At 46.1% G+C, this 461,373-nt stretch carries 390 protein-coding genes, 6 tRNA genes, 1 other RNA gene, 2 pseudogenes and 1 riboswitch (2 of these 400 cut by a window edge); of the genes and pseudogenes, 170 read left to right on the top strand and 229 right to left on the bottom strand.

Annotated features, from left to right (window positions below; translation table 11 throughout):
- The 3 genes from LY387_RS09765 to LY387_RS09775 form a co-directional block, all read right to left on the bottom strand.
- Positions 1-249 carry the 5' portion of a hypothetical protein gene (locus tag LY387_RS09765; RefSeq protein ID WP_234493940.1) on the bottom strand. 234 nt of this gene lie to the left of the window's left edge, so only the first 249 of its 483 coding nucleotides appear in the window; the start codon lies at positions 247-249; its stop codon lies beyond the left edge, outside the window.
- Positions 250-251: 2 nt separating this feature from the next.
- Entirely contained in the window at positions 252-2,330 is a 2,079-nt protein-coding gene (tssI, locus tag LY387_RS09770) for a type VI secretion system tip protein VgrG (protein ID WP_234493941.1), read from the bottom strand.
- A gap of 72 nt (positions 2,331-2,402) precedes the next feature.
- On the bottom strand, positions 2,403-2,921 hold the full coding sequence (locus LY387_RS09775; RefSeq protein ID WP_042475319.1) for an Hcp family type VI secretion system effector: 519 nt from the start codon (positions 2,919-2,921) through the stop codon (positions 2,403-2,405).
- Positions 2,922-3,379: 458 nt separating this feature from the next.
- Between LY387_RS09775 and tssH the strand changes: the two genes are divergently transcribed.
- On the top strand, positions 3,380-6,064 hold the full coding sequence (gene tssH / locus LY387_RS09780; RefSeq protein WP_234493942.1) for a type VI secretion system ATPase TssH: 2,685 nt from the start codon (positions 3,380-3,382) through the stop codon (positions 6,062-6,064).
- A complete protein-coding gene (locus tag LY387_RS09785; protein WP_234493943.1) occupies positions 6,051-7,676 on the top strand; it encodes a sigma-54-dependent Fis family transcriptional regulator in 1,626 nt (541 codons plus the stop codon). The genes tssH and LY387_RS09785 overlap by 14 nt, the downstream gene beginning before the upstream one ends.
- 73 nt (positions 7,677-7,749) lie before the next feature.
- On the opposite strand, the gene LY387_RS09790 is transcribed toward LY387_RS09785, so the two are convergent.
- The 4 genes from LY387_RS09790 to LY387_RS09805 all read right to left on the bottom strand — a co-directional run bounded on the left by LY387_RS09790 (position 7,750) and on the right by LY387_RS09805 (position 29,080).
- Positions 7,750-12,426: an OmpA family protein gene (locus LY387_RS09790; protein WP_234493944.1), complete on the bottom strand. Its 4,677-nt coding sequence runs from the start codon at positions 12,424-12,426 to the stop codon at positions 7,750-7,752.
- Positions 12,416-13,489 carry a hypothetical protein gene (locus LY387_RS09795; protein WP_234493945.1) on the bottom strand — a complete coding sequence of 358 codons (1,074 nt, stop codon included), beginning with the start codon at positions 13,487-13,489 and terminating at the stop codon, positions 12,416-12,418. The genes LY387_RS09790 and LY387_RS09795 overlap by 11 nt, the downstream gene beginning before the upstream one ends.
- 3 nt (positions 13,490-13,492) lie before the next feature.
- Positions 13,493-15,205: a hypothetical protein gene (locus tag LY387_RS09800; RefSeq protein ID WP_234493946.1), complete on the bottom strand. Its 1,713-nt coding sequence runs from the start codon at positions 15,203-15,205 to the stop codon at positions 13,493-13,495.
- Positions 15,206-16,129: 924 nt separating this feature from the next.
- Positions 16,130-29,080 (bottom strand): tandem large repeat, encoded by a 12,951-nt coding sequence (locus LY387_RS09805; protein ID WP_234493947.1) that lies wholly within the window; start codon positions 29,078-29,080, stop codon positions 16,130-16,132.
- Between the two features lie 289 nt (positions 29,081-29,369).
- Between LY387_RS09805 and LY387_RS09810 the strand changes: the two genes are divergently transcribed.
- Positions 29,370-30,371 carry a peptidoglycan DD-metalloendopeptidase family protein gene (locus tag LY387_RS09810; protein ID WP_234493948.1) on the top strand — a complete coding sequence of 334 codons (1,002 nt, stop codon included), beginning with the start codon at positions 29,370-29,372 and terminating at the stop codon, positions 30,369-30,371.
- A gap of 138 nt (positions 30,372-30,509) precedes the next feature.
- Here LY387_RS09810 and LY387_RS09815 read toward each other — a convergent pair whose 3' ends face one another.
- From LY387_RS09815 to LY387_RS09850, 8 genes are all read right to left on the bottom strand, one after another.
- A complete protein-coding gene (locus tag LY387_RS09815; RefSeq protein ID WP_234493949.1) occupies positions 30,510-31,772 on the bottom strand; it encodes a quaternary amine ABC transporter ATP-binding protein in 1,263 nt (420 codons plus the stop codon).
- Positions 31,772-32,665: an ABC transporter permease gene (locus LY387_RS09820; RefSeq protein WP_234493950.1), complete on the bottom strand. Its 894-nt coding sequence runs from the start codon at positions 32,663-32,665 to the stop codon at positions 31,772-31,774. The genes LY387_RS09815 and LY387_RS09820 overlap by 1 nt, the downstream gene beginning before the upstream one ends.
- A gap of 129 nt (positions 32,666-32,794) precedes the next feature.
- Positions 32,795-33,805, bottom strand: coding sequence for an ABC transporter substrate-binding protein (locus tag LY387_RS09825; RefSeq protein WP_234493951.1), 1,011 nt, complete (start codon positions 33,803-33,805; stop codon positions 32,795-32,797).
- Positions 33,789-34,175, bottom strand: a complete 387-nt coding sequence (locus tag LY387_RS09830; RefSeq protein WP_234493952.1) for a hypothetical protein — start codon at positions 34,173-34,175, stop codon at positions 33,789-33,791. The genes LY387_RS09825 and LY387_RS09830 overlap by 17 nt, the downstream gene beginning before the upstream one ends.
- Before the next feature lie 542 nt (positions 34,176-34,717).
- Positions 34,718-35,977 carry an anaerobic glycerol-3-phosphate dehydrogenase subunit GlpC gene (gene glpC / locus LY387_RS09835; protein WP_234493953.1) on the bottom strand — a complete coding sequence of 420 codons (1,260 nt, stop codon included), beginning with the start codon at positions 35,975-35,977 and terminating at the stop codon, positions 34,718-34,720.
- Positions 35,974-37,335 carry a glycerol-3-phosphate dehydrogenase subunit GlpB gene (gene glpB / locus LY387_RS09840; protein WP_234493954.1) on the bottom strand — a complete coding sequence of 454 codons (1,362 nt, stop codon included), beginning with the start codon at positions 37,333-37,335 and terminating at the stop codon, positions 35,974-35,976. Before glpB ends, glpC begins: the two co-directional genes overlap by 4 nt.
- Positions 37,332-38,987 (bottom strand): anaerobic glycerol-3-phosphate dehydrogenase subunit A, encoded by a 1,656-nt coding sequence (gene glpA, locus LY387_RS09845; protein ID WP_234493955.1) that lies wholly within the window; start codon positions 38,985-38,987, stop codon positions 37,332-37,334. The genes glpB and glpA overlap by 4 nt, the downstream gene beginning before the upstream one ends.
- Positions 38,988-39,171: 184 nt before the next feature.
- The gene (locus tag LY387_RS09850; protein WP_128650176.1) at positions 39,172-39,933 is read right to left on the bottom strand and encodes a DeoR/GlpR family transcriptional regulator; all 762 of its coding nucleotides are present in this window, start codon (positions 39,931-39,933) and stop codon (positions 39,172-39,174) included.
- A gap of 314 nt (positions 39,934-40,247) precedes the next feature.
- Between LY387_RS09850 and LY387_RS09855 the strand changes: the two genes are divergently transcribed.
- Positions 40,248-41,108 (top strand): MIP/aquaporin family protein, encoded by an 861-nt coding sequence (locus LY387_RS09855; protein ID WP_234493956.1) that lies wholly within the window; start codon positions 40,248-40,250, stop codon positions 41,106-41,108.
- Positions 41,109-41,165: 57 nt separating this feature from the next.
- Complete coding sequence (glpK, locus tag LY387_RS09860; protein WP_234496095.1) at positions 41,166-42,689, top strand: glycerol kinase GlpK; 1,524 nt, start codon at positions 41,166-41,168, stop codon at positions 42,687-42,689.
- A gap of 92 nt (positions 42,690-42,781) precedes the next feature.
- Here glpK and LY387_RS09865 read toward each other — a convergent pair whose 3' ends face one another.
- The 5 genes from LY387_RS09865 to LY387_RS09885 form a co-directional block, all read right to left on the bottom strand.
- Entirely contained in the window at positions 42,782-43,210 is a 429-nt protein-coding gene (locus LY387_RS09865) for a DUF3995 domain-containing protein (protein ID WP_234493957.1), read from the bottom strand.
- A gap of 168 nt (positions 43,211-43,378) precedes the next feature.
- Positions 43,379-44,452, bottom strand: a complete 1,074-nt coding sequence (locus LY387_RS09870) for a lipocalin-like domain-containing protein (RefSeq protein WP_234493958.1) — start codon at positions 44,450-44,452, stop codon at positions 43,379-43,381.
- Positions 44,452-46,965 (bottom strand): ABC transporter permease, encoded by a 2,514-nt coding sequence (locus LY387_RS09875; protein ID WP_234493959.1) that lies wholly within the window; start codon positions 46,963-46,965, stop codon positions 44,452-44,454. The genes LY387_RS09870 and LY387_RS09875 overlap by 1 nt, the downstream gene beginning before the upstream one ends.
- Complete coding sequence (locus LY387_RS09880; protein WP_234493960.1) at positions 46,952-47,629, bottom strand: ABC transporter ATP-binding protein; 678 nt, start codon at positions 47,627-47,629, stop codon at positions 46,952-46,954. The genes LY387_RS09875 and LY387_RS09880 overlap by 14 nt, the downstream gene beginning before the upstream one ends.
- A gap of 257 nt (positions 47,630-47,886) precedes the next feature.
- A complete protein-coding gene (locus tag LY387_RS09885; protein WP_234493961.1) occupies positions 47,887-50,322 on the bottom strand; it encodes a PAS domain-containing hybrid sensor histidine kinase/response regulator in 2,436 nt (811 codons plus the stop codon).
- A gap of 277 nt (positions 50,323-50,599) precedes the next feature.
- Between LY387_RS09885 and LY387_RS09890 the strand changes: the two genes are divergently transcribed.
- From LY387_RS09890 to LY387_RS09915, 6 genes are read left to right on the top strand one after another with little or no spacing between them, the layout of a single operon-like run.
- Positions 50,600-52,792 (top strand): FUSC family protein, encoded by a 2,193-nt coding sequence (locus LY387_RS09890; protein WP_234493962.1) that lies wholly within the window; start codon positions 50,600-50,602, stop codon positions 52,790-52,792.
- Between the two features lie 10 nt (positions 52,793-52,802).
- The gene (locus LY387_RS09895) at positions 52,803-54,443 is read left to right on the top strand and encodes a TolC family protein (protein ID WP_234493963.1); all 1,641 of its coding nucleotides are present in this window, start codon (positions 52,803-52,805) and stop codon (positions 54,441-54,443) included.
- Positions 54,444-54,647: a DUF1656 domain-containing protein gene (locus LY387_RS09900; RefSeq protein ID WP_128650040.1), complete on the top strand. Its 204-nt coding sequence runs from the start codon at positions 54,444-54,446 to the stop codon at positions 54,645-54,647. It abuts the gene before it with no gap.
- Positions 54,648-54,658: 11 nt separating this feature from the next.
- Positions 54,659-55,537, top strand: coding sequence for an HlyD family secretion protein (locus LY387_RS09905; RefSeq protein WP_234493964.1), 879 nt, complete (start codon positions 54,659-54,661; stop codon positions 55,535-55,537).
- Between the two features lie 24 nt (positions 55,538-55,561).
- A complete protein-coding gene (locus LY387_RS09910; RefSeq protein ID WP_042477341.1) occupies positions 55,562-56,248 on the top strand; it encodes a potassium channel family protein in 687 nt (228 codons plus the stop codon).
- The gene (locus tag LY387_RS09915) at positions 56,241-57,368 is read left to right on the top strand and encodes an AI-2E family transporter (protein WP_234493965.1); all 1,128 of its coding nucleotides are present in this window, start codon (positions 56,241-56,243) and stop codon (positions 57,366-57,368) included. The genes LY387_RS09910 and LY387_RS09915 overlap by 8 nt, the downstream gene beginning before the upstream one ends.
- Before the next feature lie 44 nt (positions 57,369-57,412).
- Here LY387_RS09915 and LY387_RS09920 read toward each other — a convergent pair whose 3' ends face one another.
- Positions 57,413-58,492: a phosphotransferase gene (locus tag LY387_RS09920; RefSeq protein ID WP_234493966.1), complete on the bottom strand. Its 1,080-nt coding sequence runs from the start codon at positions 58,490-58,492 to the stop codon at positions 57,413-57,415.
- Positions 58,493-58,696: 204 nt separating this feature from the next.
- On the opposite strand from LY387_RS09920, the gene LY387_RS09925 reads away from it, so the two are divergent.
- Entirely contained in the window at positions 58,697-59,488 is a 792-nt protein-coding gene (locus tag LY387_RS09925) for a CLCA_X family protein (RefSeq protein WP_234493967.1), read from the top strand.
- Positions 59,489-59,503: 15 nt separating this feature from the next.
- Here LY387_RS09925 and LY387_RS09930 read toward each other — a convergent pair whose 3' ends face one another.
- Both LY387_RS09930 and LY387_RS09935 read right to left on the bottom strand, forming a co-directional pair.
- Positions 59,504-60,181, bottom strand: a complete 678-nt coding sequence (locus LY387_RS09930) for a glutathione S-transferase (protein ID WP_234493968.1) — start codon at positions 60,179-60,181, stop codon at positions 59,504-59,506.
- A gap of 404 nt (positions 60,182-60,585) precedes the next feature.
- Positions 60,586-61,461 (bottom strand): LysR family transcriptional regulator, encoded by an 876-nt coding sequence (locus LY387_RS09935; protein ID WP_234493969.1) that lies wholly within the window; start codon positions 61,459-61,461, stop codon positions 60,586-60,588.
- 110 nt (positions 61,462-61,571) lie between these two features.
- On the opposite strand from LY387_RS09935, the gene LY387_RS09940 reads away from it, so the two are divergent.
- Together LY387_RS09940 and LY387_RS09945 are read left to right on the top strand one after the other, a co-directional pair.
- On the top strand, positions 61,572-62,897 hold the full coding sequence (locus tag LY387_RS09940) for a serine hydrolase domain-containing protein (RefSeq protein ID WP_234493970.1): 1,326 nt from the start codon (positions 61,572-61,574) through the stop codon (positions 62,895-62,897).
- Positions 62,898-62,977: 80 nt separating this feature from the next.
- Positions 62,978-63,592: a hypothetical protein gene (locus tag LY387_RS09945; RefSeq protein WP_234493971.1), complete on the top strand. Its 615-nt coding sequence runs from the start codon at positions 62,978-62,980 to the stop codon at positions 63,590-63,592.
- A 70-nt stretch (positions 63,593-63,662) separates the two neighbouring features.
- Here the strand turns inward: LY387_RS09945 and LY387_RS09950 are convergent, their stop codons facing one another.
- The 3 genes from LY387_RS09950 to LY387_RS09960 all read right to left on the bottom strand — a co-directional run bounded on the left by LY387_RS09950 (position 63,663) and on the right by LY387_RS09960 (position 65,521).
- Positions 63,663-64,088, bottom strand: coding sequence for a phosphate-starvation-inducible protein PsiE (locus LY387_RS09950; RefSeq protein ID WP_234493972.1), 426 nt, complete (start codon positions 64,086-64,088; stop codon positions 63,663-63,665).
- Between the two features lie 80 nt (positions 64,089-64,168).
- On the bottom strand, positions 64,169-65,098 hold the full coding sequence (locus LY387_RS09955) for an MBL fold metallo-hydrolase (protein ID WP_234493973.1): 930 nt from the start codon (positions 65,096-65,098) through the stop codon (positions 64,169-64,171).
- 60 nt (positions 65,099-65,158) lie between these two features.
- A complete protein-coding gene (locus LY387_RS09960; protein ID WP_234493974.1) occupies positions 65,159-65,521 on the bottom strand; it encodes a MerR family transcriptional regulator in 363 nt (120 codons plus the stop codon).
- A gap of 179 nt (positions 65,522-65,700) precedes the next feature.
- Here LY387_RS09960 and LY387_RS09965 point away from each other — a divergent pair, with 179 nt between their 5' ends.
- Positions 65,701-66,030, top strand: coding sequence for a hypothetical protein (locus LY387_RS09965; protein ID WP_234493975.1), 330 nt, complete (start codon positions 65,701-65,703; stop codon positions 66,028-66,030).
- Between the two features lie 264 nt (positions 66,031-66,294).
- Here the strand turns inward: LY387_RS09965 and mnhG are convergent, their stop codons facing one another.
- The 14 genes from mnhG to LY387_RS10035 form a co-directional block, all read right to left on the bottom strand.
- On the bottom strand, positions 66,295-66,591 hold the full coding sequence (gene mnhG, locus LY387_RS09970) for a monovalent cation/H(+) antiporter subunit G (protein WP_128650048.1): 297 nt from the start codon (positions 66,589-66,591) through the stop codon (positions 66,295-66,297).
- Complete coding sequence (locus LY387_RS09975; protein WP_419153446.1) at positions 66,588-66,866, bottom strand: cation:proton antiporter; 279 nt, start codon at positions 66,864-66,866, stop codon at positions 66,588-66,590. The genes mnhG and LY387_RS09975 overlap by 4 nt, the downstream gene beginning before the upstream one ends.
- 37 nt (positions 66,867-66,903) lie before the next feature.
- Complete coding sequence (locus tag LY387_RS09980; RefSeq protein WP_234493977.1) at positions 66,904-67,380, bottom strand: Na+/H+ antiporter subunit E; 477 nt, start codon at positions 67,378-67,380, stop codon at positions 66,904-66,906.
- Positions 67,377-68,882: a proton-conducting transporter membrane subunit gene (locus LY387_RS09985; protein WP_234493978.1), complete on the bottom strand. Its 1,506-nt coding sequence runs from the start codon at positions 68,880-68,882 to the stop codon at positions 67,377-67,379. The genes LY387_RS09980 and LY387_RS09985 overlap by 4 nt, the downstream gene beginning before the upstream one ends.
- The gene (locus LY387_RS09990; RefSeq protein WP_042477366.1) at positions 68,882-69,235 is read right to left on the bottom strand and encodes a Na+/H+ antiporter subunit C; all 354 of its coding nucleotides are present in this window, start codon (positions 69,233-69,235) and stop codon (positions 68,882-68,884) included. Before LY387_RS09990 ends, LY387_RS09985 begins: the two co-directional genes overlap by 1 nt.
- Positions 69,235-71,877, bottom strand: coding sequence for a hydrogen gas-evolving membrane-bound hydrogenase subunit E (gene mbhE, locus LY387_RS09995; protein ID WP_234496096.1), 2,643 nt, complete (start codon positions 71,875-71,877; stop codon positions 69,235-69,237). The genes LY387_RS09990 and mbhE overlap by 1 nt, the downstream gene beginning before the upstream one ends.
- 443 nt (positions 71,878-72,320) lie before the next feature.
- Positions 72,321-72,671 carry a rhodanese-like domain-containing protein gene (locus tag LY387_RS10000; protein WP_234493979.1) on the bottom strand — a complete coding sequence of 117 codons (351 nt, stop codon included), beginning with the start codon at positions 72,669-72,671 and terminating at the stop codon, positions 72,321-72,323.
- A 46-nt stretch (positions 72,672-72,717) separates the two neighbouring features.
- Entirely contained in the window at positions 72,718-73,191 is a 474-nt protein-coding gene (locus LY387_RS10005; RefSeq protein WP_128650052.1) for a response regulator, read from the bottom strand.
- Complete coding sequence (locus LY387_RS10010; protein WP_419153408.1) at positions 73,178-74,503, bottom strand: ATP-binding protein; 1,326 nt, start codon at positions 74,501-74,503, stop codon at positions 73,178-73,180. The genes LY387_RS10005 and LY387_RS10010 overlap by 14 nt, the downstream gene beginning before the upstream one ends.
- A gap of 6 nt (positions 74,504-74,509) precedes the next feature.
- Entirely contained in the window at positions 74,510-75,928 is a 1,419-nt protein-coding gene (locus LY387_RS10015) for an SLC13 family permease (RefSeq protein ID WP_234493981.1), read from the bottom strand.
- 317 nt (positions 75,929-76,245) lie between these two features.
- On the bottom strand, positions 76,246-77,265 hold the full coding sequence (locus LY387_RS10020) for a YcjF family protein (RefSeq protein ID WP_234493982.1): 1,020 nt from the start codon (positions 77,263-77,265) through the stop codon (positions 76,246-76,248).
- On the bottom strand, positions 77,262-78,635 hold the full coding sequence (locus LY387_RS10025; protein WP_234493983.1) for a YcjX family protein: 1,374 nt from the start codon (positions 78,633-78,635) through the stop codon (positions 77,262-77,264). The genes LY387_RS10020 and LY387_RS10025 overlap by 4 nt, the downstream gene beginning before the upstream one ends.
- 118 nt (positions 78,636-78,753) lie before the next feature.
- Positions 78,754-78,939: a hypothetical protein gene (locus LY387_RS10030; RefSeq protein ID WP_042477374.1), complete on the bottom strand. Its 186-nt coding sequence runs from the start codon at positions 78,937-78,939 to the stop codon at positions 78,754-78,756.
- 98 nt (positions 78,940-79,037) lie between these two features.
- The gene (locus LY387_RS10035) at positions 79,038-80,558 is read right to left on the bottom strand and encodes a fumarate hydratase (protein WP_234493984.1); all 1,521 of its coding nucleotides are present in this window, start codon (positions 80,556-80,558) and stop codon (positions 79,038-79,040) included.
- Between the two features lie 205 nt (positions 80,559-80,763).
- Between LY387_RS10035 and pabB the strand changes: the two genes are divergently transcribed.
- Positions 80,764-82,170 carry an aminodeoxychorismate synthase component 1 gene (gene pabB / locus LY387_RS10040; protein ID WP_234493985.1) on the top strand — a complete coding sequence of 469 codons (1,407 nt, stop codon included), beginning with the start codon at positions 80,764-80,766 and terminating at the stop codon, positions 82,168-82,170.
- On the opposite strand, the gene LY387_RS10045 is transcribed toward pabB, so the two are convergent.
- The 4 genes from LY387_RS10045 to LY387_RS10060 form a co-directional block, all read right to left on the bottom strand.
- Complete coding sequence (locus LY387_RS10045) at positions 82,156-83,862, bottom strand: ATP-binding protein (protein WP_234493986.1); 1,707 nt, start codon at positions 83,860-83,862, stop codon at positions 82,156-82,158. The two genes, pabB and LY387_RS10045, sit on opposite strands and share 15 nt — an antisense overlap.
- 7 nt (positions 83,863-83,869) lie before the next feature.
- On the bottom strand, positions 83,870-84,409 hold the full coding sequence (locus tag LY387_RS10050; protein WP_234493987.1) for a heme NO-binding domain-containing protein: 540 nt from the start codon (positions 84,407-84,409) through the stop codon (positions 83,870-83,872).
- A 170-nt stretch (positions 84,410-84,579) separates the two neighbouring features.
- Positions 84,580-85,521, bottom strand: a complete 942-nt coding sequence (locus tag LY387_RS10055) for a hypothetical protein (protein WP_234493988.1) — start codon at positions 85,519-85,521, stop codon at positions 84,580-84,582.
- Positions 85,522-85,548: 27 nt separating this feature from the next.
- Positions 85,549-87,552, bottom strand: a complete 2,004-nt coding sequence (locus LY387_RS10060; protein WP_234493989.1) for an EAL domain-containing protein — start codon at positions 87,550-87,552, stop codon at positions 85,549-85,551.
- Between the two features lie 133 nt (positions 87,553-87,685).
- On the opposite strand from LY387_RS10060, the gene LY387_RS10065 reads away from it, so the two are divergent.
- Positions 87,686-88,030 carry a hypothetical protein gene (locus tag LY387_RS10065; protein ID WP_234493990.1) on the top strand — a complete coding sequence of 115 codons (345 nt, stop codon included), beginning with the start codon at positions 87,686-87,688 and terminating at the stop codon, positions 88,028-88,030.
- Positions 88,031-88,101: 71 nt separating this feature from the next.
- Entirely contained in the window at positions 88,102-88,545 is a 444-nt protein-coding gene (locus LY387_RS10070; protein WP_234493991.1) for a hypothetical protein, read from the top strand.
- Positions 88,546-88,557: 12 nt separating this feature from the next.
- Here the strand turns inward: LY387_RS10070 and LY387_RS10075 are convergent, their stop codons facing one another.
- Entirely contained in the window at positions 88,558-89,430 is an 873-nt protein-coding gene (locus tag LY387_RS10075) for a sigma-70 family RNA polymerase sigma factor (protein WP_234493992.1), read from the bottom strand.
- A 314-nt stretch (positions 89,431-89,744) separates the two neighbouring features.
- On the opposite strand from LY387_RS10075, the gene LY387_RS10080 reads away from it, so the two are divergent.
- The 4 genes from LY387_RS10080 (at position 89,745) to LY387_RS10095 (ending at position 93,710) form a co-directional block, all read left to right on the top strand.
- Positions 89,745-90,080, top strand: a complete 336-nt coding sequence (locus LY387_RS10080; protein WP_234493993.1) for an Hpt domain-containing protein — start codon at positions 89,745-89,747, stop codon at positions 90,078-90,080.
- 90 nt (positions 90,081-90,170) lie between these two features.
- The gene (locus tag LY387_RS10085) at positions 90,171-90,764 is read left to right on the top strand and encodes a CoA pyrophosphatase (RefSeq protein WP_234493994.1); all 594 of its coding nucleotides are present in this window, start codon (positions 90,171-90,173) and stop codon (positions 90,762-90,764) included.
- Positions 90,765-90,993: 229 nt separating this feature from the next.
- On the top strand, positions 90,994-92,244 hold the full coding sequence (locus tag LY387_RS10090; protein ID WP_234493995.1) for an aromatic amino acid transport family protein: 1,251 nt from the start codon (positions 90,994-90,996) through the stop codon (positions 92,242-92,244).
- A 104-nt stretch (positions 92,245-92,348) separates the two neighbouring features.
- Positions 92,349-93,710: an L-serine ammonia-lyase gene (locus tag LY387_RS10095; RefSeq protein ID WP_234493996.1), complete on the top strand. Its 1,362-nt coding sequence runs from the start codon at positions 92,349-92,351 to the stop codon at positions 93,708-93,710.
- Positions 93,711-93,780: 70 nt separating this feature from the next.
- Here the strand turns inward: LY387_RS10095 and LY387_RS10100 are convergent, their stop codons facing one another.
- From LY387_RS10100 to LY387_RS10110, 3 genes are read right to left on the bottom strand one after another with little or no spacing between them, the layout of a single operon-like run.
- Complete coding sequence (locus tag LY387_RS10100; RefSeq protein WP_042477395.1) at positions 93,781-94,914, bottom strand: membrane protein; 1,134 nt, start codon at positions 94,912-94,914, stop codon at positions 93,781-93,783.
- Positions 94,915-94,918: 4 nt separating this feature from the next.
- The gene (locus LY387_RS10105) at positions 94,919-95,911 is read right to left on the bottom strand and encodes a glycosyltransferase family 2 protein (RefSeq protein ID WP_234493997.1); all 993 of its coding nucleotides are present in this window, start codon (positions 95,909-95,911) and stop codon (positions 94,919-94,921) included.
- Positions 95,908-96,495, bottom strand: coding sequence for a hypothetical protein (locus LY387_RS10110; protein ID WP_234493998.1), 588 nt, complete (start codon positions 96,493-96,495; stop codon positions 95,908-95,910). Before LY387_RS10110 ends, LY387_RS10105 begins: the two co-directional genes overlap by 4 nt.
- A gap of 302 nt (positions 96,496-96,797) precedes the next feature.
- On the opposite strand from LY387_RS10110, the gene LY387_RS10115 reads away from it, so the two are divergent.
- The 3 genes from LY387_RS10115 to LY387_RS10125 all read left to right on the top strand — a co-directional run bounded on the left by LY387_RS10115 (position 96,798) and on the right by LY387_RS10125 (position 100,440).
- Positions 96,798-98,417, top strand: a complete 1,620-nt coding sequence (locus LY387_RS10115; RefSeq protein ID WP_234493999.1) for a methyl-accepting chemotaxis protein — start codon at positions 96,798-96,800, stop codon at positions 98,415-98,417.
- Between the two features lie 125 nt (positions 98,418-98,542).
- Positions 98,543-99,943, top strand: coding sequence for an asparagine--tRNA ligase (asnS, locus tag LY387_RS10120; protein WP_234494000.1), 1,401 nt, complete (start codon positions 98,543-98,545; stop codon positions 99,941-99,943).
- 188 nt (positions 99,944-100,131) lie between these two features.
- Positions 100,132-100,440: a hypothetical protein gene (locus LY387_RS10125; RefSeq protein WP_234494001.1), complete on the top strand. Its 309-nt coding sequence runs from the start codon at positions 100,132-100,134 to the stop codon at positions 100,438-100,440.
- 46 nt (positions 100,441-100,486) lie between these two features.
- On the opposite strand, the gene LY387_RS10130 is transcribed toward LY387_RS10125, so the two are convergent.
- A complete protein-coding gene (locus LY387_RS10130) occupies positions 100,487-102,172 on the bottom strand; it encodes a polysaccharide lyase family 7 protein (RefSeq protein ID WP_326491993.1) in 1,686 nt (561 codons plus the stop codon).
- A 544-nt stretch (positions 102,173-102,716) separates the two neighbouring features.
- Here LY387_RS10130 and LY387_RS10140 point away from each other — a divergent pair.
- From LY387_RS10140 to LY387_RS10150, 3 genes are all read left to right on the top strand, one after another.
- Complete coding sequence (locus LY387_RS10140; protein WP_234494002.1) at positions 102,717-103,907, top strand: amino acid aminotransferase; 1,191 nt, start codon at positions 102,717-102,719, stop codon at positions 103,905-103,907.
- A gap of 99 nt (positions 103,908-104,006) precedes the next feature.
- Complete coding sequence (locus LY387_RS10145) at positions 104,007-105,896, top strand: putative nucleotidyltransferase substrate binding domain-containing protein (protein ID WP_234494003.1); 1,890 nt, start codon at positions 104,007-104,009, stop codon at positions 105,894-105,896.
- A gap of 8 nt (positions 105,897-105,904) precedes the next feature.
- On the top strand, positions 105,905-106,621 hold the full coding sequence (locus tag LY387_RS10150; RefSeq protein WP_234496097.1) for a 3'-5' exonuclease: 717 nt from the start codon (positions 105,905-105,907) through the stop codon (positions 106,619-106,621).
- Between the two features lie 122 nt (positions 106,622-106,743).
- On the opposite strand, the pseudogene LY387_RS27260 reads toward LY387_RS10150, so the two are convergent.
- Positions 106,744-107,913: pseudogene (locus LY387_RS27260) on the bottom strand (methyl-accepting chemotaxis protein); the annotation flags it as partial.
- Positions 107,914-108,627 (bottom strand): annotated as a pseudogene (locus LY387_RS27265) (cache domain-containing protein); the annotation flags it as partial.
- A gap of 374 nt (positions 108,628-109,001) precedes the next feature.
- Here LY387_RS27265 and LY387_RS10160 point away from each other — a divergent pair.
- Positions 109,002-109,631 carry a CatB-related O-acetyltransferase gene (locus tag LY387_RS10160; protein ID WP_234494005.1) on the top strand — a complete coding sequence of 210 codons (630 nt, stop codon included), beginning with the start codon at positions 109,002-109,004 and terminating at the stop codon, positions 109,629-109,631.
- A 41-nt stretch (positions 109,632-109,672) separates the two neighbouring features.
- On the opposite strand, the gene LY387_RS10165 is transcribed toward LY387_RS10160, so the two are convergent.
- The 8 genes from LY387_RS10165 to LY387_RS10200 all read right to left on the bottom strand — a co-directional run bounded on the left by LY387_RS10165 (position 109,673) and on the right by LY387_RS10200 (position 118,187).
- Positions 109,673-111,244: a BCCT family transporter gene (locus tag LY387_RS10165; protein ID WP_234494006.1), complete on the bottom strand. Its 1,572-nt coding sequence runs from the start codon at positions 111,242-111,244 to the stop codon at positions 109,673-109,675.
- Between the two features lie 329 nt (positions 111,245-111,573).
- Positions 111,574-112,050 carry a MarR family winged helix-turn-helix transcriptional regulator gene (locus LY387_RS10170; RefSeq protein WP_042477435.1) on the bottom strand — a complete coding sequence of 159 codons (477 nt, stop codon included), beginning with the start codon at positions 112,048-112,050 and terminating at the stop codon, positions 111,574-111,576.
- Positions 112,051-112,239: 189 nt separating this feature from the next.
- Positions 112,240-112,875: a response regulator transcription factor gene (locus tag LY387_RS10175; protein WP_128650185.1), complete on the bottom strand. Its 636-nt coding sequence runs from the start codon at positions 112,873-112,875 to the stop codon at positions 112,240-112,242.
- Positions 112,875-114,224 (bottom strand): cache domain-containing protein, encoded by a 1,350-nt coding sequence (locus LY387_RS10180; protein ID WP_234494007.1) that lies wholly within the window; start codon positions 114,222-114,224, stop codon positions 112,875-112,877. The genes LY387_RS10175 and LY387_RS10180 overlap by 1 nt, the downstream gene beginning before the upstream one ends.
- Positions 114,225-114,372: 148 nt before the next feature.
- Positions 114,373-115,656 carry a TRAP transporter large permease gene (locus tag LY387_RS10185; protein ID WP_234494008.1) on the bottom strand — a complete coding sequence of 428 codons (1,284 nt, stop codon included), beginning with the start codon at positions 115,654-115,656 and terminating at the stop codon, positions 114,373-114,375.
- 10 nt (positions 115,657-115,666) lie between these two features.
- Complete coding sequence (locus LY387_RS10190) at positions 115,667-116,209, bottom strand: TRAP transporter small permease subunit (protein ID WP_234494009.1); 543 nt, start codon at positions 116,207-116,209, stop codon at positions 115,667-115,669.
- A 105-nt stretch (positions 116,210-116,314) separates the two neighbouring features.
- A complete protein-coding gene (locus LY387_RS10195; protein ID WP_234494010.1) occupies positions 116,315-117,409 on the bottom strand; it encodes a TRAP transporter substrate-binding protein in 1,095 nt (364 codons plus the stop codon).
- Between the two features lie 415 nt (positions 117,410-117,824).
- Positions 117,825-118,187, bottom strand: a complete 363-nt coding sequence (locus tag LY387_RS10200; protein WP_128650186.1) for a MarR family transcriptional regulator — start codon at positions 118,185-118,187, stop codon at positions 117,825-117,827.
- Positions 118,188-118,397: 210 nt separating this feature from the next.
- Here LY387_RS10200 and LY387_RS10205 point away from each other — a divergent pair, with 210 nt between their 5' ends.
- The gene (locus tag LY387_RS10205) at positions 118,398-119,099 is read left to right on the top strand and encodes a DUF2982 domain-containing protein (RefSeq protein WP_234494011.1); all 702 of its coding nucleotides are present in this window, start codon (positions 118,398-118,400) and stop codon (positions 119,097-119,099) included.
- On the opposite strand, the gene LY387_RS10210 is transcribed toward LY387_RS10205, so the two are convergent.
- The 8 genes from LY387_RS10210 to LY387_RS10245 all read right to left on the bottom strand — a co-directional run bounded on the left by LY387_RS10210 (position 119,091) and on the right by LY387_RS10245 (position 127,667).
- On the bottom strand, positions 119,091-119,744 hold the full coding sequence (locus tag LY387_RS10210) for an MBL fold metallo-hydrolase (protein WP_234494012.1): 654 nt from the start codon (positions 119,742-119,744) through the stop codon (positions 119,091-119,093). The genes LY387_RS10205 and LY387_RS10210 overlap by 9 nt on opposite strands.
- Before the next feature lie 166 nt (positions 119,745-119,910).
- Entirely contained in the window at positions 119,911-121,566 is a 1,656-nt protein-coding gene (locus tag LY387_RS10215) for a L,D-transpeptidase family protein (protein ID WP_234494013.1), read from the bottom strand.
- Between the two features lie 89 nt (positions 121,567-121,655).
- The gene (locus LY387_RS10220) at positions 121,656-122,777 is read right to left on the bottom strand and encodes a DUF1513 domain-containing protein (RefSeq protein WP_234494014.1); all 1,122 of its coding nucleotides are present in this window, start codon (positions 122,775-122,777) and stop codon (positions 121,656-121,658) included.
- The gene (locus tag LY387_RS10225; RefSeq protein WP_234496098.1) at positions 122,758-123,786 is read right to left on the bottom strand and encodes an imelysin family protein; all 1,029 of its coding nucleotides are present in this window, start codon (positions 123,784-123,786) and stop codon (positions 122,758-122,760) included. The genes LY387_RS10220 and LY387_RS10225 overlap by 20 nt, the downstream gene beginning before the upstream one ends.
- Positions 123,787-123,799: 13 nt before the next feature.
- Entirely contained in the window at positions 123,800-125,197 is a 1,398-nt protein-coding gene (locus tag LY387_RS10230; protein ID WP_234494015.1) for a di-heme oxidoredictase family protein, read from the bottom strand.
- Positions 125,198-125,262: 65 nt separating this feature from the next.
- Positions 125,263-126,522 (bottom strand): imelysin family protein, encoded by a 1,260-nt coding sequence (locus LY387_RS10235; protein WP_234494016.1) that lies wholly within the window; start codon positions 126,520-126,522, stop codon positions 125,263-125,265.
- A 160-nt stretch (positions 126,523-126,682) separates the two neighbouring features.
- A complete protein-coding gene (locus tag LY387_RS10240) occupies positions 126,683-127,279 on the bottom strand; it encodes a GTP cyclohydrolase II (protein ID WP_234494017.1) in 597 nt (198 codons plus the stop codon).
- Positions 127,280-127,493: 214 nt separating this feature from the next.
- The gene (locus LY387_RS10245) at positions 127,494-127,667 is read right to left on the bottom strand and encodes a hypothetical protein (protein ID WP_234494018.1); all 174 of its coding nucleotides are present in this window, start codon (positions 127,665-127,667) and stop codon (positions 127,494-127,496) included.
- 227 nt (positions 127,668-127,894) lie between these two features.
- On the opposite strand from LY387_RS10245, the gene LY387_RS10250 reads away from it, so the two are divergent.
- Positions 127,895-128,365 carry a WbuC family cupin fold metalloprotein gene (locus tag LY387_RS10250; protein ID WP_234494019.1) on the top strand — a complete coding sequence of 157 codons (471 nt, stop codon included), beginning with the start codon at positions 127,895-127,897 and terminating at the stop codon, positions 128,363-128,365.
- A gap of 119 nt (positions 128,366-128,484) precedes the next feature.
- The gene (dbpA, locus tag LY387_RS10255) at positions 128,485-129,867 is read left to right on the top strand and encodes an ATP-dependent RNA helicase DbpA (protein ID WP_234494020.1); all 1,383 of its coding nucleotides are present in this window, start codon (positions 128,485-128,487) and stop codon (positions 129,865-129,867) included.
- A 16-nt stretch (positions 129,868-129,883) separates the two neighbouring features.
- Here dbpA and LY387_RS10260 read toward each other — a convergent pair whose 3' ends face one another.
- The 6 genes from LY387_RS10260 to LY387_RS10285 all read right to left on the bottom strand — a co-directional run bounded on the left by LY387_RS10260 (position 129,884) and on the right by LY387_RS10285 (position 136,205).
- Positions 129,884-130,450: a ferredoxin-type protein NapF gene (locus LY387_RS10260; protein WP_042477454.1), complete on the bottom strand. Its 567-nt coding sequence runs from the start codon at positions 130,448-130,450 to the stop codon at positions 129,884-129,886.
- A gap of 18 nt (positions 130,451-130,468) precedes the next feature.
- Positions 130,469-131,077 carry a TorD/DmsD family molecular chaperone gene (locus LY387_RS10265; RefSeq protein ID WP_234494021.1) on the bottom strand — a complete coding sequence of 203 codons (609 nt, stop codon included), beginning with the start codon at positions 131,075-131,077 and terminating at the stop codon, positions 130,469-130,471.
- An 81-nt stretch (positions 131,078-131,158) separates the two neighbouring features.
- Entirely contained in the window at positions 131,159-132,001 is an 843-nt protein-coding gene (locus tag LY387_RS10270) for a DmsC/YnfH family molybdoenzyme membrane anchor subunit (protein WP_234494022.1), read from the bottom strand.
- A gap of 1 nt (position 132,002) precedes the next feature.
- A complete protein-coding gene (locus LY387_RS10275; RefSeq protein WP_042477459.1) occupies positions 132,003-132,617 on the bottom strand; it encodes a DMSO/selenate family reductase complex B subunit in 615 nt (204 codons plus the stop codon).
- Between the two features lie 10 nt (positions 132,618-132,627).
- Entirely contained in the window at positions 132,628-135,075 is a 2,448-nt protein-coding gene (locus LY387_RS10280; protein ID WP_234494023.1) for a DmsA/YnfE/YnfF family dimethyl sulfoxide reductase, read from the bottom strand.
- 299 nt (positions 135,076-135,374) lie between these two features.
- Positions 135,375-136,205, bottom strand: a complete 831-nt coding sequence (locus tag LY387_RS10285; protein ID WP_234494024.1) for a LysR family transcriptional regulator — start codon at positions 136,203-136,205, stop codon at positions 135,375-135,377.
- A gap of 106 nt (positions 136,206-136,311) precedes the next feature.
- On the opposite strand from LY387_RS10285, the gene LY387_RS10290 reads away from it, so the two are divergent.
- On the top strand, positions 136,312-136,962 hold the full coding sequence (locus LY387_RS10290; RefSeq protein ID WP_234494025.1) for a glutathione S-transferase family protein: 651 nt from the start codon (positions 136,312-136,314) through the stop codon (positions 136,960-136,962).
- A 72-nt stretch (positions 136,963-137,034) separates the two neighbouring features.
- On the opposite strand, the gene LY387_RS10295 is transcribed toward LY387_RS10290, so the two are convergent.
- Positions 137,035-137,250, bottom strand: a complete 216-nt coding sequence (locus tag LY387_RS10295; protein WP_234496099.1) for a TIGR02450 family Trp-rich protein — start codon at positions 137,248-137,250, stop codon at positions 137,035-137,037.
- 197 nt (positions 137,251-137,447) lie between these two features.
- Here LY387_RS10295 and LY387_RS10300 point away from each other — a divergent pair, with 197 nt between their 5' ends.
- Genes LY387_RS10300 through LY387_RS10325 form a run of 6 tightly spaced genes read left to right on the top strand, consistent with a single transcriptional unit; the run spans position 137,448 to position 143,320 of the window.
- Complete coding sequence (locus LY387_RS10300; protein WP_234494026.1) at positions 137,448-138,122, top strand: ABC transporter ATP-binding protein; 675 nt, start codon at positions 137,448-137,450, stop codon at positions 138,120-138,122.
- A 31-nt stretch (positions 138,123-138,153) separates the two neighbouring features.
- Positions 138,154-139,392 carry an ABC transporter permease gene (locus tag LY387_RS10305; protein ID WP_234494027.1) on the top strand — a complete coding sequence of 413 codons (1,239 nt, stop codon included), beginning with the start codon at positions 138,154-138,156 and terminating at the stop codon, positions 139,390-139,392.
- Positions 139,385-140,176: an outer membrane lipoprotein-sorting protein gene (locus tag LY387_RS10310; RefSeq protein ID WP_234494028.1), complete on the top strand. Its 792-nt coding sequence runs from the start codon at positions 139,385-139,387 to the stop codon at positions 140,174-140,176. The genes LY387_RS10305 and LY387_RS10310 overlap by 8 nt, the downstream gene beginning before the upstream one ends.
- A complete protein-coding gene (locus LY387_RS10315) occupies positions 140,173-141,498 on the top strand; it encodes a hypothetical protein (protein ID WP_234494029.1) in 1,326 nt (441 codons plus the stop codon). The genes LY387_RS10310 and LY387_RS10315 overlap by 4 nt, the downstream gene beginning before the upstream one ends.
- Complete coding sequence (locus tag LY387_RS10320; protein ID WP_234494030.1) at positions 141,499-142,542, top strand: sensor histidine kinase; 1,044 nt, start codon at positions 141,499-141,501, stop codon at positions 142,540-142,542.
- A gap of 10 nt (positions 142,543-142,552) precedes the next feature.
- The gene (locus LY387_RS10325) at positions 142,553-143,320 is read left to right on the top strand and encodes a LytR/AlgR family response regulator transcription factor (RefSeq protein ID WP_234494031.1); all 768 of its coding nucleotides are present in this window, start codon (positions 142,553-142,555) and stop codon (positions 143,318-143,320) included.
- A 7-nt stretch (positions 143,321-143,327) separates the two neighbouring features.
- On the opposite strand, the gene LY387_RS10330 is transcribed toward LY387_RS10325, so the two are convergent.
- Entirely contained in the window at positions 143,328-144,212 is an 885-nt protein-coding gene (locus LY387_RS10330; RefSeq protein WP_234494032.1) for a LysR family transcriptional regulator, read from the bottom strand.
- 132 nt (positions 144,213-144,344) lie between these two features.
- Here LY387_RS10330 and LY387_RS10335 point away from each other — a divergent pair, with 132 nt between their 5' ends.
- On the top strand, positions 144,345-145,016 hold the full coding sequence (locus LY387_RS10335) for a type 1 glutamine amidotransferase domain-containing protein (protein ID WP_234494033.1): 672 nt from the start codon (positions 144,345-144,347) through the stop codon (positions 145,014-145,016).
- 79 nt (positions 145,017-145,095) lie between these two features.
- On the opposite strand, the gene LY387_RS10340 is transcribed toward LY387_RS10335, so the two are convergent.
- From LY387_RS10340 to uvrY, 14 genes are all read right to left on the bottom strand, one after another.
- The gene (locus LY387_RS10340; protein WP_234494034.1) at positions 145,096-146,040 is read right to left on the bottom strand and encodes a DUF3179 domain-containing protein; all 945 of its coding nucleotides are present in this window, start codon (positions 146,038-146,040) and stop codon (positions 145,096-145,098) included.
- 64 nt (positions 146,041-146,104) lie between these two features.
- The gene (locus LY387_RS10345; protein WP_234494035.1) at positions 146,105-146,554 is read right to left on the bottom strand and encodes a DUF1499 domain-containing protein; all 450 of its coding nucleotides are present in this window, start codon (positions 146,552-146,554) and stop codon (positions 146,105-146,107) included.
- 134 nt (positions 146,555-146,688) lie between these two features.
- Positions 146,689-147,249, bottom strand: a complete 561-nt coding sequence (locus tag LY387_RS10350) for a DUF1439 domain-containing protein (protein WP_234494036.1) — start codon at positions 147,247-147,249, stop codon at positions 146,689-146,691.
- A 126-nt stretch (positions 147,250-147,375) separates the two neighbouring features.
- Positions 147,376-148,509 carry a carboxynorspermidine decarboxylase gene (nspC, locus tag LY387_RS10355; RefSeq protein ID WP_234494037.1) on the bottom strand — a complete coding sequence of 378 codons (1,134 nt, stop codon included), beginning with the start codon at positions 148,507-148,509 and terminating at the stop codon, positions 147,376-147,378.
- Between the two features lie 207 nt (positions 148,510-148,716).
- Positions 148,717-149,961, bottom strand: coding sequence for a carboxynorspermidine synthase (locus LY387_RS10360; RefSeq protein WP_234494038.1), 1,245 nt, complete (start codon positions 149,959-149,961; stop codon positions 148,717-148,719).
- 19 nt (positions 149,962-149,980) lie between these two features.
- A complete protein-coding gene (locus tag LY387_RS10365) occupies positions 149,981-152,878 on the bottom strand; it encodes a pyridoxal phosphate-dependent class III aminotransferase (RefSeq protein ID WP_234494039.1) in 2,898 nt (965 codons plus the stop codon).
- A 504-nt stretch (positions 152,879-153,382) separates the two neighbouring features.
- Positions 153,383-154,102 (bottom strand): riboflavin synthase subunit alpha, encoded by a 720-nt coding sequence (locus tag LY387_RS10370; RefSeq protein WP_234494040.1) that lies wholly within the window; start codon positions 154,100-154,102, stop codon positions 153,383-153,385.
- A 255-nt stretch (positions 154,103-154,357) separates the two neighbouring features.
- Positions 154,358-154,433 (bottom strand) — tRNA-Gly (locus LY387_RS10375).
- A 27-nt stretch (positions 154,434-154,460) separates the two neighbouring features.
- Positions 154,461-154,547, bottom strand: a tRNA-Leu gene (locus LY387_RS10380).
- 65 nt (positions 154,548-154,612) lie between these two features.
- A tRNA-Gly gene (locus tag LY387_RS10385) sits at positions 154,613-154,688 on the bottom strand.
- An 18-nt stretch (positions 154,689-154,706) separates the two neighbouring features.
- A tRNA-Cys gene (locus LY387_RS10390) sits at positions 154,707-154,780 on the bottom strand.
- Positions 154,781-155,136: 356 nt separating this feature from the next.
- Positions 155,137-155,691, bottom strand: coding sequence for a CDP-diacylglycerol--glycerol-3-phosphate 3-phosphatidyltransferase (gene pgsA, locus LY387_RS10395; RefSeq protein ID WP_042499384.1), 555 nt, complete (start codon positions 155,689-155,691; stop codon positions 155,137-155,139).
- A 48-nt stretch (positions 155,692-155,739) separates the two neighbouring features.
- A complete protein-coding gene (uvrC, locus tag LY387_RS10400) occupies positions 155,740-157,575 on the bottom strand; it encodes an excinuclease ABC subunit UvrC (protein ID WP_234494041.1) in 1,836 nt (611 codons plus the stop codon).
- A gap of 13 nt (positions 157,576-157,588) precedes the next feature.
- Positions 157,589-158,233 (bottom strand): UvrY/SirA/GacA family response regulator transcription factor, encoded by a 645-nt coding sequence (gene uvrY / locus LY387_RS10405; RefSeq protein ID WP_006075673.1) that lies wholly within the window; start codon positions 158,231-158,233, stop codon positions 157,589-157,591.
- 485 nt (positions 158,234-158,718) lie between these two features.
- Here uvrY and LY387_RS10410 point away from each other — a divergent pair, with 485 nt between their 5' ends.
- Positions 158,719-161,097, top strand: coding sequence for a DNA polymerase II (locus LY387_RS10410; RefSeq protein WP_234494042.1), 2,379 nt, complete (start codon positions 158,719-158,721; stop codon positions 161,095-161,097).
- Positions 161,098-161,158: 61 nt separating this feature from the next.
- Here the strand turns inward: LY387_RS10410 and LY387_RS10415 are convergent, their stop codons facing one another.
- A complete protein-coding gene (locus LY387_RS10415) occupies positions 161,159-161,926 on the bottom strand; it encodes a nucleotidyltransferase domain-containing protein (RefSeq protein ID WP_234494043.1) in 768 nt (255 codons plus the stop codon).
- A gap of 159 nt (positions 161,927-162,085) precedes the next feature.
- Between LY387_RS10415 and yeiP the strand changes: the two genes are divergently transcribed.
- Both yeiP and LY387_RS10425 read left to right on the top strand, forming a co-directional pair.
- On the top strand, positions 162,086-162,652 hold the full coding sequence (yeiP, locus tag LY387_RS10420; RefSeq protein WP_128648540.1) for an elongation factor P-like protein YeiP: 567 nt from the start codon (positions 162,086-162,088) through the stop codon (positions 162,650-162,652).
- Between the two features lie 3 nt (positions 162,653-162,655).
- Positions 162,656-162,973, top strand: a complete 318-nt coding sequence (locus LY387_RS10425) for an HI1450 family dsDNA-mimic protein (protein ID WP_234494044.1) — start codon at positions 162,656-162,658, stop codon at positions 162,971-162,973.
- Between the two features lie 50 nt (positions 162,974-163,023).
- Here the strand turns inward: LY387_RS10425 and LY387_RS10430 are convergent, their stop codons facing one another.
- The 3 genes from LY387_RS10430 to LY387_RS10440 form a co-directional block, all read right to left on the bottom strand.
- Positions 163,024-163,557 (bottom strand): phosphatase PAP2 family protein, encoded by a 534-nt coding sequence (locus LY387_RS10430; protein WP_234496100.1) that lies wholly within the window; start codon positions 163,555-163,557, stop codon positions 163,024-163,026.
- A gap of 101 nt (positions 163,558-163,658) precedes the next feature.
- Complete coding sequence (locus LY387_RS10435) at positions 163,659-164,045, bottom strand: DUF2750 domain-containing protein (RefSeq protein ID WP_042477479.1); 387 nt, start codon at positions 164,043-164,045, stop codon at positions 163,659-163,661.
- A 131-nt stretch (positions 164,046-164,176) separates the two neighbouring features.
- Positions 164,177-165,082, bottom strand: a complete 906-nt coding sequence (locus tag LY387_RS10440; RefSeq protein WP_042477482.1) for a manganese-dependent inorganic pyrophosphatase — start codon at positions 165,080-165,082, stop codon at positions 164,177-164,179.
- A gap of 207 nt (positions 165,083-165,289) precedes the next feature.
- Here LY387_RS10440 and LY387_RS10445 point away from each other — a divergent pair, with 207 nt between their 5' ends.
- Entirely contained in the window at positions 165,290-166,528 is a 1,239-nt protein-coding gene (locus LY387_RS10445) for a putative manganese transporter (RefSeq protein ID WP_234494045.1), read from the top strand.
- A gap of 8 nt (positions 166,529-166,536) precedes the next feature.
- Here the strand turns inward: LY387_RS10445 and LY387_RS10450 are convergent, their stop codons facing one another.
- The 4 genes from LY387_RS10450 to torE form a co-directional block, all read right to left on the bottom strand.
- Positions 166,537-168,291, bottom strand: a complete 1,755-nt coding sequence (locus tag LY387_RS10450) for a glycoside hydrolase family 36 protein (protein ID WP_234494046.1) — start codon at positions 168,289-168,291, stop codon at positions 166,537-166,539.
- 103 nt (positions 168,292-168,394) lie between these two features.
- Complete coding sequence (gene torA, locus LY387_RS10455; RefSeq protein ID WP_234494047.1) at positions 168,395-170,857, bottom strand: trimethylamine-N-oxide reductase TorA; 2,463 nt, start codon at positions 170,855-170,857, stop codon at positions 168,395-168,397.
- A gap of 24 nt (positions 170,858-170,881) precedes the next feature.
- Positions 170,882-172,063 carry a pentaheme c-type cytochrome TorC gene (gene torC / locus LY387_RS10460; protein ID WP_234494048.1) on the bottom strand — a complete coding sequence of 394 codons (1,182 nt, stop codon included), beginning with the start codon at positions 172,061-172,063 and terminating at the stop codon, positions 170,882-170,884.
- A gap of 44 nt (positions 172,064-172,107) precedes the next feature.
- The gene (torE, locus tag LY387_RS10465; RefSeq protein WP_042499363.1) at positions 172,108-172,284 is read right to left on the bottom strand and encodes a trimethylamine N-oxide reductase system protein TorE; all 177 of its coding nucleotides are present in this window, start codon (positions 172,282-172,284) and stop codon (positions 172,108-172,110) included.
- Positions 172,285-172,712: 428 nt separating this feature from the next.
- Here torE and LY387_RS10470 point away from each other — a divergent pair, with 428 nt between their 5' ends.
- Both LY387_RS10470 and LY387_RS10475 read left to right on the top strand, forming a co-directional pair.
- A complete protein-coding gene (locus tag LY387_RS10470; RefSeq protein ID WP_234494049.1) occupies positions 172,713-173,507 on the top strand; it encodes an ABC transporter permease in 795 nt (264 codons plus the stop codon).
- Between the two features lie 185 nt (positions 173,508-173,692).
- Complete coding sequence (locus tag LY387_RS10475) at positions 173,693-173,914, top strand: hypothetical protein (RefSeq protein ID WP_234494050.1); 222 nt, start codon at positions 173,693-173,695, stop codon at positions 173,912-173,914.
- Between the two features lie 43 nt (positions 173,915-173,957).
- On the opposite strand, the gene focA is transcribed toward LY387_RS10475, so the two are convergent.
- Positions 173,958-174,800, bottom strand: a complete 843-nt coding sequence (gene focA / locus LY387_RS10480; protein ID WP_234494051.1) for a formate transporter FocA — start codon at positions 174,798-174,800, stop codon at positions 173,958-173,960.
- A gap of 232 nt (positions 174,801-175,032) precedes the next feature.
- A complete protein-coding gene (locus LY387_RS10485; RefSeq protein WP_234494052.1) occupies positions 175,033-176,217 on the bottom strand; it encodes a hypothetical protein in 1,185 nt (394 codons plus the stop codon).
- Positions 176,218-176,476: 259 nt separating this feature from the next.
- Here LY387_RS10485 and LY387_RS10490 point away from each other — a divergent pair, with 259 nt between their 5' ends.
- Positions 176,477-176,710 carry a TIGR02647 family protein gene (locus LY387_RS10490; RefSeq protein ID WP_042474566.1) on the top strand — a complete coding sequence of 78 codons (234 nt, stop codon included), beginning with the start codon at positions 176,477-176,479 and terminating at the stop codon, positions 176,708-176,710.
- 263 nt (positions 176,711-176,973) lie between these two features.
- Positions 176,974-177,399, top strand: a complete 426-nt coding sequence (locus LY387_RS10495) for a hypothetical protein (RefSeq protein WP_234494053.1) — start codon at positions 176,974-176,976, stop codon at positions 177,397-177,399.
- A gap of 19 nt (positions 177,400-177,418) precedes the next feature.
- On the opposite strand, the gene LY387_RS10500 is transcribed toward LY387_RS10495, so the two are convergent.
- Positions 177,419-177,865 carry a PACE efflux transporter gene (locus LY387_RS10500; RefSeq protein WP_234494054.1) on the bottom strand — a complete coding sequence of 149 codons (447 nt, stop codon included), beginning with the start codon at positions 177,863-177,865 and terminating at the stop codon, positions 177,419-177,421.
- A 97-nt stretch (positions 177,866-177,962) separates the two neighbouring features.
- Here LY387_RS10500 and LY387_RS10505 point away from each other — a divergent pair, with 97 nt between their 5' ends.
- Positions 177,963-178,847: a LysR family transcriptional regulator gene (locus LY387_RS10505; RefSeq protein ID WP_042474468.1), complete on the top strand. Its 885-nt coding sequence runs from the start codon at positions 177,963-177,965 to the stop codon at positions 178,845-178,847.
- Position 178,848: 1 nt separating this feature from the next.
- On the top strand, positions 178,849-179,691 hold the full coding sequence (locus LY387_RS10510) for an NAD-dependent epimerase/dehydratase family protein (RefSeq protein WP_234494055.1): 843 nt from the start codon (positions 178,849-178,851) through the stop codon (positions 179,689-179,691).
- 77 nt (positions 179,692-179,768) lie between these two features.
- Here LY387_RS10510 and LY387_RS10515 read toward each other — a convergent pair whose 3' ends face one another.
- Both LY387_RS10515 and cysS read right to left on the bottom strand, forming a co-directional pair.
- Complete coding sequence (locus LY387_RS10515) at positions 179,769-180,347, bottom strand: thymidine kinase (protein WP_042474462.1); 579 nt, start codon at positions 180,345-180,347, stop codon at positions 179,769-179,771.
- A 59-nt stretch (positions 180,348-180,406) separates the two neighbouring features.
- Positions 180,407-181,789 (bottom strand): cysteine--tRNA ligase, encoded by a 1,383-nt coding sequence (gene cysS / locus LY387_RS10520; RefSeq protein ID WP_234494056.1) that lies wholly within the window; start codon positions 181,787-181,789, stop codon positions 180,407-180,409.
- Between the two features lie 239 nt (positions 181,790-182,028).
- On the opposite strand from cysS, the gene LY387_RS10525 reads away from it, so the two are divergent.
- The 4 genes from LY387_RS10525 to LY387_RS10540 all read left to right on the top strand — a co-directional run bounded on the left by LY387_RS10525 (position 182,029) and on the right by LY387_RS10540 (position 185,129).
- Positions 182,029-182,523, top strand: coding sequence for a peptidylprolyl isomerase (locus LY387_RS10525; RefSeq protein ID WP_042474457.1), 495 nt, complete (start codon positions 182,029-182,031; stop codon positions 182,521-182,523).
- 39 nt (positions 182,524-182,562) lie between these two features.
- Positions 182,563-183,294: a UDP-2,3-diacylglucosamine diphosphatase gene (gene lpxH, locus LY387_RS10530; RefSeq protein ID WP_234494057.1), complete on the top strand. Its 732-nt coding sequence runs from the start codon at positions 182,563-182,565 to the stop codon at positions 183,292-183,294.
- Positions 183,295-183,384: 90 nt separating this feature from the next.
- Complete coding sequence (locus tag LY387_RS10535) at positions 183,385-184,617, top strand: EAL and HDOD domain-containing protein (RefSeq protein ID WP_234496101.1); 1,233 nt, start codon at positions 183,385-183,387, stop codon at positions 184,615-184,617.
- Between the two features lie 23 nt (positions 184,618-184,640).
- Positions 184,641-185,129: a YchJ family metal-binding protein gene (locus LY387_RS10540; protein WP_234494058.1), complete on the top strand. Its 489-nt coding sequence runs from the start codon at positions 184,641-184,643 to the stop codon at positions 185,127-185,129.
- 57 nt (positions 185,130-185,186) lie between these two features.
- Here LY387_RS10540 and LY387_RS10545 read toward each other — a convergent pair whose 3' ends face one another.
- Together LY387_RS10545 and LY387_RS10550 are read right to left on the bottom strand one after the other, a co-directional pair.
- Entirely contained in the window at positions 185,187-185,387 is a 201-nt protein-coding gene (locus tag LY387_RS10545) for a DUF4250 domain-containing protein (protein WP_042474451.1), read from the bottom strand.
- Between the two features lie 77 nt (positions 185,388-185,464).
- Entirely contained in the window at positions 185,465-186,148 is a 684-nt protein-coding gene (locus LY387_RS10550) for a hypothetical protein (RefSeq protein ID WP_234494059.1), read from the bottom strand.
- 152 nt (positions 186,149-186,300) lie between these two features.
- Between LY387_RS10550 and LY387_RS10555 the strand changes: the two genes are divergently transcribed.
- The 18 genes from LY387_RS10555 (at position 186,301) to LY387_RS10640 (ending at position 208,591) form a co-directional block, all read left to right on the top strand.
- Positions 186,301-188,649 carry a YgiQ family radical SAM protein gene (locus LY387_RS10555; protein WP_234494060.1) on the top strand — a complete coding sequence of 783 codons (2,349 nt, stop codon included), beginning with the start codon at positions 186,301-186,303 and terminating at the stop codon, positions 188,647-188,649.
- Between the two features lie 224 nt (positions 188,650-188,873).
- Entirely contained in the window at positions 188,874-190,043 is a 1,170-nt protein-coding gene (locus LY387_RS10560) for a glycosyltransferase (protein WP_234494061.1), read from the top strand.
- The gene (locus tag LY387_RS10565) at positions 190,040-191,443 is read left to right on the top strand and encodes a lipopolysaccharide biosynthesis protein (protein WP_234494062.1); all 1,404 of its coding nucleotides are present in this window, start codon (positions 190,040-190,042) and stop codon (positions 191,441-191,443) included. The genes LY387_RS10560 and LY387_RS10565 overlap by 4 nt, the downstream gene beginning before the upstream one ends.
- Positions 191,440-192,375 carry a glycosyltransferase family 2 protein gene (locus tag LY387_RS10570; protein WP_234494063.1) on the top strand — a complete coding sequence of 312 codons (936 nt, stop codon included), beginning with the start codon at positions 191,440-191,442 and terminating at the stop codon, positions 192,373-192,375. Before LY387_RS10565 ends, LY387_RS10570 begins: the two co-directional genes overlap by 4 nt.
- 250 nt (positions 192,376-192,625) lie before the next feature.
- A complete protein-coding gene (locus tag LY387_RS10575) occupies positions 192,626-192,958 on the top strand; it encodes an STAS domain-containing protein (RefSeq protein WP_128648531.1) in 333 nt (110 codons plus the stop codon).
- Between the two features lie 58 nt (positions 192,959-193,016).
- Entirely contained in the window at positions 193,017-193,847 is an 831-nt protein-coding gene (locus LY387_RS10580; protein WP_234494064.1) for an OmpA family protein, read from the top strand.
- On the top strand, positions 193,844-195,946 hold the full coding sequence (locus LY387_RS10585) for an SLBB domain-containing protein (protein WP_234494065.1): 2,103 nt from the start codon (positions 193,844-193,846) through the stop codon (positions 195,944-195,946). The genes LY387_RS10580 and LY387_RS10585 overlap by 4 nt, the downstream gene beginning before the upstream one ends.
- A complete protein-coding gene (locus LY387_RS10590) occupies positions 195,943-196,662 on the top strand; it encodes a chromosome partitioning protein ParA (protein ID WP_234494066.1) in 720 nt (239 codons plus the stop codon). Before LY387_RS10585 ends, LY387_RS10590 begins: the two co-directional genes overlap by 4 nt.
- A gap of 115 nt (positions 196,663-196,777) precedes the next feature.
- The gene (locus LY387_RS10595; protein WP_234494067.1) at positions 196,778-198,286 is read left to right on the top strand and encodes a sigma-54-dependent transcriptional regulator; all 1,509 of its coding nucleotides are present in this window, start codon (positions 196,778-196,780) and stop codon (positions 198,284-198,286) included.
- The gene (locus LY387_RS10600; RefSeq protein WP_234494068.1) at positions 198,276-199,325 is read left to right on the top strand and encodes a glycosyltransferase family 4 protein; all 1,050 of its coding nucleotides are present in this window, start codon (positions 198,276-198,278) and stop codon (positions 199,323-199,325) included. The genes LY387_RS10595 and LY387_RS10600 overlap by 11 nt, the downstream gene beginning before the upstream one ends.
- A gap of 159 nt (positions 199,326-199,484) precedes the next feature.
- Positions 199,485-200,873, top strand: a complete 1,389-nt coding sequence (locus tag LY387_RS10605; protein WP_234494069.1) for an O-antigen ligase family protein — start codon at positions 199,485-199,487, stop codon at positions 200,871-200,873.
- 143 nt (positions 200,874-201,016) lie between these two features.
- The gene (locus LY387_RS10610) at positions 201,017-201,745 is read left to right on the top strand and encodes an acyltransferase (RefSeq protein ID WP_234494070.1); all 729 of its coding nucleotides are present in this window, start codon (positions 201,017-201,019) and stop codon (positions 201,743-201,745) included.
- A 10-nt stretch (positions 201,746-201,755) separates the two neighbouring features.
- Positions 201,756-202,877 carry a glycosyltransferase family 1 protein gene (locus LY387_RS10615; RefSeq protein WP_234494071.1) on the top strand — a complete coding sequence of 374 codons (1,122 nt, stop codon included), beginning with the start codon at positions 201,756-201,758 and terminating at the stop codon, positions 202,875-202,877.
- A complete protein-coding gene (locus LY387_RS10620) occupies positions 202,874-204,307 on the top strand; it encodes a GumC family protein (RefSeq protein ID WP_234494072.1) in 1,434 nt (477 codons plus the stop codon). The genes LY387_RS10615 and LY387_RS10620 overlap by 4 nt, the downstream gene beginning before the upstream one ends.
- Before the next feature lie 126 nt (positions 204,308-204,433).
- Entirely contained in the window at positions 204,434-205,558 is a 1,125-nt protein-coding gene (locus LY387_RS10625) for a glycosyltransferase (protein ID WP_234494073.1), read from the top strand.
- 31 nt (positions 205,559-205,589) lie between these two features.
- Entirely contained in the window at positions 205,590-206,801 is a 1,212-nt protein-coding gene (locus LY387_RS10630) for a glycosyltransferase family 2 protein (RefSeq protein ID WP_234494074.1), read from the top strand.
- Positions 206,788-207,429: a sugar transferase gene (locus tag LY387_RS10635; RefSeq protein WP_234494075.1), complete on the top strand. Its 642-nt coding sequence runs from the start codon at positions 206,788-206,790 to the stop codon at positions 207,427-207,429. The genes LY387_RS10630 and LY387_RS10635 overlap by 14 nt, the downstream gene beginning before the upstream one ends.
- Positions 207,430-207,472: 43 nt before the next feature.
- On the top strand, positions 207,473-208,591 hold the full coding sequence (locus LY387_RS10640; RefSeq protein WP_234494076.1) for a glycosyltransferase: 1,119 nt from the start codon (positions 207,473-207,475) through the stop codon (positions 208,589-208,591).
- 36 nt (positions 208,592-208,627) lie between these two features.
- Here LY387_RS10640 and arnF read toward each other — a convergent pair whose 3' ends face one another.
- The 7 genes from arnF to LY387_RS10675 form a co-directional block, all read right to left on the bottom strand.
- Positions 208,628-209,053: a 4-amino-4-deoxy-L-arabinose-phosphoundecaprenol flippase subunit ArnF gene (arnF, locus tag LY387_RS10645; RefSeq protein WP_234494077.1), complete on the bottom strand. Its 426-nt coding sequence runs from the start codon at positions 209,051-209,053 to the stop codon at positions 208,628-208,630.
- A complete protein-coding gene (locus LY387_RS10650) occupies positions 209,053-209,400 on the bottom strand; it encodes a 4-amino-4-deoxy-L-arabinose-phospho-UDP flippase (RefSeq protein ID WP_042474416.1) in 348 nt (115 codons plus the stop codon). Before LY387_RS10650 ends, arnF begins: the two co-directional genes overlap by 1 nt.
- The gene (gene arnT, locus LY387_RS10655; protein WP_234494078.1) at positions 209,400-211,052 is read right to left on the bottom strand and encodes a lipid IV(A) 4-amino-4-deoxy-L-arabinosyltransferase; all 1,653 of its coding nucleotides are present in this window, start codon (positions 211,050-211,052) and stop codon (positions 209,400-209,402) included. Before arnT ends, LY387_RS10650 begins: the two co-directional genes overlap by 1 nt.
- A 229-nt stretch (positions 211,053-211,281) precedes the next feature.
- Complete coding sequence (arnD, locus tag LY387_RS10660) at positions 211,282-212,196, bottom strand: 4-deoxy-4-formamido-L-arabinose-phosphoundecaprenol deformylase (RefSeq protein ID WP_234494079.1); 915 nt, start codon at positions 212,194-212,196, stop codon at positions 211,282-211,284.
- Positions 212,196-214,178, bottom strand: a complete 1,983-nt coding sequence (gene arnA / locus LY387_RS10665) for a bifunctional UDP-4-amino-4-deoxy-L-arabinose formyltransferase/UDP-glucuronic acid oxidase ArnA (RefSeq protein ID WP_234494080.1) — start codon at positions 214,176-214,178, stop codon at positions 212,196-212,198. Before arnA ends, arnD begins: the two co-directional genes overlap by 1 nt.
- Before the next feature lie 24 nt (positions 214,179-214,202).
- Complete coding sequence (gene arnC / locus LY387_RS10670) at positions 214,203-215,201, bottom strand: undecaprenyl-phosphate 4-deoxy-4-formamido-L-arabinose transferase (protein WP_234494081.1); 999 nt, start codon at positions 215,199-215,201, stop codon at positions 214,203-214,205.
- A gap of 3 nt (positions 215,202-215,204) precedes the next feature.
- The gene (locus LY387_RS10675) at positions 215,205-216,365 is read right to left on the bottom strand and encodes an aminotransferase class I/II-fold pyridoxal phosphate-dependent enzyme (RefSeq protein ID WP_234494082.1); all 1,161 of its coding nucleotides are present in this window, start codon (positions 216,363-216,365) and stop codon (positions 215,205-215,207) included.
- A 446-nt stretch (positions 216,366-216,811) separates the two neighbouring features.
- Between LY387_RS10675 and LY387_RS10680 the strand changes: the two genes are divergently transcribed.
- Positions 216,812-217,735 (top strand): pyridoxal-phosphate dependent enzyme, encoded by a 924-nt coding sequence (locus LY387_RS10680; RefSeq protein WP_234494083.1) that lies wholly within the window; start codon positions 216,812-216,814, stop codon positions 217,733-217,735.
- 54 nt (positions 217,736-217,789) lie between these two features.
- Here LY387_RS10680 and LY387_RS10685 read toward each other — a convergent pair whose 3' ends face one another.
- Complete coding sequence (locus LY387_RS10685) at positions 217,790-218,572, bottom strand: tetratricopeptide repeat protein (protein WP_234494084.1); 783 nt, start codon at positions 218,570-218,572, stop codon at positions 217,790-217,792.
- Positions 218,573-218,868: 296 nt separating this feature from the next.
- Between LY387_RS10685 and LY387_RS10690 the strand changes: the two genes are divergently transcribed.
- The 3 genes from LY387_RS10690 to LY387_RS10700 all read left to right on the top strand — a co-directional run bounded on the left by LY387_RS10690 (position 218,869) and on the right by LY387_RS10700 (position 221,793).
- Positions 218,869-219,306 carry a dCMP deaminase family protein gene (locus LY387_RS10690; protein WP_234494085.1) on the top strand — a complete coding sequence of 146 codons (438 nt, stop codon included), beginning with the start codon at positions 218,869-218,871 and terminating at the stop codon, positions 219,304-219,306.
- 120 nt (positions 219,307-219,426) lie between these two features.
- Entirely contained in the window at positions 219,427-220,773 is a 1,347-nt protein-coding gene (locus LY387_RS10695; RefSeq protein WP_234494086.1) for a DUF4397 domain-containing protein, read from the top strand.
- A gap of 144 nt (positions 220,774-220,917) precedes the next feature.
- Positions 220,918-221,793, top strand: coding sequence for a TonB-dependent receptor (locus LY387_RS10700; protein WP_234494087.1), 876 nt, complete (start codon positions 220,918-220,920; stop codon positions 221,791-221,793).
- 24 nt (positions 221,794-221,817) lie between these two features.
- Here LY387_RS10700 and LY387_RS10705 read toward each other — a convergent pair whose 3' ends face one another.
- The 3 genes from LY387_RS10705 to LY387_RS10715 form a co-directional block, all read right to left on the bottom strand.
- Positions 221,818-224,229, bottom strand: coding sequence for an efflux RND transporter permease subunit (locus LY387_RS10705; protein ID WP_234494088.1), 2,412 nt, complete (start codon positions 224,227-224,229; stop codon positions 221,818-221,820).
- A gap of 135 nt (positions 224,230-224,364) precedes the next feature.
- Positions 224,365-225,066: a DUF2057 family protein gene (locus tag LY387_RS10710; RefSeq protein ID WP_234494089.1), complete on the bottom strand. Its 702-nt coding sequence runs from the start codon at positions 225,064-225,066 to the stop codon at positions 224,365-224,367.
- Positions 225,067-225,264: 198 nt separating this feature from the next.
- On the bottom strand, positions 225,265-226,212 hold the full coding sequence (locus LY387_RS10715; protein WP_234494090.1) for a porin: 948 nt from the start codon (positions 226,210-226,212) through the stop codon (positions 225,265-225,267).
- A gap of 534 nt (positions 226,213-226,746) precedes the next feature.
- Between LY387_RS10715 and dinG the strand changes: the two genes are divergently transcribed.
- Genes dinG through rsmS form a run of 4 tightly spaced genes read left to right on the top strand, consistent with a single transcriptional unit; the run spans position 226,747 to position 230,332 of the window.
- Positions 226,747-228,822: an ATP-dependent DNA helicase DinG gene (gene dinG / locus LY387_RS10720; protein WP_234494091.1), complete on the top strand. Its 2,076-nt coding sequence runs from the start codon at positions 226,747-226,749 to the stop codon at positions 228,820-228,822.
- Positions 228,823-228,837: 15 nt separating this feature from the next.
- Positions 228,838-229,608 carry a TSUP family transporter gene (locus LY387_RS10725; RefSeq protein ID WP_042474398.1) on the top strand — a complete coding sequence of 257 codons (771 nt, stop codon included), beginning with the start codon at positions 228,838-228,840 and terminating at the stop codon, positions 229,606-229,608.
- Between the two features lie 47 nt (positions 229,609-229,655).
- On the top strand, positions 229,656-230,177 hold the full coding sequence (priC, locus tag LY387_RS10730) for a primosomal replication protein PriC (RefSeq protein ID WP_234494092.1): 522 nt from the start codon (positions 229,656-229,658) through the stop codon (positions 230,175-230,177).
- Entirely contained in the window at positions 230,177-230,332 is a 156-nt protein-coding gene (rsmS, locus tag LY387_RS10735) for a pleiotropic regulatory protein RsmS (RefSeq protein ID WP_128648515.1), read from the top strand. Before priC ends, rsmS begins: the two co-directional genes overlap by 1 nt.
- A gap of 263 nt (positions 230,333-230,595) precedes the next feature.
- On the opposite strand, the gene pdxY is transcribed toward rsmS, so the two are convergent.
- From pdxY to cmoM, 5 genes are all read right to left on the bottom strand, one after another.
- A complete protein-coding gene (gene pdxY, locus LY387_RS10740; protein WP_234494093.1) occupies positions 230,596-231,450 on the bottom strand; it encodes a pyridoxal kinase PdxY in 855 nt (284 codons plus the stop codon).
- Between the two features lie 167 nt (positions 231,451-231,617).
- Entirely contained in the window at positions 231,618-236,066 is a 4,449-nt protein-coding gene (gene mukB, locus LY387_RS10745) for a chromosome partition protein MukB (RefSeq protein ID WP_234494094.1), read from the bottom strand.
- Complete coding sequence (mukE, locus tag LY387_RS10750; RefSeq protein WP_234494095.1) at positions 236,063-236,806, bottom strand: chromosome partition protein MukE; 744 nt, start codon at positions 236,804-236,806, stop codon at positions 236,063-236,065. Before mukE ends, mukB begins: the two co-directional genes overlap by 4 nt.
- Entirely contained in the window at positions 236,787-238,124 is a 1,338-nt protein-coding gene (mukF, locus tag LY387_RS10755) for a chromosome partition protein MukF (protein WP_234494096.1), read from the bottom strand. The genes mukE and mukF overlap by 20 nt, the downstream gene beginning before the upstream one ends.
- 11 nt (positions 238,125-238,135) lie before the next feature.
- Positions 238,136-238,918 (bottom strand): tRNA uridine 5-oxyacetic acid(34) methyltransferase CmoM, encoded by a 783-nt coding sequence (gene cmoM, locus LY387_RS10760; protein WP_234494097.1) that lies wholly within the window; start codon positions 238,916-238,918, stop codon positions 238,136-238,138.
- A 114-nt stretch (positions 238,919-239,032) separates the two neighbouring features.
- On the opposite strand from cmoM, the gene elyC reads away from it, so the two are divergent.
- Positions 239,033-239,962, top strand: coding sequence for an envelope biogenesis factor ElyC (elyC, locus tag LY387_RS10765; RefSeq protein WP_234494098.1), 930 nt, complete (start codon positions 239,033-239,035; stop codon positions 239,960-239,962).
- A 71-nt stretch (positions 239,963-240,033) separates the two neighbouring features.
- Here elyC and LY387_RS10770 read toward each other — a convergent pair whose 3' ends face one another.
- Positions 240,034-242,604 (bottom strand): Ig-like domain-containing protein, encoded by a 2,571-nt coding sequence (locus LY387_RS10770; RefSeq protein WP_234494099.1) that lies wholly within the window; start codon positions 242,602-242,604, stop codon positions 240,034-240,036.
- 274 nt (positions 242,605-242,878) lie between these two features.
- Complete coding sequence (gene torR, locus LY387_RS10775; protein ID WP_042474375.1) at positions 242,879-243,589, bottom strand: two-component system response regulator TorR; 711 nt, start codon at positions 243,587-243,589, stop codon at positions 242,879-242,881.
- A gap of 281 nt (positions 243,590-243,870) precedes the next feature.
- Between torR and torD the strand changes: the two genes are divergently transcribed.
- The 5 genes from torD to LY387_RS10800 all read left to right on the top strand — a co-directional run bounded on the left by torD (position 243,871) and on the right by LY387_RS10800 (position 247,977).
- Complete coding sequence (gene torD, locus LY387_RS10780; RefSeq protein WP_234494100.1) at positions 243,871-244,524, top strand: molecular chaperone TorD; 654 nt, start codon at positions 243,871-243,873, stop codon at positions 244,522-244,524.
- Positions 244,525-244,861: 337 nt separating this feature from the next.
- Positions 244,862-245,866: an HTH-type transcriptional repressor PurR gene (purR, locus tag LY387_RS10785; RefSeq protein WP_234494101.1), complete on the top strand. Its 1,005-nt coding sequence runs from the start codon at positions 244,862-244,864 to the stop codon at positions 245,864-245,866.
- A gap of 179 nt (positions 245,867-246,045) precedes the next feature.
- Positions 246,046-246,134, top strand: a riboswitch (cyclic di-GMP riboswitch).
- Between the two features lie 117 nt (positions 246,135-246,251).
- Positions 246,252-246,842 (top strand): TfoX/Sxy family DNA transformation protein, encoded by a 591-nt coding sequence (locus tag LY387_RS10790; protein ID WP_128649870.1) that lies wholly within the window; start codon positions 246,252-246,254, stop codon positions 246,840-246,842.
- Between the two features lie 118 nt (positions 246,843-246,960).
- Positions 246,961-247,644: a TVP38/TMEM64 family protein gene (locus tag LY387_RS10795; RefSeq protein ID WP_234494102.1), complete on the top strand. Its 684-nt coding sequence runs from the start codon at positions 246,961-246,963 to the stop codon at positions 247,642-247,644.
- Positions 247,645-247,977 (top strand): DUF2007 domain-containing protein, encoded by a 333-nt coding sequence (locus LY387_RS10800; RefSeq protein ID WP_234494103.1) that lies wholly within the window; start codon positions 247,645-247,647, stop codon positions 247,975-247,977. It abuts the gene before it with no gap.
- On the opposite strand, the gene LY387_RS10805 is transcribed toward LY387_RS10800, so the two are convergent.
- The 7 genes from LY387_RS10805 to bioB form a co-directional block, all read right to left on the bottom strand.
- Positions 247,958-248,755, bottom strand: coding sequence for an alpha/beta fold hydrolase (locus LY387_RS10805; protein WP_234494104.1), 798 nt, complete (start codon positions 248,753-248,755; stop codon positions 247,958-247,960). The two genes, LY387_RS10800 and LY387_RS10805, sit on opposite strands and share 20 nt — an antisense overlap.
- Positions 248,756-248,905: 150 nt before the next feature.
- Positions 248,906-250,363, bottom strand: a complete 1,458-nt coding sequence (gene glgA / locus LY387_RS10810; protein WP_234494105.1) for a glycogen synthase GlgA — start codon at positions 250,361-250,363, stop codon at positions 248,906-248,908.
- 1 nt (position 250,364) lies between these two features.
- Complete coding sequence (glgC, locus tag LY387_RS10815) at positions 250,365-251,582, bottom strand: glucose-1-phosphate adenylyltransferase (RefSeq protein WP_128649868.1); 1,218 nt, start codon at positions 251,580-251,582, stop codon at positions 250,365-250,367.
- Positions 251,583-252,141: 559 nt separating this feature from the next.
- Complete coding sequence (gene bioD, locus LY387_RS10820) at positions 252,142-252,819, bottom strand: dethiobiotin synthase (protein WP_042474361.1); 678 nt, start codon at positions 252,817-252,819, stop codon at positions 252,142-252,144.
- A complete protein-coding gene (bioC, locus tag LY387_RS10825) occupies positions 252,816-253,619 on the bottom strand; it encodes a malonyl-ACP O-methyltransferase BioC (protein WP_234494106.1) in 804 nt (267 codons plus the stop codon). The genes bioD and bioC overlap by 4 nt, the downstream gene beginning before the upstream one ends.
- Entirely contained in the window at positions 253,620-254,774 is a 1,155-nt protein-coding gene (locus tag LY387_RS10830) for an 8-amino-7-oxononanoate synthase (RefSeq protein WP_234494107.1), read from the bottom strand.
- The gene (gene bioB / locus LY387_RS10835; protein WP_042474355.1) at positions 254,758-255,810 is read right to left on the bottom strand and encodes a biotin synthase BioB; all 1,053 of its coding nucleotides are present in this window, start codon (positions 255,808-255,810) and stop codon (positions 254,758-254,760) included. Before bioB ends, LY387_RS10830 begins: the two co-directional genes overlap by 17 nt.
- Before the next feature lie 120 nt (positions 255,811-255,930).
- Here bioB and bioA point away from each other — a divergent pair, with 120 nt between their 5' ends.
- On the top strand, positions 255,931-257,208 hold the full coding sequence (bioA, locus tag LY387_RS10840) for an adenosylmethionine--8-amino-7-oxononanoate transaminase (RefSeq protein WP_234494108.1): 1,278 nt from the start codon (positions 255,931-255,933) through the stop codon (positions 257,206-257,208).
- Between the two features lie 57 nt (positions 257,209-257,265).
- Here the strand turns inward: bioA and LY387_RS10845 are convergent, their stop codons facing one another.
- From LY387_RS10845 to lrp, 6 genes are all read right to left on the bottom strand, one after another.
- The gene (locus LY387_RS10845; RefSeq protein WP_234494109.1) at positions 257,266-257,532 is read right to left on the bottom strand and encodes a DksA/TraR family C4-type zinc finger protein; all 267 of its coding nucleotides are present in this window, start codon (positions 257,530-257,532) and stop codon (positions 257,266-257,268) included.
- Between the two features lie 195 nt (positions 257,533-257,727).
- The gene (serS, locus tag LY387_RS10850) at positions 257,728-259,035 is read right to left on the bottom strand and encodes a serine--tRNA ligase (RefSeq protein ID WP_234494110.1); all 1,308 of its coding nucleotides are present in this window, start codon (positions 259,033-259,035) and stop codon (positions 257,728-257,730) included.
- A 103-nt stretch (positions 259,036-259,138) separates the two neighbouring features.
- Positions 259,139-260,488: a replication-associated recombination protein A gene (locus tag LY387_RS10855; RefSeq protein ID WP_234494111.1), complete on the bottom strand. Its 1,350-nt coding sequence runs from the start codon at positions 260,486-260,488 to the stop codon at positions 259,139-259,141.
- A gap of 30 nt (positions 260,489-260,518) precedes the next feature.
- A complete protein-coding gene (lolA, locus tag LY387_RS10860; RefSeq protein ID WP_234494112.1) occupies positions 260,519-261,130 on the bottom strand; it encodes an outer membrane lipoprotein chaperone LolA in 612 nt (203 codons plus the stop codon).
- A 34-nt stretch (positions 261,131-261,164) separates the two neighbouring features.
- Complete coding sequence (locus tag LY387_RS10865; RefSeq protein ID WP_234494113.1) at positions 261,165-264,194, bottom strand: DNA translocase FtsK; 3,030 nt, start codon at positions 264,192-264,194, stop codon at positions 261,165-261,167.
- A gap of 160 nt (positions 264,195-264,354) precedes the next feature.
- The gene (lrp, locus tag LY387_RS10870; RefSeq protein ID WP_042474348.1) at positions 264,355-264,849 is read right to left on the bottom strand and encodes a leucine-responsive transcriptional regulator Lrp; all 495 of its coding nucleotides are present in this window, start codon (positions 264,847-264,849) and stop codon (positions 264,355-264,357) included.
- A 156-nt stretch (positions 264,850-265,005) separates the two neighbouring features.
- Between lrp and ald the strand changes: the two genes are divergently transcribed.
- The gene (gene ald / locus LY387_RS10875; protein ID WP_042474344.1) at positions 265,006-266,130 is read left to right on the top strand and encodes an alanine dehydrogenase; all 1,125 of its coding nucleotides are present in this window, start codon (positions 265,006-265,008) and stop codon (positions 266,128-266,130) included.
- Between the two features lie 68 nt (positions 266,131-266,198).
- Here the strand turns inward: ald and LY387_RS10880 are convergent, their stop codons facing one another.
- Positions 266,199-267,407: a methyltransferase gene (locus tag LY387_RS10880; protein ID WP_234494114.1), complete on the bottom strand. Its 1,209-nt coding sequence runs from the start codon at positions 267,405-267,407 to the stop codon at positions 266,199-266,201.
- A gap of 80 nt (positions 267,408-267,487) precedes the next feature.
- Complete coding sequence (gene cysB / locus LY387_RS10885) at positions 267,488-268,462, bottom strand: HTH-type transcriptional regulator CysB (RefSeq protein ID WP_042474341.1); 975 nt, start codon at positions 268,460-268,462, stop codon at positions 267,488-267,490.
- A gap of 284 nt (positions 268,463-268,746) precedes the next feature.
- On the opposite strand from cysB, the gene LY387_RS10890 reads away from it, so the two are divergent.
- Complete coding sequence (locus tag LY387_RS10890) at positions 268,747-269,508, top strand: DNA repair protein (RefSeq protein WP_128649862.1); 762 nt, start codon at positions 268,747-268,749, stop codon at positions 269,506-269,508.
- A 57-nt stretch (positions 269,509-269,565) separates the two neighbouring features.
- Positions 269,566-270,336: a tRNA isopentenyl-2-thiomethyl-A-37 hydroxylase MiaE gene (gene miaE / locus LY387_RS10895; RefSeq protein WP_234496102.1), complete on the top strand. Its 771-nt coding sequence runs from the start codon at positions 269,566-269,568 to the stop codon at positions 270,334-270,336.
- A 49-nt stretch (positions 270,337-270,385) separates the two neighbouring features.
- Here miaE and pyrF read toward each other — a convergent pair whose 3' ends face one another.
- The 6 genes from pyrF to cmk all read right to left on the bottom strand — a co-directional run bounded on the left by pyrF (position 270,386) and on the right by cmk (position 275,808).
- Positions 270,386-271,081, bottom strand: a complete 696-nt coding sequence (gene pyrF / locus LY387_RS10900) for an orotidine-5'-phosphate decarboxylase (protein WP_128649861.1) — start codon at positions 271,079-271,081, stop codon at positions 270,386-270,388.
- A gap of 73 nt (positions 271,082-271,154) precedes the next feature.
- Positions 271,155-272,324 (bottom strand): lipopolysaccharide assembly protein LapB, encoded by a 1,170-nt coding sequence (gene lapB / locus LY387_RS10905; protein WP_234494115.1) that lies wholly within the window; start codon positions 272,322-272,324, stop codon positions 271,155-271,157.
- Positions 272,325-272,355: 31 nt separating this feature from the next.
- Positions 272,356-272,637 carry a LapA family protein gene (locus tag LY387_RS10910; RefSeq protein WP_042474333.1) on the bottom strand — a complete coding sequence of 94 codons (282 nt, stop codon included), beginning with the start codon at positions 272,635-272,637 and terminating at the stop codon, positions 272,356-272,358.
- Between the two features lie 219 nt (positions 272,638-272,856).
- A complete protein-coding gene (ihfB, locus tag LY387_RS10915; RefSeq protein ID WP_042474330.1) occupies positions 272,857-273,141 on the bottom strand; it encodes an integration host factor subunit beta in 285 nt (94 codons plus the stop codon).
- A gap of 196 nt (positions 273,142-273,337) precedes the next feature.
- Entirely contained in the window at positions 273,338-275,008 is a 1,671-nt protein-coding gene (rpsA, locus tag LY387_RS10920) for a 30S ribosomal protein S1 (protein ID WP_234494116.1), read from the bottom strand.
- A 119-nt stretch (positions 275,009-275,127) separates the two neighbouring features.
- Complete coding sequence (gene cmk, locus LY387_RS10925; RefSeq protein WP_042474328.1) at positions 275,128-275,808, bottom strand: (d)CMP kinase; 681 nt, start codon at positions 275,806-275,808, stop codon at positions 275,128-275,130.
- Positions 275,809-276,109: 301 nt separating this feature from the next.
- Between cmk and LY387_RS10930 the strand changes: the two genes are divergently transcribed.
- Positions 276,110-277,150: a polysaccharide lyase family 7 protein gene (locus LY387_RS10930; protein WP_234494117.1), complete on the top strand. Its 1,041-nt coding sequence runs from the start codon at positions 276,110-276,112 to the stop codon at positions 277,148-277,150.
- Between the two features lie 88 nt (positions 277,151-277,238).
- On the opposite strand, the gene LY387_RS10935 is transcribed toward LY387_RS10930, so the two are convergent.
- Entirely contained in the window at positions 277,239-277,808 is a 570-nt protein-coding gene (locus LY387_RS10935) for a hypothetical protein (RefSeq protein ID WP_234494118.1), read from the bottom strand.
- Between the two features lie 204 nt (positions 277,809-278,012).
- The gene (msrB, locus tag LY387_RS10940) at positions 278,013-278,435 is read right to left on the bottom strand and encodes a peptide-methionine (R)-S-oxide reductase MsrB (RefSeq protein ID WP_042474324.1); all 423 of its coding nucleotides are present in this window, start codon (positions 278,433-278,435) and stop codon (positions 278,013-278,015) included.
- 338 nt (positions 278,436-278,773) lie between these two features.
- Here msrB and gap point away from each other — a divergent pair, with 338 nt between their 5' ends.
- The 6 genes from gap to LY387_RS10970 all read left to right on the top strand — a co-directional run bounded on the left by gap (position 278,774) and on the right by LY387_RS10970 (position 285,275).
- Positions 278,774-279,769, top strand: coding sequence for a type I glyceraldehyde-3-phosphate dehydrogenase (gene gap, locus LY387_RS10945; RefSeq protein WP_008080593.1), 996 nt, complete (start codon positions 278,774-278,776; stop codon positions 279,767-279,769).
- A gap of 138 nt (positions 279,770-279,907) precedes the next feature.
- Complete coding sequence (locus LY387_RS10950) at positions 279,908-280,792, top strand: D-hexose-6-phosphate mutarotase (RefSeq protein WP_234494119.1); 885 nt, start codon at positions 279,908-279,910, stop codon at positions 280,790-280,792.
- A gap of 88 nt (positions 280,793-280,880) precedes the next feature.
- Positions 280,881-281,690, top strand: a complete 810-nt coding sequence (rlmA, locus tag LY387_RS10955; protein ID WP_234494120.1) for a 23S rRNA (guanine(745)-N(1))-methyltransferase — start codon at positions 280,881-280,883, stop codon at positions 281,688-281,690.
- Positions 281,691-281,795: 105 nt separating this feature from the next.
- On the top strand, positions 281,796-282,776 hold the full coding sequence (locus tag LY387_RS10960) for a ChaN family lipoprotein (RefSeq protein ID WP_234494121.1): 981 nt from the start codon (positions 281,796-281,798) through the stop codon (positions 282,774-282,776).
- Positions 282,777-282,935: 159 nt separating this feature from the next.
- Positions 282,936-283,310, top strand: a complete 375-nt coding sequence (locus LY387_RS10965) for a hypothetical protein (protein WP_234494122.1) — start codon at positions 282,936-282,938, stop codon at positions 283,308-283,310.
- A 90-nt stretch (positions 283,311-283,400) separates the two neighbouring features.
- A complete protein-coding gene (locus tag LY387_RS10970) occupies positions 283,401-285,275 on the top strand; it encodes a BCCT family transporter (RefSeq protein WP_234494123.1) in 1,875 nt (624 codons plus the stop codon).
- A gap of 64 nt (positions 285,276-285,339) precedes the next feature.
- On the opposite strand, the gene LY387_RS10975 is transcribed toward LY387_RS10970, so the two are convergent.
- Positions 285,340-285,777 (bottom strand): YcgN family cysteine cluster protein, encoded by a 438-nt coding sequence (locus tag LY387_RS10975; RefSeq protein ID WP_042474321.1) that lies wholly within the window; start codon positions 285,775-285,777, stop codon positions 285,340-285,342.
- A 137-nt stretch (positions 285,778-285,914) separates the two neighbouring features.
- Between LY387_RS10975 and LY387_RS10980 the strand changes: the two genes are divergently transcribed.
- Positions 285,915-286,163: a YkgJ family cysteine cluster protein gene (locus LY387_RS10980; RefSeq protein ID WP_234496103.1), complete on the top strand. Its 249-nt coding sequence runs from the start codon at positions 285,915-285,917 to the stop codon at positions 286,161-286,163.
- Between the two features lie 125 nt (positions 286,164-286,288).
- The gene (gene aqpZ, locus LY387_RS10985) at positions 286,289-286,984 is read left to right on the top strand and encodes an aquaporin Z (protein WP_234494124.1); all 696 of its coding nucleotides are present in this window, start codon (positions 286,289-286,291) and stop codon (positions 286,982-286,984) included.
- Between the two features lie 98 nt (positions 286,985-287,082).
- On the opposite strand, the gene recR is transcribed toward aqpZ, so the two are convergent.
- The 6 genes from recR to LY387_RS11015 all read right to left on the bottom strand — a co-directional run bounded on the left by recR (position 287,083) and on the right by LY387_RS11015 (position 292,790).
- Positions 287,083-287,682: a recombination mediator RecR gene (recR, locus tag LY387_RS10990; RefSeq protein WP_234494125.1), complete on the bottom strand. Its 600-nt coding sequence runs from the start codon at positions 287,680-287,682 to the stop codon at positions 287,083-287,085.
- A gap of 23 nt (positions 287,683-287,705) precedes the next feature.
- Positions 287,706-288,035 (bottom strand): YbaB/EbfC family nucleoid-associated protein, encoded by a 330-nt coding sequence (locus LY387_RS10995; protein WP_042474318.1) that lies wholly within the window; start codon positions 288,033-288,035, stop codon positions 287,706-287,708.
- Positions 288,036-288,144: 109 nt separating this feature from the next.
- Positions 288,145-290,301: a DNA polymerase III subunit gamma/tau gene (gene dnaX, locus LY387_RS11000; protein ID WP_234494126.1), complete on the bottom strand. Its 2,157-nt coding sequence runs from the start codon at positions 290,299-290,301 to the stop codon at positions 288,145-288,147.
- 12 nt (positions 290,302-290,313) lie between these two features.
- Positions 290,314-290,859, bottom strand: coding sequence for an adenine phosphoribosyltransferase (gene apt / locus LY387_RS11005; protein WP_234494127.1), 546 nt, complete (start codon positions 290,857-290,859; stop codon positions 290,314-290,316).
- A 157-nt stretch (positions 290,860-291,016) separates the two neighbouring features.
- The gene (locus LY387_RS11010) at positions 291,017-291,352 is read right to left on the bottom strand and encodes a YbaN family protein (RefSeq protein WP_234496104.1); all 336 of its coding nucleotides are present in this window, start codon (positions 291,350-291,352) and stop codon (positions 291,017-291,019) included.
- A 346-nt stretch (positions 291,353-291,698) separates the two neighbouring features.
- The gene (locus tag LY387_RS11015; RefSeq protein WP_234494128.1) at positions 291,699-292,790 is read right to left on the bottom strand and encodes a response regulator; all 1,092 of its coding nucleotides are present in this window, start codon (positions 292,788-292,790) and stop codon (positions 291,699-291,701) included.
- A gap of 357 nt (positions 292,791-293,147) precedes the next feature.
- Here LY387_RS11015 and LY387_RS11020 point away from each other — a divergent pair, with 357 nt between their 5' ends.
- Positions 293,148-294,023, top strand: coding sequence for a LysR family transcriptional regulator (locus LY387_RS11020; RefSeq protein WP_234494129.1), 876 nt, complete (start codon positions 293,148-293,150; stop codon positions 294,021-294,023).
- A gap of 89 nt (positions 294,024-294,112) precedes the next feature.
- Here the strand turns inward: LY387_RS11020 and purF are convergent, their stop codons facing one another.
- From purF to fabB, 10 genes are all read right to left on the bottom strand, one after another.
- A complete protein-coding gene (gene purF / locus LY387_RS11025) occupies positions 294,113-295,627 on the bottom strand; it encodes an amidophosphoribosyltransferase (RefSeq protein ID WP_234494130.1) in 1,515 nt (504 codons plus the stop codon).
- A 36-nt stretch (positions 295,628-295,663) separates the two neighbouring features.
- Positions 295,664-296,152, bottom strand: coding sequence for a CvpA family protein (locus LY387_RS11030; RefSeq protein ID WP_128648195.1), 489 nt, complete (start codon positions 296,150-296,152; stop codon positions 295,664-295,666).
- A gap of 61 nt (positions 296,153-296,213) precedes the next feature.
- Positions 296,214-296,762 carry an SPOR domain-containing protein gene (locus LY387_RS11035; RefSeq protein WP_234494131.1) on the bottom strand — a complete coding sequence of 183 codons (549 nt, stop codon included), beginning with the start codon at positions 296,760-296,762 and terminating at the stop codon, positions 296,214-296,216.
- A gap of 25 nt (positions 296,763-296,787) precedes the next feature.
- Positions 296,788-298,059, bottom strand: coding sequence for a bifunctional tetrahydrofolate synthase/dihydrofolate synthase (gene folC, locus LY387_RS11040; RefSeq protein ID WP_234494132.1), 1,272 nt, complete (start codon positions 298,057-298,059; stop codon positions 296,788-296,790).
- A 42-nt stretch (positions 298,060-298,101) separates the two neighbouring features.
- Positions 298,102-299,031: an acetyl-CoA carboxylase, carboxyltransferase subunit beta gene (accD, locus tag LY387_RS11045; protein ID WP_042474304.1), complete on the bottom strand. Its 930-nt coding sequence runs from the start codon at positions 299,029-299,031 to the stop codon at positions 298,102-298,104.
- A 179-nt stretch (positions 299,032-299,210) separates the two neighbouring features.
- Entirely contained in the window at positions 299,211-300,014 is an 804-nt protein-coding gene (truA, locus tag LY387_RS11050; RefSeq protein ID WP_234494133.1) for a tRNA pseudouridine(38-40) synthase TruA, read from the bottom strand.
- Between the two features lie 197 nt (positions 300,015-300,211).
- Positions 300,212-304,447, bottom strand: coding sequence for a FimV/HubP family polar landmark protein (locus LY387_RS11055; protein ID WP_234494134.1), 4,236 nt, complete (start codon positions 304,445-304,447; stop codon positions 300,212-300,214).
- Positions 304,448-304,736: 289 nt separating this feature from the next.
- Positions 304,737-305,750: an aspartate-semialdehyde dehydrogenase gene (locus LY387_RS11060; protein ID WP_234494135.1), complete on the bottom strand. Its 1,014-nt coding sequence runs from the start codon at positions 305,748-305,750 to the stop codon at positions 304,737-304,739.
- Complete coding sequence (locus LY387_RS11065; protein ID WP_234494136.1) at positions 305,747-306,880, bottom strand: 4-phosphoerythronate dehydrogenase; 1,134 nt, start codon at positions 306,878-306,880, stop codon at positions 305,747-305,749. The genes LY387_RS11060 and LY387_RS11065 overlap by 4 nt, the downstream gene beginning before the upstream one ends.
- A 243-nt stretch (positions 306,881-307,123) precedes the next feature.
- Positions 307,124-308,335 (bottom strand): beta-ketoacyl-ACP synthase I, encoded by a 1,212-nt coding sequence (fabB, locus tag LY387_RS11070; RefSeq protein WP_042474295.1) that lies wholly within the window; start codon positions 308,333-308,335, stop codon positions 307,124-307,126.
- Positions 308,336-308,510: 175 nt separating this feature from the next.
- Between fabB and mnmC the strand changes: the two genes are divergently transcribed.
- From mnmC to dgcA, 8 genes are all read left to right on the top strand, one after another.
- Positions 308,511-310,526 carry a bifunctional tRNA (5-methylaminomethyl-2-thiouridine)(34)-methyltransferase MnmD/FAD-dependent 5-carboxymethylaminomethyl-2-thiouridine(34) oxidoreductase MnmC gene (gene mnmC, locus LY387_RS11075; protein ID WP_234494137.1) on the top strand — a complete coding sequence of 672 codons (2,016 nt, stop codon included), beginning with the start codon at positions 308,511-308,513 and terminating at the stop codon, positions 310,524-310,526.
- A 213-nt stretch (positions 310,527-310,739) separates the two neighbouring features.
- Positions 310,740-311,816, top strand: a complete 1,077-nt coding sequence (locus LY387_RS11080; protein ID WP_234494138.1) for an ABC transporter substrate-binding protein — start codon at positions 310,740-310,742, stop codon at positions 311,814-311,816.
- On the top strand, positions 311,813-313,639 hold the full coding sequence (locus LY387_RS11085; RefSeq protein ID WP_234494139.1) for a diguanylate cyclase domain-containing protein: 1,827 nt from the start codon (positions 311,813-311,815) through the stop codon (positions 313,637-313,639). The genes LY387_RS11080 and LY387_RS11085 overlap by 4 nt, the downstream gene beginning before the upstream one ends.
- 172 nt (positions 313,640-313,811) lie before the next feature.
- The gene (locus LY387_RS11090; RefSeq protein ID WP_234494140.1) at positions 313,812-314,885 is read left to right on the top strand and encodes a DUF4056 domain-containing protein; all 1,074 of its coding nucleotides are present in this window, start codon (positions 313,812-313,814) and stop codon (positions 314,883-314,885) included.
- A gap of 3 nt (positions 314,886-314,888) precedes the next feature.
- On the top strand, positions 314,889-315,263 hold the full coding sequence (locus tag LY387_RS11095; protein ID WP_234494141.1) for a diacylglycerol kinase: 375 nt from the start codon (positions 314,889-314,891) through the stop codon (positions 315,261-315,263).
- A 207-nt stretch (positions 315,264-315,470) separates the two neighbouring features.
- Positions 315,471-316,367 carry a LysR family transcriptional regulator gene (locus LY387_RS11100; protein WP_234494142.1) on the top strand — a complete coding sequence of 299 codons (897 nt, stop codon included), beginning with the start codon at positions 315,471-315,473 and terminating at the stop codon, positions 316,365-316,367.
- 113 nt (positions 316,368-316,480) lie between these two features.
- Complete coding sequence (gene dgcN / locus LY387_RS11105; RefSeq protein WP_234494143.1) at positions 316,481-317,485, top strand: N-acetyltransferase DgcN; 1,005 nt, start codon at positions 316,481-316,483, stop codon at positions 317,483-317,485.
- A gap of 98 nt (positions 317,486-317,583) precedes the next feature.
- Positions 317,584-318,549 carry an N-acetyl-D-Glu racemase DgcA gene (gene dgcA / locus LY387_RS11110; RefSeq protein ID WP_234494144.1) on the top strand — a complete coding sequence of 322 codons (966 nt, stop codon included), beginning with the start codon at positions 317,584-317,586 and terminating at the stop codon, positions 318,547-318,549.
- 80 nt (positions 318,550-318,629) lie between these two features.
- Here dgcA and LY387_RS11115 read toward each other — a convergent pair whose 3' ends face one another.
- The gene (locus LY387_RS11115; protein ID WP_234494145.1) at positions 318,630-320,012 is read right to left on the bottom strand and encodes an MATE family efflux transporter; all 1,383 of its coding nucleotides are present in this window, start codon (positions 320,010-320,012) and stop codon (positions 318,630-318,632) included.
- A gap of 268 nt (positions 320,013-320,280) precedes the next feature.
- Here LY387_RS11115 and LY387_RS11120 point away from each other — a divergent pair, with 268 nt between their 5' ends.
- Positions 320,281-321,672, top strand: coding sequence for a DEAD/DEAH box helicase (locus tag LY387_RS11120; RefSeq protein ID WP_234494146.1), 1,392 nt, complete (start codon positions 320,281-320,283; stop codon positions 321,670-321,672).
- 85 nt (positions 321,673-321,757) lie between these two features.
- Here the strand turns inward: LY387_RS11120 and LY387_RS11125 are convergent, their stop codons facing one another.
- Entirely contained in the window at positions 321,758-322,393 is a 636-nt protein-coding gene (locus LY387_RS11125) for a murein L,D-transpeptidase catalytic domain family protein (RefSeq protein WP_234494147.1), read from the bottom strand.
- Between the two features lie 547 nt (positions 322,394-322,940).
- On the opposite strand from LY387_RS11125, the gene LY387_RS11130 reads away from it, so the two are divergent.
- Together LY387_RS11130 and LY387_RS11135 are read left to right on the top strand one after the other, a co-directional pair.
- On the top strand, positions 322,941-324,224 hold the full coding sequence (locus LY387_RS11130; protein ID WP_234494148.1) for a DEAD/DEAH box helicase: 1,284 nt from the start codon (positions 322,941-322,943) through the stop codon (positions 324,222-324,224).
- A gap of 136 nt (positions 324,225-324,360) precedes the next feature.
- The gene (locus tag LY387_RS11135; protein ID WP_234494149.1) at positions 324,361-325,233 is read left to right on the top strand and encodes an aspartoacylase; all 873 of its coding nucleotides are present in this window, start codon (positions 324,361-324,363) and stop codon (positions 325,231-325,233) included.
- A 56-nt stretch (positions 325,234-325,289) separates the two neighbouring features.
- On the opposite strand, the gene LY387_RS11140 is transcribed toward LY387_RS11135, so the two are convergent.
- The 5 genes from LY387_RS11140 to LY387_RS11160 all read right to left on the bottom strand — a co-directional run bounded on the left by LY387_RS11140 (position 325,290) and on the right by LY387_RS11160 (position 330,994).
- Complete coding sequence (locus tag LY387_RS11140) at positions 325,290-326,297, bottom strand: CobW family GTP-binding protein (RefSeq protein ID WP_234494150.1); 1,008 nt, start codon at positions 326,295-326,297, stop codon at positions 325,290-325,292.
- The gene (locus tag LY387_RS11145) at positions 326,287-326,847 is read right to left on the bottom strand and encodes a carbonate dehydratase (protein ID WP_234494151.1); all 561 of its coding nucleotides are present in this window, start codon (positions 326,845-326,847) and stop codon (positions 326,287-326,289) included. The genes LY387_RS11140 and LY387_RS11145 overlap by 11 nt, the downstream gene beginning before the upstream one ends.
- A 24-nt stretch (positions 326,848-326,871) precedes the next feature.
- The gene (locus tag LY387_RS11150; RefSeq protein WP_234494152.1) at positions 326,872-328,206 is read right to left on the bottom strand and encodes a dihydroorotase; all 1,335 of its coding nucleotides are present in this window, start codon (positions 328,204-328,206) and stop codon (positions 326,872-326,874) included.
- Between the two features lie 26 nt (positions 328,207-328,232).
- On the bottom strand, positions 328,233-328,697 hold the full coding sequence (locus tag LY387_RS11155) for a Fur family transcriptional regulator (RefSeq protein ID WP_234494153.1): 465 nt from the start codon (positions 328,695-328,697) through the stop codon (positions 328,233-328,235).
- Between the two features lie 152 nt (positions 328,698-328,849).
- Complete coding sequence (locus tag LY387_RS11160) at positions 328,850-330,994, bottom strand: TonB-dependent receptor (RefSeq protein WP_234494154.1); 2,145 nt, start codon at positions 330,992-330,994, stop codon at positions 328,850-328,852.
- Between the two features lie 156 nt (positions 330,995-331,150).
- Between LY387_RS11160 and LY387_RS11165 the strand changes: the two genes are divergently transcribed.
- From LY387_RS11165 to LY387_RS11235, 15 genes are all read left to right on the top strand, one after another.
- Positions 331,151-332,122 (top strand): ABC transporter substrate-binding protein, encoded by a 972-nt coding sequence (locus tag LY387_RS11165; RefSeq protein WP_234494155.1) that lies wholly within the window; start codon positions 331,151-331,153, stop codon positions 332,120-332,122.
- A complete protein-coding gene (locus LY387_RS11170; protein WP_234494156.1) occupies positions 332,107-333,108 on the top strand; it encodes a FecCD family ABC transporter permease in 1,002 nt (333 codons plus the stop codon). The genes LY387_RS11165 and LY387_RS11170 overlap by 16 nt, the downstream gene beginning before the upstream one ends.
- 2 nt (positions 333,109-333,110) lie before the next feature.
- Positions 333,111-334,085 carry a FecCD family ABC transporter permease gene (locus LY387_RS11175; protein ID WP_234494157.1) on the top strand — a complete coding sequence of 325 codons (975 nt, stop codon included), beginning with the start codon at positions 333,111-333,113 and terminating at the stop codon, positions 334,083-334,085.
- Complete coding sequence (locus LY387_RS11180) at positions 334,085-334,912, top strand: ABC transporter ATP-binding protein (protein WP_234494158.1); 828 nt, start codon at positions 334,085-334,087, stop codon at positions 334,910-334,912. The genes LY387_RS11175 and LY387_RS11180 overlap by 1 nt, the downstream gene beginning before the upstream one ends.
- Positions 334,912-335,826 (top strand): (2Fe-2S)-binding protein, encoded by a 915-nt coding sequence (locus LY387_RS11185; protein ID WP_234494159.1) that lies wholly within the window; start codon positions 334,912-334,914, stop codon positions 335,824-335,826. Before LY387_RS11180 ends, LY387_RS11185 begins: the two co-directional genes overlap by 1 nt.
- Positions 335,827-335,906: 80 nt before the next feature.
- The gene (locus LY387_RS11190) at positions 335,907-336,755 is read left to right on the top strand and encodes a phosphate/phosphite/phosphonate ABC transporter substrate-binding protein (protein ID WP_234494160.1); all 849 of its coding nucleotides are present in this window, start codon (positions 335,907-335,909) and stop codon (positions 336,753-336,755) included.
- A gap of 19 nt (positions 336,756-336,774) precedes the next feature.
- Positions 336,775-337,800, top strand: coding sequence for a hypothetical protein (locus tag LY387_RS11195; RefSeq protein ID WP_234494161.1), 1,026 nt, complete (start codon positions 336,775-336,777; stop codon positions 337,798-337,800).
- A gap of 104 nt (positions 337,801-337,904) precedes the next feature.
- Entirely contained in the window at positions 337,905-338,906 is a 1,002-nt protein-coding gene (locus tag LY387_RS11200; protein ID WP_234494162.1) for a 5'/3'-nucleotidase SurE, read from the top strand.
- A gap of 9 nt (positions 338,907-338,915) precedes the next feature.
- Positions 338,916-339,551 (top strand): membrane lipoprotein lipid attachment site-containing protein, encoded by a 636-nt coding sequence (locus LY387_RS11205; RefSeq protein ID WP_234494163.1) that lies wholly within the window; start codon positions 338,916-338,918, stop codon positions 339,549-339,551.
- 212 nt (positions 339,552-339,763) lie between these two features.
- Entirely contained in the window at positions 339,764-341,071 is a 1,308-nt protein-coding gene (locus LY387_RS11210) for an MATE family efflux transporter (RefSeq protein ID WP_234494164.1), read from the top strand.
- A 200-nt stretch (positions 341,072-341,271) separates the two neighbouring features.
- A complete protein-coding gene (locus LY387_RS11215; protein WP_234494165.1) occupies positions 341,272-342,027 on the top strand; it encodes an ATP-binding cassette domain-containing protein in 756 nt (251 codons plus the stop codon).
- Complete coding sequence (locus LY387_RS11220) at positions 342,024-342,899, top strand: ABC transporter ATP-binding protein (protein WP_419153447.1); 876 nt, start codon at positions 342,024-342,026, stop codon at positions 342,897-342,899. The genes LY387_RS11215 and LY387_RS11220 overlap by 4 nt, the downstream gene beginning before the upstream one ends.
- A gap of 12 nt (positions 342,900-342,911) precedes the next feature.
- Positions 342,912-344,417, top strand: coding sequence for an ABC transporter substrate-binding protein (locus tag LY387_RS11225; RefSeq protein ID WP_234494166.1), 1,506 nt, complete (start codon positions 342,912-342,914; stop codon positions 344,415-344,417).
- Positions 344,418-344,422: 5 nt separating this feature from the next.
- The gene (locus LY387_RS11230) at positions 344,423-346,159 is read left to right on the top strand and encodes an ABC transporter permease subunit (protein ID WP_234494167.1); all 1,737 of its coding nucleotides are present in this window, start codon (positions 344,423-344,425) and stop codon (positions 346,157-346,159) included.
- Between the two features lie 80 nt (positions 346,160-346,239).
- Entirely contained in the window at positions 346,240-346,494 is a 255-nt protein-coding gene (locus tag LY387_RS11235) for a hypothetical protein (protein ID WP_234494168.1), read from the top strand.
- A gap of 107 nt (positions 346,495-346,601) precedes the next feature.
- On the opposite strand, the gene LY387_RS11240 is transcribed toward LY387_RS11235, so the two are convergent.
- Positions 346,602-347,315 carry a hypothetical protein gene (locus LY387_RS11240; protein ID WP_234494169.1) on the bottom strand — a complete coding sequence of 238 codons (714 nt, stop codon included), beginning with the start codon at positions 347,313-347,315 and terminating at the stop codon, positions 346,602-346,604.
- A gap of 15 nt (positions 347,316-347,330) precedes the next feature.
- On the opposite strand from LY387_RS11240, the gene LY387_RS27185 reads away from it, so the two are divergent.
- Positions 347,331-347,456, top strand: coding sequence for a hypothetical protein (locus tag LY387_RS27185; RefSeq protein ID WP_267967677.1), 126 nt, complete (start codon positions 347,331-347,333; stop codon positions 347,454-347,456).
- Here the strand turns inward: LY387_RS27185 and LY387_RS11245 are convergent.
- The 4 genes from LY387_RS11245 to LY387_RS11260 form a co-directional block, all read right to left on the bottom strand.
- A complete protein-coding gene (locus tag LY387_RS11245; RefSeq protein WP_234494170.1) occupies positions 347,453-350,584 on the bottom strand; it encodes an efflux RND transporter permease subunit in 3,132 nt (1,043 codons plus the stop codon). The genes LY387_RS27185 and LY387_RS11245 overlap by 4 nt on opposite strands.
- A 12-nt stretch (positions 350,585-350,596) precedes the next feature.
- Entirely contained in the window at positions 350,597-351,640 is a 1,044-nt protein-coding gene (locus LY387_RS11250) for an efflux RND transporter periplasmic adaptor subunit (RefSeq protein ID WP_234494171.1), read from the bottom strand.
- 131 nt (positions 351,641-351,771) lie between these two features.
- Complete coding sequence (locus LY387_RS11255; RefSeq protein WP_234494172.1) at positions 351,772-352,938, bottom strand: OmpP1/FadL family transporter; 1,167 nt, start codon at positions 352,936-352,938, stop codon at positions 351,772-351,774.
- A gap of 191 nt (positions 352,939-353,129) precedes the next feature.
- The gene (locus tag LY387_RS11260; RefSeq protein ID WP_234494173.1) at positions 353,130-353,897 is read right to left on the bottom strand and encodes a hypothetical protein; all 768 of its coding nucleotides are present in this window, start codon (positions 353,895-353,897) and stop codon (positions 353,130-353,132) included.
- A gap of 220 nt (positions 353,898-354,117) precedes the next feature.
- Between LY387_RS11260 and LY387_RS11265 the strand changes: the two genes are divergently transcribed.
- The 3 genes from LY387_RS11265 to LY387_RS11275 all read left to right on the top strand — a co-directional run bounded on the left by LY387_RS11265 (position 354,118) and on the right by LY387_RS11275 (position 357,255).
- Entirely contained in the window at positions 354,118-354,759 is a 642-nt protein-coding gene (locus LY387_RS11265; RefSeq protein WP_234494174.1) for a Crp/Fnr family transcriptional regulator, read from the top strand.
- A 35-nt stretch (positions 354,760-354,794) separates the two neighbouring features.
- Entirely contained in the window at positions 354,795-355,634 is an 840-nt protein-coding gene (locus LY387_RS11270) for a LysR family transcriptional regulator (RefSeq protein WP_234494175.1), read from the top strand.
- Between the two features lie 193 nt (positions 355,635-355,827).
- The gene (locus LY387_RS11275) at positions 355,828-357,255 is read left to right on the top strand and encodes a DUF1254 domain-containing protein (RefSeq protein ID WP_234494176.1); all 1,428 of its coding nucleotides are present in this window, start codon (positions 355,828-355,830) and stop codon (positions 357,253-357,255) included.
- Between the two features lie 503 nt (positions 357,256-357,758).
- Here the strand turns inward: LY387_RS11275 and LY387_RS11280 are convergent.
- From LY387_RS11280 to LY387_RS11290, 3 genes are all read right to left on the bottom strand, one after another.
- On the bottom strand, positions 357,759-357,902 hold the full coding sequence (locus LY387_RS11280; protein WP_234494177.1) for a hypothetical protein: 144 nt from the start codon (positions 357,900-357,902) through the stop codon (positions 357,759-357,761).
- Positions 357,903-357,984: 82 nt separating this feature from the next.
- Positions 357,985-358,830, bottom strand: coding sequence for a DUF3626 domain-containing protein (locus LY387_RS11285; RefSeq protein ID WP_234494178.1), 846 nt, complete (start codon positions 358,828-358,830; stop codon positions 357,985-357,987).
- Positions 358,831-358,925: 95 nt separating this feature from the next.
- Positions 358,926-360,320: an NAD(P)/FAD-dependent oxidoreductase gene (locus LY387_RS11290; RefSeq protein WP_234494179.1), complete on the bottom strand. Its 1,395-nt coding sequence runs from the start codon at positions 360,318-360,320 to the stop codon at positions 358,926-358,928.
- 429 nt (positions 360,321-360,749) lie between these two features.
- On the opposite strand from LY387_RS11290, the gene LY387_RS11295 reads away from it, so the two are divergent.
- Positions 360,750-361,685: a bile acid:sodium symporter family protein gene (locus LY387_RS11295; RefSeq protein ID WP_234494180.1), complete on the top strand. Its 936-nt coding sequence runs from the start codon at positions 360,750-360,752 to the stop codon at positions 361,683-361,685.
- Positions 361,686-361,710: 25 nt separating this feature from the next.
- Here LY387_RS11295 and LY387_RS11300 read toward each other — a convergent pair whose 3' ends face one another.
- The 10 genes from LY387_RS11300 to LY387_RS11345 form a co-directional block, all read right to left on the bottom strand.
- The gene (locus LY387_RS11300) at positions 361,711-362,889 is read right to left on the bottom strand and encodes a mechanosensitive ion channel family protein (protein WP_234494181.1); all 1,179 of its coding nucleotides are present in this window, start codon (positions 362,887-362,889) and stop codon (positions 361,711-361,713) included.
- Positions 362,890-362,938: 49 nt separating this feature from the next.
- On the bottom strand, positions 362,939-363,493 hold the full coding sequence (locus LY387_RS11305) for a hypothetical protein (protein WP_234494182.1): 555 nt from the start codon (positions 363,491-363,493) through the stop codon (positions 362,939-362,941).
- A gap of 1 nt (position 363,494) precedes the next feature.
- Positions 363,495-364,781, bottom strand: coding sequence for a hypothetical protein (locus LY387_RS11310; RefSeq protein ID WP_234494183.1), 1,287 nt, complete (start codon positions 364,779-364,781; stop codon positions 363,495-363,497).
- The gene (locus LY387_RS11315; RefSeq protein WP_234494184.1) at positions 364,781-365,932 is read right to left on the bottom strand and encodes a hypothetical protein; all 1,152 of its coding nucleotides are present in this window, start codon (positions 365,930-365,932) and stop codon (positions 364,781-364,783) included. The genes LY387_RS11310 and LY387_RS11315 overlap by 1 nt, the downstream gene beginning before the upstream one ends.
- Positions 365,919-366,584, bottom strand: coding sequence for a hypothetical protein (locus LY387_RS11320; RefSeq protein WP_234494185.1), 666 nt, complete (start codon positions 366,582-366,584; stop codon positions 365,919-365,921). Before LY387_RS11320 ends, LY387_RS11315 begins: the two co-directional genes overlap by 14 nt.
- Positions 366,585-366,586: 2 nt before the next feature.
- Entirely contained in the window at positions 366,587-367,489 is a 903-nt protein-coding gene (locus LY387_RS11325) for a hypothetical protein (RefSeq protein ID WP_234494186.1), read from the bottom strand.
- Between the two features lie 11 nt (positions 367,490-367,500).
- Entirely contained in the window at positions 367,501-368,790 is a 1,290-nt protein-coding gene (locus tag LY387_RS11330) for a transglycosylase SLT domain-containing protein (RefSeq protein ID WP_234494187.1), read from the bottom strand.
- A 9-nt stretch (positions 368,791-368,799) separates the two neighbouring features.
- Positions 368,800-369,528, bottom strand: a complete 729-nt coding sequence (locus LY387_RS11335; protein ID WP_234494188.1) for an ETEC_3214 domain-containing protein — start codon at positions 369,526-369,528, stop codon at positions 368,800-368,802.
- 651 nt (positions 369,529-370,179) lie between these two features.
- Entirely contained in the window at positions 370,180-371,403 is a 1,224-nt protein-coding gene (locus LY387_RS11340; RefSeq protein WP_234494189.1) for an HlyD family secretion protein, read from the bottom strand.
- The gene (locus LY387_RS11345; RefSeq protein ID WP_234494190.1) at positions 371,397-371,711 is read right to left on the bottom strand and encodes an MFS transporter; all 315 of its coding nucleotides are present in this window, start codon (positions 371,709-371,711) and stop codon (positions 371,397-371,399) included. The genes LY387_RS11340 and LY387_RS11345 overlap by 7 nt, the downstream gene beginning before the upstream one ends.
- A 122-nt stretch (positions 371,712-371,833) precedes the next feature.
- Here LY387_RS11345 and LY387_RS11350 point away from each other — a divergent pair, with 122 nt between their 5' ends.
- The 3 genes from LY387_RS11350 (at position 371,834) to LY387_RS11360 (ending at position 376,478) form a co-directional block, all read left to right on the top strand.
- On the top strand, positions 371,834-372,844 hold the full coding sequence (locus LY387_RS11350) for an AraC family transcriptional regulator ligand-binding domain-containing protein (protein ID WP_234494191.1): 1,011 nt from the start codon (positions 371,834-371,836) through the stop codon (positions 372,842-372,844).
- A gap of 206 nt (positions 372,845-373,050) precedes the next feature.
- Positions 373,051-375,270, top strand: a complete 2,220-nt coding sequence (gene katG, locus LY387_RS11355) for a catalase/peroxidase HPI (RefSeq protein ID WP_234494192.1) — start codon at positions 373,051-373,053, stop codon at positions 375,268-375,270.
- Positions 375,271-375,482: 212 nt separating this feature from the next.
- Complete coding sequence (locus tag LY387_RS11360) at positions 375,483-376,478, top strand: ABC transporter substrate-binding protein (RefSeq protein WP_234494193.1); 996 nt, start codon at positions 375,483-375,485, stop codon at positions 376,476-376,478.
- A gap of 61 nt (positions 376,479-376,539) precedes the next feature.
- On the opposite strand, the gene LY387_RS11365 is transcribed toward LY387_RS11360, so the two are convergent.
- Complete coding sequence (locus LY387_RS11365) at positions 376,540-377,382, bottom strand: SDR family oxidoreductase (protein WP_234494194.1); 843 nt, start codon at positions 377,380-377,382, stop codon at positions 376,540-376,542.
- A gap of 173 nt (positions 377,383-377,555) precedes the next feature.
- Between LY387_RS11365 and LY387_RS11370 the strand changes: the two genes are divergently transcribed.
- Entirely contained in the window at positions 377,556-378,302 is a 747-nt protein-coding gene (locus LY387_RS11370) for a nuclear transport factor 2 family protein (RefSeq protein ID WP_234494195.1), read from the top strand.
- Between the two features lie 180 nt (positions 378,303-378,482).
- Positions 378,483-378,821: a cytosolic protein gene (locus LY387_RS11375; protein WP_234494196.1), complete on the top strand. Its 339-nt coding sequence runs from the start codon at positions 378,483-378,485 to the stop codon at positions 378,819-378,821.
- Between the two features lie 138 nt (positions 378,822-378,959).
- Here the strand turns inward: LY387_RS11375 and LY387_RS11380 are convergent, their stop codons facing one another.
- The 3 genes from LY387_RS11380 to LY387_RS11390 form a co-directional block, all read right to left on the bottom strand.
- Positions 378,960-380,063, bottom strand: a complete 1,104-nt coding sequence (locus LY387_RS11380; protein WP_234494197.1) for an aminotransferase class I/II-fold pyridoxal phosphate-dependent enzyme — start codon at positions 380,061-380,063, stop codon at positions 378,960-378,962.
- Positions 380,064-380,367: 304 nt separating this feature from the next.
- Positions 380,368-380,464: signal recognition particle sRNA small type (ffs, locus tag LY387_RS11385), an RNA gene on the bottom strand.
- A 218-nt stretch (positions 380,465-380,682) separates the two neighbouring features.
- Positions 380,683-381,423 carry a hypothetical protein gene (locus LY387_RS11390; protein WP_042474204.1) on the bottom strand — a complete coding sequence of 247 codons (741 nt, stop codon included), beginning with the start codon at positions 381,421-381,423 and terminating at the stop codon, positions 380,683-380,685.
- Between the two features lie 51 nt (positions 381,424-381,474).
- Between LY387_RS11390 and LY387_RS11395 the strand changes: the two genes are divergently transcribed.
- Positions 381,475-381,777 carry an MGMT family protein gene (locus LY387_RS11395; protein WP_234494198.1) on the top strand — a complete coding sequence of 101 codons (303 nt, stop codon included), beginning with the start codon at positions 381,475-381,477 and terminating at the stop codon, positions 381,775-381,777.
- Positions 381,778-381,795: 18 nt separating this feature from the next.
- Here LY387_RS11395 and LY387_RS11400 read toward each other — a convergent pair whose 3' ends face one another.
- A complete protein-coding gene (locus LY387_RS11400; protein ID WP_234494199.1) occupies positions 381,796-382,248 on the bottom strand; it encodes a YbaY family lipoprotein in 453 nt (150 codons plus the stop codon).
- Positions 382,249-382,473: 225 nt separating this feature from the next.
- Here LY387_RS11400 and tesB point away from each other — a divergent pair, with 225 nt between their 5' ends.
- Complete coding sequence (gene tesB, locus LY387_RS11405) at positions 382,474-383,334, top strand: acyl-CoA thioesterase II (protein ID WP_234494200.1); 861 nt, start codon at positions 382,474-382,476, stop codon at positions 383,332-383,334.
- A 56-nt stretch (positions 383,335-383,390) separates the two neighbouring features.
- On the opposite strand, the gene LY387_RS11410 is transcribed toward tesB, so the two are convergent.
- The 4 genes from LY387_RS11410 to LY387_RS11425 all read right to left on the bottom strand — a co-directional run bounded on the left by LY387_RS11410 (position 383,391) and on the right by LY387_RS11425 (position 387,786).
- A complete protein-coding gene (locus tag LY387_RS11410; protein WP_234494201.1) occupies positions 383,391-384,455 on the bottom strand; it encodes a YHYH protein in 1,065 nt (354 codons plus the stop codon).
- Positions 384,456-384,563: 108 nt separating this feature from the next.
- The gene (locus LY387_RS11415; protein WP_234494202.1) at positions 384,564-386,027 is read right to left on the bottom strand and encodes a coniferyl aldehyde dehydrogenase; all 1,464 of its coding nucleotides are present in this window, start codon (positions 386,025-386,027) and stop codon (positions 384,564-384,566) included.
- On the bottom strand, positions 386,028-387,203 hold the full coding sequence (locus tag LY387_RS11420) for an iron-containing alcohol dehydrogenase (protein WP_234494203.1): 1,176 nt from the start codon (positions 387,201-387,203) through the stop codon (positions 386,028-386,030).
- 121 nt (positions 387,204-387,324) lie between these two features.
- Positions 387,325-387,786: an Lrp/AsnC family transcriptional regulator gene (locus LY387_RS11425; RefSeq protein WP_234494204.1), complete on the bottom strand. Its 462-nt coding sequence runs from the start codon at positions 387,784-387,786 to the stop codon at positions 387,325-387,327.
- 123 nt (positions 387,787-387,909) lie between these two features.
- Between LY387_RS11425 and LY387_RS11430 the strand changes: the two genes are divergently transcribed.
- Entirely contained in the window at positions 387,910-388,980 is a 1,071-nt protein-coding gene (locus LY387_RS11430) for a PLP-dependent cysteine synthase family protein (protein ID WP_234494205.1), read from the top strand.
- A gap of 49 nt (positions 388,981-389,029) precedes the next feature.
- Here LY387_RS11430 and LY387_RS11435 read toward each other — a convergent pair whose 3' ends face one another.
- Together LY387_RS11435 and LY387_RS11440 are read right to left on the bottom strand one after the other, a co-directional pair.
- Complete coding sequence (locus tag LY387_RS11435; protein WP_326491994.1) at positions 389,030-390,124, bottom strand: methyl-accepting chemotaxis protein; 1,095 nt, start codon at positions 390,122-390,124, stop codon at positions 389,030-389,032.
- Positions 390,125-390,509: 385 nt separating this feature from the next.
- Complete coding sequence (locus LY387_RS11440; protein WP_042474195.1) at positions 390,510-390,848, bottom strand: Grx4 family monothiol glutaredoxin; 339 nt, start codon at positions 390,846-390,848, stop codon at positions 390,510-390,512.
- 298 nt (positions 390,849-391,146) lie between these two features.
- Here LY387_RS11440 and sodB point away from each other — a divergent pair, with 298 nt between their 5' ends.
- The 3 genes from sodB to LY387_RS11455 all read left to right on the top strand — a co-directional run bounded on the left by sodB (position 391,147) and on the right by LY387_RS11455 (position 393,231).
- A complete protein-coding gene (gene sodB / locus LY387_RS11445; RefSeq protein WP_042499104.1) occupies positions 391,147-391,731 on the top strand; it encodes a superoxide dismutase [Fe] in 585 nt (194 codons plus the stop codon).
- A gap of 112 nt (positions 391,732-391,843) precedes the next feature.
- On the top strand, positions 391,844-392,347 hold the full coding sequence (locus tag LY387_RS11450) for a VC2046/SO_2500 family protein (protein ID WP_234494206.1): 504 nt from the start codon (positions 391,844-391,846) through the stop codon (positions 392,345-392,347).
- Positions 392,348-392,556: 209 nt separating this feature from the next.
- Positions 392,557-393,231, top strand: coding sequence for an SDR family oxidoreductase (locus tag LY387_RS11455; RefSeq protein ID WP_234494207.1), 675 nt, complete (start codon positions 392,557-392,559; stop codon positions 393,229-393,231).
- A gap of 128 nt (positions 393,232-393,359) precedes the next feature.
- Here LY387_RS11455 and adhE read toward each other — a convergent pair whose 3' ends face one another.
- Positions 393,360-396,059, bottom strand: coding sequence for a bifunctional acetaldehyde-CoA/alcohol dehydrogenase (gene adhE / locus LY387_RS11460; RefSeq protein WP_234494208.1), 2,700 nt, complete (start codon positions 396,057-396,059; stop codon positions 393,360-393,362).
- Between the two features lie 656 nt (positions 396,060-396,715).
- Between adhE and LY387_RS11465 the strand changes: the two genes are divergently transcribed.
- A complete protein-coding gene (locus LY387_RS11465) occupies positions 396,716-397,354 on the top strand; it encodes a YchE family NAAT transporter (RefSeq protein ID WP_042474190.1) in 639 nt (212 codons plus the stop codon).
- 186 nt (positions 397,355-397,540) lie between these two features.
- Positions 397,541-398,395 (top strand): ion transporter, encoded by an 855-nt coding sequence (locus tag LY387_RS11470; protein WP_234494209.1) that lies wholly within the window; start codon positions 397,541-397,543, stop codon positions 398,393-398,395.
- 57 nt (positions 398,396-398,452) lie between these two features.
- Here the strand turns inward: LY387_RS11470 and asd are convergent, their stop codons facing one another.
- The 4 genes from asd to yejK form a co-directional block, all read right to left on the bottom strand.
- A complete protein-coding gene (gene asd / locus LY387_RS11475; RefSeq protein ID WP_234494210.1) occupies positions 398,453-399,571 on the bottom strand; it encodes an aspartate-semialdehyde dehydrogenase in 1,119 nt (372 codons plus the stop codon).
- A 175-nt stretch (positions 399,572-399,746) separates the two neighbouring features.
- The gene (locus tag LY387_RS11480) at positions 399,747-400,949 is read right to left on the bottom strand and encodes a chemotaxis protein (protein WP_234494211.1); all 1,203 of its coding nucleotides are present in this window, start codon (positions 400,947-400,949) and stop codon (positions 399,747-399,749) included.
- Positions 400,950-401,065: 116 nt separating this feature from the next.
- The gene (locus LY387_RS11485; protein ID WP_234494212.1) at positions 401,066-402,433 is read right to left on the bottom strand and encodes an Hpt domain-containing protein; all 1,368 of its coding nucleotides are present in this window, start codon (positions 402,431-402,433) and stop codon (positions 401,066-401,068) included.
- Positions 402,434-402,541: 108 nt separating this feature from the next.
- On the bottom strand, positions 402,542-403,540 hold the full coding sequence (yejK, locus tag LY387_RS11490; protein WP_042474175.1) for a nucleoid-associated protein YejK: 999 nt from the start codon (positions 403,538-403,540) through the stop codon (positions 402,542-402,544).
- Between the two features lie 84 nt (positions 403,541-403,624).
- On the opposite strand from yejK, the gene LY387_RS11495 reads away from it, so the two are divergent.
- The 5 genes from LY387_RS11495 to LY387_RS11515 all read left to right on the top strand — a co-directional run bounded on the left by LY387_RS11495 (position 403,625) and on the right by LY387_RS11515 (position 406,701).
- Complete coding sequence (locus LY387_RS11495) at positions 403,625-403,852, top strand: YejL family protein (RefSeq protein ID WP_042474173.1); 228 nt, start codon at positions 403,625-403,627, stop codon at positions 403,850-403,852.
- 29 nt (positions 403,853-403,881) lie between these two features.
- Positions 403,882-405,702 (top strand): DUF3413 domain-containing protein, encoded by a 1,821-nt coding sequence (locus LY387_RS11500; protein WP_234494213.1) that lies wholly within the window; start codon positions 403,882-403,884, stop codon positions 405,700-405,702.
- Between the two features lie 65 nt (positions 405,703-405,767).
- Positions 405,768-405,844: transfer RNA gene (locus tag LY387_RS11505), tRNA-Pro, on the top strand.
- A gap of 160 nt (positions 405,845-406,004) precedes the next feature.
- Positions 406,005-406,095 (top strand) — tRNA-Ser (locus LY387_RS11510).
- Positions 406,096-406,206: 111 nt separating this feature from the next.
- Positions 406,207-406,701, top strand: coding sequence for a peptidylprolyl isomerase (locus LY387_RS11515; RefSeq protein ID WP_234494214.1), 495 nt, complete (start codon positions 406,207-406,209; stop codon positions 406,699-406,701).
- 47 nt (positions 406,702-406,748) lie between these two features.
- Here the strand turns inward: LY387_RS11515 and LY387_RS11520 are convergent, their stop codons facing one another.
- The 3 genes from LY387_RS11520 to LY387_RS11530 all read right to left on the bottom strand — a co-directional run bounded on the left by LY387_RS11520 (position 406,749) and on the right by LY387_RS11530 (position 408,466).
- Positions 406,749-406,952: a DUF2986 domain-containing protein gene (locus LY387_RS11520; RefSeq protein WP_234494215.1), complete on the bottom strand. Its 204-nt coding sequence runs from the start codon at positions 406,950-406,952 to the stop codon at positions 406,749-406,751.
- A gap of 102 nt (positions 406,953-407,054) precedes the next feature.
- Positions 407,055-407,552 carry an NUDIX domain-containing protein gene (locus LY387_RS11525; RefSeq protein WP_234494216.1) on the bottom strand — a complete coding sequence of 166 codons (498 nt, stop codon included), beginning with the start codon at positions 407,550-407,552 and terminating at the stop codon, positions 407,055-407,057.
- Positions 407,549-408,466: a histone deacetylase gene (locus LY387_RS11530; RefSeq protein ID WP_234494217.1), complete on the bottom strand. Its 918-nt coding sequence runs from the start codon at positions 408,464-408,466 to the stop codon at positions 407,549-407,551. Before LY387_RS11530 ends, LY387_RS11525 begins: the two co-directional genes overlap by 4 nt.
- A gap of 69 nt (positions 408,467-408,535) precedes the next feature.
- On the opposite strand from LY387_RS11530, the gene LY387_RS11535 reads away from it, so the two are divergent.
- On the top strand, positions 408,536-409,222 hold the full coding sequence (locus LY387_RS11535; RefSeq protein WP_234494218.1) for an SDR family oxidoreductase: 687 nt from the start codon (positions 408,536-408,538) through the stop codon (positions 409,220-409,222).
- Positions 409,223-409,241: 19 nt separating this feature from the next.
- On the opposite strand, the gene LY387_RS11540 is transcribed toward LY387_RS11535, so the two are convergent.
- The 3 genes from LY387_RS11540 to LY387_RS11550 form a co-directional block, all read right to left on the bottom strand.
- Positions 409,242-411,191 carry a DNA topoisomerase III gene (locus LY387_RS11540; protein WP_234494219.1) on the bottom strand — a complete coding sequence of 650 codons (1,950 nt, stop codon included), beginning with the start codon at positions 411,189-411,191 and terminating at the stop codon, positions 409,242-409,244.
- A 119-nt stretch (positions 411,192-411,310) separates the two neighbouring features.
- Positions 411,311-411,859, bottom strand: a complete 549-nt coding sequence (locus tag LY387_RS11545) for an NAD(P)H nitroreductase (RefSeq protein WP_234494220.1) — start codon at positions 411,857-411,859, stop codon at positions 411,311-411,313.
- Between the two features lie 127 nt (positions 411,860-411,986).
- On the bottom strand, positions 411,987-413,999 hold the full coding sequence (locus LY387_RS11550) for an NADPH-dependent 2,4-dienoyl-CoA reductase (RefSeq protein WP_234496107.1): 2,013 nt from the start codon (positions 413,997-413,999) through the stop codon (positions 411,987-411,989).
- Between the two features lie 288 nt (positions 414,000-414,287).
- Between LY387_RS11550 and sppA the strand changes: the two genes are divergently transcribed.
- The 3 genes from sppA (at position 414,288) to LY387_RS11565 (ending at position 418,879) form a co-directional block, all read left to right on the top strand.
- On the top strand, positions 414,288-416,141 hold the full coding sequence (gene sppA / locus LY387_RS11555; RefSeq protein ID WP_234494221.1) for a signal peptide peptidase SppA: 1,854 nt from the start codon (positions 414,288-414,290) through the stop codon (positions 416,139-416,141).
- 111 nt (positions 416,142-416,252) lie between these two features.
- Entirely contained in the window at positions 416,253-417,266 is a 1,014-nt protein-coding gene (gene ansA, locus LY387_RS11560; protein WP_234494222.1) for an asparaginase, read from the top strand.
- 404 nt (positions 417,267-417,670) lie between these two features.
- Positions 417,671-418,879 (top strand): NupC/NupG family nucleoside CNT transporter, encoded by a 1,209-nt coding sequence (locus tag LY387_RS11565; RefSeq protein WP_234496108.1) that lies wholly within the window; start codon positions 417,671-417,673, stop codon positions 418,877-418,879.
- A 90-nt stretch (positions 418,880-418,969) separates the two neighbouring features.
- Here LY387_RS11565 and LY387_RS11570 read toward each other — a convergent pair whose 3' ends face one another.
- Positions 418,970-419,437: a low molecular weight protein-tyrosine-phosphatase gene (locus tag LY387_RS11570; RefSeq protein ID WP_234494223.1), complete on the bottom strand. Its 468-nt coding sequence runs from the start codon at positions 419,435-419,437 to the stop codon at positions 418,970-418,972.
- 356 nt (positions 419,438-419,793) lie between these two features.
- On the opposite strand from LY387_RS11570, the gene LY387_RS11575 reads away from it, so the two are divergent.
- Positions 419,794-420,321: a hypothetical protein gene (locus LY387_RS11575; protein WP_234494224.1), complete on the top strand. Its 528-nt coding sequence runs from the start codon at positions 419,794-419,796 to the stop codon at positions 420,319-420,321.
- 302 nt (positions 420,322-420,623) lie between these two features.
- Here LY387_RS11575 and LY387_RS11580 read toward each other — a convergent pair whose 3' ends face one another.
- The 4 genes from LY387_RS11580 to LY387_RS11595 all read right to left on the bottom strand — a co-directional run bounded on the left by LY387_RS11580 (position 420,624) and on the right by LY387_RS11595 (position 423,951).
- Entirely contained in the window at positions 420,624-421,742 is a 1,119-nt protein-coding gene (locus LY387_RS11580; protein WP_234494225.1) for a hypothetical protein, read from the bottom strand.
- Positions 421,742-422,107 carry a hypothetical protein gene (locus LY387_RS11585; protein WP_234494226.1) on the bottom strand — a complete coding sequence of 122 codons (366 nt, stop codon included), beginning with the start codon at positions 422,105-422,107 and terminating at the stop codon, positions 421,742-421,744. Before LY387_RS11585 ends, LY387_RS11580 begins: the two co-directional genes overlap by 1 nt.
- 290 nt (positions 422,108-422,397) lie before the next feature.
- Positions 422,398-423,198 (bottom strand): abortive infection family protein, encoded by an 801-nt coding sequence (locus tag LY387_RS11590; protein ID WP_234494227.1) that lies wholly within the window; start codon positions 423,196-423,198, stop codon positions 422,398-422,400.
- A gap of 204 nt (positions 423,199-423,402) precedes the next feature.
- Positions 423,403-423,951, bottom strand: coding sequence for a recombinase family protein (locus LY387_RS11595; RefSeq protein ID WP_234494228.1), 549 nt, complete (start codon positions 423,949-423,951; stop codon positions 423,403-423,405).
- A gap of 1,547 nt (positions 423,952-425,498) precedes the next feature.
- On the opposite strand from LY387_RS11595, the gene LY387_RS11600 reads away from it, so the two are divergent.
- Positions 425,499-425,723 carry an excisionase gene (locus tag LY387_RS11600; RefSeq protein ID WP_112478899.1) on the top strand — a complete coding sequence of 75 codons (225 nt, stop codon included), beginning with the start codon at positions 425,499-425,501 and terminating at the stop codon, positions 425,721-425,723.
- Positions 425,713-426,867, top strand: coding sequence for a phage integrase Arm DNA-binding domain-containing protein (locus LY387_RS11605; RefSeq protein ID WP_234494229.1), 1,155 nt, complete (start codon positions 425,713-425,715; stop codon positions 426,865-426,867). The genes LY387_RS11600 and LY387_RS11605 overlap by 11 nt, the downstream gene beginning before the upstream one ends.
- 609 nt (positions 426,868-427,476) lie before the next feature.
- On the opposite strand, the gene LY387_RS11610 is transcribed toward LY387_RS11605, so the two are convergent.
- The 12 genes from LY387_RS11610 to LY387_RS11665 all read right to left on the bottom strand — a co-directional run bounded on the left by LY387_RS11610 (position 427,477) and on the right by LY387_RS11665 (position 442,333).
- On the bottom strand, positions 427,477-428,103 hold the full coding sequence (locus tag LY387_RS11610; protein ID WP_234494230.1) for a hypothetical protein: 627 nt from the start codon (positions 428,101-428,103) through the stop codon (positions 427,477-427,479).
- Between the two features lies 1 nt (position 428,104).
- Positions 428,105-428,578, bottom strand: coding sequence for an SLATT domain-containing protein (locus LY387_RS11615; protein WP_234494231.1), 474 nt, complete (start codon positions 428,576-428,578; stop codon positions 428,105-428,107).
- 280 nt (positions 428,579-428,858) lie between these two features.
- Complete coding sequence (locus LY387_RS11620; RefSeq protein WP_234494232.1) at positions 428,859-429,716, bottom strand: hypothetical protein; 858 nt, start codon at positions 429,714-429,716, stop codon at positions 428,859-428,861.
- Positions 429,717-430,386: 670 nt separating this feature from the next.
- On the bottom strand, positions 430,387-431,193 hold the full coding sequence (locus tag LY387_RS11625; RefSeq protein ID WP_234494233.1) for an endonuclease/exonuclease/phosphatase family protein: 807 nt from the start codon (positions 431,191-431,193) through the stop codon (positions 430,387-430,389).
- 86 nt (positions 431,194-431,279) lie between these two features.
- Positions 431,280-432,908, bottom strand: coding sequence for a PTS transporter subunit IIBC (locus LY387_RS11630; RefSeq protein WP_234494234.1), 1,629 nt, complete (start codon positions 432,906-432,908; stop codon positions 431,280-431,282).
- A gap of 59 nt (positions 432,909-432,967) precedes the next feature.
- The gene (locus LY387_RS11635; RefSeq protein WP_234494235.1) at positions 432,968-434,701 is read right to left on the bottom strand and encodes a glycoside hydrolase family 13 protein; all 1,734 of its coding nucleotides are present in this window, start codon (positions 434,699-434,701) and stop codon (positions 432,968-432,970) included.
- 99 nt (positions 434,702-434,800) lie between these two features.
- Positions 434,801-435,766: a LacI family DNA-binding transcriptional regulator gene (locus tag LY387_RS11640; protein ID WP_234494236.1), complete on the bottom strand. Its 966-nt coding sequence runs from the start codon at positions 435,764-435,766 to the stop codon at positions 434,801-434,803.
- A 214-nt stretch (positions 435,767-435,980) separates the two neighbouring features.
- Positions 435,981-437,294, bottom strand: coding sequence for a DUF1501 domain-containing protein (locus LY387_RS11645; protein WP_234494237.1), 1,314 nt, complete (start codon positions 437,292-437,294; stop codon positions 435,981-435,983).
- Positions 437,291-438,949 carry a DUF1800 domain-containing protein gene (locus LY387_RS11650; RefSeq protein ID WP_234494238.1) on the bottom strand — a complete coding sequence of 553 codons (1,659 nt, stop codon included), beginning with the start codon at positions 438,947-438,949 and terminating at the stop codon, positions 437,291-437,293. Before LY387_RS11650 ends, LY387_RS11645 begins: the two co-directional genes overlap by 4 nt.
- A gap of 184 nt (positions 438,950-439,133) precedes the next feature.
- Positions 439,134-440,321, bottom strand: coding sequence for a mannonate dehydratase (gene uxuA, locus LY387_RS11655; RefSeq protein ID WP_042474101.1), 1,188 nt, complete (start codon positions 440,319-440,321; stop codon positions 439,134-439,136).
- A gap of 134 nt (positions 440,322-440,455) precedes the next feature.
- Positions 440,456-441,241: an FCD domain-containing protein gene (locus LY387_RS11660; RefSeq protein WP_042474098.1), complete on the bottom strand. Its 786-nt coding sequence runs from the start codon at positions 441,239-441,241 to the stop codon at positions 440,456-440,458.
- A gap of 108 nt (positions 441,242-441,349) precedes the next feature.
- The gene (locus LY387_RS11665) at positions 441,350-442,333 is read right to left on the bottom strand and encodes a TRAP transporter substrate-binding protein (RefSeq protein WP_234494239.1); all 984 of its coding nucleotides are present in this window, start codon (positions 442,331-442,333) and stop codon (positions 441,350-441,352) included.
- A gap of 300 nt (positions 442,334-442,633) precedes the next feature.
- Here LY387_RS11665 and LY387_RS11670 point away from each other — a divergent pair, with 300 nt between their 5' ends.
- From LY387_RS11670 to LY387_RS11695, 6 genes are all read left to right on the top strand, one after another.
- Positions 442,634-443,146 carry a TRAP transporter small permease gene (locus LY387_RS11670; RefSeq protein ID WP_234494240.1) on the top strand — a complete coding sequence of 171 codons (513 nt, stop codon included), beginning with the start codon at positions 442,634-442,636 and terminating at the stop codon, positions 443,144-443,146.
- Positions 443,147-443,162: 16 nt separating this feature from the next.
- The gene (locus tag LY387_RS11675) at positions 443,163-444,464 is read left to right on the top strand and encodes a TRAP transporter large permease (protein WP_234494241.1); all 1,302 of its coding nucleotides are present in this window, start codon (positions 443,163-443,165) and stop codon (positions 444,462-444,464) included.
- Positions 444,465-444,519: 55 nt separating this feature from the next.
- Entirely contained in the window at positions 444,520-445,983 is a 1,464-nt protein-coding gene (locus LY387_RS11680; RefSeq protein ID WP_234494242.1) for a mannitol dehydrogenase family protein, read from the top strand.
- 12 nt (positions 445,984-445,995) lie between these two features.
- The gene (gene uxaC, locus LY387_RS11685; protein WP_234494243.1) at positions 445,996-447,408 is read left to right on the top strand and encodes a glucuronate isomerase; all 1,413 of its coding nucleotides are present in this window, start codon (positions 445,996-445,998) and stop codon (positions 447,406-447,408) included.
- Positions 447,409-447,497: 89 nt separating this feature from the next.
- Positions 447,498-448,013 (top strand): YgjV family protein, encoded by a 516-nt coding sequence (locus tag LY387_RS11690; RefSeq protein WP_234494244.1) that lies wholly within the window; start codon positions 447,498-447,500, stop codon positions 448,011-448,013.
- A gap of 216 nt (positions 448,014-448,229) precedes the next feature.
- Positions 448,230-449,255, top strand: a complete 1,026-nt coding sequence (locus tag LY387_RS11695; RefSeq protein WP_234494245.1) for a DUF1989 domain-containing protein — start codon at positions 448,230-448,232, stop codon at positions 449,253-449,255.
- Between the two features lie 313 nt (positions 449,256-449,568).
- On the opposite strand, the gene LY387_RS11700 is transcribed toward LY387_RS11695, so the two are convergent.
- Positions 449,569-450,060, bottom strand: a complete 492-nt coding sequence (locus tag LY387_RS11700; RefSeq protein ID WP_234494246.1) for a hypothetical protein — start codon at positions 450,058-450,060, stop codon at positions 449,569-449,571.
- A 278-nt stretch (positions 450,061-450,338) separates the two neighbouring features.
- On the opposite strand from LY387_RS11700, the gene LY387_RS11705 reads away from it, so the two are divergent.
- From LY387_RS11705 to LY387_RS11740, 8 genes are all read left to right on the top strand, one after another.
- Positions 450,339-450,968 (top strand): glutathione S-transferase family protein, encoded by a 630-nt coding sequence (locus tag LY387_RS11705; RefSeq protein WP_234494247.1) that lies wholly within the window; start codon positions 450,339-450,341, stop codon positions 450,966-450,968.
- A gap of 376 nt (positions 450,969-451,344) precedes the next feature.
- Positions 451,345-452,796, top strand: coding sequence for a YfcC family protein (locus tag LY387_RS11710; RefSeq protein ID WP_234494248.1), 1,452 nt, complete (start codon positions 451,345-451,347; stop codon positions 452,794-452,796).
- 629 nt (positions 452,797-453,425) lie between these two features.
- On the top strand, positions 453,426-454,646 hold the full coding sequence (gene arcA / locus LY387_RS11715) for an arginine deiminase (RefSeq protein WP_042474078.1): 1,221 nt from the start codon (positions 453,426-453,428) through the stop codon (positions 454,644-454,646).
- Between the two features lie 32 nt (positions 454,647-454,678).
- Complete coding sequence (gene arcC, locus LY387_RS11720) at positions 454,679-455,590, top strand: carbamate kinase (RefSeq protein ID WP_234494249.1); 912 nt, start codon at positions 454,679-454,681, stop codon at positions 455,588-455,590.
- 82 nt (positions 455,591-455,672) lie between these two features.
- Positions 455,673-456,683 carry an ornithine carbamoyltransferase gene (locus LY387_RS11725; protein WP_128649062.1) on the top strand — a complete coding sequence of 337 codons (1,011 nt, stop codon included), beginning with the start codon at positions 455,673-455,675 and terminating at the stop codon, positions 456,681-456,683.
- Between the two features lie 202 nt (positions 456,684-456,885).
- Entirely contained in the window at positions 456,886-457,368 is a 483-nt protein-coding gene (locus LY387_RS11730; RefSeq protein ID WP_234494250.1) for an arginine repressor, read from the top strand.
- A gap of 117 nt (positions 457,369-457,485) precedes the next feature.
- Complete coding sequence (cobO, locus tag LY387_RS11735; protein WP_042474070.1) at positions 457,486-458,094, top strand: cob(I)yrinic acid a,c-diamide adenosyltransferase; 609 nt, start codon at positions 457,486-457,488, stop codon at positions 458,092-458,094.
- A 156-nt stretch (positions 458,095-458,250) separates the two neighbouring features.
- Positions 458,251-458,517, top strand: a complete 267-nt coding sequence (locus tag LY387_RS11740; protein WP_234494251.1) for a hypothetical protein — start codon at positions 458,251-458,253, stop codon at positions 458,515-458,517.
- 106 nt (positions 458,518-458,623) lie between these two features.
- Here the strand turns inward: LY387_RS11740 and LY387_RS11745 are convergent, their stop codons facing one another.
- Both LY387_RS11745 and udk read right to left on the bottom strand, forming a co-directional pair.
- Entirely contained in the window at positions 458,624-460,717 is a 2,094-nt protein-coding gene (locus tag LY387_RS11745) for an AsmA family protein (RefSeq protein ID WP_234494252.1), read from the bottom strand.
- Between the two features lie 148 nt (positions 460,718-460,865).
- On the bottom strand, positions 460,866-461,373 hold the 3' portion of the coding sequence (gene udk, locus LY387_RS11750; protein ID WP_042474065.1) for a uridine kinase. It continues 134 nt past the right edge of the window; only the last 508 of its 642 coding nucleotides appear in the window; its start codon lies beyond the right edge, outside the window; its stop codon occupies positions 460,866-460,868.

Genomic DNA, 461,373 nt, shown 5'->3' on the forward strand with positions numbered 1-461,373 from the left:
GACATCACCGTTTATAAAATCAATTCGACACGACAACTTATTGTCAATGGCCAGTTCGATTTCTGAACGGCGAAAACTTCGACCAAGTCGAGCAGAAATCGGCGACTTAAAGGGATTACCATCAAAGTTGACTCTCACCGTGACATTAGACTCCCCAATAGCCACTATGGTCCCAAAACGCGAAAAGCAAGCCGATGTTTCGGCTTGCATTTCCATGACTAATCGATCGTTTAATTCAGACTTGTTCATTGTTAATTTATCGCCACATTACCGCCCTTCACGACGACTTTATCGCTACCCTCGATGGTAATAGAAGAGCCAGAAAGCTTGATAGAACCATCACTCGTCATCACTAACGAAGAACCGCCAGTTTTAAGTACGATCTTGTCGCCACTAACTATCTGCGTCGCTCCATCCGCTTTGTATGAAGTATTCCCATTCACCGATACCGTTAGATTACCGCCGACTGTTTGATTATCATCCGCCCCAATATCTGAGCTTTTCGACGCCCCTACAGTCAGGTTGCTGTTTTCACCGACATCAAGGTCATCATTTTTGCCAATCTTAGTCGTTCTGTTATCACCAATCTCCAGCTCAACATTATTCTTAACAAACTGAGTTTCGTTGGCGTTGTAGGTAACCGTGACATCTTGCTCCACCGTTTCTGTAAAGGTGCTGTTGACCTGTGTTGTCTTGTGCCCGTCAATTGTCTCTTTGTGATCGCCATGAATTTCATTGGTTTGATGGCGAGCAACCTTGAGAAACTCATCTTGCCCAATGTCTCGGAAACGATTGTTAAGAACCTTCGTCGACATGTCCTTTTGAGCGTGAATATAAACCTCTTCCTGATCCGCTTCGTCTTCAAAGCTCAACTCGTTATAGCCGGTTCCCTTGTGCGTTTGCGTACGAAACGTGGTGCGCGTTTTGTTCTCTGGCAATGAGTACGGAGGGAAATGAAGTCCGTTATATACCGCGCCTGTAACCAACGGTCGGTCTGGGTCGCCTTCTAAAAAAGTGACGACGACTTCATGGCCTATTCTTGGCAAATAAACCGCGCCCCACGTTGGCGCTGCCATTGATTGACTTACCCTGATCCAACAGCTCGAATGTTCGTCATTACCACCATATCGATCCCAGTGAAATTGCACCTTAATGCGACCTAATTTATCCGTATAGATCTCTTCGCCAGCCGGCCCGACAACGACGGCTGTTTGGGGGCCATCAACAACAGGGGCCGCGAGTTTAGGGGCTCGATACTCTACTTCTCTGGAGATACATATGAATTGGTTATGATAGGTCGTCGCTTGCCCACCAGCTTCGTCCTCATGAACTTGAGGATTGCTGCCGCAGTGCATAACGGACAACATGATGTATTCGCGATTTATTTCAGATCTTGGGTGCTCTCCAATATTGAAGCTGTACCCCGCAGCAAGGCGCATTACATCACTTGATGCTTCCACATACTGGTTATCGACAATATGCTCTGACATCCATTCTTTTGTTCGTACCTGCCCCATAGCAGGGTCGACATAGCGTCCAGGATAATCAAACAGCTTCAAGTCATTATCCAGATCACCAGTACTGGTCATCTCTTGTGGAATCTTGGGCTGCTCGTAGTTGTAGTCTGTGTAGGTGACTTGTCCTGTGCGCACACGGTCTACCAACTCTAAATCACTGATATGCTCCCTATCTGGTACCCCACCGCCATCAGCATGATAGACAATAGGACCAATATAAGAGGCGTTTAGAGGCGTACTAATAAGTGAAGCAATCGCATCGTTACTATCAACGATGACCATGGTGTGATTTGTTTCGGTATGTTCGAAGTAATACCACATTCCATGCTCAGCAAGCATTCGCTGGACAAAATGTAAGTCCGTTTCTCGGTATTGAAGTACGTAATCTTTAGCAGGATAGTTGCCGGATAGCTCGAAACGATAATCTGTCACTGCAGCATCATCGAGCACTTCAGTGACGATGTCTTGTGCAGATTTTTGCTGAAAAATGCGGCAGTCCTGACGCTGCGATAAAAACCAACATTGAGGAACCAATACGAGCTGATAGCGTGAAAAACGACGCCCGGTTCCCAAATAGCGAACTTCGTTAACAACACCGCTAAAATGCCGTGCTGTCGCCACACCTTGACCATAAAGGGAAAGATGCCCTGCCTTACGAATGAGCGATTCTGTTGTTACATTAGGTTCAAGTGAAAGCAATGATAATGTGATTTGAAACGGCTTTGAAAGTTCTTCTGTGACTTGGAAACTTTCCACCCTAAACTCGTGACCGCATCCTGGCACTTCAAACTTAAATTCTACGTCATTCACCATATCTCTCACCTGATACTAATAATAGAGTAAGGGCCAACAGAGGTTGGCCCTAGATTGTTTCGCGTTAAGCCATTAAGCTTCGCGAGGCGTACGCCAGTCATCGTTACCCGCAGTACCACAGTTTTCGTGGGTCACTTCAATTGCACGGTAAGTGAACTTAAGAACTTCTTCTGTCACGCGATCAGACGTTGCTGCATCTTGGCAGTGACTCATGCGAGTTTGCATATCTACCAATAGTGCGTCGATAAGCTTGATTGAGTAGTAGTGCTCTTGTTTACCTTGAACCGAAGTGCGGTAAAAACGAATCACACACTCTGGAAGTTTCTCACCCGATACAAGCGCGTTGAATAAAAGTGGAGAACAACGGTCTTGAACCTTAGTAACAACTACTGGCTTGTGTACACGTTGGCCTGTTGGTTGACCACTTTGTGGATCACGAGGAATAGTTAGTACGTGATCAAGTTCTTGAACTAGAAACTCATCTACGTGAGCTTCTTGCCATGTGTTACCTACTGAGTCCGCAGAGTAAGTGTCTTTAGTAATTTGACCCTGAGTTTCGCCTTCAATTGACATATATGCTGGAGTTGGCATTGTTATTTCCTTTTCTCTTAAATCTAATCGTATTAATTAACCAAATCGCTTATCACCGCGACTGATTACATATATACAATCATCATGCCAACATTTATTGCCTATATTTATCAGGTAGTTACATAATGCAGGCGTCAATCTACACTATTATCAACTACAAGTTATTGTTAGATAATCCAAGTTATTGCCAAAGCATATTAATAAATTGTTCACTCTTGATAAAGTTAAAATCACCAATAAAAACCGCTCAAATTAATGCGATATGAATACACAAAAAGCCACAATAACTATTACTTAGTTCATAAGCACTGATTTTAGCAAGCTTCGATTATTCATATTCAAAAAACACCAATAAAAAACGACCAAATTCTGCCAGTCAAAATATCGCCATTCAGAAAGGAAACAATCAATTTTAGTATAATAGCCACTAACTTTCTCAATAACTAAAAAGCAGATAGATGATAAATATAAACCTTTCTTCATTAATACAGCGTCTTCACCCTCTAGCAAAAACGGCTTTAGAAGATGCAGCTGCACTTGCAGTGACAGAAAAAGCAACAGAAGTCCAAATTGAGCATTATTTGTTAAGTTTATTGGAACGACCAAATAGTGATTTTGACGTGTTATTAAGTCACTTTGATTGTTCGGAGAATCTATTAAGACAGTCCGTTCGTTCTTGCCTTGATAGTGACGCAAGAGGTAACGGAAGCAAACCTGTGTTTTCTGCTTTATTGATTGAGTGGTTGCAAGAAAGCTGGCTGGTATCATCACTTGATCTTTCAGAAACGCAAATTCGTTCTGGTGCCCTACTACTCACCTTAGTTAGCAACCCGCTGCGCTATGGTCAACATGGCTATGCCGAGCTACTTAGTAGCGTCAGTCCAGACAGTCTAAAACGTAACTTCACTGACCTTACTAGCCACTCAATCGAAGCACAGGTTGCATCCTCTGAAAAAACAGAAGCTCGCGAAGCAGGTTCAGCGCTCAGTCAGTTTACAACTGATTTCACTGGTAAAGCCCGAAATGGCGAGATTGATCCTGTGTTCTGCCGTGACCATGAGATACGCCAAATCGTCGATATTCTCGCGCGCCGTCGCAAAAACAACCCGATTGCAGTCGGCGAGCCGGGTGTCGGCAAGACTGCTGTTGTCGAAGGTTTAGCACTTAAAATTGTTCAAGGTGAGGTCCCGGATAATCTAAAAGGCGTTGAGCTTTACGGATTAGATATGGGTTTGTTGCAGGCCGGAGCAAGTGTAAAAGGTGAATTCGAGAAACGTCTCAATGCAGTTTTAGAGGAGGTGAAGAGCTCTCCTACTCCGATCATTCTATTCATTGACGAAGCCCACACTCTCGTTGGAGGTGGCAATCAGGCAGGTGGTAGCGATGCAGCAAACCTACTCAAACCAGCACTCGCACGTGGAGAAGTGAAAACAATCGCCGCTACAACTTGGAGCGAATACAAGAAGTACTTCGAGAAAGATCCAGCGCTCGCTCGACGCTTCCAACTGGTGAAGCTCGACGAACCGTCACCAGAACAGGCTGCGCTCATTATTCGTGGCTTGCGTCCAGCTTATGAAAAGTCTCATAACGTTTATGTGAGAGACGATGCTATCACTGCAGCCGCTGCACTCTCAGCACGCTATATCTCTGGTCGTCAACTTCCCGATAAAGCGATAGACGTGCTCGATACCGCTTGTGCTCGAGTCAATATCAGTCTCAACGCCGTGCCAGCACCTATTGAAACACTGCGCCAAACACTCGCAGCCCAGCAAAGAGAACTGGATGCATTAGAGCGTGACGCGTTGCAGCAAACTGGTGACAAGCACAGCTTAGCGACAATTCCGGATTTGAAACAATCTATGGAAGTCACTAAAGAAGATCTTAAGGTCCTCGATACGCAGTGGCAAAAAGAGTGCAATCACATTGAAGAAATGATTGCCCTTCGTACGCGTCTACACGAGTTGACCGAGGGTACGGATGGAAGCCAAGAAAAAGCTCAAGCAACACCTGAAAACGAGAATACCGATGAGGTCATCAATCCTTACCAAGAAATGGACGAGGAGCAAGTTCGTATAGCGATCGCTGCCTGCCAAGAGCTTCTAGACGCTGTAAGAGATGGCAACCCACTTGTCCATTACGAAGTCGGCCCAGACGAGGTAAGCCACGTGATCTCTGATTGGACAGGTATTCCGATGGGCAAGATGCTGCAAGATGAGGCAGAAACTACATTGTCGCTAAAACAAAGCCTCAATGACAACATTAAAGGTCAAGAGTTTGCCATTTCGGCGCTTTCTGAGGGTATTCAAACTGCCAAAGCTGGTCTAGGAAACCCAGAAGCACCTACTGGTGTGTTCCTTTTAGTAGGTCCAAGTGGGGTTGGTAAAACCGAAACCGCACGTGCTATCGCCGATCAAATGTTTGGTGGCGAGCGCTTTATGACCACAATTAACATGTCAGAGTTTCAAGAAAAGCACACTGTGTCACGTCTAATTGGCTCGCCTCCAGGCTATGTAGGTTACGGTGAAGGTGGAATGTTAACCGAAGCAGTGCGTCAAAGACCTTACTCGGTCGTCCTACTTGATGAAGTTGAAAAAGCCGACCCAGAAGTGCTGAATCTGTTTTATCAAGTGTTCGATAAAGGCACGCTTAACGACGGTGAAGGTCGTACAATTGATTTCAAAAACACGCTGGTCATCATGACCAGCAACCTTGCTACGCATGAAATCGAATCTCTAGCTCAACAATCAAAGGACATCGATGCGAACATCGTTGCGGAAGCCATAAGACCAACGCTAAATCAGCATTTCAAGCCTGCTCTGCTCGCTCGCATGTCGGTACTACCATTTATGCCCCTCTCGGATGACGCTATGACCGATATTATTCACCATAAACTCGCCGGGGTCTCAGAGCGCCTCCAGAGCCATCATAAATTGTCGCTGTCATATCAAGAGAACTTGGTTGAGTTTGTTTTAGGAAACTGCCGTCTCGCCGAAACTGGCGCACGTAACATTGATGCAGTTATTAATCGCCAATTGCTTCCTCAGCTTTCCACTCAGCTATTGGTTCATGACAAAGACGATGCTCATACCACTATCGCTGTTGACGTCGATGAACAAGGTAAACTGTCCTATGAGTTCAGCTAACCATAGCGAGCTGGGCAATGCGTTACTCGCGATCAGTCAGTCATTGGCTGATCGTAATCAGTTGACTCAGACATTGGAAGCCGTGCTTACTGCGGCAAAACAAATGACGATGGCTCGCCATGGCATCATTTATGTTCTTGATCAGACCGGAGAGACCTTGCTACCCACTTGCGCCTACCATAATGACAAGATCGCAAAGGAGCATCCGTGGACGCCTATCGAGATCGATTCCGCGAGCGAGTCCGATCCTTTCAACTTCGCTGTTCACAATGGTGAAGTGGTATTGATTAACGAGCTCTACAAGTACAACGGTTACGACTGCGAAAACATCTATCAAGCAGAACAAACCCTGGGTCTCACCAGTCAAAACCTTTTGGCGTGGCCGTTGGTTGATGAGTCAGGCAATACGATTGGACTCTTAGTTCTGCTCGATCTCAGTGTGATCGATAATGAAGCGGCTTTGACGGAGTTTTGTCGAATGGCCGCAAGCCATATACGACAAGCAATCTGGTTAGAGCAATATGGTCAAGTGATCGAGAACCTAAGTGGCGGTAATCAGCTGAAAAAGCCTTCAGAGAAACTATCAACAAAGTCTAAACGCAAGTCATCTTCAGAGCCTGTCGCAATCAGCAGTGAGATGTTGAGCGTTTTTGAACGCTTAGATAGAGTGCTGTCCCTCCCTGTCGACGTGTTACTGAGGGGAGAAACTGGCACGGGTAAAGAGGTCATGGCTAAGTATATCCATGAAAACTCTAACCGCTCTAAGGCTCCACTCGTCGTGCAAAACTGCGCCGCCATACCGGAGCAACTATTAGAATCAGAGTTATTCGGCCATAAAAAAGGCTCGTTTACTGGTGCAGATAAAGACAAAGTTGGACTCTTTGAAGCTGCCAATGGTGGCACTTTGTTTCTAGACGAAATTGGTGATATGCCAATGTTATTGCAGGCAAAGTTACTGCGTGTACTGCAAGAGCGTAAAGTTCGCCCGGTAGGCGCGAGTAAAGAGATAGAAGTAGATGTACGCGTCATTGCCGCTACACACTGTAATCTGATGGGGCAAATTCAAGAAGGACGATTCCGAGCGGATTTGTTCTATCGACTCAATGTGTTCCCAATTACGCTTCCTCCATTACGCACAAGGCGAGATGATATACTCCCTCTGGCAGAGCATTTCGTTAAACTAGCCTCAAAAAAGCTTGGGCTTCCCCAGTCTCTATCCATAAGCGCCCATGTTCGAAAACAGTTACTCGACTACCCTTATCCAGGAAACGTTCGAGAACTGAAAAACATCATCGAACGCTCGGTGTTACTCTCTGACTTTGAAACCTTATCAACGATTGAATTTGGTGAGCAGGCTCCTGAGCAAGTAGTTCAGCAGCCTACTCAGATTACTGAGTCATCTGTGAGCGTAGCTACGCCTTCGAGTGAACCATCTATGGAAGAGGTCTCTAAGGGGCTTAAAGAAGCCGTGGGTGAATATGAACGCACGGTGATCATTGATTGCCTTCGTGAGTGCAATTGGCATACCAAACGAGCAGCTGAGCAGCTGTCACTACCGTTAAGTACTCTGAATCATAAGATGAAGAAGTATGATATTTCTGCAGCAGGTTAGCATTGGAGTTAGGCTTTTAAGACGCTTGTCGACACATTAAAAAAGCGCTCTCATGATGAGAGCGCTTTTGTTTTTAGATTTGCTTGAGTGTTAGGCTAGGTGCACCTGTAGAATGAGAATTGTCTTCCATCCATGCTTTTAGCCACTCTTTCCTACCCTCGCCATCTAACGACTTCCAGTAAGAATAAGCGCTTCTGTTCTCAATTTCGCTCTCGGTAGGCTCCTTGACCCAAGGATTACCAGTGTTCATGTCTTTGACTTTGTAAACCATCAGGCTCCCTTCAGGAGTTGGATACGTTCCATCGACCCTAGTTTGTGAAACTGACTCGATTCCAATTCTGATACTACTTTCATGAGCCTTACCATAAGGGCGCAGCCCTTTGACTCTTTTCCCAGTAGGCGAAGTATAATTGAGCTCAAATTTCATCAGATAGATGTACTTCTTGTCTTGATTCTTTAGCTTTGACTCATAAAGCGCATTATTATCGTTGATGTGCTGTATCACTCTAGTTCCGAAGTCTTGTAGATGTCCTTCTTTTAGATCATCAACACAAAGATCGAAGGTATGTCTCTGTTCAATACCGTAGTCCCCTTGTTCGAGATGGATTTGCTCTCCGGTTCGAATGGTACCGTAGTTCTCCATAGTAGTATGGACCACTGGGCCTGACTCAGAGATTTGCATTGTCATTTGGCATTCATGATGAGCGAGCCCCATTGTTTCATAGGCATCTATCGCAGCATTATCGGATAGAAGTGCTACGTAAATAGCGGCATCTTGTTCCGTTGACCAATCGTAGTCGCCTACCAAACGAACTTGCTTGTTATCATCAAGTAGATACTTTTCACCACCCAACTCTATTTGCGCTACTGAAATAATGTGTCCGTCAAGCAGGTTCGGTGTGCTCTCTTTCGATTCCGCTGAAGTACTGGTTACAAACTCCTCAATCATAAAGTCTTCAGCGGATAACTTAGCTTTATCGCTATGTCGACCATCGAATACAAACTGGCTGTATTCCATATCATCAACACCAAAATAAAGCAGTTTTTGCTTGAGCTTAATGGGTTGTTTGTGGGGGAGCTTAAACTCCATCAAAGCCAATGTAAGGTCAACGCCACCTAAGTTCATCATATATCGCATGTCTCGGTGATGTTGTTGTTCAACCCAAAGCTCGAAGCTCGACTTTCCGCTCCAAATAGAGTCCCAACCTAAGCCAGCTTTGTCCCAAACTGAAGCAGCATAGAGAGGCTTCAAACCTCGAATCTCATAGTTTCCGAACCAATAGGTCGGGTCAAACTCAATTGCTAGCAACTCCAAATCGTTAACCGTAGAAATGCCCATAGCTTCGCGCTTTGAAGCTCCCATCTCATTGAACGCTTGCTCGTAGTACTCTCTAATTTTGTTGTCAGGATCAGTAAAATCATCAACCGACTTTTTCAAGAACAAAACATCGAATTCCGGACCATGAGCATCAAACAAACCCACTTCAGCGCGATACTTAAGCGTTTGAATAAAGGCAGATTTGTGAGTTGAAAAGTTAGGGTCAACAATTACCTGAACACGCACAGGCGTGATCGGAGAAACGCGAACCAAAGAGTTGTCTTTATTCTCTACTAACCAATCATGGTAGCTCTGCCAACTTCCCTTTTCAGCGTTAAACAACACAACACGGCTGAACCCAATATCCTCTTCGTCAAGGTCGACTTTGTTGAGATCAAAATTACTGGCAAATCGAACTAGTTGATCGGTTGTCTCATCATTGAGGTAAAGCTTCGTTTGCACCGGGAATCCGCTGTTGAAAGCGACATTAACTCGCTGAAGATTGAACGAATCTAAACTTCCAATCCCCCAATAACTGATATGTCGATTTTGCTCAATTCGATTGATCCATGACTGAGCCAGCGTATTTGCCGAGTATGACGGCACTTCCCAATCATCTGACATGACGTAATTTGCTATGAAATCATCGACCTTGTATTTCTGCACCATTCCATGATCTATGGTTCCTTTGGCAGACAGGATCGCAAGCAATTCAGTAAGGGAGTTAATCGCATAAGCTCGTAAGATAAATCTTTTTAAAAGCTCTTCTTGCGTTACTTTGGATTCGAGATGCGCTCTAACTTCATCTGCCCGCAAGAACTGCCTTTCAATCTTGTGCTCCTCGCGGTTGTAGGCATTCGCCAACGATTTGTTTAGTCGGCTGAGAACACTAAGGTCATGTTTGTTTTTTAATCGGCTTGCAAATTCATCAAACACTTGTTGCCCGTGTAGGTCATCGACAAATTCCGCTCCGTTGGTAAGCAGCGATCCTGCTTCCTTCCCAATAAAATACATCGCAGCGTAAGGCGCAGCTGGAGTCAACAATGCTAAGCCGCACATTACATCAATGCTGGACATGATCAGTTCATCACGTTGGTCTTTCTCAGCCACAGCTAGCGCTTGCCACAACTGGTGAAGACTCTCCATCTTCATTAGACCTGAGCGACTGATCGGAAGAGTGATCTGGTAGTCGGGAATAATCAAACGAATATCGACGCGGCGATCTATTGCTAGCTCTGAACTGTCTGTTTTATCGCTGGTATCGCGATAGTTCTCTTCGCTTCCGCGTCGCAGTTTCGTTTTGCCATAAGCGTGCTCTATAACGCGCGACTGAAGTTCTGAATCGCCTTTAGTGATCGCGTCACTCACTTTACTCGCACGATTTCTCGATACAGTCATATTCTGAGCAGCAGTACCTATAACGCCAGCAAAACCCTCTACGATAAGCTGGTAGTCCGGGTTTTCTTTTAGAAGGCAGTTCAACTTATCGCAAATGTTTGAGAAGTCCGCGCAAAGAACTCGCATTTGATTACTCTCGGTCGCGGAGTTGAACTGAAAATAAAGGCTCACAGCAACACCACGTTCGTCTACTACAACATTTGCGTCATCGCCCAATATCTCTTGTACATTTTCTGCTTTCTGTTTCCATAGATCTTCAGAATCTTGTTGCTGAACTAAACTCACTTGCTCGAGGTAGGAGGCTGCCATGTTCTTGAGCTCTGTGATTGCGCCTTCCGTGCTATCCATCGCCTCTCTGTAGCCTTTGTAGGCTTTATAACCTTCATAAGCATCTGTCGCGGTACCAATAATGCCTAGTCTTTTCTCAAGCGAGCCTCTAAACCATGAACTAGAGAGTCGCCCCACTCCCCGAACGACTTTCTTGTTCGAAGCGACTTCGTCACCAAAGTGATAGATACGTTTAAAGTACTTAGTATCCATCACTTTATCGGTAAAGATGAGTCGCGCAGAGTCTTTAAGAGTAATGCCCTTCTGCACCAAAGCAGTCGCATCCCGATACTGTTTGAGCGCTTCTTTAGAGGCTGACAGCGCTGCTGCCATGGCGGTGCCTGTCATAACAAAATCAGGCAGTTGTTGCTTATCTGCACTTTCCCAAAGGGCTAAACTTATGGTCTTCGCAACTTCACTGGCCGAGTCGGGTACATGTGGTCCATTCAGTGAAACAAAGTCTCCCATGATTGACTCTGCTGTTTTCATTAGCGTTCCAGATAGCGAGATCGCCCCCATTCCGGGTTTGGTTCCATTCTGCTCCACTAAACCTTTGGTAGCGTATTCAGCATAACTTGGAAGCTGTGTGGGGAACTGTTGGATTATGGTCTCTTCTAGCGAGACCATATCGCCGCATACACAAGCGATTTTCCCAAGACCGGGAGAGGGTTTAAAAACTAATTTTTCGCGGAGTTCGTATTGGTAGAGATTTTGGGGAATAGTATCTCCCTCTCTAACCGCCTTAATTACCTTAACATTGGCATGCTTAATACTCTTTGGAAGCTCAACTTCCGACTTTTGATGATATTTTAAGTACTCATCCTCCCAAAATTCTACACGAATAAGATAAAAACCATCATTGCAGGTCAATGGATCTAGAGAAAACAATGCACATGGAAGTGTGTCATTTTCGCCGTTTTGAGTTTGGTTTGAAGTTGGCTGGGAAACAATAGCTTTACCAATTAAACTAGCATTGCTTTGTCGTCCTGACTTGGCTTTAAAACTCAAACCATCTCTAATCAATGAAACTTCTGCTCCAAAGTATAAAGGATCACTGAAGACCACAGCGCAGGCTTGCGTATATGGCAATAGAAAACCCTTTATAGGGACATCCGGATACTTTAGCTTTTCTGCTCTCCAACTATTGTAAGCTATCTCGTCTTCAGTTAACTCTTTCCCTTCAATATTTTCATATTCTGGTGCCAATTGAAAAGGCAGGATTTTCGTAACAGTGAAGCTTGTCCCGACAAAGCGCTCATCAACATGTTTGGTAAAGCTCATCAGTTTATTCGCTAGAGTTTGATCGCCTTCGACTTGTTCGTATTGAAGGTCTCCATAGAATTGACTCAGTACATTTAGAGGAGGGAAACTAAGTTGGTATCTTTCTCCATGGTGCAGCTTTTCAAGTCGAGAACCAATGTTCAACAGACAACAATCTCCATCATTGCTTTCTGTTACCGAACTTTTTCCTCCAATCTGCTTTAACAAGCCATGATTATCAGACCCCCAAAGTTTTGCCTCACCATCTGCATACACGTTGCAGAACACTGGGGTATATGGGATAGGAATTATACTTTCCGTTAAACGCTGCTCTAATGTTAGATCTGCCCTTTCATGCCAGTTATCATACCTGGTACCTGTGGCGGTTCTATGACCCTTGAAGTAAGTTCCGAGCAAATAATATTCATTGTCAACATTATAAGTCATTTTCAGACTCCTCAAACCACCTACCATTGTTGGCATACACATTGTAAAGAGTGGCTGGTGTTATCGTCCGGTTTCCTGCAAGCGGCCTCCATTGCCAAACTGTTTTTTTATCGTGATTTCTAACTTTCATTACGTTCACATGCTGCAAACCTAGACCATAGACTGCGTCTAAACCCACAAGATATGGCATAGGATAAGGGCTATTCTCTATACGATTTTCAGCGATATCTACAAAAAACAGATTTCCATAAATATTATTTCCCCAAGCGAATTTGCCTTCTGGACTTAATGATAGTTTTTCGCCACGGGCTCTATCTATTGGTAACCCATCCCCCCAAAGTACCGACTGAATTTCAACACCTGTACTCTCGTCATATACTGAAGATGCAAACTCGGACACCACGTACCGCTTTCCATTTCTAATGACTCCAGTATCTGAAATGTAGACATCTACTTTTTCGGACTTATTTGTCTTAACATTCCACTTGTAAGTGACCAATCCTTCTCTATCTCTAGTTTTGTAATACAGGTAACTGCTATCCTCTCCCCACAAGAAACCGTATCCACCAGTCGATTCGAGGTCATAAGTCTTGCCTGTTTTTAGGTCATAAACTGCTTTACCAGTTCCACTATAGCCATAGGCAAGGTAGCGCATGTTAGGAGAGCGAACCATTTTTCCAGTGCCAGTCGCGAACTTAATTGGAAACTCATCTGTTACCAACCTTAAGTCTGTGCCATCGGTCTTCATACTCCATATCTTGTCGCTACCCTCGTAGTCGTTATACATAGGATCGTTTTCATCTCCCATGTTAGCCCAGTAAAACTGGATGCGGGGTAAGTCATATGAACTAGCATCGCTTAAATCTTCACGAGGCCATTCTTTAGCTCTCGAAATGAAGTACTTTGGAAACATCTTATTCTGATATTCAAACGTACCGGTATTTTCCCCCACTTCGCTTGGTGCCATAACGTAATAGTTATTTTCCCCTATATAAGTACGTCCATCATCACTACAAGCGGAGATGAAGAGGCATGTCATTAATATAATAAGAATGTGTTTCATGATTTAACCTAGCAATTCTGACAAAGCAATAGTGTTATCTATAGTAATTGTGTGTTGTAGACCTTTCCCTGGATCGGCATGCGCTCCGCGGACTAAGTCAACATGCTCCACTTCAGGAGGTGGAAGATCAAAACAAAGAGTGCGGTAACCCTCTTCGTCTAAAGGAAATGAACGAAAATACGCCCGGCTTGACCAGTCGTGTTCTTCATTTCGGATTTCGAAATAATCATCGCTGTGATCAACACTGGGCTCGTGCAGATATCTAACTTTTGGTACTGCAAAAGCCGAAAGCGCAACAGCGGCGATATTACTGTCTTGCTGATTGAGTATGACTGAGGACTTGCGATCCATAACGACGCTCTTCGGAACTGATCGAATGGGTGATACAGCCTGTTCAAAGCTCTGAGCTTGGCTGTAGCTAGAGAGTTCTGATAGAGATATTGAGCCGTTTTTATGGCTTGTTTCTAGCTGCTCGATCTGAGTTAGTGTGAGTTGTTCCGGGCTATAGTGTAGATAGAGTTCCGACTGCACATCTGATTTGATCTTATATGGAACCCAGATATGCGGCATTGGCTTACCTTCCGCATGCCGAACCTCACTATCAAAAGCGGTTTTCGGACTTAGCTGAGTCGTCAATGTCAAAGGATCATGTGTGATGTCGGGAAACTCGATATCGACTTCTTCTGCCGTCAACCCGAATACACGTGCGGTTTCGTCCAAAGCCAGCTTACCCGTAAAGACGGTTTTTCCTTCTTGTACAACATGAAAAGTCTCACCGCCAATGTAACAGCGCGTAATGAGTGTTGAGCCATCGATGTTCACGTGCCTTGTAACGAGTGACGCTTTTTCATCTCGCCTGCGGTAGTAGCTTAAGTCGATATCAGCGAAATAACCATTCGGTTGGATCTCGACCTCTCGCCAAACTTTGTTATCCCAAATAACATAAAGATACCCAAACTCCTTCAAGGTGAATTCCTCGCCGCTTCTGACAACGGGAAGTATCGGGATGAGTACATTATCCCACTCTTCTTTAGATAGTGATTTTTCAACCGACAAGACATCGTCTGCTAATTTGAGTTTTATTGGGTTTGGTTGACTATGACATGGGATACAAATGTGCAAACTTCTGCCTTCAGACGAAAGAGCATCAAAAGTGGCTAAGCTTCGATGCACGTTTTCGTGATCCGCTTTGACCGAGGCCATCTTGCTAGTCTGACTATCACTCTCATCTAACATTAAGAACGCGGCATTTCGCGACCACTGCCCTGCAAACTCCACCACTATCTTGTTCTCAGGGTTAGGCTCGGTTGGTTGAAAGTGAAATTGTTTAGCTAAGGCCACGTCATCAGTTACTGCCTTATAGCCGGCTTGACGCACAGAGCCACTCTGGCCATCTGAGAGCGTAGCGATTTTTGCTTGCAACTTAGGGAACGTCGCCAACTGCGCATCAGTTAATGGCGTTTTACGAGTAAGTAGCGAAACGCCTACCCAATTTACACTGAGTAATTCTTTTCGAATTGCACTAATTAATGCTGTTGATGACTTCTTTGCCGCTAGGGATATTTGACTAGCGAATTCTTTCGGTAATCGGTTAAGAATTTCATCTTTATTTCGGATACGTGAAAGCCTCCCTACACACTCTTCCGGTGTAAGGACAAAATCAAGATCACTCGATTTTAATTTTGTGCCGACAACAAATTTGCAATCTGAATGCATTGGTATTCTCCACAACCAACAACTGAACATGGATTGCGGTGATGTTTAAGCTGATAAGGCTTAGTATTACGATTTGGTCACACAATAGTACTAAGTTTATAGATGATATTCAATGAGTTATCTTTAACGCTCAATAAGCGTTAATACCCACCATTTTAGTGATTATATCTATGATATATGAGTAAAATGGTGATTATTCACGAATAAACTCTGTTATTTACCCTGATTCAAACATCACAGATGTGATCTTACTTCCAATTGAGGGCTTTCATTCTTAACGTTAATTATTTCATTTTTTAACTGCCCGAGTTTAGATTTTTCATAACTCCCCCATTAATAGGCTCCCAAATTCTCCTACATGCTATTTTTCAAACTCAAAAAAGATAGGTTTTATTGATAATTATGAAGTTAATAAAAAAACTATACTGGGTGTCTAGATATGCTTGGTCCAGGCAAAAAAAAGCGCAACCTGAGGGGCTGCGCAAAAAAGGTAGTAACGGGTTACAGAACGCGAGTACGATATACTCTTATTTGTCACTACCTACCACTTGATAAAAAATGAATAGAATGCAACGGTCCGACCGACTGTTGACCGAGACGTAGCTTACAGATCACCCCACCCCATTGCAACATGTTGAAAATTATCTAATTTTTGTCATTTAACTCATTATTTTCCTATTTACTCTGTTGATTCGACGATTAGATAAACAAAAGCGAAGAAATCCCCTTTCAAAAGCTCTGTTTAGACCCATCAAGTACATGAAAAATAATTAAAATATTTACCTATTAATATACGAAAGCTAATGACTCGACGTGAACGACGTATCTCTGACTCACTTCTAAACAAAAACGCCTCTATTTACTATTGCAAATAGAGGCGCTGTATCGTTTTGTGTCATTGGCTCAGAGAGCGAAAACCTATAGCTATAGGTCTAACCCGCTGTACACCACATCCACGGCTGCAATATTTTGGTTATTGGTACCCGATACAACTACGGTGTACGTACCAGATGGCAAGGTGGATAGATCGACACCAGACGTTTGCCACGCCCCATTTTCACCTACTGTTGCAGGTATATCAGTCATGACATCATCCGTACCATTGTTCAACCGTATGGACAGCCAAGCGCTCTGCTCAAAACCGAGTGCTGTTCCAGTCAAAATGGTGGCGCTTAAGGTTTCGGGAGAAATCGTTATTGTATCGATCGTAAGCTCGGGTTGAACATTGTAGACGTAGCCAGTGCTATCGATGAGTTGATTGCCAAACTCATCTGTCGTCGTTCCCAGTATTAGTAGCACTTGTGAATCATAGATATCAGCTAGTGAAACTGTCCCTGTCCACTGCTTGGCAGGCCCTGTGGTTTCCCAAGTGACTGCTAAGCCATTTACCGTGGTAGATTCGATGCTTGTAACATTGGTGGTGAATCCAACCGACACCGTAGACTCACCGTTAGATACAACTGGGCTTGGCGTCAGTTCAGGCCCAGTGTCAAGCGCAGGCTGCTCAGTATTAAACAAGATTTGTGACTGCTCTGCTTTGACGGTGCCATCTGAGCGAGTAAGAATGACGTTCAAGCTGTGTTCTCCAGAGAGACCGGACAAGTCCCAATCGCCGGTCGTCCACTGTCCATCACTGTCGACGGTTGCCGTCGTATCCGCAGCGACTGTGCTATCGCCACTCAGGATCTGGACTGTGACTGACGCTCCCTCTTGTACACCTTTAGCACTGCCAGTCACTTGAGCAGTTTGGGCTTGTTCTTTGTTATAGCTAGTCTGACTCATTGCAGCGTCAACAAACAAATAGGTGCTAACAGAGTCTGTAAGCTCTGCCATTGCATTCCCTGAACTCACGCTGGTAAAGCCAGAGATAACTACCTCAACCGTTTCCATAAGTTGAACTGTTTTCGGCAATGCACTCACTGTTTCGAGGGTCCAATTTTTGTTGTTTCCGGTCGGCGTTGCTGCAATACCATTAATTGTTGCCGTGCCAGCAGTTACTTTTTCACTAAATACTAGGTTGACGACACCTTTCTTATTGAACTCAATATCGCTGCTCGTCATGCTATTTACAGTCGGTTTAGATTGGTCGAGGGTGAACGATTCTGAGTCGGGTATAAAACCTTTCGATGCTGAAACGTCAGTGCTCAGGCCTACGCTGCCCTCGAACACTAGATTCACGTCGCCACCTGGGAATGTAGAGATATCGAAGCCGCTTACCGACCACGTATTGTTGCCGCTATCCAATACGACTGATTTCGCTTGAGTCTCGTCACTGCCAGCCGCTGATACCAATTTCAGTTTAAGTCCGCTAGCCTCAGAAATACGTTCATACGACCCTGAAATCGTCATCGACTTGGCTTGCTCTGCATTCACAGTCGCTGGCAAGTTAGTCACTAGTAACGTAGGTGTAAACGCCAGCGCATAACTGCTGTTACTCGCCCCTTGGTTACCATGCTCATCGGTAAACGAACTTACAGTCAGAGTTGCTTCAGACGCACCTACAGATGCTGGCATAGACACGGTCCCACTCCAAATAGAACCATCGTCAGCATCCTTAGTTAGACTTACGACCTCGCCACCTAAAGTAGCATTCACGCTGTTGATAATGGTGTTGAAGGTCAATTTCACAGATACGGTTTCGCCGCTCTTAGCATGTTGTTCTTGAGTTGGCGTGATGAACTCAGCGTTCTCTAACGTAGGTACGCCCGTGTTAAAAGTGACCGCTTGTTGAACATCTGTAGACTCTGCGCCACGATCCAAGGTCGCCTTCATGGTGTAATCGCCAGAGAGTGACGACAAATCCCAATCGCCAGTCGTCCACTGACCATCGCTGCCTACGGTAGCCGTTGTCTTATCGACTTCGGTACTATCACCATTGAGGATCTGTACTGTGACCGATGCTCCCTCTAACACGCCATGGACACTACCCGTCACTTGAGCTGTTTTGGCTTGATCTTTATTGTATGTGCTTCGACTCATTACAGCGCTGACAATCAAGTCGGTATTTACTGACTCTGTATGCTCCGCCATCACATTACCCGAGCTCACACTCGTAAAGTCAGAGATAACCACCTCAACTGTTTCCATTAGCTGCACAGATTTAGGTAGAGCACTGTCTGTGGTTAGCGCCCAGTTCGTGCCACTGCCTGATGGCGTTGCTGTCATGCCATTAATTGTTGCAGTACCTGCCGTAACTTCTTCACTAAATACAAGGTTAACGACACCCGCTTTATCAATCTCGATTATGCCTTTAGTGACGCTGTTTATCGTCGGTTTGGATTGGTCAAGCTTGAATGATTCAGCTGTAGGTATGAAGCCTTTAGAGGCAGTTACCCCATTGCTAAGTCCCACACTGCCCTCGAACACTAGATTAACGTCGCCGCCTGGGAACGTGGAAATATCGAATCCACTCACTGACCAAGTTTTGTTGCCACTATCCAATACGACTGATTTCGCCTGAGTCTCGTCACTGCCTGCGGCTGACGCCAGTTTCAGTTTAAGTCCGCTAGCATCAGAAATACGTTCGTACGACCCTGAAATCGTCATCGACTTGGCTTGTTCAGCATTCACAGTCGCTGGCAAGTTAGTCACTAGCAATGTAGGTGTGAATACCAATGCGTAGCTGCTATCACTAGCACCTTGGTTACCATGCTCATCGGTAAACGAACTTACCGTCAGAGTTGCTTCAGAGGCACCGGCAGATGCTGGCATAGACACGGTCCCACTCCAAATAGAACCATCGTCAGCATCCTTACTTAGACTTACCACCTCACCACCTAGAGTAGCATTCACGCTGTTGATAATGGTGTTGAAGGTCAATTTCACCGATACGTTTTCGCCGCTCTTAGCGTGTTGTTCTTGAGTTGGCGTGATGAATTCAGCGTTCTCTAACGTAGGTACTCCAGTGTTAAAAGTGACCGCTTGTTGCACATCTGTAGACTCTGCGCCACGATCCAAGGTCGCCTTCATGGTGTAATCTCCAGAGAGTGACGACAAATCCCAGTCGCCAGTCGTCCACTGACCATCGTTGCCTACGGTCGCCGTTATCTTATCGACTTCGACACTATCACCATTGAGGATCTGTACTGTGACCGATGCTCCTTGTAACACGCCATGGACACTACCCGTCACTTCAGCTGTTTTGGCTTGATCTTTATTGTATGTGCTTCGATTCATTACAGCGCTGACGAGCAAGTCGGTATTCACTGACTCTGTATGCTCTGTCATCACATTACCCGAACTCACACTCGTAAAGTCAGAGATAACCACCTCAACTGTTTCCATAAGCTGCACAGATTTAGGTAGAGCGCTGTCTGTGGTTAGCGCCCAGCTCGTGCCACTGCCGGATGGCGTTGCTGTCATGCCATTAATTGTTGCTGTACCTACTGTAACTTCTTCACTAAATACAAGGTTAACGACACCCGCTTTATCAATCTCAATGATGCCTTTAGTGACGCTGTTTATCGTCGGTTTGGATTGGTCAAGCTTGAATGATTCAGCTGTAGGTATGAAGCCTTTAGAGGCAGTTACCCCATTGCTAAGTCCCACACTGCCCTCGAACACTAGATTAACGTCGCCGCCTGGGAACGTGGAAATATCGAATCCACTCACCGACCAAGTTTTGTTGCCACTATCCAATACAGCGGACTTTGCCTGAGTCTCATCACTGCCTGCCGCTGACGCCAGTTTTAGTTTAAGTCCGCTAGCATCAAAAATACGTTCATACGACCCTGAAATCGTCATCGACTTGGCTTGCTCTGCATTCACAGTCGCTGGCAAGTTAGTCACTAGTAACGTAGGTGTAAACGCAAGCGCATAACTACTGTTGCTTGCCCCTTGGTTACCATGCTCATCGGTAAACGAACTTACAGTCAGAGTTACTTCAGACGCACTGGTAGATGCTGGCATAGACACGGTTCCACTCCAAATAGAACCATCGTCAGCATCCTTAGTGAGACTTACCACCTCGCCACCTAAAGTAGCATTCACGCTGTTAAGAATGGTGTTGAAGGTCAATTTCACAGATACGGTTTCGCCGCTCTTAGCATGTTGCTCTTGAGTGGGCGTGATGAATTCAGCGTTCTCTAACGTCGGTACGCCCGTGTTAAAAGTCACCGCTTGTTGCACGTCTGTAGACTCTGCGCCACGATCTAAGGTCGCCTTCATGGTGTAATCGCCAGAGAGTGACGACAAATCCCAATCGCCTGTCGTCCACTGACCATCGCTGCCCACAGTAGCCGTTGTCTTATCGACTTCGATACTGTCACCATTGAGGATCTGTACAGCGACCGATGCTCCTTGTAACACACCGTGAGCATTACCTGTCGCCCCTGCAGTCGTTGCTTCAACCTTGTTGTACGTAGCTTTGCTCATCGAACCGCTAACTACTAATGCCGTATCTACCGCGTCGGTTTTCACCTCCATAACGTTGCCAGTGTCTGTGCTGCTAAACCCTGAAACAACGATATCAACGCTTTCTTGAAGCTCAATGCCAGTTAGCGGACCCGTCGTTGTTGCGGTCCAAACATTGTTTGAGTTCTGTAAACTCGTTGGCTGTCCTGAAATAGTCACTTTGCCTTGTGCGACCTGTTCGCTGAACTCCAGCCGAGCAATACCATTTTTGCCAGCCTCAATTGTTACTGGTGTGGCACTAGTGACTGTCGGCTTGAGCATCGTGAGCAGGAATGATTCATTATCCGGTGCATACCCACCAGTAACCTCGACTCCATTGCCAACGGTCACGGTACCCGAAAACGAGATATTGACTCGCCCTTCAGGGAAGTCAGATACATCTAAATCCGTAACACTCCATGTCCCATCATTATTGAAGGTAATAGCTTTCGTTAACTGACTCGCTGGGTTAGAGGCGGAGGTCACGGTAATGTTGCTATTGCTAGTATCTTTGTCGATGTATTTATAAGTGCCCGATATCGTCAGATTGTCAGCGCGATCTTCATAAACGTTTCCGACTGTATTTAGAGCCATCTCTGGCGAGTACGGAATACTATGAAGATTGTTCGCGACGCCAACATTGTTGTAGACATCTTTGTAATCCGTAACCGTCAATGTCACTACGTCTGCGTTCTCAAGCTCCGGCATAGTTACAGAACCGCTCCAAGTTTTGTCATCAGAATCTGGGACAGCAGACACTAAGAACTCACTAGAACCAAGCTTCGCCTTTACCCCACTCACTGGTTTGTCGAACACCATCTCTATATTGACAAACTGATTCTTAACTTGGTGTGTTGGATTGAACGTCACGGCTTCTAGCACAGGCGGTTTTTGGCTTGCCACCGATGCACTGTCATGGATTTCATTGTCTGCAGTAACACCTTCTGAATTGCTTCCGCTAACAGTGACAAAAATGCCCCCCTCTTGCCAACCTGTCATATCGATGACCTCAGACACCCACTTACCATCGATTTTAATCGTGGCTTGTCGTGTCTCGTCATCTGCTACATTGACCAAAGACTTAACTCTCACTGACAGTGTGTCACCCACCGCAAACCCACGTGCAGAACCTCGGATAACAACCTGGTCGGCTTCATTCGGCGTAATTTCATCATCACCCATCACTGGATCAACCGTTTCAATAAGCGGTTTGACCTTAAAAGCCTTAGACTGCTCAGCACCTTCATTTCCTGACGGAGTCACATAGCCCGCCAACACTGTAAGCTGCTGCTCTACTTCACCAATATTCAGTGTTGGCGTGACAACCCCAGACCAAACTTCAGCTTCTTCTGTGGCGGCGAAGTTCACTGTTTGATTGCCCAACCGTGCACTCACCTGCTTCACTTTTTCTGAGAAGTTCAATACGACGGTCGTTTCATTATTGTGCTCAACCAACTGACCATCTGTAGTGATTTCAATGCGATCGATGGTCGGTATTGAAGTACTTAACGCAAACTTGTCTTCACCTGTAGAGGCAGCATCGACACGAGAGCTGTTTGTTCCTCGGACGGTGATCGTAATATCTCCATCCTGAAGACCTTTATCAGATAAGTTAATCGTACTGTTCCATTTTCCTTCAGATCTGACTGATACCTCAGTCTGAGTGTAAGTTTTACCGGTTTCGTCTTTAAACTCGATGTCTAGCTTATCTTCCAATGGCGTAAATCGGGTAGACGTACCAGAAATGGTGAAGCTATTGATATTGCTGTTGTTTACGGCACTATCAAAAGATTCAATGGTAATCGTTGGCTGAATCGGCAAACTGTATGTGCTGTTGGTATCGCCAACATTGCCGGCTTTGTCTGCAAACCCACTGACGGTCAAAGCGACTGTAGTATCGGAGTCTGCGACATCTGCAAGAACAACTTCACCAGTCCATGTCGATTTATATTCTCCCTCTGCCCCTAACCATGAAACGTTTTGACGATTTAGTGTGCCTATCGGTATCGAAACTTCCTCGTTGAAATCAACATAAATGGTGACCTTTTTGCCTGGCGTAGCGAAGGTTGGATCGAACCTTACAGCACCTTGCTTAGAGTCGATAACCGGCTTGGTATTATCCGTATTGACTGCAAACTTCTTGGTCGCTGTTTTGCCCCAACTATCGATAATACTCACACCAACATTCAGCCCTTGAGAATTTTTCTCCGACTCCTGAAGATCGTACTCAAAGTAAGTACATTGCCACGTTTCATCGTCACTGCATTGACTCGGTGCAGGGATTCTGAATCCACCACCTGGCGAATTTGAGCTATAAACGCTCCCACCGACGAGACCTTGCATCTCAACAACATCAGAGTATTGATAAACTTGATATCTAAACTCTATCGTCAGCTTATCCCCATTTAGGTCAGCGTTAACCGCTGGACTCGTTACCTCTAGATTTAACTCACCCTGAGGGATGACAAGTGTGATTAGTTTCTGTTCTGCAGGAGCATTCCCTACCTTATCCGCTAAGTTACCAAGATAGACTGTCTGCTCTTTTTTCACTGAACCGAAAATATCGAGAAGGTTAGCACTATAGGTACAGGTTACCTTACTGCCATCGTTACTCGGGTCGACACAATCTACTGGAGCGCTCGCAAAACTAAAGTCATCTTGAACCCTCAGTAGTGGCTTGCCATCAACATCACCTGTGGTGTATTCCACACCTGACAGATCGTCAGATATAAACAACGGTATATTCAGTCTAAGTGACGTATCGTCCTCGTTACGCCTTACGTTGGTTTGCGTAAGTTGGAACGTCGCACTGTCGTTGTCTTGGGCAATTTGAACCAGTGGGCCATTCACGTCAATTGAGTTAAATGAGTGTTTCTGGACTTCGGTTGCACCATTCTCTGCTGTGGTACGAGTAATGAGCGTCGCGCCACTTTCGATGGTTTCTGTACCATGAAGAATACAGGAAGGGCCGCTTGACGGTGGTGACTCCACGATTGCATAAGGCTGTTCGGTGTCTTGAGGAACATCTTCTTCAATACGGGGACGAATCCAGCATTCTAACTGCGTGATTTTGACTTCGGTTCCAGGATCCGCGAAGGTCACTTGTAGCGTTTTAGCAGAATTGTAGGTATCGAAGGACTCTGGCGTTGCCACAGTCAACTTCACACCTTGACGCAGTACCTTTAACGTCTTGCTGATCTTTGTTGTATTTGGGTTCTGCGCAAATCGTGCAGTTGGATAAACGACATTATCTTCTACGGTGAAGTTTACGTCATAGCTTCCATCAAGCTTTGTCATGTCTTTCGATAGAATGGTAGACCACGTGTCATTACCCTCTTCGATAACCGTTAATGGTGTTTCTGTTTGATTGTCGTTATAGGAATATTTTGCTACGACAGACTTAATGCCACTAGCATCAGTCGCGACCACGCTAAATTTAATATCCTTATTCTCAGTGACATTCCCTTCAATCGGGGTGTCATCCGAATAGACTTCCGTTACCTCTACCTTAGGGGCTTCATTATCGACTTTAACTCTAAACTTCTCACTCCCCGAGTTACCGCGAATATCAACAGCTTCAACATCTAGAGTTGCTTCTTCTGTGGCTTTAAACGGAATATCACGCAGGGCATCTCCAGTGGGAACCGCTCCATCACCTATCGGTCTCGATGATCCGGTATAGATCCAGTAACGAATTGAGTTCTTATCAACCCCATCGTCAGTGACCGCATCTATGCTACTGTCATCGTAGTCTCGAGCGTTCAATACCATCGGATAACCCTCTCCGGCAGCATAGTAGAACGACTCTTGATTAAATAGGTTTAAGGTCAAGGATGGGCCTTGGTCATCATAGCGAACTTGTGTAAGTTCGGTTTCTGAAGAGAATCCTTTTTTGTCGGTGGCTTTCAGCACCATGCTGACACGACCATTCGCATTAGGGTCTGTCTTAATCTGGGCTGATTCAGAAGCACTAACCGACATAAAGTGATCATCTTGAGGTTGGCTATTCGGGAACGTCTGTTTTTTAATTGCAGTAAGATCTCCAGCTTCTGATTTTTGGAAAAGCTCCAAAGATTCGACTTCCGAAACATCTTTGACCGATTGCAGATTTACCCTAAAGCCAGGACCAATGACATTACCATTTCCGTTGCCTGAAAAGTCGCTAGCCCATGGGCTTTTTACTTTGATCTCAGGACCAACAATATCGACAGAGAATTGATACCAGCCCTCATTACTCGTGTTTACTGGGATAGCTGTATCAATAGCCGTGACGTAGAAAAAATGTTTCACTGAACCATTTTTAATATTGTCGGCAACAAGCTGGACCTGAATTTCCGGCTGGGTTCCTAGCAAACACGCCGCATCGGTATTGTCTTCACCACATGCCTTGAGTTCTACTTTTGGTAGACCGTCCTGCTGATACACCACTTTAACTTCACCTAGCGGACTGCCATTGTCTTGGCTAAATAGAGTGGTTGGCTCCCATATGTCATTACCGCCCAACACCGCACTTGAAACCACTTCTTCGACGACAAATGCTGTAGAGTCGATATTGACGGTAAATGCAGGGGCTCCCTCAATGGTTTGATCTACGCGGTTACCCAAAATATCTTCTGCCACCACATACGCCGTCCACTGACCATCATCGAGCTTGTTAGCTCCCTCTCCACACGTTAGACATAGCTGTAAAACCAGTTGTCCATCAGAGAACTCTGAGCTCGGTGTGTTGACTGCAAACACACTGTCACCCTCAAACAAGACAGGGGTAGCACCTTGAACTTTTGGCTCGAAGTATATTTGACGTTTGCTTGTGTCATCTCCCACAACATCTTTTACAACAAAGTTAAGGCTTTTTTGCCTAGTGATATTGATATAGGCGTCCTCAGCTTGCCCGTCTGGTAACTTGTAAAGAACATTAGGAAACTCATTATCAACCTTAAATGACGAGATAAACGGGTCATCTGATGGATAGGCATTTTGCTTAGTATCAGAAGCAGATATCTTGAGAGCAAGCTCAGCGATGTTTTCATACATCAGAGAGTTAAAGTTGAAGGCATAAGATTTGTTGTAGCTGTCGCCACTCGGCACAAACGACAAGATCATGTCATTCTCAACTGGGCTATCTGCAACAAACCAAACAGGGGTAAATACAGGCGGTGGGTTATTGCTCACGCCAGATGGGTCAGATATTTGCGCGGTAAAATCAATTTGACCCGCCACAAAGATCTGCTGAGTGACTGGGTGTTGATAAAACACGCCGTATTGCTGTTCGGAGTTCGGTAGTACACGAATGTCCGGTGGCGTGGTATCTATACTGCCACCAGCATTTTCAAATACACTAACCGTTGATCCATTGACATCAATCGAAGGATTAGCCGTCGCGATTATATCTGCAAAGCTAAGCGCCAGCTGAGGGCTCAAACCATACTGCTCTACCAAACGTTCATAGTAGGCGCTGGCGAGTTCTTTGCGATACGTGTCATTCGTGATCCTGTTTGAACCAATGTAAATATCCCCCGAACGACCCACGCCATTAGCTTTACCATCATGAACTAAATCTTGATAAAACGCAGAAGCATAGCTCGCTGACGTATAACCAACATTGTTTGACGCCATATCAACCAGAGACTCAACAAGGAAGCGATGTTGATATTCATCCCCAGGGAATGTAGGAATGGATACTAAATCTTCATTGGTCGCATAGCGGGTCGTAATCGGATCAAATTTGAAAAACGAGTTGGTAACGCCACTACCAATAGCATTGTTCACCTGCTCTAGGTAGCTCAACGCTGCGCTATTAGTATGGTCAGCAGTGCTGTTCCATATGTAATCAAATAATCCAGTATGGTATGCCGATAACTCGCTAATATAGAGGTCGCTGGCATTGGTATAATCAAAATAAGCGCCAAAATTTGACTGGCTCAGATCGACTTCACGATACTGATTACTGTCATTGCTCCACTGGTAGTAATAAGCCTTACCTGAAGAAGGGTTAGCTAGCTGAACTTGAAGAAATCTATAGCTTCCTAAGTCGGCACGTAGTTGACAAGTAGCGACATCTAATGTCCCTTCAACAAGCTTGGTAGTACATGTTGAAACTGGGTTACTGTCAAACTTGCCACTGGCATTGAGCCCTTTCAGTTCCACGTTTGCATTCGCAAATGGTGTCACTACATTGAATGTTGGCAAGTCAAAAGTGGTCCGGAAATATATCGTTTTTGGCGTACTGACGTTTTCAGATCGGTCCTTCGTCGTAAGGACGATTTTTTGTTGGCTTCGCTCTGCAACTGATGCGTACTCTGTGCCAAGTAGCTCTTTGACAAATGGTATGTAGTAAGTGACCTTGGAAACTCGACCTTCGCCGTTGTACTCAATTTTTTCGTGTGGAATAGCGTGAGTCGCGACATTGCTTCCGGTGTGACTTTTCTTTTCATCAACGTATTGGAAATCATTATCTGTCGGAGATTTCACGTAATACTTAACCGTGAGTTCCAGGTCTTCTGCCGATGACCCGATTATGCCGTTGTCTGGATCATACTCATCTTGAACCACCACTTTAATGTAAGGGATATAGTTTGCGTGCAGAACCGCTAAAGCGGACTGATTGAAGTCCTCAAAATCAATACCGTCATGGACTTCCAACAAACCAGATCGTGCGTAGTTAAAATCGACCTTCAGATGATTGCTAGTGGTGCCAATATTACTCTCGTTAAATGTGTTTAGTGAATAGTCAAAATACTCAACCTCACCTCTGTTATCGTTCGTATCGATTTTGATGAAAGCCATCTGGGCACCACTGGCATTCGGATAACTTAATGTCTGTGTAGGTAGATTGTTGTCTTTACGAACTTCGAAGTTTTCGCCACTTTTGTTGTCGTGAGAGTCCGTGACTTCAATTAGAAATCGAGTCGAACTACCGAACTGCGTTGCATCGTATGCCTCATTGAAACTACAGACCTCACCTATCGCGACATAACACTGGATCGAGCGGACATCATCTCCTTGAGTAATGACAACGCTTTTGATGTCACTCTCACTATCTACGATAGTACCCGTCAAAATATAGGTAGTCTCAGAGCTATTGATTGTAGGTGACGAGGTCATGGTGATAACGGGTGCTACGTTATCCCAAGTAAAAGGGATTCTTGCAGACTGCTCATCTGTATGAATATTGCCTAAAACATCATCAGCAGATGCGACAAGCTGAGCCGATTGAATGTATGGCAAGCCATCCGTATCGGCATAACCAAGCCTATCTAGCTCCGTAGTGTCGACGTGCACAATAACTTTAGTGTCACGAGTACCTCGCTTAAACTCGCTTTTATCAAGGGAGCAGTATGGCTCACCACCACTCTCCAAACAGCTCTTGATAATAGTGCCATCCAGCGTTTCGAGTTCTAAACTCACTGTCACATCATTCACACCAACATCGTCGGATATCGCCAATGTTATTTGGTCTGCGCCAGCGAGCACATTTCCACCTTCCCTTGAGATTTCTGGTGGCGTCTCATCAATGGGTTTCATGTCACGAGGGGCGACGACACCCGAAGTATCTGAACTCGTGCCGAGGATATTTAGCTGGGTAGCAAATTCTTGATAATCTTCCGCAGACGTTCCTGAGAGGTTGAGGTCTGGGTTATTAACCACAATCAAGGTGTGCTGTGACAAATCATTTGTGTATATGTCCGCCGTAATATCTACCTGACCAAAGTTCATTTTTTTCGCGACACCATTACCATCCACTTCTTGACCATCGAGTACACCATCCGCTCGAATATCGCGATACTGAATGTCAGAGAGATGCATCGATGTGTACAAGGTGCGACTTTCGTCAGATGGGTACTTGTTGATTAGGTCGCCTGAAAACGAAGAATAAGCCGTAAGTAAGGCACCGTATTTATGTCCTGATTGTGCATAGCTACTTTGCCCACCTTGGGTGATGTCGATTGGCTTAATTTCATTGACGTCAAAGCCATACATACTTTCAAAGCGTTCTAAAGCGTCATTAATAGCAGATGATGCGGAAACTCCCGCTTGTACATTGAACTCGGTTAAACCCGACACCATATGTGTCAGCGGCGTCACCATAATAGGTTGCGTTACCCCCTCTTGATAGTTGGCAACACTACTCATTGTAAGACTCTTACCATTGCTGACGGTAATAACTTCAGACGTGATTGGATCTCGATAAGCACCACCAAGTGCCTCAACATAGATAGGCATACTTGCTGACGTCACTTCAACCTCATAGTTACCCAACTGATCGGTGACCGCGGAGCCAAGATTTCGCCCAACCGTACCATCTTTAAATTCCCACACAGTCACCTTTGAACCAGAAACAGGCGCATCAAAAACGACACCATAAACTGTGCCTTTTTTTCGAGAGTTTGGTGAAGCGTCGCTACTATCCCCTCCACCACCGCAAGAAGAAATAAATAGAACGAGCAATAAAGATAATAATCGAGAGAAGTAGTGCTTATTCATACAAATCACATTGAATTAAATTTCACGCGATTATATTATTTTTATCAACTTTCTCAATCTGACAAAATGACAGGTAATTAATGCATAAAAACTATATATTTAATGACATTAACCTTGAATATTAACCGTAAGATTAAAATATGCACCACCCTCGTAAAAATATAACTATTTCAAGAAGAAAAAACGGCAAAAATAATTGTAAGTATATTTGATACGCTCACAGCTGCTGTGCATAATACCCTTCAATCATAAGTCAATATCATAATAATTCCAGTAACCTACGTTAGTTATGCTTCAAAATCAGTTACAAACTCTGGCAAAGAGCCTAAGATTCGAGCCTTATGAGAAATGGAATAGCACCAATTCCTTTTTACTCGTTTGTGCATTTTTTGCTATCGCAGTCCCGTTGACAGTGATTAGCACACTAAACCGTAATAATTCATCGAGCACTCCACTCAAAGAGGTTATAAGCTATAGTACATCATATGAGATTCAATCATTTGAAATGCCACCTTCTCCTATCGACAATCATTATACTGGTGAAGTTAAAGGCTCTTTTTTTATATCTGCATTAGAAGCTGGTTTAAGTAGTCAGCAAGTCAATAAGCTTTTCAACAAACTGACTGGTCATTTTGACTTTTTCTCGTCTGTTGAAGAGGGCGGCAGGTTTGTCGTTAGTACCGAGTTGGGTAATAAAAGCTCGTTCACCGGCTTTTTGTATCAGAACCACAAGGGGGACTTTATCGCCATACTGCACAAAAATGGAAGGCTATATAATGCCAAAGCAGAGCCCCTAAACCCTTTATTCTTAACTAACCCAACTTTTTCCAAATACCCAATAAGCTCACACTTTGATCCCTATCGAGTCCATCCAGTAACAAGGCGCACTGTGCCTCATAATGGTACTGATTATATGCTGCCTGTTGGGAGTAGTGTTGTCAGTGTCGGTTCAGGCACAATCGTTGCCGCTCGTTATGACAAATACGCGGGTAACTACATCACGATTCGGCATACCGACAATTACCTATCTAGATACTTACATCTGTCTAAGATTCTGGTTTTGGTTGGCGATGAAGTACATGCCGGGCAAAAAATAGCTCAAAGTGGTAATACAGGCAGAACGACAGGCGCACACTTACACTTTGAGCTACTCAAAAATGGGAGACCTATCGACTTTGTGGAATGGAGTGATAAGAATCGCGGAAGTGCATTTGAAGCTGGACTATCACCAAGCGAAAGGCAAGATGTAGTCCATACTGCTAAGGGCTTACTCAACAAGATAAGAAACTAATTTGATCACTCTGCGGTTTACGCTGCATTCATTCCAAGAGGACGAAAAAAAGCGCAAACCATAGGTTTGCGCTTTTCAGTTTACATTCAGTTCACCGGACTACAGCCTAGACGCTTCGGTCACTATGACCATCTTGGCTTAAGCAGCCCCTTTATCCGACAAGCGCTCCTCGATCGTTGCATCATCGCTCTCAGGAGACTCACTCGTAGTACTGTCACTCAGTACCTCTGCAAGCGTCGACTTCGATAAATGGCCTTGTAGGTCACCATTATCATCAACAACAGGAAGTGGATGGTCACTGTCTAGCGTTTCAGGAATGACTTCTTCAAGCAGAGCATCACTTTGAACGGCTGGTACGTCATCTAACAAGTCTTCCGGTATCTCTTTGTGATAATCGTTTTTGTTCACTTGCTCTAATGTTTCTTGAGTAATGACACCTTGGTATCCATCATCGTTGACAACATATCCGTAATCTTCTGAAGATTTACGCATCTGACTGATGGCCTCGCCTAATGTCTCCGCGGTGATACGCAAAACAGGAGGTTGCATGACAGTTTCAACGGTCAGTGCTCGAGCTCGATTCACATCTTTAACAAACGCTTCTACATAATCGTCTGCTGGGTTAAGCAGGATATCGACAGGCTTGTCTTGCTGCACAACGACACCGTCGCGCAAGATGGCGATACGGTCACCGATACGAAGTGCTTCATCTAAATCATGGGTAATGAAAATGATGGTTTTGTGGAGCTTTTCCTGAAGTTCGATTAGCTGATCTTGCATTTCACTGCGAATAAGCGGATCGAGTGCGGAGAAGGCTTCGTCCATCAACAGGATCTCAGCATCAGTACACAGTGCTCGCGCAAGTCCAACCCGCTGTTGTTGTCCGCCAGACAACTGGCTAGGATACTGAGCTTCATAGCCTTCTAGACCAACGGTTTTTATCCAACACTTTGCAGTGTCTAACCGTTTTGCCTTTTCCATCCCTTGGATTTGTAAACCATAGGCGACGTTATCAATCACGGTTTTGTGCGGAAGTAAGCCAAAGCGCTGGAATACCATTGACATCTTGTGGCGTCGAAACTCACGCAGTTCTTTGTCAGAGAGCTTCATGACATCGGAACCATCAACAATGATCTCTCCTTCACTTGGGTCAATAAGACGATTGAAGTGTCGAATGAGTGTCGATTTTCCCGAGCCAGATAGCCCCATAATCACGAAGATTTCTCCCGGATAGACATCTAGGTTGATGTCTTTAAGACCGAGTGTGTGACCCGTGCGTGCTAGGAGGTCATCTTTTGATTCGCCATCCTTCACGGCTTGAAGGAAGGACTTATCTTTAGGACCAAATATCTTATACAGATTCTTAATTTGAATCATTGGTTGAGGTTGAGTAGTGCTCATTATTCTCTACCTCCTAAGTGAGCTTGGGTACGTTTTGCATAGCTTTGTGAAACACGGTCAAAAATGATGGCAAGCGCCACAATAGCAAGACCATTAAGTAAACCAAGCGTGAAATATTGGTTGGTAATGGATTTTAGAACTGGCTGCCCTAACCCCTTCACACCGATCATCGATGCAATCACGACCATCGCAAGTGCCATCATGATAGTTTGGTTGATACCCGCCATGATGTTAGGCATTGCCAACGGCACCTGCACACCAAAAAGGCGCTGGGCTGGGCTGGCGCCGTATGCGGTGGCGGCTTCTAGTACTTCTTTATCTACGAGTCGAATCCCTAAATCAGTCAAACGTATGACTGGTGGAATCGCGTAGATCACAACAGCAATGACGCCAGGGATTTTACCTATACCAAGCAGCATGACGACAGGAATCAAATACACAAACGCTGGCATGGTCTGCATTATGTCAAGTATAGGGGTAATGATGGCTCTGGCTTTTTTGGACTGAGCCATGAGAATCCCTGTGGGTATCCCGAGGGCTATTGCGAGCATGGTTGAGACTAATATGATGCTCATGGTTCGCATCGTATTGTCCCACATGCCGAAGAAGCCGATAACAAAGAAGGCGATACCTACAGAAGCGCTGAGTTTCCAAGATCGACTCGCGACATAAGCGAGACCAACCAAAATACCAATGATTAGCCACCATGGGCTAGAAAGCAGTAGCTTCTCGAACCAAATCAAAAAGCTTAATAATGGGTCAAATAGAGATTCGATGGTGTCGCCATACTCTCGAGAGAAGTCTCGATAGGCACCATCTAGCGTTTTTCGTATTTCTAGTAGTTGTTTGCGGTCTAACTGAGGTATTTCACTCAACCACGTGGCATTAGACATCTGTTACTCCTTGATTACTTCTGCCATAAGCAGCGAACAGCGCTGCTTTGTGTTCGCATTCAAAAATGGCGAACTTGTATCAATTAATTAAGGGGCTATCCCTCTAGCCCCTTTTACTACCGACTCGGTTTATAGTTCATCTACTGCTTTTTGTACTTTTGCAGCGACATCAGGTGTTAACCATGTAGACCACGTTGACTTGTACTCTTTCATAAAGTGCTCAACAGCGTATTCGCCATCGGCTTGCTCGTCTTCCATCCAAGCCAAAAGACCATTCATTTGTGCGTTGGTAAACTCACGCTTAGCAAAGTACTCCATTGCCTCTGGAGAGCGCTTAGCGAAGTCCGTGGTAACAACCGTTTCCACGATTGATGGTGGATACATAGTTGCTTTAGGCTCTAGACAAGTTTCTTGAGTGATACACTCTTTAAACATCGTCTCATCAACACCACTACCGAAGTCGACTTTAACCATTTTGTACTTACCTAGAACGGCTGTCGGTGCCCAGTAGTAACCAAACCACGCTTCTTCGCGCTCATAAGCTTTAGCAATTGAGCCTGAAAGACCCGCACCTGACCCTGGATCGATAACTTCAAATCCTTTTTCTTCCATACCTAGTGCAGTGAATAGATTGCCAGCAGAGATTTGGCAGTTCCAACCAGCAGGACAAGAATAAAATGCTGATTTGCTTGGATCTTCTGGGTGCTTAAACATTTTAGCGTTGGCTAACACTCCCTCAATCGTTGCCATTGACGGGTCTTTGGCAACCATATACTCAGGAACCCAAAACCCCTCTTCGCCACCATCGGTTAGAGTGGTACCTGCGTATTGAATTTGACCTTCTTTCACGCCCATATCCAGTGCTTCACGCATAGAGTTACTCCAAAACTCTGGCGCAATATCTGGCTGGCCTTTAGAGATCATAGAAGCACCCGTTGGTTGGGTATCACCAGGTACAAGCTCAGCGTCGCAATCGAATCCGTGTTGAAGTATGAATTTGTCGACATTCGCGATGAGGGTTGCAGAGTTCCAGTTCATATCCGCAATGGTGACTGCACCACACTCGTCAGCTGAGGCAGTTTGAAGAGAACTTGCAGCGAGAAGAGACGAAAACAATAACGTCCTAGTTAAGTTTTTCATAGTAATTTCCATATTGGTTTTTCAATAAGTGTATGAACAGTGGGTTATTATTACAAATTTCATTTACATTCTGTTTACAACCAAAAGTCTTCGCCTTAACGGCGATGCTTGCGTTGCGCATGATAACTCTGGATGTCAGCACGCCTTTAGCGCTCATGCCTCTATGACAGGTTTCTCCATGGTCGTAGTTAAGGTTGTTAAGAATGTTATCTGGAAGAGTGATCTGCACTACATTGTCATTTTGAAGACCAATCAGTGCTTGTTGCATTGCGCGTGGGATAAACGGACTCGAAGCCGAAAAAGCCTCATCCGTCGATAGCATATTTGGTTCAGAATCGAGAGCACGAGTTAGACTTACACAACTAGTCATATCGTCCTACTGTTCATCAGAGATTGTTTAAGCGTAAGCACTCCGGTCCGCGTACTCAAATGCAGAAAACGGCGCTCGATTACGTGTGCAACGCTCGTTCTATCAACATCGAGTGCGAGCATCCTTCCTGTGTTATCCCCAAACAATGTGTGTCGTCCCTTAACTTCCAGAATGGGATCCATGTTGAGCTGTCCTTAAAAGCACTTTGTAATGTAACGTTTAGCACTCTAAGTAAACCAGAGCACAAATTCAAGGTATGACATTCTGTTAACAATAAAAAAGCACCCATAAACAGGTGCTTTTGATTGACCATTAAACGTCACCAACACAAGGTAAGGCATTGTTAATAATAGAAATTATTAGGCATGTTATTCCCAAACCTTGATGGACTGCAAATTATTTTAAGTTTTTGATATCAAACGCAACAATTAGCAACCACTTGACAAATGAGAGGCAATGCAAATTACAGCGAAATATTTATTTAGTACTCTAACTTTTTATGTTCAAATCAACATTAAACAAAGCATTAAAACCAACTAACACTAATCGAAATCTAGCGCCTCCACTAGAACCGAAAGAGGATGAACGCAGGACAAACGCGTGTTCTCTTCTATCTGCCAGCGGCAAGTTTCACAATCAGAAATCGCATAGTCGGCATCCGACTGATTAATTTGTTCGAACAAGCCTTTACCTATTTCCATAGAAACATCGTAGTTCTCTCGCTTATAACCATACGTACCCGCTAGCCCACAACATTCGCTATCCAACACTTTAACCGTCAGCCCTGGGATCATTTTCAGTAGCTCAATTGTGAATATATGATCGCCACTGCGCTCTAGGTGACATGGAGTGTGATACACAATGGTTTTGTTGACGGGTTTCATCGCTGGAATGTTGCCTTCTCTACATTCACTCAGCATAAAGCGGCTAAATAGATGTATCCGATCCGCGACTTTTTGATTGTCTACATCTAAAACGTGAGGATACTCCTCTTGTAAGGTGAAAGCGCAGGTTGAAGAGGTGGATATGACCGCTTCAGAGCGACCTGTTAGAGCTTTCTCGAGATGCTCCACATTGAGTTTGGCATTCTTCTGCGCCTTACTATGAAATCCATTGGCAATCAAAGGCACACCGCAACACTTCTCACGTTCGAGTAACTGTACGCCAATGTTCATGGCATTCATGACACGGATAAAGTTCTGCCCAACACTGTGGTCATTGTAATTAACATAACAACCGTGAAAGTAGTTCACTTGGCGTCGATATTTGCTCTGGTCTGGCACATGCTTCTTGTACCAAGATCGAAACGTTCCGTGGGAGTATTTGGGTAGCGACTTATGATCATGCACTTGAATCGTATGATGCATGACTTTCTTAACGACCGATTGCTCAGTTAGTTTGTTTATCACCGGCGCAAAAGGTGTCGCCAAAGAACCAAACAAATCAGTGTGGCTTAACACGTAGTCGCGTGCGGTAGTCAGGCTAAGCGGCTTACGCCCATGCTCTCTTCGAGCGACAGCGATAATGTCACCAATCCTAACCCCGGACGGACATGCTGTTTCGCAGCGTTTGCAGTTAGTGCAGAGCTTTAGCACATCGTCAAAAAACTCAGGGCTTTTTAATCTTAGTCTTTCACCATCTGGGCCGCACTGTTTAGGTCCTGGGTACTCAGGATTGGCTTTTGCGACAGGGCAATACACGGTACAGACAGTGCATTTAATGCATTTTTCAAATGATGGCGATTGGTGCTCATCACCAATATTAGTTACAGCAATGAGTTCAGCTGGACGTACTGCGGTCATGCCATCTCTCCTTTTCTCTGCTCACTTATCGCTTCGGGAATGGTGTTTACGGATGATTTTGCAATGACATGTTCAGCGACTTTATATCCAGTGCTGATTGCAACGCCCCCCCCACAGCCATGTACAATCGGATCATAGTGGGGCAAAATAGAGCCAGCACAATAAAGGTTTTCCAGCGTTCTACCTGCTTTGGTAGGCTGAAAATGTTGGTTTGTCTCAACGCCAAAGCTTAAGAATGGGTGTGATGATTGTGAGAAAAACTGCTCTGAATACCACTGGTCTCGCGACCCTTGGGTAGCAATATCGAGGTCAAAAATAGGCTCAGTAACCTTGTTGAGGCCTGCAACCAAACCTTTACTGAAGAAACTGCCGGTTGCTAAAACAAAGTACTCGGCATTGATAGGCACTGTCTTTAGTTTTTTGGTATAGATACATGCCAAAGACAGCTGTTCACCAGATGGTCTAAACACACCGCTTGTCACCTCATCACCGACATGTAACGTCCCCCCAGCTTCGATCAACGCGCGTCTTAACGTATCTTCTACACGAATTCCCAAGAGTGATGGAGGCATGGTTGGCACTTCGTGAAAACGCAGGTGCGTTTCTTGTGCCAACTTATCCATCAAGGTGAGACCATCTCCATTTCCCAATAGAGAAGGCAAGATGACAAGATCGTTGGGAGTAGCAACGTTTCTTAACTGCGAACAAAATTGAAAGAAATGTTGAGGTTGGCGCAGCAGTCTCGATACGTCTATTGAACGAAACTCATGGCAGTTTCGAGTTTCTAAACCCGCCGCATCAAGGCCGACTTTGACCACCCTCACCTCGATTCCTTCGAGCTCTGGCATAGAAGCGAGCTTGGCCCTGGCAATCTCAGGTTGAAAGTCACGAAACCCCTCTACAGAGACAAGCACGATGCGCTTGATACTAGAGAGTGCAGCATAATCAAAGTCTAAAGGAAACACATAAGGTTGTGACAGCCAAGTCGCTTTGAGTGAACCTAAACTCGCGATTCGATAATGGTTTTCTAGCGACTGATTATGATTCAGTGGTAAACCATGATTGCCTACAAACTGCTTGAACCATTGCAACGATTCAAGAACGCTTGCTCGACCTATTTTGGAATAAGGATGTTCAGGCATCTGTTGAGTCAAACGATCGATCTCATCGAACGGGGCTCTTACCGCTTTGCCATCGACTGGGGAATGACTGAGCACATCAATTGAACCTGAGGAAAAGTGCATAGCACTTTGTCCATGGCTTACCACGGCGGTCTTCAACCCTTGTTCAAGGAACCGCAATGCGCTGGTGTAACCAGCAACTCCACCGCCGATAACGACAACGTCATAGTTAATCATTGCAATTCCTCCCCAACTGGGCTGCGAGTCGACTCAGTATTAGTGAGCTCATCAGCACCAAATAACCCTTGATAAATCCAATAGCTAAACTCGGCTTCTCGTAGCGCATCCCCCCACAGAACGGGCTTGGTGCCTTTCCAGCGCTCTTCTAAAAAGTCGGTAAGAATCTCCCCTACCTCGATTCCAGAAAAATTGCCGTACTCTGCCATTAAGCTCGCCGCTCGATAGCTACAAAGCTCTCCTTGGCAAGGCCCCATACCTAGCCGAGTTCTCCGTCTAAGGTCGACAAGGTTATGTACATCAAGCGCTTTAATCGCATACTCGATCTCGCCGGCAGTCACCATTTCACATTCGCAAATGACAGATTGGCTTGCTTTGTCGTCAGATAAAAAGCCAAGTGCTCGCTCACCATGGCGATCAATCGCAGACTGATAGACAGGTTTTGCAATGCTTGCTATGTTTTTCGTCTGTTTAGGAGAGTTTGCCGAGCCTGGCAAGGGAATCGTGTGAGTCGTACAAGGGGTAGTGTTGCCTAGCTTTTGTGCTACGGAATCAGTCGCCATCTCAGCCATTAAGCGGTAAGTCATGAGTTTGCCGCCGGTAATTGTCGTGAAGCCATGCAAGCCATCATGCTGCGCATGATCGACAAGCACGATACCTCGGCTTATGTTGCGACCACTGCTATCTTCACTTAAAGAAACAAGCGGTCTCACTCCCGCATAAGCTCTGAGTACTCGGCTATGACTCATAATCGGCGCAAGCTTGGCACCTTCTTCTAACAAGGTATCGACTTCTTCAGCGGTAACGTGGAGATTATCGATCTGGTCGTAGTCAATATGTTCCGATGTGGTGCCAATAAGCGAAATGGTATCCCCTGGTACCAGAATGTCAGCGTCAGATGGTTTACGGCAGCGGTTGATTACTCGATTGTTAATACGATAATCGAGTATCAATAGTGACCCTTTTGCTGGAAACATCTTCACACTAAGGTCTGCATACTCGCAGATCGTTTGCCCCCAAATACCCGCTGCGTTAATGACCTCTTGCGCGAAAACCTCAAAGGGTAAATTTGTGCGAGTATTGAGTGCATTGACGCCTATTACGCGATCACCCTCTCGAATCAAAGAAGTCACAATACAGTGACTAAACAAGCGCGCACCGTGCTCTTTAGCATCAAGCACATTGGAAGCACAGAGGCGAAAAGGGTCGATCGTACCGTCGGGCACTTGGATAGCACCTAGCATCTTTGGATTCGCATTTGGCTCAAACGCAAGCGCTTCTTTGGTTGTTAGGCGCTTAGTCTCGATTCCGGCAATATCGCACGCTGCAATAAACTCATCCTGAAAGCTCAGTTCATCTTCTGGCAGAGTGATAAAAAGACCGCCCGTATCTTCAACACAATGAGCGGCTATGGACTTGAGTATGCGATTTTCTGCAATACATTCGGAGGCAGATTCAGGATCAGTGACAGCATATCTAGCGCCTGAGTGCAGTAGTCCATGATTTCTCCCTGTTGTACCCGACGCGAGATCATCACGCTCAATTAAAATGCAGTCGATGCCTCGAAGTGCGCAATCACGCATGATGCCTGACCCTGTGGCACCGCCCCCTATGATGATGACGTCTGTTTGATAACGAGCTGTTGCTTTCATTGCATTTTACCCACTGAATATACGCACAATTATTGTGGCATTAAAATGCAACCAGTTTCGCGATTTCGCTCACAAATGCTCGTTCGAGCATTTATTTTTGCTCATTTGCTTTCGATTTGAGGTGTGGGTACAAAAAAACCAGCCATATGTCTGGTCCTATTGACTAAAAACAAGTTATGAAAAACTAGGCAACTTCGATATTTATATCGTTTTCTTTCAGAACATTGCATATTTCTTGGGGCGGTTTCATATCGGTAATGACCAAATCGACTTCTTCAATACCACCAAGTTTCACCATTGCATTTCGACCAAACTTACTATGATCAACGCCCAATAACACGCTTCGGCTGTTTTCGATAATTGCTCGTTTTACACGTACCTCATGGTAATCGAAATCTAACAGCGAACCATCATAGTCGATGCCGCTTATGCCAAGAATACCAAAGTCCAACCTGAACTGAGCGACGAAGTCGATGGTTGATTCTCCTGTCACGCCACCGTCTTTTCCACGCACTTCTCCCCCTGCGAGTATGACTCGAAAGCTTTCTTTGTGCATGAGCATTGAGGCAACGTTTATATTGTTAGTTACAATACGTAAGTCGTTGTGTTCGTTCAATAAAGCTTTTGCAATCGCTTCAGGCGTCGTGCCAATGTCGATGAACAGTGTCGCGCCATTCGGTATGTGTTTGACTAGCTGAGCGGCGATCCTTTCTTTCTCAGCCTGACTCGATACCTTCCTGCTCTGATAGGATGAGTTTTCAGAGCTCGTCACTATGGTCGCACCACCGTGGTTACGCTTAATTTTGTTCGCATCCGCTAATTCGTTCAGATCTCTACGAATGGTTTGCGGGCTCACATGAAACTTATCGACCAAATCTTCAGTACTGACGTACCCGTGTGTCGTCACCAATTCGATGATTTCCTGATGTCGCTTTATCGCTTTCAACCACACTCCCTCGCGTTCAAACTATGTTATTACCTGAGTTTACTGTGTCTTGCACATGTTTTAAATAGCGCCAAACCGAAATGTACTCCCTGTTCACTAAACGCTCAATCCCTGAGCAAAAATACACATTCAGCTGCATAAAAAACCCTTTAAACGAACATTAAATGTGCTTCAGTTAACATTTATGAACATAATTCGAACATTTTTAACTTTCGTACGCACATTTGAGATCTGACCGAGATTTCCATCTTTTTATTTTGGCTACAATCCTCACCGCATTTGATGGCATATGAATCAAGACCAAGGAAAGAACTATGAGTATAAAAAAAGATCCTGCGTTACTCGGTCAGTGTATCGCGGAGTTTATTGGAACTGGCTTGTTGATATTTTGGGGAGTCGGATGTGTGGCGGCTTTGGTATTGACCGGCGCTGAGTTCGGTCAATGGGAAGTCAGTATCGTCTGGGGTTTAGCAGTAGCGCTAGCTGTTTACTGTACGGCGGGTGTGTCTGGTGCCCACATTAACCCTGCGGTGACAATTGCGCTCGCAGCGTTTCATGGCTTTGAGAAGCACAAGGTACTGCCTTACATTTTTTCTCAAGTTGCCGGAGCGTTCTGTGCGGCTGCTTTAGTCTACGGCTTGTATAGCAACTTATTTGTCGACTGGGAAGTCGCTAACGGCGTTGCCCGTGATACGCCAGAGGCGCTAGCTACCGCGGGCATCTTTTCCACTTACCCTAATCCGTCACTCTCATTTTTCGGTGCCGCTGCGGTCGAGTTTACGATTACTGCAGTACTGATGTTTGGGATCCTAGCCTTTGGTGACAGCAACAATGGCGGTGAGTCACGAGGTGCAATGGTGCCACTTCTCATTGGCTTATTGGTTGCAACTATAGGTGGCTCGCTCGGTCCACTAACAGGATTTGCTATGAACCCTGCTCGTGATTTTGGGCCAAAACTGTTCGCTTATTTTGCTGGTTGGGATTACGCGTTAAGTGGCGCTAGAGACATCCCTTACTTTATCGTTCCAATCTTTGCCACCATTGCTGGCGGTCTATTTGGCGGGTGGCTGTACCCGAAAGTGATTGGCGCTTACCTTCCTGCTGCAGGTGGCTGCACTAGCCCAGCTCAATGCGATGACGAAGTGGAGGTGAATGACACCGAAGCTCACGTGTAAACACAACAACTCTATCCCCTACAAATAATGAATAAAAAATGAAAACAGAAGGACACTATTATGACTAAGAAATACATCGTCGCTCTCGATCAAGGGACCACCAGCTCTCGTACCGTTGTTCTCGATCATGATGCAAATATTGTCAGTGTCGCGCAGCGAGAATTTACTCAAATCTATCCAGAAGCAGGCTGGGTTGAACATGATCCATTAGAAATTTACGCGACGCAGAGCTCTACATTAATCGAAGCTCTGGGTCAAAAAGGCATTACCTCCGACGAAGTCGCTGCTATCGGTATCACTAATCAGCGTGAAACGACCATCGTTTGGAACAAAGAGACGGGCGCTCCCGTCTACAACGCTATTGTTTGGCAGTGTCGCCGTACCGCAGAAATCTGTGAAGAACTAAAAGCACGCGAAGGTCTTGAAGCTTATATTCGAGAAAACACGGGTCTTGTTCTCGACCCTTACTTCTCAGGCACCAAGGTTAAATGGATTTTAGATAACGTAGAAGGCGCTCGCCAGCAAGCCGAGGAAGGCAAGCTGATGTTTGGTACCGTGGACACTTGGCTAGTTTGGAAGATGACCCAAGGTCGCGTTCATGTCACTGACTACACCAACGCATCAAGAACCATGCTATTTAATATCAATACTTTAGAATGGGACGAACGCATTCTTAAAGAGTTTGATATCCCACTTTCCATGATGCCTAAGGTCAAACCTTCGTCAGAGGTTTACGGTCAAACTAACATTGGTGGTAAAGGTGGCACGCGTATACCTATTGCTGGTATCGCTGGAGATCAACAAGCTGCACTATTTGGTCAAATGTGTGTCGAACCAGGTCAGGCGAAGAACACCTATGGCACGGGCTGTTTCATGCTAATGAATACGGGTAAGGAGAAAATTACCTCTAAGAACTCTTTGTTGACGACCATCGCTTGCGGACCAAAAGGCGAACTTGCTTACGCGTTGGAGGGCTCGGTATTTATGGGCGGCGCTTCTATTCAATGGCTACGCGATGAAATGAAGCTGTTGAATGACGCCAAAGACTCTGAATACTTTGCAAACAAGGTCGAATCCAGCAATGGTGTCTATGTGGTTCCAGCCTTTACTGGTCTTGGTGCACCCTACTGGGATGCTTATGCTCGTGGCACCATCATTGGTATGACTCGAGGCACAGGTGCAAACCACATCATTCGCGCAACGCTTGAGAGTATCGCTTATCAAAGCCGCGATGTGATTGATGCGATGCAAGCCGACTCTGGAATCAAGCTCGCTTCTCTGCGCGTTGATGGTGGCGCAGTCGCGAATAACTTCCTGATGCAGTTCCAAGCGGATCTATTGAACACAGAAGTACAGCGACCTCAAGTTGTTGAGGTTACCGCTCTTGGTGCTGCATATCTTGCAGGCATCGCTGTGGGCTTCTGGAGTGGGTTGGAAGAGGTGTCTGATAAAGCCGAAATCGATAGAACCTTCATTCCATCTGACGATGAAGAAAAACGCGAAGCGCGTTACAGCGGTTGGAAACGTGCAGTGCAAGGCGTATTGAGCTGGTCTGAGATCGCGCATGCAGACAAGCGCTAAGCAAAGTTAACGCGTTGATCTAATTAGTTAGCTCTCTTTATCTCAAGGTAGAGAGAGCTAATATCACCACTTGCCAAATTGCACTCTATTCATCATTTCATTCCCCATGCAAGATAAAGGTAACCTGCTCCCATACAAAGACACAGCGGTGAATAGAGCCATGTATCCATTCGAGCGAACTGGCCTTGTTGGTTTTTCTTGCTAAAGCCAACTAGGTTGAAGTCTCCTACTGCTCTGAGAATAAAAATCACACCTACGACTAACGCAATCCATTCAATATAATTTTCGAGTGTCTGAGGTGTTGCTATTGCGTCAGTCAAGCTGAGAGACAATAACGCGAAAACAGCAAGAGCGGCTGCAACAAGCAAAGTGAACAACGTACCCGGAGTGAATGCCTTGCTACTTTCAACGACCGGAATCGCTAGATGGACGCCTTTCTTGCCGCCAAAAGCCCAATAAACATGTATCAGTGAGATTGCGAATAGAATGCCAGAAATAGTGAAAGCAATGAGTAAAGGCATTGAGTTTCCTCTAGAAAGTGAATGTGGGATTGACTTTCGTTTTACTCTTCCACTATGCACTTTCCAATATCAGCAATAGTTTTACGCTCCTTTACACCCATGTTTGTGTCATGGGCTGCATTCACATAAATATCACTTGAAACTTGCTTGTAGCACTTTAAGCGATGCTTAGTAGCCAGTCAGCTCCATGTATCCGCTACCTTGGTGAGTCCCTTCTATGGTAACGGGTCCTTCCCAATAAGGGACGGTCAAAGGCATTTTCGCCAAAGGATTGAGCGCCTCTATCGTTAAAGCAATCTCAAGACTGGGTATCTCAAGTTGCCATACTGTAGGATAGTTAGAGCCTTGAATAGAAACGGTCTCTAGTGCTTTGAGCATAAGCTCTTGCCGTGATATTGAAATTCCCGAGCGGTCACGCCGCATCAGTTGACCATAGGCATAACTCGCATCGCCAGTCTCACTGTCTCTCAACTGAAATACCACCAAGCTCGTATCATTGTCGAGTCTAAGCGCAAACCAATCCCACCCTTGCTGTGAACCAAGCAGAAACTGCGAGCTCCATTCTCTATCAATCCAACCCTGCCCTGTCACCTCATGTTGTTCACCTTTGAAGGTAATCGTGCCTTCGACATCAATAAAAGGCTGGCTATAGTAATGTGAAGCCACTGAACCATCCGCACTTTTGACACTGTAACCCTGCTCACCCTGAAGTTGAAACGGCGATTCACTTGCAAGATTGAGCGAGTAACTGAACTCGTCTGTTGCCACATTCAGTGATGCCGGGAACATCTCCTCAGAGTTGGAACGCCACTGCCAATCGTCAAGAAAAACGCGAAATGGCGACTCAGTCACCCCAGCGATCTCAGGATGGGCACGAGACCATTTTTCAGCAGCTAAATGATGAGTAGGATTGGTGATCGCGCTGTGCGCCATGTATAGCTGACTGGTTTCCCAGCCTTGATTAGCAGATCCATTTGGCGCCAACGCAATGCGAAACTGAGTCCACTGAACGCCAAATGTTTCACCTTCAGACGTGACTAAGTTTGCGGTGAGGTACCACCATTCATGTCGGTAATCTTCATGCGCTTGGTGGTCTTCTGGGAAACGAAGTTGCGTTTCGGGAGAAACCTCACTAAATGCCCCACTGTCTTCTCCCAACCAGGAGCCAAAACCTTGTGGTTGACTCTCCTCACAACCGACTAAGGTCAGCGCTAACAAAGCTATGCTTAATAGTCTCAGCATTACAACACCTCGCTTTGTAGGCTCGACATAGCGGGTTTAGACACTAAGCGCCACAGGGGTAACGCCGTGGCTGCTGATGCGGTAATAATACTCACGAAGCAGAGCATCGCTATATCACTCCAACTCCACACAAATTGCAGACTCCAGCCAAAAGCACGGAGGGTAATGACGTCGGTTAAGACGTAGCCAACTAGAGCGCCAAGCGGTAACGCTAAACAGAGTGTAAAACAGACTAACAGCACCATTTGCATCACGACCATCATCAAAAGCTGGGCGCTTCTAACACCTAACGCATAAAGTCTTGCAATGGCAGCTTTGCGAGCTTCAATCAACATATAACAGGCACTGAACAGCCCAATAACCGCCACCAGTAAAGTCACGCCATTCAACGCTTTAGTTACCGCGAAAGTTTGAGAGAAGATTTGCAATGCGATCGTTTTGATTTCTTGCTGATCATAGAGCTGATTGTCACTCAAGCCAAAGCGCTCGATAAGCTGCTGGCGCATGACATCATTGTCTAGCTCCGTTTGGATCCCTAGACTGGTTGGCACTGATGAAAAACCAGCGTCTCGCCAGAGCGATGGTGAAATCAAAAGCTCTCCTGTCGGGGAGCCATAGTCGTGGAAAATAGCGCCGATTTGAAGTGGGGTATCCACCACTGATGATAGCTCGGGAACCAGGACTTCATCGCCAAGCGATAAACCAAGCTTCACCGCCATCGGCTCACTAATCGCAACCATCTGGTTTTGGTAAAAGTTCGACCAAAATCCATCAACCATAGACTTCGCGACCATGGTTTGTTCAAGAGTATTGGTGTCTTTTGTACCGAGTTTAGTGGGCAGGCCTTCGATATTAGTATCAGTGTAGCTCTGAGTATAAATAGCAGAGACACCTGGCATTTCACTAAGCGCACCTTGAATCGCTTCCATTTCACTTTGCGCAGGGCTTATATAGATGTCAGCATGAAGTCTCTGCTCAAGCCACTGTTTCAGGGTGTGCTCAAAGCTCACGACTAAGGTATTCATTGCAAGGTTCGCCGTCATCGCAAGCAGCAAAGCCATCATCGCAAGCGACAGTGGAGCAATAAGCTCCTTGAGCTCTGCAACCAGATAGTGTTTCAGGCCCACCGAAAACACCTTTCCCGCCCAATGACTGAGTACCAATAAGCCTTTGGGAAGATACAAAGGCGTCGCGATAATAAGCAAACCAAGCCATAACATAGTGACTCGAAAATGGTCACTTAACCATAAGCCAATGACAGCAAGAAAAGTCAGTATCAGAGCTGCAATAAATAAACGAGTCGTATTTTGTGGCGCGGGTAATGCGTAAAATCCACTGTGGATAGAAAGAGGTTGCTGAACACTTCCCTTGAAGTGATGCCAACACGCACCGAGCGCAGCGACTAACGTGATTAGCAGTGCTTGGAGTAACCAACTCAAGTGCCATGTACCGGGTAGCAGCGTTGCCCCATAGAGCTGCTCTAAGGTCAGTGCGACGGTTGGATGAAGCCAATGACTGAGCTGCATTCCCAATACAAACCCAAGCAGTGAACCCAGAGACACCATGACCGCGAGCTCTACCAGCAGAGCAGAAAACACAGTGTTCGAGGTCACGCCCCCTTGCTGTAACTGTACCAAGAGTCTGCGTCTTTTGAGTAAGCTGTATTTGACGCCATTGTAGGCAATAAATAGCCCTACAAGAAAAGCAAGCATGCTCATAGCGGTTAGATTTAAATGAAAACTATCAGTGAGCGAAGCGAGATCTGAGCTTTGCGTATTCTCTATCCATTGAGCTTGGCTTCCTATTAGCGCTAACCAACTATCAAAGTGTTCACGAGAGGCATCAAATACTGCGATGTAGCTCAGTTTCCCCTGTTTTTGTAGCAATCGCTCGGCAAAGCTGATATCCACCAGCATCCTATTGCCCAGTTGCCACTCATCGGGAACCGCTAAAAGACGTGTCTCAACATTATCGAGTTGCAAAACACTCGGTTTGCCCAGTTGCTCAAAGTGGGCAGAGCTTACTAAAGCGATGGGCTCCCCCATCAGCATGTTCGCTAAGGGTAGATTTCCATCAAACAGAAAGACATCTTGCCTCTGCTCCCGCTCTAAGTCGTTACTACTCGCTCTCCGGCTCATTGTTGCTGTTACTGCCGCAATAATATCACTGCCCTGCACTGAAAATCGGCGTCCCGTCTCGTCGCGCACTCGACCTTCTAACACCGCTAGAGACTCGCTCATTCCAGCAATGCGCAACGAGAAGTAAAGCTGGCTGTCGATATGCTTTTGACCACTGGGTGGCACTATAAAATGCTGCGCCGGTAGACTGAGCTGCTCTGCTGCATCGGAGTAACTGCGTTTAGCATTGAGATTTATCGCTTGTACTGCGACAAACAACATCACGGCCAACACTATCCCAATGAGAATAGATGCTGCCTGTAATGGCGCTTGAAAGTAGTGCTTGCTGTATACACGCAGCACAACAAGTAGGTGGTGAACACTAGCTCGCTTCATACAACTGCCCGTTAATAAGCTGCAAACGAGACTGCATAAAGCTTGCGCATTCAGCGCTGTGCGTCACCAAAACAACCGCCGTGTTGCCTTGATTTGTGATAGTGGAAAGTAGCTCCATGACCTCTAAGCCAGATTGCTCGTCAAGGTTTCCTGTCGGCTCATCCGCGAGCAGCAGTTTTGGCTGGCTCGCAAGTGCTCTCGCGATGGCCACTCTTTGTTGCTGCCCTCCAGACAACGCGGCAACATGTCTGTCAAGCAAGCTCGCCAGCCCTAAAGTCTCAACAAGGTAATCACACCAATCATGCCAGCCTCTGCCCTCTAATGAGAGTGGAAAGGCGATGTTTTGTCTTACATTGAGTGGAGTCAGTAAGTTGAACTGCTGAAACACCACTCCAAGCTTATGTATCCGAAAATGGCTCCACTGTTTGTCATGCCAGTTTGTGGTGTCTTGTCCTTCGAGATAAAGCTGACCAGCATTTAACGGCTCAAAGCCAGCAATAATGTTCATCAAGGTACTTTTACCGCTGCCACTCGCGCCCATCAACGCAGTACTCGATCCTGCCTCAATCTTTAAATGACAATCATTAAGCACCGAGTGCTCTTCCACACCATCGGTGAACTGCTTAACTGCGTTGTTGAGTGAAACCAGCGAGTCATTCGCCATACCTTCCCCTTTGATCAAGACGGTCGCTACCTGATACGTAGAAGTTTAGTCGTAAGACCACGTAACTCTATGGTTTTATTTCACTAATTCGATAGGAAGTGTGACATGAAAGACAAATGCTTATCCCTAGTTATTCAGAGAGGCGCTAGGCGAAACCCTAGCCCTCAAAGCGTCAAGTTTATTGCACTCGTGTAAGCTTGAGCACTGCTTTCAAGCAGCGGTAGTTCATCAAGATGTGAAGGTACTGATTAACGAAATCACGAGATTTTCTTTATCTCTAGTTTATCTAAATAACTCAGCAATGCTTCTTCAAAGTCCTTTTTGACCAAAGGCTTGGCTATGACGGTGTTCACGCCACTATCTAGAAACTCTTGTTTATTCTCGCTGATTACGTCTGCAGTCCAACCAAAAATGAGAATACTGTCACCGTACTTTCTACGGAGTTCTGCGGCGGTGGTTGGTCCATTCATAACAGGCATATGATTGTCCAGTATCACTAGGTTGAACTTCGACGGGTCGAACATCTCTAAACATTCTGCACCGTTAGAACAGCTTTCTACGTCAATCGACAAAGACTGACAAAACTTACCAGCAACGATACGATTTATCGCATTATCATCAACCAAAAGTACTTTATAGACAGAAAAATCGGCGTTGATCGGATCAAAGTGAGATAACTGTTCGCTCTGTTCTACGATGGATGAAAGAGGTAGCTTAACGGTGAACGTTGAACCCATGCCAAGTTGACTGGATACGCTTATCTCTCCACCCATTAACAACGTAAGGCTTTTCACGATAGAAAGCCCTAACCCAGTGCCGCCAAACTGACGCGTCGTCGACGTCTCTGCTTGCTCGAACTTTTCAAAGACACTATCAATTCGATCGGGTGCGATGCCAATACCGGTATCTTGAACCGTGAGTTCACACTCTCCTTGAAGCGGTGTTGATACCGTTACGGTTATTCTCCCTTTTTGGGTGAACTTTAGCGCGTTTCCCACTAAGTTGAGCAATATCTGCCTTAGTCTGACCTGATCGCCAATAAACTGTTTATTTGGATCTGTGTTGTCGACTATCTCGAACAGGAGCCCTTTTTCTGAGCACAAGCTTTGATAGGTATTATTTACTGGAGACAGTATCTCCTGCATCTTAAAATGCGAGTGTTCCAAAACCAACGCTTGATTCTCGATTTTTGAGATATCTAGAATATCATTCAAGATAGATATCAAATGATTTCCCGAGCTAAGAATTAGCTGAAGCGCTTCCCTATGCTTAGGGTCAGTGATCTCTTTTTCGAGTATTTGTGTTAGACCAAGCACACCATTCATAGGTGTGCGTATTTCATGACTCATCGTGGCAAGAAAGGCTGACTTGGCTTCGTTAGCGGCGTTCGCCTCTTTCGCAGTAGCCATGAGTTTGCTTTCCAGTTTTTTGTATTCAGTCACGTCTCTTTCGATGGCAATGAACCGGTCAATTGCGCCATCTTGATCCGTTATCGGGGTAATGTCTATATCAACCCAGTATTCATTTCCTTTGGAATCATAGTTCAGGATCTCCGCCTTGATTGGTAGGCCTTGCGACAAAGACTTTGCTATCCGAATCACGGTATTGGCATCCGTTTTATCACCTTGTAGAAACTGACCTGGTTTCTTACCTTGAACACTTTCTAAAGCGTACCCCGTCATCTCTTCAAAGGCTCTATTTACCCATTCAATAGCACCATGCCTATCTGTGATCACCACAGCATCTCGCGCTGCTTTTACCACGGTCGCGAGAATCTTACTTTCTCTCTCTCGTTCAATCAGTTCACTGTTTTTAGTCGCGAGTTCTTTTTGAGATATTTCGAGCTCTCGATGCGGGTTCACAAGAACCTTGTTTCCGGCAAACAGAACAAATAAGAAACTGATACCCATGACCACGGCGATGGCGTCATAGATGTAACTCATAAAGCTATCAGATTGCAGCTTAAGGAAATCGGGATTTATCCCCTGCATCAGCGTCAACCCCGCCGTTGCAATCTGCGTGTTGTTGACCAGCCAGGAATTAAGGTTATTTTGATTAATATAATCCGATACGCTGCCCTGTGTAAGCGCATACCACCGCTCTTTTGGATCAATCAGATCACCAAACAGTTCATCATAATCAACGGGTGTTTCACCAAAAACCATCCCTATAAAGCGACCTTCACTCATTACTGGCATGAAGATCTTAATGCATATATGGTCAGTGTCATTATGAAGCAGGTAGATGGGAGGTGGCGTAATCAAGTCAGAAGCCTGCTGCTTCATGGAATCAAAAATGCGGATCTCATTGGCACGTGATGGGTGACGAAACTTATCTTCAAAAAGAACCGTTCTCTCTTTGTTAAAAACGGCAAACAGAACAGAGCGACTGTCTCCTTCATATCGATGAAGCGTAGCATCGATATTTACCTCACTTTCACCCTCCAATAGAGCGATGATGTCATTATTACTGGAAGCAAGTTTTACACGCGCTTTTGCATTATCCAAATACTCTTCTACGAACAGCTTGGCTGCTTGTAATTCTAACTTTGTGCCTGAGTTTTGAAGATAATCTATGGCATGTTTAGACTCTCGCCCCAGAATAACGATGGATGCGACAGTAAATACACATATCACGAAAACGGTGTAGATGAATACCAGTGTTCTTCCACTTAGCCCCTTGAGTGTTGGCACTTTCAATCCCTTTTTTAAGTCCGCTACTATCAATCTAGGAGGTTTTACGTGGAAATAAAGAACCACAGTCCTAAAAGCCCTCGAATAGTTAACGACTTAGGGCAAATACCGCTTGCCCGGCACGTCAAGTTCTACTGCGTCACTCATCGATGCCAAACAGGCAACTAATCACATCCTAAGACCTAAGGAATTTTTCTTAATTTTCTTTACCTTACCCTCCTAAGTCACCATTTAGCGTCTATATTTCTCTAAGGGAATATCTCTAAAATCAAGGACGATGAATAGCAAAGCGCGATTTGCCACCAAAGTGGCGCTAAGTCTTACTCTCGCCTATCTCATACCTTTTGCTATGGGATGGCCACAAGCTTCTACTGCGGCAACAACCGTGATGCTTATTGCATCGACGGGGAGTCAGCGTGAGTCATTCGAAAAAGGAACGCTAAGGGTGCTTGGAACTATAGTAGGCGCTGTGGTGGGTCTCATCTTAGTTGGCGCTTTTGCACAAGACCGCTTTCTGTATATGTTTAGCGTGTCTATTGTGGTCTCGTTTATTTTCTATTTCCGAAACGCTTATCAAAGTGACCCTACTCTACTCATGCTCACCGCAGTGATGACCTTGATGATGTCCAACGGCGGCGATGCCGAAGGTGCCTTTCTGTACGGTGTTGATAGAGCGTATATGACGGTATTTGGGGTGGTAACTTATACCTTGGTGGGTGTCTATCTTTTCCCAAGCAAAGCCGAGCAGAACCTATCGGCATTACTACAAGAGACGCTGTCAATTCAGCAGCAAACCTTTACCAAAATCTCGGAATCACTCCCGGGGATGATCAAGCCTGAGACTTCCGCTGCGACAGATGCCTCTTCCAGTGACGATAAAACTGAACATGAGCCTACCGAAGAAGCGAACTCCTCGCTTGATGAGCTTATTGAAAAGCTATTTACTGCTCAAAACACGCTTGAGCAGCGTTTCGGTGTGGTCAAAAAAGAAAGCAGTGAGATCGCGGCTTATCTTCAAGAATGGAGATTGGTGATTCACCATAGTCAGAAGATAACGCAACTACTCGCCACTGCCTCGAATGCGCGTTTTAACCACAATGACACGGAAGATTACCTCTCTGACTTTCCCGTTTTCATTGAACAAATCGATCACCTTTTGCAGCAAAGCCAGCAGTTTTTGGCGTCGCCGGAAACTGGAGAGACCTTCCGATTCAACGAGAATAAGTTAAAGGCGAATGAAGAAAAACTATCTGGCAGCGACCACCTGACGCGAGCCTCTGTCTTAACGTTAGGCTACCTGCTAAATCGACTTTACGATAACGCCAGCAAACTTGCTGAAACGATAAGCTGTATTGACTCCATCACCAAGACAGTCTCTTTCAAAGAGCAACTCGCACCCTCTCAAAGTGCTTTTTTATGGTGGGATGCCGAGAACTTTAAAACAGCCATTAAGGTGTTTGTCACTTATTGGGTCGCAGGTGGGCTTTGGATTTCGTTCAACCCTCCTGGTGGTTATAGCTTTGTTATCTTCTCTACGATTTTTATGGCGGTGCTCTCTTTTATGCCGCTGCACCCCAAGGCACTTGGATTTCTGTTTACTTTTGGTTTTCTGTTTGCCATTCCAGCCTATGTGTTTATCTTGCCGCAGTTAGAGCTCGGGGTTGAGTTAGCGCTGTTCTTATTTATCTACACCTTTGTTGGCTTTTATCTATTCAAAGGACCTATCACCATCTTCTTTATGCTAGGGATGTTTGTGCTAGGCATAGACAACACCATGACCTATCACTTTGGCATCATTCTAACCGTCATGACGCTGTTCTACCTTGTGGTGCTGATGATTGTGTTTTCTCACTACTTCCCGTTTTCCAGCAAGGCAGAACATCTTTTCTTGGCCGTCCGACAGAGACTATTCTTCCACCTACATCGCTTGCTAGTGACAATGCAGAACCTTAAGCCTACTTGGTTGACGCGCATAACGCTCGCACTGCATCTGAAAACGGCCAATGTGGCGTCCAAAAAGCTTTTGCTGTGGGCAAGTAAGGTCGATGTCAGTTATTTCAACAACAACACTCAAGAGCAACTAGTTCTCTATGCCAAACGCTGTGGGGTGCTAATGGGACACGCCAACAATCTGGTCGCGGCACAAACTATTCTGAAAAATAACTCATTGATTACTAAGCTTAGAGAGACGCATATCGACACCGTTCTGCCGAGCTTGGTAGAAGTTCATGGCAAGGCGAAACCAGATAGTGGTGACCATTTTGAGAACGCTGAGCAAGAGTACACAAAAGCCGAACAAGCACTGGAAGCTTTCTTTGAGTCGCTCGATTTGGACCAGGTAAACAAAAATGACATCGCAGGTTTTTACCTCTTTCTTCACCTAAAAAGAAACCTGTATGAGTCACTTAAAAATGTTGAGGAAGCCAGTCAAGGTATCGATCTGGACAATCTCAAGATGCATCGATTTTAGGGATAAAATAATGATGACTCATCGGCTAATAATAGCCTCTTTCACAACACTGATAATGACTGCCTGCACGACGCTGGGTCCAGAGTTTGAGCCAGATAATAACGTCGCGCTACCTCAGTCATGGAGTGACAGTGAAACGGCATCAAGCACGGCATCGACGGCAAACTGGTGGCAGCAGTTTAATGATCCGACACTTGATCAACTTGTCGAACGCGCGGCTAAACAAAATCTCGATGTTGAAGCTGCCGGACTGAGAATTTTACAAGCGAGAGCTGTTCTTGGGATTGCTGATGGCTTGCGCTATCCACAGGTACAGACTGTTTCGGGTAATCTAGCAAGAGCTTATGTGAGTGAAAGTTCCTTTAATAATGCGGCACTGACTTTTGATGCAGGTTGGGAAATGGATGTCTGGGGTAAATACGCGCGCGGAATCGAAGCCGCCCAAGCCACTTATTACGCATCTATCGCATCCTACAACGACATACTCGTGACCATCACTTCCGAGGTTGCTCGAAACTACATTAACTATCGCTCGTTCCAAGAGCGCATGTTGCTCTCTGAGAGAAATATTGAGATTCAGGAGCGAGTGGTCAATATCACTCGCGTCCAATTCGAGTCAGGTAACGTCACCGAACTCGATGTCCAACAAGCGCGAAACCAGCTATTTACCACCAAAGCCGCCCTGCCCGCTCTTGAAATAGCCATGCTACAAGCTAGAAACGCACTTGCCGTATTACTTGGCATACTTCCAGAGCAAGTGGACCCTTTGTTAGAAGATGGCATGACGCAAAGGCTTGCGGAGTATGAGCAACGTTTTCGTTCATCGGGGTCAAAGTCGCTGATCGCCGAGGATGAAGATGGCTCAATCGTACCTGAGGCGCCTGCCCTCAACTCAACGATTGATGCCAGTTTGGTCATGAGGCGTCCTGATCTCCAAGTTGCGCAATTGCAGGCCCACGCTCAGAGTGCCCAGATTGGTGTCGCTGAAACAGCCCTTTATCCAAGCTTCTCTCTATTTGGCTCTATTGGTATCGATAGTTCGGTACCATCAGGTTCCAGCTTTAGCTTCAATGACTCGTTGACGCTCGTCGCTGGCCCTGCGTTTAGTTGGAACATCTTTCAATATGGTCGGGTTAAGAACAACATTCGCCTTGAAGATGCACGCTTCCAAGAAACAATGACCAACTACAACAAGAAAGTGCTTCAGGCAGTGCAAGAAGTCACTAATGCGATAGAAGCGTATGAACTCTATGTAGAGCAAAAAGCGCTGCGGCTACAATCGGTTAACGCCTCTGTTCGAGCATTCAATATCTCCTTAACGCAATATGAGAACGGTCAAATCTCCTTCGAGCGTCTGCTGAACTCTGTCGAAAAAATGACGCGCAGTGAAGATAGCTACGCCCAAATAAAAGGCAATGTCGCCAATCAGGTCGTCGCACTATACAAATCACTGGGGGGCGGCTGGCAAATTCAATCAGGTCAAGCATTTGTCTCGCCCGATAATATCCAAAAGATGCAAGAACGCACCGACTGGGGTACTCAATTAGACGAAGAAAATACGGTACTCCCGCCTTTGACCATCAGGACAGGAGCACCCGTCGCGACAGACACCAATGAGTCAGCCTCCGCCACCACTGAGGAGGGCCAATAGATGCCACATGAACTCGCTTGGGGCGACGTTTATTTCTCTCCCCTGTTACTCGTCGTGTGTATGGCAATTATTGCCACTTGGATTACCGTCATCATCATGAACAAAACCAAGCTGGCGCGGTTTGTTGCGTTTCCATCACTCACTTTCCTCGCCATCGTCGTGATGTACGTAGTGGCAATCGATCATTTTATTCTCAGGTTTTAGGAGCCGCTTAAATGAAGAAGACGATTATCATCATCCTAAACCTCATTCTCCTTGGTGGAGCCGCTTGGTTTGGATACCAAAAGTATCAAGACTACTTCAACAACCCATGGACTCGCGATGGCCAAGTTCGAGCCAACATTATTAAAGTGGCACCTCGTGTATCGGGACCGATAGTCAATGTCGCCATAGTCGATAACCAAAGGGTGAACAAAGGTGACTTACTGTTTGAAATCGACCCAGAAACCTATCAAGTGGCATTGGCCCAAGCAGAGGTCGCTCTTCAGCAGTCGATTATTAGCTCTAAAGGAAAGAAGATTGAGTATGACCGATTGCTGGATATTCGTAAAAAAGACAAAGGCGCAGTCTCACATAAAGACCTAATTAGACGAGAGATCTCCTATCAAGAATCGCTTCTAAAAATCAAAGCGTCTGAAGAGAAACTTAAATCGGCTAAGCTCAATCTCAGCTACACCAAAGTTGTCGCCTCTGTAGATGGTTTTGTTTCAAACCTCGACATACGAACCGGTACTCAAGCCGTGGCCAACCAACCCTTAGTCGCGCTCATTGATGAAAACAGCTTCTGGGTCTTCGGCTTCTTTAGAGAGAACCAGCTCCCTCAGATTCAACCAGGAAGCGAGGCTCGAGTCACTTTAATGTCTCACCCTGACACGCCCATTGACGCGACGGTTGACTCAATTGGTTGGGGCATCGCACCTAAAGATGGCACGGTTGGGTACAACTTGCTGCCAAACGTTAATCCAGTATTCCAGTGGATCCGACTGGCTCAGCGTATTCCAGTTCGAATCTCTCTAAATGAACTTCCAGAAGGCGTGCACCTACGATTTGGGCTATCAGCTTCTATCATGGTAATAGAGGAACAGAACGAATAATGTCATTGAGCAAGGACAGATAAAATGAAAGTAGGAAAACGGCTTGAAAACATCAATGAAGGAAACAACTTCTTCTATTTAACCGTTGCACTCGTCGCTCTACTCATCAGCTCAGGTCTTGCAGAAGTAGTGGGTAGCGGATGGATAGATCGAGTGCTGCAGATATTTATTATCGTGGTCTTTATCGTCTGTTTTGCCAGCCTGCGCTTTGATAAGAACTGGTCACGACTTTTGAAAACTCTCGCAACATGCTGGGTTATCGCCACCTTAGTAAAACTGATCTTCGATATTCGTGAGATGGATGTCCTTATGCTCGCGCTCACCTTCAGCTTTTTCTTTGGCACCTTTAAGTCGACAGCAAAACAAGTGCTGTTCCATGGTGAAGTGAATACCAATAAAGTGGTGGGCTCAGTCGCATTATTTCTGCTGCTCGGTCTAATGTGGGCTATCGTTTATTTAATAATCATTGAATATTCACCCAATGCATTTACTGGACTAGAAGCCATCTCATGGGGAGAAAACTTCTCAAACGCAGCCTATTTCAGTTTCGTAACGTTAACAACCTTGGGCTATGGTGATATCAGCCCAATCAGTCCACTGGCACAAGTAGTGGTGTATTTAGAAGCGATCGTCGGCGTATTTTATATGGCCATCGTCGTGTCGAGTTTAGTCAGTGCAAATTTGGAACACAGGGAAAAAAACAATGGATAGACAAACCGAACAACGTCAAAGCAAGCTCTTTGTCAATAATATGGTGGAGTCGGCCATTCGAATCGGCTTACTCGTTCTTTTACTCAGTTTTACCTACGACATTATTAAGCCGTTTATTATCCCAGTGCTTTGGGGGGCCATTATTGCCGTTGCATTGTTACCTTTAACGAAAAAGCTTGAACGTTCGTTAGGAGGTAAACGCGGTCTAGCCTCAACGCTTGTTGCATTGATTGGTATTTCAGTGTTAGTTATTCCGTTTGTATTGGTTTCCGGATCAATCTATGACGGTGTCGCACATACAACAGAAGTTCTTCAGGGTGGTGAAATAAAGATCCCAGGTCCCACTGCGAAAGTTGCCGAGATACCAATTATTGGCGACAAGCTATATAGCATTTGGAACTTGTTCGCGACCAACCTCGAAAAAGGCATTCAGCAATTCTTACCTGAAATAAAAGGCTTCCTTGGTACCATCGCCTCAATTCTTGGCGGCGCACTAACAAGTTTGATCATGTTCATTATTTCACTCGCGATCGCTGGCGGCTTTATGGCGCACGCAGAGAAAATATCGGGGGCACTAGAAACTGTTGCAGTTCGAGCGGTGGGCAAAAAAGCCGAACAGTGGGCGAACCTGATGGCAGCGACGATTCGTAGTGTGTTACTTGGTGTGGTAGGTGTTGCCTTTATCCAATCTGCAATCATCGGCGCGGCAATGTTTGTGTTCCAAGTGCCAGCCGCAGGTTTGCTGACACTAGCGACACTCATTCTATGTATCGCGCAACTTCCAGCCCTACTAATTGTTGCCCCAGTCATTTTCTATGTGTACTCCACAGGCGACGGCACCAGTACAACTATCTTCACGATTTGGGCATTAGCAGGTGGCCTGTCGGATAACTTCCTCAAACCGATGTTAATGGGACGAGGTGTCGATGTTCCAATGCCAATCATCCTAATTGGCGCGATTGGTGGTATGTTGTTCGCTGGGATCATCGGCTTGTTCTTAGGTGCCATTGTTCTGGCAATTTGGTACGAATTGTTCTTATTCTGGATAAACTACGAATCGCAAAGTGAGCTTTCAGAACAGCCAGAGCAAGCTGAGAGCGCTGAGGACTACAGGATATAATCTTACGGTTTAGCGGAGTCGTTCTCCGCTAAACCTCTCTTCCGCTACAACTGATATTTTTCAGCCAAAATGCGCTTGTGTTGATAGATGTCGATGAGCTCTTTTTGCGTCTTCCCTTCGTTATCGAAAAACAGCGCTCCTTGATCTGCCAATAACGTGAAGTGCTGAGCGATCATCTCAAGAACTGCCTCTGCACGCTTTATTGTCATTGGAGTACAACTCTTACCATGAAGGTCATCTTCTATATCTAAAACATGGGATCGAAACATCTCAACGAGGTAAAGCTGTTCCAACAAAGCTCGGTCGTCCAGTGCTTGTTGATATCTATTTCTCAATGATTCCGTTAGCGCTATGACCTCATCGCTCCCGTTCTCTTTCTTCAGCCAAGCTAGTTTTGCTTCAAGGGCAATGTAGGCAGCTTGCTTAACCGTTCGAAAGACACTTATCCGGTCTTGAACATTCCCACTGTATTCCAGTGCCCAACCAGAAAAAAACCGTGTCTCAAAGCGCTCACAAAACTGAAATAGAGGCGCATTAATACCATCGCTATTAAACTCATGACGCGGCTCAAATGGGTACATGTAACCAAAATCAAAAAGCTTGAGCTGGTTGTTATCGTCTAGCAGCAAGTTACCCGAACACAAATCCCATTCGAAGAGCCCTGCTTGCTCACACGAGGCTAATGTAGAGAATAAGTCGCTAAGGAGCTTTGGCGTAGGTTCAAAAGGAGTGCCTTCAATCCACTCTGACAAAATAACTCCGAGCCGATAATCAGCATAGACGGTCTCAACGATACAGCGAAAATCATTCGCCCGAGTAGGATCGTTTTTAAGTTTGTGAAAGTCGGCACGGCGCTGGACTTCATTTAGGAAAGAGTATTCACCATCAAGGTTCTGCACTCTGGCCGTGGGGCGTTTTTTCTTGAGCGTATAATCTTTACCGTCAATACGTATGTGAAATACTTCAGCGGTGAGCCCACCATCAAACGATTCTACGACATAATATGAATCTGAAGTCGTTTGTGCCAACTCGCTCGGAGAGATAGGGCAATGACGTTTGTCACCGACAATGAATGGCTTTCCACTTTTTTCGAATAGTTGCTGTGCTCTCTGACGCTGATTCATTCCCTTGCCTCCGTTCACCTATGAGTGTCTTACCATACACGTACCTTGAACAGTTCATATCATCCTCAGGTGACCCAATGGGGGCTTAGTAAAAGGTAGTGCAACAGTACGCCTTCACCAACGTACGAATCATGTATACTTGGTTGCTCCATTAGCTCACCTAGTGCCTAAAGCAACAGCTCAACAACAAAGCCGAGGCCCGAATTGCAACTGACAAACTTCAAGTACCGTACTCGAAAAGGTCCCGACTATCGTCACGGAGATCAGGTCTCTTTTTTAGATATCAAAGAGACATTTGGTATCGGCAGTATTCGTGTCGGTAAGTGGGTAAACAATGAAGAGAAAGATCTTGCCGCCAACCTTATCTTCGATTCATTGGCGGACCTTGCATTCTTTTTAGCTCTACCTTCAAAGGCGATCGGTTTACGTGGCAACTTGAACCTTGCATTTGGAACTGGGGGGAGAAAGGGTGTTCAAGCGCACTATGCGCCAAATCAAAGAGAGCTTGCCTTAGCAAAGAACGCGGGAGCGGGAGCACTGGCCCACGAATTTTGGCACGCCTATGACCATTACATTGCCGAGAAAGCCTTTGATATTGGCGATCGTTTCGGTCCACAGAAACGCATTCTATTCGCGAGCGATTGCTGGCTTGCAAATGCGACGCCTTTCCCTCATGTCTTGAATGATAGATTGATTAAAGTATTTGATTCGGTACTTCTTAGTAGTGATGGGCAGGACAGGCATGAATACGTGTCACGAAGTGTGAAAGCAGACAAAGCAGTTGGAACGCATTACTTTTCACAGCCGACCGAAATGATGGCACGTGCGTTTGAGGCGGTGGTCGAGTCTTGCTCTGGTATCGAAAACGCGTATCTAGTCTCTGGTACCACGCATTCCGACAATATTCATATTTACCCTGATGTCGCCCATAGACATGCAATCAGTGAGGCACTAAAAGCCTACTTTCACCCACTTGGAGAAGCGCTGAGCCGTTAAATACGGCAACGCGGGCTATTTTTTATAACTGTAACGACCAAAAATAACGTCCTCACGATGGTCAAGCCATAACTCCTGCTTTTCCATTACCTTTGAAAACATCGGGCTCTGTAGATAATTATTAAGCCATGTACGCAGCTTCGGATAAGGCGCATCCCTAAACCATTGCTTATCAATGCGGGCAAATTTGCGCAAAAACGGCACCAACGCAATATCAACAAGACTCTCTTTCTCTCCGAACAGAAAAGAGTGCTGAGACAATCGCGATTCAAGCAAAGCAAGTTGCACTTCACAGTCTTTCCTTAGTGATAACATGTTGGCTTCATGGTAACGCTTCGCACATCCAAATGCGTTTAGTGCAGGGTCGAAATCATGCTCAAAGCTTTCGATTGTTGAGAGCATGTGCTGTAGAGCATGACTGTCTTCTGAATACAATAAATTTTCGAAATCGCTCTGTCTCAGCGCCCAAACCATAATGTCTAAACTCTGTTCCAATACTTGCTTGCTATCAGAAAGAATTAAGACTGGCACCGTACCTTTCGGTGAGGCATTGAGCATCTCTTGGGGCTTGTTGTTCAGTTTAATAGAGCGCAGTCGAACCGCCTGCCGTGCTTTGACAAGGGCAATACGAGCACGAATAGCAAAAGGACAGTTAGGAAGAGAATACAACACTGGCAAATTTTGGTTACTCATTCTCGCTCCTTAGCACATCCGGAATAAAGTCGACTAACCATAAAGCTAAACTTTAAGGACCTTCGACTCAAGTATTTTGAAGCAAACCTAGAATCCTAGTGAATCGACGAGAGGGGTCACTACTATGTCTAGCGCTTCAACTAAAAATCAACTGTGTAACCTAGCCAACGCTCTAAAACGATCTCAGCATCTTTTTAATACCCGCTCACTTAGGTATGCGCTCAAAGGCGAAATGAAACCAGTAAAGATCATCAAAGCGGATGCAGAAACAGTAAAAGGACGGACCAGCCATATACTTAACACCACCAATGAATGCTTCAAACGATACAATGGCACAGAAAATAGGTTGATTAACGCGGCCTGCATTTCCACGATTGCCCAATTGGCGCAGCTAGAAACCATGGTTAGTCATTTATCTTCATTAGCTGCTCAACCAGCCACTGACCTGCAATACCCACATTGTCACTCCAAACCAGATCAATAGGCCAAGAGTTACCCTCTGAGCCAAACTCAAAGTCAAGCACCACCAGCGCATCTTTCTCGGTATTAGTGTCTAATAGTTGCGCTGGATAAGGAGCAAAACCCACCCCTTGAAGTAAACACTGCCGATACTGATAGAAGCTTGTAACATTGATGACAGATGACGAATAGCGGAGCGCCTCTCGATATTCTGGCTTAGTGATAAAACCCTCTCCCATAAGTACCTGAGTGTGATTTTGTAGATCTGCCACCTCCACATTACCCTTCAACTTGGCTAGAGGATGATTGTGTGCACATACTAGTTTCCACTCCAATCGGTCGATAGCAGCAACGTTCATCGCTCTTAGAATCTCTATACTGGACGGCGCGATCATTAAATCAAAGCCTTCATCAAAGCTGGTTAGTGCTTCACTGTCGATAATATTGAGCTCTACCTGCGGATACTTAGTGGTGAATGTCTTAAACAGGTCGACATAGCTTGGGTAAAAGCTGTATGGGTGCACGGCCACTGTTATCGCGCTTTCCACACCTAATTTAAGCGTTTCGGCGTAGTGTTCTATCCCAAGAATGCGCGGTAAAACATCCAAACTCTTAAAGTACAAGGCTCGCCCCTGAACTGTGAGTGTTGGCTTCTTGCCACTATGCCTCTCGAACAAGGTAACTTCTAAGTCTTCCTCAAGATTAATAATTGTTTGATTAACCGCACTAATACTCACTCCAAGCTCTCGAGCAGCAGCAGAAAAGCTACCTTTATCTGCAACACTGACAAAGTAGCGCAAACGTTCGGTGGTAATAATCATAAACCTTAAACCCTGCCTTTAACCTTCTTTCAACCATGATTCTAGTACCCAGATTAAAATCACTTCAACTTCTTTAGAAGATAAATAGTCAACAATTTGAGGTCACTACTATGAAACGTTCAATCATTGCACTTGCGCTTGTTGGGTTATTCTCTGCCTCCTCCTACGCAGAGTCACACGATATCACTCAGGTACTAAAAGAAACGCCTTATGCAACGGCTGCTGAGCTAGGGATTATGGAAGGTTTAGTTGTACCCAAATCAAAGCAGGTCACGAAAGAGAATGCGCTACAGACTCCTCCATACAATCGATGGTCTTATCAACACATGCGTATGTTCTACCCAAGTGCCGATATTCAACCATCTCAATCACCGATTGATCTAGAAAAGGACCTTCAAGATCTATCCCATATCAAAGTCAAAAACAGCGATGGTGTGATGAGATCATTTGCAGACTTTCTTACTGAAACGTGGACTGACAGTCTAATCGTCATAAAAGGAGATAAAATCGTCTCTGAGCATTACCTAAACGACATGACACCAGATACCCCTCACCAAATGATGTCGGTAACTAAGTCCTTCGGTGGATTGCTGGCATTAATGGCAATTGACGAAGGTAAGTTCAATGAGCACGACCCCGTCACCTTACATGTACCGGAGTTAAAACAAGCATCCGGCTTTGACGGTGCAACTGTAGGCCAAGTATTGAACATGACGAACTCAATGGACTTTACTGAACACTACGCAGACCCGACATCGGGCATCAGAACCTATGGTGCTGTTTTAGGTTGGACGGCAAAAGTAGAGGGAGTCGAGTACCCCGATAATCTCTACAGCTATCTACAAACACTACAGATAGATCAAGCACACAAGCATGGCGATATCTTTCACTATCAAACGCCTAAAACTGATGTTGTCAATTGGATTACCAACCGCGCTAATGAGCAGACATTTCAACAAGCGATGGAGCGACAACTGTGGTCAAAGCTCGGAACATCTGGCGAAACCTATGTTCTTCTCGATGACAATGCCAACCTGGTTGCCGGTGGTGGTTTGAATGCAACGCCGATGAACCTAGCAAAATTTGCAACCATGATGCTCAATGATGGTGAATTCAACGGTGAACAGGTAGTGAGTAAAGGTGTTATTGACCAAATAGCAGCGGGTGGCAACAAAGAAGCCTTCGCCAATGGCCCTGATGCAAGCGAAAACATGCCGGGCGGGGAATGGAGTTACCGTGCTCAGTGGTGGGTCAAACACACACCAGGCGCTGAAGCATTCATGGCTATCGGTATTCATGGTCAATGGATATACATCGACCGAGAACATGACATCGCCATCATCAAGCAATCTTCCGCGCCAGATTCTGTAACGCCTGAACAAGAGGCGTATGACCTAAATGGTCTCTATGCAATCGTCGCAGCGCTATCTAAATAACGCTTTCTGTAATTACCCTTCTCTACCAAGCATTAGAGTGCATTACTGCACTCTAATGCCTACTTTAAGTTGATAGACCTATGATTACGACTAACAAACGACTGCTACTGCTGTTGCTTCTGGTTCCATGCATTTCCACCGCCGCATCCTTTGGTGGTGCATTCAGTGAGACAGCATCACAGATCAATCTCAGCAATAAAATGGGCGACCACGTGTTCGTTGGGGGCGTTAATTTCTATGAGAGTGGCAAAAAGCGAGCTCGAACACGTTACTTCAATATGCAAGACGGACTGAGCTACACGGGAGATATCATTTTTGACGCCAATTTCACTGTCGCAACAGCGGGCGTAATGTACAACATTTCATTCGACAGTGGCTGGATCGTCTCTCCAATGTTAACCGCAGGCTATAACCCCTACAGAGATCCTTCTGCCGTGCAGAGTGAAAACGGCACTGCTATCGCTCAACCAGGCTTATTTCTTCAATGGAACCATCAAAAAGGAAGGTTCTATATGAACCCCAAATCCACCTACTTTAATAAAGACAAAGCTTGGGTTTCTCAGCTTGAGTTAGGTGCGGACATGAATATTGGGAAACGGTTTAGCGCAGGGCTTAAGTGGGATTGGACTGATAAATCAATTCTGACACCAAGTGGAAGCTCTACCTTGTGGCTCAGAACTAATTACACCTTCTAATAACGCGTAACGTTTAAGGGCTGCACTCTTTAAGGTAACAAAGCACCAAGGTCGGCAGCCCCATACAGCCTTACTCATCCGGCTCTTTAGTATTTCTATCGACGTAAGGCCAATAATGATGCCCCGCGCGAATAATCAAAGTTGCTGCGGCCAAAATGAATGCCGCAACAGATAACCATACGACGAGCGTAGCATCCATCTCTTTCATTCCTAGCGTGATGTATCGAGCAATTGCCATCATAGCAATGTAGATCGGGTAGCGTACGGGTATCTTACCGTTGACCACAAACTGCTGAACCATGGCGAGTACTTCTAGGTAGATAAACATGAGAAGAATGTCGGTCAGTAGCACTCTTCGCTCGGTGAAGACGTGCATAAACTCTTCGATCATGGCGTAGATGGTCGCCAATGTAATGGCGACAAGCAGCACAGCCTCCAATACATGGAATATTTTTAGAAATGGCTTACTAAACGATTTTGGTAAATGAGAAGGCATAACACTTTAATAAGTTATTGTTAGTTATGTTGTTACTCTAGCACATTTTTATTTCGCCAATGAACCGCTAACGCAACGCATTAGGGAAGCTGATGACCAAATATCAGCTTGATATCAGGATGCTGTGATGCGAACGTTTTAATAGAAGCAAGAGTTTCTGCGGCTTGCTGACGTAATTCGCCACTTAGCGCAGCAGGTGCATAGTTATTGTCATAGGCATAGCCGAAATGGCTGGCGTCACCGACAACAAACTTAATGCCTTGTGTTGTATTGAGTAAATATGAAGTATGCCCCTTGGTATGCCCTGGCGTCGATACCGCCCAGACGGCTCCATCTCCAAACACATCAACCACACTCGTAAATGGCGCTATCTTTGAGCCTTTCGTGAAGTCTATGCCGTGCCAATCATAATCCTCAGTAAAGAGCGCAGTATTTGAGAGCCTAGCAATGAAGTCATACTCTTTTTCATCGGCAATGACGGAAGTGCCCGTCGGCAGGTCGCTTATTCCAGAGGAGTGATCCGAGTGAAAGTGAGTGACCATTACACCGTTTATTCGACCAACTTTGTGGTTTAGTTGAAGCTCTAGGGACTTCTCCAAGCTGTTTTCAATACCTGAAAGCGAGGTAATGGTCCGCATCAGCCAGTTATAGTTGCCCCCACTATTATTTTTGAACGACTTGGAAAACCCCGCATCGACGAGATACTCGCCATAGACAGGGTGGCGAATCCAGTGGCTCAGTACCGGTAGTGCGGCGTTGCGTTGCGGATAAGAATCAGGAGCGCCCTGCATTAACAGATTACGGTCCATGACAATTCTACCCACTTGAAGTAGTTTATAGTCGACCATTGCCGCGCCTGATAGGGCAGCTTTCCAATCGGTGAACTGAGCTGGCTTGTTTTGCTCTATGGGTTTGATCTCTGCGGGGTATCCTGTAAGCCTGTATACATAGCTTGTCAATGTAACAAGTACAATGGCCAAAAGAGCAAATAGTCCTTTTAAAATCTTCATAATCCCTCTTAACTTGATGATGTTTTTTCGGGAGTATAAAGTTTGACGTATACGTCAGAGTCAACAGCTATTATCAATTCTCTGTTGAACATCCAACTCTAGCTTATTCAGTCTCTCCAATAATCTTTGTTTCTGAACAATCTCTTGTGACAAGGTCACTTTCTTCTCTGCAATCACCTTTAAGCTCGCTTTGCAGCGCTCGCCTTTTGGTGCATCGAAAAACTGAATGAGCTCACCGATTTCGGCTAAGGTCAGACCGATCTGCTTACAACGACCTATAAAGAGCATACGCGAATGAGCGTCCTCATTAAAAATGCGATAGCGCCCTTCTCTCTCTTGCGTCGGGAGTAATCCAATTGACTCATAGTGACGAAGTGTTCGCTCGCTCACCTCATGTTGTTTTGCAAAAGCGCCTATACGCATAAATCTTTTCTCGGTTGGTTTCATTGCGGATCACTATATTTCTGCTCTGCACCCCTGCTCTATTTGCGCGGTAAAACTGCGATCAAGTTACCATTTATAATGAAAACGTCAGAGAAACCTCGAATAGCAGCAAATATTTCCTAGATTGTTTGCACGTGGCATCTAGCGGGACTTTAAACATGAGTGAAAATCAAAGACAACACTATCGCCTAAATTATCCTACGCCTGAGCGGCCAACACTAAATCTGTCCCAACAGAGCTTTGAGGTGTTACAAATCGCAGAAAGTAGCATAGTCATTTCGATTGCTGAAAATGGGCTCAACAGTGAGTATATATTTCAGGGTGAAATCTCATTTAATGACGGGACCAGTGACACGATCGCTGGCACGATATTAAAAGATAGCGATGAACAGGCGGTGATTAGCCTGACCGAAACCTTGTCGTTTAAAAGGCTTATGTCTGAACAGCGGAGAATAAAGGTCAAGTATCCCGCCTTCGACTTTAGCTAAGTTCAATGAACCGCTAGTGATACCACGAATAAAAAAAGCAGTATCGAGAAACCTGAAAAGGAGCCTCAGATACTGCTTAAATGACCTCTTAATAGAGGCTTACCGAGTGTTCATTTCCCAACAACTAAAGTGATGAGAAAACAGACACAGGCAACGACTAATAGTGTTAGTTCTTTTCTACGCATAGGCTCTCCTTGGTTAGACAATAATAAAACTGCTAAGTCTCACAGTGAGGTAGAGAGCGCCCCCCTTATTGCGAGACGATTACTTCTTTTTTCGCCACATTTTGTAGCCATTCCAATACATACTTTTGCTCAGCAAATGAGCGGCAACTGGCGCGGTTAGCAAGATAAACAGCATGGTGCCAAGTACACGGGAAACCACGGTAATATCTGGCATCCCAAACGCCACTGCCGCAAGCAGTGCTGTCAGACCCATAGTGTTAGCCTTAGTCGATGCGTGCATTCGGGTGTAGAGATCGGGCATACGCAATACCCCAATGCTCGCCACCAACACAAAAAACGTACCGATACAGAGTAAGAGCCCAGTGATAAACGTCATGACTTATCTCCTTGCTCAAGGCTTTCGTGATTTTCTGAATCGCTCTGTTGCTGATTACGCTTGGCAATAAAGCCTGCAAAAGCGATGGTTCCCAAGAAAGCGACTAAGCCAAGGGTGATCGCCACATCAAGTAGCGATTTTTGACCACTCGCCAAGGTGTGTACCGCGATAAACCCAACCGTAATAAAAGCAATAAGATCGAGCGCGACCACGCGGTCCGCAAGCGTGGGACCTTTAATCAAGCGAATAAAGACCAGTACAAGGCTCAGCAGCATTCCGACGTAAGCAAAGTTGATACTAAATGACAACCAACTATCCACGTGTCACCTCCAAAATTCGTTTTTCCATACCGTTCTTGATTGAGCGAATCACTTCATCGTGATCGGGTGCGAACATGGCGTGCACCACGAGGTGTTTCTTGTCTTCAGTCACATCCAGACTTAAGCTGCCCGGTGTCAGTGACACCATGTTAGCAAGCAAGGTGATCTCAAGATCTGAGGTCACATCAAGCGGGACATAGATAATGTCTGGATCGCTAAGATGTGTCGGCGTGACAACATCCCAGACCACATGAGCCGCAGATACCAGCATCTCGTAGCAGAAGTACAGGAACAGCTTTATAGAAGCACTGAAGCGCTTGAAATAGCTCGACTTAAGTCCAAATGGCTGACTCAACCTAAGAGCGAAGTAACCCACCACGAATCCGGTAACAAAACTCAAGCCTGTGTATTCACCATTGAGTAGCATCCATGCGCCACCCAAAAACACATTCAAAAAGAAATAGTTCATGCACCACCTCCTAGAACAGCATGGACATAAGCACTAGGGTCAAGAAGCTGTTCCGCCGCCGTAAAGGCAAACTGGAAGAAAGGCTCCGCCGCAAAACCAATCACTAACGTCATAGAGGTCAACACGACAATGGGTGCGTAATACAAGGCTCTGGTTTTTTTGCAAAGCTTTTCACCTGAAGTCTCCGCGTTTTGCTTTGACGGTTTGGCCTTCCAGAACACTTCGCTCCAGATCTTGGTCATGGAGAAGATAGTTAATAGACCGACGAATAACGCGACAGCTGCAAGCATGTAGTACTCGTTTTGCAGGCTATCTTTGATAACCAAAAACTTACCCCAGAATCCTGATAACGGCGGGAAGCCTGCCAAGGAAAATGCTGGTACTAAGAACAAGAACGCCAGTAATGGTGTCGCTTTGTACATGCCACCTAATTCACTCAGCTCACTGGTTTGGTGCTTACGTTCAACAAGACCACCAATGAGGAAAAGATTCGCTTTGACGATAATGTGGTGAACGATATAGAAAATCGCACCTGCGAGGGCAAGCGGGGTATACAAGGCAAGCCCCATAACCATGTAGCCTATTTGACTGATGATGTGGAAAGAAAGGATCTTCTTCACATTGTATTGGCTTGCCGCACCCAATACGCCCGTTAGCATGGTAAGTGCTGCCACCCAAATCATGAGCGGTTGCCAGCCACTGTCTGCCAATGGGAATACGAGGGTAAAAACTCTCATTAATGCATAGATACCAACCTTAGTGAGCAGCGCAGCGAAGAGCGCAACCACACCGCTTGGAAGCGTGTGGTAAGAGGCAGGAAGCCAGGCAAACAAAGGAAATAGCGCCGACTTAACCGCAAAGCCAAATAGGAACAACGCCGCTAGCAGAACCTTGGTCTGAGGAGCGATGTCAGCCGCTTTGCTGTGTAAATCTGCCAAACTAAGTGTGCCAGTTGCACCATAAAGTAAGCCGATAGCAAGCAAGAACATGAGTGTCGAGATGAAGTTAAGCATCACATACTTAACCGCACCGTCCACTTGTTGACGATTTGCGTCGAGCACCATCAAACCAAATGATGCAATCAGCATGACTTCGAACCAGACATAAAGGTTGAAGATATCTCCGGTCAGGAAGGCACCATATACACCAGCAAGGAGCACATGAATCAACGAGTGGAACACGCCATATGACGGTTTCTGTTTCAGATCCGCCATCGCATAGAACACACTCACCACACCAATGATGGCCGTGATAACCACCATTGCCGCGGAAAGAAAATCGGCAACGAATACAATACCAAATGGCGCAGCCCATTGACCAAACGCCACAGCCTGAGGACCGTTATCCAGAATACCGTTGATTAAGAACACGCTGCCGAGCAAGGTAAACAGCGCACTCGTGCCGCTTATCGCCTCAGCAAGCTTATGATTGTGTCTCGTAAAGAACACCAAAACGGCGGTCAAAACAGACATGATCACAGGCAAGGTTAACCATATTGACATTACGCCTGCTCCTCAGAATATTTCATTTCATCGATATCCGCTGATTGCGTCTCTTGGTAAGCGCGGTAGAACAGCACCAAAGTAAAGACTAAGAGTCCGAAGCCAATAACGATTGCCGTCAGAATTAACGCCTGTGGCAACGGGTTAGCCGCGTCGACATGCGGTAAAACGGCATCGCCATCAATGAGCGGTGGGTTACCGACCGTTAATCGACCCGCGTTAAAAATAGCTAGGTTGACGGCACTACTCAGTTGGATCAGGCCGAATAAGACTCTAAGCAGATGTCTCTCTAGCATCAGATAGATGCCAGATGCGACAAACACACCAACGACAACACTCCATAACATTTCCATCAGTCCATCTCCTCCGTTACATGGAGGATCATTCCCATCACCCCACCAATGACACCTAGGTAAATACCAATATCGAAAATAAGTGGCGTTCCTAGCGGTAACACGTCTTTCCACCACAGACCTGTCAGGAATGGCAGGTTGAACACTAGACTCACCGCACCGGCAGCAAAACTAATGAAGACCCCCAGCATAGCGATACTAAACGGCGCGTAATGCAGCCTTTCTCGAACATATTGAGGGGACTCAGCGAACATAAGAAGCGATAAGCCTATTACCGCGATAAGTGCGCCAATAAAGCCACCACCCGGTGAGTTATGGCCACGCATCAACAGATACAATGAGAACACCAACATTAGAGCCGCAACAATATGAGACGCCGTGCCCAAGATCAGTGACTTCACTTTTGTGGATGGCACGCTTCCTGGCTTAAGCAAGCTCACGGCACATAGACCTGCCAGCGCGACGACTAACACTTCACCGAAGGTATCGAACGCTCGGAAGTCAACCAGAATCACGTTTACAATATTGCGACCATGACCACCTGGCACACTCTGTTCGTTGAAGAACTGAGATACCGACATGTCCATCGGCTCAGCCGTGATCGAAAGCAGCACCATAGTGACTGCGATACCAATACTGCCTGCTACCAAAGCGTGGATAGTGCGGCGTCCTTTTGAGTGTTGTTTAACCGTCGAGAGCTTAGGCACGTGGCGCATCAACAGAACTAGGAAGACTACCATTAAGGTTTCTACTAGAAGCTGAGTCTTCGCGACATCTGGCGCGCTGTAGATCATGAATACCAAAGTGGTCATGAATCCAATCATGCCAAGTGCGGCCACCGCTAAGAACTTGGTTCTTGAGATAATCACTACAAACGATGAGACAATCAGCAGTGCCGCGACAACGATTTCATACAGCTTGATGCCATCTAAACGACCCGCGAACTGACTGAGCGACATTGGGGTTTGGCTGATAAGCAGTACCGCCAGCGCACCGAACGATAACAGCCCATAGACGCTCATGCGCTTGGTCTGAAGCAGGTTTGTTTGCCACTTAGCAAAGCTCACCATAGCTTCAAGCAAGTGATCAAACACTCGGTTGGCACATGGCAATTTTGGTAGCGTACGTTCTAGCAAGGCGGTAAACGTTGGGTAGACTTTGTACATCAACACACCAAGCAGTAAGGTAATGCCACTGAGAATGAGAGGTGTATTAATGCCATGCCACACTTTCACTGGATCCGGATCAGACACAGGTGCAATGGTCGTTACCCCAGGGATAATCACTTGCTCATTTAACCAACCCAATCCAGCAACAGTTGCAATCACACTGACAATTGCGAGCATAAACGGTGGGATCCACAGACCTTTGTTGATCTCCACAGGCTTAACCTTGGTTGGCTCGCCTTGATGACGTGTCGTAAATGGCTTAATGAGTAGCGCCATGACCAAAGTCACGGTCAACGCGTTCACCAGCACCATCAAAAACACAGCCCAGTTGCTCACTTCTAGCCCCGCTTTATACATGTACTCCTTGCTGAGGAATCCAGGTAGTGGAGGAACGCCTGACGTCGATAGAACCGCAATCACCGCGGCAACAAAGCTTATCTTTAATACTGAGCGTAAACCGCGTAGCTGACTGATCTCACGTGTACCTGCCGCTTTATCGACATTACCTACCACCATGAAAAGGCCCGCTTTATAGAGCGCATGAGCGACGATAAGCATTAAAGCTGACTTAAGCGCTAAGTCACTACCAATACCCAACAAGAAGGTCAGTTTTCCAAGCACGACTGTGGTGCTGTATGCCAACATCAGCTTAAGGTCGGTCTGCTTGAGTGCCATCAATGCGCACCACAAGGCCGTAAACCCACCCATGATCGTCAAGGTGTAGAACCAGAGTTCAGTATGTGCATATATCGGAGATACGACGGCCAATAAGTAGATACCCGCTTTTACCATAGTGGCAGAGTGCAGATAGGCACTGACTGGAGTTGGCGCCGCCATGGCATTGGGTAGCCAGAAGTGGAATGGGAATTGAGCTGATTTTGTCAGCGCACCCAGCAGAATAAGAACCAGAGAAGGCAAAAACAGTGAATGACTAGAAAGCTCACCGGCCTGCGACAAAATGCCAGTTAGCTCGTAACTGCCCGCCATAGAACCAAGCAGAATAAGTCCAGCAAGCAGTGCCAGACCACCCGCACCGGTAATTAACAATGACTGCAGTGCATTCTTTCTAGACTTGAGCGCCTCATGGTTAAACCCGATTAAGAGATAAGAGGTTACGGTCGTCAGTTCCCAAAAGACAAACAGCAACAACACGTTGTCACTAAGAACAACACCTAGCATCGCCACCATAAACGCCGTTAAGTAGCAATGAAAGGCAAATCTTTGTTTATGTTCTCTCAGGTACGCTAGCGCATAAATCTGCACCATAGTCCCTATCCCGCTAATCAAGCAGGCAAACAAAAACGACAGCCCATCGAGTCGAAAACTCAATGCTAGCCCCAAACTTGGGACCCAAGGAAGGCTCCAACGAACGCCTTCAGGGCTGTATAGCGACAACACTGCCGCTAAGATCAGTAACGGAAACAACGCAAAAAGACCGAACCATAGAGATGAGTTTGGCTGCTCCGCTCTAATTGTTTGGTCTTGTGCCCCGCTATTAATGACGGCTCTCTCGATACTCAAGGTAACACTCACTTCTCTCTAACTATTGTGCAACGTATGCGGGTTTATTTTTCGTCCAGATTAGGCTCCCTGATATAAACATCGGAAAATCCGAACCAAAAACCACATATGCACTATAAAAATCGAAGCCAATTCTATCCTTGAGCCGTTCTAAGGTTCTAGGTAGGAACTGTAAAATTCGATGCAAGAGTTAAATAAAGCGTTTCTTTAGATGAGAAAGTTCGACTGTTTGCGCCCAAATATTGCTAATTAGGCAGATTAAATGTCTATTTGTAACGAACTGTCACGAGCAGGCTAGTCATATTACATGACTGAGGTAGGAAGGTTACTAACGAGCGTTAAAAAGCCCGAATTTAAGACTGCTATTCGGGCTTGAAGTTCATTGTTTTACAAAATTATTGAGGGGCTTCAATCTTCATCTCATTCAAACCACCAGCGTTATGAAGCGCTGTAAAGCCTTTGGAAGATAGATATTGCAAGGCTTGACCAGAACGATTGCCGCTGCGGCAATAAAGCACTATCGGTTGCGACTTGTCGAGATTTCCGATGTATTTATCCAATTCCGAAAGTGGATAGTTTACAGCTTGATCAAGATGGTCCTCATTAAACTCTGCTGGTGTGCGGACATCGATAACCATCGCTCCCTCCTCTATCCACTGCCAACCTTGCTGCGCCCTTTCACTTGCTTGAACAGAGCTAAATGCAAACAAAAGGCTAAGCAGAAAACAGTTAACAAATATCTTCATATTCTCTCCTTGGTAATCACGCGAGAAGTCGTCGCAAACTTTGAGTTTAGCGCAGCCTTTCCAGTACGATATTTTGATCTAACTCTTCATGATACGGCTGATAGTCGAAGCCACGATCAAAAATATACGCTGTGACCAAGGAGCGCACACAACTGACCAGCTCTTCTGCCTTCCAAGGTTTCTCGAAATAGTGACTCACGCCAGCAGTGTTAATTGCGGTGATGGTGTCTGAGTGTGTCGCTTGTCCAGTAAGCAACACCTTCTTAGTCTCTTTAAAACGACTGTCGCGCGATAGCTCGGTCAAAAGCTCTACGCCTGTCATACCTGGCATCACATGATCAGACACAATCACAGCAATGCTTTCACCATCTGCATCAAGGTCTTCGATGAGATCCAGCACTTCTTCACCAGACTCACAGTCTTCAATGTTTAGCCAGCTTGATAAGGGTTCAAGATCTTGAATGACGGCACTGAGTACCTCTCTTTGGTCATCAACACAGATGACGTTAAGCTTCTCCATATGCTTCTCCTACTGGTAACTTGACGCGAAAGATGGTGCGAGTCTCATCGCTTTTAACCGCAATGGTCCCCCCTATCTCGCTGACGATTCGTTTTACAATTGATAGTCCTAACCCCAAACCGAATGAGAGACCACCTTTCTTAGTGGTGAAGTTAGGCTGAAAGATTTTTCTGCGTGTTGGCTCATCGATTTCAGGGCCGTTGTTGGCAATCGTGACCAAAATACGCTGATTAACGAACTTAGTTTGAATATTGATATTGGGTGCATCGGTTTGCTGAAGTGCATCACATGCATTCTTTAGGATGTTGCTCCAGATCTGAACATACTCCGTCGACGCACCTTTGATAAGTGGTAGCACAGCGGGCTGCATCCGTACCGAGACTCTTCTTAAATCACTTTGCAGCAGCGCAAGCGCTTTGTTAATTGTATCGTTGATATCTAGAAGCTCATCCGGTTCGCCATCAGTCCGACCCAGCTGTTTTACTGATTTCACGATACCTACAGTGTGCCTAGCGGCAATTTTGAGATCGTGAAGATCTCTACCCATGCCCCAGTACTTTAGGGCTTTAGAAGGATCAGAAAGCCAAGATTCTGGCACCGTGTTATCACCCAAAGCTCTGGCGAGCTGCTTAGCAATATCTCTATCTAAGCGATAGTCTCGTTGAAAGCGCTTCGCAATTCGGCGAACTTCACTCGATGAGACAGCTTGTCCCTGCATAAGTCCTACATCAAAGTAGCCACTTACTTCAGGGTGAAGCTCTTCAAGCAGCTGAAGCAAGTCTTGCTGCATTCGCTCTGTTTTGCTGTTGACCACACCGATGGCGTTATTGAGCTCATGAGCGATGCCTGCAGCAAGCTGACCAAGCGTTGTCATTTGCTCAGCAGTATGAAGACGCTGCAGTGCTTTTTCTTTTGCTAACGCTTCTTGCTTGGCTCTTCTTTGACGCCGTGAGAGCTCATTCACCATCACCGGCATAAACTGCGCACTCAACGGACCGTATTGCTCAGGCTCGACCGGCTCGGTGTGTTTATCAATCCAAGCAAGCGTTACGTCGGTTTTTGCAATAACGGTTGATGACGCCACCCACGTACCCGAGAAAAAGCTGTGTACACCAATGAATGCCCCTTGCGAGGCATTAAACAGTTTGGTGAGCTTGCCATCTTGGTCGCTCTCGAAATATCCCTCAAGTTCCCCTTCTAACACATAATAGAGTCGGTCATTGTGCGCCTCTTGACGAAGCACAACTTGCTCGGCATCGAAAGAGACCTGACGACTTGGCTCTGAAAAATAGTGGCGAACCAATAGATCCATTGGCATTTATCCTATATGTCCTACCGCATGGAGTAGCCATACCAAGACAAAACTTAGCATCACACCAACCACACCTAAAATCACACCCACACGCGCCATTTGACTACTTTGTACATGCCCCGTTGCGTGTGCAAGTGCGTTTGGCGGCGTACTGATTGGCAAAGACATACCAAGTGACGCTGCAAAGGTTACCACCAAAATCAATGTCAGTTCACCACCGAGTGGTGTCAGTGATGTCATTGATGTGCCTAGTGCGGCCATAATCGGCATTAACAAGTTTGCCGTCGCTGTATGCGACATAAAGTTAGCCATTAACAGACAAAGGAAAGCAGCACCAAATAGCACCACATAAGGTGAGAATTCATCAAACGGAATACTATGAACGACTAAGCGAGCCAAACCAGTTTTATCCAGCGCTAGACCCAGCGCGATACCACCTGATACCAACCACAGTACATCCCAGGAGATCTTCTTAAGGTCTTCTTTATTAATGATGCCAGTTAACGAGAAGATAGCGACAGGAATCAAGGCAACCGTGTAAGAGTTCATGCCATGACTCGACCCCATTAGCCACAAGATAATGGTCAGCGCAAAGGTGATGTAAACCATGATGGCTTTTGGCGTTTTGAGGAACTTACCTTTAATCGACAACTCAATTTTCTTTTGGTCAGCCGAGTAAAGAAAGTTAATCAACATCCACGCTAGCGCCATCATCACAACGACAAACGGTACGCCGAATGCCATCCACTCACCGAAGCTAATGTAGTTATCACCGACCAAGTATTTTAGTGCTATCGCATTAGGCGGCGTGCCAATGGGCGTGCCAATACCGCCAATGTTTGCTGCGACTGGGATACACAAAGCAAAGGCGATGCGTCCTGGATCTTTAGGCCCAAACACCGCAATCACAGGCGTCAAAATCGATAGCATCATCGCTGTGGTTGCCGTGTTCGACATAAACATCGAGAAAATACCGGTAATCAGCATCAGGCCAAGCATCACAAACCTAGGATCACTGCCAAATGGTTTAAGCAGTACGCGCGCTAAGTTAACGTCTAGGCGATACTTAGTCGCGGCCATCGCAAGAAAGAAGCCACCCAAAAACAGCATGATAATCGGACTGGCAAAGGTTGCCATGATTTCATTGTAATTAAGAAGCTCACCGAAATGCGCTTGCCCTTCTCCTGACCGAAATAGGTATACCCCCTTGTTTGAGACCAACAAGAGTTCGAGAACGATAATGACAACAGACGTGGCGTAAATTGGAATTGGCTCGAATACCCAGCAGAGTGCCGCCAATAGGAAGATGGCAATGACGCGTTGCTGAACTATGGTCAATCCTTCGAAAGGGAATGCGGATAATGGTAGAAGTAGTACGATCAAGGGGATCGATATCGGAATGATATACTTCAGATATTTTTGCATGATACTGCTCGTCCTGAGAATAGATTACTGTGAGCAGTATCACGCCACTATGCAGCCAACGACTTAGCGTAGGATCAAAGTTTCCTCATAAATATCATCAAGTTTCTTGGAATGTGATTTGAGTATCAATTTAGCTCTGGTTGTATTAACCATTCGCCGATTTTGAAAAAACAACGTCATCCCCTTGAAAAAGGGGATCTCATACAACGCGTGAAAAGCCTGATTGGTGTGACTCCGTCACTGGCTGACAATTAGCCATGCGCTTTAGGAGATCCTCGATTTCTCGAGGATGACGTACTTAGTGGGGATATTGGCAGTTAATTCAGTTTATTTTTGAGGCTTTCAATCACGGACTTTCTGATTGAGCCAAGTCGCGGTGTTTGTTCCTGTGTAAAAGGTATAGGACGCATTAAGCTAACGGTCTTCAACCCTAGACGAGCCGTCACTAAACCCACACCCAAACCTTGTCCAGCACGAGCCGATAGTTTTTCAGCCAAGTTCATCGACAGTATGTCAGCGCTCGACTCAATAGCTAACTCACTCGCGCCAGCAATGGCAATGTTCACCAACACCAATTTAAACAGCTTCAACCTTGACCAATAACCTAACTCTACACCGTAGATCTCAGAAATATGGTCGATCATACGAAAGTTTCGCCACGCGATAAGCAGCATGTCGGCAATCGCTAACGGGCTCAGAGCGACAAGTATGGCAGCCTCTCCAGAGAGCTTAGATACCGATGCCATCGCTTTCTTGTCTTGCTCGGTAAGCACCATAGACTGATACATATCCAGCACTTCAGCATCACTATGGGCGCTATGCACACTGTTTTGCCAGCGATCAAACGATGGGTTTTCTGCAGGTATCTGCGCTTCTTGCGCCAGTTTTTGGCAGAATTTTTCGCCTTTACCGACTGCGTCATTATCCAATAATGCCTGCGCTTCTTCTTGTACCGAAAAATGGTTCTTAAGCTTGCGCAGCTTGAAGAGCTCTTTACCAAACGCGCCGATACCCATAACGGCAACACCGGTGACCAAGGCTGACCAGCCCAAAGATAGGTAGTCACCCGTAGTCGCAGCGGTAATGACGTTATCGATCGCCTGCCAGCCGACAAGACCTGCAAATGCAGTTAGGAAGGTGGTCGCAATCCAGCCTTTCTTACTGCTACCACGAATGGTCTTTTCCAGCTGTTTTTCATCTTCTTGTTCTACCGAGCCTGGCTCAACAGGAACGAAGGTTTGCTCAGGTTCAAACAGTTTTTGGCTGTTCATGTCCAAAGTTTGTTCAACGTTGGACAAATCTTCGTTAAAGACTTTTCTGTTTTTCACATCACTCATCGAAGTTTGTCTCCAATCAAATACTGCATCGCTTTATCAAGACGAATATGACCACAAGGAGCATCTTGTGCACTTTCAAGAGGTCTAAATGAGGTAAACTCAAAGCCGTTTTGTTGCCAAAATTCCGGTTTTGGCAACCTTGCTGGCACATCACCCGGATACAAGGTTAGCGTTTGGTTTTCGAGCGTGGTGCCTCGTAGCGCTGGCGAGCTATCACCACCATTACCAACAAACCCGGCCTCAGTTGCTTGTATTGAAGCAACGCTCATACAACTCATTTCAATATTTTCAAATGCCGTCTCTTGCCACGCAGGGTGAACCATTTGCTGCAACAAACTCACTAAGTTGCCATGCTGGTTCGGTGTCACGTGGTCAGCTTTGGTCGCCGCAAACAGTATTTTGTCGATCCTCGAGGCAAATAAGCGTCTAAGTAGGTTCGACTGACCGTAGCGAAAGCTCTTCATAATCTGTTGAAGCGCTTGCTTCATATCATTGAATGCTTCGTCTCCAGCCATCAAAGGCTGTAGACAATCCACCAGCACGATTTGACGATCAAAGGTTGCAAAATGCTCTTTATAGAACTGTTTAACCACCTTGGTTTGATACTCTTCATAGCGACGTTTTAGCATCGCGTAGCCGCTGCCTTTTTCAGGCTTATCTGTCGACGGCTTGCACGGAAAGAACTGCAGAACAGGTGCGCCTGCGAGTTCGCCGGGTAATACGAATCGACCCGGCTGCACCCAATGTAATCCTCGGTCTTTACATGCAAACAGGTACTCAGTGAATGTTTGAGAAATCTCCGCGATAACTTTTTCATTGGCTTCCGCCGCACCATCAAAACTATCTAGTGCTTCCAGCCATGGTTGTGCACACTCACTTCGAATGCCGGAGAGATTAGCAAACTGAAGTTCACTCCACTCTTCGAAAGTAAGATCGAGCAACGGCAAATCCAGCAGCCACTCCCCTGGGTAATCAATAACATCGATGAAGAGGGTCGACGTCTTACTCAATAAGCGCTTGGCACCTTTGGCTGGCTTGTATTTCACCGCTAGTCGGATTTCGCTGACATCTCGAGTTGGCTGAGGCCATTCAGGTGGCGTCGAGTGCAGTTGCGCCATCGCATCATCATAGGCAAAGCGTGGAACCATTAAATTCGACTGTGGTACTCGCTTCGCGCCGATAAGACGACCGTCCCTCGCACACTCGAGCAGAGGCAAATTATCGTGTGTCGAGGTATGAAGTAGCTGGTTCACCAATGAGGTGATAAATGCTGTTTTGCCCGCCCTAGAAAGACCAGTCACAGCAATTCGAACGTGAGAATCTAGGCTTCGATGCAACAAATCTGAGACTTCTTGACCAATGCGGTTCATTCAACTTACTCCAATACAAATAACGAGGAACAGTGTGCACTATACGAGATTAACCAAATATGAACAAAAAACCCCTGATATTATTCAGGGGCTTAGAGTATTCGGACGTTAGAAAATATTAATCGTCTTCGATGAGTTTGTAGATAACAAACAGAGCAATTTCCAGCAATACGGTCAGCACACACGCCATGGTGACGTATTTTTCGTTGAAGATACTGATCCCGTGTAAAATCAGGTCATAGCCAACAAAGAAACCCACTACTAGTAGTACTGCGATTTGTAATATTTGTATAAATCGAGGCATGTTTGCACTCTCCTTGGTTCTTTTTCTTCAGTATACGCCTGAATTATAGATAAAAAAAAGTGAGTATGTTTTCACACACTCACTTTTTTGAACTCAAACTAGGATGCGCTTTCCGCTTCCGCGATTTTCACTTTCCACGTATCCGGACCGATTTGGTGAGCATTCGCACCACTCGAATCCACCGCGACAGTCACTGGCATGTCTTCGACTTCAAACTCGTAAATCGCTTCCATACCCAAATCTTCAAACGCAACAACTTTCGCCTTCTTGATCGCTTTCGCTACCAAGTATGCAGCACCGCCTACCGCCATTAGATAAACAGCTTTGTGCTCTTTGATTGACTCAATCGCCGCAGGGCCTCGCTCCGCTTTACCAATCATGCCTGTTAGGCCAGTTTCAGACAGCATCATGTCGGTAAACTTATCCATACGAGTCGAGGTTGTTGGACCTGCTGGACCTACTGCTTCATCGCCTACCGCATCTACTGGGCCAACGTAATAGATAAATTTACCTTTAAAGTCGACACCTTCAGGTAGACCTTCACCACTTTCTAACATGCCTTGAATACGCTTATGGGCGGCATCACGACCTGTCAGAATTTTACCCGTAAGCAGCAGCGTCTCGCCTGTTTTCCACTCTTGAACGTCTTCTTTGGTGATCTCATCAAGGTTAACACGTCGCGTGTTCTCACCCGCTTCCCAAGTAATCTCTGGCCACTCTTCCAGTTTTGGTGGCGTGAGTTCAGCAGGACCCGTGCCATCTAGCGTAAAGTGCACATGACGCGTCGCCGCGCAATTAGGAATCATACAAACAGGCTTTGATGCTGCGTGCGTTGGTGCTGTTTTGATTTTAACATCAACAACCGTTGTTAGGCCGCCAAGGCCTTGCGCACCGATACCTAGCTTATTCACTCGATTAAAGATGTCTAGACGCAGCTCTTCTTCCGCATTTTGAGGACCACGGTCGATAAGCTCTTGAATGTCGATGTGTTCCATCAGCGATTCTTTTGCCAGTACCGCTGCTTTTTCTGCTGTACCGCCAATGCCGATACCCAGCATACCCGGTGGACACCAACCCGCCCCCATAGTAGGGAGTGTTTTCTCTACCCACTCGGCGATATCGTCAGATGGGTTTAGCATTACCATCTTAGTTTTGTTTTCTGAACCGCCACCTTTCGCTGCGATTTGAATCTCAACCTTGTCACCCGGCACCATGTTGATATGTACGACAGCTGGTGTGTTGTCTTTGGTGTTGATGCGTTTGCCAGCCGGATCTTTCAGTACCGATGCGCGAAGTGGGTTATCTGGGTTGGTGTAACCTTGACGAACGCCCTCATCAATCATCTCTTGCACGGTAAGATCGCTGTCCCACTGAACATTCATACCAATGTTCACGAAACACGTCACGATACCCGTGTCTTGGCAGATAGGTCGGTGACCCTCTGCTGACATACGTGAGTTGATTAAGATCTGCGCGATAGCGTCTTTCGCCGCTTGGCTTTCTTCCTTTTGATAAGCTTTGTCTAGGGCTTGAACAAAATCGAGAGGATGGTAATACGAGATGTATTGCAATGCATCAGCAACGGAGCTGATCACATCTTCTTTACGAATAACCGCCATTGAATACCTCTTATAATTTTAGCTTCCAGGGTGCCGCACTGTTTGGCCTGTCAAACCCTATCCGTTTCTCTCGAAACAACGAAGAAGTGAGTAAGTACTGCGATTACAGCGCTTAGCATCACTCACTTTAACCATAGTTTTATCAGGGCTAAATGTCCGACTTTTTGTTGTGAAAATATGATACTCTTGCTTTCCACTATGCGCCATGAGTGCGACAACGTTTCTGTCACAGTTTAAGCAAATGAACAAAAAAGAAAGCCAATCTATTCAATTCGTTGACCTGCCTTACCAACCAGATTTAGCCAAACGATACTTCGCGTCCATCGAGCACCTCCCATGGGCGATGCTCTTGAAGTCTTCGACGCTCGAGCACGAGAACAATCGATTCGATATTTTGGTGGCGAAACCAGTGGCGACCGTGCAAACCTTTGGCGCGCAATCTCAAGTTACAGAAGGCGACCTCGTACGCTCTAATGACGAAGACCCGTTCACTATTATCGATCAACTGGTGAAAGCGAAAATTGGCACGCAAGAGCTCACGACTGACTGGCCTTTTATTGGTGGTGCAGTTGGTTACTTTGCGTATGACCTAGGACGACGCGTTGAGCGCATCCCGACGATTTCCGAGCACGATATCAGTGCTCCCGATATGGCTATAGGCATTTATGATTGGGCGCTGCTCGTCGATCATCAAGAACAAAAGGCAGTCGTGGCTGGCGTTAATGTCGCAGCTCAACTGGCATGGCTAAAGAGTCAAAAGCCCAGCGAACGTACGCCGTTTAAACTGAGTAGCGAATGGCAATCAAACATGACGCAAGATGATTACCAGCAGCGCTTCAACTCAGTTAAAGAATACTTAGCGGCCGGCGATAGCTACCAGATTAACCTCGCGCAGCGACACTGCGCTGAGTATCAAGGAAGTGAATGGCATGCCTTTGATGTTCTAGATGAGCACAACCAAGCCCCTTTTAGTGCTTTTATCCGAACAGAAGATACCGCGATTCTCAGTATTTCTCCGGAGCGCTTTTTACAGCTTCATCATCGCGATATCGAAACCAAACCTATCAAAGGGACAAGGCCACGATTTAGTAATGCAGACAAAGATCGTCTCAGTGCAGATGAGTTAGCGAACGCGCCCAAAGATCAGGCGGAAAACTTAATGATCGTCGATCTTCTGAGAAACGACATTGGTCGAGTGGCAAAGCCAGGCTCAGTAAAGGTTCCTAAACTGTTCGAGATTGAAAGCTTTCCTGCAGTACATCATTTAGTGAGTACGGTCGTCGGTGAGCTTGATAATCAATACAGTGCCACAGATTTACTCCGTGCCTGCTTTCCTGGAGGGTCAATAACTGGTGCACCTAAAGTTCGCGCGATGGAAATCATTGAAGAGCTCGAGCCTCACAGACGAAGCGTCTACTGTGGCAGTATTGGATACATCAGCGCACATGGTGTGATGGATACCAGTATCACCATTCGAACGCTGATTGCTACAAAAGGAAAAGTATACGCGTGGGCGGGCGGAGGCATTGTTGCCGACAGTGTTTGTGACGATGAATACCAAGAGACCTATCACAAACTTGGCAAAATTCTGCCTATCTTAGATAGCCTCTAATCCCCAAGAAGGTCCCCACTTCGCCAAAGTCTGAGTAAGGTCTTTGGCGGTATATGGCTTAGAAAGAATATCGTCCATACCTACGTCGTAACAGTTCTGTCGCTCTTCCGACGTAGTCCCTGCGGTTAGCGCTACTATGGGTTTTACATAGCTCGCATCTCGCAAGCGTTTAGTGGCTTCAAAGCCATCCATAACCGGCATTCTACAGTCCATAAAGATAATATCGTATTCCTGATTAGTCGCATGTTCGACCGCCTCAAGACCATTGACGGCTAAATCGGGAGAGATACCCAATTTGCTGAGCATCTTGGTGATAATAACTTGATTCATCTTTATGTCGTCTACGACCAGGACTTTGAGAGATGACAAATCTGGCTCTGCGGCATTGTCCGTCTGCACTTGCTCATTGGCCGCTTGTTGAACCGTCGTCTTGAGCGGTAAAAGAACGTGAAATATCGTACCTTTGCCGAGCTCACTTTCAAGTGAGATGGTTCCCCCCATTAGCTCGACCAATCGACGGCAGATGGCAAGACCAAGGCCTGTACCTTCATAGTTTCGCGAACTCGACCTGTCGGCTTGGGTAAACGGCTGAAATAGTTTTTTCTGCGCGGCCGCGCTAATCCCAATGCCCGTATCGGAAACAGAGATATTTAGCCCGTTGTCGCCATTGCTGACTACAACATCTACTCTGCCCTTGTCGGTGAACTTAATCGCATTACCAATGAGGTTGACAAAGATTTGTGTTACACGCTCGAGATCGCCTTTTATCAGCCTTTGCTCAAAGCCATTAGACTTAATAACAAACCCTATCTGCTTTTCCTGAGCCTTGTGCTCAAAAATGCTTCGCAGCGTGGATTCTAGACTTTTCCAAGTGAAATCTGACTCAATTAGCTCCAGCATTCCTGCATCAATTTTGCTGAAGTCTAATAGGTCGTTAATGATCGATCGTAACAGCTGCCCCGACTGACTCAGGTTGTGATGCAAATCTTTCTGACTATCACTCAACCCAGTATCAGCAAGGAGTTCAACACTTCCTAGCAAGCCGTTCAGAGGTGTCCGCAACTCGTGATTGATCATCGCTAGAAACTCACGAGTAGAACGCTCAGATGCCTCGGCTCGCTCCTTGGATTCGACCAAACGAATGTTGATAATTTGACGCGTTATCGAGCTAGAGAGCAACTCACAAACTAAAGACATCTGGCTACTGACAAAATCCATATCAAAGGTAGATTCATCTACGGCCAACTCAAGTTTTCCGATGACATCTTGCTCGAGTTCAATCGGTATGCAGGACCTGGCTATGTCGTCTTGTTCTCCCAAGGTTAGATAAGACTTAGTTTGATATTGAGATTTTTTGAGTGTGGGTATCGGCTTGCCTGGTAACTCAATAGAACATGCGACATCATCACTGATTTCAGAGAGTTGATTAACTAACTCTATAACCAGAACATCATCAAGATTTGTGCGCAGGAAGGTACGCCCAAAATGGATTAGGATACGTTCTATTTTTTGCTGAAAATCTAAGCGCAAGAAACTTGCTTCAGAGCGAGCTTCCGTCTGCTTTAATGCAACCTCTAACTGCTGATTGGCATTAAAAAGCTCTAAACTCTTCTGTTCTAGAAGAGCCTCTGCCGCTTTTCTAGCTGCAATCTCGCGCTTCAGCTTTCGTTCTATGGCAGAACTACTAGGCATGTCACCCTCAGGCTAGAGTCAAATTAAAACGGACGACGCTACTATCTTCTGTTTGTGGAGTCATTTCTACTTTGACTGACTCACCAAAATGTTCAGCACAACCTTCAATCAAGCCCAGACAAACATGTGACATGCAACGAGCGCTCTGATAGTCCATTACCATGTCTGTTTCAGTCTCGCTAATAAAGTGAAACTTTGGCGGTTCAGCATCAGAATAGAGTTTCTTCACTTCAACATGAATATAATCCTCTACATGTCGAATAAACTGAAACGTAGACACGCTACTGCCAATGCTCGCATTCTCAGGAATCGAGTTAAGTAGTGTTTTAAATACCGTTTGCCCAAAAACTTGCTGCAGTGTAGCGGGGTCAATATTGGTCTTTTTACTCAAGTTAACAATGAGTTTGACGAGATCTTTGTGGTCGTAACTGCCTACAGCCGTATAGACCCCCTCATCCCCTGACATCTCCAGAACTTCGTCCAAGACATCCAAACCAAACTTCTCCTCAACCAATTCCATGAACTCGGTAAAGATAATTCCTTTCATTCACTTTCTCCGTGCCAGCTACGTATTCTAAATTGAGGTTACCCTTTAACTTAAAGTTTTAGGACAGTTCTCGACTGATTTCAAATATTGTTAGTTTTCAAACAATAAGTTAAGGCTTAATCGAATTGTAGAGCCCATAGAAAAGATTAAAACTCGCATTATCGTTGAACTTAGTGAATTGAGTCTTTATAGGCGACCCCGCGACTAGACATAGCAGCCTCAGGATTGGCTCGAGCGTTAATGGCAACGCAAAGGGCGACATGTTCAACCCCATCGCTAACCAAGTAGACATAGGCATCGAGTTCACGGGAGCATTGACTGTTTAGGTCGACAAACGATCCATCTCCTCTGGGCTCCAAGAATTGCTCATCCTTAAGCGAGTAGACGCGATCAACAAAGGCTATTGGACTCGCTACATCTGGAATCATCGCTTTGAGTTCACTCTGATGAAAGCAGGCAACTTTGTTGTTTAAACTCGATCTATCGGTAAAAATGCTATCAAAAATACCAGGCACAACACACATGCTGGAGTGATGCTCCGACTCCTGTCCTACTTTGCTATATTTGAGTATTAAATGGCATACGGTATTATTTTTTCGATGTTCATGTGAAGTTCGTGGATACACGATAAGATAACGACTAGTGCGCTCGCACACATATCCGTTTTCTAACACTGTCGCTGACACAAGTTCCGACAGCCCTAGATTTGCATAAGTATCAGAGGCATGTTTCTTTGCTATCGTTACCGGAATCATTACCGTTCCATCGCTCAGTATGCTGTAGCCCAAAACCTCTGGGGGTCTTACCCCGATAGCTAGCTCTTTCGGAAGCTCTAAAGCTTTCGTCACATCTAAATTACAGCAAGTTGTGAAAGAAACATCTCCCAAAATACAGGTCAAAACGAGTTTGTAGCTGGGAGCCGGGGTCGAGATGAAAGCGTAAAACCCATTGCCAAAGTCTTTAAAAATGCCCTCCGGGTTTTCGCATAGAACTTGCTCGGGAGATAAAGCGTTCGGCTCTGAAAGTTGGCTCTTTAAAAACTCGCGGTTAAATAGCAGCGCACCATTGGATAGGCGTATCAATAGAGCACCATTTTGTCCTTCGCTATCCATGTGAGCTCCAATTAATACGACGAAAAGTTAATGTGTTCGACCCGAAGCGATAAGCTCTTGTTTCAATTGCTTTGAGCTCATCGGACGATAAAAGTAATAGCCTTGAATGTAATCAACATCGATCAGTTTAAGCGTCTCAAGTTCTCTAGCATGCTCTACCCCTTCAGCCACTACCTTAATGTTGAGATCATGCGACAGTTGTCTCAACATGTTAACCGCAAAGAATTTTTGCTTTATTTGGTCGATATCGGTGATGAACTTACGATCTATCTTCAACTCATCAAAATGGAAGTCACTAAAATAGGAAAATGACGAGTTACCGGTACCAAAGTCATCTACGGCTATTTTCACACCCGATGAACGAATCTTCTCTAAGAGATTAGAGTTATTGATGTTTTTTTCGAAGTAGGACGTTTCAGTAATCTCAATTGTCACATCTTTGTTTGAAACCGGTGAAGCGTTGATAAACTCATAGAGCTCATCGAGATGCGGTGAATCCGTATCGGCAATTGAACAGTTTAAAGAAAGCGTTAGTTTCTGCGGGACACTCGCATCCAAAGCGAGAAACTCCTCAATCGCGCGTTCAGCCACCAACATATCAATGGTGTTGATCATCTTTAGCTCTTCCGCCAGATGAATCATTTCTTGAACACAATAATCCAATTCTGAGAATTGGAATCGGCACAGCGCTTCTAACTTCACCACTTCGCCTGACTTGGTATCCACTATCGGTTGAAAATGAACATCGATTTGTTTGTTTTGAATCGCTTCTAAGAGCAAACTCTCTAGCTTTCTTCGACGAATGCTCGCTTGGACTAGCACTTCATCATAGAAGTTGACGCTACTCGACTTTGAATCATGAACAAACATTGCTTGTACAGATTGGGAGATCACCTCATCCATGCCGCACTTGTTAAAGCCATGAAGCGCAACACCTATCTGTCCATCAGATATGTCGTTAACTAAGTGGTCTTCTAAATATTTACTAAGTCCAGAGAAAAACTGCTTGATACATAGATTAATGGTAGCGACATCTTCAACATCATTTTCTCGTATTTTCAATAACACAACAAAAGTGTTTCTACCAAGGTAACCAAAGCTATCTGCATCATGGAAAGCTTTTAATGCAATGAATACTTTTTGACGAGATTCCGCCTCTAGTTCACAGTAGAATCGAGGACGCAAACTTACGACTATATACTTTCCTCCTTTTGAAGAAAGTCTCCTGGCGTTCTTTCGAAATGCAACTTCATCCATTTCATTTAAATTAGGCGCACTTGTCGAGTTTTGGACTTTAGGGTGTGCAGGCTTTTGGTGTTCACCTAAAAATGTATAGATGAAGAAGCACTGGTCTTTAGCTATTTCCACTTTCTTGATATAAACCATTTCAAGCGTAGAACGAGCATCTTTTGCTTTCGTTATTAGCGCACCACGCCATTTCGCTTCACGCTCAATACGCTTCTGAAAAGCCTCAATATGTCGTTTATCACTATGAAAAAGGTCAGCATCACTGATATCCCTTCCTAATAGCGAAATCGAAGATACGCCATGGTCTCGGCACAGTTTCTCGTTGGCAAATAAAACTCGATGCTTTTGATTGGTGACTAGAATCCCTCGAGTTGGATCATCCAACACGTGTTCCAAAAGTTCGGTGCTGGCTAGGCGTGCTTCCGTATGTGAAAGCACCTCGATACACCCTTTTACGTTATTGTCTAATATCAAATAGATTTCAAACTTAACGATGATTAGCTCACCTAGTGTTGTTTCTAAAGCAATAGGGACAGCAGAAGGCGAACCAGTAAACTGAACATCTCTTATTAGGGTTAAGATATGGTTCACACTGTCGATAGAGGGTGGATTAATATTAGACTGATTGGCATCGTAACCCAGCACATGTTGCCAAAATGCGCCCTTCGACACTTCGGTAGTGATGTCGTGTAAATGTTCCGACCAGAACAATTTTTCTGCTTCAGCCTGCTTAGATAGCATCTTGCTCTCTCTATTTTTATAAGCCAACAACGTGTTGCTCAAAGTCTCTCTTTTGGGACTTTGTTGCACAGAAGCAAACTAGGAGAATCAAAGCTAAATTCAAGCCGATCTTTCCTTGAATCTTATTTTTTAGTTTCTAGTTTACTGTCATGTGGCTCACCTATGGAGGATTCAAATGGATTACGTCTACGTTGAAAACATCTATGACGATGAATATCGAATTGCACCTCCAATGCACACGCGGTTAATCGAAGGGGATATCCCAGAAGAAGAGTTCGAAATTAGAGAGGTATTAGAATGTTGGTACGAGGCTGGCTTTGTCCCTTTTATCGACGCCCAAGACACAAAAGTGAACTTCTGGGAGCAAGTAAGCAACTTCAAAAGACTGACTCAAACTCTAGCGGTGTTGATCCGATGTCGAGCATATCAAAGTGCTCTGAGAAGAATTACCTCACAGTGGCGCAAGGATTCACTCGAGTGTCAGTACCTTCATTACTTGTTAGAAAAGCAAGCTGCATAGCTAAACGGAAAAATAACGAGCGAAGACTCTAATTTCATATTTATCAATAGAGAAGCGCTTTGGCTTATGATATGTTAACTGAGTCATCACTACCCATTTACATCATGTACAAATACGTAAAAAACAAACTCGATTACTCTTATTGTGAAACTCTACCTAAAGGCGTCGAACTGAGTGAGCAAGAAATACCACTTGAAGAGATAGAGATTAGGGAGATGATTGAGGCATGGTACCAAAGCGGTTACTCACCACTATTCGGTGAGGACCAAACATTTTGGGATAGCTTGTCACTTGATTCCAAAAGCACGATTAAAGGAAACTGGCTGTCCTCTTCAGAGAAAGAAAAACGCAGCCGATTAGAACGCCTTGAATCGACAATCCTAACCGTGCTGCGTAGTCACGTGTATTTCGCGGCTTTTAGACGTGTCTTAACGACTTTACCGCAATCCCCAACGCAATATCGGCTTAACAATCTGCTGTTAAAGGCCTCAAACGAAGCTCCATTGCAACACTGATTAAAACCGTCGCTAATTACTAACCCAGCCATCAAAGCGAAGTCTGTTCTGAAGTTTCGCGACCCCTTCTTGCTGTAACTGTCTGACACGCTCTTTAGAAAGCCCATACATCTCACCTAGACAATCTAAAGTGAGCACTTCTTTTCCAAAAAGTCCAAATCGATGTATCACGATATCTCTATATTTCTCTGGCAGAGATAGCACCACTCTCTCAAGGCTTTTCAATAACATTTCATCATGACAAGTATCGTAAGGCTCAGGTATTGCTTCTGATCGACATGTATCTAAGCTAGTGTACTCTTTGTCTACAATATCAACCGATGAACTCGATTCGATGAAACCACTCATGTGAATAAGCTCACTGACGTGTTTTTGCGAGTTTGAAGTCTGCTCGGCGATTTCTTTGACTGAAGGGGCTCTTTTCAGATCAGACACCATGTCATTGGTTTGTCTGGACAAGCGGTTGATCTCTTTGATCACATGAACGGGTAGACGAACAGTGCGTCCGGTATTCATTAACGAAGATTCAATACTCTCACGAATCCACCACACCGCATAAGTACTAAAACGGAAACCTTTTTCAGGTTCAAACTTATCTATCGCTTTGATCAATCCAAGGTTTCCCTCTTCTATGAGATCAAGAATAGTGTGGTTGTTTAAGCCGCGTTTTGTATAGCCTCTTGCAATCTTAACGACAAGACGCAAGTTTGACTCAATAAGTACGTCTCTCGCCGCTTTATCACCGCGACGTGCAAGCGTCGCATAGTGATACTCTTGCTCGGGGGTCAGTAGGTCGATCCCAACAACGTCTTGGATGTACTTTGAGTAAAAGTCGGCCGTGCCGCCGGCAAACTCAGTTTTAGTGTTTTCGATCCTTGCGCTCATGTTCATCTCCATTTTTTTAAGCGCGACCCTAGCCAACTTATTCATTCTATTGTTTCGAGGTGAGTCGCATAGTCAAGAATAGTCACGTTTATGCTATGCATCAAAATTTACTTCATACGCATTACTCAAAAAATGAGCAAATTAGTAGGAAAGTCTTAGATCTCTGGCAAGGTCGAAGATAAAGTTTAGATCTACTGGATCACTGACTTCTCTTTTTTATAATCTATACTAAGGTTGTTAAGTATCTGAGTTTGGTAACGAAATAGGGCAATCTCTTAACCAAGTATCGGCAAACATAATAAAAGGACAGTAGGATGATAGATTTCGACGTACTTCGTAGCTACATGGATAATGACGAGGACATCATCGCAGCCGTATTTATGGCGTTTATGGAAGAACATGAGAATGGCGCGGAAAAAATTCAGTCACTCTACAACGAGCAAAACTGGAGTGAGCTATTCATCACTGCACATTCGCTCAAAGGCATTCTTGCTAGCTTTGGTGAAGGGAAAGCGGTAGAGAAACTAGAAGCGATTGAAGGAACGACTCGTAATGGTGAGGCACCTCAAGCCGACGATATTCAATTTGTTATTCAGGAACTCGGCGTGATTAAAGGTCAGATTAACGAATACCTTGCCTCTATGGTTTGATTCCTGTTTAGCTCTTCAACCATCAATAAACGCGATAAAGGCTGGAGCTTCGAGATTTTTGTGTCCAAGGTCTAGTAGTAGTGAGTTTTTATGACCAAAACCGATTTTTTAGCACGCTTTCAGCTTCTTCAGACTAAGGATTATCACAAGGATACAAAACAAAGAACTGCAAGCGTCGATAGACGCTCACTTCGAGAGGCTAGTGTACTGATCGGCTTAGTTGAACGTGAGAGTAGACTTCACGTCATACTGACGAAACGAGCTAGCCACTTGAAGCACCATCCCGGTCAAATAAGCTTCCCTGGGGGAAAAGTCGAACCAACGGACGACAGCCCGGTCTTTACTGCTATTCGTGAAACTGAAGAAGAGATCGGTGTATCTCACGAACACCTTTCGATCATTGGTAACCTTCCGAAACTGGTGACCGTTACTGCTTTTCACGTCACACCCGTGCTAGCTTTTGTCGATGCAAATTACCGTCCTAAAATCGATACCAATGAAGTCGACTATCTTTTTGAGGTCCCTCTTGAGTTTTTAGCTTCTCCTGAAAATCTGTCTTCTGTTGCTTTTCATATTCAAGGTAAGCGCCATCGTGTTTTGTCTATACCTTATAAAGAACATTTTATTTGGGGTGTCACCGCTCAAATCATCGAAAACTTACAAACTCAATTATTGTTAAACTAATTACTCTAATTTCAGCCAAACGTTTGCCCTTCTTTCGCATTATTTTTTCTAATCCCTAAACACAACTCAACTTATCAGTAGCACACAAAAAACGTGACTAAAATAACGAAAACATTCGTGCTACTTATATCCCCATCAAAATCATGACCTAGATCTAGTTTTTACCTGCAATTTACGTGCAATATTGCCGCCGACTTATTTCCTGTTCCCAAAAAATGAGTATTAACCTATGACTACCACAACTACTGCGGCAGCGAGCCGCTCTTCGTCTAAGTGGACCTACAAAGATTTCACTTGGGCCCTTTCTCTCTTCGGTACGGCTGTTGGTGCTGGCGTACTTTTCCTTCCAATCAAAGCAGGTGCTGGCGGTTTCTGGCCATTAGTTATCCTAGCCCTAATTGCAGCACCAATGACATGGTTTGCGCACAAGAGCTTAGCGCGTTTTGTTCTTTCTGCTAAAAACCCAAATGCGGATATCACGGACACTGTTGAAGAACATTTTGGTAAAGCGGGTGCAAACCTTATTACCTTCGCTTACTTTTTCGCTATTTATCCGATTGTTCTTATCTACGGTGTAGGTATCACAAACACAGTGGACTCATTCCTAGTCAACCAAATGGGCATGGAATCTATTCCTCGTTGGCTTCTATCTGGTTGTCTGATTGGTGCAATGACATGTGGCGTTGTGTTCGGTAAAGAGCTCATGCTAAAAGCGACGTCAGCGATGGTTTACCCATTGGTGTTCATCCTATTAGCACTGTCTGTATACCTGATTCCAGACTGGAACACCTCAATGATGAGTGTAAGCCCAGACTGGGGTTCAATGCCTGCTATTATCTGGCTTGCTATCCCTATCATCGTGTTCTCATTTAACCACAGCCCAATCATTTCTCAGTTCTCTAAAGAGCAACGTCGTGTTTACGGTGAGGAAGCAGTTAAGAAGACGGATATGATTACCGGCGGCGCGGCAATGATGCTGATGGGCTTTGTTATGTTCTTCGTATTCTCGGTAGTACTTTCTCTGTCTCCAGAGCAGCTTTCTATCGCTCAAGAACAAAACATCTCTGTACTGTCTTACCTTGCAAACGTTCACGAGTCTCCTCTTATCTCGATCCTAGGTCCTGTTGTTGCATTCGCTGCAATTACTTCAAGCTACTTCGGTCACTTCCTTGGTGCTCACGAAGGTCTAGTTGGTCTTGGTAAATCACGCTCTAAAGCACCTATCGGTAAGATTGAGAAAGCGTCTCTAGTGTTCATCGTAGTGACGACTTGGATCGTTGCGATCATCAACCCAAGCATCCTAGGTATGATTGAAACCATGGGCGCACCAATGATTGCTGCAATCCTATTCTTGATGCCTGTTTACGCAATGAAGAAAGTACCAGCAATGGCGAAGTACAAAACTTCTGCACCTGTACAAATCTTTACAGCAATCTGTGGTGTTGCAGCGATTACTTCGGTAATCTACGGCGCTTTTTAATTGACGCTGTCAATTGAACATCTCGATTAAACCGTATCTCGATACACAATAACGATAATTTAAGCCCCTATCACGTTTAGGGGCTTTTCTAGAGGCAAATCAGTATGATCAGTGTTTTTGATATCTACAAAATTGGTGTTGGTCCTTCAAGCTCACACACCGTTGGTCCGATGAAAGCTGGTAAAGAGTTCATCGACGACCTACGTACTATGGGTAAGCTAAGAGACATCACCAAGATCACTGTAGATGTTTATGGATCACTATCGCTGACAGGGAAAGGTCACCACACAGATATTGCTATCATCATGGGCTTGGCAGGTAACTCGCCAGAGAAAGTCGACATCGACTCAATCCCAGGATTCATAGCTCGCGTTGAAGAAACTGAACGTCTACCCGTTGGCATGCATTGCCATACGGTTTCATTCCCGCGCGAAGGCGGAATGAACTTCCATACTACCAACTTGGAGCTGCACGAAAACGGCATGCAGATCCACGCTTGGATCGACGAAGAGTTGGCTTACTCAAAAACTTACTACTCTATCGGTGGTGGTTTTATCGTTGACGAAGAGAACTTTGGAAAAGAAGAAATCTCTGCACTCAAAGCGCCTTATGAGTTTAATTCAGCTGAAGAGCTCGTTAATCTATGTAAGGACAATGGCCTATCGATTAGTACACTTGTGATGGCAAATGAACACGCGATCCACTCAGATGAAGAGACGCGCACTTACTTTGCTAACATTTGGCGTACCATGCGTGAGTGTATGGAACGTGGTATGAACACTGAAGGTATTCTGCCAGGTCCACTGCGCGTACCGCGTCGTGCCGCAGCGCTTCGCCAGCAACTTATCACATCAGAGAAAACGACGACTGACCCAATGTCGGTTGTTGACTGGGTTAACATGTTTGCTTTCGCAGTAAACGAAGAAAATGCTGCAGGCGGTCGTGTTGTAACAGCACCAACTAATGGTGCGTGCGGAATTATCCCAGCAGTTCTTGCTTACTACGACAAGTTCATCCAAACCGTGACTGAGAAGGACTACATCCGCTTCTTCGCAGCGTCTGGTGCGATTGGTGGACTGTACAAGCAAAATGCGTCTATCTCTGGCGCTGAAGTCGGCTGCCAAGGTGAAGTTGGTGTTGCATGTTCTATGGCTGCTGCTGGTCTTGCTGAGCTTATGGGCGGTAGCCCAGAGCAGGTGTGTATGGCGGCTGAAATCGCAATGGAACATAACCTAGGCTTGACGTGTGACCCAGTTGCTGGTCAGGTACAGGTACCATGCATCGAACGTAACGGCATTGCTGCAGTAAAAGCGATCAATTCAACTCGCATGGCACTACGCCGAGCTTCGGCTCCTCGCGTATCTCTCGACAAAGTCATCGAAACGATGCTTGAAACAGGCAAAGACATGAACGCTAAATACCGCGAAACTTCTCAAGGTGGTTTGGCAATTAAGGTCGTGTGCTAATCCTCGTTAGCATGCCTATTAAAAACCGAAGCCAAGGCTTCGGTTTTTTGTTTTCTACACTTTTTGTTCTTTAAACAGTGAAAAATACGTTTGAATAGAACCCTATCGCAAAAAACGTTGAGAGCACCGCTCCTGCCAGCAAGGTGGGCATTCGAGCTCTAGGGTATTTGTCCAACAGCAGAATTATTGCAAGATAGGTAGGATACAAGCCAAAGATGTATCTAGGCATAGCGTTAACCCCTGATGAAAGAGGAATTAACAGATTGATAAGCATGAACACCGCTTCCGCGTATCGCTTTTTGGCAAATAGATATCCGTTAAGAGCAAACCCCATCAGCGATACGATGACGAGATAAAGTTTCGCACCACCTGTTTCCACGCCATAAACTAACCACTCAATAGGGTTGCTCACCACCCTACCCCATGCAATCTGTATATGGCCAAATGCAAGGGCATCTCCCATATGGAAATGCAAGTACATCATATAGGTAAAGAAGCCTAGTGGAATGAGCCAGATAGCTCCAATGACCGACAGAGCGTTATCTTTTAGTCGATAAAAGCTACTTGCTCCGTACGCTTGTACACCGAATATCAGCACTGAAAACACTAACATCACACCTAAATTACGAGTGATTGCGGCAACAAGACCTAACAGTCCTACTAACCACCAGTTTTGACGATAACACGCGATAAACACCCCGCTTATTAGAGCAATATAGAGTGGCTCTGAATATCCAGACAGAGCGTATACTCCGTATGGCGAGAAGCACATAAGCCAGACAGCGACTTCTTGCATCTCTTCACGAATAGAAAGCTGTTTAAGCGCCTTTAGAAAGACGACAATGCTAAATACAAACGTTAGATTTGAAACTAAGATCAATGCTAAGTTGGTATCTCCCACCAGCCAAGACATCCATTTTCCTAAATAGGGAGAGACAGGCATAAATGCCCAGTTGGCGGCATTGCCTCCTTTCATGTAAGTTGGCACTAACGCGTAGCCATCGTCTGCGATACGCTGAAACCACATACAATCAAAACGACAGATTTGCTTCCATAGATCAAGATTAGCGACCGTCTCTGGATTATATGCGTGGGTACCAATTAACCCCGTTCCATATAACACGGCTCGGCTGACTAATACCGCTACAATAATCAGCATCCACTGCTGCTTGCTGATCGCAAGGCTAGGTTTATTGTTTTCCATCTTATTAGCCTGCCTTAGAGATTGTGTGCTGTGGTTGGGAAACTGATTGGTATCTTCCATATACACCCTCTACGAGATAGATGGGGCGCTGTTTAATTTCTCTATATATTCTGCTGACATACCCGCCGATTACACCAAGCGAAATAAGCTGTATTCCCCCCAAAAACAACACCACGCTGATCGTCGATGCGTAGCCGGGTGTCTTAATACCAAAGAACGTCGCCCCGATGATGATCTTCAACATGAAAAGAAACGCTAGACCCGATATACCGCAGCCAACAAAACCCCAAATGCGTAAAGGCCACGCGGTAAAACTAAAAATACCGTCTACGGCAAAATTCCATAGCTTCCAGTAATTGAACTTAGTTTCACCCGCTGCACGCTCCGGCCGCTCAAATTCAACCCCTGTCGAACGAAATGCCGTCCATGCTAATAGGCCTTTCATGAAACGATTACGCTCAGGAAGCTGACGAATAGCATCAATGACCGTTCTATCGATAAGACGAAAATCCCCTGCATTTTCTGGGATCTTAGTTTCAGCGGCGATCCAGTTAAAAAAGCGATAAAAGCCACCAGCAGTGATGCGCTTTACCCAAGTATCTTTGGAGCGATCCACTCTTACGCCATACACGGTATCCCAGTCACCTGTCTGCCAAAGATTTAGAAACTTGAGAATAAGTTCAGGTGGGTCTTGCAGGTCCACATCCATGATCACACACGCATCACCTTGAACATGATCCAGCCCTGCTGTCATTGCAGACTCTTTACCAAAGTTTCTGGCCAAATTGACTAGGCTCACTCGAGAATCAACCTCGATAACAGATTCGATAATTCGTTTCGTATCATCACTACTGCCATCATTAACAAAGACAATATCTAACTTATCTTTGATTGAATGAAGGCTCGTTTCTAACGCATCCATAAAGGGCAATATCGACTCTTGCTCGTTATAAACGGGAACCAAAATCGACAACGTATAGTTATTTATATTTTTCATTGAGCCACCTCGGTTATCGAAATTTGATTGACGTTAAGGCTTGCGGGAGTCTCAAACTGTATTTGGTGTAGTGAGGCCTCTATAGAATATTGCGATGCAGGAAGCGTTGCCTCCAACGCATTGAGGTCATGCGGTAGCAACTTCACTTGCTTGTGACCATCGAGGGAGATATACACGGGCTCGGTTATAGAGTGCGTCAACGCTAACTTCACGCGAATGGAATGAGTTGGAGCAGCCCCTAAATTAAAAAATACACTTCCTTTGTGTACTAACTCTCTGCCATGCTGGTCAGGTTTCACAGCCCATCCCTGTCGGCTTAGATAAGGTTGGTTTTCTGAGGTGTCGATGACACCAGAATCTGGCCAAAAGACGTGCGCATTGTCCTTCGCCCAATAGAGTGTTTGTTTATCTATATAATAGGTTCGATAGGCAGTATTGACTTGCGGGTGCGCGGCTAAATATAGAACCCACAAATAGTACATCGATAATAGCGCAAGCAAGACGAATATCGCTAAACGATAGACGCCTTTACTCGACACCTTTAGGTTGGTGTCTTCTTTAAGATCAAAACGTTGTGCAGACATGCTCAATAACATTTGGTTACATATGTTATTGGTTTTACTCTTTGCCCACTATCGCTCTGTCAATAGAGAGTCAGAAACTGATTAAGTTTCGGTGACCTTCTTATAATCCACTCGCTACGATTCACGCTTGTTATAACTTGGTAATAAAAGCCTGTACTGCAGTTTGGATGATTTCTCATAATTGGTTCAGTTTGCACAAAAAACCATGAGCTTTGCGAGGTTTTGCCACAAAATCACTTCCCCGACACCCATTCATTAACTTAATATTCACCCTGTCAGCCCATACAATTAACAATATAATTATGCGACTTACAATAACAAATAAACTCCTACTCGCACTTATTCTGGTTTTTGGCACTGTGGTTATCATTTCCACAACCTATCAATACAACCAACAACGTGATCTTATTTACTCCGTCCTTAGTGAACAATTACATGATAAAGCGAGCAATTATTTTGATAGCTTAAACATGATGATGATCACCGGCACCATGGCCCAAAAAGAGACGCTACGAAATAAAGCACTCGCCCAAGAGAATATTGAGAACGTTCGCGTCCTTCGCGGTGATGCGGTCAGTAAACTCTATGGTACAGGACTCGATAACCAAATAGCCGTCGATGATATCGACCGCCGCGCCCTAAACGGTGAAACCGTATTAGAACCGTTCAAAGCAGATTGGGGAAATGGTCTTGTTGTTGCACTCCCAATGAAAGCAAGCGCCGACTACCGTGGAACCAACTGTATCGCCTGCCATATGACAGAAGAGGGCGAGGTGCTTGGCGCAATTCGAATTGAATACAATCTTAGCCATGTGAATGGGATGGTGAATAAGCGCACGGCGATTGCCGTCGCTATCATGGCGGCGATCGCGTTCCTTGGTTACCTGTCGACCATTTTTATCGCACGTCGATTTATTGTTGGACCGGTTCAAACAACATCAAAATTTATGACACGTGTGAGCGGCAGTAAAGACCTCTCTATCCGTTTATCACAAAAGCAAAATGACGAAGTGGGTGACTTAACCAACGATATTAACGCTTTCTTGGATACGGTTTCAGAAAGCCTAATAAAGGTTCAAACCACTGCGCAGACGGTAAGCAGCAATGCCGACAAGTTGACGGACATCGCCGAGAACAACGAGTCCACCGCTAAGCGCCAGCTCGATGAAACCGCAGCCGTTGAGAGCAATATGCAAATGCTTAAGGAGCAGCAAGCCACGGTCAGTGATGCCACGGAGAGAGCCTCTTTGTTGATGCAAGAAACCTGTGAGCTCACACGAGCCAGCAGTATTGAAGCAAAAGGCGCTAGCGACGATATTGAGCTACTAGTTCAAGACATCACGGAGGTATCCACCCATATCTCCGAGTTGAATGCCCAAACAGAGCAAGTATCTGCCATTCTCTCGACCATCAAAGGCATTGCCGATCAGACCAACCTACTCGCTCTCAATGCCGCCATTGAAGCAGCACGAGCAGGCGAACAGGGTCGTGGATTTGCTGTCGTTGCGGACGAAGTTCGATCACTGGCAAGTCGAACGACCGATGCCACTAATGACATAGAAGAGATCATTGCCAAGTTCCAACAAGGCAGCAGCTTCTCCGTTGAGGCGGTCAACAAAGTGTCAGATACTGCCCACCAACGCGCCGACGAAGTTCAAGCACTGGCGAGCAAAATGCAGACCGTCGTTTCACAAATAGAATCGACCACAGACCTTGCCAGCCAAGTTCAAGAACAGATCCAGGCAAATCGACAGACCAGCGAAAGCGTCGGTGAAAAAACCGCCATCATCACTCAGCATGCGAATGAAACCTCAAGCAGCGCAACGCAGACACATCAAATCAGCATGGACTTACAACAGCTTTCTCATCAGTTGGAGACATTACTTAATCAATTTATGCTTAATAACCACAATAAAGGTTGAACCATGAAAATTGACAGGTAATATGTGCCTTTGAAAAGAAATTTAGTAGCAACCCAATGAGTTGACTAATTATTGGCCAATAATCATTGGGTTGTATTGTTACCTCCATGGAGAAGATTAATAACATGACTTACGCGCCTGTAACTGACGTACTAAGCGGTAAGCTAGCTGTTGACAGTGAAGTAACTGTTCGCGGCTGGATCCGTTCGCGTCGTGATTCCAAAGCTGGAATCTCTTTCCTTGCCATCTACGACGGCTCTTGTTTCGACCCGATTCAGGCCGTGGTCCCAAATAATCTAAATAATTACGAAGAAGAAGTTCTAAAACTGACTACTGGTTGTTCAGTAGAAGTAACGGGCAAAATCGTAGAATCTCCAGCAAAAGGTCAAGACTTTGAGCTAGCAGCGACTGACGTTAAGGTTGTTGGTTGGGTTGAAGATGCCGAGACTTACCCAATGGCTAAGACTCGTCACTCAATCGAATACCTACGTGAAGTAGCGCACCTTCGTCCACGTACTAACGTGATTGGTGCAGTTGCACGTGTTCGTAACTGTCTATCTCAAGCGATTCACCGCTTCTACCACGAGCAAGGTTTCTTCTGGACTTCTGCACCACTTATCACAGCGTCTGACGCTGAAGGTGCAGGCGAAATGTTCCGCGTGTCTACTCTAGACCTAGAAAACCTACCTCGCACTGAAAAAGGCGACGTAGACTTTAACGAAGACTTCTTCGGTAAAGAGACGTTCCTAACCGTATCTGGTCAGCTAAACGCAGAAGCTTACGCTTGTGCACTAAGCAAGGTTTACACCTTTGGTCCAACGTTCCGTGCAGAAAACTCAAACACCAGTCGCCACCTAGCGGAATTCTGGATGGTTGAGCCTGAAGTCGCATTCGCAGATCTAGAAGACGTGGCTAAGCTTGCTGAAGACATGCTTAAGTATGTATTTAAGGCAGTACTAGCAGAGCGTCGCGATGACCTTGAGTTCTTTGCTCAACGCATCGACAAGCAAGCGATCGCTCGTCTAGAGCAGTTCGTTGATGCTGACTTCGCACAAGTTGACTACACTGACGCAATCCAAATCCTTCTAGATTCTGGTCGTGAGTTCGAATTCCCAGTTGAATGGGGTATCGACATGTCTTCTGAGCACGAGCGTTACCTAGCTGAAGAACACTTCAAAGCGCCGGTAATCGTTAAGAACTACCCGAAAGACATCAAGGCATTCTACATGCGCTTGAACGACGACGGTAAAACCGTTGCTGCAATGGACGTACTAGCACCTGGCATTGGTGAAATCATCGGTGGTGCACAGCGTGAAGAGCGTCTAGACATTCTAGATGACCGCATGCGCGCTATGAACATCGATCCAGAGCACATGAACTGGTACCGCGACCTACGTCGTTACGGCACAGTGCCTCACGCTGGCTTCGGTCTTGGTTTTGAGCGTCTAGTGTCTTACGTGACTGGCATGGGCAACGTTCGTGACGTTATCCCATTCCCACGTACTCCACGTAGTGCGAACTTCTAAGCAAAATTGCTGGAATATCATTTCAAAAGGTCACCTATTTAGGTGGCCTTTTTTGTTGGCGCTTCTCCTAGTGTTAGGCCTTCAATACTGAGCGCTTAGTTTTCGTTTTCGAAGCATTTTTTGCATTGGTAAACCAGCAAATCCACACTACATTTAGAGGGTGCATGACCACATATTGAGGTGTCTAAATGGGTAAGTTTACAAAAAACGATATCGAATATTTCGGTGAAAGTAATGGCGTTCATAAGTGGGAGTCTCCCACTGGCCAACCATACTATTGGCACCCAGACTGGTTACATGTAGCTGAAGACGAAACTGGCTTACATTCAAAGCAGACTCTGGATATCAGTAACAGCGAAGAGGCAACAAAAGAACACGCCGCAAGCGCGATTCTCAAACACATAAATGATTGGGCAAAGAACAAATTCGATAACAACCCTGATATAGAAACTCAGGCTATCGAATCTGAACACGACTTAAAAGGCTTCGATGACTAAAAAAGCAAAGGCCTGTTTGAGGCCTTTGCTTTTATCGAGTGCTTGATTATTGATGCGAGACCCAAAAGTCATACACAACGACTTCACCATAGTTGTCAGGGTCATCGGTATACGACCCTTCTTTCTCAGGATTACTTTGGGTGTAGTTGCCAATCTTAAAGTAAGCTTCGCCGTAGTCGAGATCCATCAACACAGTAGTACTGCCATCTTTCACCAAGTACTGACTTGCGTTGCCCGACGCATAAGCGCTTCCAAGGTTGCCATCTTCACTGTAATAAACGTAGTGCTTACCATCGATAACCTCGAACATTACTTCATGAATCGTTCCTAACGAGTAGTTCGTTTTAATGGTCAAGTCATCACGTAACACGCCGCCATTGAACGATAAGAATAGATGAGAGCCCTCTAGACGAAGTACCAAAGAATCATCAATACCAGCTTCTTTGTTTCCGTGGATCTGAGTCGCAACTAGATGATCTTTGACTATCGGAAGATGAGTAATGGCTTGCTTAGCGTAAACCACATGCTTACCAGTCGTTGTCCAATAGATATCCGAACTACCATCAGCCTCTCGCTCTCGAAGCTCTGATCGGATATAGCTTGAGTTAGGCGTCGTACCATTGTTCGAGCGAACCGGTGCTCTAAACACTATGCCGTTACGATCATCATTGACGTAGAAATACTCATTACTCTCTTGATACAACGTCTTGTCTTCTGTGCCATCCGGATAGGTAATCTTCCATTGATTGTAGTTACTCATCAAATCAGATGGATACTCAGCATTGCCGACTGGCTCGCCACCACCAGATCCACTACCTCCATAGATCTCAACTTCGTTGATATTGGTCCATTCAGTACCGGCCGTATTACTAAATGTTTTGATACGTATCTGCTGTGCTGAGATATCAGTGATATCAAAGACTTCGAATCCATCTACATTGCCGCTACTGACATCATCAAATACCTTGGTCCACGCACCACTTGTACCTGGACGTGCATAGATTTCAAACGTATACGCCCTAGAGTCTCCTTGCCCCCAAGCGATACCTACTTCCGATACATCACTGGTTTCTTGAAGTTGGATAGTCAGGTTCACAGGTGAACCTGACGCAGCCCAACGACTGCTCCACGCTGTGCTACCATCAATTGCGTTGGTTGCTGGATAGCTACCATGACCTGTGCCGTCATCAAAAGCGGTATCAATTGAGAGCTTATCGCCTGACCTGCTATCGATGTTATTCAACACCCACTGTTGATTAACGTTGCTATCACTGGAATCCCAGAGATAAAGAAGTTGCCCTTCTGCAGCACCGCCATTTCCATCAATGGAATAGCCCGTTGCATTCCGCTTTTGAAATCGATATATCTCTGTACCGCTGACAACTTTGATCTTTTGCCAGTGTTGGTTGTAATCGCTCGCATTACAGGTTTGCAAAGTCACTGCTTGTCGCTGCGCACCACCGTCCCCGCCATCCCAACATAAGTTAGTATCTTTCTTTTTGTATGAATAATAACCGTCACCATGATTAATTTGAACCCACTGCTGATTCGCATTAGTCGTGTTAGTTCCCCATAAGTAGAGTTGCTGCCCCTCCTGGGCACCACCGTTACCGTCTATTGAAAAGTCAGTACCATTTTTCTCCATTACGAAAGTAGCAGCGCTGGCAGAAACACTTAAAAATCCAGTAATTACTGTTGCTAACGTCAAAAAACGGAAAGTCTTCGGTCTCATGTCATCTCCTGAATAATGTTCCATTATGTAACAAGTTGAGTGACCCATCTTCCATCCTGTACAGCACTAACCACTAAATAGTCCAAGGATCTAGCTGAGTTATTTTTGTATTACAATATCAACATTAGCAGGTATATTTATATGCCACTTCAGCATATGGAGTAAGATGTGATCTAACACATCAAACTAGAGCTTTAATTGTCTAAAGACGTGACAGTACGAATAGATTCATGACGATTAGGTTTCGCTTTGCAACATAAAGTGTGGCAGCGCTCATATGAAATAGCAGTAATATTAGTTTCCATTTCGCTATCCATACACTTTTTCACTTTACCCACTACGAAAGCTCATAAACATGTGCCCTTTCCATACATAAATACTGAATTACTGCCCTTTTCTGTTTCAAATCAAGATAATTTTTAGTTTTCTTCTTTAATCTGGTTGTCACTGATAGCCTCGAGAGGTATAAATAGGCTGTTGTCACCTAGTAACTAATTCGTTACGAATGGTTTTTCGCCCCCTTCAATTAACATGGATGAAGAATATGTTTGAAAAAGTTGTTGCAGCACCCGCTGACCCTATCCTCGGTCTTACAGAAGAGTTTAAAAAAGACGCTCGCGCTGAGAAGATCAACCTAGGTGTAGGTATCTATAAAAATGAACAAGGTGAGACTCCTGTTCTGGCTACCGTAAAAAAAGCAGAAGCGGCACTTCTAGAAACGGAAAAAACCAAGTCTTATCTAACGATTGAAGGGACAGCTGAGTATGGTCTAGCTGTTCAAAAACTACTATTTGGTGCAGATGCTGAAATCGTAGCTGAAAAGCGCGCAAAAACAGCTCAAGCTCCAGGTGGTACTGGCGCGCTTCGCGTAGCGGGTGAATTTATCAAACGCCAACTAGGTGAAGTAAAAATCTGGATCAGCAACCCAACATGGGCAAACCACAACGGCGTATTTAGCGCTGCTGGCATCGAAACGGCACAATACCGTTACTACGATGCACAAACTAAAGACAAAGACTTTGCTGGCATGGTTGCGGACCTTGAGCAAGCGTCTGCTGGTGATATCGTATTGCTTCACGGCTGCTGTCATAACCCAACAGGTATCGACCCAACTGCAGACGAGTGGGAGCAACTTGCTAAGCTTGTAGCTGACAAAGGCCTAGTTCCACTATTCGACTTCGCTTACCAAGGTTTTGCAAAGGGTGTTGAAGAAGACGCTCAAGGTCTGCGTACTTTCGCTAAGTACAACAAAGAGATCCTTGTAGCGAGTTCATTCTCTAAAAACTTTGGTTTGTACAATGAGCGTGTGGGTGCGTTTACACTCGTTGCTGAGACAGAAGAGATCGCTACGACTGCCTTCTCTCAAGTGAAGAGCATCATCCGCTCTATCTACTCGAACCCGCCAGCGCACGGCTCTGCGGTTGTTACCTACATTCTAAACGATGCAGCACTGCGCGCAGAATGGGAACAAGAAGTCGCTGAAATGCGCGATCGTATTCAAGAAATGCGTGAGCTATTCGTGGCAACACTGAAAGCAGAAGGCGTAGATGCAGACTTTAGCTTCATCGAACGCCAAAACGGCATGTTCTCTTTCTCTGGCTTGAGTAAAGAGCAAGTAAACCGCCTGAAAGAAGAGTTTGGTATTTACATCGTCGGTTCAGGTCGTATCAGCGTTGCAGGTATGACTAAATCAAACATGGGACCACTATGTAAAGGTATCGCTGCGGTACTTTAATCTCCAAATATCAAAATATTAACTCAAAGGTCAGCGCAAGCTGACCTTTTTGGTTTCAGCGTGTAGTATTAACAGATACTCCATTTGATAAGGCTCGTCATGGACGCTGAACTGATTGAAATCCAGAACTTTCTGGCCTCTCATCCCCCTTTCGATGAACTCCCTGAAGAAACGCTGATACACGTCTCACAACAAATTGAGATTGGTTACTATCGCGAAGACACCCCCATCATTCATTTTGGCGATGACATTCAAGACCTGTACATGGTTCGCAGTGGTGTTGTCGAGATTTATCGACGCAAAGGCGAGCTTTATAACCGAATTGATGAAGGCGATTTATTCGGTCAAATGGGTCTTCTGACCAATAACAAGGTACGCTTCCCTGCCAAAGCGGTTGAAGATACTTTAGTGTACTGCATCCCTGCGGAAGTGTTTCAGGAACTTTATGATGGCTTCGATTCATTCGCAGACTTTGTTGAAGTCGAAGATACCGTTCGATTGAGACAAACCGTATCGAACAATGAAAATACCAACGACCTGACCACCTCCAAAGTCCGAACGCTACTAACTCGCGATGCACCAACCATTGAACGCAGCAGTACTATTCAAAGCGCCGCTCGCCTCATGGCAGATGAGCAGGTGTCGTCGCTGCTTATTATCGATCCCGAAATCGTAGAGAACGACGAAGAAGATACCTCACCAGTTGTCGGTATTATTACTGACCGTGACCTATGTACGCGCGTGCTAGCAGAAAGCTTGGACCCGCAAGATGAAGTCTCTACGGTTATGTCCACGGACGTCATCTCTCTTGACCACAATGCGTATGTGTACGAAGCGATGCTCACCATGCTCCGTTACAATGTGCATCATCTTCCGGTACTTAAGAACAAGAAACCTCTTGGGATTATTGAGACGACCGATATCGTTCGCTATGAGTCTCAAAACTCTCTCTTACTCGTAAGTAGTATCTTCCAGCAGCAATCTGTTGAAGAACTGAAAGCGTTGTCTGACCAAATTCGAGATAGCTTTGTTCGTTTGGTCAATGAAGACGCTAATGCCCATATGGTGGGCACAGCCATGTCGGTGATTGGTAGAAGTTTCAAACAACGTATCATTGAGTTAGCAGAAGAAGAGTTAGGGCAGGCACCTATCCCTTATTGTTTCTTAGCGCTAGGTTCGATGGGACGAGACGAGCAACTCTTGGTTACCGACCAAGACAACGCCATTATCCTTGATGACAGTTTTAACAAAGAGAAGCACGGCAAATACTTCGAGGCTTTCTCTAAGTTCATTTGCGATGGTCTCGCCGATTGCGGATATACCTACTGTACTGGTGACATCATGGCAACGAACCCTGAATGGCGAATGACCCGTAAAGAGTGGGAAGCGTGCTTTGCCGACTGGATCGACGATCCAAACCCTAAAGCGCTGCTCAATGCCTCGATATTTTTCGACCTCGATGGAGTATACGGAAAACTAAAGTGGGCAGAGCAGCTCAATAGCTTTATCGTCAGACGAGCTAGACGCAATAACCGCTTCTTGGCCTGTTTAGCTCGCAATGCGCTTAATCGCAAACCACCTCTCGGGTTCTTTAAAGACTTCGTAATGGAGAAAGATGGCCGACACAATAACTCCATCAACCTAAAACGACGCGGTACTGCCCCTCTCGTTGACCTTATTCGTGTGCATGCCCTTGCGGTTGGCTCTCGCTCAACCAACTCGTTTGAACGTCTCGACGACATCCACGAAGCGGGGATCCTGCCAAAGGGACGCGCACGAGATCTAAAAGATGCACTCGAGTTCATTTCCATGGTGCGCATTGCTCACCAAGCTCAAGATGTCGAGCAAGGCATCGAGCCAGACAACAATGTCGAGCCAGAAAATCTATCAGACTTTGAAAGACGAAATCTGAAAGACGCTTTCCAAATTCTGAGTAACGGTCAGAACTTCCTAAAGTTCCGATATCAAGCAAGCAACAACTTTAAGTAGGTCCTATGATAAAAAAACTACTCAAAGTACCGGCGGTGCAATGGAACAATAAGTTTGACGTTCTGAGTGAACGCTCAAAAGACTCGAGGCTCCAAGCTTTCTATTCGGCAGGATTACCACATGCAGATACACCGCTGCGTGAGGTGCCTTTCGTGGCGCTCGATTTTGAAACAACCGGATTGAATCCAGAGAAGGATGGCATTTTGTCGATTGGCTTAGTGCCTTTTACTCTCTCTCGAATCAAACTTAATCAAGCTGCCCATTGGACTGTTAGACCAAAAGCCAAGCTGGAAGAAGAGTCCGTTGTCATACACGGGATTACGCACAACGATCTTATTGATGCCCCTACTCTTAACGAGATCCTTGAAGATGTGCTCAACGCACTCGCAGGCAAAGTGATTGTTGTCCACTACCGTCCTATTGAGCGCGGATTTTTGAACTGTGCTCTGAAGAAGATGCTTGGTGAAGGCATTGAGTTTCCCGTCGTGGATACCATGCAAATTGAGTCAGACTATCAAGATAAGCTGACGGCAGGCCTGCTAAACAAGCTTAAAGGAAAGCGCGCGGACTCTGTTCGCTTGGGTCAAACACGTCGACGCTACGGACTACCTGATTATCCGCCGCATCATGCACTGATGGATGCCGTGGCAACCGCTGAACTGCTACAAGCGCAAATGGCTTATCACGGGAGTGAAGGAGCTGTATTGGGAGAATATTGGTTGTAAGGGTACTTCCAAGCGATGTGACGATAGGAAAATTCGCTTCTGGTTCTCCCCCTAAATTAGGGGGAGTTAGAGGGGGTATTATGCGACGAAGGTACCGCGATTAGGTAGTCAAATTATGCGCCCTAGATCTTAAAGCGACCAATCTCACTTTCAAGCTTCTGAGACAAATCAGACAGCTCTACCGCTTGCTGAGCTGCTTCTTGCGCTTCTTCTGCTAATTCGTCCGATACATCACGAATGCCTTGCGTATTGCGAGTGATCTCTGAGGTCACAGACGCTTGCTCTTCAGCCGCTGTTGCGATTTGTGCGGCCATGTCACTGATCTGCTCTACGGCTGCATGGATTTGTGTCAGGCTTGCCGCTGCACTGTTCGCATCATCCACACTGGTTTCCGCCAGACCACGACTATCACCCATGATACCCACTGCTTTCGCTGTCGTCGCCTGCAGGGTCTCAATCGTGCTCTGGATCTCTTGTGTCGACGCATGTGTACGCTGACTCAATACGCGAACTTCATCAGCAACGACCGCAAAACCTCGCCCTTGTTCACCCGCGCGAGCTGCTTCAATAGCTGCATTAAGTGCTAGCAAGTTTGTCTGCTCGGCAATGTCTTGGATGGTTGACAGGATAGTGTTGATGCTATTGCCATGAATCTCAAGCTCTTGAATGACAGACGTTGCCACGTCTACTTCCGCTGCTAGATTCTGAATTGAGCTTTGAGTTTGAGATACTTGACCCGCACCATGCGTACTTGCACCAACCGCTTCTGAGGAATTTGAAGCCGTCATATCAGCATTATTTGCGATCTCTTGAGTCGCAGCAGCCATCTCGTTGATCGCTGTCGCGACCATGTTGATCTCATCTTGCTGGGTCTGAATTCGCTGGCTTCTCACGCGAGCATGGGTTGCGGTGTCTTTGGCTTGGTCCGAAAGTGCAACAGATACGTCTTTCAAATGCATGACAGTTTCATGCATGTAGCTCACGAAGGTGTTAAAGTTACGAGCCAACTGCCCTACTTCATCTTTACTGCGCGGCTCTAGGCGCTGTGTTAAGTCACCTTCACCTGAAGCAATTTCTTTCAATGCTTTCGACACACGGGCAAGTTCGTTAACAAGGAAGCTCATTAGCCACGATGCGATAATTGCGACAAACACCAAGACAATCACAGAGGTAATAATAAGCTGTGTCAGTGCGGTTTTATGACCCGCTAGCTCGGTTTCTTTGTCCAACTCAATCGCAAATACCCAGTTAGTGCCCGGAACCTGAGAAAAGAACATCAGCTTTTCTGAGCCACTGAGTGTAACGTCAAGAATGGAGCGATCAGCCACTTTCTGTTGAATGGTTTGGGTATTAAAGTTTTGCCCCAATGCCGTCACAGGCTTAAGAAGCAATGACTTGTTCGGGTGTGCTAAGAATGTGCCATTGGTCAAGTCAATGAGCATTGCACTCGCATTCTTACCAACGTTAAGACTAATAACATCATCAACCAACTGGTCAATGAGTACATCGGCACCAACGATACCAGCCAGACGACCATTCGTTCTTACTGGTTCAGCAATGGTCACCAACAACGCGTTGGTTATTGCGTCTTGATACGCTTCGGTGATGATTTGCTTGTTCGCTGCTTTTGCATCTTGGTACCAAGGGCGGGTTCTTGGGTCATAATCCGCACGATTGCGCTCAGGGTGTGAGCGATGCATTTCACCACTTGGTGTGCCAAAGAAGATATCATCAAAACCACCAGCAATTCGGGCTTGTTGAAGGTAAGGTACTTTATCTTGCTCACCGGCAAAACCATTGAAGGCACTGGCGATCTTAGTTCGAATATCTACCCAGTTTTTAATGCCTTCCACTGCAGCATAAGAAACATTGTGGGCACGTGCATTAATCGCAGCATTGGTTTGAGAGGATAATTGATTGGCAGCGAGTATGGTTAAAGCGACTGCCATAAGAACAACTGCGCTTAAGGTCGCAGCAATTAGCTTTTGTCGTAATGATAAGTTCATAAATTATTATTCTGTTATTTATAGGATTGGAACGCCATTCAGTGTAATTATGAATATTTGAAAGGCGGCTGAATAATATACATATTCGACCGCAAAATCGAGAGCCAATATATTGACTTAGTTGAATAAAACCGCGTCACAATATTGACCATTTCAAAGACTAAATCAATGGTTGCAAATATGATTGGTTGATTATTAAGCCGACACAATTATACTCGGCGAAATTACTACTTTCTTGAGACGCCGATATGCAAGTCTGCTGTATTCAACTCGCTCTACCGGTCGTCGTCATCGCATATCTTAAACGACCTTTTATTCACTAGCTGTTCAGTTTGCCTAAACATTCAAATTAAACGCAAATTGGAGACATTAATGTGAATAACAAACATTGGACTCGTTTTGAACTGCTGCATCAAACCGTCAAAAACAAGAATATCCACATCAAAGGTACGCACAGTTACTACAGCGATGCCTATGATGATGGCTTTGAAAGCTCTGTCGTGCGTTATTTGCACGGCGACGAGGTAACAAAAGACCGTCAACCGCGCTGGGCAGTTGATCAGCTCTACATTGGAGACTATGTCTGTATTGGTGCCGAAGCCGTTATCCTAATGGGGGGCAATCATACGCACCGCGCAGACTGGTTCTCTCTCTATCCCTTTATGGACGTGATCGATGAAGCATATCAATCTAAAGGTGATACGCACATTCAAGATGGCGCCTGGATAGGTATGAGAGCGATGATTATGCCAGGGATAACTTTGGGCGAAGGCGCGGTTGTCGCCGCAAACAGTGTGGTGACGAAAGATGTGCCCGCATACGGGGTTGTTGGTGGTAATCCAGCGAAGCTTATCAAGCATCGTTTCGACGATCAAACCATTAAGCGTCTTTTAAAGCTTAATATCTACTCTTGGAGCCCAGATAAGTTTGAAGCGCTAAAGCCACTGATATGCGCTTCTGACATCGATGCGCTAGAGCAAGCAAGCCGCACCTTCAAAGGATAAAAAAAGAGCGGTCAATGACCGCTCTTTTTCAAACTGCGCTTTTAGTACTTTTCAGTCTTCATACCCATCAATAGGCTGACACACATCATAAGTAGGATTACCGTGAACGGAAGCGCTGATGAAATCGCGCCCGCTTGCAGTGCTGCTATCGCTTCATTACCACCAATCCAGAGCAAGGCAACGGCAATCGCACCTTCCATAAATGCCCAGAAGACGCGTTGAATAACAGGCGCATCCACTTTGCCACCGGCAGTGATACTGTCGATAACCAGTGAACCTGAGTCTGAAGAGGTAATAAAGAACACCAATACCAAGATTACCGCAATGATAGATAGCATCGTGCCCATAGGCAGTGCATCAAACATTTCAAACATCGCTAACGGAACATCTCGCAGTCCATTCGCACCCAAGGTACCAACTTGGTTGATAACTTGGTCGATAGCCAAACCACCAAATACAGACATCCAGATGATTGTCACGGTAGTAGGCACAATCAGAACCGCAGTAATAAACTCACGTACCGTACGACCTTTCGACACACGCGCGATGAACATACCTACGAATGGTGACCAAGAAATCCACCACGCCCAATAGAATACCGTCCAACCGTGCATCCACGCTTCGTCTTCACGACCATGCGGGTTACTCAATGGGATAATGTTCTTGAGGTAAGCGAATAGCGTGTCTGGAATAGCGGCAAATGTCACTGCATAACCGATGATCGCAACGAGGATGAGCAGTAGAAACGCCACGATCATATTAATGTTACTGATGACTTTCACACCACCATCAATACCACGCAGAACTGAAACAACAGCAAGAAGCGTAACAACCGCGATAACAATCACTTGCATCGTCATGCTGGCCTCAATGCCAAACACGTGCTGGATACCACTCGCTGCTTGCTGAGCCCCGAGGCCCAAAGAAGTAGCAAGGCCAAATAAGGTCGCCAGAACCGCTAGAATATCAACAACGTGACCAGCCCACCCCCACGCTCTATCACCTAAAATTGGATAGAAAATCGAGCGCATTGATAGCGGCAGTCCTTTGTTATAGGCGAAGAATGCGAGAGACAGCGCTACAACACCATAGATAGCCCACGGGTGCAGACCCCAGTGGAACATCACAGCACCCATCGCGAGCTCTTTTGCCTGCTCTGTGTTGGCTTCTACGCCGAGCGGTGTCTCATACCAACCGGTAAAGTAAGCGACTGGCTCAGCCACACTCCAGAACATCAAGCCGATGCCCATACCGGCAGCGAATAGCATGGCAAGCCATGACATAAACGAGTAGTCAGCCACTGCATCGGTACCACCGAGTCGGATTTTACCAAACGGTGTCACGATCAAAGCTAAGCAGAACACAACAAAAATGTTGCCTGACCACATAAACAACCAGTCGAATTTATTGATGATACTCCACTTGATGCCATCGAGTGCAGACTTCGCTGTATCCGCATCAACGATCACGGTCATTACTAGGAGCAGCGCGATAAAACCTGCGCTAATTCCGAATACAGGGTTATGTACATCAAACCCCCACTTCTGGACATTATCCTGTCCTATGGTGTAGTCAGTACTATCAATACTGTACTTATCAATACCCTTTGTCATTAATCCTCTCTATGACTAAATTGCTTCTAACTCAAAGCATTTAATGTTCTATTTACGACGATATTGGCGTACAACAATCGCTGAGAACATGCATTAATCTACTTTTCGGCGCGTACTTTACCAAATTATAAGTGTAATTTCACGGCATGTAAGTTTTATGGCGATTTTTCACACAATCCTAGCCACCTAAAAAATCATTAGTGTTCGAATGAGTATGCTTTATAAATGCAAATTTGAAGAAATAAAAAAGCGCATACGAACTCGTATGCGCCAAAAATAAGTAGCGTTAGTTTGATACGTTCAAACAGTAATTTTTGAGCCAACTACGCCTAGTTTTTCGATATATTGCTGTCTAGCTGCAGTACAGGTGCAGCGTCGATATCATCGGCATTCATCATTAGAGAGATGCGCTGAATAGACGAGAGCAGTAGCGTTTGCTCCCAACTTTCTAGTGCTTGAAACTTCTGTACAAAGTTATCCTGTAGTGGCGGCGGTGAGCTCTTTAGCACCTCTTCACCTTTTGCTGTCAGCACCGCATGAACTTTTCTTTTATCTTGCTGGCTTCTTACTCGCTGCACATACTCTTGCGCTTCTAATCTATCTATGATGGTCGTTGCGGTGGCTTGACTGATGTTTGTCGAGTTAGAGAGTTCACGAATTGTCACATCACCCATGTCTCGGATGGTGTTCATAAGGATTAACTGTGGTCCCGTTAGGCCACACTCTTTCTTTAGTTTCTTAGAATGTAGGTCGATAGCTCGAATGATTTGACGTAACGCTACTAAGACTTCTTCGTGTTTTTCCAAAACTTGTTCCAAACGTTCACTGATATTGGGCGCACTTTATAACAGAAGTTTGCTATTGATGCGTAGGTTATTTGATAAAAATGCGATGGGAGTACGTTGCGGGCGCGCTGTAGTTGGTTACGTAGTTGCTGTAACTGCATCGCACTGTACCCCCTCTAGCTCCCCCTAAATTAGGGGGAGAACCTAAGGCTACGACAAACCATTCTCTAACGCGTATTTCGCGAGCTCTGCGGTAGAGTGAAGATCCAACTTGTGTTTGATGTTCTGACGGTGCGTTTCTACTGTTCGATAAGAGATGTTCAGTAGCTGCGCTATCTTTTTACTGCTGCAACCTTGAGCTACGAGCTTAAGCACACTCTCTTCCCTTCTGCTTAGTGGATTGGACTTCGCCGCGGTTGGTGTGATCTCTTGCGAGAACAGGGTCTGTGTTACAGACTCGCAGAAGTAGGTTGAACCTTGGTGGACTGTTTTTATTGCCTGCACCATCTTCTCAGCGGAGATCTCTTTTAGCATATAGCCTACCGCTCCAGCCTGCATGACTTTCATAATGTACTCGCGATTATCGTGCATGGTAAGCATAAGTACGCGCACAAAAGGCAGTTCTGTTTTTAGCAACTCGGTGGCTTCGATGCCGTTCATGATCGGCATGCTCACGTCCATCAACACTACGTCTGGCACCGTTTGCTTTACGACTTCTACCGCTTCTAAGCCATTACTTGCTGTCGCTACGACATGAATGTCGGGCTCTCGCTCTAGTCGAGCCATGAACCCCTCGAGCACAACTTGATGATCATCGACAATAACAACTCTGATTTGGTCGCTCATCACACCGCTCCTTCCAAGTTCAATAACACCGTTATCTCTGTTCCTTTTCCGTATTCGCTAATCAGTTCAAACTCACCGCCGATAAACTCTACCCGCTCTCGCATGTTTCTGAGCCCTATTCCACGGCTATTCATAGCATTGCCAACATCGAACCCTATTCCGTCATCGGTAACAATGAGCTGCAAGACATCCCCAAAGTGTTTGAGGAAAACCGTCACATTGGTGGCATTCGCATGTTTCTCAATATTATTCAGAGATTCCTGAACCACACGGTAAAGTGTAGTCGCCACTTCGGATTTAAGCTTTGGCGTCTTCGCATCCAGCACCAACTCAGTGTTCGCCATAGAGTAAGTTCTAAAGTCTTGAAGCAAGGTAGTAATCGCCGCTTCAAGACCAATATCATCAAGTGCACTGGGTCTTAAATGATGGGAAATACGACGCACTTCCATGATAGCTTCCGACAGCGATGATTGAGACTGCTTAAGGTGCCCCATCGAACGCTCATCGACATCTCGAGTATCGAGCAACTCCAGATGACACTTACTCGATACCAGTAACTGGTTCACACCATCGTGGAGTTCTCTCGCTAGGTGTTTACGCTCATCCTCCTGAAACATTACCGTTTTATGAGCGAGCTCTTTCAAATTCTTATCGGCAAGTTTATGTTCATGCCAGTTGATGGCGAGCGTCAAAACAATAATGACAGCAACAGTCACAGCAAAAATAGTGACGATGGAAAACATGGTGGTTTCGATGTTCTTGTCTATTGCTGCACGCAGCACCGCCACTTCTTGTGCCACGTCCTCAATATAAAGCCCAGTTCCTATCATCCACTCCCATTTATCCAGCCATGCAGCATAACTAAGCTTTGTCACCGTCTCGCCAGTAGACGGTTTTTGCCACAAGTATTGGTGAAAGCCTCCCCCCGCTTGAGCTTGGAATAACAAGGCTTCAATCAGATAGTCACCATCTTGGTCTTGGAGTTTGAGTAAGTTGCGCCCAACCAGCTCAGGAAGAATCGGATGTACTAGATTGGTGCCGTGCTTGTCGTAGGCAAAAAAGTAACCATCAGAGCCATATCGAAGACGGTTAAGCGTCTCTCTGACTTCGTTCTTTGCTTCTTCTTCGGACAAAGTAGGGTCATGATAGGCATGGTCAATCGCATCGAAAGCAAGCTCAACGCTGTCCTTGAGCGCCGACTCTTTGGTACGAATCAAGCTCTCACGAAAGATGCTGATCTCATTCTCACCCAATGCTTTTGCCTGATGAAGGGTTATCCAACTCACACTCGCGGTCACGATTATCAGTGGGATCAAGGTTAGCAGGATGAGCTTGGCTTTTAACGGCATAGAAGTCCTTTACTACGGTCGTCCTGACAAATCTGGTAAGCGCTCACTCAACAGACAAAGCTGCACTAAGTGCAGCTTTTCTTTTTCATTAACATTACCAATCAGTTGCAATGAAATGAATCTCTAGACTGAGCTAACGCAGACCTGATCACATTCCATAGAATTCTGGGAACATGAGGATCGAGGCGAGCACCACTATCTGAATCGCAATGAAAGGCATAACGCCGCGATAGATGTCTCTCGTTGTAACCCCATTTGGTGCGACCCCTTTTAGATAGAATAGACTAAAGCCAAATGGCGGCGTCAAGAAGGAGGTCTGCAGGTTCATCGCAATCAAAATCGCAAACCAGGTCATATTGATGCCAAGCAACTCGGCAACGGGTGCAATCATCGGCACGATAATGAAACAGATTTCTACGAAGTCGATAAAGAAGCCAAGGATTAAGATAACTACCATGGTAATGATCAAGAAGCCCCACTTCTCACCCGGCAACTCTAGCATCCACTCTTCCACCAGCATATCACCGCCAGTATAGGTAAATGCCATTGAGAACGCTGTCGCACCCAGAAGGATAGCAAAGACCATTGCGGTTACTTTTACTGTTTCCTTCGATGCATCGTAAAGCATGCTCCAACTAAACTGTCGATAGACAAGTGACAGTACAATCGCACCAGCGCCACCAAGAGCTGCCGATTCTGTCGGTGTGGCAATGCCAGCGAAAATTGAGCCAAGTACGACAACAATCAGCGCAAGCGGAGGAATAATCGCCTTAAGCGCGGTCTTTACCTCTTCTGAGCGAGAAATCGACTCATCACGAGGAATTGGCTGAGCGCTTTCTGGGTTTAACTTAGCAAAAATCAAAATGTAGAGAACGTAAGCACCAACAAGCACAAAGCCGGGCCACAAGGCAGCTTGGAACAGGTCACCAACAGGTACACCCAATACATCACCCAGTAGGATCAAGACAATCGAAGGTGGAATAATCTGACCTAGGGTACCCGATGCGCAAATCGTGCCGCACGCGAGACCTTTGTCGTAGTTATACTTAAGCATAACTGGCAGTGAGATAAGCCCCATTGCTACAACGGATGCACCCACAACACCCGTCGAGGCAGCCAGCAGTGCGCCTACCAAAACGGTAGAGATTGCGATACCACCACGCACACCACCAAACAGACGCCCCATAGACTCAAGTAGCTGCTCTGCCAAACGGGTTTTCTGAAGAACGAGCCCCATAAACACGAACAGTGGGACGGCCATCAATACCGTATTCTCCATAATGGATTGAATGCGATAAGGCATAAAGGCGAACATGTCCATGCCTTCCGCCCACACACCGAAGATGAGTGCTATACCACCGAAGGTGAACGCAACGGGAAAACCGAGAAGTAGCGCGAATAAGGCTACAAAAAACATCACAATACCGATCATGAAAATGTCCTTATTCTTTTGAGTCGGAAGATTTAGCGTACATGAGGTGCGGGTTAAACAGTTTGTTCAACGAGTGAAGAACCAAACCACAGCCAGCAATCGCCATGAAGAAGAATGAAAGTGGAATCATCGCTTTGATTACCCAGCGATAGGGTAGACCGCCTGGGTCGCCTGACATCTCACCAAGTTCAAAACTCTCTTTCGCGAAATCGATACCGAACCAAGCCACCAGTAGGCAAAATGGGAACAGAAATATAAAGGTGCCTAGAAGGTCAATAATGGCTTGAGCTTTCATCGATAAGCGTTCGTAGAACACGTCCACTCGTACATGCCCACCCGCTTTTATCGCGTAAGGTACACCAAGCAAGAACACTGCCGAGAACAAATGCCACTCCATTTCTTGGAAGGCAATGGATACGTCGTTAAACACGTAGCGCATTACTACGTCATAAACCACGTTCACCAATAAAAGTAAGAAAAGAATACTGGATAACCAACCGAGAACATCGGCTACCTTGTTAAACAGTCTTTCAATGTAAATTAAACTACGCATACAACTTTCCGCCTATCCGCCAAGTTTCGTTAATAGTTATGATTTGGGGCGTATGACTAAGGGTTTGAAAAAAGTGGCGCAGGAGGTGCGCCACTTGAAGTGAGACTAGTTGTCGAACTTGTTTAGGTAAGCTTTCGACGCAATGTCTGTCCAAGAACGAACTTGCTCTAGGTAAGCCGCTTGAGAAGCTTGGATTTCTTTTGCCATCTCGTCTTTCTCAGCATGCTCTTTTAGCAGTTTGTCGTTCGCATCACGCAGGGCATCGATAACCTCTTTCGGGAAGTCTTTGACTTTCACATCTGGGTAATCAGTCTGGATCGTTGCCCAGTTTTTGCCACTCTCGTGCGTTGATTGGATGTACATGTCATAAGCCGCTGTCTTCATAGCAATTTGAAGAATCGCTTTCAGATCGTCAGGCAGCTTGTTCCAAGTACGCTTGTTCACTAAGAACTGAAGCTCTGTCGCTGGCTCATGCCAACCTGTGTAGTAGTAAGGTGCGATTTTGTGGAAGCCCATACGAAGGTCAAGAGAAGGACCTACCCACTCTAGAGCATCAATCGTACGACGCTCTAGTGACGTGTAGAGCTCACCAGAGGCAATATTTGTCGGCTTAGCGCCTACTTCAGCTAGGATTTCACCTGCGAAACCAGGGATACGCATTTTCAGACCTTGTAGGTCTTCAACACTGTTGATTTCTTTCTGGAACCAGCCGCCCATCTGAACGTCAGTGTTACCACCAGGGAAAGACATTAGATTGTGTGGTGAGTACACTTTTTCCATTAGCTCCATACCACCGCCGTGATAGAACCAAGCGTACTGTTCAGGTGCCGTCATACCAAAAGGCATAGTCGTAAAGTAGAGGGTATTTGGCACTTTACCTTTCCAATAGTAAGACGCAGAGTGACCCATGTCGTACTGACCAGATTTCACCATATCAAACACACCAAATGGCGCTTTGTGTTTGTTTGATGAGTCGATGCGGATTTGAAGACGACCGTTGGACATCTCTTCGGCCATTTTAGCCATATTCTTTGTGGCATCACCGAAGATAGGGAAGTTTGGCCCCCATGTTTCAGCAAGTTTTAGGCGATAGACTTTGTCATCAGCGTTTGCTGACCCTGCTACAAAAGCTAGGCAAGTCGCTGCTACAATGGCCGTGCTCTTCATGACACGTGATACTGATTTCTTGATTAGACTCATTATTCAGTTCCTTGAGTAGGTTCCTTGTTGAAGCCGCGTATGCGACTCCAAGTTTCACATTCGAGGTAACTATGGATGGAATTCTGAATAACGGGTATTCGTGCGAGCACGCAGTGATAATTAAGTAAATTAGGATGGTTAGACGTTGGTATTACGTAGAACTACGTAGTCTTTTGGACACTAAATCTATTTTTTGGTTATTATTCAATCTATTATTTTTCTAAAGCCCAATCTAAAAATGGGTAAATACGTACGCATTTATTATCAGGCAGATATTACAGTATGGCTACTTTTGTGATATCAGTCGCTAACATTTATCGATAAGCGTATCGCTAACATTTATCGATAAGCGTATCGCTAAGATCAAAAAAACCCCTACACGAGGGGTCTTTTTGAAATTGGGCAAAGTGAACGCTTATAGCGCTTTATAGATCACTTTGTTACCCGCAAGCTGTTCTTTCGCTACTAAGCCTTCTTCAAGAAGTTTCTTTAGAGCGCCAGTTGCCCAAGATGCCGCTTTCGCGTCTTCTTGACCAGCTTCAAGGCCGATGCCTTTCGGGTTGATGCCTTCAGCGTTCTTAACAACGATGTCTAGTACTTGTTGCTGTTTAGGAGTTAGGGCTACATCAACTTTTTTTGTCGCAGTTGCGGTTTCAACTACAGGTGCTTTTGCTACAACAGGCTTTGCTGTTTTTGTTGCAGCGGCTGTGTTCGCAACTACCGCTTTAATACGCTTTTGCAATTTTGATTGCACTTTGCGCTTATGAGCAAGTCTCATCGAGTTTTCTCTCCAATTCACTGCATCGAGGCAGTGGTCAAAATTTGAAGCGCGTTTTATACCAAAATTTTGAATGCTTTTGTAGGGGCTTGACACAAAGTCGAGACAAAAATGCCGTCTTTGGCCATTAATGACTATTATTTAAACAATAAACTTTGTGGTTGTTTTACCAGTATAAAGCCATGTCAGCACTCACTTATGGCAAGCATTATGGATACATTACATCTCAGCAATCATCATTACACATGGGAATCTCCAACAGTTAAGCTGTTCGTCGGAGTGGGCGCGTTAGTCTGCTTTTGCTTCTTATTACTTTCCCCCTCATGGGAACACGCATGGCTTTTTATTGCCATTTTCGTCAGTGTGATGGGGTTTGCTTATCTTATGCTTCAAAAAAGCCGCGTTACCTTTACGCTGACCAATACCCACCTACAGCAGCACTTGTTTAAAGGCGGCTGGGTAGTTCAATGGGCGAATGTAGAGCGCATTGGGATCTGTACTCAACATCAAGAAGGCTGGCATAAGCCGCTACCATGGATTGGGATCAGAGTGAAACAGTACGGTCCGTATCTAAACGCCATTTGTCCACGCATCGCTACCGATATCCTACTTAGCCAGCGAGCCCTGCTCTACATCGGGAATCAACAAACCAACCCGGCACAGGCATTCGAAGACATTGTTTTGGATTCTGAGCCCTTCATTGATGAAGATGGTGTGGAATATAAGGGGCTACTTGCCATGCTCGCAAACAGAATGAAGCATCAACGTGAGTTCTATGGATACGATGTGTTTATTGCAGAAGCGGACTTAGACAGAGCTGGGGAGGACTTTGTGGGACTGGCTCGACGCTATCAAGCAGCGGCGAGCCGTCACGACTTCGCTGAGTCTAAAGACTGCAGGAAGTTAGTATAGTGGCATTTCGTCGGCGACAAACGGGTTTGAAACGCGCTCGCGTCCAAACGTAGACTCTGGACCGTGACCCGGTACAAACTTAACATCATTACCTAATGGCCACAGTTTTGTTTTGATCGAATTGATCAACGTCGCGTGGTCACCTTGCGGGAAGTCAGTACGGCCGATACTACCGTTAAACAGCACATCACCCACAAAAGCGAGTTGTGCTTCCTCGTTGAACAAGCACACGTGACCTGGAGTATGACCTGGAGTATGAACTACATTCAGTGATTGATTACCAAATGTCACAACGTCCCCTTCGTCCAACCATTGAGTCGGTTCAAACGCTTCTGTCAGCGGCCAGCCGAACATTTGACTTTGACCTTCTAGGCCTTGTAGCCAGAAGTTATCTGCTTTATGTGGACCGACAATATCGACTTTCAATGACTCCGCCATCTCTACCGTGCCACCAACATGGTCCAAGTGGCCATGCGTCAATACCAGCTTCTCTACAGATACACCGAGTTGCTCTACCAACATCAGCAGTTGCTTCACATCACCACCTGGGTCAATCACAATACCTTTCATGGTTTCATCGCACCAAACAATTGAACAGTTTTGGGCGAAAGTAGTGACGGGAACAGTTTGATATTTGAGACTCATGATAAACCCTATATTTCTTTGACTAGCGCGACTATGACATTCTCGTCTGCGAATAACAAGTCCCTACTTATTAAGGTGGTTAAAAACAAAAACCATCACCCTACCTAAGGTAAGACAATGGCTTTATAGATTCAGCTCTAAAGGTGTCTGGCTATCAGACTAGGAACTATCTGTTGTTTGAAAGCGCGGCGTCTTCCACATTGTTACGTTTAGCATCGTAGTCATAGACATCACCACGAAAGTGCGCTTTTCCATCAGACAACCATGCGGTTTGATAGATGATATGCACTGGAATGCGTTCTTTGAAGGCGACCGCTTTGTTGGGTCTTGTCGACGCCACCTCTTCTAAGCTTTTACCTTGTACCTCAAGCAATACCTGCGCAAACTGATCGGCATGTTCTACCCGTACGCACCCTGAGCTGAAAGCTCTTAAGCTCTCGTTGAAAAGGTGTTTGCTCGGCGTATCGTGCAAGAAAATCGCCTGTGCGTTAGGAGTATTAAATTTATACTGGCCTAAGGCATTCAACTCCCCGGCTTGTTGACGCATTCGGTATGGGAAGCGCTTAGCATTCACTTCTTGCCAATCAATCATCGTTGGGTCGATACGATTCTGATTGGTCCACCCTTCAATAATCTCAAAGCGTTGTGAAAATAGGTAGGTCGGATCCCTTTTCACCTTGGGAATAATGTCTTTAACCATGATTTTCCATGGCACGTTCCAGGTAGGGTTGAGTATCAACGAGTCCATTTTGGTCTCAAAGATAGGGGTTTGCCTGCTGGTTTTGCCAACAATCACTCTCGATTCAAAACGCGTTTCTCCTTCATCCCAATACTTAAGTTGGAAACTAGGAACGTTGACTAAGATAATATTCTCACGCTGCTGAGGCCACAAACGAGAGCGCTCAGAATTCAACGCCAGGATTCTTAGTTTGTCATTAGCAGACTTGTTGAGCCATTCGATCGTGTTAGGGCCAATAATGCCGTCATCATTAAGTCCATAGAGCTGCTGAAATTCTCTAACAGCTAAATCCAAGGTATCGTCAAAAAGGTTATCTTCCCTTATATCGACATAGATCTCTGACGCCTGCAATCTCTCAACCAGATGCAAATACTGCTCGGGGGCTAGTACATCACCTCGTCGCAATAGACCCGCTTGTTCATAAGCAGGGAATTCCACCTGTGACTTGGCTAAAAGGTCAATATAGACATTTTCAAAACCGGGCTGCTGAATCATCGGAGAAGCGAGGCTACGAACATAATCCGTCTCTCGCCCAGATTCAAATGCCGTTACCATTATGTCTACCTCTGTAGCGGATGGTCTTGGCAAAGAATCTTGCAGACTGGTTGTAAAGTACCACTCTTTTCCGCTGTCTGCTGCTGAAGCAACATAGCTCATATAGAGAAGGAAAGTATCTGTGGTCAGTCTGTCGTACCGAGATTTGTCTTGTTGTTGGAACGCATCATGTAGCATCTCAACACGCTCTTGGAATATTGGGCTAAACCCCGCTAAACGAACAACGTCTAGTTGAAGATTTACCTGTGCATTGAGCTCTTGATCGCTCCAAAGTTGAATCCGCTGCAGACGAGAATAAAGATACTCCACAAGCTCAGGGTAAAGCAGCTCTTCCTGTGGCAGAGTCTCTACGTTACTCGTCGAATGAGTTTCCTGCTGATTTGACTTGAGAATGGGCTCAATGTGCTTCACCGAATATGACGTCAGTTCACTTGAATCCGAGACGAGTTGGTCTGGAGCAGCCGTGACGGCCACCGAATTTGAGAGTGCCGAGATCAGAATGCTCGGCATGATTAACCAGTTTCGCATCTACCCACCTCCTAAGACAGAGTCTTTAAGTATGGCAGAAATCACACTTCTAAAAGTGTTAATTTAGTTTAAACCAGTTAGCGTCTCATTTATGTGATTGCGCTCCAATGGTTATCCCATTGAATCCCCGAGACAAAGGTTTGTTTGGCGAGATCTGCATTTATTTTTACGACCCTGCCTATCCCAGAGCTCACATGAAACTCACCATTTGTTACTACGACTCCAGACGCATCAGGTAACGCATTGATCTCCAGAAGTTCACGCGTTGCTTTATCCCAAATACCATAACAGTTACCTCTTGGAGAGGTCGCTAAAATATGGGATTCAGTTGCAGCGATACTCGCGACATAATGATCAAACCGAGCCCAATCTTCTGGATCTCCACCCAACTCAACAAGCGCCTCCCCTTTACGATGCATCGCGACTAGCGGTACATAATCATCGGGTTCGCCTCGATATTGTTGACCACAAAGGACGGTATGCTCTCCATCATGGGCTAGGTGGCGGATGCTTTTATGTTTATCTTGCAACGATACTTGCTCTAGCAACTCACCCGATTCTGAGAGATAGCTAAGACTTGGGTTCATCGTATCTAGATTAAGTGGCGAGCGACCTTGGGTATGAACACCACCGACACCAACCACTAACCTTCCATCAGACATGGTGATGATTTCGTGGGGTCCAATTCCAAATCCAGAGAACTCTTCAACCTTACGATAGCCATTTTCAACGTCATACACGCCCACGATTCCATGACTTGTCGAACGCTCCCCTTCTGTGGCGTAAAGCCAACGACCGTCGTTCGAGTACACACCATGCCCATAGAAATGGCGATCGCTCTGGGCTGGTATTAGGGTATGAATATTCCCTGAAACATAGCTAAAGACCATGGCGTAGCTGCCAGGACGACGAGCGAACATAACCGCATGCTCTTGGTTTGGCGCAATAGCCACACCATGTCCTCTGCCAGGAAGAGGGATCTGATGCCGCACTTGTCCAGTTTCTGAATACACCACGACTTCGAACTGTCCTTGCCGACGTATTGCACCGCCAATTAAGGCCTCAGACTTGTTCAACGCACCATGGACTTCGCTTACCTTTGAACCGTTATTGTTAGCTGCGCAAGCAGCAAGCAAGGAAGGCGCACAGGTCCCTATCGTTAACGCCTTCGTAAAGTTGCGCTTTGAAATATCAATCGCCATCGGTCGCATTAAACCCTATTACCACACCTAGTTTAATTGATGCTTCTTCGTTAATGAGATACTTAAGCTGCTCCAACTTGTTGAACTGAGCCAGCGCGGTTCTATAGCCCTCTTTAGTCTGTAGCATCTCAAACAGGCTCGATTCTTCTGGCCAGGCTTCAAGGGTATCTTCGAACTGATGTAGGATGTTGTCGGCAAGCGCGACCTCACCTTCCGCTCTCAAAATGTCATCTAAGCCCTCGCCTTGCGCGAGATACAAAGACTGCATCGCAATAATGTTCTCTTTTAAGTTCGAGAGAGAACTGTTTGAACGCCATGACTCAGAAAAGTAAGGGCGTGGCGAGCCTATCTTCGCAAGTGGCCTGGATAGCTTCTTCATGCTGTAGTCGAGCTGATTAGAGAGCATTGCCAAATATTCAGCATGCCAAGCCTTAGTATCCAGTTCAGACCAAGGGTTAATCCTCCAAGCCTCTACAATTGTGTTTGAGCGATCAACCAAAGACTTAGTCACTGCTGCGAGTAGAGAGCATTCTTTATTCCCACCTACACTGATTGTTGATGCAGTGTCATACAATAACCACTCCACTGAGCCTAACCCCTGAACCGTCACACTTTGAGACTGAACAGACGCCATGTCCCAAGAGTCGACCTTAGTTGCTGCCGCCATCTTTCTACCAGTGGTATTTTTCTTATCAGGCCAAAATTGGATGTTCCAGTTTTGCTCCAGTGCGGTGGCAGGGCCTCGTTCTTGTCCCTGAAGGTGCATCCAACTTTCCATCCCCTGTCGCCAAGCTGCTTTCACCTGTTCTAAACTACGATTGGCGCGGCAATATTGAACGCTGTCATCGTGTAGCTGTCGCATCGCATCATTAAAGCGTTTAGCAGAAGCAAATTGGATCTCATAAACGCTTTGACTCTCGTGACTTGTTGACTGTGGGCGATTTTTCTCGATGCCTGCTGATGACTGGCAGCCTGCGAGTAAAATCGCTGCAGCGATGGTGAGTGTTTTATGATTAATCACAGCCATCTCCTTAAAGCGAGTTCAAGAACGCAAGCAGTGCTTCACGCTCTTTCTTGCTCATCGCCAAAACCTGATTTCTAGCGGCTTCTGCTTCACCGCCATGCCACAAAATTGCTTCCGTAAGGTTGCGAGCACGCCCATCATGTAAGAAATAAGTGTGACCATTTACCTCCTGGGTATAGCCAATACCCCAAAGAGGTGGCGTGCGCCAATGTGAACCAGATGCTGCGTACTCTGGACGTCCATCAGACAGCCCTTCTCCCATATCGTGTAGCAATAAGTCTGTGTACGGGTGAATAGTTTGATTCGACAAAGCCGGCAACTCTGCTCTTTGTGCTGTTTGTATGTTCGTTCTATGGCAGTTCTCACAGCCTACTTTTTTAAACAGAACCTCACCTTGCAAAACCTCTGGATTATCGATGCCACGACGCTGTGGCACCGCAAGATGTTGCGTATAGAACTCAACAAAGTTCAAGATTTTGTCACTCACCTCAGGGTCACCACCACTCAGGCTATCAGTGCACAAATCTTGCTTATCCGTGCAGTTCTCCTCGGTGAACAGGGAACTTGTTAAACCGACATCACCATTGAATGCCGCGGCATTTTGCTGCATAAGGTTGGGCTGCCCTGCCTTCCAACCAAAGCGACCTAGTGCCATCTCTTTACTGCGCACATCTAAAACATAGTTAGGGATACCTGCTACCGCTGTGTCGTCTTTTGCCTGCTGCTCAGCAAAACCGAGAATAGTCGCTTCAGGCACCGATTCTAGTAACCCAAGACCAATCATAGGTGGCGCAACTCGTGCAGACATCATCACGTCTGGGTGCATATCGCCGTATGCCAGTTCGACAATGTCTAGGTTTGGCTTACGAAGCATCACACTCGTACCATCTTCAAAACTTACGGCAAGTTCATCGTAAGTAATATGTATTTGACCTTCTGGGTCCATATCAGGAAGCGCAAAATCTTGTAATTGCCCACCATAAGTTGGTTCTGGGATAACACCCGACACTTTCACCGCTTGCTTTTGCTCTTCAGTCGTCGCAGGAATACTCAAACGAACAAGCATAGACACAGCATGCTGGTCATTTTCTTCAGGTGGGTGTCCTCGTCCATCCTTGATATGACAGTTTTGACATCCGTTGGTATTAAACAGTGGACCTAATCCATCTCTAGCATCGGTTGACGCTGGCGCTTGAACCCAAGGGTTTCTGAAAAAGCTGTTTCCGACACTAAAATCTAAGCGCTTACTCATTGGTAAGTTGGCCGCAGGCATCGAATACGCATTGGGTCCGTCTTTCTTAACGGTTGTTTTACCACCAGAGAAGCGGGTTGGTGTTGATTCAGCAGAAACTGAAGTGGCAATTAGGGCTAAAAGCGTAACCCAGATAGTGTTTGATCTAGACATACAGCACTCACAAGTAGAACAACAAAGGGGGCAAGCGCCCCCATTTCAGTGATTAATTATTATGATTAAAACTCGTGGTCAGCAGTGTCTGGGCTTAGGCTGTCAATGCCTACAATACCTGCTGCACGCTCGATTGACCCCGTTTGCGCGACTAGCGCAACGATAGTTTCATTAACGAGTTTGTTGCCTTGTGGGTTATTTGATGCAATCAGCTGATCAAAGTATTGATTATCTTGCTCTGCAGAAGTGACAAGTTTACGAACTTGGGTACGCGCTATGTCGAACTGCTTTTGGATCTCTTTTGCCGCCGTCTTGTCTTTTTGCTCAACAAGATTGGCGATGCTTGGACCATCTACCAGTGTGCCATCTGCACGAACGTAGGTACCTGTGTATACGTTATAAATACCTTGCTCATTGTAATAGTGAGAATTGTGAGTGTTGTCAGAGAAACAATCGTGCTCATCCTCTGTAGAGTTCGCTTCAAGCGCGACTTTCATGCGCTCACCTGCCAGTTCGCCCAGCGATAGCGACCCCATACCAAAGAGCATCTTGCGTAAGCCGTTATCTGCGTTATCAGCAAGAAGCTCCGCACGATAGTTACCTTTCTCTGACGCAGACCACTGCTTTTCCATCCATTCCAGATCTTGAATTAACAGAGCTGAAGCCGCCTTTAGGTATTCTGCGCGACGCTCACAGTTGCCGTTAGTACAGCCTTCGCCAACGACGTAATCTGTATATGGACGTTCGCCTGCCCCTGCGTTAGTACCGTTAAGGTCTTGACCCCAAAGTAGGAATTCAATGGCATGATAGCCTGAAGCAACGTTGGCTTCTGAGCCACCAACTTCATTGAGATCGGCAATGGCTTGAGGTGTGATAGTAGACACGTCTAACGTCGTTGCGCCAATTTTTAAGGTTTCGTTCGCGACAATATTTGCCTGAGCACCTTCGTTACCCAGTTCGTACTGATAATCAGCACTAACGTAATCGATCAAACCCTCATCAAGTGGCCAAGCGTTAAGTTGCCCCTCCCAATCGTCAACGATGGCGTTACCGAATCGAAACACTTCTGTTTGCTGATAAGGAACACGCGACGCGAGCCAAGCTTGTTTCACATCCGCAAGCCCTTTCTCCGAAGGATTCGCTAAAAATGTGTTAATAGATGTGTCTAACTCTTGCGCCGTAATACGAGCGTCAGCAAATACTGCATGCGCAAGATCGGCGTAATGTTCAACAACTTGGTCTTTAGTGACTGCAGAAAAAGCAGACGTAGATGTGATGAGAAATGAGGCGGCAATTGCACCCTTCACTGCGGTTGTTACATTCATGAAAGCATCCTTGTTGAGCTTAATTCTTATTATTTAGTGCGAATTGTTATCATTAACACTATCAACCGCGATAATACCTAGTTACAATTTATTTTCAAGGACGAATACAAAAAAACCTCACAAATGTGAGGTTTTCGTTTCAAAGAATTAACAGCCGGTACTAGAGCTCTAAATGATGCTTTCCGTGAGAGACCTTTGCCTTCAGATAATTCTCATTGCCGTCTTTGATATGGGCACTGGTATTAACGACATCTTCGATATTGATGCCGTGTTCGCGCAGTTCGCGGATCTTTTTCGGATTATTAGTCACTAATCGAATGGAATAAACGTCCAACGCCTGAAGCATCTGCGCCGCTTCTGTGAAGTCTCGCAGGTCATCGCCAAAACCGAGATGGTTGTTCGCTTCGTAGGTATTCATGCCTTCAGACTGAAGCTTGTAGGCATCAAGTTTGTTGTATAAACCAATACCACGACCTTCTTGGCGCAAGTAAAGAATGATTCCACCTTCGCGGCCCATTTTCTGAATGGTTTCCTCTAGCTGTTCCCCACAGTCACAACGCGACGAATGGAAAACATCCCCAGTTAGACATTCAGAATGCATTCTCACTAATGGTAGTGCTTGGTTCTTATCTGCTGCCTTAAAGATGATAGCAACATGTTCTTTGTCGGTGTTCAAACCGCGAAAAGAGAGCATTTCCGCGTCGATATCACTTTTAGCACCGACTTTTAATTGTATTCTGGCACGTACTTCCGCCATCGTATTTCCTAATAGATTATCTGAGGCTATTAGTGAGCTTATCTCAGCCATAGTCTGTTTCTCCAATATGGGAACTATGGGGGCTATTACTTAACTTTTCAACAATAAGATCACTGTGACAAATGTTATATTATAACATTTTGAATTGAAGTAAAACGAAAAAAGCCCCGAGCATGACACTCAGGGCTTTGAAATTCTTATCTTTTCTAAACTGTTATGCTTGCTTTTGTTTCCAAACCGCAAGTTGTACCCAAACGTTTTCAAGCTCAGCCAACTCTTCCTCAGTCAACAGAGACATGGTTTTTGATGTGCTCGAAGCACTCGCACCATTAGACGAACGCAGGTGTGCGTAAAAGTCTTTCTTTAACTGGCTGATCACTGCTTCCACTGCTGTTCCACCTTACGTTTGAGTCGCTCCTTTAACTAGGCATCATACCATCCTGATCAGATCGTACAGCTTTTCTCCCCAGCTATGGAACTGCCATCACAGTTTGGAGTGGTTTTTCTGCCAATTTTCTAAATTTTAACGCTCCTCGGACGATAGCGAACTTTTTGTACTGAACTTTTTTTGGTCCTCTGTACAATATCAGCAAACTTACCAACGAAGTAAAAGCAATGTTGAAAATCATAAGTAACCAAGACTTCGACACGTTTTCTCAAAACGCAAAAGAAGCACCTCGTAAGCGCAGTCATCATAACTTACACGAGCAGTTAGATGCTGGTGTACAACGCTTATTCATCTCAACGGAACCTGATACCTACATGCGCCCTCACCGCCACAGTGAAGAGCACAAATGGGAGTTGTTTTTGGTACTAAAAGGTCAGCTTGACCTATTAATTTTCGATGATGAGGGCAACGTTACTCAACGCCACAGCCTATCACCAGATACGAACCGAGCGATTGAGATCCCACCGGGTACATGGCATGGCTATGCATGCATGGAATCAGGTACGGTCGGTCTAGAAATTAAAGAAGGGGCCTATATTCCAACGCCTCAAGAAGACTTTGCACCTTGGTCGCCAGCAGAAGGTGAAGACGGTGCCAATGAGTACCGAGATTGGATGCGCACGGCTCTTCCTGCATAATCTACTCGTCTTATAAAGCCACTTTGCTGGCTAATGTCCTCAGTCAGTTATGTTTTTGCTGGTAACATCGACCATAATGTTGATAATACTCGCTCCCTAACGCTGACTGAGGATACCTCGTGACCACTCCGGCTTTTTCCACACTAAATCTACCGACTGAATTATTGAGCACATTGGATAGCCTTGGCTATACCAATATGACGCCGATCCAAGCGGACTCTCTACCAAAAATCCTTGATGGTAAAGACATCATCGGTCAAGGCAAAACCGGTTCAGGTAAAACAGCGGCATTCTCACTCGGCTTACTCGCTAACCTCAACGTTAAGCGCTTTCGCGTTCAATCCTTGGTGCTCTGCCCAACTCGTGAACTTGCTGACCAAGTGGCCAAAGAGATCCGTACGCTAGCTCGTGGGATCCACAATATCAAGGTATTGACGCTTTGCGGTGGTATGCCAATGGGTCCTCAAATCGGTTCACTTGAGCACGGCGCACACATCCTCGTCGGTACTCCTGGTCGTATCTTGGACCATCTGGAGAAAGGTCGTATCAATCTTGAAGAACTGAACACCTTGGTGTTAGATGAAGCGGATCGCATGTTGGAAATGGGCTTTAAAGACGCGCTAGACGCTATCATTGGTGAAGCACCACGCGATCGCCAAACACTGCTATTCAGTGCAACCTTCCCCGAGCAAATTCAAGCGATCGCATCAAGCGTGATGAAACAGCCAGAAGTGGTGAAAGTTGAGAGCAAGCACGATCACTCCAGTATCAAGCAGTTCTTCTATCAAACGGAAACGGTCGAAGAGCGCGATAACGCGTTAGAAAACCTTCTGCTGACACATCAACCTGAATCAGCGGTTGTATTCTGTAACACCAAAAAAGAAGTACAAAACGTTGCCGATGAGTTACACCATCGCGGCTTTAGCGTCATTGATATCCACGGTGACCTTGAGCAACGTGACCGTGACCAAGCTTTAGTGCAGTTTGCTAATAAGAGCGTGTCTATCTTAGTTGCAACCGATGTTGCAGCGCGCGGTCTAGACGTCGATAACCTAGACGCGGTCTTCAACTACGAGCTATCTCGCGACCCAGAAGTTCATGTACACCGCATCGGGCGTACAGGTCGTGCTGGTAACAAGGGGCTGGCGTTTAGCTTCTATAGCGAGAAAGAGTTCTATCGCGTGGCACGCATTGACGAATATTTGGATATGCCTATCGAGCCAAGCATCTTACCACCAGCATCATCAAATCGTCCTTACCAAGCTAAGATGACAACAATTCAGATCCAAGGTGGTAAGAAACAGAAGCTTCGCCCTGGCGATATCCTAGGCGCGTTAACAGGTGATAAAACGCTATCGGGCAGTCAAATTGGCAAGATCAATATGTTCCCAATGAACGCTTATGTGGCGGTAGAGTCATCGATTGCCAAGAAAGCACTCGGCAAGATCACCAACGGTAAGATGAAGGGGCGTAACTTCCGCGCTCGTATTATTAAGGCCTAGCCTAAACGGTATGACCTTATAGAGACAGTGTGATGGATGAAAAGGGGCAACCTTGTTTGCAACGTCCGCATCCATCGCACTGCTGCTCATTGACGACAGGCAAGCTGTCGTCCTCAAGTTGAATGGCATTTTGTGGACATGCTTCCTGGCATAGGTAGCAATCGCCAAACAGTGCATTCTGACAGCTTGGCAAGAAGCTTGGCCGCAATCCATTATCAATGGTGCTGCCATGTAGAGCGCCTGTCGGGCAGCTTTTACTGCACTCTCCGCACTGGCTGCAATACCCGTAATCCAGCGTTAGCTGCGCTAACTCACCTTCGATGGCAATAACTTGCTCAGGGCATGCCTTTTGACATTCCCCACAACCATCACAGATTTGTTGAAACAGCACCTCTTCTATGGCTTTCGGAGGCCTTGGTACCAGTCGGACAATCTGCTCAGCACTTAACGTCGCGGTAAGCGAATCGCCAGACTCAGTGGGAGTACGAGTCGCGCCATTTGTCAGAGCACGAAACAAACCACGACGGCTGATCGTCTTGTGTTCCATATAGGCTTTTACGTATTGCTCATCACGACTCATCATCTTTCCTGTCATCTAGCGTTAGCGGTATAACTTCACAGCTTTCGGTGTTAGCTCTAATAGCTCTTGCACTGCCTCACACCATTGAGAAACCAACGACGCAAGCTGTTGATAGCTTTTAGTCCTGGCATGTTCTTGTACCAACTCGAAGTAGCGATAGCACCAAGTGAGTAAGTGTTCGGCAAATAAGGCCTTCACGGTATCAATATCTTGTTGCTGCTCAATCAATTGACTCACCGCAAACAGCATCAAACCAATCTGGTCCTCAGGTTCTCGCATGCCTGTATCGAGCTCGATGTCGTGCTGGCGCAGGAACTGACGGTAAGCAACGGTGCTATCACCGAAGATCACCTCTTCCTTGTCGGTATACACGGAGCCCCAAGGCGGCGCTAACATGACTTCTCCACCCTCGAACAGCAGAAAAAAGTCTTGATTGAGCGAGTCAGGGAGTTCGGACTGAACGGTATTGCACCAAGCCTGAATATCACTGTCGGCCAGCGCTACATCTTGCGACAACGCTTGGATCAAGGTTTGGTTGTTACTATCAGTCAGTGGAAAGTACAAAAGTGAGCCGAACACTTTTGCCATGGTTTGCAGGCTTTGAAGATCAATAACGTCTGATTGTGACATGAACTAAGATTACCAAGTTATTCTAAACAATAAAGTTGAGTGTAATAGAGGGCAGGCACAAACGCCTACCCTCCTCACTCATTACATGCCAGCGGTCATGTGAAGACCGAAGAACACGCTGCGACCAATTAGCTCTGCAACCATAACCATCGCAAAACCGATCACCGCGATTGGCATTGAGCGTGATTCAGAGCGCATTGCCCAAACCCATGCAGCAATACCAGCAAACACCAGTACAAAGCGTAGGTTCTGAATTTCTGCCATGTTTGGCACAAGCTCAGCGGCTGATACGATTGCTGAATGAATGCTTGGTAGCGAACCCACCATGGAGATCGTCGTCATCACCAGCGCTAGGCCTGCAACAGATGCAACAATCGCCGTAATCTTACCAAGCCTAGGACACTCAAGTTTCGCACTACGCATCAAAATAAGTGACAGCATCACGCCACACACCACTGCCGTTAGTGCAAAAGATTGACCGGTAAACGGCGTATCCCAAGTTGGAACCGTGTCAATGATATACACATTGGTCATCGCGTACATAAACACTACGCCAATTACCATTGCCGCCACTAGCAAGCCTTTGCGAATCGCTTCGCTGCCTTTGTCGATAACCGACAGCAACCAGTAGATACCACCCAAGCCAAAGAACATTGAGCCAAAGAGGATCTCGCGTGATAACCACGAGGTACCCACTTGATTCAAAGCGTTAATAGCGCGCGTCGGGCTACCTAGGTGCATGGTTGAAGCCATAAAGCCAAGTCCCATAAACACCCAGATAAAGAACATATTACGAGTGATGCCCGTTTTCACGTGCGCATCTGCTTTGCCAAACAGTGTGATTAGACCCATCACGATAAACGCACCGACCGCAGTTTGTGCAAATACAGTGAAGAAAATCAAAGGCCATTCATGCCATCCCATCTTAGACCTCCTTAGGGTTTGCTAGGTGACCAGTCGTGTCATTAGTTGGACGCGCATGACGGTTTGGCTTGATCACAATATTAGGTTTCGTCAATGACGATGACGGAAGCGGTGCCACATCGGCGTTGGTACCGTACTTCGCGCGAAGCTCAGCAATTGGACCGAACTCCAGTGCACGCAATGGGCAAGAGCCAACACAGATAGGTTCAAACCCTTCTGCTACGCGCTCAAAGCAGCCGTCACATTTCGTCATATGGCCCTTTTCTTTGCTGTACTGCGGTGCGCCGTATGGGCACGCGTTAGCACAGTGTTTACAGCCGATACACACCTTTTCATCGACGATAACGAAGCCGTCTTCGCGCTTATGCATTGCACCTGACGGACATACTTTCGCACACGCAGGCTCATCGCAGTGGTTACAGGCAATAGAGGTGTAGTAAGCGAATACGTCCTGACGATAGGTACCATTCTCCTCTACCCAGTTGCCGCCAGCGTACTCGTACACGCGGCGAAAGCTGCGGTCGACACCCAAATCTTTAAAGTCTTTGCAAGACAACTGGCAGGTTTTACAGCCAGTGCACTTACTCGAGTCGATATAAAAACCGTATTGTTTCATGAGTTAGTCCTTACGCCTTCTTAACCAGTTGAACTTCGACAAGGTTGGTGTGTTGTGGGTTACCCTTCGCCAATGGACTTGGCTTTTGGGAGGTTAACACGTTGATTGAACCGTTATGGTCCACCTTATTGCCATCTGGTGCGTACCAAGCGCCCTCACCCAGAGCCACAACACCTGGCATCATTCGTGGGGTGACTTTGGCGTTGATTCGAACTTCACCACGGTCGTTATAAATCTTGATGCGATCGCCATTTTTGATTCCGCGACGCTCAGCGTCCATTGGGTTGATCCACATCTCTTGTTGAGCTGCTTGCTTAAGAACATCAACGTTACCGTAGGTTGAGTGGCAGCGAGCTTTAAAGTGGAAGCCGGTGAGTTGCAACGGGTACTTGTCGCGCATTGGCGAGTCCCAGCCTTCAGACGTGCTGACATAAATTGGAAGCGGGTGAATCACATCGCCCTCAGGTAGCTCCCATTCCGCTGCCAGTCTCGCTAGCTCTTCAGAATAGATTTCAACCTTGCCAGACGGTGTCGTCAGAGGGTTATTCTCAGGATCTTCACGGAATGCTTGGTAAGCAACGTAATGACCATTCGGGTCGCTACGCTTAACGATGCCCTGCTTGCGAACCGTTTCAAAATCCGGCAGAGAAGCATCTAGCTTCAAGGTTTCAGCGTAAAGATGACGCAGCCAACCTTCCTGATCGCGGCCTTCAGTGAACTCACGACCCACGCCCATGCGTTCCGCTAGATCAGAACAGATCTGGTAGATGCTGCGCGCCTCAAATTGAGGTTCAATCGCTTTATCTGCAAAGATGAAGTAAGGCATGTTCGCCGCTTTACCATCCATACAGAAGTCCGCCTGCTCTGACGTAGTGAGGTCAGGAAGAATAATGTCCGCATATTTAGCAGAAGACGTCATGTGGTTATCAATCACCACAATCATCTCACACGCCTTGTCATCTTGAAGGATGTCATGAGTACGGTTGATGTCTGAGTGCTGGTTGATAATACAGTTACCTGCGTAGTTCCAGATGAACTTGATTGGCACATCTAGCTTATCTTTACCACGTACACCATCTCGAGTTGCCGTCATTTCTGGACCACGAACAATCGCATCAGTCCAAAGGAACATAGAGATAGAGGTCTTGATTGGGTTTTCAAGTGTAGGGAAACGGACAAATGGAATGTTGTAGTCCGACTCACGTGCACCAGAACCACCACCATGGATGCCTAGGTTACCAGTCAGCAATGCCAGCATAGCGATAGCGCGAGAGGCAATCTCACCATTTTGAGTACGTTGCAAGCCCCAGCCTTGGTAGATCGCACATGGCTTAGTTGAGCCAATTTCACGTGCTGTCCTAATGATGATATCGACCGGAATACCCGTGATAGGCGCTGCCCATTCCGGCGTTTTCTCAATGCCATCTTCACCTAGACCAAGGATGTATGACTTATAGTCGCTATTCGCTGGTGCTGATGCTGGCAAGGTCTTCTCGTCGTAGCCGACACAGTATTTGTCTAGGAATTCTTGGTCTACCAAGTCTTCTTTGATCATGACATGAGCCATTGCCGCGATAAAGGCAGCATCTGTACCAGGCTTGATTGGGATCCACTGATCCTCATGACCTGCTGCAGTATCGTTATAACGCGGATCGATCATAATCATGCGCGCATTGGATTTGGCTTTGCTTTCAATCAAGTGGTGAATCAAACCGCCGCCCGACATGCGAGTTTCTGCAGGGTTGTTACCGAACTGAACGATAAGCTTGCTATTCTCCGTATCCGAGAACGAGTTACCGTTTGCCCAGCCGCCGTAGGTGTAACTAAGACCTTTAGCAATCTGTGCAGTTGAGTAGTCACCATAGTGATTCAGGTAACCACCTGTTAGGTTCATTAGACGGGCAATCAACGACTTACCCGGAGGCCAAGACTTAGTTACCGTACCGCCAAGCGTGCCCGTACCGTAATTCAGGTAGATCGCTTCGTTGCCGTATTCTTTCTTGATGTGGTCAAGGCTGTTAACGATCTCAGTGTAAGCCTCATCCCAAGAGATGCGCTTGAATTTACCTTCACCACGCTTGCCGATGCGCTTCATCGGATACTTCAGGCGGTCAGGATTGTATACACGGCGTCGCATTGAACGACCACGCAAACAAGCACGCACTTGCACATCTTTATTGGCGTAATCATCGTTACCTGTGTTGTCGGCATCGACCCACTTAATCTCGCCGTCCACTACGTGCATACGCAGAGGGCATCGGCTACCACAGTTAACGGTACATGCGCTCCAAACGACCTTTTCATCGCCTGGTGCTGATTTGGTTTCTGCGTGTGCAGATTTGAAGGGGAGAGAGATGGCACTTGTTGCCGCTGCGAGACCACCAATGGCCGACGAGGATTTGATAAATCCTCGACGCGTCAACGACGGCGTCAATAATTGCTTCAGTTTATTAGTCATATGGACATGCTCGATTATAGTTATGCATCATCACGTCCATGTTACAAACGAAAAGCCGTGCCACAGTTGACTGAAATCAACTCTACTACTTAATAGGTAATTTCTTACAATTTCTTGTCATTTAGTGGAATATTTTTAGAACACTTATTTATAAAAATTAATAATTTATCACCACCTCGAAAGGCAGGTGTTTATATTGATAATTATTCACTGTTAGGAATGCGAATTACTACCAAATTGACGCCTAATTTGTGTGCAAAATTCCCGACCAACTTTCAGTACTTCTCCATTTAATTTGTCTAGACTGAGACACTATTCTGGATGCGCTCGATGAGAGAAGTAGTAATCATTGGGTGAGCTTTTCCTCCCGTAAGTAGTGCAATATCAACATTTGGAAGCGGCGGCATATCTGCCAGTTCAACTACACCCGACCCCATCGAAACTCTGCCCATTACACCAATACCTAACCCGCTCTTTACCATTCCTCTCTGCGCAGATGCAGTATTGCAACACGCGAGCAGTTGATGGGCTTGCCCCTGCTTAGTCAGGGAGTCAATCGCGGCCGCATGATATTTACAATCTGCTTGAAACAAAACCAACGGAAGTACATCGACAGAGAGGTCAAAGTTCTCTGCAACAATCCATACACCTTGGTCGGAATAAAGCCAGTACCCCTCTTCACTATTCGGGGAGCGAGTAACGATGGCTGCGTCTAATTTTCCCTCATCGAGCCATTCTCTCAACACAACGCTTGGTTGGCTGAAGACTTGGATGGAACACAAAGGTTCATACTCACGGATCGCACCGATGATCTTCGGTAGCAATGATTCATTGTAATCTTCAGGGCATCCGAGCCTCAGTGAACGCTTATTTTGATAGCGTTTGATTTTATTTAGGCTACTATCGTGAAGCTCTAGGATCTGCTTGGCATCTGCTCTTAAAGTAATACCCGCTTCGGTAAGCACCACATTGCGACCTTCTTTCTCAAATAATGGTGCCCCTACTTCAGACTCTAGCTTCTTCATTTGCGCACTGAAGGCAGATTGGGTTCGGTTAATTTGTTTGGCGGCTCTTGTGAAACTTCCGGTTTCAGAGAAGGCAAGAAAGCTTCGCAGTGACTCTATATCCATACTGTCGCTACCTATCGATCCTTTGAATGATACCCATCAAAACTTTGCGTTAGTCCTCCATCAAACCATTGATTATGATAAAAATCAAACAAGCATAGGAGGCAAAATGAAACTGTATATTGGAAATCAAAACTACTCGAGCTGGTCACTCAGAGCATGGCTTATTTTTGCCCAAAATAACCTCGACGTTGAAGTAGAGAAACTCACGCTCTTTACACCGGAGTTTTATCAAACGCTCTCAGAAATCACGCCAACAGCGAAGGTACCCACGCTCGTAGACTCAAACGTCACTACGTGGGATTCTCTGGCTATTCTGGAATATGTCAATGAGCAATATCTCGATGGCCGCTGCTGGCCAGAGTCACCTTCAGAGAGAGCGAAGGCGCGTGCGTTAGCGAGTGAGATGCATTCTGGATTTATGGCGCTTCGTAACGAACTTCCAATGAACTGCCGTGCACGCCGTCACGTTGAGCTCAGCGAATCAGCGCTTGCGGATATCCAAAGAATCGATGCGATGTGGTCAGAGCAAATGAGTCTTTTCCCCGAACAATGGTTATTTGGAGAATGGTCCATCGCAGACGCCATGTATGCACCCGTGGCACTTAGATTCAGAACCTACGGAGTTAAGCTCAGTGAGCCTGCTCAACGCTATCAAGAGAAGGTGCTATCGAGTGCGGCGATCTTGAGGTGGCTTGCAGAAGCCAGTTCGGAAAGCGATATCGTTGCTGAAGATGAAGCTGGTGTGGAAGTCGAGTAGCTAGCGGAGTGGTTGGTCTTCGCTAACCACTCTAATCCATCACCAACTGATCGGTACATAAAATGTAACAGCTCACTTCCAACCTTGTAGCCACATTTCTTTATCTTTGAGCTCTCGCCAATCCATATCTAAAGCTCGCTTTGACATAATCGCCTCTAGCTGACAACCGATGACCAAGCCCTCCTCATCACGATCCACATCCACCACAATGAAGTGCTTTTCTTTCTGTTTTGGGCTCACTGCGGTCCATTTGCTGTTCAGTAACTTATTGGGATTAAACTTGTTTATCTCTGAGTTCATAAGATTCGATACCAGTTGTTTGTCTCTTCCTATTCCACGCAACTGCCAGGGATTCGATCAGTGACTGAAACCCATTTATCACAGCGACTGACCATTTATCTCCGTTAATCACCGTTTATCGCATTTCGTCACACGGCTTATAAACAACACGTAAATTGAAGGCAAACCTATCGCAAGGAGTCGACATGATTACGTTTAACCATCTCAGTAAAAGTTACCCATTAGGACAGTCTTCAGTACAAGCACTCAAAGCGCTTTCTGGTGACATTCAAACGGGTGAGATTGTTGCACTTTGTGGACCTTCAGGCTCCGGGAAGAGCACCCTACTTAACATCCTTGGATTACTAGATACACATTACGACGGCGATATTCACTTTGCTGGAAACATCATTAGTAAATGTCCAAAGGCGCTGACACGATTTCGCCGAGAGAACATTGGCTTTGTGTTTCAACGATTCAACCTGATCCCCGTTATGTCAGCATTAGAGAACGTTGCTTATCCGCTAATGCTCAACAAAGTGCCTTATTCAAAACGTATGGAGCAAGCTGAATATTGGCTTGAGCGTGTTGAGCTTAGTCATGTTAAACATCATCGTCCCGACCACCTTTCTGGCGGTCAACAACAACGAGTCGCTATTGCACGAGCCCTGATCCACAACCCACAACTCGTCATCGCCGATGAACCGACAGCAAGCTTAGACAGTGAGTCAGCAGCACAAATCGTCGAGTTGATGAAGCAACTAAGCCACGAGCAAGGCACCACTTTTGTCGTAGCCACCCACGATGTTCGAATGTCGAGTCGCTGTGACAGAACGATCCACCTTGTCGATGGGACTTTGTCTTCCCATGCCATCAACTAAAACCAACATCACTCGTCAGTAAGGAAGCACCATGATTCAGTCTCAACTACAAGGTTTCAAAGCCGCCAGTTTGTATCTGGTCAGAAACAAACGCAGGACCCTACTTTCACTCATTATTGTGGCGATTGCTATTTTTGCGATTACGGCTGCTGCGGGATTTGGGCTATTTACCTATCAAGCGCTAGAACGTTCAACCGCCAATGACGTCGGACATATCACTATCAGCCAACCGGGTTACTTTGAGAAAGAAGAAGATATGCCACTGCAAAACGGCATCGATGATTACTTGAAGCTCAAACGCTTGCTAGAAGGCTCTATCGATAGCAAGGGTATACAGCCAAGAGTCTATTTCTCTGGCTTGATCTCAAACGGTCGCAAGTCTTCAATCTTCGTTGGCAATGGCGTCGAACCGAGCGAATTTGCTCTGCGAAAGAATTTCATTGGCTTGCAGTCTGGCAGTACCTTATCAGCAGAAAGCCAAAACGGCATCATGCTGGCAAATGAACTGGCTAATAACCTGTCAGTGGGCATTGGGGATTGGGTAACGCTACTTGCGACCACGAGCGACGGCGTACTGAATGCCATGGACTTCGAAGTCGTAGGACTATACTCCACCGGCGTTCCAGAACTCGACAAACGACAGATTCATATTCAACTATCGAGCGCTCAATCGTTACTGGCATCAACGAAGGTAAGCGCCGTTTCCATTTATCTAGACAACACCCGTTTAACCGCACCAGCAATGCAAGTGGTATCAAATACGCTGCACAACAATGCTGAATTTTCAGGATTGCAACTTACACCATGGTATGAACGCGCGTTCTTCTATCACAAGGTTCGCGGCTTATATAACAGCATCTTCGGCGTGCTCGGCATAGTACTTAGTCTCGTGGTCTTTGTAGCCCTGTTCAACACCATGTCAATGACAGTATCAGAGCGAACTCGCGAAATCGGTGCCTTGTCTGCTATGGGCAGTTATCCACGTGAAATCATCGCCATGTTCGTTCGAGAGTCTATCGTCATTGGCTTGGTAGGCAGCGTTTTGGGCGCCCTACTCGCCTGGGTAACCACGCAAGTGTTAAAGGTTGCCGCTATTCAAATGCCACCACCACCAGGACGCAGCGAAGGCTACCCATTAGAACTGGTCTTTTCTCAGGATGTCGCGGTCAGCGCGGGTGTCGTCGTCATCATTATTTGTGTATTCGCTGCCTTTATCTCAGCCAGAAAAGGCACCAAACGTCCTATTACGGAGGCACTGGCTTATGTTTAATTGGATTAAAAAACAACGCATTGTAGCCGCTTCGCTCTTACTGTTTTCATTCAGCGGCAATGCCGCTACCGATCAGAAAGCGCTTATTGACGCATCAACTTCTGCAGCCGAGATTCTGGTAATGGCAGATAAGTACCGACTTGAAGACGAAGCCGCAAAAGTCGTGACGGAGGTCTCTCTCTTTCAGGACGGACAACTCGATAAAACACGCCAATATGAAGTTTATTTACGCCCTAACCGCGAATCACTGGTGTTATTTAAATCTCAGGTCGAGCAAGGTCAAAAGATGCTTATGTTAGGCGACAACTACTGGCTTGTGATGCCTAAAAGCCGACGTCCAATTCGCATCACCCCCATGCAGAAACTGCTTGGTGATGCCTCGGTAGGCGACGTATCTACCCTGACTTGGAGTCAGGATTACACTGGGACCATTGTCTCAGATAGCAAGGCTGGCAACATCTCAGACGTGCCAACACTGCATCTATCACTCACCGCAAAAACGGCGGGCGCAAGTTACCAGTCGATAGACCTATGGGTCGAGAAAGAGAGCGGATTTCCAGTTCGTGCGGACCTTTACCTTACCTCTGGCAAGCTTGCCAAAAAAGCCGTATTCGAATCTGGTGAACGACAAGGTAGCCGACGAGTCGTCACCATGACGCTTCTCGATCAAATCCAAGAGAACAAAAAAACCGTCATCAACTATCAGGATGTCGCGCCTTATGAATTAGCGGATAAATACTACAACCCAGCTTATCTATCAAAGAATAAGCGAGTGGAACTATGAGAACTTCCAGCGTTCCACTTTTCACAATCAAACCGTCATTTTTTTGTTGTGGCTGGTTAAAGACGACACTTGTAAGTGGCGCGCTGGTGTTATCTTTGCAATGCCAAGCAAGCTCACACTCGAAATGGGGTGATGTAGCTGTAGAGACCGACTATCAAGTTAATCTGCAATCCATAGGTTCAGGTGACAGCGTGTTTGTCCCTAATAATGGTGACTCAAGTCGTGAGCAAATCAACGCGCTACTTGATATCAGTGCACACTATAAGTCCATCAGCGGCAATGTCGCACTGCTTGGCACTTCGCTCTACGACAATGGAAAAGCCCCCCAACGTCAGGTTGAAGCTGTCATCACGTCCCTTACTTACGAAACCAGTCTGATACTAGGAGACACCGATTGGGATCTCTTGCTCGGCAAAGCAAGACTTGATTGGGGAGTCGGCTATGGCTACCGCGTATGGGACATTTTCACCCCGTATCGACGAAACCCCGTTGGTATTCAAGTGGAGGAAGGAGCTGGCACCGTTGCGCTTTCACACTATGGCGTGGAATCGGAGTGGACCTTGATTGCCACTGACTCTAGTTGGACGCAACTCGACACCACAGAGTATGGCAAAGCCAACCAGCAGCAAGGGTTTGGCGGTAAGTACTACCGTTTGATGGGTGACCTAGAGGCACAAGTTATCGCTTACTATGACAATGTTCGGGAAGGGCTTGTAGGTGGCAGCCTAGTTAATGTGTTCAACAATGCTTGGTCAGGTCACAGTTCTCTATCCTATTCGCGCTCCTATCAGGGCTACGATTTTGAACCTGGACGCCCTGCGCAGCTTCGTAAACAAAGTCATGCGACGCAAGTTTTGGTGGGAGGCACTTGGTCTCACGCTTCGGGTATCAGCGTTATTGGGGAATACTGGTATGACTCACGCGCATGGCATAAGGACCAATGGCAGCAGGCGCATGACTACGCGAAACAGAATCCAAGTCCAATTTCTGCGTCTTATGCTCTTGGCTACACTCAGCAAAATATGGTCCAACACAACATCATGCTGCATAGCCGCTTGGATCCTCTTTTTTGGACTCAGTGGGATTGGAGTAAAGACAGTCGCATATTACAAAACATGAAACCCCGTCTCGACCTTCTCATTGCGCCAGAGGATGGCGGTGTTATTGCCACACAATGGATCGATTTCGAGCTGATCGATACTGGTGACAGTAACCTCAATCTAGAGTTTGCAGCGCGATTCGTGACTGGTGAGTCAAACTCGGTGTATGCAAACCTACCTGATACCTATAACATATTGATTAATCTAAAAGGACGCTTCTAAATGATGATTCCAATATCAGAGAACAGCTGGGCTCGCTCACTATTCATTACGACTCTGTTTTGTGCAGGTATCGCTGTTATCACCGCATCGATTTGGGTAGCCCCCTACTTCGAGAACTTAATGATCAGCCTTGGCTATGGCTACAGTGCAGTGCTCATGTTTTGGCTTATCGAGCGTTTCGTTCCGCAACTAAAAGATAAGCGCACCCTCTCTCTGGCAATCTCGCTCCTTTTAGCGGTCACGCTCGGCACCGCTCATGCCTACCTGTGGGTAAGCAAATACCCCGGATTCGATGTTTGGCAGGGCATTAAACCCATCTTACTGCTTGGCGTCATTTTTACGGCTGTCTGTTTCTACTTCTTCTACATGCAAGAGCAAAAAAATAAGCTTCAACAAGCTCTCGAGCACTCAAAACGAGAAAAAGTCGAACAGGAAAAAACGCTGATTGAGTCTGAACTGAAGCAGCTACAAAGTCAGATAGAGCCACATTTTTTGTTCAATACACTCGCCAATGTCAGTGCCTTGGTGGATCAGGATCCAGCACAGGCGAAGCATATGCTGGATAAACTAACTCAGCTACTTCGAGCATCGATGGCCCGCCATCGAGTCAATCAAGTTTCAGTAAAATCTGAAGTCGACTTAATTGACGCCTATTTATCGATACAGAAAGTCCGTTTGGGTCCTCGACTGAATTTTGAGTTCATTATCGCGGATGCGGTGAAGCAACAACTTATCCCGCCCTACCTATTGCAACCATTAGTCGAAAACGCCATTAAACATGGTATTGAGCCCAGCATTGACGGTGGTACAGTGACGATACGAGCACGCTCTGATGCGCAGCAATGTATCCTAGAGGTGATTGATAACGGATTAGGTCTCTCGTTGGACAACACCGCCAGCACAGGTCATGGGATTGGGATTCAGAACGCCAAATCGCGTCTCAGTGCTTTATATCAAGACAGAGCAAAACTGATTATCAGTGAAAACCAAACCGGCGGCGTTACTGCAACGATCAAATTACCATTAGAGCACCCAACACCATAGCGGAGGCGACATGAAAGCACTTATCGCAGATGATGAACCCCTATTGCGATTTCACCTAGACAAGATGTTGGCAGAGGTGTGGCCAGAACTTGAGGTAGTGGCTCGATGTGAAAATGGCGAACAAGCCCTTGCCGAGCTTGAGAACGCGTCGATAGATATCGCATTTCTTGATATTCAAATGCCAGGGAAGTCAGGGATAGAGGTAGCGCAGATAATCGCTAAGTCTCATCAAGATTCTTCGACGCCAGCGCCTTTGGTCATTTTCATTACCGCATTTGATCACTATGCAGTGAGTGCGTTCGAAGCCAACGCTATCGACTACCTGTTAAAGCCTCTGCAAGAAGATCGCCTCATCGATGCGTGCAACAAAGCTAAATCACGCCTCAAAGCGAGTGGCGGAAGTCCTGATTTAAACGCGATTGTCGCCAATCTAGAAAAGCTTTCGATCAACACAACCCCGCAGTTTGCGAAATGGCTAAAGGGCAGCAAGCAAGACGAGATCCACCTTATCTCTGTTGATGATATTGCCTTCCTCAGGGCAGAAGACAAATACGTTACTCTTGTCACTGCCGACAATCGAGAATACGTGCTACGAAGTACCATCAAAGAACTGGCTACGCAGCTCGACCCAGATAGTTTCTGGCAGATCCATCGCTCAACCATGATTAATCTACACAAGCTCGAAAAAGTGAAAAAAGACCTCACGGGCAAAATGAATGCCTATATTGCCGGGCACAAACTTCCTGTCAGCCGCGCGTTGCAGCACTTGTTTAAATAGTGGTGACCTACTCCTGCCAATCCGAGAAGTGTTTAACTAAATAGTCTATCGCCATTCGCGCCCTTACCGGCAAGAAGCGGCGATTTTGATACACAATCCAACTACTCGATCCTTTACCCCAAAATGGTTCGAGAACTGGCTTTAATGTTCCCGACGCGAGTTTGTTTCCAAAGCTACTACGAGGCAGGTAAGCGATCCCTAAGCCTTCTTCACATGCCTGAAGAATGGCGTTGGAGTTATTGCTTCTCCACCGACCGCTGACCCGAATAGCACTCATCGGCTTGCCCTCTTTTTCGAACTGCCAGTGGTCATTGTTGGCGATGATACAACTGTGCTGCGCAAGATGATTCGGGTGAGTCGGTTCTCCAAATTGATCTAAATACCTTTGACTTGCAGCGGCCGCCATCGGTCTATCCACCAGCTTTCTGGCGACTAAGCCTGAATCACTCAGGCGACCATAGCGAATAGCAAAGTCGACCCCATCTTCAATGAAATTGACCATCCGAGTATTAAAATCCATCTCAACAGAAAGATCAGGATATTGCTTAGCAAATGTCATCAAAGCGGGAGCAACATAGTTCTCTGCAAATGCGCCTGCCGCACTTACACGCAAGGTACCGCTCAACTCAATCTGCTGAGATGAGAGTCGCTCATTCGCTTGCTGCAAACCAATGACCAGTTCTTTACACTGCTGGTAATAGACCTGCCCAGCGTCAGTCAAACTGACCATTCGTGTCGAGCGAGCAAGCAGTGCTACCCCTACTCGTTCCTCTAGCCGTGAAACTTGGCGGCTCACATGGCTGGTGCTGCAACCAAGCAACTTGGCCGCAGCGGAAAAACCATGACTCTCTGCCACAGCAACAAACTCGTTAATCCCTTCAAAACTCTCCATTACCACTCCAACCGCCATTATCTTTGCTAAATAGCAATAATGTTTTTCTATTCTAGATGATTATCACTCATTTGATTTGCAATTAATATCAATACGTACAAACAAGAACCCGTCAGCTCAAAGGAACGAATTATGAAAAAAGTACTCATCCCAGTGACCAACCACGCCACTCTCGGTGACACTGACCAAGCGAACGGCACCTATGCCCCTGAGCTTACTCACGCTCTAAGTGAAATTCTCAAGGCAGGTTTCGAGTACGATATTGCTTCTATTCAAGGTGGTAAAGCGCCGCTTTACGGCACAGATATTGAGGGTGATACCGTCAATGCCGATCTTCTGGCGAATGATGACTTTCAAAACCGCATCAACAACACCATCCCTGTGTCTCAGGTAAACGGCGAAGAGTACGATGCCATCTTCTACCCTGGTGGCTTTGGCTTGCTGTCAGATCTAGCGACCGATGAGTCGTTCGCAAACATTGCTGCAAAGCACTATGAAAATGGCGGCATCATCGCGGCAGTCTGTCACGGACCTGGGGCACTACTGCCAATTACACTAAGCTCAGGGGAAAAGCTTCTCGCTTCAAAATCCGTCACAGGGTTCACGCGAGAGGAAGAAATCGACTTTGGCACTATCGACGCGATTCCTTTTTTACTAGAAGAGTCATTGGCTCGCACAGCCAGTCGTTATAACAAGGTGCAGCCATGGCAAGAGTTGGTCATCGTAGATGAGCGCGTGATTACAGGTCAAAACCCAACTAGCGCACACGGTGTTGGTAAAGCACTGGTTGAAAGCCTTAGCTAATCTAAAAAGCTAATCCTAGAAGTTAAGCTCGTAATTATGTCTCAAAGCCCTAAATAGTCTAACTTAGGGCTTGTTTCTATCAACCGCTAAACACTTGGGTGTCTGGATAAAACGCATACCAAGCAAACCAAAACAGTAAGGTAGACGCCATTGCCTGACCGTCTTCATCGGTGACCCATGCCGATTGATTTTCACTATCCCAGTGAATCTTGTATGAGGCGTTATCAAATGAATAATCAAACTGCGCCTTACCTTGCTTCTCGAGCTCACTAAATGGAAAGGCAATAGCACTGCCATCGACCAACAGCCCTAATACCATCTCTTTTTGGTGGTACGCACTTGGCGCTTGATTTGCCACAGGAAAATAGACATTGGGGTGTTCTCCATAGCCAGCATAAGGATCGCGATTATAGTCTCGTCGATACCCAGTGTCTGTCGAGAGCACTTGGGTATCTGGGTACCTTTGAAGCCAGTTAGACCAACGTGATAATATCATTGGGACCTGCTTTAGCTTACTGCCAACCTGCGGCCCCGCCACGGCTTCGCCATGAATTTGCGACCACAGCGATTCCGTCTGTCTGTCGTACATCAACACATCTGAGCTATACAGAAGGCCAGAAACACCAAAGTCCAGCTCTCGTTGACCATCACCCTCTGGTTGGCTTTCAAACGCCATGCCGCTGCCGCAAAGTGGACAATAACTCACGACGACGCGCTCACCTCCAACGGTATCATTAACGATTTCGTGCCAATTCAAAATGCTCAATGGATAAGCTTTCGCTTCACCGTTGATCACCAAACCAAGTATGATATCTCTTGGTTTCATACTCTGAGCTTTACGCCCTGATTCAAATTTTGGGTCGGTAAGTGCTGGGATACCGTCTCTAGGCGGACCGCCACTTTGGACCAAGTTCAACGGCACGGTTGCATTTTCTAGGCTAAATCCATTAAGTGTTTTGGCAACGACTAACGAAGGAGTAAATAGAATTAAGGAAAGGGAAAATAGGGTAAGAATAGAACGCATATTGCTCTCCTCATAGCAGCCACTTATCAGACAGACCGCTAATGAGGAGAATCGCTTTCAGAGATTAGCCATTTGTTTGTTGAAACGCTTGAACAAACTCGTCATAACGTGCGCGGTTAACGCCTGCATCACTGTATCCGGTGCGAGATTGAGAACGATAATGCATCACACCATTGTCGGCATCGAAATAAAGCTCTACGTCGTCATGAAAACGCATCAGGGGTGTTGTAAAAACCGCATGAACGTAATCGCCGCTATCCGTTACCACCTCGTTGCGTCCCAACGTTTCTAGCGCTGCCAATGCGCGCGCTTTTGCCGTCGCGAGATCATCAAAGGCAATCGGTTGAACCTGTTTTTCTGGGATTTTAGTCTGCGATGAGACGGCATTAGGTGTGGAAGGCATGCGCGCCAACTGTCCACCATCCACGCCCAAATACGACGGCATACTATTGTTTTTGTAAAACATGTAACCGATGAGAACCAGGGCTAATGTAGTGATAATTTTGCTAATCATGAACCGTCCTTTTACTGTTGGCTGCGAGAGTTGTCTCTCTATTTTTCCAATTGAATGAATAGATTACACACTATAGTCGATTCTGGTCAAACCAGATCACTTCGTCCTACAAAATCGCTGCCTGAGTCAAAATCCTAGTCAAAGAAATCAATAACCAGCTTGTTGTTCTCAACCGTCACTTTAGGATTCGACGATTTAAGCAGCGACTGCTTAACTGTGCTCTCATCAAGTTGGTACACCGGATAACTCGATACTGCATTACCAATCAAAGATACTGCAGGCTTAATCAGCTGCCTTATTTCTGGCGTCAGTATCGAACCATCCTCATCGAGCCGCTCTAGACGGAGTGACTTTAGAAACACTTCGCCCGTCTCTTTTTTATACTCTGGGATGGCGCTAAACTCGATGTCCAAATCCAAACTCATATCTGGTTGGCTCATCATTTGGAGCTCCGCAGTGGTGTTGGCGTACACCGCGACTCTGTCTTTGTCAGCGCGGCCAATATTCACTTTTAAGTCGTCGACAGAAATTTTGGCGTAAAGAACATCTTCAATACCGACTGCCCGATCAAGCTTTAGGTTTTGATTTAGATAATCCGTCATCTCTTGCTCAGTAACGCTGTAACTCACACACCCAGACAGACTAAGCAAGAGAACAAACAGCCCGAAAAACTTGGCAGAGAACAATGTATTCATCAGAAAAGGCTCCTAGAAAAGAGTGAAGCGCATACCGCATATCTTGTTAAAAGATAGGGGCTTATAAAAAAACAGGCAAGCACTAAGTGCCTGCCTGTTTTTTCAATATTCATGTTCTACAACGAGCTAACTGACTGACCACTGAGACAGTGAGCGCTTAAAGTCCTCATAACCAAACTCGTTGAGTTTCTCGATGTTGCCCGATGAACGTTCGCAATAGATTGATGGCATTTTCAATCCATTAAACCAGTTCAACTTCACCATGGTATAGCCTGCGCTATCCATAATATGTAGCTGCTGACCTACTTTTAGCGGCTCGTCGAAGTTAGCCACACAGAACTGGTCGCCAGCGAGGCAAGAGCAAGATCCAATCACGTATTCATGCTCACCTTCTGAGTTAGCTTCCAGAATGGATGCTGGCTCATCGTAGATCAGCGTATCCAAGCGGTGGGCTTCAGTCGCTGAGTTAACAATCGCCGTCTTCTTCTCATTCTCGACAATATCTACCACGGTCACCACAAGATCGGTGGTTTTCGTGATGATGGCTTCACCCGGCTCCAGATACATCTGGACACCGTGTTTTTCAGAGAAGGCTTTTAGAGCAGCACCAAGCTTATCAATATCGTAGCCTGGCCAAGTGAAGAATACGCCGCCACCCATGCTCACCCAATCAAGCTTGTCGAGGTGATCGCCAAACTGCTCAGAGATCGCATCAAGCAAACCAATAAATGCATCCACATCTTTGTTCTCACAGTTCATGTGGAACATGACGCCATCGATACTATCAAATACCGAAGAGTCGATATGGTCAGCTTGCACACCAAGACGAGAGTACTTACGCGCTGGGTTCGCTAGATCTTGCCCTGCGTAGCTCACGCCTGGGTTAAGTCTAAGTCCCAAAGATGCCTTGCCCTCAACAATATGGCGGTAAGCCGCTAACTGAGACTGAGAGTTAAAAATCATCTTGTCACAGATATCCGCCACTTCGCGTACATCGTCTTCAGTGTAACCCACACTGTAAGCGTGCGTCTCTCCACCAAAGGTTTCATGACCAAGCTTTACCTCAAATGGACCACTACTGGTTGAGCCATCTAGATACGGTTTAATGATGTCGAAAACACCCCAAGTTGAGAAACACTTTAATGCGAGAACCAGCTTAACACCTGAGATCTCTTTGAGGTGTTTGGCCTTTTCTAGGTTTTCGATCAGCTTAGATTCGTTGATCATGAAGTATGGGGTTTTGAGTTGAGATTTGTTCATGGTTTGCGTTCCGGGTGATGATTGGGGATTTTAGCAGGTTTTGGGGATTGGTGGTTTACCCCTCCTAGCCTCCCCTTACTAAGGGGAGGAACAGATGGCTCGCTTACGCGTCGCCTGATCCAAAGCTAGGCGATGCGACGATAGGAGCTAGCCTGTAGTTCTCCCCCTTGCTAAGGGGGAGTTAGAGGGGGTAAAGCTCTTAAACCCCTACTTCAAAACCTGAATATCCGGCCCACCCACTTCCAGCTCTTGAACATGCCAATCCAAACCAATCTCTGGCATTGTCTCCAAGAACGGATCTGGGTCAAGCTGCTCCATGTTGAACACACCAGCCTCTGCCCACTTACCGCGGAAGTACTGAAGTGCCGCAGTAATAGCCGGAACACCTGTAGTGTAAGAGATCGCTTGGTGCTCAACATCTTCGTAAGCGACTTCGTGGTCAGCGTTGTTGTAGATGAAGACTGAACGCTCTTTACCGTCTTTCTTACCTTGAACCCAAGTACCGATACACGTTTTACCTGTGTAGCCCGGAGCTAGAGAGGTTGGATCTGGTAGCAGTGCTTTAAGCACGTGTAGTGGTTGTACAACCGTTCCGTCGTGCAGAGTTAGCGGGTCTGGGCTCAGTAGACCAATATCGCGCATGCAGTTGAAGTAGTTCAGGTAAGTGTCACCGAAGCCCATCCAGAATTCGATACGTTTTGCAGGAATGAATTCTTGCATTGAACGAACTTCATCGTGCGCCATAGAGTAAACCTTGTGCTTGCCTACTAGCGGGAAGTTGAACTCAAGCATACGTGAATGACATTCCACTTGCTTCCACTCGCCATTTTCCCAGTAGAAAGAATCGCCTTGGATTTCAAGCATGTTGGTCTCTGGGTCGAAGTTCGTCGCGAACTTCTTACCGTGGTCACCTGCATTTACGTCCATAACATCGATGGTATCGATCTCATCGAACAAATGCTTTACTGCGTACGCGGCAAACACACTTACTACACCTGGATCAAAACCAGCACCTAAGATGCCAGTGATACCCGCTTCTTTAAACTTGTCGCGGAAGCCCCATTGCCAGTCGTATGCTTGCGGTACTTGCTGACCTTCAGAACATAGGTCAACAGCAACCGATGTATCTAGGTAAGACACCTTCGCTTGTAGGCACGCTTCCATGATAGTGATGTTCACCCACGGAGGACCCGCGTTGATCACAAGATCAGGTTTTACTTCGTTGATCAAAGCTACTAGCGCTTCAACATCGTCCGCATTAACCGCACGAGCTTCTAGTTTTTTACTTGGATCTTTAAGGTTGTTTTTGCCCTTGATTGACTCAATGATTTTTTCGCATTTTGCTACTGTGCGCGAAGCGATTGTGATATCACCAAGTACATCGTTGTTTTGAGCCGCTTTGTGTGCGACTACCCAACCAACACCACCAGCACCAATCTGTAGAATTGCCATTTGTTTGTTCCTTTTTCTCTTAGTGAGAGTTAGTTAGCTCAAGGGCTAATTGATGAATATTGTTTAGAAGCGTGTCGAAATCCGATAGCTTCAAGCAAGGGTTCAAGATAGTAAATTTCAGTGCCGAGTGGCCGTTTACTACCGTCTCCCCAAGTACCGCAACGCCGCGAGTCAGCGCTTCGATGCGAATCGTTTTGTTAAGCTGCTCTAGGTCATCAGCATCATTGTTTACCGCTCTGAATAGAACCGTTGATAGCGACGGCTCTGCCAATAGCTCAAACTGTGGATGCGCTTTAACAAGCTTAGCCACTTGCTGAGTTTGATCCATTAGATGATCGTACATGTCACCTAGTGCGTCTGGACCAACGTTTTGCATGGTCATGAAGACCTTCAACGCATCAAAACGCTTAGTCGTCGCGATGGATTTATCGACCAAGTTTGGCAGCTCGTCATGTTCACGATTCAAGTAATCAGCATGGTGAAGCAGATACTTGAAGTTAGCTCGATCTTTAAGAAGCAGTGAGCCGCAGCTGATGGTTTGGTAGAACAGCTTGTGGAAATCGACACTCACTGAATCGGCTTTTTCGATCCCTTGGAGCTTGTCTCTATGACTACTTAGGATCAGCGCGCCACCGTAAGCACTGTCGACGTGGAACCAAAGACCGAACTGGGAAGAGATATCCGCAAGTGTTGCTAAGTCATCGATCGCGCCGTGATCAGTGGTACCCGCGGTGCCAACTAGTGCAAATGGAATTAACCCTTGTTCTTTGAGTGCTGTGATGTCAGCAAGCAAAGCATCTGTTTTTATCGTGCCATTCTCATGAGTCGCCACGCAGTGCACGGCTTTTTCACCAAGACCAAGAAGTGACGCTGACTTCTGAACGGTAAAGTGAGACTTGTCTGAGCAAACGATACGCAGTTTATCGGCGTAGCTTGGCAGACCTAGTTTTTGGATTGAATGACCGTCAGTGACATCAGCAATGCGATCGCGAGCCAGTAGCAAGCCCATTAAGTTACTTTGTGTACCGCCACTGGTGAAAATGCCGTCCGCATCTTCACCAAGCTCGTAGCGCTCACATAGCCAATCTAGAACCTTCTGCTCTACATAGGTCGCTGCTGATGCTTGATCCCAAGAGTCCATCGACTGGTTTAGCGCTGCAATCATCGCCTCTGCTGCCACCGCTGGCATCAAAGGAGGCGTATGCAGATGCGCAATACAATCAGGGTGCTGAGTGAAGATAGAGTGTTCCGCAACCAGCCCAGCCGTTTCATCAACGACGCTTTGCAGGTTGCTGTTTTGACTATCAAGATTTACGTCATTGATAAGTGTTTCGAGCGTTTTCGGATCCAAACCAGAATAGGGTTTGCTCACTTTTTCAAACACTTCTTTCATAGCTTGAGTCGTGTGATTCATCACCTGAGCAAACTCAGTCGCACCTTGCTCACCAGTGTGGATGAAGTGCTTACGCCAGCTAGATTCCTTCGCTTGCTGCTCAGTTTTCTCACCGCCGCCTGCAACAATGATCGCCTCTTCGATAGTGCGTAGGGCAAAGTCAATCTGCTCAAAGCTGATGATAAGAGGTGGCAAGAAGCGAATAACAGAGCCGTCACGACCGCCCTTTTCAACCATCAAACCGCGCTCCAGCGCTGCTCGTTGAATTGCGAGCGTTAGTTCACCATCAGCGACAGGCTCACCAAACTTGTTGTGCTCACCGGTTGGTTTTACGATCTCAACGCCAAGCATCAGACCTTTACCACGAACTTCGGCAATGCAATTCACGCGATCTTTGATTTTGTTTAGACCCAATCGCAGATACTCGCCGGCAATGCTAGCGTGCTCAACGAGGTTATCTCGCTCGATGATCTCAAGTGCTTTTGCACCCGATACCATGGCTAATTGGTTACCGCGGAATGTACCCGTATGTTCGCCAGCATTCCATGTATCGACCTTTTTGTTGAATACCAAGATCGACATTGGCAAACCACCACCAATCGCTTTAGAAAGGCAAAGAATATCTGGGCTGATACCGGCCTCTTCGAAGGCAAATCGGTAACCCGTTTTTCCCACACCGCACTGAATCTCATCAAGAATCAGTAGAATCTCATGCTCATCACAAATCCTACGCAGCTCTTTGAGCCAAAACGCTGGAGCCGGAATCACACCGCCCTCGCCTTGTACTGGCTCAACGATGATCGCCGCTGGTTTCATGATGCCAGCTTCGTCGTCATTGAGGAGTCGCTCAATGTAACGAATACTCTGCTTGGCACCTGCATCACCACCCAATCCAAATGGACAGCGCAAGCTATACGGGAACGGCATAAAGTGCACGTCTGACATGAGACCGGTACGACGCGCTTTAGTGCCGAGGTTACCCATCATGCCCATAGTGCCATTCGTCATGCCGTGATACGCACCGCGAAATGCAAACATGGTGTTGCGGCCCGTGGTTTGCTTCGCCAGCTTGATCGCAGCTTCGACCGCATCGGCACCGGAAGGACCACAGAACTGAATCACAGATTCAGTCGCGAACTGCTCAGGCAAAAAGGCTTTAACGCGTTTGATAAAGCGATCTTTCGCTTCTGTCGTGATATCTAGCGTTTGATACGGTAGACCGGAGTCTAGCTGCTCTTTGAGGGCTTGGTTAATCTCTGGATGGTTGTAACCCATCGCCAGGGTACCTGCACCAGCAAGGCAGTCTAAGAAAATTTGACCGCGAGTATCTTCCACTAACGCTCCATAGGCTCGTTTGATGGCAATCGGAAGACGACGCGGGTACGAACGTACTTCTGACTCATGCTCGGCTTGGTCTAGTAATACTTGATCTGGGGTCAGATCGTAAGTGCCTTCGACGTGTGGAACTTGAACCGAAATCGAAGACGCGAATTCTTTTGAATCAAATTCGAATGCTGTACTCATTTATTTGTAACCTGATTTTACGCGCACAGTACTCACTGTTACGCGAACAACAAAACGAGTCCCATCTGAACAACAGATGTGACGAAGCCCAACGCACTTGCGCTAGGAAAAGAGATCGATTCTGTAAATCAAGGCTCTGTGATACTACGGTTTACGCGCAATACACAGTTTGGAAGTACAAAGCTGATTTTTGAGTGAGAGTTAATGTGTTTCAATGTTGGGTTTCCCATTAATATGCCCTTCTAGGCATCAGTATCCCGTCTACTGATTATTGGCATAACCAGTACCTACCCTACGTCGTATCACAATCAGCTTGAATGGTTACGACGCGTATCCCCCAGATTCATTCCGAGATTGCGCGGGAAAGTAACATAGAACTCATTATCATCGCAACCGTTTTTATCACGTAAAACACGGGTCACTAGTTACGTATTATTGAGCAATATTAAACTACTGACATAAAAAAACCGCCTCTGCAGAGGCGGTCCATTCCAAAACTAACTATTAGTCTTTTTTGTCGCTCAGACTCTTGGTGGTTGCATGACCAATTGCGTCTACGTCTACACCATTTTGCTCAAGGAATTTTTCGAACATCGGCAGCAGTGGGCCAAGGGTTTCAGCTATGGTATCCCTCACTGTGTCAACGACGACCTGAGTGCCTCGCTCGATCTCAATATTGACGTCGTCACCAACACCTTTGCCTTCAAACGTCGTCATACGACGAGTTTCTGGAATAAGCCAGACATCAAACCAGCCTTCTTGCTTATCCACCTCAGAAACCGTCAGACTAGCGCCATTGATCGCAATATAGCCTTTAGGGAACACATAAGGCTTCCACTCTTTTGGCAACTGAAATTTGATTCGGTAGTTATCTTCTTGCTGCTCTACCGATACCAACGGTGTTTTGAAATCAACATGACCAGATAATGGGTGACCGCCAATCTCAGCACCATCTTTAGCTGCACGTTCTACGTTGATCATCTGGCCTTGCTCAAAAGAGCTTAGCGTTGTGATATTGAGGCTCTGCAACATAACATCAAACGACAAACGCGTGTCCGTTTGTATCTCAGTTACCGTCAAACAAACGCCATCTACAGCGATACTCGCGCCAATTTCAACATCGGCACAAAACCCTTGCTCGAAGTCGATTTCAAAGGTGCGAATGCCGTTTAGGTCTGTAATTTTATCAATAGTGGCGACAGATTGAATAATACCGGTAAACATAGATGCCTCGATTTATCATTAGAGTGCTTATAGTACGGACATCATTGCAAAAAGAATCAGCAAGATAAAGGCTAAAGATGGAAAAGTATTAGAACGAAAGAGCCCTAGCATTTCTGCTGGGGCTTTAGTGTTTGGAGCGACTCGACCGGATTCGGGCACGAGGTTCACCTCATTCCCAAACGATGACCTCGAGCGACGCTGTTGCCCATTACCAAAACAAGAAAACCCCAGCATTTCTGCTGGGGTTTTAATGTTTGGAGCGACACACGAGGTTCGAACTCGTGACCTCAACCTTGGCAAGGTTGCGCTCTACCAACTGAGCTAGTGTCGCATTTGTCTTTTCAGACTAAATTTGAGATGGTGCCCCGGGCCGGACTTGAACCGGCACAACGCGAACGTCGAGGGATTTTAAATCCCTTGTGTCTACCAATTCCACCACCAGGGCACGCAAAATCCTTTGCGATGGAGACACCATCTTGATACCGCCTTCAAGGCCATATCACTATAATTTGGAGCGACACACGAGGTTCGAACTCGTGACCTCAACCTTGGCAAGGTTGCGCTCTACCAACTGAGCTAGTGTCGCATATTCTCTAAGAGAGAATGGAGGCGCCTCCCGGAGTCGAACCGAGGTCCACGGATTTGCAATCCGCTGCATAGCCACTCTGCCAAGGCGCCTTCTTGTTGCTCATGAAGCTCTGCTTTTCACTTTCGTTTTGAGCAGTTCCTCTTGAGTACGGGAGGCATTTTACGCAATCAGGAAAATGAGTCAACACGTTTTTTGATATTTTGAATCGTTTGACCAAGAAATACCCAAAAAGCGCCAATTTGCTCAATTTTCTAGCAAAAACATGCACATTTAAGACTAGAAAACTTGTCAACTTACCAAAATATGCCTAACCAACAAGCCTAATTGAGCTTACCTATCATCGCATTCGCAAGAGCCATATCAAAAATTACGCTGCGCTAAAATGCAAAAAGGCGAGCTTACTGCTCGCCTTAATATTCAATACTATTATTCGTTGCCGCGCTAACTACTTATCAGCGTTAAGCAAATCGTCTTTTGCCGCTGCCAGATATTGCATCATTGACCAATAGGTCAAAACCGTCGCGACATACAGTGCCACATAGCCAACCCAAATCATCCAATCGTCATAACGCCAAATCAGCACCCAGAGCGCGAACATTTGAGAGACAGTTTTGACTTTACCAACCCAAGATACGGCCACGCTCGCGCGTTTGCCAATCTCAGCCATCCACTCACGCAGTGCAGAAATAATAATTTCTCGAGCAATCATGGTTACTGCAGGGATGGTGACCCAAATAGAGTGGTAATGTTCGGTGATAAGAATAAGTGCAGTTGCCACGAGGACCTTATCGGCAACAGGATCGATGAAAGCCCCAAAACGGGACGTTTGACCAAGCTTTCTCGCTAACATCCCATCGAGCCAGTCAGTGAAGCCTGCCACCCAGAATATCATAGCGGCTGCAAACGGCGCCCAGCTATACGGAAGATAGAAAGCAACGACGAACACGGGGATGAGAAATAATCTCAACAAAGACAGAATGTTAGGGATGTTTAAACGCATATTATTATCGGCTCTATTTTACTGCCTGTTTATGTTGCGGGATTTTCTCTACTGTTTCAATGCTTGATAGATGTTTTCTGCCAAAGAAATGCTAATTCCTGGGACTTTGGCGATTTCTTCTACACTTGCACGTTTGAGTTCTTGCAAACCACCCATGTATTTTAACAAGGCTTGTCTGCGTTTCGGACCGATGCCCTCAATACCTTCTAAAGGACTGGTTCGACGCGCTTTGGCCCGTTTCGCTCTATGCCCAGCAATCGCATGATTATGACTTTCATCACGAATGTGTTGAATTAAGTGCAATGCCGGCGCATCGCTTGGTAAGTTAAACTCTCTACCTTCTGGAGTGATAAGGGTTTCGAGACCGGGTTTACGGGTTACACCCTTAGCGATACCAATCATTAGTGGGCGTTTTGGCCAATCGTCCCAATACTCAGAAACTATGTCCACCGCACGGTTTAGCTGACCTTTACCACCATCAATAAAGATAATATCCGGAATTTTATCTACATCGATCTGTTTGGAGTAACGGCGTTCAAGCACTTGTCCCATGGCTGCATAATCATCGCCACCGGTAATACCGGTAATGTTGTATCGACGATACTCCTGCTTCACAGGCCCTTCTTGGTTAAACACTACACATGACGCAATGGTGTTCTCACCCATAGTATGACTGATATCGAAACATTCCATACGGGCGATGTTTTCGATGTTCAACGCATCTTGAAGCGCTTTGAAGCGTTGGTTGATGGTCATCTTGTGGTTGATCTTTGTCGTGATCGCCGTCAACGCATTAGTGTTCGACAGTTTCAGGTAGCGTCCCCTCGCCCCTGTCGGATTGATGTGGAACACGACTTTACGACCCGCAATTTCTGTCAAGGCCTTGGACATGTCATTGACGTCTTCCACCAAGCCATCATTAAGAATGATACGAGTCGGAATCGTGCGTGACTCAGAGTGGTTGAGGTAGTACTGACTCAAGAAGCTATAAAACACCTCTGACTGCTCAGTATTGTTCGGTATCTTAGGAAAATGACTGCGACTGCCTAAAATCTTGCCCTGTCGAATCATCAAGATATGAACACACGCCACACCGTTTTCCTGAGCAAAACCCAATACGTCCATATCGTCATCACTGTCTTCAGAAACAAACTGCTGTTCTTGAACACGCCTTATCGCCTGGATCTGATCGCGATACTTAGCCGCTTGCTCAAAGGCAAGGTTACGGCTAGCGTCGTCCATTTTCTCCACCAGCATTTGCACGACATTCTTGTCTTTACCTTGTAAGAACAAACGCAGTAAGCCAACCAGTTCCGTGTACTCGTCGTCGGAAATAATAGAACTCACACAAGGACCCGCGCAGCGACCAATCTGATACATCAGGCATGGGCGACTTCGGTTAGCATAGACAGAGTCCTCGCACTGTCTCACCGGGAAGATGCGTTGTAACAGGTGAAGTGTTTGTCTTACGGCACCAGAATCTGGATAGGGTCCGAAATACTCCCCTTTTTTGCGCCTTGCTCCGCCATGCATGGATAACCGTGGATGCTTATGACCAGACAAAAAGATGTACGGATAGGATTTATCGTCTCTCAACAGTACGTTGTATTTAGGCAGGTACTGCTTGATATAGTTGTGCTCAAGAATTAACGCTTCCGTTTCGGTATGCGTTACTGTCACGTCTATTTTATTGATGTTACTGACCAACGCGCGCGTTTTTTCACTATCGACACGTTTTCGAAAGTAACTAGAGAGGCGTTTTTTAAGGTCTTTGGCTTTGCCGACGTAGATAACGACCGACTCGGCGTCGTACATACGGTAGACGCCGGGTTGGTTTGTTACGGTTTTGAGGAAGGATGTTGAGTCAAAAATGGGTTCCGACACGCTATGTTCTCAACTACAACGTCTCAGTATCTAGCATTCCATGTCGAATCGCTAAGTGAGTCAGTTCAACATCACCGTTGATATCCAGTTTGCTAAACAAACGGTATCGATAGCTGTTCACGGTTTTCGGGCTCAGGCTCAATTGCTCTGAGATATCCGTTACCTTTTGCCCTTTAGTAATCATCATCATGATTTGAAGTTCACGTTCAGAAAGGTCTTTGAACGGGTTCTCTGATGCTGATGAAAACTGGCTTAGCGCCATCTGCTGAGCAATCTCAGGAGAGATGTAACGCTGACCGCTGTTGACGAGACGAATGGCATTCACCATTTCATCAGGCGCAGCGCCTTTGGTCAGGTAGCCCGCGGCACCTGCCTGCATAACTTTTGTCGGAAATGGATTTTCCGTATGCACAGTTAACACGATGATCTTAATGTCTGGATTATGGCGAAGGATTTTTTTCGTCGCTTCTAGTCCACCAATGCCAGGCATATTCATGTCCATTAAAATGACGTCAACATGGTTGCTACGACACCATTTTACGGCTTCTTCACCACTGTCAGCTTCCCCTGCTACATTCATTCCACGGACGTCTTCGATAATACGTCGTATCCCTGTGCGAACCAGTTCGTGATCATCTACAAGGAAAACATTAATCAAACTTGTATCTCCACACTTATCTATTGGCTCTGCGACCACTTGAGGTTAGTGGATAGCAGCATGGCTGACTATCATACCTCATGTTACGTTTAAATGCTCCCATACAAATCGTGCACGGGCGCAAAGTTTGCGAAACACATTACGACGAAGATTCAACGTCGTCAATCAGAAAAACTTTAAAATCATTAGGTTACAAATCATACAACCATTAGCTATCTCTAACCTAACCCCCCGATTTATGGGCATAAATCCACTTTACACCCCTATGAAACATCTAGCACACTATACTCTAGATATTTGCAAAATCTCGATATAAATCACTATTCTAGAAACATGGTGTTACCACTAAAGTTTAGCTCATATTGAGGTACTTTGGCTCTGGATAGACCTTTGTTACACTTGTTCATCAGTCAGAGCTATTATTGAGTAAATATTTTGCACAAAATTTACTCAGCCACAGCAAACCATGTAGGAATTCGCTTCATTTGGACATTCATCAAGGCTTCTTGTTAACCCGCCAAGCGAGAGACTCTCGTTCAGGTCCACAGATAGAGCTGTGGCTCTCTACCCCACAAGGTCCTGCACAAGTACTCATAGAGGGGCAAAAACCCGTATTTTTCGTACCTACCGCGACTATAGAGTTAGTGCATAGCGCGGCTAAAGAAGCAGGTCTCGCGATCACGGTCAACGACGTTGAAATGACAAGCTTCGATGGTCAAACCCTTGCTGCGGTATATAGCAACTCGATAGCGGCCGCGCGTCAGCTCAACGACAAGCTTAATTCTCTTGATGTCTTAGTATTAGAGGCAGACATAAAACTCGCTGATCGCTTTCTTATGGAGCGTTTTATTCAGGGAAGCTTAGCCGTTGCTGGCAAGAGCGAAGTGGTCAACTCGGGGCTCCCTAATCAGTTTTTGAGGATCACCGATGCCAAGTGTAAGGCACATGACTATCAGCCTGATCTCAACGTAGTTTCTCTCGATATCGAGTGCTCAGAAAAAGGCGTACTTTATTCAATCGGTCTCGACAGCCCAAAAGACAGCAGAGTGATCATGATCGGCGAGCCGCAAGCTTGCGACACCCCCACACAATGGGTCAGTGATGAAAAATCCCTACTGCTGGCCCTCAATGACTGGTTTCAAGCTTTCGACCCGGATGTTGTCGTTGGTTGGAGCGTAATAGACTTCGATTTTAAGCTGTTAAACAAACGTGCCGAGTTCAACAACGTGGTGCTGTCACTTGGCAGGAATAGCCAGAAAATCTATTTTCGCACCTTACCGTCGAGTCAACAGAGTTTTATCACCATACCCGGTAGAGTGGTGTTGGATGGGATTGATACGCTCAAAACAGCGACCTATAACTTTCGTTCTTGGTCACTCGAATCTGTATCACGTGAGTTATTAGGCGAAGGCAAAGCAATACATAACGTGCACGACCGTATGGATGAAATCAATTCGATGTTCCGTCGTGATAAACCGTCTCTTGCTAAGTACAACTTGCAAGACTGTGTGCTCGTAAACCGGATCTTTGACCATACTCATTTACTTCAATTTGCTATCGAGCGCACCAAGCTGACTGGTGTGGAGCTGGACCGCGTTGGAGGCTCAGTCGCGGCGTTCACCAATCTTTATTTGCCAAGGTTACACCGAGCTCATTATGCCGCCCCCAACCTTCACCCAGAAAACTGGGTTGCCAGCCCTGGCGGTTATGTCATGGATTCCATTCCCGGCTTGTATGATTCGGTGCTGGTTTTAGATTTCAAAAGCCTTTATCCATCGATTATTCGCTCTTTTCTCATTGACCCTATGGGACTGATTGAGGGGCTAAAGCAAGAAATAGGCAAAAATAAAGACCAAGCCGTCGCAGGATTTCGAGGTGGTCAATTCCACCGTACGCAGCATTTTCTTCCGAATTTGATCCAAGATTTATGGAAAGCGCGCGACGTTGCAAAAATCAACAATGAAAAGGCATTCTCGCAAGCCATTAAGATCATAATGAACTCGTTTTACGGCGTTCTGGGTTCCTCAGGCTGCCGCTTTTTTGATACTCGACTCGCCTCCTCTATCACCATGCGTGGTCACGAGATCATGAAAACCACAAAGAAGCTGATTGAAGCCCAAGGCTACCAAGTGATTTATGGCGATACCGATTCGACGTTTGTCTCTCTAAATGGAGCGTTCACACCTGAAGAAGCCGATAAGGTAGGTAACGACTTGGTCACGTCTATCAATCAATGGTGGACCGAGCATCTAGAGCAGGAATACCAGCTAACCTCAATTCTTGAGCTCGAATACGAAACCCATTATCAGCGCTTTTTAATGCCAACAATACGTGGCTCAGAGACTGGCTCGAAGAAGCGATATGCCGGCCTTATCGGACAAGGTAGCAACGAAAGGCTTATTTTCAAAGGGCTTGAAAGTGCCAGAACCGACTGGACAGCCTTATCGCAAGAGTTCCAGCAGACACTCTACATGATGGTGTTTAAGCATCAAGATCCGACGGATTACGTTCGTGAGTTTGTCGAATCAACACTAAGAGGCGAGCACGATGAGCAGTTGATTTATCAAAAACGGCTTCGTAGAAAGTTGCATGAATATCAAAAGAACGTTCCGCCTCAGGTTAGAGCAGCAAGAATGGCGGATGAGATTAATCAGCAGTTAGGGCGTCCTTTACAGTACCAGAACCGAGGTCGTATTGAATATGTGATTACGGTTAATGGACCTGAACCAAAAGAGTATCAGCGCTCCCCTATCGACTATCAACACTATATTGATAAGCAGCTACGACCTGTGGCAGAAGCCATCCTGCCATTTATCGGAATGAACTTCGATGATTTAAGTGCGCCTCAAATGGGGTTGTTCTAGCGAAAGACCATGGAGCCGAAGAATAACGAAAGCGACTAATAGCTGGAAGCCTAGGCCTTGCTTAACCTATCTTAAACTCCGTTTTTTGATATTCCTTCACAAGCCATGGTGCAAAGTCATCAAGCAGACCAACAACAGAGCGTTTCGGGATCACTCGCTGCCCTAACAATATTCCAAGACGCTCTATCGTCTGTTGTCGCTCAGGATAATAATCGAGAAACGCTCGGCCACTTTCTAGAGGATCGTCCAGCCAACGTTTGGTTTTATGCAATACCAGACCATATGCAGCGCGAAGTAATTTTTTTGCTAACTGTCGCTGCGCGCTCAATTGTGATTGGGCGTCTTCCGCTAGAGCGACTTCTCTTCTCAGAATGGCAGCGCTCTGTTCAATATCCATATTCCACTGCTTGGCAATTTCCCAACTAGGTACATAGTGACCAAAGCACTCGGATAAGTCCTCACCATAAACGTTGGTGCAACATTGCTTGAGCAAGAAGCCCCAGGTGAACAACGCCGACAACGACGCCACCTCGCTGACCAGCGCAGTGCGTACAGCTAGCCCTTTCACAAACGGAAAATCTTTCTGAAATCGCCAATTGATGGAGTTAAATAATGACTTTTGACCCGCTGCTAACGGTCTTTGCGTGACCAGCACCACATCAAGGTTCGAGACATTGGGGATGGCATTACCATTTGCCACCGACCCGTAGATATAGACACTGTGCAGATTGTCTTTCAAGCCTGATTTTAGGCAAGCGATAAGATCTTCAACAACAGGAACATAAGTGGGCTGAGGGATAAGCTGATTGATTGGCGACTGGATTGGCACGTGGTTACTTTGCAGCGTTGAACATGTCCCTATTCTACGATTGGCTAATTTGGGATTCAACGTTGATTTGTGGCAGGTGAGACACAATTCCCTTCTTGAGCAAACCTAGATTTCGAACGTATAATTGACTGTCTATACAAAAAACGAAGGAAATATTCCATGCCTAAGGCAAGTGAGCTTAAAAAAGGTTTTGCGATTGAGTCAAATGGCAAAACGTTGCTAATCAAAGATATCGAAGTCACCACTCCGGGTGGCCGTGGCGGCGCTAAGATCTACAAGCTACGTTGTACTGATTTGGCAACAGGCTCTAGAGTTGATGAGCGTTTCAAATCAGATGACACTCTTGAAACGGTAGAAATGAACAAGCGAAACGTAACTTTCTCTTACGTTGACGGCGATGAGTACATCTTCATGGATAACGAAGACTACAGCCAGTTCACATTCAAGCACGATGAAATCGAAGATGATCTACTGTTCATCAACGAAGACACGCAAGGTGTTCAAGTTATCCTAGTGAACGGCAGCGCGGTTGGCCTTGAGCTACCATCGTCTGTTGAGCTAGTGATCGAAGAGACAGACCCTTCAATCAAAGGGGCTTCAGCGTCTGCGCGTACTAAGCCAGCTCGTCTATCAACAGGCCTGACTGTTCAAGTACCTGAGTACATTGCACAGGGTGACCGCGTAGTGATCAACACTGCAGAACGCAAATACATGAACCGAGCGTAAGTTATGTCAGAACTCATTTCATACGATGACGTGATCGAAGCGGCGTACGATATCTTCCTAGAAATGGCGCCTGATAACCTTGAGGCTGCTGACGTAATCTTATTCACCGCACAGTTCGATGATCGCGGCGCTGCTGAGATTGTCGAGACGGGCGCTGATTGGGTGGAGCATGTTGGCTTTGAGGTTGATGAAAGCTATGCGGAAGTTCGCATTGGCCTAGTAAACGAAGAAGACGATGTGATGGATGATGTGTTCGCGCGCTTACTTGTGAGCCGTGATCCTGACAATAAGTTCTGCCACATTCTTTGGAAGCGCGATTAGCGTCAAACCAAATCGAACAAAGCCCAGCATCGCTGGGCTTTTTGTTGTCATCACCAAACGTACGTTACAGACATGCCTGCTCCGCGTGAACCCGCATACGGAGTTAAATGAACGTTTTCATCAAGCTTATCGGTAAACAGCCAACCGGTGAACACACCAATTGCGGCGCCTGCTGCTACATCACGCCAATAGTGCTTATCCGCTTGAACGCGCCCGACGCCGACAAGTGCTGCTACCCCGTATGCGGGAAGGCCTACTTGCCAACCTTGACGAATATGAAGCGTCGTCGCTGCAGCAAAAGCATTGGCGGTATGATTGGAGGGAAAGCTATTGTTGTCGCTACCATCTGGTCGCGGCGCGTCAATCGTGTATTTGCCAACAAGCCCAATGGCAGAAGCTGAGCCGATACTCAAGCCCGCTTGCCAAACCCCGTCCCAATCGTCTTGATAAGCGGGCAATCCAGCAGCGAGACCCACCAAGCCGTATGCACCTATGTCGCTGAAGGTATCCCAAGCATCTTTATTGGTTGCGTGGCTGAGCGGAATGTAGGTGATAAGAGTGAGAAGCAGAAAAAGACGTGCCATAACAAACGGTAAGCAGGGAATGATGAGCAGAGAGTCTACATCATCTTTGTTTTTCTGCATACCGTATGAAATGTCTTATTACGGTTTGAAGCGTGTTTTTGTTAGCGAGCTTTCGCAGACTGTTTCTTTAGTTCAAAATCGAACTCTTCTGGAAACAGCACCACACCCTCTTCATTTTGGTTAGGGAATACCACAACAGCAAGCTCGTCGTCTTCAAGACCGTAAGTCCAACGGCTGTGCCATTTATTGAGTGAAATCGCTTCAGCTTTACAATTATCCCACTCGCCCGTCGCCCACTGCTCAGCCAGCTCTTGATGTGGCCATACTGGGACGCAATCTTCGTCTTCCGTATTGAGCATGACACAACCGTGCTCGTCCGTCAGAATCCAGATTTGACGTTCTTGTACCATGGTTTTCACACTGTACTTCAGTCTTTTCTCTTCATCGTAACGAGAGATTTCATCAATTTGATGTTGTTCTAATGCCATTGCAGCGCGCCTTTTAGTTTATTTGTCACTCTAGAAACTAGGGTTAAGTCTAGAATATCGGAATTAAAAAAACCCCAGCACCAATGACCTTTTGTCATGGTAACTAGGGCTTTGTAAGACTTAGTGAAAAGTTACACTAGCTCGTTTTGTAGCCAAGGCCAGCCTTGCTTCTTACGGCTCAGTGTATTTTCCATCATTAGCATGCCGTCTTTTTCATGCTTAACAAGCTTCTCAGCCCACTCACCTTTGTAGATTAGACGAGTTTGAGCTGTTGTGATGTCTGTTAGCATCACAGCTGCGAAAGCAAGACCTTCTTCTTCGCAGCGGCGAGTTAGGTCAGCTTCAAGTGCTTCGATCATACCGTCAACCTGCTCAAGTGTTGCCAGTTCAACCTGACCAACAACCACATCACGGCCGTTGAATGGGTATGCTTTCAGATCTTTCTCTACAAGCTCAGCTGCAGACAGACCTTCGATGTTTGTTTTAGCGATCAATAGATCTTTAATGAACGCGTCTAGGTCTTCAACACCCGCAATTTGTGCAAGTTCAAGAACAGCATCTTTATCTTTTTGAGTACATGTTGGAGATGCGAAACCTACTGTGTCAGACAGGATTGCAGACATCATTAGCACTGCTAGTGGGCGAGTGATTTCTGCTTGCTCCATCTTGAACAGGTTAAATAGGATTGTACAAGTACAACCTACAGGCCAAATCCAAGCTTCAAGAGGGTTAACTGTCATCACATCGCCAAGACGGTGATGGTCAACAATACCTAGGATTTCTGCTTCGTTGATATCGTCCGGCGCTTGCGCTAGATCGGTGTAGTCTACTAGCCACACTTTTTCACCAGCAACGCTTGTGCGTAGTTCTGGTTGGTCAACGCCTGCTGTTGCAAGAATGTGTTGCGTCTCACGGTTAATCTCGCCTTGACGAACTGGCTTCGCTTCAAGACCACGAGCCTTTAGAAGTTCTGCAGCAACAAGTGCACCACAAATGCTATCACTATCTGGGTTTTTATGACCGACAACTAAAATCATTTTGCTTCCTAACTAATTCTGATCATTCAGGCGAGATCGCCTGTATTACTCTCACAGGGGCGATACTTTACCTGATTTTCGCGATTTGTCATCGGTTGATGTGAGATTGAGCCGATTCTTTCATCACCCAGATCTGCAAATGTTATTGAGAATTATTTTCATAAAGATATAATTGATAACTGATCTCATTTACACCTGGTGTCACTTATGTATCTGGCAAAAACACTTGGCTTTAAAGATGGTTTGTCCATCGACCAATTTGCACCTAAGTACAAACGGCTATTATTGCCGATAGCACTCACAGTGCTGTTGCTCAATAGTGCGACTCGTGACGTCACTATGAATGCCTTAGCGGATGCATTCTGGGCCGTATCCTGTTACGTTGCCTTCACCCTTGCTGTCTACCATCAAGTCGCACGGATGATCTCGAGCAAAAATCGAGTTGTCGAGTTGTATCATCAGTCTCCCACCTACCAGGTTTTGTTTTCATCAGCATTAGGGGCTTTGCCTGGTTGTGGTGGTGCCATCATTGTCACTACCCAATTTGTGGCAGGGCGTGTTGGGTTTGGCTCCGTCGTCGCCGTATTAACGGCAACGATGGGTGATGCAGCATTCTTGTTACTCGCCAGTCAACCTAGTATTGGGTTTGGAATGATGGCATTAGGTGTTGTTGTCGGTTCTGTAACAGGGCTGATAATCAATCGTCTTCATTCTGAAGACTTCTTGCGTCCGAGCTCTGAAGGTAAAATCAGTTCAATGTTAAGCTCTGTCACCTCTTCTACAGACTGCGGATGTGACGCTTCTGATAGTGGTAGTAATCCTTTACAGAGGAAGGTCATTAACCTCCAAGGGCTATTCTGGTCATGGTTAATCGTGCCAGCCATGTTCATCGCCTTTGCCATGTCTTTTCAAATCGATATCAATGCGGCAATTGGAGCCCCAGAAGGCGCCATTGAGTGGACAGGCGCGATACTAGCTGTAGTGATGATATTTCTTTGGGCGTTTACTAAAGAGATTAAGGATTACCAAAGTACGGTCGCAGAAGATAATAAAGCCTCAACATCGCACCCAATGCAAAAAGCCGCACAAGACACCCACTTTGTGAGTGCATGGGTTATTGTCGCTTTTCTAACGTTTGAATTGTCGGTTCATTTTGCCCACATAGACTTGGGCAATGCTTTATCTGGATATGGCGTTTATATGCCATTTGTTGGGATGCTAGTTGGTCTGCTACCAGGTTGTGGACCTCAGATTTTGGTGACCAGCCTTTACCTGACTGGAGCAATGCCCTTATCTGCACAAATCTCCAATGCCCTTTCTAACGATGGCGATGCCCTATTCCCAGCGATTGCTTTGGCGCCGAAGGCAGCGCTGGTCGCGACGTTCTATTCTGCTTTACCAGCACTGATTGCGGGCTACGGATACTATTGGCTGTTCGAAATCTAACCCAGTTCCTAGTTGTCAGAAAGATGAACAATCGACACAACAGCTCGACTGCTCAGTCCCCGGTTCACGGGGACTATTTGTATCTGCATCGGCTCATCATTGAGCTTTTCTCCTGTCCAGAAATCGTACCAATCACTTGGAAACTCTGTCGTTAGCGTGTACTCATTGACATCATCATCGTAGTGGAACAAGCAATGCAGTCTTCTCTCTTCTGACAACTTGAGTGTTGAATGATTAAGTGATAATGAGGTAAATACAGAGGCGTTATTGGTCTGCTTTTGCCTTGCGACTAAGCGCATTAACGTCTCTTGTGCAAAAGGTGTCAGCTCTGGCAACGGATCGCCCGATAGCAACAGTCCACCTGAGGCCAGCAGCACATCACGGTGGAACTCATACGCTTGGCGGTCGGTACCTTGGTTTGGTAAAGACGTAAAGGTGGCACAGTCAGGGTCAATCAACCAAAGACGCTGATGCTGCCAGCTGCGATAAAACGTTTCTTTCGCTATCTGCTCGAAACGATGAATATTGCGCTCTACATCATCGGAGACGCGCATGGCATCGACAAGCCCCAAGGATGGCCACATAGGCGCGTTACAGCCAAGCACTAAGGCATCGCCTGCACCTTCGTTGATCGCAGCCATACCCAAGCGATACGCTTCGACTCCTGTCGCACCGTGTTGATATCGAGTCCCCTTTAGCGTCCCCCAATAGTTGGCATCGAGTTTAAATAACTCTACCCCCCACTCTTCGCGCATTGTTTTTACTACCTTGGTGAGATGCGCCTGAACCTCTGGATGCGTCGCATCCAAAATATACCAAGGGGTACAGCGCCAGCCTCCGTAGGTAACATCCTCAGCTTTAAGTAACTCACCAGATGGATGTCTTAAAAACCAATCGGGATGATCTCTAAAGATGTCCGACTCCGCCTGAGCAATAAAGGGAGCCATCCAAATCGCAGGCTTTTTACCTTGTTCTCTAATGCTAGCTATTACTGATTGAACGCCACCCTCAAATTTGTCTGAAGGCGATAGCCAGTCACCCATAAAGGCTTGGTAGCCATCATCAAGCAGCACCCACTCAAGATCAGTCATCTGTTCACTCATAACAAGGGTGTTGTCGATGACGTTTTGCTTGGTCACTTCGGCATAATAGGCATACCAAGAGCACCAGCCAATTGGACTGTTCTGGCTCACCCCTTGCTTAGCCGGATGGTGATTCGCTATACAATCCGCATATTGTGCATAGATGCTTTCTAAGCTGTTACCATGAATCACAACTAGAGACTCTAGCGCATTACTCTCCCAGTGTTGTGGATCACTGTCCTCACCATCGAGGCAGGCAACGACATCTAGGCTGTGACCATTTTGCTCAACCTCAAAAAAACCTGCAAAGCGATGACATGAGGTAAAGCCATAAAGCTGAAAGCCCGTCGACTGCTCTATCACTAGGTAGTTGTAAAATCGTTGCGGTGCATCCGCCGGATAAATTCTATAGCTTTCATTATTATCTGGGCAGCGTCCAACATCGACTAGTGCGCCGACTTTACCCGTGGTTTGACACAGCATTTGAAAACCATCCCCCAACAGCTGTGCGCTGGCCTCAATCTGATTTTCAAATCGCACGAGAGGCGTTCGAGTAGGTAAAGATTGGATAAGAACGCTTTGATAATGGAACGTCAGTTCCTTGCCATCAAGGCGCACCTCAATGTGTGGATTTATTGCTAGAGCATCAAGCTCTGAAGAGACAGGAATATACTCGGTCATTATTACTCAATCTTTTTGTCCTATACATATTGAGTATATTGTTAGGTAAAAAAAAACCCATCGTTACCGATGGGTTTTGTGTTCTAGTTGGCACTTCGAGACGTTATACGACCTCGATTGGACCACCAAACGCAGTAACTGGCGGAACCTTGCCAGTGAACTTCTCGAAGTCCACCAAGCAGGTGTTCGCAGATGTTGCCTGTGCTAGCTCAGAAGATGGGATATCTTGCGTAAGCGTGTTTGGATCGCCGTAAGTATCCAGCGCGCCAATCTTCTCGTTTAGCGGGCCATACCAAGCACCTTCCTCGATACGAACCACACCCGCAGCATAGCTATCGGTCACAACCGCACCAGCTAGTAGCTGACCACGATCGTTGAACACGCGAACTAGATCGCCATCTTTAATGCCCTTAGATTTCGCATCTTCAGGGTTAATGTAGATAGGCTCACGACCTTGAACCGCGTATGTTGCACGGAATTCTTCCGACTCACACATCTGTGAGTGTAGGCGCTTGTCCGGGTGGCAAGATTGTAGCCAGTATGGGTGTTTGTCAGAGCCTGGACCACCGTGTGAACGCTCAGACTTTTCAAACCACATTGGGTGCTCTTGGCAATGCTCGTAGTTCATGTTACCGATAGTACGGCTAGTGATCTCAATAAAGCCAGAAGGTGTACCTAGTGCGTTGATCTCTGGGTCTTCACGGAAGTCAGCATGACGTACCCAAGGTTTACCTGTACCAAAGTCTAGGAAGCCTTTTTCCCAGAACTCTTCAAATTCCGGAAGATCGAACTTACCTTTGTTCGCTTCTTTACAGTTGTTGTAAAGCGTTTTCACCCACTCCATCTCGTTCATGCCACGAGTGTAGTCGTCAGAACGGCCCCAGCGAGCGGTTAGCTCTGTCATGATGTCGAAGTCTGTCTTCGACTGGAACAATGGGTCAACTAGCTTGTGCATCGCAATCAGACCGCGGCCTGAGTATGCGCCATAGCCATCAATATCGTTGCGCTCAAACTGAGTACATGCTGGCAGCACGATATCCGCAAAGCGACAGGTTGCCGTCCAAGCGAAGTCGATAGACACAACCGTGTGAAGGTTACGGAACGCTTTCTTCATACGGTTACGGTCTTGGTGGTGATGCCAAGGGTTGTTACCACTGAACACCATCATCTTCACGTCAGGAAGCGTTACCACAGAACCGTTTGAATTGATCTTCTTACCCGGCTCAAGCAGCGCATCCACCCAACGAGCTACTGGGATTACACGGCTGTAACCGTTGAAATCTTGGTTCGTGTGCTTAGGCGTCTGACCTTGATCGATGTTCAACGGGAATGAGCCAGGAGCCGCGAATCCAGTTGACGGTACACCGATACCTGAGTAGTGGTGACCATATGACACGCCGCCACCAGGTAGACCAATCTGACCGATCATTGCAGCAAGTACCGCACCCATCCAATATGGCTGTTCGCCATGCTCTTGGCGTTGGATACACCAGCCAAACAAGATCTGTGTACGACCTTTAACCAGCATGCGAGCGAACTCGCGGATCTTGTCAGCAGACACACCACAAATTTCAGCTGCCCATTCTGGCGTTTTCTCAACTTTGTCTTTAGTTTCGCCTTGAACGTACTTGATGAAATCATCGAAACCTAGGCAATAAGTATCGATGAATTCTTTGTCGTGAAGATCTTCGTTATACAGTACGTGTGCCATACCTAGCATGAATGCTACGTCTGACTGTGGGTTCACATAAAGATGTTCGTTGCCTAGGTAGCGCTGTGTTTTGTTTTTCACAGGGTCTACAGAGATAACGTTGATTTCTTTTTTAGCGACCTTCTCTTTCAGCTGCTCTAGATACGCGAATGACTCGTGCGTTTCACATGTCCAGCCAACCTGAAGGTTCTTCACAGGGTCGTTTGCCCAGAGAATGATGTTGTCACTGTTCTCTAGGATAAGTTCCCAAGACGTACCTTGTGCATATACTTCGGTTGAACCCAAAACATATGGAAGGATTGTTTGACCAGCACCTGTTGAGTAGTCACCCACTTTCTTCACAGAGTAGCCGTGTAAGCCCATAGCGCGTTGCATATGGTTGTTACAGCTATGCATCTGACCGGTTTGGCGCCAACCTGTTTGACCCGTGTGAAGTGCCCATGGACCGTAGTCTTTCTGAACACGCTCTAGCTCACGGTAGAACAAGTCTAATGCTTCGTCCCAAGTGACACGCACGAAACGGTTGTTACCACGAGTCTCAGCCGCGTACTTGTGCTTTTTCAGCCAGTCTAGGCGAACCATTGGATAACGAACGCGTGAAGGGCTGTAGATAATACCTTTAATGCCATCCAGCATATCTGTTGGGTATTTATCGACTTCTAGCGGCTTAATCTCTTGAACCTTACCACCCCAAACTCGGGCGCGGAACGCGCCCCAGTGTGAGCCAGATACTTTCCACGTGCCGTCTGTCTCAGCGGCGCTTGCAGATGCTGACGCCAACAGGCTAGGACCGATTAGTGTTGCTGCACTCGACCCTGCAACGCCTTTAAGGAAGCTTCTTCTTGTAATTGCCATTTTATAACTCCAATTGACGTCTTATTAGTGGTGACCTTCAGCGTAATCTGAAGAGTGCTTCTGTAGATACTTAAGAACTAGGGCTTCTGTATCTGTATCGAAGTTAACGAATGCGATCATACCGTCTAGCATGCCTACCCAGCCGTTTGCACTAAAGTGCGCCACATCAGGCTGTGTGTGACAAGTAGAACAGTTCGTTACATACGCTTCACCAGCTGCGCTCCAAATTGGAGTGAAGTCAGTAACCATAGATTCTTGTTTCATCCATAGGTCAACCGCCACTTCTTCCCAAGGCAAACCTGTTAGCTCATCTTCTTTCTTCTCACCAACGGTTACGTCAGCGCTTTGAGAAACTTCACGAGTAAGGATTGCAGTCGAAATGTTTTGACCAAACTCTTCTTGGATAACACGACCAAAGCCTTTCGCTTTGCGCCAACCGTCAATCTCAACTTTGATCATGTCGCCTTTCACATCCAAGATTTCTACTTTACTCGCAGGGCTCAATAGACCTGCTTCCGTAGTGCCTGTTTCATCTGTGTATAGAGGCAAGTGACGGATAGAAACAACCGAGTTACCTTTTGAGTAAGAAGTGCTGTTTGCTACTTGCTCTAGGTCACCAACGATACCACTCGCTGCAGCCATGTCTTTTGGCAGGTTGTGTGCGATACCTTTATGGCAGTCAACACAGCTTTGGTCACGCTCTGCCGCTGATTTCATTTGAATACGTGCGGTTGGTGACATTAACTCAAAGTCCATCGAGTCATAGTTATGACAGTTTTTACACTCTAGAGATTGGTTCGCAGAGAAACGATCCCATTCGTGACGCGCTAGCTCTAGGCGACGCGCTTCAAATTTCTCAGGTGTATCTAGATCGCCGAAAACTTGCGCGAACACTTCTTTCGAAGCTTGCATTTTACGGGCAATTTTATCGGTCCAGTTGTGGGGTACGTGACAGTCTGGGCACGTTGCACGCACGCCAGAGTGGTTTTTCCAGTGAACCGTCTCTTGCAGTTCTACGTATACGTTGTCACGCATCGTGTGACAGCTAATACAAAACTCTTCGGTGTTGGTGGCTTCTAACGCAGTGTTAAAACCACCCCAGAACACGATACCCGCAATGAAGCCACCAGCGGTCAACACACCTAGGCTGATATGAACAGCCGGGCGAGTGATAGTGCGCCAAAGTTTAATAAAAAAGGATTTCATGACTAACTCTCTTGAAACTTGCTGATTGAATGTCGATTACGGGATTAGCCGTGTACACCAGGAGGACCAAACACGAACATTTGGAGCATCCAAACAATAAATCCGTAGCCACCCACGATAGCCACACTCAACAGAGGGAAGAATACGGCACAGATGAAGAAAAACGATTTCCACTCCATCCCGTGCTTTTCCGCACTTTCTACTTTGTTAACATCACTCATACATTTGCCTATTTTGTATGTTGTCCAGTACGCGAACATTCCGCTAGGAACGCTCAATTATTTAAAACATCTATGGGAAAATGCTAAACCATACCAATAGTAAGGTTCAATCAATTCCGCTCGCCCACCCCTTGTTATTCAACAGTTTTTTGAGTTCATCCAGACTTGTATTCAATTAAAAATCGATGTGTAAATTTATGAACAGATATGAAAAATTAATACTGTTGCCAATGTGTAACTATAGTCACTTTATCGCAACATTACTTGCTTGTAGCACATGAAATTCACATGCAATTGCAAACGGTAGACTTAAGATTGAAACCAGAAATGTTATATATTTGTTGCATTTAGCATCTATGAATTGCGTGATTGAAAGAGAAAATTTAAGTACACTTTCTCTACCCATTTAGTAGAGGTCAGGGCTTTTCATGCAAGACGTCGTCGACATCACTTGGTGGCAAATATTGCTGTTTGCCACAACGTTAGTTATCCCATTTTCCATTAATCACTACTACAAACTGGGGATTGGCAAAGACGCGAGTGTGGGCTTGATTAGAATGACCGTACAACTGGCTTTAGTCGGGCTCTATCTAGAATACCTTTTCTATTTGAATAGCTTAGTCGTAAACCTGCTCTGGCTCGCGGTCATGATATTAGTCGGAGCCAATGCTATCGCCACGAAGTCGAAGCTACCGAGAAAACCTATTGTTGGCTTTGTTGTCATCGGATTAGTAATCGGGTTACTCCCTGTTCTAGCACTGCTATGTTTGGTTACAGTGCAACCAGACCCATTTTACAGTGCACAATATGCGATTCCGCTTTCTGGCATGTTATTGGGCAATAGCTTGGGTGGTAATATCGTCGCCTTGCAAAACTTCTACAGCACGCTTGAAAGTCGCTGGAACGAGTATCAGGCCGCCATCTCGCTAGGTGCTCCCATACCTATGGCAACCTTACCTTTCATTCGTTTGTCGCTTCAAAAGTCTCTAGCACCTATTCTGGCTACCATGGCAACAACTGGGTTAGTTTCACTCCCAGGAATGATGACTGGTCAAATATTAGGCGGAGCAAGTCCCGTTGTTGCGATCAAATATCAGCTCGTGATCATGATGGCTATCTGGGTAATGATGAGCATCTCAATTACAGTGTGCCTAAACCTCGTCGTACACCGTGGCTTTGAAGCGAGCGGAAAGCCCAAAATTCGCCCGCTTGATCAGTCATAACAGGGGCTTGATCATGGTTACACACTAACTTTAAACCAGGTTATCCACAGGATATGTGGATAACCAAGTAGTTGAGTTTAGTATTATTTGTCTGTGTTTCGGGAATTTGATCCTCAAGATCAAGGTTATCTGAGTGCATCGTCATAAGATTGTCACGCTAAGCGGTTAAATTACCAGCAACTGAGATGCGCAGTAACGGTATGTTCACCGATACTCGCAAACGACTATCACGTCACATCAAGGAAGCAGGTATGTTAGAAATGACGCAAGAGCAGGAAGATGTTGGTCGTAATTGGCTAATCAGTACCCCCGACGCACTGACAGAATCTGGTGAGCGAGTTGGCGATATTATCCCGACCGAGATTTGGTGCGAAGGGTCAACACCACTGGCAACGGATTGGCGATAGTAAAAAAGGGCGACAACGCCCTTTTTTGCATGGTTTCCAAAGGTTAATCGCGCAAGTAGATAAGCCAGTAAAGCATTCCGACAAATATACCGCCACCAATGATGTTTCCTAGTGTCACAGGGATCAGGTTATTCACCACGAATCCTATCAAGTTGAGGTCGGTAAACTCTGCTGGCGTCGAGCCGATAGACTGCCAAAACTCTGGCGAAGCAAGATTCTTAATGCCAATGGCCATTGGTACTTGGAACATGTTCGCAATACAGTGCTCAAAGCCAGCAGAAACGAACATGGCAACGGGCAAAACCATAACAATAATCTTATCCGTCAGCGTGCGACCACTGAACGTCATCCACACCGCCACACAAACCAATACGTTACACATGATGCCTAACGCAACTGCCTGCCAGAAATCATGGTGCAGTTTATGTTGTGCGATATGCATGGTATTTAGACCCACTTGCCCACCATCAAACATATACTGCTTTGCAGTAAGCATGATACCTACCAAGAACAGCGCACCAAGCATATTGCCCAGATAAACCACCAGCCAGTTTTTAAACAGCGAACCCCAAGTAATTTTGCCGCTAGCTCGCGCAACTAGAGTAAGGACCGAACTGGTGAAAAGCTCGCCACCTGTGATTATAACGAGTACCAGACCTAAGCTAAAAGCAAGTCCACCCAGGAACCGAGTAATGCCCCAAGGTAAATCGCCTGCGCCTGTGGTAATTGTGGTATAGAAAATAAACGCGATACCAATGTGCAAACCGGCGGTGATAGCCAGTAAAAAAGACTTCATTGGATCTTTTGTCGCTTTGCCTACGCCCGCTTCTGCCGCGCGCTCCGCCATTTGAGGTGGCAACAACGCGTCAAATTGATTGATTTCCATCTTGCTCTTACATATCTGGTTACAATTAGAATTGGGCGCGGATAATCACTCCGATCAATCAATAAATCAAGCGTTATTTTCAGGCTAAATGTTATTTCCCATAATTGAACCGTTTCACTCACCGAGGGGCGAGTGAAATGCGCTTCACATCCTCGTTCTTCACTTGCATAAAGCAAAAAAAAGCGCCGCTATCGCGACGCTTTCTAGAAGGCTATTTATGCGAGGTGCCCGCCTATTCAGCTTTTTCTTGCAAAGCTGAAACGAGCTTCTTCAGCGCTTCAATTTCAGCTCGGTTCTCAGCCGCCGTATTTTGAGCAGCTTTAGCTTTCTCAGAAGGCACTGAGCCATCTGATTGCTGTTGCTGCAACAAGGCAATTTGCTGCTTCAACAAGGCATTTTCTTTCTTTAGTGCCTCGGTGTTATCGGCTGCCCTCAATCGCTCAACGTCGTGCGCGATTCGATTTGATTGTGCAGAGAGAGACTGATCGCGATAGTCATTGCCTTTTGCAGCAGACGATATCAGATACATTCGAGATTCGGCTTCCAGTACAAATGGCTCGTATTGAGACTTCTCAACATTAATCAACTTGGTCACCTCTTGCACCACAGACTCTAGGCGACGGAATTGAAACTGGATACGGTCCACTTGCTCATCGATTTCAGTAAATGCTCGTGGAGACTGAGTAACAAACTCGGCGAGCTCATTAATGCCCTGCTCAACGTACCCATAACTGACAGGCGCGAGAATGTTGTACCTAGCACTCGCTAACGTTGCGAGTTGTTCTTGCAACGGTTTCACGTATTTCGCATCAATAACTCGAATCTCGAGCGCTTTTGCGTTCACTAAAAACCGGTCTTGAGCACTCGAGGCATGTTCGACCTCTGATACGACCAAATGCTCAAACAGGCGCTGATAATCACGATTCATAGTATTCATCGCATGTTTGAAATAGCGGCTTGCCTCAATACTGTTCAAGTAAGCCATTTCTGTCATCGCAGGCGCCAACAACTCGTCTGCTTGCTTCTTCAAGCCTTGGATCGCTTTGTAGTTGTATTCGACTGAATTGATACGATCACGGAATCCTACCGCATAGGTCTCGCTCGAAAATACTGAATGCTTTGCGTCGATCTGATTGGGATCTTTTCTTATTTCAACGAAAAGGGCATGTGCGCTTTTCCACGACGACATCATCTCGCGATAGTTTTCCGGTGCGTACACTCTAAGCGACTCGGCACCTTCAAGTGCTTTCGACCAATAATCAAACGTCGCAGATAATTGTTCATATTCCTTACCGCGAGTCTGTTGTAATTCCTCTGGGCTCAGATTTGCCCTAGCGTCGTTTACACTAGGAGTACTTGCACACGAGGCAACACCCAGTGCACACAGCAATACAACCATTGATTTGCGTGTAGACATCTACTCTCCTAAACAGGGACGACTATCCCTTACACTTGCTCGTCAACCAACGACCAGCAAAACATATCACTATATTCAAATTGCGTCGTAAAGAACATGTCAACAAGGTCTAACTGGTTATAATTCATTCACTTAGTAGTAAAATATTACGATTCATTACCAGAAGGCGGCGCAAGCTAACACTTTATTCAATCTGCGATTGTCATTAGTGCAAAACAGCACTATGTTGATTGAAGAATCTCAACTAAGAGGCAAATCTATGAAATTCACGCCAGACCATCTCGCCGAGATGAACCTATTACTGCAATTCGATATCAGCAGTGCGGCAACGGGAATTAAAGTTCACCATGACGCGAGTGAAGACATGCAAAAAGCAGTCCAAAGACTCTATGACAAAGGACTATGCACATTGCCTGATGGTGGATACTTGACGGATGAAGGGATTGAAGTAGCAGAGTGCGCGGACAAAATTTTACGAGTGCTAAGCTCATAGATAGTTAACCATAGATATAGAAGAGTGGTAGCGGCGACCCGTTGCCACTTTTCATCGGATTCAACGTACCTTGCCTCCTTCCCGACTCGTTGCGCCAACCGCTGACATACCCCGTCTTAGACACTGCCAATTACTAATTACAGAATTGCGCAGTAAGTAACCTGTAACACCCTGTTTTAAAATAGTATCTTCTAGTTTGTTACTTATGTCTCTACTATAGAAAAAGTAACATAGGTGTCAGTAAAACGTTCGAGGAAGATAAGATGGACAACAATCAATATAATCGTGAAACACTGACTGCTGGTTACTGGGTCTTACATAACTTTCACTACGGACATGTCGCAGAGGCGCGATGTAACCTTGACCTTGTCAAGAGTATTTCAATCCACAAAGCGCCGAGTGCCGATCTTATTAACGTCTCACTCGACTTTGTCGCAGAACTTGTCAAAGACGCGAACTGCATAGAGATGACCTTTGCTGATGGCAAGCAAATCAATCTATCTGATTATATCGATTATCAATGTAATCGTGGGCTGACCCAACTGGTGCGCTGTCTAATCCCCGTTGAGTATGCATCATCTTTGTTGAATGAAACTGGATTTACCATTCGCGTTGAAGGCAATGAAAGCCACATCGATAACAACAATGCGACGAACATCATCGACAACGCCATTCGTTACGCGCATTAATGATCGCATTGCCCGCCAACTAGTTTGTCGGGCATTTCTTATCTCTTTGCCACCATGACACGCAGCGTCTGTAAGGGGTCCATTTATCGTATGCCCAGTTGAAGGCAGCCGTAAAAAAGAAGAAAAACACCAAAAAGCCCGCTTCGATAATCAGTGCAGTCAACAAAGAAACCTGTAACAACCAAGCTATTGCTGGGATTGTAAAAATGATCAATCCCCCCTCAAAACCGAGTGCATGACCGACTCTTGTCATCATGCTGCGTTCACTGCGCTCTCCGGGTACCAACCGATCAAACAGTACGTTATACACGTAGTTCCAGACAACGGTAAAAACACTCATCCCAACACCAATGATCATCATTTGTAGGGATTTTGTCCCTGTCGCAATGGAGGCAACAGGAATAATGATAGAAAGTGCAGTTAATTCAAACAGTACTGCATGGAAAAGCCTTTCTTTTACACTCATATACTTAACACCTAACTCAGTATTTAGGACTAGCAATTAGTGCATTATCAATTAAGCTTAAGTTCATAGAAAGTTAGGTCACATCAGGATAACTGATATGTTAAGTGTTGAACAAATCGAAGCCTTTATCACCACCGTAGAGGCAGGCTCATTTTCCGGTGCTGCTCGTAAACTTGGCAAAGTACAATCCGCCGTTAGCCAAAATATTATGAATCTTGAGATCGATTGTGGGGTAGAGTTATTCGATCGTCGAGGTCGATATCCTGTGTTAACGGAAGAAGGAGAAAAACTGTTGCCTTATGCCAAGGCTGCCATGGTGCAACATAATCGGCTAACCGAACGCGTCGACAGCCTCACTCTAAAAGACATACAACCTATAGTACTCACTATTGATGAAGGTATTCCTTTTGACCGCGTCACACCCATCATCCGTACTTTATCTGAGGAGTTCCCTAGGCTTGAGCTAGAGGTTCTCTTTGCCTCAAGTAACGACGCAATAGAGATGGTACAAACTGGGAGGGCGACATCGGCACTGGTCCACGAAGACTTATCGATACCCTTCTCGCTCGACTTTGAGAGCATCGGCTCTATGCAATTTGATATCTATGTTGCGACCGACCACCCTCTCGCTAAGACGGTAGCTCCTCATCTGGAGATACTCAGCCTCCACCGGCAGCTTTGTATTAGCTCTAGAAACTCAAAATCAAGTAATGTACAGCAAGCGTTGAGCCCAGATATTTGGTACTCAGACAGCTATCAAATGCTCCTAGAGTGGTGTATAGCTGGGTTTGGTTGGACTTATATACCGAGTTACCTGGCAAAAAGTGCCATTGAGCAAGGAAAAATTATCCCAGTCCCTGTAGAGTTTGAGAAGGTATCGGCAATCATTAACGTCAGCATTATTCAACACTCAAGTAAGAGTAAGGATCTTGGTCATCGTAGATTAAGAGAACTACTCAAGCAAAATTTCCAGGAGGGCTAGCATGAATCAGAATAAAGTACTTATTGTTGGCGCAGGCTGGTTAGGACTTCCACTCGCCAAATCACTCATCAATAAAGGCTATGACGTTACCGCTACACGCACGACAGCTGAAGGCGTCAATGAACTCGAACAAGCTGATTTAAACGCAATTGCGCTAAACCTCTCAGAGCTCACCAGCGAAGACAAACAGCTTGCGGTCACCAATCAACTTATCAACCTGGATGTCGAAACCATCATCGGTTGTTTCCCGCCCGGATTTCGCACAGGTGGCGGAGCCTTGTACGCTTCTCAATGGGAAACACTCTGCAACATGGCGAAGAGTGCTGGCGTCAAAAAGCTAGTCATGGTCAGTTCGACCTCTGTGTACCCAGATCGCGCTGAGATAATGACCGAGGATATGGCTCGTCTTCCGACTGCGAAAGGCAGAGATGACTTTAGCGCTAAGGCTATTATCATGCTGACCGCAGAAGAATATGTTCGCAACTCGACACTCGATTATGCGATTGTTCGTTGCAGTGGCTTGTTTGGTCCTAACAGACACCCTTCAAGATTTGCATCCAAGCTCAAGAGCGTGAGCGACCAAGCAACAGCAAACATGCTGCATCTAGACGATGCCATTGGATCAGTGGTGTTTGCGCTAGAACATATCGACGCAAGCGTCGTCAATGCCACAACTCCACGCTCATGTGACAAAGTCACTTTCTATCGAGCGGCGTTGAGAGCGGCAGGACTCGACACGTCTCTCAACTTGGTCAACTCGGTACCTGATAAAACGATTTCCAGCGACAAACTACAAAGTCTTGGCTACCACTTTAAGTACCAAAGTACCTTAGACGCCCTTTGATTGCAGTGTCCTAATACGTTTTTGCAGATAAGAAAAGGGAGCCTATCACCGGCTCCCTCTTCAATTACTGTGGAAAGTTACTTACCAAGCGCTTCTTTATAGTGCTGACGGCAAACAGAGACATATTTATCGTTGCCACCAATCGCAACCTGATCACCCTCGGCTATGGCTTTTCCATGCTCATCAGTTCGAATCACCATGTTGGCCTTACGACCGCAGTGACAAATGGTTTTAAGCTCAATTAACTTATCCGCCCATGCTAAAAGGTGTTTACTACCTTCAAATAACTCGCCCAAAAAGTCTGTTCTCAAGCCGTAGCAAAGCACTGGGATGTTGAGTTTATCGACCACTTCGGTAAGCTGATACACCTGTTCTTTACTTAGGAACTGGCATTCGTCAACCAAGATACAATGTCGTGGGGTCTCTGCATTAATAGCGGCGATCTCATCAAACAGGTTTGAATCCGATTTAAACAGTTGCGCTTCGGATTGCAAACCAATACGAGAGCTCACTTTACCGACGCCGTAGCGATCATCTAGTGCTGCTGTATAAATAAGTGGCGTCATGCCACGCTCTTGATAGTTAAACGAAGATTGAAGAAGTGTTGTCGATTTACCCGCATTCATTGCCGAGTAATAGAAGTACATCTGAGCCAAAGTGTTACACCAAATCTGAAACTAAAAAGAAGCCCTTGCAAGCAAGGGCTAGATAACAATTATTTACGACGCCAAGTCGTGCCTTCTGGGCCATCTTCAAGGATGATACCCAACTCGTTCAGTTTGTCGCGAGCCAGATCGGCATTCGCCCAATCTTTAGAAGCACGAGAGTCATTACGTAGTTTGATCAACGCTTCGATCTCAGCCACTTCATCGTCATTACCCGCATCGCCTTTCAGGAAAGACTCAGGGTCTTGGTGAAGGATACCGATCACATCAGCCAACTCACGCATTAGCGCACCAAGTTGACTTGCTTCTGCCAGATCAACCGTCTTCAAGCGGTTAATTTCACGAGCCATATCGAACAGCACTGAGTAAGCTTCTGGGGTATTGAAGTCATCGTTCATCGCGGTCGTAAAGCGAGTCACATATTCTTCACCGCCTGTAGGCTCAGCCTTTGTATCAAGGCCGCGTAGCGATGTGTACAGACGCTCTAGTGCTGAGCGCGCTTGGTTTAGGTTGTCTTCACTGTAGTTAAGCTGGCTGCGGTAATGGCCAGACATTAGGAAATAACGAACCGTCTCTGCATCGTAGTGACCTAGCACGTCGCGAATTGTGAAGAAGTTGCCCAGCGACTTTGACATTTTTTCTTTGTCGACCATCACCATGCCACTGTGCATCCAAGTGTTCACGTACTGAGTATCGTGTGCACAGCATGACTGAGCAATTTCGTTTTCGTGGTGCGGGAACTGAAGATCCGAACCGCCGCCATGAATATCGAAGTGGTCACCAAGAATAGAAGAGTTCATCGCTGAACACTCGATATGCCAACCTGGACGACCAGCGCCCCATGGTGATTCCCAAGTAGGTTCACCTGGCTTAGACATTTTCCAAAGCACGAAGTCTAGCGGGCTGCGTTTCGCGCTTTCAACATCTACGCGAGCACCAGCTTGCAGTTGGTCAAGATCCTGCTTAGATAGCTTGCCATACTCGTCAAACTTACCCACTTCAAACATGACATCGCCATTGCTCGCCACGTAAGCAAAACCACGCTCGATCAACTTTTCAACCAATGCGATGATCTCTGCGATAAATTCCGTTGCACGAGGTTCAACGTCTGGACGCTTCATGTTCAGTGCATCGAAATCAGCGTGCATTTCACCGATAAGGCGCTCAGTTAGTGAATCACATGACTCACCGTTTTCGTTTGCACGTTTGATAATTTTATCATCGATATCAGTAATGTTGCGCACGAACGTGAGATCATAACCTACGTAGCGAAGGTAACGAGATACCACGTCGAAAGAAACAAATGTACGACCATGACCGATGTGACAGAGATCGTAAATAGTGACCCCACAGACATACATGCCGACTTTACCAGCATGAATAGGTTTGAATTCCTCTTTTTGTCGCGTCAGTGTGTTGTATATTTTTAACATGATCTCTATCTGAACTATTACGTTTAAAATGTATCGGCGATTATAACCATAAAGCTTCACAGAATGGAGCGATTAAGCGAAGAAATCTTAGGTTTTCGAGGGAGTTTTTTGCCAACTTAGACCAGACTGAACAAAAAGCATTCCTTTTATTCGCGATATACGTGTTTCAACTATTGCTTGTACAGTGAGTTAGGCTAGAATCATGGCTTCAAACATAAAAACACGAATAGGTATTCATCATGATCACCCTTCACACTAATTTCGGCGACATCAAGATTCAATTGAACGAAGAGAAAGCACCTGAAACAAGTGCAAACTTCCTACAATACTGCCGCGATGGTTTCTACGACAACACGCTATTCCACCGTGTTATCGACGGTTTCATGATCCAAGGTGGTGGCATGACGTCTGGTCTTAAAGAGAAGGCAACTCGTGCTCCAATCAAAAACGAAGCGAACAACGGTCTTAGCAACAAAGTAGGTACTTTGGCTATGGCGCGTACTATGGAACCGCACTCAGCGAGCTCTCAGTTCTTCATCAACGTAAACGACAACACTTTCCTAGACTTCCGCTCAGAGAGCCTGGACGGTTGGGGTTACTGTGTATTTGCTGAAGTTGTTGAAGGCATGGACATCGTTAACAAGATCAAAGGTGTGAGCACTGGCTCAATGGGCATGCACCAAGATGTTCCTCTTGAGGAAGTGATCATCACTGGCTCTACGATTCACGAGTAATCGTTATAAGGGAGGGCTCGCCCTCCCTTTTAGTAAATTATGACAACACTATTCATTTCTGACTTACACCTCTCGCCTCAGTTACCTCAAACGACGGAATGCTTTGTCAACTTCATGCGCAATGAAGCGGTACATGCTGACGCCTTGTATGTGCTTGGTGACTTATTTGAATTCTGGATTGGCGATGATGATCCCTCCGATTTCGCAGCGACAATCAAACAAGAATTTCGCCAACTAACCGACAAAGGTGTTCCCACTTACTTCATTCAAGGTAACCGAGACTTTCTCCTAAGCCATCGCTTCTGCAAAGAGACAGGAATGACGCTGCTCGATGAGCATACAGTGATTGACTTGTACGGTAGAAAAGCCGTGATCTTGCATGGTGATACCCTGTGCACTGACGATATCAAGTACCAGAAATTTAGAGCTAAGGTACATATGCCTTGGTTGCAATGGATATTTAATCGCCTCCCATTCTTTACAAGACGGCGTATTGTTAATAAAATCCAGGGCGATATTCGTGAGGTCAAAACCACTAAATCACTTGATATTATGGATGTAAACCAAGATGAAGTGGTTGCGTTGATGCACACCAGCGAGACAGACTTGATGATTCATGGACACACCCATAGACCAGGCACACACCATTTTGATGCTAACGGTCAGGCAATGACACGAATAGTTTTGGGGGATTGGTATGAGCAAGGCTCTGTCTTAGTCTGCGACCCCCAATCACAACGCTTAGAGACACGTTTTTTCAACAAACCATGAACCAACGCTCGAAAATTCGATAGTTTCATAGTCAAACAAAGCAATTAAACGTTACTATGTGAGAACGTTTTTGAGATACCGATGCAGAATTTGAAATACTCATACATCGCTAGACAGCCTATTCTGGATAGCGACCAAAAAACTGTTGGCTATGAGCTGCTATTTAGGGATGGGCCCAATAACACCTTCCCAGATATCGACCCAGAACTCGCGACAAATCGACTCCTGTCTGAACACTTCCTTGCTACACATTACAGTACGATAGGCGATAAATTAGGCTTTGTTAACTTCCCTTATCAAAGCTTGGTTAACATGGTCCCGACGCTGTTTCCCAAGGATAATCTTGTCATCGAAATTCTCGAAAGCTGTGAGCCTACCGCTGAGTTACTTTCTGCTATCAAAAAAATGTCTCAAGCAGGGTATACCATCGCACTCGACGATTTTGTGCCAAAGAAAGAGTGGCTACCATTCTTGCCGTACACATCGATCATAAAGATCGACATCCAACAGTATTCGCTGAAGAAGGCACAAACGCTGATTGAAAGGCTCAAGCCACACGACATCATTTTCTTAGCAGAAAAAGTAGAGACGTACGAAGAGTTCGAGCTTGCAAAAGAAGTCGGGTTTAATCAGTTCCAGGGCTACTTTTTCAGTCGACCGCAATTAATCCGCCGCAAACAGATCAAACCTTCTTTCTTGACTGTGGTTCAACTGTGTAAGGAAATTGCTAACTCAGATATCAATTATGATGAGCTTGAGCGTTTGATTTCATTAGACGTAACCTTGTCATATAAACTGCTGACGTTTGTGAATGCATCGTACCTCATCCGCTCTGAGATCAAATCTTTCAAGCAAGCACTCGTATACTTAGGTGAAGAGCGCTTACGAAAGTTTATTTCACTGGTTGCGATTACTTCTACGCAAGATGATAAGCCTGACAGCTTATATAGTTTGTCGATTCAACGTGCGCGTTTCTGCGAACTACTACTAAAAGACATCAATAGCAATATTGATGAGGGGTTAGGCTTTCTAACCGGCATGTTCTCGCTGCTCGACTCGTTATTTGATCAGCCGCTAGAAGAGTTAGTTGAAAAGATGCCTATCGACAACCTGGTGAAAGCAGCGCTCGTTACTAAGCAAGGCACTCTAGGTAATATCCTATCGCTAGTAAAAGCGTATGAGAGCGCAGACTGGACGACGGTTATCGCACTGAGAGATAAGCTCGAGATCAGTGACGATAAGCTTGCTCGATACTACGATGACGCCATTAAGTGGACCGAAGACCTACTCGCTATCGAGTCAGAATACAATACGCACCTATAAACTCATTTGATTTTAGACCTACCATGAAGCCATGTTACTGTGGCAGTAACTTGAATTATCAAGAATGCTGCCAACCTATACACAACGATGTCACTCTAGCTAAAAAGCCAGAGCAACTTATGCGTGCTCGCTATAGCGCTCACCTTACCAAGAATGTTGATTTTGTCGTCGCTACCTATCACCCAAGCTGTAACGCCGAGCAAGACCGACAGGCCATTGCGGATTCCGTCAACAGTGACTGGGCAAGACTCGAAGTCATTAACAGCGAAGATGGACTTCACGAGAACGAAGGCTATGTGAGCTTCCGCGCCTTCCTGCGTGAAAACGGCATGGAGTACTGTCTTGCAGAGCGTTCTCGTTTCCTGTTTGAAAACGGACAGTGGTTTTATGTCGATGGGGAGATCGACGACACCATACCTCCGAAGCAGCTGACCGCTGAATCCAGCAAGGTGGGTAGAAATGACCCTTGCCCTTGTGGAAGCGGCAAGAAGCACAAAAAGTGCTGCGGTTGAGTACAGTCGTTGATTGAAAAAGGTCGCTCAATGCGACCTTTTTAATGGTATCTGGTTCTAGCGCTCGTAAGCTTTAAATTGATTGGTGAGAGGATCATATTGGTAGCCCAACATATCGAGTTTACCGACCACGCCTTCTACATCCATTTCATACATGCTCACCAACTCTTCAAACGAGTCACATTCTAAACGCAACTTTTCGTTGACGATACCAAGCAAAATAATACTGTCAAAACGGCTCGCATTACTTAGATCCATAATCGTACTCCATAAAAAAAGCTAGCCTTTAAAGACTAGCTGTTAATTACGGAATAGAAAGTGATTTGGTTTGCAAATTAGGCAAGCCAATATAGCTGTAGCAAACCTACATTAGTGACCATTAAGCTTAAGAAGGCCACCACTAGCTGACCTTTCGCCGGTGTACTGTGTTTAATGATATGCCAACTCCAAATCACCACACCTAGCATTAACATCACTAATGAACTGATCACAGCAGGCGTGTACTCAGCAACAATGTTCGGCTCCCATTGATAGGCATTAAATACAAAGCTCAGAGCGAGCAGCATGGCAAAAACCACGCCCGCAACTGGCAGAATTCGGTGAAACGCCTGAAGACGAGTTTTAGCGATGGTCAACAATAGGTGTGAAAATGCTGTGCCTAATAGTAGCCCCGCGCAAGCCAGCGATAATGACTGCGCTAAATTAGGCTGCTGGACCACGATAATGGCGGCAAACGAGCCCGCCAAACCATTGGCTAAATGTAAGACCCAAAACGGCCCCTGCTGACGCGTCTTGCCAGTCTGAACCTTGGAGTAAAAATAAAAAATAGCAAACACCACCAAAAACGCTTCGACTTTAAGTGACGCAATCGCCAGCCAAAGTATGCCAATGGCAGGAAGAAGCTTGTGGATACGTCCTCTTTGACCCGGACAAATATCGCCCTTTGCTAAAATAAGGGTAAGGACAAGCATCGCAACCGCTAAGGCAGGAGCGAGAAGAGTCAAAACTGCTGTAATCATGGATGTGGTGTCATTGCAAAAAACATTGGCGCTGATGATATATCAGCTCAAGAAGGAATGCTATCCAGTCGTAATACCCACAATTTGTTTGGGCTTTGAAGTCACTGGAATTGAAGTATATAATGCCCGCCTCCAAAACCAGAGGTCAAAATATGTACAACGACGTTAACCCAATCCATGAGCACAAAAAATACTGGGCTGAATGCTTCGGTACCGCTCCTTTTTTGCCAACCAGCAGAAAAGAGATGGACGCCCTTGGATGGGATAGCTGTGACATCATCATCGTTACAGGTGATGCTTATGTTGACCACCCGAGTTTTGGTATGGCTATCATTGGTCGACTGCTTGAAGCGCAAGGCTTTCGTGTTGGTATTATTGCCCAGCCAGATTGGAGCAATAAAAACGACTTCATGACGCTAGGGAAACCAAATTTGTTCTTCGGGATCACCGCGGGCAACATGGACTCAATGATCAACCGTTACACCGCTGATCGCAAATTGCGTCACGACGATGCTTACACCCCTAACAATGAAGGTGGTAAACGTCCCGACCGCGCGACTCTCGTCTATTCTCAGCGTTGCCGCGAAGCCTACAAAGGCACACCTATTGTTCTGGGTGGTATTGAGGCGAGCCTTCGCCGCATCGCCCACTATGACTACTGGTCAGATAAAGTTCGTCGTTCTGTACTCTTTGATGCCAAAGCAGACATTCTGCTATTTGGTAATGCAGAGCGTGCACTGGTCGAAGTCGCACACCGCCTCGCAGACGGTGAAGATATCAGCACTATGACAGATATTCGCGGTACTGCCGTCAATCTGCCAGCGGCACCTGAACACTACCGCGTCATCGACTCATCTCGCATCGAGAAGCCGGGTAAAGCGTTTGTTCCGCAAAACCCTTATGAGGTCGAGTCGAACTGCGACACCAACAAAACCGAGTCTGCACCAGAAGCGAAGCCAATCACCATTCGTCCTTCACGACACGATGCTGCGACTACCGCTGTGCGCTTACCGCCGTTCGAGAAGCTGAACAACGACAGAATTCTTTATGCTCACGCAAGCCGTGTGATGCACCTTGAGACTAACCCTTATTCTGGGCGAGCGCTGATCCAGCGTCATGGTGACCGTGAGCTTTGGGTAAACCAAGCGCCGATTCCTCTTAGCACTGAGGAGATGGACTATGTGTTTGGTCTGCCATATGCGCGTGTACCACACCCTATGTACGGTAAGGCAAAAATTCCAGCTTACGACATGATCAAGACCTCGGTGAACATTATGCGAGGTTGTTTTGGTGGCTGCTCGTTCTGTTCTATTACTGAGCACGAAGGTCGTATTATTCAAAACCGTTCGCAAGAGTCGATCATTGGCGAGCTAGAAGAGATCCGCGACAAAGTACCTGGCTTTACAGGTACAATTTCCGACTTGGGCGGACCAACGGCAAACATGTATCGTCTCGGTTGTTCAGATCCAAAAGCAGAAGCCAATTGCCGCCGACCTTCTTGTGTGTTCCCAGGTATCTGTAACAAGCTCAATACCGACCACAAACATACCATCGACCTTTACCGCGCTGCGCGTAAAGTAAAAGGCGTGAAGAAGGTCATGATCGCCTCTGGCGTTCGCTACGATCTTGCGATCGAGTCACCAGAGTATGTTCGCGAGTTGGTCACTCACCATGTCGGTGGCTATTTGAAGATTGCTCCTGAGCACACAGAGAAAGGTCCACTCGATTTGATGATGAAGCCAGGTATGGGTACCTACGATCGCTTCAAAGAGATGTTCGAGAAATACAGTGCCGAAGCTGGCAAGAAACAGTACTTGATCCCCTACTTCATATCCGCTCACCCGGGTACAGAAGATGAGGACATGCTCAATCTTGCGTTGTGGTTAAAGAAGAATAACTTTGAGTGCGACCAGGTTCAGAACTTCTATCCATCACCAATGTGTAATGCGACCTCGATGTATTACTCTGAGACCAACCCGCTCAAGCGCGTAAAATATAAAAAACGCGAAGACTTACCGGTTGCTAAAGGTGATCGTCAACGTAGGCTACACAAAGCGCTACTGCGCTATCATGATCCGGACAACTGGCCACTTATCCGCGAAGCTCTCGTTAACATGGGCAAGCAATACCTTATCGGTGACAAGCCGGGCTGCCTCGTCCCTGCAGAAGATCTTGATGCACGCACGCCTGCGCAAAGACGCAAATCTGGTCGTCATGGCGCAAATCGTTTTGCGACTAAGCACACTAAAGGGCAACCAGACATTCGTACCGATGGTCAGCGTCGTGGTAAACAAGGTCAGCGCTCAGGTAAACCTGGACATAACAGTGGAAAACCTGGAGCAGGAAAGTCATCTCCGGGTCAACAAGGCGCTGGACAGCAAGGAAACAATTCGGGCAAGCCATCTAACCATCGCCCTAGTAATGGCAAGCCTGCTGGGCAACGTCCTGGTAATAAATCTGGCTCAAAAGGCGCTCCGAAGCGACGCTCTCGTCAATCGTAAGCTAGCTTCATAGCGTCATTTCTATAGCGCACTCGGTTAACCAACCTAGTGCGCTTTTTTTGCTTCTTAATTCTCTCCTTAATGCCCTTCCAAATTGATTGTCAAAATGAAAAAGACGCGACATCACCTACCCATGAAAAGTTAACTTGTTGTATTTATTGACTTTATTTTTAGGCATGACGGTTGCAATAACTCTAGCATCTTAGTTTTACTGGAGCGCCACCATGTCTCAAATTGGCTACGTACTTAGTGACTTCCCCGTTCTATCGGAAACCTTTGTCGGAACGGAGATTCGGGCAATGAAAGCGCTTGGGCATTCGATCCAACCAATGGCGTTTAGACTAAACCCCAATGGTGGGCAGCCCATCGACGATGAACTCGCGCGCAGTGCCACTGAGTTGAGCGCTGTTTCCACGAAACATGCCATGGTCGAGTGGCTTAAAAACCCAGTAAGAAGCATCAAGGCGCTCTCCTTCATAATGCGCCAAAGAAACCTACCTAAAAAGTCACTTATTCGCAGCACGGGACAGTTAGCCGCTTCAGCACGCACTACGAAATGTCATCATCTACATGCTCATTTCGCTTTGCACACGGCGGCAACGGCTATCGCTGCCGCTAAACTCACGGGGTGCAACGTCTCTTTCGTTGGGCACGGCTATGATGTCTATTCGCATCCTGCCGATTTAGCGCTAAAACTCTCCAATGTTTCTTTCTCGGTTGCGGTTTGCAAGGAGATGCAATCCAAGTTTCAAACACTGAACCAAAGTAAGAAAGTGCATCTCGTCGAGTGTGGTATCGACCTAGCGCGCTACCCTTTCAAACCCACTTTAAGTCACAACGGTAAGCTGCTATTTATTGGCCGTCTGACTGAAAAGAAAGGGCTCACTGACCTACTCTACGCTTTGAGTTTAATACCAGAAGAATCAAGGCCAAGTTTAGACCTGGTTGGCGATGGTGAGCAAAAGCATGAGTTACTCACGCTCACCAAACAACTCAACCTTAACGATTACGTGAGTTTTCTTGGTAGCCAACCTTCTGAGTGGATCATTGATCACGCTAACCAATATCTGGCGCTCTGCACGCCGTTCTGCGAAGCAAAAAATGGCGATAGAGATACAGGGCCAGTGGTGGTCAAAGAAGCAATGGCGCTGGGACTTCCCGTAGTCAGCAGCGATTTTATGGGCTGTAAAGAGATGATATCACCTGATACTGGCCTCCTTTTTTCTCCCCACGATATACAGGCGCTAAGCGACGCTATTTCCCAAATTAACCAGCAACCTTCGCAGCAGAGACTCGCTCAACTTAAGCGAGCAAGAGAACGTGTAGAAACCTATTTCAGTGCCCACTCTAGCGCCCAAAAACTCTCTTCTGCTATTCGAGGAGCTGCGCAATGAACATTGCATTCAAACAATCCGTTTATTACGCCGCTGGACTGGTTTTAATGAAAGGCGTGTCATTTGTCATGCTTCCTTTTATCACCAGCTCGCTTTCGACCGCTGAGTATGGACGCTTAGATCTATGGGTATCGCTGCTTAATATAGGTAGCATCCTATTGGGCTTCGGCCTAATAGAAGCACTTTACAAGCAAGCTGGTGAGGCGAAGGGCGATGCCTTCAATACCCTCAATTCAACAGCTACAATGCAGCAACTTATCATTGCCGCCTTTGCCTTGCTCGCCTCGCTGCCGGTTGGCGTTGCGGTATACGTATTCTGGCCGGAGATAAGCATACTTGATCTCGGCTTGGTCATATGTACTCTCATTGTCAGTGCAGCCTTCAACATCCCACTGACATGGCTTCGTCTGATTGATGACGCCCGCTCATTCTTCTTGATGACCAGCAGTAAAGCCATACTGCAAGCTGCTCTCACTTATTGGTTTCTACAGCAAGGACTAGGGGTGACTGGCATATTGCTGTCGGGGTTACTCTCTGCGTTGTATTTATCGTGCAGCCTACTCTACCGCCAATGGCGCCAGCTACCGTTTCAATGGGACGCGGCAGTTGCCAAAGATATGCGCCGTTACGGGGTACCGATCGTCGCATCGGGTATCTTACTTTTCATCGCTGCTGGCGCTGAGCGCTGGATACTGGCTGCGACTATCGGCTTGGAGTCACTCGCGATTTATGCGCTCGCAATGCAATTTGCACTCATCATTGTGTTTGTGTGTGAACCTCTCGCACTCTGGTGGTATCCAAAGCGATTTCAGATACTCAACCAACCGAACGGAAAACAAACGACTGCACGTATTGCAGAGACTTTAAGCCATGCGACCCTTTTTTGTGCCGTTAGTCTTTCGGTCGTCGCTCCGTTGATCATTGAGTGGTGGTTTCCAACTCGCTATTCCGAGGCTGCAACCTGGATACCTTGGCTTGCATTAGGCATCGCGTTCAAGCAACTTTCTCACATCTTAACTACAGGCTGCTATGTCGAGAAACAGCCTAGAGTCGTGTTGAACATTAACATCATCATCGCCATCACTGCGCTTGCTCTCTTTTTAGTGGCCAGCTTGACCTATGGGTTAGCAGGTGTTGTTGGCGCGTTTATCACTGTCTACGCATTACGCGCTGTGCTTTTTGACCGTGCAAGCCAAAAACGCATTGCACTACCACACCATTACTTGCCCTTAATCGCTCACATCTGTTGGGCGGTTGGGTGCATCGTCGCAAGTACCTTCACATACACTGCCCTGCTGGTCGGCTGGGCAACTCAATCCCTCTTCATCGCAGGCTGGATGGGCCACTACTGGTTACACAACAGCAAAGCTAATGAATCGATTCTAGGAGCGAAACAATGAACAGCCAACATCTACCGTTAGTCAGTATTGTGATTCCAAACTTCAACTGCTTGGATTATTTGCCCCAATGCTTGCAAAGCATCGAACAACAAACCTTTGTCGACTACGAGATAATCTTTGTCGACGATGGTTCAACCGATGGCTCTCGGGAATATCTGGCTGAGCTTGCAGCATTAAGACCTTACGTCTCTGTCTGGCATAGCGACCGAATTGGTCCTGGTGCAGCAAGAAATCTAGCCGTACGTCAGGCAAAAGGAGATTACATCGCCTTTCTCGATGCTGACGATACCTGGACTCATAGTAAACTTGCTGAGCAAGTAGCATTTATGCGCGCCAACAAAAACTGCGTGATGAGCTTTACCAACTACCAACACATCGATGAGCAAGATAGAGAAATCATTCCATGTTTCGATTACTGGCCCGATTTTAAACGTTATCTCGATAACCAAGCGCCAACTAAAGGCTACCAAGTCGTTAGCCATGCAAGCGCTGCACTGTTCAAAGAAAACATTGTCGGAACGTCATCCGTTATGTGCCGCCGCGATGTCTATCTTGACGTTGAAGGATTCGATACCGAGCTACCTAGCGCTAGTGACTGGGACTTGTGGCTCAAGTTGAGTACAGCAGGTGACGTCGCCTTTACTACAGACATTAGAATGTACTATTTAATGCGAGCAGGAAGCGTTTCTTCAAATGTCGAAAAACGCATAGCGGCCATGAAGACCATTGCGGCTCGATACGAACATCACGCGCAGCAGCAGTGCGCGAACTCTAAGCGTTTTGTCGATGCAAGACTGATGGACGCATTGTGCGAACACGCCAGCGCAAATCTCGGCTACCTAAAAAGAAACATCATCCATGTCCAGACCTTTGCTGCGTTTCCAAATGCCCGACGCTTTAAGGCGATGATGAAGACTGCCCTATGTGTCTAGCTATCCTCAGCGTTGCGGCACCACGATCATTTTGAATCCACTTTCATTTTGAGAATGGTGCCGTGCTTTCGAGTATTAGCCTCGTTGATTCTCAATATGAGAAACCTCTCTTCATTTTGAAAAAACCTCCTCAGACCAAATATAAACTATTGTTATTAAGAGAGATTATTTTTGGCACGCTATCTGCAATCTATTCTGTGACACCTAAATTGAGACATTAATTGTCTTGAAACACAAAGAGGACACGGTCATGGAACTACTAAGAGCAGAAATGAGCAACCACACCCTTCAAGTAAAAGTTTATGGTGATTTCGACGCGCGAGGCAGTCGCAATGCTCAACCAGAAATAGATGACATCATTCACAATGATCAGCATTCAGAGATCGAAATCGACCTAGAGCAAGTGCGCTTTATGGATTCTTCAGGCATCGGTGCTATTGTTTATTTGTATAAGCGACTGGTTGAACGCGAGCGCAAGATGCGTCTAGAGAATGTCACTGGACAGCCCCTACAAATCATAAAGTTACTACGAATTGGACAGGCTATCCCAGTGAACACACATGCCAGTAACGAGTATTTATAATCGCAACAAAAGAACGCTTACAAACACAAAATGATGTTGGCAAATAGGTGGTAACTGCATGGATGTAAACTTGGGTGTAAAAAGCATTATAACTTGTCTTTCAGCGAGCCTTCTTTTGGCTTGTACCAGCTACCCTGAAAACGGGTCAGGAGGCATCGCTGAGCAGTATACTGGTTCTGATTTTTCCCCTGTCATGCCAGACGAACCACTTGGACCTGAACACGGTTTACGATTCGATTGGAAGCTGACCAAGCTTCATTTGGATGCGCTTATCCAAGAGGGCGCACCATGGTGTTTCCCTGCTGCGGTACTACAAGCCCAGCAACGTCAAGATCGAATCGCACGAGAACTTGAAGGCGGACTCTGGATTGACGCAGCGAACGACATCGTCATTCAGAGAAAAAAACTTAACGATCTCGAACTCAGATTAGACTACGTGTTAACTCAGGCAACCTGTGCTCCACCAACAAATCGAACTGAGTTTGAAAACCAAATGTCGATTGTAGAGAAAGTCTACAACCTACTTAATGTCGATAATCAGTTCGCGTTCGACTCTATTGAAGTAAACCCTAAATACATGGGACATCTCGCTGAAGCGGCTAACCTGTTGAAACCTTACCCGGAGATTCGTCTCTCGGTCACAGGACATGCTGATGCCAGTGGGGGCAAAGAATACAATGAGCGAATTGCCAAAGGGCGAGCTCAACAAGTCAAACGCTATCTAACCATATTTGGCTTAGCGCCAAACAGAATTGATACCTACTCGCTTGGGGAAGAACTGCCTCTTTACGAGGGTAATACGCCTGGCGTAATGCTCACTAACCGTCGAGTCAGCATTGATGTTATCGCAGATGGACACAGCACAGCAAACCAAGGAGTGGAGCAATGAAATGGATATCTCTTATCTTCACCCTAACACTGACACTTCTTTCATTGTCAATGTCGCCTCATGGCATTGCTCAGGACAAGAACGTACAAGTCGGTGACCTTATCCAGGTCGATTTGCCGGGAGAATCGAGCCTTAACCGTGGCTTTCAAGTCGACAAAAGAGGACGAATCAATTTGCCTGAGGTGGGACAGGTATTCGTTGCTGGCTATGATGAAGAACAATTGAAGACAACAGTTACTCAAGCGCTTAGCCAAGTGTTCCGAGACACCAGTAACATAAAAGTGTTCATCGCTGAGAGGCAGATCCTCATCTCAGTTCAAGGTTACGTAAAAGCCCCAGGCGAGTATACGATTCCTTACAATGCGAATGTCCAAATGGCACTTCAAGCGGCCGGAGGATTGCGCGCGGGTGCTCAGCTCAACAAGATGCTCCACCGTCGCGGCGCTGACCGTACCGAATTTGATTACAAGCGCTTCCTTGATTCAGGGGATGACGATGGGCTACCTACCCTACAATCTCTCGACATTCTGTTTGTTCCTGCCTCTCCCCTAGTCGGGAACATAGAACAGGAGTTTGATGCAGCGAAGCTTGCCGACTCTGGTGACAGCGCTGATGCAAGACAAGCGATCAAGGTATTTGGTGAGGTTAATGCACCCGGCTCGTTCTCATACAAAGAAAATACTGACCTCGTTGATGTGGTCATGCGAGCGGGTGGTGTAACTCGCTATGCAGCCGTGGAACAGATCCGCGTTATCAGCAACAACACACCAATCTTGTTCAACCTCAAACGCTATTTAGACAGCGGGGATGCATCACTGCTACCTCCTCTTCAGCCTGGAGCGACTATCTTTGTCCCAAAACAAGAAGAAGAGATCAAATCTGGATCAAACACCGTTTATGTCATGGGTGAAGTAGCAGCGCCGGGCGCTTTTGAAGGAAAACCGGGTGCGACTTTTATGGATATTCTCGCCAATGCAGGCGGTCCTACTCGCTTTGCCGAATCGAGACAAATAAGAGTGATCAAATCAGATGGCACTGTTATTCCTTTCGATATGACAGCGTATACAGAGGGACTTAGTCGCTCTTCTGCACCTGCTATTGAAGCTGGAGACGCCATTTTTGTTCCTGAAAAGACGGACATTAATGAAAAATCGTGGCTGAAGATCTCCCCTGACCGAGCCGTTAATGTGATCGGCGAAGTAGAACGTCCAGGCCGCATAGAGTGGTCAGACGAAATGGACTTTATGGATCTGCTAGCGCACGTTGGCGGGCCAAAAGGTCGAGCAGACACCTCTAAGATTGAGGTAGCGAACGGCCAAAATACCGTCGTGTTCAACCTTGATGAGTTCATCAAAAACGGGGCGCCCCAATCAGAACTGCCACTCGTGCAAGCCGGCACCGTTATTCGAGTACATGATCTACCTCAAGACCCAAGTGATAACAAATCGCAGTGGGTGAGACAGAGCTCGGATGCGTCGATCTATGTCTTTGGACAAGTCAAAGCGCCAGGTCGCTATCGATTTACCGACGAAATGCACTTCCTTGATATTTTGTCTGCCGCGGATGGCCCAACTAAGGATGCAGACATCCACAACATCCGAGTGACGCATCGTGACAAGCCTTATGCCAAAGTGAGTAAACTCAACCTATCGATGTATTTCGAAACCGGTGATGAGAGTATCCTTCCCTTGGTCAAGCCTGGTGACACCATCTACATTCCTGAAAAAAATAAAAACTGGTTAGACAGCCCTAAAGAGAAAACGGTTCGTGTTCTTGGCGCCGTCAAAAATCCGGGTCGCTATGTATTTAATGACACCATGACCATTTTGGATATCTTGGCGGTAGCGGGTGGTCCTGATGACCGCGCTTACGTTAAGAAGATAAGCGTCGTTAATATGTCTTGCTGCCAAGGGCAGGCACGTACCTTCGACTTGGTTGAATTTAGTAAAACCGCGGATATAAGAATGCTGCCTGTGCTTCGAGCGGGCGATACGATTTATGTACCAGATCGTCGTAATAGTTTTGCTGAGCAAGCGCGGCTGGGACTCACCGATGTGTTCCGTATTGTATCGACGATTGCCATTATAGGAGCCTTATGATGACGATTCCTGCAACCCATGCTGAAATTGAAGAGCTCTACTTAAAGGCAGAGTTACAGCAGTGCCGTACGGTCTGTATGACGGCCTGTAATAGTGATGAAGGCACCACAGCCCTTGCTAAAGCCTTGACTGAGCGTTATCTACTCGCTGGCTATAAGACCTTGTTAGTCGACCTTAATTTATACCGACCAGGTTTAGCGCCTCTCAGCTTTTCTGACGCTGAGGAAGGGAATGGTTTAGAAACACAATTGTTGTGTGAGCAAAATAGTGCCGACATCTCGCCAAAGGTATTTCTGGGTATTAGTGTTCCCAACGATCCTAAGACTCGTCTTCAATTTAAGGACCCGCGTCAACTCAGTGAGATTATCAATCACTGGTTAGAGGACTATGACCGTATCGTATTCGATACCTCACCTCTTTTGAACGTAAACCATAACAACATTCCAGCTCCTGTCGTCGCAAACGCCTGTGATGGCACATTTCTGGTGGTGTTAAGTGGTATCACGATGACCAATCAGGTAGAAGAAGCAACCCAACAGCTCAATGAGGGAACATCCACTAACCTTCTTGGCTCAGTCTTAAACTGTCGAGACCAACCTTCACTGGCAAACGAAATTTGCCGCGAAATAGACAGACTGTCATGGATGCCCGATCGCATCACTGGTTGGATGAAGAGCAAAATACGCAACAACTCGTTCTTATCCCAATCGATCTAAGAACCGTGAGCCAAGTTGTTATTATTCAGTGTGTTATCGCGATTGTTTTTAACTCGTAGCCCATTCTGTACTATCCTTTAGTTTATAGTGAGAAAACTAACAAAGGATTGTAAGTATGACACCCAAAGTACTCTTGGTGGAGGACTCCTCTTCACTCGCCGTCCTCTACAAGCAATACTTAAAGAACGAGCCTTTTGACTTGCTTCATGCCGCCACTGGTGCAGAGGCGAAGCGCATACTTGAACGTACTATCCCATCGTTGATTATTCTTGATCTCCAACTGCCAGACATGCAGGGAGACGAGATCTTAGAATGGCTAGAACTCAAAAATATTAGTATTCCTGTCGTCGTGGTTACCGCCCATGGCAGCGTAGATATTGCTGTCACCCTGATTCAAAAAGGGGCGAAAGACTTCCTAGAGAAACCAATCCGCGCGGATAGACTCAAAACCTCAATTCGAATTCATCTAAAGCAAGCTGAGCTAGAAACCATGCTCGATGATATTCAGCAAAAGATGGATCGCGAACGCTTTCACGACTTTATTGGTGCTAGCATTCCTATGCAGGGGGTCTACAAGATCATCGATGCCGTTTCCAATACCAATGCCAGTGTATTCATTATTGGTGAAAGCGGTACGGGTAAAGAAGTTTGTGCCAATGCGATTCACAACGAGAGTAATCGCAAGGACAAGGCGTTTGTTGCCATTAACTGTGGCGCCATTCCAAAAGACCTCATGGAAAGTGAAGTTTTCGGACATGTTAAAGGCGCCTTCACCGGCGCTGCGACCGACCGCAAAGGCGCAGCATCTCTAGCCGATGGGGGAACCTTATTTCTCGATGAGCTTTGCGAAATGGACCTAGAAATGCAGAAAAAGTTACTGCGCTTCTTACAGACAGGTACTTTCACCCCGCTAGGCGCAACCAAAGAGCAGAAGGTTGATGTCCGCATCATTTGCGCGACCAACCGAGATCCGTTACTAGAAGTGCAAGAAGGACGATTTCGAGAAGATCTCTATTATCGCGTGCATGTGGTCCCAATCCATATGCCACCTCTTAGAGATCGTGATGGTGACATCGTGACATTGGCTGAGCACTTCCTTCGAATCTATTCAAAGCAAGATGGTCGTAGATTTGAGTCGATATCGAAAGATGCACAGCGCCTTCTTAAGCGATATGCATGGCCAGGGAACGTACGTCAGTTGCAAAACATTATTCGCAATATTGTCGTGCTTAACGATGAGAAATCATTGGGTTCACAGCACCTTCCACCAGAGGTAATGGCTTCGACTCAGAAAAGTACTCCACCAGCGAGTTCCGTGAATTCTCGCGTACTTTCGGTGGTTCAAGAGCCTAATGCTGCGCAACAGACAATAGCGGAACCGTCTCAGCCAATGGCAACTGCCAGCAGCGATTCATCTTTATTAGAACCTAGCATGTCCATAAATCCAGACAGCGAAAGGCCTACCTCTATTCGTCCAATGTGGCAAATTGAGCGCGAAGCTATCCAGCAAGCTATTGATTACTGTGACGGCAATGTTCTCAATGCGGCGGTATTATTGGAGCTCAGCCCTTCTACCGTCTATCGCAAAAAACAAGCTTGGGAGGCAGAAGACAGTGCCTCTTAGCCCTGTGATATGGCTACTTTTGGACAGTCGCTCATTTGGCGGTATAGAAACGCACGTGTTGGAGCTGGCCAAAGGCTTGGTAGCACACAACTACCAAGTCACCGTGGTATTTTCGACCGAATACACCCCGGCAGCCCCTCTTGTAGCAGCGTTGCAGGGAGAGGAAATTCAAACCATGACACTTAGCCGTGAATATGGCAACGTCTCCACAATGTTTCGACTGCGAGAGGCCATTGCCGCTTCAAAGCAGCAAGACCGTATCCCAAGCGTTATCCATGCGCATGGTTACAAAGCCAATTTAATGCTGAGATTCACTCGTCTTATTGGAGGTACTGACTCGATACGTCTTGTCTCCAGTTTCCATGCAGGTGAAACACCAACAGGTCGCGTCAGAATTTATGATGCAATCGACCGTTTTAGTGCCTTTCTCAGTGAGCAACGAGTATGTGTCAGTCGCGCCATTCAATCTAAGGTTCCCTACTCAAGTGTTTTGGTTAAGAACTTCGTCCCCAGAGCCGAATTAGTCAGCGTCAGCGAGCGAAACGTTGCCTTCGTTGGTCGACTCAGTGAGGAGAAGGGACCGGACACCTTTGTTAAGATCGCCCAACATTTTCCAGAACGTCAGTTTCATATCTATGGTTCGGGGCCTTTGGAGTCATCACTTCAACAACAAGCCGGTGACAATATCCAATTTCATGGTCATCAAAATAATATGAACAATGTTTGGTCGAACGTCGATTTATTGTTAATTACTTCCCGCTATGAGGGATTACCGATGGCAGCCCTTGAAGCTATGTCGCGAGGCATACCCGTTATCAGCTTTGAGCTCGGCGAGTTACCCAATGTCATTGATAGCGGCAGCAATGGATGGATAGCCTCTGATCCACAAGAGATGGTTTCCATTTTAAATGAGTGGTTTACGCTTTCTGATTCAAAAAGAGCACAGATCAAGTATCAAGCTCAACAAACCATCGAACTCAATTACTCAACAGAGGTGGTTATTCCGACCATGCTAGATATTTATGGTATTACCGGCTAGCTACAGTCTCTCAAGACCAGTCCACAATTTGATTCTCATATTGAGAAGCCAGATATTACTGAATAAAAAATCATTAAATAACAATAATTTAGAGTTTAGTTAAGTTTGGCACTCTAATTGCTCCTTCTTTACCTACTGAAACAGAGATTGGTAAAGTCGATGCACTACTCTCCCGCACAACAACATCAAACCAAGCACAGCAAACACATCTTGCTGAGCCTCAGCTTGTGCGTTTTAGTGGGAGCGATTTGGCTGTTTGTACCTCACCCAGTCGTCGGCATCGTCATTGCGCTACTACCAATAGGAATACTCGTAGTACTGAGTCAAACCTTTTGGCTGGTCACTCTCTTCATTGTGTTTTCTTTCTTTCGAATTCACGAGGTCTTCCCGGTACTCTATCCGTTGAAGATCCCTCTCATGCTTTCGGCAGGCGCACTGTCCGCTTTGCTGTGGCACACACTCGTTAGTCAAAAGATTAAGCTCTACTGGCACCCAACTTACACCTGGCTTCTGATTTTCTGGGGTATTGTCATCATTGGTGTTCCCTTTGCTTCAAACAAAGGGGTTGCTGTCGCCATGTTTACTGGTAGCTACATAAAGATCATCATCATGACGCTCGCCGTATCATGGCTGATAACCTCGTCGAAAGAGCTCTCTCGTTTCGCTTTTCTCGTTATAGTGGCTGGTCTCACTGTCGGCTGCATGGCTATCTACAACTCAGTCAATGGAATTGGCCTTGTCGAGGGGTCTAGGGTAACGATAGGCAGGAGCTTTGGATCCATGCTCGGCGACCCAAATGACCTCGCGCTAGTCCTGATGTTTCCTATGGCGTTTACCGTCGCAATGACCACAACACGTGGTATCGGCTGGTTTATGCGCTTGCTCGCTATCGTAACTTCACTCGTCCTATTTATGGCACTGCTGGCGACGCAAAGCCGAGGGGGCCTGTTGGGCGCATTAGCGGTTTTTGGCTTCTTCGCTTGGCGACTAATACCGAGCAAAACTCTGTTCTTTGTCGTTGGGTCAATAGCCGCCATAGCCTTATACGCAATGGCCGGGATTTCCGGGCGATCCTCTGGGGGGGCAGCAGAGGCAGGCATAGATGCGTCAGCGATGGGACGCATCTATGCGTGGGAAGCCGCGGTTAAAATGGCTCTGGACAACCCGCTCCTGGGTGTTGGATTAGATAACTTCTACTACAACTACTTCTTCTACAGTCCCCATTGGGATGGACTAAATCATGCCGTTCACAGTACTTGGTTTGGCGTGCTGGCTGAGTCAGGCTTTATCGGGCTGATCATTTTTGTCATTTTCATATGCAGTCTGCTTAAGTGCGCACGAAAAACCTTACTCGTCGTGGACGAGCACACTCATGCCCCCCCTTATCTAAAAGCAATGGCGCTCGCTGTCTACAGCGGCCTCATCGGCACCTTTGTCTCAGGCACCTTTCTTACTCAAGGCTTTATCTGGCCAATTTACATCCTGGCGGCTTTGACCATCGCCGTTTCACAAATCGCTTCTCATTTTGAGAAATCAACGTCAACGTAAAAGACACAAGCATAACTTATTGTTTTTATTAAACTTAAAATATGGCTCAGTTCTTGTAAGTACTAGGTGTATATCTTAAACATGCTTTGATTGTCACGCCAGTTAACCCAATACGTTGTGACACAGCGATAAGGAATAGCGCTATGAGTACTGCCACATCATTTGATTTTAAATCATGGCTACGCAGCCACCCCAATCCTAAAATGAGAAACCTTTTTGTCTTTTTGAAAAAGGTGAGAGCGGCGGGACTGCCAACACCTCGTTTCTACAACAAGCTGGCCTATCGTCTTATCACGTTGTTACGAATGGGCGTGGAGACTACCTCAAGGCTGCTAATCTACACACCCGCATTCAAAGGAAGAGTAGAAGCCTGCGGCCACTCTCTATACCTGTATAGCGGTTTACCGCTTGTTACCGGTCCACTGGCCATCACACTGGGTAATGAATGTCGGATTTCAGGCCATACGACCTTCAGTGCTCGCACCGCCCCTCACCCTGACCCAAGTATTCAACCTACATTAAAAGTCGGCAGCAACGTCGATATTGGCTGGCAAGTCTCAATCGCCGTTGCTGGACTCGTAGACATTCAAGATAACGTTCGCATCGCCGGTCGCTGTCAGCTTTTTGGCTACTCTGGTCATCCTCTAAATGCCAGCGAGCGAGCGCTCGGTGCACCGGATGAAGATCATCGAATCGGTAACATTGTACTGGAGAAAGACGTGTGGCTCGCGACAGGTGTCACCGTTCAACCTGGCGTCACTATTGGTCAAGGAACCATTGTCGCCGCTGGCAGCGTGGTCACCCACGACCTACCTGCAAACGTCATCGCCGCGGGTTCTCCGGCAAGAGTTGTCAAACAGATTCAGCAGTGAGGCGTGAGCTATGAGAGATCTAATTGTATTCGGTGAAGATTTTGGTGCGCTGCCTTCTAGTACCCAGCACCTAGTAAAGCGCCTGGCGAAGAAAAGACAGGTGTTGTGGATTAACTCCATCGGTCTTCGCAAACCAAACTTCAACCTTAAAGATGCAAAGCGAGCGCTTGATAAGCTGCTAGGAAAGGGAAAGAGCCAGACCTTTGTCCGAGGCGAGGTAATAAAACCTGCGTCAATGACAGTGGCTACCATTAAAACGTTTCCAGCGCCCAAGTCGCATTGGGCTCGAACACTCACAGCCAAAGCCATGTTACGTCAGCTTAGGCCAATGATTGAAAAGCTTAACTTACACGATCCAATCGTTTGGACATCATTGCCAACCGCAGCAGATGTTTGCAGATTGCTCGATAAGCGCTCAACTGTTTATTATTGCGGCGATGATTTTGGATCATTAGCCGGAGTTGATCACGAGACGGTCTTAGAGCATGAAAAATCCTTAGTGGAGCACGCCAGTCTGGTAATCACGGCTAGTGACAAACTATACGGTAAGTTTCCATTAGAGAAAACCTGCTTACTCACTCACGGTGTCGATAGTGTTCAGTTCTCAAGTCCCACTCAACCCGCGTCAGATTTACCCAATCGAGGAAGACCAACAGCGGGGTTTTATGGCAGCCTCTCTGACTGGCTTGACTACGACCTAATCAATCAAACCATCGCTGCAATGCCAGATTGGGACTTTGTGTTCATTGGCCAATGTGAGCTAGCGAAACATCCGATCATCGAGGCAGACAACGTCTTTTGCCTTGGACCAAAACCCCATCACGAGCTACCTCGTTACAGCCAACATTGGACCGTGAGTTTATTGCCCTTTGTGTTGAACCAACAAATCAAGGCCTGCAACCCACTAAAACTCAAAGAGTATCTCGCGGCGCGCCGTCCTATTGTAACCACAGACTTCCCTGCTCTTGATGGCTACCGACAGCATGTGAACGTCATTTCAGATGTCCCTTCGATGGTTACAACCTTGAAGGCGCTTGCTGCAACAGATTCAAAGCTACCAAAAGGCTTGGTGGATAACGAGAGTTGGGACTACCGCGCCAATGCACTAGAAACGTATTTGGAGGCTCTATGAGCGATCTAAAACTGCGTCTACTCATCATAATGACCGCGGCATGGCGACGTCGCTACGCCATTGTCATTCCTATGTTGATAATGCCTATTATCGCCTACGCAATAGGTGCAATGACGCCGCCAAAATACAAATCCCATACCAGCATGCTGATTCAAGAGACGGCAAAAATGAACCCGTTCTTAGAAGACTTAGCCGTATCAACCATGCTCAAGGAGCGTTTGTCAGCACTTAAAACCCTACTCAACAGCCGCCATGTACTGTTGTCAGTGGCTGAAGACCTAGCGCTAATTGATGACACTATGAGTCCCTATGAACAAGACAAGGTCATCGCCGATATATCCTCTAACCTAACGGTTAGCCAGCTTGGTAAAGACTTTATCAAGATTGAGCACACGGCCTCATCGCCAGAAGGAATGAAACCTCTGTTAGAGTCGGTAAGCGTGCACTTCATCGAAGAGCTGCTCGCACCAGAGCGTTCATCTATTCGCGACTCCAGTGAGTTTTTAACCATTCATATCAATAAGCGCCGTGAGGCGCTAGAGCAAGCAGAGCAAGCCTTAGCGGATTACTACAATGCGCATTCTGCTGCTACACCCGAAATGCAGAGTGAGAACTTAAGTCGCCTTGCCAAACTGAAACAAAAACTGGCAGAGAAAAAAGCAGAGTTAGCCGGGGTTGAGAAAAGCTTAGGAACCCTAGATCAACAGCTATCGAAAACCAACCCAATTGTCGGCAGACTCGAAGAGCAAATTATTGAAATTCGAAGCGAGCTGACACTGCTTAAAGCAAAATACACGACCTCTCACAGTGCTGTTCAAGCCAAAGTTCGCGAGCTAAAACGACTAGAGCAAGAGCGAGCGGTGCTACTAAACAGCGAACAAGCTGGAATCAATTCAGAGCAGCTTTGGGATATCGCTAGCGCAACCAACAGCAGCAACCGTGAGCTGCAGCCACTGCTCATCACTCAACTGCAAAACTTGCAGCTCGTTCGTGGGCGTTACGAGTCTCTTAAACAAGAAACCGCCAGCCTTGAAGCGATGATCGAAGAACTTACCGACAATGCCCAAAATTACGGAAGCAACGCCAAACAGCTACTCCAACTTCAAAGAAACGTTAGTCTCAAGAGAGGGCTCTATGATGATTTAGTTGAGCGATATGAGATGGCTGAACTGACCGGCTCACTCGGTGTATTCGAAGAGAATAAGCGCGTTAAGGTCATCGATCGTCCCTTCACACCGAGCAGCTCAACGAATCTGCCGCCTTCTATTTTTGCGGTCTTAGGGTTAGTAGCGGGTATAGCATTGGGTATCGGTACTGCAATATTTCTCGAGCTCTTCGATACGACCGTCCGTCGTCGCCAGCAATTAGAACACGCAGCCAAAGCCCCTGTCGTCACGGCGATTCCACAAATTGCGCAATCCGATTATTAATTTGAGAATCATTTCGACAACCCCAAGAAAATCCACCATAAACCACTGTTAAATCGATATTTTCAAACCTGGCACACAAGCTGCAGACATTCAAGAGCAGAAAGAGTAATGCTCAAGGAGAGAACCATGAAAACCAATAACACAAAGGCTAAACAAGGTGGAGATATTCGAAAGCCTACGCTAACGACAGTTCACATCGTTCAGCACTTAGCGCCAGGTGGGTTAGAAACCATGGTTATCGAGCTTCTTAAGCAAACCCCCTCTAACGAAGCATGTTATATCATCAGCTTAGAGGGCAATATACAGCAAGCGTTAGAATGCTGGCCTATCTTAAGACATTATCAAACCAGTCTGGTTTTTTTGAGCAAATCTGATGGTCTACAACTCTCTCTATTCAATCAAATCAAGCACGAGTTAAACCGACTCAACGCTGACGTGGTTCATACTCACCACATTGGTCCGCTTATCTACGGTGGACTCGCTGCCAAACTGAGCCGAGCACGTACCCGTATCCACACTGAGCATGATATGTGGCACTTACAGAACAGTAAGCGACGTTTGATAGAGAAACTCGCCCTAAAAGTCGTGAACCCGATACTCGTCGCAGATGCGGACGAAGTCAGCAAGCAACTCAATGAAATGTTCCCGTTTACTCGCTCAACCGTCATCAAAAATGGCATCGACTGTAATCGATTTGTCCCTTCAAATCGCGCTGCAGCAAGACGAATTCTGGGTCTACCTGACGATTCCATCGTCATTGGCACCGCGGGACGATTAGTGCCAGTTAAATCGCATACCACACTTATCAAGGCAGTCTCTCGTTTGCCAAATAATACCCACCTAGCGATTGCTGGTGCTGGGCCGCTCGAAAACGAACTAAAGCAACTCTGCCAGCAGCTCGGCATCAATCATAAAGTCCACTTTCTAGGTCTTGTAAACGATATGCCAAGCTTTTATCAAGCTTTGGACCTATTTTGCCTACCTTCAAGCTGTGAGGGCTTTCCTCTTTCCCCGCTTGAAGCGCAAGCCTGCAACATCCCGGTTGTAGTAACGGATGTAGGTGCAGCAAAAGAAACCTTATGCCCCATGTCTGGCATTGCAACAAAGTCCAAACGAGTGTTCAGTCTTCTTAAAGCTTTGGAACAAGCGCTCGCAACGAAACACCTATTTTCACCACGCGATTTCGTGGTAGCGAACAACGACGTGCGGGCGATGAGTCAAGCATATCGCCAATTAACGATCAAAGCCTAGATTCAAGGCATCAGCAACTCAAGGAGCAGATATGCAAGTATTATTGATGGGCTTATTTTGGACGAGCGCTTTCTTAATCGTCTATCATCACGCGATTTACCCTCTCATTCTGCGATGGTGGGCAAAGCGTCACCCACTTCCTGAGATTGAAGACTGTAGTGCTACTTTGTACCGCACTACTGACAACAATGAGCTACCGTCCATCACGATCATCATTCCAGCTTATAACGAAGCAGAGTGGATTGCTGACAAGATTAGAAACTGCGCGTCACTTGACTACCCCAGAGACAAGCTCAGTGTCGTGATCATCAATGATGGCAGTACCGATGACACCGCCGCGATTGCCGAATCAACGATACAGGAAGCGATTTGTAGTGACACCCTGTTCACCATCGTTAATCACAAAGACAACAAAGGAAAGATATGTCGACTCAATGAATCTTTACCCGTTGTCGATAGCGCTATTACCTGCATCTCAGATGTCTCGGCACTTATTTCAATCGATGCACTTAAGCTCGCGGCCACGCATTTTGAAGACTCGAAGGTCGGCGTGGTGAACTCAACTTACCAACTGCTTGATCAGCAAGAAAGGGGCGAGTCTCTGTATTGGCGCTATCAAAACCAATTGAAATACAGTGAATCGACATTGGGCTCTACCATAGGCGCACACGGTGCACTCTATTTCATCAGAACGGGACTGTTTGAAGCTCTACCGTTTAATACGATTAACGACGATTTCATCATCCCTATGAACGTGGTCCGTGCGGGCCACCAAGCAGTCTACGAGCCAAACATGAACGCCATCGAGATGGAGCCGACCGAGGCAGCACAAGATTTCAAACGTCGTTTGCGTATCTCTGCGGGCAATATGCAACAACTTCTTGTCTTGCTACCTCTGTTCTCGCCTCAATACAAAGGCACAGCACTAACCTTCTTCTCAGGCAAGGGACTCAGAGTGTTAACGCCCTACTTGATGCTGATATGCCTTGTAACCTCAGCAATCCTCGCGACAAGCTCTACGCTGTTTTTGGGACTGCTAGTGATACAGGGGAGCATCTATTTTACTGCTGCAGCGAGTGTACTAGTACCAGTACTTCAATCAGTTACCGCAATACGAGCGCTCACGTATCTAGTCGTTGGGCATACTGCAAACCTAATTGGTGGACTTCGTTATCTTATCGGGTTGGAAAACGGAGCTTGGAAGCGCACACCACAACAGGAGAATCATCATGAAAAAGGTTAATTTAGAAAAATCACTCATTCGCACCTCTAAGCGCATCTTTGATCTCATTGGCGCGAGTGTCGGCATGATTATCCTTGGTATCTTTTTTGTGCCTGTTGCTATCGCCATTAAGGCAACATCACGTGGCCCGATATTTTATCAGCAGCTTCGCGTTGGTATGTGGAGCCCAACCAAAATGGACTTCATTCATGTCCTTAAGTTTAGAACCATGTACATCGATGCAGAGTCTCGAACTGGCGCTACTTGGGCGACGGAGAACGACCCGCGCATTACTCCTGTCGGGCGTTTTCTTCGTAAGACTCGCTTAGATGAATTACCGCAGTTCATTAATGTACTGCGCGGCGATATGTCGTTGATTGGCCCACGACCAGAGCGACCTGACTTTTATCAGAAGCTCGAAAACGACATCCCGTTTTTTGTTGAGCGTACCTACGATGTACTACCTGGAATCACAGGTTTAGCCCAAGTCAATCAAGGTTACGACACCTGTATTGAAGATGTGCGTAGCAAAGTGGGTTTTGATCACAGCTATGCTTTGTCGCTTTCTTCATTTAAGACATGGTTAGCAACCGATATTCATATCGTACTCAAAACACTCAAGATCATGGTTGACGGGCGAGGACGCTAACCAATGGCGACAATGCGCCCATACGTTAGCAAGGAGAATAACGATGAAAACGACACCTTTACTTCCACTGGAAAGCCTAGGTAAGCCACGAAGAGTAGTATTGATCGTGCAGCACTTGGTGCGCGGTGAAATCGAGTTTCAAGTGCTTGAGCAATTAAAGCAAGCCAACGAAAATGAAAGGATCTTCATCATCAGCCTAGAGGGCAATATAGAACAAGCGATTAAGTTATGGCCTGAGCTAGAAACCTATCGACAGCAGCTGTTTTTCTTGCGTAAAGAGCCTGGAGTGCATCTCTCACTATTCGTTGCTCTGTATAGACTACTAAAAGTACTAAAGCCTCAAGTGGTTCATACTCATCATATAGGCCCTCTACTTTATGGCGGAATTGCGGCAAGACTTAGTGGAGTTCGCAATAGAACGCACACAGAGCACTGCACGAAACACTTAGAATACACTCGGCTTGCACGTATTGAAGATGCTGCATTTAAAGCAGCCAGACCCGCTATTATCGCTGCGACTCCAACAGTAAAACGCTCCCTAGCGAGCCTATTTCCAAAAGTAACTGCAAGAGTCATTCGACCTGGCATCGATTGCAATAGCTTTTCAAAAGGGGAACTATTGGTCGCAAGAGAGCAGCTCAACTTACCCAATGAGGTTGTACTGCTTGGCGCCGATTGTCATATCGGGGACTCTCCGGGATTACTGAGCTTAATGCGAGCACTTTATTACCTGCCAGAAAACGTACATCTTGTGCTAAACAACTCAATGGAATTATCGAGTTCCATCAGAGTGTTATCAGAAAAATTAAGAGTCAGCTCACGAGTGCATCAGCTCCAGCACATAATTGACGAGCCATATTTTTATCAGGCACTAGACTTGTACTTCCAGCTTGGTTCGGGAGGCATACATGCGCTATCTACTTTACGTGCCCAAGCCTGTGGCATTCGTGTGATAGCTATGAAGAGTTGTACGAATAGAGAGGCGCTTTGCCCGAGTACTAGTATCATGACTTCAGGACATCTATTTGCACTATTGAAACAGATTGAGATCGCGCTCAACACTCACGTTTCACCTTCTCCTCGCAGGTACACTATAGAAAAGTTTGATATTCAACGAGCCTGCGAAGAGTACCGCTCATTAGTGACGAGACTCACCATATGAAAACAGCAATCAAGAGTGAGTAATAAAAAATCCAGCCTAATCGCTGGATTTTTTTGCAGTAAATATAAGCGCAAGTCCGACAAGAATACACGCTATACCTGATAATTTAGTTAAGCTAAACGGTTCATCTAGCCAAGGCAAGGTAACCGCGAGTACATACACCAAAACATAGCTCAAGCTTAACAAGGGATAGGCGACGCCCAATGGTAAATGCTTCAATGCCATTACCCAACATGCCATGGATAATGCATAGCAGCCTAAGCCCAAGGCAACACACAATAGCGCAGGCCATGCCGTGGAAAGCAGAGGCGTCACATCCAGTGTATAGAGGAGCGGTTCAATGACCTCCCACTGTTTCGACAGATTGCCCATCCCCCATTTCATAGCGAGTTGAGCAACTGAAATCAAACAAACACTGAGAAGCGCAACGGGAAGACCTGCCTTGATATCTTTCAACACCATTAGTGGGCGCCTCCCAGTATGCCAACACCCACCATAATCATCATCACACCTAGCCATTGCTTAGGGACAATAACTTCGCCAAAGGCAAACTTAGAAACCAATAGCATGATGACAAAATTAACGCTGAGTAAGGGGTACGCCACTGACACATCCCATTGCGTTAGCACACCAAGCCAGGTCAGCGCACTTGTGCCTAAAAAGCCAATGCCTAGGATCATAGGGAAACTTAACAGTTTACTAATGGCACTCAACTCTGGGTTTTCTTCAAAATACATTGCAGCCCGCTTTTGCCAATATTGGCTAAGCGAACTAGCAAGTACAGAAATGATGTACAGAAGGACCGTCATTACTCAGCCGAAACTTGATTGAAGATCAGAGCATGGTAGCGACCACGATCGACGTGTTCATCCGCAACAGGGAAATCTTCTGGTAATGGTGGCAAGTTTCTAAAGTGAAGCAGTACTGGTGCTGTTTTTTGCTTCTCTTTAATAAACGCACTAATGCTTTCAAACGGTATCCAGCGATGGTTAGCATCATCGTAGTTCAAACCGTAATCAACCTCACCCATACCCTTAGTTAGGTAGACGTCAGTGCGTTTCAAGTACCAGTTCAGTGCCGACATCGTGTCAGGGTAATCAGCAATCAACACCATCTCGTCTGTGACTTTTGGAGCAAGCTCTTCCATAAAGCGAGCTGGCATTTTTGAATCGATCGTGCTGTTTGGTACCACTGTTGAGAACAGTGCAAATAGCGCCAGCGGCGACACCATGTAAGCCATGAACTTGTGCTCAAATGCACTTGCTTTCGCTGCGTAAAATGCACATGCCGCCCAAAACCCAAGAATAAACAGTGCAATCCAAGGGCGGTAAGATTCAGTTTCATCCAATGGCAGCTTGCCCATAAAGAACATAACCATCAGCGTCACTGCTACGAGAGCAAAAAAGGCACCATTGATTAACGAGCCAATCGTCAGACCTTTCGCCTTGCTGTTATAGGCTTTGATAATACCGTGTGTAAGCAAAATCGCGATTGGAGCCATACATGGAAGGATGTAAGTCGCTAATTTACCGCTCGCATAAGAGAACAATAGGAAAGGCATGACTGCCCACCAAATCGAATAGCGAATAAGTGGCTTACTAAACTCACCCTTAAGTTGTACGAGTGCGGACGGTGCCCAGAAAACCCAAGGTAACGTGCCCAAGAAAAGGAATGGGATGTAATACCAAGCCGGCGCAGCATGTTGAGCGTCTTCTGCAGAGAAGCGGTGGATGTGCTCTTCCCAGAAGAAGTAATTCCAGTAATCTGGTTCCGCCGCGTGAATCGCTAAAGACCAAGGTAAGCAAGTGATAAATGCCACCAGCATTACCCACCAACCCCAGCGAAGGATCTCTAAGAACTGCTTCTGCATAATCATGTATGGTACAACGACTATCACAGGCAGTGCTAAGGCTAAGAAGCCTTTTGTGAGAACCGCACAACCACAGAAAAAGCCCGCTAAGCCATAGTAAAGCCAACGCTGTTTGGTTGTCGTCGACTCCGTTGCGAAGAAGAAGGCGGCATAACAAGCTGTCAACCAAAACGCCAGCATGCCATCAAGTACGCTATAAGTACCGATCGCTGCGACCATGAACATGCTCAAGAATACGCCCGCAGTAAGCCAACCTTGTCTGCGATCTGTCATACGACCAACCAAGGAGACAAGGAATAAAGCACCACCTAAGGATGCAAGTGCAGAGGCGATTCTGACTGCAAAGTTAGTGTCACCGAAAAGCACCTGTGCTATCGCGTTAAACCAATAGCCCATGATCGGTTTTTCGAAATAACGAAGATCGTTAAATGTAGGTACTATCCAGTTACCTGACTCGACCATCTCGCGCGAGATCTCACCGTAACGCAGTTCATCTGGCGACCATAGCGGACGCAAATCTAGCGGGAGTATATACAGTGCAATAAAAAACAGCGGTACCCATACCGCCCAATTAATTCGTGATTGTTGCATTCTTCATCCAGTTGAATAAAAGCCCATGCATTCATGGGCTCTGATTGATGGCACGTGATAGCGTTGTTGTGCGATTTCTTCGCGCGCTGTTTTACCCCCTCTAACTCCCCCTTATCAAGGGGGAGAACCAGAACAGGCAAAGCCTGTGCATTTTGCTCCTCCCCTTAATAAGGGGAGGCTGGGAGGGGGAAAAACAGCGCGCGCGAACCTAAACCCAACTCACCGATAACTAAAGCCCCATGCGCTCCACAAAAGACGCTTGGTGCGTTAGCCACCCTTCTCGCCCTTCCATCTCGATGTTTTTAATCGAATCTTTAGGAAGTGGTGTTTCTGCTACATTAAGCAGATCTATCATCGGCACGAATTCTATATTTTGTTGCTTAGCTCTGACAATCAATTCTTCAAACATATCAGCACAAACAATACCTTCCACCTCTGCATGGATGGTATACACATTTAGACCATCACGCTTGATGAGCTTAAGAATCGCGTCGTTGTAGTTACGATTATCGACACCATCTTGACCGACTAACTCATCGTAAGTTGGAAGTGTTACAGGAATTTGCGGAGCCATTCCCTCACCCGGAGAGAAGATATGATCGCCGCGGCAATCACTATTATATTTGAAAGGAAATGCGTCTTTTTCTACCAGTATTTGATCGGTACAACGCCAACCGGCTACCGCACTGCAAGGTAAGTCACGACCAGTAATATCCTTGAGCATTGAATAGCCTTTTGTGATTTCACTACGCAGCTGTTCGGCCGTCATAGTGTCCGTTTTCATCTGCCACTTATGATGATCCCAGGCATGAAGCCCGATTTCATGACCTGCCGTGTCGGTCGCCTCGATAATGTGGCGCAGTTTCTTACCGATCACTGGACCTGGCCAGATCGTTCCACGAATCAGGATATCGTAACCATATAAGCTGGCGGCTTTTGAGCGAAGCATCTTCTTCAAAAATGCAGGACGCAAAAGGCGCCAAATATGGCGCCCCATGTTATCAGGTCCAACAGTAAAGAAGAATGAAGCCTTCACTCCGTGCTTCTCGAAAATCTCGAGTAGCTTAGGTACACCTAACTTGGTACCTCGGAAAGTGTCTACATCGATACGAAGACCGACTTTAGTGACTTCATTCTGTTCCATTACTTCTCTTCTGCTACTGCACCTTTAAGGAAGAAATCTAGTGTCTCTTCGATGGTATCGTTCATGTGAACTTTTGGTTCCCAATCAAGCAGCTTCTTCGCGTTTGCGATGCTTGGTTTACGGTGTTGAACGTCTTGATAGCCGTCACCGTAGAACGCTTTACTCTCAACTAGGTTGTAGCCAGCGAATGGAGGGAACTGATCACGAAGTGGGTGGTTCTCAAACTTCTCTACCAGTGTCTCAGCAAGTTCTTTGATACTCGCTTCGTTTTCTGGCGCACCAATGTTGATGATTTGGCCGTCACACAGACCTTCTTTGTTTTCGATGATGCGGAATAGCGCTTCGATCGCTTCAGAGATGTCAGTAAAACAACGCTTCTGCTCACCACCGTCGATAAGCTTGATCGGCGTACCTTCAACTAGGTTTAGGATAAGCTGAGTGATCGCACGGCTCGAACCGATACGCGCAGAGTTTAGGCTGTCTAGACGTGGACCCATCCAGTTGAACGGACGGAATAGCGTAAACTTAAGACCGTCTTTCTTACCGTAAGCCCAGATCACGCGGTCTAGTAGTTGCTTAGATACTGAGTAGATCCAGCGCTGACGGTTAATTGGACCAACAATCAGTGGCGAGGTATCTTCATTGAACTCAGAGTCTGTAGACATGCCGTAAACTTCAGACGTTGACGGGAAGATAATGCGCTTGTTGTATTTCACACATGCACGAACGATCTTCAGGTTCTCTTCGAAGTCCAACTCAAATACGCGAAGTGGGTTACGCGTGTATTCGATAGGCGTTGCGATAGCCACTAGCGGAAGAATGATGTCACACTTCTTAACGTGGTATTCGATCCACTCGTTGTGGATAGTGATATCACCTTCAACGAAGTGGAAATCAGGGTGGCTTAGGTGCTCTTCGATTTGGTTTGAGTTCATGTCCATTGCATAAACTTCGTAACCACCGTCGTCTAGAAGACGCTTAGTTAGGTGAGTACCGATGAAGCCGTTAGCACCAAGGATAAGTACTTTTTGACGCTTCTTAGCGTTAATAAGTGCGCTTGCTTGAGGACCGAAACGCATGCCTTCAACAAGGTGAAGCTCTGCAGCTAGCTGCTCGCCACCTAGGTAAAGACCGTTTTCAGCCTCACCAGACTTAACGATCAATGAGCCTTGAGCACAAGCGATGGTTAGTGGAGATGTAGCAACGATAGTACCCGGAGTCACATCGTAAGTTTTATCACTCGCTTCCGCACCCCAGATAATAAGTTTGCGCTCACCTAGGAAAGTGAATGCACCTGGGAATGGTTCAGTCACAGCACGTACTAGGTTAAATACGGTGCGAGAATCATTTGACCACTTAATTTCACCGTCAGCTGGCGTGCGACGACCGAAGTAAGTCGCTTTGCTTTCGTCTTGAGCCGTTGCAGTGAACGAACCATCAACGATAGTTGGCAGCACTTTGCTTAGAAGATCGCTTGAAGCCGCGTTCATGCGCTTATGCAGTGTTTCTGCAGTATCTTCATCAGTGATAGCGATCTTTTCTTGACCAACGATATCTCCCGCATCCGCTTTCTGAACCATTTTGTGTAGCGTTACACCAGTCTCAGTTTCGCCGTTTACTAGTGCCCAGTTGATTGGAGCGCGACCGCGGTAAGTTGGAAGCAGAGAACCGTGAAGGTTAAAGCCACCTTTAGGTGCAATATCCAGCACTTCTTGGCTGATCATGTTGCGATAGTAGAATGAGAACAGAGCATCTGGCTTCATTGCGCGGATCTTGTCTACCCATAGTGGGTGGTTTACGTCTTCTGGAGCGTAAACTGGAATACCGTTTTTCGCTGCTAGCTTAGCTACAGATTCAAAAAACACATTCTCGTTGCTGTCATCAACATGGGTGAATACTGCTTCGATCTCAACACCTGCGTCTAGCAAGCTGCGAACACCAGTACAACCGATATTGTGGTAGGCAAACACTACTACTTTCATGGAATATTCCTCTGGATATAAATCTTATTCTTTATTCTTTGATTCATCAGTCTCACGTGCTTTTTGAGTGGCTTCACCCACCAAAACATCTTGCACGTAAAAACGCGGGCGGGCTCTAACGTCAGAGTAAATACGCCCTATGTACTCGCCTAGTAGTCCTAGACCTACAAACTGCGCGCCCACAAATACAAATAGGATGGCAAATAGAGTAAACAGACCGTCTCCTGCCCACTCAGAGCCGAATATAATGCGCATCAGCATTAGGATAATACCAAATGCGATACCTGCCGCTGCGATACCGCCACCGATGATGCTCAATAGACGCAACGGCGCCGTAGTCATACTGGTGATTAAGTCAAACATTAGGCTAATAAGCTTCATAAAGCTATATTTCGACTCGCCGTCCGCGCGCTCATCATGGTGAACGTCAATCTCAGTTGTGTGACGAGAAAAACCATTTGCCAAAACAGGGATAAACGTACTGCGCTCGTGACATTCAAGCATGGCGTCAACAACATGGCGACGATACGCTCGCAGCATACAGCCGTAGTCGTTCATCTCAACACCGGTAGAACGCTTAACTAGCTTATTGATAAGCTTTGAAGGATAGCGACGAAGCGCGCTATCTTGACGATTCTTACGCACGGTGCCGACTGAATCGAACCCTTCTTCAGCTTTAGCGACTAGATTCGGGATCTCTTCTGGTGGGTTTTGCAGATCCGCGTCTAAAGTGATAATGAGGTCACCACGAACTTGTTCGAAACCCGCCATAATCGCATTATGCTGACCATAGTTGCGGTTAAGGATAACGCCAACCACATGGCTACCTTCTTTCGATGATGCTTGTTCAATGATTTCTGCACTGCGGTCACGGCTACCGTCATCAACGAGAATAAGCTCATAGTCTTTACCTAGACTATCACCAGCTTTAGTCGTGCGGTCAATCAGTTCTTGCAGGCAGTTTTCTTCGTTGTATACCGGTATTACGATAGACACGAAGTTAATGGCTTCATTGTGTTTCATGGTTTATCCAATTATCTCTGACACGGCACTCACTACACGCTCTACGTCGTCCTGAGTCATATCAGGGAAGAGCGGCAACGAGCAAATTTGATTACTGTTACGTTCTGTATTCTGAAGGTTTGGGTTCATCGCCCCAAATAGTTCCGCATAGTTTTCGCGGTAATATTTTTGTGTGTGGCACGCTTTGAAATGGATACCGGCGCCGATGCCCTTCTCTTTCAAAGCAGCAATAAGGTCATCACGCGTTAGCCCCGCTACCGCAGGATCAACACGGACGATCATGAGATGCCAACAGTGTTTGTGGTCATGTGAAGCCAGACCTAGCGGCGTAACACCCTTGATCGACTCAAGTTTGCTACGATAAGAGAGCGCAATTTCTGTACGCTTTGCCGTGATCGCTTCAATACGATCCATTTGCCCAAGCGCCAAAACAGCACAAATATCAGGCATGTTGTATTTGAAACCAGGCTCGACAACTTCTGCTTGTGGCGCTCGACCTTGCGTTTCTCGGTCAAAAGCGTCAACACCCAAGCCATGAAACTTGAGACGGCGAACCTTGTCAGCCAATTCAGCATCATGTGTGGTTAGAATGCCACCTTCGGCTGTGGTTACGTTCTTGATAGCGTGAGTTGAGAACAAGCAAGTACCGCGCCCACCAATTGGCTTCCCTTTATACTCTGTCCCTAAAGCGTGGGCAGCGTCTTCAACAACCGGAATGCCATACTTCTCACCCAAGGCATAGATTGGATCAAGATCAAGGGCAGCTCCCGCGTAATGAACAGGAATAATCAGCTTAGTCTTGTCATTGATTAGGGGCTCAATCTTATCTGCGTCCGTCATCAAGGTATCGGCATCAACGTCAACAAATACTGGCTTCGCGCCAACCAAGGTGATCATGTTGACCGTCGACACCCATGTAAGTGACGGTGTAATTACCTCATCGCCAGGCCCAATACCCATAGCTAGCAAGACCAAATGCATACCCGCCGTCGCACTGCTGAGCGCGACACTATGTGGTGCACCTGTATGCTGGGAGATTTTGGTTTCTAGTTCTGCGTTTTTTGGTCCGGTGGTTATCCAACCTGAACGAAGCACATCGACTACAGACTGGATGTCTTGCTCGTCGACAGCAGGCCGACATAACGGAAGAAAGGACTGGCTCATTTTTTAAACTCACAGTTAGTTCGTGATGTTAAGCACGAAAAATTGACAATAAAGTTTACTAGGGCGTTCAACGAATTAAAAGGCTTGATATCTATTTCCCACACAAAACATAGACACTCTGTACACATTTACCGCAAACATTTCTTGGCTGAATTAATACTTACTCATTTTTAGTAAAAAAATAGTGCCAAATGGGCTCTTCGTCTAAAAATGTCAATTAACTCGACAAAAGAGTGGCTTTTTAGCAACAAAAAACATCGCAAATTACGCAACGTCAACTTTGTGTCAATTTCCCTAGCCCGCTCTACCGACCGCTAGCATGATGGCATAGCAAAGCATTCGACTATGTAACGGTTTGTCGTGAGTTCGTTTGTATCTATCTACTTCAGAGAGTAAACTCTCGCTCCTTTCTTGCCATAACTGACATACCAACAAAGGTAGCACCCGTGAAACTCAATGACAGCCCAGTAACAGAGCATCACTTTCAAGGTCATCACTTCTACCTAAAAAGGGACGATTTGCTCCACGGTCACTTTAACGGCAACAAAGCAAGAAAGTTTATGACTACTTTGCTTCAACCGTTAGAAGGCAAAACCAGGTTAATTGGCTGGGGTTCAGCTCAAGCCAACTCGCTTACTTCTCTTGCTGCACTTGCAAAAATTAAAGGGCTGCAACTGACATTTTATGTCGACCACAAACCGAGTTGGTTAGACGCGAAGCCCATGGGTAATTACCGAACAGCATTGGAGTTAGGTGCAGAGGTTATCTCATTGCAAGAGACCATGGGGCCTAACGCACCACATCCATCAGAGTTTGTCATTCAAAAGCATGGCGATAACCCAGATTGTTTGATAATCCCGGAAGGAGGCCACTTCGAGCAAGCAAAAGAGGGAGTCACTCAACTGGCCAATGAAATTTTATCTTGGTCTCGATTTGAGAAAGGGCGCAATATAAAGGTCGCGCTGCCTTCAGGCACTGGAACGACGGCACTTTATTTAAGTCAGGTTCTTAAGCCACAAGGCATAGAGGTACTGACCTGCCCTTGTGTTTCAGGTAAAGATTACTTGCTTAAACAGTATACGGCGCTTGGTGAAACCGAAGACCTACCTACTATTTTAGAGCTCGACACTAAGCATCACTTTGGCAAACTTTACAAACAAGATTATGAGATATGGCAAGCTTTGCAGGAAGAGACCCATATTGAATTTGACCTTCTCTATGACCCCATGATGTGGCGCTGTCTGCTACCTTGGTTGGAGACCAATCCAAATACCACAATTCTGTACGTCCATCAGGGCGGGCTCTTGGGAAATGAGACTATGTTGGCTCGTTACCGTCGCAAATACTGTGATCAGCAGATCGATTGGTAATAGCAACAAAAAAGGAAGCACGAGGCTTCCTTTGTAGTACTTGGGTACTATTGATCATTGATGCGAGGTGTATTGCTCAAGATATGACTCTGCTTTTGTTTTCGCTTCAGCAAGTTGACTTGCAGAAAGCTTCATCGCTAGGTCATCACGCAGTTTTTCCGCGGTAGTATAGCCGTTTGTAGAGGCAACTGACGCCCACGCATACGCTTCTACATTATCAAGCTCAACGCCCTCACCCAGAGAATATTTAAACGCTAGGTTTCTTTGACCATAAGCGTAACCGTTCTCGGCTGAGCGTCGGTACCATTTAACGGCTTCGTCATCATTTTTTTCGATACCGAGGCCTTTAGCGTACATAACTCCAAGACTATTTTGTGCGACATCAAAACCTTTCTCGGCCGCCAAACGATAGTACTCAACTGCTTTCTCGTTGCTCTTAGGAACGCCGCGCCCCCACTTGTACATACCAGCTAAGTAATATTGTGCTTTTACATGACCCTGTGCCGAAGCTTTTTCAAACCAAGCGGCAGCTTCTTTTGCGCTATAAGCAACACCATGACCGTTGTCATACATCATGCCAAGCTTGTACATCGCTGTTTCACTGCCTTTCTTAGCGGCTTTGTGATACCACTCGACAGCTTTCACGTCATCTTCTTCTAAGCCATTACCCGTAGCTAAACGATCTCCGAGCTCAATTTGAGCATAAATATCGCCACGCTTCGCTTCTGTAGTGACTTCCTTGTTGCTTCGCTTTGAATAATCCTGGACAAATGCAAAGCTCGTTGCACTAAAACACAGACCACATAGTGAAACCGCCAACAGTGTTTTCCGCATCATCTTTTCCCATCCTTAAAGAATTCGTCAAATTCTGCCATATGATGATTAATGTTCTCAGCAAAATATGAATAATTGTCGATACTCTGACAAAGAATTTCGTTCAAGTCACAAAAACATTAGTATTTGCGTACATTATAGCCAATAAGTAGCACGTTATTTTGTAAAGCAACAGTGGCTAGAAACCAATGTTTACTTACTGTAATCGTTTGCAAATACTTCTCGTTTTAGAGTGTGTTATTTTGTAGACTTGCAGTATCGTACTGAGAATTAATCAAGCATCTAGAATTGGAGATATTATGGCGTCTAAATGGGCAAAACGATTCATTCAAATGGCAGAATTGGTCGGCTCATGGAGTAAGGATCCATCAACACAAGTTGGTGCCGTCATTACCAAGCAAAATCGTATCGTGTCGGTGGGCTTCAACGGCTATCCACACGGTATCTCTGATAGCGCAGAAGTGGATGAGAGAGAAACTAAATATCTGAAAACGCTGCATGCTGAAGAAAATGCTATTTTGTTCGCAAAGCGAGACCTCGACGGCTGTGAAATCTGGGTCACACACTTTCCATGCCCAAACTGCGCAGCGAAAATCATTCAAACTGGTATTTCAGTTGTCCATTGCCCAGCTCAAACCGAAGATTTTTTATCTCGTTGGGGTGAAAAAATTTCCCTTAGCCAAGATATGTTTGATCAGGCGGGAGTAGAAGTAGACTGGCTTCCAATAGAAAACTAATGTTGTGTAGCGTGTGCAACACGATGCTTTACCAAAAGTTTATTTTTAACTGACTTATGAACTAATCCAAATTTCCTGCCGTAAGTCTCTTTGCGAATAACATGAGCATAGAGGCTTACCATGAATATTATTAAAACATCAGTTATCGCAGCCGCAGCAATTACCATCGTCGGCTGTGGCAGCGACTCCGACTCTACACCCACCACGCAAGTTCGCGTGACACATGCCAGTCCCGACGCACCTTTAGTTAACGTAAAAGCCAACGGTGCGATATTAAGTGGTCTCAGCAACGTGGACTATCAACAAGGCAGCGGGCTGATCACGGTCGACAGTGGTACTTATGATCTAGCAGTTGACGCTATCGGTGCAGACGATAGCACGGCGGAAGTGCTGTCTGCTCCGGGCACAAACCTAGCTCCAGACATGCAATACGACATCTTTGCGGTGAATAATACCGCGTCCCTACAAGCTGTCGTTCTCTCAAGGAGCGGCATCAAACCCGATTCAAACTCAGTCCGCATTGATGTGCTTCATGCGCATCCTTCAGTAGGCGCGGTTGATATACACCTAACGACAGACGCAAGCATCAGCGCAGGCTCAGTAGCAGTAGCGGGACTGGCGTTTGCTATAGATTCTGCAGATTTGCCAGTTACCGTTCCAGCTGATACATACCGAATCAGAATCACTCCAGCGGGCCAAAGCACTGACGCTGATGTTGTATTCGACAGCGGAGACCTAGACCTAGCAGGTGGATCTGATCTCATGGTCACAGCTGTGCCAAACGTAGTCACAAGTGGAACAGGCGAATCGCCAGTCGACCTACTAGTCGCCGACGGCAACTCAGTTGCGGTAGTGAGAGACGCAGATGGTAAAGCTGTTGTGAGAGCGGGTCACGCTATTCAAGATGCTCCTGCGGTAGACATCGTTGCCAACGGTGCGACTGTTACTGGATTAACTAATCTTACGTATGAAAATGTAGCGAGTGTTGAGCTGGCACCAGGCACCGTGGACGCTGGTGTTACTGTAGCGGGAACAACTACGCCCGAAGTTATCTCAGTACCAGGTGCGACATTTAGCGCGGGAAGCGAAACGACGATTTTTGCCGTGGGCCGATTGGATGACTCATCACAAGAGGCTCTAGTCATCGAAGACGACCTTCGCGGCGTCGCGACCTACGCCAAACTACGTGTAGTGCACGCTAACCCAACCGCGGCTGCAGCTACCGTAGACATTCATGCGGTAGCCGACGGCGGTGCCTTCTCGGCAAATACCGTAGTACTTAGCGGTGTTTCTTTTAAAGACACAGCAGTACTCAAAGTACCAGCGGGCACTTACGACTTAGCCGTTGCCGAAGCAGGAACGACCAACATTTTGCTACAAAACACTAATGTTCCGGCGGTTGCCAATGGTAACGTGGTAACTGCATTTGCCACTGAAGACTCTATTGCATTGAACATCGATAAATAGAGCCTAGCCATTTAGAAAACTGGTCGTGGATAAGTCTGCGACCTTTTTGTTTTAAAACTTCTTTTCAATCAGACTTTGCTCATCTACAATCCGCCAACCTATAATTGTGATGTATATCACCAACCCTTTGGAAAGCGCATCCTTATGACATTCAATGCCAAAACACCGTTTAAAGTAATTTCTTTGGCAACATTATTTTTCTCTAGCTTTGCAGCAGCTATAGAACTTCCTTTATTTAAAAAAGAAGCGGAAGAGCGTGGTTATACATTGCCAGAAGCAGTGGGACTCAGCCTTGGGTATATGAATGTCTCTCAAGGGATTAATGTGAATTCGATAGCGTTATCTGGTTTGCCAAGCATCGTTAAGAACCTCAACATCAAGACTGAAGGTGGTTACCAAGAGAGTGAAGTCTTAACGCTTAAAGCGGATGTTTGGGTCCTGCCGTTTTTAAACTTTTACGCTATCGGCGGTAAGCTGAACGGCTATTCCGAAACAACCATCAAATCCGTCAGTGGAACACTGGATTTCGGCATTTTCGAGCGCGACATCGAGATTGATAACATCAATGCTCCCTTCCGGTTAGATCTAGATGGCTACACCTATGGTGCAGGAACGGTTATTGCTGGTGGATATGAGAGCTTCTTCGCACTGGTTGATGCGAGCTATACAAAGACTAGCCTTACGGTAATTGACGGTGAGATTGACTCTATCGTCGTGTCTCCAAGAATTGGTTGGGATTTTTCTCGAAATACAGATTGGCCGCTTCGCGCATGGGTCGGAGCTCAGTACCAGAATATCGAACAAACACTGAGTGGTAATGTTAAAGACCTACCGCTTGGTTCGTTGGGCGACCTCGCTCTGCTCGATGATGCGAGATTTACCGTAAATCAGAGCTTAGCAAACAACTGGAATAGTCTAGTGGGTGCACAATACGAATTCACACCAAACTGGGTATTGATAAGTGAGCTAGGTTTCGGACAAAGAAAGAGCTTCTTTATTACTCTCGATGCCCGATTCTAAACACTAACTAATGATTCAAGCCCATCACTCGATGGGCTTTTTCTTAGTCACTTCTAGCAATAATGGCAATAGTACTAGGCTGAAAACCAATATACTGCTCAATGCAATCGTAAGGACCAAACCTATAGAGTGCATGCCTTGATGCTCCGCAACAATCAGCGCACCAAAGGTCGCTAGCGTCGTCAAGCAACTTACCAGTGAGGCTTTTGGCGTCGAGGTATTAAAGAATGCGTCTAAAGTTCTTACCGAGCGGAATCGCTTAACAATATGAATGCCATTGTCCACCCCTAAACCAAAGATCAGGGGGATCACGATAATGTTAGCCATGTTCATTGAAAGATTGAGCCAGTGCATCAAGCCAAGCGTTGTCAATGAAGCCAGCCCTAACGGAATAAAGATAAGAATGACATCTCGCTTCTTATCGACGGTCCAAATCAAAATAAGTGCAATAGCAAATACCGACATCATGATTGCCGCTTGAAATGCACCCGTGATAATTCCGCCAACTTCTTGTTCTGCCACGGCTCTACCTGTGGCGTTAGGTGCTATTTGCTTACTCTCTTCAATAAAGGTTTCTAGCGCTTTCACATTGGTCATGTCTTCTTTAGGTGAAATGACGACCAACCATTCTCCTCGCTCACTGATATAGCGCTCGCGGAGTTCAACAGGCAAAGAATCTATAGTGACTTGATCCTGATGAGTTAAAGCAGTCAAACTCTTTGAAAGATCCCCAAATAGGTTTGACGTGGTTATAGTTGGATCAATTGTGGTTGAAAGTTGAGAGCTTCCACTCCAATTGTTCTCTTTCGCTTGCTGCAAAAACTGCTCGTAGCTCATTGGAGCAACGGTAACTGGCTCATTGAAAATGGCTTGGATTTGCGCCGTTCTCTTTTCGAACTCATTCGGCATAAAATCACTCGCGATAACCACAGAAGCGATAGACGGTTGCATCGCCAAACGCGCTTTCCACTCTTGAGCTTGTTTTTGGTCTTTTGCAATGGCGAATAATTGATAGCTTGAGCCTAGGCCCTCTTGTTGAAGTTGATTCAGCGCCAATACAGATTCTGAGTTAGGGTTTTTCAACACCAAGGTCGAGAAATCAAACTTAAACTGAGTCGCGCCGTACCCCATCACCAAAGTAAGTGCGACGACAAGAGTAAAAATCAGGCTTTTGAATCTAATGAGCTGGGAGCCAAACCAAGCAAACCTATGTGTATCGGTTTGATGACGAACCGTAGGGTAACCAAACAAAGTAAAGAAAAGTGGAATAACAACGAAAGTCGCAATAAGCCCTAAGATCATTCCAAGCGCTGAAACTATCCCCAGTTCGCCCAACCCTGTGTAAGCGGTAGGATAAAAGCTAAGGAAACCCAGAGCAGAAGATAGTGCGCATAAAGAAAGAGGACGAATCGAGTGCGCTATTGCGTGGCGCATTCCGACTTCATTGCTTTCACCTTTGACTCTAAGCTCTTGAATATGAAGACACAGATGAATAGAAAAATCGACTGCAAGACCGATAAACATGACCATAAACACGATGGAGATCGTATTGTAATGACCTATCACCGCGAGACCTGCGGCAAAAGTCCACGCTAAGCCAACAAGCACCGTCAAATAACAAGCAATGATGACTCGCAGAGAACGAATACCAATCGCGAGAATAAGGATAAGTCCTAACAGAGATGCCGTGCCAGCCACCGCGATGCTGTTATTGGCATCTGCAATTTCATCGAAGTCGAGTGCTGCCTGCCCCGTCACCTTTACGTTAATACTGGCTGGCAAATCAGCTTGTTTTATGCTGGAAGCGATCGCATTCATGATAGCGCGATTCGGTTCTGTTGCCGTAGAGTCCGCATCCGCTACTAAGGTAATGGCATAAGCGGACGGCAAGGTCACATCTTCTTGGAAAAAACTCAGCCAATCGACACTACTATCCTCTGTCGCTGTTAATAGCGGATTTAGATTTGGACTTTCGCTTTCTGCTAACAAGGCAAAGTACAGCTCTAAACTGTTTGCTTGCGCAGCAACAGCAGCCGGTCGTACGGACTCTTCGAGAGACGCCTTAATCTGCTCGAACTCTTTATGAGACAAAAACCCGAGCGCATGCTCTTCAAACCAAGGCAATATTTGTGGTGCAAAGACATGATGAACCAAGGACTGATCGTTTAGTGCGTTAGCAATGTCAGAAACAGAAGATTTAAGGACAGCTGGATCGGCGCCGGTGACCAGCAACGTCACGTTACCGGAATCAGGGAAGGTTTGATTGAGATGGTCGAGTTCATTAACCCAGGTTCCCTGCTGCTCAACGAGTGACGAAAGATCAGCATTCATTTTAAAATGCTGCTGTCCGTACCAAACAGAGATTGCGGTTAGTGCTGAGACCAGAAGTAGAACAAATTTAGGAAAGCGCTGGATAAGTGAGAATAGTCGTTCCACAGAAATTAAAATAACAACGAGACAATAGGATAATCATAACCTACTTATTCGAGATAGATAGTTAGTTTCCTGTCATTTCAAATATAAAAAGGGGCTGATAGCCCCTAAGTGATGATGATAGATAAGAGTCAATGATTACTCTTGATCGATCATCCATTTGCGAAATTCTTTACGCTCGGCTTTAGATGCCTTTAAGTACCAAGCTTTAAGCTGCTCCACGTTGTTTTGGCTAGCAACAGCTTCTGGTGCTTTTTTACTGGTTACTTCGGCTTTTGGCGCTTCAACTTTTGGCGTCTCAGAAACCACGGCGGTTGTTGCTACTGCAGCCGTGGTTGTCGCTACGGAGTTAGCCTGAACGACTTCCCCGCCAGAGAAAGTGATGCCACGCTGCTCATTATGCTTAGCCACTAACTCTCCAACGTTGGAATAAGGAAGGAATCCATCACGACCTTGTAATTTCTCTTGAGTGTATTGGAGTGTATTGCCGTCTTGGGTGATACGCCACTCTGGGGAACCAGTGCGGAACGCTGCCTCTGCCTCTTGCTTACTGCGCGCAACAGGGTGGTTTACCTTCACTTCGTCGCCAGTAACATTAATATCAATCACGTACGGTGCAGAAGTGTAAACCGTTTGACTACTGCCTCGTCCAACTTTCTTATCCATTCTCAGAACAACTTGGTTTTTGCCTTCTTGAATGGTGTTCGCCGACGTTTTGCTCTCAGCTTCTTGACCATTAATGTAAAGTAAAGAAACTCCTTTCATTGGAACGAGAGTCGCGGCGCTCGCAGACAATGTGAAACCAACTGTTAATAATGCAGCTACGATAGACCTCTTCACTACGGTCACTCCTTTATTATATTTTTTGATGTTTCCCCTTCTTGGGAGCAACATCATGCCATATCAGGGCGGTTACCCAAACATTTACATTAAGAAAATGAAGACTCTATCAAGCAAATACCAGCGCATTAACAGAGTTTTGGTGCAACAAAAAAGCCACCCGTAGGTGGCTTTAGCAATATCTTAATCTAACTTAGATTAGAACTCAGACTTCATACCGATTGCGAAACCAAGTTGAGAGTTGTCTGCGTCTGTACCACCAAGCTCAGCATATACTGTAGTAGAAGGAGCGATGCCGTAGCCAGCGTTTAGGTAGTAAGTGTTCTCAGCTTCTTGGTCGTCACCGTCTAGACGAGTGTAACCAACTGCGAATTTCCAAGCGTCAAGAGAGTAAGTTGCGTCTAGAGCGATTGCATCGCCTTTAACGTCTGTACCTGGGTTAACAATGTCGCCTTTAACATTGTAGTAACCAGCTGCTAGGCCGATGTTTTCGAAACCGTTGTAGCGTGCTTCTAGAGCGTATAGGTTCTCGTCAGCTTCAACAGTACCAGTGTCACGCTTAAGTTTACCTAGGAAACCTGTAAAGTCGAAGTCAGCAACACGGAAACCTGCTTTACCATCGAACCAGTAGCCATCTTCACCGATAACTGCTGTAGAGTCGTTCTTGTCTTGTGCTAGAGCTGCAGAAACGTACCAAGTACCTTTGTCTACGTCGTAACGAATTGCTTCGTCAAGACCAAACTTAGAACCGTTTTGGAAGAAGCCAGCTGTACCGAATTGGTAGTCGTTACCGATACCAGCGTCATCAAGAACTGTGTCTAGACGACCAATTTTTAGAGAGCCAGCCATTGCGCTGTAGAAACCTACGTATACGTTACCAGCTTCAGCTGCACCAGCGTTGTCGCCAGAGAATTCCCAGTAACCACCAACTTGTAGGTCGTCGTTTACTGCGTAACGTACGTCGAAACCAAAGTCAGCGTCTTGGATTTCTTGTTGAGTTGAAGCGTTTTCTGCAGTATCACGCAGGTAAACAACTTCTACGTCACCTGTTAGGTTAACAGTTGCGCGGTCTTGGTTATAAATTTCGATTGCTTGTGCAGAACCAGCCGAAGCTAGGACCGCTAGAGCTACTAGAGTCTTTTTCATGATAATCCACTGCCTTTTCTTAGATGGGAATTCCTTTTCGGTTCCCTTTTTTAATATATGTGACGTCTAAATCTTCCAGAAGAACGACAACCTTTTGTCCTTTGGTTGACTTAGCGTCTTTAAATCTCGGAACCAAGAATGCAAAAGTTCTCAGTAGTTGTCAAACACTCTAAATAAAAATAACAAAAGAATATAAATTAAATAAAAACAACAACTTAAAAAACTCTCAGTGACAAAGCGCAAGTTTTTTGAACACCTTTCGATTGCAACTTACACACCGTTTTTGGTGCACCTACTTATATAAGACTCCAAAAACTGCGACCAATAACACTATTTATCAGAACAATAATCTAGCAACATATATTTTTTGGAGTTTTATATTTTTTAGACACCAAAAAATATAGCCCCTTATGAAAGTTCACTCGATTTTTGTGATTTTGATCTAAATACCAGCTGTAAGTTTGAGACTACTTGCCCATATTTTTCGCCGCTCGAAGTGTGGTACACTCCCCGCTCGTCTACATAGGGCCTATCATGCTGACCAGTAAAATCCAAAAATCCATTCGCCAAAGCTATCAAAACCTGCAAACTCAATTAGATAACTTCGTTCCTAGGCGAGCTCAGAACTATCTAGTTTCAGAAATCGCTAAAACACTCTGTGGTCAATATCACAAGTCCACACGCATGATCGTTGCTGAGGCAGGAACTGGGATCGGTAAAAGCCTTTCGTATTTAATGGCAACCATTCCTGTCGCGGTCCAAAACAACCGCAAAGTCGTCATTTCTACTGCGACGGTGGCACTTCAGGAGCAGTTGCTTAATAAAGATCTACCGCTGTTCAGACGGATTACCGATCAAAACTTCTCTTTTATCATTGCTAAAGGTCGCCAACGTTATTGCTGTGCCGAAAAACTTGCCGTGGCTTGTGGTGCTGACGGCGGTCAAATGGCGATGTTTGAAACCAAACCCAAAGCATCTGACATTGCTCAGCTACAACTTATGTATGAAAAACTGGCGCAAGGTAAATGGGATGGTGACAGAGATTCATGGCCTAAACCTATCGATGATGCCATCTGGCAAACCATTGTTAGCGAAAAACACAGTTGTAATAACAGTCTTCCAGCACACCGCGGCTGTCCGTTTTCTAAAGCACGCTCAGAGCTCGATAAAAATGATGTGATTATTGCTAACCATAGTTTAGTGATGGCAGATGCTGACTTAGGCGGCGGGGTGATTCTTCCAGAGCCCGAAAACACCATCTTTATATTCGATGAAGCGCATCACCTTCCGCATGTTGCGAGAGATCACGCTTCTGCATCCGCAACTCTCAAAGGTGCAGGCAGTTGGTTAGAGCGACTTAATCAGTCGGCTAGCAAGTTTTCAGGAATGGCGGATGAGAAGCGGGTCAGCCGCTTTCGCAATGAGCTGCAAGATGCGATACAGCAGTTAATACCGCTTTTAGGCGAAGTAAACACCTATTGCGGCGGACTTCCATTTGAAGAAGATAGCTGTCGATTCGAGAACGGCGAGCTTCCTAGTTGGTTAGAAGAGCAAGCAAAAGTGCTCAAGCAATACTCGCAAAAAGGCGCTCAAGCGTCGGCGAAAATCGCGGATCTAATATCAGAGAGACTAAAAGATGGAGAGATAGGTGCCAAACTTGCAGAACCCGCTTTGGCAGAGCTCGGCTTTTATATCCAACGATTTGATAATCTTGCTGCCGTATGGCGCTTGATGGCCGAGCCACAAAAAGAGAAAGGCGCACCGCTTGCGCGTTGGATTGAGAAAAGTAAAGAGCGTGAAGGCGACCACCTCGTGAGCGTGGCGCCACTTGAGGTCGGTTGGCAATTAGATCAGCAGCTTTGGTCTCGCTGTGTGGGGGCTGTCCTGGTGTCTGCGACCATGCGTGCTCTCAACTCTTTCTCTTTCTTCTGTCATCAGGCTGGAATCAGCCAAAAGGACGACGACGGTGTTCAGTTCCTGGCGCTAGCTTCCCCGTTTAACTATGCGGAACAGGCTGAGCTTATCGTCCCGAAAATGAAGAATGAACCACAAGCTCCTCAGTTTACCGAGGAGCTTGTGGACAAAATCCCAAGCATTATCGAAGATGGTAAAAGTAACCTCATTCTTTTCTCGTCTTATTGGCAAATGAATAAAGTCGCCGATGAGTTACGAGCAAAATTTGCGCTTAAAGGCTGGCACTTGCAGATTCAAGGTGAAAAATCACGCTCAGAAATCCTAAATAAACATAAAACCCTCACTCAATGCGGAAAAACCAGCGTTCTTTTTGGGACAGGCAGTTTTTCTGAAGGGTTAGATCTGCCCGGTGAACTGCTAGAGAACTTAGTGATCACTAAGATACCTTTTGCTGTGCCTACGTCGCCGATCGAACAAGCCCATGCTGAGTATATAGAGAGTAAAGGTGGCAATGCTTTTCTCCAGATTACAGTTCCAGAAGCGAGCAAAAAACTGATACAATCGGCGGGCCGTTTGCTGAGGAAAGAAAGGGACTGTGGAACTCTCTATATTCTAGATAGGCGAATCGTCACTAAAAGGTATGGCAAATCTTTGCTTGATTCCCTACCCCCATTTAAAAGAAAAATAGAATACTAAGGGTCATTCGTCTCGATGGAATTTATCGAACCAAGTATGTTGGTTATTTTGGCTATCGTCGCCTTTGCTGCTGGCTTTATTGATGCCGTTGCTGGCGGTGGTGGTATGCTGACTGTGCCTGCCCTATTGTCATTGGGTCTTCCTCCACATATCGCATTAGGTACCAATAAGCTTGCTGCAACCTTCGCTTCATCGACTGCAGCGTTCACCTATTACCGTAAAAGACTCTTTAAGCCAGAATGTTGGCGTCGAGCTTTTGTCGCCACTCTGTTTGGTGCCACGCTTGGGACCGTCGTTGTTGACATGATCAGTACCGAGTGGCTTGAAAAAGTTCTTCCCCTCGTCATCTTAGCGGCGGCACTTTACACCGTGTTTCATCGCGCTCCTCAAGGCGAGAGCAGTAAGGTCAACGTCGGCTGCCCTAAGTTCAATCGTAAACAATACCTTCAGGGCTTGTCGCTAGGTTTCTATGATGGTGTTGCCGGTCCTGGTACCGGTGCGTTTTGGACCGTTAGCTCGATGGCTCTGTATCGCCTCAACATCTTGTTCGCCTCCGGCTTGTCAAAGGCGATGAACTTTACCAGCAACTTTACCTCGCTAGTGACGTTTGCGATTCTCGGTCATATCAACTGGGTACTTGGCCTGACCATGGGTGTATGTCTTATGGCCGGCGCTTATATAGGCGCGCACTCCGCAATACGATTTGGTGCTAAGTTTATAAGACCAATATTTGTGACAGTCGTGAGCATTCTCGCTATCAAGCTTGCTTACGATGCTTGGTTGTAAATCTGGCTGTTGTTATCGTTTGAATATAGAAACGGCCCGTAACACCAATGAGAAACCCGCTATCAATGAAGCTCAATCAACTCAAGTTAAGATTACAGACATTAAAAGAAGCGGCTAAGGCCTTTGATGCTTCTAGTCGGCAGACAAAAGTCAGACAATTTGATGAACACCTCTTTCAATCAAGCGGCTTTTTGACTCTGCCTTGCGTTATCGAAGCCGAATCACTACTCAATAAGATCGTCACTTTAAGTCAGAGTTCATGTAGTCAAAGCACATCAGAGGCTCTGGTCGAAAGGTTTTCATGTCAGCTCGAAGCGCTAGAAAGAGTTCTCGCGAAGGTGCCTAACCGTGAAGCAGATAGTATCGAGCAGCAATCATTGGCAGAATTGAAAGCATCGCTTGCTCAGCATAAAGTTTGGGAGCAAAAACTCTGTAAGCTGGTTCGCGACAAAGAACAGAACCAACACGACGAGCAATCACTTATCGAGACCGAACAAAGGCTGCAGCGCTGCCGCAGTGCAATGAACCAGATTCAATACAAGATCAATCAAAGGATGAAATTTATCTAATGTCGAATGAAACGGGCTTAGACAGTGCGCCAGAGGAAATCAAACTCGCTGTGGATCTGATCTTCTTACTAGAGAGCAACGAGATCGATCCAAAAGTGGCGTTAGAGGCACTTGAAATTGTCAAAGGTGATCTCTTAAGAAAAATTGAGAGCTAATTGTCCACAACTACCTTTCTCAACTTATCATTTTGCATCGCGTCCCCCCACTACACATAGCGTCATCCTCACGAAAGTGAGGATCTTCCAAAGCGTGTGACAAACTAAAAGCATGTGATTTGTAGCGTAATTGTATTACGCAGTGCGCTGTAAAAGATCCCCTTTTTCAAGGGGATGACGATGTTGTCGTCCGTCGTGTAGAAGAACAGATTGAAGTTCACGAGAAACTCAGCTTTAAGTGCTCAACAGCAACGCCTGCCAATTCACACCTCTACAATTGGAAAACGCTCGGTTGGCTCCACCAACTCGTTCTGCGCCGCTATGGTTTGTAGCTCCCACTCACCTCTTTGTTGAGTTTCCTTAAGTACGGAATAGCTAGCATTATTGGCATGCTCAAATGCTTGCTCTGGTGACCAGCCTTTTAGAAGACCTGCAGTAAATAGCGCCGAAATCAGATCCCCTACTCCAACTGGCTGCTTAGCAAACCTAAGATGAGGACGCTGCGCAATAAAGCATCCTGATTTTGTTGCCAGCATCATGGTAAATTTGTCATCAGAAACACTATGTAGATGTTTTACCAACACCATTTTCGGTCCACGTGACAAAGCCTTTTGGCAGGCCACTACTGCACTGTCTAAGTCTGTGATTTCCATATTGGTAAACTGAGCCAACTCGAATTGATTAGGTACAATCACATCCGCGCTTGGCATCACATCGTTGACCAAATATTCGGTCGTCCCCTGAGGGACGATACAGCCTTTCTCTGGGTCGCCCATAACAGGATCACACACATAAATCGCGTCAGGATTTTGAGCTTTGACTTGGCGCACCGCATCTAGAACGGCAAGACATTGATCCGCGCTTCCCTGATAACCCGACAGTAGCGCTTGGCAGTTTTTAAGCTGCTCGATATTGGCGATGCCTGAGATAAGCTCAGATATGTCATCTGCTGAAAAAGCCTTACCTTTCCAGCCTTGCTGATACTGTGTATGGTTCGAGAATTGAACTGTGTGAATAGGCCAAACCTCAAACCCCATTCGTTGCATTGGGAAAACGGCCGAACTGTTGCCTGCATGTCCGTATACGACATGAGACTGGATTGAGATGATACCTTTCATGAATGCTCCTCACAGCACGATAAGTTATTCTGATTACCCTTTAAATATGGGGTGGGTCTGACTCGCAGACAAGTTTCAGATTAAAAAGTAGTTGAGTACTACAGAATCAAAAAATCCGATATTGGAAACCAACATCGGATTTTGCTTAATGATTAAGAATTTGAGAACTAGACTGTTGCTTGTTCGACGAGCTGCTCAGCTTCTTCCAATCGCTTGTTTTCTCCAAAGCCACGCAAACCAACCACGTGTACATGTTCATGGTCTTTAAATACCTTACGCACAAGCTTATAGGTGGTGCCTTTTTCTGGGCTGATATTCTCAGGTGCCGCAATCAATAGCTGCATACCCTGGCGGTCACATAGCTCGAACAAGGTCGCGATCGACTTGGCATCCAGACGCGCAGCCTCATCGAGGAACAGTAGACGACATGGAAGAATGTCTTTGCTACGCAGACGGCGCGACTCTTCTTCCCAGCTCTGTACCACCATCAATAGAATTGACTGACCAGTACCGATCGCTTCACCTGTCGATAGCGCGCCAGATTCCGCTTGCAGCCAGCCATCAGAGCCACGATTTACTTCAACGCTTAGCTCTAGGTAGTTGCGGTAATCAAGCAGCTCTTCACCTAATACTTGTGGCGAGCGCTGACCCATATCGATATGCGGGTTGACGCGTTGGAATAACTTAGCCATCGCTTCCGAGAAGGTGTAACGCGAGGTCTCAAACAGATCTTTGTGATCACCGGTTAGCGCCACCAGCAACTGCTCATGGCTTTCACGGATCTTCACATTTAGACGAACGCCTTTAACCTGACCAAAGTGAATATTCGACAGACCTTGGTTAAGCATACGAATACGGTTTTGTTCGCGCTGAATCGTCTTCTTGATGATGCTCGACACCGACTCTGAGCTGATCGCGAGACGGTTTTCACGTTGAGTGAGCTCTTCTGTTAGGCGTGCGAGCTCCACTTCCATCTCTTCAATCGCTTCGACCGGATCGTCCGTACGAATGATGTCTTGACGAATACGCTCACGAAGGTGCTGGTAAACAGCAATGTAGAACAGTACCTTACGCTCTGGCTTCGAAGTATCTTCAGACTGACGCAGTGAGTCGCGAAGATCTTCGTTATCCGCCACAGCAAGACGCAATGCACCCAAAGATTTATCCGACATAGAGCGAAGTTCACCCGCGCTCATGTACGCTAGTTCGCGTTTATGAAGGCGACGTTCAACATCGTTCGCTTTCGCCAGACGAAGTACGCTACACCAGCCCGCTTTCGCAGCAACCACATAGGTGCGCAGCTCAATGTATTCTTTCTGAACCTTCTTAAGACGCTTAGCCAGACCTTTCATCTCAAGCTCTGTCGACGTCATCGTCTTCTCATACTCAGACTTGCGAGTGCGAGAGGTTTGCAGTGCTAGATGCAGCTCATCACGATGCTTCTCAGCACGCTCTAGCGCTGACTCATCAGGGACAATGCCGTACTCTTGAAGCTCGGCTTTGAACTCTTGGACGGTCTCTAACTTAGCTTGGTGCGAGCTCTTCAGTGACGCCAATACTTGGTTGTACTGGTTCGCCTGTTCTTGAACCTGCTTGAGTCCTTCACGAAGACGTGCGCGGGTTGCTTCCGCTTGCACCAGTTTCGCTTTTAGCTGCTCGCTCAATTCACTGCTTTGGTTAAGCATGTCCATTGAATCAGCATACGCAAAGTAAGGACGACGCTCAGCAAGATCCGCAACAGCAAAGATTTGTGCTTTTAGCGTTTGCAGGGCTTTGTCGGCATTTTGGTACTGACTCGTCAGCGCATCAAATTGCTCTGGATCGCTGTCTAGCACATTGACTACCGCAGCCAGTTTTTCTGCCGCCACGCCGTGCTGCTGAATGTAGCTCTTAGCACCGTTGAGATCTTCAATTTGAGCTTGAAGCTCTTGATGGCGCTCAGCTAGAGTCTCATCAAATAGTACGTTAGCGCTAATCGATAGACGATCCAGCAAAGTCACGCACTGCTTAGATGTCGACAACTGCGCACTCGCTTGTTGCTCACGCTGTTTGTTTTCATTGAGTTCACGCGCTACCTGGCTGCGAAGCTCGCGTAAACGCGCCAGCTCCACTTCAGGGTCGGCTTCAAACGCCAACTGCATGTGCTCTGCTGCGAACGCGTTGAACGCTTGGTACAGGCGCTGCAGTTTTTGTGCATCAAACGCCGCTTTCGCGTGTTTTTCTACGGTTTCTTCACGTTGTTCACGAAGTAGCTCTAAACGCTGTTCACGCGCTGCGCGACCAAACAGAGGGATCTTAGGGAAGCGAGAATAACGCAATTGACGTTCATTAAGCTGAACGCAGACCGCGCCATCAAGCTCATCGGCATCGAATGAGCTGTCATCAAAGGCATCGATGTCGCCTTCAATGATGTAAAGATCTTCTGGACAATCATCCAGCTCGACCAGCTTTTCTTTTATGCCGTCTAGGTTTGATACCACGATAGCATGACGTGCAGGACCATACATTGCACTAAAGTAAGGCGCATCCTCGATGGTGATATCGTCATAAATTTCAGACAGCAGAACGCCGCCAAGCGTATCGGCAAGACCTTTTAAGCGAGGGTCGTTTGAACCGCCAGGAGAAGCCAAACGCTCAATCTCTAGCTCGAGTTCTTCACGGCGTTTCGCCAGCGAGTCGCGTTCGAAAGAGGTCTTACGCTCATTATCGTTCGTCGCTTGCATTGAACTAATCACATCCGCGCGATCCACCAGCTCCATGCCACTTTGCTCACGAAGATCTTCAAGCGCATTAAAAGACTTGATCCACTTCGGCGCGTAGCTCTCTAGCTTACTGATCTCAGACACAAACTCTTGTTCGCGCTGCTTGATTTCGCCAGAGGCTTCACGAAGAGCTTCAAGCTGCTGCTCGCACTCAAGGACGCGTTCACGTTGGCTCTCCGCTTCCATTTCAAGATCCGCTTCGCTATCCACACAGATACCGGCGTCACTAAGCTCACTTGCCAATTTCTGCGCTTGCTGCTGACGCTCAATGTTTTTCTCGAGCTCACGATATTGAGCGCGGAGCTGAGATTCGTTTTTCAGTAGCTGACGATGCTCGTCCGCTTGTTTGATGGCCGCTTTCGCTACTTGGCTCGCTTCATTGCGCGCAACATCACCGGCAATCTGCTTGACCAACGACAACGCTTGTTCAAACTGCTGCGCCGCGGCCGATGACATATCAAGGCGGTGTTTCAGCTCAAGGAGTTCGGTTGTGCTTTGTGATTCTTGCGATTTTAGTTGGCTCAACATTTCTGCCGCGCCATCTTGATTCAATGATTCGTTTTCAAGCAAGTTACGCGCTTTCTCAAGGGCTTGTACCGCTTGTTGATATTGCAGTGCACGTGTTTGCTGAACATCCAGAGCTTGCTGGTAATCAGCCAACTGAGTCTTGAGGCTATCCACCTCTTCTTCCGCGAATGTCGCTTGCTCTTCAGCAGCAATCTTACGCTCACTCGCTTCTTCAACAACCATCATCTGCTCTTCAAGACGCTCGTTTAGCTCTTCAAGATCTTCTTGGTAGCGCTCAATCTTCTCTTGCTGACGCAGCGCGTTTTGTACCAATAACAAGTGGTCTTGCGCTGCTTGATGGTCTTGCTCTAGACCTGATTCATTCTCAACCAACAGCGTCAGTTCTTGCTGAACTTTGTTAAGCAGTTCGTTTTGCGCGATAAGTGTTTGACGAGAGCCAAACAGCTCGCCACGAAGCTTCATCGTAGTTTCAAGCTTGTTGCGGCGTTCGTTAGCATGACGCATGTAGTCGGCAGCCACGTAATTGGTAGACTCTGTGATCAGGTGTTTGAACAGATCACGGTCAGCTTGAGTCGTTTTGATGGCTTCTAGCGTTAAGCGGTTTTCACGCAGTGCAGATTCCATGTCTTGGAACGCTTTCTTCACGCCGCCGTTCTGTGGCAGAAGGTAGTCACGAAGTGAACGAGTAATCGCACTCGAGATACCACCGTAAAGCGACGCTTCAATCAGGCGATAGAACTTAGAGCGATCGCTGCTGTTACGCAGCTTCTTCGGCAACACGCCAAATTCGAACATCTGCGCATGATAATCAACGATCGAGTTGAAGGCTTTAAAATGGACACCTTCCATTGCGCTGACCGACTCTTTTACTTCATTGATTTGACGTACGCGAGCATGGTTATCCGATACGGCTTCGATCAAAATATCGGTTGGTTTTACGCTGCTTGGTAAGCCTTGAATAATAAATGGCTTGATGTCCACTTTCTTATCGCGACCCGCTACTTGTTGTAGCTTGACCACAAACAGAACGCGTTGGTTGCGTGAGTTCACTACATCTAGCGCAGAGTAACAGGTGCCTGGCTGAAGCTTACCGTACAAGCCTTTGTCGCGAGATGCTTGAGAGCTACCCGCTTCCGTAGTGTTTCTAAAGTGCAGCAGGCTTTGATCTGGAATCAGCGCCGTAATGAACGATGCCATTGTGGTAGATTTACCCGCACCATTACCACCAGAAAGCGTGGTGACGAGCGTGTCGATATCAAAAGTACGTGCAAAGAAGCCGTTCCAGTTGACCATCGTCATAGATTGATACTTACCTCTTTCAATCATGCGTCAGCCTCCTGTTGATTGTGCTCGGTGTCGTTGTCATTTGACTCAACTGAGTCGCTGCTTTCATCGCTTGGGATCAAGCTGCCTTGCGATGGCGCTTGTGTGTGAACTACGGCTTCACCATCACGGATGAGGCGAAGCTGCGCATCACGCATATCGTCACCCACGCGTACGTCAGCACCAAAGCGGAACACCGCTTCGCTGATGCGGAATTTGTCGGTATCACCGATGGAAATGGTCATCCCTAAACGACGCAAACGACGCAGCGAAGTACGTACTTTTTCAAACAGCTTCTCTTTGTCTAGATCAGAACCCGTTGCACGGTTTGTCACAAGACGCATCAGCTTCTTTTCGTCCGCAAGCGCGAGGATCTCTTCATAAAGCTCTTGGTTAGTAAAAATACCTTCATGCGCAAGACGCTCTGGGCTTAGGTATAGGAAACACAGCACCTTACCCACTAGCATATCGAGCTCTGACAGCACGCTGCGACCAATCAATGTCGTCGAGCGTGGACGCAGATAGAAAAAGCCTTCCGGCGCTTTCACCAACTCAGTGTTGTAGCGCTGATAGAAACTGGCCAGTTCAACCTCAAAATCACAAAGCAGTGCGTGATTATCGAGGTCTTCAGATGAAATGTGTCGACCCGCGCGCAGTGCACTATCCAATGCAGGAAACAGCGGGTTAGTAATCGCTTTTGCCAGTTTCTCTGGCATGTATTCGTCAATATTTGTCGATGACATTTGCTTGTACCTTTGCGCCAAAATCGTTGATTGCTTGCCAGTCTGGCTGAATAGCCGAATAATCGGACTGGGAGTAACCCAGTCTCACAGCTTGGTCCACAACGATTCTTGCGAGATCGAAATGATGAGTATGTGGGTGTGACGCGAGGTAATCGCGCAGCACCAAGCCAAGATCGATTGGAGCGCCTTGTTCTTTGTGTACTTTCAGCATGTCTCCAATGCGCTCAGCGAGCTCATCATTAACTTGTTCAAATTCTTCGTATTCCACTTCAAGTGGCACGGCACCGGTTACCTCATCGTTACGAAGCACTAGGGCTTCATCACGAAGGTCGGTGAGTTTCTCGGCATCGGCATAAGTGAGATACCAAGGAGAGTCAAAATAGTCTGTGACCGATTGGCGCAGCCTTTGGCTAAAGGCGCGGTTTTGGTCCATATCAATCGCAGTACGGATAAACTTGTGCACGTGGCGGTCGTAACCGATCCACAAATCAATCGCTTGTTGGCCCCAGCTAATGATGCGATCGAGTTTCATCTGTAAGCCAAACAGGGCTTCACCGACGAATTCGAGTTCATCATCGCCATAGACGATTTCTTGGATGTCTAAGATCTGGGTTTGCAGCTCATCGCCCGCTGCTTGCAAGGTATCTTGCAGCTCTCGAAGCGTTGCTGAGGTTTCAGAAAGCAGAGTCTCACAGTTGTTGATCGCATCGCGCCAATCTTTGTTAAGCAGCTCAGCGATCTGAAGTTTCACAGACTGTTGCTGCTCATCCATTACGCGCTGGTTAAGGTCAATCTGGTCGAAAATCTCACCAACGGAGTATTTCAACACGCCAAATACGTTCTTGCGCCAATGGACAACGGTCCCGCCTTCTTGCGCGGCCTCGATAGCTTTTGCCATCTCGCCTGCCACCATTGAAAGCTGGATAGAGAGTCGTAGTTTAGAGAATTCGCGATGTCTGACGTAGTAATCGGTGATACCGATGGCAAGAGGGCTGAGCCTGTAAATACTCGCCCCATCGTTGACTTCACTGGTAAAACGGCTCAATAGGCGCTGCTTGACCAGTTCATTGATCGCATTGTTCGCACGAAACGCGGTGGCTTCGCCCGTTTGCTCAAACTGCTCGGTGACGATCTTAAATGCATCATGCAACTCGCCCTCGCCCAGCTCTTCATCAAATCTTTCATTACTCAGCACCGCGATGGAGATGAGAAATGCCAACCGTTCAGTGGAAAGATTCAATGCAAAATCATGCTGTTTGACCCATCCGACTAACTCGTCTATCGGTCGGTCATCAGCATTTAGAGTGTTATCACTCATGGTCTTTCCTGTTATTGTTTTTTCCTAGCCCATACATGTATGTATCGACCCATGGAGAGATAAGGCTCTTGGCGACACAGCTGTTGTTCAAGTTTCAGAACATCCTCCGCTGTGTAATCTCCCATGTATTGCATATTGCCAATGTAATCACTGAATGAACGAATGCCAGATTTGCCACATATTTCAAACCCAGCTTCTTCAATCCACTGATACACGTCCTCTGGCTTCAACCCTTTCTGGGGCTGGAGCTTGAATCTTTTTCTATGTGGCATCCCATCTAACACGTGAGGAATGTTGCCACAAATGACGTTCTTAAATACCAATCCATGATGATTGTAAAACATGACAGAAGCGATACCGCCAGGTTTCACTTGCTGTAATACCGCCTCTAGCGCTGGTCTCGGTTCAGCCAGCCACTCCATCACCGCATGAAACAGGGTCAAGTCAACCTCTTGTTCCATATGCTCTGCAATATCTTGCACTGGACTGTGGATCCAGCGATATTGCGAGAGTAACCCGTTTTTTTCAACCTCTGCTTTAGCTAATTTCAGCATTTCAGAAGACAGGTCACATAAGGTGATATGGTGTCCACGCTCAGCGATGCGCTGTGAAACCTGACCTAATCCACCACCTGCATCTAATACTTTGAGTGTTTTTTTAGTATCATCCAGTTCGGCGAGAGCCTGGGTTAAATCTTCCCAAACAATGGTTTGGCGGATTTCACCCTTCTCTGAGCCGTAAATATTTTTTGCAAATTTGTGGGCGATATCGTCGAAATTACGGTCTTGCATCACGGTTTATTGAGTTAAGATAACCAGTCGTACAGCTATTCTGTCATATAAGTGACAGGAATAAAGGGGCAACTCCCTTTTTTAGCGTTAAGTGGTGTTTTTTCGGACTATTATTCTATGTTTGAGCTGAAAAAGCTGGTGTCTGCATTACTAATGCCTTTGCCCGCTATGCTAATCCTAGGTTTCTTGGGATTGCTCCTTATTATGTTTACCACTAGGCGTAAGTTTGGAAGCCTGATGGTTCTCGTATCATTGTGTGGGACATTTCTTATCGCATTCCAGCCGCTTTCAAGTCGCCTGTTGATGCCATTGGAGCGTCAATACAGTGCCTTCTTACCAATTAATGAATCCATTGACTACGTTATGGTTCTTGGTGGCGGTCACGTTGTGGATGACGATATTCCGCCAACTTCAGAACTATCACGTACTTCTCTCATGCGCCTAAGCGAAGGTATTCGTGTGATGCGCATGTATCCAGGTAGTAAGCTCATTCTATCTGGCTATGCGGGCGGGACAGACGTAAGCCATGCTCGCGTAATGGCCAAAGTGGCACTGGCATTGGGCGTATCTAAACCAGACATCGTCTTGCTAGAGTCTGCTAAAGACACATGGGAAGAAGCCAGACAAGCGTCTGCCTTCGTGCAAAGTAAAAAAATGGTGTTGGTTACCTCCGCAAGCCATATGCAACGCGCGATGTACGAGTTTGAAGCAGCGGGTCTCAAGCCCTACCCTGCGCCTACTAACTTCCTGGCCCAAGAAAATGTTGAACAAGCTTGGCAACGCTACGCACCGCAAGCTCGCTACTTAGAGCAAACAGAGCGCTACTGGCACGAGACCATGGGATTAGTTTGGCAGAGATTACGAGATTGGGTGGCAAACGAAAGCATTCGTGATTTGACATTTTCTGTATCTGAATTCGATCCTGAAAGTGTAGAACCTACACAACTGGAGCAAGATGAGTTAGAACAGCAGCTCGCGCCTCAGGAAACGCAAGATGACACGTCTGCTGTCTCTGAAGCCGATGCGACGATCTCTGGTGCCAACTAAACCATCAGGTGCTAACCAAACCGGGCAAAAAAGACCTCATCCTTTGATGAGGTCTTTTGCTATGAAGCCTACTAATTGGCATTTAGCTGGTTAAGCTTTGCTTTCACTGGAACAGAAAAATTAAAGCCATCATGCTGATCCCAATTGATCGACCATGTCATCACTCCGCCAAACTTTGGTGATGCTTGAGTAGGTACGACTGAGCCACAACGACTTAGGGAGATCATACAATCCAGTGCGTCTTCGATGTTAGCAATCGGAGCCTGCCCCGAGTTCGCTGAGCTTGGACCTGAAGGTAATCCAATGGCGACTTGATCATCACGCAGTGGCATAAATCGACTGCCGTCAGCTAACTCAAATCCCTCAGTAAGCATACGTGATGCCGCCACCATCATGTCAACAGAACCCTCTGGCGCAGCGCCCGTTGTATAAGGATTGGCCAGCCCACCATTGTTGTATAACTGCACATGCAAAAGATCTAAGGTATCCCTTAATTGATCGATAAGGGGAATATAAGCGCCCCAAATGCCTGAGTAAGCGACCATTCCGCCTTGCACATACGGATGTTCCGGTGCCATGGTAAGGTACATGTCGCCGCCCGTTCTCGCTTCGATAGCTTGTAGTGCACGCGGCAAGCGCGCTTGGATTTGACTGCCGTGGACGAGATTTGAGCCGCTTTCGTAATCAACATCCAATCCATCAAACCCCCACTCATTGATGATCTCGGACAAGCTCGAGACAAACGCTGTTTCATCCGCGTCTGTGTTCAGTGTTATCGTACCTTCAGCGCCACCAAGCGACAGAACGATAATCTTACCTTCCGTTTGCAAGTCTTTGATGTCTTGTTTGAACTGAACGGGATCTATCGGCGCACAGCTCGAGTAGATGTCACCATTGTAGAGATTAAAATGCACCGTACCATTACTGTTACGATCATTGTCAGCAAAAGCAATGTCGATAATGTCCCAGTCTTTCGACATTTGGTTAAGTGGGATTGGACAGCCCGCACCATTGACAAAGTTGTGCCAGTAGCCGATGAGCTTATGTTTCGGTTGGACTACAGATTTTGCCGACACGCCAACGCTAGCAGACGTCACCGTATTCCCTTGCAGATCCGTGCTGATGACACTCAATTGATAGTTCCCTATGGTCGTTGGCGTCCAAGAGAACTGATACGGCGCTGTGGTGTCACCGCTGACCAAAAGACCATTCGCGTAGAGTTCAACCTTAGCCACCTCACTCTGCAGGGAGCTGACATTCGCATTCACAGTCACAGCTTTGCCAATCGCGACGACATCGCCAGAAGAAGGAGAAGTAATCGTAGCGACCATAGGTTGATCAGTCACTGATACCCTTGTGTTTAACTGATTGCTGTTACCTTCATTGTCAGTAGCAATGACCTGTAAATCTACAGAGCCCTGTCCCACCGCATTCCACGTCCATTGATAAGGTGATGCCGTCACTAAGCCTATTGACGTACCATTCACGAATGCCTCAGCATCGGCAACTGTTCCATCTAGATCCTCAATATTCGCAAGGATAGTGACATCACTTCCTAATAGAACCGTTTCGCCTTCTACCGGTGAAATAAGTTCAATATTTGGTGCTGTCGCACAGGCACCCTGTCCACTCCAGGCATCTTGCCAGTACTGTCCAACGCCAGGCTCATAAGCCCATGCCGAGTCAGATGAACACCAGCCGCCAACAAGACACTGATAGAGCTCGCCATTGTTGACCACATTCTGCCCGGTTGCGTAGCTACTGCCAGCGATATAGTTTGTCGCACCTGAGCATTTACCTCCTGCCGATGCTATGGCTTCAACCGTGATAACTTGCGACTGGGACGTCGCGCCTTTATCGTCTGTCGCAACGGCTTGTATCGTATAGCTGCCCGCAGCGGTTGATATCCAATCCATGACCCAAGGAGCGACGGTCACAGACTTTTCTAGTGCACCATTGACACTAAATTCAACCTTGCTAATGGTACCATCCGAGTCTGAGGGCTCTGCGGTAAACTGGACACTATCTCCTACCGAAACTTGAGTCTTCGAACTGGTCAAGGTAACAACAGGTGGTTGATTAGATGCGTCTACGACTGAGAATGTCTGAGCCGATTGTGTCGACGCACCTTTATCATCAATGGCTGTCACTACCAGTTCATAATTGCCACTTTCCGTCAACCAAGTTACTTGGTAAGGAGCGCTCGACAGCACTGCCAGTTGCGCCCCTTGCAGCTCAAATATCACCTCTCGAACTTCCCCATCACTGTCTTCGGCCAATGCAGAGAAGGTGACTTGGTTTCCTGAGGCTAACTGTGCGTTGGAGGCTGGAGAAGTAATCGTCACTGAGGGAGCAGCGTTTGTGCCACCAGCATCACAGGCCCCTATTAATGACCATTCTTGATAAGGTTCGGAGTGGTTAACAGGGTTAGCGTTCAGGTTCCACCAGTTCGCTTGGTACGCCGATGATTGCCATTGAACTTGAGCGCCACCGTTGTAACTTGTGCCGTCGTCCCAAATAGGAAAACTGTCACACTGTACTGCCAAGCTTGGTGCAGAAAACAGTAAACTCGAGGTAAGCATCAGCGACAAATTCACTGACCGTTTAAATATTGGAATAGAGCCTAATTGTAGCTTGGTCATGGAAAATCCTTTTGTTGAACCAAAGAATGTCGTTGCCAATCAATGCTGCCCAATAGAGGCAGTTCAACGGAAACGACGCCACTTTCAAACTAGCTCAGGTTTATAGAGTCTTTTTCCGACTCAGAAAGCACCGACTTCTCACGCGAGTCAGTTAACAAAAATAGTTACAAGTTGCATATACAACGACCAAGTATCTCTACATTGCTCCCATAAAAAAGCTCCAGCTATCAAAGAGACAACTGGAGCATTTTCTATCACTACACGCTAGCCGACTTTAATCACCAGCAAACATGTAGCCCTCGCCATGGACAGTGATAAATATCTGTGGATTCTTTGGATCTGATTCCATCTTGGCACGCATGCGACGGATAAGAACATCAATGGTTCTATCGTTCGGCGCATCAACTCGATGACTGATCATATTGAGGATACGCTCACGGCTCAGAACTTGATTTGGATACGTTGAGAGTGCAACTAACAATTCATATTCAGCCTTGGTCAGTTTTACAGGGTCGCCATTATTCGTCAGTGAACGACGCTGCTTATCGAACGTCCATTCACCAAAGTGAACCACATGCTCGTTTTGCACTGACTCTTCAAGTACTGGCTGTTTGCGCGCTAGTGAAATACGCCACAATAGGTTTTTTACTCGCACTAACAGTTCACGTAGCTCAAACGGCTTAGTGACATAGTCGTCTGCACCCATCTCAAGGCCAACAATACGGTCAATACTATCGGTGCGACCGGTCACCAAAATGATTCCAATGTCTGACTGACTTCTTAACTCTCTTGTCAGCATCAAACCATCTTCACCAGGGAGGTTAATATCTAACATAACGAGATCGATACTGGATTCTTCCAGCACCTGACGCATCGTCTGACCATCTTCAGCTTCGCTAACCAAGTAGCCTTCATTTTCGAAGTAGCCAGCCAGCTTACTGCGAGTGACTACGTCATCTTCTACAACCAAAACGTGATATTTCATCTGTGGTTTCTCAATCTTGTCATGACAGGGACATTCTATTCATAAACATTCACAATTCTAGTCTACATCCCCTCATAGGCATGGAAACCTTACTATTTTTTGATTCAAAACAACCAAAACGATTGCGTCTCATATGCAACGAATACTCGTGTTAACTTACCCTTAAAGAAATTAATTTTTGTCTTATTTTTTCATAAGTTAACTCAATTTTTCACACAACAAGTTATTGCTATTCATCTTTATTGGCTAAAATAGAGTTATCATTTTTGGAGATTATTCAAATGCAAGAAATCAAAGCATTTAATGAGCAACGCGCAGAAATCTATTGGTGGCTTTCAAGCCTATTCGCTGCCGAGCTCACTGATGATGAACTCAACAAATACCATAGCCCTGAAATTCGCTCTTTCTTATCTGGCTTAGGAGAAAACCCTTCCCTAAAAGAACCCATTCAGGTCTTTACAGAGTCCTTGAACCGCCTTCAAGTCAGAGAAGACGCACAATTAGAGCTTTCTGCCGATTTTTGCGATCTATTTTTAAAGTCGGACAAGCATGGCGCATTGCCTTATGCCTCTATGTATATTGGTAAGTCTGGTCTTTTAAATGATCAACCTGCACAGGATATGGCTGACCTGTTAGCTAAGCACAGTGTGGCAGTGAATAAGGACTTAAATGAGCCAGCGGATCACCTCGCGATCGAGCTAGATTTTCTAGGCAACTTAATCATTCGCTCCAATGAGCTTGAAGCGGAAGCACATATGAACGATGCGCTGCACGAGCAAGCAGAGTTCATCAAGAACTACTTGATGACATGGCTACCTCAGTTTGTTGCGAAATGCCAAACCAACGACGAGTTTGGGTTTTATGCCTCTGCCGCTAAACTACTCGAAGCATTCTGCCAACTTGACTACACCTACCTAGAGGGTGAGCAAGGCTAGCCAACCTTAAAGCGCAAATCATTTGCATCACATCTGTGAGAATTAATTTGCGCTTTAGTTATAAATTTATTGGATAAGTCATTGCCAGCGCCCAAACCTAAGTCTACAATCCGCCGTTTAAATGCAAATGCCCTTGGCATTCAACGCGGACTTGTGTCCAAAAACACCTGTTGAAATCTACGCTCTGAGCTTTTTTCGCCGTGGCTTGCATGCAACTTTCGGTTTTCGCAGCCAAATACTATGTTTACAACAACATAGCGTTATATGTTTGCAAAGACCACTATACTTGAAGCGGTACCAACGTTAATTATCAAGCCGCGACTAATAGGATATCACTATGGCAACTATTAAAGATGTCGCCCGCCTTGCAGGCGTTTCAACGACCACAGTATCCCACGTTATTAATAAGACTCGCTTTGTTGCTGAAGCAACTCAAGAAAAAGTGATGGCGGCGGTCGACGAACTCAACTACGCACCAAGCGCCGTTGCACGTAGCTTAAAATGTAACTCAACGAAAACCATTGGTATGTTAGTGACTCAATCAACTAACCTGTTCTTTTCTGAGGTTATCGATGGTGTTGAGAGCTACTGCTACCGCCAAGGCTACACGCTGATCCTATGTAACACTGGTGGTGTGTATGAAAAGCAACGCGATTACATTCGCATGCTGGCAGAGAAACGCGTGGATGGCATCCTCGTGATGTGCTCTGATCTTACCGAAGAGCTGCTAGAGATGCTTGATCGTCACGCCGACATTCCTAAAGTTATCATGGACTGGGGCCCAGAAAGCTCACAAGCGGACAAGATCATCGATAACTCCGAAGAAGGCGGTTATCTCGCAACGAAGTTCCTGATTGAAAAAGGTCACACTGATATTGCTTGTCTAAGCGGTCACTTGGAGAAAGCCGTGTGCCAAGAGCGTATCATCGGTTACAAACGTGCCCTTGCTGAGGCAGGTATCGAGATGAAAGACGATCGTATTCTTGAAGGCAACTTCGAATGCGATACAGCGGTTATCGCAGCTAACCGTATTGCTGCAATGGAAGACCGACCTACCGCTATCTTCTGTTTCAACGACACCATGGCGTTTGGCCTGATGAGTCGCCTACAACAACTGGGTGTGCGCGTACCTGAGGACATCTCTGTCATTGGTTACGATAATATCGAGCTGGCTGAGTACTTCTCGCCACCTCTAACCACGGTTCACCAACCTAAACGTCGTGTCGGTAAAAACGCGTTTGAGATTCTATTAGAACGAATCAAAGATAAAGGTCATGAAAAGCGCATTTTCGAAATGCACCCAGAGATTGTTGAACGAGACTCTGTCAAAAGCCTTACATAATGCTGACAAAAGTGCCTTTCCAGGCACTTTTTTTTGAACCCCATTCAAGTTTTCTTCTCTCGATTGTTAGTTTTTTACGCACCCTCAAGCACAAATAACCCACCATTATTTGAACCAACATCACATTTTTGCAACTGAGTAATCATAGGCTTATGTCGTTTTCATTTATTCTAATGAAGTCACGCACAGGGCAAACCATCTGAAAGGGTGGGACGCAAAGCCTCCGGCCTAAACCAATTTTTAATTGATAGGTAGCGGGGTTGCCGATGGCAAGGGGAGAAGACTCAGTTATGGCATATGCCTAACAGAGCTCTGACACCTGATTGCTATACTCTCGGACCTGATTCTGGTGACACAATCAATAACACCGAGAAAAGAATAAAGCATGGATAATCCTATACTAAAAAATTCAATGCAATTATTCGCTCAGCTTGGAAGAGTAAAGTCTCGCTCCATGTTTGGGGGATTTGGCATCTTCGTAGATGATACGATGTTTGCCTTAGCAGTGAATAACAAATTACATATCAGAACTAACCGTCAGACCGTATCCACCTTCAAAAAACTGGGTTACAAGCCTTATGTTTATAAAAAGCGTGGATTTCCCGTTGTTACTAAGTACTTCGCGTTACCTGAAGACTGTTGGCAAGATCAAGAAGGTATTCTCGATCACGCTAAACAGGCACTCGAGTTCGCGAAAACTGAGAAAGAGCAACAATCCGAAGCGAAACCTAATCGCCTGAAAGACCTTCCGAATCTTCGCCTTGCCACTGAGCGCATGCTCAAAAAAGCAGGCATTGAATCAGTGGTTGAACTTCAGGATCATGGTTCGGTTGAGGCTTTCAAGGCCATTCAGAGAACCCATTCAAGTACCGTAGGTTTAGAGCTTTTATGGGCTCTTGAAGGTGCGATAAATGGTACTCATTGGTCTGTGATTCCTCAGACTAAAAGAGACGAACTGGCTAGCTTAATTAATTAAGTTACGGTCATCTCGAGAAAAAATCAGCCTTATGGCTGATTTTTTTGTATTAGTTGAAAGGAAAAACATACTCAGCCTTTCTACTACACTAATACTGAGTCATCAAAAGGATATCGTCATGAGCAAGAAGCTGATACTAGGATTGGTTTTGGTTGCTGTCGTCATTTATTTGGGCATCAACTTTGGTCAACATCTCACACTAGAAAACGCAAAAGTACAGCAAGTAGCACTGAGTGAATACATCAATGAGAACTTTGTGGCTGCTGCCCTCACCTATTTCTTCGCTTACATAGCGATTACTGCATTCTCTGTTCCAGGCGCTGCCGTGGTTACCTTACTTGGCGCAGCACTGTTTGGCTTTTGGACTAGTTTACTGCTTGTTTCATTTGCGAGTACCATAGGCGCTACATTGGCATTCTTGAGCAGTCGCTTCCTACTTCGCGATTGGGTACAAAGTAAGTTCGGTTCGAAACTTGAGACGATCAATAAAGGTGTCGAAAAAGACGGTGCTTTCTATCTATTTTCTCTAAGACTCATTCCTGTGTTCCCATTTTTCTTGATTAACTTATTAATGGGTCTCACGCCAATTCGAGTCTCTAAATATTACTTGGTGAGTCAACTGGGTATGTTGCCAGGAACTGCAGTCTACCTCAATGCGGGTACTCAGCTAGCGAATATTGACAGTCTATCCGGTATTGTTTCCCCTACCGTGTTGGCATCATTTGCCCTACTCGGTTTGTTCCCACTTATTGCTAAATGGATTATGGGAAAAATCTCTCGCTCGCCACAGGTACAGGAATAGATGAAGATATTTGTAGGCAATAACCCACCAGAAACACATATTGTCCAACAGCAGTTGATGGCTGAAGGTATCGAGTGTGAAGTACGAGGCGAAGGTGTTTTCGGGTTACGAGGGGAAGTACCGTTTGACGAAAATTCACTACCCTACGTTTGGCTTTTCAACAAAGAGCAAGAAATGATGGCACGAGCTGTCATTCAAGATTGGCAAAAACAGGCTGAGAAAAGCGGTAACGTGCCGTGGGTATGTCCAGCTTGCCATGAGACTAACGAAGCGCAATTTGGCGTCTGCTGGAACTGTCAGACGCCACAAACAGCTACGATGCCACAGACTTAATGAAATCTATTGAGTGCTTATTGAACTCTTCTGGACGCTCAACATTGCACACATGACCACAATCTTTGATCTCTAATAGACGGCTGGACTTATGTTCAGCCACCATCTCTTTGACTGGCTTAATAAACATATAGTCTTTATCACCCATCAGATACAAAGTCGGAATCGGCAACTCTCGGTCTTTAAAGTAGCGGTTGAGAGGGTTCACTTCTGTCGTTAGACGATACCAACGCTTAAACTCTTTTTGGCACAATTTTTTCGCTTCACGGACGAATAGCAGCCTTGATTCTTTTTGGCCTTTTTGCGGCATAACAATGTACGCAAACAAGCTGTAAAGCCACATATAAGGGATAATGTGCTTACTCCAGTTGCCAATTTTCACCAGAATTTGCGATCGAGTATTAAAGCGAGTGACTGCACCACCTAAGACCATGGAACGAACTCTAGAGTGTGCCAACTCGGCAATATTGCGCACAATAATCGTTCCCAAAGACATACCGACAAAATGAGCTGACTGAATCTTAAGATGATCAAGTACTTTGACGATATCCAGCGTCACCTCTTTAAAGGTGTACTTGTTCGACATAATGTCTTTAAGGAGTTGGTTTGACTTACCGTGACCGCGCAGATCAATAAACAGCAGGTTAAAGTGCTCTCGGTAAGCTCGAATCTGTTTAAACCATATGTTTGAGCTTCCGCCTGCCCCATGTACGAATACCACCCACTCATTACTCGTTGGGTGCTGATAAGTTTTATGGAATAGCAAGCTCTCTGACATAGTTCTCAAGTTTCGTGATGTATGTGGGCGTTACGTTACCATAATTCGCCGTTTTACGGACAAAAACTAACAGGAATTTTGGTAAAAATGATTTACAAGTGTAGTCGATTATAAAAAAAAGCGGCATAACGCCGCTTTTCAGTGTTTGCTCTAGTTTGCCTCGAGCGCCAGGTCGTACATCTTGACGTACTCTTTGGCTGACTCAGTCCAACTGAAGTCTTTTCGCATTGAGCGAAGCTGCATTTCATGCATCTGCTCAGGGTGTTGCAGATAGAATAGCAGTGCGCGTTGCAGGACAATTAACAAGGCGTCATGGCAAGGTTCAACAAAACCAAATCCAGTCGCATTGTTAGGGTCATCATCAAAATCAATAACCGTGTCTTTCAAGCCGCCGACTTTACGCACAATTGGTAAAGTACCATAAGCCATACTATAAATTTGGTTCAAACCACACGCTTCAAACTCAGAAGGCATAAGGAAGAAGTCTGACCCTGCTTCTACCAGATGAGCAAAGCGATTGCTGTAAGCTTCGACAAACGCCAACTTATCAGAGAACTCTTCCGCCAGATCATTAAGATGAGAAGCAATTTGCGGCTCACCCGTACCAATAATGACGACTTGAACGTCATTCTTTAGGAACTTATCCAAAATAGGAAGGATGTAGTGAAAACCTTTTTGGTGCGTCAAGCGACAAACCATGCCAATCATCGGCACTTCACGCTCTGGTAGGCCGAGCTCTTTTTGTAGCGCTGTTTTTGATGCGAGTTTACCCGCTAGCATGCTTTCTAAGTCATCGTTGTAATGCTCAGGCAAATACTCATCATGGCTTGGGTTCCACTCTGAGTAATCGCATCCATTAACGATGCCATGGAGATCTTTGGCACGATGAACGAAATCATCAACCAAGCCATGTGAGCCTAACGGTGTCACCAGCTCAGCGGCATAGTTCGGGCTCACTGCATTGATCTTATCTGCAAAAGCAATACCCGCTCGCAATGTACTTACCCAGCCGTCACCGTACTGTAGAAACTCCATCCCAGAGAGATGAAGCTCAGGAATAATCTCTAACTGACTGTAAGAGAAAATCCCTTTGAAAATCGCGTTGTGCACTGTCAGTACTGACTTAGTACCATGAAAACGCTCATCTTCAGCGTAACGAGTCTTAAGCAAGAATGGGATAAGACCTGTGTGCCAATCATTCGCGTGAACAATTGCAGGCTTAATGCCTAGCTTTGGTAACACATCCAGACTGGCTGCTGCGAAAAATCCAAAGCGCTCGCCATTATCAGCGTACGCTCGGTTGTGTTCTGCATACAGTTCTGGACGGTCAAAGTAACGGTCACATTCAATGACGTAGACTTCGACACCATCGAGATGGGTTTTCTTGACTTGATAAGGTGTATGAGGCCAATGCTCTAGCTCAGTGGCTAGCACGAACTCATACTGATCCTTGTTTGGTAATTTTTGGTAGCCTGGCAGAGTGATGGCTACGTCCTTGCCAAGTTCTTGCAGAGCTTTCGGCAGAGCCTTGGCAACATCTGCCAAGCCTCCACTTTTAATAAGTCCCTGAACTTCTGAAACTGGAAACCATACGTCTATGTTTCTCATTCTAGAATCCAACTTTTGTCCCTTTTTTGATGACAACGATGCCACCTGGAGACACATGGAAACGCTTCGCGTCGAGTTCTAGATCTTCACCGATCACAGTTCCAGGGGCAATTTCAACATTCTTGTCAATGATTGCGCGCTTGATTGTACAACCCGCACCAATCTTAACGTCTCCTAGAATAACAGATTCACTCACAATAGAACCAGCAGCAATGTTACTTCTGAATCCGAGTACTGATTTGAAGATTGATGATCCACGTACGTAACTACCACCAGCAATTAAGCTGTCGGTAACTTTGATCTTTTCGTGCTCAGCATCCACAAAGGTAGCAGGTGGCAATGGTGGGTAATACGTATGCAGTGGCCATTTGCGGTTGTACAGTGAGAACTCAGGGTCTTCATGAAGCAGATCCATGTGAGCAGCCCAGTACGAGTCGATAGTACCTACATCACGCCAGTACGTTGTATCCTTCTCGCCGCTGATTTTATTGGTAGAGAAATCATAAACATAAACGCCACCTTCAGGGAACATCTTAGGAATAATGTCTTTACCAAAATCATGGCTCGAGTTTTCATTCTCAGCATCAAGACGGAGCTCTTTGCATAAACTTTCTGCTTCAAAGATGTAGTTACCCATAGACACCAGTGCCATATCAGGGTGACCAGGAATCGATTTCGGGTTCTCTGGTTTCTCTTCAAAACCAATCATTTTGCCGTTTTCATCGACCTCGATAACACCAAACTCTGATGCTTCTGCCAACGGCATACGCAGCGCAGAAACCGTAAGTTTCGCCTCACGACGTTTGTGGAAGTCTAACATCTGACGGATATCCATCTTGTAGATATGGTCAGAACCAAAGATACAAACATGCTCAGGGTTGGCAAGTTCGACAAAGCGAACGTTTTGGTAGATAGCATCAGCGGTGCCTTCGTACCAACGTTTACCGTCGCGCATCTGAGCTGGGATTGGGTCAATAAATCGGTCAGTGATGCCCGTCAGGTTCCAACCTTTGCGCATATGCTGATACAGGGATTGAGATTTAAATTGGGTAAGAACGTAAATTCGCATCAAGTCCGCATTAATAAAATTATTAAGTGCGAAGTCTATAAGGCGATAGCTTCCTCCAAAAGGGACTGCAGGCTTACTGCGAGATTCCGTAAGAGGACGTAGGCGAGAACCTTCGCCTCCAGCAAGGATCATTCCTAAAACACCAGCCATTGATTACTCCGTTTTTATTACAGCTTTCCATGTTGCTAGACACTAAATGTATTTATTTGGGGGGTATCTAGCTTCGTTATTAACGGATGACAATGTCGATAACTACACCGGACATTCAAACGTTGAATCTTGTATATAAGTCGTTTGAGAGGCTCTATTTTGTTTATTTTTCAGCCTCAAATGTTCCATAACTTTCGTATGGTTTTTCTCTAAATTATCGTTTTGAAACGAGATTACAATGCATGATCACTCAATATTAAGCATTGAACCCAATTGCATTTAAACTCGTGTTATTGATCACAGAATGCCATACCGAGATTACCCATTCAACACATATAGTTAACATTAAATTCACCAAACGGGCAAAATTCATAAAACTCGAAGTAAATCAGACACGTAAAGTGATACGACCAGTTATTTGGAACAAAAAGTGTTTCATTTGGTTAAAAATGCAACCGGAGTTCATAAATTCTGTATGAGAGAAAAACAAAAAGCCTCTTGCGTGATAATTCACCACAAGAGGCTTTTTTAATTTGACGTGTTTTGTGTTACGAAAGGGTTAACTAATTACATCAAGGTTAATGTACTTGCCTAGGTCTCGTTTCTTGCAGCCTGGGACGTAAGGCACCTCACCAAGCTTTGGAGCGTCTATCGCGCCTTCCAGCATTTCGATGATCTCAGCGTAATGCTCGACGCCCGGATTGACGCGGTTAGCTACCCAACCAACAAGCTCAAGACCATCTGCCTTAATCGCTTCCGCCGTCAACATCGCATGACTCAAACAACCAAGCTTAATACCCACGACGAGAACGACAGGTAACTTTTCTTGTTTCACCCAAGTAGAAAGGCAATCATCTTTTGATACTGGTACTCGCCAACCACCTGCACCTTCGACCAATACAAAATCACTGTTCTGTTTGTGTTGCTCAAGTAAATTGGAGAGAACGTCGTATTTGACCTCTACGTTATCCGCTATTGCCGCGATATGAGGGGACGCTGGCAAAGATAACGCATACGGGTTAACGAGATCATAATCAACTTCCTGGTTTGCTGCTGCTTGCAAATGCAATGCGTCCGAGTTACGCCAACCTTCGGAAGTTTTCTCACTGCCTGCAGCTACAGGCTTATAACCTATGGTCTTTTTTCCTTGTGCACCAACAGCACTTAATATCGCTTTTGATACAACGGTTTTCCCAACTTCAGTATCCGTACCTGCAATAAATAGTGCTTTCATCATAATGCAACTGACCCTAAACAAATTTGATAACTGGCTGGTAGTAAGCCGTTCTGGTTTTCGTACCTCTTGTATTCCAGCTCAAGCTTCTTCAATGAGCGTCGGCTGGTACACCCTTTGGAACGACCTTCTACATGAGTCGCACCAATTCCTTTTAGGTCTTTCATCAAACCAAAAGCAGTCTCATACCACATAACTATTTTCGGCAAGTCTAGTTGATGGTTGATGCACTCAGATTGCGCTAACGCAATTTTTACCTGATTGAGCGAGGTAAAGTCGTTGACATGTTGATATGCATCAATTTTGCTCCACGACCGCTTTAGCTCCTCCAGTGAGCCATCGAGCAAGGTAGAAAAATGCACTCTACCGCCGGGTTTTGTCACGCGCTTCATTTCCCTTAGCGGCACGGCTAAGTCATTGCACCACTGCAGCGCTAAGCTCGATATCACAATATCAAACGTACTGTTTTCAAATGGAAGAGCTTCAGCATCTGCGACTTGATAACTGACGTTTTCACTACCACAGCGACTTTTCGCTACACTGAGCATCTCGCTCGATAAGTCAGCGCACACCAACTTGGCTCCCCGCTCTAATAGGACTTGCGAACAATAACCCGTACCGCAACCTAGATCGAGAATGCGATAGCCTTTTAAATCACTGGGTAATAACGCCAATAAACGGTCTGCGACTCGGCGTTGCAGCTCAGCATGTTGGTCGTACTGTTTTGCAGCCCGGCCAAACGATTCTGATATTGCTACCTTATTGGTCTGATGATCCGTAAGATTTGCTAATACCTCAGACATTTAGCATCCCTCCGAATGTCGTTTTAAACTGGTGGCTAGCTGCTCTACAGCCTCAATGTCATGTGCCGCGGATAATGTAATTCGCAGTCGCGCCGATCCTTTAGGTACCGTAGGAGGGCGAATGGCTGTCGTCCAAATCTGGTCTTGTTTCAACGCGTTGCACAACCTAAGCACATGCTCCTCACCACCAACAAGCCACGGTTTTATTGGCGTTTGAGTTGAGATATAACCAGGAGCACTCTGCAGAACTTCGTCATACACAGTGCCCAACTCACTGAGCTTTTCACGGCGCCAATGTTGGGTTTGAATCATCTCGATCGCTTTCGTGATTGCCACAGCGTGAGCCGCAGAGAACGCAGTCGAGTAGACATAGTGGCGGGCAAATTGGGTGAGATACTCTTTCATCTCGTTAGAGCACAAGATAGCAGCCCCATTGAGTCCAAACGCTTTTCCAAACGTTACCACAAGAATATCCGCGCGCTGAGCTGTACTGCCTATTGCGCCATTTCCCTGCTCACCGATCACACCAACTCCATGCGCATCATCGATCATAGATAGAGCACCCGCTTGTTGGCACGCAGAAATAAAAGTGTCTAGATCGGCAATATCACCATCCATGCTAAACACACTCTCAGTAACCGCCATCTTCGGCTTGTCCGTTTGCAATAGAGTTGCAAGGTGGTCATTATCACAATGGCGGTAGCGCTTCATGTCAGCATCACAAAGCGCTCCTGCTTCCATCAGTGATGCATGGTTCAGCCTATCTTGAATCAGTAAGTCACCCTTTTTGAGCAGCGCGAAGACAGCGGCTTGATTCGCCGCAAAACCTGAAGAGAAAAACAGGGCTCCCTCATAGCCAAGCCACTCCGTCAGCGCTAACTCTAGGCTGTGGTGTTGGTTGGAGTAGCCAGTCACTAAAGGAGACGCTCCACTACCCACTCCAAGATCACTGACCGCTTGCTGATAGCAGGATTTAAGCTCATCACTCGATGCCAAACCAAGGTAATCATTGGAAGAGAAGTTATGAAAACGCTGACCATTGTTTTGGAAAACCGGTTGATTTCCCCCTTCCAACGTCTGCACAGAGCGAAAAAGATCGCTCTGCTTTCTATCAACGAGTGCTTGGCGGATTCGCTGGTTAAACGCTAGCGTCATAAAACATATCGTCTTTCGTCGGGCGCGCTGCCACTCGGCTTACCACCTGATCTAGAAGATCGTTTTCATGCACCTCATCCGGTTTTTGCGAGGTTTCTTCTCGGTTGATGCCGAGTTTCTTAAACAGCTGAAGATCTTTATCTTCATCCGGGTTAGGTGTGGTGAGAAGCTTGCAGCCATAGAACACTGAGTTAGCACCGGCCATGAAACACAGCGCCTGCATTTGTTCGTTCATATTCTCGCGTCCGGCAGACAGTCGCACCGCAGATTTAGGCATCATGATTCGAGCGATGGCAATGAGACGGATAAAATCAAAAGGCTCAACATCATCGACTTCTTCTAGTGGTGTGCCTTTAACTTTGACAAGCATATTGATAGGCACACTCTCAGGCTGAACCGGAAGGTTAGCAAGCTCCATCAACAAGCCAGCTCGGTCATTGGCACTTTCACCCATACCGATAATGCCACCTGAGCAGATTTTCATGCCTGCGTCACGAACATGGCTCAATGTGTCCAGTCTATCTTGGTAAGTACGGGTGGTAATAATATTGCCGTAGAACTCTGGAGAGGTATCAAGATTGTGGTTGTAGTAATCAAGACCCGCATCGGCAAGGTGTGTTGCTTGCTCAGGCGTTAGCATACCTAGCGTCATGCAGGTCTCTAGCCCCATCTCTTTAACACCCTTAATCATGTCGGTCAGCAAAGGCATGTCGCGCTCTTTTGGGTTCTTCCACGCTGCACCCATACAAAAACGTGTTGAACCTGCATTCTTGGCTTTTTGAGCCGCATCTAGAACACGCTCCACCTCCATCAGACGCTCTGCTTCAACGTCCGTTTTGTAGCGCGCACTCTGTGGACAGTACTTACAATCTTCAGGGCAGGCACCCGTTTTGATAGATAACAGGGTGCTAACTTGAACATGGTTGGTTTGCTGATGTTGGCGGTGTACGGTTTGCGCCTCGAACAATAGATCCATAAAAGGCTTGTTCATCAGCTCTTGCACTTCGGCATGCGTCCAATCGTGTCGTACTTCCACAGTTAATTCCTTTGCTCTCATTGTTTTTAGTCTTGGCTAGTGTACCGACAAGCGATACACTGTCAACACCGACCACAAGCACAAGTTTACACTTGTTTATTTTTTGAGCGACTGTATTTCATGGATTTAGATTTCGACCGAAACCACATTTGGCATCCCTACACTTCTACTCTCAACCCGCTTAGCTGTTACCCTGTCGTCTCTGCAAGAGGAGTCCACCTTACTCTAGAAAACGGCTCAGAGCTGGTAGATGGCATGTCATCATGGTGGTCTACCATCCACGGGTACAACCACCCTAAGCTCAACGAGGCACTCCAATCTCAGAGTGAAAAAATGTCTCATGTCATGTTCGGTGGCATCACCCACCAGCCAGCGATTGATGTGAGCAAAAAGCTGCTTGAGTTAGCGCCAAGCAATATGGAGCATATTTTTCTCGCCGATTCAGGCTCAGTGGCGGTTGAAGTCTCGTTAAAAATGGCGCTGCAATACTGGCATGCTCGTGGGGAGCGTCGACCTAAGTTTCTAACGCTGAGCCACGGCTATCATGGCGATACCTTTGCGGCAATGTCAGTGACTGACCCAAATAACTCGATGCACAGTCTTTACAAGGGCTTTTTGCCAGAGCATATCTTCGCGGCATCACCAAAGGTTGGGTTTTGGGATGAGTGGAATGAAAGTGACATCGATGACTTCAAAAATAAGATTGCAGCCCATCATTCAGAGGTTGCTGCCGTCATCCTCGAACCGATCGTCCAAGGCGCAGGAGGAATGCGTCTATACCACCCGAATTTTCTAAAGCGCGTGAGAGAGCTGTGTGATCAATACGGTGTGCTGCTTATTCTTGACGAAATCGCCACGGGTTTTGGTCGCACCGGCAAGCTATTTGCCTGCGAACATGCACAAGTCCAGCCTGATATCATGTGCGTCGGCAAAGCCTTAACAGGTGGCTACATGACATTGTCGGCAACATTAACCAGCAAGCACGTCGCAGACACTGTTTGTGGTGGCGAGGCGGGTTGTTTTATGCATGGACCAACCTTTATGGGTAATCCACTAGCCTGTGCCGTTGCAAGTGCCAGTTTGGATATTGTGGCGAGTGGTGATTGGCAGTCACAGGTAACAAGCATAGAGTCGCTGTTTTCAGAACTCCTTCCGAAGTTAACCCGCTTTTCCAACGTGAAAGATGTACGCTGGTTAGGCGCAATCGGTGTGGTAGAAACGCATACCGCGGTTAACATGGAAACTATCCAAAAGCACTTTGTCGAACAAGGCGTTTGGATCCGCCCATTTGGCAAACTCATCTACATGATGCCGCCATACATTAGCCAACCCGAACATATTGAGAAACTGGTTAGGGCTATCGAGACGGCTCTCGATAATGAAAGCTGCTTTAGTTGATGTGGAAAGCGGTTGTTGATGCGGAAAGCGGTTGTTGATGCAACCGCTTTTTTGCACTTATCGAAGCTGACTGTCTTTGCTGCCACGACGATTGAATAGCGCTAAGCGCTGGCTTTCATGTTCATGACTCGACTGGCACTCAACACAAAGTCTTACGCCCTTGATGGCGGCTCTCCTAGCTAGTGGAATTGGCTCGTCACATTCATCACAAAACTCAGCGCTCACACCTTGCATTGATAGGCTTCGAACTCTAGAGATTTCATCTTCAATGGTATTTTGAATCTGCTGGCTGACGCTATCGTCATTTGCCCAACCTACTGCCATTACATCCCCTCCTCATTATGTTGAGAAACAAATACTCTCCGCGGTAGAGGGCAAATTATAGACGTTTAGGCGAGTTCGATAATCACACCAAAAACAGAAAGACTATTACCAATAAGTAATAATCTATACAACCAGATACTCAGGACAAAAAAAAGCTCGGCATCGCCGAGCTTTTAGAACCGTTAGCAGCAATCATTAGCCGATGTGTGTTGCGCCACCCATGTACTTCTGAAGTGCTGTTGGAATTGCAATACGACCATCAGCCTCTTGATTGTTCTCAAGAATAGCGACCATAGTACGGCCCACTGCAAGACCAGAACCGTTTAGCGTGTGAACAAGCTCAGGCTTCTTCTCACCTTTACGACGGAAACGTGCTTGCATACGACGAGCTTGGAAGTCCCACATATTTGAGCAAGAAGAGATCTCACGGTATGTCTCTTGTGCTGGAACCCAGACCTCAAGGTCGTAAGTCTTACGAGCACCGAAGCCCATGTCACCAGTACAAAGTACGACTTTTCGGTATGGAAGCTCTAGCAACTGAAGAACTTTCTCAGCATGACCTGTTAGCTCTTCTAGTGCGTCCATTGAATCTTCTGGCTTAGTGATCTGAACAAGCTCAACCTTATCAAACTGGTGCATACGGATAAGACCACGCGTATCACGACCGTAAGAACCCGCTTCTGAACGGAAACATGGGGTTTGAGCCGTCATCTTAAGTGGCAGGTCTGCCTCTTCAGAGATAGTGTCACGAACAAGGTTAGTCACTGGCACTTCAGCAGTAGGGATAAGAGACAGTTTACGTGGCTCTTCATCGCTTGCTTTTTCTGTCAGTGGCTCTGTGTGGAATAGATCTTTACCGAACTTAGGTAGCTGACCTGTACCAAATAGGCTGTCAGAGTTAACTAGGTAAGGTACGTACAGCTCAGTATAGCCGTGCTCTTCAGTGTGAAGATCAAGCATGAACTGTGCGATCGCACGGTGTAGACGAGCGAACTGACCTTTCATAACGATGAAACGCGCACCCGTGATCTTAGTCGCGCTAGCGAAATCTAGACCGTCGCCCATTTCACCAAGGTCAACATGGTCCTTAACCTCGAAGTCATAAGTTTTAGGCTCGCCCCAACGAGAAATCTCTACGTTGTCGTTTTCGTCTTTACCTTGTGGTACATCGTCCGCTGGCAAGTTAGGAACAGAAAGCGTGATGTCTTCAAGCTGAGCCATTACCGCTGCTAGCTCTTCTTTCTTCGCTTCAAGATCGCTACCTAGCGTACCGATCTGCTTTTTGATCTCTTCAGCGCCTTCTTTGTCGCCGGCAGCCATCTTCTGGCCGATCTGCTTAGAAATGGAGTTACGCGTGGATTGTAAATTCTCAACTTCTACTTGAATCGACTTACGTTGCTCTTCAAGTTTACCGATAGTTTCTACGTCTAGCTTGAAGCCGCGACGTGCTAATTTTTCAGCTGTTTCATCCAGCTCTGTACGAAGTAATTTAGAATCCAGCATTGCCAATCCTATGCTTTATAGTTGTGAAGAACTCTGTCCCTGGTCATTTCCTAACCAAGGACAGATATTGATTTGTTAACCGAGTAAAGATAACGAAAAGCCACTACTTTTCATAGCGCTTTTGTGGGCTTTTTGCGTCTAAATCCGCCAGATAATCTAACTTTTCGCCAATTTTGGTTTCGAGCCCGCGATTTGTCGGCTCGTAGTAGCGAGTTCCTGTCATTTCGGGTGGCAGATAACGCTCTCCGGCCGCGTACGCTCCCGGCTCATCATGGGCATAGCGATACTCAGCGCCATACCCCATATCTTTCATCAAGGACGTAGGGGCGTTTCTCAAATGAGGTGGCACTTCATACTCTGGGAGATTGTGAGCATCTCGCAGCGCTTGCTTCCACGCCGTGTAAACTGCATTGCTCTTTGGTGCACACGCAAGGTAGACAATCGCTTGTGCGATAGCGCGCTCACCTTCAGCAGGACCCACTCGAGTGAAACAGTCCCACGCTGACAAAGCAACTTGCATTGCTCTTGGATCCGCATTGCCAACATCTTCTGACGCTATCGCCAATAACCGCCTCGCGATATACAAAGGGTCGCAGCCTGCTGCTATCATTCGTGCTGACCAATACAATGCTGCATCAGGGTTTGAGCCACGAATCGACTTGTGAACCGCAGAAATTAGGTCGTACCAGATGTCACCTTTGTTATCGAAGCGATTAACTTTCTCTCCAGCGACTTCAGCAAGTAATGGCAACGTAATGTCTTTCTCACCAGCCTCGTTTTCTTCTGCCATGTCGTAGAGCAGTTCAAGGTAGTTCAACGACATCCTTGCATCGCCATTGACCAACTCAGCAAGGCGCTCGAGTACATTGTCATGGAAGGTCGCAGCGACACCGCCTAAGCCTCGCTGTTCATCGTTTTTAGCTTGTTCAAGGACAAGCAGAATATCTGAGGTATCGAGAGAGGTGAGTTTATACACCCTTGCGCGAGAAAGCAGTGCGTTGTTGAGTTCAAATGAAGGGTTCTCTGTCGTCGCACCAATAAAGGTAACCGTGCCATCCTCAATATGCGGTAAGAAGGCATCTTGCTGGCTTTTGTTAAAGCGATGTACCTCGTCGACAAACAGAATTGTGCGCTTACCCGCAAGCTTGTTTTCGCGAGCTCGCTCTATCGCAGCACGGATTTCTTTAACGCCAGAGGTAACCGCGGACACCCTTTCGACTTCAGCGTTCGCATAATTCGCGGCGACTTCTGCCAAGGTCGTCTTACCCGTACCAGGCGGTCCCCATAAGATCATTGAATGCAGTTGCCCTGCCTCTAACGCCCGTCTTAAAGGTTTACCCACGCCTAGAATATGTTGCTGACCAATGTACTGTTCAACCGTTTCTGGGCGCATTCTAGCAGCAAGGGGACGAAAATCTTCGTCCCCTGAAAAGTCAAAACTGAAATTACTCACAATAACGTCCTAACGACACTTGTTAACGACTTAGTTGCGCTGGTCATCGATCTCAACACCATCAGGAATGACAAACGTAAATCGGTCTGAAGCGGGTTTGCCGACTTTAATGTTATCGAACACAAAGGTGCCCTTTTGACCGTCTTGCTCAATCACATTGAAGCCGTGAACGATGCCTTTGCTATCGATATTAATTTGAAACTGACCTTGGGTTGAGTCTACGGCTGTTGGGACCAATGTGAAGACATCGCCTTTTTGGTTCACGCTGTAGTTGTCCCAATCACTGGCACGATTACGCGTCAGCAAAACAAATGGCGTCTGCTCGGTGGCTTGCTCTTGGTTGTAGATACTAACCTGCTCGATGAACGGGCTGTAATACCATAGATTTTGCCCATCCGAGACTAAGACATTTTCATCTGGCAAGGTTGTCACCCAGCGAAACATGCTTGGGCGTGAGATCTCAACATTGCCTTCTCCTTCCATCACCACATCCCCGTCTGGGCTGGTCACTTCCTGAGTAAAGGTAGCGCTAAAACCATCATTTAGTTGAAGCCTCTCACTAAGCTCCTGTTGCGGCGTTGCAAGAGCTGAAAAACTCATTGCGGTTACAGTTAACATCGCTGCATTAACCCATTTCTTCATTTGATTTCCTCTTACCTCTTAAGGCGAATCGAAATTATTCTTTTGGTGGCGCGGGTGCCAGTACTTCGCGGTTACCATTGTGACCAGGGGCACTCACAATACCTTGTGCTTCTAGCTGTTCGACAATGCGAGCTGCGCGGTTATAGCCAATTTTGAATCGACGCTGAACTCCAGAAACCGAGCCACGACGAGACTGCACTACATGTTCGACAACTTGATCGAACAATGGGTCCATTTCTTCATCGCCTTCCATCTTTTCACCTGGTAGCAATGTCTCTGGAGACTGCTCACCATTGGTAATTTCTTCAATATAGTTCGGCTTGCCGCGCGCTTTCCAGTTATTCACAACCGCATGCACGTCATCATCAGACGCAAACGCACCGTGTACGCGAATGGTATGACTCGAGCCTGGTGGGAGATACAACATATCACCCATACCTAGGAGTGACTCAGCACCGCCTTGGTCAAGAATGGTGCGCGAGTCTGTCTTGGTCGAAACGGTGAACGCCACACGCGTTGGAATGTTCGCTTTAATCAGACCTGTGATTACATCAACCGATGGGCGCTGAGTTGCCAGGATCAAGTGAATACCCGCAGCACGTGCTTTTTGCGCCAAACGAGCAATCAGCTCTTCGACCTTCTTACCAACTACCATCATCAAGTCGGCAAACTCATCAACCACCACGACAATGTATGGCAGTTTCTCAAGTAGCGGCGGTTCCGGATCCATACTGTCGCCCTCTTGCCATAGAGGATCGTGAATAGGATGTCCCGCTTCTGCAGCCATCTTCAGCTTGTCGTTAAAGCCTTTGATGTTACGAACACCAAGCGCTGACATTAGCTTGTAACGACGCTCCATCTCTCCCACACACCAACGAAGTGCGTTCGAGGCATCTTTCATGTCAGTAACGACTTCCGACAACAGATGAGGAATACCTTCGTAGATGGACAGCTCCAACATTTTCGGGTCAATCATGATAAAGCGCACGTCGTCAGGTGTTGCTTTGTAAAGCATACTCAAGATCATGACGTTAACGCCAACCGACTTACCAGAACCTGTTGTACCAGCTACCAGTACATGAGGCATTTTGGACAGATCCGCGACCACCGCTTCACCGGCAATATCCTGACCTAACACGACCGTTGTTGGTGATTTTGAATCGATGAACGCTTGGCTGCCAACCACATCAGAGAAGAATACCGTCTGACGAGTCATATTTGGCAGCTCTAGACCCACATATGGCTTGCCTGGGATAACTTCTACGACACGAACTGCCATTGCAGAGAGTGAACGTGCGAGATCCATAGATAGACCTGAGATTCGACTCACTTTAACACCTGGCGCAAGGTCAAGTTCGAAACGAGTAATGACAGGGCCAGGGAAAATGTCCACCACTTCCGCTTTGATCTTGTAGTCCGCTAACTTAGATTCAACCAATCGGGCGATATTTTCCAGTGCTTCACGGTCGATAAAGTTCTCACGTTTCTCTGGGTGATAAAGCAGCTCTAGGGTTGGCATTGGCTCTGCAGGTTTTGGCAGGTTCGCCTCTTGCTGTACCAAGAACGGGTTCATCTTCGCCACTTGTGCTTTTTGAGCGTCCGCAACCATGTTTTGGAACGCTTCAACATCCTGATCGACTGGTGCCGGCGTTTCGACCATATCGTTGTCCGCTTCTGTTTCCAAAGCGGCGAAATCAACAGTTGGTTCAATATGGGTCGTTTCAGGTTCAACCTCTAGTTCGCTGTTGTCTATCCAAGGAGGAGTTATGTCCTCAACCTCTTCAAACACCTCAACTTTCTGTTGTGGTCGTTCTGGAGTGCTTTCTGCAGCAAAAGTGACCGGTTCTACGCTGTTAAACGGCTCTGGCTCAGCGCTAAATGTTGGCTCAGCAAAAGCAGGTTCGATAACTGGCTCTTCGCTCGCAGTCATCGAGGCCGTACCTGTGGTAACTGGCACTTCGGGTTCACTTTCCTGATTTGCATAGTCATCGCTAAAGCGAGCTGCATTTTCAAGCTCTTCAATCGTCGCACCAAGCTGACGGGTGCGTTCAATTTGAGGCTCTTCAGGTTGCACTGATTTTTGTGGTTGTATAGAAGCTGGAGCGACAGGTTCGACTTCCGTCTGTATTGGTGCCTGCTGTGGCGCTTCCTCTACATGTTGAGTAGCCGAAGGCGTTGCTTCCTCTTCTGGCCGAGCAAACAAAGGATCGTACGCGTCATTATTTTCAAATGAATGGTCTTCAACTGAATGTTCTGCGACTGAAGCGCCTGGCACTGACTCAGGCACATGAATGTTGTACTGCTTCTTAGCTTTAGGCTGTGTGTCTTCTACTACACTGTCTGCGCTAAAGCGCGGCAGTTCGTCTGCATCATCCGCTTCTTGATCCACTAAGACCGGTTCATAGACCTCTTCTTTAGTGCCTCGAACCTTATTGACGATCGCAGCACTCAATGACAGAACACTATCACCGATCCACTCAACGATACGTAACCACGAAATACCGGTGAGCAAAGTAAATCCTGCTCCCCAAAGAAATAACAAGACTAAAGTCGTGCCAAGGACATTGAGCGTGGGTAAAGACAGACTCGTTAACACGTCGCCAATCACACCGCCTGACGAGAAATACCAAATGTCATCAAAGTTGATATCGGCGAGACCGCAGCTGGTAAGAATAAGAACCGTTAGCCCGAGCAGACGCGTACCCCAGATCATCAAGTCGATCTGGTCATCTTCATCGCGATTGCGAAAGAACACCCAAGCGCTAAAGGCAGTAATAAAAGGAATTGGGTATGCCAAAGAGCCAAAAACAAAAAATAGGGTATCCGCTAGCCAAGCTCCAACAAAGCCACCAGCGTTTTGGATGTCACCGCCCCAGGATGTTTGTGACCAAGATGGGTCCGCTGGGCTAAAGGTGAATAAGGCGACAGCCAAAAGAATAGAGGTAAGGACAGCTAAGATGAAACAACACTCTCTTAGCCGTTGAAATCCATTTAGGCGATTTGCCTGAGGCTCTTCGCTCGTCTTTATAATTGTTTCGACTCTTTTTTTGTCCTGTTTGAACATAACCAACATCTATTTATTGAAAACAGTCCGAGCGGCATAAGCCGCTCGGTGTATTCATTGATTTAACCACAATGAGGATTAAAACCCAATCTGACTGGAGAATAAAGCATGCTTTATCATAACTTTAGTCAACTTCTTGTCAGACTTGGAAGCGCCGTCTCTAGCGCGTTTTAATCACAAGCTGGTTAGTTTGCTTCACTTCTTCCATTACCACATAGGTACGTGTGTCATTCACACCTGGAAGACGAAGCAAAGTATCCCCTAAGAGTTTACGATACGCACTCATATCCGACACCCTTGTTTTCAAAAGATAGTCGAAATCACCCGATACAAGGTGACATTCTTGAATGTCGTCTAGCTTTTGTACCGCTGTATTGAACTGTTCAAATACATCTGGCGCTCCACGGTTCAATGTAATCTCTACGAATACAAGTAGCGAAGCATCTAAGTACTGCGGATTTAAGAGTGCGGTGTAGCCCGTAATATAACCCTGTCTCTCCAAACGACGCACACGCTCTAGACACGGTGTAGGCGATAGCCCTACGCGTTTCGAGAGTTCGACGTTTGAAATACGACCATCTTTTTGCAACTCATTGAGGATGTTGCGATCAATACGGTCTAGTTCCTTGGACGGCTTCTTATAGTTGTCTGCCATTTTTTATTCCACCTTGTTACTTCCTTGCAAAAAAATATACTACAACTCTGTAATATACAGTATCAAATTTTGTTCATTAGCTTCTATACTAGATATTAATTCGACAATAACACCCTACAAACAGTTAATACAACCACATTATAATGAGGAGTCAGGATGATAATTGGCGTACCTAAAGAGATCAAAAACCATGAGTACCGTGTTGGTATGGTCCCGGCAAGCGTTAGAGAGTTAATCTCACACGGCCATGAAGTTTACGTTGAAACTAACGCTGGCACAGGTATCGGTTTTTCAGACGATGATTACATCGCTGTAGGCGCATCCATTCTTCCTACCGCTGCAGACGTCTTCGCGAAAGCAGAGATGATTGTAAAGGTCAAAGAACCCCAAGCTGTCGAGCGTGCTATGCTACGTGAAGGACAAATTTTATTCACGTATCTCCATCTAGCACCAGATTTTCCACAAACTGAAGAGCTAATCAAAAGCAAAGCTGTCTGCATTGCCTATGAGACTGTAACAGATAATATGGGTCGTTTGCCACTACTAGCACCAATGTCAGAGGTCGCTGGGCGAATGTCTATACAGGCTGGTGCACAAACACTCGAAAAGTCCAATGGTGGACGCGGTCTACTACTAGGTGGTGTACCTGGTGTTGAACCGGCGAAAGTCGTCGTCGTTGGTGGCGGTGTAGTTGGCTCTAACGCTGCTCGCATGGCTGTTGGTATGCGTGCAGACGTCACAATCCTCGACCGCAATATTGATACATTACGCGTTTTGGACGAAGAATTCCAGGGTCGCGCAAAAGTCGTTTATTCTACAGAAGATGCACTTGAGAAGCATGTTCTAGAAGCAGATCTTGTTATTGGTGCTGTTTTAGTCCCAGGTGCTGCTGCACCTAAACTAGTGACGAAAGAGCATATTGCTAAGATGAAGCCAGGTGCTGCAGTCGTTGACGTTGCCATCGACCAAGGCGGTTGCTTCGAAACGTCTCACGCGACAACGCACGCAGAACCAACCTACATTGTTGATGATGTGGTTCACTACTGTGTTGCCAACATGCCAGGTGCGGTTGCTCGCACTTCAACATTTGCACTAAACAACGCGACGCTACCTTATATTATTAAGCTAGCGAACAAAGGCTACCAACAAGCTCTGACTGAAGATAAAGGCTTCTTGGATGGTCTGAACGTTATCCACGGTAAGGTGACGTGTAAAGAAGTGGCTGAAAGCTTCGATCTTGAATACGTTGAACCCGCGACAGCTATCGCTATGTTTAACTAGTTCAATCGAACATTCATACTAAAAAACGGGCTTTAGGCCCGTTTTTTGTTAGCTGTTGTTTCAGGCTGCTACTTCTGATTATTGCTTCTAGCCGCATGGATCAGTATGTTCCTAGGGGTGGTTTCCACCTCGCAAAACGTTGATAGAGTAACCTGATAGCCTTTTGACTCAAGATAGAGTGCTTTGTCCATAGCGAGCCAAACCTCGAGCGGTCGTCTGAAGACACCTTGCACCAGACTCAATGCCTCCATAACCCAAAACCTCTCCTCGCCTATCTTTTCAAATCTCTCAAAATTCACCTCAGGAATAGCAAAAGACTTCTTCTCGCCTGCCCACAAACAAAAGGCTTTGAACCCTGACGCTAACTGGGATTTTTTGATACTTGGGACAGGTAAATACTCAACTGAGAGTCCGAGCTCTTTACACAGAGCGTCAAACCCTAATCGGTAACTCATCTCTTGCTCTCGATGACGTTTGACACGCTCGCCACCCGTCACCGTTTCCTGAAGTGGGATTCTTAACTCATGTTTGCTGAGTGCGAGCCCTGCCCGTTTACCTTCATCGGACAATGGAGAGTAATGCTCCCCTCTCACTAAGTGATAGCAACACGGTGATAATGTCACTGCCGGGAGATGCTGCTCAACGGCATGCTCGATTAAGGTAACGTGTAGGTCCCCACATGCGTGAAGCGCAACAGCATGCTGCTTATCATTAAATACTTCGGCAGCGGCTTCATCAAAGGCGTCACCTTGTACAAATTCCATGGGCAAACCAAGCTTATCGGCGTCGCGCTGTCCAGATTCACACAATGAGTGCTGAAATTCGAAACTGGTTACATGCTGATTAGATTGAGACGAAAGTAGCCTGCCTAAAAAGCCCTTTCCCGAGCACCACTCAAGCCACTCACTGCCCTGATGACCATGAAGACACGCTTTGGTCATCTGTTGTATTTGGGTGAGCTTACGACCCGGTATACCCGCATCAAGACCTCGCGGTAACTCTAAATCATCGCCTGACTTTAACGGCATCAAAGTAATGGATTGGTGAGTAGCCTCTAAACCAGGGAAAAAGCACTCAAGTTCTTTGAGGCAAAGCTCAAGCGAAGATTTGTATTCAAGTGTTTGCTTTGAAGAAAGCTGTTGTATCCACTGCTCCAATTCTGGATTAAGCGCGGACCACGAGATCTCACCGGAGGTGACTTGAAGGAAGGGATCGTGGCGCCAGTACCCCTGATACTGACATAAGAATGATGTGAGATGCGCAAACTGCTGACGCATACCTTCCCCCTAATTAATGGTGCGTGTAATGGCTCGCCCCGATTCTAGAAGGAAGTATGCGATAACGAAAGCAATTTGTACTAGCGTACTGGGAGGTCGATGTCCTTGAACATTTCTTCTATTTCTACATTCGATTTCAAAGAAATCGCTTGTTCGACGACTGGCCTCGTTAAATGCGGTGCGAAACGTTCCATGAAGTCATACATGTAAGAGCGCAAGAAGGTTCCCTTTCTGAAACCAATGCTGGTTGTACTCGCACCAAAGATGTGGCTTGCATCAATCGCAACAAGATCCGTATCTTGAGCGTCATCCATCGCCATACTAGCAATAACACCCACACCAATGCCCATACGAACATAGGTTTTGATAACATCCGCATCTGTCGCAGTGAAAACCACTTTTGGCGTCAGCCCAACCTTATTAAAGGCAGTATCCAATTCTGAACGACCTGTAAAGCCGAAGACGTAGGTAACCAAAGAATACGCGGCTAGGTCTTCTATCGTAACCTCTGCCTTGCGCGCCAGCGGGTGATCTTTTGGCACGACAATAGAGCGGTTCCAGTGGTAACAAGGCAGCATGATGGCGTCTTGGTACAAGTGCAGGGCCTCGGTTGCAATCGCAAAGTTCGCCGTCCCCTTGGCAATCGCTTCAGACATCTGCGACGGTGTGCCTTGGTGCATGTGTAGCGACACTTTTGGATAACGAGCAGTAAAGCCTTTGATGACCTCTGGTAAGGCATAACGAGCTTGCGTATGCGTTGTTGAGATATTCAGTGTGCCCATCTCAGGATGAGTATGCTCACCTGCAACCGCCTTAATACTTTCGACACGTGATAAGATCTCTTGGGAGATGCGAACAATGTCTTCCCCGGCAGAAGTAACCTGCGTAAGATGTTTCCCGCTGCGCTCGAAAATTTGGATGCCCAACTCATCTTCCAGTAAACGCACTTGCTTACTGATACCAGGTTGAGACGTGTAGAGGCTTTCAGCAGTGGCCGACACATTTAAATTGTGGTTCACTACTTCGACAATGTATTTTAACTGCTGTAACTTCATCTGCTTCTAATCATCCTTGTTTAAATCTCGCTAAGCTCATAACGCAACTGGTGTCTTAACCAAGAGCCCAACACAAGCATATAATTATTAGTTATAACGAATTCCTAGAAAGATTAACAGTTTTTTCGCGCAGGAATTGCTCAACCTCTCACTCCAATAGAGAAAGATGTCCCAATTTAATTAGATAATGACCAATTCAACAACTTTGCAGTGTTGATACCGTTACCTTTGGTGTATCCTGATTCATCGAATTGTAGGGAAACTCATTGTAGATACAAAACGTTATGAATATCGGTTTAATTATTGCGCTTGTAGCACTTCTGTTGGTCCTTATCTTGGGCTACAACATTATGCTGCAATACAAGCTCAAAGCTGAAGCAACAAGGCGTCAAGAGTCTGCTCGTTATGTGGCATTGATCGACGCAACGGAAGAGCTGATCAGCGGAGCAAGTTACTTGCCGTACAGTAAAGAGCTCATGCTATGCCTGCACAATCGTATCCTAGATTCGGTGGTGAACATGCATGAACTCGACCCTAAAAATAAGCACCTAGCTCAGCGTGTTGAGGCAGCAAAGACGCAGATTCAGCAGCTTCAAGAGAACTACGAAGGCAACGAAGCGACGTCATTTAAGGTCCCTACCAGCGACAAGCAAGCGATCATCATGTTGAAACTGGTTAAACGCCTGCGTGATACGGTGCGTACCGAACATAACAAAGGTCGCATGGATACTCAGTCATATATGGTTGAGAACGCTCGATTAGAGACTATCCAGATCCGAATCAATATCGAGAACGTCGTAAAACGCGCCCATGACTCGATGGCAAAAGGACAGCCGGGCACAGCAGCACAGCTTCTGAAGAAAGGTATTGATGCGTTAAGTTCTAAAAATGACAACTACTCGATACAAGCCAAAGAGAAACTGACCGAAATGCTCGACAAGCTGCAAAATTCTCGTCAAGCGAAGGCAGAAGAGAAACAGCAGCAAGCAAACAGTGAGCGGGATGACGATATCAATGCCCTGTTTGGCGAAAAGAAAAAGTGGTAAAATTTTTAAGGGTCGCAGTTGCGGCCCTTTTTAATTAGCAAAATGAAAACAAACCTCATGATCAGTCAGTCTCAAATCGACGCTATCTTAGCGCCTATCAACAGCTTTCTTCAGTGCTCAACCCCTGATGAGTGGGTTGAAGAAGCCAAACGTCCAGAAAACCTACCCGTGATTCTTATCGACCACTTATTGTGTGAGCTTAAAGCGGGTCAATCCGCCATGTATTTGATTCGCAAGTACGCCGTAGATAAAGAGAGCGCATCTACGCTCTTTGAGTGGTTTACGCCTTATGAAAATTTTGCGTATCGTCGCATAGGCAACATGGATAGCCTGAAAGGTAAAAGCAACATCTCGAAATCGATCATTGCTAAGTCAGATTCACCATACAGCCAAGATCTGATCGATAAGATGGTTCTTTTGATCAAAGAAGAACTGCACCATTTTTATCAAGTCCTTGAGATTATGGAAAAGAAAGGCGTTCCGTACGAGCCTATCCCCGCAGGCCGCTATGCGAAAGGGCTACTTTCCCATATGAAAACCTACGAGCCCAACACGCTTATAGATAAACTGATTATCGGCGCCTACATAGAAGCGCGCTCATGTGAGCGTTTCGCAAAACTGGCGCCTTTTATGGAAGATGATATCTCTAAGTTCTACGTCTCTCTTCTGCGCTCTGAGGCGCGTCACTATCAAGACTACCTCACACTCGCGGAGCAAGTTGCGGGATGCGATATCAGCGAGCGCGTGGCATTTTTCGGAAAAGTTGAGGCAGAGTTAATCTCTTCACGAGATGACGATTTTAAGTTCCATAGCGGGATACCAGCATGATCAAAAAAGCCAGTGTCTAAAAACACTGGCTTTCTACATCAAAGAAGGCTTAGTTCAGCGACGCATTAATGTCTGCCAACACTTGAGCAGGATCAGCCGCTTGAGTGATTGGACGACCAATAACAAGGTAATCAGAGCCCGCTTTGATTGCCATATCTGGTGTCATAATGCGTTTTTGATCACCGACCGCTGCACCCGCCGGACGAATACCCGGTGTTACCAACTTAAACTCTTGACCAAGATCCGCTTTTAACATGCTCGACTCTTGAGCAGAACAAACAACACCATCTAGACCTGAGTTTTTCGTCAGGTTCGCAAGACGCAGTACCTGCTCTTGTGGCGCGACATCAATACCAATACCCGCTAGGTCTGATTGTTCCATACTGGTTAAAACGGTCACGCCGATTAGTAGTGGACGATCTTTACCGTAAGGCTCAAGGATCTCGCGAGACGCAGTCATCATACGCTCACCGCCACCTGCGTGTACGTTTACCATCCAAACACCCATCTCTGCCGCTGCGCGAACTGCTTTTGAACATGTGTTCGGGATATCATGAAACTTTAGATCTAGAAACACAGAGAAACCACGTTTGTGTAGTTCTCGAACGAACTCAGGACCAAATAGTGTGAACATCTCTTTGCCCACTTTTAGTCGGCAAGAGCTTGGGTCAATTCTATCGACAAAAGCTAATGCATCGGCTTGGTTATCATAGTCCAGTGCAACAATCACTTTTTGGTCAATCATTTTCGCTCCTCGTTTTGCTTAAAAAAAGCAGCACTAAAAGTGCTGCATTAGAATTCTTTGCGGACAGAGACCATTACTCTCCGTCTAGTCCTCGAATGGGCTTGATCGTACCCCATCCTTTGCATGAAGGACAATGCCAATATAGTGAATGGGTCGAAAAACCACATTTCCGGCATCGATAGTGCGGCTTGGTTTTAAGTTGCTCGCCCACTAGAGACTGAAGTGTGGTCAAACTGTCTTTAGCTCGCCCTTCTTCAGCATTGGCCAAATGATAATCCATCAGGCGGTAAAAGCCCTTCATTGTCGGGCTGCGGACTAACTGCCTAGTGAGTAGCGCCTGAGCGGCCTCTGTACCCTCATGTTGTGCGACAAGTTGGGCCAGCATCAGCTCTGCTGAAACACCCGCACCTTTATCTATACTCGCTTTAAGAAACTCAACCAACCCCTGCTCTTGACCCAAATGATGATAACACTCGGCTAGGGTTGGTAGCACTTCACTGATGAAGTCTTTATCTTGTTCCAACACCGACTCTAAGTAGGTCACCGTTTTCGCGTAATCTTCGTCTTCAAGACAGAGTTTGCCCAGGGAAATACTTGCTCTAGTACATCGCGGGTCGACAGACAATGCTTTCTTGAAGTGCTGCACGGCTTTATTGGTATTTCCGTCCGCTTTCTCGATCATAGCGAGCTCACACCAAAAATGCGCAATGCTGTTTTTGATGCGCTTCTTTCCCATTTTCAATAGAGCGTTCGCGACTTCAATGGCTTTGTTCCATTCACTCGTCTGCTGATAGATAGCTAATAGCTGAGTCAGAGCGGCTTCGCGGTGCTCAGGTTCATCAACGAGTTGGACAAAGATTTTTTCCGCTCGGTCTAAAAAGCCAGAGACCATATAGTCCTTTGCGAGCTGCTGCAAAGCTAAGTTCTTCTGATCGATTGTCAAACCAGAGCGCGAAATGAGGTTTTGGTGGATGCGGATGGCTCGGTCAACTTCGCCACGAGACCGGAACAAGTTACCGAGTGCAAGGTGGGTATCAATCGTTTCATCATCGACTTGAAGAAGCTCGATGAAATGATCAACCGCTTTATCTGATTGGTCTGAAAGCAATAGGTTAAGGCCCGTCATGTACTGACGAGAAATCTGATGCGATTGCTCTTGTCGATCATGCTTTACGCTTCGCTGGCCCATGTACCATCCATAGGCTGCAGCAATTGGCAAAAGCAAGAATAGTAGCTCAAGCATTGATTATATAGACCTTAATCCTTTTCTCTTGTTAGCTGTTAGTCGTTGTGACTTCTTTTGATTCAGTTGGTGTTTGCTTAGCCAACTGTTTTTTCAGCTTACGTACCGTCAATTGAGATTTTAGGTGCAAACTGCCGAATATTAACCAAGCAATGACGAAGCCGACAACAAAAACACTGCCAAGCAACGTTGATAGATGGAAATCGCCTTGCGCAAGAAGGTAATTAAAGTTTACTACTTCTTGGTTTTGAGAGCCTAGTGCCAACGTCACCAGGAATAAAGCGATGAGTAGGATTATTTTTATGATTTTCATATGCTCTTGCCATAGTTATTGGATAGGTCGATTATGCAGGAATTTGCCTCTGCGCACCATGGTCTCTGGCAATAATCTTGAGAAACCATGACAATTTTAGAGTATCTAGACTAACCTCAAAGCACTTCGCCTGAGTTGTAATCAACTTCCCTACTACCTGCTACTCAAACGCAAAACGGCACACTAAAAAAGTATGCCGTTTCATTCAGATAAGAGTATCTACAGACTTTCGTTCACTCTCTCGCGCAATTCTTTACCAGGCTTGAAGTGAGGAACGTACTTTCCATCCAACTCAACCTTATCGCCCGTTTTTGGATTACGACCAACACGAGGCTCACGGTAGTGAAGTGAGAAACTACCAAAACCACGGATCTCAATACGGTCGCCACCTTCCAGTGTTGACGCCATATGTTCTAGAATATCTTTTACCGCATCTTCAATTTCCTTTGCGGATAAGTGAGTTTGCTCCGCGCAGAGTCTTTCTATCAGTTCAGACTTAGTCATAGGTAGGTACCCTCGTTACTCTTTATCTTTATTGTCTCTATCTTCGGTGTCTCGTACTTCAGCGGACAGCGGCTTATTAAACATTTTACATCAACAGTGCACTAACTGCCTGTATAAATTGATAATAGTCCAAAATTCCAAAAGATAAAAACAAAAAAAAGGAGCCTTACGGCTCCTTTTTCACTAATGGCGTAAATTATTCGCCTTTAGCAGCTTTGAATGCGTCAGCCATAGCATTACCGAACGCGCCTTCTTCTTGCTTGTTCAGTGAAGCCATTGCTTCTTGCTCTTCAGCTTCGTCCTTAGCTTTAACAGATAGGTTGATTACGCGGTTCTTACGGTCAACACCTGTGAACTTCGCTTCAACGCTGTCGCCAACGCTTAGGATTAGAGACGCATCTTCAACGCGGTCACGTGATACTTCAGAAGCACGGATGTAGCCTTCTACACCTTCTTCTAGTTCGATAGTAGCACCTTTAGCGTCAACTGCAGTAACAGTACCGTTTACTAGAGCACCTTTCTTAGTGTCTGCAACGTAAGCATTGAATGGGTCATTTTCCATTTGCTTAACGCCTAGAGAGATACGCTCACGCTCAGCGTCTACAGCTAGAACAACTGCAGAGATCTCGTCACCTTTCTTGTACTCACGAACTGCTTCTTCACCAGCAACATTCCAAGAAATGTCAGATAGGTGAACTAGACCGTCGATGCCGCCTTCTAGACCGATGAAGATACCAAAGTCAGTGATAGACTTGATCTTACCAGTAACTTTGTCGCCCTTAGCTTGCATTTCTGCGAATGACTGCCATGGGTTAGCTTTACACTGTTTCAGACCTAGAGAGATACGACGACGTTCTTCGTCGATATCAAGAACCATAACCTCAACTTCGTCGCCAACATTAACAACTTTAGATGGGTGGATGTTCTTGTTAGTCCAATCCATTTCAGAAACGTGTACTAGACCTTCAACGCCTTCTTCGATTTCAACGAAGCAGCCGTAGTCAGTTAGGTTAGTTACGCGACCAGTTAGCTTGTGACCTTCTGGGTAACGCTTAGCGATTGCTACCCATGGATCTTCACCTAGCTGCTTAAGACCTAGTGATACGCGAGTACGCTCACGGTCGAACTTAAGAACTTTAACTAGGATCTCGTCACCAACGTTAACGATCTCAGATGGGTGCTTAACGCGCTTCCACGCCATGTCAGTGATGTGTAGAAGACCATCAACACCGCCAAGGTCAACGAATGCACCGTAGTCAGTAAGGTTCTTAACGATACCTTTAACTTCAGTACCTTCTTGTAGAGTCTCAAGAAGTTCGTCACGCTCAACACTGTTTTCAGATTCGATAACAGCACGACGAGAAACAACTACGTTGTTACGCTTCTGGTCTAGCTTGATAACTTTGAACTCTAGCTCTTTGTTTTCTAGGTGAGCAGTGTCACGGATAGGACGTACGTCAACAAGAGAACCAGGAAGGAAAGCACGGATACCGTTTAGTTCAACAGTGAAACCGCCTTTAACTTTACCGTTGATGATACCAACAACAGTTTCAGCTTCTTCGTAAGCTTTCTCAAGAACGATCCAAGCTTCGTGACGCTTCGCTTTCTCACGAGAAAGTTGAGTCTCACCGAAACCGTCTTCAACAGCGTCTAGAGCAACGTCTACTTCAGCGCCGATTTCAACTTCAAGTTCGCCAGCAGCGTTCTTGAACTGTTCAGCAGGGATAGCAGATTCAGACTTAAGACCAGCGTCAACAAGAACGAAACCGTTCTCGATAGCTACTACAGTACCTTTAACGATGCTGCCTTGTTGGAATTCTGTTTCGTTTAGAAACTCTTCAAAGAGTTGAGCAAAAGATTCAGTCATTATTTAATCTTCAATAAGTAAACGTCCATGGGTATCCTACCTCATGGGGTTGATAATTTAGTCGGTCATCATCCTTGCGACCAACGGTTCAAAGCCCACCAAGCGTTGCCTATTAAAGGCTACTTAGTGAGTTTAGATTCGATATATTGTAGCGCTTTTTCCAACACTTGCTCGATGTTTAGCGAGGTTGAATCTAGCACTAGAGCGTCATCAGCAGGACGGAGAGGTGCAACCGCTCGGTTACGATCTCGGTAGTCTCGCTCTTCGATCTCGCTCAAAAGGTCGTCAAATCTAACATCTAAACCCTTTAGTTGCAACTGCTTAAAGCGCCTTTGCGCTCTTTCTTCTGCACTTGCATCTAAGAAGATTTTTACTGGTGCTTCAGGGAACACGACGGTACCCATATCACGACCATCGGCAACCAATCCTGGTTCGATGTTAAACGCACGTTGACGACGCAATAACGCTTCTCGTACGCGTGGTAGAGCCGCGATTTTTGATGCTGCATTACCTGTCTCTTCTTTACGAAGTTCACCAGATACATCTTCGCCCTCTAGAATGACCTTAACAAGGTCACCCTCGGCAACAAACTGAACGTCTAAATGCATAGCCAAAGGAACGAGTGCGTCCTCCGACTCTAAATCAACACCATGGTGAATAGCAGCTAACGCTAAAACACGGTAAATAGCCCCGGAATCCAACAAGTGAAAGCCTAATTTGTCAGCCAACAACATACACAGTGTGCCTTTGCCAGCACCACTTGGTCCATCCACAGTAATCACTGGTGAGTTTAAGGACATGTTCTACTCCACGTTGTTACAAGCCGAATTTTTCACAACCGACTTATTATTGTTCTTAATTTTACGGCGCAGAATTATATACCCAATAGCGTAAAGTTACCATTTTCTTTGGGGCCGGTTTTTTCGAGGCGAACAAGATGGAGCAAAATGAACTGTTGGCTCAATCACAAATTAAACCTCACTCTCGTCGTTTAAACACTCAAATATCGATTATTCCGTCTAGGTCACAATATTGTAATACAATATTATAGTAGCATCGTTATCACTGCCTATTAATGATTGCTTACTGAAGGAATACACAATGAAAGCATTTCACTTTACGTTACTTGCTGCCAGCATTGTTGCCGGTTCTGCTGTTGCAGCGACAGGTTCTGAGCTTGCTACCCAATACAAATTAGACCCAAGCAAAGCACCTGCACAAAACTTCGACATGACCAACTGGAAGATCAATCTGCCGGTTTTGACGACAGAAGGACCACGTAAGGGTAAAACACTCGAGATTGCTAAAGAGCAGCTTGGCGATACCAAGACGCCCTATGTACATCCAGAATGGTTCTATACCGATAAAGAGTCTGGCGCGGTGGTCTTTGTAGCACCGAACGATGCACCTACCACCCCTAACAGTAAAAACACTCGAAGCGAGCTGCGCGCGATGCTTGGTACGGATTATGGTGCGCCAAGCAATAACTTCGTTATTGCATCTCACCCAAATGCCTCTGAATACGGTGCGATTGGTGGCGAGCTAAAGGCAACACTTTCTGTTGATCAAGTTAGCGTTAGCGGTAACTACAAAAAGAACGGCGCGTTTGGTGTCGTAATTGGTCAGATCCACGGCTCTAAAAACGAACCGCTAAAAATCGTATATCGAAAACTTCCAGAGCATGAATACGGTTCTTTAGCTTGGAACTATGAACTAAACCCAACCAAAGACCTACAAAACGCCAAAGATGAAAACGGCAAAAAGCTAAGGAAAGATATTCGTCATGATGTGTTTGGTAAACACAATCTGCGCCAAGGTTCGCAAGATCCTCAAGATGGTATCAAGCTCGGAGAGATCTTCTCTTACAGTGTCAATGTAGAAGGTGACATCATGCACCTAACCTTTACCAAAAATCCAGGTACAGACAAAGAGATCACCAAGACGTACGACATTGACCTTAAAGCTGGTAACTACCAAGGTCATGAGGTCGACCAAGGATACGGCAACGACTGGATGTATTTTAAAGCAGGTGCTTACAATCAATGTAACACCAAGAAATCTAGCTCAGGTTGTGAATGGCGTGGTATGGAAGCGGGCGACTATGTTCAAGCAAGTTTCTATCAGCTAGAACTAAACCAGTAAAAGGTTCTAAAGCATAAAATAACAAAGGGAGCTCAATAACCTATTGAGCTCCCTTTCTTTTATCCTCTACATAAGAAGCAAGTATCGCTTAGAAGCTGTATCGAACACCGATACCTGCACCAATACCAAGTTTCAAATCACTATTATCAAACATCAAATTTGGTGTTAGCTGGGCATAACCGTCCCAGTTTTTGGCAAATGGGAGTTCAACGCCCAGAGCAACTCGCGGTCCAAACTTATCTGATCGCTGGATTTGACCACCGACACCTGCGTACCAGTTAAAAGGTACGTCACCACTAAAACTTCCGCGGCTAAAGATGTAATCAGCGGCAATACCGTCGTTGCCGATGGCAAAGTTCACTGTATTGTTAATTTGACCAACAATACTCAGACCTTGATCCAGACCCATACCAATTTTAAACCCAGAGTTTGAGCTACTACGTGAAGACGAACGAGAAGCCGGTTTCGAGCTAGAAGTTTGCTTCGGTGCCGCTTGATTGCTGCTCGTCGACGTTGATGCTGTCGTTGATGAACTGTTTTGGTCTTCTTCAACTATCTGCCACTGTTCCTCACCGCCTGCAGTTGTATTCGCTAGCGCAAAGGTAGAAGTCAAAGTAAACATTGCTAACGTCGCAATGTGACGGATTCTATTTTTCATATCATCGCTTTCTTGTGTTTGCTGCTCTCGAATATCAATACGGAGCATTGTCATAGTTGGCCGCGCATTTTATGAACTGTGTCAGTCGCAATGTCATCACAGAGCAAAAACTGGGCAAAATTGATATTAGATGTAACGTAATAAGGGTGGCAATGAACCACCCTATATAAAGACGAAGAAATGAAAGAATGATACAGGCTTGATCTAAATAGAAGAGTTTGTATTACTTTTGTTGAAAATTAACGACACAGAGTTCACACAGAAACGCTGTCCTGTTGTCTGTGGTCCGTCCTCAAATACATGCCCTAAGTGGCTATCACATGCGCTACATCGTATTTCTACACGCACCATACCGTGACTTGTATCATCCAAATAACGAATGGCAGACTCGTTGATAGGCGCATCGAAGCTAGGCCACCCGCAGCCAGAGTCGTACTTGTTGTCTGAGTTAAATAGTGGTGCCTCACAGCATGTGCAGTGGTACAGTCCAGTGTCTTTGTTATGGAGCAATGTACCAGTGAAAGGGGCTTCTGTGCCTTGCTGTCGACATACTCGATATTGCTCTTCTGTTAGGGTCTCACGCCAGTATTCATCTGGCTTGGCTCTATTTTTGTTTTCCCCGGTCATCTCCTTTACACCCTCTTTTTTATTGTCTACATTTTAATCAGCGCACACTTAATACGTGTAATAAACTTGGTTGTAGCACATTGTTGTCAATTACCCACTCAAGTGTGTCTAACATGTTAACTCACCTTGTCCTCAAGGTTAAATACATAAAGCAAATCATTACAGAGTCACGACCTAAGTTCAAAAAAACGTCATTTAATACCGAATGTTAAGAAAAGCGACACTTTTTTTTGACTTTAGACAAATTAATTCCGATTATCTATTGAAGTTAGTGACTGGATTCTGTAATTTTACTACCAGTTATCTTTAAACAGAAATTAAGTTGTGGAGCAACTATAATGACTATCAAAGTAGGTATTAACGGTTTTGGCCGTATCGGTCGTTTCGTATTTCGTGCAGCGCAAGAGCGCAACGACATCGAAGTAGTAGGTATTAACGATCTAATCGACGTTGAGTACATGGCATACATGCTTAAGTACGATTCAACTCACGGCCGTTTCAACGGTACTGTTGAAGTTGAAGGCGGTAACCTAATCGTTAACGGCAAAACTGTACGTGTAACTGCAGAGCGCAACCCAGAAGACCTAAAATGGGACGCAATCGACGTTGACGTTGTTGCTGAAGCAACTGGTCTTTTCCTAACTGACGAGACTGCACGTAAGCACATCACTGCTGGCGCGAAAAAAGTTGTACTAACTGGTCCTTCTAAAGACGCTACTCCAATGTTCGTAATGGGCGTTAACCAAGACACTTACGCTGGTCAAGACATCGTTTCTAACGCTTCTTGTACTACTAACTGTCTAGCGCCTATCGCTAAAGTTCTTAACGACGAGTTCGGTATCGAATCTGGTCTTATGACTACAGTTCACGCTACTACAGCAACTCAAAAAACTGTAGACGGTCCTTCTGCTAAAGACTGGCGCGGTGGTCGTGGTGCTTCTCAGAACATCATCCCATCTTCAACTGGTGCTGCTAAAGCTGTAGGCGTTGTTCTTCCAGAACTAAACGGCAAACTAACTGGTATGGCTTTCCGCGTACCAACTGCTAACGTTTCTGTAGTTGATCTAACTGTTAACCTTAAGAACGGTGCATCTTACGAAGCTATCTGTGCAGCTATGAAAGCAGCATCTGAAGGTTCTCTAAAAGGTGTTCTAGGTTACACTGAAGACCAAGTTGTTTCTCAAGACTTCATCGGTGAAGTTCAAACTTCAGTATTCGATGCTAAAGCTGGTATCGCTCTAACTGACAACTTCGTTAAAGTTGTATCTTGGTACGACAACGAAATCGGTTACTCAAACAAAGTTCTAGACCTAATCGCTCACATCTCTAAGTAATGTAAGCTTTTAGCTGAATATTTGTAATAAAGGCGACTCTTGGGGTCGCCTTTTTAGTATCTGTTTCTGGGTCCAATCGACACCTGGGAGCTATCCCCTCTCCCTAGGAACCAGAGACTTAACCTAGGAAGTTACACTATGGATTTGTCTGTATTACCTACCCTAACCGTTCTCTCTGATTACGTAACCATCGCACAGCTTGGCGACAACAAAATGGTTCGCGTTCTTCACCCAAAAGCGTCAGCTGCTATTTCTCTGCATGGTGGTCATGTTGTTTCGTTCAAGCCAGAAGGCCAAGAAGACCTTATTTGGATGAGCAAAGACGCTGTTTATGACAACAAAGCAGCCTTACGTGGCGGGATCCCAGTTTGTTGGCCGTGGTTCGGTCGCATCGCCGCACCCGCACATGGCTTCGCTCGCAACAGTACCTGGGAGCTGATTGAACACCGTGAAAGCGACAATGGCGTCCTTGTTAGCATTGGCTTGACCGATAACGAATCTAGTCGTGAAATCTGGCCACATAAGTTTCAGCTCGTCCTCAATGTTGAAGTGTCAGAAACGCTGAAAGTAACCTTAGATATCACTAACACAGATAGCACACCATGGCGCTTCTCTGGAGCCCTTCATACTTACCTAAACCTAGGCGATATCCATCAAATGGAAGTCACAGGAATGGGGACGACTTACGTCGACAGCCTTCTCGATAGCAAACTGTGCGAAGGCCAAGAAGTACTCACTCTTACCGATACTGTCGACCGCGTATACACAGCACCAGATAGTGAAATCGTACTTCATGACAATGCTTGGAACCGCAAACTGTCAGTGAAAAACGAAGGTGCAAACTCTGCCGTCCTTTGGAATCCTTGGAAATCAGGTGCAGAATCAATGGGCGACATGAATAATGACGGTTACTTATCTATGTTCTGCATTGAGTCGACCCTGCACGCTAACTCGTTAGACGAAGGGAAAGAGCTAGCGCCAGGTGAAAGCCACCAGCTTATTACTCATATCGCCGCCAAATAACCCCTATAGAAGGAAGTTATTCGCAGACTGAATTGCTTCCCACCCTTGATATGGTTAGACTTACGAAAATTTTCGTCGAGTCTAACCTATGTCCTATCAATGTCCTCTCTGTCAGCAACCGCTCACTCTTGACGATAGAAGCTATCGCTGCAGCAACAATCACCAGTTCGACAAAGCAAAAGAAGGCTACGTCAATCTGATGCCAGTCCAACACAAGCGTTCGAAAGATCCGGGTGATAACAAAGAGATGATGCAGGCAAGGCGTACCTTTCTGGCGCACGATTTTTACGCACCGATGCGAGATAAGGTGACCGACACTCTGAAATCGACTCTTAACGCTAACAAAGGCACAGTGCTCGATATCGGTTGTGGCGAAGGGTATTACACCAGCTATTTTGCCGATGTACTAGGCGAAGACCTAAGCTTTTATGGTCTAGATATCTCTAAGGTCGCCATTCGATATGGTGCTAAGCGCTACAGTAAGGTTAACTTTTGCGTTGCTTCTAGCCACAAGCTACCGTTTTCTGACGCTAGCTTAGCCGCCGTTATTCGAATCTATGCACCCTGTAAGCACGAAGAGCTTCAACGCTGTATCGAGACTGGCGGTATTATGTTGACTGTGACTCCGGGTAGCCACCACCTGTATGAGTTGCGCGAACTCATCTACTCTGATGTGCGCCTACACGACGAATCTGCTGAAGAGATCGAAGGATTTGAATTAGTATCGGAAAGCAAACTAGACTACAACATGAACCTTAGTGGCGAACAAGCGTATGATTTGTTACAGATGACGCCATTTGCATGGAAAGCGAATCAAGAACTTAGAGAGAGTCTCAGCAAAGCCGATCATTTCGACTGTCGAGCAGACTTCATGGTACGAGCATACCGCAAAATGTAATGATATTAGTTATCAATTGCATTGAGGTGAAGCGTAATCTCCATTACCATACCAGTTCCAAGATAGCCTTCCTATGAAGGCTATTTTTCTATATAGAGAACGATTATGAAAGCTTACCCTCTTGCCCTTGTACTGACTTTACTCGTTGGGTGTACCTCATCAAATGCGCCTCAGCAATCAGCGTCTCAACCCTCTTTTTCCGAGGGCTCCTCAATAGAACAGAATACCCCTCTGAGGTCGTTTTACGACTATCAACTTTATACACCATCCGGCGAAGCGCTGAATCTCGATAGTCTGCCTTCAGAGCTTTTAGAAGCGGACGTTATTCTGGTTGGCGAGTGGCACACTCACAGTGGTATTCACCGTTTTCAAACTGACTTACTAAAAGATCTGGTATTTGAAAACGACAGTCTTGCTCTCTCTATGGAGCAGTTCACCCGAGATAATCAAAACGTTGTCGACGAGTACTTAGCTTCCGAGATCGGCGAACAGACGCTGATTAAACAAGGTGGTGGTTGGCCAAACTACGAGAGTGATTATCGCCCGCTTGTAGAGCTCGCTAAACAAGCCAACCTACCTATTATTGCAAGTAATGCTCCTAAGCCCATCGTTCGCTGTATTGGCAGACAAGGCTTGGACTACCTCGACAAGCTTGACGGCGCACAACGAGCATATGTAGCGACAAAAATTGACACGTCGTCATCGCCTTACAAAGACAAGTTTATGGCCTCAATGCACCATGGCGACAAGGCACAAACAGAAAGACAGTACGCTGCACAACTAACGTGGGATGCCACAATGGCAGAGAGTATCGTTAATTACCTAAACCAACATAACAACAGCCAAGTACTCCATGTAGCGGGCAAGTTTCACATCGAACAGGGGCTGGGTACTGCCGCTCAGATCCAGTCGCTAAACCCTGAACTCAACGTCGTTGTCATCTCACCGGTAACCAGCGTGTCAGATGATTCAACCGATTATCAGCTCCATGTCCTTGAGCCACCAGTGCGTTTTGTAAAACAAGAAAACCGTATGAAGGCATATCAAGGATTACACAAACGCAACGACACACTAACGTGTGACTAAGCCCAGTTTTGTTTTTTTAGATTAACAAGCCATTCAATTGGCTTGTTAATTGCTTAGCTAACTTTCATTAACCAGTTCTATGTCTCACACAGAGAAATTTTTATAAAGTTTTTGCCATCAATGACGACATAGTAATTGATAACGCTAATGGAGATAGCTATGCAAAGCGTCAATTCTAACCTGCCAACTCAGACTCAGTCGCTCGGTAATAAAGCGTTGACGTCTAACCTTGTAACTGCAGAAACAAGTGGCAACACTTTGCCGGTGAAACAAGGCGACAGTGTATCCATCTCTCCTCAGGCAAAGGCGCTTTTAGAACAAGAAGCAAAAGCTGAACAAAAAACGGCATCGAATGAGAAAGCTAACGCGAAAGAAGAGGAAGGTATGGGTAAATCCGTCCAATCCTTTGCTCATGGTGCATTAGGGATGGATCATCCCGATGACCTGAAAGAACAAGAAGATACCTCATACTCGCTAGGACAATACGCTTCCGCTGCTGTTACCATAGGTGCATTGATCCTCGCACTCGCTTAACTATCCTTTGTCCTGACGACAAATAAGGCGATTTGAGCGATCACTTCGAGTCAAAAGATAATAACCTTTCTTTAACTCGAATGTGATCCTATGGACCGTTACTTTAAACTTATCGATAAGCCCACTTTTTTTGGCGCTATCGCATTGCTGCTCGCTGTCATCATTCCGCTGATAGTCTTTCCTGAACAAGGCGCACACCTTATTGCGCAAGCTAAGCTTATTATGACCGATAAGTTTGGGTTCCTATATTTGGCACTTGGTCTCGCTGCTCTCTTCTTTATGGTATTCATCATTTTTAGCGACATCGGCCAAATCAAACTTGGAGACCCAGACGAGGCACCGGAATTCAAAACCTCATCTTGGGCTGCAATGTTATTTTGCGGCGGCATCGGAGCCAGTATTTTGTACTGGGGCTGTATTGAGTGGGCATACTATTACCAATCGCCTCCATTTCAATTAGAACCGGGCAGTGAAGAAGCCATTCGCTGGGCTGCGACCTACGGGATTTTCCACTGGGGGCCTATCGCTTGGGCTATCTACCTTATTCCTGCATTACCGATTGCCTACTTCTTTTATGTTCGCAAGCAGCCAGCGCTTAAGGTTTCGAGTGCCCTTATCCCTGTGATTGGTGAGAAACATACGTTTGGCGCTGTGGGCAAGCTCATCGATGTACTGTTTATCTTTGGTCTTCTTGGTGGTGCAGCAACAACGCTAGGTTTAGCAGCACCGCTAATCAGTGAAGGGTTGAGCGTTCTGTTTGGCTTACCTCAAAACACTTACACTCAAATCGGTGTTCTCGCCGTATGTACAGCTATCTTTGCTTACTCGTCATTCGCAGGCATGGAAAAAGGCATCAAGATTCTCAGTAACATCAACTTCTGGGGCGCGATGCTATTACTTGCCATTGTCTTGCTGCTTGGTCCAACAATCTTCATTTTGGAGACAGGCTTAGATTCAATCGGTCGAATGATGTCGAACTTCTTTGTTATGGCGACATGGGCCGAACCATTTGGCGGCTACGGCAGCTTCGACGATACTCACTTCCCACAAGATTGGACTATTTTCTATTGGGCATGGTGGCTCGTATTTGCACCAAGTATGGGGCTATTCGTTGCTCGCATCTCGCGTGGCAGAACCATCAAACAGATGGTCGCAGGTTCGCTGTTCTTTGGATCTAGCGGCTGCTTCCTATTCTTTATCATCTTAGGTAACTACGGCTTATCGCTACAGCTATCAGGGCAGTTGGATATCGTCGGTATCCTAAATGAACATGGCGCAACAAAAGCGATCTTCTCGATGTTGTCAGAACTGCCATTCTCATGGTTCATCATTTTATTGTTTACCATGCTATGTATCATCTTTACTGCCACCACTTTCGACTCTATTTCTTACATCTTAGCGTCCGTAGTGCAAAAGGATGTTACCCAAGAGCCAATGCGCTGGAACCGTTTGTTCTGGGCGTTCACGCTCAGCTTTATGCCCGCTGTTCTTATGTTCTTAGGTGGACTAAGCACGCTGCAAACTGCTGCTATCGTAGGTGGTCTGCCGCTACTTGGCATTGCCGTCATGCTGATGATCTCGGCAGTTAAAGCAACCACGCTCGATATTCGTCACCAAGAAGACTATGTTGAGCCAACCATCAACATCGAAGACCTACCAGAGTTTGACCCTTGGTCGCATGAAGGGGTAGCGCTAGCCAACTTTGAAAAGTGCCGCGACGTTGCCCAAATGGCAGCTGATGCGGAAAGAGAAGCTATGCAAGCACTGTTCAAGGTGAAAAAGCGCATTCGTGCGTATGCGCTAGAGCACTCTACAGACGAGAGCAAAGCAATTCCTGATCACCTACAACAAGAACTTGAAAGTGCATTGCAGGCACTTAGCGAAGCGCAAGACCAAAAAGAGCAATCTTCACTGGCTGCGCAAGAAGCTCGTTCTCGCTTTACCGAGGTATGTGCCGAAGCCTAAGCTCGGTTGTCTGATAACAAAAAAGCAGGTCTAGTTAGACCTGCTTTTTTAACTTCTTGGGAAATTAACGCGAAGGATGGTTGATGATGTGGTCTTCCCAATCCACTACATCTATCTCGTACACCACTTTATTGCGAACACTCTCACCGGCAGCATGCATCGCTGACTTAGAGCCAGTGATAAGCGGATGCCACTCTGGGATCGATTTGCCTTCCGAAAGCAAGCGGTAAGAGCAAGTCTCTGGCAGCCAGTTGAACTCGCTAATTTTGTCGCGAGTTAGCTTGAGACACTCTTCACCAGATTGAAAACGATTTGGGTAGTCTTTGCATGAGCAGGTTTTGCTGTTTAGCCAGCTACAAGCAACGTTGGTGTAATACACTTCATCACTGTCTTCATCCATGAGTTTATGCAGGCAACATTTGCCGCAGCCATCACAGAGAGATTCCCATTGTGATTCGCTCATTTCTTCAAGTGGCGTGGTTTCCCAAAACGCATTGCTCATTCGTGTTACCCTTTTCTTCGTTGGAGGCGTTTTATACCTCTAGAGGCTAAAAACTGCAAGTACTGATGCATGATTCACATATGTACAATTCTAGCGCATCTGGTAAACTCGCCGCCTTCAAGATAGAGGGTGTAATGATGGATTGTCGTTTAGGTTGTGGGGCATGTTGTATTGCTCCAAGTATTTCTTCGCCTATACCTGGTATGCCAAATGGCAAACCAAGCGGAGTGCGTTGCATTCAGCTAGATGACCGAAATTTGTGTAAGTTATTTGGAAAACCAGAGCGCCCGAAAGTCTGTCACAACTTCAAAGCCTGCCCTGACGTTTGTGCCGATAATAACGCCAAAGCGTTGGAAAACATCCTCGAGCTAGAACGCCTAACCTAACCAGTGCACCGACCAAGGGTTATATAAGTACTTACTAACTCGGTACAATTTCATCTCAAACACTAGCGCTTCTGCTTATATGAACTATTGTCATGTAAACCACGTTGACAAATAAGGTGTCTGATATGAACAAATATTTGGCGGAGTTGTTTGGTACGTTTTGGCTTGTTTTAGGTGGCTGTGGGTCAGCTGTCTTAGCCGCAGCATTTCCAGATGTCGGCATCGGATTGCTCGGAGTATCCCTCGCATTTGGCTTAACCGTACTTACGATGGCCTTCGCCATTGGTCATATTTCTGGGTGTCACCTCAATCCCGCAGTCAGTATTGGTTTGTGGGCAGGTGGGCGATTTGACGCTAAAGAACTGGTTCCCTACATTATCGCTCAAGTGATTGGCGGTGTACTTGCCGGTGGTATCCTTTACGTTATCGCCTCGGGTCAGGCTGGATTTGATGCTGCAAGCTCAGGTTTTGCATCCAATGGCTATGGTGATCATTCTCCAGGTCAATATTCGTTGACCGCAGCTCTAGTGACAGAGGTTGTAATGACAGCCATGTTCCTAATCGTCATTATGGGCTCAACAGATAAACGCGCACCCGCTGGTTTTGCGCCTATTGCTATCGGTCTTTGTTTGACGCTTATCCACTTAATCAGTATCCCTGTCACTAATACATCTGTTAACCCTGCAAGAAGTACTGGCGTCGCACTGTACGTTGGCGACTGGGCAGTCGCTCAGTTATGGCTATTCTGGGTCGCGCCTATTATTGGTGCTGTTATCGGAGCTTGGATTTATAGATCTCTGATTGGTAGCAATAGCGAATAAGGTTTGTCGCTTAAGAGAACGATCAAAAAAGGCGCGATATTATCGCGCCTTTTAACTTATTTCGTTAGATAGCAAAGTCTGCTGTCGAAAGACCAACATCAGATTTTTTGACGCCCCATCAATGAATGCGACAAGGTCGTTCCATCTACTAACTCAAGCTCACCACCTACAGGAACACCGTGCGCAATACGACTCGCTGACACCTGGTGCTCGTGGCAAAGCTCTGCAATATAGTGCGCCGTTGCTTCACCTTCAACGGTTGGATTTGTCGCCAAGATAACCTCGCCGATATCGCCTTGTCTGAGTCTGTAATCGAGAACATCAAGACCAATATCGCTTGGGCCTATACCATCTAGCGGAGACAAGTGCCCCATTAAAACAAAGTAACGACCAGAAAATTGACCGGTTGCTTCCACTGCTGCGATATCCGCTGGACTTTCAACAACGCACAACTGACCGTTCTCTTTACGCTTGGGATTACTGCAAATGTGGCAGATTTCTTCTTCGGTAAATGTACGGCACTGTTGGCAGTGACCGATTTCAGTCATTGCGTTAGAAAGTGCATCCGCGAGCTGAAGGCCGCCTTTTCGGTCTCGCTGTAACAAATGAAAGGCCATGCGTTGTGCTGACTTAGGACCAACCCCAGGTAAGCATCGCAAGGCCTCCATCAAATGCTCCAGCATATGGCTAGTTCGCATTAATTATGTCTCTAATCTTCCAATTAGAACGGCATTTTCATGCCTGGTGGAAGTTGCATACCACCAGTTACTGACGCCATTTTTTCCTTTTGAGTTTCCTCAACACGACGAGCCGCATCGTTGAACGCAGCTGCGATCAAATCTTCTAGCATCTCTTTGTCGTCTTCCATCAAGCTCTCATCGATCTCAACACGACGCGTGCTGTGGCTACCAGTGATAGTCACCTTAACAAGGCCAGCACCAGACTCGCCAGTTACTTCCATGTTCGCGATTTCTTCTTGAAGCTTTTGCATGCGATCTTGCATCTGCTGGGCTTGCTTCATCAGGTTGCCCATACCACCTTTACCAAACATAGGTTTCTCTCGGTTTATTCATAGTTCAATTGATAACATGGGGTCGCATTCATCGATTACAACCCCGCCCTTCCTTAAGCATACATCTAAGCCTAAGAAAGTGAGTGACTTATAAAGGTCTTATACTCTCTTCGTCTAACTGCGCAGCAAAGCGAGTCAGCATAAACTGTACATTAGGATCCGTTTGTAGGCTTTGCGCTGCCTCTGTCAGTTTCATCTGGTACAAATTCTCTCGAAGCTCGAGTGGCGTAGTCCCTTGTTCAGACACCTCTATAGAAAGGTGACACTCTTCTCCTAGTAAGACATTTAAGCCAGCGAGTAGTTCGGACTGGTTTTTGTCAGAATTTAGGTGTGCATGAGTGGGTCTCAATCCTAATTGAATTGACGTGCCATCTTTCTGATAGACAGAGTTCAGAGCGAGCTGCTGAACCAACTTGCCAATATCGAGTTTCTCAATCATATCCGCCCAAGCATCTTGCGCGGCGGCTTCCGTCGTTAAACGCTGCGCCATTTCTGGCGTTTTCTCGTGCTCAAGCGCTTTTTTCAGCGTGGACGGTTTGATCGTCGGCTTACTTTGTTGCTGTGCGGCATTACTGGACGGGCGCCATTGGTATGGCTCATTCGCGTTACCTTGCTCTGTTTTGGTCTCCGCGACATCTGACACGCTGGTCGGGCTTACACCTCGACCTTGAGTACGCATAGCTACTCGCTCCAAGACTGAGCTTGGTTCAGATGACGCCTTAGGCTTTTTTCCCGGGTTCGTCCCCGAGGGTTGCGTATTTTGTCCTGCAGACTGCCTACGAGATCGCAACTGATGACGCAAACCGCCTGCCGCTCTAGCTGGCGCACTCTCTTGAGGCGCAGCGGGAGCCACGGGTTGAGACGGTGCTGCTGCATTCACATCTGGTTGCATCTGTGGCTGAGGTGCTCGTTGCGGAGTTCCTTGCATTGGTGCCGGTGGAGGCATCTGCGAGGTATCAATATAAGGCTCTGGTCCATCTTCATATTGTGGAATAGACCCTGCGTATTGAGGCGCGCTCTGCGTATGAGCCATTGGCTGCGTAGACATCGTCTGTGAAGGTGCGGCTTGTACTGGTGCTGTCGGTGCTGGTGCAGTTTGCGCCACTGGCGCCATTTGCGGCTGACTCGGCGCTGCATTTATCTCACTAGCCGCTACTTGGCTGACAGGTCTGAAAGCCAGCATCCTCAGTAACGTCATTTCTACAGCAACACGTTGGGAAGGCGAAAACGGTAAGTCTTGTCGTCCTTTCAGCGCAATCTGATAATAGAGTTGCACATCGGTAGCTTGCAGTGCTCCCGCAAGGTGTCGAATTTTATCACCATCGGCAACAGCGTTATCCACACTGGTTGGTAATGCTTGAGCCAATGCGATGCGATGTAACTGCGTCGCCAATTCAGACAGTAATACGTCCCAATCGACACCATTGTCTGCCAGGCTATTCAGTCTCGCCATCACTTGCTCTGCGTCACCCGTAGAAATAGCCTCGAGTAACTGCAATGCTTGAGCCGTGTCCAAAGTGCCCAGCATCTGGCTAACGATATCCGTAGAAACATTACCGCTACCTAGGGCGATAGCTTGGTCGGTCAGGCTCAGTGCATCACGCATGCTGCCATCAGCTGCATGCGCAAGCAGCGCTAGGGCTCGACGTTCTTGAGAAACTTGCTCCTCAGTAAGAACGTGCTCTAGTTGCTGCTGAATATTGTCGACGGTGATCGGCTTGAGATGGAACTGAAGGCAACGAGACAAAATCGTCATTGGAAGCTTTTGCGGATCCGTAGTGGCGAGCAAAAACTTCACGTACTCTGGTGGCTCTTCTAACGTTTTCAACAACGCATTGAAGCTATGACGCGATAGCATATGAACTTCGTCAATAAGGTAGACCTTAAAACGAGAGCGAGCAGGTTTGTACTGGACGTTGTCCAGCAATTCTCTGGTATCTTCGACCTTAGTTCGCGACGCCGCATCGATTTCTAACAGATCAACACTGCGCCCCTCATCGATCTCTTTACAGGTCGAGCATTGACCACAAGGTGTCGCAGTGATCCCTGTTTCACAGTTCAGCCCTTTTGCAAACAATCGACCTATTGTCGTTTTACCCACACCTCGAGTACCGCTAAATAGGTACGCATGGTGCAGTCTGTTTTGGTCAAGCGCATTCTCCAGTGCCGTTAGCACGTGAGCTTGCCCCACCACTTCCGAGAATTTCTTTGGTCGCCATTTTCTAGCTAGCGCGAGATAACTCATGAGGTGTCCTAATTAATGGCCTTCAAATTCACACAAGCTGTAGACTTCAATGCCTAGAGCTTCAAGGCGCTTATCGCCACCGATTTCCGGTAGGTTGATAACAAATGCAGCGTGCTGTACGTCACCGCCAAGCTTGCGAATAAGTTTAGTCGTGGCTTCAATCGTACCACCAGTCGCTAGAAGGTCGTCGACCATCAGTACTTTATCGCCTTCTACGATGGCGTCTGTGTGGATCTCTAGAGTATCCGTGCCGTATTCAAGTTCATACGATTGTGCCACAGTTTCACGTGGCAGTTTACCTGGCTTACGCACAGGCACGAAACCCAGACCGAGCTCTAGAGCAAGCGGAGCGCCAAATAGGAAACCGCGCGCTTCAGTGCCCACAATCTTAGTGAAGCCTAGATCTTTGTATTTCTCTACCAGCAGCTCAATTGTCGCTTGGTATGCCGCAGCATCTTCCATCAGACTTGTTACATCGCGGAACAAAATACCTGGCTTTGGGTAGTCCGGAATGCTTTTGATGCTTGCTTTGATAAGGGAAATTTTGTCGATTGTCATAGTATTGATCTCTGGAAAGGTCTTTGAATGCCTGACGTTCAGAGTACGGGTCCAGCGTGTTTATGCACCGTAGCAACTACGCCACTCGCTAGATACGTTCATTCTGTAGGTATAAATAAAACGCCCACATTATCGGTGGGCACACAACCCTCTAATGTTAGTGATTTTCGTGTTGATCAGCAACGGGCGGTTTCACAGGAATCCGCAAAAAGAAGGTAAAAATGACTAAGAACAGAGTGAACAGCATAACTTTTAACCAAACCCCATTCACTACGAAGATAGAGAAAGAAAAGCTAAGTACGATAAACACCGCACCTTTCTGTTTCACCGATTTTGTCACGCGCCTCTCCTGCTCCCAATCAGTAATAATCGGGCCCAATTTTGGATGGGTCTGTAGCCAGTGATGAAAAGCCGGACTGCCGCGAAAAAAGCAGGCGCTCGCTAAAAGAAGGAATGGTGTTGTCGGTAATAAAGGAAGGACTATACCGACCACACCTAAAACTACTGAAATGATACCAACTGTGTTCCAAAGAAGTCGTTTTACAGTGGTGAGATTGTCTCTGGTCAAAAACCCGCGTATCCGTTCATTACTCTAATCCAAGTGAGAGTAGCGGGAAGCGTAGGGATAAGCAATGCTGCGATGAAACCTAAAAAGTAAAAAATATTGTATGGTTCTTTGAATTCTGAATCTGACATGACTTTGCTCTTGGGTATAGTTGTAATAAAAAGGGAGGCAATCTCCTCCTAATGTTGTAACATTTTCACTATATACCAATTACATTTCGTCAAAAACAGATGAAAAGTAGGGTTATTCTCAATCGCAATTTGATTTAACCAAACTAAACCAAGCGAATGTCCCAGCTGAAGCTGCTCGTGCCAACCTGACTCAATGTCAGCTTACCTGCGTCGTTAAGCGCCAAATCTTTGGTCATAAAATTGCCCAAGCAGTTTTCGCCTAACTTTTTACCTCCAGCCACGTTGAAATGAGCCTGTCCGTTCTCCCATCGACAGTTCAAACCGGCAGGGAGAATAGATAAAGATCCTTCGTTAAGGTCGATGCTGCCAAACAGCGCATTCACAGGCCCGGTTCCATTTGCACAGGTCATCCCTTTCTCGATGTCGCGAGCCAACCCTTTCAGATCAACGCTATTGTGTTGAAGTCGACGGACGTAATCATCAAACAAGGTTCTGACTAGCAAGGTACTCGCCACACCGCCATCTTCGGCAGAATCGGCGTCGACTAGATAAAACGCCAGTTGACCACTCATTAACCACGTGTAGTCGAATACCAAGGGTAAACTGTTCGCGGACTGGAGTAGCCGATAACTACTACGCCATGCTCCGAGCGCAGAATCTTTCTCTGGCAACAAGGCGGTTAACAACTCTCTCGCCGCGTTGGGGTTCTGTTGAAGATACTCCAAATGCCAGTGAAGCTCCTTTTCCTCATCCGAGCCGCCTGGTTCACCATCTTCAAGATGGAACCATCGACTAACAAAGTCAGATTGCTCGCCCACGCTAGAGTTCTCTTCGAGCACCACATCGATAGCCTCGGCCAAATAACGGTAATCGCTAAGAGGCTTGGTGAGGAAGTCTTTTACGCCCATCCTCAATGCTTTCGCAACATCCCCCATGTCACCAGTAGCCGAAATGACGATGACGGGCAAAGACGGATATTCCACCCTTACCTCTTCGGTAAACTCCATACCAGTAAGCAGTGGCATGGCTAAATCACAAAGGACCAGATCAGGCTGAACCTCTCCTAACATCTTTAGTGCTTCTAGACCATCGCCCGCTTCGACGACCTGATGACCAATTGCTTCTAAGAACTTTCTGGTCACACTCCGGAAGATGGGGTCATCGTCGACGACCATAACCCTAGCACTATGCTGTTGCTCTATAGCAACGGCGACTTGACTGTCGGTTTTAGACATAAAAATACGCCTCACAAAAATCTATTGAGCGTTTAATTGTTATTATTTTTGGTTTACATCAAACGTCGTATCGTAAGGAAACGCTACAATGATGCAATTAATTGACTATTGAACTCAGCATACAATCCTCTCCTGAGTACTTTAACTGTAGGCAGAAATCCACTTTTATACAAATGCCCCCATTTGTGGCATTATCTTGTGTTCTAGGTTTTGTTATAAAGGCGCTCAAATCGCTGATTTCCCCGTACTTTAAAAACAAAAACGCGATTTGTCTTGTGAAGGTAAGTCTTGGATAAAGGGTTACTTTTTCAGGATTTGGGCTATATTAAAAACCAATAATTACAAATAGTTGAATATATGAAACTCGATGACTTAAATCTGTTCCGGCTTGTTGTAGAAAATGGGAGTTATACGGCAACTTCTCGTAAAACCATGATCCCAGTTGCAACAATTACTCGACGCATTCAAGCTCTTGAAGATTCACTGAACCTTCGTTTGCTGAATCGTCACGCGCGAAAGCTATCGCTCACCGAAGCAGGCGAACGTTTTTATAATGAATGCTCTCCCCTTCTTCAACGTCTGACATCGACAACAGAAGAAATCACGGACGAGTGTAAAGGCGCATCGGGTAAACTGAAGATTTCCTCCCCTTCAAATCTCACCAAGCGCATGATGATGCCAATGTTCAATGACTTTATGAGTCAATATCCTGACATCAGCCTCGATCTCACAATGAGCAACCATGCCGATCAGCTTGATCCAACAGAGTGGGATGTGATCTTCCGTGTTGGCCCTCAGCGCGATTCGAGCCTCATCGCTCGTAAGCTAAGCACTGTGAAAGATATCTTGGTCGCACACCCAGACTATCTCGCTAAACATGGCGAACCTAAACATGCGGAAGAGCTTTCTTCACATAGGCTCTTAAAAGGTGCGCCACTTATCAAATGGCAGCTAAAAAATGTCAGCGGTGAATCGATCATTGAAAACTCTAAAGGGCGCTTCGAAGCAAATAGCTTGAACGTGGTGCGCCGCGCTTGTTCTGCAGGCCTAGGCATTACACTAATGCCTGACGTCATGCTGCAAGAGCACATCGACAATGGCGATTTGGTACGCGTACTCCCTGAGTGGAGCGCAAACCCACGTGACATCTATATGCTCTACAACCATAAAGACCACCTACCAGAGAAAGTGCGCTTGTTTATCGACTTTGTTATCGACTACTCATTGCATTGATAGCTCAGTAAAACACCGGTCTCGACTTAACAAGCATAAAAAAACCAGAGCACTCGCTCTGGTTTTTTCTTTCAACTTTATCGAGATGATTAGATGCCTTCGTTATGAAGCTCTAAGTTCGCCAGATCTTGTTGGATATCTCGCTGCACTTTCGCATCGTCATTACGCAGAGAATCTAGATAGTCTAGGTAAGACTGGTCGATATCACCTGTTACGTATTCACCGTTGAATACCGATGCTTCAAACAGCTTAACATCTGGGTTACCCAAGCCAACTGCTTCGATAAGGTCAGGGATAGTCTGGTAAATCAGTGCATCTGCGCCAATTTGCTTACAGATAGCATCGTTATCGCGACCGTGGGCAATAAGCTCGTTTGCACTTGGCATATCAATGCCATACACGTTCGGGAAGCGAACTTCTGGTGCGGCAGAAACCATGTACACTTTGTTTGCACCGGAGTCACGAGCCATCTCGATGATCTGTTCTGATGTTGTACCACGAACGATAGAATCATCAACAAGCAGTACATTCTTACCTTTGAACTCTGAGCGAATCGCGTTTAGCTTACGACGTACAGATTTCTTACGCTGCTGCTGACCTGGCATGATAAAGGTGCGGCCAACATAACGGTTTTTCACAAAACCTTGGCGGTATGGCTTATCAATAGCTTGTGCAATTTGCAGTGCAATGTCACAAGAAGTCTCAGGGATCGGAATAACAACGTCGATATCAAGGTCTGAGAACTCATCCTTGATGCGCTCACCAAGCTTTTTACCCATCTCAACACGTGCGCTGTATACCGAGATCTTATCGATAAATGAATCTGGACGAGCAAAATAAACAAACTCGAAGATACATGGGTTCAGTGTCGGGTTGTCAGCACATTGACGAGTGAATAGCTCACCATCGAATGTTGCGTAAATCGCTTCACCAGGAGCAACGTCGCGAACGAAATCAAAGCCAACTGCATCAAGTGCAACCGACTCAGAAGCTACCATGTACTCAGTTTTGCCTTCGAACTCACGCTTACCAAGACAAAGAGGACGGATACCGTTTGGATCGCGGAACGCAATCATGCCGTGACCGATGATCATCGCAGCGACCGCATAAGCACCTTTGATAGTGCGGTGCACATTCGTTACGGCACGGAACACATCGTCAGAGGTGACATTGCCTTTCACAGTATCAATTTCGTGTGCAAGTACGTTAAGAAGAACCTCGGAGTCAGAGGTAGTGTTAACGTGACGACGATCTTTCTCAAACAGCTTCTCACGAACTTCGTGAGCATTTGTTAGGTTACCGTTGTGTGCCAGGGTAATACCAAACGGAGAGTTTACGTAGAACGGCTGAGCTTCAGAGGCGCTAGAACTGCCTGCTGTCGGGTAACGAACATGTCCAATACCTACGTTACCTTGGAGGCGCTGCATATGCTTCGCTTCAAAAACGTCTTTTACTAGACCATTCGCCTTACGCAGACGAAAACGATTGCTTTCTATGGTAACAATACCAGCGGCATCTTGGCCACGATGCTGTAAAACGGTCAAAGCGTCATAGATAGACTGATTCACAGGCGTAGAGCCAACGATTCCAACAATACCACACATGTCCTAATCCTCGATTTGCGACATTAGCTGACGCCATTAGGCGCCAGACAGGAAACTAGAAGTTGCTTCGATATGTTCAAAAAACGGTTCGATGATTAACTTAAAGTGCGGAATCAATTGAGATGAATCCCACCACTCACTGTTATTCAGCGTGGTAAACGTGTCGACAAAGAAGAGCACTGCCGAAACAATCAGCACACCTCGAAGAGCACCGAACACGATTCCCAGTACCCTATCGGTACCAGAGAGTCCCGTTTTTTGTACTAACTGCCCCAACACATAATTAATAAGCGCTCCAACAATTAGAGTCGCAACAAACAGGGCAGCGATTGCGGCGCCATTTCGAAACATGTCATCTTCGATATTAGTAAAGTACACCGCTAGTTTAGCGTAGTACTGGCTAGCGATAAAAAACGCGCCGAACCATATCACCAACGACATTGCCTCTTTGGCAAATCCGCGAACTAAACTGATTAAAGCTGAAAGCCCAATCACACCCAAAATGACAAAATCTAACCAATTCATGAATTCTTCATCTCAAGTTGGCGCGCATTTTAACAGAAAAATGCGCGACGCAAACGTTTTCTTATGGATTTAGTGGTTTAAATTTGAGCAATTGACCTCGAGAACCGGTAATTTCCTCCAATTCAATCAATTGCTTCTCCAATTTACTTTTTGAAACATCTGGACCGATGATGACGCGAGTAAATGTCGCTTCTTGTTTCACATGAGCTTGATAGCCACGCTTTTGCAGATCCTCTACTAATGCACGTGCATTATCGGCATTTTTTAGCGCCATCAGTTGAATGATCCAAGCACTGTCTGCGTAATCGTTGCGCTCTGGAACCTCTTGTACCGCAACGTCGACGATATCAGCTGGCGGACTTTGCTCCTCTACCACTTCTTCACCTACGGTTGCTTGTACTGGCGACTCCGGAAGGACAGAGATGTCCTCTTCTGGCTCCAGCACTTCAAAGCTCTCTACATCCGCATTGATCTCTGGCTTAAGAGGAATGCTGGCAAACTCTTCTTTGTAATGCAGTTTCTTACCATCAAGTAAGTCAGGCAGAATGATCACCCCTACAGCGACCAATACTATGGTCCCAACTAAACGGCTTTGGAATTTACTCGCCATCGTTTCTCCTAGATTAGTCTTCGTCCTAGCTTCTCGTACCGCCGCAATGCGCGAGAACCTCACCAACGGTATGGAACGACCCTACGACCAGAATCAAATCCTCTGGCTGAGCATCCGCTTTGGCTGCATCAAAGGCCGTAACTGGTGAATCGTATCGAGTTAGTGTCTCATTGGACTCTAGATGTGAGCACAACTCATCCGCAGAGGCGGCGCGAGGCCCACTTAAAGAAGCAGGATACCAGTGCTCTGTCAGAGGATTCAAAACTCGAATAGTCTCCTTGATATCTTTGTCGTGAAGCATGCCAATAACCACTTTGAATCGAGTCTCAGGATAGAGTCGACCTAATTGTGCTACTAAATACTCTGCTGAGTGCGGGTTGTGTGCAACGTCAAGAATTGTCGTCGGTGAGCCCGCTAACATCTGCATACGACCCGCCAAGCGTGCTTGCTTTAACCCATTAACAATATTGATATCCGTGATATCAAGATTTGCGGCACCAAGCGCCATCAGCGCCGTATTGGCATTCATCAATGGCAAAACCGGGATTGGAAGGTCTTCTAGCGTGAACGTGCCATGATGCCATGTCCAAGTCGAATCCGAGGTCTGCGCGTAATCGAACTGAATACCCGTTTGGTAGAACTCAGCGCCTATATCATCAGCATGAGCGGGAACCGTTGCAGGTGGCTTAGGTTGTCCGCAAATCGCAGGCTTGCCAGAGCGGAAAATACCCGCCTTTTCAAAACCGATGACATTGATATCATCACCTAACCAATCTACGTGGTCCACGGCCAGACTGGTAATTACTGACACATCATGATCAACCACGTTGGTCGCATCAAGTCGGCCACCTAGTCCAACTTCGAGCAGAACCACATCAACGTTCTGCTCTTGAAACTGCTTCAGCGCGGCAAGTGTCGCATACTCAAAAAAGCTTAAACTCACATCACCACGAAGCTGTTCAATATAGGCGAATGCCTTGGTATGAGATTCGTCTGGAAGTTCGCTGCCATTGATACGAACGCGTTCGTTGTAGCGAATTAAGTGTGGTGAGCTGTAAACACCAACCGAGTAACCTGCATCGAGCAAGATGGCTTCCATCAAAGCACACGTTGATCCCTTGCCATTGGTGCCGGCAACGGTAATAACTTTAGGAGCAGGTTTGGTGAGTTGACCTTTTTGCGCCACGACTGACACACGGTCTAGGCCAAGATCTATGGCACTGGTATGAATACTGGTTAAGTAATCAAGCCACATCTGTAGTGAAGATGTGGCTTGAGGAATGGATTGTGAACTCATTTAGCCGTCAATATCTTAACGTTTGATAACTTAGTGAGTACTTTACCCTTTTTCGTCCGCTTCTGGTACTTCATATGATGGTTCTTCTGGAGAATCTTCTACAGAGACCACAAGAGGAGACGCTTGATTTGTCATTTTCGCTAGCAAGCTGCCCACACGCTGACGCATTTCACGGCGGTCTACAATCATATCGATCGCGCCATGCTCTAGTAGGAATTCACTACGTTGGAAGCCTTCTGGTAGGTCTTCACGTACCGTCTGCTCGATAACACGACGTCCTGCAAAGCCAATAAGCGCTTTAGGCTCGCCAATGTTGATATCACCTAACATCGCCAAACTTGCCGATACACCACCCATTGTTGGGTCAGTCATGACAGAAACGAATGGCAGACCTTTTTGAGATAGACGCTCAAGTGCAGCGCTGGTTTTCGCCATCTGCATCAGAGACATCAATGCCTCTTGCATACGTGCGCCGCCACTTGCAGAGAAACAGACCAGACCACAGTTGTTTTCCATAGCCGCTTCTACTGCACGTACAAAACGAGCACCCACAACAGAGCCCATAGAACCACCCATGAACGAGAATTCAAAGGCACAAGCGACCACTGGTTGACCTAGCAACTCACCTTGCATAACAACAAGTGCATCTTTCTCACCACTGTTTTTCTGAGCAGCAGAAATACGCTCTTTGTAGCGCTTAGAGTCTTTGAACTTAAGTTTGTCTTGAGGCTCAAGTTCAGCAGCAAGTTCAACACGGTTACCTTCATCTAGGAAAGTCTCTAGACGACGGCGCGCTTTCATGCGCATGTGATGATTACATTTAGGGCAAACTTCTAGGTTACGCTCTAGTTCAGCGTGATATAGAACTTGCTCGCACGACGTACACTTAGTCCAGATACCTTCTGGGATTGACGCTTTGCGCGAGCTAACAATGTTATTACTTTTTTCTAAAATCTTTTCAAGCCAACTCATGGAAGACCTTATCTCTTGTTACCCCCGCCAAAATGGCGAAAGTGTTAAATTCTAATTAATGCCGTTGGATTAAACCATATTACAGACAAACTGTAGATAAAAAACTGGTTGTACCTATCCTTGTGACCAAGCCGTAACTCTTTATTAATGCAACTATTCACTCATCAATATGAGCGAAATTACCAGCCAGAGTTCAAATCATTTGGCAAAAATAGTGGACCAATTGGCATTTCTGGGAGCTGGTACTCATCAGGATAATCAACGTCAACCAAGTACAAGCCCTCCGCTTTAGCGGTCGCTCCTGCCAGTTTGCGATCTTTCTGCGCCAGCAGCCATTCAAACCACTCTGGTGGCTGCTCGCCTTTACCAACGACAATCAAGCTGCCAGTGATGTTGCGAACCATATGATGTACGAAGGCATTGGCTTTAATGTCGATCACAACATACGGGCCATGGCGAGACACATTTAAATGCATGATATTACGCCACGGACTGCGAGACTGACACTGTACTGCCCTAAACGAAGTGAAGTCATTTTCACCTAGCAAGTACTGACCAGCTTGATGCATTTTTTCAACATCAAGCTCTCCATGATAATGGCTGATACCAGAAGATAAAATGCCAGGACGCAAATCATGATTGAAGATCACATAACGGTAACGTCGTGCTGTCGCGGAGAAACGCGCGTGGAAGGCTTCTGGCACTTCTTTAGCCCAACGTACGGCGATATCTTTGGGAAGGTTTGCATTGACGCCCATCGTCCATGCTACGGGCTTACGGATTGCAGAAGTTTCAAAGTGCACCACTTGCCCTGTACCGTGGACACCAGCGTCAGTTCGCCCAGCACACTGTACTTCGATAGGTTCATTGGCGACAACGGAGAGTGCTTTCTCTAGCTCTTCTTGAACGCTATTAACTTCACGCTGTCTCTGCCAGCCGAAGTATTTTGCACCGTTATACTCAATACCTAATGCTACTTTCATCGTTAACTCTGCATCTGTGAATTTTCAAAGGGGGCAAAGTATATACGCAAGTGTCGTTTGTATAAAGTCACAGCCTGTGAATGCAAGGTCATTTATCTGTTTGGATGTGGTCATTCGCTACTTTTGCTATTAAGCAAAAAAGGAAAAACGGTGGTCAGCCACCGTTTTTCCTTTACTTAGAGTTGGGTTATCAAAGGTTATTGATACTCAGATAACTTACTCAGCAGCCGTTTGGCTTCGTCTTCAATCTGCCCTGAACCCTCAAGCAACACTTTTTCGAGTAGCTTAATCGCCCCCTCATAATCGTTCATCTCAATATAGATTTTCGCCATATCAAGATTACCCGCTGCTTCGGAGTCGCTATCGACATCGACATCGGATATTGGACCGATAACATCAGGGAACTCATCTAAGCCCACATCAAGCTTTAGCTCTTCTTCATCTTTGTCGGACTCTTCACCATCTTGCACCTGAGCCATAAGCTCATCAATGGTCATGAACTGACTATCTGTAGCATCAAAGTCGGAGTCAGGGTCTTGAGAAGACCAGTCTTCATCCGCTGCTTTCGCTAACGAGCCAGCATCATTGTCATTCCAAATCGCTTGTTCTTCTGCAGGAATATCACTGTTGATCGCCGCACGTTGATCGTCGGTCAGCGTAAAGCCGTTCCAGTCTTCCCCCGCATCCGATGTTGGTGCATCTTGCAGCATCGCTTCAATGTCCAAACCGGCACTATCCGCTGTCGTTTGATCGACGGGAGAAATATTTGAGAAGGCTGCATTATCACCATCTTTTAGTAGCTCGTTTAAGTTGCCTTCTTGCTCAATAGCTGACATGTCAACCATATTAAAGGCATCAGCAAGCGCGTCGATTTCGGAGTGATCTAAGGTTTCCCCAACCATCTCCTGAGGCGCGAAAGACGGCTCTGAAATGTCTGAGCCTTCTGTCGAATTAACGGCCTCGGTATCATTCCCAGCAAAATCCATCGCAGCTTGCTGCTCGTCATACTCAGGAATCGACTCTAAGCTTATCTCTTCTAGCTCACGACTGTCTTCGCCTACTGTTAGCGGTTCGAGATCTTCCGATGGCTCATGAGCAACCTCTGACAGCGCGTCTTCCTCGGTGAACTCAGGGAACTCAAAATCTTCGTCGACAAGCTCGTTATCAGGCTCTGGCAAGTCGTTCTGTATAGGCGTCGGCTCTTGTTCTAATGCTGGCGCTTCATCTTCAGAGAGTGTCTCAGCGACAGGCGCCTGCTCTTGTACACTTTGCACAGAATCAGCAATCGCATCTTCCTCGCTGTACTCCGGAAGCTCGTCATCAGCAAAAGCAAACTCGCCGTCAGCAGAGTCCTCTGACATTGGTAAGTCTTCACCCTCACCTTCGGCATCTGCAAAGGCTTGCTCTTCACCGTATTCACTCTGTAGAGCGTTCGCTAAAAATTCTGCGTCATCAAGCTCTGTTTCGGTTGATGCCGTAGCACTGTCAACAGGCTCAGTCTCTAGAGATTCAAACAAATCTGACTCAGCTGCGACTGATTTAGCATCAGATGACGCACTCTCTACGTCGTCTACAAGCCAATCATCGTCCGAAGGTATACCAAACTCATTAGCGACCAGAGCATCCAACTCTTTTCGTGCCTGCTCGGAATTATCTTCCTCATGAGTTAGGTTACTTGCACCTTCAATCTCTGGTGCAAACTCAAAGTCCGCAGACGAGTCCGAAGTCGGCTCTGACAGCGCTTGCGGCGCAACACTATCCTGTTCCGCATCAAGCTCTAGAGAAGGTTCTTCCGGAGACTGATGAGCGTCGAGAGCCTCTTCATCGACAGTTTCAACCTCTGGATCAGCCTCAGCAGCAGTTAGGTCTACATCCACCGACTCTGGCACGGCCTTCTCTTCGACCTGCTGGGCACTGACTTCATTTAGCAACGCGTCAATATCGTCTTCGGAGACCGCCGTATCCTCTAGATCAACTTCGAGCTCATGATGCTCTTCGTTTGACTGTTGCTGCGGCGCGTCAAACGCTTCAACTTCGCTTACCGTTTCACTGGCTGCTTGAGACAATTCTTCAACCGCTGAGCTCTCGTCAGCAGCAATATCGTCGGATGCTTCGAGTTCAGCAGCATCTTGGGTTGAACTATCCAGAGAATTCTCAGCCAATAAAGCATCGATGTCGTCTAAATCCAGTTCATCTTCTTGTTGGTCCAAAACCGTTTCAACAGATGAAACTGTATTGTCTTCATCAGCAATGTCAGATCCTAACAAGCTATCTGAAGAGAAAGGATCTAGGTCGAAGTCATCATCTAACTCATCTTGAGTAGAGCTAGAAAGATGACTTTCAAACAAGACTTCATCTAGCAGGTCAGTACTGTTTTCGTCTAGGTTGTCATCTTCGTCCGCTAATAAGTGAACGTCGTCATCATCGGATTGGCTTTGCGCATCTTCAGCAGACAAGACCTCATCAAGCATCAAATCTGAATCATCAAGATCGGATAGCTCAAAGTCGTCCTCGAGCATCTCATCTAGTAAATCAACGTCGGATTCGTTCGCTACTTGTGCATCGGTATCCGTCGTTGACTCCGGTGTTGCATCTATTTGAGAGAACTGGGCAAACAGGTCATCAATATCGTCATTACCGACGCTTTCAGAGGCTTCATTTGGCGAATCTAAATCGAAGCTTTCTTCAATGTCGTGGGTATTTAGATCTGGTGTATTGCTGTCTTCTGCGACGCTATCTGTCGACTTGCTATCCTCAGCAATCAGTTTATCGAGTGATGCCAGCGGTGAGTCAGCGGATAGATCATCAAGATCGATGTCACCTTCATCGAGATCAAAATCGTCTCCTGCAAGTAACTCATCCATCTGGGCCTGGTCGAGCGAAGAATTGTCTTCATCGTCAATCGGCGCTTTATCGGATTCTGTATCACTGTCTAGGCTGAAATTAGCGAACAGGCTATCTAGATCGTCTTGAGAGACCACTTCATCACTATCATCTTCATCTGACAGATCTAAATCGAGGTCATCAACGTCATCACCTGGCACGGCGACATCATTGAGCGCTCGTTCCATCTCTTCCAGACCCAGTGCTTTTTCGCCATTCTTAACACTGATACCGTTGTTGCTGGCATCAAGATCTACCACGCCGATATCCAGCTCACCATCGTCATCAATGCTGGCAAATGGGTCGTCGTCATCATCTAGATTGAAATCGAAGTCACTTTCATCAAGGTCCGCGAACACATCAGGCTCAGCATCTTCCTTAGGCTCTTCGTCGGTAGTGTCATCTTCTTCAAGACCCGCTAATAGGTCATCTGAGAATAGGTCTTCCTCTTCATCGGCTGCGACCGCTCCTGCGGCGAGCGCGGCACCCCCCATCGCAGCGACCCTTGCGCCCTCTGGACTATTACTTGATGCTAACTGATTATCTTCTACCGCTTTCGAAACCGCAGGCTCATTGCTGCGCTTGCGTGAGCGCATGATCATCATCACCAGTAAACCAACTAAAAGAGCAGGAATACTCGCCAGCAATGCCACGAACCAAGGTTTGGCTAACCAAACGTCAAGTTGGCTAGGTGCCAAGCGAGCAAGCTCAGCTTGCTTGCGCTTCTCTTCACTAAGCTGACGCTCAACTTCACTGCGAATGCGCTCTTCGTTATCCACTTCCGTCTTTAGGACTTCGACCTCATTCTGTACTTCTGACAGCATGAGTCTTAGCTGATGGTTACGCTCTTCCAGAGAAAGCAATTCGCTTTCAGAGCGACTTAGCTCTTCTCTAAGTGCTTGCGTCGCATCTGGCTCAGCTTTCGTTGTACCCGAAGCTGAAGACTTAGGCACAGACGGTATGGTCTCCGCCACTTCTGGTGTTGGTGTCTCTTTGACTATCGGCTGCGCGGGTACTGGTGGCTTATCTGCAACCTTTGGCTCTACAACCGATGGTTCTGCAACTGACGGACTAGGCGTTACAGCCCGTTCTGGTCTAGGAGCTGGTGTAGGAGCAACACTTTGATTGAGCTTATTTTGGTGTGCAGAAAGCACCGCGAGCGCTTCTTGTAGGTCAACACGATTGATTAACTCATTAGACGGGATTCGCAACTCGCTACCGGGGGCAAGCTGATGAATATTATTCTGCTCAAACTGCCCTGGGTTTAGCTCGTAAAACGCATAGATGGTTTGTTGAACACTCGCATTTGCTGGCTTAAATCGACTTGCGATTGACCATAGGGTTTCGTTTGGTCCCGTTGGTCCATAATAACGCGCCGGCGAGTCAGATTCTGACGCGACGGCTTGGCGTACCGGTTGTGAATATTGTGGAGCCGAGATGACTTCGCCGTTAGGACCGGTTAATCGAATAGTGTCAGCGCTGATTGAAAAAGGTGTTGTCGCTCCTGCTAGTGCTAACGTCACTAGCAAAGGCTTTAAAAAATGATGCATGGAAGGCTCAGCTATCTGCAATAAATAAAACAATTCTTATCTCGGTACTATATCGGATAATCACTCCAAAACTATAGTTCAGCCTTGAAAAAACATGATTCAAGCATGATATTGGTACCATTTTTACATTGCTTAACAGCACAAAGGCCCCTAAAACGGAGCCTTTGATTAAAAAGTGACAAGAGAGCGCTAAAACCCTCACTCACACAATTGGTGTGCGATGTTATCGCAGCTCAGAAGCAACGACTTAGAAGCCACTGCCTAGAGAGCACTACCTAGAAGCCACTACCTAGAAATAATCGCGAATCAACACTTCCGCAATTTGTACTGCGTTAGTTGCAGCACCTTTGCGCACGTTGTCCGCAACAACCCACAAGTTAACGCCGCTATGATGGCTAATATCGTTACGAATACGACCGACCATCACATGATCTTTACCGCCCGCGTCACGAACTTGCGTTGGCATATCTTCGCCGTGGAACACTTCGATACCTTCAGCTTGCTCAAGCAATTGAACCACCTCTTCTGCAGAGATAGGTGCGCGAGTCTCTAGGTGAACCGCTTCCGCATGACCGTAGAATACCGGTACGCGAACACACGTTGGGTTGACCATAATGCTTGAGTCATTGAAGATTTTTTGGGTCTCCCAAACCATCTTCATCTCTTCTTTGGTGTAGCCGTTATCCATAAACTGATCAATTTGCGGGATGCAGTTAAATGCAATCTGCTGACCAAACGCTTTTGGCTCAACTGGCTTGCCGTTTAACAGCATTGCCGTTTGGCCTGCTAGCTCATCAATACCACTCTTACCTGCACCAGACACCGACTGATACGTTGTCACGTTGATGCGTTCAATACCTACCGCATCATGAATTGGCTTCAGTGCCACCAGCATTTGGATCGTCGAGCAGTTTGGATTAGCAATAATATTGCGGTTTCTAAACTCTGCGATTGCCTCTGGGTTAACCTCAGGAACAACTAGCGGCACATCGTAGTCGTAACGGAAGTTTGAGGAGTTGTCGATCACAACGACGCCTTCATCAGCCGCAATCGGAGCCCATTTTGCCGACTGTTCACCACCTGCAGAGAAAAGTGCGATATGGACTTGTGACCAATCGAAGTTCTCTACGTTCTCAACCTTCACTGTTTTACCGTTGATACGATACGTTTTACCTTCGCTGCGCTCACTCGCTAGCAGGAAGACATCACCCATCGGAAACTCACGTTCTTGCAGCACCTCGACCATAGTTTCACCTACAGCACCTGTTGCTCCAAATACAGCGATATTAAATTGTTGGCTCATTTAGTTACCTCGATTTGAAATCCTAGTTCTGCTAACGGCGCGAGATTACATGTCTCATCACCCTTAACAAGGACGGCGCCGTATTCGCGTCTATCCCAATAAAACTTGCGCATTTTGTCGAAACCATTTTCGTTGTGGATTTCACGACGGAAAATGGCGTCGTCCTTGCGTACATCATAGATGATCTGCGTCATACTGTGCAGTGCTGCTTCATCCCAAGCACGATCAAGCGTCAATTCAGGAATTGGCGCAACGGGTAAAAGTGCATCAGGGTTTGCACGTTCAGACAACCCAAGAAACTCACAATAGCTGTTAAAGATCATGGTGGTGCCACGAGCTTTACCTTCAAGACCATAACCGGCGATGTGAGGGGTCGCGAACGTTAACAGAGGTAATAGATCAAAATCAACTACTGGCTCAAACTCGAACACATCTAATACAGCGGTAAAGCCATCTTTCTGAAGCAGTCGCTGCTTTAATGCCTCGTTATCAACAACAGGGCCACGTGCAGCGTTGATCAAGATCTGGTTGCTGCGAAAATTAGCAAGGCGCGCTTGGTCAATGAGATGATGGGTTGGGTAGTCACCGTCGCGAGTGATAGGTGTATGCATAGTGACCACATCAGACTGCTCAAGCAGAGCGTCTAACTCGGTAAAGGTTCTCTCATCACCTTCACTTTGTTTTATCGGATCATTAAGCAATACGTTAATGCCGATACCTTGTAGACACTTTTGTAGATAGCTACCCACCTGGCCACAGCCAATGATGCCAACGGTCTTGTCAAAGATAGAAAAACCTTGCTGTTGGGCGATCACCATCAAGCTACTGATGACATACTCGGCAACACCGACCTTGTTACAACCTGGCGCTGCAGTAAAGAAGATTCCGCGCTGCTTGAGCAAAGCTTGATCAACATGGTCCATTCCTGCCGTTGCGGTTCCAACAAACTTAAGCTTGTTCGCCTTTTCCAATAGCGCTTCGTTAACCTTAGTGATTGAACGAATCATCAATGCATCGACATCAACGAGATCGTCCGCCGTTAGCTCACGGCCTGGTTTTGCGATGACTTCACCTAGCTGACTAAACAGTTCGACAGCATAAGGCATTGCCTCATCAACAATAATCTTCATGGGAGTATCCAAAGGGGTTGTCCTTACAATAGGCTGAATTGTGCAAGATATATCAGCACGTGTCGAGTGAACGATACACAAAGAGAGTCTGACTGGAGTGTTAGAAAGAAAAATGCCCAGCCATAAGGCTGGGCAAGATCCAGAACAAAAGGATTCTAACCCGCTCTCCAGGGGCTAAAACTTGCGTCTGCGACCAGTTTTCACTGATCAGCTCTGGAAATCATTGAAACTGATTATCCAGGATTAACCTTGATATTTTTTCAGTACTAGCGTTGCATTAGTGCCGCCAAAGCCAAAGCTGTTTGACATTACCGTGTTTAGCTCTTGCTCACGCGTTTCTGTCACAATGTCTAGACCTTGAGCGGCTTCATCTAGCTCATCAACGTTGATGCTTGGAGCGATGAAGCCATGGTGTAGCATTAGCGTTGAGTAAATCGCTTCGTGCACACCTGCTGCACCTAGGGCGTGACCTGTCATCGCTTTAGTTGCAGAGATTGCTGGACTGTTGCCACCAAACACTTCTTGGATAGCGCCAAGTTCTTTCACGTCACCTACAGGTGTTGATGTACCGTGAGTGTTCACGTAATCAATCACTTCAACGTCTTGCATCGCCATCTTCATACAACGCACAGCGCCTTCACCAGATGGTGCTACCATGTCGTAGCCATCAGACGTTGCGCCGTAACCTACGACTTCACCGTAGATCTTTGCGCCACGAGCGAGTGCGTGTTCGAGTTCTTCAACGACAACCATACCGCCGCCACCAGAGATAACGAAACCGTCACGGTTAGCATCGTAAGTACGAGACGCTTTTTCTGGCGTTTCGTTGTACTTAGTTGATAGCGCACCCATCGCATCAAACATCATAGTTTGAGACCAATCTAGCTCTTCGCCGCCACCAGCAAAAACGATATCTTGTTTACCAAGCTGGATAAGCTCCATTGCGTGACCGATACAGTGAGCAGAAGTTGCACATGCAGAGCTCATTGTGTAGTTCACACCACGGATTTTAAACGGTGTCGCAAGACATGCTGACACGGTAGAAGACATGGTACGAGGTACCATGTAAGGGCCAACACGTTTCACACCTTTAGCGCGAAGCGTATCAACAGCAACTGTTTGGTTAAGTGCAGATGCACCACCTGAACCCGCAACAATACCCGTGCGGTCATTTGAAACTTGGTCTTCTGTCAAACCCGCGTCTTCGATCGCTTGCTCCATTGAAAGATAAGCGTACGCTGCCGCGTCGCCCATGAAGCGCATTTTTTTACGGTCGATGTGCTCAGCTGGGTTGATTTTCAGATCACCCCAAACCTGAGAACGAAGGCCCATCTCTTTGAATTGCTCAGAGGCGTTAATACCAGAACGGCCTGCTTTAAGAGACGCTAAAACTTCTTCCACGTTGTTACCGATGCTCGAAACAATACCCATACCGGTAATTACGACTCGTTTCATGTGACATTCCTATAAATTCAAAAACGGCTAAATGATAACGAAGATACAGGATAAAAGTGGTCAGCTTTCCCATAAATTCGTACAATTCGCATCAATAAATGCTATCGATGCCCCACTAAATGTAGTTGTGATAACTTTCTACAAACGGGTATAACACAAGATAAGTGTCAAAATTATGACTTCCATCACTCATGCTCAACTCGACTGGAATGAGTCGGGAACCCCTGTATCCGATCAATTTGACGATGTTTACTTCTCTAATGTCAATGGTTTAGAAGAAACTCGTTACGTATTCTTGAAGCAAAACCGACTTCCGGAGCGTTGGAACGAACTCGACCAGCGTCGCTTCGTCATTGCGGAGACTGGTTTTGGTACCGGACTTAACTTTCTTGCGGTGTGGCAATGGTTTGAGCAGTTCCGAGAGCAAAACCCAGACGCGTCACTCAAAGAGCTGCATTTCATCAGTTTTGAAAAATACCCGCTTTCCAAACAAGATCTTGTCAAAGCTCATCAGTCATGGCCTGAGCTCGCTAATTACGCTGAGCAATTACAAGCGCACTACCCTATTGCTGTACCAGAATGTCACCGCATCGTGCTCGCTGACGGCGCGATCACGCTGGATCTCTGGTTTGGTGACATTAAAGATTGCATGCCTTTAGTTCCGACTCCAAGTGAAGGTGTGGTTGATTGCTGGTTCTTAGATGGATTTGCGCCAAGCAAAAACCCTGAGATGTGGAACCAAGAGCTGTTCAACAACATGGTCAAATTAGCCAAACAAGATTGCACCTGCGCGACGTTTACCGCTGCGGGTTTTGTTCGTCGCGGTCTTATCGAAGCCGGCTTCGATATGAAAAAAGCAAAAGGTTTCGGTACTAAGCGAGACATGATTGTTGGCCATATCGCAAACAAAGCACCTTTCTCAAACTACGATGCTCTTTACTATCGTGACGCAAACTCGAATCCTAAGCTCGTCGCCATTGTCGGTGGTGGCATTGCCAGCGCAACCCTTGTTGCTTCTCTGGCTCAACGCGGTATCAAGACCACGCTCTATTGTAAAGATAATGAGCCAGCGCAAGGTGCATCAGGTAACCGACAAGGTGCTGTCTATCCGCTCCTAAATGGCGAACATCAGGGCGTATCTCGCGTCTTTGCTCCCGCTTTCCTGTATGCGAGACAATTTGCTGAACAGGCAGCAACACGTTTTGACTTCGACCATGATTGGTGCGGGGTGACACAACTGATGTGGGATGAAAAATCAGAGAAAAAACTGGAAAGAATGCTCTCTAGCAACTTTCCAACGGAGCTCATTCAACGATTGGATGCGGCGCAAACCACCGCTGCAATTGGGGTGGAGTCACCGCACGCTAGCGTCAATTATCCATTGGGAGGCTGGCTATGCCCGGCAGAGCTCACCAAGGGTTTAATTGAACATTACATGACCTCTGGGATGCTCTCAGTTCACTTCAACAGCGAAGTAGCATCACTAACGCAGATAGAAGAAGACAAATGGCAAATATTGCTAAGTAACTCTAGTGAGCCACAAACGCAGCACTTTGACGCTGTGATCATCGCTAACGGTCATGAGTTTACGCAAATCGAGCAAACTAAGCCGTTGCATCTTACGGCAGTAAAAGGACAGGTAAGCCACATACCGACCACCAGCGTGCTACAAAAGATTCAATCAGTACTTTGCTACGACGGGTATATGACGCCCCACAATCCAAAGACAATGACTCACTGTATCGGGGCTAGCTACGACAGAAAGAATATTGATACTGATTTTGACGACATCGCCCAACAAGAGAATGGCGATAAACTGAGAGCCTGCATCCCAAGTGTAGATTGGGTCAATGACGTTGACACGAGTGATAACAAAGCGCGCCAAGGCATCAGAACCGTCAGTCGTGACCACTTACCTTTCATGGGACCGGTCACCGATTTTGCCTCGCTCGACAAGAGCTATAGTGACGCGCTATCGAAGCCAGAGAAGCTGCCAAACTACACAGGCCTTTATTGTTTGCTGGGCTTGGGTTCCCGCGGTCTAAGCTCTGCACCTCTTCTCGCTGAAACGCTTGCTTCACAGATATGTGGTGACCCGCTGCCGCTGCCAGTCGACGTTCTGTCTGAGCTGCATCCCTCAAGAGCTTGGATTAAGCGAATGAACAAATCTAAACCACTGAGCGACAGCTAGTCACCATATCAAGCTCCCAAAGCGAGGGACAATGCCCCTCGCTTTCTCCGCCACAAGCCAAACCGTTCAACTCCAACCAGGTTCTACTTGCCTCAAAGCTGAATCAGAGTTCAAAAAATGAGAATCACCAAACAAACCATGTGATTCGGCTCACAATAGTTCGACGCGTGCACTGTTCGCTCCCATAATCCCTCTAACACAGGGAGTGTTTGTATGAAATTGTTTTGGGTGCTTGTCACTTGCTGCTTTTTGGGGAATATCACGTTTGCCTCCACGGAGGGGGAGGAGTCGCGCTCGGCCAACATCCAAGTACTATTCGTCAATCCAGGCTTTTCAGATGAGAGCTTTTGGGGCGATGTAGACAAATATGCCATAGCAGCCGCACAGTCGCTTGATATCCAACTAGAAATTATCCATGGTCAGCGGGACCGCATTCTCACGCAGCAAAAGCTTGCTGAGCGAATGAAAAAAGCACCGGAGCCTGATTTCGTTATCCTAGTGAATGAAAAAGGATCGGGGCAAAACCTTCTCGAGCCAATAGCGCCGCGCGCAAGTCAAGTCACCTTCGCCCTTAATGACTTAACTGCAAGCGAAAAACGCATCATCTACGCAAATCCTAAATATGCACACCGCCTGCTACCTGGGGTATTTCCTAACAACTACAACATCGGTTACCTGAGTGCTCAAAGCTTGTTTTCGAGTGGGGGAAGTGTGCCAGGTGACTTTGTCTTGATATCTGGCGATAAAAACACGCCCGCTTCTATTAACCGTGAAGCGGGAGCCACATCGTTCATTATGCAGGAAGAGCGAGTGTCACTGTCTCAACGAGTTTATGGTGACTGGCAGGAATCCATCGCTTATGAGCAAGCAAAGGTTCTACTAAACCGTCATAAAGACATTCGTTATCTGTGGACAGCTAACGATCACATGGCCTTTGGGGCTATTCGCGCTTTAGAGGATGTGGGTCTAACGGCCGGAAAAGATGTTTTTATTGGTACCATCAATACGTCGGCCGAAGTGTTGAATGCGCTTGCTCAAAAACAAATTGCATCCTTATCTGGAGGGCACTTTACTGCGGTTGGCTTGGCGTTAGTGAAAATCTATCATTATGCCAAGGGAGAGCCTTGGCCTCAGCGCACCAAATACAACCTATTCCAACCGATTATGTATCCTTCAGACTTGTTTGACATCATGAAGCAAAAAGATTGGAGCAGCATCGACTTCAAACGCATCGATATTCGAGCAAACCCCATTAATCCGTTTTCCCCTCAGCTCGGGGAGGCTCAATGAAGTCATTTCCAATCAAAACGCTAAGACACAAAATCATCGCAATCATGCTCGTGGTTACCGGTATGCTGGCTATCGTCAATATCAATATTCAAGCTTATGTTGACTACCAACAAGAACTGGTGGATATCGAAAACAATGCGACCCGGCATGTTCGCTCGCTCAGTCACCCCATTTCAGAAGCTCTTTGGGATCTAGACTTGCGACAACTTGAGCAGCTCATTGTCAGTATTAGTGAAGACAAGTACATTCGAGATATTCGTCTAGATGGCATTGACGGGACTCAAATCAGCTCCAGCGATGATAGCTTTCAATCTAACGACCACCATAGTTATGAACTGAGGTACAACGGGCGATTCTTAGGCATACTCTCCTACCATATTGACGACGCACTCATACAACAAGAAGTCTTGTCGCGCCTCTGGCTAGGGTTGGCACTCAACACCTTAGAAGCGTTAGTGATCATTTTGGTGGTCATCATAATTATATACGTGCTGGTTACTAAGCCATTGAAGGAGCTATACACGCTATCTAAAACTATTAACCCTAAAACCACCCGCAAGCTTGAGCTCCCTGAAAGCCTCACTCAAAGCGATGATGAACTCTCTTATGTTGCCAAGGCACTGCAACAACTCAACAGCACCTCTAGACGCGCCATTGCGGCGCAAAGAAGAACCGAGAGACAGCTTCTCCACCACCAAAATCAGTTAGAACAAAGCATCCAGCTCCAAACGAAAGCCTATAAAACGCAAAGCCAACTTCACCGAATCTTGGCAGACATGTCTTTGAATATTCTGACGTGTAATGAAGAGAGCATGGCGACGGTCATGTATCGAGCGTTTGAACCTATCGGAAGCCTACTTAACATCGACAGACTGAGCGTCCTTGCTGTAGAAGACAACGTAGCAAAGTATCGCTACTCTTGGCGCTCAGATGGCAGTGACAACCCCTACGGCCAAGGTTTCAACATAGATTCAATGACCTTTTTACAACGTCGGTTGCGCTCACTGGAGCCGATCTTAATCAATGACACCGAGACTCTGCGACGAGACGCCGAAAACGAATATCAAATGCTATCTGAACTGAGCATTCAATCTGTTGCCATCTTTCCACTGATTGATGGCAAGTCAATATTTGGCTTATTAGTCGCTTCAAACACTAAAGAACCCTCTCCGTGGAGCGACACACAAAAGACTATTTTGAGTCGATTATCGACGACAGTGAGTGAACTGCACATCCGGATGAGAAACCAAAAAGAGATGACAGCGCTGCAAGATGAACTCATTGAAGCGAATCAGCGTCTGCACATTGCGGCAGAAACCGATGAGTTAACCGGACTTCCTAATCGCCGTCCATTTATGAATGAACTAGAGCATCACGCGAACAGTCTCTACGTAAGCACCATTACCACTATGATGATCGACGTCGACCACTTCAAACAGTACAACGACCTTTACGGTCATGTTCAGGGTGATTTTGCCCTGAGGTATGTCGCCAACGCACTTAAACATATACTCGCACCGTGCGGACACATGGTCGCTCGGATTGGCGGTGAAGAGTTTTGTGCCCTACTTATCAACGTGAGTCACCAAGAAGCGTTAGTCCTCGCCGAGCGAATGCGATTAGAAGTGAGTGATCTAAAAATCCCTCATACAGGCAATGAGCCATTTGGTGTGTTATCCGTGTCTATTGGCGTTTCTCACCAGGTTGTTGACGAGCAAATCGCCACTCAATGGTTATTAGAGAATGCCGATGCTGCTTTGTATAGGGCAAAAGAGAAAGGACGAAACCAGGTTCAATCAGAGCCGTCCGAGAATAAACAGTGAATCACGCTGACTATTTGGTCTACTTTCAATCAACTGGCGCAAAATGGCTAATTTGAATACGACAAACTACTATTATCGAAACCATAAATTATTGCATTTTTTTGACAAAGCGCTGATACGTACACTGCACAATCTCCCGCTTTTTCGTTCCACAAACTCATTTGGTTTACTTATGAAAAAATTACTATTGTTACTGAGTCTTAGCCTTACCGCTGCAGCCCCGACCTTCGCAGAAACTGAGACCGTACCAGTAGGGATAAGACCATGCTGCGCTTTTGGCACCGGTCTTAAAGCGGAATTAGGAAGTGTCCCTGTCCCGTTTTACTCCATCAAAAACGTGCTTAACACCGAAGACGTCAATGCTCATGTGTTCAACGACGGCTCTGCGAGTGTCGTCGGCAGCTTGTTTGGCACGTCTGACGAAGTCAATGGTCTGATTTTCACTAATAAAGGTGGTTTCATCGATACGGCACACGTACGAGACACTGCTGATTTCGCGTTTTACCTCTATCGCTCTCTCAAGCAGCGTGAAGAGAACAGTTACGAAGTAAACCTGACACCAGAACTTCGTGAGCGACGCATCGTATTTGAGAATCTGGATCAGCTAAATAGTGACAATCACGATGAGGCGAAACTCGCGGCACTCATGGCATTCCGACTAGCACAATGGCACGAAATTGCCCAGTGGTTTGGTCTAGTCTCTGTCGGTGGTTTTAAAGAATACCCTTCTGCATTCTCACCGGAAGATTTGTATTCGAACATGCTAGGCGCACTCATCGCTTATGAAATTCTCAAGATAAACCCTGAGATCAAACAAGAAGCGTTTGTCGTGCTGTTCCCAGACTATTTCCGTAAACACCTCAAGATGCTTGATGCGCAGGACGAAGATACGACGATAGCCAAACTCAAAGAGATTGATGGTATTTGGTGGGACAGCTCAAAACGACTGCCAAACAAATGGGTAGTGAAAACACGTGACTATCACTTTAGCCTAGATCTGATTCCAAATGCCGTCACCAATGGTACACCTCTATCTTTGACGCCATTTGAAGAGCTTGAGCAATATGGACAGTTACAACTGGTAAAAGCTGACAAGATTCAGTCATTTGATATACTTCCGAGCACATTGACGGACAAATCGGTTTGGACTCATGAAGATTTTCAAGCGATTGGCGACATCTCTAAGTCGGTTGATGATAAACATGAAAACAATCGAAATGACGCACTCACTCTAAAGTTGAACTAAGACATGACTGAGATCCAAAAAAACACAGGTTTAAAACGCGTAATCTACGCAGCCCGATATTCTTGGTATGGTTTGATTGCAGCATGGAAGAATGAGGCGGCGTTTCGACAAGAATGCGTGGCGTTGCTCCTCGCTGTCATTGTCGCTTTCTCTTTGGACGTTTCATTGTTTGCAAAAGCCGCTCTCGTTGGCAGCGTCATCTTTGTGATGATCGTGGAGTTGATGAACTCAGCGGTGGAAGCTGTGGTCGATCGCGTCGGCCTGGAAAGGCACGAGCTCTCTGGAAGAGCCAAAGATCTCGGCTCCGCAGCCGTATTCCTTGCCATCGGCTTAGCACTCATCGTTTGGATCTCGATTCTCTGGATGCACTTTAGCTAGCACCGACAAGTTAAACGGAAAGGCTTAATCTCTATTTGAGGTTAAGCCTTTTTTGTATCCAGTATCTTAAGTAGCTCTGTTACATAGCAGCGACACCTAGAAGCTGCTCCTCGATACCGCACCTCGAAACTACACCTAGCAACAAGGTTCTCAATTGTTGCTATTTGCTTTACAGTGACCCTATCTACCTATTGAACCGAGGCGCTCGTGAACCTGCGACAGCTGGAAGTCTTTTACGCCATTATGCAAGCTGGCACCGTCTCAGGTGCGGCCAAGAACCTGCATGTATCTCAGCCCAATATCACGCGAGTGCTCGCTCACACGGAGCAGCAGTTGGGGTTCTCACTATTTGAGCGTGTAAAAGGACGCCTAGTCCCCACACAAGAAGCACATCGACTACTGCCAGATGTTGAAAAAATCTATCGTCAATTGGGAGAGTTTCAAACCCTTACGGAAAAGGTGCGAAGCGGTCATCAACATATTAGAGTTGGCGCGCCGCCCATACTGGCATCTAAGCTCTTGCCACCTATCGTCACTAAAGTAAATCAACAATACGGTTATTCCATTGACCTGATGACAGGCAATCACTCAGAACTTTGCCAAGCTCTACTCACTAATGAACTTGATATTGCGATAACGTTCGGCGAAGAAACACCAGCCGGGATCTCTCACGAGCGGCTGATAAAAGAGACAATGCGAGTGCTACTCCCCAAAGACCACCTATCACACAACCTAGAACAAGATAGCTCGATATCACTCTCTGCTGTGCTAGCGAATGACATTGGTATCATTGCACTAGACGATAGAGACCCGCTTGGAGTCAGACTTGCGGCGGCTATTCGGGCTATTAACCCTGATTTCTATGCTTCATTCACCGTTCGTAGCTACAACGCAGGCGCTGAGCTCGCCAAGCTTGGCGCAGGTATCGCTATCGTAGACCCATGGACAGCTGATCAATATAAAAACGAGGAAAACCTTAAGTGTGTTGCACTGAGCGATTCCATCGACTGCTCCGTTTCTTTGCTCACCAGCGATATTCACGCAATGTCTATCGCAACCAAAAACTTGCTATCGATTCTAAAAGCCAGTAATACCTCATTGTAATTGCTCTGCCTATAACATGAGGTTATAGGCGAGCAACAACAGAGTATTCGTCTGCTCGACCTTATCCCTATATCTTGGACACTCAATATTTGCTATCCAACGTAAGGGACACTATGAACATTGCACAGCCTTATCTGCTTTTCCTCGGAGATGTCACCGACCCACTCGCAGCAAAAACGGCTCGCGGTATCGTCCAATGGCGACCACAAGCTTGCCTAGGTGAACTGCGCTTGACTGAAGAGACGGTTTCTCTAGGACTCGAAGCACTAACCCTCGAGCAAGCTAAAGCAAATGGTGCAAAGACCTTAGTGATTGGCACAGCAAATGCGGGTGGTGTCATCCCTAGAACCTGGGTTGAAACGCTTATTACTGCGGCTAACCTTGGCTTTGATATTGCCTCAGGTATGCATCAGCGCCTTACCGATATTCCTGAACTCGCAGCGCTTGCCAGCCAAGGTAAGATCCAGTTGTTCGATGTTCGTCATTATGATGAGCGCCTAGATGTGGGCACAGGTGCCAAACGCCAAGGTAAACGCCTTTTGACTGTCGGTACAGACTGCTCAGTAGGTAAAATGTTTACAGCGCTAGCTGTTGAGAAAGCACTTACACAACAAGGTATTAATGCCCAATTTAAAGCCACCGGACAAACTGGGATCCTGATTGAAGGCATGGGTATCTCAGTAGACGCGGTTGTCGCAGACTTTATTTCAGGAGCCGTCGAAGCGCTAAGTCCGAGTTTTACTGATCATGAGTGGGATATTATCGAAGGGCAAGGGTCTTTGTTTAATCCCTCTTTCGCTGGCGTAAGCTTAGGTTTACTGCATGGTGCTCAACCGGATGCGCTGGTACTGTGTCATGAAGTCGGACGGGAGCATATTCGCCATTTAGCTCATGCTGCACTGCCAAGCATAAGGCAGACGATCGAAGCGAACCTTATGGCGGCGAGAGTCACCAATCCGGCCGTGCAATTTGTTGGCATTTGTCTCAACACTTCAAAAATCGATGACAAAGAAGCCGAAGCGTTATGCTTAGAATGGAGTGAGAAGTTCAATCTACCTGTGACTGACCCTGTTCGTTTTGGCGTTGATGAGATCGCTCGCCGTGTCGCGGCGCTATAGCAATAGCGATGAACTGAGAGACTTCCGTCTTAGATACGTCCATCTAAACCTACGAAAAGCATGCTCTGTTACTTGGTCAAAAGGGATACAATGACATTATGAAAATCGAAGCGCACCATCACTCTATCAAATTAGCGAAGCCGTTCACTATTTCTCGAGGGACGCGAACGCACGCCGAGATGGTAAGAGTGTCGATAACCTATCAAGACCACATTGCACAAGGGGAATGTACGCCATACCCAAGGTATGGTGAGTCTGTTGATTCGGTTATAGAGCAAATCAACGCGTTTAGTGAAACGCTCACTTCGTTGACTCCCGAGCAAGCCCGCATAGAGCTCCAGCGCTGCCCTGCAGGTGCCGCGCGCAACGCCATAGACTGTGCACTATGGTCGCTCGAAAGTATGCTCAAAGGATCTCATTTCCCTGCTCCTTTCTTTACTATTAAGCCGAGTATTGAAACAGCAATGACGGTTTCCGTCGCCAATGTGAGGACTATGGCAGATCAAGCGAGTGAATATGTTGAGCAAGGTGCGACGCTGCTTAAGGTTAAGCTCGATGGTGACGCAGTCCTTGAAAAAATCAGGGCGATCAGAGCAGTGGCGCCTAATGCGAAGATCATCATCGATGCCAACGAAGCATGGGCAGACATGGATCTGGCAGCACTCTTTACCGACTTAACGCCTTTCAACATCACGATGATAGAGCAGCCTGTCCCTAGTGGTCAGGATGCGTTATTGAAAGACATCCCTCACCCCATTCCTTTATGTGCCGATGAAAGTTGCCATACTCGCAAACAGCTTGGTGAACTGGTCGGCATTTATGAGATGATCAATATTAAACTGGATAAAACCGGCGGACTTACCGAAGCGCTTGCTCTTGAGAAAAGCGCCCGAGAAGCCGGGCTAAGCATTATGTCGGGTTGCATGCTTGGCTCATCCATAGCGATGAAAGCCGCGCTGCCGATTGCCAACCGTGCTGAAGTAGTCGATCTTGATGGTCCTGTTTTACTAGGCTCGGATATTGAAAATGGTCTTCGCTATCAGCAAGGGAAGCTCTATCTCTGACTAGCCCGTTCAAAAACGACAAAGCGCGCGATAACCTGAGTTTATCGCGCGCTTTTTAGTATTGACCGAAGGTAAGCTGATTAAGCGCCAGACAAAAGCTCAACATCACGTCGTTTAATAACGCTTCTTAGGCGCAACAGCATTAATATTGCCGCCACAGTTAGGCCGGTAAGAATACCCACCCAAAAGCCCTTTTCTCCCATAGCGGGAACAATGTGATCAGTTAGACCGAGCACCACACCTAGGGGCAGTGCTAACCCCCAATACGAGGCGATGGCAAGGATCATCGGTACTTTGGTGTCCTTGTAGCCACGCAATGCGCCATTTGCCGAAGTCTGAAGCGCATCACTGAATTGATACATAGCGGTGAATACTAACAGCGTGGCCGCTGTAGCGCTCACTACTGGATCTGTGGTGTAAAGACGAATAATCCAATCAGGGAACAACAAGAACATCGCCACTGAGCAGAGTGACAACAGTGCCGCAACCAAAATACCAATCTTGCTTCGTTCAATCGCACCCAGTTCGTCTTTTGCACCTAGAGCATGCCCTACACGAATCGTGATACCAAAAGAGATACTCATTGGGATCACGTAAGTCATGCTGGATATATTGAGCGCGATTTGAGCGGCGGCAACATTCTCTGCACCGATACGACCAATGAGTAGTGCAATCACAGCGAAGATGCTTCCGCATACGGCGATATTCATCCCAATCGGCAAGCCTAGTCTCAACAGATTGACGATAGCCTTTATTCTTGGCTTGATATCATTGAAACGAATGATGGTTTTGTAGTGGTGATGCCCCTTAATATAAGAGTACAACAGACCCGACATTAACCAATACACCAAGCTAGTTGCCCAGCCACAACCCACAGCGCCAAGTTCAGGGAAGCCAAACTTACCGTAGATAAGCACATAGTTAACGGGAATATTCACCAAAAGACCAATCACTGAGATGATCATTGGCGCTTTGGTATTGTTCATCCCCTCGCAAAAGCCATTCAAGGTATAGAAAAGTGCAATGCCGGGAACACCAAATGCCAACGCATAGGCGTAGTCACTAGCAATAGGAATGATCTCCGACGCAACACCAATCCACTCAAGAATCGGCTTCGCACTGACTAAGTAGGCAATAAGCAAAGCACTCGATGTCAGTGCCAGCCACACCATCTGAAAGAAGTCGACCGAGATACTGTCGAAGTCACGCGCGCCACGGTGAAACGCAACAACCGGCGTTAATGCCATGATCACACCGCGAAGCAGAAGTAGAACCGGGATCCACAAGCTAGCGCCCAACGCGATCGCTGCTAGATCAGCTGCGCTCACTTGACCAGCCATCGTGGTATCCACGAAGCCCATCGCTTGGGTAGCAAGCTGAGTCAAAATAATAGGTACTGACAGGTGCATCAAGGCACCCGATTCTTTAGAAAAACGAGTTAAAGGAGGAGTAGTCGTTTGCATGAATGTCTTATAACACCAATATAAATGCACCAGTGGAGGCAGGATGGCGAGTGCGCATTTTAGGGTGTGCCCGTCTAAGGCGGCGACAATATAAACACCTTAGTCATAGATTTCAATACTGCTTTAGCCATAAATCGCTGAAATAATGCAACCAAAATTGTATTGAACTTCATCACAAAACCACGCAGAATAGCGCGCCTTACCCTATCCTTGGGTTTACGGCATATCTCACCCGAATTGCCTCTCTTTCCTTTAATTGAGTATCACTATGAGTTTTGATTCATTAGGTCTTTCCCTACCTATTCTTCGTTCGCTTAAAAAGCTAGGCTATGAGAAAGCATCGCCCATACAAGAGCAAGCTATTCCAGCCATCATCGAAGGTAAGGATGTTATGGCGGCCGCTCAAACGGGCACCGGCAAGACCGCAGGCTTCGCCCTGCCATTGATTCAAAACCTTGATTCAGGTAATCGAGTTAAAGCTAACCATATTCGCGCCCTCATCCTTACTCCAACAAGGGAGCTCGCGGCTCAGGTGCATGAGAGCGTCTATAAATATAGCGCTTATTTACCGCTGACTTCACAGTGTGTTTTTGGTGGCGTGAAGATAAACCCACAAATGATGAAGCTACGCAAAGGTTGCGACATCATGGTAGCAACGCCAGGTCGTTTACTCGATCTGTATCAGCAAAACGCAATCAAGTTTTCTCAACTTGAAGTGCTGGTGCTTGATGAAGCAGACCGCATGCTGGATATGGGCTTTTATCGTGATATCAAAAAAATCCTCGACTTACTGCCAGAGAAGCGCCAGAACCTACTGTTTTCAGCCACGTTTTCTAATGAAATTCGCGATCTCGCAAAAGGATTGGTCAACGATCCTGTCGAAATCTCAGTTACACCACCCAACTCAACCACCAAGCTTGTTGAGCAAAGCGTGTACGTAGCGGATAAAAAACAGAAACCAGCCATGCTTGCTAAGCTCATCCAAGACGGTAACTGGCAGCAAGTATTGGTATTTAGCAGAACGAAGCATGGCGCTAACCGCCTAGCTCGTTATCTAGAAGAGAAGAAGATCACCGCGCTCGCCATTCACGGTAACAAAAGCCAAGGCGCACGAACAAAAGCGTTGGCTAACTTTAAGTCTGGTGAAGTGCGTGTCCTGGTAGCAACCGACATAGCAGCGCGCGGTCTTGATATTCCTCAGCTACCGCAAGTGGTCAACTTTGACCTTCCGAATGTCTCTGAAGACTATGTGCATCGAATCGGTCGTACTGGACGCGCTGGTGAGACTGGCAACGCTTACTCTCTAGTATGCGCAGACGAAGCAAAAGAGCTGTTTGCGATTGAGCGCCTGATCGGCAAGCTACTTACAAGGCATGAACTTGACGGTTTTACGCCTGTAAATGCAATACCGGAGTCGAAGTTGGATACCCGTCCAATGAAACCTAAAAAGGCAAAGAAGCCTAAAAAACCAAAGCAAAATCAACAAGAAGGTAATTCATCAACTAAAAAGAATGCTGAAAATAATAAACCTTCTTCGACGGGTAAAAAGAAACCGCGCAAGTTTAATTTCAAGCGCAATAACAATGGTGAGCAACCTGCGAATAAACCTCGTAAGCCTCGACCAAATCGCTCGCGTTCTAATAAACCTAAACAAGATTAGAGGCATATCTAACGAGAACAAATAAAAAATCCCGCATACTAAATGCGGGATTTTTATAATCGTTATTATGAATTAATTCAGAAAGTTATGCACTAGCGTATATTACGCTGCCACCTTTAATTGTATCAATAATTTCTCGAGACAAGTTTTCAGGTAGTGCTGGGCATCCCCAACTGCGACCTAGATAGCCATTTTGCTTAATAAAAGACTCGTTCGCGTAGTCTGCACCGTGAACCACTATGTAGCGCTCGCGTGCGTTGTCGTTGATGCCTTTATCTAGACCATCGAGGCGCAAAGAGTAGCCATTCGAACCGTAGTAGGTCGAGTCCGTCAAGAAGGTACCTAGTGAGGTCTTGCGTGAATTCACAATGTTTGAAAACTTCGTCGCTGTTTTCTTACCACTATTTACGCCATGAGAAACGTAAGTGTTAAAAACTAACGACTTCTTATCTAAGTCTATGACAAAAAAACGTTTTTCTGTCGAAGGCTTAGAGTAATCAATAATAGTAAGCAGGGACTTAGAACGGTTTGCTGCGTTTTCATAAGCGTTGTATGCATCGCTAAATAGTTGAAAATCCACAACACCTTCTAGTTGAGCACTGCGATATATACCTTTTATCGTACCTGATTCTAGTTTTACTTCGCTGCGAACGTTGTGGGAAAACAGTACTACGGCGACAAGTGCCAACAACCACAACGGCGAAAAAATATTTTTTACCATTATTACAACAATTTAAGCTAATTTGAATCTATTTTATCGGACCTCAATGTCCTTAATTGGCTGCCAATATTAGCTTAACTTTTGTGCTAATAGAATAAAATTAACGTATTTTTACATCATTATTTGAATAAGATCGAAAAATAATTACCAATAGCGAATTCAACATATTTAATTTCAATAAGTTAACTGTAGCAAAATAGACAAATGTGTTTACTGAATCTCGATTAGTATGCATGCCGATCACTATCAGAAGCTCACAAGACCGCTCACAATAGCCACTTCTCAGTAGACAACACATGCGATTTGGCACTCCCCCTATCCCAACATTTAAGTTGCTTTTTGCACCCATAACCATAAGAACGACACACCTTCTGTGCTCCAATCAGCCAATAAAGCCTGTTTTGGTGAAGTTTTCACCAAAACACCCCAAAATAGTCACCACTTACGTCTAGAATTCTTTTATAATCTGCGCCCATCTTTTTCCTAGTTGCCTGCACGAGCAGTTACTGGGCTAGAGAACACGGTCATCTGCTTTTAGGAACATAGAATGTCATTTTCATCACAAGGTTTTTCATCAGAAATCGTACAAGCGCTTACTGAGTGTGGTTATGAAAAGCTCACCCCTGTCCAGCAACAAGCGATCCCTCATGCTCGTCGTGGACACGATATCCTTGCGCACGCACAAACGGGGACGGGTAAGACAGCGGCATTCTCTTTGCCAATCATCCAACAATTGCTAGATGCACCACAGCAAGTTGGCCGTGCAACGACTCGAGCACTGATTCTGGCGCCAACGCGTGAGCTCGTGGATCAAATTGCCAACAATATCGCTGACTACACTAAGTATGTTGACCTAACAGTGACCGCTGTTTACGGCGGCGCTAAGATGTCATCTCAAGAACGCAAACTTGAGAAAGGTACTGACGTGTTGGTTGCAACCCCTGGCCGCCTAATTGAGCACATTGAACTCGGTAACCTCAACCTCGCAAACCTTGAGTTCCTAGTTTTCGATGAAGCTGACCGCATGTTGGACATGGGCTTTATCAGTGCTATTCGCACCATCATGAGTGGCATCGCTGGTCACCCACAAACTATGCTGTTCTCGGCCACCTCTTCAGCGCAAATGAACGCGTTGGCACAAGACCTTCTTCGTAAGCCTAAGCGCGTTATTGTTAACGAAGAAAACTCAACAGCCGCGACGGTTTTCCATGTGGTTTACCCTGTTGATGAAGAGCGCAAACTAGAGCTACTGTCAGAGCTCATCGGTCGTAAGAACTGGCAACAAGTTCTGGTGTTCGTTAACTACAAAGAAACCGCAAACGAAGTCGTGAAAGAGCTTAAGCTTGATGGCATCAAGGCGGTTTTATGCCACGGTGATAAAGCGCAAAGCTCCCGTCGCCGCGCACTAGAAGAGTTTAAATCTGGAAAAGCTCGCGTAATGGTAGCTACAGAAGTTGCGGCACGTGGTCTTGATATCCAAGGTCTTCCTCACGTAGTGAACTACGACATGCCGTTCCTTGCTGAAGATTATGTTCACCGCATAGGCCGTACGGGTCGTGCTGGACAACAAGGACATGCCGTTTCTTTTGTTAGTCGTGACGAAGAGCTGACGCTGGTTCAGGTCGAAAACCTAATTCAGCAGCGTATCAAACGTATTCAGCTTGCCGGCTACGAGCCAAAAAGCCGTGATGCCCTACTGACTAAGATGCACAGCAAACCTGCTTATAAAGATCGCCAAGGTCGTAAGAACAACCCTCAACAGGAGCAAAGCTCTGCAGAGCGCCGTTTGAAGATGATGCGTGCAATCCGCAATAAATCTAAAGGCGCGTAATAACGCCAAAGCCTTTTGAAAACGCCGCTGCGTAAAACGTCAGCGGCGTTTTTTTATCCCTGTTTTTCCAACTCTAGATCTCCCCTTTGTTGTTATGTTATAACGTTTCACAATTTCAAATTTGGTAGATGTAGATATGGCGAACCCTTCAATTAATCAGGTACTTCTCGTTGCTGGTACTCATGGCAATGAGCTATCGGGTCTTTACTTACAAAAACTCATTCGAGATGGCGTGTATCAGGCCGACCGGTCAACATTTCAGGTCAAGAATACGGTGGGTAACCCTCCCGCAGTGAAAAAGAATGCTCGTTTCATCGACATAGACTTAAATCGAGCTTTTTCGTCTGCTGACTTAGAATCTGACGCCAACGAAAAACGTTTAGCAGCAGAGTTTGTTAAGCAGCATGCCAACAACGAAAATCAATTGATCATTGACCTACACAACACCACAAGCAACATGGGTGCAACGCTGATTCTACTATCAAGCGATCCTTACTACGCAAGGATGGGGGCCTACGTCAAACAGCGCATGCCCGAAGCGAATATCCTGTTTGAAGACCGTAAATCATGGATCGACCAACCTTATTTATGCACGACAGGTCACCATGGGTTGATGCTTGAGGTTGGTGCACAAGCTCATGGCTCGCTTAAATACGAGACGCTAGAGTTAATGAAAAACTTGCTCACCGCGGTACTCGACTATATAGAGAATACCAATCTAAACAATGCACTAAAACTTAGCGATTATGACGCTTATGGTTATATTGAAGAAGTGATGTTCCCGCTCGATATTGATGGGATGCGCCTTGCGACTGTCCATCCAACACTGTGTGGCAAGGACTTTGTCACCGTAAAACCTGGAGAGCCAATTCTAGCGACCTTCCTTGGTTACGATGTGCATTGGCAAGGCAACGAAACCGTCTATCCGCACTTCATTAATGAAAGTGCTTATTGTCAAAGTAATATTGCGATGGCGATGGCAGAGAAACGCACCGTACGTGTGAGTTAGATACTAAACAGGCGGGACTTAAATCCCGCCTGTCTACTTAATTAGGATTGCGATTTCTAACCCCTGGCGATACAAACGAGGAGTCTCTGCTCAATGGTCTCATCAAGATTATCTGCAATCAGCTCAATTCGGCTTTCCGCACAATCATCTAACTCCATTTCAGTAATCCCGTCTGAAGTTAAGTTGTAACCAAAAATACCCATATTAGTGATAAACACCGCTTTCATGCGCTCAACGTTCAGGTCTAAAAGCAGCAGCGCCAGTTTTTGGCGGTCAAACACTTTGTCTGGTGCAAATCGCCAGCCAATACTCTTGAAGCCTTCGCCTTCATTCTCAGCCTTGATCATGCCGCTCTCTGGCATAGGTAACTCGGACGCAAGTAGTTTTGAAGAGTGATGATGGTGGTGGTGATGGTGATGCTGCTCATTCGCAAGTGTTGCCCCTTCAAAGGCAGAAATCGGGATATTGCCGTGCTCTGCAAATATCACTTTTGCATCAGGATGCCCCACCTGCTCAACATACCCTTGCAGCAATTGCTTCTCGTCAGCTTGATACAAATCTATTTTGCTACCAACAACGATATCAGCAATCGCTATCTGCTGATTGAATGTCTCATGGTTGGTATAACGAGTATCAGAAAGCTTTCTCGCATCAACAAGCGTCAACGTTTTTTGCAGCGACAACACTTTTCGATAATGTTCAGAGGATAGAACTTCGAGTACTTCTTTTGGATGCCCGAGCCCTGTAGGCTCAATAAGCAAACGGTCGGGTCTCGCCTCGTGCAGTAACTGGTTAAGTGCGATTTGCATCGGTAGCCCCGCCGCACAGCACATACAGCCACCTGGTACTTCTCGAATGAAGACCTGTTCGGCCTCACCGGATTGCCCTTGTACTAAGCTGCCGTCAACACCAATTTCACCGAACTCGTTGACGAGCACAGCCCATCGCTCTTGCTCGGGTTTATTCTTGAGTAGATGTAAAATTGCCGATGTTTTGCCGACACCAAGAAAACCAGTGATGATGTTGGTTGGTACACTTTCTATGACCGTGCTCTTAGAGTTCATTTGCGATTCTCCTATAACCTTGCACTAGCGTGTGGTTCGCTGAAACAACAGACTCAGAGAAAGCGGAATACTTAGGCGGTACTCGTGAAATGCTATTAAGGTCAAAATCAGCACCAATGTTCGTCATTGGCGGCACATGGAAGTTATCTGGTAAGTCTAGTCCATCGACAACGCAGTTATGGCGGATAACACACCCTTTGCCGATGACCGTATCAAATACAACTGAGTTAAAACCAATAAACGCATCATCCTGCACTTCACAAGGACCATGAATAATTGAGCGATGAGCAATAGAAGAGCGCTCACCTATGGTCACGGCTGCGCCCGCTTTTGAGTGAATAACCACACCATCTTGAATATTGGTGTCTCGTTTAATGATGATTGGCTCCATATCACCCTCATCATTCACTTCATCCGCTCGAATCACCGCATAAGGACCAATAAAGACATTGTCCTCAATAACGACTTTGCCGCAGATGATGGCGGTAGGATCAACGAACGCCGTTTCAGATACTACCGGCATATGACCCGTTGGGTTTTTTCTTAACATATTGGAATCTCTACAACTTCCTGATTAACGGCTGAATGATAGTGGCATAGCACTAGAATCAACGAGCACTGGCTGAGTATCGTCAAACACCATCTGACCATTTACCCACGTACGCTTGACTCGAGAGGAGAAAGAATGCCCAGAGAATGGTGACCAGCCGCAATGGTAGAAGGTATTCTCATGCGTCACTGGGGTGACTGAATCGCAATCAATCAGTACAAGGTCAGCGAAATAACCTTCACGGATAAACCCGCGATTCTCGACACCGTAGCGAATAGCTGGGTTATGTGCTGTCTTTTCGACCACGTCACTCACACTCAATCTGCCATAGTGAACGTGATCCATAAGTGTAAGTAGAGCGTGCTGCACCAATGGCAAACCCGCTGGTGCTTTATCGTAGTCAACCTGCTTCTCTTCAAACGTATGAGGAGCATGGTCAGTCGCGATGATATCGATTTGACCCGTCTTGACCGCTTGAATAATCGCATCACGATCACTTTGATATTTCACCGCAGGATTACACTTAATCAAGTTACCCTTCTCGGCATAGTCTTGATTAGTGAACCACAAATGATGCACACAAGCCTCAGCGGTAATATTTTTCCCGGCCACAGGGCCAGCCTCAAACAAGCTCAACTCTTTTTCAGTTGTGATATGCAAAACATGCAGTTGACTCTGATGTTTCTTAGCCAGATCGACCGCATAGGATGAAGAGGCATAACATGCCTTGTCGTCACGCAGTAAAGGATGATCATCAATGGTGAACTCAGAGCGAGTTTCAAGCAAGCGAGCTTTGTTTTCAGCGATCACAGCGCCGCTTTCACAATGGGTCACAATCAATACCGGTGAATCACGGAAAATCTTATCTAACGCTTCCGGATGTTCCACTAAGAGGTCACCTGTAGATGCGCCCATAAAGACTTTAACGCCACAGTGTTTACCAGGATCCAGTCTTTTGATTTGCTCCAAATTGTCTTCTGTGGCACCAAGATAGAAGGCATAGTTGGCGGCAGAATTTTTTGCAGCAATCGCGTATTTCTGCTCAAGCGCTTCAATCGTAGTGGTTGAAGGGCTAACGTTTGGCATCTCCATGTAACTCGTGATTCCACCAGCAACTGCTGCCAACGACTCTGTTGCAATCGAGCCTTTGTGAGTGAGTCCAGGCTCTCTAAAGTGCACCTGGTCATCAATCATGCCCGGCATCAAGTATGCCCCTTTTGCATCGATCACTTGCTCGTTAGGCAGGGCACTGATATGTGTCGCTACCTGCTCGATGCGCTGCCCTTTGATACGCACATCCGTCTCTCGAACTTCACCTTCGTTGACCACTTTGGCGTTAATAATTAGTGTTGATGACATGGGGTGACTTTGTCTCCTTGATTGGTTTACTTGCCGACATCAGCGGCACATTGATCACAAACACAGTTAATCTCCAGCTGAGGGCTAACGACGGTAAAGCCTTCTTGTTCTGCATTTGATTCTAAGTTGTTGATCATTGATGGATGTATAGTCTGCTCGACAATTTTGTCGCACTTACAACAGATCAGAAATTGAGGGACGCCATGCTCACAGTCGCGAAGGATATGAGCGCATGCCACATACTTGTTTGATACATTGAGGCGGTGAACCAAGTGTTCCTCTTCTAAGAACTCAAGCATTCTATATGCCGACATTGCTTGAAGATTTACCTGGTACTTTTCGCGCGCAAAGTCTATTAGCTCATAGACTGAGAGTGGCTTGCTAGCACTCAGCAATATAGACAGCACTTGCTTCCTTTTCGCTGTCAGTCTTTTTCCCTGAGACGTGCAATGTCGCTCAGCATGAGCGAGTAGGTCGTTAATTGAACTCATTAGGTGCACTCATACATTTAAATCACTCACTTATAAAATGTTATAACATAACAATTAGAGCAACCCAATAGTCTCGTTGCATCGACTGTATTTTGTCAGACATAAAAAAAGCGCTCTTAGAGAGCGCTTTTGGAATCAGGTAATTTATTTGGCTAGTACTTAACTTCGTAACCTAGGTAAATACGACGACCTGGTGCAAAGTAGTAACGAGAGTTGTTACGCTCAGCTTGAGCGTAAGGCGTCATGTACTTCTCGTTAAGTAAGTTCTCTACCGCCACGTTGATCGTACCAACTGGCAGATCGTAGTAAGCACCCATATTCATTAGGAAGAAGCTTTCGACAGCGTAACCTGCACCACTGGTGATCTCGTCCGACTTATCACGAGCGCCTGAATACAGAAGGTTCAGGTTATAACGACCGTAGTCTTGCGTGTCATACAGGAAGCTAGAGGTGATCTTAATCGGCGCAATACGAGTGCCGTCGAGTGGTTGCCATTCGCTATCTCCGTCCAGTTTACGCTCACCCTCTTGCCAAGAAACAGTATTGTCGTTTCGTAGGTTTGGCATGATGTCAAAGCCTAATGTCGCTTCCACACCCCAAACGCGCTCAGGCGCACGAGTGCTCTCTAGGCGGTTGTTGGTTTCATCGTAGTTCAGTGTTGAACCAAGATCTGATGAACTGTAGAAGCCTGCTAGAGAGTAATCAGCAAGACCCACTACACCACGGAAACCAACTTCGTAGTTATCCGTTTTAATCGGTTGAATTGCGCCTTCGACGTTATCGCTATCACCAGTACGAATGGCACGCAATGCTTCGTTCGTTGACATACCTTGTGCAAACGAGGCAAAGACTTGATGGTTATCCGTTAAGTAGTGAGTTGCACCAACATTAAATAGGAACTCACTGATATCAGGATTACCACCCTGAACCGCTTTACCAGCGTTAGCATGGGTATTACCTACGATAAAGTCATCCACACCAAGACGCACATACTCATAGCGAACACCGTAAGAAAGCGTTGTGTTATCTGTCACTTGGCTGGCAAACTGGCTGAAAGGTGCAATCGCAAATTGTTCAACATCTGGCGTATTGTTATAGAAACCCACGCTGTTTGGTTGCTTAAAGCTTTGCTGCTCTACGTCCATACCCCACGTGATGTCTGCCCAGCTTACCATGCTCGAGATGTTAAGCTTCATGCCGTAACGATCAAAGTCTGTCATGTTATGACCGTAGTACGTTTGACCTTCTGTCGGAGAGCCTGGGACATTGTCTTTCATTGCGAGCGTAAAGGTCTCGGTATCTTGAGTCATCCAGTAACCCGTGACATCTAGCATACCCCACGCGAAACCAATGTCTTGATAACGCAACTGGTAGTTCGCAAAAGTACGCTTAACATTATTTGGCTGGGCTGGACCATTCACGCCAACATTACCGGCTACGTTGTTATTGTAACCCGGACCGCAATGTACAGCTTCTGCAGGAGTACCCTCAGCACCGTTACCACCTGTCGCACACCATCCATCGTTATCTTCCATGCGGCGAACACCGAAGTTAAATGTCAGTGAGCGCTCAGCATCGAAATCTCGGTTCCAAACACCATTGAGGTTAATATTGTCCATGTCATCAGCGTTATTCACTGATGGAAGACGGTTACCACTTGCGTCGTAGCTACCGCCACGCTGATCATAACCAAGGCCGATACGCCACTGGTCAGTGTCGTTACCACCTTGCGCTTCTTGGTACACATTCCAACTTAGTGAATCACTGCCAAATTCTTGGAAGTTAGTACCCACTTTGGTGCGGTACTGTGTTTCACCTGCTTCTGGACGCTTGGTGATCACGTTAATGATACCGCCCTGCGCACCTAGACCGTATACCGCACTACCACCACGAATAACCTCGATACGCTCAACGTTTTGCGGATCGATGGAAGAAAGCTCTTGTCCAAAGTCTAGGAAACTGTTGTTTTGTGATACGCCATCGATCATAAGAAGAACACGACGACCACGGATCTGGTTTTGACCTTTGCTACTCAGATTACCGTGTACTGAGGTACCCATACCCGGAACTAGCATAGATAGCGCTTCGTTGATGTTACGGCTCTGGTCCATAACTCGACTAAGCTGCTCTTTCTCGATTACTGTTACCGAACGAGGCACGTCGCTGAGTTTCTGTTGCGAACGGCTTGCCGTTACAACCATGGTTTCATCTGTGTTTGCAGTTTCTGATGCATATAGAGAAGGTGCAGCCAGAGCTAACACACTGCCAATAGCTAGACTTAGGTTGGAGATTTTCACAATACTACCCGTGATGTTTATAAAAATTCGCGACACATTCCCAGAAGCTATCAAACCCAATTGAGTCTTATTATTATTTGTCTGAGAATTAGAAGCGTGCTAGTCTAGCAGCTTCTCTATTAATGTAAATATCAATGATAACCATTCTTATTCTGAATGTTTTTTAGCCAACTTTTTCAAATTGCTACTCTTCTTGTCGCAGCACTCTCAATTTCCAGCTTTGCCAGCACTGAACTCATCGATGATGGGGGCAGGCGCATTGTATCGTCGGGAGAAAATGTTTCGTCGGAGCAAAAAGCTCCTAGAGTCGCCAGTATTTCTACGTTTGGTGCGGAGTTATCGTTAGCGCTCGGTATCCAGCCAGTCGCTGTCTCAGCTTACCCAACCACGTTTCCAACCTATCTGCGTTCGTTAGAATCGATTCCGTCTCTGGGCTCGCGTGCCCGCACTAGCTTTGAAGCGCTATATAACTCGAAACCTACCATTGTGATTGGGCTCGAGCGCATGATTTCACCTTACTATCAACGTTATGCGGAAATCGCTCCGACATACGGCTTCGACCTGATAACCCTCGAAGATAGTCTGCGAGCCGTCGAGGTGGGTTCGGCAGCATTAGGTCAGCATGAACAAGGCAAACGCATCAACCAGTGCTTTTTGAGAACGCTCGATAACATGAAACGGCAGATCATCGAGAGTAAGGGAGACAAGCCATTAACTGGTATGTTCCTTACCAGCGCAGGTGTGACGCCTAGAGCTTACTACTCTGATTTTATGACGGTATCTTTGATGGAAGGTCTAAACATCCAAGCTGCAAATGGTGCCTCACCTTATTCAGCAAAAACACCGTTTTCTGGGCAAGTGGGTCTTGAATGGTTAATGAAACTCGACCCTGACGTGATCTTTATGTACGACAGCGCTGATCCCCAGTTCACCCAATCTAAGGTGTGGAAAAACCTAAGTGCTGTTAAAAATCAACGTGTCTACCGCGTGGATATGACGTGGCGTGAAGCCGAGGGACCTTATTCAAGGCTATGGGTCGCCATGGACATTGCACATAAAACCTACCCTGAGCTATTTCCCGCACCGACGCTCGTAAAGGTTGAGGAGGCACTATGCCTAGCACATTAACCTCAGGTTCAACGCAGGTTCAAGAAAGCGCAACGGCAGCGTATTGGAAACTACTCGTATCGGTTGTAGGATTTTTCCTCATTACGCTCTGGTCATTGACCGACGGCATTTATCAGTATTCAATTTCTGATCTCTGGACGTTTCTCACCACCGCGAGTACATCAAGTGAATACCTAGTGTTTTGGGAGCTCAGACTACCACGCACACTCATTGCCATTATTGGCGGAGCGTCTTTGGCTATCGCGGGTCATCTAATGCAAGACATTGTAAAGAACCCGCTAGCATCCCCCAACCTGACGGGAGTTATGTCGGGCGCCTCGCTGGCAGTCCTAATTGCAATGATGTACGCCCTACCATTACCTATGATCGCATGGGGGGTTATCGGTGGTTTCATTGGTGGCATCACGACCCTGTCCATCAGTTGGAAGCAAGGGGTCACACCGACTCGTCTAGCATTAGCAGGCATCTCGGTGAGCGCTTTCTGTCAGGCCGCAGTAACTTATATCTTGCTTTCTGATCGTGTTGATAGTGAGTCTTTATTTTTCTGGTTAACCGGCAGCAACGCGGGCGCGAACTGGAACGTGCTTTGGCCTCTCGTGATGGCATTTTTGCCTATTTCAATCTTGCTTCTTATTTGTCAGCGTCAGCTAGGGTATCTACTTCTAGACGATACGGTAGCACGCAGTGTCGGTGTCGCTATCAACCACTATCGATTGGCGTTTGGATTATTGGCGGTGATACTCACGGCCGCTTCTGTTGGCGCATTTGGTCCGGTTGGATTTGTCGGGCTCGTCGCGCCACACATTGCTCGAATGCTAAGAGGGAACATTGTTATTTCTGCCGTCATCGGCGCTAGCCTGCTCACCGTTGCTGACTACTTCTCTAGAACGTTATTGTCTCCGCTCGAAATCCCAATCGGAGTACTCACCGCAGCAATGGGGGCTCCGTGGTTTCTGTATCTAATCATCAACCGAGCAAGGGTGTGACTATGACAAGCCATACGAAAAAATCAGGAATTCTTGCTCTAAGTTTACTCGCTCTGATTATTACCCTGATGATTGTGATGATCCCAAAGGCTCACTGGCAAGCAGGTCACGCCTTCTGGAGTCACGGAACCTACCACCCTTTTTGGTCAATCACAGTACCAAGAGTTTTGCTCGCTTTGATGGCAGGTTTGATGCTTGCAGTATCCGGATACGTGCTGCAAACCACGCTTAAAAACCCACTTGCTGATAGCGGCATATTAGGTGTCAATGCAGGCGCTTCTTTCGGGGCAGTATGTGCGCTACTCTTACCTAGCTGGTTTGGTTGGAGTATCAGTACAGAAAGTGCGCTTGTGTCTTTCTCAATGTTGGGTGGGCTGTTGGCAACATTGCCAATACTCGTGATAAGCCAACTCGCTGGCACCTCGTTAACCCTCCTCACTGGCGTGGCGATGACGGCGATTATCGGTGCACTTAGCTCAGCGCTCATCTTTACTATCGGTCAAGGCAAAACCGATCTCGCACTACAGTGGATGGCAGGCGGATTGTACGGGCGTGGCTGGGAGCAAATCGGTAATTTATTGCCTTGGTTTATTGCTACGTTGATTTTCGTTGCTCTTGTCTTCGTGCCGCTAAAATGGGTTCGCTATGATGACAGTGTACTTCGTGGTATTGGCATCAAAGGTCCGACACTTCGCATGTTACTGCTCGTTGGTACCGCATTGATTACGGCGCCTGCGGTATCGGCCGTTGGACCTATCGGCTTCGTTGGCCTTGTTATCCCTCATATGGCAAGAATGCTCACTAGCAATGAACCATTACGCTCGCTACTTACCACTATGCTGCTCGGCAGCGTCTTTCTGGCAGGCTCTGATTGGCTTGCAAGAACCCTACTCTTTCCCACGGAGATCCCTGCAGGCGTAATTACCGCTTTGTGTGGCGTGCCTTTCTTCCTGTTTCTATTAAGGAGAAACTCATAATGTCAGAACTTCTCGCATCTACTCAGGTGAATAGCAACACTGCAACACTTGCGGGTAAAGGGTTGGTGTCAGGGTACCAAAATACTCTGATTCTCAATGGCGTCGATATTGAGCTAAAAGAAGGTAAAGTCACGTCATTTATCGGACCCAACGGCTGCGGTAAGAGTACACTCATGAAAACCCTGACAGGTGCCATAAAAGCGCGCTCTGGTGAGGTCAGCTTTTTAGGGAAACCGTTAAGCGATTGGAAGCTTAAACAGCTCGCCAAACACATCGCAATATTGCCGCAGCACCCTGCAGCACCCGAGGGAGTACTAGTCGAGCAACTCGTTGCTCTAGGGCGAGTTGCGCACAAAAAATGGTATCAAGGTAATAGCGAACGTGACAAACAAGTGGTGTCAGAATCTCTCGCATCGGTTGGACTCGCAGGATACGAGCAACGCGTCGTCAGCACGCTGTCTGGTGGTGAACGTCAGCGTGTATGGCTCGCAATGTGTTTAGCACAAGAGGCAAAGTGGTTATTACTTGATGAACCGACGAGCTATCTTGATCTTGGCCACCAACTAGAGCTTCTCGAGCTATTGCAAAGACTCAATAAGGAGCGCGGTCTCACTATCGTCTACGTACTCCATGAGTTGAGCCAAGCAGCGCAATTCTGTGATGAGCTCGTCCTGATGAAAAAAGGACAGATTCTCAAGCAAGGTTCACCGTTAGACGTACTGACCGAACACACACTCAAAACTGTGTTTAAAGTTGAAGGGTCGATGCAAGTTATCGACGATAAAGTGTTTTGCCTGCCAAAAGCATTTGTTAGAGAGGACAGTTAATGAGTTCAGTAACCCAATCGACTCCGATTGATGTCGAAAAAGCGATGTTAAGCTTTCAGCTCACTCTAAAACAAACCTATCCAATCTTGAAGGAAGCACCTGTAACACTACAAGGTATGCAGGGGCTACTCAATCAACACGAGCCTTTTTTCCGCCTCTCTATTGAAGACTCGCCTTCGGGAGTACCAGCAACGGCTTGGTTTGACCGTGATTTTTCCAGCGCAGTGACTGCATTTAGTGAGTTTATGCAGACCAAGAAGCCGTTCGCAGCGCCTATCTGGCAAAAAACGCTCAATGCCTGCCTGTTTACGTCTTTGATTGGCTTGAGACTGAGATTTAACTGCGTGCCAGATCTCTCATTTGAAGATCTACATATAGAAACCGGGGACGATCATCGTGTATCAAAATTGTCTATTCCCGCTGACACCAATGTATTCGTGCTTGCAACCCAATCAGATATTGCTAACTCCATTCCGGTGTCTAGCCATGACACATTAGATAGAAAGCTCGCAGAGGTCATTAAGCGCTTGGGTGAGGCGATGCAGCCGCACTTCAAATCTCAGAAAGTTGCAACGAAGTTATTTTGGGGAAATGCGCTTTATGCGTGTGGGCTAGCGTACTCAAAGCTCTTTAACCGTCCCATAGATACACAGGTCACCAACGCTGATTTGTTCATACAGAACCAATGGTTTCAATCGTTGAGTAATCAAGTACAAAACAAGGGCGGCGAGTTAAATGAAATCAAGAAAGTTGAGTTCAAAGGCTTTCAAAAGTGGTTTGTGCGTCGCGAGACTTGCTGCTTGAAGTATAAGATTGATGGCAAAGCAAAATGCACAACATGCAACCTTATCGAGCCAGTTGAACAGGTTGGTATGGTGCAAACGGCGCTAAAACACATCGTCCAACAAAACTAGACTGTATTACCACAGCCTGACTGTGTTCATTCAGACGTAACATTTCTCACATACTCTTCCTTGGTACTCAAGGAAGAACTATGCTCAGAAACACCCTTTTTCGAACTGCAGGATGGATAATCTCTGCAGTTTTTCTGCTAATTGCTGCCGTATTGATCATGCCAGCAGCGCTAATATCAAACAGCCCAATCAATCTCAACCAACTCAGTTGTCAGGTGGCAGACTCATCGGGAAGCAAGACATTTCGTATCTACACGCCATCAAATTGGAAAGCGCAAGAAATGGCGGCGCTGTTCTGCGACTCTGTTCTTGTCGGTAGTGATTACTCACGACTAGAGTTGTCTTGGAAGCCAAGAGAGCGCTTTACTTCTGATGACTTGCTCGCGCAGCATTTTGACCTGCTCTTCAGCCGTCCACGAGTGCTTAACGGCTTAGTTCCAGATTCTCAATCACTGTACGAACAAGCCTTGGTATTACCCGCCTACACTATCTACCTCTATGGGCACATCCCCATTCGTAGATTGTCTTCGGCCACCTTATATAAAAGAACAATTGGGCTGTTAGACGATAAACGCAGTCAGTCTGGATTCTTGATACCCGAGGTGGAGCTCAAAAAACATGGCGTAAAGTTAAGCAAGGACAATACCCGCTGGTTTCACCACCGAAATGACCTAGTCCGTGCTTTCATCGACAGAGATGTCGATTTTATCCCTGCCATTGGTATTGAACCTGAACTTGTAAGTTGGTCTAGCGAGCAACGCATAGCACTCAAAACTATTCCTTCGGCTGGTAGTTGGTACCTTTCTCACTCACTGTCTGATGCGCTCAAATGTAGCATCAGCCAGAGCCTTATCACCAAGCTACAAGAATCTCCTCTGATGGGAGAATTGCTACAGCAAACTAAGATGAGCACCGACGCCTGTTCATAGCGATGGGTGGAGACTACTTATGAATACCAAACTCTCTCTTTCAAACAAACCACTGGTCATTGCTATCTCGTTTGTTGTCTTCTTAGTGACACTTGTTGTGCTGCACTATGCAAACAACCTTGCGCTGCACATTGCGATCCACTCATCGCTAAAGCAACTACTCCCTAGCGCACTCAATGACGCGTTGGTAAACAGTTATGATGTCGAACCATTGCTTAAGCACAGCGAATCGCTCATTAAAAGCTGGCTTGAGTCTGCTAAAGTCATGTCTCTTTTTGATATCTCGACAATAAATAGTCTTGAAGTATTAGAGATATCTCTAACCTCAATGAGCTCAACGGATCACGCCGACCTGACATTTCAACTCGGCGATCAGCACTATGGTGTGAGTTGGCGTGTTGCCGCAGAGCGCTCCGCTCTCTTATTACTATTCATCGTTTCCAGTAGCGCTCTAATAGGTTTTGCTGCGTATTGTCTACTTCAGCACAAGACAAAGACATATCCCTCTCCTGTTAACCATGAGATTTATGACACTGAACCCGAAGCTCTAACTCGGCCACAGAATAGCACCCTCCCTGCAATAGAAGCGACGAACAAACCTCGAGGCCCAGTTGAACCGAATTCTACAATTGACCACAGGCTCACTATTCACTTACTAGATAGGACTATTACTATTGGGCAGCATAAGCTCACTATGTCCAAAACACCTTTCTTTTATTATTACTGGTACATCAAACGTAGTATCGACAACCTTCCACCCTACATTAACCCTCCCAGCACCAAACCTGACATAGATAATGGACGAGAACTTGCACAGATGATGCGCTGTTTTGGAGGGCACGCTAGAGCCATAAATGAACTTGAACAGCACGGACTAAAAGCCAAGACACTTGACCAGAATAGAAACAAAATCAAGGACGAAATGCTCGCTCATTTTGGAGAGCGAGCTGAGCCCTACCTATTCCTAAAGAGCCGAGACCCAAAAACTGGCCGATATCAACATCAACTAGCCAAGAATATTTTTACAATAAAAACAAAAGGTTAATTTTGGAGATATCTCTAATAGCTTAGAAAGCTCTGTTTAACATAACCGTCATCAATCCCTTCTAGCTTAAATATCAACTTTTCAAGCACACAAAGGGAAATACTATGAACACCAAGTTTGCTGCGTTGACATTGGCAATCGGTTTAGGGATCAGTGCTCAAGCAAACGCACTGAATATTGTTTTGACCAACGATGACAGTTGGTCGACGACCAATATTCAGACTCTTCATACGACACTTAAAGCAGCGGGACACGACGTGATCATGTCCGCGCCTTGTACAGGACAAAGTGGTAAAGGTGGCGCAATCCACTTTATGAAAGAGGTATCGGTTGACCGCACTCAACTCGACAAAGACCAAGTTTGTGTGGGTGATACTGACACATCCGTCGCTTTCGAAGACTACACTGAAGGCACACCGACAATGGCTGCATTGTACGGTATTGATGTTTATGCAATGGAGCGCTGGGGCATGCAGCCTGATCTCGTTATCTCTGGGCCTAATGAAGGTAACAACGTAGGTTACTCAACCAATATGTCGGGTACACTTGGCGCAACCAACGCCTCTATCGCACGCGGTATTCCTGCGATTGCCGTTAGCGCTTACGATGGCGAAGCTGACAAAGCCCAAGACGTCGCAAACATAGTCGTTGAACTTCTCGACCAACTTGTTGAAAAGACAGCGGACGGCGCTCCTCTACTACCTAAGTTCACTGGTTTGAACGTTAACATTCCTGAAGATCCTGCTAATCATCGCGGTTTTAAACACACTCAAGTCGGCTGGAACGCGGGTCACGACAACATGATCGTCAAATTCACCGACGATCTAGCCTCAAGCGACATGTTTATGGGTTACGTTGCTATTGAAATGATGAAGCATGACCCTAGCCTGACGATGGACGAAGCCATGGCGATAGCCCGAAGCATGTACAAAGACAAAGCGGGTATCAGCATGGACTCTGACTCGAACTACGCCGATCAATCAGAAAACAGCGAAGGCATTGCTGTTGGTCAAGGTTATGTCACCATCAGTGCGATTCAAGCTAACGTTCAAGGTTCAGTAGCCAAGTCAGAATGGGTTCGCTACAAGCTTAACGAACTGTTTTAAGGGGTTAGCATGAAAAAGCTATTACTACTGAGTGTTGCGACTGCGGTTTTAGCAGGCTGTAATGACAGCTCAGACACAAGTTCTGCCATGAGCCAAAGTGACTTTGTCTCTGCCTACCAAGGCCAATATGTTGGAAGCCAGTTGATTGAATCTGAACCCATGCATTTGGGATTGACTGTCAACGAAGGCGCATTTTACCTGACCGTGACGGACGCGAACGAATCATCAACAGTTTACACCGGCGACTACAGCGAGCAGTCAGGCAAGTTAAGCTTCAATCAAGGTGAGATCCAATGTCAGTTAAACGGTGTATACCACTGCGAAGCTGGATCAGATAGTGTCGAGTTACGAACTCACGCCCCAACTGACTGGATCGCCATTGAAGAACTAAGTGGTACATACCGTAATTCAGAAGAGGCGACGTTCACGATCGTGCAATCTGGTGAGCAGATCTATGTTGAGCTAGCGAACTGTATGCAAACCGGGGAGAAAATGGGGGCTAACGAGGTCAAATTTGAAGCTGGTTTTTGTTTTGACCAAGAGGTGTTAGCAATGATTGAGCCTCAAACGCTTGAAACCGATGGCGACACACTTAAAGTCACCTCATCCAACCCACTTTTGGGCGGCTACTGGTTTAAAGGTTAATTTTCGGCACTAACATACTGAGTACCATCGCAAATACCGCCTTAGGTCGATATCTACGGCGGTATTTTCTTTGCTGGCTTTCTAACCTTTCAATCAATATCCACAATTCTTTTGATGACACTGGTCACGGAACCGACTATCATCCACTAACGCAAATCATTCTCATTGTCATCGATAGACACTATCGCTGACCTCTCGCTACTTTTTCTACTATGACTATCTCTCACAAAGACTATTACAAGATTGCTCTACCCTTTATTATTTCAACCGTCACTCAGCCACTGCTTGGCGCGGTTGACACTGCCGTCATCGGTCAGTTGGGTGTTGCTGAGCTGATTGCTGGTGTTGCTGTCGGTACGGTGATTATGAATACCTTGTATTGGCTATTCGGATTCTTTCGTGTCAGTACGACGGGTCAAAGCGCTATGGCACTCGGAAGAGGTGATCAAAGTCTTCTGGCAAGCAGCCTGATGAGACCGTTTGTGCTCGCCGCCTCTGTTGGACTGGTGTTTATCGTCCTGCAATCTTTGCTCTGGCAGGGTGCCCTTTGGATCATTGAACCTGAAGCCGATGTGGCGCAGCAAGCTGAGATCTACTTTTCTATTCTTATCTTTGGTGCCCCGTTTGTCTTGCTCAACTACACGGTGATCGGTTGGTTAATGGGTCAAGCGAAAGCAAAAGAAACGCTCTATACACAAGTGTTTGGCAACGTTCTTAATATCGTGCTTGATGCTGTGTTTGTACTCTATTTTGACCTTGGTGTCGCTGGGGTTGCTTATGCGAGTTTGATCTCTCAAATAGTGATGTTCGCCATCGGTATCAGTTTGGTGCTCAGAACAGCGGGAGTATCGTTGTCATCGCTGATATCAGCTTCCAAGATGTCCAAAAACGATCTCGCGACCATCGTCTCATCAAACACAGATCTACTGCTACGCACAATTTGCTTGCTCACCTTCTTCAACATGATGGCACGAACGGGTGCTCAGCTTGGTACCGACACACTCGCCACTAACGCTATCCTGATGCAGATAACCTTTATCGTTAGCTACCTTTTTGATGGCGTGGCGAATGCATCCAGTGTCTTCGCAGGAAAGGCGGTCGGTGAGAAAAACCCCTCCATGCTCGAGCGCGTTTTGAAGCTCAACTTCCAATGGACGGCGGGATTAATTGTTCTGCTCACACTTGTCGTTGCTCTATTTCAGAATCAATGGGTTTACCTATTCACAAGCCTAGAGAGCATCGTTGACTTGTATCAGGAAATGACGCCATGGCTACTGGTGTTCCCTGTAGTGGCAGGTTTCGGCTTGACCGTGTACGGCATCTTTACGGGAACAGGAACGACAAGACCTGTTAGAGATTCAAGCATTGCGACACTCATTGTGTTTCTTGTCGTGCAGGCATTCAGCGTCGATATATGGGGAAATCATGGACTTTGGCTTGCCTTTACCCTGTTCTACTGTGGTCGTATTGGCTTCTTATACCCATTCATAGTTCAAGTAAAAAAGAAGTGTATTGAGTAGAAAAGTAATTCCCCTATCCATGCACTGAAAAAAATAGCTAAAACACTCTCATTCGAGCGCTCATTAAGAGCGCTTTTTATTGGTTGTTAAAGACCACTTTAAGGCCGCAACAGACAAAATTAGCTCTCGATCACACTTCTAAAAACACTTGCAAAGTGGTACGATTGTTACGTTATAACATAAGTCATCAGAGCCACTCCGTGAACGCCCCAATCCTTACAGTCAACCAGCTTTCAATCCAGTCAAAAGAACGCATCTTGTTCCAAGATATTCAGTTCGACGTCAATGCAGGAGAAATGCTTGCAGTAATGGGCCCTTCTGGTATTGGTAAGTCCATGTTGTCAAAGGCGATTGCAGGGTTTACTCCTGATTCAATGTCGGTTTCAGGCGATATCCTCTTAGCGGGCACCAACGTAAGTAATGTGTCTCTCATAGAACGAGCACCAGAGCAGCGCCCAGCGTTTATTTTTCAAGATGCTTTGCAGGCTCTGAATCCTCTCGTAACCGTTGAAGCTCAGTTGACGCTGGCATATACCGGTTGGCGCACCAAGCCCAAGGCAGATGACCGAAGCACTATCGTCGCATTACTCACGCGACTTGGGTTCTCTGACCCTTCAGCAATCCTCAAGCTTTATCCAAGCCAGCTCTCTGGCGGTCAAAGACAACGAATCTGCATCGCAATTGGGCTGCTAAGTAAAGCGTCTCTGTTAATTGCGGATGAACCAACGAGTGCGCTAGACCCGGTGACGGAACAAGAGATCCTAACGCTAATCAGAGAGAGTGTAAGAAACACCAACATGGCTGGCATTCTTATCACTCACGATCTCCATAGCGCATTAGAGTGCGACAAAATGGTGGTGATTGATGAAGGCAGAGTCATTGCCTACGGTGAGCCTCGCCATGCGCTCGAATGCAGCGAACATGATTTTTGCCAATCTTTAAGAGGATTGATCTGATGACAGCTATTTCCTCGGGACAGGCTGTTTCTTTAGAACAAGCCAAGCACGCAGATAACACTGCAGTATCAAGTGTAATGTTTGACGATGTCAGTGTGCACCACTACTCAATGCCCAAGTGGTTGGGCGGTACGCCTTTTAAAGCACTCGACAAAGTGACACTCAAGGTTGCCGAGCGCAGTCTAGCGATTGTCGGCCCTTCGGGTGCAGGCAAATCCACAATGATTGAACTCTTGTTTGGATTACGCGCGCCGCAAGAAGGTCGCATCAAGGTGTTGGGACACACTCTGCCTATCACTTCTAGCAAAGAGCGTCTTGCGCTATGTAAGAAAATCCAGCTGATCCCGCAGGAGCCACATACTAGCCTTAACCCTTATTACACTGTCGCTCAAGTGTTGATTGAACCACTGGAAAGCCTAGGTATTGAGGGCAACCACCAGCAAAAAGCCCAGAGAGCACTGGAAGAAGTTGGGCTTCGACCAGAGCTATTGGCCCTAACACCAAGTCAACTCTCTACAGGTCAAGCGCAGCGCGTCGCGATTGCCAGAGCGCTCATCGTTGAGCCTGAGTTACTGGTTGCCGATGAACCCACCAGCAGCCTTGACCCAGTTAACCGCCAGCGTCTTATTGATCTGCTGAACACACTCAAGCAACAAAGAGCGCTTAAACTCATTTTAGTCACGCACGACCTCGGCGCAGCCAGTGCATTGTGCGATGACATTGTGGTCTTAGACCAAGGGCAAGTCGTGGAGAATGAATGCGCTACTCGCATTATGAACTCCCCTACCCACCCAACAACCAAGGCGTTAATCCACGCCCAGTCGCTGACTTCGGCGGCCAATAAACATAACACCAACTCACAAACACAATAGAGAACCCTCACCATGCGTTTCCATTCCATTAAATTAGCCTGTGCGCTTGCTTTAGCTTTGCCATTAACAGGCTGTTTTGATTCTAAAGAAGAAGCTCAAAATACAGCCACTGACACAGCGGTAAAATCAGAGATTCGTGTTGCTATGATGCAGCCACCGCGCACGGGTCTATCGCCACTTTCAGACGATGCTTTCAAGCTTTCTCGTTGGAGCACGGCGGAAACGCTTATCAACCTAACGCCGAAGTCAGAGGCAGAGCCAATGCTCGCCACTGCATGGGAACAAGTTGACCCACTCACTTGGCACTTTACGATTCGTGAAGGCGTTAAATTCCACGACGGCTCAATGCTAGATGCTAATGCAGTGGTTAACTCACTTCAGAAAGCACTCGATGCCGCGCCAAAGCCGCGTATTCTTGATGGCATCGACCTTGAAGTCACTGCATTAGATGCAAGCCACGTTGAAATCAAAACGACCTTCAACGACCCATTGCTTCCAAGCAGACTATCAAGCCCTCAATTGGCGATTCTGGCTACCAGCGCATATCAAGACAACGGCCGCGTCATCCCAACCGGTGCAGGTACTGGTCCATTCGAACTAGTGGAAATCAATGGCACCACCGGCGCAAAACTAGAGCGCTTCGATGGCTACTGGGGTGAGAAAGCCAAGATTGAAACGGTGATCGCAGAATACGTACCAAACGGCTTCGCTCGCGCAGCAGCGCTTCGCACTGGTACAGCCGACGTAGTAGAAGCCGTGCCAGTATCCCAAATCGCGACACTGGATGAAAACCTACTCCACGAAGTCGCTATGCCGCGCACCAACACCCTTTACCTCAACAACAAGTCTGAAGTATTCAGTCAGCTTGAGCTTCGCAAAGTGGCGGCGGCCGCCGTTGATCGTGAGCAGATCATCCGTACCGTTTACGAAAACCATGCCGATATCGCAGAAGGCCTACTAGGTCCAGCTCTCGCTTGGGCTGCACCAATCCGTCCAGAGGCTGCACCTTTAGAAGAAGGTAAAAAAGCCAACGGTGAGAAAATCGTTATCGGTACCTTTACCGACCGTGCAGAGCTACCAGAAGTTGCAGCACTACTTAAGCAGCAACTAGAAGCAGCAGGCTTCCAAGTTGAGCTTGATATCCGTGAGTACGCGCAAATCGAGAACGATGCACTTTCTGGCAAGTTCGATGCGTTCATCCTGTCACGTGCGACAGTACTAGACTCGGGTGACCCAGTGGCTTACATGCAAAGTGACTTTGGCTGTGAAGGTTCTTTCAACCTCGGTCAGTTCTGCTCTGAAACCGTAGATGAAGCACTAACTCACGCAGACCTTCAGCCACTTGGTGAACCACGCCAAAAGGCTATCATTGCAGCTGAGCAAAAAATCCTTGCTGAGTTCGCTGCGATCCCGCTGCTTCACGAGCGTGTCGTTCAAGGTGAAAGTGAGCGTGTAACGGATGCAGTTCGTGACCCGAGTGAGCGCCGTCTGATCGACGCACAAACTAAGGTTAACTAAGCGCAATGATGTCTGCTGGTGCACCTAGACTGTCGTTAAACGCGATCGCCCCATGGCTATCGCGTTTGGCGTCGCTTATTGTCGTAGTTATTCTTGTGGGTTTGATGCCAGATATTGCTGGTATCGACCCAAGTCAATCTATCCTTCGCGCACGTGCTGGTCAGCAACATATGCTGACGCCCGAAGCGCTGGCGGCAGTGAGAGAAGATCTTCAACTCGATCGCTCTGCCACTGAAAGGCTGATTGATTGGCTGGGCGATGCCCTTCAAGGTGATTTAGGTGTGTCTTGGATTGATGGCACATCAGTCTCAGACGGCATTCAGCAGACATTGTCTACCTCACTTTTCTTAATGTCACTCGCACTCGGGCTGACGTTTTTTCTGTGCGGTCTTGGTTTACTGCATACGCTCTATCGATGGAAGGCCAACAAACTCGCTCAAACTCACAACAGTTTAAGTACGGTGCTGATATCGCTGCCAGAGTATGTCATCGCCTCGGTACTGATACTGGTCTTTTCCATCTGGCTGGGTCTATTTCCACCTTATGGTTGGCAGAGCTGGCAAGATATCTGGCTACCAAGCCTAGCGCTGGCATTACCTGCCAGTGGTTTATTCAGCCGACTTCTCAGAGACAGCTTGCAGCGCGTTCTTAATGAACCTTGGGTTATTACTTGGCTAAGCGCGAATGTTAGCCCAAACCAAATCCTAAGGTTTGCGGTAAAACGCGCCATTAGTAGCCTAATTCCTCAAATCTCGATGATCATGATTGGCTTAACCGGCGGCGCAGTTGCTGTAGAGCAGATCTTCTCTATTCCCGGGATTGGCCGACTCATCCTTGGCGCTGCTAAAGCGCAAGATTTGCCGATGCTGCAAGGTGGGCTTCTAGTACTGCTACTGATCTCGATCTTTATTAGTAGTATCGGGCTACTTATCCAGCAATGGATTCTTGGGCAGAGTTTAAAAAGTGGCAAGCTGATCAGTAGTCACACTACGTTCTCATTCACTTCGAGTAAGGCCAAACGTCTCACCGCTTACTCAATTTTTGTCGTTCTATTTCTGGTTGTTTTATGGTCGCTAGTTCGGGACCCATATACTAGCCAATACGTCAGATTAGCCGCACCGAGCCTTGAAGCCCCTCTCGGCGCAGACGGTATTGGTCGAGACTTAATGGCTCGTATTGGTGCAGGTATGCTATCTACGTTCAAAGAAGGCTTCATCGCAACCTTGTTGAGTTTACTCGTTGGCATCATCTTGGGGTTCAATACCAGAATAAGCCAAGGTCTTATCGAGATTACTAAAGGCGTGCCGTACATTATTGCCGGATTGTTGGTTGCGGGTTTAACTGGGATGCATCCGAGTAGTGCAATGATCGCTATCGTCTTTGTTTCTTGGGCACCACTCGCTGCCCACTGCTCAAGCCTCATTGCGGAAGCCAAAGCCCAGCCCTATACCCACCTAGCCCCTATTTGGGGAACGGGTCGCGTTAAGGTTCTAAGACATTACATTCTGCCTTACGTGATGCCGCCACTATTAAGGCACGCATTATTGAGACTACCCGTGATCACCTTAAGCCTCACCGCACTGAGTTTTATTGGTCTGGGTGCCAAACCCCCCTCACCAGAGTGGGGTTTGATGATTGCTGAGAACTTACCGTATATCGAACGAGCTCCACTAGGCGTAATGGGACCGATAGCAGGTCTTGTTTTGATGGGTGTGGCGATCAACTTGTTGTTCGATGATTAAGCTGTCCATGATCCTAATCAAGGTGTAAATATGCCGCCTTGATTACTATCTGGCAAAACAAAATTCTAAGAAGCAATGCAATGAACAACAATCACACACAGATTACCCTTGAGATGGTAGATTGCGCGATAGCAAAGGTGGAAACGGCCAATCACGTTTCCCTTGAAAGCCTGAAAGCTTTGCTAAGCACTCAACCAGAACAAACTCTTGAGATGTTTGGTGCAATGAACGCGCTTGAGTCGCTTGACGATAAATACAAGCAACTTATGACCAAATACCCACAGATGCTTGAGAACGCTCAGCATGTGTTGGAGACATCGGTTTTGCTGGGATAAAACAGCACAAGCGTATGACAGATAAGAAAAGAGCGAGCATATCGGTAGTATGCTCGCTCTTTTGGCTTATGGGTAACAACTCCAGTGCCACGGGACGCTTTCAGCCATCAAAACTGATAGCTAAACGAACCACCGATCTTGTTATTATTCCCAAAATCATCTTCAGATAAAAATGCAAACAGGTTAAATGAGGCGTTCTTATTAATTTTGTAGCTCATGCCCAAACCACCCCAATAACTCGTGTAGTTTTCCGAACCTACAGCACCGCCAGCAACAGCTAGAACGCTCCAATCTGTGTCTGCGATTGGTCTTACACCGAACATACCAAGATAAACGCCGTGGGCTTTGCTGCGCATTAGGACATATTCATCTTCAAGATCATTATCTGACGGAACAGCCATCTCGCCATCGTTGTAGCTGTAACCCGCCATTGGGAAAAGCATCCAACCGGCAGGCGCGATATCGAAAGAACTCAGTGGAACGTAGGTACCGATGCTGTAGTTGTTTCGATAGCTGTCGTTTTCGTAATCAGTACGGCTAAAATTGAAGTTCAAAATACCAAGGTCAAATAACCAAGAACCACCAATTCGCCACTCTCCCGTATCATTCACTCGACCGTTAAGCATTCTCACTTCGTCGAGACCAATAGAGCCCGACAGTGAAGCTGTATCTGAATAACCAACACCAATCTTAGTTACAATCTTGGTCGGGTCTTCATGGTGTTTTTCGTCTGCTGAGACACCGGTTGTGATGAGCAAGCCGAAAACAATGGAAAACCCTACTGCCTTTATTACTGAATGTATTCTTTTGCCTTGATTCATGAAGGTGCCTCATTATTGGCTAATTTAGAGGCACAAATCATAGCCAAGGTCACTTTTGGCAAACGCACTAACAGTGCAAAAAAGCCAGAACACAAGGTTCTGGCTTTTAATAACATCATGGCGGTCGCAATGACGAATTAATCCAATATCTCTAAAGGCGTTTTATTGGGTTTCAGTTTCTCTCGAAGCGTCTGGAATACCGCATAGAAACCAGGTGTGAGCACCGCACCTAACGTCATAACACAAAGAATACCACCAATGAGGGCAACACCCATGTTGTTCTGAGCCACGGAGCCTGCGCCATCTGCCAAGACCATCGGCACGATGCCTAATACAAACGACCATGAGGTCATATTTACTGCTCTAAAACGCATAGTACCACCTGCGATCGCAGCTTCCTCGATCGATAAGCCTTCATCCTCACGTTTTATCTTAGCGAACTCCACGATGAGGATTGCGTTCTTAGCCGCGAGTGCAATCAGCAACACAAGACCAATCTGTCCATAAAGCGTAAGCGCCATGCCGTTCGCGGCCAGTGCAATCATAGTACCGACCGCCGCTGTTGGTGCTGCAATAATGATGGCCGTAGGCAGTGCCCAAGACTCATATTGCGCAGCCAAAAACAGATAGATGAAAATAAGCGCTAAACCAAACGCGTAAGCAATTGCGTTACCCGCCATTTTTTCTTGTAGCGCCATTGAGGTCCATTCATAGCTATAACCAACAGGGAGCACTTCTTCAGCCACTCTTTCCATTGCGGCGATGGTTTCACCAGACGAATACCCTGGCGCCGTCCCCACGAAGATCTTTGTCGCTGCCAACATGTTGTAGCGGTTGGTGATATCTGGAACCAAGGTAGGCTCAATGCTCGCCACTTCCGACAAAGGTAACATCTCACCGGCAGCGGTTCGAACGTGAATACGACCGATATCTTCCGGATCTACACGTTGCTCAGGCTTAGCTTGTAGGTACACATAGTAAGTTCGGCCCCACAATGAAAAGTCATTCACACGTGCTGACGCAAGATTCGTCATAATGGCTTCGTTAATCGTTGAAACAGGGATGCCATATTGGCGCGCTTTTTCTCTGTCGATATCGATAGCGAAATGCGGAACGTTCGCTCTAAACAACGAGAAAACGCCTTGCAGTTCCGGTTGCTGGTTCGCGGCAGCAATCAACTCTTGCATGGTTTGCGCGAGCTCCGCTTTTGGTCGGCCTTGAAGATCTTGCAACATAAACTCGAGGTTAGCACCAGAGCCGATACCCGGAATCGCCGGTGGAGTAATCGCCATTGCAATACCTTGAGGGAACTGACTCAGCGCACGATTAAGCCTTGCTTGCACACCCGGCGCTGTGTTGTCGCCTTCTAAGAGACGGCGCTCTTCCCATGGTTTCAGGTCAACGAAGAAGGTTGCTGAGTTTGCCTGACGTGAGAAAGTCAGGATACCAAAACCGACAGCACCGCCAACGTTATCGACCGCAGGATCGTCAAGAATGATCTTCTCGACTTGTTCAGTAAACGCACTGGTTCGAGCCAGCGATGCCCCATCAGGCAGTTGAACGATAGCAAGCATAGTGCCTTTGTCTTCGTTCTGAATAAACGCCGTCGGGATCTGCTGATTCATCGCAACCATAACGCCAATCGTTCCACCAAAAAGCACCAACAGTACAATGGCTTTACGAACTACAACCGTGACTGCTTTGCCATAAACTGCAGTGACCTTTTCAAATCCACTGTTGAATGCGACAAACCATTTAGGTTGTTTCTCGACTCGCTTCATGATGAGCGAACAAAGTGCTGGCGATAGCGTCAATGCATTAACGGCAGAAAGAATCAGCGCAATACAGATAGTCAATCCAAACTGCGAGAACATCTGCCCTGTGATGCCCGGCAAGAAGCTAACTGGAAGGAAAACAGCCAACATTACGAGTGTTGAGGCAATAATCGGTCCAGTCACCTCTTTCATCGCTTCGAACGTCGCCTTAGCTGGCGAATAGTCTAGGTTTTCATTCAACAGACGTTCGACGTTCTCGATCACCAAAATCGCATTATCGACCACGATACCGATGGCAAGTATCAGGCCGAACAAGGTAATCGTGTTGATGGTAAAGCCAATCGCATCCATAAAGAAGAAGGTGCCTACGAGAGATACTGGTATAGCGACCAAAGGTACAATCGTCGCGCGAATATTACCTAGGAACAGATACGTCACCACCACTACCAATACTGCCGCGACCAAAAGCGTCTCTGTGATATCGCTAATGGAATCTTCGATGAAGTTGGTGATGTCGAACGGATACGCATAGTCCATATCATGTGGCCAAGGCGTCTCCGCGAGCATTTCTTTAATCGCAGCCCCTGTTTGCAATGCATTCGCACCCGGTGCCAATGAAATCGTCATTAACGAGGCAGGCTTACCATTGAGTCTGGCGTACGATTCATAACGATCGTTCCCCATCTCAATATCTGCGATATCACTGACATAAATATTGCTGCCATCAGCATCGGTTTTCACCATGATCGACGCAAACTCATCAACGTCAGTAAGACGTTCCTCACCTAGTAAAGGAATTTGGAATGACACGTCATCACTGACCAGTGTCGCACCCAACTGACCAGCTGGTGATTGCGCATTTTGGTCAATGAGTGCTTGTCTAACTTCGCTGGTTGTCACGTTCAGCGCTTTCATTTTGTCGACATCAAGCCAGATACGCATTGCGTAACTGGTACCAAGTACATTGGTATCACCGACGCCAGGAATTCGAGCGAGGCGGTCCTGAAGGTTGATCTCGACCCAAGTATTGAGGTGCGTTTCGCTATAAGTATCATTCGGAGAGTGTACGGCCAGCGCCATCAAGGTATCTGACGATGCCTTAAATACCTGCACACCCATGCTGTTAACAACCGCAGGCAGTAACGGCAGCGCCGCAGAAACGCGGTTTTGAACGTTAACCTGCGCCATATCTGGATCAGTACCGATATTAAACGTCACCTGCAGACGATAAGACCCGTCGTTAGCCGCTCGCGAATCCATGTAGAGCATGTCGTCAACACCGTTAACCTCTGCTTCAATGGCAGCGCCGACAACACTTTCAATGGTTTCTGCACTCGCACCAGGGTAGACGGCAACGACGTTAATCACTGGCGGCGTAATATCTGGATAGTCAGAAACTGGCATCATTTTGATGGCGACAGCACCAATAAGCGCCAACACAATCGAGATGACAAAGGCAAATTTGGGACGATAGATAAAAAACTTGCTTAGCATAGTTAGCCCTTATTATTGAACCACGACTGGAACGTTTGGACGAACGCGGACTAATCCATCAGTGATCACTTGCTCTCCCTCGCTAACGCCCGATTGAATGAACACCTGATTGCCATCACGAGACAACACCTCGACTTCACGGCGCTCAGCGAGTCCTTCATCATTGATAACGTAGATAAACTGCATCATCAGATCCTGCATAACCGCTGACTGAGGAATCCAAAAGCCGGTTTGCTCGCTCTGGCTTGTTAACAGCACACGAACGACTTGGTTGGGTCTAAGTGCATTGCTTTGATTTGAGAATTCAGCAGCGGCTTGCAGTGTCCCTGTAGAGGTATTCACCTTGTTATCGATAAAGCTGATAGTGCCATTTTTCCCATGCTCATCGAGGGAAACAATTACTTCCCCAGACTGATCGATTGGGAAACGCGTGTAGTCATCTTCACCCAACGAGAAAGAGGCATTAAGAGGGTCAAGCTGCGCAATATCAATCACAGGACCTGCAATCGGTGACACCATATCTCCCAAGGAGAAGTTGCTTTTACCAAGCTGCCCATCATAAGGAGCGCGAATTTTGGTATGCCAGAGATCGTTTTTCGCACTGTCCACCGATGCTTTCGCTTTAGCTAAACCAGCTTCTGCAATCGAGAGGGTTGCGCTTGCATCATCGAGGTTCGCCTCTGTGGCACTACCTGACTGAACAAGTTCGTTGGTTCGATCATAATTTAGCTGAGCTTGTCGTTTGGTGGCCTCAGCTTGCTGTTCGTTAGCAATGGCAGATTGGAGTGCTAACTTGTAAGGCGTATCATCGATCTGAAACAGCACATCACCTTTTTTAACGTATGCGCCATCCGAGAAATATTGCTGGTGTAGATACCCTGATACACGCGCAATAAGGCGTGCATGCTCTTGAGCTTCCAGCTTGCCAGTCAGCACGATGCTTGGTTGGTATACCCCTTCTTCGGCAGAAATGGCCGTAACAGGAACACCTGCAGCAAACGCAGACGAGATGGAAATGCTCATTGCGACAGGTAGAAGCAGTGGATGTAATTTCATAGAAACCTCTAAAGAATAACTCAGGTCAAAATCTGTGAGTTTCCGTAGAGTAGAGGGGCTTAATGAAACCACTAGCAAGAAAATATGGAGAGCACTGTGGCTCTCCTCTACGGAATAATACAGATAGGAATTTAGTAGGCGTAGCTCACGCTAAGAACGTGGATACGGTTGCTGTCGACGCTGCCTTGGAAGTAAGGGTCGCCGTCAGCGTCGCGATAGGTAACATCTTGCGTGCCTAAATCTCGGTACTGATAGGCGATGCCCAATCGGTGACCGTTGGATAAGGTCTTCTCTGCGCCCATACCTAAAGACCAGTTAGCGCCAATCGCCAGCTCAGGTGACATGTTGTCGATATCGTACATTGCGGTGTCGTGTTTGATGCCCGCTTGGTAAACCCAATCGTTTTGCGTATAAGCAAGTGCGGCTCCTAGGCTGTATACATTGTTTGCTTGGTCATCAAACTGACTCCATAACTCAACACCCGTCATTGCTTTCAGTGTTAGCTGGTTTGAAAGCGAGTGATGGATGCCTAAGTCAAATCGAGACGGCCAAGTCACGTCCTGTTGGATGGTTCTTGTGACTTTTTGGCCACCCACGGTCAGATCCACGTCGACATCGCTGCCACTGTGATCGACTTTGTGTTTGTAGTTTGCAGACAAATACGTCGCGTCAGACAGATCATACATAGCCGATAGGATAAAACTTGCGGCCGTTGAACCACCTTCCCCTGCAATGCGCACGAGGTCAACGCCTTGAACTGTGTAACCCGCATCAAACGACGTCATCATATGTTGGATAACCAAAGCGCCACCAAAGCTCAACGAGTCATTGAACTGGTAACCCGCAGCAAAGTGGATATTGAGCGCTTCCTGTGCCATATCGTCAACAAAGTGCAGCCCAGTTAAGCCTTTGTCATAATCCATACCAAGACCGCCATCACCATGCAGTGAAGCGCCGAGCACCCAACGATCATTAACGCGTTTAGCGTAAGCTAAACTTGGCACGAGAGAGGCGTTCTTACCGTCGCTCGAAAGACCGCTATAGTTTCCCTTACCATTGTGATCAGAATAGGCATCCAAGTACTGCAGTCCCAATGAAAAGCTCGAATCTTCAACGCTGGTTAAGCCTGCAGGGCTCGTAATCGCTGAGCTTGCATCAATGCGATTGGTACTGTTACCAACGCCTGCAGAAGAGACACTATCAAAGGTCGCAACCTCATGTAATAAGATGCCTCCCGCATGGGAAAAACCAGAAATTGACGCCATTAGAGCAATGGCAAGAGTCGTTTTTTTCATCATATGAAACTCATGCTTGTCAGAATGACGTCATGGTATCGAACGGAAAAAAGCAAGTTGCACTGTGAGTGCGGAAATATTCTGATTGCCCATCTTCAGGATAAAATGCTGATGAACAGGCATATTGGAAAACACGTTCTAGATATACAAAAAACGCCCCTATTCGAGGGGCGTTTTACTAGGTTTGGAGCAAACTAGATTTGGTAGTTGAATTCGATTCGATGCTCACCATCTTTGAAGTTTCCATGCTCAGTCCAATTCGCAAAGTAGCGAATGTTGAAGCGTGGTGTGAACTGATAAGACGCGGCGACCTCATGGGCTAGTACTGAAGATTCGCCTTGGAATCCATGCTCGGTGTAGGCTTTTGAACCTGACAAAGTCGTCATCCACATTGGGTTGTAGTTCAGCCAAATCTTGTCGGTAATTTCGATTTTGGTATAGGTACCGACCAAACCAAATGTACCCGGCACAGAGTAACCGCTAATCACTTCACCATTATCACCTTCGACGTTATTTCCAAAGGCGACACCAAGACCAGCTAATGGATAGAACTGAACTGGACCTAACTTTGGTAGCGCTTGGATAAAGCTGTAGGAGAAGGAGCCTGCTTCATTATTAAAGTCATAGTTAGCGTCAAACTGAGAGCCGCGACCATTGGTCATGTCAGCTTGAAGTCGACGAAAACGAAGGCTATCTACACTATCGTTTGCGCTATCGCGAAAACCTAAGGTTTCACCCATCGCCCCTTTGATCTCAAACACGTTCATGCCCATAGTGGTATCACTACCGGTATCGAACGTCTGACCCATTTTAAAGTTTAAACCACGATCCGTGATGCCTGCTCCTAGCTGGGTGTAAACCGCTAATGGATCGGACATGTCTTGCACTTCGTCGGCTTCACTCGCTAAAGATACAAAACTGGTGGTTGCCAACAGAGCGGCGATGGTTACGGATGTTTTCATTGATTCGGTCTCTACAGAAACGGATTTAGAGCGCTATGTTAGATTCGACCGAAAAGTGATGTTGCACAGAGAGTGCATTTTTTGAACAAAACTGATAACCATGAGTTATCAAATAAATAACCAAAACCCCATATATCAAAATTTGGGGTATGTATATTCTTTACGCGTGAAACTCAAAACCGCTACGGATTGGCTCAAAAGAATCAATAAAGGCCCGTTTATGAATATCCGAAATGTTTTGAAAAATACCTATTTAATTGATGATCAGCTTACAGACGACCTATTATCTAAAGGACAAATAACCGCCCTGCCAAAGGGTAAATTTTTGTTCTTTCAAGAGCAGTCTGCCGAGTACATTGCAATCCCCATAACCGGCATACTTGGTTTCTACCCTGTTGTTGAAGATGGCGCTAACGTCAGCTACAACCTCATCACGCCCGGCATCATTTTTAACGATGTTCCGTACATCTTAGGGGGTGGAAGCCAAGCCGATGTTCGTGCCATTTCTGACTGTAAGGTTCTTTTACTTTCCTATTCGCACGTGAAAGAGTTAATGGACTCTTGCTGTGCGTTTTCAAAAATGCTCAATCTATCGCTCGCTCGTAAACAGAGATTCTGTCTGACCTTGTTCAATCTGCGCGGTGAGAAAGACAAGTCTGTAAAGATCCAAAAAGCGCTCGAAGCCATATCCGAAGTCACTAATGATGGCGCAATTCCCGTCAACATCGGCGTTTTAGCTTCACTGCTCAACATGTCTCGAAACACAGTTGGTCAGTTTATTAGCCGGGCAATCGCAAATAATGAGCTAATAAAGTCTAGCTTTGGCTATCGCTTGGTTGCCAAAACTGCACTTGCTGCATAATAATTTGTTTAACAACAATAGGATGGAGATTGATTTTGGACTTAAATCTCGCAAGAACATTTGTGCTCGTTTTTCAGCATCAATCATTTACAAAAGCAGCGGATATACTGGGAGTCAGTCAACCTGCAGTAAGTAAAGCCATCCGCAAACTCGAATCAGATGTGGGTGATGCCTTATTCGTTAAGTCGGGACGAGGTATTTCCCCCACCAGCCGCGCAGTATCACTGGCTACCGACTTTCAACGAGCAATCGACATTATCGATAATGCTGTATTTTCTAAGAATCGACTCTCTATTTACTGTGTTGAAGCGCTTATGCACACTCTTGGAGATATTGAAACAGCCACGTTCAAAGTTCCTCCTTTCGATCAAGAGTTACTGTTTGATCAACTAAGGGCGCAACAAATCGATCTGGTTATCGACACGACAACCACCAAAGACTCTGCTTTTGAAATCGAATCGATCCATAGCGAACCTATCGCGGTTATTTGTCGTAAAGATCACCCTAAGATAATCGGTGATACATTTACTCGAGAGCTCTATTATCAGCTTGAGCATATCGAATACAAAGCGACCAGAGATGGGCGGTCTTTTTTAGAGGTTTTTGCAGAAGAACCGCTTGAACACAGAAACGTCGTACGCCAAGCTTCAAACCAAGCCACGATGGCAATGTTAGCCGCAAAATCTGACTGTATCGGTTTGGTATTTCAGTCTTTTGCCAAAGAGTGGGCAGATAGACTCAACCTGAAGATACTGCCTATGCCGGTAAAATGTCGAGACGTTCCTATTCATATGATTTACCACAAACGTCGCATCCAAGATCCTCAGCATCGGACAATTCGCGAGCTCATTAAACAACGAATTCATAGCATCTGAGTTATGTAATTTAGCCTATTTTAAAAAATGCATTCCCATAAGGAATGCATCGTATAACCCCCGCACTATTTTTCCTCTTCCAAATTTCCTTTTTAATAGACCCATGTTGGGCAGCATGGACTCACAAACGCCCATTCATCTTAAGCGAGTTGCTGTATAGGAACAGTCGCCCGCCCAAAAGAAGATAGAACCTATGATCAATAGACTCCTTAACAAAACCTCTATTGCTACATTGCTCGCTTCCGTCAGTATGTTGGCAACAACCCCTGCGCTTGCCGCTGAAGAGCAAGCAACCGTGAACTATACAGGTCGTGACAAAGTGGAATACGATTATGCGTACGCATTAGGTGTGCAAGCGACTGTTTATGGCTGGGCACCAGTAATGATGGATGTGGCGCTTGAGCTGCAAACTTCTGTTGATGCGCCAATGGATAACGGTCAAGCACCCGTCAACCAGATTGGCCCAATCACGCGTCTATGGGACCACCGTGACCGTTCATACACTACGCCAAACAATGACACGCTGTATCTTCAAGCATGGGCTGATCTAGAAGAAGAGCCTCTAGTGCTGTTTGTTCCTGAAATCAAAGATCGCTACTGGATCGAACAAATTGTAGATATGTACACAGAATCTGTTGTTGACCTAGGCAATGCAACGGTTGGCGAACAAGGTGGTTACTTTGTGCTTGCGAAACGTGGTTATGAAGGTGAACTACCAGAGGGTGTTGAAGTACATTACTCGAATACTCGTTACATCTGGCTTGCTGGTCGTTTAGGTGTTGAGAACGCACAAGACGAAGAAAAAGCACGTGAGCTGCAATCTCAGTTCCGCCTAATGCCACTTTCTGAGTACCCGAACGGCGGTGTTCAACCAGAGCCAAAACACGCAACTGGCGCACCAACTGTGCAGTTCCCACAAGGTCTAGCTTGGTTTGAACGTCTAGATAAAGTGCTTAATGAAAACCCACTTGCTGAAGATAAGCCAGTACTTGAATCATTCGAATACATCGGTATCGGTAACGACGGTCTTGCAAACTTAAGCAACGTTCGCAAACACGCACTTGAGGACGCATTTAAAGACGGCTTTGCAATCATCCTAGACGCTGCGATGCACAGTGACACGCCAGTAAATGGTTGGAACTGGGAATATAAAGCAGGTGCTTACGGTGCAGACTACTTGCAACGTGCTGCGATCAACATGAACTCTATTGGTCTTAACTCTCCTGAACGCGCGATGTATCCAAAGCGCTATGTAGACAGCGAAGGCGAACTACTGCACGGTGAGAACAGCTACACAGTGACCTTCCCTGCAGACATGCAAGTAAACGAAGAGATCGGTGGATTCTGGTCTGTGACTATGTACGATGCACAAGATCGCTTCATGGTAGAGAATGCGATTGACCGCTTCAAGATCGGTTCTATGACAGAAGACTTGGTGTACAACAAAGATGGTTCGTTGACTATCACTATTTCTCATCAAGAGCCAACTGACGCAACAGCGCGTGCGAACTGGCTACCAGCTCCAAACGACAGCTTCATGCTTCAAGTTCGTTTGTACGAACCAAAAGAGTCTGTGTACACAGGTCAGTTCTCACTGCCAGAAATGTACAAAAACAACTAATCTTTGTTGATGTCAAAAGCCGCTGAAAAGCGGCTTTTTTTTCGGCTATAGAAGCGCTTTGCAACTGGAGTGCATTTCCAAATACCTTCTACCGATATACTAGTCACACAATAGTTAATGATTCCAGCAAAGCAATTTCAGTGGTTTTTCTGGTCCATATCTTCATACGCATAACTGTTGGTCTCCACATAAAACGCACTTTTGCCATTGTCGCTCTGCGGCAATGGCTTTTTTTATCCGCAAAAACATTTACCCAGATAAACAGGTATTAGAATAATAAGAGAGTATTGGAGAAATCATTTGTAGTTAAAGATGAAGAGTAAACTTAGGGAGGGGAAACGCCAGTTGCTTGTACATCAGAAGATATCTAGCGCTTCCCCAAATGAGATGTGTTTTTCAGGCAAGGGAGATCATAGCAATCAGGACGAGATTTATTGCACGTTCAGTGCAAGAACAGTGTAAAAATCAATAATTCTCAAAGATTCGTGCCAATTTTTTATAGCTTAGCGCTCAGTTGTCTCAACCCCCACTAACATCAAGTCACCAGCTAATACGCCAGTACTCGCTGTAATGCCAGCAATCAAAACAACGACAGCATATTTGCTCAGTAGAATGCCGTAGCCAAGGGTATTTACGATTTGGTTCATTGATGTGGTCCTCAAAGTTAGGTATTTTCGCTTTGTACAAAAATACCGCACTTAATTGACCTCGGATGCAACCTAGGTGCATTTACCGCTTGTCTCCTCGATAACCAAATCGAGCTAAATAGTGCCAGACTTTTTTTACCTCTTGTTCCTCATAGCCTTGCTCCGTTACCGCTCTTCCCAATAAGGCAGCATCTATAACACCATTGACCGCCAGGCGTTTGGCAACCTTAATGAACTCCTGACCTCGATAGTCTGGAAACTGAGCCATGTTTTCTATCGTAAGCTCATACCCATTATGCCATTCGACAACAACTCCAAGATCTCGAGCTTGCTGCTCGATTGGCGTTGAGCGGTATACTGGGTCAAGTACCAAACTCTCCACATCTTCACAAAGAGAGAGCTCGCCATGGATGTGAGCCTCTATATAATTATCAAGGCGATCCACTTGCGCTTGAATCGCCATAGCAACGAGATCGCTGAGTCGATCTGACGTCGCAAAATCTTCAGGATTAAAATAGCTGTCTGGATAACAGAAGGTGGTGCGCTCGAGTACATGAGATTTGAGTTTAAAAAAAGCTGAGCCAAATCTTGGGGAGGCGCCCATTGGATACTGACGATAGTTTAGCGCGCCATACTTGGGCCGCAGGTTATCGGGAGCGTCATCGTACGCTCCATCAAATACTCTCTTTTCCCACTGCCAACGCTCACCACCTTTATAGGCCGTTAAGCCACCGTTACTGGTTTGGGTTTCGAACTGAGACTTTAAAACACCTGATTGTGCCATCGCCAACAGCAGAGGTGTGTTGTCTGCGGTTAATCGGTCAGGGTGGAAGTTGATCGTGATAGTGAATGCTTCCTGTACGGACGTCCCTGTCGATTTATTACGGACATTGGTAAGGGCTACATCGACTGGGTTACTACGGCTCATGCTTGCTCCATCTTCTATCTATCGACACTCAGTCTCTGATATTTCTTTAAGCAAAGCAACGGAGTAGATCACCTAAGATACTACCCCGCAACCATCTACTCTTTCTCTAAGTACGCTTCGTCTTGTTTCTTATAGAGCATTAACGTCGATTTAATTCCGACCGATTTGGCAGGCTCTGGAGGTAGCCACATAGGTAAACTTTCGTCAGCATGATCAAACCACGGATGAACCTTGCCTCGGTATAGAGTGGCAACAACATCACCAAATAAAAACGCCAGATTGATGCCGTGTCCATTATAACCAAGCGCGTAGTAGATATTGCTATGCTCACCCATCACGCCTACTGCTTCTTTGCTATCGCCAGTCATGCCCAATACACCATTCCATACGCGTTCGAACTTAATGCCTTTCAGCGCTGGGTAGAGCGTCACTAGTTCCGTCATCATCATATCGCTGACTGCATCTAGATCGCCCTTGTAGACTAAACCGTCATTGAACTCATATTCTGCATTGCCCCCACCAATTACGATACGATTGTCTGGAGTGAGCACTAAATGAAACAGTAAATTGCGTGTATCGAAGTATGGAATTCCAGGCTGCCATTGAATGGCATCAAGCTGTTCTTCGCTCAATGGCTCCGTCACTGCACTTTGCGCATGCACTGGGAACACTCGACCGCCAAAATAACCCAGCTTCGAAGTAAAGGCGTTGGTCGCTAATACGATATCATTGGCTGTAACCTTGTGCTTTTCAGCAACACTTAGGGTGATTTGTTTACCCTCTTGAATGTCCGTCACCGGACTGTGCTCATAAATGGTAACGCCGGCTAATTCCACCGCTTTTCTCAGTGCGTTAACCAACTTCATAGCATGCACCTGACCACCATTAGGATCGTAAACTGCCCCAACATATCGATCCGTACCGATTTCTTCTTCCGTTTCGTCTGCATTCCAATACTCAAGCGGAATACTCAAGTCGTTAGCAGTCTCTACGTACTCTTGATATTCGGCGATATCCTCTTCATCAAGAATCGCTTCTAGATAACCATCAAGAACCAGGTCAGCGTCGACACCCGTTGACTTCACCAGAGCTTCAAGCTTTTTCATACTAGTGACAGTCAGGTCATAGTGACGCTTGCTCGCCTCACCGTCTTCATAGAAGTCCATCTCTTCTGAACCTGGCAGCACCATGCCGCCATTGCGGCCAGACGCCCCGCTACCCACATGTTTTGCTTCAAAAATCGCTATATTGAGAGTTGGGTTGGACTTCGCCAAATGCCAAGCGCTTGAGAGACCACTGTAGCCACCACCAATGACGGCAATGTCCACTTTGATGTCTTGGTTTAGCGGCGGGTTATCTTGTTTAGGTTTTTCATCAAACCAGTAGCTGTTGTTAGGTTCAAAGTCGCTTTTCGCTGGTCCACAGGCTAAGAGAAAATAGGTACAAATAAAAAGCGCAAAAGTGCGCTGGAAATGACTCAAGTTTGTCATCAAGTTCTCCAAGTGGGATCCTAATTTCAGTAAACGATATAACAAGAATAATAGCTCTCCGTCTCCTGAAAGTCGTGTCGACAAACTTCACACCTTTCAAAATCGTTGTCAGAAATCATCTCTATATATGACTAGCAATTATAAGACCCCGATTTCAACGCGATAGAGCTTGGAGAACAGGGGAAAGGTCGATAGATACAGAGTAAATAACTACTAATTACATTTTAGAAAGCAATTAAGCACACTTAACCATTCGCCATCGAAACTTCCCCACTAAAAACCGAGAGATAATAGAATCTAAATCCGTATTGATATGCCTATCTTTTCTGTACGTTCGCTTTATGGAACTATACCCATCCCATTGAATATTAGACGAACTCGAAAAGCGTATTAGCATACCTGGCTTTTCCATACGATAAGGACATCAGCATGATAGGAAGAATTACCCAACTGTTTCCAGTTTGGGCAGTATTGTTTGCAGCCGCCGCTTATTTTTCGCCAGAACTGTTTGTTGGTCTCAAAGCGCAAATTATTCCACTGCTAACAATCATCATGCTCGCCATGGGGATAAGCTTGTCTCCCAAAGACTTCATTAATGTTTTCCAGTTTAAAAAAGCAGTCGGTGTCGGCGTACTATTGCAGTTTCTTGTGATGCCATTAACCGCACTTCTCATTAGCTACCTACTCGGCTTCAATACTGAGTTAACGGTTGGGATGGTATTAGTGGGTAGCGTTGCGGGCGGTACCTCATCTAACGTGATGGCTTTCTTGGCAAAAGGGAATGTCGCACTCTCTATTTCAATGACGGCGATATCAACGTTACTGGGCATCATATTAACACCGTTACTGATTCAACTATTGGTCGGCGAGAGAGTGGATGTTCCGGTATCCGCGATGCTAATGAGCTTAGTGAAGATTGTCCTGCTACCTGTCGGCATTGGTCTGCTCATCAACACATTTGCTCACAAGGCCGTCGCTAAGGCAAACGCCCTACTTCCACTTATCTCCATGATCGCTATCGTCTTGATCATTGCCATCGTAGTGGCTTTGAACTCAGAAAACCTAAGCCAAGTCGGGCCGTTAGTCGCGCTTGCGGTAATCCTGCACAACAGCATTGGTCTCACCGCTGGTTATTACTGCTGCCGTTTGCTCGGTTTCAACGAATCCACTTGCCGGACGATAGCCTTCGAGGTTGGCTTACAAAATTCCGGCTTGGCGACCGCATTGGCAATGAAGTTTTTCTCACCGGCTTCTGCGATAGCCGGCACTATCTTCTCGGTTTGGCACAATATCTCGGGTTCACTGCTTGCAGGGTATTGGGTCCGTAAGAAAGAAACTCCAGCTAAAGACACTGCGGCTTGCTAATAGGATGCGAGCAGTGTAACTCCCATTACGCTGCTCGCTCAAAGTCAAGATGACTCACGTCCTGAAAGACGCGCAACTCAAATAGGTTCAGAACAGAGTACAGATGCTCAAAAATCTCAGCCTGTACCGTTTCAAAATGCCCCCAGTCTGTATTTTTTGTAAAACAGTAGACCTCAAGCGGGACACCTTTAGAAGAGCAATCTAGCTGACGAACCATCAGAGTATGGTCTCGATTTATATCGCCTCTTGAGCGCAAGTATGCCTCTACATAAAGTCGAAATAATCCAGCATTAGTCAAGCAACGCTTGCTCATATTGTCACCCAATTCATGCAACTGATGAGATTCACACAGCTCTGCTATTTGGCGACGCAGCAAAGGGACAGTCGCAAGCTGATTGACATGATTCATGTCTAAAAACTTGATGCTATTGGCATCCAAAGAAAGGCTACGTTTTATCCGTCTCCCCTGTAGAGTCATGCTTCTCCAGTTCTTAAGACCAACATTAAGTATTTCATAAGTCGGAATGATTGACGTCGTTTTATCCCAGTTCTCTACCGTGATAACGTTGAGGGTAATGTCTTTAATTACACCATCCGCATCGTACTTATCGACTTCTATCCAGTCTCCTTTACGTACCAGCCTATGAACATTGATCTTAATGGCCGTAACGGTTCCTAAAATACTGTCTTTGAAGATCAATAAAAGAACAGCAGACATTGCACCAATACCACTGACTAATGCCATCGGTGGGATATCAAGCAAAATAGCGATCATCAGCACTAACATGATCGCCGAGCTCGCTATTTTAATAAGCTCAACAAAGGGCTTGATCGGTATCCCATCTAAAGACTCACTGCGAGAGAATTGCGCTTCTAGGAAATCTAAAACCGAGTGAACAACCAAAACAGAGAAAAGTAACACTCCAATCTCTGCCAGTTTGCTATACCACCCCTGCACCGAAAAGTATTGGAACCAAAAGATACTAAATACAAAACCCACTAAGTATTGAACACGATGTACAAATTTCACTTCATACTTCGCTTTCACTCTATTTGGATTCATATCTAGAAATCGAGAAAGTATTGTCCTTACAATCCAAGGGATTAGGCAGAAAGAGATGGTTGTTGCCGCAATCTGAAAGAAGTGCTTTTCCACTTCAGTCAACGACAGATAGAGTGACTTTAGAGTTTCCAAATAGTCCATAATCCTTTACACCGATATTCGCTAAGCGCGTGCGCAAACTTCTCTCAACTTACTGAGTCAGTCTTTTTAGTTCACCTTCAAGGTCCGATACCGCTTTCTGAGTTTTAAACTCTTGATACATGGCTGTTTTATCATCAGGGTCAATGTTAGTACCACTCATACTGATCATGTCATTGAAATAACTTTCAAGAACTCTGTTATCGATGGCAGCCATTGCACAGACTTGCTTTTCGCCGTAGATTTCGCCAACGTCAAGTTTAACGATCTTTGATTGGCGAAGTCTTGATTCAGAGATCTGCTTGCTAATCGTGACAAACGTCTCCGAGACACTCGTTCCTTGATTGTTGCTTACTAACTCAGAAACATGTCGGTCCATGGTGCTCGCTTTCATGTTGATGGACTGAATCAAACTTGATCGCGCTGCGCTTTCCGCACGCCTTTTATCGATATTAAAGCTTCCTGAAGAAGAGGCGCAGCCCACTGCAGCGAGACCGTCTGCAAACTCTGGCTGATATACCCAGCTCTCTAAGCCATCAGCGAATGCACTGAGTGGCAAACATGTTAGTGCTACTAGGGCGATATTTTGTTTTATTTGTTTAATCATTTTATCTAACCACTGTAATTGAATTGTTTGTTACCTTTCTTATTCGGATCGGACTACCCTCAAAGAGAGACGTATCTGCGGTAAGCTTGTTAGCAACAGACTGCGGCAAGGAAAAAGAACGAAACTCGATAACCTTTCCTTGTTCATTTCTGTCAACTTTTGGCTCTTTATACTGAGGGTTTTGGGCGAGCCATCGAGATACCTCTGGCATACTCGCCGTGTTTGGCATTTGGACGCTAATTATCTTGCCACCTCTAGCGGTCAGCGACTCAAAGCCCTTTTCGAGCATAGATTGAAAATCTTCAGCCCCGCCCTCTAAGTGCACAGATGCCAGGCGTATCTCGACGTTATCACTGTCAGGTAAAGCGTATTGCTGCGGCGTATTGCTCCAGTGAGAAAGTGGGGTCCAGCGCTTATCGAACAGGGTAAAAGACATTGATAGCTCGGCTCGTTTTTCTCTTTTAGTTAAAGCCGAGTCGAGCTTTAAGATCATGTCTGCATCTTCAAGCTTAAGTGCAGTCTTGATCCCAGACCTTTCCAATATTTCCAGTACCTTCGCGCGAATCTGGCGATTCTCTACATGAACGAGGACTGTCGGTTGATTGAGAAGCAAGTAGTGATTCTCTGCTACCTGTTTTAAACCTCTCAGGTCAATGGATATGTCCATCAGAGCTTTAGTTTGCTCGCCCGTACTTTGGTGTTCTAGTAACACCGAGTCCTGGATAAACTGAAGGCTCGCCGAGTGAATAGCACTAGCGTGCTCAGAATCAATACCCATACCAGATAAGGCTTTTTCAATCGCTAATATCTGAGCTTTGGATTCTGCAACATGCAAAGAAGCTTTGTTCTGTGACTTTCCAGCAATGACCTCTACCCTGAATACATGCTCATCACTCGACTCATCCCATACCCAGTCACCATCATCACCATCATTTTTCAGGAGGCTTGCTGTGACATCGACACAGGTTTCACTGCCTTGTAAATAGGTATCACCCATTTGAAAGTTCAAAAAACCTTTGCCTGAACTGCTTGTCACTTGTTCAGACCAAAGCCCTTGCTTAATCTTTCTTTTCTGGCTGTAAGACGTGCTGTCCAAGGCCTTCAAATACGATTCAACGGCGTATTTTGGTGCCTCTTCGATTGCCGATGACTTCGCGGCTGCGCCTCTACCGTGAACACAAGATTGGTATGCAACTTTCAACTCAGGCTCTTGCCAAATGAGTTCATTTGCCATGACGCCCTGAGTCAAAAAGAGGGCGCTAGTTAGCGCCCACTTTATCGTTTCCATTACAAAACTCCACCGGATGTGATTCGGCTCGCCAGGAAGTTTTTCGGCGTACCCACGCTTACAGCGAACAGTTTCGCGTCACGAGCAGGACGGTAGATACCTTCCTCAGCCTCTCCCTTGATGCGTTTCGCATCTTTGGAGCTCTTCCACTTGACGATTTTTCCCTGACTTTCGATGTCACTTGGGTTAACTCTCGCTACACCCACGGGTTCAGCAAACCCAAGACTGTACTCGAATATCACCATAGTTTCGTTAGGTAAGATCCCTGCATTCTGACCTCGGTCTAAGGAGATACGGTCACCTTTAACCCCTAGCACCTGTGCCGTCGCTGGCACTTCAGACAACATTCTGCTGAGAGCGATACCGAATCCTCGCGAAGACATATCATTCAGGACGGCAGAAACAGCATTGGCATCATAGATGTCAAAACCACCTTCAATCTGACCAGATTGCATCCAGAACTGCATCTCGCTCATTGGCTTAACATCACCAGTACGAACCTTGATCTTGCCAACGTTCGGGTAACTGATTTTTTCCTGAGTGTAAGGGTCAACAAAACCGATAGAGAAATCGAGGCTCAAATCAACGAGGTTAGTAGAGCCACCAGTGATTAACTCACCGGTTTTAACTGCATCAATCGTCATCGCATAATCAGGGTGAAGAACACCATTTTTCATACGGCGCGCAAGCTCAGCATCTGACATCCCCGCCATGGAATCACCAAGAAACTTAACTGTTCGCTCATCACCAGTGACAATTCTGAACCGATTCAGACCAACCAGTTGGTTTTCAAATTGATTCAATAATTGGCGACCATCATAAGCACGAACGGAAGCCAACCAGTCATTGGGATTTTCAGTATCAGCTGTGATTGGGTCTGCCATATACAAGCGCAGTACTTTCTTGCTAAGTGGGCAATCTGGATGCTCGTTATTCACCTCAAACGTGCATTTATCAAGCCCGCGCGTGTTGTAATAAGCAGGAAGCTCAATATCACTGTCTTGAAACTGTTCAGGGGCTTTCGCATATTCATACTCTGATGCCCCTTTGTGTGCATTGGTTTTAACACGACTCTGTGGTGCCTGAGTACTTTGACAACCCACGACTACCAAAGACAACAGGGCAACGGTAATTCCATTAAGCTTCGTCATTGCTCTGACCTATACGTTCCTTGATAGCCTTGTCCGCTGCGTCCATATCTTTGATAAACTGTTGCTCTGCGCTAATCAAGCCGTTGCTATCAGTGATTAAGCCCACTCGCGTTTGCATTTCATCTACAACGAAACCAATTGGATGTTCTTCAGGGTCAATCGCTCCTTGAATAAACTTATACGCTTCAGCTTTCGCTACCGCAGTCGCGTTAGACGCGGCGAGGTTCGTCACCTCTATCGCCTGAACACCAAGCTTAACTGCCAACTCAAGGTTAGCGTTGAAGATTTTGCTTTGAGCCTTGGTATAGTCGTTGTATTTCGATTGCATCTTAGGGTCATCATTTAGAAGCTGAACAATCTCTTCTTTTGATTTATCTGAGTGCATCGCAAAGAATTGCTGAACATCTTTGTGCTCTTTACGAATGTTTTGATACTCGCCGACTACCTCACATTGACGTTTAGTGACAGACAAAACGCCTTTTGAAGCTTGGTCGAAAGCTGGAGCATACTCGGTATAACCTTTGGTATTCTCCACACAACTTGCTTCGATATCTGCAAGTAGTTCTTCGCGGTTGTCCCACATAGATACGTTGCTTGCACAACCAGCCAAAATAGTGCTTCCAACTAACATTGTTAATAGCTTGTATTTCAAAATTACACTCCTAGTATTTTATCAAGTGGCTCAGATCCTAGCTCTAATAAGAACTTCTCATAAATCGCGTCCTCGGCTTTTTCATAAGATTCAGATGCTGGGCTTGTATAGTTATAGTTTTTTAAAATGATCGGCTGAACCATGCCTACCTGACGAAGTTCAACGCGAATCGAACGGTTAATCCGAAACTGTCCATTTTTACTGGCTTGCTTTCGCTTGCCAGACAAAACGATTTGATATTTGGTGCCAGTTTGAGAAGTCACTCCAATCCGTTGAGCAATCTCAGTCAAATAATCAGATATATCCGTCGTGCTCCTATCAGAAATCACTTGGACATGAGCTCTAGACTTTTGAATTGATGCTTCATGAAGTAACGGAAGTAGTCTATCTTGATAGTGAGAAGCATCATTCTTTGTAATACCTTGCAATGCACCAGAAACCGTATAAATAGACGCTAACTCTTCCCTTATCGACAACATATGTTTTAGCGCATCAATGGGCTCGCTAGTTTTTGCCAACTTGATAATGTTCTCTATTCGCGTAATATCACTACTAAGTTTCGAGTGATACGCATTTGCTAGTTTATGGGTGTCAATGCTAACCAAGACCTCATACAAATCGCCGTTGATTTGCTTTTCAACTCTATAGCCATATATAGGGAGTCGGTCACTTTTCATCACCATTAGTTCACTGAACTCTTCGTTCGTTTCACCATTTTTAAACTCAACAAGTGAACGAGTTTCCACTGAAATGTTGGATACCATTTTTTGTGCAATATTCGCTACAGCACTGCGTTCAGCTTCTTGCATACTGTGACCTGCACCCAGCCCATAAATAGTGGAACCTGAGTCAGAAGGAATATCTATACCAGCATTCACTGTGAGACTAAGTGATAAGGCAAACAATCCAAACAACCTCACTCAATAACCTCCGCACTGTAGTCACGCTGACGCTTAGTAACCTTCTTCAGATAATTGATGGTTTCGTCATATGGAAGATTATTAATTAAAGTGTTATATACCTCATCCGGTGTCATGGTGTTTATCTTCTTCGCCGCAGCTTTTATTCGACGCTCTCCAAATGCTTTGGCTACATTGCCCGCTCCTGTGTTATAGGCAGCGATAATGCAATACTCTCGGCTTTTGGGATTGGTAATCTCTCTTAGATATCTTGTATTGAGAATATCCAAATAGCCTGTCCCAGCCTGTATATTGTATTCTGGCTTATATAAATCTCGTTCATTCATAGGTGCATCGATCTTGTGCACAAATCTATTTACATCATGTCCGGCACTTGTTGCGACAACTTGCATCAACCCAAACGCTGGTATTGGTGAGCGAGCAGCAGGATTAAAACTAGACTCTGTATGCATGACAGCCAATATCAATTCTGGCTTAATATTAAATTCTTCACTTTGCTTATAGACATCATCTAGGAAAGGTTCAATACGTCGCTCAAGACTGCTGCTGGGCATTTTGACACTAAGACTCACGACTTTCTTAGCAGCAACTGGCTGTTCTTGCGCCTCTTTGCGCTGCTTCTCATAGGTTTCATTTACCGAGGCCATGCGTTGCTTGGCTTCGACAACGAGGGCTTGCTGCTGAGCTTTAACGATTGACTCATCGACTTCTACATCAGCCTGCATAGCCAATTGGTCAGCTTGTTTTTCGATTTCGTTGAGTTGAGCTTCCGTCTGCTCTACGATTTCTCGAAGAACTTTCTTCTCATTTTCAACATCATAACTAACTACCCTCTCGACTGTGTCTATCTTCGCAGTGGATTCAAGAATCTGGTGATCAACCTCAGCTCCAGCAAGCTCGGACTTGAGTAATTGAGACACTTCCTCTGCGCTAGCATTGGCATCGACTAACACCTCGACGGTGACAGTGTCGTTATCATAGTCAACGATAGTTCGCGTATCTTTCTCAGGGTTCTGCTTGACGCTGTAATGGCTGGCACCAATTTTCGTATCGCCCCAACTAACAAGAGACGCTTCACGCTCCGCATCCCATTTCTTCAAATATGCACTTCTCCAGGCAGCATATTCTTGCATGTGTGCGATATACCAAGCTTCAAACTCAGCTTGTTCTTGTTCTGGAGAAATGAAGGCTTTAGAAACTTCGTTATCTAATTCTTCAAACGGATCAATAGCTGCATTGGCATGCAAAGCGAGGCCAACACATAGGGCAATTGTGTAGTATTTCATTTTAAGCCTTTAAGAGAAGTAGGCGCTATATTCAAATTTCGATAGCAACATTTCGATAAGCAGAGGTTCGGTTAATTCACCAATGACAAATGTATTGGCTGAACGGCTACGAATAGCACTTTTTAATTCCTGCTCTCGTTTTTCATCACCTAGAACAAATGCATCATCTAGCTTCGAAATCTTCTTATCCATGTCGCTATCAAAGGTTATATACTGAAAAGAGCCAACCATTAACGTGTTGTACATGGCATCTCGACCAAGGGATATGGAGTCAAGATAGAAGTTTGAATTCCCACTTTCAAAGTAGCTTTCATCAGGTACAGATATAACTCTGCTCAAAGATTGTTGGTCCAACTGCGCGTTGCTAAATGGTATATTTACATTAAAATCCGGCACTAAAGCTTGGATTGAATAACTTGCAACTCGCCCTTGCTTTACCGCTACGCTTAAAAGAAACTTTCGAAAGTTGTAGTAGTAGAATCGTACTTCTTCATCAATTTTTGAGCTTTTAACTGCTTGAGAAACACCCGTTAGAGAAGATAGATACTCAAAAGAGTGTCCAACATTAATCTTATCGATAAGGTTGTACTCGTTGGTATTCGTAAAGGTAGCTTCCACTCTCTGGTAGTTACTGATTATTACAGCTTCAGTGTCACTCCATGTACCAATAGATACGATAATCGCGGCAACAGAAAATGCCACAGACTTAGCCTTTGAAAGATGCTTGCTATATTCCATTATTCAACTGAGTTGCTTATTTATATTTATGTTTTTACGTTATCAGAGCAACTACACCCACACAAGTGTTTGAACCAATGTCACAAAAATCGCCCCTTGCTCACTTTGAGACCAATCATCGAACAAAACCCTAAAAAAACCATGGTCATCGTATTTTTATATTGTTAAGTATTTTATTATTTTTGCCAAACTATAATTTTTACCCATAAAGCCAACATTAAACAAAATGATGCGCATATTATAAAGTTAATCACCGATCACATTTTGTTTGCCTTATTGTTATTAACTCTCGCATATCAAATAGCCAGAATTGGTTTGTATATAACATAAATTAATTTATATTCATCACAAAAAGAAACCTTGAGCGATGTTAGATACATACAGAAAACAAACACACCTATTAATGGCAGTTATGCCACCTCATAAATAATAATCAAAATCGATAAGTGCTGCCTTGTTGCTGTTCGGAATAGAAGCCATTTTATGTCTATATAAACTAAACATATTCTAGTTACTCGGGCTATCTCTCTATGATGTGCCAGCACTGACTTTTTGCACAAAGAGATTTCACGAGCCGTGTTACACAACAAAAAAAGCCACCCAAAAGGGTGGCAAATGAACCGAAGCAAGATGCTATCGTAAGTGGACTCGTTAAATTGAGTAGAAGAAGTACAACTGTGATTTCATTCTCAGGATAATTCCTCGGATGACGTCAAGAAACGCAAGAAAGCCAATGGGTTTATCACCACTAACCCAGGCTAATCCCACTGCCCCAACCGGAATGTCATAGCCCTCTGTCTCGTGGATCTTCAAACGAACAAAATGATGCTTGTTGTTAACGTTCTGACCTGTCGTTGTTCGCACTGATTGATCCAGAGCCAACAGTGTTCCTTGAGATTCACCTGTCGCTTCAACAATACCTTCAACTTCGGCGGCAAATACATGACCGGGGTAAACCGAGGTTGAAAATTCTGCAGCTTGACCTTGATGGATATTACGAATTGCCTGATGGTTAACTCGCATCAGCACGTACTTTTCATTGGTATACATCTGCAAGCGAGGCACTCGCGACAGAAGCTGACCTTCTCGAAGAATGAAGTTGGTAACAAAACCGTCCGCTGGCGCGTAAACCTTGGTACTGTCTAAGTCCCATCGGGCTCGTTCTACATTCTCTTTCGTGTTGCGAAGCTCTGCGCGTTTGCTCTCAACAGCAAGCTCAGATTTATTGATGGCGAGCTTCGCTTTATCTGAATCCACACGTTTCTTTTCAAGCTGCGCTTCGATAGTCGTCACTTTATGACGCGCTACCTCAACCAAGCTCACCTGCTTATCAATGTCACTCTCAGTAATGGTGTTGCTCACAACCGAGTTCTGCTCCTGAAATCGTTTGAGCATTTTGGTCTGTAGTTGGTAATCCACGACTGCTGCGTTAAGCTGGCTTTGAGAGGTCTCAACCGCTTTAAGTGATGATAAATAAGTAGATTTTGCTATTTCGACATCTTGAATTGCGCTATTAAGGGACACGTCAGCGGCATCGTGTTGGATTTCAGCTTGATCCAATGCAATCTGGTAGGGTTTTGGGTCGATTTCATAGATAAGCTGCCCTTTATGAATCTGCTGATTGGGCTCAATGTGAAGCTTTATCACCTTTCCAGAAACGTTCGATGAGTCTGGGCGCAAGTGAATATGCGGAGCTTGAACCAGTGATCCGCCCGATAAGTCCATCGGCGTATAGTTAATCAGCCCTACCCAAACAAACATCAACCAACCAACACCACCCACATAAGCAAAGCTTTTGGAGAACTTATTCCAAGGCATGCCAATTAGCCTAAGCAAGTAGATGAACAGTGCCCAAACCGCTAAACCCTCTAACATTCGTCGCTCTCCGATTTTTCGCTGTTCCAAATATCCCGCAATCGGACTATGGCTTTTTCCATATCCACAAATGCAATGATGACTGCCAATACCCAAACCCAGTGCCAAATAAAGCCAATCCAGGTGAGCGCAGTAATGAGCCCAAGTTGGTGATGGTCGCGGCTATGCGCTTTGTTAATTGGAAGTTCGTGGATCCGCCAAAATCCATAGATAGCAGCGCCAATACTGGCAACTAACACGACGGCTGACACAACATGAAGCGCAGTATCAGCCCCCGTTCCAACGAAAGGAACACTCACTAAACTCATTGATAGCTCTCTTAGTTAAATTGAGCCGGAAGTGTAAGTGAGGATGAAATAATTAGTTACATTGTGATAGATTCTATCAAAATACCGTCAATTTCGATGATATCAATGCCAAGGAAAGAGTCATGTTTCGCAACGTTCACTTTGTAAGAGTAATGGGAATCAAAGGGTTAGTTGATCGCCTTCAGCAAACTTACGGCATTACATCCGATGACCTCGGTATTCCGCGCTCTGTATTGGAATATGAGATGAACCTGATTCCGATCTCGGTCCTCAATCAGTTTTATGAAAACATAGAAGGTATTACTGGTGACCCTGATGCAGTGCTCACACTCGTGCGACAGATGGATCTCAGCAAACTGGGATCGTTGAGTCATTGGTTCTTTGCTGGACATGATTTGGCGACAACGATTCGTCGTATCAACGCTGGCATTACCTGCATTCAATCAGGCGCTTTTTTTGGCGGCGAGATCGTCGGCCCCATCGTTAAGTGGACCTATAGAAACGACTCGATAACTGCCAATGCCAAAGCTCAAGATGCTGTGCGAGTGGCCAACTTCATGTTAAACGTACTCAGGCATTATTTGGGGCACGACTTTACACCGGATAGAGTTTGTCTTCCCGGTTCATTAGCCAACAGAATGGAGTATGAAGCCTATTTCGGGTGCCGCATTGAGTGGGGTCACAATAAAACCGAGGTTTGGCTGCCAAATCGCCTTCGTTTACAAGGCAATAAAGTCCCTACACTGCCTCCTGAAAAGTTATCGATGAGCTTTGCCGACTTAGACGGTTATCTCGATATGCCTGATCCTCAAGATCATATAAAAGTACTCTACGAAGTCGTTAATTACTCTCGACACTTTGGTCTGCCAACGCTTACCAAAGTATCACAACTGTTAGGGCTATCCGAACAACAACTGCAGCGTCGGCTACAGTCTTCAGGCCTAAATTTCACCTCTATCGTGGGTTTTGTGCTTTCAGGAGAAACCGTTAAACAAATTGTGTTAGGTGTACCATTAGAAACTATCGCAAAAAGAATGGGATATACCAATATGACGAGTTTTAGTCGCATGTTTAAAAAATACCGTGGCGTCACCCCGAAACAGTACGCACAGCATTACGCCGACGCTTACTGAGTCACTTCACTAACCACCAGCACAACAATCGAACCTTCCTATCAAAGAAATAGGGACAAGCAATCTGAGTTTTTGCCGCTTCGATGCCATGCTTACAGCATAACGTAAGGCCTAATTTATGGTCATTGAGGCGCACTAAACTTACTCAGCTCATTGCTAAGCCGGTTTGGAGGAGCGCTCAACTGTTTCGCATTCAGGAGATAGATATGCACGGTGAACAAACTGGTAATGCTGGCAAATGCCCAGTAATGCATGGCGGAAATACTATGCTTGGTGGAAACACTAGGCTTGGTGGAAAAGCGACAAAAAACCTTGATTGGTGGCCTAACCAATTGAACCTCAAAATACTCCATCAGAACGACACCAAGTCAAATCCGCTTGATCAAGATTTTAATTATCAAGAGGCGTTTAAAGCACTAAACCTCAAGGCGGTAAAAGCCGACCTCGAAGCGCTGATGACAGATTCGCAAGAATGGTGGCCAGCGGATTATGGTCACTATGGCCCCTTCATGATCCGAATGGCATGGCATGCCGCCGGGACGTACCGAACTTCAGATGGACGCGGCGGTGCTAATACCGGTAATCAACGCTTTGCCCCACTCAACAGCTGGCCAGATAACGGTAACCTAGATAAGGCCCGTCGCCTACTTTGGCCAATTAAAAAGAAATACGGTAACAGCCTCTCATGGGCCGATTTATTTATCCTCGCGGGCAACGTTGCTATTGAGTCAATGGGACTTCCTACTTTGGGATTCTCTGGCGGTCGTCAGGATATTTGGGAGCCTGAAGAAGACATCTATTGGGGTGCAGAAAGCGAATGGCTTGGCGACGAACGTTATTCCGGTGACCGTGAGCTCGAGAAACCGCTGGCCGCAGTGCAAATGGGACTTATCTACGTAAACCCTGAGGGTCCAAACGGTGAACCGACTATCCTTGCGTCTGGTAAGGACATCCGCGATACCTTTGCTCGAATGGGCATGAACGATGAAGAAACCGTAGCGCTAGTCGCAGGTGGACATACCTTCGGTAAAACCCACGGCGCCGGCTCTGAAGCAGAAATGGGACCAGAACCAGAAGCCGCACCTCTTGAAGAGATGGGTTTTGGCTGGAAAAACAGTTTTGGCACAGGTAAAGGTGACGACACCACAACCAGCGGCATTGAGGGTGCATGGACACCAAACCCAATCCAGTGGGATAACGGCTACTTTGACATGCTGTTTGGCTATGATTGGGACCTCGTGAAAAGCCCGGCAGGTGCTTGGCAATGGGAGCCAATTGGTGTCGCCGACGATCATATGGCACCAAAAGCGCATGACGCCTCTCAGAAAGTGAAAACCATCATGACAACGGCCGACATGGCAATGCGCATGGACCCAATCTATGGTCCTATTTCAAAGCGCTTCCATGAAAACCCAGATCAGTTTGCTGATGCCTTTGCGCGAGCTTGGTTTAAGCTTACCCACCGCGATATGGGTCCGAAAAGCCGTTACATTGGGGAAGAGGCACCCTCTGAAGACCTAATTTGGCAAGATCCACTGCCGCAGGCGGCCTTTTGTACACTGTCAGACAAGGACATTGCGGAGCTAAAACAAGCGATTCTATCGACAGACCTCACGGTATCCGAACTTGTTTATACCGCGTGGTCGAGCGCATCCACATACCGAGGTTCGGATTTCCGTGGTGGTGCAAACGGTGGACGTATTCGCTTGGCTCCACAAAAAGACTGGGAAGCTAACCAACCAGAACAGCTCGACAAGGTGCTAGCGAAACTGGAGTCCGTTCGTTCTGAATTTAATACTCAGGAGCGAGGTATTTCGGTTGCTGACTTGATTATTCTTGCTGGTAACACCGCCATTGAAAAAGCGGCTCAAGATGGAGGCTTTACTGTTGACGTTCCCTTCTCTGCAGGTCGAGTCGATGCAAACGATGAACATACAGACACCGAATCTTTTGCGGTATTAGAGCCTGAGGCTGATGGTTTCCGTAACTTCTCGAAGAAGCTATTTACGGTGCCTGCCGAAGAAATGTTGCTTGATAAAGCGCAGCTGCTTGGATTGTCTGCGCCTGAAATGACGGTACTTATTGGTGGCCTAAGAGTACTGGGGGCCAACCATAACGGTACATCACACGGTGTGCTGACTGACCGAGTCGGTGTGCTCAGCAATGACTTCTTTGTCAACTTGGTCGACATGGCAACAGAATGGAAACCAGTATGCCCTCACAACAGCGCCTACTTGGGCACTGACCGAACAACAGGTGAGAAAAGATGGACAGCCACACGCGTTGATTTAGTCTTCGGCTCCAACTCTCAACTGAGAGCACTTGCTGAGCTTTATGCGTGTGATGATGCCAAAGAGAAGTTTGTTAGAGACTTTATCGCCGCTTGGACGAAAGTCATGAACGCTGACCGATTTGATCTTAAGTAGTCTCTCATAAGTCGTTAACATCAATTACTGGGGTGGCATTACGTCACCCCTTTTTTGTGTTAGCGGTTCATCGCTAAATCTTCGAAGTCAGGCTTTGCTTTAACACACTGTGAAACCGCTAACATTTCTCATCAATTTTTAGTAGGTTACCTCACCTTGTCACTATTTCCGTTTATCTTTAGAACACTATCTGAGACAAAGGAAGTACCCATATGAAGTCAAAGCTCTCTATGACGGCATTATTGGTGTTGTCAGGTATCACCACTCAAGCCAACGCCTCAGAATGCGGAACCGTCACCATCGCCGACATGAACTGGAACTCAGCCAGTTTGATGGCCCATATTGATCAATTTATCCTCAGTAATGGGTTCGATTGCGACGCTGAGTTGATTCCAGGTGACAGTGTACCGACAGGCACCTCCATGATAGAAAAAGGTCAACCAGACGTCGCGCCAGAGCTTTGGACCAATGGCATCAAAGAAGCGCTAGACCAAGGGGTTGCCGACAAGCGTCTACGCTATGCCGGAAACTCTCTTACTGAAGGTGGTGAAGAGGGTTTTTGGGTGCCAGCGTACATGGTGGAGCAGTATCCTGAACTCGCGACCATCGAGGGAGTCATCAAGCACGCGGCTCTCTTTGAACATCCCGAGAGCGATGATAAACATGCATTCTACGGATGTCCTGCTGGATGGACTTGTCAGATCACTTCTGAGCATCTTTTTAATGCATTAGAGTTAGATAAGCACAATTTCGAGATGATTGACCCAGGCTCAGGCGCCGCCCTATCAGGCATCATCGCCAAATCGTACGATCGAGAGAAGCCTTGGTTCGGCTATTACTGGTCACCAACACCCGTGCTTGGAAAATATGAGATGGTTAAAGTCGATTTTGGCAGCGGAACCGATGTCGACGAGTATCGCAACTGTACAACCCAACCAGACTGTGAGTCTCCCAAGGTGACTATGTATCCTCCATCACCAGTCCATACTGTGGTCACTGAAGAGTTTGCACAACGTGGTGGCGATGCAAATGACTATTTCGCCAAGCGTGGCTTCACCAACAAGCAGATGAGCGAACTTCTTGCTTGGATGGAAGACAATCAAGCCGATGCCGAAGAAGCTATGTATCACTTCTTCGAGTCTTATCCAGAACTATGGAAATCTTGGGTCTCCACCGATGTCGCTACTAAGGTGGAACAATCATTGTAAGCTAACAAGGCCTTTAACATGTGTAGTGTTAAAGGCCTTTTATATCAGCCGGCTGCCGACTCTAGTTTAAAGAGGCAAAATAGTCGTCCCAACTTTGATGTGCTCTACTTGCCGCTTTCGCATAATGACTAGGGTTATCCGCTTTACCTTCTTGAATACCTTGATAGATACCCGCTATCACAGTGCCAATAAAGTCTCCCAACTCAGCAATGCGATCCAATCGATAGTCTTCCACAGACATAGGTTGATAAGACAAAGTAGTCTTAAATGCAGAGTTAAGGTAATCGGCGAGTTGATACTGAGTCAGCGCTTCGCCATGTAAGTTATAGGTTTCACCATTATGCTTATCTTCCGTCAGCATTCTTGCATAAGCATAAGCAAGCTCTGAGCGCGTGGTGTAGCCACACCTCCCATCACCAGCGCAGTTAATGATCTTACCTAGTTTTTTATAGCTCTCGATATACTCGATATCAGGTTCAATATAGATACCGTTGCGGCCAATCGCCCATTCTAGACCGCTCTCTCTCACATCTTGCTCGGTCTGTCGATTACTCTGAATAACTGGTGAAAACGCTGTGCCCTCTTCTGCACCTTGTACGCTTGTATATACTAACTTTTTGACCCCAGCAGACTTGGCCGCTTCTATGACATTTCGGTGCTGCTCGATACGCTTTTCAGGCGCGTCCATTCCCGACACAATCAGTAGCGTATCAATACCTTGTAACGAGGCAGTTAGCTGGTCACGATCATTGTAGTCACCTGAGCGAACTTCAACGCCTAAGTGTACTGCTTTTGATGATGTTCTGGCTAATGCCACGACATTCTCGCTCGACACAACCTCTACTGTTGCTTTGACAATAGCCGCCCCTAACTGCCCACTTGCTGCCGTTACCGCTATCTTCATCGTGCTTTCCTCATGTGTCTGTATTGATCACCTCGCTAAATTGTAGCCATTGCAAATACAACCGACAGATTAGTCTGGGCGCTAAGATGGTCAATATCGAACCTTGTCCATCAACGAACACGATAATGGACTAGGCTTAATTTCGACAACACAGTCTGACAGAGGGACAACCTATGAGTCGAAAGCTAGAAAATGCGACCAACCTTTATATGGAAGGGATCAGAGATGGACACGCACGCCAAGCCGTCACTAAATACACCGGGATTCGCTACACTCAGCACAGTACTGGTGTAAGAAATGGCATTGAAGGCTTTGTCGAGTTCTTTGAGCCCTTTATCGAGCGCTGTCATGATAGAGACATTCGAATCGTTCGCTCAGTCGTTGATGGTCAGTATGTGTTTGTGCAAGCCTACCAAAACATTAACAAAGGCGAGGCATACTGGGTCACCACTGACCTTTTTGATACCGATGAAAATGACAAGATCATTGAGCATTGGGACGTCATCTCAGCGTATGTCGAAAACTCAAACGTTGATAAGGACCAGATAGCAGGACCAACAGAGCCGAATGACCTCGATAAAACAACTGAAAATAAAGAACTGGTTCGAACGTTTCTTTGTGATGTCATGGTCTTAGGTCAATCCGATGCGGCATCTAAGTACGTGGACTTTCAGAACATCCCAGTCCACTCAGAATCAACGGTAGATCAACCTCAAAAGTACGTAGGTTGCTATGACCAAGTATTCAAGATAATAGGCCAAGGCAATACTATCGTCGCCTACAGTCGAGTCCTCTACCAAGGCCAAGAGGTCGCTCGTTTCGATATTTTTCGGGTGCAAGATGGAAAAATTGTCGAAATGTGGGTCAACCAAGAACCAGTGCCTCCAAAAGAGGAATGGGTTAACGGAGGAAAGTTCTAAGTCCCTCTTATTATGAGATTAATCCCCTGACGACCAGAGGAGTGTATGTGTCTATACAGGGGATAACCCATATTGAATGTTTGGAAAGCATCTTAGGATGACCATCTTTAGCCACTAAATATCTACTACGCGATCGCCTGTAATGATAAGATCAACGCATCAGAATTACCGAGAAACCCTATGTTTATCCATCACGTTAACGGCATCGACTGGCTGGTGATCACCGCTTTTGAAGAATTAAAACCCATGTTTATCGAAGATGCAGGGGCGATTCCCTCTTGCTTCTCGACCGCCAGCGAACTGAGCCTGATTGACCAAGCTAAGCGCACTTATGGATATTTGCCAAGACTCGACGGGGTAATCACCGATACTGGCACGTTTCAAAGCCAGAGCATTGAAGAAGATATGAACCCGCAGCTTGCCTGTATTGTAGAGGGGCGTGGTCGGGTGTTTATCTATCACGGTGGCTTTGTGGCGTTTGTGGATGACGAGCAAACCTTTATTACTAGAATGGGCTGAGGGTGCGCCTGTAAGACAACTGTCACGAGCTTGGTTGAACACTTAGACTTAATTAACGTTCAAAGAGTAGACGTTGTTGCCGATCGTCAAACAACGAGAGGAAGATCGGCTCAATAGCTATCGTTGATACTCTGTCCACTACGCGTTTTTTTGAGATTTCAAATGACCTATTCGCTGGTCTAACTGAACTAAGTCACGTCTGTTTCCTACAACTCGCATCCGAGTATATTGCTCATCGACTTCCTGGCACGTTACATGAAAGTGACTTCCAGAGCATGTGAGTATCTCCGCTTTTTTCAGCCAACCAGCCAAATCAACACCTTTCATGTAAGCCAGTAGTATCGGCGTTTTTATTGAAGTAGGCATAACCTCGATACCGTGATCAGAAAGTAACTCCATTAGTTCTACTTTGTAAGTCTGTGTCTGTTCTTGGGTGTCCCTTAAGTATGTTCCCATATTGCAAAGGACATGATTTGCTACCTTAATTGCAGGCAAGGAAGGCGCAAATGGTAATACTGATTGATTGAGATAGTGGGCGAGCTTCTTAGAAGATACTGCGTAACCCAATCGAATGCCTGCAAGGCCCAGTCCCTTCGAGAAGGTTCTCAGAACAATGAGATTATCAAATTCTTCGGTTGCCCCAATCATCGACTCTTCAGCAGCTAGAAACTCGCCATAAGCCTCGTCAATCAGCAGTATGGAACCCACTTCATTGCACGCTCGACACAATTCCATCAAAGTGGTTCTTGTGTAAATCAAGCCGGTTGGATTGTTCGGGTTATCGATATACACAATCGTGGGCGGATTTGATTTTAGCTCGGCCTTAAGTGCATGCAGAAGCTCATCTTCATTCCAATAGTCGAATATATTTAAAGAACGATAAGTGCCACCTGCTATCTGAAACTCAGATACTGCTTCGACGAATTGAGGTCCAATGCCTAACATAGACTTCTCTTTGGGTAACAGCTTATTGAATATCAGCTCCAGAGCTCCTAAAGAGCCATTGGTAAAAGTCAGCTGCTCGGGCTTAGTGCCCACATAGCAAGCGGTATTAGTCGCCAACTCTGCCAAATGACTATGGCAGTAATACAGATCCACTTCTTTGAGTAACTCTGCACCCAAATTCGGCGAAAGCTTGGGAGCTCCAAAAGAATTGATACCTAGGGCACAATCTAGCGTGTAATAAGGAGCCACGTAGCTCGATTGCTCCTGACCCAATTGTTCATTGATCTGGATATTCATGCCATCTAATACCTCGAGTTATGCCAGTTGAAGAGCTCTGTTCTAATGATTATTGTGCTGCTGTCCCTTCAAGCATTTAGAGCAGGACAGCTTCATCGCACACTTTAGTAGGCTCCAAATGCAGTTAGTAGGTCATTTGGTGACATTTCAAAGTAACGAGAATGAGCACGCGCAATAGGCAAGCTGAGTGTGTTGTGCGAGTTGGTTAGATTCCTGACTACACGGAATAAAGGCAATGAGCTCGAGTTTGATAAGATTCAGATAGCAAAACGCCGCTAATAAAAGCGGCGTTTTTAATGGGTGGAGACCTCAGCCACATCCCGGCACACAAGTCACTCGCTGCGGCTGCTTCCTTCCGGACCTGACCGAGTTCACGAGCTATTGTTGCGAGAGGACCAAGACCTCCATAGATTTTTTTGCTGTTGCTTAAGTGAAGGGTCACTGCTGCAAAGCGTGGGAGGATTATCTGGTATCGCGGCGCTGAATGCAAGGGGTAGCGAGGAAAACTGTTTGCTTTATCTGTTAAGTGCTTACAGATTAATCAAAGCGCCCAACATTCCTGCGGTTGCAAGGCTGTTGAGCGCGTTTTACCTCTGCCATTATCACTGACTTGTCGAGGTTAGGTCTCTTGTTGCTCGTCATCGATGTTTAAGATGTAATCGGTCATCCACGCCGTACCCAGTAGGCACAGCCAAACCACAAAGACTGGCTTAGGAACATCGATGGTAGGCACCACCACTATCGCAGCAAAGCCGACCGTTGGGAGTGTCCAGCAAAGCAGCTTGTTCCATTTAAAGGTTTTGAGCCTGCCCAGACTTTCCATGGATGCAAGCATGCCTGTCATGCAGAGTGAGATTAGCGCTGCGTATGGCAAGCCTGCCGCCCAGATTGGCAAGATCAAGAACAATGACCACCAGCTGTGCTCGGTCGATCCCTTCCAGTTTTTGGCAGCGTACCAAGCAACAAAGACCGAGAATGCCTGTACCAGCGTCACCATTGGCGTGCCACCAAGTTTACCTGCAGATTGGGTCAGCATAATCCCGACATTGAGCGTAAGGACGATAAGCCCGACGATGCTGACTATCCAGATATTACTGCGCTTAGAGAACGCGACCATGAAGACGGGTATTAGTATCCAGACCGCCACCGACATAGCGATAGATTGCAGAGGAAGCGTGAGACCGTAGACGACCATGGATGCGAGCAGCATCAGCCCTGCAACACCACCCTGAGGCAATATCCATAGCGCAGGAATCATCACCGCGAGTACGGGAATGTCGCCTTCAGTGACACCTATCGTTCTGGCACAAATCATGGCCAGTAAGCTTGTGATTATGAATTGAAACACCGAAAATACCATAGCTCCCCCAAATACCTTTCCGTGGCAAAAATGAACTAGGACAGTTTCAGTATGGATCAATTTAAGGCGCAAATCTTTGCAGTAATTCACCAAATTCCATTCGGAAAAGTAGCAACTTACGGTCAAATTGCAAAAATGGCTGGCTATCCTGGCTATGCAAGACACGTTGGTAAGGCGCTTGGTGGCTTGCCTGAAGGGAGTAGCTTGCCATGGCACCGTGTCATCAACGGTAAAGGAGAAATTTCTCTTAAGGGAGATTCGTTTTTGAGACAGAGATCGATATTAATGGAAGAAGGCGTCGAGTTTTCAGTGAAGGGTCGCGTGCGCTTGAAAGAGTTCGGTTGGCAGCCGTAAGGCTGCCAACTCAGTCAATTATCTTACGCCCACTAGCAGAAGGTTAACCTGCTCTGTTTTGTTTGCATCCGTGATAACTGGGTAAGAGGTATCTGAGATAAAGCGCAGCTTACCAGCCACTTCAATGCGCGCGCTCACACTGTAAGTGTGCTTAGGATTAATGTCTTTGGTGTCATAGCTCAGCTCAAAATCAAAAGGAACCTGGGCGCCATCTGTGGTAAAGGTTTGCTCACTAATCACCTTTGCTGCAACATCTTGAAGCGACACGTCTTGCAGTTTCACCGTAACTACCGCATCTGCAGGTAGCGCAATGCGTTCACGGTAAGCAATTGTGCCTTTTACCGCTGCCATCGTCTCTTTCATCTCAGTTTGCTCACTCGCGGGGGTAGCACTTTCTGTCGATTGAGGAGCGGTTTGGCAACCCACTAAGCCCAACACCATCGCCATTGCACCGATTTGTAGTAATTTCATGAAGCCTCACTTGATAAAGCAGTTACAGAGTATTCGGTCTGCATCATGTTTGTTAAACCGCAGACTAGGTTATGCAATAAAAGATAACAGATTTGATGAAACTCGTAGATGTTCCCTATGAGTTTTGCGGAAAAAACCACTGAATTCCTACAAAAGCAATTGCTTGACGAATCCATCAGTAAAATCCACACTTTGCCCATTGAGACCCAGAGAAAAGATCCATCTATGAGCAAACCATTAACTGAACTACTCGAACTTTTGCAGTTGGAGCAATTAGAACAAGGACTGTTTAGAGGCCAGAGCCAACACCTAGGCTTACCACAAGTCTACGGTGGTCAGGTTATCGGTCAGGCATTGTCGGCAGCTCGCTATACGGTAGAAGAGGACCGCACGGTACACTCTTTCCACAGCTACTTTCTCTATCCTGGCGATCCTCTAAAACCGATCATCTATGATGTCGAGAACCTAAGAGATGGACGCAGTTTTAGTACACGACGCGTCAAAGCGATTCAAAACGGCCGCCCTATTTTCTATCTCACCGCAAGCTACCACTGTGAAGCGCCAGGCTTTGAGCACCAAAATACCATGCCAGAAGTTCCTGGACCGGAGAACTTTGCTTCGGAGTCTGAGTTAGCAATGCGCATTGCTGACTTTTTGCCAGCGCAAATCCGTGAAGTGTTCTGCAGTGAAGAGGCGATTGAAGTTCGGCCAGTCCATGTCGTCAACCCACTGAAACCAGAAAAGATTGAGCCAAAGCAATACCTGTGGATCCGAGCAAACGGTGAAGTGCCAAATAACGAGCTAATTCACCAATACGTGCTTGGCTATGCTTCAGACTGGCGTTTCTTAACAACGGCACTCCATCCGCATGGGGTATCCATTTTCGCTCCTAAGTTCCAGATGGCAACTATCGATCATTCAATGTGGTTCCACCGCCCTGTGAACACCAACGAATGGCTGCTTTATGCCATTGACAGCCCGAATGCGAGTAACTCACGTGGCTTGGTAAGAGGTGAAATCTATAACCAGAAAGGTGAGCTCGTCGCATCGACATCGCAAGAAGGTGTGCTGCGCTTTAACGACTGAGCCGTTTACACTGTCTAATCAATAAACGCCTTATCGTCGATAAGGCGTTTTGCTTTCTAGTGAGCATGGCTTCTGATTTGGGCGTTGGCACCAAACGAGCTGTCCACGTCGCCTTTAAAGCAGTTCAGCACCCACGGAAATGCATTCGTGACGTAGTAGCCGTACTGTCCCTCTATCGTCATCCCATTGCACTCGTCAAGCGAGCCAAGTGCAACGACGTACTCGTAGTCACCACGAAATTGACCGTCGTAGCGATTACTCACCACACTGCCACCAGCAACGGGGGTGGTATATCCTGTCACTGCCTGCCTAATACCTGACTTCAACTGATAGCTCGATGTTGCTGCCTTAACAACGCCATCCGCGGGATCTCTGAAACAGCTTCCATAAATGGGAAAACCATCCGCTGCGAAGCCGATGACGGGTGATGGTTCACCTCCCTCACAATCTTGTTCAAACATCGCCATAGGATTGCCGTGATAATGGTATGTGCCGTCTGGCTGAACATGCGCATGGTGCTCATCGGTACCGAATCGATTCAAAGAGGACATAGGATCAAAACGCCATGGGTTATCGATCTGATCTTGATCGCATCCAGTTTTTTCATTACCGACACCGTAACAAGCCGCCGCTAAGAGATCGACTTTCACACCGTTGAGCAAAATCGCTTCAGAAACAGGCAGGCTCAACTCTGTGACCGTCGCCGATACACTTGGTGAGGCATCAAACTCATATTGCTGAGATTGCTCAGAGACATTAGTGGCAAATGAGGCGGAGGCGTCGTTGAAATCGTGATTAGGGATGCCATTTGACTGAACGATGCAATGCGTACCGGAGGATTGAACCGAGATTGTGCCTGTGAAACTAGCGCTGCGCTGTATGTCTTCTACATTGGATGTGTAGTCGCCGGTATATTGCTCACAATCACCGTTAGTATTGGTAAATAGAGTATCTGTGATATCACTGTTGGCTGTTGGCGTGTCGCCTCCCACAGTGTTGCTATTACTCGAGTCATCAGAAGCGCCAGAGCTTTCATCTCCACCTCCTCCGCAGCCAAGTAAGGTGCCGGCCACCAGCAAAGAGATCATTGAAAACTTTAGGGTTCCTTGTTGCTTTCGCATATTACACGTCCTGTGTTATTGATATGTTAACGGACAGTGTAAGGGAAAAGTGACTGAGTGCCACGTTGTTTACGTCACTTTACTTAGCGGCACTCAATATGGAGGTTTCTACTTATTTGCTTTGGGCTTCTTAATACTCGAATACTTGCCCAGCTTTCTATTAATCAGATAGTTAATAACGCGCTTGGCAAAACCGGAGTACGGTGAATACAAAAATCCCGTCGATGCCCATTTGCCCTGCTGCATAACTGGACGCATTTTAGAGAGGGTTTCAAAGCCTTCTTTTCCATGGTAGTGCCCCATGCCACTTGGTCCAACGCCGCCAAATGGCAGGTCGTGCTGCGCGACATGCATCATCACCTCATTGATGGTGTAGGCTCCTGACATAGTGTTCTCCATTACAGCTGATTGAAGCTCTTTATCATCGGAAAACAGATAGAGCGCGAGAGGTCGGTCTCGTTCGCCGATAAAGTGATAGACATCATCCATCGACTTGTAGGTAATGATTGGCAGAATCGGTCCAAAGATTTCCCTTGTCATGACTGCCTCATCCGCTGAAGGCTCTACGATCAAATGAAGAGGGAAACGGCGAGATTCAGGATCAGGCTCACTGGCGGGAATGAGGTTAATCACCTCTCCTTGCCCCTCTTTAGCCAGTTCCAGGGTTTCTTGTAGGCGCTCGAACGACACCGCATCAATCACCGCGGTATAGTCCGGGTGATCCATTGACTTGAATCTTCCTTTCATGATCGATTTCGCCGCTTTCACGACTTGTTTGACCTTATCTTCAGGCACCAACAGGTAATCTGGCGCAACACAGGTCTGTCCCGCGTTGTATACCTTGCCGCCCAAGATCCGCTTCATCGCCTTTTTGATATCAAAGTCCGGGCCGATAATGGTCGGTGACTTGCCACCGAGCTCTAATGTAACTGGCGTTAGATTCTCAGCCGCTGCTGCCATGACTTTGCGACCCGTAGCTCCAGAGCCGGTGAAGATCATATGGTCAAACGGCAGTTTAGCGAACGCCTGCCCTGTACCGCCCGTTTCGGCAACAAAGCAGATCTCATCTTGCGTAAACGCCGTCGAGAAGATATCTCCGAGCGTTTGGCAAAGGTTCATCGAGTTCTCCGACATCTTAACCATCACTCGGTTACCAGCAGCCAGAGCCGCCGTCATTGGACCGATAGCTAGAAATAACGGGTAGTTCCAAGGAACGATGATACCGACCACGCCTAAAGGCTGAGGAACAACTTTGTTCTTCGCTGGCCAAAACCAAACGGAGGTATGACGCTTTTTGTCACGCATCCATTTTTTGAGCTGTTTACGTGCATCGACAATACCTTCGATGGATGAAAACAGTTCGAGCAGAGCCGTTTCTGTTGATGATCGGTGACCGAAGTCTTTGGCAATCGCCTCACAGATCGCCGCCTGATTATCTCGAAGCACCTTTTCAAGCTTAAGTAAGTTCGCCCTTCTGAGTTCACGACTAATAAACGGCGCCTCTTTGAACGCCGACTGCTGCTCATGGAGTCGCTCTATCATTTGCTGTTCATCTAGGATGACTAGGCTCATTTATTGTGCTCCTTTATCGAGTAACGCTTCTAATAGTTGTTGGCATTGTTGTACATTCATCACTTCTGGTACTGGGTATTCACCAAAGGCTTCTTTAATGGCTTGCTTGGCAAGAGCCGGGATGTCTTCTTTCTGAAGCTCAACGACATATTTTGGTATATCGAGCGCGTCCAGAAGACCCTCGACCTCTTGGATAAATGCCTCACTGTGTTTATAACCTAGGGTCAGCGCCAGCGTTGTCAGTCTGGCGTTATCTCTTTGTTCTATAAACTTGAGGACATGGGGCAGAACCATGGCGTTGGCACGGCCATGAGGAACGTGGTAAAACGCGCCCAGCTGGTGAGCGATGGCATGTACATAGCCGATGTAGGTGCGAGTAAACGCAAGACCAGCTTCAAAGCTCGCCACTGCCATCTTTTCCCGCGCCTCAGAGTCACCGCCGTCAAGGTACGCTTTAGGCAGATACTCAAATACCGCCTTTATCGCGTTTAGAGACATAGTTTGAGTCTCTGAATTGGCATATAGGCTTAAGTAAGACTCTATCGCATGAGTTAGGGCATCTACCCCAGTCTCTGCGGTAATTTGAGGCGGCAAACCCAGCATAATATCAGGGTCGAGAACCGCAGCTTTAGGCACCAAAAATGGGTCGGTGATAGCTCGCTTAGTTTTGGACTCAACATCGCAGACAACGGCTGCGACAGTCCCCTCTGAACCTGTCCCGGCCGTGGTTGGAATGGCTATCAAAGGCATAATCGGGCGATGAATTTTGAGAAGGCCGGGAAGCTTCGCCACGTCTTTTTTGGTTTTTACGCTTCCAGCGATGGCTTTGGCACAATCAATCGGCGAGCCTCCACCAAACGCTATAACCCCATCACAGCCATTGGCTTGATACTGTTTAACACCTGCTCGCACAGTCGCGTAGTCTGGATCAGGCTTTACCTCATCAAAAATGGACGCGTTAATGCCAGCGCTCTCCAATGACGCCAACATGCCATCCAACAAACCAAGACCGAGCAACACCTTATCCGTGACGACAAGCGGTTTTGATACTGAGTATTGCTGGCAATATTTGGCCACATCAAGCACCTTCCCCTGCCCAACAATACATTCAGGCTTAGGCACCGGTACCATTTTGATAAAGGGCTTTTTAACCGACACCAATACTTGATGCAACATAAACACTCCTTGTGTGTAGCCAGCAATCTCAGTCTATGAACTCATGTAGTTACACTAGGTTATAGAGTGATTACTCGGCGCTGGCAAGGATACGTGGCTTAAGTTGAGAACTACTACCAAATCAACGTATTGGCAGTGCTGTGGTGTATTTTAGTGGCTCCATCGCAAAGGTTGACGTTACGTTGGATAGCCCATCTATGCTATTGACGAGCTTTTTGTAGAACTCATCGAAGCACTTCATATCTTTAACCAATACCTTCATCATGTAGTCGTACTCACCCGCCATTCGATAGAACTCCATCACTTCGGGGAACAAAGACACCGTCTCGACAAAGGCTTTATACCACTCATGAGAGTGATTGGTGGTTTTGATCTGTACGAACGCCGTGAATGATAAACCCAGCTTTTCTGGGTCCAGCAACGCAACCCGCTTATCGATCACACCGCTCTCTTCAAGCTTCTTAAGTCGCTTCCAACAAGGTGTGGTGGTGAGGTTAACCGCTTCGGCTAACTCGTTTAGCGACAAGGTCCCATCTTGTTGCAGTAGGGACAGTAGCTTCTTATCTGTACTATCTATATCCAAAATAGCTCCAATTTAGAAAAATTTTCTACTAATTAGCGAAATTGAAGTAAATATAGCAAAGTTTTTCTCTCTATCTGTAGGTAAATTATCACCATGCCAATCACAAAGTAGGAAACCAAGACGATGTGTACTGATCACCAATGGATTAACAACGCTGTTCGCAAAATTGAAGCTGACTTCCAGCGCTCGGCAGATACTCACCTGATCAAACTTGATCTCCCTAGTATTGAAGGGATCGACGTTTATCTAAAAGACGAAAGCACACATCCAACTGGCTCACTAAAACACCGTCTAGCCCGCTCGCTATTTTTATATGCGATCTGTAATGGCTGGATTGGTCCCGAGACGACTGTGATTGAATCATCATCGGGCAGCACTGCCGTATCAGAAGCCTACTTTGCTCGTCTACTTGGTTTACCCTTTATTGCAGTGATGCCAAAGTGCACAGCACGCAAGAAAATTGAACAGATTGAATTCTATGGTGGTAAAGCACATCTTGTAGACCGCTCTGATCAGATTTACGCAGAATCTCGCCGATTGGCAGAAGAGCTAAACGGCCACTACATGGATCAGTTTACTTACGCTGAGCGCGCAACGGATTGGCGTGGTAACAACAACATTGCGAACTCTATTTTTAGTCAGATGGAGCTCGAAGATCATCCGATTCCATCTTGGGTGGTAATGAGTCCTGGTACAGGCGGTACGTCGGCTACAATTGGTCGCTTTATTCGCTATCAAAAGCACGATACTAAGCTATGCGTTGTTGACCCAGAGAACTCTGTTTTCCATGACTACTTTAAGACAGGTAACGCGCAGATTACGGGTGATTGTGGCAGCAAAATTGAAGGCATTGGTCGCCCTCGCGTTGAACCAAGCTTTATTCCAGGCGTGGTTGATGAGATGCGTACCATCCCAGATGCGGCAAGTATTGCAACCATCCATTGGCTGGAAAAAACACTGGGACGTAAAGTGGGTGCATCGACAGGTACCAATCTTTACGGTGTGCTGCAACTAGCAAGCGAGATGAAAAGACGTGGCGAAACTGGCTCTATTGTCACTTTGCTGTGTGACAGCGGTGAGCGCTACCTAGATACTTACTACAACAGTGAGTGGATTAATAACAATATTGGGGATTTGCAACCTTACTTAGACAAGCTCGAAGTGTTCGAAGCGACAGGTGAGCTCGCAGAGTAACTAACCTCAGTTGGCAGGGAGTGATAATTCACTCCCTTTTTTTCGCCTGTTACTTTTGCGCGTATGAGGTTTTCACTTTCTCTTGCGCCGCTGCGATGTAGGAAACAAGGTCACGATACGCCATATCCATTTGGTCAATCATGTTTGAATCGTTACTGCCTTGCGCTACTAGCCGCAATCCGTCGTGCAGTGCCGTCGCCTTAACATAGAAATACTCTAAAGGCCCACCAGGGGATGCAAGCTGCTGTGTCTCTTCATGACTGGCTATCACCTGACCAAAAATGGTCTCACTTTCAGCAAGCTCAAGCAAACTCGCATCATAGTCTGCCCCAATCAGCTTGGAGTGCGCCGTTGCCCACATATTCGTGTACTGCGCGATAGCACTGGACGCGTAGATATCGACCGTAGTGGTATAGATGACGTCAACCGTGTCAGAAGAAAGAGACAAAATGGATTGGGTATCTTGAACTATGTCCGAAGCGCCTTTAGAGGCATCTGCGACTTGCGACGAGACCAATTCGATGTTCTCGCCCGCTTTGTTGGTGCTTCCTTCAATGCGCTCAACCAATCCCGAGATCTCACTCGCCGCTTCATTCGCACGCCCGGCCAGTGAACGCACTTCGTCTGCGACCACAGCGAACCCACGGCCGTGCTCACCTGCCCTAGCCGCTTCAATAGCAGCATTAAGCGCAAGTAAGTTGGTTTGTTCTGAAATCTGATGAATGATACTGATAAACTGAGTGATATCCCCGGTCAGCACTTGTAGTGCCGCCACCGTCTCTTTGCTCGCGTTAGAAGATTGCGATACCTGATCGAGCGATTGATACATCTCTTCAAGCTGCTGCTGTGTCGCGTCAAACACACCGAGGTTCGCCTGAAGCTGGTCACTTTGATGGATGAGCTGATTATTCGCCTGTTCAATATTGCTCGTCGCTCCCACCAGCTGGGAAGTAACAGAGCTCAAAAACAGTCGAGAGCGCTGCTTTTGTTTGTCTAGCTGGAATTCCAGCTTTCTTATCTGCTGCTCTTTTTGAACTAACTCTTGCTGCAACTGCTCGACTTGGCAAGCGAAGGTGTCTTTCTGTTCGGATTCAGATAGCAATTGCTGTTGGAGTTGAGTGAGTTGTTTTTTGGATGCAAACATATGACCACTTATCTTTTACTGCTTTCTTTATCGTTATTGTTTTCTAACGGTAGCATTGGTGAGGGAAATATAAATGGCTTGAAGGGTAAGTTGTGATGAGGGGTAGCTGGTATCACCCTATTAGGGTATGGACTTGGGGTAATTTGGTGGAGTGCTTTTAGGTGTGGGGAACGGAATTTGGGGGGATTGGTGGGTGGTTTGGGTTTCGCGTTTACCCCCTCTAGCTCCCCCTATTTTAGGGGGAGAACGACTGCTCGCTCCTATCGTCGCGCCGCAACTCGTAAAGTGGGGCGATGCGTCAGCGAGCAGTCCGTTCCTCCCCTCGCAAGCGGGAGGCTAGGAGGGGTCAGCTCTTAAGCTCTTTTGAGCTCAATCAGAAGAAGACTTAAGCGTCACCTTCCTCCGCATTGCGTGCTGCCGCTTCTTTAATGATTGGCTGAAGTTCGCCTTTTTGGAACATCTCTACGATGATGTCACAGCCGCCGATTAGCTCGCCTTCAACCCATAGTTGAGGGAAAGTTGGCCATTGAGCGTACTTTGGTAGCTCTGCGCGGATGTCTGGGTTTTGTAGGATGTCTACATAAGCAAATTTTTCGCCACAAGCCATTAGTGCCTGAGCTGCTTGTGAAGAAAAGCCACAGCTCGGCAATTTAGGTGAACCTTTCATGTAAAGAAGAATTGTGTTTTCTTCAATTTGCTGTTTGATTTTATCGATCGTTTCCATTGCTTCCTCGAAATGCTTGTACTGCGAATGTGTTCACATTCTAGCGAATCGTCACAGAATAAAAAGCACAATAATATTGTGGTTATACTATTGTAGCTAAGATGTGATGCGAGCTACCCAAACCCTTACTATCAAGAGCTAAGTAAACAAAACATCACAATTAATTTATCACCAACTCTTTTAATAAAGTAAAAACTTGCTAAAATAGCAAGCAGTCAGTCAACACACGACTCAATAAAAAATATACTTGGAAGCAATCAGGGTAAAAACCCGTTAATAATCAATGGAGAAGCGAGCAATGGCATTCGAACTACCAGCACTTCCTTATGCGAAAGACGCTCTAGAACCACACATCTCAGCAGAAACACTAGATTTCCACCACGGTAAGCACCACAACACTTACGTTGTTAAGCTAAACGGTCTTATCCCTGGGACTGAGTTTGAAGGTAAAACACTTGAAGAAATCGTTAAGACGTCTTCTGGTGGTGTATTCAACAACGCTGCTCAAATCTGGAACCACACGTTCTACTGGCACTGTCTAGCGCCTAACGCTGGCGGCGAGCCAACTGGTGCAGTTGCAGACGCAATCAACGCTGCGTTCGGTTCATTCGAAGAGTTCAAAGCGAAGTTCACTGATTCTGCAATCAACAACTTCGGTTCTTCTTGGACTTGGCTAGTTAAGAAAGCTGACGGTTCTCTAGACATCGTTAACACTTCTAACGCAGCAACTCCACTAACAGAAGAAGGTGTGACTCCGCTACTAACAGTAGACCTATGGGAACACGCTTACTACATCGATTACCGTAACGTTCGTCCAGACTACATGAACGGCTTCTGGGCACTAGTTAACTGGGCATTCGTAGAAGAAAACCTAGCTAAGTAATCCGCTCCTTACCGAGTTTTTCTTAAAGACCTGTTAATACAGGTCTTTTTTTATTTTATCTCTAAAGCTCTCTATGCTCCTGCCGATAAAGTCTTTGTAACGAGAGGACTTTATGCAAATTCATCATTTAGACAAAGCCAATTTAATCAACGAGCTACAGTGTGGTACGTCGCTTAATCGCGCCGTAGAGCAAGGTAGACGTGCAGACTTTGCGTTGATGTTGTCTATGTTCTCTCAAGACTCTCGTGAAACCTCAGTGACTGAGGATGTTGATACCAAGATTACTGATGAAGCAATATTGAGAAAACGCTTCGATGTCCCTACCGAACAAAAACTGCAAGGCGAACTTGATGACTACGAGGTCTCTGCCAGCATCGCTAAGCAGTTTCATGATGGCGGCCTACCTAGCGCAAAACTGCAACATTACAGCCGACCAGAACCGCTCAACTATGCCCCTGTGGATACTCACGGCCTTGCCGAGGAGGTATACCACAACCTTTCTGGTCATACTCGCCGTCAGCTTGGTCAAAAGTCTGCTCCGAAACCTACAATCGATATTCTCTACAACCAGTTATCCACCGCGCATCGTAAGGACGGAATGTCTATCCACCTTTAACCCCTATTTTTTAGTGGTTTCTAATGTAACGCTGTCCAGTTTTTCCGTACAGAGTGTGATTTATCGCTAAAATAACGGTTTGATATTTTTCCTATCCACAAAAACTTGAAGTTATTCACATTTGACTCACAGTTTTTCTACCAAGTTATTACTTCAGGGGAATGGCATTTCGCCAAACTGTATCCGAAACCGGCACTTTCGGGGTAACTATGATCATTAAAAATTCGGTAGTTTTGATTACATCTGCTGGTACCAGCTTAGGTGCAATGATTGCACTGCATTTCGCACGCCTTGGAGCAAACCTAGTACTTTGCGATAAAGACAACAATGCGCTCAGCGCCACATTCCGGCGTTGCCAGGAGGTCACGGAGCTCGTCACTAAGGTTCACATTACCGACATGACTCCCAGCTCGATAGAACGCATTTTCGATGACATAGAAACCCATGTCGGCAGACCACCCAATGTCTTGGTTAATCACTGGACATCACTACCGAAACAATCACTGACCGATGTCAGTGATAGCAACAAGTTTATCAACCAATTTTCGCTGCTCGCATCCAGTCTCTTTTTGTTTGGGCAAGTTGCTGCAGACCGGATGTCTGAAAAGCACTCAGGCGTTATCGTCAATGTAGTTGCGCAAGAGCCTGAGCAGTGCTTTACCGATTTAGACAACACCTCTTCTATTGTCACTGGCTTTACCAAAAGCTGGGCTCGTGAGCTCAAGCCACGCAATATTCGTGTCGGTGGCGTGATTCCGGTGAGCTCTCATGGCTATCACATTGATGCTAACTGGTCGCGGATCCAGGATGAGTTAACAAGAACGACCGAATACATTGTCAGCAATGACTACTTCAGTGGTCGTGTGGTAAGTGCGGAGGCATAGTGGGCACAAAAGCGTAATCATCACTCGTTTTTCTGAATCAAACGCATAAAAAAAGCCCCTTCATTTCTGAAGGGGCTTTACTAATTTTCCCGAATTAGATTTCGTGCTAGCGAAAATCTACTACTGAATTAAGCTTCAGCTTTCTCTTTTTTAGCTTTAGCAGCTGGCTTCGCTTCTTGGTCTGCTTTCTTCTTGATAACAGTTGTACCTTCGAAAGTTTCGCCTTCAACGAATGCGTTACCGTAGTAAGCCGCTTTCAGAACTTCTTTAAGCTCAGAGATTAGTGGGTAACGTGGGTTCGCACCAGTACATTGGTCATCGAACGCTTCAACCGCTAGCTCATCAAGCTTAGCTAGGAAGTCAGACTCAGCAACACCTGCAGCTTGGATAGAAGTTGGGATGTCTAGGTCTTTCTTAAGCTCTTCCAACCATGCTAGTAGACGTTCAATCTTCTGAGCAGTACGGTCACCAGCTTGGCTTAGGCCTAGGTGGTCAGCGACTTCAGCGTAACGACGACGTGCTTGTGGACGGTCGTATTGAGAGAACGCAGTTTGCTTAGTTGGGTTGTCGTTTGCGTTGTAACGAACAACGTTAGAGATTAGTAGTGCGTTCGCCAGACCGTGTGGTAGGTGGAACTCAGCACCAATCTTGTGAGCCATTGAGTGACAAACACCTAGGAATGCGTTCGCAAATGCTACACCAGCGATAGTTGCTGCGTTGTGTACTTTTTCACGAGCGATTGGGTCGTTTGCACCGTTCGCGTAGCTTGAAGGTAGGTACTCTTTAAGCATCTTAAGTGCTTGTAGAGCCTGACCGTCAGAGTATTCGTTCGCTAGAACTGATACGTAAGCTTCTAGAGCGTGAGTTACTGCATCGTAACCACCGAATGCTGTTAGAGACTTAGGCATGTTCATAACAAGGTTCGCGTCAACGATAGCCATGTTAGGAGTTAGTTCGTAGTCAGCTAGTGGGTACTTAGCACCAGTCTCGTCGTCTGTAACAACTGCGAATGGAGTAACTTCAGAACCAGTACCAGATGTTGTAGTGATACATACAAGCTCAGCTTTTTGACCCATTTTAGGGAACTTGTAGATACGTTTACGGATGTCCATAAAGCGCATTGCAAGCTCTTCGAAGTGAGTTTCTGGGTGCTCGTACATTACCCACATGATCTTAGCAGCATCCATCGGAGAACCACCACCTAGAGCGATGATTACGTCTGGTTGGAAGCTTTGCATTGCTTCTGCACCTTTCTTAACAACAGATAGCGTTGGATCCGCTTCTACGTCGAAGAAAGTTTGAACTTCCATGCCTTGAGCTTTAAGTAGCTTCACTACTTCGTCGCTGTAACCGTTGTTGAATAGGAAACGGTCAGTTACTAGGAATGCACGCTTCTTACCTTCTAGGTCGCTCATTGCGATTGGAAGGCTGCCACGACGGAAGTAGATAGACTTAGGTAGTTTGTGCCACAACATGTTTTCAGCTCGCTTCGCTACAGTTTTCTTGTTGATTAGGTGCTTAGGACCTACGTTCTCAGAGATAGAGTTACCACCCCAAGAACCACAACCTAGAGTTAGAGAAGGCGCTACGTTGAAGTTGTAAAGGTCACCGATACCACCGTGAGTAGTTGGGATGTTTACAAGGATACGTGCAGTCTTCATCTTGTCACCGAAGTAACGGATGCGGTCGGCGTTAACGTCTTGGTTTGTGTACAGACCAGATGTGTGACCGATACCACCGATTTCAACCATAGTTACTGCTTGAGCAACTGCGTCTTCGAAATCGTCAGCGCGGAATAGACCTAGAGTTGGAGATAGTTTCTCGTGAGCAAATGCGTCGTCGTAAGAAACTTTACCTAGACCTTCACCAACTAGAACTTTAGTGTCAGCTGGAACTTTAACGCCTGCCATCTCAGCGATTGCTGGAGCTGGTTGACCTACGATCTTAGCGTTTAGGTTGCCGTCGATTAGAAGCACTTTACGTACTTTCTCAGCTTCAGCTTTGCTTAGAACGTATGCTTTGTGAGAAGCGAAACGCTCTTTAACTTCGTCGTACACAGAGTCAACAACGATTGCAGCCTGCTCAGAAGCACACACTACGCCGTTATCGAATGTTTTAGACATAAGGATCGAAGCTACTGCACGTTTGATGTCTGCAGTTTCGTCGATAACTACAGGAACGTTACCTGCACCTACACCGATTGCTGGCTTACCAGAAGAGTAAGCTGCTTTAACCATGCCTGGACCACCAGTTGCAAGGATAAGAGCGATGTCGTCGTGCTTCATAAGAGCGTTAGAAAGCTCTACAGATGGTTGATCGATCCAACCGATGATGTCTTTTGGAGCACCTGCTGCTACTGCTGCATCTAGAACTAGTTTAGCTGCATCGTTAGTAGAGTTCTTCGCACGTGGGTGTGGCGAGAAGATGATACCGTTACGAGTCTTCAAAGAGATTAGAGATTTGAAGATTGCAGTAGAAGTTGGGTTAGTTGTTGGTACGATACCGCAGATGATGCCTACAGGCTCAGCGATAGTCATAGTGCCTAGGTTGTCGTCTTCTTCAAGAATGCCACAAGTTTGCTCGTCTTTGTACTTGTTGTAGATGAACTCAGACGCGAAGTGGTTCTTGATAACTTTGTCTTCAACGATACCCATACCAGACTCTTCAACCGCTTGTTGTGCAAGAGGAATACGAGCTTGGTTAGCTGCTAGAGATGCTGCGCGGAAAATCTTGTCTACTTGCTCTTGCGAGTAAGTTGCAAATTCTGCTTGTGCCGCTTTAACGCGTGCAACCATTGCATCTAGTTCAGCCATATTTGTTACAGGCATAAGGAATCTCCTAAAATAAAAAAACTAAAAACTTTTTAGTAAGTTAGCTACTTCTGCTAATGAATCACTTAACAACAGAACAACTCTACTTAGTAAACTGCTTTCAGAGCTGAGTATAATCTTTCACGCTATGAAAAAAATTGACTCAGATCAGATCTGAAAAGTAATTTACCTACATAGTAGTAACCCCAAAGGGTTGCGTGACGTAACCCGTTGTTTTAATTGATGTTACCCAAGTAAAATACCAAGCTCAAAAAAGCACCATTCAGTATTTTTTTTTCATAACACCTAACAATTGTGTAAAAAAGTTTCACTTTTGTACGGCAAAGACAAGTAAAACGTCACCCTCGTGCTACTAAGTATATGTAGATGACATTACTTTCTTTCAACCCATGGCGTAAAAATAATCAAAACAAGACATGAGCAACATTTTTGCAACGTAAAGGTATGTTACCTCGGTTGTGGCACGAACTTTTCCTTCATAATCTATTCATATTTGCACACCAGACCTCCCACTTCATATCTACGAACTATTTGTCTTAAATAGCCATCAATTTTTAGTCGATTATCCCGCTGCAATGTCGTACATTACCCGCACTTTTTGCTTGGACATAAATGCATAGCATTACGTCCCATTCCTTCATTGAGATAAGTCTATGAGTAGCATCGAATTTGCAATCTATTTGCAGTTTTTCCTTGGTTTGGTCGCTGCGGTAAACCCGGTTGGGATCATGCCTGTGTTTGTGTCTTTGACGGGGCATATGTCACCCGAGGACAAAAACAAAACAGCGGCCACAGCGAACATTGCGGTTGCAGTGATCCTTATTACGTCATTATTGGCAGGTCAGATCCTGTTAGATATGTTCAGCATCTCTTTAGACTCGTTCCGCGTAGCGGGTGGATTGCTGCTGCTTAGTATCGCTTTCTCTATGATGTCGGGTAAGTTGGGTGAGGATAAGCAGAACAAACAAGAAAAGTCAGAGTACGTAAGTAAAGAGCAAATCGGTGTTGTACCACTTGCGATGCCGCTTATGGCTGGCCCTGGTGCTATCAGTTCGACGATTGTTTATGGCGCTCGCTACCCTGGCATGGTTGAAACGGTTGGTATCATTATTAGTATCATCGTCTTCGCCCTTTGCTCATGGCTGCTTTATCGCTCTGCGCCACTTATCGTGCGCTTCCTTGGCCAAACGGGTATCAATGTGATCACGCGTATCATGGGTCTGATCCTTGGTGCATTGGGTATTGAGTTTATGGCGAATGGTCTAAAAGCACTTTTCCCAGGTCTCGCTTAACTGACCTAGCCTTTCCCTCACATCTTTGCCCCTCTCAAGCACCTTGTTACCAAGGTGCTTGAACTTCTCTTGTCTCTATTGGCACTCTCCCTCGCGATAAACGAAACGACTCTTGTCCGAGCAAAACTGCCCCTTGCCGCGTCTTGGGTATATACTAGCCATATTGAAGACTTATAAACTCTTGCTATGGAAAACAACCGCTTAAAGCACAAGCTGTACATTATCATCTTTGGTCATCACACCCGTGCAGGTCGAATTTTTGATATTACTCTTATCATCGCGATCTTAATATCGCTGGCTGTACTCGTGCTGCACTCTATTGAAGGGCTATCCGGCGAGTGGGATAACACCTTTGTCCTTCTGGAGTATTTCTTTACGGCCTTGTTTACCATTGAGTACCTGGTGCGCCTATATTGCTCACCAAAGCCAAAGGCTTACGCCACCAGCTTCTACGGCGTCGTCGACTTACTGTCGATTCTTCCGACCTACCTAGCGCTACTTTTCCCGTCAGCCACTTTTATGGGGGTGATACGACTGCTTCGCGTTATGCGCATATTTCGAATCCTTAAACTGGTTCGGTATCTGCAAGACTCGAATATTTTGCTTCGTTCACTGCTGATGTCGCGTCGTAAGATCTTGGTCTTTTTTAGCACGGTTGCGATATTGGTGACGATATTTGGCTCGCTTATCTATGTTATAGAGGGACCAGAGAATGGGTTTACCAGCATCCCACAAAGTATCTACTGGGCAATTGTGACCATTACAACGGTTGGCTACGGTGATTTAGTACCAAGTACACCGCTTGGTAAAGGGCTCGCCTCGCTGACAATGCTGCTCGGCTACTCCATTCTTGCCGTCCCTACGGGAATCATTACGGCAGAACTAGGCCAAGAAATGAAGACCCATAGAAACTTGGTTAAGTGTCCAAACTGCTCAAAGTCGGGTCATGAAAGTGATGCACTGCACTGCAAGCATTGCGGTAGTGAGTTGGCGACACCTGACAAAAGAGTTGTTGACGTCGATTCTGAAGATTTAAAATAGCAGAAACTAAAAAGCCCTCTTAAGAGGGCTTTTTCAAACTTGGATGAATGAGAAAAATTAACCTTTCTTCTCAGCCAAGATAATGCGCAGTGTACGACGTAGTGGCTCAGCTGCACCCCACAATAGCTGGTCACCCACGGTAAAGGCATTGAGGAAGTCGTTACCCATCGCCATTTTTCTTAGACGACCAACCGGGATAGACATAGTGCCAGTTACTTTCGCAGGTGTTAGCTCTTGAGCTGTGATATCGCGATCGTTTGGAATCACTTTCACCCAATCGTTGTGCGTTGCGATGATTTCTTCGATTTCATCCATTGGCACATCTTGCTTAAGTTTGATGGTTAGAGCTTGCGCGTGACAACGCATTGCGCCGATTCGAACACATGTGCCATCGATAGCAATTGGGCTATCTTGCAAACCAAGGATCTTGTTTGCTTCAACACCGGCTTTCCACTCTTCTTTGCTCTGACCGTTTTCACGCTTCACATCGATCCACGGAATGAGTGAGCCTGCTAGAGGTACACCAAATTGATCGGTTGGGAACGAAGATGAACGGATGGTCTCAGCCACTTTGCGATCAATATCTAGAATAGAGCTCGCTGGGTTTGCCAGTTCAGAAGTCACACAGTCATTTACTACGCCCATTTGAGAGATAAGTTCGCGCATGTTTTTCGCACCTGCGCCCGAAGCCGCTTGGTACGTCATTGCGCTCATCCATTCAACAAGACCTTTCTCGTATAGACCGCCCAAGCCAAGAAGCATCAAGCTAACGGTACAGTTACCGCCAACAAAGGTGTTGGTACCCTTGATAAGACCATCTTGAATTTGACCAAGGTTCACTGGGTCCAAGGTAATGATTGAATCTTTGTCCATACGGAGAGTAGAAGCAGCATCAATCCAATAACCTTTCCAGCCAGCTTGGCGAAGTGCTGGGTACACTTTCTCAGTGTAGCTACCACCTTGACAGGTAATCACGGCGTCTAGTTGTTTTAGGCTTTCAATATCAAAAGCGTCTTGTAGAAGTCCGGCATCTTTACCAAAGTTTGGCGCTGGAATACCAATTTGAGACGTGCTGTAGAAAACGGGTTCGATGACATCAAAGTCTTTTTCTTCGACCATGCGTTGCATCAGAACAGAACCCACCATGCCACGCCAACCGACTAAACCTACTCTCATTGAATTACTCTCCGTGTGAATTTAAATAAAGGCTCCCCCATCTATAAAATTTTCCGAGCCATAACACAAGAGCAAATTCACATATTGATGAAGTTTTTTTCACAAACCCAACCAGTTATTGCGATTTTTACAGTCGCTATATAGCAAAAAGGCTCCGTTGGGAGCCTTTTCATTATTAGTCTGCTATTTTCCGTTCTTTCTTCACTTGAGCCCGCTTACCCAAGGCGTAACCTAATCCTAGAGGAGCAAAGAAGATCACTAAAATGAATAAGATAAAGTAAACAATCGTACTTTTAATTAACTGAATCAGCTTTTCTACAGCAAGAGTCAGTACATCCTGTGAAATCTTATCTAGGTCCTGAGCAAACAACTCGCGTTCACTATTCACAATGACCGCGATCTCTTTGCGCTCTCGCTCTATCATCTTGATCAGCTCTTCACGCTCTCGAGCAACCATGTCATCTAGCGCTTGGCGCTCGGCACTAAGTTGTGTCAACTTATCTTGTGTTTTCACGTCGAGGTCATTAAGCAATGGCTGAAGTTCAATCGCCATCTTTTGCGCCAGATCGCGCATGTATTCTGGATTGTTCTCGACAAAATCACGAAACGCTTCCGCGCTCACTTGGAAGCTCTGAATCGCACCACGGATGTCATCGCCATTCACATTACTGTTAAGCGCTATCAGTTGAGCCTTCCAAGTCATCAGCTTTGGTGTTTGCTCTGACATTAACGACAGGCGATCTGAAACATCTGATAATGCTTCAGGCATAGTTCCCAGTGTAGTGGTCACCTCACTCTCATCAATTCCTTGAGCCTTTAACCATTCACGATACGCAGGGACACGAGCAAACATCAGATTTTCAAAAGGATGCAACGCTGCAAACTTCTGTACAAACTCTTTGGTGGTTGAATAGCTGTCAGACTTAAATAACGACTTGGCTAGCTGATCAATCTCGGTGCTGAGCTTAATTGCGGTTTGGGTGGCTTCTTCGGTGATAAACATAGATTTACCCGGACCAGACACAAAGAACTGCTCCATTTGCAGAGTAAACACCCAGGTATCGATCAGTCCTGCAGCGGGTGAAACCTGATAGGCAGACTGTTGTAGCCCCTCTTCCGCATGAATTTTCCAAAGTAAAATATGCGACTGATTCATCACATCTGTTTCATCGTACTTTGAGGATAGAGAATCAGCGGTCATTTCAACTTGAGTGAAGAACTCACGGCTGAATTCACGCGTCATCAAACGCATGTTGAGCTCTTGTTTTGTCAAAGGCGTCGTCTGGCTATCAAGCTGGATCTCCAATAACGAACAGCCAGAAACCAAAGTGACAAAGAAAAGAAGTAATGCACTGCGTAAGCGATGCAGATGTTTCATTGGAGACCTCAACGTCAGATAATTACTCGGGTATATTACCGCCACTATAAGTGAGCCACGTAAAATTCACGTTAACTATTGATATTTATAGTCTAAATTTGGCGAATTACTAAGCGTTATTGCTGACTCTGTGTTGAGATGTAGTCTTCTGCCGACAATATGGCCATACTCAAACAACGCTCAAGCTCATCGATGGCATCAGGCTCCAAAGACTGAGTATCTTTGAGCTGTTGCTCTGCCACAATGGCGCTTTGTCGCAGTTCTTCAGCAAAAATACTGCCTGATACGCCTTTTAACGTATGAGCTACGCGCGTTGCCTTCTCGATGTCTGAATCCACCAGGTCACGTAACTTTTCCGCATCATTCCTGTGTTCCGAAACGAAAACCCCAAGCAAAAGCAGCATAGACTCTTGGTCGCCATCCAACGTACTCAACATATTTTCAAACTGAATTGACGATACCGAGGTTTCTTTTTTCGCTTTTTCCGTCGACTGCTCTGACTTAACCACGGCCAATGTTGGTGACTCTGAGTCATCGGTTTGGGCTTCACCTGATGGGACTTCTCTATGATTCAGATGACGATCCAGTTGACGATCCGATTGTTTTGTATCACTCACTGAAGATTCGGTGTTTTGGGGTTCATCCGCAGCTGTGGATTGAGCGTTGCCCGCGGGCAGCTCGTCTTGGTAAGAGACTAGTTCTGACTCATTATCAGCCCTAGCAACGCGCCCTCCACTCAGGCTCAGTGAAAATAAACAAAGTATCGCCACTAAGCTTGCTAGTGAAACAAACAGTACCTGCCCACTGACTAAGCGCTCCGACTGCAGCTCTCGTAAAGACAGTTCGGTCATAACGGGATGATTAACAACACGCTCAACCAAAAATTCAGTGTTTGCAGACTGAGAAAGTAAAACTGAAGCTTGTGAGTTCAGCTCAAGAAGATGGATACGGTCTGTGCTTGGCAGTCGGTAGGCTTCTCTTTGGATATCTTCTAGCTTCAAATAAACTTGTCGGGGTTCAACGGATTCGTTGAATAAGGTATCCAATACTACTGCCGATAAACGATTGCTCAGCGATAGTGCGGGGTCACTAAGATCTTGAGGTTTGTCGTTGATACTAGTGATAAAAGTATCCATTCGCGCTTCATCGCGAGCCAACAACTGCGCCTGTTCTACAAAACGCTCTAGCAGATAGACGGTATGGGAGACATCGGATAATAAATCCGACTGGGTGAGCGACTTTAATTGAACCGTCTGGGCGTGAATGAGCTGAATTTCTAGCTCTAGCTGCTCAGAAAAGCGGGCTCGGTAAGGTTGAGCAAGGAACAGAGTTTGACGAAGTTTATCGATACTAAAGGTTATTTCGTCAATTAAGTGCGTTATTTTCTCTTCTTGAGATGACACATAAACAACACTCGCGACTGCGATAGACCACAACAGTACAATGGCAACAGCAATACCATTAAGACGCTTGAATAGATTCAACAATCGGTCCCTCTCGACACAAAACTAGGCTTTTTCCTTTACCCTATATAGTTTTAGCACAAAGACGTCATCAGCAAAAAAGCGCTACAAAGTAGCGCTTTTAACGAATTAACGATTTCTAGTGAGTTGGTCTTTTAAGTTAGGTGGTGTGCCTTTAATCGTCAACGTATCTGTATCTGGATCGTAGAACACGCGCTCGCCTAACAACAGACTATCAAAGCTTAGATTTAGACCACCGCCAGCACCCACAAATTTAGTGAGTTTACGAACGGTCGAGCGATCGGCTGGGAAGCTCTCTTCTAGCTCATAACCTTGCTCTTGGGTGTAATCCAAAAAGCTTGCACCTTCATTGCTTGGTAACTCTCCAGATAACTCTTTGATTTGAACTTCATCACCCGATTTCAGCTGGTCATTACAGTAATCGTACACTTGCTTTTTGTAGTTTACCGTTTCGTCTTTATCCAACTGTGCATCGGCACAATAATCTTCGACCGCCTGCATCAGTATCGAGTTTTGCTGTTTGGTATCTAAGCCTACTTCGGCTTGCAAGAAGTCTAAAAAGAAATCAGCAACCTTGCGACCAACACGTCCTTTAATGTAGGTCAAATAACGATTAGAGCTCTTATCAAGGTCATAGCTTGTCAGGTCAATACGTGCCGCGATATCCATTTTGGCAATATCGAGGTAATCAATAGAACCAATGTTCAAACCTTCAGTCACTTGCAAACTGTTGTATGAAGGCAGTAAACCAATGAACAGATAATCTGTAGCCAGAGACTGATATTGAGCCATCACTAAAGTGCCCGCTTCGGCAAATGGGTACTTCGCCAGTTCGGTCTTTAATCGCTCTGCGCTCTGCTGAGAAAAGCTATAGAAATCTTTCTCGCCTTTGAGCAGTTCACTTAGCCAAATTTGGAAATCACTCTCGCTCGTGAAGGAACCAAACCCTTTTCCTGCTTTCGAATTGAAGACACGATGCAGTTCAGCGACTAGAGTTTCAGTAGAACTGTCATTTTGAAGCATCTCTTGGCGATACTGAACGACAAGCTCTTCCTGCTCATTTATTGCTAACTGGTGTAAAATTACGTTAGATAGGTTCAAACTCATTGTGAATTTATCATGGTTGCTGTTTCGTTTGTGATGCAGAGTAGGGTATCATAAGCCGCTTTCATTATCATTAGCAGAGTCTTTATGCCAATTACATCTAAATATACCGATCAACAAGTTGAAGACATCCTTGCCGAAGTTGCCGCTGTTCTAGACAAACACGGCGCGAGCGCAGAACTTTCTTTGATGATCGCAGGGAATATCGCAACCAATGTCTTAAATCAAAACGTTGCTCCTTCACAACGCCAAGCAATTGCGGAAAAATTCTCTAAGGCTCTGATTTCATCCCTAGAAACAAAAGACCAACACTAAAATTTAAGAACGGATAGACTGAACGGCAGATGGTAGATAGCGGAAATTCATACGGAGAAAGAGTGTCTCGCCTAGTAGGCTGGGGACACTGGTTTGCGTTTTTTAATATTATCGCGGCGATGCTTATCGGTACGCGTTATATTGCTGCCTCGCCGTGGCCCGACACTTTGTTTGGGCAAGTCTATCTACTCGCCTCTTGGATTGGCCACTTCGGATTTTTAGTTTTTGCGCTGTACCTCTTGGTGCTTTTCCCGCTCACCTTTATTGTACCGTCGCGAAAACTGTTTAGATTACTCGCCGTCTGTTTTGCCACCTTTGGTTTGACTGTCCTACTTATAGATACGCAAGCCTATCAAACGATAAATCTCCACCTATCACCTGTCGTTTGGGATCTCTTATTCAGCGATGATACGAGTCCGATCAGCTCCGATCTTCAGCACTTATTTATCGTGTTGCCACCTATATTCCTAGCGCAGTTAGCGCTCGCTGAATGGGTGTGGCGCAAACAACGTAAACTGTCTCACAAGCACGTCGGGCGCCCAATTGCTGCACTTTTCTTCGTCTGCTTTATCGCAAGCCATATGATCTTCATGTGGGCGGATGCATTTTTCTATAACCCGATTACGGTTCAGAAAGCGAACTTCCCTCTATCGTACCCAATGACAGCTAAATCCTTTATGGAGAAGCACGGTCTATTAGATAGAGATGAATACCTTCAAAAGCTCAGAGACAATGAAGGCGCTGCCGACCTCGTTAGTTACCCTTTAACTGAAATCGAGTTCAACCGTCGCTCTGAAAATCTCAATGTACTCGTGGTTAGCATCAATAATTTGCGTGCGGACATGCTTAACCCGCAAAACATGCCGGTTGCATACGGTTTTGCGTTGAACAATCAAAACTTTGTCAATCATTACAGTTCGAGTAATGATGACTTTGGTGCCTTTGGATTGATGTACGGTCTTCCGAGCAGTTATGCGAGCAGCATCAAAGCACAGGGCTCTGAGCCGCTGATGATGTCCATTCTAGCGAATCAAGGCTATCGCTTTGAGCTTTTCAGTGGCGATAACTTCGAAGATGACCTTTATAGCGAAACCATCTTCAGAAAATTCCCAATGGCCGACTTAACGGCAACCGAGTCGGAGACACTTGATAGAACCATTTCTGATAATGCGGCTATTGAGCAGTGGAGTGATGCCATCATTAATGGCTCAAACAAACCATGGTTTAGTTTCATAGAACTGACTACGGTAGACAACTTCAGTGACTACCAACCAGACTCTGATGCACTGACCGCTGAACAGCGTTTTGTCAGTGCTTACTCTGCCGCTGCCGCTGCAGCAGACGCTGAGTTTGGTAAGATTCTACAAACTCTAGTAGACCAAAACCTAATGAGTAACACCGTGGTCATCCTAACGTCGAATCACGGTACAGAGTTCAACGAAACTAAGACACGTAGCTGGGGATCCAACACCAACTATAGTCAGTATCAGTTGCGCGTCCCTATGGTCATCCACTGGCCTGGGAAACTGGCCGCTGACTATACCCATATGACAAGTCATTTGGATTTAGCAGCGACGATAATGCAAGACTTGAGCGGTGTGTCGACCAGCGCGAAAAACTACAGCAGCGGTCGTAACCTGTTTGATGAGCGCAAGCGTAAATGGATCATTGCTGGCGATACTCGCGAACTCGCCCTAATAACCAGTAAAGAGACAACCGTTGTCGATAAATTTGGTAACTATAGCCTTTACGATGAAAACTACGATCGCATTAGAGATAAGAACCCCAAGCTACCTATCTTGATGCAAGGCTTTACTGAGCTGCAACGCTTCTACTCAAAAAGTCAGTAAATCAAGCAGTTAAACGTGATATAAACCCTTGACCAGCAAAACACTCTGGTTTAGATTGATCCCATCGGACTGTAGCGCAGCTTGGTAGCGCACCGTCATGGGGTGTCGGGGGTCGCTGGTTCAAATCCAGTCAGTCCGACCATATTTCAGCCCCAAGAGAAATCTTGGGGCTTTTTACTACTCATATGTGTAGTTTTTAGACACCCAAACCATTAATTTGCCTCAACTGCTTATAATTAAAGCAAACAGTAAAATTAAGGGTTTACAAACAGTGAGATGCCCATTATTATGCGCATCAACACGGAGAGATGGCTGAGTGGTCGAAAGCACCGGTCTTGAAAACCGGCAACCGTTAATAGCGGTTCTAGGGTTCAAATCCCTATCTCTCCGCCACATTCGAAGAAGCCGCTGATTATTCAGCGGCTTTTTTCATTTCTAGCCCTTCAAAACCTAGTTCTTGAAACCTGCTACAATCAGCTACAACCCCACCTCAGAGAATATACAATGATTATCTTAACCACCACCTATGGCGACATCGAAATTGAGCTAAACATGGAACGAGCACCAGTGAGTTCAAAGAATTTTCTCCGTTATTGTGAAGAGGGATTCTATGAGGGCACGATTTTCCATCGCGTGATTGATGGCTTTATGATTCAAGGTGGTGGTCACACTGAAGATATGACCGAAAAGGATACTCACGCCCCGATTGCTAATGAGGCAAATCGCGGACTAAAAAACACGACGGGCACTATTGCTTTCGCTCGCACCGACGCCCCGCATTCGGCCACAGCACAGTTCTTTATTAACCTCGATGACAACGACTTTCTGGACCATACCGCGAAAACCAACAACGGTTGGGGCTACGCTGTATTCGGAAAAGTGACATCTGGCATGGATATCGTCAATAACATAGGGAAAGCCATGACAGGCATTAAGAAGGGTCATGAAGACGTGCCGCTTGATACCATCAAGATAGAAAAGGTCACTATCGTCGATTAAGTTGACGAGGTCGGTCTCAATAGTACAGCCCAGATACAGTAAAGGCGCTACTCAGTAGCGCCTTTTTCATTCTGTTCATCGTTTGTCGGTTGAGCATCAGCAACCAACTCTGGGCTCGATGCCTCTTCTGCTTCCATTTTGGCACGTTCAGCCTTCGAGATATAACGCGGCTTGTTGCTCTTCTGCTTTTTCGCATTGGCTTTCTTGGCTTTGGCTTTCAAGATCTGATTGATCTTCTTTTTCCTGTTCATATCTGGCTCTTCATGGTCTAGCAGGTCAACTTTGGCTGCGCATAATAGCGTTCTACGCTGTATTTATCCATAGTAGCGTAGCTTTGTAGTCGATTCAGTGAGTCACTCGTTACCGTCAAGACGGTTGATGCTCTCACCTTCGCCTTGAACATAACTACCTAAATGTGTGGCGTAATGACCCTTTTCAATGATTGGCAGCACCTCTTCACAAAGATTGGCTGGAAAGGTTTTATGCTCAGTGAGTTTTTCGATAGGCAGCCAGACGACTTCCTGAATATACTCCTCATCGTTTAAACCTTGCAAATTCTGCAGGTTGGCGTCACCCGTCCAATCTGTAATGTGATAAAACAGCTCGACATGATAGCGCTCGGCGGAGGTTTCATAAAACTCTCGAACGCAAATGAGCTCACCGACCTCTACATCCAGATTGGTCTCTTCTTTAAACTCTCGTTTCAAGCCCTGTTTAGTACTGACATCACCCTCTTCAAAACCACCACCTGGCGGAATCCAATACTCACCTGAGTAAGGGTCTTGAACTCGCAGCATCAAAACACAATTATCTTTAACTGCTATCCCTGCAGCACGAATGCGATGTTTCATGGAATCTCCTTCAGTTGGGCGGCTGCCTCGATCAGTGAATAATGAATCGGTACTAAATCAGCATGTTGACTGCGATAACCTCCCCCTATTACACACGCAATCGGAATGCCTCGTTGGTAGCAGGTCGACAGCATCCAACTATCACGCGCTTTAATACCCTCGAGACTCACCTCCAGAAAACCAAGCTCATCATCTTGGTGAATGTCTACACCAGCATCAAATATGACGATATCAGGTTGATGGAGATCGAGTGCAAGCTGGACCACTTGTTGAAAGCCCTCTAAAAATTCTTTGTCTTTCGTTCCTCGTGAGAATGGGACATCAAAATCAGAATTCGGTTTGCGCGCAGGGAAGTTCTTATCACAGTGTAATGACAGCGTTACGATATTTGGATTGTCGTTCATCAGGGAGGCTGTGCCATCTCCGTGGTGAACGTCACTATCAACAATTAGCACCTTATCCGCTCCTCGCGTGAGGGCATGTCGTGCAGCAACCGCTAAGTCATTAAACAAGCAAAAGCCACTGCCATAATTAAAATGAGCGTGGTGATAGCCTCCGCTCAAATGGATGGCAATGCCTTGTTCAAATGCTTTTTCGACCGTCAACATCGTGCCGCCCGTAGAGGTCAACGTACGCTCTATCAACCGTTCACTCCAAGGAAAGCCAATACGGCGCATTTTCGCTGCTGGCAGCGTCCCTAGTACTAAATCATCGGTATAGTCACCACAATGGGTCTGTTTAATTGTTTCGACGCTCACAGCACTTGGCTTGAAGAACTGAAAGGGTGACCACGATGTCTCGAGGTATGCCTCTAATATCGCCTTATACAACAATTCATACTTACGAATTGGATAGCGGTGCCCTTCGGGGAGATCGAGCGCTGAGTAAATAGGGTGATAGATCAATGGAATCAAAGTATTCTATTCTCAATTAAACGTCTGAATTAAAAAGGTCACGCGTCATACTAGCGCTAGGAGAGCAACATGAAAACCGTATTCATTACTGGAGCCAATCGTGGTATCGGTCTCGCCCTGACGAAAAAGTATTTAGAGTCTGGGTATCAAGTCCACGCCACCTATCGAAGTCCTAGTGACGCCCTTGAGCTTCTCTCATTAGAAGTCAGCGAATCTAACCTAACGACTTACACGCTGGATGTAACCCATTACGAGGCTGTCGCAAAATTAGCGCAAACGCTACCTGACCTCGATATTTTTATAAACAATGCTGGCTACTACGGTCCGAAAGGCTATGGTTTTGGAAACACGGACTTAGATGAGTGGCGCAAAGTACTTGAGATTAACACCATAGCGCCACTTAAATTGGTTGAGCTACTTTATCCCAAGCTTCGAAACTCACCCACTAAGATGATTGCATGCCTCTCGTCAAAGGTAGGAAGCATGACAGAAAACACCTCAGGCGGCGGCTATATCTATCGCTCTTCAAAAGCAGCACTTAACTCGGTAGTGAAGAGCCTGAGCAATGACCTATCCTCGCAAGGGTTTACCGTTTTAGCGCTGCATCCAGGTTGGGTACAGACCGAAATGGGCGGACCCAACGCGCTGATCTCAACGACAACATCCGCGCAGGGGCTGTTTAACGTTATCCGCCAAGCCTCTATCGCTGATTCCGGTCGCTTCCTTAACTATGATGGCACGGAGTTACCTTGGTAACTAACCACCAGATCTAGTGTTACTTACTGCGTCGCTTTGCGGTTCCACCCGCACTGCGGCGTTTTTTGTACTTTTTAAATGCGGGTTTTTCGACTTTCGGCAAATTCCTTAACGACTCAGGAACGGGGCCCGTTTTGACTTGATTCATTAATTGATCAAGCTTGCTGTTAAGCTCCGACATAAAGGGGCCATAAGACTGTGTCTTCTCTGCCATGCCTTGCAGCTGAAACTCCCAATGAGCCGTCATATCTGGGTACGTTGATTCATCTGGCAAAGCATGAATAAGCCCTCGACCAGCAGGTGTGCTAAGTACTGACTTCCCTTGGCGTTTCAATAGCTGACGTTTAAATAGCGTATCCAAGATACCTGCGCGTGTGGCTTCTGTGCCAATACCATCGGTATCGCGAAGAATTTTCTTAAGGGACTTATCTTCAACGAAACGACTGATGCCTGTCATCGCTTGCAGCAGAGTCGCCTCAGTGAAATGTCTTGGTGGCTCGGTTTTCTTCTCACCTATCTCGCCTTCACGACAAGTGAGAACCGTGCCTACTTCTAGCGGAGGAACCGCATCGACACCCTCTTCTTGGTCATTAGCACTGTTGCCTAACAACACGCGCCAGCCGGGCTCTTGAAGGCGCTTACCTTTAGCCACAAATTGCCCCCCCTGAATGTCGAACTCCAACATCGCTTCTGCATAGACGGCAGGCGGGTAAAACTGCATCACGTATTGTCTCGCAATCAGACCGTAAACCTTTTCCTCAAACCCAGACAATACCATGCTGGTTTTCTTTGGCGTGGGGATGATCGCGTGGTGCGCGTCGACTTTGCTGTCATTCCAAGCCTTGGATTTACGGCTGCTATCTGCGTTATCTACTGCCGAGGCGTATTCTTTGCTGTTGTTCTTTATCGCTGCCAAGACGTCATTAGCTTGGTAGAAGTGATCTTTAGGAAGGTAGCGGTTATCGGAGCGTGGATAGGTAATGAGCTTGTGTTTCTCATACAATGCCTGACAGACATCCAATACCTGTTGAGCACTCATGTTGTAGCGCTTTGCGGCGTCAATCTGCAGTGCTGACAATGAATACGGTAAGGGAGCATTTTGCTTCGTCGACTTGTGTTCCGACTTAACCACCTTAGCTGGTTGACCTTTGATGCGCTCAGCGACGTTCTCGACCAATTTGCGATTGAGTACGCGACCTTCCTCATCCTGCCACGGTTTACACGCCTCACTTGGACGCCATTTAGCTCGAATATCAAAAGCAGGACCGGTGTCTTGATATGGGATCAATGCATGCAACGTGAAATAGTCTTTAGGAATGAAGTTTTCGATTTCTTCATCACGGCGAACCACTAACCCCAGAACTGGCGTTTGAACGCGGCCAACAGAGAGTACGCCTTGGTAACCCGCTTTTTGACCCAATAAGGTGTATGCGCGAGACATGTTCATTCCATACAACCAATCAGCGCGAGAGCGTGCAAGCGCAGACACTGAGAGAGGAATAAACTCTCTGTTCATTCTCATTCCATTGAGCGCCTTTTTAACCGCAGGCAAGTTCAAGTCGCTGATAAGAAGTCGCTGCGCTGATTCTTTTTTGGCCTTGGAGACCTTACAGTAATCAATAACCTCATCTACCAGCAGTTGCCCTTCTCTATCTGGGTCACCTGCATTAACTATTGTCGTGGCGGTCTTAAGCAGCTTTTTCACCGCTGTAAGCTGCTTAGAAGCGCTCTTTCGAGGACGCAGTTGCCATTGCTGAGGAACAATAGGCAGGTCCGCTAGATTCCACTTTTTGTAACGCTCATCGTAAGCATCTGGCTCAACTTGCTCCAACAAGTGACCAATGCACCAGGTCACAACGTCACCATTGCCACATTGGATAAAACCATCGCCTTTCTTCTGAGGATTAGGTAATGCAGCCGCAATAGCTCGGCCGAGGCTAGGTTTTTCTGCAATAAAGAGACGTGTCATAGATGTGGCGGTTTCTAGAAATAATAAAGGTAAGCTTAACTAAGCTTACCTTTGAGAATCAAGAAAAAACTGTATAAATAGCCAGTTAGCTTTCGGGGTCCTTCTAAGAAGGTATCGCTTTAAAGAAAGTGAACGAATTTACCTAGTTCTCGCTCAGGTACTTTCATTGGTGTGCAGCCAGGGGTGCCAACGTAGAGGAAGCCGACGATTTGATCTTGCCCCTCCAGCTCAAATGCCTGACGAACATGATCATCAAACATCCACTTGCCTGAGCGCCAAAACGCTTGAAAGCCCTGAGCAACGGCAGCCATCTGCATCGCCTGTACCGCACACCCGGCTGAAAGATACTGCTCCATTGCAGGTACTTTGTCGTGTGGCGTCACCTTAGCGATCACTGTGATAACAAGTGGCGCTCGAAACGGCGCTTTTTGAGCCTTATCAATCACCACTTGCTCACTGCCTGCGAGTGTGGCGGCTTCGCTCAGAATATTGGCGAGTTTTTGTCTGCCTTCCCCTTGTGCTAACACAAAACGCCAAGGTGTGAGACCAGCGTGGTCTGGGGCACGCAGCCCCGCTTTAATGATATTTTCTAGAACGACCCCTTCTGGCGCGGGGTCTGAAAGTTTGGCAATTGAACGTCGGTTGAGCAACAGGTCTAAAGCATCCATAACGCGTCCCTCTTATGGTTATTATCGTTTCGTTATAATAACAAAGTGTTAACGTCTACGCACTTACAATGAGAACCGATCTCAATTAGTGACCTGTTGCCTCTCTCTAAATGGTTTAAATGACGCGCTACAGCTTGGCTGCCAGCTCTACACCTTGGCGAATTGCGCGCACTGCATCAAGCTCACCAGCATAGTCGGCACCACCAATGACATGCAGTTTATCACCGAAATCAGGCCACTCATTTTCAAACGGCTGGACGGATTCTTGTCCTGCACATATCACCACTTTGTCCGCCGGAATCAGTTTCGACTCTCCTTTGACGGTAATGTGCAGACCCTTGTCATCGATCTTGTCATAAGACACACCACCAAGTAGGTGCACACCCCGTTTTTCAAGCGTCTTCTTGTGTATCCAGCCCGTTGTCTTACCAGGACCTTTACCGACTCGCCCTTCTTTACGCTGCATCACCCACACGTTAGTACTGGTCGTTGAATCTGGGAACGGATACAACCCACCAGGATGTTCAAGGTTTTTATCGATACCCCATTCATATAACCAGTCATCCAGAGTCTGACCTTGGGGCTCGGTAATCATGCTTGCGATATCAATACCAATACCACCAGCGCCCATAATAGCGACATTTTCGCCTAGATAAGTCTTGTCACGAATCACTGTTTGATAGTCGATAACCTTATCTTTATTGTCGATACCTTCCATTTTAGGCATTCTCGGTTTCACACCGGTCGCCATCACGACTTCATCGTATTCTTTCAGAAGATCAGCGGTGGCTTCGGTCTCTAGGTGGAGCTTAACGCCAGTTTGGGCGATACGGTTGGCGAAGTAGCGAATCGTTTCTCTAAACTCTTCTTTACCCGGTATCTGCATGGCAAGTCGGAACTGACCACCAATGCGATCGTTCTTCTCGAATAGGTCAACCGAATGCCCCTTCTCAGCCAGTGTGGTTGCACAAGCAAGTCCCGCAGGCCCTGCCCCAACAACTGCAATGTTTTTGCTGTTCACCGTCTTTTTAATAATCAAGTCGGTCTCGTAACACGCTTGTGGGTTGACTAAACAGGTCGCTCGCTTGCCTTTAAAGGCGTTGTCCAAACACGCTTGGTTACAACCGATACACGTATTAATGAAATGCGCCTCACCCTGCTCGGCTTTGGCAACAAAATGGGGATCCGCCAAGAACGGTCTCGCCATAGAAACCATATCGGCATGACCGGATGAAAGTATGCGCTCGGCTTCATCGGGGGTGTTGATTCGGTTAGTCGTAATAACAGGGATAGAAAGGTGCGGGCGAATCTTCTCTGTCACCCACGTAAAGGCACCGCGCGGCACTTGGGTAGCAATTGTTGGAACCTTCGCTTCGTGCCAACCAATGCCGGTGTTGATTATGGTCACGCCTGCTTGCTCGAGTGCTTTACCGAGCTGCACCACCTCTTCAAAAGTACTGCCTTGCTCAACTAAGTCCAGCATGGAAAGGCGGAAAATAATAATGAAATCTTCACCCACGGCAGCGCGCACAGCTTTCACTATCTCTAGCGGCAAGCGAATACGGTTGTCGTAGCTGCCACCCCATTCATCATAACGGACGTTTGTGCGCTGGCAGATGAATTGGTTGATGAAATAGCCTTCCGAGCCCATGATTTCCACACCGTCGTAGCCTGCCTCTCTTGCGAGAGCAGCGCTGTTAGCGTAAGCATCAATGGTTTTCCAGATCTGGCGACTGCTCATTTCACTTGGAGCAAAAGGGGTAATCGGTGATTTAATCTTGGAAGCACTTTGTGAAAATGGATGATAGCCATAGCGACCTGCGTGAAGGATTTGCAATGCTATCTTACCGCCATGCTTATGAACGGCTTCTGTCACCACTTTGTGTGCTTTGGCATGTTTAGGCTTACTAAATTCTGCCGCAAATGGTGCAAGTCGACCGCGAAGGTTGGGCGCAAAACCACCTGTCACTATCAGCCCAACCCCACCTTTTGCGCGCTCTTCATAGAATGCCGCAAGTTTGTGTAAACCTTCTTTGTGCTCTTCGAGACCAGTGTGCATTGATCCCATAAGTACTCGGTTTTTGAGTTGAGTGAATCCTAAATCCAGTGGCTTAAGTAAGTTCGGGTACATGGCTGACATCACTTCCATTGTTTTTGTTGTGGTCTGACCAGAATATTATGGAAAGGTTAAAAAATCAAACTAGCGTTTACATTCTGACAACATAAGCAGAAAAACTTTCTGAATCTTTGAACTTCATCTAGTATGTTAAGTCTCTAATTTATATTCACTTAACCCCTCGCTGATAGATATCGGCAACTTACACGTACAATTACACTATTCATACAGCGAATTATTAACCTCAGCGCTACACTAGTAATTGATGTTTAGGGAAATGAACACTCACCTGACGTGTGATGTGGAGAGACAATGAAAAAAGTATTCCGTTTTATAGGTATGATTTTCAAAGGCATATGGAAGTTAATTAACTTCACTAGGCTTGCCATTGTGAATCTGTTTTTCTTCGCCATGATCGCTGTGTTTTACTTTGCTTTGACGCAAAGCGACGCACCTGCAAAAGTCGAAACCAAAGCGTCTGCGTTGGTTATGAATCTATCTGGACCAATAGTTGAGCAAAGCACCTACGTTAACCCGATGGATTCGTTTACGGGTTCGCTGTTTGGGCAAGATCTTCCTAAAGAAAATGTGCTGTTCGATGTTGTCGATACCATTCGTCACGCCTCGCAAGATGAGAAAGTGACCGGACTGGTGCTATCACTCCGTGACATGCCAGAAACCAGCCTGACGAAACTGCGTTACATCGCTAAAGCGATCAACGAATTCAAAGCAACCGGTAAACCCGTGTATGCCTACGGCGCGTTCTACAACCAAAGCCAATACTATCTGGCGAGCTATGCAGACAAAGTCTATCTGGCGCCAGATGGCGCAGTGTTAGTCAAAGGCTACAGCGCCTACTCTATGTACTTTAAGACGCTTCTCGAAAAGCTCGACGTAACGACTCATGTTTTTCGTGTCGGAACCTACAAATCTGCTGTCGAGCCTTTCCTTCGCGACGATATGTCTGAAGACGCTAAAGCCAATGCAACTCGTTGGATTGGGCAGCTATGGGGAGCCTATGTCGATGATGTTTCAACCAATCGTGAAATTGACCCTGGCGTACTAACGCCGAGCATGGATGATTTCTTGGCATCACTCAAAAACGTCGATGGTGATCTAGCGGCGCTATCTAAAGAGATGGGGTTGGTTGATGAGCTCGCGACTAAGCAGCAAGTTAACGAAGCTATGGTCGAAGAATTCGGCAGCGACGGTGACGGCGGCTTCAACGCGGTGGGTTACTATGAATACCTCGCATCAGTACCTTTTGATTTTCCTGACAATCCAGATAGCCAAGTAGCCGTTGTTGTTGCAAGCGGGTCAATTATGGATGGTGAGCAGCCACGCGGCACCATAGGTGGCGACACAACCGCAGCGCTTCTCAAACAAGCTCGTGAGGATGACAGTGTAAAATCTGTGGTTCTTCGCGTTGATAGCCCAGGAGGCAGCGCATTTGCATCCGAAGTGATTCGCAACGAAGTTCAGGCTCTCAAAGATGCAGGTAAACCTGTCGTCGTTTCTATGTCAAGTGTGGCAGCGTCTGGCGGTTATTGGATCTCCATGAGTGCATCGCAAATCATGGCACAGCCAACAACAATTACCGGCTCGATTGGTATCTTTAGCGTCATAACCACGTTCGAAAAAGGTCTCAACAATATTGGCGTCAATACTGATGGTGTCGGCACGACTCCATTCTCTGGCGTGGGGATCACGCGTGGCATCAATGAAGGCGCTTCACAAGCCTTCCAAATGGGTATCGAGCATGGTTACAAACGTTTTATCTCACTAGTGTCTGACAATCGCGATATGTCCGTGACGGAAGTCGATGATGTGGCGCAGGGCCGAGTATGGACCGGACAAGACGCACTTGAGCACGGCCTTATCGATAAGATTGGTGACTTTGACGATGCGGTTGCTCTGGCGGCCGAGTTAGCGAGCTTAGAACAATACGATGTGATGTTTGTTGAAGAGCCACTAAGCCCTGCACAACAATTTGTGCAAGACCTGATGAAGCAAGTGCATGTGAGTTTGGGACTTGATATCTCTTCTTGGATCCCACAAAGCTTATTGCCTGTAGCAAACGAGCTTAAGCAACATGCTTCGCTCATGGAGAGCTTCAATGACCCGAAAGGTCACTACGTGCTATGCCTGACTTGTAACGTCCAGTAGAGGCCTCATCAGCAAAACCGTGATTCAGAGCCACCGATTGGTGGCTCTTTTATTTGTTTTGGTTATAATCGCCCCCATCTGTTCCCCCCGACTAACAAAGTGATGTCTGTCATGACGAGAAAACACATCTATATCGCCTACACTGGCGGCACAATCGGCATGCAAAAGTCCGATCATGGCTATATCCCGGTAGCTGGATTTATGGAAAAACAATTGGCGAGTATGCCAGAGTTCCATCGACCAGAAATGCCAGAGTTTACTATCCATGAGTACGAGCCGCTGATCGACTCGTCTGATATGACGCCTGCAGATTGGCAACAAATCGCCGATGATATTCGCGACAACTACGACAAGTACGATGGCTTTGTGATTCTGCACGGTACAGACACGATGGCGTATACAGCGTCGGCACTCTCTTTCATGTTGGAGAACTTAGGTAAGCCTGTAATTGTGACTGGCTCACAGATCCCACTTGCGGAGCTGCGCTCTGATGGTCAAGCTAACCTTTTGAATGCCCTGCACATCGCAGCAAACTATCCAATCAATGAAGTGACTTTGTTCTTCAACAATCAGCTGATGCGCGGTAACCGCAGCACGAAATCACACGCTGATGGCTTCAACGCGTTTACGTCGCCAAATCTACCACCATTGCTTGAAGCGGGTATCAACATTCAGCTCAGCAGTGGTGTTGAAATCAATAAAGCACCGGAAGGTGAATTTAAGGTGCATGATATTACGCCTCAACCAATTGGCGTCATCACCATGTACCCTGGTATCTCTCATGAGGTTATTCGAAACACCCTACTACAGCCGGTCAATGCAATGATTCTATTGACCTTCGGTGTCGGCAACGCGCCGCAAAACCCTGAGCTGCTTGGTCATCTAAAAGAAGCGTCTGAGCGCGGTGTTATCGTGGTAAACCTAACTCAGTGTCTCGCGGGTAAGGTCAACATGGGCGGTTATGCGACAGGCTGTGCCCTTGCGGATGCGGGTGTAATCAGCGGCTTCGATATGACCCCAGAGGCGGCCCTAGCGAAGCTTCACTACTTGCTGAGCCAAAACCTTGGCTACGAAGAAGTTAAGTCTCAAATGCTTGAAGTCCTTCGTGGTGAGATGAGTAAATAGCCCATCCCCACTCGTTAACTTCTATAGGCTGCGTGTTGAGTTTCACGCAGCCTTTATCCTCTCTCTACAGTCTGAACTGTCGCTCCTATCAATGCATAGTCGTTCGTTTTATCACCATTTAAAACACTTCGCGTGATTTTCACGTGCATTCACAACTTTTTTCTATATAATCCCGCGCCGTTTGTCAGGTGAAAGCCTGAACACAACCAATACAAGCCGTCACCATGGACCTGTGAATGACCCCAAGGAATCGGACCAGCTTATTTCACAGCTTGTAAAGGTTACTCAATGACAACTTTATTCAACACATACCACATTGTGTGGTTTCCCCGTCCATCATTGGCGGCTTCTTGGTATCACTTTGGCACATCTACCACTCAACTGTTTGGAGGTGCTGCTCAATGATCGCTATTCTCTCTAGCCTGCTAGGCATCGTCTCTCTTATTGCTATCGCGTACCTGTTCTCTGAAAAACGGTCAGCGATCAACTGGAACACCGTACTTCGCGCCCTACTTCTGCAATCACTCGTCGCTGCATTTGTTCTCGCATTTCCCCTTGGTAAAGATATTCTCGGTTCTATGAGCAATGGCGTAGCTACCATTCTTAGCTTCTCTGACCGTGGCATTCAGTTCCTATTTGGTGACTTGGCGACAAACGGTTTCGTGTTCGCCATTCGCGTTCTACCAATCATAGTCGTTATCAGTGCGTTGATCGCGGCACTCTATCACCTCAGCATCATGCAACTGGCAATTCGTATTATCGGTGGCGGCCTGCAAAAGTTCCTTGGCACTAGCAAAGCTGAGTCGCTGGTTGCTACAGGCAACATTTTCCTTTCACAAAGTGAATCACCACTGCTTATTCGCCCGTTCCTAGGCACAATGACACGGTCAGAGCTATTTGCAGTTATGGCAGGTGGTATGGCTTCGGTCGCAGGAAGCGTGCTTGGCGGTTACGCAGGGCTTGGCGTTGAGCTTAAGTACCTCATCGCCGCAAGCTTTATGGCAGCTCCTGGTTCTTTGATGATGGCGAAGCTTCTTGTACCAGAGCAACAAACACCGTCTGACTATAGCGATATCGAACTCGATGACAGCAAGCAAAGCAACATCATCGATGCGCTCGCTGCTGGCGCAATGAACGGCATGAGAGTCGCGGTTGCCGTCGGAACTATGCTTGTCGCCTTCATCAGTGTCATTGCGATGCTCAATGCTGCGATTGAGTCCATCACTGGCTGGTTTGGTGGTGAAGGTATGACACTGGAGCTACTATTTGGCTTCGTGTTTGCGCCTGTTGCTTGGCTAATTGGCGTGGACTCTAGTGAAGTACTTACGGCAGGTTCATTTATCGGTCAAAAAGTAATCTTGAATGAGTTTGTTGCCTTCATCAACTTTGTCGAAGCAAAAGCCATGCTGTCTGACAAAACTCAGGTCATCATCACCTTCGCACTTTGCGGTTTCGCCAACATCGCGTCCATCGCGATTCAGATTGGTGCGATTGCCTCTATGGCACCAGAACGCCGCTCAGATGTCGCAAGTCTTGGTATCAAAGCCGTTCTTGCCGGTACACTCGCTAACCTAATGAGTGCTTGCCTTGCAGGTTTGTTCTTTGTGCTGTAGCGCCTAGCTAGCGTACAACAAGGGGAGCTGATACCTCAGGCTCAAATAAGGTCTCAGTTCCCCGCTTGATATCGCATAACACATTAAACGCTAGGTAAGCTTCGCCAATACGCTATCCGATGCGTCCTCAATCAAATCCAACACCAACTCAAACCCTTGGTCCCCGCCGTAATAAGGATCTGGAATCTCTTTGTAGCTAGACGATCCATGACTAAGAAATAGAGATAGTTTGTGCTGTAAATGGCGAGGACAACGCTGCTTTAGGTCAGCCAAGTTATCTTTATCTGCCGCCAGAATCATATCGAAATCTTCAAAGTCATCATCCGTAACCTGCCTTGCTCGGATGCCAGCAAACGAGTAACCACGTGCTTCCCCCGCTTTTTTAGCTCTTGAATCTGGCGGATTGCCTTGGTGATAACCGATGGTACCCGCTGAATCAATTTCGACGTCGATACCGGCTTGCTCTGCTCGAGCACGTAATACGGCCTCTCCGGTCGGGGAGCGACAGATATTGCCCATGCATACAACAAGAATCGATGGTTTCTTTTTATTATTCATAGAGTTAACACCTAATTTTGGCCAATTTTCACGTCAAAGATACAAAAAATTTTAGTCGATAAATCAGGTACTTGTGAATAGTTTTGGAGGGATTTTGGAGCGAATTTGCCCTCAAAACGACCATTCAGTATCGATGTGAAAACCCTCCCAACAAACTCTATTCCATATAACCAATTGAAAAATAGATACATTATAGATTTCGACGCGTTCACCAGACTGATTGTCAGTCTTATTTATCTTGAAGAGCAAAAAGTAATCACCAAACGGACTCTTGGCGTTTGGCCGGGTGTTAGCATCAGCAATGAAAGGAGCAGAGTGTTCTCCAACTTATCTCAATCCAAGCAAGGGGAGGAAGTATGAGCGGCATTTTTACTTTACTGGCTTTAGTCATCTTTGGTTTGATTTTGGTAACCAAAATGCGCAGTTACGAAGCTATCGGAAGCACCATCGAACCTGGCGCTAACACCAAGGAGTCAAACTATGAACCAAACTGGGTATTTTACCAAGACCAAACTCAAAGCTCGGTCGATAGCAATTCGTATGAGCCAACTAACGACACCGATTTTGCATCGATGGACTTTACCAACCAATCTCATGTCGATGATGAAAACACCGTCATTAACCCAGCAACAGGCCTTCCAATGGTTGGAGGTATTAGCGGGCTGGATACTATGGGAAATCCGTACGGCTACGACAGTCTGTCTCAAGGCACGTACCCAGACGATACCTCCTCAAGTACTGCTAATAGCGATGTTGAAACTGATTCTAGCTCATGTACTGATCACGGCTCTGACGAATTCACTACTACAGGCTTTGATAATAGTTGCGATAGCAGTTTTGACGATGGCTTCAGCACGGGATTGGATGACGACATGTTTTCGTAGGGGTTCTACATCTAAACGGTTTAAGCGTTGATTGTAGGGCAGGGAGCTTTCGAGTTAGCCTTGGTTTTGAGGCTAACTCGAAAATGGACATGAACGTGTTATAGGTTTTGCTAAATTAGTAAGTGGTGGATTACTTTTAGTATCGAAAATACACATGGACAAACTGTGTCTGTTATAAAAAGATGCCCAATTCAGGATATTAACCACGCTACCACAGCACTAAATTTGGACACCATAAACACTAAATAAAACCCAAACCAAAAATGCCGAGCGTGGATAATTACTCTTAATTTTTTTATAAATTAGTCGCCTAGCACTTCAGATTTGGAGTATCCAAACTTGTTTGGTCTAGTGGGTATGTCAAACAATGAAACACTCAGAACGTCGTCTTCAATAACATGCAAATGGCTCAAGTAGTAGCTAGATTTAGGAAAAAGCCTCCAATTGACAACTTCTTCAGCGACAACCTGATGCTCTCCATCCCCTGTAAACAGTTTTAAGTCATCACCAACTTCCATAACTGTTCCAAATGGAGAAGATTGAGCTTTAAAATACTTGAGAGTTGATAACTCAGAATTTGTATCAATTAACTCATACTCTGATGGACGCTCAATGCTGTTCCAATATAGTTTTAAGTCTTTGGTTACACTGAATAACCCCTTGCCAGAAAACCATGAAGAAACAATCGATTGACCATGAATACTTGTGCATTCTCGAATCTCTGGCTTCGTATTTTTAAGTACTTTAACTAGTTCCCAATACTCTCGATCCGTACCTTCAAAATTTATTTTTTTGGGTATCGAGGCAAAAGAAGCTGTGAACTGGCCACTGACGGTATCAGCAACCAAGTTTGTACTGTGCCAATGACAATCTGAGCATGGGCTATCAATTAACTGATTTACGTGTTCTCTACGTGCATATTTTTTTTCTGGAGTTACCGAAAGCAATCCTGCTTTACCCGCTGCTATAGCCAAACGATGATAAGAGCTAGTGGCTAACTTGAAAGAGACTTCATCAAATATTTTTGTGGGCCGTTGGAACTTTGATACCTTTCCATCCCCCCAATCAAAGTCAAAGGCATCAACTCCACGCTCAGAGGCGACATAAAACCGATTTTTGTAAATATTAATATCAGATGGCCATACTCTTAACTCTTTTGAACAAAGCTCAAATTCTGAAAGAGATTTTTCAGAGATCGAGTATGTACGACTTAACTCGTCAGTTATAGAAACCGTGCCTCTTGAGTAGTTTTTCAATCTCATTTTTTGGAAGGTTCCTAATCCATCTAAACAACGATCAAATACATTATCCCAAGAGTACGCTTTCAAATTTAAGTCGGAGTTAACCAAGAACAAAACTCCTGAATATACAAAAGAGTCAATGTAATCGCCTTCAATTTCAATCTTAACCTTGCCAGCCATCAGAATTGTCCTTGTGCCATCTTATTTCCAATACGTTTACGTATGATTTTTTTCTTTACCCAATCATTTATAGCAAGTGTCGGGGGACGATCTAGCTGTCGTTTAGTTGATACAGGAAAGCCATGCCACTCACCTTGATTGCCCCAAAACTTGGCTACATATAGTTCACCGACAATATCCTCACCAATGACACAAAAGTTATCGTCAATCGACCATAAGCACTCTTTAGGGCAAATCCATTCGTTTACTTTAGCCTTATCAAACAAAGCAGTTTCTTCTGCTTCGGTAACTCTCCACTGACTCTTCTGAGAAATTGGTAAGGCTCCTCTATGCTGAGGGTTCACTTTATAACTTACAAAATCCAACTCTACCTCCGCACCTCTATGTTTTATAAAGCTTTATAGACGGAATGATTTCTTGTTTGCATTCCTTCTATGTTGCTGTCATTCACTATGAAACACAATAAGTATCAACCTGTTGTGTGAATCGACAGAGAATTTCGGGGTAGAACTTCGGAAAGGTTCTGTACAAGTGCCCAAAGTACATATTAGATTAATTTGGTCTACTGCTGGACTGGCTCGTTGAGGCTAAGAAGCCTTGGGGCATAAATCCACTAAGCAAGGGCTGCTGACCAGCCCATGTTGTACTTGAGGACTCAAAAATCTACAGTTGGTTCGGGTCTGTGAGACTCCAAATGTGTCTCAACCAAGAACAAAGCCATTGCGCCTGCGAGGTTCACAGCTAACTCTGCGTGACGTTTTTTAGGTTTCGCTGATTTGGGCTTATCACCGTGTGCATCGCCATGTTTGTTTCTCAACGTGCCTAGACCATTCACAACACCAGAACAACCACCAAGAATTTGCTTAAATACTTGCTCTGAATGCTGCTCAGGAGACATGTTTAATTCTTTAGCGGTAGCTTTGTATAAATCAGATAGTTCAATGCGGTTTTCGTCAAATGATACGCCTCTATCATGAAGAATGTGCTTACATACCGACTCTATGATACTTCGCGCCATAGTTATCGCACCATCTGGATCGTGAGATTTACGTTCAAGTGCTTTCTGCCATGCTCTGTGAATGCTGTCTTCACTGAACTGACTCAGCACTTCATCAATTGACTGATTTGCTGGATGAGCTTGCTTCCCTTCTAGAAAGTCCAAACTCGCAACAAACTGCCCATATATGTACTGCCTTCGCTCTTTGTAGGTTTCGAACTTTGGTTGTATGAAACCCCAAAACTGATCGAGGCTTCTATTTGTTTTTATAAACGAAGGACATAAGCCTTTTAAGGTTGGGTGGTTGATAACATAGTCTCGTAAAACCTTATAATCATTTTGGCTGTTATCATCTCCCCCCGTAGCCCTTGAGATAAGCATGTTTTGGAGGTACTCAATCTTCTCTAAATCGGTGTATTCATCTAAGTAGCATTGCCTATGAATTAAAAATGGCTTCAAATCAACCTCCTGAGTCATCAATATGTCAATATGCGCTTTGCTTGATATTAAGTGCATTAGATGAGTTGAGTCAAAGAGGAGCATGTAGAAATACTGCGAGTACATGCTCTAACGCAGTTTGGGGCAAAAACGTGTCACGACACTCTAGCAGCCAGACGTAAAAACCTCACAATCACTTCTAGAGCCTGATAACCACATCAAACTCTATGTTCCTCCAGACAGCACCTTATACACCGTAGAACGGCTACACGCCAGCTCACGACTAATAGCATGCTTGTTCCACCCGCTGTTATCTAGCTCCCTTATGCGATCATGTAGTGCCAAGTTAGGATAACGCCCAAGGTGCTTTCCTTGCTGTTTGGCTCGTTCTCTCCCTTCATTACATCGCTGCAATATTCTTGAGCGCTCCATCTCTGCAAACGCACCGATTGTGGTATAGATAACGCGCCCCACGTCACTGTTTATATCTAGGTCACCCAAGTCATGACAAATGAGCCCTGCGCCTCGCTCGCTCAATTGGTCGGCGACGCCAAGCGCATCGATTGTATTTCTGGCAATCCGGTCAACCTTGGTGACATGCACAATGTCTCCTTCCCTGGCAAACTCGAGAAGCTGTTTTAACCCCTGACGCTCCGCGCTCTTACCACTGGCTTTATCTTGATAGATCTTTTCACAGCCGATAAGAGTCAGTTGTTCAATCTGAATCCCCAAATCTTGTTCATCGCTACTAACACGAGCATAACCAATCAACATAACCCCTCCTCGAGACTGTCCAATAAGTCCCAGCAAAAATGAAGACATGTACGGCAAGCATTTTGCCGACTTAACGTACATTGATTACCTTACCATTTGGTCGTTTTGCCCAAGTCCGAAAAGGTACACCTTTTTTGACGGTCTATTCGACGAGTACCTGAAACAAGCAGAGTCTAGAAACTCGGATACCACAATCTTTCCAATACCTGCTCAATAGTTGATCTTAACTCGACCACTGGTTCCCAAATTACTGCTGGAAAGTTGCTATTCGCTGGCTCAGTCATAGTTCCTTCCTGTGTTTCGTTGTTTTAGTAAAGCACTGGGGGAGCTATGGAAATCGGATTAAGCAGCCCAAATGACAACTGTTAATTCCATTTAGTGAGTTTTCTTCAGGCATGTGAGGATGCCCTGCCCGTGTGAGTTCTTTAGAGCAATCTCAGAAAAGGGAGATGCCTTGAGCCTCATACGAACCTTACCAGCAGTGATAATCACGCTTTCCGTATTCAAGATTAAGGCCTGCGCTTTGGACAGTTATTCATCCCCAAAAGTAAACTTGGAGCGCGCTCAAGGCCGCGTTGGCCATGTTTGCAATAACAAGAGCGCCCCGCGACATTGCTCAGCAGATTGGCTGTTTCAACGTTTGTTTTACACGCTTGCTAACCCTGTCCGTCGCTCAAGGCCGCTATGGCCAAGTTGTACGATTTAAGCGGCTACGATAAGCGTCAGTGAAGATCCTTTCTCTGCAATAGTCGCGCTGGGTATGGGATTATTTGTCAGTAAAATTTCCCCCAGCATAATTTTTGGGTGGAAGGTAGGGAGGGTCTCCACCCATTACAGATAATTTCGGGTAATTTAGGCTTTCCACCCAAATACCCAAAACAGCCTATTATTGCTTGTAACCTCGCCTTACAACCATCTGATTAATAGATATATTCCTTTTTTCTCCTGTTTTTTTGCCAACGTCAAAACACGCCTTCCACCCATTACGGGAAATAGGACACTTTTCATGATTCAGAAGTTAACGTAATGCAGCGTATTCATTTTACTTTTTGTTTTTCTGACCAATTTCCCCTTGGGTAAAAGAGGGCTCTCCACCCAATACCGGCATTTCACTTAGAATCACCAACAATCGGTTTTCCTATGTCATTGTTTTTAAGTGTTTTCTTTATATTCTCACAAATTTGCCCTACATCTTCCACCCAATATAGAGAAACCAACGGTGAATTTGTCGCTAAGTGCACTTTGTGTTTCCTAGCTGTTTTTCCACTTCCTGCTGTATGTCGAGTGATGATTAAATTCGCAGTTCAGAGCAAGAAAGTTATCTGAACGAAATGTACTTTACTTCTTCGATATTTCTCCGATGGCCTACCCCAAAAAAATTTTTGTGCACTCGTTTTTGGCTGCTTAATCCCATTGCCACCATTACGGCCTCGCTAATCTAGAAAAAGTAGGTAAACGGACTTTTTGGGTTCAACTCAAAGGTATGATGGTCGGTTACAGCAAGGCGATTGGCTGACTCAGGCAACAACTATGGTCAGGAGTGAACTATGCATATTACGATTCGGGAATGGGCAATCCAAGAGTTTGGCTTTGCACCAAGTGCAAGTACGTTGGCGAGCTACGCAAAAACAAAGCAGATACACCCTGCTCCGGTCAAATTCGGAGGAAAATGGATGTGCGATGAAAAAGCGGTATTTGTCGGCCTTTGCTCAACAGATTCCATAGAAATCACCGACCCTGTCGTTGCTAGGATTTTCCGCCATGGCAGCTAGACCTAGAGCACACAATCTAAACGTCCCCAATCTCTATCAGAAATTTGATAGGCGAAATGGCAAGGCGTACTACCAATATCGAGATACTCGAACCGGTAGATTCCATGGATTAGGAACCGACAGAACAACAGCGATTAAGGTTGCGACAGAGCTGAACCGACTCATCGCAGCCCAGATGGTCGAGCAATATCACCACATATTCAATGCTAATCCTGCCAAGAAAAAACGAATGGGGATCAGTACTGGTGAATGGTGTGAGCGATACATGGAGATCCAAGCCGAAAGGCTTGAGACTGGTGAAATCGTTGATGCTACCTTCAAAACACGGAGAAGTGGCATCAAAGTACTAAAAGATAGATGTAAGCATGTCGCTATCAGGGAGCTCGACACAAAGACTCTGGCGATCATCATTGATGAGTACAAACGAGAAGGCAAAACACGAATGGCTCAAGTTCTGAGGTCTATTTGGATCGATGTTTTCAAAGAGGCTCAACATGCCGGTGAGGTTGAAGCCGGCTATAACCCTGCCTTAGCGACCAAGCCCCCAAAAACGAATGTTCGCCGTTCACGTCTAACCGTATCTCACTGGGAGCAAATCGACCGCGTGTTGAAAGAATCACCTCATGTCTATTGCTATCACGCCGCCCTTCTCGCTTTGACGACAGGACTGCGTCGAGAGGACATTTGTAACCTCAAGTTCTCGGACATTGAAGACGGTCTACTCTACGTTGCCACAAGTAAATCTGGGCAAAAAACGAAACTAGCCTTCCCCCTCACCCTTCGTAATCCAATTCTCGATATGACGCTGGCAGACATCATAGGAATGTGCCGAAAGACAGATATAGTGTCGCGTTATCTCGTTCACAACGTAGCGCGGGTACACAGCACCAAACCAGGTGACAAGGTCAACGTAAACACTGTCACTCGCAGGTTTGCCGAGGCTCGAGACAAAGCCGACCTAAAATGGGAGGGCACCCCTCCTACTTTTCATGAACTAAGATCATTGGCCGAACGCACATACCACGAAGCAGGTGTTGATACACAAAAATTACTTGGTCATAAAGACCGTAGAACGACGGATAGATACTCGGATAACCGAGGTAGTGAGTATGTTGTGGTGGGTGAGTTAAATGACGGTCGCTAACGATAAGTTCTAGGTAAAAAGTTACGCTTTTAGCTAAACGATGAAGATACCAACTCTAAAATTTGATCGGAAAGTTTCGACAGAATCGGCGGGATATCAGAGCACTCAGGTGGATTCCCATGCACACTTTGGTAAAATGTGCTAGCTCTCTGGGTAAATTAGCAAATCACGGATTGCCGATGGTATAGAAACCTATTTCAACTCACACTAAAAAATGATTACTCGATAATGTTTCGTATAGTTCTTATTACTCTATTATAGTAACCAAGCTTTGGTTTTTTTGTTAGTATTGAACCTAACACTTGTATAATCAGTTTCGATTTTCTATCTGAGACCAATATCTTATCTCGGCTTAAAGCTACAACCTGGGTCCTACAATTCAATTTAACTGGATGGAGATAGTGTAAAGTTTTGACAGGGAATAATTTTTCAGGCGTTTCCTTGAACGCCCCCATAGCACAACAAAGTTCTATTCTATACGGTTTTTTAATTGTATAGTTCCAACGCCTATATAAACCTGTTTTTTTCTCGGCAATTATTGGGGTGAAATGTGACGGGTAAATGTCATCTTTCATATCCTCATAAAGACCAATAATATAGAAGTCACTTTTATGCCACATATCGCCCCTCAAAACCATATTTAGGATTAAAGGTCATGACTTTTCCTTTGAAGCGACTTGAAATCTTCTTGATGAGATTACTATTGGTGTAAGTATTAGGAATGTGTATTATTTTGACATGCCTAGAATCTAGTACATAGTTACCACTTAGACAAAACTCAAATAATCTAGAATGTGGATTACTATCGTACATAACAAAATCAGCCACTTCATTTCTTAAGTAAAGCTTCAATATCTCATGAACAGATTCAGTGATTTGGTGTTTTAACAACAAATGTTTATCACTATAGTCCACATTTAGCAAATCTTTAATAAGCCTACTAAAAGTAAAGAAGTCCATTTTAGTTTCTGAAATCTCAAAATTATGAGGATTAATATACCCCGCCATCAAACTTCCAATATCGATAGGGCTACCATACTCAAAAAAATCCTTATTATCAAAAATAAAATTCACATTCAACTCAACAACCATTGAACCTCTCAGCGTTGGCGGGCTATCTATTGGGTGCCCAATATTAAAATATTCTTTTTGATAACCCTTTGAAAAGGCGTGCTCATTAGACAAATTATTTAAAAAGTTAACTTTATTAAATGTAACTATTTTTGATACAAACATTCTACTTTTTCTTCTTACTTATCTTCATGTTTTTTTGCCACTCTGAATTCGATCTATTCAGGATTTCTTGGTATGCAATTTTATAATCTTCAATTCTATCCATAGTGATCTTGTATTTCTCCGGCTCATCCTTTTCTTTTTCCATATCCATCTCAATATCAAACTTCAATTCACTGAGATCGCAGACGGTTTTAATGTTATGAGCAAGTCTTTCGGAATACATATACTTTGCCAAAAAAGAACCGAATATACTACTTAAAGCACTTACACCAATTGCTATAAATGCAATGCATGCAATTTCTAGCTTTACATTGATTGCTATTAAAAGTGTTGTAATGGCAGATGAGAGAATTTGTCCTTTTGAAGTTATATTATAGCTGTTTTGATTTTTGCGCCTCTTTTCATTGAAATCTTTTTTCCTATTATCAATTTCCAATACTAACTTATTTAATGATGAATAGTGATGTGTTGCCAAAATTACCACCTAGTATTTAAGTAAACCTTTAATTTTAAGTATTAAGCTATATGTTTTATGTTAAGGCATTTGAACTAGCTGTAAGGCATACACTTAAAATCTCAACAGTACTGCGCTCTATCAGTTCTAACCTTTTCACAAAATTTATGATCATATAACCCTATCAACAAATACGTAAATGTACGTTTTGACTCATAATCTGCGATTTGAATAACTAGGTCAAGAGCTGACTCCAGAAAACCGTGAATAGTATTTAGCTGACTCGTTGGGTTCTTCTTAGTTAATTTTCATTATTAGAGGCCATTACTTGTTGAATCGTATTTCTATCCGTAAATTCTCTGACAATGACTGCGCCTACCGAGTGAGCCAACGAGTAACCAGCCCAAAGCTTTTGAAGGGTGATTTCTTGCTCTTTGTAGCGCTCATGTATATCAGGATAAACTGATAGCAGTTGTCTTGCTCCCTCCCAATCATCAAACCCGGATGCCTCAATAAATTGATCCAGCCCCTTATTCAAGTTGTGACCGATGGCTTTTGCCTCACTTTCTGTAAGACCATTTCTCAAGGCAACATATGACTTAAAAAATATTTCAAGCGCCATTCTGCAATTAAGAATGGCTCGAGGATCTGGTCTATGTTGAGAAAGTATGGATGTAGCAGACCTTAACTCTTGATCTGCCGACATAAGTAGCTGATGGCCAAATTCATTTAAGCCTTGCATTCTACGTAGGTCATCTATCCCCATCCCATAGTCGATACAATCTGCCCAATAGAGCACGTACTCCCATGGTTGCTTATGGTCTGCCATCATATCTTGTTTGATGCTATCAGGCATTTCGTAGATACAATCGAGAGCATTTAGCTCAACCGTGCCAAACGAAACTGGAATAGAAACAACCCAAAATTGCGCATCATAGAAATATACGGCTTCATATAAGCTCCCGACTTGATGTGCTCCTGGCTTTGAATTTGCCTCAAACCATTTAAAAATGGTTTTCGCAACGTCCGAAGAAAAATTAACCGAGGTATTGAACTCCTCTGAGTAACGACTAATTGCCTCCCAAGGACGTCGTCTCTGCTCTATGCCTGTGGCACGGAACTCTGTATTTAGATTAACTAGCCACTCTTCGGTAATCATTCCTCAGTCCTTTTTCCTCTAACATTTTAACAGAGCGCATGTGACCTGAGCTTAACTTTTTAGTCCATGGGCAAGTTAGGTCTTTAATCAACTACACACATAATGATGCATCAGATAGATTGAATCAAATCGAAATTAGTAGGAATCTTATGTCTGATGAATCTGAAAAGTTTTGAGGAAAATGCCTGTTCGTAATCAGTGTTCCCCATTATCTCTAGTAAGAAACAAGTACCGACCTTTACCGTAAATGTTCAAACCCTATTGAAATCAATCACACTTTATCTCGCCTAGCACGTGACGTGACCCAGTAACTCATACCACGCCAACTATAGTCCCCTTGAAGCGCAACAAAAACACGCTCACATTTTGGAGAACTTTCATTGGAGTAATTTTGGAAACAGAAGTTTATTACTATTTTTCAATCAGTTAATAGTAACAGCTGTGCTGCCCATACACACAACGAGAATCGATGGTTTCTTTTTATTATTCATAGAGTTAACACCTAATTTCGGCCAATTTGCACGTCAAAGATACAAAAAATTTTAGTCGATAAATCAGGTGCTTGTCAGTTTTAATTATCTTGAAGAGCAGTAAGTAATCACCAAACGGACTCTTGGGGTTTGGCCGGTTGTAGAATGTGGATTTATAAGCTGCGATAAGTTAATAAACATTAAGTAATGTCTACTTCCATCAGAACCCCAAAGTGATCCGACACAACCGGATAAAAATCGCCATTAAAAATCACCTGATGCTGCTTTACCACTACTGGTTGATTACTAAAAACCAAATCAATCCGAAGCGCTTGGCTATTTTTTTCCCAACCATCGATGTTTTTAATTACCGTGGTTCCAGCATCTTTTATTTCAGCTATTTCATAACAATCTATCAATCCGCGCTGTAAAACATAATCATAACCTTCATTGCGTATATGGCTTGGGTTGTTGAAATCACCTAATAGAAAGCTCAATTCTGTTGATAATGTTGCATTGATTCGGTTGAACTGATCCTCAAATGAGTTCTCTGAGTCATTCCACCAGCCGCAATGACAATTATAAAGATTGAAATCACCTTGTTGGGAAGTCACCTTAATACGCACTGCTCGTCTATGTTTCCAATAGTTCACGTCATAGTTATCGCTTAGGTCAATGACCTCATGTTCGATAATCGGCAGTCGCGTCAAGAACGCCAGTCCCTCGTGATATACGTCATAACTTTGATGAACGAAATCCCATGTAAGTTGGTAGTGACAACCGTTTTCCATGAGCTTTTTCTGTAACAAGTAACCATAGTTATCAGCGAGCACAGTGTGATTGGTTAATATATTGGCATCAACAGCCGGGCTGTCTTGATGTTGATTCACTTCCTGTAATGCAACGACATCGCACCCTTGCTCGATAATGGCTTGCGCTACCACATCCAACTTTTCTAGCTGTTTCTCTTCTTGCCAACTATGGGTATTTAGCGTCATTAACTTCATTTATTAATCACTTATTTATTTGGAGTGAGTTAAACGCAGCGCAAGGCTGCGTTTTTCGAGGTTACTCTATCTAAATAGAGAAATAACTACGCTGGTTGTGCTGAAAACTTCGCAACCAATCTAGATTTAATGACATCCACTCCAGGGCCATAAATAACTTGTACTCCTTGCTCTTTAATTACAGCGCCAAGTGCTCCCGTCGGCTTCCATAACTCATATTCGGCAACCAACTGCGGATCATTAACTGTAACGCGCAAGCGAGTCATACAAGCATCAATCTCAGCAATATTGGTACGGCCACCTAAATTCTTAATGATAGTTTCCATCTTCTCATCTTCTGACATGGATTCCGAACTGTCATCGAGGTAGTTACCCATGCGTCCCGGTGTTGGCAATTTAAGTTTGACAATAAGCACACGGAATAATCCATAGTTAACACCAAAGAAAACAATAGACACCAATGCGAAGCGAACCAAGTCACCACCGATGCCCGCTGAGGCCATCATAGGTATACGAGTGACTAATTCAATCAAACCAAAGGCATGTACACGTAGGTCCATCACATCTACTAACGCAAATGCAACCCCTGTTAACACCGCATGCGCAACATACAAAACAGGAGCAATAAACATAAACATGAATTCAATAGGCTCTGTTACGCCAGTTAATAACACAGCAAGACAAGCAGATAAAAACATTGGCTTGTATTGTTCGCGCTTATCACTATCAACACAGTGATACATGGCAAGGCCAATACCAATCAATGAAGACGCTGCGATAATAACTTGACCCGCCTTAAAACGTGCTGGATGTACCGTATCTAGTAGATGTTGGTAAGCTATCGGATCGCTTAATTTAAGATTATTTAGATCGCTCACCCAAGCAAGCCATAATGGGTCTTGACCATAAACACTTGAACCCGCATTCGTACCAGTCAAAAGCTCATAAGTACCACCCAACTCAGTGTAATTCATAGGAATAGTTAACGTGTGGTGTAAGCCAAATGGCAATAATAAACGCTCTAACGTACCATATAGGAAAGGAGCAGTGATTGGTGCTGTGTCTTTAGAGGTTGCAATCCATTGACCAAAATCATTAAGTGCACCTTGAATTAAAGGCCATACGATTGATAAAGCAAACGCAATAATCATCGAATAGAAAATAACGACAAAAGGTACAAAACGCTTACCATTGAAAAATGCTAATGCCTGAGGCAAGCGAGCGAAGTCATGATAGCGGTTAAATAAGTTGGCACCTAAATAACCAGACATAATACCAATAAACACACCCATATTTAGAGCAGGAGCACCCAAAATATTAGTGAAGAATTGAGAGACAGGTAGTTCAGAACCAAATAGGCTCATCACAACCGCTTCTGGATCACTGAGCATAGCGTTATCCACGCCCAATATAACGCCAGTGATACGGTTGATTAAGATGAAGGCAATCAGAGCAGCAAACGCGCCTCCTGCTCGTTCTTTAGCCCATGAACCACCGATAGCGACAGCAAATAATAGGTGAAGGTTAACTATGACGCCCCAACCTATGTTTTCCATAATAGCGCCTAGTGTTTCAATGGCGCCAACACCACCGGCATACATTGCGACAACTTTACCGAGTGATATCATGATACCCGCGGCTGGCATCACCGCGATAACAACGATCAGGGACTTCCCGAATCGTTGCCAAAAATCAAACGACAGTAACTTACTCATAAATGATTCCTTGTTTTAAATGCAGGGTAGCTTTATAAAGGCCCTGCGATAAATATAAATTAGTGTTCTCTTACAAATATATATGCAGCATAAGCGGGAGCAATTTGCGTCGCTATAAAATCGGATCGAAGGTGTCCGTTTTTGATATTCTGATTATCAAGTACTAACTCGCCTAATTGCGTGCAGTCGATATCAACGATGCTCTCTTGTGGACTTAAGTTGGTAATAATGGTCCATGTCATATCTTGAGCAACACGTTGATAAGCATAGATATTAGGATCGCTAGGTAGCAGCAATTGATAACGGCCAACCACCAAGCTTTCATTTGACTTACGCAGAGCAATCAGCTGCTTGTAGAAACTCAAAATCGAATTTGGATCTTTCTGTTGTTGCTCAACGTTGATATCTGCGTGCTGTTGATTGACCCAGAACCAAGGTTGTACCTCAGAAAAACCACCAAAATCCTGGTCATTCCATTGCATTGGCAAGCGACTGTGGTCACGGGATACCTGATTTAACAAAGCTAAGATGTCTGCGTCGCTTTGACCTTGTTGAGATAGCTTTTGAATTAAATTTCTAGCAGACACATCATTAAATTCATCAAGAGAAGTAAACTGATGATTTACCATACCAATCTCTTGGCCCTGATAAATAAACGGAGTCCCTTTCATTAAGAAATAACAACTCGCTAATGCGGTAGCACTGGCATACCTAGAGTTAGGGTCAGCAAAAGTATCAACACTACGAGCTTGATCGTGGTTTTCTAGATAAAGCGCATTCCAACCTTTACCTTCTAATGCATCTTGCCAACGCGATAAAATGCGTTTGAACTCCACTAGGTCTAAACGCTCGTTGCTTTGTTCTTCCGACCATAGCTTCATGTGTTCGAACTGAAAAATCATGTTGAAAACACCGCCTTGATCCTGCTCGGTCGCTTCGGCAACCCAAGGTAATGCATTCTCGGCGGTAACCCCATTGGCCTCACCAACTGTGACAATGTCAAAGGGGTCAAACGCCTGCTCTTTTAACTCATGCAAGTGTTTTTCAATGCCTGCCACATTCATGTGATAGTCAAACGAGGAGACATACTTCTCACCCTTTGGATTGGGTAATGACGGTAAACCTGGTTGTTTCTGAATGTGGCTAATGGCATCCACGCGGAAACCATCAATACCGCGCTCCAACCACCAATGAATCATTTTGAATAGTGCTTGCTTAACTTCAGGGTTTTCCCAATTCAGGTCCGGTTGTTTTTTAGAGAATAGGTGCAAGTAGTACTGCGCCGTTTTTTCATCATATTCCCATGCACTGCCATGAAAAATACTTTCCCAATTGTTTGGGTCGCAAGTCAGTTTTTCATCGGTAGGCTCACAACCATCACGCCAAATATACCAATCACGCTTAGGGCTATTTTTGTTATCTCGAGATTCGATGAACCATGGATGTTCATCACTCGTGTGGTTGATCACTAAATCCATAATGATGCGAATGCCACGCGTATGAGCAGCAGCGATCAGTCTATCCACATCCTCCAGGGTTCCAAAGTCAGGATGAATCGCTTGGTAGTCACTAATGTCGTAACCGTTGTCATCATTCGGTGAAGCATAGAATGGGCAAATCCATACTAAATCAATGCCCAAATCAGCTAGGTAATCCAGCTTGGCAATGATTCCATTGATATCACCAATACCATCTTGGTTCGTATCATAAAAGCTACGGGGATAAATTTGGTAGGCGGTCGCTTTTTTCCACCACTCGAGTGGGTTTGCATGTGTGTTATTGGCGCAAATCATCAATGTTATGTTATGTGTTATCGATAACACATGAGGTTAAATGTATTATGTTTAGACTCAATATAATTTCAAAGAAACTGTGAGATACCCCTCATAACCTCAAGAGAACTGTGAACTCTCTCTCATTTTCAAATCAAATGTACCTTCAACGGAACTGAAATCGCGCTTTATCAGTTTTTTGACAGCTTGGTAGCCCACTTCATAGTAGTTAAAAGCCACAGTAGTCAGGCTCGGGACCAGCAGATCGCTGTAGTCATAGTCGCCCATACCTACAATCCATACGTTATGACCAATCTTGAGTTGCTGTTCTTTGGCACGACGATATAAACGAATTGCAATATTATCGGTGGCACAAAAGTAGACATGATTGGGCTGTAATTGAACTGCCTGGTAGTCGGCTTTTTCCTCAGAGTTGGCTAAGGCTTGCAGTGAAAAGTGTAACTCGGGTACGGTGTCGGTAATGGTGGCTTGCATCGACTTAGTTCGGCTAGAAAGCATACGTTCATCGTAAATGTAATTTACGGCTACCAGTGGTGCTTGCTGCTGTTTTAACTGAGTAATGGTTTGAGAGACGAGTGCTTTAATAGCAGCATGATCGGGGTAGTATAAACAACAATGATGGGGGGAGTTTTTGCCGATAAATAACACATTATCTAAGGCTCGATAAAAAGTCTCTTCAACACTGTGTTTTGAAGCGATAATAATCGTGCCCAGTGCATTCAAGCCGTTAAACTCTCTCACAGCTTGGCATTCTGACTCATGATTAAACCCTGTGGAATGAAACAGCATTCGTACTTGTGATTCATTGGCAGCAGCCAGCGCCCCTTTGATCACTAAACTCGTCGTATATGACTCAATACGAGGCGCGACGAAACCAATAATATTGGATTGGCTACGAATAGAGCGAGCAAATATATTAGGTGTGTAATGATTATCTTTGACGATAGCTTCAATTTTAAGGCGGTTCTCAGCCGAGACATAACCGCCATTAAAGTAACGTGACACAGTCATTGTCGAAATTCCAAGCTGTCTTGAAATCTCAGCCATTGTCATCTTTTTACTCATTACATACTTCCTTCAATAATGCACTATTGTCATACACCAAAGTGACTTCAAGATGCAGGATTCAGAGTGGAGTCACTTCGGTATAGTATCCAATATATTGACTTACAATACAGTAAATAAAACTGGGTGTGGGGATGAGTGCGCGATTTTCACTCACAAAATTCGGGCCTGGAAGCAAGACTGGGGAGCGAGCATACCTAACACAAGCTAGCGCTCATGACTTCAAAAAGCCTAAATCCTGAACCGTGAAATTCGCGAGGTTTGGGAAGATATAATCCATTGAGCTTTGTCTAGTTACTCCCATCCACTTAGCGATCGTCGCTCCAATCTGCTCAACAGACGTCGTCGGTATCATTCGTCCTTTGTTGAAATCATTCTCTCCATCAAGAATGAGTGATGGCCACTGGCCATATAACTGGCCACCATTCAATGCGCCGCCCATCACAAGGTGATTGCTGGCCCAGCCATGGTCAGTACCGGTACCGTTACTCGCTAAACGTCTTCCGAAATCGGACATTGTCATCGTTGTGACTTTATCACCAAGCCCTGCGGCTTCCATTGATTGATTGAACGCTGCTAACGATTGGCTTAATGCGCTCATTAGCTGGGCGTGGTCTTCCAATTGGTTGGCGTGGGTGTCAAAGCCACCGAAGCCGACAAAATAGACTTGTTTTTGGTGCCCAAGTTGGTCACTCGACTTAATCAATCTTGCAACCGTATGTAATTGCTGACTCAAAGAGATATCTGGGAAATGCTCCTCTTCAGGAACAGACTCAATGGCAGCCGCTAGCTGATCTCGTATTGAAATGGAATCATCCTTGACTCGGTCAAACTCTCGACCGAATGCGGTCAATGGGGAGAGGCTCATCACTTGATCGAAACTTTTACGCCGCTGTGCATTACTGACTGCGTTAACTTTTGGCAAAGATGAGGCATTAATAAGGTTCGCACTCTGAACGCTGCCGTTGAGTAGCTGGGCATAGCCATTGAGGCTAAAGGTCGGGCTAATCTCATCGGAATCGCTACTGAGCACATCCATCAACCGTCCGGCCCAGCCAAGTGTTGTCGTACTGCCCGACCAACCCCGCTGCCATTCTATTTGCTGTGAGTTGTGTGAGAACAAAAACGGAGGCATAGCATGTGTGCCGTCTTTCAAACCTTCTTTTGTCGAAGGCTCAATCAACACGCCACTGTTGGCAATAGGAATGATTTTTCCACTATTGAACAGGCTTTGAATCTCGCTCATCGATGGGTGTGATCCCAATACCAAGCTAGAGCCGGTACTCAATGACAAAGGCAATAGAGATGCTTGCGGAATAGCAATAGCAGGACGAGCGGTCGCGTACTCATCATAGTGTGCGTTATCGGCGGGCACCAACATGTTAAAACCATCATTGCCGCCAAATAAAAACACACAAACCAGAGCCTTATAATCACTGTCTGGCAAAGCATGAGCAGTGCCTGTACCCAACATCGAAACAAGTGGAGTCGACGCCATAGCGGCTAACAATTGACGACGTGAAATCATTGGGCAAGCTCCTCGATATGAAATTCTTGACTGGTTACGACGGTGTAGAGAGCATTACGGACCTTCAAGCTTTGTTGCGTATCACGAAGGTCTTCCAACCCTTCTAGGACAATCGCTTTGAGTGGCTCGCTCATTCTTTGAGAGAGCAGTCGCCTTTCAATCTCTTCAATCAATGCTTCGTGGTCATTGGCTATCGCTTCTAGCGGTGCGGTATTAATGACAATGCGCACCGGATTATCCTCGCCATTGTAATTTGTCCTGCCCGTTGCCGACCAAAGCTGGTTGTTAGTGAGGATGAAATTGTTCCAACTCAATATCTCAAATTCAGGTGCTACATCATTCGCATCCGCTATCTCCCCGTTCGGGGCATAATCTGGCGAGAAAAAATTAAAGACACTTGGAGAGCCGAGCGGCGACTGTCCATATGCTCCAAAGGTGTTGATGGAGTTATGAAAGCGGCCCGAAGGGTCAGCGGATTTCGCCTCGAGAGCTCGGAAAAAATTGGTCATCGCAATTAGAGGCTCTTTCATCTTAACGGGCGAGCGTTCGCCTCCATTCAGCGCCTCTTCATCCGTAAGAATCCCACGAACTACCGCTTTGAGATCGCCTCTCACGCCGCTCCCATTATCGTCAAATAGCGCACTCACTCTTGCGACATAAGCGGGAGACGGATTAGATGTCACTAACCTTTGGATAAGATGGCGACTGATAAATGGGCCTGTGTTTGGATGGTTTAGCAACATATCCATGGCCTGCGCCATATCTTGTTCGGCGGTCTGCCCTTGAACAAACACCTCTCCCATCACCACTTTTTCCTCAAAATCATGACGTTCTGGATACGCCACCATTGGCAAAAGCCAGTTGCCATCTTTAGAGCCCCAATTAGGCTGGTTTTTCTCAGCGATGTGCCAGCCGGTAAACACTCGAGCCAGATTCTCAATATCATCCTGCGAGTACGTTGGAATCAACTGCCCTTGGTTATCAAGCTTCTCCGAGCCATCTGGGTTTAGCTCATACAGACCGATACTAAACAGTTGCATCACTTCGCGTGCGTAGTTTTCATCGGGGTAACGATTACTCTCTGGGTCTGCCTTTTGATTTGCCATCATCGACAAATAATCCCCCATGGCAGCGTGCAGGGTCACCGATTCAATCAACTCGCGATAATTCGCAAATGCGTGTGTGATGAGCATGTCGTAATAGTCGGTCATCTCCAGAACGCGGCCATTTAAACTGGCGCCATATCGCGAAATCACGAAGATTTCACTAAGGGCGAACGCGACTCGCTGCCTGAGTTGATCGGGGGCATTTAAGCTAAGATCCCACCATACTGACACGCGGTCAGATTGGTTGTAACTGTCTCGCCCATCCTCAAGCGGATACTGTTTAAGACGGGCTAAATGCAGGCTCGGAGCCATAGAAAACTGCTTATCAAGCCATCTTGAGTAGCCAAGATCGGCTAATTCTTGATAGGAGTTAGGCTTAGGTCCAAATGTAGAGCGATAGAGGAGGTCGTAACGCTGATCTTGTGTTAATGGATTAGGCTCAGGAGAAAGACCTCCAGACTCCCCCTCTCCACCACATGCAGAGAGTAATGAAAGTGTGAGTAAACAAAGGCTCGATTTAAATGCGTGACGCTTTATCAGGGGAAACAACTCAAAGACCTTACTACGACTGAAGACTTAATCGAACACTAGCGAACAACACTAAGTGCGGCAATCTAGCCCGTAATAAACTGTGTCACTAGTTCAAATTACCAGTTTGCTCACCAAGACTTCACACAGAAGAAATGCAAAAGAGCCAGCATGACAACATGCTGGCTCTTGAAAACAAGTTAACCTACTTGGTATAGAAAGCGCGCTTGAGCGCCATTTCAAGGCCTCGGACTTCGGCAAGTCCTTTCAATCGCCCAATCGCAGAGTAACCTGGATTCGTTTTCTTGTTGAGATCATCGAGCATCTGATGACCATGGTCTGGTCGCATTGGGATCAGGCGGTTATCACCTTTTTCCGAGCGGCGATGCTCTTCATCCAAGATAGCCATGACAACATTGTACATGTCTACGTCACCATCTAAATGCGCCGCCTCATGGAATGTCATTGGATTACTCTCTTCACGCTTGGTTGAGCGCAAATGGGTAAAGTAGATTCGGTCGCCGTGCTTTTTAATCATTTTGACCAAGTCATTATCACCACGTACCCCATAAGAGCCTGTACACATGGTAAGTCCATTCATTTTGCTTGGCACGTTTTCCGTCAACCAATCGATATCTTCGATGGTCGAGACGATTCTTGGCAGGCCAAGAATTGGACGCGGTGGATCGTCTGGGTGCACTGCCAGTTTCAATCCATGCGCTTCGCATACTGGCATGAGTTCTGACAGGAAGTGCGCCATATGTTCACGCAGTTTGTCTTTAGTAATATCAGCATAGCGATCCAGCTGCGCTTGGAACTCTTCTAATGTGTAGCCCTCTTCCGCACCGGGTAATCCTGCGATGATGTTACTGGTCAGGCGCTGAACTTGTTCCTCAGTCATGTTCTGGAAATAGTCCGCCGCTTGCTGCTGTTCCGCTTCGGTATAGTCAGCATTAGCACCTGGTCGTTTTAGGATGTGTAGCTCAAATGCTGCGAACGCGATCTGGTCAAAACGCAATGCTCGAGAGCCATCTGGCATCTCGAACTCAAGATCAGTTCGAGTCCAATCAAGCACTGGCATAAAGTTGTAGCAAACGGTATCAATGCCACACTCTGCTAGATTACGCAGTGTTTGCTTGTAGTTATCGATCCACTGTTGGAAATCACCCGTTTGTGTTTTGATTTCCTCATGAACCGGGACACTTTCAACAACCGACCAAGTGAGCCCCTTGCTCTCAATAATCGCTTTGCGCTCCAGTATCTCTTCTTTTGACCACACCTCACCATTTGGGATGTGATGCAATGCATTTACGATTCCCGTAGCACCTGCCTGACGAATATCATCTAGAGATACCGGATCGTTTGGGCCATACCAACGCCAAGTTTGTTCCATGACACTTCACCTTCTTTTAAGCGCACTTAACCCGCCCGTAAAAACAAGCTAAGTGCAAAAAACGACTTCCAAAGACAGCTGCGACAGCAGCTGTAACGAACGACTACGACGACATGTCGAGCCAGTTGTGAGGTTTAATCGTTGCCCAGCAACACCACAGGGTTGGAGCTGAACAAGTAACCATCAAAGTTAGGGTCATCGATATCAGACAGCTCTAGTAGGCGCTGTTTGACGTTTTCAAGGTGTTGCCACATCGCGTTTTTGGCGGCAATTGGATCTTTACGTTGAAGGGCGGCAAGGATTTTTGCATGATCTTGCAACCACTCTTCTCGGTAATCTTGACCATTGATATGAGAATGGAGCTTCTTCCACATTGGGCTGCTTTCACGTCGCTCCCAAGACTGTCTCAACATATCCACTAAGACAGAGTTTTGAGTCGCTTGGGCGATACATAGATGGAAAGTTTCGTCTCCGCTACAATCCTTGGTACCACTTGCAAGCTCTTGACGTTCAAGCTCCAATGCTGCTCTCATTTGGGTGATGTCGCTCGGAGTCACTTGCATCGCCGCAAACTCAGCAATGTTACTTTCTAGTAACTGGCGAGCTTGCAGCATTTCAAATGGTCCGGCGTCATCCCCAACAATATTTGAGCGAGAATTAGCATTAGATGGCATGTTCAGTACATACACACCCGAGCCCTTTTTCACTTCCACTAAGTTTTCAAGTTCGAGCATAATCAGCGCTTCACGAACCACCGTTCGGCTGACGTCTAGGCGCTCCGCGATATCACGCTCTGGTGGTAGACGATCGCCGATATTATAACGACCGTCTAATAGCTCTTGTCTTAGTTTCAGACCGATTTCCTGATAAGGTCTTTTCGGCTCGAAGGGCATCATGATGATATTGTCACTGTATTGCATCTAATATAATTATCTCAATATAATATAGGCTATGATCAATTGGTCAACCTTTTCATCACACTCTGTGATAACACCTTTTCGTGTAGTTTTATCGATGATTTAATCGATTTATTGAACCGCTTTAATGCGTTCAACTAGCTGATTAAGCTCAGGTTTTGTTTGTTCGATATCCGCATACATAGGTTGTACCGCACTAACAAATGCCGCTTTGTTTGGTTTCACAAACGTCACGCCCATTTTCTCTGCTTTTTCACGCTCTTTCGCTTCTGATGCAGCCCACAGCTCTTTCATATATTCAGAAGAGTCTTCCGCTGCTTTCATCAGTGCTTGCTGCTGCTCTTCTGTCAACTTGTCATAGGTATTGGTAGAAATAACCAGTACATCAGGAACCATAGTGTGCTCGTCTAGACTGAAGTACTTAGACACTTCACTGTGGCGACTCAAGCTAAATGAAGGAATGTTGTTTTCTGCTGCATCAACAACACCCTGCTGAAGCGCAGTATAAAGTTCGCCGTACGCAAGAGGGGTTGGGTTACCACCTAGTGCTTTAACCATCGCGATTGCCGATGGGCTTGGCTGAACTCGGATCTTCATTCCTTTCAAATCTTCAGGTGTTTCGATCGGCTTACTGGTGTAGAAACTGCGTGCACCCGCATCATAGTAAGTAACGCCAATGAAGCCACTGTCTGAAGATGAATCAAGGATTTCTCGACCAACCTCACCACCCGTTACGCTGTAGTAGTGGTCTTTATCACGGAAAAGATAAGGTAGATTGAATGCCGAATACGCTGGAGAGAAAGCTTCAAGCTCTGCCGCGTTACTCTTCACCATATCTAGAGCGCCGTTTTGCATTAGCTCCATTGACTCTCGCTGAGTACCAAGTTGAGCATCTGGGTAAATACGAATGCGTACCTCACCATCTGTCGCTTGACGAACTTCCTTCGCTAAGAAGTCCATTGCTTTGTGTACTGCATGATCACGAGGGTGGTTATGGCTTAGCTTTAATGTCGTTGTAGCGTATGCCGATGCCGCAGCACCAAACGTTAAAGCAGTACCAACCATTGCACTTACGAGCGTTCTTTTCATTGTCATCTTTCTTCTCCGTGGATTGGTTATCCAATATGTAGGGTATTGGCTGTTTCGAATGCAATATTGGCGCTACCCATCGATACCGTCAAACCTAAATGATCAATTGATTGACCAATATCACAATAAAACCCAAACAATTGGTCAACCAATTTGAATGTGAGAGGGGTCACATGAACATTTTTGGTGTGCCGCTATAATCCAAAACGAAAATTAGTGTGTTTATTATGCAACCGCGAACCTCAAACCCCAATTGGTCGCCCAAAATATGCTCATAGACGCACATTTACGCTGAAGGAAAATAGAATGAATAAATTGGTCACCTACATAAATAGAGGCTTAGCGGGCTTTACCGTGTCCCTCTCGACCTTTCTTGTTTTTTGCGTGATTTGGCAAGTGATATCACGCTATGTGATCGGCAAACCCAGCACAGTCACCGACGAACTCGCCCGCTATCTGTTTATGTGGGTTGCTCTTATTGGCGCTGCCTATACCACAGGTCAAAAGCGTCATCTGGCTATCGATCTTCTCACTATGAAGTTAACGGGTACTAGAAAAGCCATTAACGAAATTGTCATTCAACTCGCGATCGCACTCTTCGCCTTTGTCGTTCTTGTTTATGGAGGCACTAAGCTCGCGTTAAAAACACTGGCGATGGGTCAGGTGACACCCGCTTTAGGATTAGAAATGGGTTACATCTATTTCTGTCTGCCGATCAGCGGGGCTTTGATGATCTTCTACTCGATCGTTTTTGCTATTGAACGAATCAAACAGTTAGCAGGTGGTAGCGCCCCTTATGCTGGCTCTCAACTGGATTAAATAGAGGTATTCCAATATGGAGTGGCAAGTAATTTTGACCCTTTTTGGTACGTTTGCGTTTTTGCTCGCAATTGGCGTTCCGGTTTCTTTTGCTATTGGCTTGTCGTCACTAGCAACTATTCTAATGAGTTTACCTCTTGAGCCCGCTATTGCGGTTGTTGCTCAGCGCATGGCTGCTGGCCTTGATAACTTTGCTCTGTTGGCAATTCCGTTCTTTATCTTGGCGGGTAACATCATGAACCAAGGCGGTATTGCCGTTCGATTGATCAACTTTGCCAAAGTACTTGGTGGGCGCCTGCCTGGTTCACTCGCCCACGTTAACGTTATGGCAAACATGATGTTCGGCTCTATCTCAGGTTCGGCTGTGGCTTCAGCGGCCGCTGTGGGTGGCACCATGTCACCACTACAAAAGAAAGATGGCTATGACGAGAACTTTTCCGCTGCCGTTAACATTACCTCTTGTCCGACAGGTTTGCTGATTCCACCAAGTAATACACTGATCGTGTTTTCATTGGTCTCTGGTGGTACTTCTATTGCTGCACTGTTTCTTGCTGGGTACATTCCAGGGCTTATCATGGGTTTGAGCCTAATGATGGTGGCTGGATTCATTGCTAAACGCCGCGGCTACCCGGTTGCTGAGCGCCCTAGCCTAGCAATAGTGTGGGATACCTTTTTGAAGGCAGCACCGTCACTTATGCTTATCGTCATTATTATGGGCGGTATCATTGGCGGCATCTTTACCGCAACGGAAGCGTCGGCGATAGCGGTCATGTACACCTTTATTCTTGCGGTGCTTATCTACCGTGAAGTGAGATGGCGTGACCTGCCTAAGATTGTACTGGAGTCTGCAGTAACAACATCGATCGTGCTACTGCTGGTTGGCGCTTCGATGGGAATGTCGTGGGCCATGGCGAATGCTGATATCCCATACATGATCTCAGACGCCCTTCTGGCTATTTCAGAGAACCCGCTGATGATCTTGCTCATCATCAACGTCATTCTGCTGATCGTCGGCATCTTTATGGATATGACGCCAGCTGTTCTTATCTTTACACCTATCTTCTTACCGATCGCCCTTGACCTTGGTATCGACCCAGTACACTTCGGCATCATGATGACATTCAACCTTGCCATCGGTATCTGTACTCCTCCAGTAGGTAGTGCACTCTTTATCGGTTGCTCGGTGGCGAATATCTCCATCGATAAAGTAATTAAACCACTACTGCCTTTCTACGCCGCACTGATTTTCGCGCTGTTGGCAGTGACCTTCATTCCTCAATTAAGCCTATTCCTTCCGAACTTGGTTCTAGGCTACTAATCGACATAAGCAATTAATCACCCGCTGGCATGCCAGCGGGTACAAGGAAACAATAATGAAATCAATTGCCAACACAAAACTGAATGACGGCGTAAACACTCCTCTGTACCCAAGAAACCAACTTAAAAGCCGCATAGTCCACCTTGGATTTGGGGCGTTTCATCGTGCCCACCAAGGTCTGTTTACTGATGAGGTAGCAAGAAAATCGGACAGCGATTGGGGTATTTGTGAGGTCAACCTATTTGGTGGTGAGGACCTTATTGAATCTCTTCGCGAGCAAGACCACCTATACTCAGTGGCTGAAAAAGGCGCAACTTCCACCGAGATCAAGGTGGTTGGTGCCGTTACCGAATCTCTGCATCCAAATTTAGACGGTATCCAAGCCGTCATCGAGAAAATGGCTGAGCCACAAGTCGCCATCGTTTCCATGACTATCACTGAAAAAGGTTACTGCGCAGACCCTGCAACCGGTCTGCTAGATAAACACAACCCTCTTGTCATCGCAGATCTGGAAAACCCGACCACGCCCAAAACGGCTCTTGGATATATTGTGCAGGCATTGAAAGTCCGCCGAGAACGCGGCCTTCCTCCATTCACTGTCATGTCTTGCGACAACGTACAAGAAAACGGCCACGTTGCAAAAGCGGCAATTCTTGAATTTGCCCGACTGCTCGATTCTGAACTTGGTTCATGGATTGAAGCTAATGTGACTTTCCCTTGCACTATGGTCGACCGAATTGTCCCAGCCGCAACGCCTGAAACCTTGACTGAAATTACCGAGCTGCTTGGTGTTGAAGACCCTTGTGGCATTGCCTGTGAGCCTTTCCATCAATGGGTAATCGAAGATAACTTCGTTGCCGGTCGCCCTAACTGGAATGTTGCTGGCGCCGAGTTTGTTGCCGATGTGGTGCCTTATGAAGAGATGAAACTTCGTATGCTTAACGGAAGCCACTCTTTCCTAGCCTATCTTGGTTACCTCGGAGGCTATGCACACATCTCTGACACTATGACGGATCCCGGCTATCGTAAGGCGGCGTTTGACATGATGATGAAGGCACAAGCGCCTTCATTGACTATGCCCGAGGGGACTAACTTAGAAGCTTATGCCAAACTGCTAATTGACCGATTTACCAACCCAAGCCTCAAGCACAAAACGTGGCAAATCGCGATGGACGGAAGCCAAAAAATCCCACAGCGTATGGGAGGCAGCCTGAAATATCACCTAGAAAATGGTTCTGAGTTTAAGTGGTTGGCGACCGGTATTGCAGGGTGGATGCGTTACGTCGCCGCCCAAGATGAGCAAGGTAATGCGATTGATGTTCGCGACCCTATGTCAGAAACCCTAAAGCAAATCTGTGAACAACATGGATTGAACGTTTCTGTGGTTCCTGCTCTGCTCAGCCTTGAGGCGATTTTCCCTACTGAGCTTGGACAGAATCCTATTGTCATCGATGCGGTAAGTACGGCCTATCAATCACTGATTGAGCATGGTGCAAAACATACAGTTGCAGCTTTATAAGGGGAAACAACAATGAAGCACTTTTTATGTGAAGACTTTTTGCTGTCGAACGAGACTGCTCGCCGCTTATATCATGAACATGCGAGTTCACAGCCGATCTACGATTATCATTGCCACCTAAACCCTGCAGAAGTAGCAACAAATCGCCAGTTCGACAACCTAGCCCAGATTTGGCTAGAGGGCGATCACTACAAATGGCGTGGTATGCGCTCTGCTGGCATCGAAGAGCACTTGATTACTGGCGGTGCGAGCGATCATGAAAAGTTCTTAGCGTGGGCAAAAACCGTTCCGCAAACACTTGGTAATCCACTGTATCATTGGACGCACCTCGAGCTACGCCGCCCATTCGGTATCACTGGTACTCTACTCAGCCCAAAAACGGCTGAGCAAATTTGGCATCAATGTAACGAGATGCTCGCAACGTCGGAGTTTAGCGCTCGGGGCATTATGCGGCAGATGAATGTGGTCATGGCCGGTACGACTGATGACCCAATCGATACCCTAGAACATCACAAGGCTATCGCTGATGACGCTTCCTTCACGACCCAAGTCTTACCTAGCTGGCGTCCAGATAAAGCGTTTAAGATTGAGTTCGATGGCTTTGCAGACTATATGCAAGCACTAGGGCAAGCAGCCGACATCAACATCCAGCGCTTTAGTGATTTGACCGCTGCGCTTGATAAGCGTCTAGCGCACTTCGACGCACATGGCTGTCGCGCCGCCGATCATGGCATCGAGATAGTACGCTATGCGCCTATCCCGACAGATTCAGATTTAGACACCTTGCTCACCAAACGCTTAAACGGCAAAAGTCTGACTGAGCATGAGTGTGCTCAGTTCTCTACGGCTGTTCAAGTATGGCTAGGGAAGCGTTATGCTCAATTAGGCTGGGTGATGCAGCTACATATTGGCGCTCAGCGCAACAACAATACTCGTATGTTCCAGTTGTTAGGCGCTGATGCAGGCTTCGATTCGATTGGCGATCGTCCATTCGCATTTGAGCTGGCACATCTGCTTGATGATATGGATAAAACTAATGAGCTGCCACGCACTATTTTGTACTGCTTGAACCCACGTGATAACGAGATGATGGCCACCATGATTGGTAACTATCAAGGCGGAGGCATAGCAGGCAAGATACAGTTTGGTTCGGGTTGGTGGTTCAACGACCAAAAAGATGGCATGCAGCGCCAAATGGAGCAGTTGTCGCAACTTGGTCTACTCAGCCAGTTTGTTGGTATGCTGACCGACTCTCGCAGCTTCCTTTCTTACACTCGCCATGAATATTTTAGACGCATACTGTGTGACATGGTTGGACGCTGGGCAGAGAATGGTGAGGTACCTAATGACTTTTCATTGCTGGGGCCTATGGTTGAAGACATCTGCTTTGGTAACGCAAAACGTTACTTTGAGCTTAGGGACTAACTCTCCCTCTTCGCTATAAAAATGAGCTGGGTGGCGTGCTACTCAGCTCATTATTTCGTTTTTGTAGGTTCATTTTATAGGGGCGTTCGTTGGACAATCTCATTGCACAAGCCATTGGAGGCATCGCATTCATCTTCGGTGTGATGGCATTCTGGCAAAAAGACGACATTCGCTTTCGTTATCACATGACCACATTCTGCTTCATTATGGCGATTCATTTCGTCTTAATGGGCGCCACGGTTGCGGCTATCGGTGTAACGTTGAACGCGATACGAAGCTTTATATCGATAAAAACGCAGTCTCGAGGCGTGATGTGGTGTTTTATCGCCGTGATGTGGGGGATGACCGTCCCGAATGTGACCAGCATGTTCGAGGTTCTGACAGTCATCGGTTCATCGGTCGGGACTTGGGCTCTGTTTTCCAAAAAAGGCATTACCCTTCGTTGCCTTATTCTATTTAACTCGCTCTGTTGGGCAACTCATAACATCTGGCTTGGCTCAATTGGGGGCTCTCTCGTTGAAACCACGTTTATCATCACTAACCTAATTACCATCTATCGGCTTTACATCGCCCGTAATCAACAAATCGAAGAAAAGCCTATATAGCTTTACGCTTTGAGTGGTTTGGCGGGTAGCACCTCCTCAAACAATTACAAGGCTCATCTATTCGCTCCCTCGAGCGGTTCCTATTTTGTCTATTTTTTGACTCACGTTTACTATGTCAATCAACCAAGGGGGACACACCCTCAGGTGTTTATCAGAAGTCGTGCATGGAACCCACGGCCATAATCGAAATGGATTCCTTAGCATAGGGTAAAAACTATGACTGAACTATGTAAGCCATGTGGTGAGCAACTTGCTCAAAACTTCGATTCTTCTTACGACGCTAACGTTGACCCAGTAAAAACCTACTCAGACTCACTGTCAGCAGACCTAGACTTCTATCAACGTGTTCGCGACACCAAACGCAACGGCACTCGCAAGCATGTGTATTCTGATGTACTAAAGCGCGAGACTGGTAACTCGTTCTTGGTAAAAGCAGGCCAGGTTATTCGTATTGAGCAACGTCCAAGCGCAGACGGCAACAACGGTCGAACGCAAATTATGGATGTGTTGATGGTGACAACTGATCTGGAGCAGTATTCAGATCACCTAAACTCAACGGCAATCGAAGGCTTTAACCAACGCTTATATTCCGGTATCTGGTCTCAATCGCGTCACTTTAGAAAAATGGCGACGCTGGTTGAAGATGAGTTTCCATATGAACAATTGCCAGAGGGCTTTACGCATATTTGGCTCGCAGCTCACTGCTCACCTGAATATATTGGTCTAGCACACGGCTTGGACAAGGTGACGAACTCATGTCACGAGAACTTCTTGCATGCGTTTAGTCGAATTCCTGCTATCGCGAACATTGAAGACGAAAAGATCCGTAAAGAGGTAACTCAGTTCTTTGCAGACCGCAACGACTGGAACATCTTCCAAGGCAACCAGTTTATGCTCGATGAGCAAAATATCACTCGTGCACGCATGTGTCCGACGCCGCCTGTAGAGGACGGAACCGCCATCGAATGGTATGCCGAGCAAGATATGTATGTGGTTATCTCGAACTGTCCTTACGGTGACCAGCATACCTGCTATACGGAGATTCATAATAACGATGTGTTTATTGAAGTCTTCGACACAGGTATCAAGCCGTACGCACCAGCACTAACCGATAAGATCCAAGGTTGGGAGACGGCTGCATGGGAGCGCGTTGAAGCTCGAGGCGGTAAGCTCGCTGAGCAGCAACCACTTGAGCCTGTCACACTGAAACTTCCTATCGATGTTATCGATATCAACCGATAACGGTTGAAAGCTAGAAAAGCCTTCCTCAAGGAAGGCTTTTGTCGTTTGGGGAAACTACTCTTTCATCATTCATTCGAAAACTGATGAGAACCTAGTTCGAATAACAAGTCGAACGTCGGCAAAATGTAAGCATCACGCTCTAGAAGAGATATAAGGTATTTACAAACAATGAACAACGACTTGGAAGCAAAAGGAAGCAAGTGGGTATTTCGATTTTCAATGGCAGTCGCTTGGATCTTTCTCTTACTTGGCGGTTTAAACTAAAAAGGGCTACCAATTCGGTAGCCCTATCAGAAAGAGTTTGGGAGCGCATCTAATCTGAATCGTTATCCGAGTCACTTTCTGGTGCCAGTACCTCTCGTGTTGTCTTGACCAACAGCGCTTCCGCTTCATCAAACTCTAAAATTTCTAGGTGATACATAGTCTCGACTATGGACGCAAAAGCGCAATTGATCACAGAGTTGGGCTGACCTGCATATTGCCTGACGCATCGGTCAACATAGAGCAAAATATGCTTTTTTGCCGCGATCTTATCCGCCTCAGTTCGAGCGGCCATAGGTTCACGTATCGCGACGAGGTGTTGGTCAGTATTAAATGGAGGCGCTTTCTCTTCCATATCCGCTTTGGTCACCCTGATCTGCCCCTCCAGTTTACCTTCTAAAGCCTCTTCAACGGGTAAATCAGTGAACTGTTCACGATATGATTGAATCAGTTGACGCATCTCAGACATGCACTTTTCTGTATCACCTTCAAAGCGATGATTAGAGTAATACTTGCTGTCTGCAGCATAGGTGGTTCGATCCATTTGGGTTACCTCAGTTTGAAATGAGCCTAATCGAATCAACGGCTTGTTGATACACGTTTTCATCCTTACGTTATAACAAGTCTAGTCTAAGGTCTAATTAGGTACCCATCGATACCAACAATACTTCAGCCACCAGCCATAATCACTTACTAAGAGATACGCATACTTTACACATAAATTGTGCGCAATTATATTTATTGCAATTAAAATATCATACTGATACTGTGCTACGTAACTAGACAGAGACATTACACACTTAACGTAAAGGTTGGCGGATAATGATTACCCTACATCACCTCAATAAATCTCGTTCTAAACGCATCATCTGGCTACTTGAAGAGCTTCAGGTTCCATACCAAATCAAAGCTTATCAGCGTGTACCGGAAACCAATCTGGCACCAGCCGAGCTTAAAGCGATTCATCCGTTGGGTAAGTCACCCGTAATTGAAGAAAATGGTCAGGTATTGGCAGAGTCTGGAGCCATTACCGAGTATTTATCTGAGCGCTTTGGTGCAGACAGTCTGATGCCGGTAAAAGACTCTGAGAACTACCCGCTCTACTTGCAATGGCTGCACTTTGCTGAAAGCTCAGCCTCGCTGCCTTTGCTACTCCACTACTTCTTAAAGATTGATGGCAGTGAAACGCGCTTTCTTGATGGTTACAGCAAGCAGGAACTGGCATTAATCCTTGGCTATCTAAACGATCATCTCAGCGACAATACTTGGCTACTCGGTGATCAGTTCAGTGCCGCGGATATTCTTCTCTCTTGGATCATCGAGATCTCCGCCGAGTTGGCTCTGCTCGACAAGTACCCAGCGCTCAAAAGGTACTTATCGGCACTTCATGCAAGACCAGCGGCAAGCAAAGCAGCTGACATCGAAGCTCAGCATGATAAGTCAACGCAATAAAAAATATATAAGGCTGCCACTATAAGGTTCCATCGACAGCCTTTACTTATTTAACGTATTAATCCTCAAGTGACTTAGATCAAAATAATAGTATTATCTTAAATACTGCATAATTATCCGACCTAAGAAACAAACCCAGCCATTTAAAAATAGTTTTTCACTATTCTTCCACTGTTTGTCCATTTATATTTCATTACCAATGCTGCCGATTATTTTCCTCAAGAATAAATGTGAACCAGACTCAAGTTATTTATCGCGATTAATAGTACATTTCTGACACACTAAAGATTAGTAATTCTTATGGCTTCAATGTGGTAATTGAACATTAAACGTACAGCTAAGCGGGAAGAAAGTACTTCCTGCTAAGGAGAATGCTATGACCGCCCACGTCGTCCATGAACCAAAAAAGTCCGGCGGCTTTTTTACCAATTTTAAGTTCCCTTCTGCCTACACCATTTTGTTTGCACTCATTGCTATCGTGGCTTTGATGACTTGGATCATTCCCGCTGGTCAATATGAGCGAGTAATGAATGATGACCTTGGAAGAGAAGTCCCTGTTGCTGGCACCTATTCTAGTGTTGAAAGTAACCCTCAAACCCCGATAGATGTGTTGATGGCACCCATCGACGGTTTCTACGATCACAGCAGCTATGAGGCAGGCGCAATCGATGTATCTCTGTTCGTACTTGTCATCGGTGGCTTTCTTGGTTTGGTAACCAAAACGGGGGCAATAGACGCAGGTATCGAGCGGGTTACTCATCGTCTTGAGGGGCGAGAGGAATTGATGATCCCTATCCTCATGGCTCTATTTGCAGCCGGCGGAACGGTTTACGGCATGGCCGAAGAGTCACTGCCTTTCTATACCTTACTTGTACCGGTCATGATGGCAGCGCGATTTGACCCACTCGTCGCAGCAGCCACTATTCTATTGGGAGCGGGTATCGGCGTGCTTGGCTCAACCATTAACCCATTTGCCACCGTCATCGCCGCCAACGCTTCGGGCATTCCATTTACGGATGGCATTATGCTGCGTCTTGCCATGCTCGTGGTCGGTTGGGTGATTTGCGTTGCCTATGTGATGCGTTACGCCAAGATGGTCAAAGCAGACCCGACCAAATCCATTGTCTATGACAAGTATGAGGAAAACAAAGCGCACTTCTTAGGTAATAAAGGCGAAGAGAAACTTGATTTCACAACGACTCGAAAAGTCATCCTGACCATTTTTTCTGGTTCATTCGCAGTCATGATCTATGGAGTCTCTATCGCTGGATGGTGGATGGCAGAAATCTCAGCGATGTTCTTGGCTGCGTCTATTCTGGTTGGTTTCGTCGCACGAATGAGTGAAGAGTCGTTTATAGAAAGCTTTATTGAAGGCGCAAGAGACTTGCTAGGTGTGGCTCTCATCATTGGTATCGCGCGCGGCATTGTGGTCGTGATGGACAGGGGAATGATCACCGACACCATCCTCAATTCTGCCGAGCACATAGTGACGGGGCTGTCGTCAATTGTCTTCGTTAATGTGATGTTTTTCTTAGAAATACTACTTTCATTCTTAGTTCCATCAACATCAGGTTTGGCCGTATTGACCATGCCGATCATGGCACCTCTCGGTGATTTTGCAGGCGTTGGAAGGGATCTCGTGATCACCGCTTATCAATCTGCCTCGGGGCTGGTGAACCTGGTAACACCGACCTCGGCCGTGGTGATGGGTGGACTTGCCATCGCTCGCGTACCTTATGCTCGGTGGTTGAAATGGGTCGCACCGCTTATGGGTATCCTAACCCTGTTCTGTGTCATTATGCTTAGCCTAGGCACATTGATCGGCTAAGTACATGATCGGCTAGTTTCGCTGACAACTCTGCTTTGAAGATTCAGTCAAACTGCGCCGAATGATACAAGCCCGCTATCAATAGCGGGCTTTCTCTTTATTTAGTGCTCGTTACAGCCATTTCCCACTGCCCTATCATCTCTTTTTTCTCTCCTTCGACAGCTTCAGCTCCCTCAATATCAACACTCTTAACCCTTTCAAAGCTGACTGAAAAAGTGATCAAGATCCGACTTTTGGTAGAAATCCTGTTAACAATTACCTCTAAAATGCGACCAAAAACGGTATCTAGTAGCCTGTTATGCATATTCTGCCGACCTAATGAAATGAATTATTTTAACTAATGCGAATCAAATTTCCTTCGCGCTTTATTTAATCGTTATTTTTCGAATAATTCATGCATATTATTCCCGCCTAAACGGTCAAATACCCAACTTTATTCGAGACCTTTAAAGAATAGATATTGTTAACAGCCGCCTATTTTAACCCAATCAGTAGCACAGTAAGTGTGTGATCAAGATCCAACATATCCTGAATAAGTTAATGCATATTATATCCACCACAACGAAGCTAATAATAAATACCCTACATAAAACTCTTTGAGTTTTTATAAATACTAGAGAGATTTGATTATGAATAAACTCTATGTTGGTTCTGAAGTTGGTCAGTTACGCCGTGTGTTAATTCACCGTCCACGCCGTGCTCTCACACACCTTACCCCATCTAACTGCCACCAGCTTCTTTTCGATGATGTGCTTGCTGTCGAAAAAGCGGGTGAAGAGCACGATGTGTTTGCTAAAACACTTGAGTCGCAAGGTGTCGAAGTACTCCTACTCACCAACCTTCTTGCAGAAACCCTAGCAATCGCAGAAGCAAAAGATTGGCTACTTAATACTCAGGTATCGGACTTCCGTTATGGCCCAACCTTTGCGAATGACGTCAGATGTTACCTCGCTGACCTTCCAAATCTGGAACTCGCGAAGATTCTAACTGGTGGGCTTTCTTTTGGAGAGATGCCTTTAGAGTCATCTTCTATGCTGCAGTCTCTGTATAAGAAAAATGATTTCATCATTGACCCATTACCAAACCACCTATTTACCCGCGATACCTCTTGCTGGGTTTACGGTGGCGTCTCTATTAACCCCATGGCTAAGGTGGCGCGTCAAAGAGAAACTAACCATCTACGCGCTATCTATCGCTGGCATCCAAGTTTCGCCGGTCAAGACTTCATCAAGTACTTTGGTGATGAGCCTCTCGCTTATGACCACTCGACAATTGAGGGTGGTGACGTCCTAGTCATTGGCAAAGGTGCGGTGCTCATCGGCATGTCCGAGCGCACAACCCCACAAGGCGTTGAACATCTTGCCTCTAGCTTGTTCAAACATGGTCAAGCTAAACAGGTCATCGCACTAGAACTGCCAAAAGATCGTTCTTGCATGCACTTAGATACTGTCATGACACATATGCGTGAAGACACCTTCTCGGTCTATCCAAATGTGATTCCTGACGATGTGAAGTGCTGGAGCCTTACAGGTGATGAATCAGGTCGAGTAAAAGCCACACAGCAAACCTCATACATCTCCACCATTGAGAAAGCACTGCACGTCGACAAGCTCAATCTTATCACCACAGGCGGTGACAACTTTGAAGCAGAACGTGAACAGTGGAATGACGCTAACAACGTACTGACCGTTAAACCAGGCGTCGTTATTGGCTATGAACGCAATACCTACACCAATGAGAAGTATGACAAGGCTGGTATCACCGTGCTCCCTATTCCTGGAGATGAACTCGGTCGCGGTCGCGGCGGTGCGCGATGCATGAGCTGCCCTATTGAACGCGATGGTATCTAACCATTCCTTAAGACTTAATGGATGAAAAAGTTATGAAAAAACAAACCATTGTCGTCGCTCTTGGTGGTAACGCCTTACTAAAAAGAGGTGAGCCACTCGAAGCTGAAGTACAAAGACATAATATTGAAGTTGCGGTCAACACCATTTCCAAGATCGCTGAACAATACAACGTTGTACTGGTGCACGGTAACGGCCCTCAAGTTGGCTTGTTAGCGCTTCAAGGACTGGAATACAAAAAGGTTAACCCTTATCCCCTCGATGTGCTGGGCAGTGAAACACAAGGAATGATCGGTTACATGCTGATGCAAGAGTTTAAAAACCAAATGCCAGATAGAAATGTCACTTGCATGCTAACTCAAATGACGGTCGATCCAAACGATCCTGCGTTTAAAGATCCAACAAAACCGATCGGCCCAATCTACGAGAAGCAGGAAGCCTGCGACCTGGCAGAGAAATATCACTGGACCATAAAACCGGACGGTCAACACTTCCGCCGTGTGGTCCCAAGTCCGCAGCCTACCGGCATTATTGAACATGAGGCAATCACCTCTTTGATTGAGCAAGGTCATCTCGTGATCTGTACCGGAGGCGGCGGCATTCCGGTTACACGGAGAGACGGTAAGTTGGTTGGTGTCGAAGCGGTCATCGATAAAGATATGTCGGCTGCATTCTTAGCCAAACAGTTGAATGCTGATCGCCTACTGATTCTTACCGATGCGGATGCGGTCTATCTCGACTGGGGACAACCAACCCAGCGTCCACTGCATACCACAACGCCAGCAGAACTCTCCCGCTACCAGTTTGATGCTGGCTCAATGGGACCCAAAATCGATGCTTCTTGTGAGTTTATTCAACAAGGTGGGCAAATGGTCGGTATTGGCGCGTTAGAAGATGGTCTTCGCATTCTTGAAGGCAACGCCGGCACCGTTATTACTAAACGCTAAATTCTCTCAATCACAATGATATGAAGCGCTGGCTTAATTCAAGCAGTATGAGCCAGCGCCAAGACTGAAAAAGGACACTATTATGGCTTTCAATCTTCGTAATCGTAACTTCCTAAAACTTCTTGATTTCACACCTCGCGAAATCGGTCATTTGTTAGAACTGTCTATTGAGCTGAAAAAGGCTAAGTACAACGGCTACGAACAGCCAAGACTTAAAGGTAAAAACATCGCTCTGATCTTCGAGAAAACATCGACTCGTACCCGCTGTGCCTTCGAAGTCGCGGCATTCGATCAAGGCGCTCAAGTTTCTTATCTCGGTCCAACCGGTTCTCAAATTGGTCATAAAGAGTCGATGAAAGATACGGCTCGAGTACTGGGTAGAATGTACGATGGCATTGAGTACCGCGGTTTTGGACAAGCTATTGTCGAAGAGCTCGGTCAATACGCTGGCGTGCCGGTATGGAATGGTTTAACCGACGAGTTCCACCCAACTCAGATTCTTGCTGACTTCATGACAATGATGGAGCACTCCCCAAATAAACCGCTGAGCGAAATCACTTTCGCTTACTTAGGTGATGCTCGTAACAACATGGGTAACTCACTTATGGTTGGTGCGGCGAAAATGGGTATGGAGGTCCGTCTTGTGGCACCAAAAGCGTTTTGGCCAGAAGCATCACTTGTAGAGCAATGCCAAGCCATAGCTGCTGAAACTGGCGCAAAAATCGTACTCACCGAAGACGTTCAAGAAGGTGTTCAAGGCTGTGACTTCCTGTATACCGATGTCTGGGTTTCGATGGGCGAAGCCAAAGAGGCCTGGGCGGAGCGCATCAAACTGATGCTACCGTATCAAGTTAACATGGATGTGATCAAAGCGACGGGTAACCCTAATGTGAAGTTTATGCACTGTTTACCTGCATTCCATGGTGAAGATACCACGGTCGGTAAAGCACTCGCGGCTGACTATCCAGAACTCTCACAAGGATGCGAAGTAACGGATGAAGTGGTGGAGTCTCCTTACTCAATCGTCTTTGATGAAGCAGAAAATCGCATGCACACCATTAAAGCCGTCATGGTGGCAACACTCGGTCAATAAACAAGCGTGAAGCGGTAAACACCAATAAAAGCGAGGGGATTCTCTCGCTTTTGAGTGTTCAAACAATAACCTAACCTCAAAATGAGATAAGGGCATATATTTTACCCAAACCTAATTTGGTAGTGTATGAAGTGTTATTTCTACTGATTCACAATATATATAACCATCTCAAGGATGAGTTTTACTATTTAATAGGTGAAACATGTACGACACTCCTGATTTAGATAGCGTTTCTGTCGATGACCACAAGCTCACCGAAGTCTGCAAAAAGCTTCTGCAACAGCAAAGCTTCACCACCCAAAATAAACTAAGGCAAGCCTTAGTCGACCTCGGCTACTCCGGTATCAGTCAATCCACTGTCTCGAGGCTTTTGGCTCATCTAGGCGTGGTGAAGATGCAAAACGCGTGTGGCAAAAAAGCCTACTGCCTAACCGCAGAGAGCACCTCTGTCCGCGTTGATTCATCCATCTCTTCTCAGATTGAGCTCATTACTAATAACCAATCACTGGTCGTCATTAAGACTCATCCAGGTAGCGCGCAGCTCATCGCTCGTTTGATAGATATTGACCCGCATGCTGACATCTTAGCCACGATAGGCGGCAATGATACGATCTTAGTGGTACCCAAACATGTCAAAGACGTCGACCGCTGTGAGCAAGTGGTACGGGCTCGATTAGGCGCTTAACAATAAGCGCTAATACGGTAATCAAACGGGGTATTTCCTTAGGAATTATCCCGTTTTTTTCTGCCATGATTGCTTTATGATGGTGGGCACACACTTCGAATAACAAAGGGAATGCCCATGTCACTGTCGGAAGACGCTAAACAGCAACGCCACAAAGAGCGTCAGCAAAAAGTGAAAGAGAATGTTGATAAAAAAATCGCTAATGCGCAGGTAGAAAAAGGGCTGCTACTGGTCATTACTGGCAATGGTAAAGGAAAGTCGACCTCAGGCTTTGGCACAGTGGCACGCGCGGTCGGTCACGGCAAGAAATGCGCAGTGGCACAATTTATCAAAGGCACATGGGATAACGGCGAACGTAACCTGCTCGAAAAGCTAGGCGTAGAATTTCAGGTGATGGCAACCGGCTTTACTTGGGAGACACAAAATAAAGCCGCCGACACCGAAGCCGCACAAGGCGTTTGGCAAGAGTGTAAACGTATGCTGCAAGATGAATCTATCGACGTGGTGCTTTTTGATGAGCTGACCTACATGGTGAGCTATGGCTATATCGAACTGGATGAGGTTGTCGAAGCACTTAATAATCGCCCTAACATGCAGTCCGTGATCATCACTGGGCGCGCAGCACATCGCACGCTTATTGATATGGCAGATACAGTATCAGAAGTTAAAAATATCAAACATGCTTTCGAGTCTGGTGTAAAAGCGCTAAAAGGCGTCGACTGGTAAGTTCCAATCTTACCGCTTATGGGGGACGCTTTTGATACCAAAATATCGAGAAGTCACCCATACAGGGTACATTTCACTCAACTCTCTACATGACATTAGGTTGCATTTCGTTTAAGTTAAACATAAATGCAACATAACTTTAACACGGAGAGTTTTATGGAAAGTTGTACTCTAGCACTGTGGATGCGTGCGAATGAGCATGAGTTCGTCCTAGGATGGGGCCCAATTCAAAGCTTACAAGAGTCCATGACTTGCTGGGAATCCATTCGCGAAACAAGCGGTGACTCTAGCTACTCGTTAACCCTTCGCAAGCCATGTGGTGCTGTCGATTCAAAGAATATAGATATGGCAGCTGCATCTGTACTCATTGAATCTTGGGGCGCTATCAAAGAAGAAGAGCAAGATCTCGATTTGCATTGGTAGTTTGCCTGGCAATTTGGATTGGTAATGAGTGGAGACACTCGGAATGTAAAAAAGCCAGCCTCTACAGGCTGGCTTTATCGTTCTAATTGCAACAGGGTTACTTACATCAGTTAAACAAACCTTTTAGCAGGCCGTCTACCGCCTTTTTGGTTTTCTCATCTTTAATGCCTAGTCGCTCTGTGGCGCGTTCAACTTCTTTCTTCGCTTTCTCTTTTAATACATCGTCAAACACCAGCGCGAACTGAGGCTGAGCCCATGAACCCGTTATCTTGATTGGGATCGTCACGTCACGAAGCTCGTCAATAGATTGACCACCCTGCCCTTCTAGCGTGCCAACAACTGAAGTACGTACTAAGAAGTCTGCTGTTTCGTTAACGTAGTTTGCTGAGCCCTCACCTTGAATACGAAGCAGTGGTGATTCTGCCGTCATGTCTTTGGTCGATACGACGCCGTTTGCTAGATTTAGCGTCGCTTTCATTGCACTGAAATCCGTTTTTTGTGGACCCTGTTGACCGTCTAAAGACTGACCTTTAAAGCGCGCATAATTCTCACGAATCATCTGCGCAACGTTAATGCCATTTACCGCACCATCAGCAAAGTTAATCTTCACCGTACCGGATAGATTTTTCTTCATTGCAGTTGGAGCAAGCCCCTTACCTTTAACGTTGACATCAATGTTGCCCGTGCCTTCTAGCTTATCGTTGTCAGCGACATCTTTGAGCAAAGGTTGAACCTTGACGCCTTTAATACGCTTAACCGCGCTGTAAGTCGCTGGAGACTGACGCGCATCTAACTTACCTTTTGCCGTAATAGAACCGCTGTAGAGCTCTGAGCTAAATGATGTCAGCTCAGCCACACCGCGATTGACAGAAAAGTCAGCGGTTACTTTTTGCATGTGAGCATTCGCTGCTTTGAATTTGTCGATGGTGATCTTGCCTTTCACATCCAGACCTTTGAGCGCGCTTAGGTCTGGTTCCACCTCGCTCGCCGATGGTTTCGATGCGCCACCCGTTTGCTCACCACCCGTTGAAGCGGTTTTATCTGCAGGCTGATTCAAACCTAAAAACTCATCCAGGTCGATATTCGGGCTGTGAAGAGAGAAACGTACTTTAGGGATATCGGCTAACTGAACGGTCGCTTTGCCGTCTAGCTCAATCTTGTTCACCGTGAGTTTATTTAGAACAAAATCAAGAAAGCTCTTGTTCATATCAAAGCTTAGATCCGACGCCATAATGACTTTCATCGGAGACTGCGGCAGCGCTGCGCCTTCAAGCGTCGAGTCCAAAGACAAGCCGCTCAACGTAACCATGCTTATTGCTTTATCAACTGTGAACGTTGTGCCGCCTTTAGCATCAAAGGTTAGCTCGGCTGCATTGCCTTTCATTGAGAAATCAATGGCGTTTGGCTTATCAAACTCAAAGGTTGCCAACTTAAGCTGTGCTTGCTGAATTTGATTCGCCGCATCTTGGTAGGTCGCATCAAACTCAATGTTCTTCAATGCATACTCTGCAAAGCCTTGAGCCAGTTTAAAATCAGCCGTACCTTTGGCAGTAAACTGCTGATCATTGTTTTGACCTTTCATTTCAAAATTCGCAGTGGTCCACTGATCAATTGCGAACTCAGAAACATTTAAGCCCACATCATAGAGCTTAGTGAATGTACCTGTTTGTGCGTTAGACATCTCAAGCAGCGCATTTGAAACAGTCACGCCCGATAGAGAGATCTGCCATCCGTCTGTGGCTGACGCCGTCGAATCAGCTGGCGCATCGGATGTGGTTGTCGGCTCTGCTGCCGCTTCCGTTTGCGGCGCTGCAGTAAGTGAATCTAGGTTAGAGCGACCATCTTTAAGTGTTTCTAAATGAACCTGTGCACCATCTAGAGTAATAGAGCCAATCTCAAGCGTTTTATCAAGCAGCGGCATAACCGCGACGCTCACACCAACTTGGCTAACGCTGAACAAATTTGGGTTTTGGAAGCCTTGCGGGTTCTTCAAGCTTGTTTGCCCAAGCTCTAGCCCCACCGATGGGAAGAATTGCCAGCTAATATCACCGCTGATCTCAAGATCAAGTCCGGTTTGGTTTTTGACTTGCTCTGCGAGCATAGGTTTGAACTGGTTAGGATTCACAAACATCACCAGCGCAGCGACACCTAACACTATTACCAATACAGGTATGGCAAGAATGAGGAGGAGTTTTTTCATTAGCAACTTCCCTGAAAACAAAAAGTGGCACATAAAGTGCCACTAATCTATTAAAAAATAAAGCAATTTAAATGCGGTTCGAGCACCCATTGAGTATAGAACATTCTTACCGCGTTTCGTGTATGTTTTCGACTAAATAATGTCAGAATTACGCACGAAGTAGCTTAGCGATGTGCGCTTTTAGCACATCGATCGCGATACGGTTTTTACCGCCGCGAGGAACAATAATGTCTGCGTGTTGCTTTGATGGTTCAATGAACTGCATGAACATTGGACGCACGGTAGATTGGTACTGCTGCAAAACAGATTCCATCGTACGACCGCGCTCTTCTACATCGCGCTTCACACGACGAAGTAGACAGATATCAAGCGGTGTATCCATAAATACGGTCGCGTGCATCAATTTACGCAGGCGCGGGTCGGTCAGCAGCAAGATGCCTTCCAGGATGATCACCTTCTTTGGTGTCATAGTCGCGGTATTTTCCGTACGCGTGTGTTCTGTGTAGCTATATTCTGGTACTTCTACCGCTTCACCTTGAATCAACTGCTCTAGGTGTTCGCAAAGCAGATCATGATCAAGTGCATTTGGGTGGTCGTAGTTAGTTTTTACACGCTCTTCCATGCTCAAATGACTTTGGTCATTGTAGTAACAATCT

This window comes from Vibrio maritimus (genome assembly GCF_021441885.1).
Taxonomy (GTDB): domain Bacteria; phylum Pseudomonadota; class Gammaproteobacteria; order Enterobacterales; family Vibrionaceae; genus Vibrio; species Vibrio maritimus_B.

Excerpts from the sequence above, each read along its gene's own strand:
- tssI (WP_234493941.1), bottom strand. The coding sequence starts at position 2,330 with ATGGTGAATGACGTAGAATTTAAGTTTGAAGTGCCAGGATGCGGTCAC.
- LY387_RS09775 (WP_042475319.1), bottom strand. The coding sequence starts at position 2,921 with ATGCCAACTCCAGCATATATGTCAATTGAAGGCGAAACTCAGGGTCAA.
- tssH (WP_234493942.1), top strand. The coding sequence starts at position 3,380 with ATGATAAATATAAACCTTTCTTCATTAATACAGCGTCTTCACCCTCTA.
- LY387_RS09785 (WP_234493943.1), top strand. The coding sequence starts at position 6,051 with ATGAGTTCAGCTAACCATAGCGAGCTGGGCAATGCGTTACTCGCGATC.
- LY387_RS09790 (WP_234493944.1), bottom strand. The coding sequence starts at position 12,426 with ATGACTTATAATGTTGACAATGAATATTATTTGCTCGGAACTTACTTC.
- LY387_RS09795 (WP_234493945.1), bottom strand. The coding sequence starts at position 13,489 with ATGAAACACATTCTTATTATATTAATGACATGCCTCTTCATCTCCGCT.
- LY387_RS09800 (WP_234493946.1), bottom strand. The coding sequence starts at position 15,205 with ATGCATTCAGATTGCAAATTTGTTGTCGGCACAAAATTAAAATCGAGT.
- LY387_RS09805 (WP_234493947.1), bottom strand. The coding sequence starts at position 29,080 with ATGAATAAGCACTACTTCTCTCGATTATTATCTTTATTGCTCGTTCTA.
- LY387_RS09810 (WP_234493948.1), top strand. The coding sequence starts at position 29,370 with ATGCTTCAAAATCAGTTACAAACTCTGGCAAAGAGCCTAAGATTCGAG.
- LY387_RS09815 (WP_234493949.1), bottom strand. The coding sequence starts at position 31,772 with ATGAGCACTACTCAACCTCAACCAATGATTCAAATTAAGAATCTGTAT.
- LY387_RS09820 (WP_234493950.1), bottom strand. The coding sequence starts at position 32,665 with ATGTCTAATGCCACGTGGTTGAGTGAAATACCTCAGTTAGACCGCAAA.
- LY387_RS09825 (WP_234493951.1), bottom strand. The coding sequence starts at position 33,805 with ATGAAAAACTTAACTAGGACGTTATTGTTTTCGTCTCTTCTCGCTGCA.
- LY387_RS09830 (WP_234493952.1), bottom strand. The coding sequence starts at position 34,175 with ATGACTAGTTGTGTAAGTCTAACTCGTGCTCTCGATTCTGAACCAAAT.
- glpC (WP_234493953.1), bottom strand. The coding sequence starts at position 35,977 with ATGACCGCAGTACGTCCAGCTGAACTCATTGCTGTAACTAATATTGGT.
- glpB (WP_234493954.1), bottom strand. The coding sequence starts at position 37,335 with ATGATTAACTATGACGTTGTCGTTATCGGCGGTGGAGTTGCTGGTTAC.
- glpA (WP_234493955.1), bottom strand. The coding sequence starts at position 38,987 with ATGAAAGCAACAGCTCGTTATCAAACAGACGTCATCATCATAGGGGGC.
- LY387_RS09855 (WP_234493956.1), top strand. The coding sequence starts at position 40,248 with ATGAGTATAAAAAAAGATCCTGCGTTACTCGGTCAGTGTATCGCGGAG.
- LY387_RS09865 (WP_234493957.1), bottom strand. The coding sequence starts at position 43,210 with ATGCCTTTACTCATTGCTTTCACTATTTCTGGCATTCTATTCGCAATC.
- LY387_RS09870 (WP_234493958.1), bottom strand. The coding sequence starts at position 44,452 with ATGCTGAGACTATTAAGCATAGCTTTGTTAGCGCTGACCTTAGTCGGT.
- LY387_RS09875 (WP_234493959.1), bottom strand. The coding sequence starts at position 46,965 with ATGAAGCGAGCTAGTGTTCACCACCTACTTGTTGTGCTGCGTGTATAC.
- LY387_RS09880 (WP_234493960.1), bottom strand. The coding sequence starts at position 47,629 with ATGGCGAATGACTCGCTGGTTTCACTCAACAACGCAGTTAAGCAGTTC.
- LY387_RS09890 (WP_234493962.1), top strand. The coding sequence starts at position 50,600 with ATGAATAGCAAAGCGCGATTTGCCACCAAAGTGGCGCTAAGTCTTACT.
- LY387_RS09895 (WP_234493963.1), top strand. The coding sequence starts at position 52,803 with ATGATGACTCATCGGCTAATAATAGCCTCTTTCACAACACTGATAATG.
- LY387_RS09900 (WP_128650040.1), top strand. The coding sequence starts at position 54,444 with ATGCCACATGAACTCGCTTGGGGCGACGTTTATTTCTCTCCCCTGTTA.
- LY387_RS09905 (WP_234493964.1), top strand. The coding sequence starts at position 54,659 with ATGAAGAAGACGATTATCATCATCCTAAACCTCATTCTCCTTGGTGGA.
- LY387_RS09910 (WP_042477341.1), top strand. The coding sequence starts at position 55,562 with ATGAAAGTAGGAAAACGGCTTGAAAACATCAATGAAGGAAACAACTTC.
- LY387_RS09915 (WP_234493965.1), top strand. The coding sequence starts at position 56,241 with ATGGATAGACAAACCGAACAACGTCAAAGCAAGCTCTTTGTCAATAAT.
- LY387_RS09920 (WP_234493966.1), bottom strand. The coding sequence starts at position 58,492 with ATGAATCAGCGTCAGAGAGCACAGCAACTATTCGAAAAAAGTGGAAAG.
- LY387_RS09930 (WP_234493968.1), bottom strand. The coding sequence starts at position 60,181 with ATGAGTAACCAAAATTTGCCAGTGTTGTATTCTCTTCCTAACTGTCCT.
- LY387_RS09935 (WP_234493969.1), bottom strand. The coding sequence starts at position 61,461 with ATGATTATTACCACCGAACGTTTGCGCTACTTTGTCAGTGTTGCAGAT.
- LY387_RS09940 (WP_234493970.1), top strand. The coding sequence starts at position 61,572 with ATGAAACGTTCAATCATTGCACTTGCGCTTGTTGGGTTATTCTCTGCC.
- LY387_RS09945 (WP_234493971.1), top strand. The coding sequence starts at position 62,978 with ATGATTACGACTAACAAACGACTGCTACTGCTGTTGCTTCTGGTTCCA.
- LY387_RS09950 (WP_234493972.1), bottom strand. The coding sequence starts at position 64,088 with ATGCCTTCTCATTTACCAAAATCGTTTAGTAAGCCATTTCTAAAAATA.
- LY387_RS09955 (WP_234493973.1), bottom strand. The coding sequence starts at position 65,098 with ATGAAGATTTTAAAAGGACTATTTGCTCTTTTGGCCATTGTACTTGTT.
- LY387_RS09960 (WP_234493974.1), bottom strand. The coding sequence starts at position 65,521 with ATGCGTATAGGCGCTTTTGCAAAACAACATGAGGTGAGCGAGCGAACA.
- LY387_RS09965 (WP_234493975.1), top strand. The coding sequence starts at position 65,701 with ATGAGTGAAAATCAAAGACAACACTATCGCCTAAATTATCCTACGCCT.
- mnhG (WP_128650048.1), bottom strand. The coding sequence starts at position 66,591 with ATGACGTTTATCACTGGGCTCTTACTCTGTATCGGTACGTTTTTTGTG.
- LY387_RS09975 (WP_419153446.1), bottom strand. The coding sequence starts at position 66,866 with ATGCTGCTGAGCCTTGTACTGGTCTTTATTCGCTTGATTAAAGGTCCC.
- LY387_RS09980 (WP_234493977.1), bottom strand. The coding sequence starts at position 67,380 with ATGAACTATTTCTTTTTGAATGTGTTTTTGGGTGGCGCATGGATGCTA.
- LY387_RS09985 (WP_234493978.1), bottom strand. The coding sequence starts at position 68,882 with ATGTCAATATGGTTAACCTTGCCTGTGATCATGTCTGTTTTGACCGCC.
- LY387_RS09990 (WP_042477366.1), bottom strand. The coding sequence starts at position 69,235 with ATGGAAATGTTATGGAGTGTTGTCGTTGGTGTGTTTGTCGCATCTGGC.
- LY387_RS10000 (WP_234493979.1), bottom strand. The coding sequence starts at position 72,671 with ATGAAGATATTTGTTAACTGTTTTCTGCTTAGCCTTTTGTTTGCATTT.
- LY387_RS10005 (WP_128650052.1), bottom strand. The coding sequence starts at position 73,191 with ATGGAGAAGCTTAACGTCATCTGTGTTGATGACCAAAGAGAGGTACTC.
- LY387_RS10010 (WP_419153408.1), bottom strand. The coding sequence starts at position 74,503 with ATGGATCTATTGGTTCGCCACTATTTTTCAGAGCCAAGTCGTCAGGTC.
- LY387_RS10015 (WP_234493981.1), bottom strand. The coding sequence starts at position 75,928 with ATGCAAAAATATCTGAAGTATATCATTCCGATATCGATCCCCTTGATC.
- LY387_RS10020 (WP_234493982.1), bottom strand. The coding sequence starts at position 77,265 with ATGAGTGATGTGAAAAACAGAAAAGTCTTTAACGAAGATTTGTCCAAC.
- LY387_RS10025 (WP_234493983.1), bottom strand. The coding sequence starts at position 78,635 with ATGAACCGCATTGGTCAAGAAGTCTCAGATTTGTTGCATCGAAGCCTA.
- LY387_RS10030 (WP_042477374.1), bottom strand. The coding sequence starts at position 78,939 with ATGCCTCGATTTATACAAATATTACAAATCGCAGTACTACTAGTAGTG.
- LY387_RS10035 (WP_234493984.1), bottom strand. The coding sequence starts at position 80,558 with ATGGCGGTTATTCGTAAAGAAGATGTGATCAGCTCCGTTGCTGATGCA.
- pabB (WP_234493985.1), top strand. The coding sequence starts at position 80,764 with ATGAGTGCGACAACGTTTCTGTCACAGTTTAAGCAAATGAACAAAAAA.
- LY387_RS10045 (WP_234493986.1), bottom strand. The coding sequence starts at position 83,862 with ATGCCTAGTAGTTCTGCCATAGAACGAAAGCTGAAGCGCGAGATTGCA.
- LY387_RS10050 (WP_234493987.1), bottom strand. The coding sequence starts at position 84,409 with ATGAAAGGAATTATCTTTACCGAGTTCATGGAATTGGTTGAGGAGAAG.
- LY387_RS10055 (WP_234493988.1), bottom strand. The coding sequence starts at position 85,521 with ATGGATAGCGAAGGACAAAATGGTGCTCTATTGATACGCCTATCCAAT.
- LY387_RS10065 (WP_234493990.1), top strand. The coding sequence starts at position 87,686 with ATGGATTACGTCTACGTTGAAAACATCTATGACGATGAATATCGAATT.
- LY387_RS10070 (WP_234493991.1), top strand. The coding sequence starts at position 88,102 with ATGTTAACTGAGTCATCACTACCCATTTACATCATGTACAAATACGTA.
- LY387_RS10075 (WP_234493992.1), bottom strand. The coding sequence starts at position 89,430 with ATGAGCGCAAGGATCGAAAACACTAAAACTGAGTTTGCCGGCGGCACG.
- LY387_RS10080 (WP_234493993.1), top strand. The coding sequence starts at position 89,745 with ATGATAGATTTCGACGTACTTCGTAGCTACATGGATAATGACGAGGAC.
- LY387_RS10085 (WP_234493994.1), top strand. The coding sequence starts at position 90,171 with ATGACCAAAACCGATTTTTTAGCACGCTTTCAGCTTCTTCAGACTAAG.
- LY387_RS10090 (WP_234493995.1), top strand. The coding sequence starts at position 90,994 with ATGACTACCACAACTACTGCGGCAGCGAGCCGCTCTTCGTCTAAGTGG.
- LY387_RS10095 (WP_234493996.1), top strand. The coding sequence starts at position 92,349 with ATGATCAGTGTTTTTGATATCTACAAAATTGGTGTTGGTCCTTCAAGC.
- LY387_RS10100 (WP_042477395.1), bottom strand. The coding sequence starts at position 94,914 with ATGGAAAACAATAAACCTAGCCTTGCGATCAGCAAGCAGCAGTGGATG.
- LY387_RS10105 (WP_234493997.1), bottom strand. The coding sequence starts at position 95,911 with ATGAAAAATATAAATAACTATACGTTGTCGATTTTGGTTCCCGTTTAT.
- LY387_RS10110 (WP_234493998.1), bottom strand. The coding sequence starts at position 96,495 with ATGTCTGCACAACGTTTTGATCTTAAAGAAGACACCAACCTAAAGGTG.
- LY387_RS10115 (WP_234493999.1), top strand. The coding sequence starts at position 96,798 with ATGCGACTTACAATAACAAATAAACTCCTACTCGCACTTATTCTGGTT.
- asnS (WP_234494000.1), top strand. The coding sequence starts at position 98,543 with ATGACTTACGCGCCTGTAACTGACGTACTAAGCGGTAAGCTAGCTGTT.
- LY387_RS10125 (WP_234494001.1), top strand. The coding sequence starts at position 100,132 with ATGGGTAAGTTTACAAAAAACGATATCGAATATTTCGGTGAAAGTAAT.
- LY387_RS10130 (WP_326491993.1), bottom strand. The coding sequence starts at position 102,172 with ATGAGACCGAAGACTTTCCGTTTTTTGACGTTAGCAACAGTAATTACT.
- LY387_RS10140 (WP_234494002.1), top strand. The coding sequence starts at position 102,717 with ATGTTTGAAAAAGTTGTTGCAGCACCCGCTGACCCTATCCTCGGTCTT.
- LY387_RS10145 (WP_234494003.1), top strand. The coding sequence starts at position 104,007 with ATGGACGCTGAACTGATTGAAATCCAGAACTTTCTGGCCTCTCATCCC.
- LY387_RS10165 (WP_234494006.1), bottom strand. The coding sequence starts at position 111,244 with ATGACAAAGGGTATTGATAAGTACAGTATTGATAGTACTGACTACACC.
- LY387_RS10175 (WP_128650185.1), bottom strand. The coding sequence starts at position 112,875 with ATGAGCGACCAAATCAGAGTTGTTATTGTCGATGATCATCAAGTTGTG.
- LY387_RS10180 (WP_234494007.1), bottom strand. The coding sequence starts at position 114,224 with ATGCCGTTAAAAGCCAAGCTCATCCTGCTAACCTTGATCCCACTGATA.
- LY387_RS10185 (WP_234494008.1), bottom strand. The coding sequence starts at position 115,656 with ATGATCGGTATTGTGATGTTTTTTGTAGCCTTATTCGCGCTACTTCTC.
- LY387_RS10190 (WP_234494009.1), bottom strand. The coding sequence starts at position 116,209 with ATGCGTAGTTTAATTTACATTGAAAGACTGTTTAACAAGGTAGCCGAT.
- LY387_RS10195 (WP_234494010.1), bottom strand. The coding sequence starts at position 117,409 with ATGAGTCTAATCAAGAAATCAGTATCACGTGTCATGAAGAGCACGGCC.
- LY387_RS10200 (WP_128650186.1), bottom strand. The coding sequence starts at position 118,187 with ATGAGACTTGCTCATAAGCGCAAAGTGCAATCAAAATTGCAAAAGCGT.
- LY387_RS10205 (WP_234494011.1), top strand. The coding sequence starts at position 118,398 with ATGGATACATTACATCTCAGCAATCATCATTACACATGGGAATCTCCA.
- LY387_RS10210 (WP_234494012.1), bottom strand. The coding sequence starts at position 119,744 with ATGAGTCTCAAATATCAAACTGTTCCCGTCACTACTTTCGCCCAAAAC.
- LY387_RS10215 (WP_234494013.1), bottom strand. The coding sequence starts at position 121,566 with ATGCGAAACTGGTTAATCATGCCGAGCATTCTGATCTCGGCACTCTCA.
- LY387_RS10220 (WP_234494014.1), bottom strand. The coding sequence starts at position 122,777 with ATGCGACCGATGGCGATTGATATTTCAAAGCGCAACTTTACGAAGGCG.
- LY387_RS10230 (WP_234494015.1), bottom strand. The coding sequence starts at position 125,197 with ATGTCTAGATCAAACACTATCTGGGTTACGCTTTTAGCCCTAATTGCC.
- LY387_RS10235 (WP_234494016.1), bottom strand. The coding sequence starts at position 126,522 with ATGAATGTAACAACCGCAGTGAAGGGTGCAATTGCCGCCTCATTTCTC.
- LY387_RS10240 (WP_234494017.1), bottom strand. The coding sequence starts at position 127,279 with ATGGCGGAAGTACGTGCCAGAATACAATTAAAAGTCGGTGCTAAAAGT.
- LY387_RS10250 (WP_234494019.1), top strand. The coding sequence starts at position 127,895 with ATGTTGAAAATCATAAGTAACCAAGACTTCGACACGTTTTCTCAAAAC.
- LY387_RS10260 (WP_042477454.1), bottom strand. The coding sequence starts at position 130,450 with ATGATGAGTCGTGATGAGCAATACGTAAAAGCCTATATGGAACACAAG.
- LY387_RS10265 (WP_234494021.1), bottom strand. The coding sequence starts at position 131,077 with ATGTCACAATCAGACGTTATTGATCTTCAAAGCCTGCAAACCATGGCA.
- LY387_RS10270 (WP_234494022.1), bottom strand. The coding sequence starts at position 132,001 with ATGGGATGGCATGAATGGCCTTTGATTTTCTTCACTGTATTTGCACAA.
- LY387_RS10275 (WP_042477459.1), bottom strand. The coding sequence starts at position 132,617 with ATGAAACAATACGGTTTTTATATCGACTCGAGTAAGTGCACTGGCTGT.
- LY387_RS10280 (WP_234494023.1), bottom strand. The coding sequence starts at position 135,075 with ATGACTAATAAACTGAAGCAATTATTGACGCCGTCGTTGACGCGTCGA.
- LY387_RS10285 (WP_234494024.1), bottom strand. The coding sequence starts at position 136,205 with ATGGATATAGAGTCACTGCGAAGCTTTCTTGCCTTCTCTGAAACCGGA.
- LY387_RS10290 (WP_234494025.1), top strand. The coding sequence starts at position 136,312 with ATGAAACTGTATATTGGAAATCAAAACTACTCGAGCTGGTCACTCAGA.
- LY387_RS10300 (WP_234494026.1), top strand. The coding sequence starts at position 137,448 with ATGATTACGTTTAACCATCTCAGTAAAAGTTACCCATTAGGACAGTCT.
- LY387_RS10305 (WP_234494027.1), top strand. The coding sequence starts at position 138,154 with ATGATTCAGTCTCAACTACAAGGTTTCAAAGCCGCCAGTTTGTATCTG.
- LY387_RS10310 (WP_234494028.1), top strand. The coding sequence starts at position 139,385 with ATGTTTAATTGGATTAAAAAACAACGCATTGTAGCCGCTTCGCTCTTA.
- LY387_RS10315 (WP_234494029.1), top strand. The coding sequence starts at position 140,173 with ATGAGAACTTCCAGCGTTCCACTTTTCACAATCAAACCGTCATTTTTT.
- LY387_RS10320 (WP_234494030.1), top strand. The coding sequence starts at position 141,499 with ATGATGATTCCAATATCAGAGAACAGCTGGGCTCGCTCACTATTCATT.
- LY387_RS10325 (WP_234494031.1), top strand. The coding sequence starts at position 142,553 with ATGAAAGCACTTATCGCAGATGATGAACCCCTATTGCGATTTCACCTA.
- LY387_RS10330 (WP_234494032.1), bottom strand. The coding sequence starts at position 144,212 with ATGGAGAGTTTTGAAGGGATTAACGAGTTTGTTGCTGTGGCAGAGAGT.
- LY387_RS10335 (WP_234494033.1), top strand. The coding sequence starts at position 144,345 with ATGAAAAAAGTACTCATCCCAGTGACCAACCACGCCACTCTCGGTGAC.
- LY387_RS10340 (WP_234494034.1), bottom strand. The coding sequence starts at position 146,040 with ATGCGTTCTATTCTTACCCTATTTTCCCTTTCCTTAATTCTATTTACT.
- LY387_RS10345 (WP_234494035.1), bottom strand. The coding sequence starts at position 146,554 with ATGATTAGCAAAATTATCACTACATTAGCCCTGGTTCTCATCGGTTAC.
- LY387_RS10350 (WP_234494036.1), bottom strand. The coding sequence starts at position 147,249 with ATGAATACATTGTTCTCTGCCAAGTTTTTCGGGCTGTTTGTTCTCTTG.
- nspC (WP_234494037.1), bottom strand. The coding sequence starts at position 148,509 with ATGAACAAATCTCAACTCAAAACCCCATACTTCATGATCAACGAATCT.
- LY387_RS10360 (WP_234494038.1), bottom strand. The coding sequence starts at position 149,961 with ATGGCAATTCTACAGATTGGTGCTGGTGGTGTTGGTTGGGTAGTCGCA.
- LY387_RS10365 (WP_234494039.1), bottom strand. The coding sequence starts at position 152,878 with ATGAGTACAGCATTCGAATTTGATTCAAAAGAATTCGCGTCTTCGATT.
- LY387_RS10370 (WP_234494040.1), bottom strand. The coding sequence starts at position 154,102 with ATGTTTACCGGTATTATTCAATCTGTCGCCACTATTGATAAAATTACA.
- pgsA (WP_042499384.1), bottom strand. The coding sequence starts at position 155,691 with ATGCGTTTAAACATCCCTAACATTCTGTCTTTGTTGAGATTATTTCTC.
- yeiP (WP_128648540.1), top strand. The coding sequence starts at position 162,086 with ATGCCTAAGGCAAGTGAGCTTAAAAAAGGTTTTGCGATTGAGTCAAAT.
- LY387_RS10425 (WP_234494044.1), top strand. The coding sequence starts at position 162,656 with ATGTCAGAACTCATTTCATACGATGACGTGATCGAAGCGGCGTACGAT.
- LY387_RS10430 (WP_234496100.1), bottom strand. The coding sequence starts at position 163,557 with ATGGCACGTCTTTTTCTGCTTCTCACTCTTATCACCTACATTCCGCTC.
- LY387_RS10435 (WP_042477479.1), bottom strand. The coding sequence starts at position 164,045 with ATGGCATTAGAACAACATCAAATTGATGAAATCTCTCGTTACGATGAA.
- LY387_RS10440 (WP_042477482.1), bottom strand. The coding sequence starts at position 165,082 with ATGATTTTAGTTGTCGGTCATAAAAACCCAGATAGTGATAGCATTTGT.
- LY387_RS10445 (WP_234494045.1), top strand. The coding sequence starts at position 165,290 with ATGTATCTGGCAAAAACACTTGGCTTTAAAGATGGTTTGTCCATCGAC.
- LY387_RS10450 (WP_234494046.1), bottom strand. The coding sequence starts at position 168,291 with ATGACCGAGTATATTCCTGTCTCTTCAGAGCTTGATGCTCTAGCAATA.
- torA (WP_234494047.1), bottom strand. The coding sequence starts at position 170,857 with ATGGCAATTACAAGAAGAAGCTTCCTTAAAGGCGTTGCAGGGTCGAGT.
- torC (WP_234494048.1), bottom strand. The coding sequence starts at position 172,063 with ATGAAATCCTTTTTTATTAAACTTTGGCGCACTATCACTCGCCCGGCT.
- torE (WP_042499363.1), bottom strand. The coding sequence starts at position 172,284 with ATGAGTGATGTTAACAAAGTAGAAAGTGCGGAAAAGCACGGGATGGAG.
- LY387_RS10470 (WP_234494049.1), top strand. The coding sequence starts at position 172,713 with ATGCAAGACGTCGTCGACATCACTTGGTGGCAAATATTGCTGTTTGCC.
- LY387_RS10475 (WP_234494050.1), top strand. The coding sequence starts at position 173,693 with ATGCGCAGTAACGGTATGTTCACCGATACTCGCAAACGACTATCACGT.
- focA (WP_234494051.1), bottom strand. The coding sequence starts at position 174,800 with ATGGAAATCAATCAATTTGACGCGTTGTTGCCACCTCAAATGGCGGAG.
- LY387_RS10485 (WP_234494052.1), bottom strand. The coding sequence starts at position 176,217 with ATGTCTACACGCAAATCAATGGTTGTATTGCTGTGTGCACTGGGTGTT.
- LY387_RS10490 (WP_042474566.1), top strand. The coding sequence starts at position 176,477 with ATGAAATTCACGCCAGACCATCTCGCCGAGATGAACCTATTACTGCAA.
- LY387_RS10495 (WP_234494053.1), top strand. The coding sequence starts at position 176,974 with ATGGACAACAATCAATATAATCGTGAAACACTGACTGCTGGTTACTGG.
- LY387_RS10500 (WP_234494054.1), bottom strand. The coding sequence starts at position 177,865 with ATGAGTGTAAAAGAAAGGCTTTTCCATGCAGTACTGTTTGAATTAACT.
- LY387_RS10505 (WP_042474468.1), top strand. The coding sequence starts at position 177,963 with ATGTTAAGTGTTGAACAAATCGAAGCCTTTATCACCACCGTAGAGGCA.
- LY387_RS10510 (WP_234494055.1), top strand. The coding sequence starts at position 178,849 with ATGAATCAGAATAAAGTACTTATTGTTGGCGCAGGCTGGTTAGGACTT.
- cysS (WP_234494056.1), bottom strand. The coding sequence starts at position 181,789 with ATGTTAAAAATATACAACACACTGACGCGACAAAAAGAGGAATTCAAA.
- LY387_RS10525 (WP_042474457.1), top strand. The coding sequence starts at position 182,029 with ATGATCACCCTTCACACTAATTTCGGCGACATCAAGATTCAATTGAAC.
- lpxH (WP_234494057.1), top strand. The coding sequence starts at position 182,563 with ATGACAACACTATTCATTTCTGACTTACACCTCTCGCCTCAGTTACCT.
- LY387_RS10540 (WP_234494058.1), top strand. The coding sequence starts at position 184,641 with ATGAAGCCATGTTACTGTGGCAGTAACTTGAATTATCAAGAATGCTGC.
- LY387_RS10545 (WP_042474451.1), bottom strand. The coding sequence starts at position 185,387 with ATGGATCTAAGTAATGCGAGCCGTTTTGACAGTATTATTTTGCTTGGT.
- LY387_RS10550 (WP_234494059.1), bottom strand. The coding sequence starts at position 186,148 with ATGATTACAGCAGTTTTGACTCTTCTCGCTCCTGCCTTAGCGGTTGCG.
- LY387_RS10555 (WP_234494060.1), top strand. The coding sequence starts at position 186,301 with ATGTACAACGACGTTAACCCAATCCATGAGCACAAAAAATACTGGGCT.
- LY387_RS10560 (WP_234494061.1), top strand. The coding sequence starts at position 188,874 with ATGTCTCAAATTGGCTACGTACTTAGTGACTTCCCCGTTCTATCGGAA.
- LY387_RS10565 (WP_234494062.1), top strand. The coding sequence starts at position 190,040 with ATGAACATTGCATTCAAACAATCCGTTTATTACGCCGCTGGACTGGTT.
- LY387_RS10570 (WP_234494063.1), top strand. The coding sequence starts at position 191,440 with ATGAACAGCCAACATCTACCGTTAGTCAGTATTGTGATTCCAAACTTC.
- LY387_RS10575 (WP_128648531.1), top strand. The coding sequence starts at position 192,626 with ATGGAACTACTAAGAGCAGAAATGAGCAACCACACCCTTCAAGTAAAA.
- LY387_RS10580 (WP_234494064.1), top strand. The coding sequence starts at position 193,017 with ATGGATGTAAACTTGGGTGTAAAAAGCATTATAACTTGTCTTTCAGCG.
- LY387_RS10585 (WP_234494065.1), top strand. The coding sequence starts at position 193,844 with ATGAAATGGATATCTCTTATCTTCACCCTAACACTGACACTTCTTTCA.
- LY387_RS10590 (WP_234494066.1), top strand. The coding sequence starts at position 195,943 with ATGATGACGATTCCTGCAACCCATGCTGAAATTGAAGAGCTCTACTTA.
- LY387_RS10595 (WP_234494067.1), top strand. The coding sequence starts at position 196,778 with ATGACACCCAAAGTACTCTTGGTGGAGGACTCCTCTTCACTCGCCGTC.
- LY387_RS10605 (WP_234494069.1), top strand. The coding sequence starts at position 199,485 with ATGCACTACTCTCCCGCACAACAACATCAAACCAAGCACAGCAAACAC.
- LY387_RS10610 (WP_234494070.1), top strand. The coding sequence starts at position 201,017 with ATGAGTACTGCCACATCATTTGATTTTAAATCATGGCTACGCAGCCAC.
- LY387_RS10615 (WP_234494071.1), top strand. The coding sequence starts at position 201,756 with ATGAGAGATCTAATTGTATTCGGTGAAGATTTTGGTGCGCTGCCTTCT.
- LY387_RS10620 (WP_234494072.1), top strand. The coding sequence starts at position 202,874 with ATGAGCGATCTAAAACTGCGTCTACTCATCATAATGACCGCGGCATGG.
- LY387_RS10625 (WP_234494073.1), top strand. The coding sequence starts at position 204,434 with ATGAAAACCAATAACACAAAGGCTAAACAAGGTGGAGATATTCGAAAG.
- LY387_RS10630 (WP_234494074.1), top strand. The coding sequence starts at position 205,590 with ATGCAAGTATTATTGATGGGCTTATTTTGGACGAGCGCTTTCTTAATC.
- LY387_RS10635 (WP_234494075.1), top strand. The coding sequence starts at position 206,788 with ATGAAAAAGGTTAATTTAGAAAAATCACTCATTCGCACCTCTAAGCGC.
- LY387_RS10640 (WP_234494076.1), top strand. The coding sequence starts at position 207,473 with ATGAAAACGACACCTTTACTTCCACTGGAAAGCCTAGGTAAGCCACGA.
- arnF (WP_234494077.1), bottom strand. The coding sequence starts at position 209,053 with ATGGTGTTGAAAGATATCAAGGCAGGTCTTCCCGTTGCGCTTCTCAGT.
- LY387_RS10650 (WP_042474416.1), bottom strand. The coding sequence starts at position 209,400 with ATGACGGTCCTTCTGTACATCATTTCTGTACTTGCTAGTTCGCTTAGC.
- arnT (WP_234494078.1), bottom strand. The coding sequence starts at position 211,052 with ATGCAACAATCACGAATTAATTGGGCGGTATGGGTACCGCTGTTTTTT.
- arnD (WP_234494079.1), bottom strand. The coding sequence starts at position 212,196 with ATGGAACAGAATGAAGTCACTAAAGTCGGTCTTCGTATCGATGTAGAC.
- arnA (WP_234494080.1), bottom strand. The coding sequence starts at position 214,178 with ATGAAAGTAGTAGTGTTTGCCTACCACAATATCGGTTGTACTGGTGTT.
- arnC (WP_234494081.1), bottom strand. The coding sequence starts at position 215,201 with ATGAAACACAATGAAGCCATTAACTTCGTGTCTATCGTAATACCGGTA.
- LY387_RS10675 (WP_234494082.1), bottom strand. The coding sequence starts at position 216,365 with ATGAGCCAGTCCTTTCTTCCGTTATGTCGGCCTGCTGTCGACGAGCAA.
- LY387_RS10685 (WP_234494084.1), bottom strand. The coding sequence starts at position 218,572 with ATGATGCGGAAAACACTGTTGGCGGTTTCACTATGTGGTCTGTGTTTT.
- LY387_RS10690 (WP_234494085.1), top strand. The coding sequence starts at position 218,869 with ATGGCGTCTAAATGGGCAAAACGATTCATTCAAATGGCAGAATTGGTC.
- LY387_RS10695 (WP_234494086.1), top strand. The coding sequence starts at position 219,427 with ATGAATATTATTAAAACATCAGTTATCGCAGCCGCAGCAATTACCATC.
- LY387_RS10700 (WP_234494087.1), top strand. The coding sequence starts at position 220,918 with ATGACATTCAATGCCAAAACACCGTTTAAAGTAATTTCTTTGGCAACA.
- LY387_RS10715 (WP_234494090.1), bottom strand. The coding sequence starts at position 226,212 with ATGAAAAAGACTCTAGTAGCTCTAGCGGTCCTAGCTTCGGCTGGTTCT.
- dinG (WP_234494091.1), top strand. The coding sequence starts at position 226,747 with ATGCTGACCAGTAAAATCCAAAAATCCATTCGCCAAAGCTATCAAAAC.
- LY387_RS10725 (WP_042474398.1), top strand. The coding sequence starts at position 228,838 with ATGGAATTTATCGAACCAAGTATGTTGGTTATTTTGGCTATCGTCGCC.
- priC (WP_234494092.1), top strand. The coding sequence starts at position 229,656 with ATGAGAAACCCGCTATCAATGAAGCTCAATCAACTCAAGTTAAGATTA.
- rsmS (WP_128648515.1), top strand. The coding sequence starts at position 230,177 with ATGTCGAATGAAACGGGCTTAGACAGTGCGCCAGAGGAAATCAAACTC.
- pdxY (WP_234494093.1), bottom strand. The coding sequence starts at position 231,450 with ATGAAAGGTATCATCTCAATCCAGTCTCATGTCGTATACGGACATGCA.
- mukB (WP_234494094.1), bottom strand. The coding sequence starts at position 236,066 with ATGATTGAAAGAGGTAAGTATCAATCTATGACGATGGTCAACTGGAAC.
- mukE (WP_234494095.1), bottom strand. The coding sequence starts at position 236,806 with ATGTCATCGACAAATATTGACGAATACATGCCAGAGAAACTGGCAAAA.
- mukF (WP_234494096.1), bottom strand. The coding sequence starts at position 238,124 with ATGAGTGATAACACTCTAAATGCTGATGACCGACCGATAGACGAGTTA.
- elyC (WP_234494098.1), top strand. The coding sequence starts at position 239,033 with ATGTTTGAGCTGAAAAAGCTGGTGTCTGCATTACTAATGCCTTTGCCC.
- LY387_RS10770 (WP_234494099.1), bottom strand. The coding sequence starts at position 242,604 with ATGACCAAGCTACAATTAGGCTCTATTCCAATATTTAAACGGTCAGTG.
- torR (WP_042474375.1), bottom strand. The coding sequence starts at position 243,589 with ATGAAATATCACGTTTTGGTTGTAGAAGATGACGTAGTCACTCGCAGT.
- torD (WP_234494100.1), top strand. The coding sequence starts at position 243,871 with ATGCAAGAAATCAAAGCATTTAATGAGCAACGCGCAGAAATCTATTGG.
- purR (WP_234494101.1), top strand. The coding sequence starts at position 244,862 with ATGGCAACTATTAAAGATGTCGCCCGCCTTGCAGGCGTTTCAACGACC.
- LY387_RS10790 (WP_128649870.1), top strand. The coding sequence starts at position 246,252 with ATGGATAATCCTATACTAAAAAATTCAATGCAATTATTCGCTCAGCTT.
- LY387_RS10795 (WP_234494102.1), top strand. The coding sequence starts at position 246,961 with ATGAGCAAGAAGCTGATACTAGGATTGGTTTTGGTTGCTGTCGTCATT.
- LY387_RS10800 (WP_234494103.1), top strand. The coding sequence starts at position 247,645 with ATGAAGATATTTGTAGGCAATAACCCACCAGAAACACATATTGTCCAA.
- LY387_RS10805 (WP_234494104.1), bottom strand. The coding sequence starts at position 248,755 with ATGTCAGAGAGCTTGCTATTCCATAAAACTTATCAGCACCCAACGAGT.
- glgA (WP_234494105.1), bottom strand. The coding sequence starts at position 250,363 with ATGAGAAACATAGACGTATGGTTTCCAGTTTCAGAAGTTCAGGGACTT.
- glgC (WP_128649868.1), bottom strand. The coding sequence starts at position 251,582 with ATGGCTGGTGTTTTAGGAATGATCCTTGCTGGAGGCGAAGGTTCTCGC.
- bioD (WP_042474361.1), bottom strand. The coding sequence starts at position 252,819 with ATGATGAAAGCACTATTTATTGCAGGTACGGATACTGAAGTTGGGAAA.
- bioC (WP_234494106.1), bottom strand. The coding sequence starts at position 253,619 with ATGTCTGAGGTATTAGCAAATCTTACGGATCATCAGACCAATAAGGTA.
- LY387_RS10830 (WP_234494107.1), bottom strand. The coding sequence starts at position 254,774 with ATGACGCTAGCGTTTAACCAGCGAATCCGCCAAGCACTCGTTGATAGA.
- bioA (WP_234494108.1), top strand. The coding sequence starts at position 255,931 with ATGGATTTAGATTTCGACCGAAACCACATTTGGCATCCCTACACTTCT.
- LY387_RS10845 (WP_234494109.1), bottom strand. The coding sequence starts at position 257,532 with ATGGCAGTAGGTTGGGCAAATGACGATAGCGTCAGCCAGCAGATTCAA.
- serS (WP_234494110.1), bottom strand. The coding sequence starts at position 259,035 with ATGCTGGATTCTAAATTACTTCGTACAGAGCTGGATGAAACAGCTGAA.
- lolA (WP_234494112.1), bottom strand. The coding sequence starts at position 261,130 with ATGAAGAAATGGGTTAATGCAGCGATGTTAACTGTAACCGCAATGAGT.
- LY387_RS10865 (WP_234494113.1), bottom strand. The coding sequence starts at position 264,194 with ATGTTCAAACAGGACAAAAAAAGAGTCGAAACAATTATAAAGACGAGC.
- lrp (WP_042474348.1), bottom strand. The coding sequence starts at position 264,849 with ATGGCAGACAACTATAAGAAGCCGTCCAAGGAACTAGACCGTATTGAT.
- ald (WP_042474344.1), top strand. The coding sequence starts at position 265,006 with ATGATAATTGGCGTACCTAAAGAGATCAAAAACCATGAGTACCGTGTT.
- LY387_RS10880 (WP_234494114.1), bottom strand. The coding sequence starts at position 267,407 with ATGCGTCAGCAGTTTGCGCATCTCACATCATTCTTATGTCAGTATCAG.
- cysB (WP_042474341.1), bottom strand. The coding sequence starts at position 268,462 with ATGAAGTTACAGCAGTTAAAATACATTGTCGAAGTAGTGAACCACAAT.
- LY387_RS10890 (WP_128649862.1), top strand. The coding sequence starts at position 268,747 with ATGAATATCGGTTTAATTATTGCGCTTGTAGCACTTCTGTTGGTCCTT.
- miaE (WP_234496102.1), top strand. The coding sequence starts at position 269,566 with ATGATCAGTCAGTCTCAAATCGACGCTATCTTAGCGCCTATCAACAGC.
- pyrF (WP_128649861.1), bottom strand. The coding sequence starts at position 271,081 with ATGATTGACCAAAAAGTGATTGTTGCACTGGACTATGATAACCAAGCC.
- lapB (WP_234494115.1), bottom strand. The coding sequence starts at position 272,324 with ATGCTTGAGCTACTATTCTTGCTTTTGCCAATTGCTGCAGCCTATGGA.
- LY387_RS10910 (WP_042474333.1), bottom strand. The coding sequence starts at position 272,637 with ATGAAAATCATAAAAATAATCCTACTCATCGCTTTATTCCTGGTGACG.
- ihfB (WP_042474330.1), bottom strand. The coding sequence starts at position 273,141 with ATGACTAAGTCTGAACTGATAGAAAGACTCTGCGCGGAGCAAACTCAC.
- rpsA (WP_234494116.1), bottom strand. The coding sequence starts at position 275,008 with ATGACTGAATCTTTTGCTCAACTCTTTGAAGAGTTTCTAAACGAAACA.
- cmk (WP_042474328.1), bottom strand. The coding sequence starts at position 275,808 with ATGTCCTTAAACTCACCAGTGATTACTGTGGATGGACCAAGTGGTGCT.
- LY387_RS10930 (WP_234494117.1), top strand. The coding sequence starts at position 276,110 with ATGAAAGCATTTCACTTTACGTTACTTGCTGCCAGCATTGTTGCCGGT.
- LY387_RS10935 (WP_234494118.1), bottom strand. The coding sequence starts at position 277,808 with ATGAAAAATAGAATCCGTCACATTGCGACGTTAGCAATGTTTACTTTG.
- msrB (WP_042474324.1), bottom strand. The coding sequence starts at position 278,435 with ATGACCGGGGAAAACAAAAATAGAGCCAAGCCAGATGAATACTGGCGT.
- gap (WP_008080593.1), top strand. The coding sequence starts at position 278,774 with ATGACTATCAAAGTAGGTATTAACGGTTTTGGCCGTATCGGTCGTTTC.
- LY387_RS10950 (WP_234494119.1), top strand. The coding sequence starts at position 279,908 with ATGGATTTGTCTGTATTACCTACCCTAACCGTTCTCTCTGATTACGTA.
- rlmA (WP_234494120.1), top strand. The coding sequence starts at position 280,881 with ATGTCCTATCAATGTCCTCTCTGTCAGCAACCGCTCACTCTTGACGAT.
- LY387_RS10960 (WP_234494121.1), top strand. The coding sequence starts at position 281,796 with ATGAAAGCTTACCCTCTTGCCCTTGTACTGACTTTACTCGTTGGGTGT.
- LY387_RS10965 (WP_234494122.1), top strand. The coding sequence starts at position 282,936 with ATGCAAAGCGTCAATTCTAACCTGCCAACTCAGACTCAGTCGCTCGGT.
- LY387_RS10970 (WP_234494123.1), top strand. The coding sequence starts at position 283,401 with ATGGACCGTTACTTTAAACTTATCGATAAGCCCACTTTTTTTGGCGCT.
- LY387_RS10975 (WP_042474321.1), bottom strand. The coding sequence starts at position 285,777 with ATGAGCAATGCGTTTTGGGAAACCACGCCACTTGAAGAAATGAGCGAA.
- LY387_RS10980 (WP_234496103.1), top strand. The coding sequence starts at position 285,915 with ATGGATTGTCGTTTAGGTTGTGGGGCATGTTGTATTGCTCCAAGTATT.
- aqpZ (WP_234494124.1), top strand. The coding sequence starts at position 286,289 with ATGAACAAATATTTGGCGGAGTTGTTTGGTACGTTTTGGCTTGTTTTA.
- recR (WP_234494125.1), bottom strand. The coding sequence starts at position 287,682 with ATGCGAACTAGCCATATGCTGGAGCATTTGATGGAGGCCTTGCGATGC.
- LY387_RS10995 (WP_042474318.1), bottom strand. The coding sequence starts at position 288,035 with ATGTTTGGTAAAGGTGGTATGGGCAACCTGATGAAGCAAGCCCAGCAG.
- dnaX (WP_234494126.1), bottom strand. The coding sequence starts at position 290,301 with ATGAGTTATCTCGCGCTAGCTAGAAAATGGCGACCAAAGAAATTCTCG.
- apt (WP_234494127.1), bottom strand. The coding sequence starts at position 290,859 with ATGACAATCGACAAAATTTCCCTTATCAAAGCAAGCATCAAAAGCATT.
- LY387_RS11015 (WP_234494128.1), bottom strand. The coding sequence starts at position 292,790 with ATGTCTAAAACCGACAGTCAAGTCGCCGTTGCTATAGAGCAACAGCAT.
- LY387_RS11020 (WP_234494129.1), top strand. The coding sequence starts at position 293,148 with ATGAAACTCGATGACTTAAATCTGTTCCGGCTTGTTGTAGAAAATGGG.
- purF (WP_234494130.1), bottom strand. The coding sequence starts at position 295,627 with ATGTGTGGTATTGTTGGAATCGTTGGCTCTACGCCTGTGAATCAGTCT.
- LY387_RS11030 (WP_128648195.1), bottom strand. The coding sequence starts at position 296,152 with ATGAATTGGTTAGATTTTGTCATTTTGGGTGTGATTGGGCTTTCAGCT.
- LY387_RS11035 (WP_234494131.1), bottom strand. The coding sequence starts at position 296,762 with ATGGCGAGTAAATTCCAAAGCCGTTTAGTTGGGACCATAGTATTGGTC.
- folC (WP_234494132.1), bottom strand. The coding sequence starts at position 298,059 with ATGAGTTCACAATCCATTCCTCAAGCCACATCTTCACTACAGATGTGG.
- accD (WP_042474304.1), bottom strand. The coding sequence starts at position 299,031 with ATGAGTTGGCTTGAAAAGATTTTAGAAAAAAGTAATAACATTGTTAGC.
- truA (WP_234494133.1), bottom strand. The coding sequence starts at position 300,014 with ATGAAAGTAGCATTAGGTATTGAGTATAACGGTGCAAAATACTTCGGC.
- LY387_RS11055 (WP_234494134.1), bottom strand. The coding sequence starts at position 304,447 with ATGCATCATTTTTTAAAGCCTTTGCTAGTGACGTTAGCACTAGCAGGA.
- LY387_RS11060 (WP_234494135.1), bottom strand. The coding sequence starts at position 305,750 with ATGAGCCAACAATTTAATATCGCTGTATTTGGAGCAACAGGTGCTGTA.
- LY387_RS11065 (WP_234494136.1), bottom strand. The coding sequence starts at position 306,880 with ATGAAGATTATTGTTGATGAGGCAATGCCTTATGCTGTCGAACTGTTT.
- fabB (WP_042474295.1), bottom strand. The coding sequence starts at position 308,335 with ATGAAACGAGTCGTAATTACCGGTATGGGTATTGTTTCGAGCATCGGT.
- mnmC (WP_234494137.1), top strand. The coding sequence starts at position 308,511 with ATGACTTCCATCACTCATGCTCAACTCGACTGGAATGAGTCGGGAACC.
- LY387_RS11080 (WP_234494138.1), top strand. The coding sequence starts at position 310,740 with ATGAAATTGTTTTGGGTGCTTGTCACTTGCTGCTTTTTGGGGAATATC.
- LY387_RS11085 (WP_234494139.1), top strand. The coding sequence starts at position 311,813 with ATGAAGTCATTTCCAATCAAAACGCTAAGACACAAAATCATCGCAATC.
- LY387_RS11090 (WP_234494140.1), top strand. The coding sequence starts at position 313,812 with ATGAAAAAATTACTATTGTTACTGAGTCTTAGCCTTACCGCTGCAGCC.
- LY387_RS11095 (WP_234494141.1), top strand. The coding sequence starts at position 314,889 with ATGACTGAGATCCAAAAAAACACAGGTTTAAAACGCGTAATCTACGCA.
- dgcN (WP_234494143.1), top strand. The coding sequence starts at position 316,481 with ATGAACATTGCACAGCCTTATCTGCTTTTCCTCGGAGATGTCACCGAC.
- dgcA (WP_234494144.1), top strand. The coding sequence starts at position 317,584 with ATGAAAATCGAAGCGCACCATCACTCTATCAAATTAGCGAAGCCGTTC.
- LY387_RS11115 (WP_234494145.1), bottom strand. The coding sequence starts at position 320,012 with ATGCAAACGACTACTCCTCCTTTAACTCGTTTTTCTAAAGAATCGGGT.
- LY387_RS11120 (WP_234494146.1), top strand. The coding sequence starts at position 320,281 with ATGAGTTTTGATTCATTAGGTCTTTCCCTACCTATTCTTCGTTCGCTT.
- LY387_RS11125 (WP_234494147.1), bottom strand. The coding sequence starts at position 322,393 with ATGGTAAAAAATATTTTTTCGCCGTTGTGGTTGTTGGCACTTGTCGCC.
- LY387_RS11130 (WP_234494148.1), top strand. The coding sequence starts at position 322,941 with ATGTCATTTTCATCACAAGGTTTTTCATCAGAAATCGTACAAGCGCTT.
- LY387_RS11135 (WP_234494149.1), top strand. The coding sequence starts at position 324,361 with ATGGCGAACCCTTCAATTAATCAGGTACTTCTCGTTGCTGGTACTCAT.
- LY387_RS11140 (WP_234494150.1), bottom strand. The coding sequence starts at position 326,297 with ATGAACTCTAAGAGCACGGTCATAGAAAGTGTACCAACCAACATCATC.
- LY387_RS11145 (WP_234494151.1), bottom strand. The coding sequence starts at position 326,847 with ATGTTAAGAAAAAACCCAACGGGTCATATGCCGGTAGTATCTGAAACG.
- LY387_RS11150 (WP_234494152.1), bottom strand. The coding sequence starts at position 328,206 with ATGTCATCAACACTAATTATTAACGCCAAAGTGGTCAACGAAGGTGAA.
- LY387_RS11155 (WP_234494153.1), bottom strand. The coding sequence starts at position 328,697 with ATGAGTTCAATTAACGACCTACTCGCTCATGCTGAGCGACATTGCACG.
- LY387_RS11165 (WP_234494155.1), top strand. The coding sequence starts at position 331,151 with ATGTTTTTTAGCCAACTTTTTCAAATTGCTACTCTTCTTGTCGCAGCA.
- LY387_RS11170 (WP_234494156.1), top strand. The coding sequence starts at position 332,107 with ATGCCTAGCACATTAACCTCAGGTTCAACGCAGGTTCAAGAAAGCGCA.
- LY387_RS11175 (WP_234494157.1), top strand. The coding sequence starts at position 333,111 with ATGACAAGCCATACGAAAAAATCAGGAATTCTTGCTCTAAGTTTACTC.
- LY387_RS11180 (WP_234494158.1), top strand. The coding sequence starts at position 334,085 with ATGTCAGAACTTCTCGCATCTACTCAGGTGAATAGCAACACTGCAACA.
- LY387_RS11185 (WP_234494159.1), top strand. The coding sequence starts at position 334,912 with ATGAGTTCAGTAACCCAATCGACTCCGATTGATGTCGAAAAAGCGATG.
- LY387_RS11190 (WP_234494160.1), top strand. The coding sequence starts at position 335,907 with ATGCTCAGAAACACCCTTTTTCGAACTGCAGGATGGATAATCTCTGCA.
- LY387_RS11195 (WP_234494161.1), top strand. The coding sequence starts at position 336,775 with ATGAATACCAAACTCTCTCTTTCAAACAAACCACTGGTCATTGCTATC.
- LY387_RS11200 (WP_234494162.1), top strand. The coding sequence starts at position 337,905 with ATGAACACCAAGTTTGCTGCGTTGACATTGGCAATCGGTTTAGGGATC.
- LY387_RS11205 (WP_234494163.1), top strand. The coding sequence starts at position 338,916 with ATGAAAAAGCTATTACTACTGAGTGTTGCGACTGCGGTTTTAGCAGGC.
- LY387_RS11210 (WP_234494164.1), top strand. The coding sequence starts at position 339,764 with ATGACTATCTCTCACAAAGACTATTACAAGATTGCTCTACCCTTTATT.
- LY387_RS11225 (WP_234494166.1), top strand. The coding sequence starts at position 342,912 with ATGCGTTTCCATTCCATTAAATTAGCCTGTGCGCTTGCTTTAGCTTTG.
- LY387_RS11230 (WP_234494167.1), top strand. The coding sequence starts at position 344,423 with ATGATGTCTGCTGGTGCACCTAGACTGTCGTTAAACGCGATCGCCCCA.
- LY387_RS11235 (WP_234494168.1), top strand. The coding sequence starts at position 346,240 with ATGAACAACAATCACACACAGATTACCCTTGAGATGGTAGATTGCGCG.
- LY387_RS11240 (WP_234494169.1), bottom strand. The coding sequence starts at position 347,315 with ATGAATCAAGGCAAAAGAATACATTCAGTAATAAAGGCAGTAGGGTTT.
- LY387_RS11245 (WP_234494170.1), bottom strand. The coding sequence starts at position 350,584 with ATGCTAAGCAAGTTTTTTATCTATCGTCCCAAATTTGCCTTTGTCATC.
- LY387_RS11250 (WP_234494171.1), bottom strand. The coding sequence starts at position 351,640 with ATGAAATTACATCCACTGCTTCTACCTGTCGCAATGAGCATTTCCATC.
- LY387_RS11255 (WP_234494172.1), bottom strand. The coding sequence starts at position 352,938 with ATGATGAAAAAAACGACTCTTGCCATTGCTCTAATGGCGTCAATTTCT.
- LY387_RS11260 (WP_234494173.1), bottom strand. The coding sequence starts at position 353,897 with ATGAAAACATCCGTAACCATCGCCGCTCTGTTGGCAACCACCAGTTTT.
- LY387_RS11265 (WP_234494174.1), top strand. The coding sequence starts at position 354,118 with ATGAATATCCGAAATGTTTTGAAAAATACCTATTTAATTGATGATCAG.
- LY387_RS11275 (WP_234494176.1), top strand. The coding sequence starts at position 355,828 with ATGATCAATAGACTCCTTAACAAAACCTCTATTGCTACATTGCTCGCT.
- LY387_RS11280 (WP_234494177.1), bottom strand. The coding sequence starts at position 357,902 with ATGAACCAAATCGTAAATACCCTTGGCTACGGCATTCTACTGAGCAAA.
- LY387_RS11285 (WP_234494178.1), bottom strand. The coding sequence starts at position 358,830 with ATGAGCCGTAGTAACCCAGTCGATGTAGCCCTTACCAATGTCCGTAAT.
- LY387_RS11290 (WP_234494179.1), bottom strand. The coding sequence starts at position 360,320 with ATGACAAACTTGAGTCATTTCCAGCGCACTTTTGCGCTTTTTATTTGT.
- LY387_RS11295 (WP_234494180.1), top strand. The coding sequence starts at position 360,750 with ATGATAGGAAGAATTACCCAACTGTTTCCAGTTTGGGCAGTATTGTTT.
- LY387_RS11300 (WP_234494181.1), bottom strand. The coding sequence starts at position 362,889 with ATGGACTATTTGGAAACTCTAAAGTCACTCTATCTGTCGTTGACTGAA.
- LY387_RS11305 (WP_234494182.1), bottom strand. The coding sequence starts at position 363,493 with ATGATTAAACAAATAAAACAAAATATCGCCCTAGTAGCACTAACATGT.
- LY387_RS11310 (WP_234494183.1), bottom strand. The coding sequence starts at position 364,781 with ATGGAAACGATAAAGTGGGCGCTAACTAGCGCCCTCTTTTTGACTCAG.
- LY387_RS11315 (WP_234494184.1), bottom strand. The coding sequence starts at position 365,932 with ATGACGAAGCTTAATGGAATTACCGTTGCCCTGTTGTCTTTGGTAGTC.
- LY387_RS11330 (WP_234494187.1), bottom strand. The coding sequence starts at position 368,790 with ATGAAATACTACACAATTGCCCTATGTGTTGGCCTCGCTTTGCATGCC.
- LY387_RS11335 (WP_234494188.1), bottom strand. The coding sequence starts at position 369,528 with ATGGAATATAGCAAGCATCTTTCAAAGGCTAAGTCTGTGGCATTTTCT.
- LY387_RS11340 (WP_234494189.1), bottom strand. The coding sequence starts at position 371,403 with ATGTTAGAGGGTTTAGCGGTTTGGGCACTGTTCATCTACTTGCTTAGG.
- LY387_RS11345 (WP_234494190.1), bottom strand. The coding sequence starts at position 371,711 with ATGAGTTTAGTGAGTGTTCCTTTCGTTGGAACGGGGGCTGATACTGCG.
- LY387_RS11350 (WP_234494191.1), top strand. The coding sequence starts at position 371,834 with ATGTTTCGCAACGTTCACTTTGTAAGAGTAATGGGAATCAAAGGGTTA.
- katG (WP_234494192.1), top strand. The coding sequence starts at position 373,051 with ATGCACGGTGAACAAACTGGTAATGCTGGCAAATGCCCAGTAATGCAT.
- LY387_RS11360 (WP_234494193.1), top strand. The coding sequence starts at position 375,483 with ATGAAGTCAAAGCTCTCTATGACGGCATTATTGGTGTTGTCAGGTATC.
- LY387_RS11365 (WP_234494194.1), bottom strand. The coding sequence starts at position 377,382 with ATGAAGATAGCGGTAACGGCAGCAAGTGGGCAGTTAGGGGCGGCTATT.
- LY387_RS11370 (WP_234494195.1), top strand. The coding sequence starts at position 377,556 with ATGAGTCGAAAGCTAGAAAATGCGACCAACCTTTATATGGAAGGGATC.
- LY387_RS11375 (WP_234494196.1), top strand. The coding sequence starts at position 378,483 with ATGTTTATCCATCACGTTAACGGCATCGACTGGCTGGTGATCACCGCT.
- LY387_RS11380 (WP_234494197.1), bottom strand. The coding sequence starts at position 380,063 with ATGAATATCCAGATCAATGAACAATTGGGTCAGGAGCAATCGAGCTAC.
- LY387_RS11390 (WP_042474204.1), bottom strand. The coding sequence starts at position 381,423 with ATGGTATTTTCGGTGTTTCAATTCATAATCACAAGCTTACTGGCCATG.
- LY387_RS11395 (WP_234494198.1), top strand. The coding sequence starts at position 381,475 with ATGGATCAATTTAAGGCGCAAATCTTTGCAGTAATTCACCAAATTCCA.
- LY387_RS11400 (WP_234494199.1), bottom strand. The coding sequence starts at position 382,248 with ATGAAATTACTACAAATCGGTGCAATGGCGATGGTGTTGGGCTTAGTG.
- tesB (WP_234494200.1), top strand. The coding sequence starts at position 382,474 with ATGAGCAAACCATTAACTGAACTACTCGAACTTTTGCAGTTGGAGCAA.
- LY387_RS11410 (WP_234494201.1), bottom strand. The coding sequence starts at position 384,455 with ATGCGAAAGCAACAAGGAACCCTAAAGTTTTCAATGATCTCTTTGCTG.
- LY387_RS11415 (WP_234494202.1), bottom strand. The coding sequence starts at position 386,027 with ATGAGCCTAGTCATCCTAGATGAACAGCAAATGATAGAGCGACTCCAT.
- LY387_RS11420 (WP_234494203.1), bottom strand. The coding sequence starts at position 387,203 with ATGTTGCATCAAGTATTGGTGTCGGTTAAAAAGCCCTTTATCAAAATG.
- LY387_RS11430 (WP_234494205.1), top strand. The coding sequence starts at position 387,910 with ATGTGTACTGATCACCAATGGATTAACAACGCTGTTCGCAAAATTGAA.
- LY387_RS11435 (WP_326491994.1), bottom strand. The coding sequence starts at position 390,124 with ATGTTTGCATCCAAAAAACAACTCACTCAACTCCAACAGCAATTGCTA.
- LY387_RS11440 (WP_042474195.1), bottom strand. The coding sequence starts at position 390,848 with ATGGAAACGATCGATAAAATCAAACAGCAAATTGAAGAAAACACAATT.
- sodB (WP_042499104.1), top strand. The coding sequence starts at position 391,147 with ATGGCATTCGAACTACCAGCACTTCCTTATGCGAAAGACGCTCTAGAA.
- LY387_RS11450 (WP_234494206.1), top strand. The coding sequence starts at position 391,844 with ATGCAAATTCATCATTTAGACAAAGCCAATTTAATCAACGAGCTACAG.
- LY387_RS11455 (WP_234494207.1), top strand. The coding sequence starts at position 392,557 with ATGATCATTAAAAATTCGGTAGTTTTGATTACATCTGCTGGTACCAGC.
- adhE (WP_234494208.1), bottom strand. The coding sequence starts at position 396,059 with ATGCCTGTAACAAATATGGCTGAACTAGATGCAATGGTTGCACGCGTT.
- LY387_RS11465 (WP_042474190.1), top strand. The coding sequence starts at position 396,716 with ATGAGTAGCATCGAATTTGCAATCTATTTGCAGTTTTTCCTTGGTTTG.
- LY387_RS11470 (WP_234494209.1), top strand. The coding sequence starts at position 397,541 with ATGGAAAACAACCGCTTAAAGCACAAGCTGTACATTATCATCTTTGGT.
- asd (WP_234494210.1), bottom strand. The coding sequence starts at position 399,571 with ATGAGAGTAGGTTTAGTCGGTTGGCGTGGCATGGTGGGTTCTGTTCTG.
- LY387_RS11480 (WP_234494211.1), bottom strand. The coding sequence starts at position 400,949 with ATGAAACATCTGCATCGCTTACGCAGTGCATTACTTCTTTTCTTTGTC.
- yejK (WP_042474175.1), bottom strand. The coding sequence starts at position 403,540 with ATGAGTTTGAACCTATCTAACGTAATTTTACACCAGTTAGCAATAAAT.
- LY387_RS11495 (WP_042474173.1), top strand. The coding sequence starts at position 403,625 with ATGCCAATTACATCTAAATATACCGATCAACAAGTTGAAGACATCCTT.
- LY387_RS11500 (WP_234494213.1), top strand. The coding sequence starts at position 403,882 with ATGGTAGATAGCGGAAATTCATACGGAGAAAGAGTGTCTCGCCTAGTA.
- LY387_RS11515 (WP_234494214.1), top strand. The coding sequence starts at position 406,207 with ATGATTATCTTAACCACCACCTATGGCGACATCGAAATTGAGCTAAAC.
- LY387_RS11520 (WP_234494215.1), bottom strand. The coding sequence starts at position 406,952 with ATGAACAGGAAAAAGAAGATCAATCAGATCTTGAAAGCCAAAGCCAAG.
- LY387_RS11525 (WP_234494216.1), bottom strand. The coding sequence starts at position 407,552 with ATGAAACATCGCATTCGTGCTGCAGGGATAGCAGTTAAAGATAATTGT.
- LY387_RS11535 (WP_234494218.1), top strand. The coding sequence starts at position 408,536 with ATGAAAACCGTATTCATTACTGGAGCCAATCGTGGTATCGGTCTCGCC.
- LY387_RS11540 (WP_234494219.1), bottom strand. The coding sequence starts at position 411,191 with ATGACACGTCTCTTTATTGCAGAAAAACCTAGCCTCGGCCGAGCTATT.
- LY387_RS11545 (WP_234494220.1), bottom strand. The coding sequence starts at position 411,859 with ATGGATGCTTTAGACCTGTTGCTCAACCGACGTTCAATTGCCAAACTT.
- LY387_RS11550 (WP_234496107.1), bottom strand. The coding sequence starts at position 413,999 with ATGTCAGCCATGTACCCGAACTTACTTAAGCCACTGGATTTAGGATTC.
- sppA (WP_234494221.1), top strand. The coding sequence starts at position 414,288 with ATGAAAAAAGTATTCCGTTTTATAGGTATGATTTTCAAAGGCATATGG.
- ansA (WP_234494222.1), top strand. The coding sequence starts at position 416,253 with ATGACGAGAAAACACATCTATATCGCCTACACTGGCGGCACAATCGGC.
- LY387_RS11570 (WP_234494223.1), bottom strand. The coding sequence starts at position 419,437 with ATGAATAATAAAAAGAAACCATCGATTCTTGTTGTATGCATGGGCAAT.
- LY387_RS11575 (WP_234494224.1), top strand. The coding sequence starts at position 419,794 with ATGAGCGGCATTTTTACTTTACTGGCTTTAGTCATCTTTGGTTTGATT.
- LY387_RS11580 (WP_234494225.1), bottom strand. The coding sequence starts at position 421,742 with ATGGCTGGCAAGGTTAAGATTGAAATTGAAGGCGATTACATTGACTCT.
- LY387_RS11595 (WP_234494228.1), bottom strand. The coding sequence starts at position 423,951 with ATGTTGATTGGTTATGCTCGTGTTAGTAGCGATGAACAAGATTTGGGG.
- LY387_RS11600 (WP_112478899.1), top strand. The coding sequence starts at position 425,499 with ATGCATATTACGATTCGGGAATGGGCAATCCAAGAGTTTGGCTTTGCA.
- LY387_RS11605 (WP_234494229.1), top strand. The coding sequence starts at position 425,713 with ATGGCAGCTAGACCTAGAGCACACAATCTAAACGTCCCCAATCTCTAT.
- LY387_RS11610 (WP_234494230.1), bottom strand. The coding sequence starts at position 428,103 with ATGTTTGTATCAAAAATAGTTACATTTAATAAAGTTAACTTTTTAAAT.
- LY387_RS11620 (WP_234494232.1), bottom strand. The coding sequence starts at position 429,716 with ATGATTACCGAAGAGTGGCTAGTTAATCTAAATACAGAGTTCCGTGCC.
- LY387_RS11625 (WP_234494233.1), bottom strand. The coding sequence starts at position 431,193 with ATGAAGTTAATGACGCTAAATACCCATAGTTGGCAAGAAGAGAAACAG.
- LY387_RS11630 (WP_234494234.1), bottom strand. The coding sequence starts at position 432,908 with ATGAGTAAGTTACTGTCGTTTGATTTTTGGCAACGATTCGGGAAGTCC.
- LY387_RS11635 (WP_234494235.1), bottom strand. The coding sequence starts at position 434,701 with ATGATTTGCGCCAATAACACACATGCAAACCCACTCGAGTGGTGGAAA.
- LY387_RS11640 (WP_234494236.1), bottom strand. The coding sequence starts at position 435,766 with ATGAGTAAAAAGATGACAATGGCTGAGATTTCAAGACAGCTTGGAATT.
- LY387_RS11645 (WP_234494237.1), bottom strand. The coding sequence starts at position 437,294 with ATGATTTCACGTCGTCAATTGTTAGCCGCTATGGCGTCGACTCCACTT.
- uxuA (WP_042474101.1), bottom strand. The coding sequence starts at position 440,321 with ATGGAACAAACTTGGCGTTGGTATGGCCCAAACGATCCGGTATCTCTA.
- LY387_RS11660 (WP_042474098.1), bottom strand. The coding sequence starts at position 441,241 with ATGCAATACAGTGACAATATCATCATGATGCCCTTCGAGCCGAAAAGA.
- LY387_RS11665 (WP_234494239.1), bottom strand. The coding sequence starts at position 442,333 with ATGACAATGAAAAGAACGCTCGTAAGTGCAATGGTTGGTACTGCTTTA.
- LY387_RS11670 (WP_234494240.1), top strand. The coding sequence starts at position 442,634 with ATGAATAAATTGGTCACCTACATAAATAGAGGCTTAGCGGGCTTTACC.
- LY387_RS11675 (WP_234494241.1), top strand. The coding sequence starts at position 443,163 with ATGGAGTGGCAAGTAATTTTGACCCTTTTTGGTACGTTTGCGTTTTTG.
- LY387_RS11680 (WP_234494242.1), top strand. The coding sequence starts at position 444,520 with ATGAAATCAATTGCCAACACAAAACTGAATGACGGCGTAAACACTCCT.
- uxaC (WP_234494243.1), top strand. The coding sequence starts at position 445,996 with ATGAAGCACTTTTTATGTGAAGACTTTTTGCTGTCGAACGAGACTGCT.
- LY387_RS11695 (WP_234494245.1), top strand. The coding sequence starts at position 448,230 with ATGACTGAACTATGTAAGCCATGTGGTGAGCAACTTGCTCAAAACTTC.
- LY387_RS11700 (WP_234494246.1), bottom strand. The coding sequence starts at position 450,060 with ATGGATCGAACCACCTATGCTGCAGACAGCAAGTATTACTCTAATCAT.
- LY387_RS11705 (WP_234494247.1), top strand. The coding sequence starts at position 450,339 with ATGATTACCCTACATCACCTCAATAAATCTCGTTCTAAACGCATCATC.
- LY387_RS11710 (WP_234494248.1), top strand. The coding sequence starts at position 451,345 with ATGACCGCCCACGTCGTCCATGAACCAAAAAAGTCCGGCGGCTTTTTT.
- arcA (WP_042474078.1), top strand. The coding sequence starts at position 453,426 with ATGAATAAACTCTATGTTGGTTCTGAAGTTGGTCAGTTACGCCGTGTG.
- arcC (WP_234494249.1), top strand. The coding sequence starts at position 454,679 with ATGAAAAAACAAACCATTGTCGTCGCTCTTGGTGGTAACGCCTTACTA.
- LY387_RS11725 (WP_128649062.1), top strand. The coding sequence starts at position 455,673 with ATGGCTTTCAATCTTCGTAATCGTAACTTCCTAAAACTTCTTGATTTC.
- LY387_RS11730 (WP_234494250.1), top strand. The coding sequence starts at position 456,886 with ATGTACGACACTCCTGATTTAGATAGCGTTTCTGTCGATGACCACAAG.
- cobO (WP_042474070.1), top strand. The coding sequence starts at position 457,486 with ATGTCACTGTCGGAAGACGCTAAACAGCAACGCCACAAAGAGCGTCAG.
- LY387_RS11740 (WP_234494251.1), top strand. The coding sequence starts at position 458,251 with ATGGAAAGTTGTACTCTAGCACTGTGGATGCGTGCGAATGAGCATGAG.
- LY387_RS11745 (WP_234494252.1), bottom strand. The coding sequence starts at position 460,717 with ATGAAAAAACTCCTCCTCATTCTTGCCATACCTGTATTGGTAATAGTG.